The organism is Microbacterium sp. NPDC089320 (assembly GCF_040684875.1).
In the GTDB taxonomy this organism is placed as follows: Bacteria; Actinomycetota; Actinomycetes; order Actinomycetales; family Microbacteriaceae; genus Microbacterium.
In genome coordinates this window covers 166,167-615,898 of record NZ_JBFBGY010000002.1, presented here as the reverse complement: position 1 = coordinate 615,898, position 449,732 = coordinate 166,167, and the positions used below count along the sequence as shown (strand labels likewise).

435 protein-coding genes, 12 tRNA genes and 2 other RNA genes (2 of these 449 cut by a window edge) are annotated in these 449,732 nt (G+C 67.8%); 231 read left to right on the top strand and 218 right to left on the bottom strand.

Features of this window, described 5'->3' with window-relative positions; translation table 11 throughout:
• On the bottom strand, window positions 1-542 hold the 5' portion of the coding sequence (locus AB0N61_RS07560) for an RNB domain-containing ribonuclease (protein ID WP_363362849.1). 874 nt of this gene lie to the left of the window's left edge; the window shows 542 of its 1,416 coding nt (coding positions 1-542); it begins with the start codon at window positions 540-542; its stop codon lies beyond the left edge, outside the window.
• 158 nt (window positions 543-700) lie between these two features.
• Here AB0N61_RS07560 and AB0N61_RS07555 point away from each other — a divergent pair, with 158 nt between their 5' ends.
• Window positions 701-1,471 carry an isocitrate lyase/phosphoenolpyruvate mutase family protein gene (locus AB0N61_RS07555; protein WP_167944662.1) on the top strand — a complete coding sequence of 257 codons (771 nt, stop codon included), beginning with the start codon at window positions 701-703 and terminating at the stop codon, window positions 1,469-1,471.
• Window positions 1,472-1,514: 43 nt separating this feature from the next.
• Window positions 1,515-3,272 (top strand): proline--tRNA ligase, encoded by a 1,758-nt coding sequence (locus AB0N61_RS07550; RefSeq protein WP_363362846.1) that lies wholly within the window; start codon window positions 1,515-1,517, stop codon window positions 3,270-3,272.
• Between the two features lie 65 nt (window positions 3,273-3,337).
• On the opposite strand, the gene AB0N61_RS07545 is transcribed toward AB0N61_RS07550, so the two are convergent.
• On the bottom strand, window positions 3,338-3,841 hold the full coding sequence (locus AB0N61_RS07545; RefSeq protein WP_363362845.1) for a pyridoxamine 5'-phosphate oxidase family protein: 504 nt from the start codon (window positions 3,839-3,841) through the stop codon (window positions 3,338-3,340).
• Between the two features lie 124 nt (window positions 3,842-3,965).
• Here AB0N61_RS07545 and AB0N61_RS07540 point away from each other — a divergent pair, with 124 nt between their 5' ends.
• Window positions 3,966-5,006 (top strand): TIGR00730 family Rossman fold protein, encoded by a 1,041-nt coding sequence (locus AB0N61_RS07540; RefSeq protein WP_363362843.1) that lies wholly within the window; start codon window positions 3,966-3,968, stop codon window positions 5,004-5,006.
• Here the strand turns inward: AB0N61_RS07540 and AB0N61_RS07535 are convergent.
• Window positions 4,975-6,396, bottom strand: coding sequence for an NAD(P)/FAD-dependent oxidoreductase (locus AB0N61_RS07535; RefSeq protein ID WP_363362841.1), 1,422 nt, complete (start codon window positions 6,394-6,396; stop codon window positions 4,975-4,977). The genes AB0N61_RS07540 and AB0N61_RS07535 overlap by 32 nt on opposite strands.
• 65 nt (window positions 6,397-6,461) lie before the next feature.
• Between AB0N61_RS07535 and nusA the strand changes: the two genes are divergently transcribed.
• The 5 genes from nusA (at window position 6,462) to AB0N61_RS07510 (ending at window position 13,416) form a co-directional block, all read left to right on the top strand.
• A complete protein-coding gene (gene nusA / locus AB0N61_RS07530) occupies window positions 6,462-7,445 on the top strand; it encodes a transcription termination factor NusA (RefSeq protein ID WP_167944651.1) in 984 nt (327 codons plus the stop codon).
• Window positions 7,446-7,504: 59 nt separating this feature from the next.
• Window positions 7,505-7,759, top strand: a complete 255-nt coding sequence (locus AB0N61_RS07525) for a YlxR family protein (RefSeq protein ID WP_167944649.1) — start codon at window positions 7,505-7,507, stop codon at window positions 7,757-7,759.
• A gap of 95 nt (window positions 7,760-7,854) precedes the next feature.
• Window positions 7,855-10,644 carry a translation initiation factor IF-2 gene (infB, locus tag AB0N61_RS07520; protein ID WP_363362839.1) on the top strand — a complete coding sequence of 930 codons (2,790 nt, stop codon included), beginning with the start codon at window positions 7,855-7,857 and terminating at the stop codon, window positions 10,642-10,644.
• Between the two features lie 71 nt (window positions 10,645-10,715).
• Complete coding sequence (gene rbfA / locus AB0N61_RS07515; protein WP_167944645.1) at window positions 10,716-11,153, top strand: 30S ribosome-binding factor RbfA; 438 nt, start codon at window positions 10,716-10,718, stop codon at window positions 11,151-11,153.
• Window positions 11,154-11,217: 64 nt separating this feature from the next.
• Window positions 11,218-13,416, top strand: coding sequence for a helix-turn-helix transcriptional regulator (locus tag AB0N61_RS07510; RefSeq protein WP_363362838.1), 2,199 nt, complete (start codon window positions 11,218-11,220; stop codon window positions 13,414-13,416).
• 9 nt (window positions 13,417-13,425) lie between these two features.
• Here AB0N61_RS07510 and AB0N61_RS07505 read toward each other — a convergent pair whose 3' ends face one another.
• Entirely contained in the window at window positions 13,426-14,325 is a 900-nt protein-coding gene (locus AB0N61_RS07505; protein ID WP_363362836.1) for an A/G-specific adenine glycosylase, read from the bottom strand.
• A gap of 100 nt (window positions 14,326-14,425) precedes the next feature.
• Between AB0N61_RS07505 and truB the strand changes: the two genes are divergently transcribed.
• From truB to AB0N61_RS07475, 6 genes are all read left to right on the top strand, one after another.
• Window positions 14,426-15,319, top strand: a complete 894-nt coding sequence (gene truB, locus AB0N61_RS07500; RefSeq protein ID WP_363362834.1) for a tRNA pseudouridine(55) synthase TruB — start codon at window positions 14,426-14,428, stop codon at window positions 15,317-15,319.
• The gene (locus AB0N61_RS07495) at window positions 15,316-15,684 is read left to right on the top strand and encodes a hypothetical protein (RefSeq protein ID WP_363362833.1); all 369 of its coding nucleotides are present in this window, start codon (window positions 15,316-15,318) and stop codon (window positions 15,682-15,684) included. The genes truB and AB0N61_RS07495 overlap by 4 nt, the downstream gene beginning before the upstream one ends.
• A 52-nt stretch (window positions 15,685-15,736) precedes the next feature.
• Entirely contained in the window at window positions 15,737-16,183 is a 447-nt protein-coding gene (locus AB0N61_RS07490) for a hypothetical protein (protein WP_363362831.1), read from the top strand.
• The gene (locus AB0N61_RS07485; protein WP_363362830.1) at window positions 16,180-17,133 is read left to right on the top strand and encodes a bifunctional riboflavin kinase/FAD synthetase; all 954 of its coding nucleotides are present in this window, start codon (window positions 16,180-16,182) and stop codon (window positions 17,131-17,133) included. Before AB0N61_RS07490 ends, AB0N61_RS07485 begins: the two co-directional genes overlap by 4 nt.
• Window positions 17,134-17,342: 209 nt before the next feature.
• Window positions 17,343-19,487, top strand: a complete 2,145-nt coding sequence (locus AB0N61_RS07480) for a DEAD/DEAH box helicase (protein WP_363362828.1) — start codon at window positions 17,343-17,345, stop codon at window positions 19,485-19,487.
• 222 nt (window positions 19,488-19,709) lie between these two features.
• A complete protein-coding gene (locus tag AB0N61_RS07475; RefSeq protein ID WP_363362826.1) occupies window positions 19,710-20,738 on the top strand; it encodes an ATP-dependent 6-phosphofructokinase in 1,029 nt (342 codons plus the stop codon).
• A 74-nt stretch (window positions 20,739-20,812) separates the two neighbouring features.
• On the opposite strand, the gene AB0N61_RS07470 is transcribed toward AB0N61_RS07475, so the two are convergent.
• On the bottom strand, window positions 20,813-22,912 hold the full coding sequence (locus AB0N61_RS07470; protein WP_363362824.1) for a S9 family peptidase: 2,100 nt from the start codon (window positions 22,910-22,912) through the stop codon (window positions 20,813-20,815).
• Between the two features lie 158 nt (window positions 22,913-23,070).
• Between AB0N61_RS07470 and AB0N61_RS07465 the strand changes: the two genes are divergently transcribed.
• Complete coding sequence (locus tag AB0N61_RS07465; protein WP_363362822.1) at window positions 23,071-24,450, top strand: inorganic phosphate transporter; 1,380 nt, start codon at window positions 23,071-23,073, stop codon at window positions 24,448-24,450.
• Window positions 24,447-24,782: a peptidase gene (locus AB0N61_RS07460; protein ID WP_363362821.1), complete on the top strand. Its 336-nt coding sequence runs from the start codon at window positions 24,447-24,449 to the stop codon at window positions 24,780-24,782. The genes AB0N61_RS07465 and AB0N61_RS07460 overlap by 4 nt, the downstream gene beginning before the upstream one ends.
• A 25-nt stretch (window positions 24,783-24,807) precedes the next feature.
• Here the strand turns inward: AB0N61_RS07460 and AB0N61_RS07455 are convergent, their stop codons facing one another.
• On the bottom strand, window positions 24,808-25,374 hold the full coding sequence (locus tag AB0N61_RS07455; RefSeq protein ID WP_363362819.1) for a TetR/AcrR family transcriptional regulator: 567 nt from the start codon (window positions 25,372-25,374) through the stop codon (window positions 24,808-24,810).
• A gap of 79 nt (window positions 25,375-25,453) precedes the next feature.
• Here AB0N61_RS07455 and AB0N61_RS07450 point away from each other — a divergent pair, with 79 nt between their 5' ends.
• Both AB0N61_RS07450 and AB0N61_RS07445 read left to right on the top strand, forming a co-directional pair.
• On the top strand, window positions 25,454-26,368 hold the full coding sequence (locus AB0N61_RS07450) for a metallophosphoesterase (RefSeq protein WP_363362817.1): 915 nt from the start codon (window positions 25,454-25,456) through the stop codon (window positions 26,366-26,368).
• 93 nt (window positions 26,369-26,461) lie between these two features.
• Entirely contained in the window at window positions 26,462-27,922 is a 1,461-nt protein-coding gene (locus tag AB0N61_RS07445; protein WP_167944615.1) for an aspartate ammonia-lyase, read from the top strand.
• Between the two features lie 74 nt (window positions 27,923-27,996).
• Here the strand turns inward: AB0N61_RS07445 and AB0N61_RS07440 are convergent, their stop codons facing one another.
• Entirely contained in the window at window positions 27,997-28,863 is an 867-nt protein-coding gene (locus AB0N61_RS07440) for a fumarylacetoacetate hydrolase family protein (RefSeq protein WP_363362815.1), read from the bottom strand.
• 88 nt (window positions 28,864-28,951) lie between these two features.
• On the opposite strand from AB0N61_RS07440, the gene AB0N61_RS07435 reads away from it, so the two are divergent.
• The 4 genes from AB0N61_RS07435 (at window position 28,952) to AB0N61_RS07420 (ending at window position 32,303) form a co-directional block, all read left to right on the top strand.
• A complete protein-coding gene (locus tag AB0N61_RS07435) occupies window positions 28,952-30,271 on the top strand; it encodes a PrsW family intramembrane metalloprotease (protein ID WP_363362813.1) in 1,320 nt (439 codons plus the stop codon).
• 12 nt (window positions 30,272-30,283) lie between these two features.
• The gene (locus AB0N61_RS07430; RefSeq protein ID WP_363362811.1) at window positions 30,284-30,979 is read left to right on the top strand and encodes an alpha/beta hydrolase; all 696 of its coding nucleotides are present in this window, start codon (window positions 30,284-30,286) and stop codon (window positions 30,977-30,979) included.
• 221 nt (window positions 30,980-31,200) lie between these two features.
• A complete protein-coding gene (locus tag AB0N61_RS07425; protein ID WP_053095804.1) occupies window positions 31,201-31,569 on the top strand; it encodes an FKBP-type peptidyl-prolyl cis-trans isomerase in 369 nt (122 codons plus the stop codon).
• Between the two features lie 179 nt (window positions 31,570-31,748).
• Window positions 31,749-32,303 (top strand): YceI family protein, encoded by a 555-nt coding sequence (locus AB0N61_RS07420; protein ID WP_053095805.1) that lies wholly within the window; start codon window positions 31,749-31,751, stop codon window positions 32,301-32,303.
• A gap of 28 nt (window positions 32,304-32,331) precedes the next feature.
• Here the strand turns inward: AB0N61_RS07420 and AB0N61_RS07415 are convergent, their stop codons facing one another.
• On the bottom strand, window positions 32,332-33,624 hold the full coding sequence (locus AB0N61_RS07415) for an MFS transporter (RefSeq protein WP_363362808.1): 1,293 nt from the start codon (window positions 33,622-33,624) through the stop codon (window positions 32,332-32,334).
• Between the two features lie 185 nt (window positions 33,625-33,809).
• Between AB0N61_RS07415 and rpsO the strand changes: the two genes are divergently transcribed.
• Window positions 33,810-34,079 carry a 30S ribosomal protein S15 gene (rpsO, locus tag AB0N61_RS07410; RefSeq protein ID WP_017203073.1) on the top strand — a complete coding sequence of 90 codons (270 nt, stop codon included), beginning with the start codon at window positions 33,810-33,812 and terminating at the stop codon, window positions 34,077-34,079.
• Between the two features lie 112 nt (window positions 34,080-34,191).
• On the opposite strand, the gene AB0N61_RS07405 is transcribed toward rpsO, so the two are convergent.
• On the bottom strand, window positions 34,192-35,196 hold the full coding sequence (locus AB0N61_RS07405) for a 2-oxoglutarate and iron-dependent oxygenase domain-containing protein (RefSeq protein WP_363362806.1): 1,005 nt from the start codon (window positions 35,194-35,196) through the stop codon (window positions 34,192-34,194).
• A gap of 154 nt (window positions 35,197-35,350) precedes the next feature.
• Here AB0N61_RS07405 and efeU point away from each other — a divergent pair, with 154 nt between their 5' ends.
• From efeU to efeB, 3 genes are read left to right on the top strand one after another with little or no spacing between them, the layout of a single operon-like run.
• Window positions 35,351-36,301, top strand: coding sequence for an iron uptake transporter permease EfeU (efeU, locus tag AB0N61_RS07400; RefSeq protein ID WP_363362803.1), 951 nt, complete (start codon window positions 35,351-35,353; stop codon window positions 36,299-36,301).
• Complete coding sequence (efeO, locus tag AB0N61_RS07395; RefSeq protein ID WP_363362801.1) at window positions 36,298-37,530, top strand: iron uptake system protein EfeO; 1,233 nt, start codon at window positions 36,298-36,300, stop codon at window positions 37,528-37,530. The genes efeU and efeO overlap by 4 nt, the downstream gene beginning before the upstream one ends.
• A gap of 22 nt (window positions 37,531-37,552) precedes the next feature.
• Complete coding sequence (gene efeB, locus AB0N61_RS07390; RefSeq protein WP_363362800.1) at window positions 37,553-38,866, top strand: iron uptake transporter deferrochelatase/peroxidase subunit; 1,314 nt, start codon at window positions 37,553-37,555, stop codon at window positions 38,864-38,866.
• 12 nt (window positions 38,867-38,878) lie between these two features.
• On the opposite strand, the gene AB0N61_RS07385 is transcribed toward efeB, so the two are convergent.
• Together AB0N61_RS07385 and AB0N61_RS07380 are read right to left on the bottom strand one after the other, a co-directional pair.
• On the bottom strand, window positions 38,879-39,742 hold the full coding sequence (locus tag AB0N61_RS07385; RefSeq protein WP_363362799.1) for a serine hydrolase: 864 nt from the start codon (window positions 39,740-39,742) through the stop codon (window positions 38,879-38,881).
• The gene (locus tag AB0N61_RS07380; RefSeq protein WP_363362797.1) at window positions 39,739-40,896 is read right to left on the bottom strand and encodes an acyltransferase family protein; all 1,158 of its coding nucleotides are present in this window, start codon (window positions 40,894-40,896) and stop codon (window positions 39,739-39,741) included. The genes AB0N61_RS07385 and AB0N61_RS07380 overlap by 4 nt, the downstream gene beginning before the upstream one ends.
• 109 nt (window positions 40,897-41,005) lie before the next feature.
• Here AB0N61_RS07380 and AB0N61_RS07375 point away from each other — a divergent pair, with 109 nt between their 5' ends.
• The 3 genes from AB0N61_RS07375 (at window position 41,006) to AB0N61_RS07365 (ending at window position 44,310) form a co-directional block, all read left to right on the top strand.
• A complete protein-coding gene (locus tag AB0N61_RS07375; RefSeq protein ID WP_363362795.1) occupies window positions 41,006-42,229 on the top strand; it encodes an LLM class flavin-dependent oxidoreductase in 1,224 nt (407 codons plus the stop codon).
• A gap of 1 nt (window position 42,230) precedes the next feature.
• Entirely contained in the window at window positions 42,231-42,875 is a 645-nt protein-coding gene (locus AB0N61_RS07370) for an FMN reductase (RefSeq protein WP_363362793.1), read from the top strand.
• Window positions 42,876-42,957: 82 nt separating this feature from the next.
• Entirely contained in the window at window positions 42,958-44,310 is a 1,353-nt protein-coding gene (locus AB0N61_RS07365; RefSeq protein WP_363362791.1) for an FAD-binding oxidoreductase, read from the top strand.
• Between the two features lie 24 nt (window positions 44,311-44,334).
• Here AB0N61_RS07365 and AB0N61_RS07360 read toward each other — a convergent pair whose 3' ends face one another.
• Window positions 44,335-45,021 (bottom strand): response regulator, encoded by a 687-nt coding sequence (locus tag AB0N61_RS07360; protein WP_363362790.1) that lies wholly within the window; start codon window positions 45,019-45,021, stop codon window positions 44,335-44,337.
• Window positions 45,018-46,289 (bottom strand): ATP-binding protein, encoded by a 1,272-nt coding sequence (locus tag AB0N61_RS07355; RefSeq protein ID WP_363362788.1) that lies wholly within the window; start codon window positions 46,287-46,289, stop codon window positions 45,018-45,020. Before AB0N61_RS07355 ends, AB0N61_RS07360 begins: the two co-directional genes overlap by 4 nt.
• 161 nt (window positions 46,290-46,450) lie before the next feature.
• On the opposite strand from AB0N61_RS07355, the gene AB0N61_RS07350 reads away from it, so the two are divergent.
• The gene (locus AB0N61_RS07350) at window positions 46,451-47,890 is read left to right on the top strand and encodes a cation:dicarboxylase symporter family transporter (RefSeq protein WP_363362786.1); all 1,440 of its coding nucleotides are present in this window, start codon (window positions 46,451-46,453) and stop codon (window positions 47,888-47,890) included.
• A gap of 59 nt (window positions 47,891-47,949) precedes the next feature.
• Here the strand turns inward: AB0N61_RS07350 and AB0N61_RS07345 are convergent, their stop codons facing one another.
• On the bottom strand, window positions 47,950-48,126 hold the full coding sequence (locus AB0N61_RS07345; RefSeq protein WP_017203061.1) for a DUF5302 domain-containing protein: 177 nt from the start codon (window positions 48,124-48,126) through the stop codon (window positions 47,950-47,952).
• 39 nt (window positions 48,127-48,165) lie between these two features.
• Entirely contained in the window at window positions 48,166-48,738 is a 573-nt protein-coding gene (locus AB0N61_RS07340) for a VTT domain-containing protein (RefSeq protein ID WP_363362784.1), read from the bottom strand.
• 154 nt (window positions 48,739-48,892) lie between these two features.
• Here AB0N61_RS07340 and AB0N61_RS07335 point away from each other — a divergent pair, with 154 nt between their 5' ends.
• The 6 genes from AB0N61_RS07335 (at window position 48,893) to AB0N61_RS07310 (ending at window position 56,553) form a co-directional block, all read left to right on the top strand.
• Window positions 48,893-50,818, top strand: coding sequence for a GDSL-type esterase/lipase family protein (locus AB0N61_RS07335; RefSeq protein ID WP_363362782.1), 1,926 nt, complete (start codon window positions 48,893-48,895; stop codon window positions 50,816-50,818).
• A 293-nt stretch (window positions 50,819-51,111) separates the two neighbouring features.
• Window positions 51,112-53,388 (top strand): polyribonucleotide nucleotidyltransferase, encoded by a 2,277-nt coding sequence (locus AB0N61_RS07330; RefSeq protein ID WP_363362780.1) that lies wholly within the window; start codon window positions 51,112-51,114, stop codon window positions 53,386-53,388.
• A 219-nt stretch (window positions 53,389-53,607) separates the two neighbouring features.
• Window positions 53,608-54,636, top strand: a complete 1,029-nt coding sequence (locus tag AB0N61_RS07325) for an aldo/keto reductase (protein ID WP_363362779.1) — start codon at window positions 53,608-53,610, stop codon at window positions 54,634-54,636.
• 80 nt (window positions 54,637-54,716) lie between these two features.
• A complete protein-coding gene (locus AB0N61_RS07320) occupies window positions 54,717-55,319 on the top strand; it encodes a histidine phosphatase family protein (RefSeq protein ID WP_167944574.1) in 603 nt (200 codons plus the stop codon).
• A gap of 59 nt (window positions 55,320-55,378) precedes the next feature.
• Complete coding sequence (gene dapB, locus AB0N61_RS07315; protein WP_167944572.1) at window positions 55,379-56,119, top strand: 4-hydroxy-tetrahydrodipicolinate reductase; 741 nt, start codon at window positions 55,379-55,381, stop codon at window positions 56,117-56,119.
• Complete coding sequence (locus AB0N61_RS07310; protein WP_167945188.1) at window positions 56,119-56,553, top strand: hypothetical protein; 435 nt, start codon at window positions 56,119-56,121, stop codon at window positions 56,551-56,553. Before dapB ends, AB0N61_RS07310 begins: the two co-directional genes overlap by 1 nt.
• 6 nt (window positions 56,554-56,559) lie before the next feature.
• Here the strand turns inward: AB0N61_RS07310 and AB0N61_RS07305 are convergent, their stop codons facing one another.
• From AB0N61_RS07305 to AB0N61_RS07295, 3 genes are all read right to left on the bottom strand, one after another.
• Window positions 56,560-56,985, bottom strand: coding sequence for an OsmC family peroxiredoxin (locus AB0N61_RS07305; RefSeq protein WP_167944570.1), 426 nt, complete (start codon window positions 56,983-56,985; stop codon window positions 56,560-56,562).
• Between the two features lie 85 nt (window positions 56,986-57,070).
• Window positions 57,071-57,637: a DUF4395 domain-containing protein gene (locus tag AB0N61_RS07300; protein ID WP_363362776.1), complete on the bottom strand. Its 567-nt coding sequence runs from the start codon at window positions 57,635-57,637 to the stop codon at window positions 57,071-57,073.
• Between the two features lie 16 nt (window positions 57,638-57,653).
• Window positions 57,654-58,067 carry a thioredoxin family protein gene (locus AB0N61_RS07295; protein WP_363362774.1) on the bottom strand — a complete coding sequence of 138 codons (414 nt, stop codon included), beginning with the start codon at window positions 58,065-58,067 and terminating at the stop codon, window positions 57,654-57,656.
• A 96-nt stretch (window positions 58,068-58,163) separates the two neighbouring features.
• On the opposite strand from AB0N61_RS07295, the gene AB0N61_RS07290 reads away from it, so the two are divergent.
• From AB0N61_RS07290 to AB0N61_RS07280, 3 genes are read left to right on the top strand one after another with little or no spacing between them, the layout of a single operon-like run.
• Window positions 58,164-58,973: a thymidylate synthase gene (locus tag AB0N61_RS07290; protein WP_167944563.1), complete on the top strand. Its 810-nt coding sequence runs from the start codon at window positions 58,164-58,166 to the stop codon at window positions 58,971-58,973.
• Entirely contained in the window at window positions 58,970-59,446 is a 477-nt protein-coding gene (locus AB0N61_RS07285; RefSeq protein ID WP_363362772.1) for a dihydrofolate reductase, read from the top strand. The genes AB0N61_RS07290 and AB0N61_RS07285 overlap by 4 nt, the downstream gene beginning before the upstream one ends.
• Window positions 59,446-60,207, top strand: coding sequence for an SDR family oxidoreductase (locus AB0N61_RS07280; RefSeq protein WP_167944559.1), 762 nt, complete (start codon window positions 59,446-59,448; stop codon window positions 60,205-60,207). The genes AB0N61_RS07285 and AB0N61_RS07280 overlap by 1 nt, the downstream gene beginning before the upstream one ends.
• Window positions 60,208-60,265: 58 nt before the next feature.
• Here the strand turns inward: AB0N61_RS07280 and AB0N61_RS07275 are convergent, their stop codons facing one another.
• Window positions 60,266-60,805, bottom strand: coding sequence for an NUDIX hydrolase (locus AB0N61_RS07275; RefSeq protein ID WP_167944557.1), 540 nt, complete (start codon window positions 60,803-60,805; stop codon window positions 60,266-60,268).
• Between the two features lie 63 nt (window positions 60,806-60,868).
• On the opposite strand from AB0N61_RS07275, the gene dapA reads away from it, so the two are divergent.
• From dapA to AB0N61_RS07195, 16 genes are all read left to right on the top strand, one after another.
• Window positions 60,869-61,846, top strand: a complete 978-nt coding sequence (dapA, locus tag AB0N61_RS07270) for a 4-hydroxy-tetrahydrodipicolinate synthase (RefSeq protein ID WP_167944555.1) — start codon at window positions 60,869-60,871, stop codon at window positions 61,844-61,846.
• A gap of 68 nt (window positions 61,847-61,914) precedes the next feature.
• Complete coding sequence (locus tag AB0N61_RS07265) at window positions 61,915-63,591, top strand: ribonuclease J (protein ID WP_167944553.1); 1,677 nt, start codon at window positions 61,915-61,917, stop codon at window positions 63,589-63,591.
• A 73-nt stretch (window positions 63,592-63,664) separates the two neighbouring features.
• Complete coding sequence (locus tag AB0N61_RS07260) at window positions 63,665-64,159, top strand: GNAT family N-acetyltransferase (RefSeq protein WP_363362769.1); 495 nt, start codon at window positions 63,665-63,667, stop codon at window positions 64,157-64,159.
• Window positions 64,160-64,239: 80 nt separating this feature from the next.
• Window positions 64,240-66,948, top strand: a complete 2,709-nt coding sequence (locus tag AB0N61_RS07255) for a DNA translocase FtsK 4TM domain-containing protein (RefSeq protein WP_363362767.1) — start codon at window positions 64,240-64,242, stop codon at window positions 66,946-66,948.
• Window positions 66,948-67,523, top strand: coding sequence for a CDP-diacylglycerol--glycerol-3-phosphate 3-phosphatidyltransferase (gene pgsA / locus AB0N61_RS07250; protein ID WP_363362765.1), 576 nt, complete (start codon window positions 66,948-66,950; stop codon window positions 67,521-67,523). The genes AB0N61_RS07255 and pgsA overlap by 1 nt, the downstream gene beginning before the upstream one ends.
• On the top strand, window positions 67,520-68,002 hold the full coding sequence (locus AB0N61_RS07245; RefSeq protein WP_363362763.1) for a CinA family protein: 483 nt from the start codon (window positions 67,520-67,522) through the stop codon (window positions 68,000-68,002). Before pgsA ends, AB0N61_RS07245 begins: the two co-directional genes overlap by 4 nt.
• Window positions 68,003-68,143: 141 nt before the next feature.
• Window positions 68,144-68,452 (top strand): helix-turn-helix transcriptional regulator, encoded by a 309-nt coding sequence (locus AB0N61_RS07240; RefSeq protein WP_042541772.1) that lies wholly within the window; start codon window positions 68,144-68,146, stop codon window positions 68,450-68,452.
• Window positions 68,453-68,475: 23 nt separating this feature from the next.
• Complete coding sequence (locus tag AB0N61_RS07235) at window positions 68,476-68,700, top strand: DUF3046 domain-containing protein (RefSeq protein ID WP_363362761.1); 225 nt, start codon at window positions 68,476-68,478, stop codon at window positions 68,698-68,700.
• A 282-nt stretch (window positions 68,701-68,982) separates the two neighbouring features.
• Window positions 68,983-70,026, top strand: coding sequence for a recombinase RecA (gene recA, locus AB0N61_RS07230; protein ID WP_363362759.1), 1,044 nt, complete (start codon window positions 68,983-68,985; stop codon window positions 70,024-70,026).
• Window positions 70,023-70,868, top strand: coding sequence for a regulatory protein RecX (locus AB0N61_RS07225; protein ID WP_363362758.1), 846 nt, complete (start codon window positions 70,023-70,025; stop codon window positions 70,866-70,868). Before recA ends, AB0N61_RS07225 begins: the two co-directional genes overlap by 4 nt.
• A 69-nt stretch (window positions 70,869-70,937) precedes the next feature.
• A complete protein-coding gene (miaB, locus tag AB0N61_RS07220) occupies window positions 70,938-72,485 on the top strand; it encodes a tRNA (N6-isopentenyl adenosine(37)-C2)-methylthiotransferase MiaB (RefSeq protein WP_363362757.1) in 1,548 nt (515 codons plus the stop codon).
• Window positions 72,486-72,517: 32 nt separating this feature from the next.
• Entirely contained in the window at window positions 72,518-73,456 is a 939-nt protein-coding gene (miaA, locus tag AB0N61_RS07215) for a tRNA (adenosine(37)-N6)-dimethylallyltransferase MiaA (protein WP_363362756.1), read from the top strand.
• 54 nt (window positions 73,457-73,510) lie between these two features.
• The gene (locus tag AB0N61_RS07210; RefSeq protein WP_167944543.1) at window positions 73,511-74,038 is read left to right on the top strand and encodes a dihydrofolate reductase family protein; all 528 of its coding nucleotides are present in this window, start codon (window positions 73,511-73,513) and stop codon (window positions 74,036-74,038) included.
• On the top strand, window positions 74,031-74,507 hold the full coding sequence (locus AB0N61_RS07205; protein WP_363362754.1) for a GNAT family acetyltransferase: 477 nt from the start codon (window positions 74,031-74,033) through the stop codon (window positions 74,505-74,507). The genes AB0N61_RS07210 and AB0N61_RS07205 overlap by 8 nt, the downstream gene beginning before the upstream one ends.
• A 22-nt stretch (window positions 74,508-74,529) precedes the next feature.
• Window positions 74,530-75,402: a diaminopimelate epimerase gene (gene dapF / locus AB0N61_RS07200; protein ID WP_363362753.1), complete on the top strand. Its 873-nt coding sequence runs from the start codon at window positions 74,530-74,532 to the stop codon at window positions 75,400-75,402.
• Window positions 75,402-76,055 (top strand): HAD family hydrolase, encoded by a 654-nt coding sequence (locus AB0N61_RS07195; protein WP_363362751.1) that lies wholly within the window; start codon window positions 75,402-75,404, stop codon window positions 76,053-76,055. Before dapF ends, AB0N61_RS07195 begins: the two co-directional genes overlap by 1 nt.
• 35 nt (window positions 76,056-76,090) lie before the next feature.
• Here AB0N61_RS07195 and AB0N61_RS07190 read toward each other — a convergent pair whose 3' ends face one another.
• The gene (locus tag AB0N61_RS07190; protein ID WP_167944539.1) at window positions 76,091-76,732 is read right to left on the bottom strand and encodes a methyltransferase; all 642 of its coding nucleotides are present in this window, start codon (window positions 76,730-76,732) and stop codon (window positions 76,091-76,093) included.
• 68 nt (window positions 76,733-76,800) lie between these two features.
• Between AB0N61_RS07190 and hflX the strand changes: the two genes are divergently transcribed.
• Window positions 76,801-78,312, top strand: a complete 1,512-nt coding sequence (gene hflX / locus AB0N61_RS07185; RefSeq protein WP_363362749.1) for a GTPase HflX — start codon at window positions 76,801-76,803, stop codon at window positions 78,310-78,312.
• 29 nt (window positions 78,313-78,341) lie between these two features.
• On the opposite strand, the gene AB0N61_RS07180 is transcribed toward hflX, so the two are convergent.
• Entirely contained in the window at window positions 78,342-79,013 is a 672-nt protein-coding gene (locus tag AB0N61_RS07180) for an SIMPL domain-containing protein (RefSeq protein ID WP_363362747.1), read from the bottom strand.
• A gap of 142 nt (window positions 79,014-79,155) precedes the next feature.
• Here AB0N61_RS07180 and ssrA point away from each other — a divergent pair.
• Window positions 79,156-79,525: a transfer-messenger RNA gene (ssrA, locus tag AB0N61_RS07175) on the top strand.
• 286 nt (window positions 79,526-79,811) lie between these two features.
• Complete coding sequence (locus AB0N61_RS07170; RefSeq protein ID WP_363362746.1) at window positions 79,812-80,216, top strand: GNAT family N-acetyltransferase; 405 nt, start codon at window positions 79,812-79,814, stop codon at window positions 80,214-80,216.
• Window positions 80,217-80,290: 74 nt separating this feature from the next.
• On the opposite strand, the gene AB0N61_RS07165 is transcribed toward AB0N61_RS07170, so the two are convergent.
• A complete protein-coding gene (locus AB0N61_RS07165; protein ID WP_363362744.1) occupies window positions 80,291-81,700 on the bottom strand; it encodes a DUF1524 domain-containing protein in 1,410 nt (469 codons plus the stop codon).
• Window positions 81,701-81,825: 125 nt separating this feature from the next.
• Window positions 81,826-82,677 carry a transposase gene (locus AB0N61_RS07160; protein ID WP_363362743.1) on the bottom strand — a complete coding sequence of 284 codons (852 nt, stop codon included), beginning with the start codon at window positions 82,675-82,677 and terminating at the stop codon, window positions 81,826-81,828.
• Window positions 82,678-82,764: 87 nt separating this feature from the next.
• Here AB0N61_RS07160 and AB0N61_RS07155 point away from each other — a divergent pair, with 87 nt between their 5' ends.
• The gene (locus tag AB0N61_RS07155; RefSeq protein WP_167944530.1) at window positions 82,765-83,079 is read left to right on the top strand and encodes a hypothetical protein; all 315 of its coding nucleotides are present in this window, start codon (window positions 82,765-82,767) and stop codon (window positions 83,077-83,079) included.
• A 3-nt stretch (window positions 83,080-83,082) separates the two neighbouring features.
• Here the strand turns inward: AB0N61_RS07155 and AB0N61_RS07150 are convergent, their stop codons facing one another.
• Both AB0N61_RS07150 and AB0N61_RS07145 read right to left on the bottom strand, forming a co-directional pair.
• Window positions 83,083-83,646 carry a hypothetical protein gene (locus AB0N61_RS07150; protein ID WP_167944528.1) on the bottom strand — a complete coding sequence of 188 codons (564 nt, stop codon included), beginning with the start codon at window positions 83,644-83,646 and terminating at the stop codon, window positions 83,083-83,085.
• 11 nt (window positions 83,647-83,657) lie between these two features.
• A complete protein-coding gene (locus AB0N61_RS07145) occupies window positions 83,658-84,464 on the bottom strand; it encodes an inositol monophosphatase family protein (protein WP_363362741.1) in 807 nt (268 codons plus the stop codon).
• Window positions 84,465-84,610: 146 nt separating this feature from the next.
• Between AB0N61_RS07145 and AB0N61_RS07140 the strand changes: the two genes are divergently transcribed.
• Window positions 84,611-84,683, top strand: a tRNA-Lys gene (locus AB0N61_RS07140).
• 71 nt (window positions 84,684-84,754) lie between these two features.
• Here the strand turns inward: AB0N61_RS07140 and AB0N61_RS07135 are convergent.
• From AB0N61_RS07135 to AB0N61_RS07120, 4 genes are all read right to left on the bottom strand, one after another.
• Window positions 84,755-85,165, bottom strand: coding sequence for a YbaK/EbsC family protein (locus AB0N61_RS07135; protein ID WP_363362740.1), 411 nt, complete (start codon window positions 85,163-85,165; stop codon window positions 84,755-84,757).
• Between the two features lie 95 nt (window positions 85,166-85,260).
• Entirely contained in the window at window positions 85,261-86,487 is a 1,227-nt protein-coding gene (locus tag AB0N61_RS07130; RefSeq protein ID WP_363362738.1) for an MFS transporter, read from the bottom strand.
• Window positions 86,484-86,921, bottom strand: a complete 438-nt coding sequence (locus AB0N61_RS07125; protein WP_363362736.1) for a MarR family transcriptional regulator — start codon at window positions 86,919-86,921, stop codon at window positions 86,484-86,486. The genes AB0N61_RS07130 and AB0N61_RS07125 overlap by 4 nt, the downstream gene beginning before the upstream one ends.
• Window positions 86,922-86,960: 39 nt before the next feature.
• Complete coding sequence (locus AB0N61_RS07120) at window positions 86,961-87,746, bottom strand: IclR family transcriptional regulator (protein WP_363362734.1); 786 nt, start codon at window positions 87,744-87,746, stop codon at window positions 86,961-86,963.
• 105 nt (window positions 87,747-87,851) lie between these two features.
• On the opposite strand from AB0N61_RS07120, the gene AB0N61_RS07115 reads away from it, so the two are divergent.
• The 3 genes from AB0N61_RS07115 to AB0N61_RS07105 are packed head-to-tail and all read left to right on the top strand — an operon-like array spanning window position 87,852 to window position 90,503.
• Window positions 87,852-88,625, top strand: a complete 774-nt coding sequence (locus AB0N61_RS07115; RefSeq protein WP_363362732.1) for a CoA transferase subunit A — start codon at window positions 87,852-87,854, stop codon at window positions 88,623-88,625.
• A gap of 1 nt (window position 88,626) precedes the next feature.
• Window positions 88,627-89,277 carry a CoA transferase subunit B gene (locus AB0N61_RS07110; protein ID WP_363362731.1) on the top strand — a complete coding sequence of 217 codons (651 nt, stop codon included), beginning with the start codon at window positions 88,627-88,629 and terminating at the stop codon, window positions 89,275-89,277.
• Window positions 89,274-90,503, top strand: a complete 1,230-nt coding sequence (locus AB0N61_RS07105; RefSeq protein WP_363362730.1) for an acetyl-CoA C-acetyltransferase — start codon at window positions 89,274-89,276, stop codon at window positions 90,501-90,503. Before AB0N61_RS07110 ends, AB0N61_RS07105 begins: the two co-directional genes overlap by 4 nt.
• A gap of 4 nt (window positions 90,504-90,507) precedes the next feature.
• On the opposite strand, the gene AB0N61_RS07100 is transcribed toward AB0N61_RS07105, so the two are convergent.
• Window positions 90,508-90,789: a hypothetical protein gene (locus AB0N61_RS07100; protein ID WP_167944514.1), complete on the bottom strand. Its 282-nt coding sequence runs from the start codon at window positions 90,787-90,789 to the stop codon at window positions 90,508-90,510.
• 237 nt (window positions 90,790-91,026) lie between these two features.
• On the opposite strand from AB0N61_RS07100, the gene AB0N61_RS07095 reads away from it, so the two are divergent.
• From AB0N61_RS07095 to ilvC, 7 genes are all read left to right on the top strand, one after another.
• Window positions 91,027-92,298 carry an MFS transporter gene (locus AB0N61_RS07095; protein WP_363362729.1) on the top strand — a complete coding sequence of 424 codons (1,272 nt, stop codon included), beginning with the start codon at window positions 91,027-91,029 and terminating at the stop codon, window positions 92,296-92,298.
• 51 nt (window positions 92,299-92,349) lie between these two features.
• Window positions 92,350-93,759, top strand: coding sequence for a trehalose-6-phosphate synthase (locus AB0N61_RS07090; protein ID WP_167944510.1), 1,410 nt, complete (start codon window positions 92,350-92,352; stop codon window positions 93,757-93,759).
• A 63-nt stretch (window positions 93,760-93,822) separates the two neighbouring features.
• Window positions 93,823-94,617, top strand: coding sequence for a trehalose-phosphatase (gene otsB, locus AB0N61_RS07085; protein ID WP_167944508.1), 795 nt, complete (start codon window positions 93,823-93,825; stop codon window positions 94,615-94,617).
• Window positions 94,618-94,626: 9 nt separating this feature from the next.
• A complete protein-coding gene (gene ilvD, locus AB0N61_RS07080) occupies window positions 94,627-96,345 on the top strand; it encodes a dihydroxy-acid dehydratase (RefSeq protein WP_363362726.1) in 1,719 nt (572 codons plus the stop codon).
• Window positions 96,346-96,406: 61 nt separating this feature from the next.
• Window positions 96,407-98,209 carry an acetolactate synthase large subunit gene (locus AB0N61_RS07075; protein WP_167944496.1) on the top strand — a complete coding sequence of 601 codons (1,803 nt, stop codon included), beginning with the start codon at window positions 96,407-96,409 and terminating at the stop codon, window positions 98,207-98,209.
• 2 nt (window positions 98,210-98,211) lie between these two features.
• Window positions 98,212-98,721, top strand: a complete 510-nt coding sequence (ilvN, locus tag AB0N61_RS07070) for an acetolactate synthase small subunit (RefSeq protein WP_056278631.1) — start codon at window positions 98,212-98,214, stop codon at window positions 98,719-98,721.
• Window positions 98,609-99,796, top strand: a complete 1,188-nt coding sequence (gene ilvC / locus AB0N61_RS07065) for a ketol-acid reductoisomerase (protein WP_363362724.1) — start codon at window positions 98,609-98,611, stop codon at window positions 99,794-99,796. The genes ilvN and ilvC overlap by 113 nt, the downstream gene beginning before the upstream one ends.
• A 58-nt stretch (window positions 99,797-99,854) precedes the next feature.
• Here the strand turns inward: ilvC and AB0N61_RS07060 are convergent, their stop codons facing one another.
• A complete protein-coding gene (locus AB0N61_RS07060) occupies window positions 99,855-100,784 on the bottom strand; it encodes a hypothetical protein (RefSeq protein WP_363362722.1) in 930 nt (309 codons plus the stop codon).
• Between the two features lie 77 nt (window positions 100,785-100,861).
• On the opposite strand from AB0N61_RS07060, the gene AB0N61_RS07055 reads away from it, so the two are divergent.
• From AB0N61_RS07055 to serA, 3 genes are all read left to right on the top strand, one after another.
• Window positions 100,862-101,398, top strand: a complete 537-nt coding sequence (locus tag AB0N61_RS07055) for a hypothetical protein (RefSeq protein WP_363362720.1) — start codon at window positions 100,862-100,864, stop codon at window positions 101,396-101,398.
• Window positions 101,395-101,745, top strand: a complete 351-nt coding sequence (locus AB0N61_RS07050; protein WP_363362718.1) for a hypothetical protein — start codon at window positions 101,395-101,397, stop codon at window positions 101,743-101,745. Before AB0N61_RS07055 ends, AB0N61_RS07050 begins: the two co-directional genes overlap by 4 nt.
• A gap of 114 nt (window positions 101,746-101,859) precedes the next feature.
• Window positions 101,860-103,464 (top strand): phosphoglycerate dehydrogenase, encoded by a 1,605-nt coding sequence (gene serA, locus AB0N61_RS07045; RefSeq protein WP_363362717.1) that lies wholly within the window; start codon window positions 101,860-101,862, stop codon window positions 103,462-103,464.
• 73 nt (window positions 103,465-103,537) lie between these two features.
• Here the strand turns inward: serA and AB0N61_RS07040 are convergent, their stop codons facing one another.
• A complete protein-coding gene (locus tag AB0N61_RS07040) occupies window positions 103,538-104,083 on the bottom strand; it encodes a helix-turn-helix domain-containing protein (RefSeq protein WP_363362715.1) in 546 nt (181 codons plus the stop codon).
• 112 nt (window positions 104,084-104,195) lie between these two features.
• On the opposite strand from AB0N61_RS07040, the gene AB0N61_RS07035 reads away from it, so the two are divergent.
• The 9 genes from AB0N61_RS07035 to AB0N61_RS06995 all read left to right on the top strand — a co-directional run bounded on the left by AB0N61_RS07035 (window position 104,196) and on the right by AB0N61_RS06995 (window position 113,780).
• Window positions 104,196-105,731, top strand: coding sequence for an MFS transporter (locus tag AB0N61_RS07035; RefSeq protein WP_363362714.1), 1,536 nt, complete (start codon window positions 104,196-104,198; stop codon window positions 105,729-105,731).
• A 75-nt stretch (window positions 105,732-105,806) separates the two neighbouring features.
• A complete protein-coding gene (locus tag AB0N61_RS07030) occupies window positions 105,807-106,850 on the top strand; it encodes a 3-isopropylmalate dehydrogenase (protein WP_363362713.1) in 1,044 nt (347 codons plus the stop codon).
• Window positions 106,851-106,912: 62 nt separating this feature from the next.
• Entirely contained in the window at window positions 106,913-108,013 is a 1,101-nt protein-coding gene (locus tag AB0N61_RS07025) for a branched-chain amino acid aminotransferase (protein ID WP_363362712.1), read from the top strand.
• 80 nt (window positions 108,014-108,093) lie between these two features.
• Complete coding sequence (locus tag AB0N61_RS07020; RefSeq protein ID WP_363362710.1) at window positions 108,094-108,870, top strand: fumarylacetoacetate hydrolase family protein; 777 nt, start codon at window positions 108,094-108,096, stop codon at window positions 108,868-108,870.
• Complete coding sequence (locus AB0N61_RS07015) at window positions 108,867-110,123, top strand: MFS transporter (protein ID WP_363362708.1); 1,257 nt, start codon at window positions 108,867-108,869, stop codon at window positions 110,121-110,123. The genes AB0N61_RS07020 and AB0N61_RS07015 overlap by 4 nt, the downstream gene beginning before the upstream one ends.
• Window positions 110,120-110,914 (top strand): class I SAM-dependent methyltransferase, encoded by a 795-nt coding sequence (locus tag AB0N61_RS07010; RefSeq protein WP_363362706.1) that lies wholly within the window; start codon window positions 110,120-110,122, stop codon window positions 110,912-110,914. The genes AB0N61_RS07015 and AB0N61_RS07010 overlap by 4 nt, the downstream gene beginning before the upstream one ends.
• Before the next feature lie 12 nt (window positions 110,915-110,926).
• Window positions 110,927-112,432 carry a glutamate--tRNA ligase gene (gltX, locus tag AB0N61_RS07005; protein WP_363362705.1) on the top strand — a complete coding sequence of 502 codons (1,506 nt, stop codon included), beginning with the start codon at window positions 110,927-110,929 and terminating at the stop codon, window positions 112,430-112,432.
• A 148-nt stretch (window positions 112,433-112,580) separates the two neighbouring features.
• Window positions 112,581-112,652, top strand: a tRNA-Gln gene (locus tag AB0N61_RS07000).
• Between the two features lie 168 nt (window positions 112,653-112,820).
• Complete coding sequence (locus AB0N61_RS06995) at window positions 112,821-113,780, top strand: DNA topoisomerase IB (RefSeq protein ID WP_363362703.1); 960 nt, start codon at window positions 112,821-112,823, stop codon at window positions 113,778-113,780.
• Between the two features lie 6 nt (window positions 113,781-113,786).
• Here the strand turns inward: AB0N61_RS06995 and AB0N61_RS06990 are convergent, their stop codons facing one another.
• Entirely contained in the window at window positions 113,787-114,644 is an 858-nt protein-coding gene (locus tag AB0N61_RS06990) for a 3-hydroxyacyl-CoA dehydrogenase (RefSeq protein WP_363362702.1), read from the bottom strand.
• Window positions 114,645-114,679: 35 nt separating this feature from the next.
• Complete coding sequence (locus tag AB0N61_RS06985) at window positions 114,680-115,126, bottom strand: ArsR family transcriptional regulator (protein WP_363362700.1); 447 nt, start codon at window positions 115,124-115,126, stop codon at window positions 114,680-114,682.
• Window positions 115,127-115,208: 82 nt separating this feature from the next.
• Between AB0N61_RS06985 and pepN (AB0N61_RS06980) the strand changes: the two genes are divergently transcribed.
• Window positions 115,209-117,692: an aminopeptidase N gene (gene pepN / locus AB0N61_RS06980; RefSeq protein ID WP_363362699.1), complete on the top strand. Its 2,484-nt coding sequence runs from the start codon at window positions 115,209-115,211 to the stop codon at window positions 117,690-117,692.
• Here the strand turns inward: pepN (AB0N61_RS06980) and AB0N61_RS06975 are convergent.
• Window positions 117,689-118,567 (bottom strand): aminoglycoside phosphotransferase family protein, encoded by an 879-nt coding sequence (locus AB0N61_RS06975; RefSeq protein ID WP_363362696.1) that lies wholly within the window; start codon window positions 118,565-118,567, stop codon window positions 117,689-117,691. The genes pepN (AB0N61_RS06980) and AB0N61_RS06975 overlap by 4 nt on opposite strands.
• 2 nt (window positions 118,568-118,569) lie before the next feature.
• Entirely contained in the window at window positions 118,570-119,208 is a 639-nt protein-coding gene (locus tag AB0N61_RS06970) for an MBL fold metallo-hydrolase (RefSeq protein ID WP_167944430.1), read from the bottom strand.
• 153 nt (window positions 119,209-119,361) lie between these two features.
• Between AB0N61_RS06970 and AB0N61_RS06965 the strand changes: the two genes are divergently transcribed.
• Window positions 119,362-119,434, top strand: a tRNA-Glu gene (locus AB0N61_RS06965).
• Between the two features lie 50 nt (window positions 119,435-119,484).
• Here AB0N61_RS06965 and AB0N61_RS06960 read toward each other — a convergent pair.
• The 4 genes from AB0N61_RS06960 to AB0N61_RS06945 form a co-directional block, all read right to left on the bottom strand.
• Complete coding sequence (locus AB0N61_RS06960) at window positions 119,485-120,729, bottom strand: MFS transporter (protein WP_363362694.1); 1,245 nt, start codon at window positions 120,727-120,729, stop codon at window positions 119,485-119,487.
• Window positions 120,726-121,274, bottom strand: a complete 549-nt coding sequence (locus AB0N61_RS06955) for a helix-turn-helix domain-containing protein (protein ID WP_363362693.1) — start codon at window positions 121,272-121,274, stop codon at window positions 120,726-120,728. Before AB0N61_RS06955 ends, AB0N61_RS06960 begins: the two co-directional genes overlap by 4 nt.
• 113 nt (window positions 121,275-121,387) lie before the next feature.
• Window positions 121,388-122,470 (bottom strand): DUF4349 domain-containing protein, encoded by a 1,083-nt coding sequence (locus AB0N61_RS06950; RefSeq protein ID WP_363362692.1) that lies wholly within the window; start codon window positions 122,468-122,470, stop codon window positions 121,388-121,390.
• Window positions 122,467-123,021, bottom strand: a complete 555-nt coding sequence (locus AB0N61_RS06945; protein ID WP_363362690.1) for an RNA polymerase sigma factor — start codon at window positions 123,019-123,021, stop codon at window positions 122,467-122,469. Before AB0N61_RS06945 ends, AB0N61_RS06950 begins: the two co-directional genes overlap by 4 nt.
• Before the next feature lie 245 nt (window positions 123,022-123,266).
• Here AB0N61_RS06945 and AB0N61_RS06940 point away from each other — a divergent pair, with 245 nt between their 5' ends.
• Complete coding sequence (locus AB0N61_RS06940) at window positions 123,267-124,271, top strand: TerC/Alx family metal homeostasis membrane protein (RefSeq protein WP_167944425.1); 1,005 nt, start codon at window positions 123,267-123,269, stop codon at window positions 124,269-124,271.
• 51 nt (window positions 124,272-124,322) lie between these two features.
• Here AB0N61_RS06940 and AB0N61_RS06935 read toward each other — a convergent pair whose 3' ends face one another.
• Window positions 124,323-124,916: an LON peptidase substrate-binding domain-containing protein gene (locus AB0N61_RS06935; protein WP_363362688.1), complete on the bottom strand. Its 594-nt coding sequence runs from the start codon at window positions 124,914-124,916 to the stop codon at window positions 124,323-124,325.
• A 37-nt stretch (window positions 124,917-124,953) separates the two neighbouring features.
• Between AB0N61_RS06935 and AB0N61_RS06930 the strand changes: the two genes are divergently transcribed.
• The gene (locus AB0N61_RS06930; protein WP_363362686.1) at window positions 124,954-125,451 is read left to right on the top strand and encodes a DUF427 domain-containing protein; all 498 of its coding nucleotides are present in this window, start codon (window positions 124,954-124,956) and stop codon (window positions 125,449-125,451) included.
• Between the two features lie 17 nt (window positions 125,452-125,468).
• On the opposite strand, the gene AB0N61_RS06925 is transcribed toward AB0N61_RS06930, so the two are convergent.
• Both AB0N61_RS06925 and AB0N61_RS06920 read right to left on the bottom strand, forming a co-directional pair.
• The gene (locus AB0N61_RS06925) at window positions 125,469-126,782 is read right to left on the bottom strand and encodes an LLM class flavin-dependent oxidoreductase (protein ID WP_363362684.1); all 1,314 of its coding nucleotides are present in this window, start codon (window positions 126,780-126,782) and stop codon (window positions 125,469-125,471) included.
• The gene (locus AB0N61_RS06920; protein ID WP_363362682.1) at window positions 126,779-128,074 is read right to left on the bottom strand and encodes a PLP-dependent transferase; all 1,296 of its coding nucleotides are present in this window, start codon (window positions 128,072-128,074) and stop codon (window positions 126,779-126,781) included. Before AB0N61_RS06920 ends, AB0N61_RS06925 begins: the two co-directional genes overlap by 4 nt.
• A 187-nt stretch (window positions 128,075-128,261) precedes the next feature.
• Between AB0N61_RS06920 and leuC the strand changes: the two genes are divergently transcribed.
• The 6 genes from leuC to AB0N61_RS06890 all read left to right on the top strand — a co-directional run bounded on the left by leuC (window position 128,262) and on the right by AB0N61_RS06890 (window position 134,619).
• Complete coding sequence (leuC, locus tag AB0N61_RS06915) at window positions 128,262-129,713, top strand: 3-isopropylmalate dehydratase large subunit (RefSeq protein ID WP_363362680.1); 1,452 nt, start codon at window positions 128,262-128,264, stop codon at window positions 129,711-129,713.
• A 2-nt stretch (window positions 129,714-129,715) separates the two neighbouring features.
• On the top strand, window positions 129,716-130,315 hold the full coding sequence (gene leuD, locus AB0N61_RS06910; RefSeq protein WP_167944414.1) for a 3-isopropylmalate dehydratase small subunit: 600 nt from the start codon (window positions 129,716-129,718) through the stop codon (window positions 130,313-130,315).
• Between the two features lie 64 nt (window positions 130,316-130,379).
• Window positions 130,380-131,747 carry a UDP-N-acetylglucosamine 1-carboxyvinyltransferase gene (gene murA, locus AB0N61_RS06905; RefSeq protein ID WP_167944412.1) on the top strand — a complete coding sequence of 456 codons (1,368 nt, stop codon included), beginning with the start codon at window positions 130,380-130,382 and terminating at the stop codon, window positions 131,745-131,747.
• Window positions 131,744-132,508 carry a lysophospholipid acyltransferase family protein gene (locus tag AB0N61_RS06900; protein WP_363362677.1) on the top strand — a complete coding sequence of 255 codons (765 nt, stop codon included), beginning with the start codon at window positions 131,744-131,746 and terminating at the stop codon, window positions 132,506-132,508. Before murA ends, AB0N61_RS06900 begins: the two co-directional genes overlap by 4 nt.
• Complete coding sequence (locus tag AB0N61_RS06895) at window positions 132,498-133,631, top strand: NAD(P)H-dependent glycerol-3-phosphate dehydrogenase (RefSeq protein ID WP_167944408.1); 1,134 nt, start codon at window positions 132,498-132,500, stop codon at window positions 133,629-133,631. Before AB0N61_RS06900 ends, AB0N61_RS06895 begins: the two co-directional genes overlap by 11 nt.
• Window positions 133,537-134,619, top strand: a complete 1,083-nt coding sequence (locus AB0N61_RS06890) for a D-alanine--D-alanine ligase family protein (protein WP_363362675.1) — start codon at window positions 133,537-133,539, stop codon at window positions 134,617-134,619. The genes AB0N61_RS06895 and AB0N61_RS06890 overlap by 95 nt, the downstream gene beginning before the upstream one ends.
• A gap of 11 nt (window positions 134,620-134,630) precedes the next feature.
• On the opposite strand, the gene AB0N61_RS06885 is transcribed toward AB0N61_RS06890, so the two are convergent.
• Entirely contained in the window at window positions 134,631-135,137 is a 507-nt protein-coding gene (locus AB0N61_RS06885; protein ID WP_363362673.1) for a DUF3515 family protein, read from the bottom strand.
• A 23-nt stretch (window positions 135,138-135,160) separates the two neighbouring features.
• Between AB0N61_RS06885 and thiL the strand changes: the two genes are divergently transcribed.
• Entirely contained in the window at window positions 135,161-136,156 is a 996-nt protein-coding gene (gene thiL / locus AB0N61_RS06880) for a thiamine-phosphate kinase (protein ID WP_363362671.1), read from the top strand.
• On the opposite strand, the gene rsmD is transcribed toward thiL, so the two are convergent.
• On the bottom strand, window positions 136,126-136,728 hold the full coding sequence (gene rsmD / locus AB0N61_RS06875) for a 16S rRNA (guanine(966)-N(2))-methyltransferase RsmD (RefSeq protein ID WP_363362669.1): 603 nt from the start codon (window positions 136,726-136,728) through the stop codon (window positions 136,126-136,128). The two genes, thiL and rsmD, sit on opposite strands and share 31 nt — an antisense overlap.
• A gap of 61 nt (window positions 136,729-136,789) precedes the next feature.
• On the opposite strand from rsmD, the gene AB0N61_RS06870 reads away from it, so the two are divergent.
• From AB0N61_RS06870 to mutM, 6 genes are all read left to right on the top strand, one after another.
• Window positions 136,790-138,964 carry an ATP-dependent DNA helicase RecG gene (locus AB0N61_RS06870; protein WP_363362668.1) on the top strand — a complete coding sequence of 725 codons (2,175 nt, stop codon included), beginning with the start codon at window positions 136,790-136,792 and terminating at the stop codon, window positions 138,962-138,964.
• A 30-nt stretch (window positions 138,965-138,994) separates the two neighbouring features.
• Window positions 138,995-139,492, top strand: coding sequence for a pantetheine-phosphate adenylyltransferase (coaD, locus tag AB0N61_RS06865; RefSeq protein ID WP_167944396.1), 498 nt, complete (start codon window positions 138,995-138,997; stop codon window positions 139,490-139,492).
• Between the two features lie 80 nt (window positions 139,493-139,572).
• Entirely contained in the window at window positions 139,573-140,121 is a 549-nt protein-coding gene (locus tag AB0N61_RS06860; RefSeq protein ID WP_167944394.1) for a DUF177 domain-containing protein, read from the top strand.
• A gap of 2 nt (window positions 140,122-140,123) precedes the next feature.
• Window positions 140,124-140,333 (top strand): 50S ribosomal protein L32, encoded by a 210-nt coding sequence (rpmF, locus tag AB0N61_RS06855; protein ID WP_017830754.1) that lies wholly within the window; start codon window positions 140,124-140,126, stop codon window positions 140,331-140,333.
• A 17-nt stretch (window positions 140,334-140,350) separates the two neighbouring features.
• Window positions 140,351-141,043, top strand: a complete 693-nt coding sequence (gene rnc / locus AB0N61_RS06850; RefSeq protein ID WP_167944392.1) for a ribonuclease III — start codon at window positions 140,351-140,353, stop codon at window positions 141,041-141,043.
• Complete coding sequence (mutM, locus tag AB0N61_RS06845; protein WP_363362665.1) at window positions 141,036-141,899, top strand: bifunctional DNA-formamidopyrimidine glycosylase/DNA-(apurinic or apyrimidinic site) lyase; 864 nt, start codon at window positions 141,036-141,038, stop codon at window positions 141,897-141,899. The genes rnc and mutM overlap by 8 nt, the downstream gene beginning before the upstream one ends.
• Before the next feature lie 3 nt (window positions 141,900-141,902).
• Here the strand turns inward: mutM and AB0N61_RS06840 are convergent, their stop codons facing one another.
• From AB0N61_RS06840 to AB0N61_RS06820, 5 genes are all read right to left on the bottom strand, one after another.
• Window positions 141,903-143,210: an FtsX-like permease family protein gene (locus AB0N61_RS06840; RefSeq protein WP_363362663.1), complete on the bottom strand. Its 1,308-nt coding sequence runs from the start codon at window positions 143,208-143,210 to the stop codon at window positions 141,903-141,905.
• 11 nt (window positions 143,211-143,221) lie between these two features.
• Window positions 143,222-143,917, bottom strand: coding sequence for an ABC transporter ATP-binding protein (locus AB0N61_RS06835; protein ID WP_363362661.1), 696 nt, complete (start codon window positions 143,915-143,917; stop codon window positions 143,222-143,224).
• An 89-nt stretch (window positions 143,918-144,006) separates the two neighbouring features.
• Window positions 144,007-145,086, bottom strand: coding sequence for a GNAT family N-acetyltransferase (locus AB0N61_RS06830; protein WP_363362659.1), 1,080 nt, complete (start codon window positions 145,084-145,086; stop codon window positions 144,007-144,009).
• Window positions 145,083-146,171 carry a GNAT family N-acetyltransferase gene (locus AB0N61_RS06825; RefSeq protein ID WP_363362658.1) on the bottom strand — a complete coding sequence of 363 codons (1,089 nt, stop codon included), beginning with the start codon at window positions 146,169-146,171 and terminating at the stop codon, window positions 145,083-145,085. Before AB0N61_RS06825 ends, AB0N61_RS06830 begins: the two co-directional genes overlap by 4 nt.
• 13 nt (window positions 146,172-146,184) lie before the next feature.
• Window positions 146,185-146,463: a hypothetical protein gene (locus AB0N61_RS06820; RefSeq protein WP_363362656.1), complete on the bottom strand. Its 279-nt coding sequence runs from the start codon at window positions 146,461-146,463 to the stop codon at window positions 146,185-146,187.
• Window positions 146,464-147,005: 542 nt separating this feature from the next.
• Here AB0N61_RS06820 and smc point away from each other — a divergent pair.
• The 3 genes from smc to AB0N61_RS06805 are packed head-to-tail and all read left to right on the top strand — an operon-like array spanning window position 147,006 to window position 151,990.
• On the top strand, window positions 147,006-150,548 hold the full coding sequence (gene smc / locus AB0N61_RS06815) for a chromosome segregation protein SMC (RefSeq protein ID WP_363362654.1): 3,543 nt from the start codon (window positions 147,006-147,008) through the stop codon (window positions 150,546-150,548).
• Window positions 150,549-150,572: 24 nt separating this feature from the next.
• A complete protein-coding gene (gene ftsY / locus AB0N61_RS06810) occupies window positions 150,573-151,445 on the top strand; it encodes a signal recognition particle-docking protein FtsY (RefSeq protein ID WP_167944382.1) in 873 nt (290 codons plus the stop codon).
• A 44-nt stretch (window positions 151,446-151,489) separates the two neighbouring features.
• Window positions 151,490-151,990, top strand: a complete 501-nt coding sequence (locus AB0N61_RS06805; RefSeq protein WP_167944380.1) for a DUF2004 domain-containing protein — start codon at window positions 151,490-151,492, stop codon at window positions 151,988-151,990.
• A gap of 22 nt (window positions 151,991-152,012) precedes the next feature.
• Here the strand turns inward: AB0N61_RS06805 and lipA are convergent, their stop codons facing one another.
• Both lipA and lipB read right to left on the bottom strand, forming a co-directional pair.
• Window positions 152,013-153,002 (bottom strand): lipoyl synthase, encoded by a 990-nt coding sequence (lipA, locus tag AB0N61_RS06800; RefSeq protein WP_363362652.1) that lies wholly within the window; start codon window positions 153,000-153,002, stop codon window positions 152,013-152,015.
• Window positions 152,999-153,652 carry a lipoyl(octanoyl) transferase LipB gene (gene lipB / locus AB0N61_RS06795; RefSeq protein ID WP_363362650.1) on the bottom strand — a complete coding sequence of 218 codons (654 nt, stop codon included), beginning with the start codon at window positions 153,650-153,652 and terminating at the stop codon, window positions 152,999-153,001. Before lipB ends, lipA begins: the two co-directional genes overlap by 4 nt.
• Before the next feature lie 93 nt (window positions 153,653-153,745).
• Here lipB and AB0N61_RS06790 point away from each other — a divergent pair, with 93 nt between their 5' ends.
• From AB0N61_RS06790 to ffh, 4 genes are all read left to right on the top strand, one after another.
• Window positions 153,746-154,342 carry a TetR/AcrR family transcriptional regulator gene (locus AB0N61_RS06790; RefSeq protein WP_363362648.1) on the top strand — a complete coding sequence of 199 codons (597 nt, stop codon included), beginning with the start codon at window positions 153,746-153,748 and terminating at the stop codon, window positions 154,340-154,342.
• 70 nt (window positions 154,343-154,412) lie between these two features.
• Complete coding sequence (locus tag AB0N61_RS06785; protein ID WP_363362646.1) at window positions 154,413-155,033, top strand: hypothetical protein; 621 nt, start codon at window positions 154,413-154,415, stop codon at window positions 155,031-155,033.
• On the top strand, window positions 155,030-155,551 hold the full coding sequence (locus AB0N61_RS06780; RefSeq protein ID WP_363362644.1) for an RNA polymerase sigma factor: 522 nt from the start codon (window positions 155,030-155,032) through the stop codon (window positions 155,549-155,551). Before AB0N61_RS06785 ends, AB0N61_RS06780 begins: the two co-directional genes overlap by 4 nt.
• A 13-nt stretch (window positions 155,552-155,564) precedes the next feature.
• Entirely contained in the window at window positions 155,565-157,118 is a 1,554-nt protein-coding gene (ffh, locus tag AB0N61_RS06775; protein WP_167944372.1) for a signal recognition particle protein, read from the top strand.
• 126 nt (window positions 157,119-157,244) lie between these two features.
• Here ffh and glpK read toward each other — a convergent pair whose 3' ends face one another.
• From glpK to AB0N61_RS06760, 3 genes are all read right to left on the bottom strand, one after another.
• Window positions 157,245-158,759 carry a glycerol kinase GlpK gene (glpK, locus tag AB0N61_RS06770; RefSeq protein ID WP_363362642.1) on the bottom strand — a complete coding sequence of 505 codons (1,515 nt, stop codon included), beginning with the start codon at window positions 158,757-158,759 and terminating at the stop codon, window positions 157,245-157,247.
• Between the two features lie 29 nt (window positions 158,760-158,788).
• Window positions 158,789-159,541 (bottom strand): MIP/aquaporin family protein, encoded by a 753-nt coding sequence (locus AB0N61_RS06765; RefSeq protein WP_167944363.1) that lies wholly within the window; start codon window positions 159,539-159,541, stop codon window positions 158,789-158,791.
• Window positions 159,542-159,633: 92 nt separating this feature from the next.
• On the bottom strand, window positions 159,634-161,343 hold the full coding sequence (locus AB0N61_RS06760) for a glycerol-3-phosphate dehydrogenase/oxidase (protein WP_363362640.1): 1,710 nt from the start codon (window positions 161,341-161,343) through the stop codon (window positions 159,634-159,636).
• 100 nt (window positions 161,344-161,443) lie between these two features.
• On the opposite strand from AB0N61_RS06760, the gene AB0N61_RS06755 reads away from it, so the two are divergent.
• The gene (locus AB0N61_RS06755; RefSeq protein WP_363362638.1) at window positions 161,444-162,415 is read left to right on the top strand and encodes a sugar-binding domain-containing protein; all 972 of its coding nucleotides are present in this window, start codon (window positions 161,444-161,446) and stop codon (window positions 162,413-162,415) included.
• A gap of 25 nt (window positions 162,416-162,440) precedes the next feature.
• Here AB0N61_RS06755 and AB0N61_RS06750 read toward each other — a convergent pair whose 3' ends face one another.
• Entirely contained in the window at window positions 162,441-163,592 is a 1,152-nt protein-coding gene (locus AB0N61_RS06750; protein WP_363362636.1) for a glutamate--cysteine ligase, read from the bottom strand.
• 209 nt (window positions 163,593-163,801) lie between these two features.
• Here AB0N61_RS06750 and rpsP point away from each other — a divergent pair, with 209 nt between their 5' ends.
• The 4 genes from rpsP to trmD are packed head-to-tail and all read left to right on the top strand — an operon-like array spanning window position 163,802 to window position 165,805.
• Window positions 163,802-164,233 carry a 30S ribosomal protein S16 gene (gene rpsP / locus AB0N61_RS06745; protein WP_167944355.1) on the top strand — a complete coding sequence of 144 codons (432 nt, stop codon included), beginning with the start codon at window positions 163,802-163,804 and terminating at the stop codon, window positions 164,231-164,233.
• A 6-nt stretch (window positions 164,234-164,239) separates the two neighbouring features.
• Window positions 164,240-164,470 carry an RNA-binding protein gene (locus tag AB0N61_RS06740; protein ID WP_050721075.1) on the top strand — a complete coding sequence of 77 codons (231 nt, stop codon included), beginning with the start codon at window positions 164,240-164,242 and terminating at the stop codon, window positions 164,468-164,470.
• Entirely contained in the window at window positions 164,463-165,074 is a 612-nt protein-coding gene (gene rimM, locus AB0N61_RS06735) for a ribosome maturation factor RimM (protein WP_363362634.1), read from the top strand. The genes AB0N61_RS06740 and rimM overlap by 8 nt, the downstream gene beginning before the upstream one ends.
• Window positions 165,075-165,094: 20 nt before the next feature.
• Window positions 165,095-165,805, top strand: a complete 711-nt coding sequence (gene trmD / locus AB0N61_RS06730) for a tRNA (guanosine(37)-N1)-methyltransferase TrmD (RefSeq protein ID WP_363362632.1) — start codon at window positions 165,095-165,097, stop codon at window positions 165,803-165,805.
• Here trmD and AB0N61_RS06725 read toward each other — a convergent pair.
• Entirely contained in the window at window positions 165,802-166,395 is a 594-nt protein-coding gene (locus AB0N61_RS06725; RefSeq protein WP_363362630.1) for a histidine phosphatase family protein, read from the bottom strand. The two genes, trmD and AB0N61_RS06725, sit on opposite strands and share 4 nt — an antisense overlap.
• Before the next feature lie 67 nt (window positions 166,396-166,462).
• On the opposite strand from AB0N61_RS06725, the gene AB0N61_RS06720 reads away from it, so the two are divergent.
• Entirely contained in the window at window positions 166,463-167,200 is a 738-nt protein-coding gene (locus tag AB0N61_RS06720; protein WP_363362628.1) for a class I SAM-dependent methyltransferase, read from the top strand.
• Window positions 167,197-167,643: a pyrimidine dimer DNA glycosylase/endonuclease V gene (locus tag AB0N61_RS06715; protein WP_363362626.1), complete on the top strand. Its 447-nt coding sequence runs from the start codon at window positions 167,197-167,199 to the stop codon at window positions 167,641-167,643. The genes AB0N61_RS06720 and AB0N61_RS06715 overlap by 4 nt, the downstream gene beginning before the upstream one ends.
• Before the next feature lie 9 nt (window positions 167,644-167,652).
• On the opposite strand, the gene map is transcribed toward AB0N61_RS06715, so the two are convergent.
• The gene (gene map, locus AB0N61_RS06710) at window positions 167,653-168,435 is read right to left on the bottom strand and encodes a type I methionyl aminopeptidase (protein ID WP_363362624.1); all 783 of its coding nucleotides are present in this window, start codon (window positions 168,433-168,435) and stop codon (window positions 167,653-167,655) included.
• A gap of 121 nt (window positions 168,436-168,556) precedes the next feature.
• Here map and AB0N61_RS06705 point away from each other — a divergent pair, with 121 nt between their 5' ends.
• From AB0N61_RS06705 to AB0N61_RS06665, 9 genes are all read left to right on the top strand, one after another.
• The gene (locus tag AB0N61_RS06705) at window positions 168,557-169,045 is read left to right on the top strand and encodes an MFS transporter permease (protein WP_167944343.1); all 489 of its coding nucleotides are present in this window, start codon (window positions 168,557-168,559) and stop codon (window positions 169,043-169,045) included.
• A gap of 179 nt (window positions 169,046-169,224) precedes the next feature.
• On the top strand, window positions 169,225-169,572 hold the full coding sequence (gene rplS / locus AB0N61_RS06700; protein WP_053099097.1) for a 50S ribosomal protein L19: 348 nt from the start codon (window positions 169,225-169,227) through the stop codon (window positions 169,570-169,572).
• Window positions 169,573-169,690: 118 nt separating this feature from the next.
• Window positions 169,691-170,425 (top strand): signal peptidase I, encoded by a 735-nt coding sequence (lepB, locus tag AB0N61_RS06695; protein ID WP_167944341.1) that lies wholly within the window; start codon window positions 169,691-169,693, stop codon window positions 170,423-170,425.
• Complete coding sequence (locus AB0N61_RS06690) at window positions 170,422-171,081, top strand: ribonuclease HII (protein ID WP_363362622.1); 660 nt, start codon at window positions 170,422-170,424, stop codon at window positions 171,079-171,081. The genes lepB and AB0N61_RS06690 overlap by 4 nt, the downstream gene beginning before the upstream one ends.
• A 47-nt stretch (window positions 171,082-171,128) precedes the next feature.
• Entirely contained in the window at window positions 171,129-171,455 is a 327-nt protein-coding gene (locus tag AB0N61_RS06685; protein WP_042541663.1) for a DUF2469 family protein, read from the top strand.
• A 102-nt stretch (window positions 171,456-171,557) separates the two neighbouring features.
• On the top strand, window positions 171,558-171,920 hold the full coding sequence (locus tag AB0N61_RS06680) for a YraN family protein (protein WP_363362620.1): 363 nt from the start codon (window positions 171,558-171,560) through the stop codon (window positions 171,918-171,920).
• Window positions 171,917-173,446, top strand: coding sequence for a YifB family Mg chelatase-like AAA ATPase (locus tag AB0N61_RS06675; RefSeq protein WP_363362618.1), 1,530 nt, complete (start codon window positions 171,917-171,919; stop codon window positions 173,444-173,446). Before AB0N61_RS06680 ends, AB0N61_RS06675 begins: the two co-directional genes overlap by 4 nt.
• Entirely contained in the window at window positions 173,443-174,624 is a 1,182-nt protein-coding gene (gene dprA, locus AB0N61_RS06670; RefSeq protein WP_363362616.1) for a DNA-processing protein DprA, read from the top strand. The genes AB0N61_RS06675 and dprA overlap by 4 nt, the downstream gene beginning before the upstream one ends.
• A 35-nt stretch (window positions 174,625-174,659) precedes the next feature.
• The gene (locus AB0N61_RS06665; protein ID WP_363362615.1) at window positions 174,660-175,562 is read left to right on the top strand and encodes a tyrosine recombinase XerC; all 903 of its coding nucleotides are present in this window, start codon (window positions 174,660-174,662) and stop codon (window positions 175,560-175,562) included.
• 17 nt (window positions 175,563-175,579) lie between these two features.
• On the opposite strand, the gene AB0N61_RS06660 is transcribed toward AB0N61_RS06665, so the two are convergent.
• Window positions 175,580-176,107 (bottom strand): M23 family metallopeptidase, encoded by a 528-nt coding sequence (locus tag AB0N61_RS06660; protein WP_363362613.1) that lies wholly within the window; start codon window positions 176,105-176,107, stop codon window positions 175,580-175,582.
• 305 nt (window positions 176,108-176,412) lie between these two features.
• Here AB0N61_RS06660 and rpsB point away from each other — a divergent pair, with 305 nt between their 5' ends.
• The 9 genes from rpsB to AB0N61_RS06615 all read left to right on the top strand — a co-directional run bounded on the left by rpsB (window position 176,413) and on the right by AB0N61_RS06615 (window position 183,075).
• Window positions 176,413-177,294, top strand: coding sequence for a 30S ribosomal protein S2 (gene rpsB / locus AB0N61_RS06655; RefSeq protein WP_363362611.1), 882 nt, complete (start codon window positions 176,413-176,415; stop codon window positions 177,292-177,294).
• Between the two features lie 44 nt (window positions 177,295-177,338).
• Window positions 177,339-178,166 carry a translation elongation factor Ts gene (gene tsf, locus AB0N61_RS06650; protein WP_167944299.1) on the top strand — a complete coding sequence of 276 codons (828 nt, stop codon included), beginning with the start codon at window positions 177,339-177,341 and terminating at the stop codon, window positions 178,164-178,166.
• Window positions 178,167-178,257: 91 nt separating this feature from the next.
• Complete coding sequence (gene pyrH, locus AB0N61_RS06645; RefSeq protein ID WP_167944297.1) at window positions 178,258-178,974, top strand: UMP kinase; 717 nt, start codon at window positions 178,258-178,260, stop codon at window positions 178,972-178,974.
• A gap of 66 nt (window positions 178,975-179,040) precedes the next feature.
• Window positions 179,041-179,595 (top strand): ribosome recycling factor, encoded by a 555-nt coding sequence (frr, locus tag AB0N61_RS06640; RefSeq protein ID WP_167944295.1) that lies wholly within the window; start codon window positions 179,041-179,043, stop codon window positions 179,593-179,595.
• 5 nt (window positions 179,596-179,600) lie between these two features.
• Complete coding sequence (locus AB0N61_RS06635) at window positions 179,601-180,740, top strand: phosphatidate cytidylyltransferase (protein WP_363362608.1); 1,140 nt, start codon at window positions 179,601-179,603, stop codon at window positions 180,738-180,740.
• On the top strand, window positions 180,740-181,324 hold the full coding sequence (locus AB0N61_RS06630) for a DivIVA domain-containing protein (protein WP_363362606.1): 585 nt from the start codon (window positions 180,740-180,742) through the stop codon (window positions 181,322-181,324). Before AB0N61_RS06635 ends, AB0N61_RS06630 begins: the two co-directional genes overlap by 1 nt.
• 48 nt (window positions 181,325-181,372) lie before the next feature.
• Window positions 181,373-182,062, top strand: coding sequence for a transglycosylase SLT domain-containing protein (locus AB0N61_RS06625; RefSeq protein WP_363362604.1), 690 nt, complete (start codon window positions 181,373-181,375; stop codon window positions 182,060-182,062).
• Window positions 182,063-182,071: 9 nt separating this feature from the next.
• Window positions 182,072-182,359 carry a hypothetical protein gene (locus tag AB0N61_RS06620; protein ID WP_167944289.1) on the top strand — a complete coding sequence of 96 codons (288 nt, stop codon included), beginning with the start codon at window positions 182,072-182,074 and terminating at the stop codon, window positions 182,357-182,359.
• Between the two features lie 2 nt (window positions 182,360-182,361).
• Window positions 182,362-183,075, top strand: coding sequence for an alpha/beta hydrolase (locus tag AB0N61_RS06615; protein ID WP_363363177.1), 714 nt, complete (start codon window positions 182,362-182,364; stop codon window positions 183,073-183,075).
• Here the strand turns inward: AB0N61_RS06615 and AB0N61_RS06610 are convergent.
• A complete protein-coding gene (locus tag AB0N61_RS06610) occupies window positions 183,072-184,133 on the bottom strand; it encodes an AI-2E family transporter (protein ID WP_363362603.1) in 1,062 nt (353 codons plus the stop codon). The two genes, AB0N61_RS06615 and AB0N61_RS06610, sit on opposite strands and share 4 nt — an antisense overlap.
• Before the next feature lie 179 nt (window positions 184,134-184,312).
• On the opposite strand from AB0N61_RS06610, the gene AB0N61_RS06605 reads away from it, so the two are divergent.
• Window positions 184,313-186,304, top strand: a complete 1,992-nt coding sequence (locus tag AB0N61_RS06605; RefSeq protein ID WP_363362602.1) for a glycosyl transferase — start codon at window positions 184,313-184,315, stop codon at window positions 186,302-186,304.
• Window positions 186,301-187,230, top strand: a complete 930-nt coding sequence (locus AB0N61_RS06600) for a tetratricopeptide repeat protein (RefSeq protein ID WP_363362600.1) — start codon at window positions 186,301-186,303, stop codon at window positions 187,228-187,230. The genes AB0N61_RS06605 and AB0N61_RS06600 overlap by 4 nt, the downstream gene beginning before the upstream one ends.
• Window positions 187,231-187,275: 45 nt before the next feature.
• Here the strand turns inward: AB0N61_RS06600 and glgB are convergent, their stop codons facing one another.
• The 3 genes from glgB to glgX form a co-directional block, all read right to left on the bottom strand.
• The gene (glgB, locus tag AB0N61_RS06595) at window positions 187,276-189,480 is read right to left on the bottom strand and encodes a 1,4-alpha-glucan branching protein GlgB (protein ID WP_363362599.1); all 2,205 of its coding nucleotides are present in this window, start codon (window positions 189,478-189,480) and stop codon (window positions 187,276-187,278) included.
• Window positions 189,477-191,540 (bottom strand): alpha-1,4-glucan--maltose-1-phosphate maltosyltransferase, encoded by a 2,064-nt coding sequence (locus AB0N61_RS06590; protein WP_363362597.1) that lies wholly within the window; start codon window positions 191,538-191,540, stop codon window positions 189,477-189,479. Before AB0N61_RS06590 ends, glgB begins: the two co-directional genes overlap by 4 nt.
• A gap of 76 nt (window positions 191,541-191,616) precedes the next feature.
• Entirely contained in the window at window positions 191,617-193,689 is a 2,073-nt protein-coding gene (gene glgX / locus AB0N61_RS06585) for a glycogen debranching protein GlgX (RefSeq protein ID WP_363362596.1), read from the bottom strand.
• A 95-nt stretch (window positions 193,690-193,784) separates the two neighbouring features.
• Between glgX and AB0N61_RS06580 the strand changes: the two genes are divergently transcribed.
• From AB0N61_RS06580 to ligA, 3 genes are read left to right on the top strand one after another with little or no spacing between them, the layout of a single operon-like run.
• Window positions 193,785-194,960, top strand: coding sequence for a cysteine desulfurase family protein (locus AB0N61_RS06580; protein ID WP_363362594.1), 1,176 nt, complete (start codon window positions 193,785-193,787; stop codon window positions 194,958-194,960).
• Window positions 194,961-194,969: 9 nt separating this feature from the next.
• Window positions 194,970-196,067, top strand: coding sequence for a tRNA 2-thiouridine(34) synthase MnmA (gene mnmA, locus AB0N61_RS06575; protein WP_363362592.1), 1,098 nt, complete (start codon window positions 194,970-194,972; stop codon window positions 196,065-196,067).
• A 42-nt stretch (window positions 196,068-196,109) separates the two neighbouring features.
• The gene (gene ligA / locus AB0N61_RS06570; RefSeq protein WP_363362591.1) at window positions 196,110-198,425 is read left to right on the top strand and encodes an NAD-dependent DNA ligase LigA; all 2,316 of its coding nucleotides are present in this window, start codon (window positions 196,110-196,112) and stop codon (window positions 198,423-198,425) included.
• A 130-nt stretch (window positions 198,426-198,555) separates the two neighbouring features.
• Here ligA and AB0N61_RS06565 read toward each other — a convergent pair whose 3' ends face one another.
• Entirely contained in the window at window positions 198,556-200,406 is a 1,851-nt protein-coding gene (locus tag AB0N61_RS06565; RefSeq protein WP_363362589.1) for a DEAD/DEAH box helicase, read from the bottom strand.
• A 68-nt stretch (window positions 200,407-200,474) separates the two neighbouring features.
• A complete protein-coding gene (locus AB0N61_RS06560) occupies window positions 200,475-202,175 on the bottom strand; it encodes a long-chain-fatty-acid--CoA ligase (protein WP_363362588.1) in 1,701 nt (566 codons plus the stop codon).
• Window positions 202,176-202,243: 68 nt separating this feature from the next.
• On the opposite strand from AB0N61_RS06560, the gene gatC reads away from it, so the two are divergent.
• From gatC to AB0N61_RS06530, 6 genes are read left to right on the top strand one after another with little or no spacing between them, the layout of a single operon-like run.
• Window positions 202,244-202,543, top strand: coding sequence for an Asp-tRNA(Asn)/Glu-tRNA(Gln) amidotransferase subunit GatC (gene gatC / locus AB0N61_RS06555; protein ID WP_363362587.1), 300 nt, complete (start codon window positions 202,244-202,246; stop codon window positions 202,541-202,543).
• Window positions 202,540-204,057 (top strand): Asp-tRNA(Asn)/Glu-tRNA(Gln) amidotransferase subunit GatA, encoded by a 1,518-nt coding sequence (gene gatA, locus AB0N61_RS06550; protein ID WP_363362586.1) that lies wholly within the window; start codon window positions 202,540-202,542, stop codon window positions 204,055-204,057. The genes gatC and gatA overlap by 4 nt, the downstream gene beginning before the upstream one ends.
• Window positions 204,057-205,571, top strand: a complete 1,515-nt coding sequence (gene gatB / locus AB0N61_RS06545; RefSeq protein WP_363362584.1) for an Asp-tRNA(Asn)/Glu-tRNA(Gln) amidotransferase subunit GatB — start codon at window positions 204,057-204,059, stop codon at window positions 205,569-205,571. The genes gatA and gatB overlap by 1 nt, the downstream gene beginning before the upstream one ends.
• A gap of 47 nt (window positions 205,572-205,618) precedes the next feature.
• Complete coding sequence (dinB, locus tag AB0N61_RS06540; protein WP_167944259.1) at window positions 205,619-206,875, top strand: DNA polymerase IV; 1,257 nt, start codon at window positions 205,619-205,621, stop codon at window positions 206,873-206,875.
• A 37-nt stretch (window positions 206,876-206,912) separates the two neighbouring features.
• Window positions 206,913-207,230 carry a hypothetical protein gene (locus AB0N61_RS06535; RefSeq protein WP_167944256.1) on the top strand — a complete coding sequence of 106 codons (318 nt, stop codon included), beginning with the start codon at window positions 206,913-206,915 and terminating at the stop codon, window positions 207,228-207,230.
• Window positions 207,214-207,795, top strand: coding sequence for a hypothetical protein (locus tag AB0N61_RS06530; RefSeq protein WP_363362581.1), 582 nt, complete (start codon window positions 207,214-207,216; stop codon window positions 207,793-207,795). The genes AB0N61_RS06535 and AB0N61_RS06530 overlap by 17 nt, the downstream gene beginning before the upstream one ends.
• A 1-nt stretch (window position 207,796) precedes the next feature.
• Here AB0N61_RS06530 and AB0N61_RS06525 read toward each other — a convergent pair whose 3' ends face one another.
• The 6 genes from AB0N61_RS06525 to orn all read right to left on the bottom strand — a co-directional run bounded on the left by AB0N61_RS06525 (window position 207,797) and on the right by orn (window position 210,447).
• Entirely contained in the window at window positions 207,797-208,288 is a 492-nt protein-coding gene (locus tag AB0N61_RS06525; protein WP_363362580.1) for a DUF2017 family protein, read from the bottom strand.
• Complete coding sequence (clpS, locus tag AB0N61_RS06520) at window positions 208,285-208,578, bottom strand: ATP-dependent Clp protease adapter ClpS (RefSeq protein ID WP_363362578.1); 294 nt, start codon at window positions 208,576-208,578, stop codon at window positions 208,285-208,287. Before clpS ends, AB0N61_RS06525 begins: the two co-directional genes overlap by 4 nt.
• Window positions 208,575-208,922: a metallopeptidase family protein gene (locus tag AB0N61_RS06515; protein WP_363362576.1), complete on the bottom strand. Its 348-nt coding sequence runs from the start codon at window positions 208,920-208,922 to the stop codon at window positions 208,575-208,577. The genes clpS and AB0N61_RS06515 overlap by 4 nt, the downstream gene beginning before the upstream one ends.
• Before the next feature lie 35 nt (window positions 208,923-208,957).
• Window positions 208,958-209,587 carry a LysE family transporter gene (locus AB0N61_RS06510; RefSeq protein WP_363362574.1) on the bottom strand — a complete coding sequence of 210 codons (630 nt, stop codon included), beginning with the start codon at window positions 209,585-209,587 and terminating at the stop codon, window positions 208,958-208,960.
• A gap of 121 nt (window positions 209,588-209,708) precedes the next feature.
• Window positions 209,709-209,784: transfer RNA gene (locus AB0N61_RS06505), tRNA-His, on the bottom strand.
• A 36-nt stretch (window positions 209,785-209,820) separates the two neighbouring features.
• Entirely contained in the window at window positions 209,821-210,447 is a 627-nt protein-coding gene (orn, locus tag AB0N61_RS06500) for an oligoribonuclease (RefSeq protein WP_363362573.1), read from the bottom strand.
• Window positions 210,448-210,506: 59 nt separating this feature from the next.
• Between orn and AB0N61_RS06495 the strand changes: the two genes are divergently transcribed.
• Window positions 210,507-210,582, top strand: a tRNA-Arg gene (locus AB0N61_RS06495).
• 21 nt (window positions 210,583-210,603) lie between these two features.
• On the opposite strand, the gene AB0N61_RS06490 is transcribed toward AB0N61_RS06495, so the two are convergent.
• Window positions 210,604-210,873 (bottom strand): hypothetical protein, encoded by a 270-nt coding sequence (locus AB0N61_RS06490; protein ID WP_363362571.1) that lies wholly within the window; start codon window positions 210,871-210,873, stop codon window positions 210,604-210,606.
• A 201-nt stretch (window positions 210,874-211,074) separates the two neighbouring features.
• Between AB0N61_RS06490 and AB0N61_RS06485 the strand changes: the two genes are divergently transcribed.
• From AB0N61_RS06485 to AB0N61_RS06470, 4 genes are all read left to right on the top strand, one after another.
• Entirely contained in the window at window positions 211,075-211,620 is a 546-nt protein-coding gene (locus AB0N61_RS06485; RefSeq protein ID WP_363362570.1) for a single-stranded DNA-binding protein, read from the top strand.
• 303 nt (window positions 211,621-211,923) lie between these two features.
• A complete protein-coding gene (locus tag AB0N61_RS06480) occupies window positions 211,924-212,205 on the top strand; it encodes a hypothetical protein (protein ID WP_363362569.1) in 282 nt (93 codons plus the stop codon).
• 83 nt (window positions 212,206-212,288) lie between these two features.
• Window positions 212,289-213,968 carry an energy-dependent translational throttle protein EttA gene (ettA, locus tag AB0N61_RS06475; RefSeq protein WP_363362567.1) on the top strand — a complete coding sequence of 560 codons (1,680 nt, stop codon included), beginning with the start codon at window positions 212,289-212,291 and terminating at the stop codon, window positions 213,966-213,968.
• Window positions 213,969-213,975: 7 nt separating this feature from the next.
• The gene (locus AB0N61_RS06470) at window positions 213,976-214,464 is read left to right on the top strand and encodes a thioesterase family protein (RefSeq protein WP_363362566.1); all 489 of its coding nucleotides are present in this window, start codon (window positions 213,976-213,978) and stop codon (window positions 214,462-214,464) included.
• A 30-nt stretch (window positions 214,465-214,494) separates the two neighbouring features.
• Here the strand turns inward: AB0N61_RS06470 and AB0N61_RS06465 are convergent, their stop codons facing one another.
• Window positions 214,495-215,382 (bottom strand): acyl-CoA thioesterase II, encoded by an 888-nt coding sequence (locus tag AB0N61_RS06465; protein WP_363362564.1) that lies wholly within the window; start codon window positions 215,380-215,382, stop codon window positions 214,495-214,497.
• Window positions 215,383-215,433: 51 nt separating this feature from the next.
• On the opposite strand from AB0N61_RS06465, the gene AB0N61_RS06460 reads away from it, so the two are divergent.
• Window positions 215,434-216,099 carry a hypothetical protein gene (locus tag AB0N61_RS06460; RefSeq protein ID WP_363362563.1) on the top strand — a complete coding sequence of 222 codons (666 nt, stop codon included), beginning with the start codon at window positions 215,434-215,436 and terminating at the stop codon, window positions 216,097-216,099.
• 14 nt (window positions 216,100-216,113) lie between these two features.
• On the opposite strand, the gene AB0N61_RS06455 is transcribed toward AB0N61_RS06460, so the two are convergent.
• The 4 genes from AB0N61_RS06455 to pepN (AB0N61_RS06440) form a co-directional block, all read right to left on the bottom strand.
• Window positions 216,114-217,772: an FAD-binding dehydrogenase gene (locus AB0N61_RS06455; protein WP_363362561.1), complete on the bottom strand. Its 1,659-nt coding sequence runs from the start codon at window positions 217,770-217,772 to the stop codon at window positions 216,114-216,116.
• The gene (locus tag AB0N61_RS06450) at window positions 217,769-218,218 is read right to left on the bottom strand and encodes a globin (protein ID WP_167944227.1); all 450 of its coding nucleotides are present in this window, start codon (window positions 218,216-218,218) and stop codon (window positions 217,769-217,771) included. The genes AB0N61_RS06455 and AB0N61_RS06450 overlap by 4 nt, the downstream gene beginning before the upstream one ends.
• Window positions 218,215-219,288 (bottom strand): mechanosensitive ion channel domain-containing protein, encoded by a 1,074-nt coding sequence (locus AB0N61_RS06445; RefSeq protein ID WP_167944225.1) that lies wholly within the window; start codon window positions 219,286-219,288, stop codon window positions 218,215-218,217. Before AB0N61_RS06445 ends, AB0N61_RS06450 begins: the two co-directional genes overlap by 4 nt.
• A 74-nt stretch (window positions 219,289-219,362) precedes the next feature.
• Entirely contained in the window at window positions 219,363-221,915 is a 2,553-nt protein-coding gene (pepN, locus tag AB0N61_RS06440; protein WP_167944223.1) for an aminopeptidase N, read from the bottom strand.
• Between the two features lie 124 nt (window positions 221,916-222,039).
• On the opposite strand from pepN (AB0N61_RS06440), the gene AB0N61_RS06435 reads away from it, so the two are divergent.
• From AB0N61_RS06435 to AB0N61_RS06415, 5 genes are read left to right on the top strand one after another with little or no spacing between them, the layout of a single operon-like run.
• Complete coding sequence (locus AB0N61_RS06435) at window positions 222,040-223,224, top strand: ferrochelatase (RefSeq protein ID WP_167944221.1); 1,185 nt, start codon at window positions 222,040-222,042, stop codon at window positions 223,222-223,224.
• 37 nt (window positions 223,225-223,261) lie between these two features.
• Window positions 223,262-223,747, top strand: coding sequence for a ribose-5-phosphate isomerase (locus tag AB0N61_RS06430; protein ID WP_167944219.1), 486 nt, complete (start codon window positions 223,262-223,264; stop codon window positions 223,745-223,747).
• Between the two features lies 1 nt (window position 223,748).
• Window positions 223,749-224,747: a zinc finger domain-containing protein gene (locus AB0N61_RS06425; RefSeq protein WP_167944217.1), complete on the top strand. Its 999-nt coding sequence runs from the start codon at window positions 223,749-223,751 to the stop codon at window positions 224,745-224,747.
• 23 nt (window positions 224,748-224,770) lie between these two features.
• Window positions 224,771-225,412: an FMN-binding negative transcriptional regulator gene (locus AB0N61_RS06420; RefSeq protein ID WP_167944215.1), complete on the top strand. Its 642-nt coding sequence runs from the start codon at window positions 224,771-224,773 to the stop codon at window positions 225,410-225,412.
• Window positions 225,409-226,905, top strand: a complete 1,497-nt coding sequence (locus tag AB0N61_RS06415; protein ID WP_363362555.1) for an amidohydrolase family protein — start codon at window positions 225,409-225,411, stop codon at window positions 226,903-226,905. Before AB0N61_RS06420 ends, AB0N61_RS06415 begins: the two co-directional genes overlap by 4 nt.
• A gap of 58 nt (window positions 226,906-226,963) precedes the next feature.
• Here AB0N61_RS06415 and AB0N61_RS06410 read toward each other — a convergent pair whose 3' ends face one another.
• Entirely contained in the window at window positions 226,964-227,449 is a 486-nt protein-coding gene (locus AB0N61_RS06410) for a DNA starvation/stationary phase protection protein (protein WP_167944211.1), read from the bottom strand.
• Between the two features lie 140 nt (window positions 227,450-227,589).
• Between AB0N61_RS06410 and AB0N61_RS06405 the strand changes: the two genes are divergently transcribed.
• Window positions 227,590-228,126, top strand: a complete 537-nt coding sequence (locus AB0N61_RS06405; RefSeq protein WP_363362553.1) for a gamma carbonic anhydrase family protein — start codon at window positions 227,590-227,592, stop codon at window positions 228,124-228,126.
• A 29-nt stretch (window positions 228,127-228,155) separates the two neighbouring features.
• A tRNA-Ile gene (locus tag AB0N61_RS06400) sits at window positions 228,156-228,229 on the top strand.
• Here AB0N61_RS06400 and AB0N61_RS06395 read toward each other — a convergent pair.
• The 6 genes from AB0N61_RS06395 to AB0N61_RS06370 all read right to left on the bottom strand — a co-directional run bounded on the left by AB0N61_RS06395 (window position 228,211) and on the right by AB0N61_RS06370 (window position 232,671).
• Window positions 228,211-228,837, bottom strand: a complete 627-nt coding sequence (locus AB0N61_RS06395) for a DUF2238 domain-containing protein (protein ID WP_363362551.1) — start codon at window positions 228,835-228,837, stop codon at window positions 228,211-228,213. The genes AB0N61_RS06400 and AB0N61_RS06395 overlap by 19 nt on opposite strands.
• A complete protein-coding gene (locus AB0N61_RS06390; RefSeq protein ID WP_363362549.1) occupies window positions 228,834-229,724 on the bottom strand; it encodes an endonuclease/exonuclease/phosphatase family protein in 891 nt (296 codons plus the stop codon). The genes AB0N61_RS06395 and AB0N61_RS06390 overlap by 4 nt, the downstream gene beginning before the upstream one ends.
• Complete coding sequence (locus tag AB0N61_RS06385) at window positions 229,664-230,494, bottom strand: glycosyltransferase family 2 protein (RefSeq protein ID WP_363362547.1); 831 nt, start codon at window positions 230,492-230,494, stop codon at window positions 229,664-229,666. Before AB0N61_RS06385 ends, AB0N61_RS06390 begins: the two co-directional genes overlap by 61 nt.
• A gap of 86 nt (window positions 230,495-230,580) precedes the next feature.
• Complete coding sequence (locus AB0N61_RS06380) at window positions 230,581-230,913, bottom strand: hypothetical protein (RefSeq protein WP_363362545.1); 333 nt, start codon at window positions 230,911-230,913, stop codon at window positions 230,581-230,583.
• An 86-nt stretch (window positions 230,914-230,999) separates the two neighbouring features.
• Window positions 231,000-231,938: an AraC family transcriptional regulator gene (locus tag AB0N61_RS06375; protein WP_363362544.1), complete on the bottom strand. Its 939-nt coding sequence runs from the start codon at window positions 231,936-231,938 to the stop codon at window positions 231,000-231,002.
• Window positions 231,919-232,671 (bottom strand): exonuclease domain-containing protein, encoded by a 753-nt coding sequence (locus AB0N61_RS06370; protein ID WP_363362542.1) that lies wholly within the window; start codon window positions 232,669-232,671, stop codon window positions 231,919-231,921. The genes AB0N61_RS06375 and AB0N61_RS06370 overlap by 20 nt, the downstream gene beginning before the upstream one ends.
• A 79-nt stretch (window positions 232,672-232,750) precedes the next feature.
• Here AB0N61_RS06370 and AB0N61_RS06365 point away from each other — a divergent pair, with 79 nt between their 5' ends.
• The gene (locus AB0N61_RS06365; protein ID WP_363362540.1) at window positions 232,751-233,650 is read left to right on the top strand and encodes an alpha/beta hydrolase; all 900 of its coding nucleotides are present in this window, start codon (window positions 232,751-232,753) and stop codon (window positions 233,648-233,650) included.
• Here AB0N61_RS06365 and AB0N61_RS06360 read toward each other — a convergent pair.
• Window positions 233,622-234,095 carry an Lrp/AsnC family transcriptional regulator gene (locus AB0N61_RS06360; protein ID WP_053096043.1) on the bottom strand — a complete coding sequence of 158 codons (474 nt, stop codon included), beginning with the start codon at window positions 234,093-234,095 and terminating at the stop codon, window positions 233,622-233,624. The two genes, AB0N61_RS06365 and AB0N61_RS06360, sit on opposite strands and share 29 nt — an antisense overlap.
• Before the next feature lie 168 nt (window positions 234,096-234,263).
• Here AB0N61_RS06360 and pdhA point away from each other — a divergent pair, with 168 nt between their 5' ends.
• Genes pdhA through AB0N61_RS06345 form a run of 3 tightly spaced genes read left to right on the top strand, consistent with a single transcriptional unit; the run spans window position 234,264 to window position 237,753 of the window.
• On the top strand, window positions 234,264-235,385 hold the full coding sequence (gene pdhA / locus AB0N61_RS06355) for a pyruvate dehydrogenase (acetyl-transferring) E1 component subunit alpha (protein WP_363363175.1): 1,122 nt from the start codon (window positions 234,264-234,266) through the stop codon (window positions 235,383-235,385).
• Window positions 235,382-236,392: an alpha-ketoacid dehydrogenase subunit beta gene (locus AB0N61_RS06350; RefSeq protein ID WP_363362538.1), complete on the top strand. Its 1,011-nt coding sequence runs from the start codon at window positions 235,382-235,384 to the stop codon at window positions 236,390-236,392. Before pdhA ends, AB0N61_RS06350 begins: the two co-directional genes overlap by 4 nt.
• Entirely contained in the window at window positions 236,389-237,753 is a 1,365-nt protein-coding gene (locus AB0N61_RS06345; RefSeq protein ID WP_363362536.1) for a dihydrolipoamide acetyltransferase family protein, read from the top strand. Before AB0N61_RS06350 ends, AB0N61_RS06345 begins: the two co-directional genes overlap by 4 nt.
• Here AB0N61_RS06345 and AB0N61_RS06340 read toward each other — a convergent pair.
• Complete coding sequence (locus AB0N61_RS06340) at window positions 237,746-238,339, bottom strand: TetR/AcrR family transcriptional regulator (protein ID WP_363362534.1); 594 nt, start codon at window positions 238,337-238,339, stop codon at window positions 237,746-237,748. The genes AB0N61_RS06345 and AB0N61_RS06340 overlap by 8 nt on opposite strands.
• A 112-nt stretch (window positions 238,340-238,451) precedes the next feature.
• Between AB0N61_RS06340 and AB0N61_RS06335 the strand changes: the two genes are divergently transcribed.
• From AB0N61_RS06335 to AB0N61_RS06315, 5 genes are read left to right on the top strand one after another with little or no spacing between them, the layout of a single operon-like run.
• A complete protein-coding gene (locus AB0N61_RS06335) occupies window positions 238,452-240,005 on the top strand; it encodes a carboxyl transferase domain-containing protein (RefSeq protein ID WP_167944183.1) in 1,554 nt (517 codons plus the stop codon).
• A 5-nt stretch (window positions 240,006-240,010) separates the two neighbouring features.
• Window positions 240,011-241,933, top strand: a complete 1,923-nt coding sequence (locus AB0N61_RS06330; RefSeq protein ID WP_363362533.1) for a biotin carboxylase N-terminal domain-containing protein — start codon at window positions 240,011-240,013, stop codon at window positions 241,931-241,933.
• Window positions 241,930-243,084, top strand: coding sequence for an acyl-CoA dehydrogenase family protein (locus tag AB0N61_RS06325; protein WP_363362532.1), 1,155 nt, complete (start codon window positions 241,930-241,932; stop codon window positions 243,082-243,084). Before AB0N61_RS06330 ends, AB0N61_RS06325 begins: the two co-directional genes overlap by 4 nt.
• A gap of 41 nt (window positions 243,085-243,125) precedes the next feature.
• A complete protein-coding gene (locus tag AB0N61_RS06320; protein WP_363362530.1) occupies window positions 243,126-243,611 on the top strand; it encodes a MaoC family dehydratase in 486 nt (161 codons plus the stop codon).
• Window positions 243,608-244,411 (top strand): CoA ester lyase, encoded by an 804-nt coding sequence (locus tag AB0N61_RS06315; protein ID WP_363362529.1) that lies wholly within the window; start codon window positions 243,608-243,610, stop codon window positions 244,409-244,411. The genes AB0N61_RS06320 and AB0N61_RS06315 overlap by 4 nt, the downstream gene beginning before the upstream one ends.
• A gap of 12 nt (window positions 244,412-244,423) precedes the next feature.
• Here AB0N61_RS06315 and AB0N61_RS06310 read toward each other — a convergent pair whose 3' ends face one another.
• Together AB0N61_RS06310 and AB0N61_RS06305 are read right to left on the bottom strand one after the other, a co-directional pair.
• The gene (locus tag AB0N61_RS06310; RefSeq protein ID WP_363362527.1) at window positions 244,424-245,011 is read right to left on the bottom strand and encodes a histidine phosphatase family protein; all 588 of its coding nucleotides are present in this window, start codon (window positions 245,009-245,011) and stop codon (window positions 244,424-244,426) included.
• Complete coding sequence (locus AB0N61_RS06305; protein ID WP_167944171.1) at window positions 245,008-245,847, bottom strand: Sir2 family NAD-dependent protein deacetylase; 840 nt, start codon at window positions 245,845-245,847, stop codon at window positions 245,008-245,010. The genes AB0N61_RS06310 and AB0N61_RS06305 overlap by 4 nt, the downstream gene beginning before the upstream one ends.
• A 97-nt stretch (window positions 245,848-245,944) precedes the next feature.
• On the opposite strand from AB0N61_RS06305, the gene AB0N61_RS06300 reads away from it, so the two are divergent.
• Window positions 245,945-246,748, top strand: coding sequence for an RNA methyltransferase (locus AB0N61_RS06300; RefSeq protein WP_363362525.1), 804 nt, complete (start codon window positions 245,945-245,947; stop codon window positions 246,746-246,748).
• Window positions 246,749-246,763: 15 nt separating this feature from the next.
• Here the strand turns inward: AB0N61_RS06300 and AB0N61_RS06295 are convergent, their stop codons facing one another.
• Window positions 246,764-247,591, bottom strand: coding sequence for an SGNH/GDSL hydrolase family protein (locus AB0N61_RS06295; protein ID WP_363362523.1), 828 nt, complete (start codon window positions 247,589-247,591; stop codon window positions 246,764-246,766).
• Between the two features lie 147 nt (window positions 247,592-247,738).
• On the opposite strand from AB0N61_RS06295, the gene AB0N61_RS06290 reads away from it, so the two are divergent.
• Together AB0N61_RS06290 and AB0N61_RS06285 are read left to right on the top strand one after the other, a co-directional pair.
• Window positions 247,739-249,481, top strand: coding sequence for a DEAD/DEAH box helicase (locus AB0N61_RS06290; protein ID WP_363362521.1), 1,743 nt, complete (start codon window positions 247,739-247,741; stop codon window positions 249,479-249,481).
• A 125-nt stretch (window positions 249,482-249,606) separates the two neighbouring features.
• A complete protein-coding gene (locus AB0N61_RS06285; RefSeq protein ID WP_363362520.1) occupies window positions 249,607-250,704 on the top strand; it encodes a VIT1/CCC1 family protein in 1,098 nt (365 codons plus the stop codon).
• A gap of 123 nt (window positions 250,705-250,827) precedes the next feature.
• Here the strand turns inward: AB0N61_RS06285 and AB0N61_RS06280 are convergent.
• Window positions 250,828-250,910: transfer RNA gene (locus AB0N61_RS06280), tRNA-Leu, on the bottom strand.
• Window positions 250,911-251,023: 113 nt separating this feature from the next.
• Here AB0N61_RS06280 and AB0N61_RS06275 point away from each other — a divergent pair.
• Both AB0N61_RS06275 and AB0N61_RS06270 read left to right on the top strand, forming a co-directional pair.
• Window positions 251,024-252,319 (top strand): M20/M25/M40 family metallo-hydrolase, encoded by a 1,296-nt coding sequence (locus AB0N61_RS06275; protein WP_363362518.1) that lies wholly within the window; start codon window positions 251,024-251,026, stop codon window positions 252,317-252,319.
• A 45-nt stretch (window positions 252,320-252,364) separates the two neighbouring features.
• Entirely contained in the window at window positions 252,365-253,189 is an 825-nt protein-coding gene (locus AB0N61_RS06270) for an undecaprenyl-diphosphate phosphatase (protein ID WP_167944161.1), read from the top strand.
• Window positions 253,190-253,207: 18 nt separating this feature from the next.
• Here AB0N61_RS06270 and AB0N61_RS06265 read toward each other — a convergent pair whose 3' ends face one another.
• A complete protein-coding gene (locus AB0N61_RS06265; protein ID WP_363362517.1) occupies window positions 253,208-254,056 on the bottom strand; it encodes a PAC2 family protein in 849 nt (282 codons plus the stop codon).
• A gap of 91 nt (window positions 254,057-254,147) precedes the next feature.
• Between AB0N61_RS06265 and AB0N61_RS06260 the strand changes: the two genes are divergently transcribed.
• Genes AB0N61_RS06260 through lnt form a run of 9 tightly spaced genes read left to right on the top strand, consistent with a single transcriptional unit; the run spans window position 254,148 to window position 263,863 of the window.
• Entirely contained in the window at window positions 254,148-254,831 is a 684-nt protein-coding gene (locus AB0N61_RS06260) for an HAD family phosphatase (protein WP_363362515.1), read from the top strand.
• Window positions 254,828-255,847, top strand: coding sequence for a tRNA (adenine-N1)-methyltransferase (locus AB0N61_RS06255; protein ID WP_363362514.1), 1,020 nt, complete (start codon window positions 254,828-254,830; stop codon window positions 255,845-255,847). The genes AB0N61_RS06260 and AB0N61_RS06255 overlap by 4 nt, the downstream gene beginning before the upstream one ends.
• Before the next feature lie 10 nt (window positions 255,848-255,857).
• The gene (locus AB0N61_RS06250) at window positions 255,858-256,775 is read left to right on the top strand and encodes a hypothetical protein (protein WP_363362512.1); all 918 of its coding nucleotides are present in this window, start codon (window positions 255,858-255,860) and stop codon (window positions 256,773-256,775) included.
• Window positions 256,775-257,770 carry a WYL domain-containing protein gene (locus AB0N61_RS06245; RefSeq protein WP_363362511.1) on the top strand — a complete coding sequence of 332 codons (996 nt, stop codon included), beginning with the start codon at window positions 256,775-256,777 and terminating at the stop codon, window positions 257,768-257,770. Before AB0N61_RS06250 ends, AB0N61_RS06245 begins: the two co-directional genes overlap by 1 nt.
• Window positions 257,767-258,756, top strand: a complete 990-nt coding sequence (locus AB0N61_RS06240) for a WYL domain-containing protein (RefSeq protein ID WP_363362509.1) — start codon at window positions 257,767-257,769, stop codon at window positions 258,754-258,756. Before AB0N61_RS06245 ends, AB0N61_RS06240 begins: the two co-directional genes overlap by 4 nt.
• A gap of 27 nt (window positions 258,757-258,783) precedes the next feature.
• Entirely contained in the window at window positions 258,784-259,041 is a 258-nt protein-coding gene (gene tatA / locus AB0N61_RS06235) for a Sec-independent protein translocase subunit TatA (protein ID WP_053096064.1), read from the top strand.
• Window positions 259,042-259,095: 54 nt separating this feature from the next.
• Complete coding sequence (tatC, locus tag AB0N61_RS06230) at window positions 259,096-259,854, top strand: twin-arginine translocase subunit TatC (RefSeq protein ID WP_363363173.1); 759 nt, start codon at window positions 259,096-259,098, stop codon at window positions 259,852-259,854.
• Window positions 259,851-262,328, top strand: coding sequence for a DEAD/DEAH box helicase (locus AB0N61_RS06225; protein ID WP_363362508.1), 2,478 nt, complete (start codon window positions 259,851-259,853; stop codon window positions 262,326-262,328). The genes tatC and AB0N61_RS06225 overlap by 4 nt, the downstream gene beginning before the upstream one ends.
• Window positions 262,329-262,339: 11 nt before the next feature.
• Window positions 262,340-263,863: an apolipoprotein N-acyltransferase gene (lnt, locus tag AB0N61_RS06220; RefSeq protein ID WP_363362506.1), complete on the top strand. Its 1,524-nt coding sequence runs from the start codon at window positions 262,340-262,342 to the stop codon at window positions 263,861-263,863.
• Here lnt and AB0N61_RS06215 read toward each other — a convergent pair.
• From AB0N61_RS06215 to AB0N61_RS06200, 4 genes are all read right to left on the bottom strand, one after another.
• Window positions 263,860-264,243, bottom strand: a complete 384-nt coding sequence (locus tag AB0N61_RS06215) for an RNA polymerase-binding protein RbpA (protein WP_167944147.1) — start codon at window positions 264,241-264,243, stop codon at window positions 263,860-263,862. The two genes, lnt and AB0N61_RS06215, sit on opposite strands and share 4 nt — an antisense overlap.
• A 125-nt stretch (window positions 264,244-264,368) precedes the next feature.
• A complete protein-coding gene (locus AB0N61_RS06210) occupies window positions 264,369-265,142 on the bottom strand; it encodes a glycerophosphodiester phosphodiesterase family protein (protein WP_363362504.1) in 774 nt (257 codons plus the stop codon).
• Entirely contained in the window at window positions 265,139-266,065 is a 927-nt protein-coding gene (locus AB0N61_RS06205; RefSeq protein WP_363362502.1) for an SPFH domain-containing protein, read from the bottom strand. Before AB0N61_RS06205 ends, AB0N61_RS06210 begins: the two co-directional genes overlap by 4 nt.
• A gap of 9 nt (window positions 266,066-266,074) precedes the next feature.
• A complete protein-coding gene (locus tag AB0N61_RS06200) occupies window positions 266,075-266,548 on the bottom strand; it encodes an NfeD family protein (RefSeq protein ID WP_167944140.1) in 474 nt (157 codons plus the stop codon).
• A gap of 120 nt (window positions 266,549-266,668) precedes the next feature.
• Here AB0N61_RS06200 and AB0N61_RS06195 point away from each other — a divergent pair, with 120 nt between their 5' ends.
• The gene (locus AB0N61_RS06195; protein WP_363362500.1) at window positions 266,669-267,433 is read left to right on the top strand and encodes an SDR family oxidoreductase; all 765 of its coding nucleotides are present in this window, start codon (window positions 266,669-266,671) and stop codon (window positions 267,431-267,433) included.
• Window positions 267,434-267,496: 63 nt separating this feature from the next.
• Here the strand turns inward: AB0N61_RS06195 and AB0N61_RS06190 are convergent, their stop codons facing one another.
• Window positions 267,497-268,096 (bottom strand): DUF308 domain-containing protein, encoded by a 600-nt coding sequence (locus AB0N61_RS06190; protein WP_363362498.1) that lies wholly within the window; start codon window positions 268,094-268,096, stop codon window positions 267,497-267,499.
• Between the two features lie 181 nt (window positions 268,097-268,277).
• Between AB0N61_RS06190 and AB0N61_RS06185 the strand changes: the two genes are divergently transcribed.
• Genes AB0N61_RS06185 through AB0N61_RS06175 form a run of 3 tightly spaced genes read left to right on the top strand, consistent with a single transcriptional unit; the run spans window position 268,278 to window position 271,468 of the window.
• Window positions 268,278-268,676 carry a helix-turn-helix transcriptional regulator gene (locus tag AB0N61_RS06185; RefSeq protein ID WP_363363171.1) on the top strand — a complete coding sequence of 133 codons (399 nt, stop codon included), beginning with the start codon at window positions 268,278-268,280 and terminating at the stop codon, window positions 268,674-268,676.
• 5 nt (window positions 268,677-268,681) lie between these two features.
• Window positions 268,682-269,092: a VOC family protein gene (locus tag AB0N61_RS06180; RefSeq protein WP_363362497.1), complete on the top strand. Its 411-nt coding sequence runs from the start codon at window positions 268,682-268,684 to the stop codon at window positions 269,090-269,092.
• Between the two features lie 27 nt (window positions 269,093-269,119).
• Window positions 269,120-271,468 carry an excinuclease ABC subunit UvrA gene (locus tag AB0N61_RS06175; protein WP_363362496.1) on the top strand — a complete coding sequence of 783 codons (2,349 nt, stop codon included), beginning with the start codon at window positions 269,120-269,122 and terminating at the stop codon, window positions 271,466-271,468.
• A gap of 93 nt (window positions 271,469-271,561) precedes the next feature.
• Here the strand turns inward: AB0N61_RS06175 and AB0N61_RS06170 are convergent, their stop codons facing one another.
• From AB0N61_RS06170 to AB0N61_RS06150, 5 genes are all read right to left on the bottom strand, one after another.
• A complete protein-coding gene (locus AB0N61_RS06170) occupies window positions 271,562-272,407 on the bottom strand; it encodes a class I SAM-dependent methyltransferase (protein WP_167944128.1) in 846 nt (281 codons plus the stop codon).
• A 134-nt stretch (window positions 272,408-272,541) separates the two neighbouring features.
• Window positions 272,542-273,660 (bottom strand): GNAT family N-acetyltransferase, encoded by a 1,119-nt coding sequence (locus AB0N61_RS06165; protein WP_363362495.1) that lies wholly within the window; start codon window positions 273,658-273,660, stop codon window positions 272,542-272,544.
• The gene (locus AB0N61_RS06160) at window positions 273,660-273,989 is read right to left on the bottom strand and encodes a metalloregulator ArsR/SmtB family transcription factor (RefSeq protein WP_363362493.1); all 330 of its coding nucleotides are present in this window, start codon (window positions 273,987-273,989) and stop codon (window positions 273,660-273,662) included. Before AB0N61_RS06160 ends, AB0N61_RS06165 begins: the two co-directional genes overlap by 1 nt.
• Window positions 273,990-274,016: 27 nt before the next feature.
• Window positions 274,017-274,466, bottom strand: coding sequence for a GNAT family N-acetyltransferase (locus tag AB0N61_RS06155; protein WP_363362492.1), 450 nt, complete (start codon window positions 274,464-274,466; stop codon window positions 274,017-274,019).
• Window positions 274,467-274,575: 109 nt separating this feature from the next.
• On the bottom strand, window positions 274,576-274,944 hold the full coding sequence (locus AB0N61_RS06150; protein WP_363362491.1) for a VOC family protein: 369 nt from the start codon (window positions 274,942-274,944) through the stop codon (window positions 274,576-274,578).
• 97 nt (window positions 274,945-275,041) lie between these two features.
• Between AB0N61_RS06150 and AB0N61_RS06145 the strand changes: the two genes are divergently transcribed.
• On the top strand, window positions 275,042-276,367 hold the full coding sequence (locus AB0N61_RS06145) for an MFS transporter (protein WP_363362490.1): 1,326 nt from the start codon (window positions 275,042-275,044) through the stop codon (window positions 276,365-276,367).
• 20 nt (window positions 276,368-276,387) lie between these two features.
• Window positions 276,388-276,813, top strand: a complete 426-nt coding sequence (locus tag AB0N61_RS06140) for a GNAT family N-acetyltransferase (protein ID WP_363362489.1) — start codon at window positions 276,388-276,390, stop codon at window positions 276,811-276,813.
• 12 nt (window positions 276,814-276,825) lie between these two features.
• Here AB0N61_RS06140 and AB0N61_RS06135 read toward each other — a convergent pair whose 3' ends face one another.
• The 7 genes from AB0N61_RS06135 to polA form a co-directional block, all read right to left on the bottom strand.
• Complete coding sequence (locus AB0N61_RS06135; protein WP_363362488.1) at window positions 276,826-277,638, bottom strand: arginase family protein; 813 nt, start codon at window positions 277,636-277,638, stop codon at window positions 276,826-276,828.
• A 92-nt stretch (window positions 277,639-277,730) separates the two neighbouring features.
• The gene (locus tag AB0N61_RS06130) at window positions 277,731-278,486 is read right to left on the bottom strand and encodes an SUMF1/EgtB/PvdO family nonheme iron enzyme (RefSeq protein ID WP_185274841.1); all 756 of its coding nucleotides are present in this window, start codon (window positions 278,484-278,486) and stop codon (window positions 277,731-277,733) included.
• Window positions 278,483-279,241, bottom strand: a complete 759-nt coding sequence (locus AB0N61_RS06125) for an SGNH/GDSL hydrolase family protein (protein WP_167944112.1) — start codon at window positions 279,239-279,241, stop codon at window positions 278,483-278,485. The genes AB0N61_RS06130 and AB0N61_RS06125 overlap by 4 nt, the downstream gene beginning before the upstream one ends.
• A 37-nt stretch (window positions 279,242-279,278) precedes the next feature.
• Window positions 279,279-280,631, bottom strand: coding sequence for an MFS transporter (locus AB0N61_RS06120; protein WP_363362486.1), 1,353 nt, complete (start codon window positions 280,629-280,631; stop codon window positions 279,279-279,281).
• Between the two features lie 42 nt (window positions 280,632-280,673).
• Complete coding sequence (locus AB0N61_RS06115) at window positions 280,674-281,708, bottom strand: LLM class flavin-dependent oxidoreductase (protein WP_167944108.1); 1,035 nt, start codon at window positions 281,706-281,708, stop codon at window positions 280,674-280,676.
• 53 nt (window positions 281,709-281,761) lie between these two features.
• Window positions 281,762-283,438: a DUF885 domain-containing protein gene (locus AB0N61_RS06110; protein ID WP_363362484.1), complete on the bottom strand. Its 1,677-nt coding sequence runs from the start codon at window positions 283,436-283,438 to the stop codon at window positions 281,762-281,764.
• A gap of 105 nt (window positions 283,439-283,543) precedes the next feature.
• A complete protein-coding gene (gene polA / locus AB0N61_RS06105; protein WP_363362482.1) occupies window positions 283,544-286,177 on the bottom strand; it encodes a DNA polymerase I in 2,634 nt (877 codons plus the stop codon).
• Between the two features lie 45 nt (window positions 286,178-286,222).
• Here polA and AB0N61_RS06100 point away from each other — a divergent pair, with 45 nt between their 5' ends.
• A complete protein-coding gene (locus AB0N61_RS06100) occupies window positions 286,223-286,651 on the top strand; it encodes a hotdog fold thioesterase (RefSeq protein ID WP_167944104.1) in 429 nt (142 codons plus the stop codon).
• Here the strand turns inward: AB0N61_RS06100 and AB0N61_RS06095 are convergent.
• Together AB0N61_RS06095 and AB0N61_RS06090 are read right to left on the bottom strand one after the other, a co-directional pair.
• Entirely contained in the window at window positions 286,626-287,189 is a 564-nt protein-coding gene (locus AB0N61_RS06095; RefSeq protein WP_363362480.1) for a GNAT family N-acetyltransferase, read from the bottom strand. The genes AB0N61_RS06100 and AB0N61_RS06095 overlap by 26 nt on opposite strands.
• Before the next feature lie 3 nt (window positions 287,190-287,192).
• The gene (locus AB0N61_RS06090) at window positions 287,193-287,813 is read right to left on the bottom strand and encodes a response regulator (RefSeq protein WP_042536652.1); all 621 of its coding nucleotides are present in this window, start codon (window positions 287,811-287,813) and stop codon (window positions 287,193-287,195) included.
• A gap of 101 nt (window positions 287,814-287,914) precedes the next feature.
• Between AB0N61_RS06090 and AB0N61_RS06085 the strand changes: the two genes are divergently transcribed.
• Window positions 287,915-287,997 (top strand) — tRNA-Leu (locus AB0N61_RS06085).
• Window positions 287,998-288,014: 17 nt separating this feature from the next.
• Here the strand turns inward: AB0N61_RS06085 and AB0N61_RS06080 are convergent.
• From AB0N61_RS06080 to AB0N61_RS05860, 45 genes are all read right to left on the bottom strand, one after another.
• Window positions 288,015-288,500 (bottom strand): hypothetical protein, encoded by a 486-nt coding sequence (locus AB0N61_RS06080; RefSeq protein ID WP_363362479.1) that lies wholly within the window; start codon window positions 288,498-288,500, stop codon window positions 288,015-288,017.
• Between the two features lie 134 nt (window positions 288,501-288,634).
• On the bottom strand, window positions 288,635-289,294 hold the full coding sequence (locus tag AB0N61_RS06075; protein ID WP_363362477.1) for an alpha/beta hydrolase: 660 nt from the start codon (window positions 289,292-289,294) through the stop codon (window positions 288,635-288,637).
• Window positions 289,295-289,392: 98 nt separating this feature from the next.
• On the bottom strand, window positions 289,393-290,844 hold the full coding sequence (gene pyk / locus AB0N61_RS06070) for a pyruvate kinase (RefSeq protein WP_363362476.1): 1,452 nt from the start codon (window positions 290,842-290,844) through the stop codon (window positions 289,393-289,395).
• 55 nt (window positions 290,845-290,899) lie between these two features.
• A complete protein-coding gene (locus AB0N61_RS06065) occupies window positions 290,900-292,366 on the bottom strand; it encodes a glutamate synthase subunit beta (RefSeq protein ID WP_167944096.1) in 1,467 nt (488 codons plus the stop codon).
• Window positions 292,359-296,882 (bottom strand): glutamate synthase large subunit, encoded by a 4,524-nt coding sequence (gene gltB / locus AB0N61_RS06060; RefSeq protein WP_363363169.1) that lies wholly within the window; start codon window positions 296,880-296,882, stop codon window positions 292,359-292,361. Before gltB ends, AB0N61_RS06065 begins: the two co-directional genes overlap by 8 nt.
• A gap of 135 nt (window positions 296,883-297,017) precedes the next feature.
• Window positions 297,018-298,046 (bottom strand): prolipoprotein diacylglyceryl transferase, encoded by a 1,029-nt coding sequence (gene lgt, locus AB0N61_RS06055; RefSeq protein ID WP_363362474.1) that lies wholly within the window; start codon window positions 298,044-298,046, stop codon window positions 297,018-297,020.
• Between the two features lie 10 nt (window positions 298,047-298,056).
• Window positions 298,057-298,860 (bottom strand): tryptophan synthase subunit alpha, encoded by an 804-nt coding sequence (gene trpA, locus AB0N61_RS06050; protein ID WP_363362472.1) that lies wholly within the window; start codon window positions 298,858-298,860, stop codon window positions 298,057-298,059.
• Window positions 298,857-300,125 (bottom strand): tryptophan synthase subunit beta, encoded by a 1,269-nt coding sequence (gene trpB, locus AB0N61_RS06045; protein WP_363362470.1) that lies wholly within the window; start codon window positions 300,123-300,125, stop codon window positions 298,857-298,859. The genes trpA and trpB overlap by 4 nt, the downstream gene beginning before the upstream one ends.
• The gene (gene trpC, locus AB0N61_RS06040; RefSeq protein ID WP_363363167.1) at window positions 300,125-300,895 is read right to left on the bottom strand and encodes an indole-3-glycerol phosphate synthase TrpC; all 771 of its coding nucleotides are present in this window, start codon (window positions 300,893-300,895) and stop codon (window positions 300,125-300,127) included. The genes trpB and trpC overlap by 1 nt, the downstream gene beginning before the upstream one ends.
• 2 nt (window positions 300,896-300,897) lie before the next feature.
• Window positions 300,898-301,143 (bottom strand): HGxxPAAW family protein, encoded by a 246-nt coding sequence (locus AB0N61_RS06035; protein WP_167944088.1) that lies wholly within the window; start codon window positions 301,141-301,143, stop codon window positions 300,898-300,900.
• A gap of 48 nt (window positions 301,144-301,191) precedes the next feature.
• Window positions 301,192-301,782: a Trp biosynthesis-associated membrane protein gene (locus AB0N61_RS06030; protein WP_363362468.1), complete on the bottom strand. Its 591-nt coding sequence runs from the start codon at window positions 301,780-301,782 to the stop codon at window positions 301,192-301,194.
• Window positions 301,779-302,138: a phosphoribosyl-AMP cyclohydrolase gene (hisI, locus tag AB0N61_RS06025; RefSeq protein ID WP_363362466.1), complete on the bottom strand. Its 360-nt coding sequence runs from the start codon at window positions 302,136-302,138 to the stop codon at window positions 301,779-301,781. Before hisI ends, AB0N61_RS06030 begins: the two co-directional genes overlap by 4 nt.
• A complete protein-coding gene (gene hisF, locus AB0N61_RS06020; protein ID WP_363362464.1) occupies window positions 302,135-302,896 on the bottom strand; it encodes an imidazole glycerol phosphate synthase subunit HisF in 762 nt (253 codons plus the stop codon). Before hisF ends, hisI begins: the two co-directional genes overlap by 4 nt.
• Window positions 302,896-303,738 carry an ATP phosphoribosyltransferase gene (hisG, locus tag AB0N61_RS06015; protein ID WP_363362462.1) on the bottom strand — a complete coding sequence of 281 codons (843 nt, stop codon included), beginning with the start codon at window positions 303,736-303,738 and terminating at the stop codon, window positions 302,896-302,898. The genes hisF and hisG overlap by 1 nt, the downstream gene beginning before the upstream one ends.
• Window positions 303,739-303,776: 38 nt before the next feature.
• Window positions 303,777-304,040: a phosphoribosyl-ATP diphosphatase gene (locus AB0N61_RS06010; protein ID WP_363362460.1), complete on the bottom strand. Its 264-nt coding sequence runs from the start codon at window positions 304,038-304,040 to the stop codon at window positions 303,777-303,779.
• Window positions 304,037-304,717 carry a ribulose-phosphate 3-epimerase gene (gene rpe, locus AB0N61_RS06005; protein WP_363362459.1) on the bottom strand — a complete coding sequence of 227 codons (681 nt, stop codon included), beginning with the start codon at window positions 304,715-304,717 and terminating at the stop codon, window positions 304,037-304,039. The genes AB0N61_RS06010 and rpe overlap by 4 nt, the downstream gene beginning before the upstream one ends.
• A gap of 4 nt (window positions 304,718-304,721) precedes the next feature.
• Entirely contained in the window at window positions 304,722-306,107 is a 1,386-nt protein-coding gene (locus AB0N61_RS06000; protein ID WP_363363165.1) for a transcription antitermination factor NusB, read from the bottom strand.
• Window positions 306,108-306,274: 167 nt separating this feature from the next.
• Complete coding sequence (fmt, locus tag AB0N61_RS05995; RefSeq protein ID WP_363362457.1) at window positions 306,275-307,195, bottom strand: methionyl-tRNA formyltransferase; 921 nt, start codon at window positions 307,193-307,195, stop codon at window positions 306,275-306,277.
• Window positions 307,196-307,263: 68 nt separating this feature from the next.
• Entirely contained in the window at window positions 307,264-309,246 is a 1,983-nt protein-coding gene (locus tag AB0N61_RS05990) for a primosomal protein N' (RefSeq protein WP_363362455.1), read from the bottom strand.
• A 7-nt stretch (window positions 309,247-309,253) separates the two neighbouring features.
• The gene (gene metK, locus AB0N61_RS05985) at window positions 309,254-310,447 is read right to left on the bottom strand and encodes a methionine adenosyltransferase (RefSeq protein ID WP_363362453.1); all 1,194 of its coding nucleotides are present in this window, start codon (window positions 310,445-310,447) and stop codon (window positions 309,254-309,256) included.
• A gap of 93 nt (window positions 310,448-310,540) precedes the next feature.
• Complete coding sequence (gene rpoZ / locus AB0N61_RS05980; RefSeq protein ID WP_042536631.1) at window positions 310,541-310,798, bottom strand: DNA-directed RNA polymerase subunit omega; 258 nt, start codon at window positions 310,796-310,798, stop codon at window positions 310,541-310,543.
• Window positions 310,799-310,863: 65 nt separating this feature from the next.
• Window positions 310,864-311,772: a guanylate kinase gene (gene gmk / locus AB0N61_RS05975; protein WP_363362452.1), complete on the bottom strand. Its 909-nt coding sequence runs from the start codon at window positions 311,770-311,772 to the stop codon at window positions 310,864-310,866.
• Window positions 311,765-312,610, bottom strand: coding sequence for an orotidine-5'-phosphate decarboxylase (gene pyrF / locus AB0N61_RS05970; RefSeq protein ID WP_363362450.1), 846 nt, complete (start codon window positions 312,608-312,610; stop codon window positions 311,765-311,767). The genes gmk and pyrF overlap by 8 nt, the downstream gene beginning before the upstream one ends.
• The gene (gene carB, locus AB0N61_RS05965; protein WP_363362448.1) at window positions 312,607-315,894 is read right to left on the bottom strand and encodes a carbamoyl-phosphate synthase large subunit; all 3,288 of its coding nucleotides are present in this window, start codon (window positions 315,892-315,894) and stop codon (window positions 312,607-312,609) included. Before carB ends, pyrF begins: the two co-directional genes overlap by 4 nt.
• Window positions 315,894-317,039 carry a glutamine-hydrolyzing carbamoyl-phosphate synthase small subunit gene (gene carA, locus AB0N61_RS05960; protein WP_363362447.1) on the bottom strand — a complete coding sequence of 382 codons (1,146 nt, stop codon included), beginning with the start codon at window positions 317,037-317,039 and terminating at the stop codon, window positions 315,894-315,896. The genes carB and carA overlap by 1 nt, the downstream gene beginning before the upstream one ends.
• Window positions 317,036-317,563: a hypothetical protein gene (locus AB0N61_RS05955; RefSeq protein WP_363362445.1), complete on the bottom strand. Its 528-nt coding sequence runs from the start codon at window positions 317,561-317,563 to the stop codon at window positions 317,036-317,038. The genes carA and AB0N61_RS05955 overlap by 4 nt, the downstream gene beginning before the upstream one ends.
• Entirely contained in the window at window positions 317,560-318,864 is a 1,305-nt protein-coding gene (locus AB0N61_RS05950; protein ID WP_363362443.1) for a dihydroorotase, read from the bottom strand. Before AB0N61_RS05950 ends, AB0N61_RS05955 begins: the two co-directional genes overlap by 4 nt.
• Window positions 318,861-319,826 (bottom strand): aspartate carbamoyltransferase catalytic subunit, encoded by a 966-nt coding sequence (locus AB0N61_RS05945; protein ID WP_363362441.1) that lies wholly within the window; start codon window positions 319,824-319,826, stop codon window positions 318,861-318,863. Before AB0N61_RS05945 ends, AB0N61_RS05950 begins: the two co-directional genes overlap by 4 nt.
• Window positions 319,823-320,353 (bottom strand): bifunctional pyr operon transcriptional regulator/uracil phosphoribosyltransferase PyrR, encoded by a 531-nt coding sequence (pyrR, locus tag AB0N61_RS05940; protein WP_167943607.1) that lies wholly within the window; start codon window positions 320,351-320,353, stop codon window positions 319,823-319,825. The genes AB0N61_RS05945 and pyrR overlap by 4 nt, the downstream gene beginning before the upstream one ends.
• Window positions 320,354-320,421: 68 nt before the next feature.
• The gene (locus AB0N61_RS05935) at window positions 320,422-320,883 is read right to left on the bottom strand and encodes a hypothetical protein (RefSeq protein ID WP_363362439.1); all 462 of its coding nucleotides are present in this window, start codon (window positions 320,881-320,883) and stop codon (window positions 320,422-320,424) included.
• 124 nt (window positions 320,884-321,007) lie between these two features.
• Window positions 321,008-322,585 carry a Rieske 2Fe-2S domain-containing protein gene (locus AB0N61_RS05930; protein WP_363362437.1) on the bottom strand — a complete coding sequence of 526 codons (1,578 nt, stop codon included), beginning with the start codon at window positions 322,583-322,585 and terminating at the stop codon, window positions 321,008-321,010.
• A gap of 74 nt (window positions 322,586-322,659) precedes the next feature.
• Window positions 322,660-325,959: an SNF2-related protein gene (locus tag AB0N61_RS05925; protein ID WP_363362435.1), complete on the bottom strand. Its 3,300-nt coding sequence runs from the start codon at window positions 325,957-325,959 to the stop codon at window positions 322,660-322,662.
• Between the two features lie 56 nt (window positions 325,960-326,015).
• Window positions 326,016-326,426 carry a transcription antitermination factor NusB gene (gene nusB, locus AB0N61_RS05920; RefSeq protein ID WP_167943594.1) on the bottom strand — a complete coding sequence of 137 codons (411 nt, stop codon included), beginning with the start codon at window positions 326,424-326,426 and terminating at the stop codon, window positions 326,016-326,018.
• Window positions 326,427-326,429: 3 nt separating this feature from the next.
• The gene (efp, locus tag AB0N61_RS05915) at window positions 326,430-326,990 is read right to left on the bottom strand and encodes an elongation factor P (protein WP_140037127.1); all 561 of its coding nucleotides are present in this window, start codon (window positions 326,988-326,990) and stop codon (window positions 326,430-326,432) included.
• A gap of 75 nt (window positions 326,991-327,065) precedes the next feature.
• Window positions 327,066-327,503, bottom strand: a complete 438-nt coding sequence (gene aroQ, locus AB0N61_RS05910) for a type II 3-dehydroquinate dehydratase (RefSeq protein WP_363362434.1) — start codon at window positions 327,501-327,503, stop codon at window positions 327,066-327,068.
• Complete coding sequence (gene aroB, locus AB0N61_RS05905; protein ID WP_167943590.1) at window positions 327,500-328,588, bottom strand: 3-dehydroquinate synthase; 1,089 nt, start codon at window positions 328,586-328,588, stop codon at window positions 327,500-327,502. Before aroB ends, aroQ begins: the two co-directional genes overlap by 4 nt.
• Window positions 328,585-329,103 (bottom strand): shikimate kinase, encoded by a 519-nt coding sequence (locus AB0N61_RS05900; RefSeq protein ID WP_363362432.1) that lies wholly within the window; start codon window positions 329,101-329,103, stop codon window positions 328,585-328,587. The genes aroB and AB0N61_RS05900 overlap by 4 nt, the downstream gene beginning before the upstream one ends.
• Window positions 329,087-330,316 (bottom strand): chorismate synthase, encoded by a 1,230-nt coding sequence (gene aroC, locus AB0N61_RS05895; RefSeq protein WP_167943482.1) that lies wholly within the window; start codon window positions 330,314-330,316, stop codon window positions 329,087-329,089. Before aroC ends, AB0N61_RS05900 begins: the two co-directional genes overlap by 17 nt.
• Window positions 330,317-330,370: 54 nt before the next feature.
• Window positions 330,371-331,183: a shikimate dehydrogenase gene (locus tag AB0N61_RS05890; protein ID WP_363362430.1), complete on the bottom strand. Its 813-nt coding sequence runs from the start codon at window positions 331,181-331,183 to the stop codon at window positions 330,371-330,373.
• Window positions 331,180-332,736, bottom strand: a complete 1,557-nt coding sequence (mltG, locus tag AB0N61_RS05885; protein ID WP_363362428.1) for an endolytic transglycosylase MltG — start codon at window positions 332,734-332,736, stop codon at window positions 331,180-331,182. The genes AB0N61_RS05890 and mltG overlap by 4 nt, the downstream gene beginning before the upstream one ends.
• A complete protein-coding gene (gene ruvX / locus AB0N61_RS05880) occupies window positions 332,736-333,212 on the bottom strand; it encodes a Holliday junction resolvase RuvX (RefSeq protein WP_363362427.1) in 477 nt (158 codons plus the stop codon). The genes mltG and ruvX overlap by 1 nt, the downstream gene beginning before the upstream one ends.
• Complete coding sequence (gene alaS / locus AB0N61_RS05875) at window positions 333,209-335,869, bottom strand: alanine--tRNA ligase (protein ID WP_363362425.1); 2,661 nt, start codon at window positions 335,867-335,869, stop codon at window positions 333,209-333,211. The genes ruvX and alaS overlap by 4 nt, the downstream gene beginning before the upstream one ends.
• A gap of 79 nt (window positions 335,870-335,948) precedes the next feature.
• Window positions 335,949-336,137 carry a hypothetical protein gene (locus tag AB0N61_RS05870; protein WP_053096155.1) on the bottom strand — a complete coding sequence of 63 codons (189 nt, stop codon included), beginning with the start codon at window positions 336,135-336,137 and terminating at the stop codon, window positions 335,949-335,951.
• A gap of 105 nt (window positions 336,138-336,242) precedes the next feature.
• Window positions 336,243-336,872 carry a 30S ribosomal protein S4 gene (gene rpsD / locus AB0N61_RS05865; protein ID WP_067118359.1) on the bottom strand — a complete coding sequence of 210 codons (630 nt, stop codon included), beginning with the start codon at window positions 336,870-336,872 and terminating at the stop codon, window positions 336,243-336,245.
• 162 nt (window positions 336,873-337,034) lie between these two features.
• Window positions 337,035-338,366 (bottom strand): replication-associated recombination protein A, encoded by a 1,332-nt coding sequence (locus AB0N61_RS05860; protein ID WP_363362423.1) that lies wholly within the window; start codon window positions 338,364-338,366, stop codon window positions 337,035-337,037.
• Window positions 338,367-338,478: 112 nt separating this feature from the next.
• Here AB0N61_RS05860 and AB0N61_RS05855 point away from each other — a divergent pair, with 112 nt between their 5' ends.
• Window positions 338,479-338,775 (top strand): hypothetical protein, encoded by a 297-nt coding sequence (locus AB0N61_RS05855; protein ID WP_363362422.1) that lies wholly within the window; start codon window positions 338,479-338,481, stop codon window positions 338,773-338,775.
• A 73-nt stretch (window positions 338,776-338,848) separates the two neighbouring features.
• Here AB0N61_RS05855 and AB0N61_RS05850 read toward each other — a convergent pair whose 3' ends face one another.
• The 4 genes from AB0N61_RS05850 to nirB are packed head-to-tail and all read right to left on the bottom strand — an operon-like array spanning window position 338,849 to window position 343,681.
• Window positions 338,849-339,976 (bottom strand): uroporphyrinogen-III synthase, encoded by a 1,128-nt coding sequence (locus AB0N61_RS05850; protein ID WP_363362421.1) that lies wholly within the window; start codon window positions 339,974-339,976, stop codon window positions 338,849-338,851.
• Window positions 339,973-340,740: a uroporphyrinogen-III C-methyltransferase gene (gene cobA, locus AB0N61_RS05845; RefSeq protein WP_363362420.1), complete on the bottom strand. Its 768-nt coding sequence runs from the start codon at window positions 340,738-340,740 to the stop codon at window positions 339,973-339,975. Before cobA ends, AB0N61_RS05850 begins: the two co-directional genes overlap by 4 nt.
• The gene (gene nirD, locus AB0N61_RS05840; protein WP_363362418.1) at window positions 340,737-341,105 is read right to left on the bottom strand and encodes a nitrite reductase small subunit NirD; all 369 of its coding nucleotides are present in this window, start codon (window positions 341,103-341,105) and stop codon (window positions 340,737-340,739) included. Before nirD ends, cobA begins: the two co-directional genes overlap by 4 nt.
• Window positions 341,102-343,681, bottom strand: coding sequence for a nitrite reductase large subunit NirB (nirB, locus tag AB0N61_RS05835; protein WP_363362416.1), 2,580 nt, complete (start codon window positions 343,679-343,681; stop codon window positions 341,102-341,104). Before nirB ends, nirD begins: the two co-directional genes overlap by 4 nt.
• A 211-nt stretch (window positions 343,682-343,892) precedes the next feature.
• Here nirB and AB0N61_RS05830 point away from each other — a divergent pair, with 211 nt between their 5' ends.
• The gene (locus AB0N61_RS05830; RefSeq protein ID WP_363363163.1) at window positions 343,893-345,257 is read left to right on the top strand and encodes a DUF349 domain-containing protein; all 1,365 of its coding nucleotides are present in this window, start codon (window positions 343,893-343,895) and stop codon (window positions 345,255-345,257) included.
• A gap of 61 nt (window positions 345,258-345,318) precedes the next feature.
• On the top strand, window positions 345,319-345,870 hold the full coding sequence (locus AB0N61_RS05825) for a type IV toxin-antitoxin system AbiEi family antitoxin (protein WP_363362415.1): 552 nt from the start codon (window positions 345,319-345,321) through the stop codon (window positions 345,868-345,870).
• Here the strand turns inward: AB0N61_RS05825 and AB0N61_RS05820 are convergent.
• From AB0N61_RS05820 to AB0N61_RS05785, 8 genes are all read right to left on the bottom strand, one after another.
• Window positions 345,857-348,106, bottom strand: a complete 2,250-nt coding sequence (locus AB0N61_RS05820) for a bifunctional (p)ppGpp synthetase/guanosine-3',5'-bis(diphosphate) 3'-pyrophosphohydrolase (protein ID WP_167943448.1) — start codon at window positions 348,104-348,106, stop codon at window positions 345,857-345,859. The two genes, AB0N61_RS05825 and AB0N61_RS05820, sit on opposite strands and share 14 nt — an antisense overlap.
• Before the next feature lie 67 nt (window positions 348,107-348,173).
• Window positions 348,174-349,163: a protein translocase subunit SecF gene (gene secF / locus AB0N61_RS05815; protein ID WP_363362413.1), complete on the bottom strand. Its 990-nt coding sequence runs from the start codon at window positions 349,161-349,163 to the stop codon at window positions 348,174-348,176.
• A complete protein-coding gene (secD, locus tag AB0N61_RS05810) occupies window positions 349,163-350,893 on the bottom strand; it encodes a protein translocase subunit SecD (protein ID WP_167943444.1) in 1,731 nt (576 codons plus the stop codon). Before secD ends, secF begins: the two co-directional genes overlap by 1 nt.
• 49 nt (window positions 350,894-350,942) lie before the next feature.
• On the bottom strand, window positions 350,943-351,362 hold the full coding sequence (locus AB0N61_RS05805; protein WP_363362411.1) for a preprotein translocase subunit YajC: 420 nt from the start codon (window positions 351,360-351,362) through the stop codon (window positions 350,943-350,945).
• Between the two features lie 74 nt (window positions 351,363-351,436).
• Window positions 351,437-352,462: a Holliday junction branch migration DNA helicase RuvB gene (ruvB, locus tag AB0N61_RS05800; protein ID WP_363362409.1), complete on the bottom strand. Its 1,026-nt coding sequence runs from the start codon at window positions 352,460-352,462 to the stop codon at window positions 351,437-351,439.
• Window positions 352,455-353,060 carry a Holliday junction branch migration protein RuvA gene (gene ruvA / locus AB0N61_RS05795; protein WP_363362407.1) on the bottom strand — a complete coding sequence of 202 codons (606 nt, stop codon included), beginning with the start codon at window positions 353,058-353,060 and terminating at the stop codon, window positions 352,455-352,457. The genes ruvB and ruvA overlap by 8 nt, the downstream gene beginning before the upstream one ends.
• 9 nt (window positions 353,061-353,069) lie before the next feature.
• The gene (gene ruvC, locus AB0N61_RS05790; RefSeq protein ID WP_363362405.1) at window positions 353,070-353,654 is read right to left on the bottom strand and encodes a crossover junction endodeoxyribonuclease RuvC; all 585 of its coding nucleotides are present in this window, start codon (window positions 353,652-353,654) and stop codon (window positions 353,070-353,072) included.
• 45 nt (window positions 353,655-353,699) lie between these two features.
• A complete protein-coding gene (locus tag AB0N61_RS05785; protein ID WP_167945150.1) occupies window positions 353,700-354,461 on the bottom strand; it encodes a YebC/PmpR family DNA-binding transcriptional regulator in 762 nt (253 codons plus the stop codon).
• Between the two features lie 156 nt (window positions 354,462-354,617).
• On the opposite strand from AB0N61_RS05785, the gene AB0N61_RS05780 reads away from it, so the two are divergent.
• On the top strand, window positions 354,618-355,997 hold the full coding sequence (locus AB0N61_RS05780; protein ID WP_363362404.1) for an aminotransferase class V-fold PLP-dependent enzyme: 1,380 nt from the start codon (window positions 354,618-354,620) through the stop codon (window positions 355,995-355,997).
• A 16-nt stretch (window positions 355,998-356,013) separates the two neighbouring features.
• Here AB0N61_RS05780 and AB0N61_RS05775 read toward each other — a convergent pair whose 3' ends face one another.
• From AB0N61_RS05775 to pdxS, 5 genes are all read right to left on the bottom strand, one after another.
• Window positions 356,014-359,367: an SbcC/MukB-like Walker B domain-containing protein gene (locus AB0N61_RS05775; protein ID WP_363363161.1), complete on the bottom strand. Its 3,354-nt coding sequence runs from the start codon at window positions 359,365-359,367 to the stop codon at window positions 356,014-356,016.
• On the bottom strand, window positions 359,364-360,023 hold the full coding sequence (locus AB0N61_RS05770; protein ID WP_363362403.1) for a DUF4194 domain-containing protein: 660 nt from the start codon (window positions 360,021-360,023) through the stop codon (window positions 359,364-359,366). The genes AB0N61_RS05775 and AB0N61_RS05770 overlap by 4 nt, the downstream gene beginning before the upstream one ends.
• On the bottom strand, window positions 360,016-361,479 hold the full coding sequence (locus tag AB0N61_RS05765) for a DUF3375 domain-containing protein (protein WP_363362401.1): 1,464 nt from the start codon (window positions 361,477-361,479) through the stop codon (window positions 360,016-360,018). Before AB0N61_RS05765 ends, AB0N61_RS05770 begins: the two co-directional genes overlap by 8 nt.
• A gap of 71 nt (window positions 361,480-361,550) precedes the next feature.
• Entirely contained in the window at window positions 361,551-362,156 is a 606-nt protein-coding gene (gene pdxT / locus AB0N61_RS05760) for a pyridoxal 5'-phosphate synthase glutaminase subunit PdxT (RefSeq protein ID WP_363362400.1), read from the bottom strand.
• Entirely contained in the window at window positions 362,146-363,039 is an 894-nt protein-coding gene (gene pdxS, locus AB0N61_RS05755) for a pyridoxal 5'-phosphate synthase lyase subunit PdxS (RefSeq protein ID WP_363362398.1), read from the bottom strand. The genes pdxT and pdxS overlap by 11 nt, the downstream gene beginning before the upstream one ends.
• Window positions 363,040-363,153: 114 nt before the next feature.
• Here pdxS and AB0N61_RS05750 point away from each other — a divergent pair, with 114 nt between their 5' ends.
• Together AB0N61_RS05750 and pdxY are read left to right on the top strand one after the other, a co-directional pair.
• Window positions 363,154-364,461, top strand: a complete 1,308-nt coding sequence (locus tag AB0N61_RS05750) for an aminotransferase class I/II-fold pyridoxal phosphate-dependent enzyme (RefSeq protein WP_363362396.1) — start codon at window positions 363,154-363,156, stop codon at window positions 364,459-364,461.
• 46 nt (window positions 364,462-364,507) lie between these two features.
• Window positions 364,508-365,359 (top strand): pyridoxal kinase PdxY, encoded by an 852-nt coding sequence (pdxY, locus tag AB0N61_RS05745; RefSeq protein ID WP_363362394.1) that lies wholly within the window; start codon window positions 364,508-364,510, stop codon window positions 365,357-365,359.
• A 21-nt stretch (window positions 365,360-365,380) separates the two neighbouring features.
• Here the strand turns inward: pdxY and AB0N61_RS05740 are convergent, their stop codons facing one another.
• From AB0N61_RS05740 to AB0N61_RS05730, 3 genes are read right to left on the bottom strand one after another with little or no spacing between them, the layout of a single operon-like run.
• Window positions 365,381-365,935, bottom strand: coding sequence for an HIT domain-containing protein (locus tag AB0N61_RS05740; RefSeq protein ID WP_363362392.1), 555 nt, complete (start codon window positions 365,933-365,935; stop codon window positions 365,381-365,383).
• The gene (gene thrS / locus AB0N61_RS05735) at window positions 365,932-367,932 is read right to left on the bottom strand and encodes a threonine--tRNA ligase (protein ID WP_363362390.1); all 2,001 of its coding nucleotides are present in this window, start codon (window positions 367,930-367,932) and stop codon (window positions 365,932-365,934) included. The genes AB0N61_RS05740 and thrS overlap by 4 nt, the downstream gene beginning before the upstream one ends.
• 46 nt (window positions 367,933-367,978) lie before the next feature.
• Window positions 367,979-368,338: a YnfA family protein gene (locus tag AB0N61_RS05730; RefSeq protein WP_167943406.1), complete on the bottom strand. Its 360-nt coding sequence runs from the start codon at window positions 368,336-368,338 to the stop codon at window positions 367,979-367,981.
• Between the two features lie 99 nt (window positions 368,339-368,437).
• Here AB0N61_RS05730 and AB0N61_RS05725 point away from each other — a divergent pair, with 99 nt between their 5' ends.
• Together AB0N61_RS05725 and AB0N61_RS05720 are read left to right on the top strand one after the other, a co-directional pair.
• Window positions 368,438-368,857: a hypothetical protein gene (locus AB0N61_RS05725; RefSeq protein ID WP_363362389.1), complete on the top strand. Its 420-nt coding sequence runs from the start codon at window positions 368,438-368,440 to the stop codon at window positions 368,855-368,857.
• A gap of 56 nt (window positions 368,858-368,913) precedes the next feature.
• Window positions 368,914-370,263, top strand: a complete 1,350-nt coding sequence (locus AB0N61_RS05720; RefSeq protein ID WP_363362388.1) for a deoxyribodipyrimidine photo-lyase — start codon at window positions 368,914-368,916, stop codon at window positions 370,261-370,263.
• Window positions 370,264-370,310: 47 nt separating this feature from the next.
• Here AB0N61_RS05720 and AB0N61_RS05715 read toward each other — a convergent pair.
• From AB0N61_RS05715 to AB0N61_RS05705, 3 genes are all read right to left on the bottom strand, one after another.
• Window positions 370,311-370,382, bottom strand: a tRNA-Val gene (locus AB0N61_RS05715).
• A gap of 25 nt (window positions 370,383-370,407) precedes the next feature.
• A tRNA-Cys gene (locus tag AB0N61_RS05710) sits at window positions 370,408-370,478 on the bottom strand.
• A gap of 53 nt (window positions 370,479-370,531) precedes the next feature.
• A tRNA-Gly gene (locus AB0N61_RS05705) sits at window positions 370,532-370,604 on the bottom strand.
• A 152-nt stretch (window positions 370,605-370,756) separates the two neighbouring features.
• Here AB0N61_RS05705 and AB0N61_RS05700 point away from each other — a divergent pair.
• The 7 genes from AB0N61_RS05700 to AB0N61_RS05670 all read left to right on the top strand — a co-directional run bounded on the left by AB0N61_RS05700 (window position 370,757) and on the right by AB0N61_RS05670 (window position 375,614).
• Window positions 370,757-370,832: transfer RNA gene (locus tag AB0N61_RS05700), tRNA-Val, on the top strand.
• 178 nt (window positions 370,833-371,010) lie between these two features.
• Window positions 371,011-371,472, top strand: coding sequence for a hypothetical protein (locus tag AB0N61_RS05695; RefSeq protein WP_363362386.1), 462 nt, complete (start codon window positions 371,011-371,013; stop codon window positions 371,470-371,472).
• On the top strand, window positions 371,469-372,674 hold the full coding sequence (locus tag AB0N61_RS05690; RefSeq protein ID WP_363362384.1) for a zinc-dependent alcohol dehydrogenase: 1,206 nt from the start codon (window positions 371,469-371,471) through the stop codon (window positions 372,672-372,674). The genes AB0N61_RS05695 and AB0N61_RS05690 overlap by 4 nt, the downstream gene beginning before the upstream one ends.
• Window positions 372,675-372,737: 63 nt before the next feature.
• The gene (locus AB0N61_RS05685) at window positions 372,738-373,898 is read left to right on the top strand and encodes a glutathione-independent formaldehyde dehydrogenase (protein ID WP_363362382.1); all 1,161 of its coding nucleotides are present in this window, start codon (window positions 372,738-372,740) and stop codon (window positions 373,896-373,898) included.
• Between the two features lies 1 nt (window position 373,899).
• Window positions 373,900-374,457 carry a type 1 glutamine amidotransferase domain-containing protein gene (locus AB0N61_RS05680; RefSeq protein ID WP_363362380.1) on the top strand — a complete coding sequence of 186 codons (558 nt, stop codon included), beginning with the start codon at window positions 373,900-373,902 and terminating at the stop codon, window positions 374,455-374,457.
• Between the two features lie 28 nt (window positions 374,458-374,485).
• A complete protein-coding gene (locus AB0N61_RS05675; RefSeq protein ID WP_363362378.1) occupies window positions 374,486-375,181 on the top strand; it encodes a TMEM175 family protein in 696 nt (231 codons plus the stop codon).
• 10 nt (window positions 375,182-375,191) lie between these two features.
• A complete protein-coding gene (locus tag AB0N61_RS05670; protein WP_363362377.1) occupies window positions 375,192-375,614 on the top strand; it encodes a GIY-YIG nuclease family protein in 423 nt (140 codons plus the stop codon).
• 70 nt (window positions 375,615-375,684) lie between these two features.
• Here AB0N61_RS05670 and AB0N61_RS05665 read toward each other — a convergent pair whose 3' ends face one another.
• The 4 genes from AB0N61_RS05665 to zapE all read right to left on the bottom strand — a co-directional run bounded on the left by AB0N61_RS05665 (window position 375,685) and on the right by zapE (window position 379,163).
• Window positions 375,685-376,068 (bottom strand): SPW repeat protein, encoded by a 384-nt coding sequence (locus AB0N61_RS05665; protein WP_363362376.1) that lies wholly within the window; start codon window positions 376,066-376,068, stop codon window positions 375,685-375,687.
• Window positions 376,069-376,160: 92 nt separating this feature from the next.
• Window positions 376,161-376,739, bottom strand: a complete 579-nt coding sequence (locus AB0N61_RS05660; protein ID WP_363362374.1) for a type II toxin-antitoxin system PemK/MazF family toxin — start codon at window positions 376,737-376,739, stop codon at window positions 376,161-376,163.
• Window positions 376,740-376,759: 20 nt separating this feature from the next.
• Window positions 376,760-377,998, bottom strand: a complete 1,239-nt coding sequence (locus AB0N61_RS05655) for an ammonium transporter (RefSeq protein WP_167943384.1) — start codon at window positions 377,996-377,998, stop codon at window positions 376,760-376,762.
• 115 nt (window positions 377,999-378,113) lie between these two features.
• Window positions 378,114-379,163, bottom strand: a complete 1,050-nt coding sequence (gene zapE / locus AB0N61_RS05650; protein WP_363362372.1) for a cell division protein ZapE — start codon at window positions 379,161-379,163, stop codon at window positions 378,114-378,116.
• A gap of 146 nt (window positions 379,164-379,309) precedes the next feature.
• Between zapE and AB0N61_RS05645 the strand changes: the two genes are divergently transcribed.
• Both AB0N61_RS05645 and AB0N61_RS05640 read left to right on the top strand, forming a co-directional pair.
• On the top strand, window positions 379,310-380,203 hold the full coding sequence (locus tag AB0N61_RS05645; RefSeq protein WP_363362370.1) for a sulfurtransferase: 894 nt from the start codon (window positions 379,310-379,312) through the stop codon (window positions 380,201-380,203).
• A 19-nt stretch (window positions 380,204-380,222) separates the two neighbouring features.
• Window positions 380,223-380,654 carry a SufE family protein gene (locus AB0N61_RS05640; protein WP_363362369.1) on the top strand — a complete coding sequence of 144 codons (432 nt, stop codon included), beginning with the start codon at window positions 380,223-380,225 and terminating at the stop codon, window positions 380,652-380,654.
• On the opposite strand, the gene AB0N61_RS05635 is transcribed toward AB0N61_RS05640, so the two are convergent.
• Complete coding sequence (locus AB0N61_RS05635) at window positions 380,626-381,792, bottom strand: alpha/beta fold hydrolase (protein WP_363362368.1); 1,167 nt, start codon at window positions 381,790-381,792, stop codon at window positions 380,626-380,628. The two genes, AB0N61_RS05640 and AB0N61_RS05635, sit on opposite strands and share 29 nt — an antisense overlap.
• Before the next feature lie 25 nt (window positions 381,793-381,817).
• Here AB0N61_RS05635 and AB0N61_RS05630 point away from each other — a divergent pair, with 25 nt between their 5' ends.
• The 4 genes from AB0N61_RS05630 to AB0N61_RS05615 all read left to right on the top strand — a co-directional run bounded on the left by AB0N61_RS05630 (window position 381,818) and on the right by AB0N61_RS05615 (window position 387,030).
• Window positions 381,818-382,399, top strand: a complete 582-nt coding sequence (locus AB0N61_RS05630) for a DUF3000 domain-containing protein (protein WP_167943219.1) — start codon at window positions 381,818-381,820, stop codon at window positions 382,397-382,399.
• Entirely contained in the window at window positions 382,392-383,585 is a 1,194-nt protein-coding gene (locus AB0N61_RS05625) for an HRDC domain-containing protein (protein WP_363362367.1), read from the top strand. Before AB0N61_RS05630 ends, AB0N61_RS05625 begins: the two co-directional genes overlap by 8 nt.
• Window positions 383,586-383,658: 73 nt before the next feature.
• Window positions 383,659-384,864: a thiolase family protein gene (locus AB0N61_RS05620; protein WP_363362365.1), complete on the top strand. Its 1,206-nt coding sequence runs from the start codon at window positions 383,659-383,661 to the stop codon at window positions 384,862-384,864.
• A gap of 6 nt (window positions 384,865-384,870) precedes the next feature.
• The gene (locus tag AB0N61_RS05615) at window positions 384,871-387,030 is read left to right on the top strand and encodes a 3-hydroxyacyl-CoA dehydrogenase NAD-binding domain-containing protein (RefSeq protein WP_363362363.1); all 2,160 of its coding nucleotides are present in this window, start codon (window positions 384,871-384,873) and stop codon (window positions 387,028-387,030) included.
• A 47-nt stretch (window positions 387,031-387,077) separates the two neighbouring features.
• Here AB0N61_RS05615 and AB0N61_RS05610 read toward each other — a convergent pair whose 3' ends face one another.
• Genes AB0N61_RS05610 through AB0N61_RS05600 form a run of 3 tightly spaced genes read right to left on the bottom strand, consistent with a single transcriptional unit; the run spans window position 387,078 to window position 391,262 of the window.
• Entirely contained in the window at window positions 387,078-388,730 is a 1,653-nt protein-coding gene (locus tag AB0N61_RS05610) for a GMC family oxidoreductase (RefSeq protein WP_363362361.1), read from the bottom strand.
• Entirely contained in the window at window positions 388,727-389,638 is a 912-nt protein-coding gene (locus tag AB0N61_RS05605; protein ID WP_363362359.1) for a YegS/Rv2252/BmrU family lipid kinase, read from the bottom strand. Before AB0N61_RS05605 ends, AB0N61_RS05610 begins: the two co-directional genes overlap by 4 nt.
• A 1-nt stretch (window position 389,639) precedes the next feature.
• Entirely contained in the window at window positions 389,640-391,262 is a 1,623-nt protein-coding gene (locus tag AB0N61_RS05600) for an FAD-binding oxidoreductase (protein ID WP_363362357.1), read from the bottom strand.
• A 20-nt stretch (window positions 391,263-391,282) separates the two neighbouring features.
• Here AB0N61_RS05600 and AB0N61_RS05595 point away from each other — a divergent pair, with 20 nt between their 5' ends.
• From AB0N61_RS05595 to AB0N61_RS05585, 3 genes are all read left to right on the top strand, one after another.
• A complete protein-coding gene (locus AB0N61_RS05595) occupies window positions 391,283-391,891 on the top strand; it encodes a TetR/AcrR family transcriptional regulator (RefSeq protein WP_363362355.1) in 609 nt (202 codons plus the stop codon).
• On the top strand, window positions 391,888-393,324 hold the full coding sequence (locus AB0N61_RS05590; protein ID WP_363362353.1) for a glycerol-3-phosphate dehydrogenase/oxidase: 1,437 nt from the start codon (window positions 391,888-391,890) through the stop codon (window positions 393,322-393,324). The genes AB0N61_RS05595 and AB0N61_RS05590 overlap by 4 nt, the downstream gene beginning before the upstream one ends.
• A gap of 141 nt (window positions 393,325-393,465) precedes the next feature.
• Window positions 393,466-394,161 carry an SPFH domain-containing protein gene (locus tag AB0N61_RS05585; RefSeq protein ID WP_363362351.1) on the top strand — a complete coding sequence of 232 codons (696 nt, stop codon included), beginning with the start codon at window positions 393,466-393,468 and terminating at the stop codon, window positions 394,159-394,161.
• A 57-nt stretch (window positions 394,162-394,218) separates the two neighbouring features.
• On the opposite strand, the gene dxs is transcribed toward AB0N61_RS05585, so the two are convergent.
• The 5 genes from dxs to dut all read right to left on the bottom strand — a co-directional run bounded on the left by dxs (window position 394,219) and on the right by dut (window position 401,102).
• Window positions 394,219-396,159: a 1-deoxy-D-xylulose-5-phosphate synthase gene (gene dxs / locus AB0N61_RS05580; RefSeq protein ID WP_363362349.1), complete on the bottom strand. Its 1,941-nt coding sequence runs from the start codon at window positions 396,157-396,159 to the stop codon at window positions 394,219-394,221.
• Between the two features lie 167 nt (window positions 396,160-396,326).
• Entirely contained in the window at window positions 396,327-399,164 is a 2,838-nt protein-coding gene (locus AB0N61_RS05575) for an aconitate hydratase (RefSeq protein ID WP_363362347.1), read from the bottom strand.
• Window positions 399,165-399,317: 153 nt separating this feature from the next.
• Complete coding sequence (locus AB0N61_RS05570; RefSeq protein ID WP_363362345.1) at window positions 399,318-400,052, bottom strand: DUF3159 domain-containing protein; 735 nt, start codon at window positions 400,050-400,052, stop codon at window positions 399,318-399,320.
• Window positions 400,049-400,636 carry a DUF3710 domain-containing protein gene (locus AB0N61_RS05565; RefSeq protein ID WP_363362343.1) on the bottom strand — a complete coding sequence of 196 codons (588 nt, stop codon included), beginning with the start codon at window positions 400,634-400,636 and terminating at the stop codon, window positions 400,049-400,051. The genes AB0N61_RS05570 and AB0N61_RS05565 overlap by 4 nt, the downstream gene beginning before the upstream one ends.
• Window positions 400,629-401,102 (bottom strand): dUTP diphosphatase, encoded by a 474-nt coding sequence (dut, locus tag AB0N61_RS05560; RefSeq protein WP_185274837.1) that lies wholly within the window; start codon window positions 401,100-401,102, stop codon window positions 400,629-400,631. Before dut ends, AB0N61_RS05565 begins: the two co-directional genes overlap by 8 nt.
• Window positions 401,103-401,114: 12 nt before the next feature.
• Here dut and AB0N61_RS05555 point away from each other — a divergent pair, with 12 nt between their 5' ends.
• Window positions 401,115-401,579 (top strand): DUF3093 domain-containing protein, encoded by a 465-nt coding sequence (locus AB0N61_RS05555; RefSeq protein ID WP_363362341.1) that lies wholly within the window; start codon window positions 401,115-401,117, stop codon window positions 401,577-401,579.
• Window positions 401,580-401,659: 80 nt separating this feature from the next.
• On the opposite strand, the gene AB0N61_RS05550 is transcribed toward AB0N61_RS05555, so the two are convergent.
• A complete protein-coding gene (locus AB0N61_RS05550; protein ID WP_167943181.1) occupies window positions 401,660-401,953 on the bottom strand; it encodes a DUF4193 domain-containing protein in 294 nt (97 codons plus the stop codon).
• 196 nt (window positions 401,954-402,149) lie between these two features.
• On the opposite strand from AB0N61_RS05550, the gene sepH reads away from it, so the two are divergent.
• A complete protein-coding gene (gene sepH / locus AB0N61_RS05545; RefSeq protein WP_363362339.1) occupies window positions 402,150-403,184 on the top strand; it encodes a septation protein SepH in 1,035 nt (344 codons plus the stop codon).
• Window positions 403,185-403,211: 27 nt separating this feature from the next.
• Here the strand turns inward: sepH and AB0N61_RS05540 are convergent, their stop codons facing one another.
• On the bottom strand, window positions 403,212-404,333 hold the full coding sequence (locus AB0N61_RS05540; RefSeq protein ID WP_363362337.1) for a nucleotide pyrophosphatase/phosphodiesterase family protein: 1,122 nt from the start codon (window positions 404,331-404,333) through the stop codon (window positions 403,212-403,214).
• Window positions 404,334-404,392: 59 nt separating this feature from the next.
• Here AB0N61_RS05540 and AB0N61_RS05535 point away from each other — a divergent pair, with 59 nt between their 5' ends.
• Window positions 404,393-406,834 (top strand): DNA topoisomerase IV subunit A, encoded by a 2,442-nt coding sequence (locus AB0N61_RS05535; RefSeq protein ID WP_363362335.1) that lies wholly within the window; start codon window positions 404,393-404,395, stop codon window positions 406,832-406,834.
• Between the two features lie 24 nt (window positions 406,835-406,858).
• Here the strand turns inward: AB0N61_RS05535 and AB0N61_RS05530 are convergent, their stop codons facing one another.
• A complete protein-coding gene (locus AB0N61_RS05530; protein ID WP_363362333.1) occupies window positions 406,859-408,961 on the bottom strand; it encodes a DNA topoisomerase IV subunit B in 2,103 nt (700 codons plus the stop codon).
• Between the two features lie 182 nt (window positions 408,962-409,143).
• On the opposite strand from AB0N61_RS05530, the gene AB0N61_RS05525 reads away from it, so the two are divergent.
• Complete coding sequence (locus AB0N61_RS05525) at window positions 409,144-409,356, top strand: hypothetical protein (RefSeq protein ID WP_042540282.1); 213 nt, start codon at window positions 409,144-409,146, stop codon at window positions 409,354-409,356.
• Between the two features lie 54 nt (window positions 409,357-409,410).
• Here the strand turns inward: AB0N61_RS05525 and AB0N61_RS05520 are convergent, their stop codons facing one another.
• On the bottom strand, window positions 409,411-410,451 hold the full coding sequence (locus AB0N61_RS05520) for an alanine racemase (RefSeq protein ID WP_363362331.1): 1,041 nt from the start codon (window positions 410,449-410,451) through the stop codon (window positions 409,411-409,413).
• Window positions 410,448-411,152: an alanine racemase C-terminal domain-containing protein gene (locus tag AB0N61_RS05515; RefSeq protein ID WP_363362329.1), complete on the bottom strand. Its 705-nt coding sequence runs from the start codon at window positions 411,150-411,152 to the stop codon at window positions 410,448-410,450. Before AB0N61_RS05515 ends, AB0N61_RS05520 begins: the two co-directional genes overlap by 4 nt.
• A 79-nt stretch (window positions 411,153-411,231) precedes the next feature.
• Here AB0N61_RS05515 and AB0N61_RS05510 point away from each other — a divergent pair, with 79 nt between their 5' ends.
• Window positions 411,232-412,248, top strand: a complete 1,017-nt coding sequence (locus tag AB0N61_RS05510; protein ID WP_167943169.1) for a sugar-transfer associated ATP-grasp domain-containing protein — start codon at window positions 411,232-411,234, stop codon at window positions 412,246-412,248.
• Between the two features lie 75 nt (window positions 412,249-412,323).
• On the opposite strand, the gene AB0N61_RS05505 is transcribed toward AB0N61_RS05510, so the two are convergent.
• From AB0N61_RS05505 to AB0N61_RS05495, 3 genes are all read right to left on the bottom strand, one after another.
• Window positions 412,324-413,016, bottom strand: coding sequence for a coenzyme F420-0:L-glutamate ligase (locus tag AB0N61_RS05505; RefSeq protein ID WP_167943167.1), 693 nt, complete (start codon window positions 413,014-413,016; stop codon window positions 412,324-412,326).
• Window positions 413,016-414,248 carry an RNA polymerase sigma factor gene (locus AB0N61_RS05500; RefSeq protein ID WP_167943165.1) on the bottom strand — a complete coding sequence of 411 codons (1,233 nt, stop codon included), beginning with the start codon at window positions 414,246-414,248 and terminating at the stop codon, window positions 413,016-413,018. The genes AB0N61_RS05505 and AB0N61_RS05500 overlap by 1 nt, the downstream gene beginning before the upstream one ends.
• Window positions 414,249-414,415: 167 nt before the next feature.
• Complete coding sequence (locus tag AB0N61_RS05495) at window positions 414,416-415,357, bottom strand: PAC2 family protein (RefSeq protein ID WP_363362326.1); 942 nt, start codon at window positions 415,355-415,357, stop codon at window positions 414,416-414,418.
• A 103-nt stretch (window positions 415,358-415,460) separates the two neighbouring features.
• On the opposite strand from AB0N61_RS05495, the gene AB0N61_RS05490 reads away from it, so the two are divergent.
• The 3 genes from AB0N61_RS05490 to sucB all read left to right on the top strand — a co-directional run bounded on the left by AB0N61_RS05490 (window position 415,461) and on the right by sucB (window position 420,176).
• A complete protein-coding gene (locus tag AB0N61_RS05490) occupies window positions 415,461-416,936 on the top strand; it encodes a leucyl aminopeptidase (RefSeq protein ID WP_363362324.1) in 1,476 nt (491 codons plus the stop codon).
• A gap of 2 nt (window positions 416,937-416,938) precedes the next feature.
• Window positions 416,939-418,312, top strand: a complete 1,374-nt coding sequence (gene lpdA, locus AB0N61_RS05485) for a dihydrolipoyl dehydrogenase (protein ID WP_363362322.1) — start codon at window positions 416,939-416,941, stop codon at window positions 418,310-418,312.
• Between the two features lie 67 nt (window positions 418,313-418,379).
• Window positions 418,380-420,176: a 2-oxoglutarate dehydrogenase, E2 component, dihydrolipoamide succinyltransferase gene (sucB, locus tag AB0N61_RS05480; protein WP_363362320.1), complete on the top strand. Its 1,797-nt coding sequence runs from the start codon at window positions 418,380-418,382 to the stop codon at window positions 420,174-420,176.
• Between the two features lie 8 nt (window positions 420,177-420,184).
• Here the strand turns inward: sucB and AB0N61_RS05475 are convergent, their stop codons facing one another.
• Window positions 420,185-421,705 (bottom strand): hypothetical protein, encoded by a 1,521-nt coding sequence (locus tag AB0N61_RS05475; protein WP_363362319.1) that lies wholly within the window; start codon window positions 421,703-421,705, stop codon window positions 420,185-420,187.
• Window positions 421,706-421,866: 161 nt separating this feature from the next.
• Between AB0N61_RS05475 and AB0N61_RS05470 the strand changes: the two genes are divergently transcribed.
• Entirely contained in the window at window positions 421,867-422,577 is a 711-nt protein-coding gene (locus AB0N61_RS05470; protein ID WP_167945138.1) for a DUF4191 family protein, read from the top strand.
• A 62-nt stretch (window positions 422,578-422,639) separates the two neighbouring features.
• Here AB0N61_RS05470 and AB0N61_RS05465 read toward each other — a convergent pair whose 3' ends face one another.
• Window positions 422,640-423,827 carry a RimK family alpha-L-glutamate ligase gene (locus AB0N61_RS05465; protein WP_053096274.1) on the bottom strand — a complete coding sequence of 396 codons (1,188 nt, stop codon included), beginning with the start codon at window positions 423,825-423,827 and terminating at the stop codon, window positions 422,640-422,642.
• A gap of 26 nt (window positions 423,828-423,853) precedes the next feature.
• On the opposite strand from AB0N61_RS05465, the gene AB0N61_RS05460 reads away from it, so the two are divergent.
• On the top strand, window positions 423,854-424,333 hold the full coding sequence (locus AB0N61_RS05460; RefSeq protein ID WP_363362316.1) for an ATP-dependent zinc protease: 480 nt from the start codon (window positions 423,854-423,856) through the stop codon (window positions 424,331-424,333).
• A gap of 6 nt (window positions 424,334-424,339) precedes the next feature.
• Here the strand turns inward: AB0N61_RS05460 and AB0N61_RS05455 are convergent, their stop codons facing one another.
• The gene (locus AB0N61_RS05455; protein WP_167945136.1) at window positions 424,340-424,726 is read right to left on the bottom strand and encodes an RDD family protein; all 387 of its coding nucleotides are present in this window, start codon (window positions 424,724-424,726) and stop codon (window positions 424,340-424,342) included.
• 160 nt (window positions 424,727-424,886) lie between these two features.
• Here AB0N61_RS05455 and glnA (AB0N61_RS05450) point away from each other — a divergent pair, with 160 nt between their 5' ends.
• Together glnA (AB0N61_RS05450) and AB0N61_RS05445 are read left to right on the top strand one after the other, a co-directional pair.
• Complete coding sequence (gene glnA / locus AB0N61_RS05450) at window positions 424,887-426,311, top strand: type I glutamate--ammonia ligase (protein ID WP_167943153.1); 1,425 nt, start codon at window positions 424,887-424,889, stop codon at window positions 426,309-426,311.
• A 258-nt stretch (window positions 426,312-426,569) separates the two neighbouring features.
• On the top strand, window positions 426,570-426,773 hold the full coding sequence (locus AB0N61_RS05445) for a hypothetical protein (protein WP_167943143.1): 204 nt from the start codon (window positions 426,570-426,572) through the stop codon (window positions 426,771-426,773).
• Between the two features lie 30 nt (window positions 426,774-426,803).
• Here the strand turns inward: AB0N61_RS05445 and AB0N61_RS05440 are convergent, their stop codons facing one another.
• Window positions 426,804-427,304 (bottom strand): GNAT family N-acetyltransferase, encoded by a 501-nt coding sequence (locus AB0N61_RS05440; RefSeq protein ID WP_363362313.1) that lies wholly within the window; start codon window positions 427,302-427,304, stop codon window positions 426,804-426,806.
• 132 nt (window positions 427,305-427,436) lie between these two features.
• On the opposite strand from AB0N61_RS05440, the gene AB0N61_RS05435 reads away from it, so the two are divergent.
• Window positions 427,437-428,591 carry an AI-2E family transporter gene (locus AB0N61_RS05435; RefSeq protein WP_363362312.1) on the top strand — a complete coding sequence of 385 codons (1,155 nt, stop codon included), beginning with the start codon at window positions 427,437-427,439 and terminating at the stop codon, window positions 428,589-428,591.
• Here the strand turns inward: AB0N61_RS05435 and AB0N61_RS05430 are convergent.
• Genes AB0N61_RS05430 through AB0N61_RS05415 form a run of 4 tightly spaced genes read right to left on the bottom strand, consistent with a single transcriptional unit; the run spans window position 428,578 to window position 434,054 of the window.
• Window positions 428,578-429,507 (bottom strand): diacylglycerol kinase family protein, encoded by a 930-nt coding sequence (locus AB0N61_RS05430; protein WP_363362310.1) that lies wholly within the window; start codon window positions 429,505-429,507, stop codon window positions 428,578-428,580. The two genes, AB0N61_RS05435 and AB0N61_RS05430, sit on opposite strands and share 14 nt — an antisense overlap.
• Before the next feature lie 9 nt (window positions 429,508-429,516).
• A complete protein-coding gene (locus AB0N61_RS05425; RefSeq protein WP_363362308.1) occupies window positions 429,517-432,492 on the bottom strand; it encodes a bifunctional [glutamine synthetase] adenylyltransferase/[glutamine synthetase]-adenylyl-L-tyrosine phosphorylase in 2,976 nt (991 codons plus the stop codon).
• Between the two features lie 9 nt (window positions 432,493-432,501).
• Entirely contained in the window at window positions 432,502-433,839 is a 1,338-nt protein-coding gene (glnA, locus tag AB0N61_RS05420; RefSeq protein WP_042541155.1) for a type I glutamate--ammonia ligase, read from the bottom strand.
• Between the two features lie 2 nt (window positions 433,840-433,841).
• Window positions 433,842-434,054 (bottom strand): SPOR domain-containing protein, encoded by a 213-nt coding sequence (locus tag AB0N61_RS05415; RefSeq protein ID WP_167943123.1) that lies wholly within the window; start codon window positions 434,052-434,054, stop codon window positions 433,842-433,844.
• A gap of 70 nt (window positions 434,055-434,124) precedes the next feature.
• Between AB0N61_RS05415 and ppgK the strand changes: the two genes are divergently transcribed.
• From ppgK to AB0N61_RS05400, 3 genes are all read left to right on the top strand, one after another.
• A complete protein-coding gene (gene ppgK / locus AB0N61_RS05410) occupies window positions 434,125-434,871 on the top strand; it encodes a polyphosphate--glucose phosphotransferase (RefSeq protein ID WP_167943121.1) in 747 nt (248 codons plus the stop codon).
• A 161-nt stretch (window positions 434,872-435,032) separates the two neighbouring features.
• Complete coding sequence (locus tag AB0N61_RS05405) at window positions 435,033-436,517, top strand: amino acid permease (RefSeq protein WP_363362306.1); 1,485 nt, start codon at window positions 435,033-435,035, stop codon at window positions 436,515-436,517.
• 9 nt (window positions 436,518-436,526) lie between these two features.
• Window positions 436,527-436,928, top strand: a complete 402-nt coding sequence (locus tag AB0N61_RS05400) for a hypothetical protein (protein WP_363362304.1) — start codon at window positions 436,527-436,529, stop codon at window positions 436,926-436,928.
• A gap of 37 nt (window positions 436,929-436,965) precedes the next feature.
• On the opposite strand, the gene AB0N61_RS05395 is transcribed toward AB0N61_RS05400, so the two are convergent.
• From AB0N61_RS05395 to AB0N61_RS05375, 5 genes are all read right to left on the bottom strand, one after another.
• Window positions 436,966-437,496 (bottom strand): hypothetical protein, encoded by a 531-nt coding sequence (locus tag AB0N61_RS05395; RefSeq protein ID WP_363362302.1) that lies wholly within the window; start codon window positions 437,494-437,496, stop codon window positions 436,966-436,968.
• 44 nt (window positions 437,497-437,540) lie between these two features.
• Window positions 437,541-437,897: RNase P RNA component class A (gene rnpB / locus AB0N61_RS05390), an RNA gene on the bottom strand.
• 30 nt (window positions 437,898-437,927) lie between these two features.
• A complete protein-coding gene (locus tag AB0N61_RS05385; RefSeq protein ID WP_363362300.1) occupies window positions 437,928-439,595 on the bottom strand; it encodes a bifunctional 3'-5' exonuclease/DNA polymerase in 1,668 nt (555 codons plus the stop codon).
• A gap of 52 nt (window positions 439,596-439,647) precedes the next feature.
• A complete protein-coding gene (locus AB0N61_RS05380) occupies window positions 439,648-440,379 on the bottom strand; it encodes a C4-type zinc ribbon domain-containing protein (RefSeq protein ID WP_363362298.1) in 732 nt (243 codons plus the stop codon).
• A 34-nt stretch (window positions 440,380-440,413) separates the two neighbouring features.
• Window positions 440,414-440,836 (bottom strand): YchJ family metal-binding protein, encoded by a 423-nt coding sequence (locus tag AB0N61_RS05375; RefSeq protein ID WP_363362296.1) that lies wholly within the window; start codon window positions 440,834-440,836, stop codon window positions 440,414-440,416.
• 22 nt (window positions 440,837-440,858) lie between these two features.
• Here AB0N61_RS05375 and AB0N61_RS05370 point away from each other — a divergent pair, with 22 nt between their 5' ends.
• Together AB0N61_RS05370 and AB0N61_RS05365 are read left to right on the top strand one after the other, a co-directional pair.
• Complete coding sequence (locus AB0N61_RS05370) at window positions 440,859-441,698, top strand: aldo/keto reductase (RefSeq protein WP_363362295.1); 840 nt, start codon at window positions 440,859-440,861, stop codon at window positions 441,696-441,698.
• 48 nt (window positions 441,699-441,746) lie between these two features.
• Window positions 441,747-442,682 (top strand): methyltransferase, encoded by a 936-nt coding sequence (locus AB0N61_RS05365; RefSeq protein ID WP_363362293.1) that lies wholly within the window; start codon window positions 441,747-441,749, stop codon window positions 442,680-442,682.
• Here AB0N61_RS05365 and AB0N61_RS05360 read toward each other — a convergent pair.
• Window positions 442,654-443,490 (bottom strand): helix-turn-helix transcriptional regulator, encoded by an 837-nt coding sequence (locus AB0N61_RS05360; RefSeq protein WP_363362291.1) that lies wholly within the window; start codon window positions 443,488-443,490, stop codon window positions 442,654-442,656. The two genes, AB0N61_RS05365 and AB0N61_RS05360, sit on opposite strands and share 29 nt — an antisense overlap.
• Window positions 443,491-443,590: 100 nt before the next feature.
• Between AB0N61_RS05360 and AB0N61_RS05355 the strand changes: the two genes are divergently transcribed.
• Window positions 443,591-444,355 carry an SDR family NAD(P)-dependent oxidoreductase gene (locus tag AB0N61_RS05355; RefSeq protein ID WP_363362289.1) on the top strand — a complete coding sequence of 255 codons (765 nt, stop codon included), beginning with the start codon at window positions 443,591-443,593 and terminating at the stop codon, window positions 444,353-444,355.
• Between the two features lie 26 nt (window positions 444,356-444,381).
• Here the strand turns inward: AB0N61_RS05355 and AB0N61_RS05350 are convergent, their stop codons facing one another.
• Window positions 444,382-445,272: a TIGR01777 family oxidoreductase gene (locus tag AB0N61_RS05350; RefSeq protein ID WP_363362287.1), complete on the bottom strand. Its 891-nt coding sequence runs from the start codon at window positions 445,270-445,272 to the stop codon at window positions 444,382-444,384.
• Between the two features lie 100 nt (window positions 445,273-445,372).
• On the opposite strand from AB0N61_RS05350, the gene AB0N61_RS05345 reads away from it, so the two are divergent.
• The gene (locus AB0N61_RS05345) at window positions 445,373-446,206 is read left to right on the top strand and encodes a zinc-ribbon domain-containing protein (protein ID WP_363362285.1); all 834 of its coding nucleotides are present in this window, start codon (window positions 445,373-445,375) and stop codon (window positions 446,204-446,206) included.
• 24 nt (window positions 446,207-446,230) lie between these two features.
• On the opposite strand, the gene AB0N61_RS05340 is transcribed toward AB0N61_RS05345, so the two are convergent.
• Window positions 446,231-446,608: a hypothetical protein gene (locus tag AB0N61_RS05340; protein WP_363362283.1), complete on the bottom strand. Its 378-nt coding sequence runs from the start codon at window positions 446,606-446,608 to the stop codon at window positions 446,231-446,233.
• Between the two features lie 132 nt (window positions 446,609-446,740).
• Between AB0N61_RS05340 and AB0N61_RS05335 the strand changes: the two genes are divergently transcribed.
• Window positions 446,741-447,829, top strand: a complete 1,089-nt coding sequence (locus tag AB0N61_RS05335) for an AAA family ATPase (RefSeq protein WP_167942845.1) — start codon at window positions 446,741-446,743, stop codon at window positions 447,827-447,829.
• 31 nt (window positions 447,830-447,860) lie between these two features.
• Here AB0N61_RS05335 and AB0N61_RS05330 read toward each other — a convergent pair whose 3' ends face one another.
• From AB0N61_RS05330 to AB0N61_RS05320, 3 genes are all read right to left on the bottom strand, one after another.
• Window positions 447,861-448,664 carry a sigma-70 family RNA polymerase sigma factor gene (locus AB0N61_RS05330; RefSeq protein WP_167945130.1) on the bottom strand — a complete coding sequence of 268 codons (804 nt, stop codon included), beginning with the start codon at window positions 448,662-448,664 and terminating at the stop codon, window positions 447,861-447,863.
• A gap of 171 nt (window positions 448,665-448,835) precedes the next feature.
• Window positions 448,836-449,150 (bottom strand): HU family DNA-binding protein, encoded by a 315-nt coding sequence (locus AB0N61_RS05325; RefSeq protein ID WP_167942844.1) that lies wholly within the window; start codon window positions 449,148-449,150, stop codon window positions 448,836-448,838.
• Between the two features lie 239 nt (window positions 449,151-449,389).
• Window positions 449,390-449,732, bottom strand: partial view of a flagellar assembly protein FliW gene (locus AB0N61_RS05320; RefSeq protein ID WP_363362280.1) — the 3' portion only. Its footprint extends 56 nt past the window's final position; only the last 343 of its 399 coding nucleotides appear in the window; the start codon falls outside the window, past its right edge — the gene reads right to left on this strand; it ends in the stop codon at window positions 449,390-449,392.

Sequence of the window (449,732 nt, the reverse complement as noted above, 5' to 3'; positions counted from 1 at the left end):
TCGAGGCTCGCCTGCGTGCTCGCGTAGTCGAGCTGCGCTCGAGAACGGATCAGCGCCCGCTCGAGCCGGAACTCCTCCACGACGCCGGCGGAATCCAACGAGAAGGTCCAGACGAGAGCCGGACGATCGACATCTGCCAGCAGCGACGCCCGATCCTCGCTGAGCACCTTCGGATGCAAGGGGACCGTGCCATCCGCCGCATAGAGAGTCTGGCCTCGCCGGCGGGCCTCTGCGTCGACAGCGCCACCGGGACCCACGAATCCGGGCACATCGGCGATCGCGTAGTGAACGGTGTATCCGGATCCCCGGCGTTCGAGGTGGAAGGCCTGGTCGAGGTCACGCGACCCGAGCGGGTCGAGTGTGGCGAACGGGATGTCGCGCAGATCGAGCTCCGGGGTGGCGGCATCGGACGCCGCGGCCTCGGCCAGCACCGTGGCGGGGAAGTCTGCGGGAGCGCCCAGAGACTCTCGCAGAGCTGCGAGCGCCGCGGAGAGTTCGGTCTGCGCGGCGGACGGAGCTACGTGGGATCGGCGCTGAGGCATGACCCCACACTATGGCTCCAGGGGCGTGGGAGCCGCGCGACGACGCCCTGCCCGATGCGGCGACGGAGAGCCGGGCGCTCGCATGTCGTGCGGGGGAGAACCTGTGATTCGCGTGTCCGTCCGGCCCGGACCGGAATGCTGGGCGTTAGCGTGGTGACATGACCACTGCTGCGAAAGCCCAGACCCTGCTCGGACTCTACGAGGCGCCGGAGATCCTCCGTGTCGTGAACGTATGGGACGTCGTGTCCGCCCGCGCCATCGCGAAGCTTCCGGAGACCAAGGCCATCGCGACGGCCGGTCACGGCATCGCCGCGTCGTTCGGCTTCGAGGATGGCACCATCACGCGCGACATCATGATCGACATGGTCGGCCGCATCGCGGCATCCGTCTCCGTTCCGGTGACCGCCGACCTCGACGACGGATACGGCGACGCCGGAGAGACCACGCGCCTCGCGATCGGCGCAGGCGTGGTGGGAGCGAACATCGAAGACCGCCTCAAGCCGTTCGACGAGTCCGTCGCGGCGGTCGAGGCGATCGTCAAGGCGGCAGAGGCCGAGGGTGTTCCCTTCGCCCTGAACGCCCGCACCGACGCCTTCGTGCGCGCCGGGCACCGCCCGGTCGCCGAGAGCATCGCCGATGCGATCCAGCGTGGCCGGGCTTTCCTCGACGCCGGCGCCACGGCGGTCTTCGTCCCCGGGATGCTCGACGCCAACATCACGCGCCAGCTCGTGGAGGGGCTCGGAGAGGGCAAGCTCAGCGTCATCGGACTTCCCGGAACCCTCGCGGCATCGGAGTACGAGAAGCTCGGCGTCGCCCGCATCTCCTACGGGCCTCTCCCGCAGCGGGTCGCGCTCACCGCGGTCCAGGATCTGGCGGCGAGTCTCTACGCCGGCGGTGTGATCCCCAACGGCCTGCCCGCTCTCAACTGACCCATCGCGAAATCGAGTGACCGCCGGTCAGTAGACTTGCCCGGTGGTCACTCGTCTTTCGAATCTCTTCCTCCGCACGCTCCGCGAAGACCCTGCAGATGCAGAGGTCACCAGCCACAAGCTGCTGATCCGCGCCGGATACATCCGCCGCGCGGCACCGGGAGTCTTCACGTGGCTGCCACTCGGGCTCAAGGTCAAAGCCAGGATCGAGGCGATCGTTCGCGCGGAGATGGCGAACGCGGGCGCGCAGGAGGTGCACTTTCCGGCGCTGCTCCCGCGAGAGCCCTATGAGCTGTCGGGTCGCTGGGAATCGTACGGCGACGGGATCTTCCGCCTGCAGGACCGCAAGGGCGCTGATTACCTCCTCGCGCCCACCCACGAGGAGATGTTCACGCTCCTCGTGAAGGACCTCTACTCGTCCTACAAGGATCTGCCTCTCACGATCTTCCAGATCCAGGACAAGTATCGAGACGAAGCGCGCCCGCGCGCCGGACTGCTCCGCGGCCGCGAGTTCACGATGAAGGACGCATACTCCTTCGACGCATCGGATGCGGGTCTCGAGGCCAGCTACCAGGCGCAGCGCGATGCCTACGAGCGGATCTTCCAGCGGCTCGGCCTCGAGTACGTGATCGTGAATGCCGACAACGGACTCATGGGCGGTGCCCGGAGCGAGGAGTTCCTGCACCCGACCCCTGTCGGCGAAGACACGTTCGTGCGCAGCGCGGGTGGCTACGCCGCGAACGTCGAAGCCTTCTCGACCGCCGTTCCCGCCGCAGTCGCCTTTGACGCGGATGCTGCGCCGGTCATCTTCGATTCGCCGAACACGCCGACGATCGAGACGCTCGTGGCGCACGCGAACGCGCACCTGGAGGGCGAGTACACCGCTGCCGACACCCTCAAGAACGTCGTGCTGGCGCTGACCCACGTCGACGGCACCCGCGAGCTGGTCGTCGTGGGCATCCCGGGTGATCGCGAGGTCGACGAGAAGCGTGCAGAGGTCGCATTCGCACCCGCTGAGGTCGAGACGGCCACGGCCGAGGACTTCGAGAAGAACCCGCTGCTGGTCAAGGGGTACATCGGCCCGTGGTCACCGACGGGCGCCGTGCTCGGCGACGAGTCCGCCACCGGGATCCGCTACCTGGTGGATCCTCGCGTGAGCGAGGGCACCAGCTGGATCACCGGCGCCAACCTCGACCAGAAGCATGCGCACTCGGTCGTCGCGGGGCGGGACTTCTTCGCCGACGGCATCGTCGAGATCGCGGACGTCAGGGCGGGCGATCCCGCTCCCGACGGCTCGGGCCCCGTGGAACTCGCGCGCGGCATGGAGATCGGTCATGTCTTCCAGCTCGGACGGTTCTTCGCCGAGACGCTCGGCCTGAAGGTCCTCAACGAGAACGGCAAGCTCGTCACCGTCACGATGGGTTCGTACGGCATCGGCGTGACGCGCATCCTCGCGATCATCGCGGAGTTGAACAACGACGACAAGGGGCTCATCTGGCCCGCATCCGTCGCACCCTTCGACGTGCAGGTCGTGGCCGCCGGTCGTGACCAGGTGGCGTTCGACGTCGCGGCGGATCTGTCGGCCCAGCTCGAATCCGCGGGCCTCGACGTGCTCTACGACGATCGTCCGAAGGTCTCGCCGGGAGTCAAGTTCGGTGACGCGGAGCTCGTCGGCGTTCCGCAGATCGTCATCGTCGGCCGTGGGGCCGCAGACGGCCAGGTCGAGTTGTGGGACCGACGCACGGGGGACCGCACCGCGGTGTCCGTCGCCGAAGCCGTGGCGCAGCTGGCCCGCCGCTGACGTCGCAGACCCGGAATGCCGCGCACCTCGCAGGTGCGCGGCATTCGTCTGTTCGGAGCCGTCCGTCAGCAGACGATGCGCCCGTGGTTCATGATGTCGTCGTCGGGGGTGTCCTTGGTCACGAGCGCCTTGAGCGCTCCCGCCGCCATGGCGATCTTGCCCTTGGACGGTTCCCAGAACTCGGTGACCGTCGGCGTCACCTTCAGGAGAGCGATTCCGGGCGTGTCGAGTCCGTCCTCGAACCAGATGTCGAGCGAGGGCGAATAGAGCTCCTCCATCTTCGCGCGGTCGTGCACCACGGATGCGTTTCCCGCCACCGACACGTAGCGCATTCCCTTCGCATCGCAGTACGACAGCCCGACCTGACGGTGAGCCCGCGCCTCCTCGACCTTCTCCGTGTCTTCGGCGGTGAAGAACCAGATGTCTCCTGCGTCGTCCATCTGCCGAGTCGACATCGGTCTGCTCACGAGGTTGCCGCCTTCGTCGGTCGTCGTCAGCATCGTGAAGTCGATGTCCTCGACGAGCTCGGCCACGCGTGCCAGTGCTTCCGGTCCAGTGATCTCTGTCATACCGGCACTGTGACGCAGAGCCGCCGTATTCGCACGGGCGTTGACACCGGGCCGTACGCGTGGTGGGTGCGGTCGGCGGCGTTGCGGTGCCCCGCCCGTGACGCGCTCATGACAGGCTGAGGACATGACCGACGAACCGCTGTCGGCGTCGCTGAGCGCCGAGATCAACAACGTCCTCGACGAAGCCGGGGTCAAGACCGATCGCCGACTGGTGATGCGCATGATGCGCACGGCGGTGCTGCTGGGGGAGGACGGCACGGATCGTCTCGATCTCAAGATCGCCTCCGCGGCCCTCGCCGAGATGCGGGACGCCTTCCGGCTGTTCGCACCGTTCGAGGGTGTGCCCAAGGTCACGGTCTTCGGATCGGCCCGGACCCTGCACGACGACCCGCTCTACGTCCAGGCCCGCGACGTGGCCGCCGCACTCGCAGCGGATGGATGGATGGTGGTCACGGGCGCCGGACCGGGAATCATGCAGGCCGCCGCTGAGGGTGCCGGTCCCGCGCTCTCGCTCGGAGTCTCAATCAGACTGCCGTTCGAAGAGAAGGCCAACACCTTGATCGCAGCGAGCGAGCATGTGGTGGCGATGAAGTACTTCTTCACCCGAAAGCTCATGCTCATCAAGGAGTCGAGCGGGTTCATCTGCCTTCCCGGCGGATTCGGCACTCTCGACGAGATGTTCGAGCTGCTGACGCTCCAGCAGACCGGGAAAGCCGAGCCGACGCCGATCGTTCTGCTCGACGAGCCGGGCGGCACCTTCTGGAACGGGCTCAAGCGATTCGTCGATGAGGATCTGGCACCGACAGGCGTGATCTCGGAGGGCGACTTCGATCGCGTGGTCATCACCGACTCGGTCGAGTCGGCCGCGGCCGTGATCGCGGGGTTCTGGCGCAACTACGACTCCCTGCGCTGGGTGGGGGATTCCCTGGTGCTGAGACTGCGTAACGAGCCGACGGATGCAGAGCTCGAGGATCTCAACGACCGGTTCGGCGGGATGCTGGCGAGCGGACGGATCGAACGATCCGCTCCGCGGTCCCCGGAGGTGGCAGACGACGATGTGCTGCACCTACCCCGCCTGGCCCTTCATCTCGACCAGCGGCAGGTCGGGAACCTCTTCCACCTGATCGGAGCGATCAACGCGCTGGAGTCTGCTCCCGCGCGATGATTCCGGCTGCGAAGGAGGGCAGATCGATCGTCCGACCGAGTATCCGCTCGGCCGCGCGGTGCCCCGAGTAGTAGGCCGCCCCCACGGTCGCCGGCTCATCGCCCCAGGTCGCCTCACCGGCGAAGTGCAGCACTCCGTCGACCGGCCCTGCGAGCTCGTCGTGGTCGTGGTGTGTCGATCCGACGGCGAGATGCGAGTACGAGCCGTTCGAGAACCCGTCGTGCCCCCAGCGTGTGACCCAGTGCGCGACGGGTGCGCCGACGGCATCCGGGTAGAGAGCGCGCAGGGCCCCGACGACGTCCGCCACGACCTCTTCGTCGGACAGCTCCTGCATCCGGCGTCCGAACGGGCCGGCGGCGAAGGTCAGCAGGGTCGGGATCCCGCTGACCGCTGAGACGTCGTACCAGGAGTGCCAGTGCTCCCCGGCCTCGCCGAGGGCCCGCAGAACATAGCTGTCCTCGTGCCAGAAGCGTTCCGGGAACTGGACGAACACCTTGTTGAACACCCCCATGCCCAGTCGCGCGATCGGTCCGGCGACCGCCTCGGGCAGGGGAGGGATAAACTCGATGGACTCCGCCTTGAGCACGCCGAGAGGCACGGTGACCAGCGCGCTGCGAGCCGAGAACTCGGCGTTCCCGGTCGACACGGTGACCCCCGCCGCCGTCCGCTCCACGCGGGTGACGACGTGCCCGAGGCGGATGTCGAGACCGGCCGCGATGCGCCGCGGAAGCTCGTCGTAGCCGCGCGGGAAGATGACCTCGTCGCCGTCGATCGCGTCCTCGTCGAGACCGTGCGCGTCGAGGTCCCCGATCCACGCGCCGCACTGCTCCTCGACCCGGTGTCGGAAGAACTCGCGGATCTCGTCGATGCGCTCGGGCTCGAACCCGGAGCGGTCGAGCGCGCGCTCGGTGACATCGAGGTAGGTGTCGCCGGGGGAGGACCGCGCGATCTCCTCGGCCAGCAGGTGATCGGCCCGATCGACGTCGGCGACCCAGCGCGACGTGCCCGCGGCATCCATCGGCCTGCCCTCGCCGTCGAAGTTCTCGATCGGTCGTCCGCCGGCCTGGAAGCTGCCGACCGTGTATTCGAGAGTGGGGATGCCGAGCGTCTGCACGAGGTCCCACAGCGGAGAGTCGTCGATGCCGTGCACCCACGACGCGCCGCGGTCCACGGAGAATCCTGCGGTACGGTCCGTGTGCATGCGGCCGCCCACGCGATCCCGGGCCTCGAGGACGAGGACGTCGGCTCCCGCGTCGCTGAGCATGCGGGCCGCGGTCACGCCCGACATGCCCGCTCCGATCACGATGGTGTCGTACGTCGTCACTGAGTCCTCCTGTGCGCTCGGCAGGGCGTCGATGCGGCCGCCGTCGTGGCGACGCGCGGTGGGCACAGGGTATCGTGGTACGGATGTCGTGCGTGCACACCCGCGCGACGAGAGCTGAATAGGGAGCCGTCATGGATATCGAACTGAGTCTGCTGCGTGGGATCGAGAAGGAGAAGGCGATCCCCTTCGATGAGCTGGTCTCGATCATCGAACAGGCCATCCTGACCGCCTACTCCAAGCACGTCTCCGCCGACGGCGCCACGCCTGAAGGGGTGCGGGTGGAACTGGATCGCCGCACTGGACACGTCGCCGTGCTGCAGGTCGTCAAGGACGAAGAAGGCGCGATCATCGGCGAAGAGGACGCCACTCCCGATGACTTCGGACGCATCGCCGCATTCGCCGCGAAGCAGGTCATCAGTCAGCGCCTGCGCGACATCGCGGATGACGTGGTGCTCGGCGATTTCAAGGACAAGGAAGGCGACATCGTCGCCGGCGTGATCCAGCAGGGACCGAACCCGCGCATGATCCACGTCGATCTCGGCACGGTCGAGGCGATCCTCCCCCCGGAGGAGCAGGTGCCGGGTGAGGAGTACACCCATGGGTCGCGTCTGCGCGTCTACGTGACCAGCGTCGCGAAGGGGCTCAAGGGGCCGCAGATCACCGTGTCGCGCACGCACCCCGGTCTCGTGCGCAAGCTGTTCGCGCTGGAGGTGCCGGAGATCGCCGCAGGACTCGTCGAGATCGTCTCGCTGGCCCGCGAGGCCGGCCACCGCACCAAGATCGCCGTCCGGGCCAACGACCCGGCGATCAACGCGAAGGGCGCCTGCATCGGCGAGATGGGCCGTCGCGTGCGTGCCGTCACCGAGGAGCTGGCCGGCGAGAAGATCGACATCGTCGATCACGACCCGGAGCTCGCGGCGTTCGTCGCGAACGCCCTCTCGCCCGCCAAGGTCACGAGCTCGTTCATCCTCGACGCCAACACCCGGGCCGTGCGCGCGCTCGTGCCCGACTATCAGCTCTCGCTCGCGATCGGCAAGGAGGGGCAGAACGCCCGTCTGGCCGCGAAGCTGACGGGGGCGAAGATCGACATCCAGCCCGACAGCGTCCTGGACTGACCGCTCGTCACGTCGGACTCCCGCCAGCCGCGCGAGTCCGACGGGAACTCAGGTGTAAGATGGAACCCGTACGAACGTGCGTCGGCTGTCGCACGCGTGCTCCCCGCGCCGCTCTTCTCAGAGTGGTGTCCCAGAACGACATCCTCATCATCGATGAGCGTGCCGTTCTGCCAGGGCGAGGCGCGTGGGTGCATCCGACACCGGAATGCGTGGATGCCGCCCTGCGGCGCCGGGCTTTCGGACGAGCACTGCGCGTCTCCAGCGATCTGGACACGCGGATCATCGAACAGCACCCACCAAGAAACAAAGGCTGAACGGCTATGGAAACAAAGTGAACGGCTCGAAATGAGACCCGTCCGCGACTAGTGGTCTGCCCTGTCTGGGTGGACCGACCCCAGACAGGAGAATTGTGGCTGGTAAACCACGCGTACATGAGATCGCCGCTGAACTCGGCGTCGACAGCAAGATCGCACTTGCGAAGCTCAAGGAACTCGGAGAGTTCGTCAAGAGCCCCTCTTCGACCATCGAACCGCCGGTGGCGCGCAAGCTTCGCGCTGCCATCGAGTCGGATGCCTCGCTGAAGGGTTCCGCGGATGCGGCGCCCGCCGCAGCGAAGCCCGGTGCGGCGAAGCCCGGTGCGGCGAAGCCCGGCGCTGCGAAGCCCGGTGCCGCGAAGCCCGGCGCCGGCGCGCCGACCCCGGGACCGAAGCCCGGGCCCAAGCCCGCGCCCGCGCCCGAGGCGCCTGCTGCTCCGGCACCCGCCGCTCCGGCAGAGGCCGCTGCCCCGGCTGCACCCGCACCCGCAGCACCCAAGCCCTCAGACGGCGCGGCTCCCAAGCCCGCTGACGGCGGCGCACCCAAGCCCGGCGCCCCGCGCCCGGGCAACAACCCGTTCTCGTCGGCTCAGGGCATGGGCCAGCGGCCCAACGGTCCCCGACCCGGCAACAACCCCTTCGCCTCGGCCCAGGGCATGGGCCAGCGGCCGACGCCCGGCAACATCCCGCGTCCGCAGGCTCCGCGTCCCGGCGCCCCGCGTCCGGGTGCACCTCGTCCCGGTTCCCCCCGTCCCGGCGCCCCGCGCGGCGGACAGGGTGGTCGTCCCGGTGGTGCGCCGTTCCAGCAGCGTCCGGGTGGCCCCGGTCGTCCCGGCGGTGCCGGTGGACCTGGTGCAGGTCCCGGCGCTCGTCCCGGTGGTGGCTTCGCAGGTCGCCCCGGCGGCGGTGGCGGTCGCGGTCGTGGCCCCGGTGGAGGTACCGCAGGTGCCTTCGGCAAGGGCGGCGGCAAGAGCAAGCAGCGCAAGTCGCGGCGGGCGAAGCGGCAGGAATTCGAGATGCGGAGCGCTCCGGTCGTCGGTGGCGTCAACGTCACCCGCGGCAACGGGGAGATCATCCGCATGCGCCGCGGTGCGTCCATCGCGGACTTCGCCGATAAGATCGAGACGCTGACCGGTTACACGGTGCAGCCCGGAACCCTCGTGACGATCCTCTTCAACCTCGGCGAGATGGCCACGGCCACCGAGTCGCTGGACGAGGCGACGTTCGAGGTCCTGGGCGAGGAGCTCGGCTACAAGATCCAGATGGTCTCGCCCGAGGACGAGGACAAGGAGCTCCTCGAGGGCTTCGGTCTCGACCTCGAGGCCGAGCTGGAGGCGGAGAGCGAGGACGACCTCGAGATCCGTCCCCCGGTGGTCACCGTCATGGGTCACGTCGACCATGGTAAGACCCGTCTGCTCGACGCCATCCGCCAGACCAACGTCATCGAGGGCGAGGCCGGAGGCATCACCCAGCACATCGGTGCGTACCAGGTGTGGACGGAGCACGAGGGCATCGAGCGTGCCATCACCTTCATCGACACCCCCGGTCACGAGGCGTTCACCGCCATGCGTGCCCGTGGTGCGCAGGTCACCGACCTCGCGATCCTCGTGGTCGCGGCCGATGACGGCATCATGCCGCAGACGGTCGAGGCGCTCAACCACGCCCAGGCGGCCGACGTGCCGATCGTGGTCGCGGTGAACAAGGTCGACAAGCCCGACGCCAACCCGGCCAAGGTCCGTCAGCAGCTCACCGAGTACGGCTTGGTCGCTGAGGAGTACGGCGGAGACGTCATGTTCGTCGACGTCTCGGCCCGCGCGGGCACCGGAATCCAGGAGCTCCTGGACGCGGTGCTGCTCACGGCTGACGCGGGCCTCGACCTGACCGCCAACCCGAACAAGGCCGCTCGCGGTGTCGCCATCGAGGCGAAGCTCGACAAGGGTCGCGGTTCGGTCGCCACGGTGCTGATCCAGTCCGGAACGCTTCGCGTCGGTGACGCTATCGTCGCGGGAACGGCCTATGGCCGTGTGCGTGCGATGGCCGATGAGAACGGCGAGCAGGTCCTCGAGGCCTACCCCTCGCGTCCGGTCCAGGTGCAGGGTCTCAACTCCGTGCCGCGTGCCGGCGACGTCTTCATCGTGACCGAAGAAGACCGCATGGCGCGTCAGATCGCGGAGAAGCGTGAAGCGGTCGAGCGCAACGCCCAGCTGGCCAAGGCCCGCAAGCGTATCTCGCTCGAGGACTTCACCCGTGCGCTCGAAGAGGGCAAGGTCGAGTCGCTCAACCTCATCATCAAGGGTGATGTCTCCGGTGCCGTCGAGGCGCTCGAGGAGTCGCTTCTCAAGATCGAGGTCGACGATTCGGTGCAGCTGCGCATCATCCACCGCGGTGTCGGTGCGATCACGGAGTCCGACGTCAACCTCGCGACGATCGACAACGCGATCATCGTGGGCTTCAACGTCCGCCCCGACACGAAGGCGCGCGAACGCGCCCAGCGTGAAGGCGTGGACATCCGGTTCTACTCGGTGATCTACAACGCGATCGACGAGATCGAGAGCTCGCTCAAGGGCATGCTCAAGCCGGAGTACGAAGAGGTCCAGTCGGGTGTGGCCGAGATCCGCGAGGTGTTCCGCTCCTCGAAGTTCGGCAACATCGCCGGTGTCATCGTGCGTTCGGGAACGATCACGCGAAACGCCAAGGCTCGTGTCATCCGCGACGGCGTGGTGCTCGCCGATGGCCTCGCCATCGAGTCGCTGCGTCGCTTCAAGGACGACGTCACCGAAGTCCGCACGGACTACGAGGCCGGTATCGGCCTCGGCAAGTTCAACGACATCCAGGTCGGCGACGAGATCGAGACCACGGAGCTGGTCGAGAAGCCTCGCGGCTGATCGAGTTCGATATCTTCGGGCGAGGGTGCGTCATGCACCCTCGCCCGAAGGGTACGTAGAGGGAGAGAGCAATGGCTGGTGAACGACAGGCACGTCTGGCCGATCGCATTCGTGTGATCCTGGCGGAGCGACTCGAGAAGGGGCTGCGCGATCCGCGTCTCGGATTCGTGACCATCACCGATGTCCGCGTGAGCGGAGACCTGCAGCACGCCTCCGTGTTCTACACGGTGCTGGGCACCGAGGAGGAGCGTCTCTCCAGCGGGGCGGCGCTGACGTCCGCGACCGGAATGCTCCGCAGCGAGGTCGGCAAGCAGCTGAGCACCCGCCTGGTTCCGACGCTCGAGTTCATCCCCGACGCGTTGCCCGAGAACGCCGATCACATCTCGGCGCTGCTGCGTGAAGCACAGCAGCGCGACGCCGAAGTGGCGAAGCTCGCCTCCTCCGCATCGCACGCCGGTGAGGCGGACCCGTATCTGCGTCAGGAAGACGACGACGACACGCAGGCCTGAATATCGCGCCCTCGTCTGAGGGGGCGAGTGACGTTGCTAACCTCGGCTCAACGGGCGGTCGCCTGTGGGGACTGGGGGGTTCAGCATCGACGTGTGGAGTGCGCAGCGAGCGGCTTCTGTCGCAGCCGCAGCTGTCGAGAAGGTGCTCGAGGAGCTTCTCGAGCATGATCTGAGTTGCGCGCCGCATGTCGCTGCTCGACTCGCGGCGGACTTGTCGGGCGACCCGAAGACGATCCTGGCGGTGGCCGCCCGTCTCGACGCCTCTCAGCGACAGGGCCTGAGCGCGCTTCCCTCGCCGTTGCCGATGGCGCCGGCAGTGGAGACGCTGTTCGCTCGGTTGGATCTCGACGATCGTGACCGCGAGATTCTCGTCGCGGCGTCGATGCGCCTCGACGACCGGCTGGACCCGCTCGTCGACTTGGCCGGCGGGTCCGCTGAGGAACTCACCCGTGGCCGGCTCGGGGAGCTTCTCGACGTCCATGCCGGTCGGGTCCGCCTGACCGACCCTCGCCTGGCGATCTGGCTGCGGGCGACGACGCCGGCGTCGGCGGCTGCTGCGGTGCATACGAGACTGCACCGGGTGTTCGACGAACGAGGCGAGCGGGTGGACGCGGACTGGCACCGCGCTCGTGCGGCGATGCACGGCGATCCGGTGACCGCCGGCGAGCTCACGCGGATGGCCAGGGAGCATTCGGAGGCGGGGCTCAGCGAGCGTGCCTTCCATCTCGCGAGAGAGGCGGCCGCCCACGCGAGCGGGGTCGAGCGCGACGAGGCGAATCTGGTCGCCGGTGTCGCTGCCATCGCGGCGGGATACGCGGTCGACGCGGGGCGCCGGCTCGGGAGTCTGTTCCCCGATGGTGACGAGCTCTTTCGTCTCCAGGGTCTCGGCGGGCTGCTCGTCGCCGAGGCGCATCTGCGCGGGGGAGTCCCCGAGGTCGACACGAGCGCGATCCAGCCGCACCGCGATGACGCCGAGCACTGGTACTCGTGGGCGCGTGCCACGGCCTTCGCCGCGATGCTGTGCGCGGAGCGCGGCGACCGTCGCGGGATGCGTTCGTGGCTCGACGCTCTCAGACACGCGAGCGCGCGGGTGGAAGCCGACCGCGAGCTTCGGGATCCGGTCGTCGCGCTGGCGTGGCTCGTCATCGGCGATCGCGAGATGAACGAGGTGCGCGGGGCAGGGCCGCTCACCGGAGGTCTGCTGCAGGCTCTGCGCTCCGCGCTCGACGGCGACGTCGACAGAGGGCTGAGCCTGCTCGCCGCGGGGGAGTCGGCGGTCGGAGTCGAGGTCGACCCGTTCGTGGCGGGCTTCGAGTTCAGCCCGCTCGTCGCCGCATACCGCGCGGTGACGGAGGTCCTGCTGCTGATGTGGCGGGGAGACATCGGCGCCGCTCGCGACAGGATGCTGGATGCGTCTCTGGAATTGCCCGTGGCTCTGCCTTTCGCCGGGCTCGGGGTGGTCATCGCGCGACGTCTCGATCTCGCGGTTCTCGGGCACCTGGGCCCGTTCGCGAAGGCACTCACCGCCGCACTGCCCGCCCCTCTGCGCATCGATCAGCTCGTGGACAGAGGCATCGAGGCGTTCCTGTCAGGCAACTCGGCCGAGGCGGCGGCGTGCATGCGGCTCTGGAGGGACCGCGGTGCTCCGCAGCCGACACTGTCGGTGCCCGGGCTCGAGGAGGCGATCGTGGTCACGCACGGCGGATCGTGGAGTCCGCAGCGGATCGAACCACCGGAGATCGCGCTCGCGCAGCGGTTGCGCGTGCAGATCACCAGCTGCTCGGACGACGAATGGCGGGTGGTGCGACCGGTCGTGGTCGCCGCCGCGCGGACTCTGACGTCGCCTTTCTCCCGCGGTCGCGTCGAGGCGATGATCGGTGCGAGGTCGCTGATCAAGGGAGACGTCGCACTCGGCAGGGAGCACCTGTCGATGGCACGGAACCTGCTGGAAGTCTCGGGAGCGACGGCATGGGCGAGGGCGGTGGCGGTGCGTCTGGAGGAGGCGGAGACCCCCGGCGGGGCTGCCGTCAGCGGCGACCCGCTGTCTTCATGCCGCCGAGTCTGGGAGTCGATGCTCACCGCTCGGGAGCTCGAGGTCGCGATGCTGGCCGTCGGCGGAGCCTCGAACCGTGACATCGCCGATGCGCTCCACGTGTCCGTTCGCACCGTGGAAGTGCATCTGGGTCGGGTCTTCGCCAAGCTCGAGGTGAGGACGCGCGTCGAGCTCACGGTGCTCGCTCACCGTATCGGCCAGTTCGTATGACGTCCGTACTCAGCGCGGCAGTGACAGAAGCTCGCCGTCGGCCTCGGCGAGGCCGTCGGCGATGAGCGAGCCGATCGCGCGGTCCCGCTGCAGCGCATCCGGCCAGTCCGCGAGCACGGAGTCGATCAGGACCGGGTCCGGTGAGGCGGTTCGCAGCACCTTGAGCACGGCTCCTCGGGCCTGTCGGTCGGAGCCTTCGAACGCGGCTTGGCGTCTCCGCGTGTCGCCGGTCTCGGGCCGCCCTGCGGCGAGCCACGCGCATGTGTCGTTCAGCGGGCAGATGTCGCATCGAGGGGAGCGGGCCGTGCACACGGTCGCGCCCAGCTCCATCGCGGCTGCGTTGAACACCGCGGAATCTGCGACATCGGCGGGGAGCAGTGACTCCATGAGCGCCAGATCACGACGTGAGGGCGGGCCCGGCTGCGACTGGCCGAGGATGGCGCGCGCCATCACGCGTCGAGTGTTCGTGTCCACGACCGGGTGTCGGTCGCCATAGGCGAAGACCGCCACGGCCCGGGCCGTGTAGTCGCCGATGCCGGAGAGCTTCAAGAGGGCGTCCACATCGTTGGGCACGATGCCGTCGTGCCGCTCGGTGATCTCGACGGCGGCGCGATGCAGCCACAGGGCGCGGCGGGGATAGCCGAGGTTGGCCCACTGCTGCACGACCTCGGCGGGCGAGGCGGCGGCCATCGCCACGGGCGTCGGCCACCTCGCGAGCCACGCCTCGAGGTGGGGGATCACGCGATTCACGGGCGTCTGCTGCAGCATGAACTCGCTGACCAGGGTGCCCCAGGCGCCGAAGTCCTCGTGGAACTGCAGGCGACGCCACGGCAGATCGCGTGCTGCGCCCCGATACCAGTCGGCAAGGGGCTCCGATACCTCGGCGGCTGGGGGCGGAGTCGGAGGCATCTCGTCAGCCTAGGCGAACATCGATCGCTGAGGAGCGGGACGGCGTCGAGGTGGGCCAGGGCGGGCGGAGGAGGGGCCGAGCGCATCGTAGGCTTGAGAGATGGTCTCGCCCGGCATCCTCCTCGTCGACAAGCCCGCTGGACTGACCAGCCATGACGTGGTCGCGCGCACACGGCGTGCGCTCGGCACGCGCAAGGTCGGGCATGCCGGAACCCTCGACCCCATGGCGACGGGTCTGCTCGTGATAGGTGTCGAGGGCGCGACGCGACTGCTCACCTACATCGTCGGGGCCGACAAGACCTACGAGGCGACGATCCGCCTCGGTCAGACGACAGGCACGGACGACGCGGACGGCGAGATCCTCACCCGAGCCACCGCGGAGTCCTGGGTCTCGGTCACCGCCGACCGGGTGGCGGCCGGCATCGAGGCACTCACCGGCGCGATCTCGCAGGTGCCGAGCTCGGTGTCCGCGATCAAGGTCGACGGACGCCGTGCGTACGACCGTGTGCGAGCCGGCGAAGAAGTGGTGCTCGCCCCTCGCGACGTCACGGTGTCGCGATTCGACGTCGTGGCCGAGCGCTCGGGCGATGGCTTCCTGGATCTCGACGTCGTCGTCGAGTGCTCGTCCGGCACGTATATCCGCTCGCTCGCCCGAGACCTCGGGTCGGCGCTCGGGGTCGGCGGGCACCTCACCGCTCTCCGCCGCTCGCGCGTCGGTGATTTCGACGTCGATGATGCCGTGCCGATCGACGGCATCGTCGAGACGGCGCTGCTGACACCGGCCGCCGCGGCAGCGCGGGTCCTCGATCCCATGCCGGTTTCGACCGAGGAAGCGCGAGACCTGCGCCACGGCAAGCGTCTGCTGGGCCAGGCCGACCGCCTGGTCGGCTCCGTGGCGGCCGCGATCGATGAGGACGGCGTGCTCGTCGGCGTCGTCGAGAGACGCGGCGGCGACCTCAAGAGCGCCATGAACATGCCGGAGGAGACCCGATGATCCTCTGGCTGACCATCGCCCAGGTGGCGGTCGCGACGCTGGCCGGGCTGTTCTGCATCTCACTCGGCCTGGCCGGACGACGTCCGAGCGACTACACCGTCGGTGCGCTCGCGCTGGTCGAGCTGCTCCTCATCGTGCAGGTGATCGTCGCCATCGTGGCGCCGATCGTCGGGAACCCGCCGACGGGCGACCTGCTCGAGTACTGGGTCTATCTCGTCTCCGCCGTGCTGCTGCCCATCGGTGCCGTGCTGTGGGCTCTGATGGAGAGGAGCCGCTGGAGCACGGTGATCCTCGGGGTCGCGGCCCTGGCGGTCGCGATCATGATCTGGCGCATGCATGTCATCTGGACGGTTCAGGTGGCCTGAGCAGTCCGCGAGGATCCGAGACCGCGCGCCCGGATCTAGAATGGAGGACGCTATGAGCGCCACCGTCCCCACCTCCCGCATGACCGGCATCGGCCGTGTCCTCGTGATCGTCTACGCCGTGATGGCGCTCGCGGCCACGGGGAGAAGCTTCGTGCAGATCTTCCGCCAGTTCGACGAGGCACCGCTCGCATACGCGCTGTCGGCACTCGCGGCCGGCGTGTACATCCTCGCGACGTTGGCACTCGTCCTCGCGAACCGTCGGGGGTGGTACGCGGTGGCCTGGGTGGCGATCGTCTTCGAGCTCGCCGGTGTCCTGGTGGTCGGATCGCTCAGCATCTTCTTCCCCGAGCTGTTCCCGCACGACACCGTCTGGTCGATGTTCGGACGCGGATATCTGTTCATCCCCCTCGTGCTCCCCGTCTTCGGGATCTGGTGGCTACGCACGCACAGGCCTGCGCGCGAGGCGGAGGCCGCTCTCCCCGTCGAGGCCAGCGCATGATCGTCTTTCGCGACCCGAGCGAGGTTCCCGCCGGTTTCGGTCCCTCCGCCGTGGCGATCGGCAAGTTCGACGGCGTTCACGCCGGACACCGAGCGGTCATCCGGCGCCTCAAGGAGATCGCGGCGGAATCAGGCGTCCGCGCCGTCGCCGTCACCTTCGACCGCAATCCGCTCGCCGTGCTGAGGCCGGATCGGTGCCCGGAGAACGTCGTCACCGTCGAGCGGAAGATCGAGCTGCTCAGCGAACTCGAGCTCGACGCCACACTGCTTCTGACCTTCGACGAAGAACTCGCAGCGCGCAGCGCCGAGGACTTCGTTGCCGGGATCCTCACGAGTGCCCTGCACGTGTCCGCCGTTCTCGTCGGCGAGGACTTCCGGTTCGGGCGGGGAGGAGCGGGTGATCCTGAGCTCCTCCGTCAGCTCGGACCGAAGTACGGCTTCACCGTCGAGGTCGTCGACGATGTGTTCCTGGACGGCTCCGACCGTCGCGTCTCATCCACCTGGATCCGGGAACTGCTGATGGCCGGCGACGTCACGGCCGCCGCACGTGTGCTCGATCGCAACGTGGACGTGCGCGGGGAGGTCGTGCACGGGCTCAAGCGAGGACGCGAGCTCGGGTTCCCGACGGCGAACCTCTCGGCGTCGGTCGACTCGTTCGTCCCCGCCGACGGGGTGTACGCCGGTTGGCTCATCGACCACGAGACCGGTCTGCGCCACCGGGCGGCGATCTCGGTGGGCACCAACCCCACATTCGACGACGTGCTCGAACGACAGGTGGAGGCGCACGTGATCGGGGAGACCGACCTCGACCTGTACGGTCACGACGTCACCGTCGAGTTCGTCGAGCGTCTGCGCGGCATGGTCGCGTTCGAGGGGATCGAGAAGCTGAAGTCCCAGATGACTTCGGACGTCTCCGATGCCGAGAGCGTCCTGTCGCGAGTCTCCCGCTGAACTCGCCCTGAATTCTGCGTGTCCTGATCTGCGTCGCCCAGGCGGGATGACATAGAATGGGCTTCGGCGGTCCCTGATCCTCGCGCGTCCTTCGCACGTCGACGACCACCGGAAATACTGTTCGTACGGTCCTGGCTCACGCCACACGCGGACATCGAGAACGGCCGTTGCATCCCTCACGATGCCCGGCCTTCACGCTCAGGAGGAGCATGCCGACCACGGCAACCGCCGCAACACGGCGCAAGAAGACGTCCCGTCGCGACGATGAGGCACCCCTCATCCCGATCCTCGCCCGCAAGGTGCGTGAGATCGAGGCGAAGTCGCAGCGAGGGAAGCTCGGCCCCACCAATCGGGTCAAGTTCCAGGTCATCGCATTCCTGGTCCGCGAAGAGCGCGCACGGGTCAAAGCGGATGCCGACATCGCCGATGCCGCCCGCGCAGAGTTGCTCAAGCGCCTCGACGGCGTGGCCACGATCCTCGCGAAGACGGCGGCGCGCGACACCTCGCTGATCCAGCTTCTCGAGGCCGATCAGGCGACCTCGCCTGTCGCGAAGCGCATGCGCCGCGACTGGCTGCTCGAGTCGGGAGCGGAACTTGCTCCTGAGGAGCTCATCATCGCCGACATCGCACCCGTTCAGACGCCGGTGGTGCCCGCGGCGATCGCCGAGCGCCAGGTGACGCCCCCCTCTGTCGAGGCGCGTCAGCTGGCGAACCCCTTCCTCGCGCCCGATCTCACTCCGCGCGCCACCACGACGCCTCGTCGGCGCCTCGACGGGTGGGAGCTCATGGGCCCGCTGTACAAGGCCTTCGAGACAGGAGCCGGGGGAGGGGCAGCCAGCATGGATCTGCCTCCCGCGCCCGAGTTCGACCACCTCTCGCCCAAGGGGCTCGAGGTCATGGTGCACCAGTCCCGCTTCCTCGAAGCGGTGCGCGAGGGGCACAGGAGCTTCCTGCTGGCGGATGAGCCCGGCCTCGGCAAGACGGCCCAGTCGGTGCTCGCCGCGTCCGTGGCGGGGGCCTACCCCCTGCTCGTGGTCGTGCCCAACGTCGTCAAGATGAACTGGGCGAGAGAGGTCGAGCGCTGGACTCCGCAGCGCAGGGCGACGGTGATCCAGGGCGACGGCGACGACATCGACGCGTTCGCCGACGTGTTCATCGTGAACTACGAGATCCTCGACCGTCACATGTCGTGGCTCGCGTCGATCGGGCTCCGGGGCATGGTCGTCGATGAGGCCCACTTCATCAAGAACCTCAGCTCCCAGCGCTCGCAGAACGTGCTCTCGCTCGCGAATCGAGTGCGCGAGCGCACACCGGGCGGCAAGCCGCTGATGCTGGCTCTCACGGGAACGCCGCTGATCAACGACGTCGAGGACTTCGACGCGATCTGGCGATTCCTCGGATGGACGACGGGCGAGAAGCCGGGCCCGGAACTGATGGAGAAGCTCGACGCGACCGGGTTCACCCCGGCAGACAAGGCGTTCTACCCCGAGGCCCGCGACGCGGTGATCTCGATGGGCATCGTGCGACGCAAGAAGAAGGATGTCGCCGCCGACCTCCCCGACAAGCTCATCGCGGACCTCCCGGTGCAGCTGGACGACGAGTTCGGCCGCGGCATCCGTCAGGCCGAGCGGGAGCTGGGCGAGCGGCTCGCCGCTCGCTACCGACGGATCATCGAGGCGCGAGGGGATCGGGGGCTCGCACCGGGTGAGATCGACGATGACATCGTGCGCCTGGTCGCTCAGAACGAGCTCGAGGAGTCGAAGTCGGCCGGCACCGGGGGAGACAACGTCTTCACGATGGTGCGTCGCATCGGCCAGGCGAAGGCGCAGCTGGCGGCTGACTACGCTGCTCAGCTGCAGCGTTCGGTGGGCAAGGTCGTGTTCTTCGCGAAGCACATCGACGTGATGGATCAGGCGGAGACGCACTTCGCCGCCGCCGGCATCCGCGCGGTCTCGATCCGAGGCGATCAGACGTCGACCGCTCGGCAGCAGTCGATCGACGACTTCAACAGCGACCCCGAGGTGGGCATCGCGGTCTGCTCGCTGACTGCGGCCGGCGTCGGTCTGAACCTGCAGGCGGCTTCCAACGTGGTCCTCGCCGAGTTGTCGTGGACGGCGGCCGAGCAGACGCAGGCGATCGACCGTGTGCATCGCATCGGCCAGGACGAGCCGGTGACCGCGTGGCGGATCATCGCCGCGCACACGATCGACGCCAAGATCGCAGAGCTCATCGATCAGAAGCAGGGCCTCGCGGCCCGTGCGCTCGACGGTGAAGCCCTGGATGAGGCGGCGGCCGAGCCCGTGCAGCTTGGCGCTCTGATGCATCTGCTGCGGGAGGCGCTCGGCACCGCCTGAGTCTCTTCGATGGCAGTGAAATCGGCGTTAAGAACCACGAATCTTGACGCCGATTTCTCATGTACGGCCCTCTCATCGTGCATTTCTGGCAAATCGTCGCGACACGGCGGCAAGATCGCCGGTTTTCACCGCCTCGAATGGCGCCCGGTCGGCCCGGACCGCTAGTGTCGATCGCAGGCACCGTCGCCTGTTCCCCTTCCCCTGAACCCGTCTGAGGCAAGCATGAAGATCGGCATCCTGACGAGCGGCGGCGACTGCCCCGGACTCAACGCGGTCATCCGCGGCATCGTGCTCAAGGGCACCACCACCTATGACTTCGAGTTCGTCGGCATCCGCGACGGCTGGCGGGGTGTGGTCGACGGGGACTTCTTCCCCCTCACGAGGCACGAGGTGAAGGGCCTCTCGAAGGTCGGCGGCACGATTCTGGGCACCAGTCGCACGAACCCCTACGAGGGGGAGCGCGGAGGCGCCGAGAACATCGCCAAGACGCTGTACGGTCACAAGATCGACGGCATCATCGCCATCGGCGGCGAGGGCACCCTCGCAGCCGCTGACCGCCTCGCCAAGGACGGCATCAACGTCATCGGCGTGCCGAAGACGATCGACAACGACCTGCGCGCCACGGACTACTCGTTCGGGTTCGACACCGCGGTCAACATCGCCACGGACGCGATGGATCGTCTGCGCACCACCGGCGACTCGCACCAGCGCTGCATGGTCGCCGAGGTCATGGGGCGCCACGTCGGCTGGATCGCCCTGCACGCGGGTATGGCAGCCGGGGCCCACGCGATCTGCATCCCCGAGGTGCCCATGTCGATCGACGACATCACCGAGCTCGTCTCGAGCGCGCACGATCGTGGTCGAGCGCCGCTCGTGGTCGTCTCCGAGGGGTTCAAGCTGCTCGGTATGGACGAGGCTTACAGCGACAAGGGCCTCGACGCCTTCAATCGTCCTCGTCTGGGAGGCATCGGCGATCAGCTGGCCCCCGAGATCGAGCGCATCACGGGCATCGAGACCCGCGCGACGATCCTCGGGCACATCCAGCGCGGTGGCTCGCCGTCGGCGTTCGACCGCGTGCTCGCGACTCGCCTCGGGCTCCACGCGGCCGACGCGATCGTCGACAAGGCATGGGGCCAGATGGTGGCCATGCAGGGCACCGACATCGTGCGCGTGCCCTTCGCCGAGGCCCTGGGAGAACTGAACACTGTTCCTCGCAGCCGGTACGACGAAGCGGCAGCGCTCTTCGGCTGAGCCACCGACGACGAACGCCGCACAGAACGGGCCGATCCCTGAGGATCGGCCCGTTCTCTGCGCTCGGCGAAGGGTCAGCGCGACGCGAGACCGACCGTGTCGAGGATCCACGCGAGTTCGAAGGCGCGCTCCTTCCACGAGTTGTAACGACCGCTGACACCGCCGTGACCGGCGACCATCTCGCACTTGAGCAGGGCGTCGGTCGCGCCGGCGACGCGCAGCGCGGCGACCCACTTCGCGGGCTCGACGTAGAGGACGCGTGTGTCGTTGAGTGATGTCACCGCCAGGATGCGCGGGTACGGCACCCCGTCTCGGACGTTCTCATAGGGCGAGTACGACTTCATGTACTCGTAGACGTCGGCTCCGTGCAGCGGGTCGCCCCACTCGTCCCACTCGATCACCGTCAGGGGGAGGGAGGGGTCGAGGATCGTGGTGAGCGCGTCGACGAAGGGCACGGCTGCGAGCACGCCGGCGAAGAGCTCGGGAGCCAGGTTGGTCACGGCGCCCATGAGGAGTCCGCCCGCACTCCCTCCCTCGGCGACCATGCGGTCGGGCGAGGTGACCCCCTGCTCGACGAGGTGCTCGGCGCACGAGACGAAATCGGTGAAGGTGTTCCGCTTGTTGAGCAGCTTCCCGTCCTCGTACCACTGACGCCCCATCTCGCCCCCGCCGCGGACGTGCGCGACTGCGAAGACGATGCCGCGATCGAGTTCCGAGAGCCGCGCGACCGAGAAGCCGGGGTCGATGGAATGCTCGTACGAGCCGTAACCGTAGAGGTGCACGGGGCGCGGTGCGGAGCCCGGCTCGCCGAAGGATCTCTTCCACACGAGAGAGATCGGAACGCGGGTGCCGTCCGACGCCGTGGCCCAGTCGCGCTTCTGGCCGTACTCGCGCGGGTCGTAGCCGCCGAGCACGGCGACCTGCTTCCGCAGATGCAGTTCGCGAGTGGCCAGGTCCAGCTCGTACACGGTTCCCGGCGTCACGAAGGACGTATAGCCGAGCCGGAGGAACGGCGAGTGCCATTCCGGATTTCCGCTGACCCCTGCCGAGTAGAGCGGCTCGTCGAAGGCGATGTCCTCGACCGAGTCCGTCGCATAGTCGAGGATGCCGACTCGCTCCAGACCCTCGCGGCGATACTCCACTGTCGCGAAGTCGCGGAACGCGTCCATCCCGAGCAGGCGGCGCCCCGGCTCGTGTGCGAGCACGACGCGGCGCTCGCCCTGGGGTGCCGAGGCTGACACGGAGACGAGCTCGAAGTCCAGGGCGTCGTCGTTGTGCAGGATGTACAGGCGATCTTCACCGTCGACCACAGCGTGCTCGAGCGAGTACTCGACGCCCTCGCGGCGCGGCCAGACGATCCTCGGCGCTGCGGTCAGATCCCCGGCGAGATCCACGAGGTACTCCTCGCTGGTGATGCTCGATCCGACCGCGATCACCAGATACTTGCGGCTGCGGGTGATGCCGGCGCCGAGCCAGTACTTCTCGTCCGGCTCATGGAAGAGCTTCACGTCCTCCGAGACCGGTGTGCCCAGGCGATGCAGCCAGAGGGTGTCCGGCCGCCATGCGTCGTCGCGCGTCGTGTAGAGGATCCCGGTGCCGTCCGGCGTGAAGAACGCGCCGCCGGTGTCGGGGATCTCGTCGGAGAGGGTCTCGCCGCTGACGAGATCGCGCACGTGCACCGTGTAGAGCTCGTCGCCCTCGAAGTCCGTGGCCCAGAGCAGCTTCGTCGCGTCGTCCGAGGTGTCGAACGCGCCGAGTGAGAAGAACTCGTGTCCCTCGGCCTCGACATTGCCGTCGAGCAGCACGATCTCGCCCGGCACCGCCACTCCCGGCTCCAGCACCGGGGGAGTCCAATCGTCCTCGGCCGCGGCGGTCCGGCAGTGGATGGCGTACTGCGCGCCCTCCTCGGTGCGGCTGTAGTACCACCATGCTCCGCGTCGCGTGGGCACCGACAGATCGGTCTCCTGCACGCGGCCCTTGATCTCCTGGAACAGAGCCTCGCGGAGGCCGGCCAGATGGGAGAGCTCGGCCTCGGTGTGCGCGTTCTCTGCCTCGAGATGTGCGATCACCTCATCGGAGTCCTTCTCTCGGAGCCATTCGTATGGATCATCGAAGGTGTCACCGTGGTGCGTGCGAAGGGTCGAGCGGCGGTCCGCGATCGGGGCATCAGTCACGTTCCCACGCTAGCTCAGGTCAAGTTGACCGGCACCCGGGAGGGTGGGAGGATCTACCGGGGCCGGTTAACGGAAGTAAAACCCACGGTGAACTCTTCGTTCGTCACGTCGATCCCGTCGACACCTCTCCTTTCTTCCTCAACGACCGAAAGCGAACGGTGGAAACCGCAGCCCTCATCGTCGTGCTGGTTATCCTGCTGGCACTCTTCTTCGACTTCACCAACGGGTTTCACGACACCGCGAACGCGATGGCGACGCCCATCGCGACGGGCGCGCTCAAGCCCAAGACCGCTGTTCTTCTGGCAGCCGTCCTGAACCTCGTCGGCGCATTCCTCTCGACAGAGGTCTCCAAGACCGTGTCGCATGGGATCATCCGCGAGGACTCCATCCAAGGCGATGTCTTCCTGCCGATGATCTTCGCCGGTCTCATCGGCGCGATCACCTGGAACATGCTGACCTGGCTGCTGGGCCTGCCGTCCAGCTCGTCGCACGCGCTCTTCGGCGGCCTCATCGGAGCCACCCTGGTCGGCGTCGGGGTCAGCGGAATCGACTTCGGCATGGTGCTCTCGAAGATCATCCTGCCGGCGCTCATCGCTCCGCTCACCGCGGGCATCATCGCCTTCGCGGCGACCAAGCTCGCGTACTCGATCACGCGGCGCTACGACGGCAAGCCGGACGGACGCGACGGCTTCCGCTGGGGACAGATCTTCACCTCCTCACTGGTCGCACTCGCGCACGGCACGAACGACGCCCAGAAGACGATGGGCGTGATCACCCTCGCGCTGATCACGGTCGGGTGGCAGAGCAGCGAACAGGCCGATCCGTATCTCTGGGTCATCATCGCGTGTGCAGTCACGATCGCCCTCGGCACGTATCTCGGCGGGTGGCGCATCATCCGCACGCTGGGCAAGGGGCTGACCGAGGTCAAGCCTGCCCAGGGCTTCTCGGCTGAGAGCTCGACGGCCGCGACGATCCTCGCCTCGAGCGCATTCGGTTTCGCGCTCTCGACCACTCAGGTGGCCTCGGGGTCGGTCATCGGCTCGGGCCTCGGTCGCCGCGGATCCACGGTTCGCTGGCGGACCGCCGGCCGCATCGCCATCGGCTGGCTCCTCACGCTTCCGGCGGCAGGCGCGGTCGGTGCCCTCGCTGCGCTGCTCATCACGTGGCTGGGCCTGTGGGGCATCGCGATCGACGCGGTCCTGGCGCTGGCGGTCATCATCGGCCTGTTCCTTCGCTCCCGCAAGGATGCCGTGACCTCCGCGAACGCCATGAGCGATGTGGCCGAGTCGGGGCTGGCGATCGAGCACCCCGATATGCCACCGCCCACGCGTCGGCAGCAGCGGGTCCTCGAGGCCAAGGCCGAGGCGAAGGCCCGCGCGGAGGCGCGGGAGAAGGTCAAGGCTCAGGCCAAGGCGGACGCCACGGCGAAGGCGGCGGCCAAGGCCGCGAAGAAGGCCCCGAAGACGGGCGCCTCGACGAGGACCGACAGCCCGGGTGAGGACAGTCTCGAGAAGACGAACAGCGAGGAGTCGAAGTGACCGTCGACATCGACTGGGCCGCGTTCGTCCAGGTGTTCCTTGCGGCTCTGATCGGAGCCTGCGCCGTCGTGACGTTCTATGCGCTCGGTCTTCGCCTGCTCGTCCGCAGCGGACGCGCTCCGGTCGTCAGCCCGGCGGAGTTCACCGACGCGATCACCGTGATCTCCGAGAAGGAGCTCAAACGTGCTGCCAAGCAGGCGGCCAAGGCGGCGAAGAAGAGCCCTCTCACCGAGGGACAGCGACGGGTCGCGCTGTACGGCGCGTACGGATGCTTCGCGCTCTGCGCGGCTGCCGTCGTGGTGGGCATTCTGATCATCGTCGTCGGGCACTGACGTCCGCGTCGCGCCCAGCGGGGCGTCAGCGCAGAAGTCCGGCGACGAGGTCGTCGACGATCTCGTCGGTCGTGGTGTCGGGGTCGATCGGGGTCGTCAGTCGATCGAGCAGCAGCCCGTCGATCGCGTAATGGAAGAGAGCGATCTCCCTGCGGCCGCCGGGAAGGCCCGCGCCGGCGTTGAAAGCGATGTCCGCGTCGAAACCGGCTCGCTGCCATGCGCTCAGAAGCGCGCCGATCTCGGGCCGGCGGCTGCTCTCGAGCCGCAGCTCGAACAGAGCGAGTGTGACATCACGGTCGTCGGTGAGGCGACGCACGATGTCCCGGATGTAATCGGCGAAGAGCTCCCTGCTCGGCTGCTGCGATGACCGGCGGGCGAGGTCCTCGTCGCTGGGGGCCAGACGCTCGCCGATCCGATCGACGAGCCCCTCGATGAGCGCTTCCCTGCTGCGGAAGTAGTTCGAGGTGGTGCCCACAGGCACACCGGCGGTGGTGTCCACCGCGCGGTGGGTCAGACCGCGGGAACCCTCGGATGCCAGAACGGTCAGTCCTGCATCCGCGATGATCCGTCGCCGCGCCTCGTTCTTCGCCATCAGAGCACCCTATCGCGACTACTACAGCTGCCATGGGGGCGTCATGGTCCGCGGTTGCACTGCGGCCTAGGCTGGGAGCATGTCAGCGCGTTCAGACAGCCGGTTCGTCTTCGGGCGGCATGATCCCGCCACCCACGTCATCATCCATGTGAGCGACCCGCATTTCCTGGCGGACGGCGCGCGGCTCGGCGGACGCTACGACGTCGAGTCGAACTTCGGCCGCACTCTCGAGGCGATCCGAGCCGTGCACCCGAACCCGTCGGCGATCGTCATCACCGGCGATCTGGCCGATCTGGGTGAGCCCGACGCGTATCGCCGTCTCCGCCGCGCAGTCGAGCCCGTGGCGCAGGAACTCGGGACGGTCGTCGCCTGGGTGGCAGGCAACCATGACGAGCGGCCGGCGCTGCGCGAGGGGCTGTTCGACCTGCCGGCGACGGAGGAGCCCGTCACGGGAGTCTGGGACCTCGACGGCCTGAGGCTGATCGCGCTCGACACGAGTGTGCCCGGTTGGCATCACGGCGACCTGGATCCCGGTCAGCTCTCGTGGTTGGCGGAGATCCTGCGGGAACCGGCGCCGCACGGCACGCTGCTGGCGATGCATCACCCGCCGATCCCGAGCCACCTGCCGCTGTTCGACATCCTCGAGCTACGACACCAGGACGAGCTGGCCGAGGTCATCCGAGGCACGGATGTGCGCGGCATCCTCGCCGGCCACCTGCATTATTCATCGCACGGGACCTTCGCCGGGGTCCCGGTGAGCGTGTCGTCCGCGACCTGTTACACGATGAACGTCGCGCGCCCGGCCGCCGACGTGAACGGCATGGACGCCGCTCAGGCGTTCCAGATCGTGCACGTCCGACCCGAGACGATCACCCACACCGTGGTGCCTGTGACGGATGCGCCCACCGGCGACCACTTCTCGGAGGCGTGGCTGGAGAGCATGGCGCACCTCAGCCCCGAAGAGCGTCTCGAGGCCTTCTCTCGCAAACGCTGACCCGCCGTCGTATCCCCGGCGGTGCATGCACGCAGGCGTAGACTGGATGCATCCCCCGCACCACACACTCGCCACTACCCACAAGGATGTGACATGGCTTCTGCCGCGCCTGCCCCCACCCGCACCGAGACCGACTCGCTCGGGAGCATGGAGATTCCCGCCGACGCGTACTGGGGGATCCATACTGCCCGCGCCGACGCGAACTTCCCGATCACCAAGCGTCCGATCTCGGTCTATCCCGACCTGGTCGTCGGGCTCGCGATGGTCAAGCAGGCCAGCGCCAGGGCGAACCGCGAGATCGGCGTCCTCGACCCCGAGCGCGCCGATCTGATCGATCGGGCCGCCCAGCGCGTCATCGATGGAGAGTTCCACGATCAGTTCACGGTCGGTGTGATCCAGGGTGGCGCCGGCACCTCGACGAACATGAACGCCAACGAGGTCATCACCAACATCGCGCTCGAGCTCGCCGGACGAGAGAAGGGCGACTACGCGTTCCTCTCGCCGATCGATCACACGAACCGCAGCCAGTCCACCAACGACGTCTACCCGACCGCTGTCAAGATCGGTCTGTCGCTGACGCTCCGCTCGCTGCTCGAAGAGCTCGATCTGCTGCGCATCTCGTTCCTGCAGAAGTCGCACGAGTTCCACGATGTGCTCAAGGTCGGACGTACGCAGCTGCAGGACGCGGTGCCCATGACTCTGGGGCAGGAGTTCCACGGGTTCGCATCGACGCTCGGCTACGACCACACGCGTCTCACCGAGAACGCCTCGTTGATGTTCGAGATCAACATGGGTGCGACCGCGATCGGAACCGGCATCACCACGCACGTCGACTACGCACCCGCCGTGCTGAAGCATCTGCGCGAGATCACCGGGCTCGATCTGGTGACGGCCGGTGACCTCGTCGAGGCGACCAGCGACACCGGGTCGTTCATGTCCTTCTCGTCGACCCTGAAGCGCAATGCCATGAAGCTCTCCAAGATCTGCAATGACCTGCGACTGCTGTCGTCCGGTCCGCAGGCGGGCTTCGGCGAGATCAACCTGCCGGCGATGCAGGCCGGTTCCAGCATCATGCCGGGCAAGGTGAACCCGGTGATCCCCGAGGTCGTGAACCAGGTGGCCTTCGCGGTCGCCGGTGCCGACATGACGGTGACGATGGCGGCCGAGGCGGGCCAGCTGCAGCTCAATGCCTTCGAGCCCGTGATCGCTCACTCGATCTTCCAGTCCATCACCTGGATGCGTCAGGCCATGTGGACGCTGCGCGTCAACTGCGTCGACGGGATCACCGTGAACCGCGACCGCCTCGGTGCCATGGTCGGAGCCTCGGTCGGCGTCATCACCGCGCTCACGCCGTTCATCGGGTATGCCGCCGCCGCCGCTCTGGCCAAGACGGCGCTCCTGACGAACAGGAATGTCGCCGACCTGGTCGTCGAAGCCGGTCTGATGTCTCGCGAAGAAGTAGTCAAGCAGCTGTCGCCCGCACGACTGTCGGGGCTCGAGGCCATCACAGCCGCGATCCCGGTCGTCGGCTCGGAAGACCTCATCGAGATCTGACTCCGCGCACGAAGCAAGGGCCCCGGCGAGAAATCGCCGGGGCCCTTGCTCGTGCCGAGCGAGTCAGCGGGTGCTCAGTCCAGCACTCGACAGTGGGTGGTGAGCTCGCCGATCCCATCGATGCCCACGGTCACCGTCGAGCGATCGCGGAGGAAGATCTGCGGGTCACGAGAATAGCCGGCACCGCCGGGGCTGCCGGTCGAGATCAGGGTGCCGGGCAGCAGAGTGAGGGACTGCGAGAGATGCGCGATGAGCTTCGCGACCGACCGGACCATCTGATCCGTGCTGGCATCCTGCACCGTCTGTCCATCGACGACAGCCCAGATGTGCAGATCCTGCGGGTCCGTGATCTCATCGGCGGTGACGGCGAACGGGCCCGTCGGGGTGAAGCCGTCGAAGGACTTGCACCGCGACCACTGTGCCTCGGAGAACTGCACATTCCGCGCGGTGATGTCGTTGACGACGGTGTAGCCCCAGACGTGCGACAGCGCGTCGGCCTCGGCGACGTCCTTCGCCGGCGTGCCGATCAGCACACCGAGCTCGGCTTCGTAGTCCACGGCCTCGCTCAGCGAGCGCGGCCACGACGTCGTCTGCTCATGCCCGGTCAACGAGTTGGGCCACAGGGTGAACACGGTGGGAGCGGCGTCGGTCTTCAGACCGAGCTCGCTCGAGTGCGCGGCGTAGTTGAGGCCGACGGCCAGGACAGCAGGGGGAGCGATCACCGCTGATGCGAAGCTCCACCCGTCGAGCGGGTGCCGCGGAGCATCGCCGTCCAGGGCGGAGCGAAGAGCGATGAGCATCTGCTCGCCGCCTTCGATCAGCTGCTGAAGCGTCGCAGGGGGGTCGGGAAGGAGGTCGGAGACGAGGATGGCATCGGCACCCTCCACCACTGCGAGATGCGCAGAGGGAGAGTCGGCACGACGCAGATGAGCGAACCGCATGCATCTACGCTATCCGCTGCTCGGTCCGTTTGGCTGGAGGAAGTCGCCAGACCCGGGCCGAGTCGGTTGTTCGCCATATGCTGTGGCTATGAGTTCCGGAGGACCGTCCCAGCCATCGCCGTACACGCCGCCGCCCGCGCAGCAGCAGCCGCCGACGTATGCGCAGCCATCCCCGGCACAGCCCCCGCAGTACTCGGCGCAGCAGTATTCGCAGTCACCCTATGCCCCTCCGCAGTTCTCGCAGCGCCCGCAGTACGCCTCGGTCCTCGCGCAGCCGACACCGTATTCGCCTCCCGCCCCGGCCGCGCCCTCGCCCGCCCCGGGTCTTCCTGCACTGCCGACGGCACGCGGAGGAGGGCGAGTCGCCCTCTTCGCGCTCTTCGGGTTCCTCGGTCTGCTGATGCTCGGACTGATCGCCTACTTCGGGTTGTTCCTGGGACCGCTCGCCTCGATCATCGGCCTCGTCCTCGCCCTCGTGCCGCTCGCGATCGTCTTCTTCGTCGTGCGCATGATCGACCGGTGGGAGCCCGAGCCCAAATCGCTCGTGTTCTTCGCGATCGCGTGGGGTGCGATCGCCGCCGTGGGGCTCACGCTTCTCGTCGACCTGGGGCTCACCGCGGTGCTGGGGTTCCGGGGAGAAGTGGCCGGCGCCGTCGTCCAGGCGCCGATCGTCGAGGAGTTCTGGAAGGGGTTCGGCGTCTTCCTGATCTTCCTCATCGCGCGTCGCTCGTTCGATGGACCCGTCGACGGGGTCGTCTACGGAGCGCTGGTCGGTGCCGGCTTCGCGTTCACCGAGAACATCCAGTACTTCGCGATCAGCCTGATCGAGGGCGGAGGCGAGCAGCTGACGGTGACCTTCATCCTGCGGGCGATCATGTCGCCCTTCGCCCATGCGATGTTCACATCGCTGACCGGTCTCGCGATCGGGCTCGCCGCTCGACGGCACGCCTCCACCGGGGCCGCACTCGGGTTCGGGCTCCTCGGGATGCTGGGGGCGATGGTGCTCCACGGCCTGTGGAACGGATCGTCCTTCGCGAACTTCTTCCTGCTCTACTTCGTCCTCCAGGTGCCGCTCTTCGTGGGGTTCATCGTCGGGATCATCGCTCTGAGGCGAGAGGAGTCGCGCCTCACCAGGGCCCGTCTGGGCGACTACGCGGCTGCCGGGTGGTTCACGCCCGAGGAGGTGACGATGCTGGCGACCCCGGCGGGCCGCAAGACGGGCCTCGCGTGGGCATCGCAGCTTCGCGGCGATCGGCGTCCGCTGATGCGCGAGTTCATCAAGGACGCCACGACGCTGGCATCCGTCCGTCAGCGAGCGATCACGGGGCGTGACCCGCTGGCGCCGGCAGACGAGCAGGCTCTGCTCGCCCGCACCCGTGCCGCACGGGCGGCGCTGCTGGCCTACTGAGGTCCCTGCATCATGGCCCTCTTCATCCTCGTGCACGGCGCCGGAGACACGGGGTGGTCGTGGCATCGGCTCGCCGCCGTGCTGCGCGAGCGCGGACATGAGGTGATCGCACCCGATCTGCCGGGCGATGACGAGTCCCTGACGCTCATCGACTACGCGGATGCTGTGGCGGCGGCGGCCGATGCGAGACGGGGCGGTGTCGTCGTCGGGCACTCGTTCGGCGGTTTCACCGCGCCGCTCGTCGCAGAGAGAGTGACGGCAGACGTGCTCGTGATGCTCGCGGCGATGATCCCCGAGCCGGGGGAGCGCCCCGACGAGTGGTGGGCGAACACCGGATTCGAGGATGCCGTGAGGGCGCAGTCAGCGCGAGACGGCGGTCTCACCGGGAATGACGATCCGTACATCGGCTTCTATCACGACGTACCGCGAGCGCTCGCAGACGAGGCGATGGGTCGGGAGAGAGCGCACCCGTCGGCGGCATCCATGGCGGCGCCGTGGCCGCTCGCAGCCTGGCCCTCGGTCCCGACGCGGTTCATCGTCTGCACGGAGGACAGATTCTTCCCGCCCGCGTTCCTCCGCGACCTCGCGCGTGAGCGCCTGGGCATCGTCGCGGATGAGATCAGGGGAAGCCACTGCGTCGCCCTCAGTCGCCCCGAAGCGCTCGCATCGATGCTGATCGCATACGCAGAGGGGCAGCATCCGGCGTGACGCTCGGGGCGCGTCACGCAGATGCCGTACCAACACTCAGCGCCCGGTGCTGCGGCGATGCCTGCATGTCTACCGGGCGCTGAGTTGGTCTGTAAACAGGGTGCACCCGGCGCGCGCGGGTGTCAAGGGTTTGCAGGCAGGTGAGGGCGAGCCTCGTCGTTTCGCCCTCAGCGGAGCGAGCGCGTTGACCCGCGCCGTGCGACTCCGGTTTGATGGAGGGCATGACTGATCGCACAAAGCCTGAGTTCGACGCCCCCACCGGACCCGCTCCCGCGGAGCTCGTGATCCGCGACATCATCGAAGGAGACGGAGCCGAGGCCAAGCCCGGCGACACCGTCACCGTGCACTACGCCGGTGTCGAGTTCGAATCGGGCGAGGAGTTCGACTCGTCCTGGGGTCGCGGCGAGACCATCCAGTTCCCGCTTCGCGGCCTGATCCAGGGGTGGCAGGACGGCATCCCCGGCATGAAGGAGGGCGGACGACGCGAGCTCGTGATCCCCCCGCACCTCGCATACGGTCCGGTCGGCGGAGGCCACTTCCTGTCCGGCAAGACTCTCATCTTCATCATCGATCTCGTCGCTGTCGGCTGATCGGATCAACGTCGGAAGGCGCCGAGCCCGTTGCGGGCTCGGCGCCTTCGCCGTCCTCGGAGAAAAATCTTCATTCAGGGGAATACATGCATATGCATGTAAGTTGTTATGCGTGACGCCGTGAACGCGGCCCCTCATCCGTTGCCGCTCATGCGGCCGATGTCTCCAGAGGAGAAACCATGACCAGCATCGACATCCCTGGCTACCGCCCCGGCACCTGGGTGCTCGACCCGTCGCACAGCGAGGTCACGTTCAGCGTGCGCCACATGATGATCTCGAAGGTGCGCGGCACGTTCGGCGTCAAGAGCGCCACGCTGATCGCCCCCGAGAACCCGCTCGAGGCGCGCGTCGAGGCGAGCGTCGACGTCACCTCGATCGACACCAAGGACGAGGGTCGCGACACGCACCTGCGCTCCGGCGACTTCTTCGACACCGAGAACTTCCCCACCATGGAGTTCGTGTCGACGGGCGCGCGCGCCGAGGACGGCGAGCTGTTCGTCGACGGCGACCTGACGATCCGCGGCATCACCAAGCCCGTCAGCTTCGAGCTCGACTTCGGCGGCTTCGGCTCCGACCCGTGGGGCAACTACAAGGCCGGCGCATCGGCCAAGACGGTCATCAACCGCGAGGACTTCGGCCTGACCTGGAACGCGGCCCTCGAGACCGGCGGCGTGCTGGTCGGCAAGGACGTCACGATCAGCCTCGACCTGCAGGGCGCTCTGCAGCAGGACTGATCAGCTGATCTCGAGAACCCCGGGTCCCTCAGGGCTCGGGGTTCTCGGCGTCATAGCCGCGGAACCCGGGACTGCGCCGCGCGAGCAGCGCGACCAGGGCGATCACGAGCAATCCGCCGAGCAGCGGAGGGAACCACAGCGTCGTCAGCGTCGCGAGCGTGCCCGCATAGAGAGCGCCGATGCGCGGTCCGCCGGCGACGACGATGATGAAGACTCCCTGCAGTCGACCCCGCATCGTGTCGGGCACTGCCGCCTGCATCATCGTGTTGCGATAGATCGAGCTGACATTGTCGGATGCGCCCGACAGCGCGAGAGCCACGCACGAGGCGATGATCAGGCCGATGTTCGGACTCTGCTCCGACGCCGGAGCAGAGAATGCGCCGACGACCAGGACCACGCCGAAGAGCAGGATCGACGCGCCGTAGGCCTCGACCGCGCGCTCGATGCCGCGTCCGTGCCAGCGGTACTGCACGACCCGTCCGGAGAAGAGGCTCGACGCGAACGTGCCGGCGGCGACGGCGGCGGTGAGGATGCCGGTGGTCACCGCGCCGCCGCCCAGCAGGAGCGTGCCGAGCGCGGGGAACAGCACGAGGGGCTGCCCGAACGTCATGGCGATGATGTCGACCACGTACTGCATCCGGATGTTGTTCGCTCTACGCAGGAATCGCCATCCGTCCACGAGAGACGCGAGGCCCGGTCTCACGATGTCGCCTTCCGGGCGAAGCGGAGGCAGTCTCCAGAGGCCGAGGAACATCGACAGCATCAGGACGACATCGAGTGTGTAGGTCCACCCGTAGCCCGTCAGCGCCACCAGGATGCCGGCGATCGCAGGCCCGGCCATCACGGTGAGACCGAAAGCCACCCCGTTGAGCGCGGAAGCGGCTGCCAGCTTGTCGCGGGGGATGAGGCGCGGCACGATCGCGGTTCGGGTCGCCATACCCACCGAGTTTGCGGCCGAGTTGACGATGCTCAGCGCATAGAGCCACCAGATCGTCTCTGCACCGGTCCACGTCAGCGCCGCGAGCAACGCGGTCGAGGCGAAGGTCACCGTCGCCGCGATCAACGCGACCCGTCGGCGGTCGAACGCGTCGGCGAGCATGCCGCCATAGAGTCCGGCGAGGATCATCGGCACGAGTCCGGCGACGGCGATCATGGAGACCGCGAAGGTGCTTGCGGTCAGCGCGAACACGTGCAGCATCACCGTGACGATCGTCAGCTGGCCGCCGATCCCCGCGAGGACCGAGCCGATCCACATCCGAGCGAATGCCGGGCTGGCGCGCAGGGGGCTGAGGTCGATCAGATGGCTGCGTGCAGCGCTCACGCCGTGTGTCCGTCATGCATGGTTCGAGCGTATCCGAGGAGCCGGCGTGCGCCCGCGGGCGCTGTCGCCCACGGGCATCGAGTCCTGGTAGACTCTTCAGGTTGCCGTTCGATCGGCCGCGGATAAAGAGAGCTCACGCATCAGGCGTCGGGCACCGCGCAACAAGCAGAGAGGGGATCGAATCTATGGCACTGGAAGCAGACGTCAAGAAGGCGATCATCGAAGAGTACGCGACGCACCCCGGTGACACCGGATCCCCCGAGGTGCAGGCCGCGATGCTGACGCAGCGCATCAAGGACCTCACCGAGCACCTGAAGGAGCACAAGCACGACCACCACTCGCGTCGTGGCCTGTTCCTGCTCGTGGGTCAGCGCCGTCGTCTGCTCGGCTACCTCCAGAGCGTCGACATCGAGCGCTACCGCTCGCTGATCGCACGCCTGGGTCTCCGCCGATAACGCAGAGCGCTCCAGCGTACAATCGCGCAAAACATTCTTGAGAAGGCCGCCCCAGGTGTGGGGCGGCCTTCGTCATACCCGGGGGCGGGCGGGGATGAACCCGCCCGCCCTCTCAGACTGTCGAGCCGACGAGGTCCGGGTGATGGATCGCGGCGACATCGGGGTGCGCGCGCAGCCGGGACTTCATGGCGTTCTCGCCGTACGTGGCGTGGATGGGGTTGCTCGGATCGTCGGTGACGCCGGTCGCCGCGGCGGCGAGGTCCGCCGGCAGCTCGAGGAGCGGCAGCTGCTGATCGAGCGCGGGATTGAAGAAGAACGGGATCGAGATGCGCTCTTCAGGTGCCCGCGGGGAGATGACCCGATGGTTGGTCGCCTTGAGGTAGCCGCCGGTCGCGTACTCCAGCAGCTCCCCGATGTTGACGACGAAGGCACCGGGGACCGACGGAGCTGACACCCACTCGCCGTCGCGTTCGACCTGGAGACCGCCCTTGCCGGGCTCGACCCAGAGGAGGGTCAGCACGCCGGAGTCCTTGTGCGCTCCGACGCCCTGCTGGGGCTCGGGTTCGTGAGTGCCGGGGTAGCGGACGATCTTGATCAGCGTCGACGGGTCGCGGAAGGGCTCGTCGAAGTACGACTCGTCCGCCCCGAGCGTGACGGCCCAGGCGCGGAGCAGTTTGCGCGCGACCTCGGTCAGCGTGTCGTGCCACTCGGTGACGACCGCCTTGAGCTCGGGCTGTGCGGCGGGCCACAGGTTCGGGCCGACGAGTCGGTTGAACGCCGGACCGCCGTTCACGGGCTCGCGCTCAGGGCCGATGTCGATCTGTTCGCGCCAGTCGACCTTGCCCTGAGTGCGCTCGCCGCCGACACGCGTGTATCCCCGGAAGTGCGGGCTCTTCACGTTCTCGATCGCGAGCTTCTCGTCTTCGGGGAGGGCGAAGAAGTCGAGCGCGGCGCGATGCAGACGCGCCTCCAGCTCGGGGGAGACGCCGGTGCCGGTGAGATAGAAGAAGCCCACGTCGTGCGTGGCTGCGCGAAGGTCGTCGCGGAACCGAGCGGCGGCTTCGGGGCCGGCGTCGAGCTGGGACAGGTCGAGGATGGGAAGCGAGAGATCAGCCATTCACCGAGCGTAGATCGGGTCCGGCGACGGGTGGCTCAGTGTTGCGCCGAATTACCGAAGGCCGATCTCGGTTGTGTGAGGCTCCTGACGAAGGGATGCTAATGTCTCTGAAGTAAGGAATGCCTTACCTCATCATTGCAGAGAGTCTCATTCCGTGCTCGCCACTTTTCTCATCGGTCTTCGTGAAGGCCTCGAAGCCGCGCTCGTCGTCGGCATCCTCGTCGCGTACCTGCGCAGGCTCGGCCGTGGCGACGCGCTGCCGAGGCTCTGGGCGGGAGTCGGTCTGGCGGTCGCGCTCGCGCTCGGCATCGGCGCCGTCCTCACCTTCGGTGCGTACTCGCTCACGTTCGAGGCTCAGGAGCTCATCGGCGGGCTGCTGTCGCTGCTCGCGGTGGGCATGGTGACCTGGATGATCTTCTGGATGCAGAAGGCCGGGCGCACGATGAAGGCGACCCTCGAGGGCGGACTCGACCGCGCACTCACGCAGGGCGGAATCTGGGCGCTGATCGCGATCGGCTTCGTATCGGTGGCGCGAGAAGGAATCGAGACGACGCTCCTGCTGTGGTCGATGGTGCAGTCCTTCGGCGATGCTCCGTCGGCACTGCTCGGCGCTGTGCTGGGGCTTCTCGCCGCCGTGGTGATCGGCTGGCTCCTCGCTCGCGGGGCCGTCCGGCTCGATCTGCGGCGCTTCTTCACGTGGACCAGCGGATTCCTCGTCATCGTCGCGGCGGGCGTGCTGGCGTACGCGATCATGGACCTCCAGGAGGCCGGCGCCCTTCCCGGTCCGTTCACCGCGGCGGCGCCGATCGACGCGGCGACCGGCGCCGTCGCTCTCGGCTGGGCGGCATTCCCCTTCGGCTGGGCGTTCGACGTGACGAACGTGATCGCTCCTGACAGCGCCTGGGCGACCGTTCTGCAGGCGACCGTCGGATTCATGCCCCGCATGACCTGGCTCCAGGTCGCCGCCTGGGCCGTGTACATGGTCGCCGTCGGCTTCTTCTTCCTCCGTGGGCTGCGGTCGCGCCGCCCTGCCTCCCCGCGCACGCAGACGCCCGAGGGTCGTGACGCGTCTGCGCCCACTCTCACCCAGCAAGGAGCAGTATGACCACCTCTCGCCGAATCCTCGGTGCCGTCGCCGCAGCAGGCGCGGCCGCACTCGTTCTCGCCGGTTGCGTCGCCAAGAGCGATGTGGCGGCAGGCGCAGCCTTCGACGTCTCGTCGACCGACTCCGAATGCGCCGTCTCTGGGGCGACCGCGAAGAGTGGCACGCTCACGTTCGATGTGACGAACGACAGCGCACAGACCTCCGAGTTCTATCTGCTCGCCGACGACGGCCTCCGCATCGTGGGCGAGGTCGAGAACATCGCGCCCTCGGCTTCGCGCACTCTCACCGTGGTGGCCCAGCCGGGGGACTACTTCACGCTGTGCAAGCCGGGCATGGTCGGCGAGGGCGTCGGCAAGTCCGCGTTCACCGTGACCGGGGACCGAGTCGCGATCGACGGCGAGGATGCTGATCAGAAGCAGCAGGCGGTCGATCTGTATGCCGCCTTCGTGAAGGATCAGGTCGGCCAGCTGGTGCCGTCGGTCGATGATCTCGTCGCTGCCTACGAGTCCGGCGACGACGAGACCGCCCGGTCGCTGTTCCCGCAGACCCGCGCGTTCTACGAGCGCATCGAGCCCGTCGCCGAAGCGCTCGGAACGCTCGACCCCCGCATCGACTACCGCGAGGTCGACGCGGTGGCCGAGGGACTCGACTGGACCGGCTTCCACCGCATCGAGAAAGACCTCTGGGTGCCGGCCCAGGATGCCCTCAACGCCGACGGCGAGACGCCGGCGTGGCAGGACTGGGCGCCGTCCACGACCGAGGAGCGTGCGGAGTACGGCGACCAGCTGATCGCCGACGTGCAGGAGCTCTACGACTACGTGCACTCGGACGACTTCACCGCGTCTCTCGACGACCAGGGGATCGGCGGGATCTCGAATGGCGCGATCGCACTGCTCGATGAGGTGGCGACCGGCAAGATCTCGGGTGAGGAGGACTGGTGGTCCGGCACCGATCTCTACGACTTCGCGGCGAATGTCGAAGGCTCGAAGATGGCCTTCTCGCTCGTGCAGGACTTCGCCACGTCGCAGGGCGATGAGGGCGCGGCGCTCGTGACGAAGATCGAAGGCGGGTACTCCGCCCTCGAGGCCTCTCTCGCAGCGCACGGGTCGCTCTCCGACGGCTTCGTCGGCTACGCCGAGCTCACCGACGCGGACAAGCGGGAGTTCACCGACCTCATCAACGCCCTCGCCGAGCCGCTCTCGCAGCTCACCGGCACCGTGCTCGATTGAGCCGAAGGACACGGTCTCGCACGTGAACGACAGCTCGAAAGAGGCTGCAACCCCCGACTCCTTCCCGGAGCCGGGGGACGCGGCATCCGCGTCGACAGGGCTCAGCCGGCGCGGACTCCTCGGTCTGGCCCTGGGCGGAGGAGTCGCTTCGCTCGCTGTCGGACTCGGCGCCGGGCTGACGGGTGGCGTCGCACTCGGACGCGCCAGGGCCGAAGCCGACGCGCAGCATGCGTATGACTTCTTCGGCACGCACCAGGCCGGGATCACGACCCCCGTGCAGGAGCATCTGCATTTCGCCTCGTTCGACATGATGCCTCGCACGAACCGCGATGACCTGATCACCCTCCTGCAGGATTGGAGCTACGCGTCGTCGCGGATGACGCAGGGCCTCGAGGTGAGTGCCACCGGCGCCGTCGGAGGAGACGCCGAGGTGCCGCCGGATGACACGGGCGAGGCCCTCGGGCTGCCTGCAGCCGGACTCACGATCACCTTCGGCTTCGGGCCGAGCCTGTTCGAGAACGAGGAGGGCGACCGCTACGGCATCGCCTCGCAGCGTCCTGAGCAGCTCGAGAGGCTCCCCGCCTTTCTCGGCGACGATCTCGACCCGCAGACCTCGCATGGCGATCTCTGCATCCAGGCGTGCGCGGACGACCCCCAGGTCGCGGTGCACGCTGTCCGCAACCTGAGCCGGATCGCCTTCGGTCGCGCCAAGCTGCGCTGGTCTCAGCTCGGGTTCGGCAAGACATCGCGCACGACGTCGGCGCAGGCGACGCCCCGCAACCTGTTCGGATTCAAGGACGGGACAGCGAACATCCTCGCAGACGACTCCGATGCTCTCGACGAGAATGTCTGGCTCGGAGCCGCAGACGATCCGCCGTGGATGGTCGGGGGGTCGTATCTCGTGGCGCGCAAGATCGCCATGCGCATCGAGACCTGGGATCGCGTGCGGCTCTCCGAGCAGAACACCATCGTCGGGCGCGAGAAGGGAGAGGGCGCTCCGCTCTCCGGCGGCGACGAGTTCACCGCGCCGGACTTCGGGACGTCGGCGATCGATCAGAACGCCCACGTGCGTCTGGCGCACCCGGATCAGAACGGCGGCATCCGGATCCTGCGTCGAGGTTTCAACTACGTCAACGGCAACAACGATCTGGGTCGACTGGACGCCGGGCTGTTCTTCCTGTCGTATCAGCGGGATCCCGCCCAGTTCATCACGCTGCAGCGTCGGCTGTCGACGGATCGGATGAACGAGTACATCACTCATGTCGGGTCGGGGATCTGGGCGATCCCCGGGGGCGCGAGGCCGGGGTCGTTCGTCGGCGCGGAGCTCTTCGCCTGATCTGACCCGGCGTCAGCGCCGAAGCGTCTCCGCGACGAACGTCGCGTACGCATCCGCGCCGAAGTGGTCGTCGGCCGAGATCGTCACGACCGCGTCCTCGACGAAGACGAGGAGCTGCCCGTATGCTCCGTGCAGCCGCCACGCCGGGCCCGGGCCGTCCCAGCCCGCAAGCGCATAGCGCTGATAGCCGGGGTTCGCGCCGGCCACCACCCAGTCGGTGTGCATCGCGTCGATGATCTCGGAGGGCACCAGCCGTCGGCCCTGCCACTCGCCTCGATCGCGGATCAGCCGGCCGAGGCGGGCCATCTCCTCGGTGCGCAGCGCGATGCCGCCTCCCGCGATGATGCGTCCGTGAGGGCAGCGCTCCCACTCGACGTCGTCGATGCCGAGAGGGGTGAACAGCCGGGGGCGCAGGTAGTCGAGGACGTCTCCGGTTCGGGTGGCGAGGATCGTCATCGCCGCGTAGGTGCTGGCGTTCGAGTACTGGAAGACACGGCCACGCGACGGGCGCGCGAAGAACTCCCGCGCGAGATCAGGCCAGTCGGTCATCATGGTCTCCGACCAGGGGAGGTCTATGCCGCTCGACATCGCGAGCAGACGTCGCAGCGTGATGTCCTCGACGCCGTCTCCGTAGCTGAGGTCGGGTGCGTACTCGGCGATCGGGGCGTCGAGAGACACGAGCCCGTCGGCCGCGGCGATCCCTGCTGCGAAGACGCACAGGCCCTTCGCCACCGAGTGGATCTCCTCTCGGACGTCAGCGGTCCACCGGTGCTCCGCGACGTCGGCGCCCACGAGCACATGGAGCCCGTGCGCCCCGAACCCCGACGCATCCGCGCGGTCCACGAGGCGGTCGCGGATCGTCTCGGCTCTGGTCACTCCTTCAGGCTAGCCGCTGCGCCCTGGCGGGGCCGACGAGACCCGGTCGGGTCGCTCCGATGGCCCTCGCGCCGAGCGAGCTCCGGGTCTCGGAAGAGCCACGACGGGCGGGGTTCGACGAGCGGGCGGAAGAGCCAGCGCACGGGCTTGGTGGCGAGCGCGAGGGCCAGCACCACCGACAGGAGGGTCACCAGCGGCAGCCACAGCCACGTCGGGTCGAGGTCGCGCAGCACGCCGGTCTCGCGGAACGGGTAGAGCACGAACGAGTGCAGGAGGAACACGTACATCGTGTACTGCCCGAACCGCGTCCACCAGTAGGTTCCCCGAGGGATCAGGCAGAAGAAGGCGGCGCTGAGGATCACGGCCATCAGCATGAGCGCCACGCGCACACCGCCGGCCCACCACTGCTCGCCGCCGAGGTCCGCGTATGCGTCTTCGTAGAACAACCAATGGCGCAGGTCGAGCTCCTTCCAGACGTCGATCCACCTCCAGGCGACGAACCCTGCCGCAGCGAGCAGCGCGACGCTGACGACCCGGATCCACCACGGGCGGATCTCGAGCAGGCGGAGGCGATCGACGACGTCGCGGTCGCGCAGCCACCAGCCGAGGGCGAAGAAGGGCAGCAGGCCCAGCGTCCTCGACAGGGAGAACGTGCTGTCGACATTGGGCAGATAGCCGACGCCGATCGAGATGATGACGGTCCACAGCAGGGGCCAGCGCAGCAGGGCGAGGTAGGGGAGGACGAGGCGGAAGATGCCGAGAGCCAACAGGAACCAGAGTGTCCATGACGGCTTGGTGAAGTTCGGATCGGCCTGACCCTCGACAAGCCATTTCGTGAGGGTCCAGAGGAACTCGAAGATCACGTACGGCAGGAGGATGTCGGTGATGACCCTCGCCATCTGCACCCGCGTGGGGGATCCGGACTTCGAGAAGTAGCCGGAGATGATCGCGAATGCCGGCATGTGGAAGGCGTACAGGGCGAGGTAGGCCGCGAGCGCGATGTCGGAGTCGTAGGTGAGGCGCTGGATCGCATGACCCAGGACGACGAGCACGATGCACGCGTATCGCGCGTTGTCCCAGAACGGGACGCGTCTGCGGGGCTTCTGGACGGATCCGGTGGCGGGGTTCGTCGGGGCGGCTCCGTCGCTGTGCATCCTCCGAGGCTACTCGGGGAATAAAGTTGCTCGCATCGCGTTGACTCAGATACATTCAAATGAATAGAACCGGATGCACGGCACCCGATTCGGAGAAGACGGAGCAATCATGAGCGAGCAGGCAGGCGTCCCGGTGCAGTTCGGCATCATGTCGGTCAGCGACATCACCCGCGATCCGACCACCGGCGAGACGCCGAGTGAGCAGGAGCGGATCAAGGCGACCCTTGCGATCGCCAAGCACAGCGAGGAGGTGGGCCTCGACGTCTTCGCGATCGGCGAGCACCACAACCCTCCGTTCTGGTCCTCGAGCCCCACGACGTTCCTCGCAGCCCTCGCGGCCCAGACCGAGCGTCTCATCGTCTCGACGTCGACCACCCTGATCACGACGAACGACCCCGTGCGCATCGCCGAGGAGTACGCGATGCTGCAGCACGTCTCGGACGGACGCATGGATCTCATGCTCGGCCGCGGCAACACGGGCCCGGTGTACCCCTGGTTCGGCCAGGACATCAGGCAGGGCCTGCCGCTCGCGATCGAGAACTACGCCCTGCTGCACAAGCTGTGGCGTGAGGACGTGGTGAACTGGGAGGGCAAGTTCCGCACCCCGCTGCAGGGCTTCACCTCGACGCCTCGCCCCCTCGACGGCGTCGCGCCGTTCGTCTGGCACGGATCGATCCGCACCCCGGAGATCGCCGAGCAGGCCGCCTATTACGGCGACGGCTTCTTCGCCAACAACATCTTCTGGCCCAAGGAGCACTACCAGCGTCTGATCGAGCTGTACCGCCAGCGCTACGCGCACTACGGACACGGCACACCGGAGCAGGCGATCGTCGGCCTCGGAGGTCAGGTGTTCATGGCGGCGAAGTCGCAGGACGCGGTGAACCACTTCCGCCCCTACTTCGACAACGCCCCTGTGTACGGTCATGGGCCGAGCATGGAGGACTTCACCGAGATGACCCCGCTCACCGTGGGTTCGCCTCAGCAGGTCATCGACCGCTACGCGGCCATGCGCGAGCACTACGGCGACTACCAGCGTCAGCTGTTCCTGATCGACCACGCCGGACTCCCGCTGAAGACGGTTCTCGAGCAGCTCGACATCCTCGGCTCCGAGGTCGTTCCGGTCCTGCGCAAGGAGATGGCGAAGGATCGCCCGGCCTCCGTGCCGGATGCTCCGACGCACGGCGCCCGGGTCAAGGCCGAGTTCGGCGACGGCCCGACGCGTCAGGCTCGACCGGGTGCGAACCGCGGAGACAACCTGACGGGCGACTCGCCCTACCAGGACTCTCCCGCCCCGGCGGGAGCAGCATTCGGACTCGGCCGGAAGGAGGCCTGAGATGACCACGCGTCGAATCGCCGTCGTGTCCGCAGGTCTCTCGAACCCGTCGTCCACGCGGATGCTGGCGGATCGCCTGGCAGCAGAGACCGTGAAGGCCCTTGCGGGCCACGACATCGAGGCGAGCGTCGACGTGATCGAGCTGCGCGACTACGCGCACGACATCACGAACAACCTGCTCACCGGCTTCGCGCCGCCCGCGCTGGAGACCGCGATCAACACCGTCGTGTCGGCGGATGCGCTGATCGCCGTCACGCCGATCTTCTCGACGAGCTACAACGGGCTGTTCAAGTCGTTCATCGACGTGCTCGACCCTGACGCGCTCACCGGCACGCCGGTGCTGATCGGTGCGAACGCCGGCACAGCGCGCCACTCACTGGCCATCGACTACGCGATCCGACCGCTGTTCGCGTATCTCCATGCCGATGCCGTCTCGACCGGTGTCTTCGCCGCGTCGAGCGACTGGGGCGGGGCCGGCGATGACGTCGCACCGCTCGCCAAGCGCGTCGAGAAGGGTGCGCGCGAGCTGGCTGAAGCGATCGCCAGGCGTGAGGTGGCTGTGACCGACGACCCGTACGACCCCGCCACCTATCTCGGGGAAGGCCGCTCGTTCGGCCACATGCTCGGCGGTCTCGCCGGCGAGTAGACCCGGCGTTCCGGCTCGCCGGTCGCACGAGATGGGCCATGACGCCATCGACAACGTCCCCGGGGCGTCGTACGGTGACGGCATGGCCCATCTGTCTGTGCTGGACGCTGCGCGACGAGCGCTGCGCGGATCTCTCATCCTTCCGGGTGACGAGTCCTTCGATGATGCTCGCCGGCCCTGGAATCTCGCCGTCGAGCAGCATCCGCTCGGCGTCGCCTCTCCGTCCGATGTCGATGACCTGCGCGTGCTTCTCCGCGCGGCGAGCGATGCGGGCGCCACGCTCGCGGTGCAACCCACCGGGCACGGCGCGTCAGGAGACCTCGCAGGCTCCGTGATCGTGCGGATGGGAGCGTTCGACGACGTCGAGATCGACCGCGAGGTCGGAGTCGCGAGGGTCGGCAGCGGTGTGCGTTGGGGGGCCGTGGTCGACGCGCTCGAGGGGTCCGGCTGGGTGGCACCCGCCGGAACGAGTCCGGTCGTCAGCGTGGCGGGCTACACGCTCGCGGGCGGGCACTCCTGGTTCAGTCGCACCGCCGGGCTGGGCTCCGACAACCTGCGCGCGGTCTGGATCCTCCGCAGCGACGGATCGCACGAGCGCGTCGACGACGAGGTCGATCCGGATCTGATGTGGGCCGTGCGCGGTGCGGGTGCCGTGATGGGCATCGTCACAGCGCTCGAGATCGACCTGGTGCCGGCCCCCGCGGTGTGGGGAGCCGCGCTCACCTTCGAGGCGCGCGACGCCGCCACGGTGATCCGCGCGGTGCGAGATCTCGCCGCCGACGCGCCCCCGTCTCTCAATGTGTTCGTCGACTCGATGCGGATGCCCTATCTCCCGCAGCTTCCGGACGAGATCCGCGGTCGCAGCTTCCTCACGGTGCAGGCGCTGTCCTCTGACGGTTCGGCCGACGAGTTGATCCGCCGGGTGGGCCGGGCTGCCACCGTGCAGCGGCAGGATTCGGGTCCCACATCGCCGCGGGCGGTCGCTCAGGCCAGCGGTGAGCCCACCGAGCCGACCCCGGGACGCGGCGCCTCCGCAGCGCTCTCGACGCTCGACGACGAGATGATCGACGACCTGGTGCGCTTTCGAGAGATGCCCGAGCAATGGCCGATCATGGGAATCGGCATCAGAATGCTCGGCGGCGCACTGGAGAGTCCTCGGCGCGCGGGGTTCGCGACTCTGCAGGGAGTCGGGTGGCTGCTCCACGCGCTGGTGCCGGTGCTCCCCGACGCGTCGAGTGAACCGGGCGACGCGAGCATGGCGGGGTTCGCCGAGGTGCTCGCACGTGCGAAGGCACCGCACACCGTGCCGACGTTCCTCGGCCCCGGCCAGACCCTCGAGCGCTGCGCGCCGACGGCATCCGTCGATCGCCTCCGGCGCATTCGGGTGACGGCCGACCCCGAGGGGCTGCTGCACGAGGGCCGACTTCCGCGGTGACTCGGACGTCGTCCGTCCGCCGGGTCAGCCGACGCGTCGGCTCCATGCGTACTCGGTCTCCGGACGTCCCCGAGCCCCGTAGCGAGCGCTCCGCTGAACGAATCCCGTCGACGTGAGGTGCTCGAGGTACCGGCGCGCCGATACCCGTGACATCCCGAGACGCTCGGCCGCCTCGCTCGCCGACAGCGCACCAGACGTGCGGAGCTCGGCGGTGACCTTCTGCAGGGTGTCCGAGGAGAGGCCCTTCGGCAGCGGGATGACGCCGGTCGATCGCCCGAGGAGTGCGTCGATCTCGGACTGGGTCGCCTCGCCGGCGGTCGATCGCGCCTGTTCCCGATGCTCTCGGTACGCACGGAGACGCTCCTCGAACACTGCGAACGGGAATGGCTTGACGAGATACTGGTACACGCCGAGCGCGGCCATCTGTCGCACGCTCTCGGCATCGCGCACTCCGGTGATCGCGATCACGTCGACCGAGGCAGCGCGGGCACGGAGCGCTCGCAGCACGTCGATGCCGGATCCGTCCGGCATGGTGATGTCGAGCAGCACGAGGTCGTACGGCTCGTCACGCGCGTGCTCCAGCACAGCGCTCACTGCGGCTCGCGCTCCCGTGCATTCGCCGGCGATGATGAAGCCGTCGATTCTCGCGAGATAGGAGCGATGGAGCTCCAGCGTCAGAGCGTCGTCGTCGACGATGAGCGTGCGGATCACGGTGTTCGCCTCCTTCTCTGTGGAGGCAGGACGACCCTGAACGTCGTCGGGTCGGCCTCGAGGTCGACCGTTCCTCCGGCGCCGAGAACGACGGACTGCACGAGGGCGAGTCCGACCCCGCGCCCGGACGAGCCCGCCGGCTTCGTCGAGAATCCGTGCGTGAAGATCCGCGCCCGGATGTCGGGGGCGATTCCGGGCCCGCTGTCGGAGACCGCCAAGAGGATGCCACCGTCGGTCGATGGCTCGAGCGTCACCTCGACCCAGCGTTCGCTTCCGGTGGATGCGGCGTCCATGGCGTTGTCGACGAGATTGCCGAGCACTGCCACGCTGTCGACCGGAGAAAGCGGAGATCTCGGAGTCTCCGGGTCGATGTGCAGGCGCCAGTCGATGCCTCGCTCCTTCGCCTGGGATGCCTTGCCGAGCAGGAGCGCACCCACCGCCGGGTCGCCCGCCTGTCGCGCCGTGACCTGGTCGACGAGTGACTGGCTCTGCCGCGAGGTCTCGGTCAGGATGTCGATCGCCTCGTCAGCGCGGCCCAGCTCGAGCAGGGCGACCGCGGTGTGCATGCGATTGCCGTGTTCGTGGGTCTGCGCGCGCAGGGCCTCGCCGAGCGTCCTCAGCGACTCGTAGGAGGACACCGCGTCGCGCACCTGACCGGGCGGCAGATCGCCGGCGATGCGTCGGGTGAATCGTCGCGCTGCCCAGGCGCCGAGCGCGCCGAGGGCGACGAGGCCGACCGTGATGCCGAGCGACAGCGGGAGGCGACGGATCAGGGTGTCCGAGATGGTCTCGGTCGTCACGCCCGCCGACACCCAGCCGACCGGTTCGCCGCCGGCCGCGAGCACGGGGACGATGGTCCGCACCGAGGGGCCGAGGGTGCCGGTGAACACCTCGGTCAGGGGCTGAGGAGCGTCGGGGATCGTGCCGAGGTATCTCGCCCCGATCTGATCGATGTCGGGGTGGGTCACCCGGGTGCCGTCGGAGGTCATGATCGTCACGAAGTCGAGATCCGCGTCGGCGATCACGTCGAGGGCGTACGGCTCGAGGGCCTGCGTGGCCGTCGCGGCGTCGCCCGCTTCCAACGCATCGATCACGAGCGGCGAGACGGCGAGCGTCACCGCGGTGGCCGCCGTGACGCGCTCAGCCTCGGCGTGCGTGGCGCGCTGCGCGTCGATCACCAGGAAGACAGCGACGAGAGCGCCGACGACGAGCGCCGCGACGATGAGCACGGCGAACACCCGTGAGGCGATGCTGCGAGCGGGTCTCATCGCGTCCTTCCGATCGGCGGCGATCGCGGGGTCCGGCATATCGGTAGTGACCAATACGACCACAAATGGCGTCGCCGGGTGAAGTCCGCGACGGTGAGCTTACCGAAGGCGAGGGCGCCCGAGGGCATGAGACGACGACGTTCATGATCAAGGAGGAAAACATGGCCATCACCACAGGGTTCTCGCTTCCCGGGTTTCACTGGCGGCGCGGCAAGCAGGCCTGGGACAGGCACACGTGGCTGTACGTGTCGGTGATCATCGCCGTCGTGCTCGGAGCCGCGGTCGGCCTCATCTGGCCCGAGGTCGGGCAGAGCCTCGAACCGATCGGAAAGGGCTTCGTCTCGCTCATCAAGATGATGATCGCGCCGATCATCTTCTGCACGATCGTGGTGGGCGTTGGGTCGATCGCGAAGGCTGCCACCGTCGGCAAGATCGGCGGACTCGCACTGCTCTACTTCATGGTGATGTCGACGTTCGCGCTCGCGATCGGTCTGGTGGTCGGCAACATCATCCACCCGGGCGCGGGCCTCGACATGGCGAACTCCAGCTACGACGCGACGGAGACCGAGGCGAAGACCACGACGGAGTTCATCCTCGGCATCATCCCGACGACGTTCTTCTCCGCCTTCACCGGCGAGAGCGTGTTGCAGGTGCTGTTCATCGCGCTGCTCGTCGGCTTCGCGCTGCAAGGGCTCGGGGAGAAGGGCGCCCCGATCATGGATGCGGTCAAGAACCTGCAGAAGCTCGTGTTCCGCATCCTCGGCATGATCCTGTGGCTGGCGCCGCTCGGCGCGTTCGGAGCGATCGCGGCCGTGGTCGGCAAGACGGGCGTCGCCGCCATCTGGAGTCTCGGCGTGCTGATGGTCGCGTTCTACATCACGTGCATCCTGTTCATCGTGGTCGTGCTCGGAACTCTGCTCTTCGCCGTCACCCGCGTGAACATCTTCAGCCTGGTGAAGTACCTCGCCCGTGAGTACCTGCTGATCGTCGGCACCTCGTCGTCCGAATCCGCTCTGCCGCGTCTGATCGCGAAGATGGAGCACATCGGGGTCTCGAAGCCGGTGGTCGGCATCACCGTCCCCACGGGATACTCCTTCAACCTCGACGGCACGGCGATCTACCTCACGATGGCCTCGCTCTTCATCGCCACGGGTATGGGGCAGCCGATGACGATCGGCGAGCAGATCGGCCTGCTGGTGTTCATGATCATCGCCAGCAAGGGGGCTGCCGGAGTCACCGGAGCCGGACTCGCCACGCTCGCCGGCGGGCTGCAGGCGTACCGCCCCGACCTGGTCGACGGCGTCGGGGTGATCGTGGGCATCGACCGGTTCATGTCGGAGGGCCGCGCCCTGACCAACTTCACCGGAAACGCTGTCGCGACTCTGCTCATCGGCACCTGGACGCACCAGATCGATCGCGACCGTGTGCAGCAGGTGCTGAGTGGCGCGGTTCCCTTCGAGGAGTCGTCGCTCGACGGAATCGACGACCACGGGATGGGGGACGAGCGCACGGCGGTCGACATCCAAGGTCTCAAGGAATCCGCACTCGACGAGATGGCGGCGAAGCAGGAGCGCGCGCGGGCTCGGGCGGCAGGGAACTGAGAAGCAACCCCGGAGGAGGATGCGGGAGTCGACTGTCGTCGGCTCCCGCATCCATGTGGTCAACCGCTCTTGCGTCGGAACTCGCGCCGCGTCTGCGGGGCGGCCGCGCCGTGGACGGCGGAGTCGCCATCGAGGTGGGCCTCGCCCTGCCGGTGGTGCGCGTTCTTCTTCTCGAGCGCTTCCTTGAACTTGCGCTTCATCTCCTCGCTGGAGGAGGCGCCTTCTTCGGTGCTCATGCCCGCCAGCTTATGACACGCGTCACAGCGGCGGGGGGTTCACCTGCGAAACCGACGCGACGCGGTGTCGATGACGACGCCGAGTGCGACGGCGACCGCGATCGACACGAGGATCCCGATGACCGGCCCACCCGGCACGAGGACGGCGACGATCGCGCCGACCGATGCCTGGTAGGCGGCCCAGCCGAACGCCGCCACGCTCACCAGCGGCAGGTAGCGGACCGGATGGATCCTCGACGCTCCGGCGACGAGATTGATCGCCAGGCGCGCGAACGGCACGAACCGGGCGGTGAAGAGAACCGTTGCCGTCCCGGCCTCCAGGCGGACCCGTGCCGCGTCCAGCGCCTGGCGTATCCTCGGCGCGCGCATCCAGCGCCAGCGCTCGAGGCCGACGGTACGACCGATGACATAGCAGGCGGCATCTCCGACAGCAGCGGCGGCGCCCGCACACGCGATGACGGTCCACAGCGGAGGATCGCCGCTTGTCGACGCGACAGCTCCCAGAGCGGTCACGGCGACCTCGCCGGGCACGACGACGAAGAACGCGTCGCCGAGAACCAGCAGGCTCATGATGAGCAGGGCCCAGGGGCCGGTGAGCAGATCGACGGACACGCTCCCACAGTGGTCGGCGGAGGTGAACGGGAACCGACGGCGGGATAGCCGGTGAAGAGCCGTCCAGCATCCGGTGAACTTCTGGTGCTCACGCCCTGATCGTGCGTCCCTGAAGAGCCGGGGGCTGCATCCTGAGGTCGTGAGAGTCGCGATCGTGACAGAGTCCTTCCTTCCCCACATGAACGGTGTCACCGGATCCGTGCTGCAGATCCTCAGCCACCTCGAACGTGCCGGCCACGACGCGCACGTGATCGCGCCCGACGGGGTCGGCATTCCCGGGGAGGTGCACGGAGCCGCGGTCGAAGCGGTCCCCAGCCTCGCGCTGCCCGGCTACCGCAGCGTACGCGTGGGAACCCCGCCCGCGCGCCACATCGCGGCATCGCTGCGACGCTTCGAACCCGATGTGGTCCACCTGGCGTCGCCCTTCGCCCTCGGCTGGCGCGGGGCGCTCGCCGCAGAGCACATCGGGGTCGCCGCCGTCGCCGCTTATCAGACCGATGTCGCGGCGTACACGCAGAGATACCGCATCCCGATCGCGACGGGCATCGCAGAATCGCACATCGCGAGACTTCACCGTCGGGCCACCATCACACTCGCACCGTCGCCCGATTCCGCCCAGCAGCTCGCCGAGCTCGGCGTGGATCGTATCCGCCAGTGGGGGAGAGGGGTGGATGCCGAGCGGTTCCAGCCCGTCCGTCGGAGCACGGCGCTGCGCGCGGAGTGGGGGAGCGAGGTCGTGATCGGCTATGTGGGCCGACTGGCACCGGAGAAGCAGGTCGAAGATCTGGCAGTCCTGCAGACGATCCCCGGTGCGCGCCTCGTGATCGTCGGGGACGGACCGAGCAGGCCTCGACTCGAGGTGCTGATGCCGGGAGCCCGCTTCCTCGGACACCTGGAAGGCGATGCTCTCGCAGCAGCGATGGCATCCTTCGACGTGTTCGTCCACCCGGGAGAGAGCGAGACCTTCGGGCAGACGCTGCAGGAGGCTCACGCGAGCGGGGTGCCCGTCGTCGCCACCGGTCGCGGCGGTCCGCTCGGTCTCGTGCGGATGGGGATGGACGGATGGCTCTATCGCCCTGGCGACCTCGAAGACCTGCGCATGCGCGTGGCCGACCTCGCCGGGGACGCGCGCAAGCGCCGCGCATTCGGCGAAGCAGGGCGCGACGCCGTGCAGGGCCGCAGCTGGGCGAATGTCTGCGCGCAGCTGATGGGCCATTACGACGAGGCGCGAGAGCTGCGCACGGTCGACACGGGGCTGCGCGCCCGGCGCCAGATGCGACCGGATCCCGGTGCCCCCGCCGTGCCGCGCACCTGGCGGCGCTACGTCGCGCTGGGAGACTCCCTCACGGAGGGCCTGTGCGACCCGGGACCGGATGGCGCGCTTCGCGGATGGGCGGACCGACTCGCACTGCTGCTGGCCGCGCGCGGAGGGCTCCGATACGCGAACCTGGCCGTCAGATCGAAGCGCGTGCGCGATGTCTGCGGCGGCCAGCTCGCGCGAGCACTCGAACTGCAGCCGGATCTGGTGTCGATCCTCGTCGGCGCCAACGATCTGGTGAAGTCCACGGTCGACGTGCCGGCGCTCGCCGCGGAGCTGGAGGGCGCGGTCGCACGGCTTCGCAGCACCGGGGCCGACGTGGTGCTCGTCACGCCTTTCCTGCCCCGTCGGAGGGCGGCGGCGATCTATGCCAGGAGGTTCGCCGCATTCGCGACAGCCCTGTCGGGCATCGCCGCGCGTACCGGCGCTGTTCTCATCGACACCGACCTCTACCCCTCGCTTCCCGATCGCCCGAACTGGGGTGAGGACCTCGTGCACCTCAGCAGTCGCGGCCACCGATTCCTCGCGTATCGGGTGGGCGAGGTGCTCGACGTGCCGCACGCCGACGCGCTCGGGGCGCTCGACGCGGTGCTGCATGAGAACGAGCCGATCGGGGCGGGACTCTGGTGGCGCCGGCATGCGCTGCCCTGGGTGTGGCGACGACTGCACGGCCGGGCGGCCGGCGATGGCCGCGTCGCCAAGCACGACGAGTACGTCTATCTCGGACGGTCGAGCGCTCCGCGTGACGTCAGCGTGCACTGACTGGAACCCGCCTCAGACCGATACCGCGGACTTTCATTGCCGCGCTGATAGGCTGGAGGAGGTCGGCGTGTGTCGACCGCACAACTTCATATCGACTCATGGAGCGATCGGCGGAGAGCTGGTCCCCTGTGGTGGGTTCCTCGGCGCGACGTCGGGTGGCTTTCTACTGGTGGCCAGCGCAGGTGAGATTCGCGGGGATGCCCGCGCGCCCATATCCGGCTGATTCCGCTCCTTCATGAATGCGCTCGCGCGTCACACGGACTCGCGAGTCTAAACAAAGAAGGAGAGACCTCTTGGAAGGTCCTGAAATCACCGCCACCGAGGCCGTTCTCGACAACGGCCGCTTCGGCACCCGCACCATCCGCTTCGAGACCGGCCGCCTCGCGCAGCAGGCTCAGGGCGCAGTCGCCGCGTACCTCGACGGCGAGACCATGCTCCTCTCGGCCACCAGCGCAGGAAAGCACCCGCGCGAGGGCTTCGACTTCTTCCCGCTCACGGTCGACGTCGAAGAGCGTTCGTACGCAGCAGGCAAGATCCCCGGTTCGTTCTTCCGTCGCGAGGGCCGTCCCTCCACCGAGGCGATCCTCGTCTGCCGTCTGATCGACCGTCCGCTTCGTCCGTCGTTCGTCGACGGCCTGCGCAACGAGGTCCAGATCGTCATCACCGTCCTCTCGATCGCTCCGGGCGAGTTCTACGACGCGCTCGCGATCAACGCGGCTTCCGCATCGACCCAGATCTCCGGCCTCCCGTTCTCGGGCCCCGTCGCCGGTGTGCGCCTCGCGTTCATCCCCGGCCACGGAGAGCACGCGGACCAGTGGGTCGCGTTCCCGACGGCCGAGCAGGTCAGCGAGGCCGTGTTCGACCTGATCGTCGCGGGTCGCCTCGTCACGAAGTCCGACGGCTCCGAGGACGTCGCGATCATGATGGTCGAGGCTGAGGCCACCGAGGGCAGCTGGAACCTCATCAAGGCCGGCGCCACCAAGCCCGACGAGACCATCGTCGCGCAGGGTCTCGAGGCGTCGAAGCCCTTCATCGCGCAGCTCGTCAAGGCTCAGGCCGAGCTCGCTGCGACCGCATCGAAGGAGCCGGGCGTGTACCCGGTCTTCCCGCCGTACCAGGACGAGGTCTACGACTTCGTCGCCGAGCGCGCGTACTCCGACCTCGGCGACGTCTACCAGATCGCTGACAAGCAGGAGCGCCAGGCGGCCGATGACGTCGTCAAGGACCGCGTCAAGGCCGAGCTCATCGCCGCCACCGAGGCGGGCGAGCTGCCCGCGGCTGCGCCGCTCGAGTTCTCCGCGGCGTACAAGTCGGTCACGAAGAAGATCGTGCGCGGCCGCATCCTCACCGAGAGCGTTCGCATGGACGGTCGCGGTCTGGCCGACATCCGTCCGCTCGATGCAGAGGTGCAGGTCATCCCGCGCGTGCACGGCTCGGCGATCTTCCAGCGCGGCGAGACCCAGATCATGGGCGTCACCACGCTGAACATGCTCAAGATGGAGCAGCAGATCGACTCGCTGTCGCCGACCACGAGCAAGCGCTACATGCACCACTACAACTTCCCGCCCTACTCGACCGGTGAGACCGGCCGTGTCGGTTCGCCGAAGCGTCGCGAGATCGGGCACGGCTTCCTCGCCGAGCGCGCCCTCGTGCCGGTGCTGCCGAGCCGCGAGGAGTTCCCGTACGCGATCCGTCAGGTCTCCGAGGCGCTGAGCTCCAACGGCTCGACGTCGATGGGCTCCGTCTGCGCGTCGACCCTGTCGCTGCTGAACGCGGGTGTGCCGCTGCGCGCAGCCGTCGCCGGCATCGCGATGGGACTCGTCTCCGATGAGGTCGACGGTGAGACCCGCTATGCGGCGCTCACCGACATCCTCGGCGCCGAGGACGCCCTGGGCGACATGGACTTCAAGGTCGCGGGCACCAGCGAGTTCGTCACGGCGATCCAGCTCGACACGAAGCTCGACGGCATCCCGTCGTCGGTGCTCGCCGGAGCGCTGACCCAGGCCCGCGATGCGCGTCTGACCATCCTCAACGTCCTGAACGCCGCGATCGACGCTCCCGACGAGATGGCGCCGACCGCGCCTCGCGTCATCAGCGTGCAGATCCCGGTCGACAAGATCGGCGAGCTGATCGGCCCGAAGGGCAAGACGATCAACGCGATCCAGGACGAGACCGGCGCGCAGATCTCCATCGAGGAGGACGGCACCGTCTACATCGGCGCGACCGACGGACCCTCGGCCGAGGCCGCCCGTGCGCAGGTCAACGCGATCGCCAACCCGACCAACCCCGAGGTGGGCGAGCAGTTCCTCGGAACCGTCGTGAAGATCGCGACGTTCGGTGCGTTCGTCTCCCTGCTCCCGGGCAAGGACGGACTGCTGCACGTCACCGAGGTGCGCAAGCTCGCCGGTGGCAAGCGTGTGGAGAACGTCGATGACGTGCTGTCGGTCGGCCAGAAGATCCTCGTGAAGATCACGAAGATCGACGACCGCGGCAAGCTGTCGCTCGAGCCCGTGCTCGACGACGCTCCGGCAGCGGAGTCCGCTCCTGCTGAAGAGGCCGCAGCCGAGTAATCGCCAGCGCTTCGACACGAAGCCCGGGTCTGTCCTCACGGACAACCCGGGCTTCGTCGTATCCGACGTGATCAAACCGTTACAGGAAGTTCTTGCACCGTTCCCCGTATTGGTCGGGGAGTTCGCAGATCTCGCCTACTCTCGAAGTACGTACCGGGGGGTGCATTTCAGGTGATGACGCAGCCGTCGGTACGCACCGATCGACGCGGGGGTGAGGATATGCGGTTGTTCAGCGTAGGCGCAGGAGCGTCGGCTGAGAGCGCACAGCAGGGCGCAGCAGAGCACCCGTCCGCCCCCATTCCGATCATCGGTCCCGGAGTAGGGGAGAGCATCCGCGTCGCTCTCGGTGAGACCGGACTCGAGACGTTCCCGCTCATGCTCGGCGCGGCGGAGTTCGGCTGGAACGTCGATCTCGAGACGAGCCACGCGATTCTCGACCGCTATGTGGAGTTCGGCGGCAACGCGATCCACACGGCAGACGGATTCTCCGGCGGCCGCAGCGAGCACATCATCGGTCAGTGGTTGCAGTCCCGCGGGCAACGGGAACGTGCCCTGCTGAGTGTGCGGGTCGGCGCGCACGCAGACAATCCGGGCCTCGGTTCGGTGAACCTCGTGCGCGCGGTCGAGGGGTCGCTCACGAGACTCGGCGTCGAGCGCATCGACGTGCTGTACCTCGATGCCACGCTCGACCGCACGACCAATCTCGAAGACACTCTCGCGACCGTCGAATGGATGGTCGACGCCGGCAAGATAGGCGCCCTCGGAGCTTTCGGTTTCGCGCCTGAGCGGCTCGTGGAAGCGCGCATCCTCGCCTCGGCCGGGTACCCGCGCATCGAGGTCATCGATTCGCCGTACAACCTCGTGCGTCGCCAGCCGTTCGAAGGTGATCTTCGCCTCGTCGCGGGTGCGCAGAGCCTCGCGGTGACGCCCTCCCACGCCCTCGAGCACGGCTTCCTGTCGGGGCGGCACCGCAGCAAGGCGCTGATGTTGCGCGGCGTACGCGGAGAGCAGTTGCGCGGTCACCTGAACAGGCGTGGCACGAAGATCCTCCGTGCTCTCGACCAGGTCGCCACCGAGCTCGAAGTGCCGGTGGCGGCGGTGTCCATCGCGTGGCTGCTCGCTCAGCGGACCGTCGCAGCGCCGATCGTCAACACGTTCGCGACCGACCACGTCGACGAGCTGATGCAGGGGGCCGGCGTCACGCTGTCGCGCGCTCAGGTCACCGAGCTCACACGCGCCGGCAACTGAGCGTCGTAACGCCTCTGTCATAGACCTGGCATAGGGTGGAGTGAATCCCGGCAAACGCTGTCGATGAAGCGAGCGAGTTTGTGACGCATTACATATATCTGGTCAGACACGGTGAACATCAGGACGCCGAACACGGTCTCGCCGACGGACCCCTGTCGCCGCGCGGCCAGCGTCAGGCCGAGCTCATCGCCGACCGTCTCGGAGGACTGCCGCTCGATGCCGTCTGGCACTCTCCGCTCCTGCGCGCGAACGAGACGGCTCGCGCGATCGCGGAGCGACTTCCGTCGGTCGACCCCGAGCCGACCGCACTGCTGTTCGACTGCGTGCCCACGGGCATGACGGACGAGACCCCGGCCGCTTACGAACCGTTCTTCGGCTCGGTCACCGAGGCGGAGCTCGATGCGGGGCGTGCGCAGATGTTCGACGCGGTCAACGAGTTCCTGGTGCGCAAGCCGGGGGATGTGCATGAGGTGCTCATCACCCACAACTTCGTGATCTCCTGGTTCGTGCGCGAGGTCCTCGGCGCCCCGGAGTGGCGGTGGATGACCCTGAACCAGGCGCACTGCGGGCTCACCGTCATCGCTCAGAAGCAGGGCCGTCCGTGGACGCTGCTCACGCACAACGACACCGGGCACCTTCCGGTCGAGCTGCGCACGGGCATCCCCGATTCGATGCCCGTCTGATTCCCGAGACCCCGGCCCGCCGCGCCAGACGGCGCGATGCCGAGAAATAGACTGAACGCATGACCACCCAGGTAGCACTCGTCGGCGGAACCGGGAAGCTCGGATCGATCATCGGTGCGGTGATCGATGGGCTCGAAGGCTTCGAGGTGAAGCGCGTGCTGACGTCTCGCAGCGACCTCGCGGATCTCGACGGCGCCGATCTCGTGATCGATGCCACCACCCCTCAGGTGAGCGTCGACGTCGTGCGCGCCGCGGTCGAGCGTCAGATCAACATCCTCGTCGCCACGTCAGGATGGTCCGCAGAGCGCATCGCGCTGGTTCGTCCACTCGTGGAGAATGCGGGCACCGGCGCCGTCTTCATCCCGAACTTCTCACTGGGGTCGGTGCTCGGCTCAGCTCTGGCCGCCGCAGCCGCGCCTTTCTTCGGGTCGGCCGAGATCATCGAGGCGCACCACGAAGCCAAGGTCGATTCCCCGAGCGGCACGGCCGTGCGCACGGCCGAGCTGATCGCCGCCGCTCGCGCCGAGCAGGGGCCCGTCAGTGCCCCTCACGCCGACCAGCGAGCGCGTGGGCAGCAGGTGGGCAGCGTGCCGATCCACTCGCTCCGACGTCCCGGCGTCATCGCCAAACAGGAGGTCATCCTGTCCGGTCCGGGGGAGTCCCTGACCTTCACGCATGACACGGTCGATCCTGCACTCGCTTATGCTCCCGGCATCCGTCTCGCAGTGCCCTTCGCCGCTCAGGCGACCGGGGTGATCGTCGGGCTCGAGAGCATGATCGACATCGGCATCCGCTCGTGATGTCGCGAATCGGCGTGGGCCTCATGGCCGCTGCGCTGCTCGTGTACTTGGCGGTCGCCGTGTGGTTGGCCGTGATGTTCTTCGCTGTCGGCACGGCGGTGTCGATCGGCATGGGCGTCGCGCTGATCGTGCTCGCCCCGCTCGGGGCGTGGGCGCTCGTTCGCGAGATGCAGTTCGGATTCGCGGCGGATCGACTCGGCCGGGAGCTCGATGCGGAAGGGGGGATGCCTGCGGCGGAGTCCGAGCTCACGCCCAGCGGCCGTATCGCCCGCGCAGACGCCGACCCGCTCATCGCGAGGTACGCGGGTGAGGCGGATGCGGCGCCGACGGACTGGCGCGCGCGCTACCGCCTCGGCGTCGTCCAGGACGCCGCCGGGCGCCGCAAGGATGCCCGCGCCAGCATCCGCGAGGCGATTCGCATCGCTCGCGGGTGAGGGACCTCAGGCGAGAGTGGCCTCGAGTGTGATCTCGATGCCGGCCAGAGCCTGGGACACCGGGCAGCCGACCTTCGCCTCGGCGGCGATCGACTGGAACTGCTCGGGGGTGAGTCCGGGAACGGTCGCGTTGACGTTGAGGTGGCTTCCGCTGATTCCCACGCCGGGCTTGAACGTGACCGACGCGCTCGTGTTGATGCGTTCCGGAGGCGTCCCGTTCTCGGAGAGCGCGTGTGACAGCGCCATGCTGAAGCACGAGGCGTGAGCCGCCGCGATCAGCTCTTCGGGTGTCGTGGTGGTGTCGCTGCCCTCGCTGCGCGCCTTCCAGTTGATCGGAAAGGTGCCGAGCTTCGACGACGAGAACGCGACGGTGCCCGAGCCCTCTGCGAGGGATCCGGTCCAGGTGGTGGTGGCTTCGCTGGTGACGGGCATGATTCCTCCGTAGTATCGCGCCCCGCTCGGTGCGGGTCGCGTGTCCGGCCAGCCTATCGAGCAGGGGCGTGCGGCGGAACTGTGCTCAGACGGTCGAGGCCGCGCGACCGAGGATGCCTGCTCGTTGCAGCAGCAGGTAGATCTGGCATCCGAGGCAGAACGAGAACGCCGCATTGAGGAAGGCCGCGATGAATGCGGCTGCGGTCGCGATCGGCAGCGCCCACGGCACCCCGGCGAGGTGCAGCACGAGACCGATCGAGACGACGACGAGGCCGACGCCCTGAGCGAACCGCGGAGGGCGTGGGTCCTCGAGCTCGGTCGGAGGCGCGAGCCTGGGACGGATGACCCGACGGAACAGCACGCCCCATGGCGCTGTCGCGGGAGACAGGACGCTCCACAGGAACAGGAGGGCGATCACGAGCGTCATGAGGAATCCCGGGTCCAGCGCGCGCTGGGCGAGAGTCGCGGAGGCGACGGCCCAGGTGTCCGAACCCACCTCGGCGGAATCCACCGGCTGGTAGGCGAACCAACCGAAGGTCCTGGCGGTCGAGATGCCGATCAGCGCGAGGAAGGTCGCGACAAGCAGCAGCGCCGCCGTTATCGTCGCTGCGAATCGGGGCCCGCGGGGGTCGATGCCGGCCGGTGTGGTCATGTGCGTTCCGTCCTCGTCATACCGCTGCCAGTGCCTCGTTCAGAGCGTGTCGATGGGGTACGCCGTGGAACCGCGCGCGGACGGCGCCCGAGCCGTCGACCACGAACGTCGTCGGTGTCTGGAGCACCTTGTACCTGGCCGACAGGTCGGGGCGATGAGTCAGGTCGACCTCGATGTGGTCGAGACCGTTCGACTCGGCGACGTAGCTCCGGAGCATCCGTCGCACCTGCGGGCAGCGCGTGCACATCTCGGTGCTGAACTGCACCAGTGTCGTGCCCGAACCCAGCTGCGACAGCCCGGCATCGCTCGGATCGAACCTCAGGTGGCCACCCGCCCGGCGGTGGCCGTCGCGCAGACGCAGCACGACGCCGATCGCGCCGGCGAGCACGAGCAGCGCTGCGGCGAAGAGGAGTGCGACGGCGGGCGACATGCGTCGAGAATACGGGCCGTCCGCCACCCTCGGGGCCGATATGTCGCATCGTGACGATCCGACTCAAGTGTCTCGAGGGCGGGTAGTCTGGCACTCATGAGCGCAGCCGTCCCGACGCCGTACGAAGACCTTCTCCGAGACGTGCTGGAGTCCGGCACTCACAAGTCGGATCGAACGGGAACGGGCACCACCAGCGTCTTCGGTCGGCAGATCCGCTTCGACCTCTCCGAGGGCTTTCCGCTGATCACGACGAAGCGCGTGCACTTCAAGTCGATCGCCTATGAGCTCCTCTGGTTCCTCAGGGGCGACTCGAACGTGAAGTGGCTGCAGGATCACGGTGTCACGATCTGGGACGAGTGGGCGGATGCCGACGGCGATCTCGGCCCCGTATACGGCGTGCAATGGCGCAGCTGGCCCACGCCGGATGGCGACAGCATCGATCAGCTCTCGCAGGTGATCGAGCAGATCCGTCAGACTCCCGATTCCCGTCGACTGATCGTGTCTGCGTGGAACCCGGCAGACATCCCCGACATGGCGCTCGCTCCCTGCCACGCGCTGTTCCAGTTCTACGTCGCCGACGGGAAGCTCTCCTGTCAGCTCTACCAGCGCAGCGCCGACCTGTTCCTCGGCGTCCCGTTCAACATCGCGTCCTACGCCCTGCTGACGCTGATGGTGGCCCAGCAGGTCGGTCTCGAACCGGGGGACTTCGTCTGGACGGGCGGTGACTGCCACATCTACGACAATCACCTCGATCAGGTGAACGAGCAGCTCACTCGCGAACCGTATCCCTCACCGACGCTGAGATTCTCTCGAAAGCCGGAGTCGATCCTCGACTACGACTACGACGACTTCGTCGTCGAGGACTACCAGCACCACCCGTCGATCAGGGCGGCGGTCGCGGTATGACCTGGGTCGGGCTGATCTGGGCCGAGGCGCACGGCGGCGTGATCGGCGCAGAGGGCGGCATGCCGTGGAATGTGCCCGAGGACCTCGCCCACTTCAAAGAAGTCACTCTCGGCGCTCCGGTCATCATGGGACGAAAGACGTGGGATTCGCTTCCCGAGCGCTTCCGTCCGCTTCCCGGGCGCGAGAACATCGTCATAACCCGTCAGCAGGACTGGTCCGCCGAGGGCGCGCGTCGCGCTGCGACTGTGACGGATGCCGTGCGCGGCCACGAGAAGGTCTGGATCATCGGCGGCGCCGAGATCTTCCGCCTCGTGATCGCCGACGCCGACCGCCTCGAGGTCACCGAGCTTGACATCGAGGTGGCCGGCGACGCATATGCGCCGTCCAAGACCGGATGGCGGCTCGTCGACGAAGGGGAGTGGCAGACGTCACGCTCCGGCATCCGCTTTCGCTTCCTCGGATACGAGCGCTGATGCCCACCGCCCTGATCACGGGAGCGAGCGCCGGACTCGGCGCCGAGTTCGCGCGCCAGCTGGCCCGACGCCGGGCCGATCTGATCCTCGTGGCGCGTTCCGAGAGCGATCTCGAGGTCGTGGCCGCCGAGTTGCGCAGCGAATACGGCATCGCCGTCGAGGTCATCTCAGCCGACCTGTCGGTCGAGAGCGACGTCGAGCGCGTCGCCGACCGCCTGCGTGATGACTCCGATCCGGTCGACCTCCTCGTCAACAACGCAGGTTTCGGGCTCCCGTTGCAGTTCGCCGACAACGACATCGATGACGAGGTGCGCCATCTGCGCGTTCACGTGGAGGCATCGATGCGCCTGATGCATGCGGCGCTCCAGACGATGCGCGGTCGCGGCGGGCGGATCATCAACGTCGCTTCCGTCGCCGGATTCATCTCACGCTCCACATACTCTGCGTGCAAGAGCTGGGTGATCGGATTCAGCCGCTGGGCCAATTCCGAGTACGCGAGCGACGGGGTGACGGTGACCGCCGTCTGTCCCGGTTTCACGCACACCACCTTCCACGAGCGGATGGGGCTCGAGCCGGGGCGCGAGGGCGTTCCTGCAGTCATGTGGCTCGACGCTCCGAGCGTGGTCCGAGAAGGGCTGCGTGACGCGGCGCGAGGCAGAGCCGTCTCCATTCCGTCTCTGCGTTACAAGGCGATCGTCGCTGTCGCGAGCCTGTTGCCGAGCGCATTGACATCCCGCATCGCACGTCGCGGCCGCGTCTGACGACCTCCGTCGACACCGTCCGAGGCCGGGACCGCCGAGATCCGCGCGCTCGCGAGGGTCAACGGAATCGGCCGAGGCGGATACCCGCATACGTGATCGCAGCGATCGTCTCGCCGTCGCTGATGCGCCCATCGGCGATCATCGCGAGCACGTCGGCGAAGGGCACCCACGTGACGGTGTCGATGCCCTCCTCGGCCTGAGCGTGCCGCGCCCCGTCGGCATGTGTGACCGCCCGCGCGAGGAACACGTGCTCCGGAGCGTCGGCGATGCCGTTCAGAGCATTCATCGTTCCGAGGTGCACCCACTCCGCGGCGACGAACCCGGTCTCCTCCAGAAGCTCGCGTTGCGCGGCCATCACCGGATCCTCGCCGTCGCTGCCGCCCGCCGGCACCTCGATGGATCGGCCTGTCGTGTAGCGCTCGAGGGTCACCAGGCAGACCCGGTCCTCGTCGTCCATCGCGACCACGAACACCGCCGGATGCCGAACGGTCACGACACCATAGATGCCGTCGCCTCCGGGGCCGGTGATCCGGTCCTCCCGGACCTCGATCCAGCGATTCGAATACACCGTGGACGATTCGTGGGTGACCCATGCCATGAAGATGAGCCTATGCGTCCGCCTCGTCTGGGTGACGGGCATCCGAACCGATACGCTGGGGGCATGACGCACTCGGGCAACCCCTTCGGACAGGTTCTCGTCGCGCTCGTCACTCCGATGACGGCCGATGGCGAAGTCGATTGGCCAGCCGTCGAGAAGCACATCGATGACGTCATCACCGCCGGTGCTGACGGAATCGTCGTGACGGGAACGACGGGCGAGACCTCGACTCTGACGGACCCCGAGAAGCTCAAGCTCGTCGAGATCGGCAAGTCTGTCTCAGCCGGCCGCGCCAAGATCATCACGGGCGGTGGATCCAACGAGACCGCTCACGCGATCGAGCTGTACAAGGCCAGTGAGAAGGCCGGGGCTGACGGCATCATGATCGTCACGCCGTATTACAACAAGCCGACCCAGGCCGGAATCCTCACGCATTTCCGGCTGGTGGCCGACGCGACCGACCTTCCGGTGATCCTCTACGACATCCCTGGACGCACCGGCGTGCCGATCAAGTACGAGACCATCCTGCGCCTCGCGAAGCACCCGAACATCCTGGCCGTGAAGGACGCGAAGGGCGACTTCTCCGAGGTCAGCCGGGTCCTGAACCAGACCGACCTCATGTACTTCTCGGGCGACGACGCCAACGTCCTCCCGCATCTCGCGATCGGCGCGACCGGTCTGATCGGTGTGACCGCCAACGTCGCGGCGGCGCCGTACCGCGCCATCATCGACGCCGTCAACCGCGGGGACCTCACGACCGCCACGGCCGAGCACAAAAGGCTCGAGCCACTCGTGCGCGCGGTCATGACCCACGTCCCGGGAACCGTCGCCGCGAAGTACATCCTGCACGGCCTGGGCCGGATCTCGAGCCCTCGCGTGCGTCTGCCCCTGGTGGGTCCCGAAGAGTGGGAGGCCGCTCTCATCGAGGACGAGCTCGATCTCGTGAAGGACGTCCCGGGAGCAGACTTCTCCAACTTCCGCCCCGACCGCAACGCGGCTGCAGGCGGCGCCCTGCCGAAGGTGCACGGCACGACCCGCTGAGAACACACGCGCCGAGGCGCGTCACCATGAACGAACGGACGCGTGGAGTGTCCGACTGAGGAGACAGCATGTCCATCCCGCTCGCAGAACCCGCAGCTCTCGACGAGGGGACGCTGCGGGTCACTCCGCTCGGCGGACTCGGCGAGATCGGTCGCAACATGACCATCTTCGAGTTCGACGGCAAGATCCTGATCGTCGACTGCGGGGTGCTCTTCCCCGAGGAGCACCAGCCGGGCGTCGACCTGATCCTGCCGGACTTCGAGCCGATCAAGGGCCGTCTCGACGACATCGTCGGAGTGGTCCTCACCCACGGGCACGAAGACCACATCGGTGCCGTGCCCTACCTGCTCCGCCTGAAGGGCGACATCCCCGTGATCGGGTCGGGTCTCACGCTCGCGCTCGTCGAGGCGAAGCTCAAGGAACACCGCATCAGGCCCTACACCCTCACGGTGAAGGAGGGCCAGCGGGAGCAGGTCGGCCCGTTCGATCTCGAGTTCGTCGCGGTCAATCACTCGATCCCGGACGCCCTCGCCGTGGCGATCCGCACCCCGGCAGGCCTCGTGCTCGCGACCGGCGACTTCAAGATGGACCAGCTTCCGCTCGACGGACGCATCACGGACCTGCGGGCGTTCGCGCGCCTCGGCGAAGAGGGGGTCGACCTGTTCCTCGTCGACTCGACGAACGCCGACGTCCCCGGTTTCACACCCACCGAGCGCTCGATCGGCCCCGTGCTCGATCAGGTCATCGGAAAAGCCCCTCGTCGCGTCATCGTCGCGAGCTTCTCCAGTCATGTCCACCGTGTGCAGCAGGTGCTGGATGCCGCGCACGCGCACGGACGACGTGTGGCGCTGCTCGGACGCAGCATGCTGCGCAACATGACGATCGCCGAGGACCTCGGATACCTGAAGGTGCCGAGCGGCCTTCTCATCGACTACAAGAAGGCTCGCGACCTTCCCGACGACAAGATCGTCTACATGTCGACCGGCTCGCAGGGCGAGCCCATGGCCGTGCTGAGCCGGATGGCGAATCTCGACCATGCGATCGAACCCGGTCCGGGCGACACCGTCATCCTCGCGTCCAGTCTGATCCCCGGCAACGAGAACGCCGTGTACCGCGTGATCGACGGGCTCACCAAGCTCGGCGCCAACGTCGTGCACAAGGCCAACGCCAAGGTGCACGTGTCCGGCCACGCGGCAGCGGGCGAGCTCATCTACTGCTACAACATCCTCAAGCCGAAGAACGTGCTTCCCGTGCACGGCGAGTACCGCCATCTGATCGCCAACGCCAAGCTGGCTCAGGACACCGGTGTCGAGGCGGAGCGCACGATCATCGCCTCGAACGGCACCGTCATCGATCTCAAGGACGGCGACGCCCGGGTGGCAGGTCAGCTCGACCTCGGGTTCGTGTATGTGGACGGCTCGACTGTCGGCGCGATCACGGACGCAGATCTCAAGGACCGTCGCATCCTGTCGGAGGAGGGCTTCGTCTCGGTGATCGTCGTGGTCGACGCTCAGACCGGACGCATCATCTCGGGTCCGGAGATCCACGCGCGAGGCATCGCCGAGGACGACTCCGTGTTCGACGACGTCACGCCGAAGATCGTCGCCGCGCTCAAGGAAGCCTCCGGCAATGGTGTGCGCGACACGCACGCGCTCTCGCAGGTCATCCGCCGCACGATCGGGCGCTGGGTCAACCAGAAGCTCCGTCGTCGCCCGATGATCGTCCCCCTCGTCATCGAGGCCTGATCGGATCCTGGCCGCTCGCGGGTTCACAGTCGACCGACACTCGGCTGTAACGCGAGCGGCCTAGAATCTGTCCATGCCGGACGTCTTCTCGATCCGACCCGCCGATCAGGCGGACGGGAGCTTCCTCGGCGACATGGTCGTCGAAGCGGCGAACTGGCGCTCCGGCGGGGCACGAGCCCGGCATGAGATCCTGACCGCCACCGAGCACCGTCGGTACATCGCAGGGTGGATGAGACCCGCAGACGCAGGCTTCGTCGCCGTCGACTCCGACGCGCGTCCGATCGGGGCGGCGTGGTATCGGATGCTCGCGCCTGACGATGCCGGATTCGGTTTCGTCGGTACCGCCGTTCCGGAGCTCATCATCGGGGTGCAGCCGATCTGGCGTGCGCACGGCGTCGGACGGACACTGCTTCGACGTCTCGTGGCCCACGCGCGCGAGCAGGGACACCCCCGGATCAGCCTCAGTGTCGAACGGGACAACTTCGCGCACGCCCTGTATCGCTCGGAGGGCTTCGTGGTCACCGAAGCGGGAGGCCTCCGGGACACGATGGTGCACCGCACGTCCTGATCTCTGTCGCGCACGCTCCGAAGCGGTCGGAATGCCGCGTCATTACGGGCATTGTCGGCGTCTGGTCGTAACGTGAGAGCATGGCCAGGAGTACCACGAAGTCAGCGCGCGCGTCCGAGAGCGCCACGCCACGCCCCAAGAGGCAGGCTGCTCCGAAAGCTCAGGCCGCGCCGAAGAAGTACATCGACGAGATCGACAAGCCGCCGGTGGCGGTACGAGCGTGGAACGGGCTCGCCCACGGCGTCGGTGGTCTGTTCCGGGCATTCGGTCCCGAGACGCTCGAGAAGGATGATCGGCGCGACGGGTTCCCGTTCCTGCTCGTGCTTCTGGCGATCGCCGGCGCGGTCAACGAATGGTTCTTCATCGGCAACGAGGTCGCCTCGAACATCAGCGCGTACTCTGTCGGGCTTCTGGTCGGGCGCGTAGCTTTCGTCATGCCCCTGCTGCTCTTGCTGCTCGCGGGGTGGCTGTTCCGCCACCCCTCCTCTGTAAACGACAACGGTCGCATCGGTTTCGGGTTCGGCCTGCTGTTGATCACGTCATCCGGCTTCTGTCACGTTGCAGGCGGGCAGCCTCAGCCTCAGCCTCAGATAACAGCGCTGAGCGGTGCGGGCGGCGTGTTCGGCTGGCTGATCGGTGAGCCGCTGTCGTATCTCACACCTGTGGGTGCCTACATCGTGCTCGCGCTCCTGGCCGGACTCAGCATCCTGATCCTGACAAAGACTCCGCCGAACCGAATCGGACGGCGCCTCGGCGACCTGTACGCATGGATGTTCGACGCGGAGCGCACCGAGAAGCCTGCGAAGGACGCCGCCGCGATCGACGACTCCGACAAGGTGGACGATCCCGACGTCCTTCCGTGGTGGCGACGCAACAAGACAGGCCGCGAAGAAGACCCCGATGAGGGGACGCTGGGCTCCGACGACATCACAGCGCTGCTGACCACCTCTGAGCCGACTCCGGCGTACGATCAGGCCGTCGTCGTGGAGGATCCGTACGACGCGGCCACCGAGGTCCTGACGGACGTGCGCTCCGTGACGGAGTCGCTGGCCGGGCAGCAGACCACGGCACTGCTCGATGACGAGTCCGACACAGGCGAGATGCCGGAGCTGCCGGGTCTCGACGGCTTCGGCACGGCCGGCCCGGGGGAGCGAGGCCCGCAGGCCCCGGTCACCCCGTATGTGCTGCCGTCGCCGGGACTTCTCGTCGAAGGACCTCCGCCGGTCGCGCGCTCCGAGGCGACCGACAGGGTGATCGAGCAGATCACGAGTGTGCTGACGCAGTTCAAGGTGGACGCGAAGGTCACCGGTTTCTCGCGTGGTCCCACAGTCACCCAGTACGAGGTCGAGGTGGGTCACGGCGTCAAGGTCGAGAAGATCCTCCAGCTGAGCAACAACTTCGCCTATGCGGTCGCGTCGAACGACGTGCGGATCCTGTCACCGATCCCCGGAAAGAGCGCGATCGGAATCGAGATCCCGAACGCCGACAAGGAGATGGTCGCGCTCGGCGACGTGCTGCGATCTCCGGCTGCGCACAAGAGCACGCATCCCATGACGATCGGTGTCGGCAAGGACGTCGGCGGCAATATCGTCATCGCCAACCTCGCGAAGATGCCGCACCTCCTTGTCGCCGGTTCGACCGGTTCGGGTAAGTCCAGTTTCGTCAACTCGATGATCACCAGCCTGCTCATGCGTGCGCGACCGACCGACGTGCGGATGGTCCTGATCGACCCGAAGCGCGTCGAGCTGACGAGCTATGCGGGAGTCCCGCACCTGATCACGCCCATCATCACGAACCCGAAGAAGGCCGCTGAGGCGCTCCAGTGGGTCGTCAAGGAGATGGACATGCGGTACGACGACCTCGCGTCGTTCGGATTCCGCCACATCGACGACTTCAACCGGGCGGTCCGTGCCGGCGAGGTGGAGCTGCCCGTGGGCAGTGAGCGCGTGCTCAAGCCCTACCCGTACCTCCTCGTGGTGGTCGACGAGCTCGCCGATCTGATGATGGTCGCTCCGCGTGACGTCGAGGACTCGATCGTCCGCATCACACAGCTCGCGCGTGCCTCCGGCATCCACCTCGTGCTCGCGACACAGCGACCCAGCGTCGATGTCGTGACCGGTCTGATCAAGGCCAACGTCCCTTCGCGGCTCGCGTTCGCGGTGACGAGCGTCACCGACAGCCGTGTCATCCTCGACAGCCCCGGAGCCGACAAGCTGATCGGCCAGGGCGACGCACTGTTCTCCCCGATGGGTTCGTCGAAGCCGTTCCGCCTGCAGGGCGCCTGGGTCGACGAGAAGGAGATCGACGCGGTCGTCAAGCATGTGACCCGCCAGGCGCGTCCGGACTACCGTGCCGATGTGCAGGAGGCGCTGGAGCCGACGAAGAAGAAGGAGGTCGACGAGGACATCGGCGACGATCTCGAGCTTCTTCTCGCAGCGGCCGAGCTCATCGTGTCGTCGCAGTTCGGTTCGACCTCGATGCTGCAGCGCAAGCTCCGCGTCGGCTTCGCGAAGGCGGGTCGTCTGATGGACCTGCTCGAGTCGCGCGAGATCGTCGGCCCGTCCGAAGGCTCGAAGGCTCGCGACGTCCTCGCCACAGCAGAGCAGCTTCCGCAGGTCATGGCGAAGCTTCGCGGTGACGACGTGCCGGCGAAGCCTGCTGCGCCCTCGGCCGCGCCGGCTGCCGGAGCTCCGCACGACCCGGTGGAGGCGCAGTTCCAGGGGCTGCCCGTGGTCGAGGCCGAGGGCGATGGCGACGAAGACGCCTGGGGACTGACGGGACGCGACTGATGGCCATTCCACGGCAGCTTCCCAATGCGATCACGATCGCGCGCATCCCTCTCGCAGTGATCTTCTTCGTCCTCCTCCTGGTGGGGGGCACCTACGGACTCGACGACATCGTCGTCCGCTGGATCGCCGCGGTTCTCTTCATCGTGGCGATCTCGACCGACTGGGTCGACGGCTATCTGGCCCGCCGGTACGAGATCGTCAGCGACTTCGGAAAGCTCTGGGACCCGATCGCCGACAAGCTGCTCACCGGCGCCGGGTTCATCGGCCTCGCAGTGCTCGGCGAACTCAACTGGTGGCTGGTGGTCGTCATCCTCATCCGTGAGTGGGGCATCACGATCCACCGCCTCATGGTGGCGAAGGAGCATGTCGTCGCTGCGGCCTGGATGGGCAAGGTCAAGACCGCGGTGCAGGCGGTGGCTCTCTCGTGGGCGCTGCTTCCGCTGCACGTCGTGATCGGCCTGGAGCCGTGGGTCCTCGTGACCGCCGTCCTGATGGTCGTCGTGCTGATCCTCACTGTGGCGAGCGGCATCGACTACATCGTCGCGCAGGTGCGAGGAGCACGGCAGTCCTCATGACGTCCGCGTCGGCGGTGCTCGCTGCGCTGGTCCAGCGCGGCTGGACGCTCGGTGTAGCGGAGTCGCTGACGGGTGGTGCTCTCGCGGCCGAGTTCGTCTCCGTGCCGGGCGCCTCGGCCTCCCTGCGCGGAGCGGTCGTCGCATACGCCACGCCGGTGAAGCACACGCTGCTGGGCGTCGACGGTGCGCTTCTGGATGCGCACGGGCCCGTGCACCCGGAAGTCGCGCTCCAGATGGCAGCAGGGGTGAGAGGTGCACTGACGGTCGACGGGGCCCCTGCCGATGTCGGCGTCTCCACCACGGGCATCGCCGGGCCTGACTCGCCCGACGGTCAGCCCGTGGGTACGGTGCACGTGGCAGTCGTGACGCCGGACTCCTCCGCGACCGAGCTGTTCGTCTTCGACGGCGATCGCGCGCAGGTGCGGTCGCAGGCGGTCGACGCAGCCATCGGCCTGCTCGCGCGGCTTCTGCGGGAATAGCGGATGGGTGTGCTCCGTTATGTCCTATGTGCTCACACCGAAAGCACAGCGTGCGAAGGTAGATTTTGTGAAGGTCGGTAGGACTAGACTGGCGGTCTCCTCGAGGGAGACATCGAGAAGGCGATCTGGGAGGAGGTTCCGATGATTCTTGTACGACAGGAAATCGGCGATGTGCTGAGGGACTTCCGCCTGCAGAAGGGGCGGACGCTCCGGCAGGTTGCAAGCAAGGCTTCTGTGGCTCTCGGCTATCTGAGCGAGGTCGAGCGGGGCCAGAAGGAGGCATCGAGCGAGATTCTCGCCTCGGTGGCTGACGCTCTGGATGTTCCCATCTCGATCATCATGCGCGAGGTCGGCGATCGGATCTCGGTCCTCGAAGGCATTCAGGTCTTCCCTGATGTCGTACCGGACGACCTCGTGGCCTCTGTCGAGCCCGAGCTGTCGCTCCACTGAAGCTCGCACACCAATAGCTTCTGATGCGACGTAGCGAGTTCCTCCGCGCAGTCGACGCGGAATTCGGTGGTCGAGGGTCGTCTCTGGTCAGCGACCTCATTCTGACCCAGCTCGCCGGACGCACTGCCGACGAAGCGTTGGACGCGGGGGTTCCACCGCGCGAGATCTGGCTGGCGCTGTGCGCCGAGACGGATGTTCCCCTGGAGCGGCGCCATGGGGTAGGCCGTCTGGAGCCGCGCAAGCGGTGACACCCTGAAGCGTCCCGCAGCGCGGCGTTCGAGGCACTTTCGATTCGTGACTCGCCGCGACGGCGTGTCGTCGAATATGTGTTCGAAGCGGGCGTAGTCTTCTGCACAAGTGGTTCAGAGACGGTGTTCTCCCTGTTTCGCGGAGCTGATGACGCAATGTCGGAGGTGCCTCGTACGGTGAAGAACGAGCCGAAGAGCCATACGCCTTGTCGGAGAGTTCCGCCCAGCCGGGAGGACCGCGACAGCCTACAGGCGGCACCACGCGAGCATAAGGAGCACGTCATGCCATCACCCGCTGACCGCGAGAAGTCCCTCGAGACCGCCCTCGCCCAGATCGACCGCCAGTTCGGAAAGGGCTCGGTCATGCGACTGGGCAGCGACGAGCGTGCGCCCGTCGCCGTCATTCCGACCGGGTCCATCGCTCTCGATGTCGCCCTCGGCGTCGGTGGGCTCCCGCGTGGACGAATCGTCGAGATCTACGGTCCGGAGTCGTCGGGTAAGACGACACTCACCCTCCATGCGATCGCGAACGCTCAGCGTGCCGGCGGAATCGCCGCCTTCATCGACGCCGAGCACGCGCTCGACCCCGACTACGCCGCAAAGCTCGGTGTCGACATCGATGCTCTTCTCGTCTCGCAGCCGGACACGGGTGAGCAGGCACTGGAGATCGCCGACATGCTCGTCCGCTCCGGGGCCATCGATCTGATCGTCATCGACTCCGTGGCCGCGCTCGTGCCTCGGGCCGAGATCGAAGGCGAGATGGGTGACTCCCACGTGGGTCTGCAGGCGCGCCTGATGTCTCAGGCTCTGCGAAAGCTCACCGGTGGACTCAACCAGACGAACACCACGATGATCTTCATCAACCAGCTCCGCGAGAAGATCGGTGTCTTCTTCGGCTCGCCGGAGACCACCGCAGGTGGAAAGGCGCTGAAGTTCTACGCGTCGGTCCGCATGGACATTCGCCGCATCGAGACTCTCAAGGACGGCACCGATGCAGTCGGAAACCGTACGAGGGTCAAGGTCGTGAAGAACAAGATGGCTCCGCCGTTCAAGCAGGCTGAGTTCGACATCCTCTACGGCGTCGGCATCTCGCGCGAGGGGAGCCTGATCGACTTCGGTGTGGAGCACGCCATCGTCAAGAAGTCCGGGTCCTGGTACACCTACGACGGCGATCAGCTGGGACAGGGCAAAGAGAACGCGCGGACGTTCCTGCTCAAGAACCCCGACATCGCGCTGGCGATCGAGACACAGATCAAGCAGAAGCTCGGCATCGGTGGCGCCCCCGACGCTCCTGCTGACGAGCTCGCCGAGCGCCGCCCGGCATGACCGTGAGTGACGGCGGGGGCGAGCCTCAAGAGCTCGCCCCCGTCATCCCTCTGTTCGGACGGGATGCCGCGCCCAGGAGGCCGGTCGATCGCAGCGCTGCGCAGCCTGACGGAGTCACCCGGCGGGGTGCGGAAGATCTCCGTCTCGATCGCTCGACAACGAGCGGAGCCGAGACGTTCCGTGACTCGCACTCGGCAGCGCTCACCGACTCCCGTGGACCCAGCGAACGGCATCCCGCCCGTGGCGCTGCGGCGCGGTCAGCACCTCGACTGCGCGCATTGCAGTCGGACGACTCCGCAGACGAGAGCGGCGTCGATCCCTCGAAGGTGCGTGCTGACGCCGAGGAGTTGCTCGTGCGCAAGCTGAGGGCTCGGTCTCTCTCGTTGTCAGAGGCGCGGCTGGTGCTCAAGGGCTACGAGCGGGACGGGGACCGACTCGACCCTGGAGTGATCGACGACGTGATCGACGATTTCTGTCGCCGCGGCTACCTCGATGACTCGCTTCTCGCCGACCAGCTCGTGACCTCCGGGATCGAGCGCAAAGGACAGGGGAGAGTCGCTCTGTCACGCGCACTCTCGCAGAGGGGGATTCCTCGCGACGTGATCGACGCGGCGCTGGACGAGGTACCAGACGATGACGCCGCGAGAGCGCTCGAGTTCGCTCGCTCGAAAGCACGATCCATGTCGCGACTCGATGGCGACACGGCCCTTCGCCGCCTTGTCGGGCAGCTGGCGCGCCGCGGGTACAACGGTTCGGTCGCGATGTCGGCTGCGAAAACGGCACTCGCGGAGGCATCCTTCGGGTCGTCGAGTTCCGGGGTTCGTTTCGTCGACTCGGACTGACGTCGACAAGTGAATCGTTCGCCACAGGCAACGGCACCGGCTCAGAAGCGCTCGTACAATGGGGAGATCATGACTATCCCGCGCAGTGAACCGACGATCATCGCGTCGTCGTCAGCCGCAATCGACCGCGACGGGCGCCAGCGTTCGTACGAGGTCCGCACCTTCGGCTGCCAGATGAACGTCCACGATTCCGAACGCCTTTCGGGCTCGCTCGAAAGCGCAGGATACGTCCGTGCGACAGACGGCGCCGAGGCCGATGTCGTGATCATCAACACGTGCGCGGTTCGTGACAATGCGGCGGGCAAGCTGTACGGCACTCTCGGCCAGCTCGCTTCAGTGAAGCGACGCAAGGACGGCATGCAGATCGCCGTCGGCGGCTGTCTGGCCCAGATGGACAAGCAGGCCGTGCTCGACAAGGCGCCCTGGGTGGATGTGGTGTTCGGCACGCACAATATGGGCTCGCTCCCGGGCCTGCTCGAACGCGCCCGGCACAACGGCGACGCCGAACTGGAGATCCTCGAGTCTCTCGAGGTGTTTCCGTCCACTCTTCCGACTAAGCGCGACTCCGCGCACAGCGGGTGGGTGTCCATCTCGGTCGGATGCAACAACACCTGCACCTTCTGCATCGTTCCGAGCCTCCGCGGCAAGGAGAAAGACCGTCGTCCGGGCGACATCCTGAACGAGATCCGCCTTCTCGTCGACGACGGGGCGATCGAAGTCACCCTTCTCGGTCAGAACGTCAACTCCTACGGCGTGGAGTTCGGCGACCGTCAGGCTTTCAGCAAGCTCCTGCGCGCCGCGGGCGAGATCGACGGACTCGAGCGCATCCGCTTCACGAGTCCTCACCCGGCCGCATTCACCGACGATGTGATCGACGCGATGGCCGAGACTCCCAACGTGATGCCGCAGCTCCACATGCCGCTGCAGTCGGGCAGCGATCGCATTCTCAAAGCCATGCGTCGTTCGTATCGCAGCGAGAGGTTCCTCGGGATCCTCGACCGCGTCCGTGAGCGCATCCCGCACGCCGCGATCACCACCGACATCATCGTCGGATTCCCGGGTGAGACCGACGAGGACTTCGAAGACACGATGCGGGTGGTCGAACAGGCACGGTTCTCGAGCGCCTTCACGTTCCAGTACTCGATCCGCGAGGGCACACCGGCGGCGACGATGGAGGAGCAGGTTCCGAAGGCCGTCGTGCAGGAACGCTACAACCGACTCATCGCGCTGCAGGAGCGCATCTCGCTCGAAGAGAATCAGAAGCAGATCGGCCGAGAGGTCGAGGTGCTCGTCTCGACGGGCGAGGGCAAGAAGGACGCCGAAACCCACAGGCTCACCGGTCGCGGCCAAGACAACCGTCTCGTGCATTTCGAGGTCACCCCCGGATCGGCCGTTCCCCGACCCGGAGATGTCGTCTCGGTGACGATCACCCGTGCGGCTCCCTTCCACCTTCTGGCAGACGACCCGACGGGCGCGCCGCTCAGGATCCGTCGCACCCGAGGCGGCGACGCCTGGGATCGCGCCCAGGCGGAGTCGTGCGCGGTGCCGGCACCGGCGGCGTCCGACGGCAGGCGAGCGGTGTCCCTCGGCCTGCCGACGCTTCGCGTCGGGCGGTGACCGCTGCGCACGATGAGACCGGTGCTGGAGCAATGACAGGCCGGGCTCCCGGCCGTGCTGTCGACGCTCCCCGCCTGTGGGCGATCGTGGGTGCGACGGGAACGGGAAAGAGCGATCTCGCGCTCGATCTCGCCGAGGTTCTGCGTCGCCGAGGCAACGACGCCGAGATCGTGAACGCGGATGCGATGCAGCTCTACCGCGGAATGGACATCGGCACGGCGAAGCTCGCCACGGCCGACCGGCGCGGCATTCCGCATCACCTCTTCGACGTGCGCGAGGTCGACGAGGAAGCGGCGGTCGCCTGGTATCAGCCCCTCGCGCGGTCGGTCATCACCGATATCCAGAGTCGGGGCGCTGACGCGATCCTCGTGGGCGGCTCCGGGTTGTACGTCTCGAGTGTCATCTTCGACTTCTCCTTCCCGCCGCGCGACCCGATCATCCGATCCAGACTCGAACGAGAACTCGAGGACGAGGGCGCGGGTGCGATGCTCGAGCGGCTGCGAGCTCTCGATCCCGCCACGGCGTCACGCATCGATCCCAAGAACGGAAGGCGTGTGATCCGCGCCCTCGAGGTCCTCGAGCAGGGCAGTGCCACGCATGGTGCTACCCTGCCGCAGCAGCCGGCTCTGTGGAACGCGGACACGCGTCTGATCGGTCTTCACGTCGAGCGCAGCGTCCTCGTCGAACGGCTCGACGACAGAGTCGAAGGGATGTGGCGCGCCGGCCTCGTCGACGAGGTGGCAGGGCTCCGACGACAGGGGCTCGAGCGTGGCGTGACGGCGCAGCGTGCGATCGGCTACTCTCAGGCTCTCGCGCAGATCGACGGTCGGCTCACGCAGGACGAAGCGATCGCCGAGACACAGGCGCTCACGCGTCGGTACGCGCGGCGTCAGGTGTCCTGGTTCAAGCGCTATCCGGGGCTCGCCTGGCACGAGCCGCCCGTGGATGCCGCGGCACTCGTCGGATCCTGAGACAGATCCGTCATCGCATCGCGCGATGTCGGTGGCCGATGAGAGGCTGGACGCATGGCCACCCACTTCTACACCGCGAGCAGCCTCGACGGTTTCATCGCGACTGAGCAGCACTCCCTCGATTGGCTCCTGAAGCAGGACATCGACGCCGAGGGTCCGATGGCCTACGAGGCATTCGAGAAGACGATCGGCGCTCTGGCCATGGGAGCGTCGACCTACGAATGGGTCATGCGCCACGAAGAAGGGCGCTGGGGGTATACCCAGCCGACCTGGGTGTTCACGCACCGAGCGCTCGAGATTCCCGTCGGCGCCGACATCCGCACCGCTGAGGGCGACGTGATCGCCGTGCACACCGAGATGGTCGCCGCCGCCGGTGGCAAGGACCTGTGGGTCGTCGGTGGGGGAGACCTGGCAGGGCAGTTCGCCGATGCCGGCCTGCTGGACGAGGTGTGGGTGCAGTACGCGCCGGTCACGCTCGGATCCGGGGCGCCACTCCTGCCACGGACACTGGACCTCGAGCTCCTCGAAGTGGCGCGCAACCGCAACTTCATGTGCGGGCGTTACCGCGTGCGCCGTGGCTGAGCCGAACATTCGGCCGCCCGCAGGCGAGGACTGGGAGGTCCGCGCTTTCGACAGAGCGGACACTGAGTCGGTTGTCGCCCTCTGGACCGAGGCGGGTCTCACTCGCCCATGGAACGATCCGCGGCTCGACATCGAGCGCAAGCTCACCGTGCAGCCCGAGCTGTTTCTCGTCGTGGAGGCAACCGAGTCGGGGTCGAACGCCTCGGGGATCCTCGGCACCGTCATGGCAGGTTACGACGGTCATCGCGGCTGGCTCTATTACCTGGCGACCGCGGCGTCGCATCGCCGGCGAGGGATTGCGCGATCACTCGTGCGCGAGGCCGAGCGGCTTCTCGTCGCGATGGGGTGCCCGAAAGTGCAGCTCATGGTGCGAGAGGGGAACGAAGGGGTCCTCGGTTTCTACGACGACCTGGGGTACGAACGATTCTCGGTGTCGAACACGGGTCGGCGTCTGATCGTCGACGCGTAGCCGAGATCTCTAGACTGGTCGAATGGTCGCATTCACCAAAGGGCACGGCACCGGCAACGACTTCGTCATCATCGCCGACCCCGATGGCGCACTCGAGCTGAGCTCCGAGCAGGTCGCGGTGCTCTGCGACAGGCATCGTGGCATCGGTGCCGACGGCATCCTCCGTGTCGTTCGCTCCGCGTCGATCGTGGACGGGCGCGCCGCACTCGCCGAGGAGCCGGCAGCCGAGTGGTTCATGGATTACCGCAACGCCGACGGGTCGATCGCCGAGATGTGCGGCAACGGCATCCGGGTCTTCGCGCACTATCTCGTGCGCTCCGGCCTCGCCACGATCGAGCCTGGCTCGACACTTCCCATCGGCACCCGAGCGGGCGTGCGCGATGTGACCCGCAGTGAGACGGGATATCAGGTGGATCTCGGCCTGTGGAAGCTCTCCGGCGACGACCCTCTCGTCACCGCCGACGGGCTTCCGGTCACAAGACCGGGCCTGGGCATCGACGTCGGGAACCCGCATGTCGTGGTCGCTCTCGCGTCCGAGGCGGAACTCGCATCTCTCGAGCTTCACCGTGCGCCGGTGCTCGAGCCCGATCCGCCCGCCGGTGCCAACGTCGAGTTCGTCGTCCCGGGGGAGCCGCTCGTGCGCGACGGTATCGGGCATGTGTCCATGCGCGTCTCGGAACGCGGTGTGGGGGAGACACTCAGCTGCGGCACGGGTGTGGCGGCCACGGCTCTGGCGGTGCGCCACTGGGCGGGTGACAAGGCGCCGGACAACTGGCGGGTCGAGGTGCCGGGTGGCACGCTGGGCGTGCGTATGTTCCCCGCAGAGGACGGTGAGCATGTCGCACTCTCCGGTCCCGCGCAGCTCGTGTTCAGCGGCGAGGTCGACCTGATCTGATGGGGACGACCGGCCCGATCGATCTGGTCATCTTCGACTGCGACGGAGTCCTCGTCGACAGCGAGCGGCTCTCGATCGAGGTGGACCGGAGGGTGCTCGCGGATCTCGGGTGGGAGCTCTCGCACGAGCAGATCCTGCACCGGTTCGTGGGACGCTCCGCTGCACACTTCCGGGCTGAGGTCGAAGCGCACCTCGGAAGGGCGCTTCCCGACGCGTGGGAGACGCCTTACCAGCCGTGGTATCTCGCCGCGTTCGCCGATGAGCTGACGGCGGTGGACGGCGTCGAGACAGCGCTCGACGAGATCAAGACCGCGACGTGCGTGGCATCGAGCGGCACCCACGCGAAGATCCGCAGAACGCTCGGGATGACCCGTCTGCTTCCACGCTTCGACGGCCGGATCTTCAGCGCGGACGACGTGGCGCACGGGAAGCCGGCGCCGGATCTGTTCCTCCATGCGGCTGAGCGGCTCGGGGTGCACCCCGGGCGTTGCGTCGTGGTGGAGGACAGCCGTTTCGGCGTCCGCGCCGCCCGCGCTGCGGGTATGCGCGTGTTCGGTTATGCGGGCGGGCTCACGCCGTCGGACTGGCTGGAACGTGAAGGTGCGGTCGTCTTCACCGACATGCGCGACCTGCCCCGGCTGATGGCTCGCTGACGACGTCGCGGTGCCGGGTCGGCCGAGAGCGCCCCTCAGACGAGAGCGATCGGCTCGGTCGGGGGAGTGCCGTGCTTGCGCACCTTCAGGATTCGGTAGCCCTTGGAGGTCGCAGTGCGGTGCACGCTGTATCCCGGTTGGAATGTCGCCCCGATCCACCGCTGCAGAGAATCCGCGCCGAGGTTGCGCTGCACGACGAGCCACGCGTCGCTGCGCTCGTCGAGGCGGGGAATCCACTTCTCGAGCAGGCCGTGGAGTTCGTTCTTGCCGACTCGGATCGGGGGGTTCGAGCGGATCGATCGGAATGTCACATCAGCGGGAACATCCTCCGGCAACGATGCGTTGACGTTAGTGAGACCATGAGCAGCGGCGTTGCGTCGCACGAGATCGAGAGCCCGCTCGTTCACATCGACCGCCCACACAGTCGCATGAGGTGCAGCCAGTGCCATCGACAGCGTGATCGGACCCCACCCGCTTCCGAGATCGAGAAGGTGCCCTCCCGGCGGAACCGGAGGCATGTTGGCGAGAAGAACGGCAGTACCGGCATCCAGCCGATCCGGGCTGAAGACGCCGCCAGCAGTCGTGACGTCCAGCTCTCGGCCTGCGAGCGTCACACGGATCGATCGCAGGTTCTCGGGGCTTGCCGGGGCCGCAGTGAAGTAATGGTCGGACCCCATACCGTGAGCGTAGCGGACAGCGCGGGCTAAGGTTAAGGCTCGCAACAAAACCCAGAGATAAGGGACGGATGACGGAGACCAGCACACACTCCACAGGTGACGAAGCAGTCGATCGCGTACTCGCGAATGCGGAGAGGCGGACGGAGGCTCGCGTCTTCGGTGCCGCGCAGGCGCTGCAGGACCAGTCCACCGCGTCACACGCGTTCTCGGACGGCGACCAGTGGGACCTCGAGGATCGTCATGCGCTTCGGCGTGTCGGCGGTCTCTCCACCGAACTCGAAGACGTCACCGAGGTCGAGTACCGCCAGCTTCGTCTCGAGAACGTCGTGCTGGTCGGTGTGTACCCGCAGGGAGCACAGGAGGACGCGGAGAACTCGCTTCGCGAGCTGGCCGCCCTCGCGGAGACCGCGGGTGCGGTCGTTCTCGACGGTGTTCTTCAGCGACGGCCGCATCCGGATGCCGCGACGTATATAGGCCGCGGAAAGGCGCAGGAGCTGAAGGACATCGTGGTGGCGACGAATGCCGACACCGTGATCGCCGACACCGAACTCGCGCCGAGTCAGCGACGAGCTCTCGAGGACGTCGTCAAGGTCAAGGTCATCGACCGCACCACTGTCATCCTCGACATCTTCAGCCAGCACGCCAAGAGCCGTGAGGGCAAGGCGCAGGTCGAACTGGCGCAGCTCGAGTACCTCCTGCCGCGCCTGCGCGGCTGGGGTGATTCGATGAGCCGTCAGGCAGGTGGCCAGGTGGGAGCGGGCGGCGCCGGTATGGGCTCGCGTGGTCCGGGCGAGACGAAGATCGAGCTCGACCGTCGCCGCATCCGCACCAAGATGGCCCTGCTGCGTCGACAGATCCGCGACTTCGGCCCGGCGCGAGAAGCGAAGCGTGCCGAGCGCAAGCGCAACACGATTCCCTCCGTTGCCATCGCCGGCTACACCAACGCCGGCAAGTCGAGTCTCCTCAACGCCCTCACGAGCGCGGGGGTGCTCGTGGAGAACGCACTGTTCGCGACGCTGGATGCGACGGTTCGCCGCTCCGAGACATCGGACGGGCGTGTCTACACCCTGACGGACACGGTCGGCTTCGTCCGCAACCTTCCCCACCAGCTCGTCGAGGCGTTCCGCTCGACCCTCGAAGAGGTCGGCGACGCAGACGTGGTCCTGCACGTGGTCGACGGATCGCACCCCGATCCCGCCGGTCAGCTCCAGACCGTTCGAGACGTGATGGGCGACGTCGGTGTGCGTGACATGCCCGAGCTCGTGGTGTTCAACAAAGCCGATCTGATCGATGACGACGAGCGACTCGTGCTGCGTGGTCTCGAGCCCAAGGCGCACTTCGTCTCGTCGCGGTCGGGGGAGGGCATCGATGAGCTTCGAGCATCCATCGAAGAGGCGCTTCCGAAGCCCGCAGTCGAAGTGCACGCGGTGATTCCTTACGACCGCGGCGATCTGGTCGCTGCGATCCATGAGACCGGCATGCTGCTGAGCGTGGATCACGGTGAGCAGGGGACTGTCGTCCACGCTCGTGTGTCGGAGCGGCTCGCCGCCGATCTGGCTCCCTTCGCGGTCGGCGCCTGACCGGATCCATCCCCAGTGCAGCGCTGAGTTCAGCGCGCGAGGAACCGGGCCTCGACCGTTGCCGAGATGACGATCTCGTCGGGTTCGTAGTCCATGGATGGCCCGCTCGCATCGCCGGACTCCTGCATCATGGCCGCGCGCATCTTGGGCGCGCCGGGGAACGGCTGGACGGGTGCGGGAGCGATGAGCCCGGCATCCGCGATCTCGACAGGCGCGATGGCACCGAGTCCGAGAGCTGTCGCGTACGCCTGCGCGCGCGCGACGGCGACGGCGACCGCGTGCGCAGCGACTTCTCGTTCGACCCGTGAGCTCGTCTCAGGGGTGAGATGCCAGTTCACCCATCCGACCTCGACTCCGTCCCATGCCGATACATCCGATACCCAGACGGACAGCTCCGAAGCTTCGGCGAAGGTCGCCGTCAGATCGACGCTGGCGTAGTAGACAGGTGCGAGACGCTTGCCCTCGGCGCTCCACGGGCGCTCGGCTCGCACCGACAGCTGCTTGCTGGACCAGTCGACGACGACGCCCGTCTCCCGCCTCGCGGTGATGCTCTCGCGCACCGGCTCGGCGAGATGCATGACCCGATCGACCACTTCCGCACGGTCTGGCCCATCGGCTCGGACGCTGACGCGGATGGTCGCGCGCTCGGGTGCGACCCGGGCCTCATGCTCGCCGCGGACGGTGATGGTGACTTCGCTCATGTCGCGACTCTACGCCAGCGCGCTCCTGAGGCGCGGAATGGCGAAGGCCTCGCGAACGTTGTAGTCTATGAGGCTCGGGGACTCCGGTGCCCGAGATGAAAACTCAACAGTGTGACAGCGGCTCCTTCGAGAGAAGGACCACGGGGCTGATCGGTTTCGACAGCGCCTGTGAATCCACGAGAAGCGGGCCGAGGATGCAGAGTTATCTCGTAAACGCTCTCTGCAAAACAATAGTTGCCGAAACCAAGCGCAACGACTTCGCCCTCGCTGCATAAGCGAGCCCGATAGTCCGTCAGGCCGTATGTGATTCCGATACGGATCCTGGCGTCATCTAGGAATCTTGCTGCGTGACGGCGTCTGGACGTCACGTGGGACTCTTCCCAGGCTGGGCTCGTCGACTTAGGTGTCTGTGACAAAGGTCGGAGCCGAGCAGAACGTCTTCACAGACTGCGCCCGGAGAAGGCGTGGAGACTCAGCGTTGGACGGGGGTTCGATTCCCCCCAGCTCCACCAGGTCGCTGTCACAAGCAAGAAGGCCCGCCTCCCTGGTGATCACTGGGGAGGCGGGCCTTTTTGCGTTGTACGCCGCTTGTCGGGCCGCGAGTCCTGCCCCACTTCGCCCATATCAGCGGCGGTCGCGTGTTCGTCGAGCAGATTCGCGACGTCGCAACCCCAACCGACTCCCGGGCTGCATCCGAGAGAGGCTATCCAAGCGGTGGAGTCCGGAGCGGATCGCCCAGAAGCCGCACCTGCATTTCCCATGCGTTGACCGAGTGAGAACCCCAATAGGCTTCTTGTCGTGTTTCTGACTCTGGTCCCGCCGTCCGCTGCCGAATTCAAGACCCTTTACGACCAGACGGGCTGGGCGGACCTCTCCCTCTCGACGTGTGAATCCGCCCTGGCCGGCAGTTGGATCGTATGCGCAGCCCGTGAGAGCGACGGCGAACTTATCGGAATGGGTCGTCTGATCAGCGATGGCGCGCTGCATGCGTTCGTGACCGAGATGCTCGTCACCGACCGAGCACGCGGCAAGGGCACGGGGGCACGCATCCTCCGGACGCTTGTCCGAGAAGCGAAAGCACGCGGCGTCAGCGACATCCAACTCTTCGCCGCCCGAGACCGCAGCGGATTCTACGAACGAAACGGCTTTCGCCGCCGGCCTGCTGACGCGCCAGGCATGGACCTATCCGACGCCACCGAGTAACGACGACCTCTCAGCGACTTTCGTGTTGCACCGACTACTGGAATCGGCGAACTCTCAGCTCCGTTTGCTGCGACCTACGGGGCTCCAGGGAGGCTCTCGCAGGGGATGCCGTCGTTGTCGAAGTCGAGTTTCGCGATGTCGCCGTAGTACGGGTAGTACCGGTCGAACCATTCCTTCGCCGCAGCGTAGGTCGCGAAGTCGGTGCAGTTCCTCGTGTCGCCGGGGTTCGCCGGCTGCTGAGGCGGCTGAGGCGGCTGAGTCGGCTGGGGCTGCTGCGGGGGCTGGGGGACCGGGATGCCCGCTGCCGGCACGCGGAAGTTCTCTCCTTCGTAGACCCACACCCGCCACCACTTGGCGAGGACCGCGTCTCGTTCCGCCGCGTCGGCGGTGTAGAAGTGATGGGCCGCGGAGTTGGACCAGAACCGCGCCACGGGAACAGTGTCAGCCTGTGCGGAGTTCGCCGGGTAGACGTAGTAGGCGATCCCTTCGTCCTTCCAGATGTTCGGCCACTTGGCGATCACCGCCGCACGCTCGGCGGGGTCCGCGGTGTAGAAGTGCCCCGAGTAGGTGCTGCTCCAGAATCTGTAGAGCGGGATCGTGCCGGCGACCTGGGTCGTGAACGCGGTGTACCGCTGCCCCTCATACGTCCAGACGTTCGGCCAGCGGGCGATGATCTGATCGCGCTCCGTCGGGTTCGTGGTGAAGAAGTGACCCTGATACACAGGGCTCCAGAACCGGTACACGCCGACGGGTTCTGGTAGCGGCGGAGCGGACGGCTGTCCGACGGTCGGCATCGCAGGGAGCCGGGTCTCCCACCATTGCGCGCCGCACTCTGCGAGGAGTGTCTGGATGGCGCTCTTCTCGTTGGGATCGACGGAGAGGTTCCATCGCCATTTCACGGCGACCCATTCCGCGATGTAGGTGCACCGCGCGTCGCGATAAGAGGGCAACCAGGATGCGGGATCCTTATCGGCCTTGGCGGTGTTCACGGCGGCGGTGACCATGGTCAGAGTGCGGTAGTCGTCGACGTCGTTGGCGTATCCCTGTCGCTGTGCGTCCGTCCACGCCCATGCTCCGGACACCCAGGCCTCCTTGAGCGCGACCAGATGGTCCATCTCGATTGCGGCGGGGTCGATGTGCGTGACGTTGTCGTAGTACGACAGCCACTGGCCCGCAGTGACGGTGCACGCGTCTGTCACGGTCGCGGGGACGTCCGTCTCCTCGAGGAGCACCTCCTGGCGGGTGCGGCACCCGTCGCCGTCGAGATCCGCGCCTTCGAAGAACAGGTCGCGGTTGTACTTCACGGTGGAGGGCGCCTCGACGCGCAACTGGTCGAGAAGCGTGGCGACGAGGATCCACTCCTCCGATGCCGGAGATGACGCAGATGCCGGCACCGAGGGCGACGCTGATGCCGCCGCCGGCGTGAGCGGTGCCGCCACGACAGCGGCCGCCACGAGAGCGGCACCCAGGACCCGATTGCGCATGCCACTCCCCGTGAGTTCGGCTCCGCCGTGGAGCCTCCGCGCTCAGGATACACACAGAATACCGGTGTGCTGTCGAGCTCGTTCCGGATCTCCGACGCGCGTCGACGCGTGCTCCGCGTAGGTCCTCAGCCAGAGGCGAGTCGGTCGAGCGCCTCCTGCGCGGTGCGGAGGTGCTCCTCCGACTCCCGCACTCGTCTGGCCAGCGATTCGTGCTCGGTCTTCGCCTCCTCGGCGTCGCCTCGGGCACGCTTCATGTCGCGGCGCACCCTCTCCAGCTCGGCCTCGAGGTCACGCTCGCGGCGTTCCAGGTCGTCGATGTCTGCCAGGGCGTCGCGAAGTGCGCGATCGGCTGCGGCCGACTCGCGGACCATGCGGTCGTGCTCCTTCTCGGATTCTCTGACCGCGCGTTCCGCGTCTCGCCGCTCTCTGCGCGCGGCGACCTCGTCCAGAGGCTTCGCGATCGTGGGCGCGGCAGCGGCACCGCCGCCGACGATGCTGTCGGCGATGTCTGCGAACGTGCCAGCGGGCTCCAGCTCTCGCACGAGCCTCCCGGATGCGACTGCTGCAGCTGCGGTCGCGTCGAAGAAGGCCGCGCTGATGGTCTGCTGGACCGCCTCCTTCGTCGACGCGGTCACGCGCTGTCCACGTGCTTCCGCGAGCTCGACCGCGTCCGCCGCGAGACGACTCGTGAGCGCACGCCGGTCTCGACCGAGCTGGGCGAGTGCCCGAGCGTCCAGATCCGCCTGTGCATCGCGGAGCTCCTCGGCGAGCTGCAGTGCTTCTCCGAGTCGAGCGCCCCGCTCGTGTGCGAAGACGTTCACCACCCAGGCGGCGACCGACGGCTTCTTCAACCCGCGAATCCCGGCGGCGAGATCCGGGTCGCCGACCTCGGCGGCACGAGCGTTCCGTGCGGCCACGAAATCCGAGGGCGACCCGGTGTAGAGACCCAGCGCGATCTCGGCGAGCTCAGAGTCCATGGGTGCGACGATACACCGCGCAAAAACGACTCCCAGGACAGGGGCGTCCGAGCGTCGGCTGACTCGTTAGCCAGTATTCTGGTTCGCATGGCAACGCTGTTCTATGGCGCGTCGGACGTCCCGATCCACATCGAGGACCGAGCGCTCGCCCATCTGAAGATCGTGATCGCGACCAAGCTGCGTCGCCAGGAGAGCTTCACCCTGTCGTGGCGTCACCCGGAGGGCGAACCCGGCGGACGCTCGACCATCTGGATCCATCCGTCCATACCGCTGCGCTTCACTTTCGACGAGCCGGAGCAGCCGCAGGTGAACGGGAGATGGATCGACGACCTGATGCAGTCCGTCAACTCGACGGGCGGCATCCTTCTGGTCGACGAGGTGATCGACTCGCCCGTGCAGTGAGCGTCAGCCCGCCCACTCGATCAGGATGAGTCCCTGGCGCGTGTCCGCGAACTTCACCCATCCGTCGCCGAACAGGTACGTCATTCCGTATCCGTCCTCGTCGGTGCCCATCGCGAACTGCGGGTTCTCGGTGATGTAGATGCCATCGGGCCCGTCTTCGCGGGTCCAGCCCTCACCGATCAGGGCGTTCTGTGCGGCCGTGGCATCCTCGGCGCTGATCGTCGACCAGCCGTAGAGCTGCCCGTGATCGGATGCGACGCTGTAGTCGGCCCAGAAGCACAGCAGACCGTCGGCGAGCGTCACCCCGCCCACCACGAACTCCTTCTCCTCGAAGCTCCAGCCCTGATCGGTGAGAGCCTTCACGGTCCCGGCTGAGACGATGGTGTCGCAGGCCGGCCCCGCCGTCGGCGAGGGGGTCGGAGTGGTTGCCGGCTCGGCGGTCGCTGTGGGGGAGGGCTTCGGAGCGTCGGGCGTCGGCGAGGGCGCGCTCTCGGGCGTCGCTGCACAGGAGACGAGCGCCACGGTGAGCAGGAGTGCGCCGAGTGCGGCGGAGGTGAGGCGGTTCATCGCGCGAGCCTTCATCGGGGATCAGCGTGCAGGAGTTCGAGAAAGGCATCGTGGAGGATGCCGTTGGTGGCAAGAGCCGACAGGTCGGAGATCGTCTCGGCGCCGTCGAATCCGGTCATCCGTCCTCCTGCCTCGCGCACGATCGGGACTGCGGCCGCGACGTCGTACTCCTTGACGCCGAATTCCGCGACCATGTCGATCCGCCCCTCCGCCAGGAGCATGTAGGCGTAGATGTCGCCGTACGCGCGATCGCGCCACACCCTGTCGGCCAGGGTCAGCAGCTGATCGAGGTGTCCGGACTCCGCCCACTGGGTGATGCTTTGGAAGCTCACGCTGGCGTCGTCGAGAGACGCCACGGACGATGCTGTGATCCGGCGCGGCTCGGCCTCGGTCCCGGTCCACGCGCCGGAGCCCGCGGCGGCCCACCAACGGCGTCCGAGTGCGGGCATGCTGACCACTCCGACCTCTGACACCCCGTCCACGGCGAGAGCGATCATCGTGCCCCACAGCGGCACCCCTCGCAGGAAGTTCGCGGTGCCGTCGATGGGATCGATGATCCACTGGCGGTGGGTGCTGCCCTCGGCGCCGAACTCCTCGCCGAAGATGCCGTCGTCGGGTCGCTCGGACGACAGGATGGCGCGTATCGCCCGCTCAGTGGCCAGGTCCGCATCCGTGACATGCGAGTTGTCGGCTTTGGTCGAGACCTCGAGGTCGGCGCTGTCGAACCGAGGGAGTGACTGCGCGTCAGCGGCGTCGGCAAGTCGAAGGGCCAGGGCGAGGTCGCGCGAGAAGTCGTCGACGCGGGGGGAGGCGGTCACCTCTCCAGGATAACCGCCCCGTCCCGGGAGCCTGAGAGGCATCGACACGGGGCGACACGCGCGGCGAACACGTGAGACCCGACTCGATTTCGCACCGCGGCGCTCGGCTGGTAATGTAATTCCTCGGCCGGGGAATACCGCGCCACGCACCTCTAGCTCAATCGGCAGAGCAACTGACTCTTAATCAGTGGGTTCTGGGTTCAAGTCCCAGGGGGTGCACGGATAAGCCCTGATGACTCTCGCCAGTCATCGGGGCTTTTCTGTGTCTGCAGGATGCCGGAATAGGTCGATCAGGCGACCACGATGACCTCGCCGCCGGTGAGGTGCCGCAGGCTCTCGAAGGTGAGCGGCATCACGGTGTGCGGGTGCCCCGCGGCCGCCCAGATCTCCTCGTGGACTTCGAGGTCCTCATCGATGAAGGTGCGCAACGGGGTCGGATGACCGACCGGCGCGACGCCGCCGATCGCCTGCCCCGTGGAGTCGCGGACGACGGATGCCGGAGCCATCATCACGGATGCCACCCCGATGCTTCGCGCGAGCACGTCGAGGTCAGCGCGGTGGCCGCCGCTGGTCATGACGAGCACGGGGGAGCCTTCGGCGATGAACACCAGGCTGTTGGCGATGGCCGCGACGTCGCAGCCGATCGCCGCTGCCGCCTCCGACGCGGTACGTGCCGCGTCGGGAAGGACGGATCTCGGCATCGATACCTGCGTCGGACAGATGCTGCTGCACGAGCCTGCTGCGTTCGGGGAGGTCGGTCATCGCCCCACGGTATCGAACGCAGCAGGCTGTGCGGTCACGCGGCGTCGCCGAGCAGGATGGACTGGGCGTCTTCGATCACGGCGTCGTCGGGCTCGTCATCGATGTGCGCGAGGATCTTCCGACCGAGGAAGATCGTCGCTGCCGCGAGAAGCACCGCGATCGCCGCGACCAGATAGGGGATCGTCGCGGTGAACGCGTGCCAGAGGGCCGCGGCGAGCGGCGGAGCGATGGCTCCGCCGAGGAACCGGACGGACGAGTATGCCGACGATGCGACCGAGCGGGGCAGATCCGTGGCCTCCATCACGGCTTCGGTGAGCACGGTGTTCATCACGCCCAGCAGCAGTCCGCCGATGACGATGCACGTGACCAGCGCGGCCGCGGAGTCCACCATCAGCCCTGCCGCGATCAGATCGACGGCGAGAAGCGGCAGAACGGTGAGGATCACGCGGGTACGAGACATGCGGCGCATGAGCAGAGGAGCGACCCAGACGCTCGTGATGGCGAGGGCGACGCCCCAGCCGAAGAACGTGAACCCGATTCCCATGGCCCCGAATCCGAGGGGGAACGGCGAGAACGCGAGCAGGATGAAGAAGCCGATGTTGTAGAAGAAGGCCGCGATCGCGAGGATCGCGAGCGCAGGGCGACCCAGTGCCCTGAAGGGCGCCGAGAACGCCACCGGCGTGCGCTTCTCCTCAGTGCCGCGCAGCAGCACGAGCACGGCCAGGAATGCGATCGCCATGAGCACGACCACGCCGAAGAACGGCGCGCGCCAGCTCTGCTCGCCAAGCAGGCCGCCCAGGAGCGGTCCGATGGCGATGCCGAGACCGAGGGCCGCCTCATAGAGGATGATCGCTGCCGAGCTCCCTCCTGATGCCGCGCCCACGATCGTGGCGAGAGCGGTGGAGATGAACAGCGCGTTGCCCAGACCCCACCCTGCGCGGAAGCCGATGACCGCGTCGACGCTGCCGCTGAGCGCACAGAGCAGTGCGAACACCACGATGAGCGCCAGCCCGATCAGAAGCGTCTTCTTCGCACCGATCCTGCTCGAGATCCAACTGGTCACGAGCATCGCGAGGCCCGTGACCGCGAGATAGCTCGTGAACAGGAGCTCGGTCTCGAACGGGGTCGCCTGCAGGGATTCGGCGATCGCGGGGAGGATCGGATCCACCAGGCCGATCCCCATGAATGCGACGACGCACGCGAAGGCGACGGCCCAGACCTGGGCTGGTTGCTTCCACACTGAGGTGGCGGGGGTGTTCACGCTGCTGCTCCTGTCGAGTCGGTGGTGGTGTGCGCCGCGAGGATCTCGGCGGCGCGGGTCAGGATGATCCACTCATCGGCGTCGAGATGAGCGAAACGAGGTGCGAGCGTGTCGCGGAACTCTTCGCGCCACGCCTGCAGGGCATGGGAGCCTGACGTGGTGATCGCGACGGCGGTCGCCCGGGAGTCCTCAGCGACCGGGGAGCGGAGGACGAGTCCCTCGCGCTCGAGATTCCCGATGAGCCGGGTCATCCCCGGTTGAGTCGTTCGCGCCGCTGCCGCGAGCTCTCCGACGCGTTTCGGGCCGGACTGCTCGAGCAGGCTCAGCACGCGCCACTGCGCCGCGGGGGCGTCGTTGCCGGCGTCCTGAGCGGCGATCCTGCCGAGCGCATACCCGGAGAGCACCAGCGAAGGAATGACATCCTGACGATTCATACCAAGAAGTATATACCTTTTGATATGTATTGCAGAGTGTCAGCGTCGAGACCCCGCGATCCGGGCCGACAGCTGATGCGCATGGGCGAGGAGGGTTCTTCCCAGCTCCCCGATCCGATCGGGGCCGAAGCGGAAGCCCACCCCGGTGAGACTCAGGGCCCATTCCGGTCGTCCCGATCGATCGAAGACGGCTGCGCCGAGACCCCAGCTGCCCTCGACGATCAGCCCCGGGTTCACGCCGTATCCTCGCTCCTTCGTCTCTGCCAGTCGCGTCCTCAGGGGCGCGACGCCGTGGGACCTGCCCCAGGTGGTCGCGAGCTCGGGGTGGCGGTCGAGGTAGGCGTCCACATCGTGGTCAGGCAGGAACGCCAGGATGGCAAGTCCGGCGCTGGCCACGCCGAGAGGAAAGCGCACGCCCTCGCTCAGCACGAAGGATCGGATCGGGAAGGATCCCTCTTCTCGAAGCAGGCACACGGTCTCGTCGGCGCGGCGCACGGAGAGAAAGGCGCTCTCCTCGGTCTTGACCGCGAGTGAGCGGACGATGTCGCGCGCCAGCGCGGTCACGTCGTAGCGCGCTGCGGCGACTGACCCCATGAGGAAGAGCTCCGGTCCCGGCATCCAGCGAGCCGTCGACTCATCGCGGTCGACCAGCCCCTCGGCGCGTAGGGCCGACAGAAGGCGGTGGGCGGTCGAGCGGGACAGACCTGCGGACCCGGCGAGCTCCTGGAGCGAGGCGCCATCGAGCCCGCTCGACGTCACCAGTCGGAGGAGCTTGGCGGCGCGTGCGATCGCCTGCGCTCCGGGAACGACGGAGGTAGATTCCATAATGTGGACGCTAGGCCAGGAAGCGTCCACATCACAACCGTGTTCTTTCCTTGACGAGCGTGAAGGCGGATGCTGAAGGGACAAGCGTCATTCGAAGGAGCATGCGTGATCGACAAGCAGTGGGCCAGTGCCGAAGAAGCGGTCGCAGACATCCATGACGGTGCGTCTCTCGCCGTCGGAGGATTCGGGCTCTCCGGGAATCCGATCGCGCTGATCGAGGCGCTGCTCGCCCAGGGCACGAGCGGTCTCAGCATCGTGAGCAACAACTGCGGAGTCGACGACTGGGGGCTCGGCATCCTGCTCGCGGCTCGCCGCATCCGCAAGATGACCTCGTCGTACGTCGGAGAGAACAAGGAGTTCGAGCGGCAGTTCCTCTCCGGTGAACTCGAGCTCGAGCTCACGCCGCAGGGAACGCTGGCTGAGAAGCTCCGTGCGGGAGGGGCGGGGATCGCAGCGTTCTTTACGCAGACCGGTGTGGGTACGCAGGTCGCCGAAGGCGGGCTCCCGCGACGATACAGCGGTGTCGGCAGCGTCGAGACGGCCTCTCCGGCGAAGGACGTGCGCACCTTCGACACCGCCGCCGGGCCTCGCGAGTACGTGCTGGAAGAGGCGATCACGACCGACTTCGCGCTGGTGCACGCGCTGGCGGGGGACAGGCACGGCAACCTGATCTTCAACAAGGCGGCACGGAACTTCAATCCGCTCGCGGCGATGGCCGGACGCGTCTGCATCGCCCAGGTCGAGCAGCTCGTCGACCCCGGCGAGCTCGATCCGGACCGCGTTCACCTGCCGGGCGTCTTCGTCCACCGAGTCATCGAGGTGGGGACGGACATCCCCAAGCGCATCGAGCGCCGAACCGTCGCGGCGGAAGGAGTCTGAGATGGTGCTCACACGCGATGAGATGGCAGCTCGCGCTGCCGCAGAGCTGCGCGACGGCTCGTACGTCAATCTCGGGATCGGCCTGCCGACTCTCGTGCCGAACCACGTTCCGCGACACGTGACCGTCGTGCTGCAGTCGGAGAACGGCATCCTCGGCGTCGGGCCATACCCTCATGAGGACTCGGTGGATCCGGACCTGATCAATGCCGGCAAGGAGACGGTGACGGTGCTCCCCGGTGCCGCGTACTTCGACTCCGCGACGAGTTTCGGGATGATCCGCGGGGGCAAGATCGACGCGGCGATCCTCGGGGCCATGCAGGTGTCCGCAACCGGAGACCTCGCGAACTGGATGATCCCGGGCAAGATGGTGAAGGGACCCGGCGGCGCGATGGATCTCGTGCATGGTGCCGCGCGCGTCATCGTGCTGATGGAGCACACCGCCAAAGACGGATCGGCGAAGATCGTGCGCGACTGCTCGCTTCCGCTCACCGGCCGAGGAGTGGTCGACCGCATCATCACCGACATGGCGGTGATCGACGTCACACCGGACGGTCTCGCGCTCGTCGAGCTCGCGCCGGGCGTGACGGTCGAGCAGGTGGTGGCGGCGACGGAGCCGGCCCTCACGATCCCCGACGAACTGCACCACCGATGACTGCACAGAACGGAGAGGTGGAGATGCACCCCCAGGACCACTCGAGTGACGACGACGTCGTCATCGCCGCCGCGGCGCGCACCCCCCAGGGCCGTCTCAAGGGACAGCTGGCGAGCTTCAGTGCGCCGGAGCTCGGCGCTGTCGCGATCAGGGGCGCCCTCGACCAGGCATCCATCGACCCATCAGCCGTGGATGCCGTGATCGTCGGCCAGGTGCTCGCTGCGGGCTCCGGTCAGAACGCAGCGAGACAGGCGGCGATCGGAGCGGGTATCGGATGGGATGTTCCGGCGCACTCCGTGAACAAAGTGTGCCTCTCCGGTCTCACGGCGATCATCGACGCGTCTCGGATGATCCGCACAGGTGACGCTGACGTCGTCGTCGCTGCCGGCATGGAGTCCATGACCAGGGCCCCGCACCTGCTCATGGGCTCGCGGGACGGCTGGACCTATGGGAGCGTCGAGGTGCTCGATCACATGGCGCATGACGGTCTCACCGATGCCTACGACAGAGAGAGCATGGGGGCGTCCACCGAGCGCCACAACGCCCGCTACGAGCTGACGCGTGCTGCTCAGGACGAGGTCGCGGCCCTGTCCCACCAGCGTGCTGCGGCGGCGCAGGCCGCCGGGGTGTTCGATGACGAGATCGTGTCCGTCGCTGTGCCCCAGCGCCGGGGGGAGCCGCTGCTCATCACCGCCGACGAGGGCATCCGGCCAGACACGACCGTCGAGTCGCTCGCGGGGCTTCGTGCCGCGTTCGCCGAAGGCGGCTCGATCACGGCGGGCAACTCGTCGCAGATCTCCGACGGAGCATCGGCGGTCGTCGTGACCACCCGCAGCACGGCGGTGGACAGAGGCTGGCCGGTGCTCGTCACGGTCGGCGCCAGCGGGCAGACCGCAGGACCGGACTACTCTCTGCAGGCGCAGCCGGCACGCGCGATCGAACGCGCGTGCGAGAAGCAGGGCATCGCACCCGCTGATCTCGACCTGGTCGAGATCAATGAGGCATTCGGAGCCGTGGTCGCCCGGTCGCAGCTCGAGCTCGGGCTCTCCAGCGACACCGTGAACGTCCATGGCGGCGGCATCGCGATCGGTCATCCGATCGGCGCGTCAGGCACACGACTGGTCGTCCACGTCGCGCATGAGCTCGCGCGCCGAGGGGGCGGCGTCGCCGCCGTGGGACTGTGTGGGGGAGGCGGTCAGGGGGAGGCGTTGATCCTCACCCGATGAGGCCTCAGCGCTTGATGGGCTTCACGCCCTGGGAGCGCTGCTTCTTGGCTTCCTTCTCGCGCTCCTTCTGCTGCTTCGCATAGACGGGGGAGTCCGGGGAGACGGAGCGCCCCTGCTTGGCCCGACGGGTGTCGACGACGGCGCCGATCGACAGGGCGAGCGTGATGCCCCAGCTCACCCAGGCCAGGGCGGAGCGCCAGGTGAGCTTGGTGTCGCGGGATCCGCGGAGCAGGGTGACGCCCGTCATGATCGCGCCGACGATTCCGGTGCCCGAGAGGTAGTTCATGGCTTCACGCTACCTGTCGACGGCGCCTCGCGCGCTGCCTTGACAATGCGGGGCGGATTCTGTCAGAGCCGGTCCAGGGCTGTGGGCCGACGGGCGCCCAGGTGTCGTTCTGCCGACCGCGCTAACATGGAGGGGTCGCGGCTGGTCCGCGGCCGCAATCCGTGTATCTACCGGCCGCCGGCATTCTGGCGGACAGCGGCGGCACCCGACCCCGCGTCCGTCGACGCGCGAGAGCCCATGACACACGCAACTCCCGCTCCCGAGCATCCCGTCCCGATCCCGGCCACGGAACAGCGAGGACTGCTCCGCATCGCGGGGCTCCCGTATTTCATCATCGCCTTCATCGCCCGGCTTCCGTTCGCGATGATGGTCGTGGGAGTGCTCACGGTCGTCGTCGCCGCCCGGGGCTCGCTCTCGCTCGGCGGCCTCACCTCGGCGGCTGTCGGCTTGGGCACGGCATGCTTCGGACCTCTGCTGGGCGCCGCCGCCGATCGCTTCGGCCAGCGCACGGTGCTGCTGATCCTGGCGATCGCCAACGGAGCGATGCTGGTGCTCTTCACTGCGGTCGTCTACACGGGGGGTGCGGATGCGCTCGTGCTGATCGCCGCGTTCGGCATCGGCGCCACGGCTCCGCAGGTCGCTCCGATGTCTCGCTCCAGACTCGTCACGATGATCGCCGAGAGGATGCCTGAGGCAGCCCGCACGCGCACCGTCTCGGGAACCATGGCGTACGAGTCCGCCGCCGACGAGACCGTGTTCGTGTTCGGGCCGTTCATCGTCGGCATCCTCGCGTCGGCCATCGCGCCATGGGCGCCGCTCATCGGTGCGGCTGTGCTCACGGTGGTGTTCGTCGGTGCATTCGCCCTGCATCCGAGCGCCCGTGCCGTCTCCATGCACAGAGATCGAGACGGGCGGGCGCCGTCGGCGGCGACGGAGCTCCTCAGTCCGCGTCTGCTGATCGTCGTCGTCGGCATCCTCGGCGTCGGCATGTTCTTCGGCACCATGCTGACATCGCTCACCTCGTTCATGGCGGATCGCGGAGCGGCGGAGCAGGCCGGGCTGCTCTATGGCGTCATGGGCGTCGGCTCGGCGATCCTCGCGCTCGGTGTCGCGTGGCTTCCGGTGCGGTTCTCGCTTCGCGCACGCTGGCTGGTGTTCTCGGGTGTGCTGCTCTGCGGAAGCCTGCTGCTCCTCCTCGTCGACTCGCCGGCGACCATGATGATCGCTCTCGCGATCATGGGCATCGGCATCGGGCCGACCCTCGTCACCCAGTACAGCTTCGGCGCTGCGCGCAGCCCGCTCGGACGCTCGGCCACCGTGATGACGATGCTCGGCTCCGGCATCGTGGTCGGTCAGTCCCTCGGTGCGGCAGTGGCGGGAGAACTCGCCGAGAGCGCGGGAACGGCCAGCGCCCTCGTGCTGCCGATCATCGCTGCCGCGGTAGCCTTCGCCGCCGGGCTTGTCAACTGGTGGCTGGGTCGCACGCGACCTCGCGTAGCCTCGGTCTGAGCTTCTGTAGCCTGAGGAGCACCCCCACTGCATCGTCAGGAGCACTCACCCATGTCAGTCGCAGATTTCGTCGTCGTCGCCAACCGACTTCCCGTAGACCGGGTCGTGGGTCCTGACGGAGACGAGGAGTGGCGAACCTCCCCGGGCGGTCTGGTCGCCGCACTCGAACCGATGATGCGCAGCGCGCGCGGAGCCTGGGTGGGATGGGCCGGTCAGCCGGACGTCGAACTGGACCGCTTCGAGATCAACGGCATCGACCTGATCCCGGTGCCCCTCAGCGCCGAGGAGGTCGCCGACTACTACGAGGGCTTCGCCAACGACACGATCTGGCCGCTCTACCACGACGTCATCGCGCCGCCTCAGTACCACCGCGAATGGTGGGAGGCCTATGTCAGGGTCAACCGCCGATTCGCCGAGGCCGCAGCGGGCGTCGCCGCACAGGACGGCACGGTGTGGGTGCACGATTATCAGCTGCAGCTGGTGCCCCAGATGATCCGTGAGCTGAGGCCCGATGTGACGATCGGCTACTTCCACCACATCCCGTTCCCCGCGCACGGACTGTATGCACAGCTCCCGTGGCGCGACCAGGTGCTCACGGGCCTGCTCGGCGCCGATGTCATCGGCTTCCAGCGCGCGCAGGACGCCACCTACTTCCTCACCGCGGTGCGGCGCCGTCTGCGTCACGAGGTCAAGGGATCAGCGGTCACGGTTCCCACCGAGGACGGCGGCACCCGCACCGCCGTCGCCCGCGCCTTCCCGATCTCGATCGACACCGCCCCGTACCTCGAGCTGGCCGCCCGCCCGGAGGTCCGGGCGCGTGCCGCCGAGATCAGAGCCAGCCTCGGCAACCCGAAGAAGATCCTCCTCGGTGTGGATCGCCTCGATTACACGAAGGGCATCCGCCATCGCATCAAGGCATACGGCGAGCTTCTCGAAGACGGCCGCCTGAGTGTCGACGATGTCACCCTCGTGCAGGTCGCGAGTCCGAGCCGCGAGCGGGTCGACGCCTACGTGCATCTTCGGGACGAGATCGAACTCGCGGTCGGGCGCATCAACGGCGATCACGACACCATGGGTCACACCGCGATCCGCTACCTCCACCAGGGCTATCCGCGCGAGGAGATGGTGGCGCTGTACCTCGCTGCCGACGTGATGCTCGTCACCGCGCTCCGCGACGGCATGAACCTCGTGGCGAAGGAGTACGTCGCGACGCGCGCCGACAACCGCGGTGTGCTCGTGCTGAGCGAGTTCACGGGCGCCGCAGACGAACTGCGGCAGGCTGTGCGCGTCAATCCGCACGACATCGCCGGCCTGAAGGATGCGATCATGACGGCGGTCTCCATGACGCCCGCTGAGCAGGGCAAGCGGATGCGGTCGCTGCGACGTCGCGTGCTGGAGAACGACGTGAACGCGTGGTCGTCGTCGTTCCTGCGTGCACTCGCCGACGTCCGCCGACGCTGACCCGGCGGGTCGCACCGGTCCGCCGGGTGATACTGGGAGGACACCGCTTCGATTGGAGACCCTGTGACCCGTAGCTGGACCCCCGGAGCCGCAGACCCGGCGCTGAGCGCCATCGCCGCCACCCCCAGACTGGTCGTCGCCCTGGACTTCGACGGCACGGCCTCTCCGCTCGTTCCTGATCCGATGGCCGCCAGGGCGCTGCCCGAGGTCGCAGATCAGGTCGCACGCCTCACCGCTCTCCCGGACACGGTCGTCGCCTATGTCTCCGGGCGCAGCATGCATGACCTGCGGGAGATCACGGAGCACACGGACGACTCGCCCATCGCGCTGGCCGGCTCGCACGGAGCCCAGTACTGGTATCCCGGAATCGGCGCACACGACGCCGACGGAGACACCGCCGAGGGCTCTCGAGAGGACCTGTGGGAGGCTGCCCGGCCGATCATCGACCGGTACGAGGGCGCGGAGCTGGAGCCCAAGACCTTCGGCATGGGCGTCCACACCCGCACCGCCGCACCCGAGGTCGAGAAGGCGGTGTTCGCCGAGATCGACGCGCTCGTCGCAGAGCGCTTCCCGCATTGGCGACGGCGTTCCGGACACCGCGTGCTCGAGTTCTCCTCTCGGAACGAGGGCAAGGATGCCGCGATGACCGCACTGCGCGAGCACTTCGACGCCACCGCGATCCTGTTCGCCGGCGATGACGTCACGGACGAGGACGCCATGCGCGTGCTCACGGGCGACGATCTGGGCGTCCGCGTGGGGCCGGGAGAGAGCGCCGCCCAGCTCCGTGTGGACAACCCACAACAGATGGCCCAGCTTCTGGAGGCGCTCGCGGACGAGCGCACCTCTCGGCGGGAATAGACTTCCGTCATGTCCTCGCATGATCCCTCCACCAGCGCGCCCATCGACATCAAGCCCCGCAGCCGAGTCGTCACCGACGGCATCGAGGCGACGACCTCCCGAGGCATGCTCCGTGCCGTCGGCATGGGCGACGCCGACTGGGACAAGCCCCAGATCGGCATCGCATCCAGCTGGAACGAGATCACGCCCTGCAACCTGAGCCTCGACAGGCTCGCGCAGGGCGCCAAGGAGGGCGTCCACTCCGGCGGGGGATACCCGCTGCAGTTCGGCACGATCTCCGTCTCGGACGGCATCTCGATGGGCCACGAGGGCATGCACTTCTCGCTCGTGTCGCGGGAGGTCATCGCGGACTCGGTCGAGACCGTGATGATGGCCGAGCGCCTCGACGGGTCGGTGCTCCTCGCCGGATGCGACAAGTCGATCCCCGGAATGCTCATGGCGAGCGCTCGCCTCGACCTGTCGAGTGTGTTCCTGTACGCCGGCTCCATCGCGCCCGGCTGGGTCAAGCTCTCGGACGGCACCGAGAAGGACGTCACGATCATCGACTCGTTCGAAGCCGTCGGCGCATGCCGAGCGGGTCTCATGAGCGAAGAGGACCTCAAGCGCATCGAATGCGCGATCGCACCGGGTGAAGGCGCCTGCGGTGGCATGTACACGGCGAACACGATGGCATCGGTCGCCGAAGCCCTCGGCCTGAGTCTCCCCGGCTCCGCCGCGCCGCCCGCCGCGGATCGTCGTCGCGATTACTTCGCGCACCGCTCGGGCGAGGCCGTCGTCAATCTGCTCCGTCAGGGCATCACGACGCGCGACATCCTCACCAAGGAGGCGTTCGAGAACGCCATCGCGCTCGCGATGGCCCTCGGCGGTTCGACGAACGTCGTGCTGCACCTCCTCGCGATCGCCCGCGAGGCCCAGGTGGAGCTCAGCCTGCACGACTTCAACCGCATCGGCGACAAGGTGCCGCACGTCGCCGACATGAAGCCCTTCGGCAAGTACGTCATGAACGACGTCGACCGCCACGGCGGCATCCCCGTGATCATGAAGGCGATGCTCGACGAGGGTCTGCTGCACGGTGACGCGCTCACCGTGACGGGCAAGACGCTCGCCGAGAACCTCGCGGAGCTCGACCCGATGCCGATCGACGGCGAGGTCATCCACACGTTCGACAACCCGATCCACGCGACCGGCGGCCTGACGATCCTGCACGGATCGCTGGCCCCCGAGGGTGCTGTGGTGAAGACCGCCGGCTTCGACGCCGCCGTGTTCGAGGGCACCGCCCGAGTGTTCGAGCGGGAGCGCGCAGCGATGGACGCCGTGGCCAACGGCGAGATCGAGGCCGGCACGGTCATCGTCATCCGCTACGAGGGTCCGAAGGGCGGACCGGGCATGCGCGAGATGCTGGCCATCACGGCGGCCATCAAGGGCGCGGGGCTCGGAAAAGATGTACTACTCTTGACTGACGGACGATTCTCAGGCGGCACAACCGGCCTGTGCATCGGCCACATAGCACCCGAAGCGGTGGACGCAGGTCCCATCGCCTTCGTGCGCGATGGTGATCTGATACGGGTCGATATCGCAGCTCGCTCTCTCGACCTACTCGTCGACGAGGCGGAGCTCGCCTCCCGCCGCTCTGGCTGGGAGCCGCTACCCCCGCGCTATACCCGTGGCGTTCTTGCCAAGTACTCGCGTCTCGTGCGGTCCGCCGCCGAGGGCGCGACGACCGGCTGATCCGCGTCGGCTCCGGCATCCCAGCCTCCGACGTCGCCTCCAGACCATCAGAAGGAGTGTCATGACTGCTGACACCGTCTCGGCTGTGCCGAGGCCGCCCGCACCCAAATCAGCCGCACCGGAGATCTCCGGAGCAGAAGCTGTGGTCCGCACGCTCGAGCTTCTCGGCGTCAAGGACGTCTTCGGCCTGCCCGGTGGCGCCATCCTCCCCGTCTACGACCCGCTCATGGATGCCGCCGAGCTGCGTCACATCCTCGTGCGGCACGAGCAGGGGGCGGGCCACGCCGCCGAGGGCTATGCCTCGTCGTCCGGCAAGGTGGGCGTCTGCATCGCGACGTCGGGCCCGGGGGCGACCAACCTCGTGACGGCGATCGCGGACGCCTACATGGACTCGGTGCCGCTGCTCGCGATCACCGGGCAGGTGTTCTCGACGCTGATGGGAACGGATGCGTTCCAGGAGGCGGACATCGTCGGCATCACGATGCCGGTCACGAAGCACTCGTTCCTCGTGAAGGATGCGTCGGAGATCCCCGGCGCCATCGCTGCGGCCTACGAGATCGCCTCGACCGGTCGACCGGGTCCCGTTCTCGTCGACATCACGAAGGACGCCCAGCAGGCGATGGCGCCGTTCGTCTGGCCGCCCAAGTTCGACCTGCCGGGGTATCGTCCCGTCACGAAGGCGCACGGCAAGCAGATCCAAGCGGCTGCCGCGCTTCTCGCCGAGGCCAAGAAGCCGGTTCTGTATGTCGGCGGCGGCGTGATCCGCGGTCGTGCGTCGGCCGAGCTGCTGGCCCTCGCCGAGACGACGAATGCCCCGGTCGTGACCACGCTGATGGCTCGCGGCGCGTTCCCCGACTCGCACCAGCAGCACCTGGGCATGCCAGGTATGCACGGCACCGTTCCGGCGGTGCTGGCGCTGCAGGAGGCCGACCTGATCGTGTCGCTCGGCGCACGCTTCGATGACCGCGTGACGGGCAAGGCCGCGCTCTTCGCGCCGAACGCCAAGGTCGTGCACGTCGACATCGATCCGGCCGAGATCTCGAAGATCCGCACGGCGGACGTGCCGATCGTGGGCGACGTCAAGGACGTGCTGGTCGATCTCGAATCTGCTTTCCGCACGGCGACGAGCACGATCACCCCCGACACCGAGGAGTGGTGGTCGTACCTCGACGGGCTGCGCAACGAATTCCCGCTCGGGTACGCGCCGACGACCGACGGCCTCCTCGCGCCGCAGTACGTGATCCAGCGGATCGGCGAGCTGACCGGGCCGGAGGGCATCTACGCCGCAGGCGTGGGACAGCACCAGATGTGGGCGGCGCAGTTCATCAAGTACGAACGGCCCAACGCCTGGCTGAACTCCGGTGGAGCGGGAACGATGGGCTACTCCGTTCCCGCTGCGATGGGCGCCAAGGTCGCCGAACCCGACCGCGCGGTGTGGGCGATCGACGGCGACGGCTGCTTCCAGATGACCAACCAGGAACTGGCCACCTGCGCGATCAACAACATCCCGATCAAGGTCGCGATCATCAACAACTCCTCGCTGGGCATGGTGCGCCAGTGGCAGACGCTGTTCTACGACGGTCGCCACTCGAACACCGACCTGAACACCGGTCATGGCACCGTCCGCATCCCCGACTTCGTGAAGCTCGCTGAGGCGTACGGCTGCCTCGCGATCCGCGTGGAGAAGGAGGAGGAGGTGGATGCGGCCATCAAGCTCGCGCTCGAGACCAACGACCGCCCGGTCGTCATCGACTTCGTCGTGAGCGCCGACTCCATGGTGTGGCCGATGGTTCCCCAGGGCGTGAGCAACAGCTACGTCCAGTACGCCCGCGAGCACGCGCCCGCATTCGACGAGGAGGACTGACCATGTCGACTCACGTGCTGAGCCTCCTCGTGGAGAACACCCCCGGCCTGCTGACCCGCGTCGCAGGGCTCTTCGCCCGTCGCGGCTTCAACATCGACTCGCTCGCGGTGGGCGTCACCGAGGTGCCGGGCATCTCGCGCATCACCGTGGTCGTCGACCTCGAGGACCTCCCTCTCGAGCAGGTCACGAAGCAGCTCAACAAGCTGATCAACGTGATCAAGATCGTCGAGCTCGACTTCCCGACGTCGGTGCAGCGCGAGCACATGCTCGTCAAGGTGCGCACCGACAACGCGACCAGGTCGAACGTCATCGAGGTCGCGAACCTGTTCCGCGCCTCGGTGGTCGACTACGCGTCCGACGCGCTGGTGATCGAGGTCACCGGGGACCGGGGCAAGGTCGATGCCATGCTCCGTGCGCTCGAGCCGTTCGGCATCAAGGAGATCGCGCAGTCGGGCCTCCTCGCCATCGGCCGCGGCGGCAAGAGCATCACCGAGCGCGTCCTGCGCGGCTGATCAGTTTTCACACACGTACACGAACATCAATCAAGGAGAAAAACCAGTGAGCACCGAGATCTTCTACGACGCAGACGCTGATCTGTCGATCATCCAGGGCAAGAAGGTCGCGATCGTCGGCTACGGCTCGCAGGGTCACGCGCACGCGCAGAACCTTCGCGACTCGGGTGTCGAGGTCGCGATCGCCCTCAAGGAGGGGTCGAAGTCGGCACCGAAGGCGGAGGAGGCCGGATTCGCGGTCAAGACCGTCGGGGACGCGACGCAGTGGGCCGACCTCATCATGATCCTGGCGCCGGACCAGCACCAGCGCACGATCTACAGCGAGTCCATCGCCCCCAACCTCACCGAGGGCAAGACGCTCGCCTTCGCGCACGGCTTCAACATCCGCTTCGGCTACATCGACGCACCCGAGGGCGTCGACGTGATCCTCGTGGCACCGAAGGCGCCTGGTCACACGGTTCGTCGCGAGTTCGTCGCGGGCCGCGGCATCCCCGACATCATCGCCGTCGAGCGCGACGCATCCGGCAACGCCTGGGCGACCGCGCTCTCGTACGCGAAGGCGATCGGCGGCACCCGCGCGGGCGTCATCAAGACGACCTTCACCGAAGAGACCGAGACCGACCTGTTCGGCGAGCAGGCCGTGCTCTGCGGTGGCGTGAGCCACCTCGTGCAGGCCGGCTTCGAGACGCTCACCGAAGCGGGATACCAGCCGCAGATCGCGTACTTCGAGGTGCTGCACGAGCTGAAGCTCATCGTCGACCTCATGTGGGAGGGCGGCATCGCCAAGCAGCGCTGGTCGATCTCCGACACGGCGGAGTACGGCGACTACGTCTCGGGCCCGCGCGTCATCACCCCCGAGGTCAAGGAGTCGATGAAGGCGGTCCTCGCGGACATCCAGAGCGGCGCCTTCGCGAAGCGCTTCATCGACGATCAGGACAACGGCGCCGAGGAGTTCCTGGCGCTGCGCGCCAAGGAGGAGACGCACCCGATCGAGGAGACCGGCAAGGAGCTGCGTTCGCTCTTCGCGTGGAAGCAGCAGGACGAAGACTACGTCGACGGCAGCGCTGCGCGCTGACGACGTGTGACACAGAGAGGGCCCGGTGCATCGCACCGGGCCCTCTCTGTCTCGTCGATCACTCCGTCGGAGCGTCCTCGACCTCGATCGGTGCGTCTCCGGGGTCGGTCCAGACGGGCGCGGGGAGCACGGTGTCGAGTGCTCCGCCCTGGATCTCCCGCAGCGCGGCCTCGATGTCTTCGTCGTTCTCCGGCACCGCGAGGCCGCACGCGCGCAGCTCAGAGGCGAACTTCAGCGTGAGGCGGCTCTTGCCCGCCTCGACGGCCTCGGCGGTGGTGCCGGTGCGCTTCTCGCTTCCGGTCTGGATGTCGGAGACCTCATCGCACACGTGGTAGACCGCGCCGCCGTCGACCCACACCACCTCGTCCTTGCCGAGCATCAGGATCACCGCCGACTGGTCGGCGGTGTACTTCTCGACGGACGGCGGATCGAAGTCGACGCCGATCACGGTGGCGAGCAGAGCGAGAACGACCCCGACGATGCCGGCGGAGGTCTTTTGGCCCCTGCTCATGTCCTTGTTCAGGAAGATGAGGATGACCAGGGGCAGGAAGGCCACGATCGCGATGATCGCGCCGAGCTGGTTCTGCACGAAGAAGCGCACGGTCTCGGATCTGCGTGCGGGATCGAGCCGGTTGGCCTTCTTCCAGAGGATCGAGCCGGTGATCGCGAGCGCGGCGATGACCACGAGCAGCACGAGCAGCGTGACGAACGCCCATTGAGGGAACTGCGCCGTGACGCCCTGCTCCTCCAGGAGGCCGGTGTCGGGGTCACGCACGAGCGTGCCGTCCTCACCGACATACTCGCGCTGGCGGAGCAGCCAGAAGATCGACGCCCCTTCAGCGGCGATCGCGAGAGCCCACAGCACCGCGGCGATCCATCGGAAGGTCGTCGCCTGCGACTTCGCCGCGGCTGTGGGCGTCCATCCCGCGGCGGGCTCTTCGGTTCCGCTCGCTGCGCCCGGGACCACCTTCTTGTTCTGCTCGGCCACTGGTTTCCCTTCCGGATGGGGCCGCACTGGCCCAGACGCCCCCGAGCATAGTGGACGAGGTGTCCTACGCTGGGGACATGACTTCCGATTCCGACGAGGCCCTGAGCTGGGACGGCGACGACGGCGTCGCGCCGACGACGCGCACGCCGAAGACGCGCACGCCGAAGGCTTCGGAGGGTGACGCCGCGGTGCCGCCCCATCGACAGGATGCGGCAGCGCTGCCGGATGGCTGGAACGCCGTCGGCCGAGGCAGTGAAGCCGTCGCTCGTGTCGAGAGCGACGACACCGACACCCTGCCCGACGAGGATGACCCGCCGCACCTGAGCACCGCGATGCTCCTGACTCTCGGGGTCGTCGGCGGTGTCTACCTCCTGTACAGCATCGGCTGGGTGGTCGGAGGGATGCGGCTGAAGCCGCTCGCCAATCTGATCGTGGCCGATGCGATGTACGTGCCGTGGTTCGTGCTCGCGGTGGCGGCACCGGCATTGTGGTTCCTCGCGGTGTGGGTCTTGACCCGTGCCAAGGCGGCCTGGATCCGCATCGGGCTGCTCCTGCTCGGAGTGGTGCTGCTCGTGCCCTGGCCTTTCGTGACAGTGGGGGTGATCGGATCATGACCGAGCAGACGACCTCATCGGTGACCGGCGCCTCTCCACGGTGGCTCAGCGCACTCGTGCTCGGCCTCGCGGGTCTCTTCTACGCCTACGCGATCTGGAACGCGGTCGCTCATCTCCTCTCGATGGCCCAGGGCGGACTCACCGGCATCGGGTGGGCGACCCTTCTCTTCGGAGTGGTCTTCCCCGCCCTGGTCTTCGTCTTCGCCTACGCGATCGGCCGCCGGCGCCGTGCGGGCGAGCTCGCGGTGGTGCTGCTGGCGGGTCTCGGCGTCGTGGCGGTGTTCTGGTTGAGTCTGATCGGCTACAGCATCCTCAACATGTCGGATCTCGTGACCGTCGCCGCCTGACCGAGGACGTCACACGGCACGGAGCAGCAGAACCGCTCGGGTACAGTTAAGGTGATCGCGCCCCCACGGTGTGCGGCGCATCGGCCCCCTGTCGCGCTGCCCCGAAGGATCCCTGTGCCGAAGCCCGTCGTGCTCATCGCCGAAGTTCTCTCTCCCGCCACGATCGAGGCCCTCGGCCCCGATTTCGACGTTCGCAACGTCGACGGCACCGACCGTGAGGCGCTGTTCGCCTCGCTCGCCGATGCCGACGCGGTGCTGATCCGTTCGGCGACGCACATCGACGAAGAGGCGCTCGCGCACGCTCCGAAGCTCAAGGTCGTCGCCCGTGCGGGTGTCGGGCTCGACAACGTCGACATCAAGGCGGCCACCGCCGCGGGTGTCATGGTGGTCAACGCGCCGACGTCGAACATCGTCTCGGCGGCCGAGCTGACGGTGGGACACATCCTCAGCCTCGCCCGTCGGATCCCCGCCGCCCACGCGTCGCTCGCGGCCGGTCAGTGGAAGCGCAGCTCGTTCACCGGAGCCGAGCTCTTCGAGAAGACGGTCGGCATCGTGGGACTCGGACGGATCGGCGCCCTCGTCGCCGCGCGCCTCGCCGCCTTCGACATGCGCGTCGTCGCCTACGACCCCTACGTCACCTCGGCTCGCGCGCAGCAGCTCGGCGTGCAGCTCCTCTCGCTCGACGAGCTCGTCGCGGAGTCTGACTTCCTCACGATCCACATGCCCAAGACTCCCGAGACCACGGGAATGATCGGGGCCGAGCAGTTCGCGGCGATGAAGCCCACCGCCTTCGTCGTCAACGTCGCTCGCGGCGGTCTCATCGACGAGGAGGCGCTCCACGCGGCTCTCGTCGCCGGCGAGATCGCGGGTGCGGGTCTCGATGTCTTCACCTCCGAGCCCCCGGCCGAGGGGGGAACGGCCCGTCCGCTTCTCGACCTCCCCAACGTGGTCGTCACCCCGCACCTCGGTGCCAGCACGGAGGAGGCGCAGGAGAAGGCCGGCGTCTCGGTCGCCCGTTCTGTGCGCCTCGCTCTCGGCGGCGACCTCGTCCCCGACGCGGTCAACGTCGCCGGGGGAGTCATCGACCCGTACGTGCGCCCCGGCATCTCGCTCGTCGAGAAGCTCGGCCAGATCTTCGCCGCGCTCGCGACATCGCCTCTCACGAGCCTCGACGTCGAGGTGCACGGCGAGCTGAACGACTACGACGTCAGCGTGCTGAAGCTCGCGGCACTCAAGGGGGTGTTCACGAACATCGTCAGCGAGACGGTGTCGTACGTGAACGCGCCGCTGCTCGCCGACCAGCGCGGTATCGCGGTGCGCCTGCTGAAGGACGACGTGAGCGACGAGTACCGCAACGTCATCACCCTCAGCGGTGCTCTTTCCGACGGCTCGCAGCTCTCGGTGTCGGGCACCCTCACCGGCCCGAAGCAGTCCGAGAAGCTGGTCGCCGTCAACGATCACGCTCTCGAACTGCCGATCGAGAAGCACCACGTCGTGATGCTCTACACCGATCGCCCCGGCATCGTCGCGGTCTATGGTCAGAAGTTCGGCGAGGCCGGCATCAACATCGCCGGCATGCAGATCTCGCGTCTCGGCGCGGGTGACCAGGCGCTCAGCGTGCTCACGCTGGACTCGCCGGTCTCCGACGACCTGCTCGACGACCTTCGCAGCGAGATCGACGCGGACCTGTTCCGTCAGATCGAGATCACCGACGTCTGATCGGGGGAGACCCTGACACGCGAAGCGGGAGGAGCGGCCGGGCGGTCACTCCTCCCGCTCTGTCGTTCCCCGATCAGGGGGCGGTGGCGCGCAGCACGAGCGCGATGAGATCGGTCAGCTGGTCGCTTCGGGGCACGAGACGCTCGGGGCCGTGCACATCGAGCGAATTGTTGAAGTACAGACCGTCGCTGAGCAGCATCACGAGGTCGAGGCTCGCGGCATCCCGCACGTGGGGACGGATGGCGTCCTCCCAGCGGTCGCGATTGCGACGCAGCGCGTCGGCCGCGGGTGCCGAGCCGCCCTGTGCCAAGCGGGTGGCGGCGATGAGGGCGCGATCCAGCGCGTCGTCCTCCATCACGGAGGTGCGCACGTAGTACGCGACAGGGCCTTCGTCGGCGGAGGTCATGCGTTCGAGATCGAGTGTCGTGAGCGCATCGAGGCGCTCGATGAGACCTGCCGCGAGCTCTTCCTTCGAGCCGAAGTGATAGAGCAGGCCCCCCTTGGACACTCCGGCGGCCTTGGCGGTCGCATCCAGCGTGGCCGCCCGTTCGCCGTCTTCGATGACGATCGATTCGAAGGCGTCGAGCACGCGCTCGCGCGCGAGGGGAGGTCGGGGCATCGGGGATCCTCTGTTGGTCTCGATTCACAGTAGCGCGCACGTGTGACGATTCTGTTACTATACCATCTGGACGGTTTAGTAACGATGTCGTCCGGATTCTGAGAGGTGTTCCATGACCCGTACTGCGTCGATCCCGACGACAGAGACGGATGCCCCCCGCGTCGGCGCCCGTGGCTGGGCGGCACTCGTCGTCCTCATGCTGCCGGTGCTGCTGGTGTCGGTCGACAACACGGTGCTGAGCTTCGCGCTCCCCGAGATCTCCATCGCCCTCGCTCCCACCGGGGCGGAGCAGCTGTGGATCATCGATGTGTATCCGCTCGTGCTCGCCGGTCTGCTCGTGACCATGGGGACGCTCGGAGATCGCTTCGGTCGCCGTCGGATGCTCCTGATCGGTGCCACGGGCTTCGCCGCGGTGTCGGCACTCGCCGCCTTCGCCCCCACAGCGGGACTCCTCATCGCCGCTCGAGCACTGCTCGGCTTCTTCGGAGCGATGCTGATGCCGTCCACGCTCTCGCTGCTGCGCTCGATCTTCACGAACCGCGACCAACGACGTCTCGCGATCGCTGTCTGGGCGTCGGCGTTCTCCGCGGGTTCGGCCCTCGGGCCCATCGTCGGCGGCTTCCTGCTCGAGCACTTCGACTGGGGCGCAGTCTTCCTCGTCGCGGTGCCGGTCCTGATCCCGCTCCTCATCGCCGCACCGCTGCTCGTTCCCGAGAGCCGCGACCCCCACCCCGGGCGCATCGATGTCGTCAGCATCCTGCTCTCGATGGCCGCGATGATCCCGGTCGTCTATGCGATCAAGTCGCTCGCCGTCGACGGCCCCAGCCTCACCGCGGGTGCATGGGCGCTGCTCGGGGTCGTCATGGGGTATCTCTTCGTGCGCAGGCAGCTCGCAGCCGAGGTTCCGATGCTCGACATGCAGCTGTTCCGCCGTGGTTCCTTCTCGGGGGCGATCCTGGTCAACCTGCTCAGTGTCGTGGCGCTCGTGGGCTTCCTCTACTTCGTGTCCCAGCACCTGCAGCTCGTCCTCGGTCTCTCGCCGATGATGGCCGGCGCAGCGCTCGTCCCCGGCATGGCGGCGATGATCGTCGCCGGGCTCTCGGTCGTGCCGATCTCGCGGCGGGTGCGCCCGCACGTGCTCGTGCCGGCCGGCCTGGCGTTCTCGGTGGCCGGCTACCTTCTGGTGGCGTTCACCACGGTGGACCACGGCGTCGCACCGCTGATCATCGCGTTCGTGGTGCTGGGCATCGGCATCGGCGCGGCAGAGACGATATCCAACGAGCTGATCCTCTCCAGTGCTCCGGCAGAGAAGGCAGGGGCGGCCAGCGCCGTGTCCGAGACCGCATACGAGCTGGGAGCGGTGCTCGGCACTGCCGTGCTCGGCGGTCTGATCACCGCGTTCTACCGCGGGGCGATGGTGATCCCGGCCGGTATCCCCGCGGAGGCGGCGCATGCCGCGAAGGAGACGCTTGCCGGTGCGTACACCGCGGCGAAGGATCTTCCCGCGCAGCTCGGAGATGCGCTGTGGGATGCGGCATCCGCCGCCTTCGGATCGGGCGTCCTGGTGACCTCGCTGATCGGCGCGGGGCTGGTGGTCGTCGCCGGGGTGATCGCCGCCGTCACACTGCGCAAGGCGCCCTCGCACTGACCAGTACGCTGGGAGGACCGGCCCGCTCGGCATGCGCCCGAGTGTCGGCCGGTCCATCCCGATACAAGGAGTGTCATGTCGCGTGTCGTGAAGCTGGCCGTCATCCCCGGTGACGGAATCGGCCCAGAGGTCGTCGCCGAGGCCGAGAAGGTGCTCGACGCGGTCACCGCCTCGAGCGGTGTGACATTCGACAAGACGCGCTTCTCTCTCGGTGCCGCCCGCTTCCTCGAGACGGGCGACACCCTCACGGACGACGATCTGCAGGCGATCTCCCAGCACGACGCGATTCTGCTGGGCGCCGTCGGCGGGACGCCGGGAGACCCCCGTCTCAAGGACGCGAACATCGAGCGCGGCCTGCTGCTGAAGCTCCGCTTCACGCTCGACCATTACGTGAACCTCCGTCCGTCGAAGCTCTACGCCGGGGCTGCCGGTCCGCTGGCGAACCCGGGCGAGATCGACTTCGTCGTGGTCCGCGAGGGCACCGAGGGGCCGTACGTCGGCAACGGCGGCGCCATTCGCACGGGCACACCGCACGAGGTCGCCAACGAGACCTCGGTCAACACCGCGTTCGGTGTCGAGCGGGTCGTGCGCTACGCATTCGATCTCGCGGAACGGCGTCGCAAGAAGGTCACGCTGGTTCACAAGACCAACGTGCTCGTGCACGCCGGCGCGATCTGGCAGCGGATCGTGAACGAGGTCGCGGCAGAGCATCCCGACGTGGCGGTAGACTACCTGCACGTCGATGCGGCGACGATCTTCCTCGTCACCCACCCCTCACGCTTCGACGTGATCGTCACCGACAACCTGTTCGGTGACATCCTCACAGACCTTGCGGGAGCCGTCACCGGCGGCATCGGACTCGCAGCCTCGGGCAACATCAATCCCGACGGCACCTTCCCGTCGATGTTCGAGCCCGTCCACGGCTCGGCGCCGGACATCGCGGGGCAGCAGAAGGCCGATCCGACTGCCGCGATCCTGTCGATCGCACTGCTGCTGGACCATCTCGGTCTCCCCGCGGAATCAGCTCGTGTGAGCGCCGCCGTCGAGGCCGACATCGCCGCCCGCTCGGGCGCACGCACGACCGCGGAGATCGGCTCCGCGATCACCGCGCTGCTCTGAGCGGCAGGCGTAGGCTGAAGCGGCGCGATGAGGCGCCCACCCACAAGGAACGGAATGAAGACATGACGACGATCGATGCAGAGACCGCCACGGCTCCGCTGGAGTTCGCTGTGACCAGGAACCTGACGGCGGCCTCGCCGTCGCGGGTCGCAGAGGTGCACGAGAATCCGGGGTTCGGTGTCGTGTTCACGGACCACATGGTCGACATCTGCTGGTCGGCCAAGGGTGGGTGGCATCGTCCGCGCGTGCAGCCCTACGGACCCATCCCGCTCGACCCCGCGGCGTCGGTCCTGCACTACGCCCAGGAGATCTTCGAGGGCATCAAGGCCTATCGTCACGCCGACGGCTCGATCCACACGTTCCGCCCCGACCGCAACGCCGCACGACTGCAGGCCAGTGCCCGTCGTCTCGCACTGCCCGAGCTGCCGACGGAGTACTTCATCCAGTCGCTGCGCGAGATCATCGCCGTCGATGGCCGTTGGGTTCCTTCGGGCGAGGACCAGAGTCTGTACCTGCGCCCGTTCATGTTCGCGAAGGAGGCCTTCCTCGGAGTCCGCGCGGCTCAGAAGGTCGCGTACTACGTGATCGCGAGCCCTGCAGGCGCCTACTTCACCGGGGGAGTGAAGCCGGTGCGCATCTGGCTCTCCGAGGACTACGCCCGCGCAGGCAAGGGCGGCACGGGCAAGGCGAAGACGGGCGGCAACTACGCGTCGAGCCTGCTCGCTCAGAGCGAGGCGAGCGCGAAGGGATGCGACCAGGTCGTGTTCCTCAACGAGGAGCGCAACGTCGAAGAGCTCGGCGGCATGAACGTCGTGTTCGTGTTCAAGGACGGCCGCGTGGTGACCCCTGAATCCGACAGCATCCTCGAGGGGATCACGCGCGATTCGCTGCTGCAGCTCGCCGAAGACCGCGGATACACGGTCGAGAAGCGCCCCATCTCCATCGACGAGTGGCGCGAGGGCGTGGCCTCCGGCGACATCGTCGAGGTCTTCGCGTGCGGAACCGCCGCAGTCGTGACGCCGATCGGCGCTCTGGTGGGCGAGGGCTTCGATGAGCCGCAGCCGCTCGGAGAGCTCGCGCTGTCGCTGCGCGAAGAGCTCACCGACATCCAGTACGGCCGCCGCGAGGACAAGCACGGGTGGCTGCTGCGGCTCGACGCCTGAGCACCTTCCCACCCTTCGGACCCCGCTGCGCCGCCGCGCAGCGGGGTCTCGTCGTTCACCGCGCTGGATAGGCTGGGGGCATGAAGATCGCCCGATTCAGCCATGACGACGCCATCCTCTTCGGGATCGTCGACGACACCGACCTCGTCGTCCTCTCGGGCGATCCGCTCTTCGCCGGATATGAGCCCACCGGAGACCGTGTGCCGATCGCCGATGCGGTGATCCTCGCTCCGGTGATCCCGCGCTCGAAGATCGTCTGCGTGGGCAAGAACTACCACGACCACGCCGCAGAGATGGGGGGAGTGGCCCCCGAGGAGCCGCTGCTGTTCCTCAAGCCCAACACGGCCGTCATCGGCCCGGGCGACGCGATCGTGCGTCCCTCGATCTCGCAGCAGACGGAGTACGAGGGCGAGCTCGCCGTCGTGATCGGGCGGGTCGCGAAGAACGTGACGGCGGCGGATGCCCTCGACCACGTGCTCGGCTACACGATCGCCAACGATGTCACCGCGCGTGACCTCCAGCGCAAAGACGGCCAGTGGACGCGGGCGAAGGGGTTCGATACGTTCTGCCCTCTCGGCCCGACCATCAGCACGGACTTCGACCCCTCGGTCGCGACGATCGAGACTCGCGTCAACGGCGAGGTGCGGCAGAAGGCGCCGCTCACCGACATGATCCATTCGGTCGCGGCGATCATCGAGCACGCCTCGGCCGCGTTCACCCTGCTTCCGGGCGACGTCATCCTCACCGGCACTCCTGCCGGTGTGGGGGAGTTCGTCGCCGGAGACACCGTCGAGGTCGAGATCACGGGACTGGGTATTCTGCGCAACACCGTGCGCGACGCCGTGCGCGCATCATGACCGTCGCCGCCCTCACCCCTGCCCAGCAGGTGGCGGTGCAGCGGCGAACCGTGCTCGTCCTCTCAACGGGCCAGGTGCTGGGTGGCATCGCCTTCGGGGCGACCGTGTCTCTCGGTGCGCTGCTCGCGGCGGACATCTCGGGCAGCGATGCGCTGTCGGGGCTCGCGACGGCATCCGTCACTCTGGGCGCCGCGGTGTGCGCGATCCCGCTCGCGCGCCTGGCAGCGACGATGGGCCGGCGTCGAGCCCTCACGCTGGGCAACCTCTTCGCACTCGTCGGTATCGCGGTGGTGATCCTTGCGGCGTCCCTGCGGGTGTTCCCGCTGCTGCTCATTGGCATCCTGATGATCGGCGCCGGCAATGCGGGCAACCTGCAGTCGCGGTTCGCCGCAACCGACCTCGCCGCCCCTGAGCATCGCGGAAGGGACCTCTCGATCGTGGTCTGGGCGACCACCATCGGCGGAGTCGCAGGCCCCCTGCTGCTCGGACCCGGTGAGATCGTCGGGGCAGCCATCGGGATGCCGCCGCAGACCGGTTCCTACGCCTTCTCATTCGTCGCTCAGTGTGTGGCCCTCATCCTCTACCTCGTGGCGCTCCGGCCCGATCCTCTTCTCGCGGCTCAGCGGCTCGCCTCGGTGGCCGCGAAGGCGACGGGCGCTGTCATCACCGACCGACCTGTGATCGCGAGGTACGCGATGTTCGCGGTGGCGGGTTCGCACGTGGTCATGGCTTCCGTGATGGCGATGACCCCTGTCCATCTCGCCCATATGGCGCATGGCGCTCACGGTATGGCGCCCACCCCGGCCGACGTCTCGGGCCTCGTGGGCATCACGATCGCCCTGCACGTCGGAGGCATGTACGCCCTGTCGCCGGTCTTCGGCATCCTCGCCGACAGGTGGGGGCGGCTGCGCGTGGTGCTGCTGGGGCAGCTCCTTCTCGGCGGGGCCCTCGCCTTCGCCGTCTTCGCGAACGACCGGGAGTGGGGCGTGATCGTCGCCCTCATCCTGCTGGGACTCGGGTGGAGCGCGGCGACGGTCGCGGGGGCCGCGCTGTTGACCGAGTCGAGTTCCCCTGAGATCCGCACGCGCAGGCAGGGTCGCAGCGACTCTCTGATGAGTCTCTCCGCCGCGGCAGGCGCGGTGCTCGCGGGTGTCGTGCTCTCGAACTTCCAGTACGCCGGGCTCGGGATCGCCGCGTCGGTGATCGTCGTCGCGATCGTCGCGCTGTCGCCGCTCGGGCGCTATCGCCGATGAAGGACTGGGCGGGCACCGGTCGTGCGTACGCGGACTCCTACGCCTCGCTGTGCGTCGGGACGGCGGGGACGCTGCTCGGCGAGCTCGGAGCCCCCGGGAATCGGACGCTGCTCGACGTGGGTTCCGGCACGGGCATGGTCACCGCCGCGTTCGCCGATGCGGGCTGGGATGCGGTCGGATGCGAGCCCGAGTCGACGATGCGGGAGATCGCACTGCGGGAGCATCCCGCGATTCCGGTGCACGAGGGATCGCTGCCCTTGCTGCCTTTCTGCGAGGGGCAGTTCGACGTCGTCGTGGCGAATTTCGTGCTGAACCATGTCGCCGACCCCCGAGCATCCGCTGCGGAGCTCTTGCGCGTCTCCGCAGGTCTCGTGGCGGCGACGATCTGGACGAACTCGCCGACCTGGCTCTGGCGGGAGGTCTGCGAGCGGGCGGCGCTCATGCCCGCGGCAGGGGAACGACTGCCGCCGGAGAAGGACTTCGAGAGGACGGTCGACGGTTTCGCCACGATGCTCGGTGAGGCGGGCTGGGGCCTCGTGCGGGCAATCGAGTACACCTGGACCTGGTCGGCGGAGGAATCCGCGCTCTGGGCTTCTGCCGAAGGAGGCGTCGGGGGAGCGGGGCAGTTCTATCGTGAGCTCGACAGCACGGATCGCGCGTCGTTCCGCAGCGCGTTCGAGTCGGTGTGCCGAGAGCGCGCGATCGACGGTGCTCTTCCTCTCGAGCATTCCGCCGCCGTGGCGATCGGATCCAGGGCTGATGCCGCACGGCGCCGTGACACCGAGCCGTAGAATCGAGGAGATATGGCTACCCCGCACCCCCTCACCACGACCGCCAGTGGCGCTGACGTACGCGTCCGCTTCTGCCCCTCGCCCACCGGACTGCCGCACGTCGGCATGGTCCGCACGGCCCTCTTCAACTGGGCGTACGCACGCCATACCGGCGGGAAGATGGTGTTCCGCATCGAGGACACCGATGCCGCGCGCGACAGCGAGGAGAGCTTCCGTCAGCTCGTCGACGCCCTGACATGGCTCAAGATCGACTGGGACGAGGGCGTCGAGGTCGGCGGACCGCACGCGCCGTACCGCCAGTCCGAGCGACACGACATCTATCGCGGCGTGATCGACAAGCTCCTGGCGTCAGGCGCCCTGTACGAGAGCTTCTCCACGGCGGAGGAGATCGACGCCCGTAACGAGGCGGCCGGACGCGCGAAGCAGCTCGGCTACGACAATCACGACCGGGATCTCACGACCGAGCAGAAGGATGCCTTCCGTGCGGAGGGTCGCCAGCCGGCACTCCGGCTGCGCGTGCCGGACGAGGACCTCACCTACGTCGACCTGATCCGCGGTGAGGTGACCTTCCCCGCTGGTTCCTTCCCTGACTTCGTGGTCGTGCGTCCGAACGGGATTCCCCTCTACACCTTCGTGAATCCCGTCGACGATGCGCTGATGGGCATCACGCACGTTCTGCGCGGCGAGGATCTGATGCCGTCCACAGCTCGTCAGCTCGCGCTCTACGCGGCCCTGATCGACGCCGGCGTCACGACGTTCGTGCCGCGTTTCGCCCACATGCCGCTGGTGCTCGGCGAGACAGGCAACAAGAAGCTCTCCAAGCGCGACCCGCAGGCGGATCTGTTCCTGCATCGCGATCGCGGATTCATTCACGAGGGTCTGCTGAACTACCTCGCGCTGCTCGGGTGGTCGATCGGTCATGACCGCGATGTCTTCACGCTCGAGGAGTTCACCGAGGCGTTCGACATCGTCGACGTGAACCCGAACCCGGCACGATTCGACCAGAAGAAGGCCGAGTCGATCAACGGCGACCACATCCGCACGCTCGCCGAGAAGGACTTCGCCGAGAGGACGATCCCGTACCTCGCTGCTGCCGGCCTCTTCGACGAGCCGACACACGAGCAGCTCGTGCTCGCCTTCCGAGTCGCTCCGCTCGTGCAGGAGCGCGTGCAGCTCCTCGGCGACGTGCCCGGCATGGTCGGCTTCCTCTTCTCCGACGACGTCTCGTATGACGCCGACGCGCTCAAGGGGCTGCCCGCGAACGCCGGAGAGGTCCTCGACGCCTGCGTCGCGGCGCTCGAGCCGGTGACGGATTTCACCCCCGAGAAGATCCAGGAGGCGCTCGCGGAGGCGCTCGTCGAGGAGCTCGAGCTCAAGCCGCGGGTCGCCTACGGCCCTCCTCGTGTCGCGATCACCGGGCGACGCGTCTCGCCGCCGCTCTTCGAGTCCATGGAGCTCCTCGGCAAGGAGGAGTCTGTGCGGCGACTTCGGTCGCTGTCGGAGTTCCTGGCCGACTGAGGCGGCCCGATCGACGAGGGAGCGCGCCCGACGGGTGCGCTCCCTCGTCATTTCCACCGCGACGCGCCCGGATGCACGGGGGCGTTTTGGCAAACGGACCGCGGCTCGGGTAGGCTTGACTCTCGGTGCGAGGCTCCGGTTTCGCCCTTGGGGTATGGTGTAATTGGCAACACGACGGTTTCTGGTTCCGTTATTCTTGGTTCGAGTCCAGGTACCCCAGCAAGACGAAAACCCCCGCTCAGGCGGGGGTTTTGTCGTTCTCGGGTCGGTGCCGGGCAATTGTGTCGCCTAGCAGGTCGCGCCCCTGTCGCGCCATGCCCTTCACGGCCGTCGGCGGGTCGGGCAGCCTGATCCCAGATGGCCGGCGCGGCTGACAGGGAGGATGCGAATGGCGCTCACGAGAGTCGTCCCCGGCGAGACGCCAGGGATCAGCCGCGTACGATCAGGGTCCGGCTTCCGATACCTCGATGCCGGCAACACACCGGTCGCTGAGGCCGACCGGGAGCGGATTCGCGACCTCGCGATACCTCCCGCCTGGAAGGACGTGTGGATCGCCGCCGATCCGCTCGCCCACATCCAGGCGGTCGGCACCGACGATGCGGGCAGGCGCCAGTATCTCTACCATCCGCTCTGGCGCACCGGCAGGGATCAGCGGAAGTTCGCCCGGGCGCTCAAGCTGGCGGAGGCACTGCCCGCCGCACGGGCGAAGGTCACCCGGGCCATCGGTCAACCGGGACTGACGCGCGAGAGAGCCCTCGCGGTCTCGTTCCGGCTGCTGGATGACGCCGCACTGCGCATCGGCTCCGAGCGCTACCTCGTGAAGCACGGCAGCCGAGGTCTGAGCACGCTTCGGCGACGTGACGTGCGGATCGACGGCAGCACGGTCGCCCTCAGCTTTCCGGCGAAGAGCAAGCAGCTCGCCTCGATCGAGATCACCGATGAGGCTCTCGCCGAGGCCCTGTCGGAGTTCGCGGTCGGCTCCGCCAAGGCGCCACTGCTCGCCTACCGCAAGGGTCGTCGCAGGGTGCGCCTCACCTCCAGCGAGGTCAATGCCTATCTGCGTCAGGTCGCGGGGTCGTCGTTCACCGCGAAGGACTTCCGCACTCTGCACGGCACGATCCTCGCCGCGGATGCGCTCGCCCGCATCGGCCGCCTCGAGACGGCGAGCGAGCGACGGCGCGCCGAGCGCCTGGCCGTGCAGGCCACGGCCTCGGCGCTCGGCAACACCATCGCGGTCGCGCGGGGGAGCTACATCGACCCGCGCGTGTTCCGGCTCTACGCGCGCGGCCGCACTCTCGACCTCACGGTGTCGCCGGAGACCGCCATCCGCAAGCTCCTCGGGCGCTGAGGGGCTTCAGCTCTCCCGAGGGTAGGTGTAGAACCCTTCGCCAGTCGCGACGCCCAGCTTGCCCTTGTCGATGTACTGCTCCTTGAGCAGGTCCGCGAACCGCTGCTGCTTCTCGCCGCCCATCCGGGAGATGTTGTAGGCGGTCGTCAGACCGACGATGTCGTAGATCTCGAACGGTCCCGCCGGCGCACCGGTGCCGATCCGCCAGGTCGCATCGATGTCTTCCGGCTCGGCGATTCCGTCGACGAGCAGTTCGGCACCGGCCTGGAGGAAGGGTACGAGAAGCGAGTTCAGCAGGTACCCCGCCTTCTCCTTCTTGATCTGGATGGGGACCATGCCGATCTGGGTCGCGAACTCGACGACCGTCTCGTAGACGGCGGGGTCGGTCGCGGGGGTTCCCATGACCTCGGCGGTGTTGTGCGACCAGATCTCGTTCGCGAAGTGGAGCGCGAGGAACCGGTCGGGGCGACCCGTCGCCTCGGCGAGCGCGCTGGGCAGCAGCGTCGAGGAGTTGGTCGCGAAGATCGTGGTCGCGGGTGCGGCGTCGGCGAGGGTCCGGTAGATGCTCTGCTTCAGCTCGAGGTTCTCGGGAACGGCCTCGATGATGAGGTCGGCCGAGGCTGCGGCGTCGGCGAGGTCGGCGGTGAGCCGGATGCGTTCGATCGCCGCATGGGCGGCGCCGTCTGCGGCGTTCTCCACGCCGTCGGCGACATAGCGCGACGCAAGGCCCTCGAACCGTTCCGCCGCGCGGTCGAGCGCCGCCTGATCGATGTCGTACGCGACGACGTCGAAACCGTGGAAGGCGGTCTGGAACGCGATCTGCGATCCGAGAACGCCGGTGCCGAGAACAGTGATGTTCTTCATTTCTCTTCTTCCTCTGATGGCCTCGTGGGCCGTGGTCAGGCTGGTTCGTCGCCTCTGTCGAAGCGCCGGAGGTCGTGTGCGAAGCGCTGCACCTCGGCATCCGTCCACTGCGAGAGGTGGGCGTCGATCACGTTCTGCAGCGAGCGCAGCGTGCCACGGAAGGCATCCTCGCCCTCCGTGGTCAGCTCAAGCGGGCGGCCTCGCCCGGAACTCGACGGGGTCTCCTGGACCAGGCCGAGAGACATGAGTGCAGAGAGCTGGCGCGAGACGGTCGACCGGTTCAGTCGGAACATCCGCGCGATGTCTGTCGAGCGGATCCCGGGCTGCTCGGCGATCGCCATCACGATGGACTGATCGGTCATCGACAGGGTCGGCTCGCCGGCGCGGGCGTCGACGAGGCCACGGCGCGTGATGGCGACGAGCGACTTCAGGACGGCCGCGCTGTCGACGCGGCGTCCGTCTGCGTCGGGCTCTTGTTGCATATGACAACTTTACGCCTTTCGTTGCATGATGCAACGTTGCGCCCGTCCGCTCTGCGAGAACGCAGATGAAAGGATGGGAGGCATGGACACAGCCAACCTCTCCCGGGAGGAGACCGCGGCGCGCTCCGCCGCCGTCTCCGTGAGCAGCATCCGCGTCGAGCTCGACCTCACCGGTGCCCCGGAGCGCGCACGAAGCGGGTTCTCCACGATCACCACTCTGGAGTTCACCGCGACGACGGACTCGACCTGGTTGGACTTCATCGGGGAGGACGTGGGCAGACTCGTCGTGAACGGCGTCGACCGTGAGGTGAACTACGACGGGTCCCGCATCGAGCTGCAGGACCTCGTCGACGTGAACGTGGTCCGCGTCGAGGCGACGGGCGCATACAGCCGATCCGGCGAAGGGCTCCACCGGTTCCACGACCCGGTCGACGACCGGACCTACCTCTACACGCAGTACGAGCCGGCTGACGCGCGACGCGTCATGGCGTGCTTCGAGCAACCAGACATGAAGGCCGCCTACACCTTCGTGATCGATGCCCCCGCGGGCTGGCAGGTGCTGTCGAACCAGGCTGCGGTCGCCGTCGACACCGGCCTCGGGGTGCAGCGTGTGGAGTTCGCTCCGACGCTCCCGATCTCGAGCTACATCACCTCCGTCGCCGCGGGCCCGTACGCTCGGGTCGACGGCGAGTGGCGGCGCGACGATCAGCACATAGCGCTGGGCGTCTTCGTGCGACAGTCGCTCGCGCAGTACCTGGAGTCGGATGAGATCCTCGAGATCACTCGCGAGGGCCTCGACTTCTTCACCGATGCGTTCGCCTACCCCTATCCCTGGGGCAAGTACGACCAGATCTTCGTCCCCGAGTACAACCTCGGCGCGATGGAGAACCCGGGGCTCGTCACCTTCACCGAGGCCTACCTCTCCCGAGGTGCCGCGACGGACGCCCAGCGGGCGGCGCGGGCGAACACGATCCTGCACGAGATGGCCCACATGTGGTTCGGAGACCTCGTGACCATGAAGTGGTGGGATGACCTGTGGCTCAAGGAGTCCTTCGCCGACTACATGGGATCCCACGCCTCCGCGGTGGCGACCCGCTTTCATGACGCCTGGGTGAAGTTCGCCGCCAACCGCAAAGCGTGGGCGTACCAGCAGGATCAGCTGCCCACGACGCATCCCATCGTCGCGGACATCCAGGACCTCGAGGCGGCGAAGCTGAACTTCGACGGCATCACCTACGCCAAGGGCGCCGCCGTGCTCAAGCAGCTCGTCGCGTTCGTCGGCGACGAGGCGTTCTTCGAGGGCGCACGCCGTTACTTTTCCGCCAACGCGTTCGGCAACACGACCCTCGACGACTTCCTCGTGCAGCTGAGTGCCGTCTCCGGGCGGGACATGACCGAGTGGTCGCACGCGTGGCTGCAGACCACCGGCGTCTCGACGCTGTGGCTCGAGCGGGACGCCGAGGGCGGCGCCGTCCTCGTGCAGACGGATTCCCGGCCGCATCGACTGCGCATCGGCCTCTACGACCACGTCGACGGCAGAGTCGTCCGCAGAGATCAGGTCTCGCTCGACATCCGGGAGGAGCGCACACCGGTCGTCCTCCCGCCCGCAGATCTCGTGCTGCTCAACGACGACGACCTCACCTACGCCAAGGTGCGTCTCGATGAGGCCTCCCTGACGACGGTGCAGGAATCGCTGTCGTCCATCGACGATCCTCTCGCGAGGGCCGTCATCTGGTCGTCACTGTGGAATGCCACTCGCGACGGCGAACTCACGGTCGACCGCTACGCCGAGATCGTGCGCGAGCATGCGCCGGGCGAGTCGAACATCGGTCTGCTGGTCGGCGTGCTCGCGAACGTCCTCTTCGCCATCCGCAACTACGCGAGCGACGATGCGCGGCCGCGTGAACTGACGGCGTGGGTGGAGACCGCGGGTGCCGCTCTTCAGGCATCCGACGCCGGCAGCGACGCGCAGCTCTCATGGGCGCGCGCGCTCGCCTCGGCGTCTGCCTTCGACGACACGCGTGCAGACCAGATCCGCGCGATCCTGCGGGGCGACGGCCCTGACGGGCTCACCGTCGATCCGGATCTGCGGTGGCAGCTGCTCACCGCCCTCGTCACCACGGGCCACGCGGATGCCGATGAGGTGGCTGCAGAGCTGGAGGCCGATGACACGGGCAGCGGGCGCACCGCCGCTCGTCGAGCCCTGAGCTCGCGCCCCGACCCCGAGGTCCGGGCTGCCGCGTGGGACACGGCGTGGAACGACGACTCACTCAGCAACGATCATCTCGACGCGGTGATCGGCGGATTCCGTGCCGGTGGACGCCGCGACCTCATCGAGAGGTTCGATGCGGAGTACTTCGAGAGGATCGGCGACGTCTGGGCGACGCGGAGCATCGAGTTGGCGCAGCGGCTGGTGGTCGGGCTCTTTCCGGCGTCGCCCACACTCGATGCCGTCGATGCGTGGCTCGCGGGCAACGGCGCGGCTCCCGCTGCGCTGCGCCGGATCGTGATCGAGCAGCGCGATCACCTGGCTCGGGCTCTGCGCGTTCGAGCAGCGCAGGGCTAGTCCTCATCGAGCGCGTCAGCCGTGCTCGCTCCTACGGCGAGGTACTCGGGGCGGTCGTCGCTCTGAGTCAGCAAGATCATGGCGATGTACGCCGCCCAGCCTCGGGCCCGGGTCCAGGTGGCCTCGTCGTAACGTTCCTTCGTCGCCCTCCGGAAGGCCTCGCGGCCAGCGGCGTCGAAGAGCATCCAGGACGAGGCGAGGTCGTAGGCGGGGTCGCCGACCGTCACGTCTCCGAAGTCGATGAGCGCGGTGAGAGCTCCGTCGGTCACCAGCAGGTTGCCCGGGTGGAGATCTCCATGGATCCAGACGTGCTCTGAGGCGAGCGATGCGTCGAGACCCGCGTTCCACGCGCCGCGAAGCGCCGTCCGGCGGTCGAGAGCCTGCAGGCGCGGTCGCATCGCGGCGTCGCGTGTGGACAGAGGACGTCCGCGCACCGGGTTGCGGGGAGCATCGACCGGGCCAGCCACGTGCAGAGCCCGCAGGGCGTCCGCGAGCCGGTCGACCCACCTCGCGTTGTCTGCGCGGGATGATCCGAGTGCCGTCGTGCCGGCGATCCACGGCACGACGGACCAGGGGTGCGGAAAGTGCTCGCTCGGTTCACCCGCCACCACGGGCACGGGAGCACGGATGCCGACGGCCTCGAGGGCCGGACCGATCGCGCGGAGCGCACGCTGTTCGTGGGTGATGAGCGGTACCGAGAGCTTGCGCCGAGGCAGCCGCACGGCGAGCTCGGAGCCGAGGCGCCAGATCGAGTTGTCCCAGCCGTCGGCGCACCGCGTGAGCGTCAGTGTGGCGAGGTCGGGGGCGGTTCCTCGGAGAAGGTCTCGCACGCCGTCTTCGTCGAGCGCATAGTCGGCGGGAGGGGAGTCCGCCACGGTCAGAGGTCGAGCGAGTCGCCCGGTTCGAGGATCGAGAACTCTCCGCCGCCCTGTTCGGTCGCCCACTGCAGTCGCTGCCGGTGCATCGTCTTGCCCGCGACCGACAGAGTCATGTCGTGCGTGCCGAACGCCCGCCGCGGCTTCACCGCCAACACGTAGTCCATGGCCTCGCCGATCTTCAGCCACGGCGCTCCGAGCGGAGCGGCGAGAGTGCCGACCTCGACGCCCTCGGGGACCGCGTACGAGTCGCCCGGGTAGTAGAGGGCGTCGTTGATCAATACGCCGACGTTCTCGACGACAGGCAGCGACGAGTGGATCACCTCATGCGAGCCGCCGAAGAAGCGGAGCGTGAACGGGCCGACCTCCACGGTGTCGCCCGGGGCGACCTCGGAGATGTCATAGCCGTCGGCTGCGCGAGCGACGCCCGCCGGCGCGTAGATCGGAGTGCCGGGGGCGGCGCGAAGGATCCGATCCAGATGCTCGGGAGTCCAGTGATCCGGGTGCTCATGGGTGATCACGACCGCGACGAGACCGGAGAGATCGCTCAGGGGAGACGTGAACGAGCCGGGATCGATGAGAAGGACGTCCTGGCCCTGCTGGATGCGAAGAGCGGCATGTTCGAATTTGGTGACGCGCATGAGATGAGTCAACTCCTTCACAGGCGCCCTGGCAAACTCCTGCCCACCCGCGCCACGCCCGGGATCAGCGGACTGCCCCGCTCGATTTGGCGACGTGAGAATCGTCGTGGCATACTTGAACAGTTGTCGCGGCACGGAAACGTTCCGCAAGACGGCCCCATCGTATAGCGGCCTAGTACGCTGCCCTCTCACGGCGGTAACGCGGGTTCGAATCCCGCTGGGGTCACAACGAGCGAAAGCCCTCGGTTCTCCGAGGGCTTTCGTCGTCTCCGGGCATCATGCCGACCCGGCGGCTCGCAGCGACATGGTGCGGAACGCGGGTGTGGTCAACGGGACGATCATCAGCGCCATCATCGCTCCGCCGAAGAGCGCGAACGGGACCCACAGGGCCGTCGTCGACGCGAGCATCCCGAATGCGGCCATCGCGAGCGGCATCAGACAATCGTCGCCCAGCCGCGTGAGGGACCCCATCCGCCCGAGGAAGGCCGTGTCGACGGTTGCCGAGAATGTGGCGCTCAACACCACCGACGCGTACCCGGCGGTCGCGCCGATCACGAAGGCGGACGCAGCGACGCCCCAGGCCGGACCCCAGCCGAGCGCGACGATCGCCGCGCCCTGCAGGACCAGAGCACGGAACCCCGCGCGTGCCTCGCGCAGCGGGCGCCATCGGGCGACAGAGACGGCGCCGAGCGCCGCGCCGAGTCCCAGCAGCGCCTCGAACAGCCCCACCGCCTGCGCGCCCCAGCCTTCGTCCTGTGCGCGGAGCGCGAGGCCGATCCCCACGGCAGGACCGACCGCGAGATTCAGTCCCGAGAGGGCGACGACCAGCGTGCGGGTCGTCGGGTTGCCCGCGAGGTGCCTGAATCCGCCGGCGATCTCTCGAAGAGCGGACTGTCGGTCTGCGCGGGCGAGCAGGAACCGCGGTCTGAGCCAGATCGCGATGAACGCGATGACGACGGCGAAGGTCACCGCGTTGATCGTCGCGCTTCCGACGAGTCCCGCGTAGGCGACGATCACACCGCCCACGGCGGCGCCGGCCATCGTTCCGAGTCGCGACGCGGTCTGCGAGAAAGCGCCGTAGGAGGACAGGTCGGTCGTTCGCACGAGTCGGCGGGCGATGGTGCCTGCCGAGGGCTCGTAGAACGCATCGCAGACGCCGAATGCGACGGCGGCGAAGAGGAGCGCCCCCACCGTGGGCGGCGCGGCGAGCATCCAGAGCGCGACCGTCACGAGAACGCAGACGCGGACGGCATTGAACAGCATCATCACGCGCCGCGCGTCCGAGCGGTCGGCGATCACCCCGCCGAACAGCAGCACGACCGCGCGTGGCAGGGTGCCGGCGGCGACGATGAGTCCTGCGACCGCGGGCGAGGCGGTCTGTACGGCGGTCCACGCAAGCGCGATGGTCCACAGTGCATCGCCGGCGTCCGAGAGCGCCTTGACGAGGATCCACGCATGGATCCGGTGGTCTCGTCGGAACGCCGGCGGCTCGGCGAGCTGCACCGGCTCTGCGGAGGTCATGGGGTGGTGGGGAAGGCGTGTGCGAAGAAGAAGATCGGCGTCCGCTTCTGCCCATCCTCGAGGTCGACCGCGACACGCCATTCGTTCAGTGCCGCCAGCAGCCGAGTGCTGAGGTCACGCAGTTCGTCGGGCGTCGCCCATGCCGTGATCTCGGTGTTCGAGGCGTCGTAGGCCGCGAAGGCCGGGTCGTCGTGCCGGCGCTGCCAGCGCTGGAGACGCTCGATCTGCATCCGGATGCTCTGCCGCTGAGCTTCACGCGCAAGGAGCGCGTCGGCAGGGGAGTCTGCGAAGTCTTCCGCCGACCAGGTCAGGCCGCGTCGGGCGACGGTCCACCAGCTCGTGCGCCGGTCACCCGCCGGGTCGTCGGCACGCTCGACGAGACCGGCCCGTTCCAGCATCCGCAGATGGTGGCTGATGCTGCCGACCTGGGTATCCAGCGCCCGCGAGAGCGTCGTCACCTTCGCCGTGCCGTAGAGCAGCAGATAGTCGTAGATACGTCGTCGCAGCGGGTGGTGCACGGCGGTGATGACCGAGATGTCTTCCATGGACGCCACGCTAGAAGCGGTCGACGATTCTCACAAGACTTCTTGTATACCGCGAAAAATCAACAGAGGAGGCGTCCTGGCAATCGCCGAGGACCCCTCCTTCGTCGACGGACTCAGCCCTCGCTGCCGGTGACGGGGGAACTGCGACGGTTGCGGCGCGCTCGGCGGATGATCCACACGACCAGCACGACCGACCCTGCGAGTGCGAGCCACGGCAGCAGGAAGCCGACCGAGATCACCAGTGCGTTCAGCGAGACCACGAGACCGTTCCACCCGGCGACCAGTCCATCGGAGAAGCCCGCAGGATCGGCCGAGGTCGGGGCCGCGGTGCGGGTCAGCTGCACGGACAGGCTCGACATCGCGACCTGATCCTCGAGCGCGGCGAGCTGCTGTTCGTAGGACTCGAGCTGTGCCTGACGGTCGGTGAGCGCGACCTCCGCCTCGATGAGCTCGGCGACGCTGCCGGTCTGAGACATCAGCTCGGTGAGTCGCTGGACGGATGCCTTGGTCGCGTCGACCCTCGCACGCAGATCGATCGCACTCGAGGTCACATCCTGCTGCGAGATCGAGGAGGAGAGCACCTCGCCCGATCCCGCCAGCTCATCGATCACGGCGGGGAGATCGGCCGACGGCACGCGGATGCTGATCCAGCCGCTCCTGGAGCCGTCCGCCGCCGGGTCGGAGGTGTCGTCGACCACGAGACTTCCGCCGATCTCGGTGCTCTCGACATAGCCGCCGTACGATTCGGCCAGTGCTCCGATCGCCGCGGCAGCGTCCGCGATGTCGTTCACCTCCACGGTCGCGTTGGCGGTGGCGATGATCTCACGATCGCCCTCGACGGCATCTCCGGCGACTGCGCCCGATTCGGCGGAATCGGCCAGACCGGACGGGGCGCTCTGGTCGGCAGCGCCCGAGCGCGATTCCTCCGTCACGATGGCACCTCCGCCGTCGGCCGAGCTCGTCGCAGAACCGCCGACGGCGTCGAGGATCGGCGGCGTGATGAGGACCCCGACGACGAACGCGGCGGCGATGCCGGTGGCCGTGAGCCATCGACGCCGACGAGCCCGACTCTGCTTCTCTGCGGGCGCCTGCCGCGGCCGTTCGGCGGCGATGCCGTCGAACACGGCCCTCTCGATGCGGTCGACCGCGGCATCGGTGAGCTCGGGCAGCTGCTCGGTGCTGTTCTTCTCGTTCATGCGTCTCTCGCTTCCTTCACGGCACCGCGCAGTCGGGTGCGGACTCGGGAGAGACGGTTCCGGACGATGGCGTGGCTGACTCCGAGCTCCTCCGCGGCAGCCTGATAGGCGTAACCCTCTGCCGCGCAGAGCCGGAAGATCGCGCGATCGAGGTCACTCAGGGTTCCGACCTCCGCCGCGATCCGCTCAGCGAGGTCGGCCGTGATCACCTGTTCCTCCACGCTGACCGTCGACGGGAGGCTCTCGTCGACCGCGTCCGCCGTATGGGCACGATCGCGTCTGTGCTGGCGCAGACGATTCGCGGCCTGGAAGCGGCAGATCGTCGCGAGCCAGGGGAGGATGGAGTCTCCCTGCAGCTCGAACCCCGGCAGCTTCCGCCAGGCCGTGACGAAGGTCTCCTGCGTCACGTCCTCGGCATCCGCGGCGCCGACGATCCCGTGCGCCATCCAGTAGACCGGGCGGACGTACGCACGGTACAGCTCGCGGAAGGCGCTCTCGTCTCCCGCCGCGGCCTGCGCCGCCACTCTCTGGTCATTCGTCTGCACTGGCATCCCGATTCCGTTCGGTGTCTCTCACCCAGGAAGTGTCGGACGACGTCCCATCGTCTCAGATCCGTCTGACGACGACCGCGCCGTCGTCGACTCCGCTAGCATTGCTGACGCGAGAGGGAGTATCCCGCAAGCGCATCCACCGTCATCACGAGCAGCGACGTCGTTGCTCCGGTCGTGCGACGCACTCTGTGCGTGGGAGAGACTTTCGGCGTTGTTCCGACCCTCCCGAAAGGTGCTGTACGCCCTTGGAAATCCCCGTCTGGTTCGAGATCACCTCGATGATCGTGCTCACGATCATCCTGATCGGCGACCTGCTGCTCATCCGACTCCGGCCGCACATCCCCTCGACGAAGGAGTCGACGCTGTGGGTCGTGTTCTACGTCGGACTCGCACTGCTGTTCGCGGTCCTCCTGGGGAACGTCGGAGGATGGCGCAACGCCGGTGACTTCATCACGGGCTGGGCGCTGGAATACAGCCTCTCGATCGACAACCTCTTCGTCTTCGTGCTGATCATGGCGCAGTTCGCGGTGCCGCGCCGCCTGCAGCAGCAGACGCTGATGGTCGGCATCATCATCGCCCTCGTGCTCCGTGGTGCATTCATCCTCGTCGGCGTCACGATCGTCGAGCACTTCTCGCCGATCTTCTACATCTTCGGCGCATTCCTGATCTACACCGCGATCAAGCAGGCGATGCCCGAGGGCGAGCACGAAGACGATGTGAAGAAGGAGAACTTCATCGTGCGGCTGATCCGCCGCCGCATCGACATCAGCGAGACATACGACGGCTCGAAGCTGCGGACGACGGTCGACGGCAAGCGCATGTGGACGCCCATGGTGATCGTCTTCATCACGATCGGCGTGACGGATCTCATCTTCGCGATCGACTCGATCCCGGCGATCTTCGAGATCACGACGAACGGGTTCCTCGTCTTCGCCGCGAACATCTTCGCGCTCATGGGTCTGCGCCAGCTCTACTTCCTGCTCGGCGACCTGCTCGATCGCCTGCGCTACCTCCACTACGGCATCGCGGTGATCCTCGGCTTCATCGGCATCAAGCTGATCCTGCACGCGCTGCACGAGAACGAGCTGCCGTTCATCAACGGCGGGCAGCCCGTCGAATGGGTTCCCGACATCGACAACATGGTGTCGCTGGGTGTCATCGTCGTCGCGATGTCGGTGGCGACCGTCGCCAGCCTCATCGCCTCATCGCGCGAGAAGCGAGCGCAGCGGGTCGGCCCGACGGTGGAGTGAGTGCGCCGCTCTCTGCGATGCGAGGGGTGCCGGTGAAGTGTGACGGACGTGTCACTCCGCTGACCACAGGAGCTCGGCTTCGAGCGTGAGGTCGATCACCTGACGCAGCAGAGCGCCGACCGTGGTCGATTGCAGCAGCGTGTACTGGTCGTATTCGCCCAGCGGTGCGATCGCGGCGAGCTGCCAGGAGGCGGCGAGCGGGTCGTCAGAGAGCTCGGTCTCGGCATCCCAGGGCGAGTCCGTACGCGCGAGCACCCGACGAACGATCGCCTCGGCCTCCCTGCGCAGGGGAGCGAGGGCGTCGTTCCATGTCAGCTCCCGCAGCTCCGCCACCTCGGCGCGTGGGTAGGGAGAGTCCTCGAGCCAGTGCGTGACGCTGAAGCGCGACGTGCCGACCGCCATGGTGTGCAGCACCTCGGCGTCGGCGGCCACGCTCACCAGCCGCGCCATCGTCCCCACTCCGCTGCGTCGATCGCCGCCGCCGACCTCATGGCCGCGCTCGATGAGCACGACGCCGAACTGCGGGTGGTCCTCCTCCAGCAGCTGCCCGATCATCGTGAGGTACCGCGGCTCGAAGACGCGGAGCGGAAGGGGGGTGTAGGGAAAGAGCACCGACCCCAACGGGAACATCGGTATTTCTGACATGGCCCCCAGTCAACACCGTGCGACGTACAGTGAACAGATGCGCCGCCCTCGCCCTCTCGTGCCGTCGCCCGGTCAGGAGTCCGTCTGGGACTATCCTCGACCGCCGAGGGTCGAGAACATCGCCGAGCGAATCACCATACGCCTGGGCGGTCAGCTCATCGCCGAGACCCGGAACGCGGTGCGCGTCCTCGAGACCAGCCATCCTCCCGTGTACTACCTGCCGATCGCCGACTTCATCGCGGGCTCGCTCTCGGATGCGCCGGGCTCCTCGTTCTGTGAGTTCAAGGGCGCTGCGCGCTACCTTGACGTTCTCGGCGGAAGCCAGGTGGCGAGGGGAGCGGCGTGGAACTACCCGAACCCTTCTCGCGGCTTCGAGGTCTTGGCAGAGCGGGTCGCCGTCTACGCGGGGCCCATGGACGAGTGCACCGTCGCAGGTGAGATCGTCACGCCGCAGCCGGGCGGGTTCTACGGCGGATGGGTCACGTCGAGGGTCGTCGGCCCCTTCAAGGGGGAACCGGGCACCATGGGCTGGTGACCCTGTCGGCCGGTGGGTCAGAACGCGCGCAGGTTCGCCTGAAGGCCTCCGTCGAGGTAGTCCCTGCGCAGGATTCCGCGGCGTCGCAGCACGGGAACGAGTTCGTCGAGCGTCCGATGCAGTGTGACGGGGTGGAAGTCGCCCCACAGCAGCACGCCGTCGTTGCCCCAGTCGCCGAGCTCTTCGATCAGGTCGGCGAATTCCTCGGCCGTGCCGACGAATCCCGAGCGATCGGAGATACGGCCCGTTCGAGCGAGGGCCGCGAGATGGGCTCTCAGCGGCGCATCCTCTCCACGGTCGCCGATCAGACGCTGGATGCTGCCGCGCGAGACGTGCTCGCCGAAGACCGAGATGTCGAGGGGGCGGTCGAGGTCGAGTGCGGTGAGATCGGTCTCGAGATCGCTGGACTGCTTGCGCGCGATCTGCACGAGGGCGACGTCGTCGGGATGCGCAGACGCGGCGACGATACGATCGGCCTCCTCAGCGGAGGAGGTGATCACGGGCTGGATCGCGAACAGGATCTTGATGTCGTCGGGCGAGCGGCCGGCGGCGGTCGCCGCATCGCGGATCTTCGCGCGGTACGCGCGCACCGAGGCCTCGTCCAGCGGCGCGAGGGCGAGCTGCACGTCGGAGTTGGCGCCGGCGAATCCGAGGCCCCGACCGGAGCCGCCGGGGGACACGATCGCCGGCTCCCCATCAGTGAACGGCACGGCGTTCAGCGGCCCGTCGAACGCGAAATGCGTTCCGCGGTGCTGCACGGCGCGCAGTCTCGACCCGTCGGCGAACACGTCGGTCTCGCGATCGCGGATCAGCGCACCGTCGTCCCAGCTGCGCCAGAGAGCGCGGATGCCGGCGAGCCATTCCTCAGCCCGGTCGTAGGCGGCGTCGTGCCCGAGCTGCTCCGCGGCGGAGAAGTGACGCGCGCTGCCGGTGTCGGTCACCACGTTGAGCCCGAGGCGGTGGCCGCTGAGGTGCTGCAGGGTGGAGAACTGTCGTGCCGCCGTGTACGGGAGGTACGCGGCCGGGTTCACGGTGGGCACGACACCCAGGTGATGAGTCGCCTGGAAGAGATACGGAGCCAGCAGCAGGGGGTCGTGCTTGGGGCCGCCGAACGCATGGCGCACGCGGAGGTCGATGGTGTCGGGCGAGCCGAGTGACGGGGCGTCCTCGATGATGACGAGGTCGAATCCGGCCTGCTCGAGCGTGCGAGCCGCCTCCTGGTAGATCTCGGGTCGGGTCCAGTCGTAGTCCCAGTCCAGCGAGGGGAAGCCCCACCCCTGCGGACCGAAGCCCCGGGCCAGGAACCACCCGAAGTGCTGGGGCCTGGTCATGCGACCGCCTCGCGTGCGGGTTCCAGCACTCGGGCAAGGTCGGCGAGGAGGTCGGCGACGTCCTCGATGCCGACCGACAGCCGCAGGGTCCCCGGCTGAACTCCGAGGATGTCGCGCTCTGCCGGTGTCCGATGCGAGTGGCTGGTGGTCGCGGGGTGCAGCACCAGCGAGCGCACGTCGCCGATGTGGGTCATGTGGGTGAAGACCTCCACACTCTCGACGAAGTCGCGTGCGGCGTCGAGGCCCCCGCGGAGCGTGAAGGTGAAGATCGATCCGTACCCGCTGGAGAGGTACGTGTCGGCGAGACCGTGGTCGGGATGCGTGTCGAGCCCGACGTAGTCGACACTCTCGACCGCCTCCTGGGAGGCGAGCCAGCGAGCCACCTCGAGCGCATTCCGCGACTGACGCTCGACGCGCAGACCGAGGGTCTCGGCGCCCTGACCGATCAGGAACGCGTTGAGCGGAGAGGGGGACGCGCCGAACCGCGGCGCGACGGACTCGCGTGCGTACGCGATGCGCGCATTGCCCCCGTGGCGCGACGCCACGCTCGGGAACCCGCCGCGTCCCGGGAGCACCAGGTGCGGGGCGTTGTGTCCTGCCTTCGCCGCGTCGAAACGACCGTCGTCGAGGATCACACCGCCGAGCACCGACCCGTGGCCGGCGAGGAACTTCGAGGCGGAGTGCACGACCATGGCGGCACCGTGCTCGATCGGACGCAGCAGGAAGGGCGTCGCGAGGGTGTTGTCGACGATGAGCGGGATCGCGAACTCGTCGGCGACGGCGCTCACGGCCGAGATGTCGAGGATGTCGTTGCGAGCGTTCGCGATGGATTCGCCGAACAGTGCCCGGGTGGTGGGGCGGATCGCGTCCCGCCACGCCTGGGGGTCGGCGATGTCGTCGATGAATGTCGTCTCGATGCCGAGGCGTGCGAGGTTGTCGAGCAGAAGCCCTCGGGTTCCTTCATAGATGTGCGTCGACGAGACGATGTGATCGCCCGCTCCGGCGACCGTCAGCAGGGCGGTGACGACCGCGGCCTGGCCGCTCGCGACGAGCACCGCCTCCGCGGCGGATTCGAGCGCGGCGAGCTGCCGCTCGACAGCGCGCACGGTGGGATTCCCGGTGCGCGTGTACCCGAATCCCGCACCGGTCCCGAAGTGGTCGGCGGCGTGGTCGAAGTCGTCGAACTCGAATCCCGCCGTCAGGTAGATCGGCGTGGCCCTCGACGATGCAGGCCCCTGATGGCGGGCGGCGTGAACCGCTCTCGTGGCGAAGCCGGTGCTGTCGTCGGTCATGCTGGTGCCTCTCGAAGGTGCGGGTGACAGTAGCGTGTCACGCGGAGACTCGGCGTGCTGAAGCGGTGGTAATCTGACGTCATGCGGATCGTGCTCCTTCTTAGCGGCCGCGACGAGACCTCGTTCTGAGCCCCTCCTCGTCGCGGAGTCCATCGTGGGCCGAACCGCCAGCTTCAGGAGAAACGCCATGAACACCCCCGCATCAGACACCGCTCCCGTACGCCCCAGGACCCTCGCCGAGAAGGTCTGGGACGACCATCTCGTCGTCAAGGGCGAGGACGGTGAGCCGGACCTCATCTACATCGACCTGCACCTGGTGCACGAGGTGACGAGCCCGCAGGCGTTCGACGGTCTGCGATCGGAGGGGCGTCCGCTGCGTCGCCTCGATCTGACGATCGCGACCGAAGACCACAACACGCCGACGTGGGACATCGACAAGCCCATCGCCGACCTCACGAGCCGCACGCAGATCGAGACGCTGCGCCGCAACGCCGCCGAATTCGGTGTGCGTCTGCATTCGCTCGGCGACTCCGAGCAGGGCATCGTCCACGTGGTGGGCCCGCAGCTCGGTCTCACGATGCCCGGCATCACGGTGGTCTGCGGCGACTCGCACACCTCGACGCACGGCGCGTTCGGGGCCATGGCATTCGGCATCGGCACGAGCGAGGTCGAGCACGTCATGGCGACGCAGACCCTGCCTCTGAAGCCGTTCAAGACCATGGCGATCAACGTCGAGGGCACGCTGCGCCCCGGCGTCACGGCGAAGGACATCATCCTCGCGGTGATCGCGAAGATCACCACGGGCGGCGGTCAGGGCTACGTCCTGGAATTCCGCGGCAGCGCGATCCGCGCGCTGTCGATGGAGGGCCGCATGACCATCTGCAACATGTCGATCGAGGCCGGTGCGCGCGCAGGCATGGTCGCGCCCGACGAGACGACCTTCGAGTACCTGAAGGGTCGACCCCACGCTCCGAAGGGCCAGGACTGGGACGACGCCGTCGCGTATTGGCGAACGCTGCCGACCGATGAGGGCGCGACCTTCGACGCAGAGGTGTTCATCGACGCCGACGAGCTCGAGCCGTTCGTGACCTGGGGCACGAACCCCGGCCAGGGCAGCTCGCTGTCGGCAGCCGTCCCCGACCCGGCTGAGATCGCCGACGCCAACGAGCGCGCAGCGGCCGAACGGGCGCTCGAGTACATGGATCTGACACCGGGCACTCCGCTCAAGGAGGTTCCGGTCGACGCTGTCTTCATGGGCTCGTGCACCAACAGCCGCATCGAAGACCTGCGCGCCTTCGCGTCGATCGTCAAGGGCAAGAAGAAGGCAGACGGTGTCCGCGTCATGGTCGTTCCCGGGTCTGCTCGGGTGCGCCTCGAGGCCGAGGCCGAGGGGCTCGACCAGGTCATCGAGGACTTCGGTGCCGAGTGGCGGTTCGCGGGGTGCTCGATGTGCCTCGGGATGAACCCCGATCAGCTCGCTCCGGGGGAACGCTGCGCATCGACCTCCAACCGCAACTTCGAGGGCCGGCAGGGCAAGGGCGGCCGCACGCATCTGGTGTCGCCGCTCGTCGCCGCCGCGACCGCGATCCGCGGAACCCTGTCGAGCCCCAGTGACCTGTTCGAGATGGCGGAGGCCTGATCATGGAGAAGTTCACCACCCACACCGGCATCGCAGCTCCGCTGAAGCGCTCGAACGTCGACACGGACCAGATCATCCCTGCGGTGTTCCTCAAGCGGGTCACGAAAACGGGCTTCGAGGACGCGCTGTTCCACGGCTGGCGTCAGGATCCCGATTTCGTGCTCAACCAGCCGGTCTTCCAGGGCGCGTCGGTGCTGGTCGCGGGCCCGGATTTCGGCACCGGATCGAGCCGTGAGCACGCGGTCTGGGCGTTGCGCGACTTCGGCTTCGCGGTGGTCCTGAGCCCGCGATTCGCCGACATCTTCCGGGGCAACTCGGGCAAGCAGGGACTCCTCGCAGCCACCATCTCCGAAGAGGACCTCGAGCGGATCTGGGCCGAGATCGACCGGAATCCCGGGGCCTCGATCACCGTCGACCTCGAGGCGCGGGTCGCGACGATCGGCGAGATCCAGGCTGACCTCGGGATCGACGATTACACTAGATGGCGGCTCCTTGAAGGGCTCGATGACATCGGGCTCACGCTGCGCAACGAAGACAAGATCGCGCAGTTCGAGGCCCGTCGCGAGTCGTGGCGGCCCCGGACCCTTCCCGTTCAGCAGTGAACGGCGGGGCGGGGGAGCCGAGGGCGACCCCGCCCCGAATCCGTTGAATGAAGTGAGGCTCCGAATGACGACACCTGTGCGCGACGCTCTTCCGGACGGAGTTCCCCCACTCACCGGAGACGTCCTCGCCATTCGCGGTGGACGCCCGCTGCGCGGCCGCGTCGACGTCAAGGGCGCGAAGAATCTCGCGACCAAGGCGATGGTCGCCTCCCTCCTCGGCGAGACCGTCAGTGTGCTCCGCGATGTACCGGCCATCAGTGACGTCGCGGTCGTCCGTTCCCTGCTCGAGGTCCACGGTGTGCGGGTCTCGGACGGCGACGAGCCAGGTGCTCTCGTCTTCGACCCCAGCGATGTGGAGTCGGCGCATTTCGAGGAGATCGATGCCCACGCCGGTGCCTCGCGCATCCCGATCCTCTTCTGCGGTCCGCTGCTGCACCGTCTCGGTCAGGCCTTCATCCCCGACCTCGGCGGCTGCCGCATCGGCGACCGCCCGATCGACTTCCACCTGGACGCGCTCCGCAAGTTCGGCGCGATCGTCGAGAAGCTGCCCAGCGGCATCCGCCTCTCGACGGGCGGCTCCCGTCTGCACGGCGCGAACATCCACCTGCCGTACCCGAGCGTCGGAGCCACCGAGCAGGTGCTGCTGACCGCCGTCCGCGCCGAGGGCACGACAGAGCTTCGCAACGCCGCGATCGAGCCCGAGATCATGGACCTGATCGCCGTGCTGCAGAAGATGGGCGCGATCATCTCCTACGAGCCGAACCGCGTCATCCTCATCGAGGGCGTCGAGACGCTTCGCGGCTACGATCACCGGTCGATCTTCGACCGCAACGAGGCTGCCTCCTGGGCGTCCGCCGCGCTGGCGACCGACGGCGAGATCTTCGTCGGCGGAGCGAAGCAGCAGGAGATGCTGACCTTCCTCAACGTCTTCCGCAAGGCCGGCGGCTGGTTCGACATCCAGGAGGACGGCATCCTCTTCCGTCGTGACGGCGAGCTCAAGCCCGTCGTCGTCGAGACCGATGTGCACCCCGGCTTCATGACGGACTGGCAGCAGCCGCTCGTGGTGGCGCTGACCCAGGCGAACGGTCGATCGGTCGTGCACGAGACGGTCTACGAGAACCGTCTCGGCTTCACCGACGCGCTCGTCAAGATGGGCGCGGACATCGTCGTGCATCCCCGTGGGCTGCAGGATGGACCGCGCCGCGTCCCGCGACGCGATCTCGAGCAGGCTGCGGTCATCACCGGGCCGACGCCGCTGCATGCCGCTGACATCGTCGTTCCCGACCTTCGCGGTGGATACAGCCATGTCATCGCGGCGCTGACCGCCGAGGGCGAGTCGAGGGTGTCCGGAGTCGACATCCTCAGCCGCGGGTATGAGAAGTTCCTCGCCAAGCTCGATGCCGTGGGCGCCGACTTCGACGTCATCCGGTGACCGTCGTGGGTTCTCGCTCGACGGAGACCACGCGACCCAGTGCGTTCTGGCCGGTCGCGGCGATCGCCGTACCCCTGATCTCGCTCGTCGCGAAGCTCCGAATCACGGGAGGCGAGAAGCTTCCGCGTGAGGGCGCGTACGTGCTCGCTCCGAACCACTACTCCGAGTTCGATCCGCTCGTGGTCGCACTCGCGGTGTGGCGCATCGGCCGTGCGCCGCGCTTCATGGCGAAGGAGAGTCTCTTCAAGGTGCCCGTGCTCGGTGCGGTGCTCCGTGCGACGGGGATGATCCCGGTCGCTCGCGCGTCGTCGGCATCAGCGGCGAAGCAGACACTCGCGCAGTCGGCCGAGCTCGTCGAGCACGGTCGCGGCGTGATCGTCTATCCGGAGGGCACGCTGACTCGTGATCCCGACATGTGGCCGATGCGCGGGAAGTCCGGAGCGGTCCGGCTCGCGCTGACCGACGGCATCCCGCTCATTCCGATGGCTCACTGGGGCACGCAGAAGATCATGGCGCGCTACCAGAAGGGTCTCAGCCTCTGGCCCCTGCGCAAGCCCGTGGATGTCATCATCGGGGATCCTGTGGACCTGTCCGACCTCCGCGGCCGTGCAGGCGAGGCATCGGCGCTGAATGAGGCCACCGACCGACTGATGCAGGCGATCACCGCCCTGCTCGAGGATCTGCGCGACGAGAAGGCTCCCGCCGAGCGCTGGAACCCGTCGGCCCACGGACAGAAGGAGACGGGTCGCCTTGACTCCTAAGCGCAACGCCCCCGCGGGGCCACGCGTCGCGGTGATCGGTGCCGGCAGCTGGGGCACCACCTTCGGGAAGATCCTCGCCGACGGCGGGTCGCAGGTCACGATGTGGGCGCGCCGGGCCGAGCTCGCTCATGAGATCGACGAGGCCAAGCGCAATTCCCGCTACCTGCCCGGCATCAACCTGCCGCGCACCATGTCGGCGACCCATGAGCTCGCGATCGCGTTGCGTGATGTCGACCAGGTGTACCTGTCGGTCCCCAGCCAGTCGTTGCGCGAGAACCTCAAGGCTCTCCGACCGCTGCTCGCCGACAACGACGCGAAGATCGTCAGCCTGATGAAGGGCGTCGAGCGCACGACAGGCCTGCGCATGAGCCAGGTCATCGAGCAGGAGCTGCGCTGTGATCCCGATCGCATCGCGGTCGCGTCCGGTCCCAACCTGGCGCTCGAGATCGCTCGTGAACAGCCCACTGCCGCTGTGATCTCCTCGCGCAGCCAGGAGACCGCCGAAGAGGTGGCGCGCGCAGCGCGGAACAGCTACTTCCGCACCTTCGTGAACACCGACGTGATCGGCACGGAGTTCGGGGGAGTCCTGAAGAACCTCATCGCCGTGGCGATCGGGATCGTCGACGGCGTCGGATACGGCGAGAACACCAAGGCGTCGATCATCACCCGAGGACTCGTCGAGATGACCGATTTCGCCGTGGCCAACGGCGCTCACCCCGAGACCCTGCAGGGGCTTGCGGGCCTGGGGGACCTCATCGCGACGTGTCAGTCCCCGCTGAGCCGCAACAACACGGCCGGGCGCCTGCTCGGCCAGGGATACAGCTTCCAAGACGTCGTGAAGCAGATGCAGCAGACGGCAGAGGGCCTCGCCTCCGTGGCGCCCGTGCTGCAGCTCGCCCGCGAATCCGACGTGCACATGCCCATCGTCGAGCAGGTGAAGATGGTGCTCGACGGCAAGATGAATCCCCGTGACATCGCACCCCACCTGACGACGGACGACGACACCCCGCAGGGTGAGAGGACCAACCATGGACAAGCAGACGGTGGTGGTGCTCTTCGGCGGGCGCTCCAGCGAGCATTCGATCAGTTCCGCAACGGCGGGAGGGGTGCTGGGCGCGATTGATCGGGACCGCTACGCGGTGATCCCGGTCGGGATCACCCGCGAGGGCGCCTTCGTCCTCGAGGATGACGACCCGGCGAAGTTCCCGCTGGATGCCGCTCATCTGCCCGAGGTCGCCGACAACGGCACCCGCGTTCTGTGGCCCGAGCCCGGCGGAGACCGCACGCTGCGGGTGGTGCGCCCGGACGGCACGACGGAGGGACTCGGCGAGGTCGACATCGTGCTGCCGATCCTGCATGGCCCTCACGGCGAAGACGGAACCATCCAGGGGTACTTCGACACCCTCGAGGTGCCATACGCCGGTGGCGGTGTGCTCGACTCGGCGCTGTGCATGGACAAGCACTTCATGAAGATCGCCCTGCGTGCTGCCGGCATCTCGGTCGCGGCGGGGATCACCGTGCGAGCGCGCGAGTGGGAGCAGGGCGCCGACTCGGTCCGCGCGGCTGCGGCCGAGCTCGAGCTCCCGCTCTTCGTGAAGCCGGCACGCGCCGGGTCCAGCGTCGGCGTCTCCAAGGTCGAGAGCCCGAGCGAGCTCGATGCCGCGCTCGCGATCGCCTTCGCCGAAGACGACAAGGTCCTCATCGAGACGGGAATCGTCGGCAGGGAGATCGAGGTCGCGGTGCTCGAAGGAGCCGACGGCGTCCGTGCCTCGCTTCCGGGCGAGATCGTGCTCACGACCCGCGGTTTCTACGACTTCGAGGGAAAGTATCTCGGCGGCGACGGCGTCGACGTCGTGTGCCCGGCCGAGCTCGAGGACTCCGAGGTCGCCGCGATCCAGGACGCGGCGATCCGTGCGTTCGAGGCGGTGGACGGGCGGGGTCTCGCGCGCGTCGACATGTTCCTCACATCGACGGGCGAACTGGTCGTGAACGAGCTGAACACCATGCCCGGATTCACACCGATCTCGATGTTCCCGAAGTGCTGGGTGGCATCCGGGCTCAGCTACGGCGACCTGATCTCCGAGTTGATCGAGGCGGGCCTTCGCCGCTGATCATCCGGTGCTCAGCCCTCGGTCGATCCCTCATCAGGGGCGTCGTCCGTGGGCACCCGGTCGGTGCAGCGCGCCGTCGCCGGCTGAAGGCCTGACCGGATGCTGGTCGAGAGGCTCTCCACCACCGTGCGGAAGTCGATCTCCTCACCGCGGCGGATGATCACCTCGATGGCGGGCTCGCGACCGTAGGTCACGAGACGCTGGCGATCCTCCTCCTGGTCGAGCACGAGCCAGTCGACGCCGCCGATAGTGGTGCACACCTCTGTCGACGGTGCGGGCGGCTCGACGCCGCAGCGCAGCACGACAGTGGGGTCGCCCCATGCTCCGGTCGCCTGAGCGTCGGTCCACACCCGATCGAGGTCGCCGACCGCGTCGGGGAGCAACACGGACACCTCGGCGCAGGCAGGGTCGTTCGCACTCTCGGCCGGCCCGAGATGAATCGTCGTGGAGCAGCCGGACAGAGCTGCGACGAGGGCCAGCGAGCCCGCGACGACGGGGAGACGGCGAGAGCGGGGCATGCATCCAGGCTACCTTTGACTGCATGCCCTCCCGACCTCGCGACGATGATCCGACCCTCGGCGAACTCTCCGAGGGGGAGGTCCTCCGGGCGATCCTCGCGAGGACAGCCCGTGCCGCTCATGCGATCGTCGGTCCGGGAGACGACGCGGCGGTCATCGCCGCTCCGTCCGGTTCTGTGGTCGCCACGACGGACACCCTCGTGCAGGGCCCGGACTTCCGCCTCGCGTGGTCGTCGGGCTATGACCTCGGGTGGAAGTCCGCGGCGGTCAACCTCGCAGACATCGCGGCGATGGGCGCGCGTCCGACTGCGCTCCTGGTCGCTCTGGCCGTGCCGCGCGACCTGCGCCTGTCGTTCGTCGAGCGCCTCGCGGACGGGTTCCGTGAGGCGTGCACCGCACTCGCGCCGGGCTGCGCGGTGGTCGGGGGCGATCTCACCGTCTCGGACGTCCTCACCGTGGCGGTCACCGCGCTCGGTGACCTCGAGGGCCGCCCACCCGTGACGCGATCGGGCGCGCGGGTCGGTGACGTGGTCGCCGTGGCGGGAGAACTCGGTCATGCGGCCCACGGACTCGCGGTTCTCTTCGGTCGGTTCCGCGAGGGTGAGACACCGGTCGCCGTGGATCCGTCGCTGCTCGCACCGGGTGAGACCGCTGCTCTCGCCGCTCAGCTCCGCCCGTCGCCGCCGATCGGTCTCGGCCCTTTCGCGGCAACCGCGGGAGCGACCGCGATGATGGACATCTCGGACGGACTCGCGCTCGACGCGCGACGCATGGCTGCGGCCTCCGCGGTCACGATCGCGCTGGACAGTGCAGCTCTCGGCGACAACCCTCACCGCGCACTCGCGGGGGGCGAGGACCATGCCCTGCTCGCCACGTTCCCCGAGGGCATCGTGCCGTCGGGGTTCCGCATCGTCGGCGCGGTCGTGCCTCAGGGGGAGCACGACCTGCTGGTCGACGGCGCGCCCGCGGACGCCACGGGGTGGGACCCCTATCGCGACTGGGACTCGGCCTCGGGCTGAGACGGCTCCATCGGGGATGCGGTGCCGGCCCACCAGAGTGCGGTGTCGCCGTAGGCCTTCTCCCGGATCAGCTCCATGCCGGCTGCAGTGAGGTCGGGAGGGGTGGATCGCCGCGCGCGCTCGATGATCACGAGGGCGTCGTCAGCGAGAAGCGGCGCGAGGGCGATGAGGTCCGCGGTCATCGCCTCGTCGTCGAGATCGTACGGCGGGTCCGAGAAGACGAGATCGAAAGGGCCGGAGGCGCGCGTCAGAAAAGCCCGAACGGTGCTCTGGTGCACCGTGGCGTTCGGCGCCCCGGCCTTCGCGACGGTGGCGGCATTGCGGCGCACGACGGCCGCTGCCTCTCGGCCGTGCTCGACGAGATCGGCGCTCGTCGCACCGCGACTGAGCGTCTCCAATCCCAGCGCACCCGAGCCGGCATAGAGGTCGAGCACTCGGGCGCCCGCGATCGCATCCGCCGACTCCAGCGCGCCGAAGAGCGACTCCCGCACGCGGTCGCTGGTGGGCCTGGTTCCCGCATGCGGCACGTCGAGCCGCGCACCTCGTGCCTTTCCGGCGATGATCCTCGTCACCCGTTCACGATACGACAGCCGTGGCGCACGTCGTGTCGGTGCGGCCTTCTAGACTCGGATCATGTCGCTCACGCTGGATTCGCCGCTCGAGGAGGCGTTGGGCACCACTCCGGCGAAGTCTCTCGACCGGGCGTTCAGCATGAACACGGTCGGCGATCTCGTGTCGCACTACCCTCGGCGATACGCCGATCCCGGTGAGCTGACGCCGATCCGCGAGCTTCCACTCGGCGAGACGGTGACGATCGTGGCCGAGGTGCTGTCGTCCAGCGCCCGGGCGATGCGCAATCGTCGCGGCGCGATGGTCGACGTCGTGATCGGCGATGGCATCGGCAAGATGTCCCTGACCTTCTTCGCGAAGAACCTCGGTGCGGCCAAGTGGCGGTCAGAGGACCTCGCGGTCGGGCGACGAGGTGTCTTCTCCGGCAAGGTCGGCGAGTTCAACGGGATGACGCAGTTCGCGCACCCCGAGTACGAGCTGTTCGACGACGAGGACGCGGCCAGGCGCCGGGCGGATGCTCGTGCAGCCGTGCTGATTCCGATCTATCCCGCGACATCGACTCTGCAGACGTGGCAGATCGCGAAGTTCATCACGAGAGTCCTCGACGGGCTCGCGGAGGTGCCCGAGCCTCTCGCCCCCGACGTCCGCGCGCGGGAGGAGCTGCTGACCGCCAGGGAGGCGCTCGAGCAGATTCATCGGCCCAAGACCCGCAACGACATCGATCCGGCGGTCCGAACGCTTCGGATGCATGAGGCGCTCACCCTCCAGACCGCGCTTCTCCAGCAGCGCGACGCGGTGCGATCGCTCTCGGCGAAAGCACGTCCGGCGAAGCCGGGCGGGCTTCTCGAGCGCTTCGATGCCTCCCTGCCGTACGACCTCACGCCAGACCAGAAGGCCGTCGGCCAACAGGTCGCGAGCGACCTCATGGCAGCCTGGCCGATGAACCGTCTCGTGCAGGGCGAGGTCGGCTCGGGCAAGACCCTGGTGGCACTGCGCGCGATGCTCCAGGTGGCTGAGTCCGGCGGTCAGGCTGCGCTGATCGCCCCGACCGAGGTGCTCGCAGGACAGCACCTGCGATCGATCGCGAAGATGCTCGGGCCGCAGCTGTCACCGCTCGTCCTGCCCACACTGCTGACCGGTCAGATGCCCGCCGCCGAGCGTCGCAAGGCCGCGCTCCGTGTGGCCTCCGGACAGGCGCTGATCGTCGTCGGCACCCACGCTCTCCTCGGCGAGAAGACGACCTTCGCGGATCTCGGCCTCGTCGTCGTCGACGAGCAGCACAGGTTCGGGGTCGAGCAGCGCGAGGCGCTCCGCGCCAAGGGATCCAGCCCTCACGCGCTGGTCCTCACCGCGACCCCGATCCCGCGGACGGTCGCGATGACCGTGTTCGGTGATCTCGACACATCGGTGATCCGCACGATGCCCAAGGGCCGAGCCGGGATCGAGTCGTTCGTCGCTCCGCTCGCCGAGCATCCCGGCTGGTTCAACCGGGTATGGGAGCGCGCGGCCGAGGAGATCGCCCAGGGACGACAGGTGTTCGCCGTGTGCGCGGCGATCGACACCACGAAGAAGACCGCCGAAGCGGGGGAGCAGCCGCTGCTGCAGCCCGAAGGGGCGGCGGGTCCTCGCTGGGGAGTCGTGCAGCTCGACGAGGCTCTGGCGACGCATCCCACACTCGCGACCGTGCGTCGGGCAGTGCTGCACGGGCGTATGCCGTCCGACGAGAAGGACGCAGTCATGCAGGCCTTCGCGCGGGGCGAGATCGACCTTCTCCTGGCCACGACGGTGATCGAGGTCGGCGTCGACGTGCCGAACGCCTCGACCATGATCGTTCTCGACGCCGACCGGTTCGGCGTCTCCCAGCTGCATCAGCTGAGGGGCCGGGTCGGTCGAGGGGGCGTGCCCGGGCTGTGCCTCCTGGTCACCGAGGCCGAAGAGGGCTCCGTCGCCCGCGAGCGTGTCGACGCTGTGGCTGCGACTCTCGATGGCTTCGCTCTCGCCGAGGTCGATCTCGAACTGCGGGGTGAGGGAGACGTGCTCGGTGCTGCGCAGGCGGGCTCGCGGTCCTCGTTGAAGCTGCTGCGCGTCGTCAAGGACTCGGGCCTGATCGTCCGCGCTCGGGAACTCGCCGAGGCCATCCTCTCCGCAGACCCCGATCTGCGGGCGAATCCGGGTCTGCGATCGGCGATCGAACGACGAGTGAGCGATGACGATCGAGCGGCCCTCGCCAAGAACTGAGTCGCTCATCGCGTGCTTTAGGCTGGGGGCATGAGCAGCCGGATCGCCGTCGTCCCTGGTTCTTTCGATCCGCCGACCCTGGGTCACCTCGACGTGATCCGTCGCGCAGCCAAGCTGTACGACGAACTCCACGTGCTCGTGGTCCACAACCCCGGCAAAGAGGCGCTGCTGCCGATCGCTCAGCGGATGTCGCTGCTCGAGCAGTCGATCGCGGAGGACGGGATCGACGACAACGTCGTGGTCGGCTCATGGAGCATGGGACTGCTCGTGGACTACGCCCGCGATGTCGGGGCGGGCGTGCTCGTGAAGGGGATCCGCTCCCAGATCGACGTCGCGTACGAATCCCCGATGGCGATCGTCAACCGGCACCTCGCCGACATCGAGACGGTGTTCCTTCTTCCCGACCCGGCGCATGCACTGGTGTCGAGCTCCCTGGTCCGCCAGGTGGCCGGCCTCGGAGGAGATGTGTCCCCGTTCGTCCCCCCGGCGGTCGCGTCCTTCCTCGACACGGGTTCCCGCGGGATCTGATCCGGCGGGGCGTTCTCCATACAGCGCGAAACCAGCCTCCACCGCGGATGAGCCGGTACGATTGCCGGGTGCGTTCCCGAATGAATGGTCCTTTCGTCCTGCCTGTCCGTGACATCGTCCGCAAGCCGGGCGAGATGCGCGAGCACGAGTACTCGGTGACTCTCGGCGAGGCATGGGGCGAGGGGATCGTCGCCTACGAAGCCGGTTCGGCCCTCGACCTCGACGTGCGTCTCGAATCGGTCCACGAGGGCATCCTGGTGTCCGGAACCGCCGAGGCGGAGTACTCCGGGGTGTGCGGAAGATGCCTGATCGACATCGTCCGGCCCGTCGAAGTCGAGTTCCAGGAGCTTTTCGCGTATCCTGGTGAGGAAGAAACTGACTTCGAGGTTCAAGACGACCACGTGGATCTTGAAACTCTAGTCAGGGATGCGGCCGTATTGGCACTTCCATTTCAGCCGGTGTGTCAGCCGGATTGCCCCGGGCTCGACCCGGAGACAGGCGAGAGGCTGACCGCGAGCACCGGGACGGAGCAGGTGGCTCCCATCGATCCTCGGTGGAGCGCGCTCCAGCAGATCACAGACCAAGACGGTGAGGCAGAGAGCCGAGCCGCCGAGAAAGAAGAGAGCTAGTCATGGCTGGTAACCCCCCGAAGCGCAAGGTATCCCGTTCGAACACCCGCTCGCGCCGTGCGCAGTGGAAGGCGGCTCCCGTCGCACTCGTCAAGACCATCGAGAACGGCCAGGTCGTCTACAGCCGTCCTCACCAGGCCAAGGTCGTCACCGACTCGCAGGGCACCGAGCTCTTCCTCGAGTACAAGGGTCGCAAGGTCGCCGACGTCTGAGTCGCGACTTCACTACTGTGACTGAGGTCCCTGGGGGGACGAGACCGCTCCCAGAGAAGCTCCGCGTCGATATCGACGCGGAGCTTCTGGAGTTGGCGCTCACCCATCGCTCTTATGCCTATGAGCACGGCGGCATCCCGCATAACGAACGTCTCGAGTTCCTCGGAGACTCCGTTCTCGGTCAGGCTGTGACCGTGATGCTCTTCACGACCCATCCGGGTCTCGACGAGGGGGAGTTGGCCAAGCGCCGAGCGAGCGTCGTCTCGACGGTCGCTCTGGCCGAGGTCGCACGCGGCATCGGCCTGGGAAGCCATCTGCTGCTGGGTCGTGGTGAGGAGCAGACGGGCGGGCGCGACAAGGATTCGATCCTCGCCGACACGATGGAAGCCGTCATCGGCGCGACATATCTGTCAGCGGGTCCAGACGCGGCGACCGAGCTCGTGCTGCGACTGACCGAGCCGCTGCTGGCCGACCCCGAACGCTACGGTGCGGCGATGGATCCGAAGACGAGCCTGCAGGAATTGGCAGCGCGAGTCGGTGCGACACCGCCTCAGTACTCGGTGGAGGCGAGCGGGCCCGACCACGATCGCCGGTTCCTCGCAACGGTGGTCGTCGGCGAGCTGACGATGACCGGCAAGGGCAGCAGCAAGAAGACCGCTGAGATGGCGGCGGCGCTCAGCGCGTGGCGCCTCCTCAACGAGCGTGCCTGAACTCCCCGAGGTCGAGGTCGTGCGCGCGGGTCTCGCTCCCGCGGCTATCGGTTCGCTCATCACCGCGGTCAGCGTGCTCGATGAACGAGCTCTGACGCGTCATGCGGCGGGCGCTGCCGACTTCGTCTCGCGTCTCGAGGGCCGCTCCTTCGCCTCTGCCGAGCGACGCGGCAAGTTCCTCTGGCTCCCGCTGGACGCGGACGACTCCGCTCTGATCGCGCACCTCGGGATGAGCGGGCAGATGCTCCTGCGCACCCCGGATGCCCACGCCGAACGCCACGAACGCATACGTCTCAGCATCGAGCATCCCCAGCACGGAGAGCTCGCCATCGTCTTCTCCGATCAGCGGACGTTCGGCTCGCTCGCGGTCGATCGTCTCGTGCCGGATGGGCCGACCATGATTCCCACGCAGGTCGTGCACATCGCGCGCGATCCGATGGACTCGCTGTTCGACGACGACGTCTTCCTGCGGGCGCTGCGCAGTCGCCGCAGCGCGATCAAGCGCGTGCTGCTCGATCAGCGAGTGATCAGCGGCGTCGGAAACATCTATGCCGATGAGGCGCTGTGGGCCGCGCGCATCCACCCGGAGAGCATCGCGAGCACGCTCTCGACCCAGGCGGTGCGGCGTCTTCTGGCCGAAGTGCGCACGGTCCTCGCCAAGGCACTGGCCGAGGGCGGCACGAGCTTCGACTCGCAGTACGTGAATGTGAACGGCCAGGCCGGTTACTTCGCGCATTCTCTCAACGCGTACGGTCGCGGTGGCCAGCCGTGTCCCCGGTGCGGCACGCTCATCAGGCGCGAGGCGTTCATGAACCGCTCGAGTCACTTCTGCCCGCGCTGCCAGCGTCGCCGCTGACCGTCAGGCCGACTCGAACGATCGGTCGAGCAGGGGCCTCGTCACGCGCATGCTCGCCCAGACGACGCCGATGCCCACAGCGAGCACGACCCCGATCGTCAGCAGGGATTCGGGGGCGGTGATGAGCGCTGTCCCGAGCAGAGGGAACACCAGCAAGGCGGCGCAGAGGGCAGAGCCGAGGGCGGTGATCAGCAGTGGGGACATGACTGCGCGTCGACGCGCGCTGTCGACCGTCGCCAGCGGCACCCCCAGGTGGTGCAGGCTTCGGTGCAGATCGCGCTGATCGAGAACCGATGCCGCCTGGTTGACGCCGACGGAGGCCGCGACCATCAGGAACGACGCGATCAGCGTGATGAGGAGGCCGGTGCGCATGTCCGCAGCGAGCGCGGCATCCGCGGCGCTCGCCTCGCCGTCGTTCATCACGTTCATCAGTGCGACGCCGGTGCCGGCGAAGACCGCCATGAAGCTCGCCATCGCTATCCCGCTCACCTGACGCCACGCGGCTGTGGGGGAGTCCGACACCATGCGTGCCGCGAGCAGTCGGTCCGCGCTCTCAGACCGGCGCAGCTGGCGCGCTGCCGTGACCTTGAGCACCCAGGGGCCGATCACGTTGAGCACGGCCAGTGCCGCGGCGAACAGCAGCGCGAGCACCGTGATGGTCACCGCCAGCCCCGCGATAGACGGGAAGACGGTGACGAGCACGAAGACGAGAGCGAGCACCGAGAGCCCGAGGACCACACGGAACCAATGGACGGGGGAAGCCGTGGCCCGAAGACGCACGCCGAGAGGGGACACGACCACGCGTCGGAGGCTGAGAGCGGCGCTGGCGGCTGCGACGAGAAGCACGGCTCCCACGACGGTCAGGATGCCGAGGGGAGTCAGCGTCACTGCATCCGAGCCGAGTGCGACGCCCCGGAACGGGATCAGGCCCACCAGGGGAGTGACCGCGAGGTGCACGACGACACCCGCGAGCGCACCTGCGCCCGCGACCAGCACGGACTCGACCACTGTGATCACCGCGACACCCCACGGAGTCACACCGAGCAGACGCAGGGTGGACAGCCGGTCGTCGCGGCGGCGGGCCGACAGGCGCGCGGCCGCGCCTCCGAGGTTCACCAGCGGGACGACGAGGAGGACGAGAGCAACGGCGGCCAGCGCCTGATACACCGGCGCGTAGTCGTCGGTCCAGCTCCAGAAGGACTGGGCTCCGCCGACGACGGTCAGCACGAGAGCCGTCACCGTGCCGAAGGCGACGACAGGCAGCACCACGACTGCGTTCTCACCTCGTGCGGGCCGGAGAAGGAGCGCCATCACCCGTGCGTTCATGCGGCCACCGCCGGCGAGATGATCCGACCGTCGCGAACCGAGACGACGCGCGAGCAGCGATTCGCGACCTCGGGGTCGTGGGTGACGACGAGGAGGGTTCGCCAATGTCCCGTCGTCGACCAGAGCAGTGCGTTCATCACGTCCTGCGATGTGTGCGAGTCGAGCGCACCGGTCGGCTCGTCGGCGAAGACGAGATCCGCGCCGGTGGCCTGCGCACGCGCGATCGCGACGCGCTGGGCCTGACCGCCGGACAGCTCTCCGATTCTGCGGTCCTCCATCCCGGCGAGCCCCAGGGCGGCGAGCCCGGATGCTGCGTGCGCGGTGGCATCCGCCTTCTTCACCCCGTTGATCATCGATGCCAGTGCGACGTTCTCGACGGCGGTGAGCTCGGGGATGAGCAGCCCCTGCTGGAAGACGAAGCCGAACCGCTCTCTTCGCAACCGCGAACGAGCGGATTCCCCGAGTTCGGAGAGCTCGACCGTCTGACCGGCCGAGGGCTGGACCGTCACTGTGCCCGAATCGGGCGTGATGATGCCGGCGAGCACGTGGAGCAGCGTGGTCTTGCCCGACCCGGACGCACCCATGATCGCGACGGACTCGCCCCGATGGATGGTGAGGTCCACCCCGGCGAGTGCGCGGGTCGTTCCATAGGACTTGATCAGTGAGCGGGCCTCGACGACGGTGGTGTTCATGCTTCCAGCCTCGCGACTGCATCCCGGCGGGGCGTCGGTCGGACGGATGATCCGCCCGACCGACGTGTACTCCCAGGGGATGATCCCGGTCAGATCCGCTTCTGCCATGCCCCGGCGTACGACACCGGGACGAAGCCGATCGCCTCGTTGATGCTCAGCATCGGTCGGTTCTCCTCGGCATTGAATGTCGAGACGGTCGGTGTGAGCGGCATGAGCTCCCGCCACCGGAGGAGATTCGCGCACTTCACGATGGTTCCGAGCCGATGCCCGCGATGCTCGCGAGAGACCAGAGTGCCGAGTTGGTGGGTGGCCCCTGAGCGGTCAGCTCCGACGAGGAGCTCGTTGTAGGCCACCATCTCGCCGCTCGGGGCGTGCTGCACCGCGACGATCGACAGAGCCTGGCCGGCGCCCGTGAGCCGTCGCTCCCGTCGCACGACGCGTTCCGCATCCCACTCCTCGGCCACGAAGTCCATGTCGCCGCTCGGGGCGTCCGTCGACAGACGAGCGAGGATGGCCGCGTACCCGTCGCGGAACTCGGGCGGGGTCGGCGCGATCCAGTGCAGCACCCGGTAGTCGCCGCCGGCGGCGGCCTGCGCCGATTCGAGAGCGGCTCGCAGCGGAGCAGGGTCGGCGCGCAGATCGAGCTCGCTGTTGCGTTCGACCTGTTCGAGGTCGTACCCGCGGGCTTCGAGTGCATCCGACAGCGGAATCGACGGGATGCGACCACATCCCGTTCTCGGCGAGATCATCCGCCCTGTTTCGAGCGGTCTGTGCAGCGTCCAGGTCTGCACCAGCGACCGGCCGTGTGCGCGTGCCTCCGACTCGGCGAGCGACAGGAGAGCGTCTTCGACACCGAGTCCCCAGTGCTCCTCCGGCACGAGGAGGTCCGCCTCCGCCGCGTGGGCGTCTGCCTCCTGGGCGTACGCGAGAGTGATCATGCCGACGATCTCGGCACCGCGCCGGGCGACGAACCCGGTCTGCAGAGTGTCGCTGGGGTCCTGCCAGGACGCGAGCATCTGTGCGGCGTCGGGCGCGATGTCGGGCAGGCCGACCAGCTCCGCGCAGATCTGCCGGTTGAGCGCTCCGTACGCGCGGAAGTCTGCAGCGTCCTCCGCGTCCAGCGAGCGAGGGACGGTCAGCGGTGTGATCGTCAGCGTGCTGATCGTCATGACAGTTCCTTCTTCCACGCGCCCTCGTAAGCGATGGGCGCGAACCCCATCGCCTCGTTGATGGCGAGCATCGGCCGGTTCTCCTCGGCGTTGTAGGTGATCACGTCGCGGGACTCGGGCGCGATGCGCGTCCATGACAGCAGCGCCTCGGTCTTGACGAGCTGACCCAGACGATGGCCGCGATGCTCGGTGAGAACCAGTGTGTCGTGCTGATGCGTGGTCGCCGCACGGTCCGGACCGATTCCGATTTCGGTGAAGGCGGTGAGCCCACCGGTCGCGATGTGTTGGGCCACCGTGACCTGCATGATCTGTCCCATCTCTTCGACTCGCTTCTCGGCCGCGATGAGACGCTCCGCGTCCCAGACCTCCTCGTCGGTCTCGAGATCGGCTGAGGGCGCATCGGTCGACATCCGCGACTTGAGCCATGCGTAGCCGTCGAGATGCTCTGACGGTGTCGGAAGCATCCACTGCAGCACGCGGTAGTCCTGGGACAGCGCGCGCGCATCGTCGCGCAGCTCCGCAGCACGCCGAACCGCCTGGTCGCTCACAGCGAGGCGACTCACCCGGTAGACCTGTTCGAGGGCGAATCCGTGCCGTACGAGGAATCGCGCGACGTGATCGTCCGGCACGCTCCCGAAGCCCGACCTGGCGGCGAGTCGGGGGCCGTCGCTCGCGGGCTGCTCCGTCCAGTTCTGGATGACTGTGCGGCCGTGCAGACGGGCGAAGGCCTCGACGTGCGGCAGGATGGCGGAACCGATCCCGCGGCCCCAGACCCGAGGGTGGATCTCGATCGCGGCGATCGCGACACGCGAACCCTCCTCGAGAGGGATGTCGATGACCGTGCGCCCGACGATCTCGTCTCCGACGCGCACAGCCCACACCGCTGTCGTGCGCTCCGGGCGGGAGCGCAGGAGGGGAAGAAGCCCCTCCGGCGTCAGATCCTGTTCGGTGCGTCCGGTGATCTCTCGGTAGACGGCGTTGCGAACGCGGGCGAGCTCACGGAACTCGGCGGCGTCGGCCGCATCCGCCCGTGCTGGCAGCACGAGCGGATGCAGCGACGCATCGGGGGTGAGCGAGATGCTCATGACGATCTCCAGGTCAGCGCAGCTGACGCTGCAGGTCGTAGGTGAGCAGGGCATACGCCTCGCTCGGCGTGCGATCGCGTCGATCGAGTCGCATCGCATCGGCCGGTGCGGCGGTGATGCGCCGTACCGGGTGAGGGCGTTGTGCCCTCTGGAGCAGCCAGAGGCCGATCCGGAGCGAGAGACGATCTGACAGCGCGAGGCGGCGCAGCTCGTCGGGTGCGGGGATGTGGAGGACCTGCTGGTCCTGGGTATCGGGAGGGTGGGGGATGCTGCGGTACAGCGTGGTGTTCACGACGGTTCCTTCGATATGAGTGGTGATGATGGGTGTGGAGACGCGTCGCACAGCCCTCCGGCGGAGGGGCGGGCGGCGCCGTGAGAGTCGAGAGCCCGGGGCGCCGAGGGGCGGTCGCCGGGGTCGGCGGAAGACCATGATCCGGAGAGGATCAGAGGGTGGAGCGCGGAGACGCGGAGGCGAGAATTCCCGTCACAGGTCGGAGACCGGCGGATGGCACGGGGCGGAGTTCTCGGGCTGCGGTTCTACGAGAGAGCGCTTCGACGGACGCCGGCGGTTACCGAGTGCGCAGAGCGCGGCGCGAATGGCGCGGCGAGGCCAGTGGCCTGTGCAGTGAGCTGAGTGATCATCGGTAACCTCCTTTCGTGTGGCGATCCGGAGGTTACGGTAGCGAAGCCCGGGCGTGTCCGTCAAGCATCGGTGTCGTGGATCGGCGTGTCGCGCGGGATTCCGGTTCACGGCGAACCCGCGCGGGATGCCCGTCCTGAGCCGCCGTTCCGGTAGCGTATGGCCGTGATTCACCCCCGAGACGCGGTACGCGCATGCATCTGAAGAGCCTGACCCTCAAGGGGTTCAAGTCCTTCGCGCAGCCGACCAGCTTCGTGTTCGAACCGGGTGTCACCTGCATCGTCGGACCCAACGGATCAGGCAAATCGAATGTCGTCGACGCCCTCGCCTGGGTCATGGGCGAGCAGGGGGCCAAGACGCTCCGCGGCGGCAAGATGGAAGACGTCATCTTCGCCGGCACGTCCACGCGAGGACCGCTCGGCCGAGCGGAGGTGCAGCTGACGATCGACAACAGCGACGGGGCGCTGCCGATCGAGTTCGCCGAGGTCACGATCAGCCGGACGCTGTTCCGCAACGGCTCGAGCGAGTACGCCATCAACGGCGAGAACTGCCGGCTGCTCGACCTGCAAGAGCTGCTCAGCGACTCGGGGCTCGGGCGCGAGATGCACGTCATCGTGGGACAGGGCCGACTCGACACCGTGCTCCAGGCATCGCCGGAGGACCGGCGTGGTTTCGTCGAGGAGGCCGCTGGGATTCTCAAGCACCGACGGCGCAAGGAGAAGACCCTCCGCAAACTCGATGCGATGGAGACGAACCTCACCCGCCTGAGCGATCTCGCGGGCGAGATCCGCCGCCAGCTCAAGCCACTGGGGCGGCAGGCCGAGATCGCGCGGGAGGCGCAGACGATCGCAGCGGTCGTGCGCGACGCCAAGGCCCGCATCTTCGCGGACGACGTCGTGGCACTGCGAACAGCGCTGGCCGATCACACGCGCACGGAGCATGAGCGACACACCGAGCGCCTGGTGCTGTCCGATCAGGCTGAGGCAGTGCGGGCCAGCATCGTGCGCCTCGAGCAGGACCAGAACTCCGTCGCCGTCGATCAGGCGAGAGGCGTGGCCTTCGGTCTCGAACAGGTGCAGGAGCGGATGCGCGGGCTGTACACGCTCGCCAATCAGCGCCTCGCGCTGCTCGGCTCGGAAGCGGATGACGCGGCCGTCACCGCAGTCACCGTGACGCAGAGCACGATCGACGAGGCGAAGGACGAGATCACCGAGATCGCGGCGGGGCTCGGCGACGCTCAAGACGCCGCGACCGTCGCGAGCCGCGACGTCGTGCTCGCGCGCGCAGAGCTCGACACCCTCGACGTGGACATCGCCGAGCAGAGCGCGCTCGTATCGGAGTACGACATGCGCGTCAGTGCGCTGCGAGGCGCGGCCGAGGCGGCGGCGTCGGCCCTCGCAGCAGTGCGGGGCGCGGTGCTGCGACAGGAGAACGCGCTGGAGGCCGCGAACACCCGGCGCCGTGAGGCCGCCGAGGCGCTCGAGGCGATGGATGACGCGGAGGCCCCTGAGGGGACCGCGGCCGAGCACTCCGCAGCCTACGAGAGCGCCCAGCGGGCAGCGACGGCGGCAGAGACCGAGCGTGAGACGCTTCGCGAGCGGCTGCACGCAGCGGAGCGAGAGGTGGACGCTCTCACCGCGAAGGCGGCCGCGCTCGGGAGTGCGCTCGCGATCTCGGGTGGAGCCGCCGAGATCGTCTCCGACGGCGGTTCGGGCATCAGGGGATTCGTCGGCGACTCCGTGCAGGTCACCGCGGGTTTCGAGACCGCGATCGCCGCCGTTCTCGGGTCACTCGCCGAGGGCGTCCTCGTGGACGCCGCGGCGGATGCCTTCCTGCTCGCCGACGAAGCCGCCGACCAGCGCAGGGGAGTGGTCGACTTCGTGATCGCGAGCGCCCCGCGGCATGCGGTCGAGCTGCCGGCCATCGTCGGAGTGACACCTGCAGTCGACATCGTGACGGCTCCCGACGGCGTCCTCGGCATCCTCTCCCACGTGCTCATCGCCGACACGCTCGATGCTGCGCGCGCCGCCAGGGATGTTCTCGATGTCACCGGCGACACGACCACGACGATCGTCACGGCCGACGGAGCCGTCGTGACGGCGCAGACTCTGCGGACCGGCTGGGGTGGCGAGAGGTCGCGTCTCGAACTGGCCGCCGAGCGGGACGCGGCGAACGAGCGGCTCGCGGAGGTCCGTGTGATCGTGGATTCGCTGCGCGAAGCGCGCGAGGAAGCGATCGAGCAGGTCGAGCACACCCGCCGCCAGGCGAAGGACGCTCTTCGCGCGCTGCGGGAGCACGACGCAGCTCTGGCGAGCCATGCCGAGCGGACCAACCGCATCACCGTCACTCACGAATCGGCGGTGGCCGAGTGCGAGCGTCTCGAATCGGGGCTCGCCCAGGCGGAGAGCGCGGTCGAGGAGGCTGAGGCGAAGGCCCAGGCCGCGAAAGCCGAACTGGATGATGCCGTCTCGGCCCCGCGCCCGGTGCTCGACGCCTCTGCTCGCGACGGTCTGCTCGAAGCCCTCGAGCTCGCCCGAGAGGGCGAGGTGCGAGCCCGCCTGGAGATCGAGACGCTGCGCGAGCGCGTCCGTGCTGCTCAGGCTCGTGTCGCCAGCCTCGAACGGCAGCGCGAGCAGGAGCGCGACGCAGCGGCGGAGGCTGCGCGCCGGGCCGTGATCCGTCGAGCACAGCGCGAGGCGGCATCGGGTGTCGCCGAGGAGCTGCCCCGCATCCTCGACTCCATCGATCGTTCCGTCACGGAGGCCCGTGTCGCGCTGGCGGAGGCGGAGGCGGCGCGGTCCGCGCAGAACGAGGAGCTCACGGGACTCCGTGCGCAGGAGACCTCCCTGCGGGAGAGACTCGCCGGCCTCACCGAGAGTGTGCACGGGCTCGAGCTGCAGATCCACGAGAAGAAGCTCCACCTCAACAGCCTCCTCGAGAGGGTGGGGTCAGAGCTCGCGCTCGATGAAGATATTCTCATTGCGGAATATGGACCTGATCAGCTCGTTCCCCGTGATCCCGGGGCCGACCCAGGCGACGACGCGCAGGCCGACGACACGGCGATCCCGTTCGACCGACGAATCCAGCAGCGCCGGCTGGCTGAGGCGGAACGCAAGCTCGCTCAGCTCGGACGCGTCAACCCGCTGGCGCTCGAGGAGTTCGCGGCGCTCGAGCAGCGCCATGCGTTCCTCACCGAGCAGCTCGCCGACCTGACCCAGACACGACAGGACCTGCTCACGATCATCGCCGACCTCGACGAACGGATGCAGACCATCTTCGCGAGCGCCTTCGAGGACACCAAGACGGCTTTCGGCGAGGTGTTCCCTCTGCTCTTCCCCGGCGGCTCCGGAAGTATCTCGCTCACCGATCCCGAGAACATGCTCACCACGGGCATCGAGGTCTCGGTGCGCCCGGTCGGCAAGAAGATCGAGCGTCTCTCCCTGCTCTCCGGCGGCGAGCGTTCGCTCGCGGCGGTCGCGCTGCTGGTCGCGATCTTCAAGGCCCGGCCGAGTCCCTTCTACATCCTCGACGAGGTCGAGGCCGCGCTCGATGATGCGAATCTCGGCCGGTTGCTGACCGTGTTCGAGCAGCTCAGGGAGAGCTCGCAGCTGCTCGTCATCACTCACCAGAAGCGCACCATGGAGATCGCCGACGCTCTCTACGGGGTCTCGATGCGTCAGGACGGCGTCTCGGCGGTCGTCGGACAGCGTGTGGGAGACCGCGCGGCTGCCGGCTGACCGCGCGACCCGTAGGCTGGAGTCATGGCGGAGAAGTCGTGGTCCCTCACTCGTGCGCTGCGCGGGATGTTCGTCAAGCCCACTATCGACGAGACGACGTGGGAGGACCTCGAGACCGCACTCATCACGGCGGACTTCGGTCCCGAGATCAGCGAGAGGGTCGTCGACGAGCTCCGCGAGAAGGTCGAGCGGTATCGCACGACCGACCCGCAGGATCTTCAGCGGATGCTGCGTGAGACCCTCGAGGAGCACTTCGCGAAGTTCGACACCACGCTCAAGCTCACCGAGCGACCGGCGGTCGTTCTCGTCGTCGGCGTCAACGGCGTCGGCAAGACCACGACGATCGGCAAGTTCACCAAGTTCCTGCGCGGGTTCCAGCGCAGCGTGGTCGTCGGCGCCGCAGACACATTCCGTGCCGCAGCCGTCGACCAGCTCGCCACCTGGGCCCAGCGCGGGGGAGCGGCGATCGTCCGTCCCCAGCAGGAGGGGCAGGACCCGGCATCCGTCGCATATCAGACGATCGAGTTCGCGCAGCGCGAGGGCATCGAGATCGCGATCATCGACACGGCGGGGCGCCTGCACACCAAGGGCGGGCTGATGGATGAGCTGGGGAAGATCCGTCGCGTCGTCGAGAAGCAGGCTCCCATCAGCGAGGTCCTTCTGGTGCTCGATGCGACGACCGGACAGAACGGCGTCATGCAGGCCGAGGCGTTCCTCCAGCACGCCGGCGTCACCGGTCTCGTCCTGACCAAGCTCGACGGATCGGCGAAGGGCGGCTTCGTCCTGGCCGTTCAGGAGCGCACCGGCATCCCCGTCAAGCTCCTCGGGCAGGGCGAGGGCATCGACGACCTGACCGGATTCACCCCCCATGTCTTCGTCAAGTCGCTCGTCGGCTGACGACGGGACTACCGCCGCGAGCACGAGGCTGGTTTCATAGCGTTATGGCGATCGAACACGACTACTTCGGACTCCTGTCCTCAGGGCCCGACGGCTCGATCTTCTGGTCTGAGACGGTGGAGCTCGGTGACCAGAGCGTCACCGTCGATCTCACGGCCCCTGACCAGGACGACGTCTCGGCGGACGCTCTCGACATCGCCGCCTCGCTCATCGCGGGGATCGAGAACGTCGACGCGGTCTCCCGACGCGGGATGCTCGCGGAGGTCGATGATCGCACGAGCGAGGTCACTGAATACATCCTGCAGCAGCAGGAGGCGTACGGTGATGAGCTCGATGACGTCCTCGTCGATGTCAGCGGTGACGCCGCCGTGGACATCATCCGGTCGCTCCGACTCATGAGCATGACGATCCTCGCGGATGAGCACGGGGGATCCGAGCCCTTCGCTGTGCTGGAGTACGCGCTCGACGCCACGACCACCGACGATGTCCTGCTCGTGAATCTCGGCTCAGACGGCAGCGTGCAGTCTGTGATGAGCGCGGACTGACCCGCCTTCGGGCCGCATCCGCTCAGACGGCCTGGGCGAATCCGAGGTCTGCGCTCTCGGCGATGTGCGCCAGGTGCGGCGGGATCTCGCGTCCCTTCGACGCCATCGACTGCGCCCACAGCCGACCGGCGCGGTACGACGAGCGCACGAGTGGTCCTGCCAGCACACCGAGGAAGCCGATCCGCTCCGCCTCCTCCTTGAACTCCACGAACTCCGTGGGCTTGACCCATCGGGCCACGGGCAGGTGGCGGGGCGACGGCCGCAGGTACTGCGTGATGGTGATGATGTCGCATCCGGCGTCGTGCAGGTCGTTGAGGGCCTGCACCACCTCTTCGGGCTCCTCGCCCATGCCGAGGATGAGGTTGGACTTGGTGATCAGCCCCGCGTCGCGTGCCTGGGTGATCACATCGAGCGAGCGCTCGTAACGGAATGCCGGACGGATGCGCTTGAAGATGCGCGGCACCGTCTCGACGTTGTGGGCGAAGACCTCGGGCCGTGCGTCGAAGATCTGGCCGAGGAAGGCAGGATCGGCGTTGTGCTCGTTGGCGAGAAGCTCCACCCCGGTGTTCGGGTTCAGCTCATGGATCTTCCGCACCGTCTCCGCATTGAGCCACGCGCCGGTGTCGGGCAGGTCGTCGCGGGCGACGCTCGTGACGGTCGCGTACCGGAGGTTCATCCGCACGACGCTCTCGGCGACCCGGCGCGGCTCGTCCGTGTCGTAGGCGTCAGGCTTGCCCGTGTCGATCTGGCAGAAGTCGCACCGACGGGTGCACTGCGATCCGCCGATGAGGAAGGTCGCCTCTCTGTCCTCCCAGCACTCGAAGATGTTCGGACACCCCGCCTCTTGGCAGACGGTGTGAAGACCTTCGCTCTTCACCAGCGAGTGGAGCGCGGTGTACTCGGGCCCCATCTTCGCCTTGGTCTTGATCCACTCGGGCTTGCGCTCGATCGGCGTCTCGGCATTGCGGACCTCGAGGCGGAGGAGCTTGCGTCCCTCGGGTGCGGCGGTCATCTGGAGGCTCCTACGTGGTCGGCTGTCGAGTATTCGGCGAGGAAGGCGGCGGACACCGAGTCCACGATGTCGGACGGGGAGATGTCGGCTCCGACGACCTCGCTCACGGTGGTGACGCCGGCGTCTGTGATCCCGCACGGGATGATGCCGCCGAACCCCGCAAGGCTGTTGTCGCAGTTGATCGCGAATCCATGCATCGTGACGCCCTGCTGCACGCGCACCCCGATCGCGGCGACCTTGTCCTCCGACAGGGGACGGCGCACCCAGACGCCGCTGCGCCCCTCGACCTGGTATCCGTCGACGCCGAGCGGCCGGAGCACGCCGATCAGGATGCGCTCGAGTCGGCGCACGTGCGCGACGACGTCCATGGGCTCGGGGAGTCGGACGATCGGGTAGCCCACGAGCTGGCCGGGGCCGTGCCAGGTGATCTTGCCGCCGCGGTCGACGTCGATCACCGGTGTCCCGTCCTGAGGACGCTCCTGCGGCTCCGTGCGTTTGCCCGCGGTGTACACCGCCTCGTGCTCGAGCAGGATGAGCGTGTCGGGGCGGACGCCGGAGGCGACGTCGGCATGGATGCTGCGCTGAAGATCCCAGCCTGTCGTGTAGGGGACGTACGCCGGGGCGAGACCCGCCGTCAGTATCTCGAGCATGGACACCGCTCTCATCGATAAATGGATTGCGTCTAAGAATACTCCTCCGCAGTGCGAGCGGCGCACGGCAGCGACGCGCGGTAGCGTGTTGGCATGAGCAGCACGAGCCGAGCAGGGCGGCCGAAGGCTTCTTCCCGCGAGACGCTCGCCGAGGCCGCGTGCGAACTCTTCCTGGAGCGCGGATACGACGCCACCTCGGTCGCCGACATCACCCAGCGTGCCGGTGTGAGCCGCTCGAGCTTCTTCAACTACTTCTCGTCGAAGAGCGACGTGCTCTGGTCCGGTCTCGACGAGAGGATCACGACCGCTGTCGACGATCTCGCCGCGGTGCCTCACGACCGCGACGGCACCGAGGTCAGACACATCCTCTCGGCGCTCGTCGCGGACTTCGCTCCCGACAGTCTCGCTCTCGCCATGACCAACTCCTCGGCCATGGGCCTCGATGATGAGCTCGAGCAGGATGCCGCGCTCCGCCAGGCCCGGCTCGCCGCGGCACTGGCCGATCTCGCACGACGGTCCGGAGTCGTCTCACTCACGGCAGACATCGCCGCAGCCACCTGGGCGGCCGCCGTTCTCGCGGCCGTTCGGGCGTGGGCGGAGAGCGGCGCCGGCCGAGGATCAGTGGGTGACAGATTCGCGGAGGCGGTGAGGGCGATCGCCCGGCTCCCGTGGAGTCCGTCCGCCATCTGACGGACGCGCGGACGGATTCGCGGGATCCGGACAGGTCAGGAGTGAGGCACCCACTGACCGAGGAGACACCATGACCGCTGATCCGCTCGACGAGATGCTCGATCGTTCCGCCCCCGGACGGTACGAACCCGATCCTTCGGTCACCCATGCGATGATCGTCGCCGCGCGCGACGAGAGCAGGCCGCCGACACGTCACCGCCGCCGAACCGCCGTGCTCAGCGGGTTGCTCACGCTGTTCCTCGTCGGCGGCACAGGCGTCGCCGTGGCGTCATCCGACTGGCTCTGGGGGCCCGGTCTCGACGATCTCGATCGGGTCTACACCTACACGTCGCCGACCTGGGGGGAGTGCGAGCTTCGGTTCAGCGCCATGGACACGCACGACGTGTTCACCAATGCCCGGGTCAACCGGATCGTCGACGAGTGGTTCGCCGCCACGAATGTCGAAGCCGCCGCGGCTCCGCTCGTCCCGAAGTATCTGGCGACTCTGGAGGCGGCCGACGACGCCGACGCGTCCGCGGAGGCCGACCCTCGGCGAGCGGACCTGAACGCATGGACGGCGAACGAGCAGGCCGTCGGTGAGCTCATCCACGACCAGCTCAGAGCCCACGGCTTCGGAGGCGATGTCCTGGCCGGCACGGACGCGCACAGTCAGGTGCACTGTGAAGGTGAAGAGTGGGGAGAGGAGGAGTGACCCCTGAGACGAGGTTGACGGCAGCGCTGCAGACGAGTTCGGCCGACCTGCTCGCGTACCTGTCGCGTCGGGTCGGGACCGACGATGCGGCGGACCTCCTCGGAGAGACCATGGTCGTCGCGTGGCGACGCTCCGCGGATGTCCCCGACGAGCCGGAACGAGCGCGCATGTGGCTCTTCGGCGTCGCGCGCGGCACGTTGGCGAACCACGCGCGGGGCCAGCGCAGGAAGTGGGCGCTCGCGGATCGGCTCCGCCTGCATCTCCGGGAGAGCAATGATTCGCCGCCGGCGGACGACGGGCTCGAGGTCCGCGACGCCATCGCGCGGCTCGCCCCCGATCTCGCCGAGGTCGTTCGACTCGTCCACTGGGAGCGCCTCTCGCTCGCCCAGGCGGCAGAGCATCTGGGGGTCCCCTCGTCGACGGCACGGGGACGCTACGCGCGCGCGAAGGAACAGCTCAGAGCCGAGCTCGCGATCGGCGCCGCCCCGGGCGCGGAGAGCGGGGCCGGATTCGCGTAAACTCGGTATCACCATGGCTACCTTTGGCACGCTCTCCGATCGGCTCACCGAGACCTTCCGCAACCTTCGCACGAAGGGAAAGCTCACCGCGGCCGACGTCGACGGCACGGTGCGCGAGATCCGTCGCGCGCTGCTCGACGCCGACGTCGCACTGAGCGTCGTCAAGGAGTTCACCGCGAAGGTGCGCGAGCGCGCACTCGGAGATGAGGTCAACAAGGCGCTCAATCCGGCCCAGCAGGTGGTGCAGATCGTCAACGAGGAGCTCATCCAGATCCTCGGGGGCGAGCAGCGTCGTCTGCAGTTCGCCAAGACCGCCCCGACCGTGATCATGCTCGCGGGCCTCCAGGGTTCGGGCAAGACGACGTTCGCGGGCAAGCTCGCGAAGCAGCTCGAGGGCGAGGGGCACACGCCTCTGCTCGTCGCCGCCGACCTCCAGCGACCCAACGCCGTCAACCAGCTCCAGGTCGTGGCCGAGCAGGCAGGCGCCACCGTCTACGCCCCCGAGCCGGGCAACGGCGTCGGCGACCCGGTCAAGGTCTCCCGCGACGGGGTGGAGTACGCGCGCCGTCAGCAGCACGACGTGGTCATCATCGACACCGCCGGTCGGCTCGGCGTGGATGCCGAGCTGATGAAGCAGGCGTCCGACATCCGCAAGGCGACCGACCCCGACGAGGTCCTCTTCGTCATCGACGCCATGATCGGTCAGGACGCGGTCAACACCGCCCGCGCCTTCCAGGAGGGCGTCGACTTCACGGGAGTCGTGCTCTCGAAGCTCGACGGCGACGCCCGCGGTGGCGCGGCCCTCTCGGTCGCATCCGTCACGGGACGCCCGATCATCTTCGCGTCGACCGGCGAGCGGCTCGAAGACCTCGAGCCCTTCTACCCTGATCGCATGGCGAGCCGCATCCTCGACCTCGGCGACATCCTCACTCTCATCGAACAGGCCCAGCAGGCCTTCGACGAGGAAGAGGCCGTCAAGATGGCCGAGAAGCTCGCGACCGAGCAGTTCACGCTCGAGGACTTCCTCGACCAGCTTCAGCAGATGAAGAAGATGGGCTCGATGAAGAAGATGCTGGGGATGCTTCCCGGCATGGGGCAGATGAAGCAGCAGCTCGAGGACTTCGACGAGCGCGAGATCGATCGCACCGAGGCCATCATCCGGTCGATGACGCCGGGTGAGCGACGCAACCCGAAGGTGCTCAACGGCTCGCGACGCCTGCGCATCGCCCGCGGTTCGGGCATGACGGTCACGGATGTCAATCAGCTCGTCCAGCGGTTCGACCAGGCGGCCAAGATGATGAAGACCGTCGCGCGCGGCGGCACGCCGAACATCCCCGGGATGGGGGCGATGCCCGGCATGGGCAAGCCCGGTGCATCCTCGAAGCGCGGCAAGAAGGGCAAGTCCTCCGGCGGTTCGCGCTCCGGCAACCCGGCGAAGCGCGCAGCCGAGAACGCCGGTCTCGCACCGGCCTCGACTCCGACGGGCTCCGGCTTCGGCCTGGGCGGCGCGAAGGCGCCGAGTGAGGCCGACCTCGCCGAGATCCAGAAGCTCTTCGGCAAGAACTGAGTCGTCAGGTACTGCTCGCCGCGGCGTTATGTCGCCGTTCCCGCCGACCGCTCCCATCCCCAGCCCCTGAGACGACGAAGCGGGCCCGGAGGAATCCTCCGGGCCCGCCTCCTCAGATCACTGAGGTCACTTCACGTCTTCGTCGACCCAGTCCATCGACTTGATGACGGCCTTGCGCCACAGACGGAGCTGGCGGTCGCGCTCGGCGTCCTCCATCGACGGCTCCCAGCGGCGGTCCTCCTGCCAGTTGGCGGAGAGGTCGTCGAGTCCGTTCCAGAAGCCGACCGCCAGACCGGCCGCATAGGCGGCACCCAGGGCGGTGGTCTCGGCGACGACCGGGCGAACCACGGGCACACCCAGGACGTCGGCCTGGAACTGCATGAGCGCGTCGTTGGCGACCATGCCGCCATCGACCTTGAGCTCGGTGAGGTCGACGCCGGCATCCGCGTTGACCGCGTCGAGAACGTCGCGGGTCTGGAATGCGACGGCCTCGAGCGCTGCGCGAGCGATGTGGTTCTTGTTCGCGTAGCGGGTGAGGCCGACGATCGCTCCACGCGCATCGGGACGCCAATACGGGGCGAAGAGGCCCGAGAACGCGGGGACGATGTACACGCCGCCGTTGTCCTCGACCTTGTCGGCGAGCTCCTCGACCTCGGGGGCCGAGGAGATGATGCCGAGCTGGTCGCGCAGCCACTGGATCAGCGATCCGGTGACGGCGATCGATCCCTCGAGCGCGTAGTGCGTCGGTCCGTCGCCGAGCTTGTAGCCGACCGTGGTCAGCAGCCCGTTCTTCGAGTGGACGATCTCCTCGCCCGTGTTGAAGATGAGGAAGCAGCCGGTGCCATACGTGTTCTTGCTCTCGCCGGTGTTGAATGCGGCCTGGCCGAACGTCGCCGCCTGCTGGTCGCCCAGGATGCCGGCGATCGGCGTCTCGCGCAGCAGCGACGAGTCCTCGGCCGCGCCGTACACTTCGGAAGAGGAACGGATCTCAGGCATCATCGAGCGCGGAACGCCGAACGCCTCGAGGATGTCGTCGCGCCACTCGAGCGTCTCGAGATCCATGAACATCGTGCGGGAGGCGTTCGTGACGTCGGTCACGTGCACTCCGCCGTCGACGCCACCGGTGAGGTTCCACAGCACCCAGCTGTCGGTCGTACCGAAGACCAGATCGCCCGCTTCGGCCTTCTCGCGAGCGCCCTCGACGTTCTCGAGGATCCACGCGATCTTGGTGCCGGAGAAGTAGGTGGCGAGGGGAAGTCCCACGACCGGCTTGAACCGCTCGACGCCGCCGTCGGCCGCGAGGCGGTCGACGATCTCCTGCGTGCGGGTGTCCTGCCAGACGATGGCGTTGTACACGGCCTTGCCGGTCGTCTTGTCCCAGACCACCGCGGTCTCGCGCTGGTTCGTGATGCCCACTGCGGCGATGTCGTGGCGCGTCAGGTCGGCGCGGCTCAGAGCGAGACCGATGACTTCCTGCACGTTGCGCCAGATCTCGGCCGGGTCGTGCTCGACCCACCCCGCCTTGGGGAGGATCTGCTCGTGCTCCTTCTGACCGGTCGCGACGATGCTGCCCTTCTTGTCGAAGATGATCGCGCGGCTGGAAGTGGTGCCCTGATCGATGGCGATGATGTAGTCGGCCATTGTGTTCTCCTTTGACGTCAGGTTCGGGTTCAAGCGAGGTTGAGCAGTACGGGCGCGGCGACGGCGGCGAGGACACCACCGATGAGCGGACCGACGACCGGGACCCACGAGTAGGACCAGTCGCTGGAACCCTTGCCCTTGATCGGGAGGATGGCGTGTGCGATGCGGGGACCGAGGTCACGCGCAGGGTTGATCGCGTAGCCGGTCGGGCCACCGAGCGATGCACCGATCGCGACCACGACGAGAGCGACCGGAAGGGCGCTGAGCGGTCCGAGGCCTCCGGGCACGCCGATCTCGATGTCGCCGTAGTCGGCGAACGCGAAGACGGCGAACACGAGGACGAAGGTGCCGATGACCTCGGTGACGAGGTTCCAGCCGTAGGAGCGGATCGCGGGACCGGTCGAGAAGACCCCGAGCTTGTTGGCCGGGTCCGGCTCCTCGTCGAAGTGCTGCTTGTAGGCGAGCCAGGTGAGGATCGCACCGACGATCGCACCGAGGAGCTCCGCTCCGGTGGCGACGGCGAACTGCGAGAAGTCGATCTTGCCGGCGGTGAGGAGACCGATGCCGACGGCCGGGTTCAGGATGGCGCCGGAGTATGCCGAGGCGAGCACACCCACGAAGACCGCGAGACCCCATCCCCAGTTGACCATCAGGAAACCGCCGCCGAAGCCCTTGTTCTTGGCTAGCGCGACGTTGGCGACCACACCACATCCGAGGAGGATCAGCAGCGCTGTGCCGACGAACTCCGAGAGGAAGTAGAGACCGAGATTCACTTCAGTCATGTCTTCATTGACCTTTCTCGAGTGCCAGGGCCCCTTAGCCCTGGCACTTGTTGGGAATTACACCGCGTGGAGGGCGGTGTTCGGATGTCTCGTCAGCCGCGTGCGCGTGACGAGATCTGGAGTCCATGCCGTTCGTTCAGAAGCTCACGCGTCTGATCGACTTCAGTATCGCGGCGCGAGCGATCCCAGTCGAGAAGCGGGGCCAGCGCGTCTGCGATCTCCTCGAGCACGTCGGCGTCGGCGTGTCCGGTGAACGCGATGCTGGTGCGGCGCAGAACGACGTCCTGCAGTCGAGCGACCATCTCGTTCTCCACCATCCAGGCCAGCTCACGGGTCGACAGGTCGCCGCCGGCCAGAGGAGCGTCGTCTCCCTGCTCGATGAACTCCCAGACCTGTGCGGCGCGGGTGCCGTACCGGGCGAGAAGTCGCTGCGAGCGATCGCCGGCGCCGGGCAGGTTCTCCTGGATCCAGATGCGACGGGCCTTCTCGGTGCGCGGGAAGTCGCGGCCGCCGCCGATCGCGCGGCCACTGGTCGACACGGTGCGGGTGCGGCCGATCAGACCGAGCACCACATCCGAGAGCGATTCGCCGAGCGCGCGGAAGGTCGTCCACTTGCCGCCGACGAGGCTCACGAGAGGGGAGGCACCCTTCTCGTCGACTTCGATGCGGTAGTCGCGAGACACGAATCCCGGAGCGGTGTCCTCGTGCCGGGGAAGCGGTCGGATGCCCGAGAAGTTGAAGACGATCTGTTCGCGGGACACGTCGATCGTGGGGAAGACGTGGTGGATCAGGTCGAAGAAGTAGTCGATCTCCTCATCCGTGCACACGGGGACCTCGCGCGGATCGGCATCGATGTCGGTCGTGCCGACGAGGACGCGGCCCTTGAGCGGGTAGATCAGGACGATACGTCCGTCGGAGTGCTCGAAGAAGATCTCGCGTCCACGGGTCGCCTCGAGGAGCTCGGGGTGGTCCAGGACGATGTGGGAGCCCTTGGTCCCGCCCATGAAACGCGTGTCGTTGCCCAGGGCGTCGTTGGTGAGGTCGGTCCACGGGCCGGACGCGTTCACGACCACATCGGCGGTGACCGAGAACTCGGTGCCGCTCTCGCGATCACGGAGCACGACCTTCTCGCCGTCGCGGGCGACGGCCTCGACGTAGTTCAGCGCGACGGCGCCGGGGTGCGCTGCACGTCCGTCCTGCAGCACGTCGAGTGCGAGGCGCTCCGGGTCGTGCATGGAGGCGTCGTAGTACGTCGCTGTGTACTTGATGTTCGGGTCGAGCGAGGGCAGCTCGGCGAGCGAGCGCTTACGACCCAGGAAGCGGTGTCGAGGCACCATGCCGCCATCGCGCGAGAATGTGTCGTAGATCGTCAGGCCGACCTTGATCAGGAACGCTCCGCGCTCCTGGGGCTTGCCGCTCTTGTGCGTGAGGAAGCGCAGGGGAGCGGACAGGATGCCCGAGAACGTCGAGTAGATCGGAATGGTCGTCTCGAGCGGCTTCACGTAGTGCGGCGCGATCTTCAGCAGGCCGTTGCGCTCTTCGACGGACTCACGGACCAGTCGGAACTCGCCGTTCTCGAGGTAGCGGATGCCGCCGTGGATCATGTGGCTCGACGCCGCCGAAGCGCCGGAGGCGAAATCTCCTCGCTCGACGAGCAGGACGTCGACGCCCTGGAGCGCGAGGTCACGGAACGCGGAGATCCCGTTGATCCCTGCTCCGATGACAAGGACGCTCGTGCGTCCGGATTCCCGGACGGCGCGAACTTCGGCGCGTTCCGGTGATGAGTGTGTCGACTCGATCATCTTCGACCCTTCTCTGTGCGTCCTCCCAGCTTCGACCCGATCGCCCAGCGCGCGCAAGCCAGCTGCACATATGTGCAAAGATCGACCCGAGGAGGTCGACATGAGCCAGTCAGACGCGGGATCGCGCGATTCCAAGCTGGTCGCCGCGCTCACCGCAGCCCAGCTCTACTACATGCAGGACAAGACCATGGAGGTCATCGCCAAAGAGCTGAAGACGTCGCGATCGTCGGTGTCGCGGCTGCTCAGCTTCGCCCGTGAGAGCGGACTCGTGGACATCCGGATCAATTCGCCCCTCGAGCGACTCGGCATGCTCGAGCAGCGAATCAGGGACAGACACCGCGTGGTCGCGCACGTCGTGCCGATCCCCGAGATCGTCAGCGAGGTCGAGCGGCTCGAGCGGGTGGCTCTCACTGCCGGGCGCCTGCTGTCGCAGTTCGTCGACTCCAACATGATCGTGGGCGTCGCCTGGGGATCCACCATCAGTGCCGTGAGTCGTGGTCTCACGCAGAAGGAGACGCACAACACCACGTTCGTGCAACTGAACGGCGCAGGCAACACGCAGACGAGCGGGGTCGAGTACTCGAGCGACATCCTCCAGCGCTTCGGCAGCGCGTTCGGCGCCCAGGTGCAGCAGTTCCCGGTGCCGGCCTTCTTCGACGACCCCTCGACGCGCGAGGCGATGTGGCGAGAGCGAAGCACGCGACGTGTGCTCGATCTGCAGTCGAAGATGGACATCGCCGTGTTCAGTCTCGGCTCCCCGGCCGCGGAGGTCCCCAGCCGTGTGTACGTCGGCGGCTATCTCGGGCGCGACGACTACCGGAGCCTTCGCGAGGATCATGCGATCGGCGACGTGGCGACTGTCTTCTTCCGTGGTGACGGGTCCTGGAGAGACATCCGCGTCAATGCCCGTGCGACGGGTCCGGGGCTCGACAGACTGCGGCGGGTGCCGCGACGCGTGTGCGTGGTGTCCGGCGTGCCCAAGCTCGCGAGCCTCCGCGCCGCGATCACCGCAGAACTCATCACCGACGTCGTGCTCGACGAGGGGCTCGCGCGTCGGCTCGTCGACGACTGACCCTACGGCTCGTCGACGACTGACCCTACGGCTCGTCTGTCGAGGCCTCGGGGCCGGAACGGAACTCTCGGATCAGGTGCTGGACGACCGCGCCGAGGTCGCCGCCCGTGGCGTTCGCGATCGTCAGCTGGCGTTCATAGCTCGCGCCGTCCGTGAGGATCGACTCGATGCTGCCGAACTCGCGCACGCAGCCGAGTTCGACTGCGACCGGTGCGAGTTCCTCGACGATCTCCGCGAGATGGTCGCGCACCGGGCGCTGCGTGCCGGCCGCATCCACGATCACGCGCGCGTCGAGTCCATACCGCGCGGCGCGCCACTTGTTCTCGCGGTGGAACCAGGCCGGCATCTCGGAGAGGTCGCGACCCTCGTCGAGCTGCCGGGAGAGGTGCTCCACCAGGACCTGCACGAGGGCGGCCATGGCGGCGAGCTCGGGCAGGGTCGACAGCCCGTCGCACGCACGCACCTCGATCGTTCCCCACCGTGGCGCCGGCCGGATGTCCCAGCGCACCTCGGTCGCGTCGGCCATCACGCCCGTGCGCACCATGTCCTCGAGGTACGCCTCATACTCCGACCAGTCCTTCAGGGGCCAGGGGAGTCCAGCGGTGGGCAGCTGCTGGAAGACCAGCGCCCGGTTGGATGCGTAGCCGGTTCGCTCGCCCGCCCAGAACGGGCTCGACGCCGCGAGGGCCTGCAGATGCGGGAGGTATGCCGCGAGGGCATTGATGATCGGGATGACCTTGAGCTGATCCTCGACGCCGATGTGTACGTGGATCCCCCAGATCATCATGTTCCGACCCCACCACTGGGTGCGCTCGATCAGCGTGTGGTAGCGGGTCTTGTCGGTCACCTCCTGGTGGTACCACTGGGCGAACGGGTGGCTGCCTGCCGAGAGCAGCTCGATGCCTGCCGGATCGGTTGCGGAGCGCACAGCGGTGATGGCGTTCGCGATGTCGTCGACCGCGTGGGCCACCGAGTCCCCGATGCCGCTCGTGACCTCGATGGTGTTGGTGAGCAGCTCGCCCGTCACCGTGTGGCGTTCGTCTGCGCTCTCGTCCTCGAGCGCCGCCAATAGCTCAGGGGCGCGACCGACGAGATCACCGCTCACCGGATCGGCGAGCATGATCTCCCACTCGAGACCGACGGTGGACCGGGCCGATGGCGCGAAATCGAGCTTCACGAGCACAGTCTGACACGCGCTGTCGGCGACACGGCAACGGCCGTGTCGCCGCGTTTCGCCTCTGAGCCGCGGATCTGGCAGAATAGAGGGTCGGACGACGTGCTCGACCCTCTATCCAGCACTCGTCCTCCCTATTTGAGCTTCCGCCGGGTGTGCACCCCACTCTCCAGGCGATCGGTTCGTCACCTTCCACACAATTCAGGAGAATCGTGGCTGTCAAGATTCGTCTCAAGCGCCTGGGCAAGATCCGTGCGCCGTACTACCGCATCGTCGTCGCCGACTCGAAGACCAAGCGCGATGGTCGCGTGATCGAGGAGATCGGCAAGTACCACCCCACCGAGGAGCCCTCGTTCATCGAGATCGACTCCGACCGTGCACAGTACTGGCTCTCCGTCGGCGCGCAGCCGACCGAGCAGGTCGCCGCCCTTCTCAAGATCACGGGCGACTGGGGCAAGTTCAAGGGCGACAAGGACGCGAAGTCCACGCTGAAGGTCCGGGAGCCCAAGGCTCCGTTCGAGATCGACGCGTCCAAGAAGTCCGTCGTGAAGCCCAAGGCCGAGAAGAAGGAGGCTCCTGCAGAGGAGGCTCCCGCCAAGGCCGACGCGGAGGCCGCAGAGGCTCCCGCAACCGACGCAGAGTAATTCGTCGTGCTCGCCGCCGCGCTCGAACACATCGTCAAGGGGATCGTCGATCACCCTGAAGATGTCCGTATCAACGCTTCCACCTCGCCGAGAGGCGATCTGCTCGAGGTGCGTGTGCACCCCGACGACCGTGGTCGAGTGATCGGGCGCGGCGGCCGCACCGCGAAAGCTCTGCGCACGCTCATCACCGCTCTCGCGGATGGGCGGCGCGTCCGTGTCGACGTCGCGGATGACTGACGTGGTGTCCAAAGACCGCAAACAGGGCAAGAACCAGCTGCGGGTGGGTCGACTCGTCAAGGCGCATGGTCTGAAGGGTGCGCTCAAGCTCGAGCTGTACACCGACAACCCGGAACGTCGCTTCACACCGGGAGCCGAATTCACGTTGCAGGTGCCTGAGGCATCTCCGTGGCATGGCAAGACCGTCGTCGTGCGTGAATACCGCGTGATGAACGGCAACCCCGTCGTCTTCCTCAAGGATGTCGACGATCGAGAGGGCGCCGAAGGTCTCGTGCGCGCGATCCTCTGGATCGATCAGGACAACGACGAGGTCGAGGACAACGCGTGGTTCGACCATCAGCTCGTGGGTCTCGACGTCGTCCGTGACGATGTCGTCGTGGGCAAGGTGGCTCGCGTGGAGCACTTCCCCGCTCAGGATCTGCTCATCGTGCGATCCGGCGAGCAGGACATCATGGTGCCGTTCGTCAAGGCGATCGTGCCGACGGTCGACGTCGACGCCGGACGCGTCATCGTCACCCCGCCTGCCGGGCTCTTCGAGGAGCTCCCGGATGCCGTGGACGCAGCGGATGCGGGGGAGTCCCAGGACTCCGACGGCACCGACTGATCACCCCGTACGGCTCGCCAGTGCGCATCGACGTCCTCTCCATCTTCCCGTCGTACTTCGACGGGCTGACTCTCTCCCTGCTCGGGAAGGCGCAGAGCGCCGGCATCCTCGATCTGCGGGTGCGTGATCTGCGCGACTGGACCTCCGACCGGCACCGCACCGTCGACGACACTCCGTACGGCGGCGGAGCCGGCATGGTCATGAAGCCGGAGCCCTGGGGGCTGGCGCTCGATGAGCTGACATCCTCCGACTCTGCGTCGTCGGAGACGCGACCGACGATCATCTTCCCCTCGCCCGCTGGTGAGGTCTTCACACAGGCGACGGCCCGCGATCTCAGCACCCGTGAGCATCTCGTGTTCGGCTGCGGTCGCTACGAGGGCATCGACGAGCGGGTCTTCGAGTACGCCGCGTCGCTGGGCGAGGTGCGGCTGATCAGCCTCGGGGACTACGTCCTCAACGGCGGCGAGGTCGCGACGATGGCGATGATCGAGGCGATCGGGCGTCTGATCCCCGGCGTGGTCGGCAATCCGGAGAGCCTCGTCGAGGAGTCGCATGAAGACGGCCTCCTCGAATACCCGTCGTACACGAAGCCGTCCGTCTGGCGCGAGCGGCCGGTGCCCGACGTCCTCCTCAGCGGCAATCATGCGCTGATCGCTTCGTGGCGTCGCGAACAGCAGCTCGAACGCACGCGCCGGCGTCGTCCCGACCTCCTGCCGGCCGACGAGTCCTAGAGCATCCGCTCCTCGCCTCGGTCTATCTCGAAGACCACATCGTGCGGATGCCGCAGCGAGAGCGCCGACGAGGGGTCCAGTCCTCGGAGGTCGGCTCTGAGCATCCTGCCGAGCATCTCGTGGGTCACGAGGACAGGGGTGCCCTCGGACGCCCAGCCGCACGCCGACAGTGATCGTCGGGCGCGCGCCCTGGCCTGAGCGTAGCTCTCGCCACCGGGGAAAGCCCAGCCGTAGCGATTCTCCGCCCTGTCGGATCGTGCGCCGGGGTAGCGCTCGTCCACTTCGTCCCACGTCAGCCCGGCCATCATGCCGTGGTGCACGTCGGCGAGGTCGGCGACCTCCACCAGATCGGCGCCGATCCGGTCGGCGATGATCACCGCCGTCCGCAGTGCTCGACCCAGAGGGCTGGAGCAGACGGTGGTGATCCCGCGGCCCGTGAGCCGTTCGGCCAGGTTCTTCGCCTGACGGATACCCTCGTCCGTCAGCGGCGAGTCGAGCTGCCCCTGCAGGCGGTGTTCGCGGTTCCACACCGTCTGACCGTGGCGCACCAGGAACAGGAGCTCGGGAACACGACGATCCTGCGGAATCATGCACTCAGGATGGCATAGGCGCGACGCACACGGACGAGCGACGCCGTCGCCCTGATAGCGTCGCAGCATGGTCGACCAGGTTCTTGCGAAGTCATTCGAGCACATCGGAGAGGACTACGACCGCTACCGTCCGGGTTTCCCTCGTCGCGCGGTCGAGATCGTGGCTCCCGACAGGGTGAGGATGGCTCTGGACCTGGGCGCGGGAACCGGCAAATTCACGTCGCTCCTCACCGAGCGCGCCGATCACGTGATCGCCGTCGAGCCGTCGGAGTCCATGCTCGCTGTGCTGCGGCAGAAGCTGCCGGGGGTCGATGCCATCCTTGCCGGCGCGGAGCGCATCCCGGTCGACGACAGCTCGGTGGACCTGGTGACGGCGGCTCAGGCCTTCCACTGGTTCGACCGTGAGCAGGCATGTGCGGAGATCGCTCGCGTCCTCGTGCCGGGCGGGCACCTGGGGCTCGTGTGGAATCACTCGGATCCGGCCAGCACGTGGGACAGGGCCGCACACCGGATCGCGCACCCGGCGGTCGCAGAAGCGGACGACACGACGAGCAGCGCGGCGGAGGAGCTTCCTGGCCTGCAGTTCGTCTCACGGGAGCGCATTCCGTGGGCCGAGCGGGTCACGCGCGCGGACTATCTCCGACGCTGGTCCACGGTGAGCACTTTCCTGGTGGCGGGTGAAGAAGCGCGCGCCGAGAAGCTCGCTGCCATCGGATCCGTACTCGACTCCGATCCCGAGACGCGCGGCAGAGACGAGTTCGAGCTGCCGATCGTGACCGACGTCTTCGTGTACCGACGCGCATGAGGATCTGGTCGTTGCACCCGAGGTACCTCGATCGACAGGGTCTCGTCGCGTGCTGGCGCGAGACGCTGCTCGCACAGGCGGTGCTCGCGGAACGGACACGCGGGTACCTCGCACATCCGCAGCTCGAGAGATTCCGTTCTCACGCGGACCCGATCGGGGTGATCGGGGCGTACCTTCGCGGGATCGCTGTCGAAGCCGATGCCCGCGGCTACAGCTTCGACCGATCGAGGATCGACCGTCCGGACGCACGCGGGGACGAGATCCTCATGGTGACGACCGGACAGCTCGAGCTGGAATGGGCGCATCTCAGCGCGAAGCTGGCTGTTCGCAATCCCGATCTGCTCGCTCTGTGGTCATCGGTGTCGGTGCCCGACCCGCATCCGCTCTTCCATGTGCTCGACGGTCCGGTCGCCCCGTGGGAGCGCGTTCAGCCCGAGGGATGAGCCGCGTGCTCAGTCGACGCCGAGGAACGACCGGTCGGTGAGCACGATCGGTCCCTCGGCGGTCACGGCCACCGTGTGCTCGGAATGGGCGCCCCTCGATCCGTCGACGCTGCGCAGCGTCCAGCCGTCCGGGTCGGTCACGAGCTCGTCCGTCGTCTCGAGCAGCCACGGCTCGAGCGCGAACACCAGGCCCTCGCGCAGCGGGAATCCGCGCCCGGCCCGGCCGTCGTTGGGAACATGGGGGTCGCCGTGCATGATGCGTCCGACACCGTGACCGCCGAAGTCGGTGTTGATCGAGTACCCCTCGCCGTGCGAGACGGCTGCGATCGCGGCGGAGATGTCGCCGATCCGGTTGCCGACCACGGCAGCGTCGATGGCGGCTGCGAGGGCGCGCTCGGTCGTCTCGATGAGGCGGAGATCCTCGTCGCGGGGAGTGCCGACGACGAAGGAGACCGCGGAGTCCGCCACCCATCCGTCCACGGAGACAGCGAAGTCGAGCGACACCAGGTCGCCGTCACGCAGCGTGTAGTCGTGGGGGAGGCCATGCAGCACTGCGTCGTTGATCGAGGTGCAGATGACCTTGCCGAAGGGGCTCGCGCCGAAGGACGGGTGGTAGTCGATGTAGCACGACTCGGCTCCGGCCTTGCGGATCATGTCGTGCGCGCGTCGATCGATCGACAGCAGATTCGTGCCGACCTTCGTCTCTTCCCGCAGGGTCGCCAGGGTCTCGGCCACGAAGCGACCGGCGGCGCGCATCTCGTCGATCTCGGCAGGGGTGCGCAGTTCGATCATCGTGTGTCCTCTCGTCCTCTCCATTCTCCCCGATCTCCCGGTCTCGGTCGTCCGCCTCGGGAGCGGGCGCTCAGAGCGAACACCTGGATCGGTCACGGCACGCGGGCGTACGATTTGTGACATGTGGTTGCGTCAGGCGTTCTTCCGGTGGCTGATCCCGGCAGCCTTCCTGCTGCCGCTCTGGCTGCTGGTCGGGTGGGGTGTCTTCCAGGGCGGGTGGGCGATCCTCTGGGTCCTGTTCATCGCGATCCCGTCCGTCTTCGTCGGACAGCTCCTCCTCACGCTCCTGACCCGATCCCGCCCATCCGTGCGGGTCGAGCGCGCGGTCTCCTGGTGGGATGTCGCAGGGTTCTCGCTCTGGCACGGGCTCACCATCGCTGTCGGATGCTTCATCGACGGTGCTTTCGGGTGGCTTCTCGCTGCAGCGGTCGTCGTCGGCATCGCTCTGGTCTGGCTGCAACTGTGGCAGCTGTGGAACGAGGCGAAGGGAAGCGGTGCGCGGATCCGCGAGACCATCTCGTGGTCCACCGTGCCCGGTGTCGACGAGTCCGCGCCGGAGACCCGAGCGCGCGAGGTGTTCGTGATCCGCGAGAAGGATTCGCCGGAGTGATGGCATCGCGCACGGCGTTTTGGCCGTGTGCGGCATCCATGGCAGAATGAATGATTGTGCCGTGACCGGTTCTGCCTCAGGGGAGCCCGCGGACGCTTCGGCGCCGTTCAGCACACACTTCTTCTTATTCCTACTTACATCATGCAACCGACCTGAGGCGAGTGCAGAGAGAGACGATCATGCAGATCCTCGACGCCGTCGACGCAGCATCGCTGCGTTCAGACGTTCCCGTCTTCCACCCCGGTGACACCGTCAACGTGCACGTGAACATCACCGAGGGCACCCGCTCGCGTATCCAGGTCTTCAAGGGAGTCGTCATCGGCCGCCAGGGCGACGGCGTGCGTGAGACCTTCACCGTTCGCAAGATCAGCTTCCAGGTGGGCGTCGAGCGCACCTTCCCGGTGCACTCCCCGGTGATCGACCACATCGAGGTCGTCACCCGCGGTGACGTGCGTCGCGCGAAGCTCTACTACCTGCGCCAGCTGCGGGGCAAGAAGGCCAAGATCAAGGAGAAGCGCGACAACTGACGCGCAGGCTCTCCACAGCACCCCGGGACACGATGTCCCGGGGTGCTGTGTTCTCTCCGGGGTGTGCGACCCTTGATACTGCCGTCTCCGTGCGGTGCGACACTGTGAAGGAAACCCCATGACGACTGAATCCGCCGCCGCGTCCAAGCCTCCGACGAAGCGGCGTCGCGGGTTCCTCGTGTTCCTGCGGGACGTGCTCGTGATCATCGTCATCGCTGCGCTCGTCTCGTTCGTCGTCAAGACCTTCATCGTCCGCTCGTTCTACATCCCGTCGGCTTCGATGGAACGAACGCTCCTGGTCAACGATCGGATCCTCGTCGACGAACTCACGCCGCGGTGGACATCGTACGAACGTGGCGACGTCGTCGTCTTCAAGGACCCGGGCGGGTGGCTCGACGGTCAGCCGCAGACTCCTGCCCAGCCCCCTCTCGTCGAAGCTTTCGATTGGGTGCTCAACGTCGTCGGCATTTCGGCCACGGACTCGCAGGATCACCTCGTCAAGCGGGTGATCGGTCTTCCGGGCGACCATGTCGTCTGCTGCAACGCTCTTGGCCAGATCACCATCAACGGCGCCCCCATCGACGAACTCAGCTACCTCAATCTGCCCGAGGGCGATACTGCGGCCTCAAACGATCCGTTCGACGTGGTCGTGCCGGAGGGGTCGCTCTGGCTTCTCGGGGACAACCGTGATCGCTCGCGTGATTCCCGGGCGCACCAGGACCTTCCCAGTGGCGGCTTCGTGCCGGTCGAGAACGTCGTGGGCAAGGCGTTCTTCACCACGTGGCCGCTCGATCGCATGGGTACGATCGACGGCCACCACGACAGTTTCAACGGCGTCCCGGACTCGGAATGACCGTCGTCGCTCCCAAGCTCACTCTGGAGCGCAGGCTGCTCAACGAGTGCGATCTCATCATCTCCCTCGATGAGGTCGGACGAGGCGCGCTTGCCGGGCCGGTCGCGGTCGGAGCAGCCGTGATGGATGCGGCCGGAGCGCGCCGTCGCGTGCCCGAGGGGCTCCGTGATTCGAAGCTCGTCACCGAGAAGCGTCGGCCCGACGTCGCCGCGAGGGCGGCCGCGTGGGTGCAGGCGTGCGGAGTGGGCTGGGCGAGTGCGGCCGAGGTCGACGAGGTCGGCATCATGCGAGCGCTCGGTCTGGCAGCGTCTCGGGCCGTGCAGAGCGTGGTCGATTCGGGAGCGGCGCTCGATGGCGCGGTGGTTCTTCTCGACGGCAATCACGACTACGTCTCGCCCGTTCATCCGGTGCCGCTACGCGTCCGACCGGTCGTCAAGGGCGACCGCGACTGCGCCTCCGTGTCGGCGGCATCCGTGATCGCGAAGGTGGCCCGCGACACCTACATGACCGAGCTTCACGAAACTCATCCCCTGTATCAGTGGGACCGGAACAAGGGGTATGCGAGCCTCGAGCACCGCGACGCGATCAGGAGCCTCGGCCTGTCGCCACACCACCGCGCCTCCTGGGCGATCGCGGATGTCCCTACGCTGTTCTGAGCCGGCGTGCGGCATCGACGCGTCGCCGACTCTAGGATGGACACATCATGGATGAGGAAGCCTTCGACGACTACGACCGCGAGCTCGAGCTGGCGCTGTTCCGCGAATACCGCGATGTCGTCGCGCAGTTCCAGTATGTGGTCGAGACGGAACGGCGTTTCTACCTCGCCAACGAGGTGAACGTCGTGCGTCGTGACACCGAGCACGACTTCTACTTCGAGATCTCGATGAGCGATGTCTGGGTGTGGGACATCTATCGTGCAGACCGCTTCGTGAAGGCTGTGCGCGTGCTGACGTTCAAGGACGTCAACGTCGAAGAGCTTCAGCGGCGCGAGTTCGAGCTGCCCCAGGAGCTGTCGCTCGACGGAGAGTGACCACTCCTGCACAGTCCGGCTCTGTGACGGGCTGTCCCCGCCCTCCGCGACTTCCGGGTTCCTGAGGCGCAGATCGTCGATCCCGGTCGACAGGCTGTCATCATGGCAGCGAAAGACGAGCTGGGGAGATCCGGCGAAGAACATACGGTTCGGTATCTGAGCGGTATCGGATACACGGTGCTCGACCGCAATTGGCGGTGCGCGCAGGGCGAGATCGACATCGTCGCGTCTCGCGGTCACCACCTCGCGATCGTCGAGGTCAAGACACGACGGACGATCTCTCACGGACACCCTTTCGAAGCGGTGGACGCACGCAAGATCCGGCGACTGTGGCAGCTGGCTCACGCGTGGGCGGCTGAACATCCGGATCTGGCGGGCGGCCTCGCGATACGGATCGAGGCGATCGGGATCATCGGCGCGGATCCGCAGCACAGCACGCTCGAGCACCTCGTGGACGTGTCGTGAAGACGGCTCGAACGTGGGCGGTCGCGCTCACCGGGGTCGACGGACACATGGTCGAGGTCGAGGCCGATATCTCGAATCAGACGCCAGACTTCAAGATCATCGGCCTGCCCGACAAAGCGCTCGGTGAAGCAGTGCAGCGAGTTCACAACGCCTGCAAGAACACGTCGCTCGACCTGCCGCGCCGCCGACTGACGGTCAACCTGTCGCCCGCGAGCCTGCCCAAGCAGGGCGCCGGCTTCGACCTGAGCATCGCCGTCGCCGCTCTCGCCGCAGGCGGATCGCTGTCGAGACGGTCGATCGCGGGCACGGTGCATCTCGGTGAGCTCGGGCTCGACGGTCGACTCAGGCCGGTCGCCGGTGTGCTGCCGTCCGTCTTCGCCGCCGCGCGGGCCGGGTTCGACACCGTGGTCGTGCCGTGGGGGAACGAGGCGGAGGCGAGGCTCGTGCCGGGGATCGAAGTTCGCGCTGCAGCCAGTCTCTCGCAGGTCGCCGTCTGGCACGGGGCCGAGATCGAGGTGCTCGATGCCGATCCGGTGGCGCCTGCCACATTCGCCCCCGAGCACCGTGAGAGGCTAGACCTCTCCGACGTCGTGGGCCAAGAGGAGGCTGTCGAGGCCCTGATCGTGGCTGCAGCAGGGGGCCACCACATGCTGCTCAGCGGTCCGCCGGGCGCAGGAAAGACCATGCTGGCACGGAGGCTGCCCGGTATCCTTCCGAGCCTCACCGACGATGAGGCCCTCGAGGTGGCGTCGATACGCTCACTCGCGGGGGAGGCAGTTCGATCTCTCGACGCCACGCCGCCGATGGAGTCGCCGCACCACAGTGCCTCGGTCGCAGCGCTCGTCGGAGGCGGCACGAGGTCCGTCCGACCCGGGGCCATCTCTCGCGCACACCGCGGCGTGCTCTTCCTCGACGAAGCAGCGGAATTCTCGCGGGTGTCGCTCGATGCGCTTCGTCAGCCACTCGAATCCGGCGTCATCGAGGTGAGCCGCTCGGGCGTCACTGCGCTCTTCCCCGCGCGGTTCCAGCTGGTGATGGCGCTCAATCCGTGTCCGTGCGGCAACTACGGCGTGCGCGGCGCAGAATGCACGTGCCCGTCGTTGGCGATCCGAAGATACTCGACGAGACTTTCCGGTCCGCTTCGGGACCGAGTGGATATCGAGCTGCATGTCTCGCGCGTGTCCGCGACCAGGGCCATGACCGCTGACCGTTCGGGTACGACGAGCGAGCACGCTCGGGCGAGGGTCATCCAGGCGCGCGAGCGGGCGATCGCACGGTGGCGGGGGACGCCGTGGCTGCGCAACAGTGAGGTGCCCGGGGCCCGGTTGAGGCAGCAGGACCTGCGGATCCCCGCAGAGGCGAGGTTGCCACTGGACAGGGCTCTCGAGCGCGGAACACTCACACTTCGCGGTTACGACAGGGTGCTGCGATTGGCCTGGACGATGGCTGATCTCGCGGGCGTCGACAGCCCCGGACGCGATGAAGTCGGCCGGGCACTGTTTCTGAAGGGGGGACACGCGTCATGATGCAGTCAGTCGGAGCCGATCCGGAAGTCCGGGCGGCACTCGAGCGGGTTCGACCACACCCCGACGCTGAGGAGGCGCTGGCTCGTGTGTCGTGGTCCGTGCTCACTGAGCCCGGCGATGGGGTCGCGGGAGCGCTCATCGCGGAGTCCGGCGCTGTGAGCGCGCTCGAATCGGCGCTCGGCGGGGGGACTCTCGCCGGCTCCGATGTCGGCGGTCAGGCTCTCTCGGAGGCGCGAGCCCGGTGGGCTCCCCGAGCGAATGCGCACCGCGTTGTGGATGCCATCCGCGGCGCTGCCGACGTCGGAGCGCGACTGCTGCTTCCCGGTGATGCCCTCTGGCCGAACTCGCTCGACGACCTCGGCGTGCATGCGCCGACGCTGCTCTGGGTCCGTGGAGACCCGGCCCTCCTCACCGGCGCGATCCGGGTCGCGATCGTCGGTGCGAGGGCGGCGAGCGCATATGGCGAGATGCTCGCAGGCGACTTCGCCGGCGAACTCGCAGCGGGCGGCGCGGTCGTCGTGTCCGGCGGAGCGTACGGCATCGACGGGGCGGCGCATCGGGCGGCCCTCGGCGTCGGCGGCAACACCGTCGCCTTCCTCGCCGGGGGAGTCGACCGAGCGTACCCCCAAGGTCATCAGCAACTCCTTCGGCGAATCGTCGAGACCGGCGCCGTGGTGAGCGAGGTGCCCTGCGGAACAGCGCCCACGAAGTGGCGATTCCTGTCACGGAACAGACTCATCGCGGCTCTCAGCGACGCGACGGTCGTGGTGGAGGCCGGATGGCGAAGCGGGTCGCTGAACACGGCAGGGCATGCCGCTGCGCTCGGGCGACCGCTCGGCGCTGTGCCCGGCCCGGTGACCTCCGCATCGTCGGCGGGCTGTCATCGGCTCCTGCGCGAATACGACGCGAGATGCGTCACCACGACCGCCGAGATTCGCGAGCTGTGGGGCGAGGTCGTGTCCGGGGGGTCCACCGCGACGACGTCAGATCCGGACAGGTCTCGATTGCTCGACGCCCTGAGCAGTCGCGCGCCGCGTCCCGTTCTCGAGCTGTCACGACGATCGGGGCTTGCTCCTGAGAGGATCGGCTCGCTCCTCGGACTGCTGGAGCTGGATGGAGTGGTCACGCGGATCGAGAGCGGATGGCAGAAGCGGCGGGAGGGAGAGCGGCGCGGCTGACGCGGCGCGGATTCGCGCTCCTGCACACTTGTTCCATGCAGTTCCAGGCGGCCACGGACGACTTCATCGAGCACCTTGCCCGAGTGCGCCGCCTGTCTCCGGCGACCGTTCGCGCGTACCGATCGGACCTCCGCGATCTCGCGGAGACCGTCGGCGCTCTCGAACTCGACGCCGTCACACTCGAGACGCTGCGCGACTGGCTGTGGCGGGCGACTCAACGAGGAGACGCGCGTTCCACACTCGCACGGCGAGCCGCAGCGGCACGGTCCTTCTTCAGCTGGGCGCACGAGACGCAGCTCGTCTCCCACGATCCGAGCCTGCGCCTCGTTACTCCCAAGCGAGGGCGAACGCTGCCCGTCGTCGCCTCTCACGATGCGATGACGACATTGCTGGATGCGCAACGACTCGCCGCTGAGGGCGGGGATCCGATCGCTCTCCGCGACCACGCGATTCTCGAGCTTCTCTACGGGGCCGGTATTCGTGTCTCCGAGCTGTGCGGACTGGACGTCGACGACCTCGACCTGGATCGAGGGACGGTGCGGGTGCTGGGAAAGGGCTCGAAAGAGAGAGTGGTGCCCTTCGGGATTCCCGCGCGGGATGCCGCCGGCGCCTACCTGACGCGAGGGCGCCCCTCGCTCGCCGGCAGAGCGGAGCGACCGTCCTCGGCTCTGCTGCTCGGCACCCGTGGTGGGCGGTTCGGACCGCGCGCCGTGTATGCGCTGGTCGCGGAGGTGCTGGGGCCTCACATCGGGGCGGACACAGTGGGCCCGCATGCGCTGAGACACACCGCGGCGACCCATCTTCTCGACGGTGGCGCAGACCTGCGCGCTGTCCAGGAGATCCTCGGTCACGCAAGCCTCGGCACGACCCAGATCTACACGCATGTGTCAGCCGAGCGGCTCACTGCGACATATCGTCTCGCGCACCCTCGCGCGTGAACCACAGGCGACCGGTGTCACGGAGCTGTGCAGCAGGGGAGCAGTACGGCCCTCGGCACGGTGCCGAAGAGGAGCATGGGGTTGATGTACGCGCCGTCGAGACGCACGCCGAGATGCAGAGTGCCGGGCGCTGCGTGGCCCCCCGTGGCCAGCGTGCCGATCTCGTCTCCGGACGAGACGGTGTCTCCTGGCGAGAGCTCGGAAGACAGTGGCTCGAGCGTCGACACATAGCCGCCGGGGTGCTCGATGGTGATCAGGGGCCTATCGACGACGGTTCCTCGGAAGGCGACCGTCCCGTCGGCGGGAGCTCGGATCACCGCGCCGGGCGCCGTCTCGAGGTCCAACCCTCGATGACCCGCTCCATAGTCGTGTGCGGGCGCGCGATACGGCGTCACGATCACGCGGTGCCCATCACTCGGCCAGCGCCAGACGGGAACCGACTCAGCGGACGACGATGATGCGTGCGCAATCGTCGGGAGCGGAGGAACGAGAGCGAGGCCGATCAGAGTGATGAACGCGATCGTCGCGCGTGTAAGCAGCTTCATCGGACAATGGTCCGGCGCTCTCGCCGGTCGCGGAACGGGCCATCGCTACTTACGCGAGCCGTGTGGGCAAGCCGCGATATCGGTGCGCTGTGCAGGAGGAGCGCGCACGCTGCATCCTGTATGCTGATGGGGCACCTCGATCTCGGGGTGACTACGCGTGCCCAGAGCGACCTCGGTCGTGGCATCCACTCCCACAGGTCCTGATTCGACTCAGGCGGGGGTGCGCCGGGCACCAGGGAGTTCGATCGTCCGATCGACTTGACAACCTCAATGGCGCAGAATCGCGCCGGAACAAGGAGACGACCATGGCTGTGGTCACCATCCGCCAGCTGCTCGACAGCGGCGTGCACTTCGGACACCAGACCCGTCGGTGGAACCCGAAGGTCAAGCGCTTCATCCTCACGGAGCGCAGCGGCATCCACATCATCGACCTCCAGCAGTCGCTCGGCTACATCGACAAGGCCTACGACTTCGTCAAGGAGACCGTCGCACACGGCGGCACCATCCTCTTCGTCGGCACGAAGAAGCAGGCGCAGGAGATCCTCGCGGAGCAGGCCACGCGTGTCGGCCAGCCCTACGTCAACCAGCGCTGGCTCGGTGGACTCCTCACCAACTTCCAGACCATCGCGAAGCGCCTCGCTCGCATGAAGGAGCTCGAGGAGCTCGACTACGAGAACCCGGCTGCCTCGGGCTTCACCAAGAAGGAGCTCCTTCTCAAGAAGCGCGAGCTCGACAAGCTGCACAAGTCGCTCGGTGGTATCCGCAACCTCACCAAGACGCCGTCCGCCCTGTGGGTCGTCGACGCGAAGCGCGAGCACCTCGCGATCGATGAGGCCAAGAAGCTCGGCATCCCGGTGATCGGCATCCTCGACACCAACGCCGACCCGGACGACTTCCAGTACCCGATCCCCGGCAACGACGACGCGATCCGCTCGGTCTCGCTGCTCACCCGCATCATCGCGGACGCAGCGGCAGAGGGCCTGCAGCAGAAGCACAACCCCGAGACGGGCGACGCTGAGCCGCTCGCCGACTGGGAGAAGGAGCTCCTCGAGGCTCCCGCCGACTCCGCGACCGAGGCTCCCGCCGACTCCGCGACCGAGGCTGAGGCTCCGGTCGAGGATGCAGCTGCCTCCGACGCGCCCGCAGCAGAGGCCGCTGAGGCCCCCGCTGAGGCAGACGCCAAGTAATTCCGCGACCACCACACACATCACGAAGCAAGGAGCCACCACACATGGCCAACTTCACCATCGCCGACCTCAAGGCGCTGCGTGAGCAGCTCGGCACGGGAATGGTCGACACCAAGAAGGCGCTCGAGGAGGCTGACGGAGACGTCGAGAAGGCCACCGAGATCCTGCGTCTCAAGGGTGCCAAGGGCAATGCGAAGCGTGCCGACCGTTCGACCAGCGAGGGCCTCATCGTCGCTCGCGAGCAGGACGGCGCAGTGACGCTGATCGAGCTCGCCTGCGAGACGGACTTCGTCGCGAAGAACGATCGATTCATCGCACTGGCCGACAAGGTCGCCGACGCCGTCGCAGCCGTCAAGGCTGATTCTGTCGAGTCTGCTCTGTCCGCCCAGGCGGGCGACAAGAGCGTCGAGCAGGTCATCTCCGAAGAGGCTGCGATCATCGGCGAGAAGGTCGAGCTGCGCAAGGTGCGCACGATCTCGGGCGACAAGGTCGAGGTCTACCTGCACCGCACGAGCAAGGACCTCCCGCCGCAGATCGGTGTCGTCGTCGCCTACACGGGTGACGACGCCGAGACCGCTCGCAGCATCGCGCAGCACATCTCGTTCGCCAACCCGTCGTACCTCTCCCGCGAGGACGTCCCGTCCGAGGCCGTGGAGAAGGAGCGCGAGATCGTCACCGAGATCTCCCGCAACGAGGGCAAGCCCGAGGCTGCTCTGCCCAAGATCGTCGAGGGCCGCGTCTCGGCGTTCATCAAGCAGGTCGCCCTGCTCGAGCAGGACTACGCGAAGGACAGCAAGCTGTCCGTCGCTCAGGTGGCGAAGGACGCCGGGATCACCGTGACGGACTTCGCGCGCTTCAAGGTCGGCGCGTAACACCGTAGAAGGGGTTCGGATCACCGCGATCCGAACCCCTTCTTCATGCCCACGAGGCACTATCTTGAATCGGGACGAGAGGATCACACCCATGACCGAACGCACAGGACGCCGTCGCGTCCTTCTGAAGCTCTCGGGAGAGGCGTTCGGCGCCGGCCAGCTCGGCGTCAATCCCGATGTCGTCAGCCAGATCGCGCGCGATATCGCCGCGGCCGTAGACCGGGTCGAGATCGCGATCGTCGTCGGCGGCGGCAACTTCTTCCGGGGTGCCGAGCTCAGCCAGCGCGGCATGGACCGCGGCCGAGCCGACTACATGGGGATGCTCGGCACCGTGATGAACGCGCTCGCCCTGCAGGACTTCCTCGAGCAGGCCGGGGCTCCCACCCGCGTGCAGTCCGCGATCTCGATGACGCAGGTGGCGGAGCCGTACATCCCGCTGCGCGCAGAGCGTCACATGGAGAAGGGCCGCGTGATCATCTTCGGAGCCGGCGCCGGCCTCCCGTACTTCTCGACCGACACGGTCGCCGCACAGCGCGCGCTCGAGATCGGCGCGCAGGAGGTGCTCGTCGCCAAGAACGGCGTCGATGCCATCTACACGGCCGACCCGAACAAGCACGCGGATGCCGAGCGCATCGACCGCGTCACCTACCGGGACGCGCTCCAGCGCGGGCTCAAGGTCGTCGACTCGACCGCGTTCAGCCTGTGCATGGACAACAACATGGACATGCGCGTCTTCGGCATGGAACCGGCCGGCAACGTCACGCGTGCCCTCCTCGGTGAGCCGATCGGCACTCTCGTCACCGCCTGAGCGCCTGACGGTGCTCGAGGGCCTGGCCCGATAGAATTTCAGAACACCCCGACGATAGGAGTCACCGTGATCGCGGACGTCCTCGCTGAAACCACTTCCCGTATGGCACGAGCCGTCGAGGCTGCCAAGGAGGACTTCTCCACCGTGCGCACCGGCCGCGCCAACCCGCAGCTCTTCCAGAAGGTCCTGGTCGACTACTACGGTACGCCGACTCCGCTCGCCCAGCTCGCCTCGCTGGCGAATCAGGAGGCGCGCACGCTCATCATCACTCCCTACGACAAGAGCGCCCTGAAAGCCATCGAGCAGGCGATCCGGGACATGCCGAACCTCGGAGCGAACCCCACGAACGACGGAAATCTCGTTCGCGTGACGATGCCCGAGCTCACCGCTGAACGCCGCAAGGAGTACGTCAAGCTCGTCAAGACCAAGGCAGAGGACGCCAAGGTGCACGTTCGCGGCATCCGTCGCAAGGCCAAGGACGAGCTCGACGGCCTCAAGAGCGAACTGGGCGAAGACGAGATCTCCCGTGCAGAGAAGGAACTCGACGCCCTCACGCGCCAGCACGTCGACCTCATCGACGACGCACTCAAGCGCAAAGAGGCCGAACTCCTCGAGGTGTAGGCGGCATGTCCGACGAACGCACCGATGACGGCACCGACAAGCCGCAGACGCGCCGCGAGGCGCGCGACTCGTCGACCGCGACCGGCGGCACCCCGCTGGTCGACAACGCTGCGCCCGCGTTCGACGTGACAAGCATCCCGCCGCGACCACCTCTGCCCGCCGAGGAGCGCGCGATGACGGAATCCCCCCTGGACACAGCCGATCACAACGCGATCAGGGAACAGTGGCGCGCCGCGCGCGACGAATTCGGAACGCATGTCACGAATGCTCGCGGACAACTCGACCAGGCGAATGAGCGCATCAAGGAGCGCACCGGCCGTGACCTGATCCTCGCGACGCTGATCGGGCTCGCGTTCGGTGCTGCGCTCCTGGCGTCGCTGCTCTTCATCAAGGTCCTCTTCGTGCCGTTCGCGCTGGCAGCGGCGCTGCTCGGTGTGTACGAACTCTCCCTGGCGTTGCGGGCATCCGGGCGACGGATCGATGTGGTGCCTCAGTTCATCGCGGCGACCCTGCTCGTGCTCTCCGCGTTCTTCCTCGATCTGTGGTTCGTCTGGGTCATGCTGTTCTTCGCCGTCGCGTTCGTCGTGGTCTGGCGTCTGGTCGCTCAGATGGTCGCCAAAGACGGCCGAACATACGGCGATGTGCTGACAGATGCGGTCATCGGGGGCTTCGTCCAGATCTACGTCCCGTTTCTGGCGGCTGTCGCCCTCATCCTGCTCAAGCAGGAGGGTGGCCAGTGGTGGGTGCTGAGCTTCATCGCGATCGCGGTCGTGGCAGACACGGGTGCGTATGCTGCCGGGCTCGCCTTCGGTCGGCATCCGATGGCTCCGAAGATCAGTCCCAAGAAGACATGGGAGGGCTTCGGCGGGGCGGTCGCCGGGTCGATCGCCGCAGGTGTCCTCCTCGCGATCTTCCTCCTGCACCTGCCGTGGTGGATCGGCGTGATCTTCGGCGTTGCGATCCTTCTGTCCGCGACACTCGGTGACCTCGGGGAGTCCATGCTCAAGCGTGACCTCGGGATCAAGGACATGAGCTCGTGGCTCCCCGGTCATGGGGGGCTCCTCGACCGGCTCGACAGCATCCTTCCGTCGACGGTCCCCGCGCTGTGCCTCTATTTCCTCTTCTCCTCCTGGGTGGTGCTGTGATGGTCTCCGACGACGTGCAGACATCGGCCGCCTCGGCGCAGCCGACGGCCGCGTTCTCCGTGACGAGCGGTCGCGTGCGCGGTTACCACCGCGCGGCCGTCGACACGTTCCTCGCGGCTGCCAGAGCCGCTTTCGAAGGAGATGCCGATGACCTCAGCGCAGCCGACGTCCGTGTGGCATCATTCCCGCTCGTGAAGGACGGCTACGTCGTGGCCGAGGTCGATGCCGCGCTCGGGCGGGTCGAGGACGCGCTCGCAGCTCGCGCACGCGATCGGGCCGTTCGTGCGCAGGGTGCGGGGGTGTGGGTCGAGCAGGCGCGTGACGACGCCCAGATCATCCTCGACCATCTTGCCCGTCCGAAGCGGCAGCGATTCGCGCGCACGGGACTCCTCACGTTCGGCTATCGCATCGATGAGGTCGACCACGTGGGCACCCGCATAGCGCGCTATCTGCGCGACGGCGAACCGCTGACGGCCGAGCAGCTGCGCTCAGCAGCTTTCCGGATGCAGCGCGGGGGATACCGGGAAGAGCAGGTGGACGCCCTTCTCGACGCCACCGTGGATGTGATCCTGGCTGTTCGCTGAGCGTTCCGATGGCTGACTCGCGCCTCACCCGGTAGACTCCCACTCATCGTGAACTCCCGAAACGACATGACACCTCATCGCAACGACGTCACGCCTGTGCCCGCATCGGCGACTCTTTCGGCGCGCAGCGGCAGCCGCCGACGGGGCGTCGCAGGTTTCTTCAGCGCTTTGGCGGTCGTGGGATTCGCGGCGGCCATGGTCGCGCCCACAGGCGTCGCGCTCGCACAGCAACCGGAATCGGCCGGGCCCGAATCCGCGTACTCCGCGGCGCTTGCGGAGACGCAGAATCTCACGGTCACCGCAGAGGGTGCCGCGATCGCTCCGATCCAGCGTGGCACGTTCTCGGTCTACGTGACCCCCAAGCCGACCCCGACCCCGACCCCGACGCCGACGACCGCCTCGTCCGGGTCGTCCGGGTCGTCCAAGCCCGGCCCCAGCGGTCCGCTGTTCTACACCGGCGGAGGCGCTCCCGCCGAGTGGATGGCGGCGGCCGGTATCGCGGAGTCGGACTGGGGCTATGTCGACTACATCGTGTCTCGCGAGAGCGGCTGGAACCCGAACGCGACGAACAAGTCGTCGGGTGCGTGTGGTCTCGTTCAGGCGTTGCCGTGCAGCAAGGTCCCGGGCAATGGTTACGACCCGGTCGACAACCTGCGCTGGGCGACGGGATACGCCACAGGGCGGTACGGAAGCTGGGCCGGCGCCCACGCGTTCTGGACCAACAACCACTGGTGGTGAGTCGGCCTCATGGCCCGCTCCCGCAAGCGCCGTCCACCGCGCCCTGACACCGACGACTCGCTGGATCGCCTCCTTTCGAGCTGGAAGCGCACCGAAGTCCGTCGCGGGTCGGAGTGGACCGTTCAGCCCGTGTCGGCGATGCAGGCGCTGAAGGAGTACGTCTGTCCCGGGTGCGGGCGATCCGTAGTGCCGGGAACCGCGCACCTCGTGGTGTGGCGCGCAGACGGTGTCCTCGGTGATGCCGCGGACCTCGCCGCACGTCGGCATTGGCACACACACTGTTGGAGGATTGCGTGAGCATCGAGATCCGTGGACCGATCGAGCTGCCGGCTCTGCGCGAGGACATCGTGCTGGAGACCGCCGACGAGCTGACTCTCGTGGGAGAGCTGGCACGTCCCGAGTACTCCGAGCCTGTGGCGACGCTCGTGACACTGCATCCGCTGCCGACGGCGGGCGGGTTCATGGACTCGCACATCATCCGCAAGGCTGCGGCCAGGCTGCCGGCACTGGCGGACCTCGCCGTGCTGCGATTCAACACTCGCGGAACCACCTCGCCGCGAGGTACGAGCGAGGGTGCATTCGACGGCGGAGCAGCGGAGCAGTTCGACGTCGCAGCGGCGATGGAGTTCGTCCGTGAGAGAGGTCTTCCGCGCCCGTGGCTCCTCGGCTGGTCGTTCGGCACCGAACTCGCCCTCAAGTACGGACGGGAGCACGATGTCGAGGGGATCATCCTGCTCTCCCCTCCGCTGCATCGGGCGACGGAGGCCGAGGTCGCGGCGTGGGCCGACTCCGACGTCGACGTCGTCGTGCTGGTTCCCGAACTCGACGACTACCTCCGCCCCGCCGAAGCGCGCGAGCGCTTCTCCGCCATCCCGCATGCGAAACTGATCGCCGTCGAGGGCGGCAAGCATCTCTGGGTGGGGGAGAGCCAGACGCGGCGTGTCCTGACCGAGATCGTCGCGGCGGTGAATCCGACGGCCCTTCCGCTGCCGACGGAATGGCCGGCTGTCTAGAGCTCGTTCATCCGCGGGATCAGAACCTGGCGGTAGAGGATGAGGATGCTGGCCGCCACAGGGATCGCGATCAGCGCACCGAGCAGCCCCAGGAGACTCCCGCCTGCCAGTGCGGCGACGACGACCACTGCACCGGGAACGGACACCGCCCGGCTCATGATCCGCGGAGAGATGACGTACGCCTCGATTTGCATGTAGATGAGGTAGTAGATGGCGGCGGCTATCGCGGTGGCGGGCGAGCCGAGTCCGGGGATCAGGCACACCAGCACGATGATGGTCGATCCGGTGAGGGTGCCGACGAGGGGGATCAGCGAGAAGAAGAAGGCGACGACGGCGAGCACAGCGGGGAAGGGCGCGTCGATGATCGTGAGGAAGATCATGCTCAGGATGCCGTTGATGACACCCTGGGAGACCTGGCCCATGACGTAGTAGCCGACGGAGTCGGTGATCTGCTCCGCGAGGTCGATGAAGCGATCGCGCTTTGACGCCGGAGCGAGCTGGTACACCGCGCGCTTGAGCGACGGCGTCGAGGCGGTGAGGTAGATCGTCAGGATCAGGATGATGAACGCTCCGAACAGACCGCTCACGAGTGCCCCGCCGGCGGCGAGTACGCCCTGACCGATCGAACCGCCGATCTGGGCGAGGTTCGTCTCCAGCCAGTCCGTCACATAGGCGAAGACGTCATCCACCTTGAGATTGGGAAACGTGTCGACCATCCACTGCCGCAGGTCGAGGAGGAACGTCCCGCGCTGGACGATGGCCGTGATCTCAGCGATGAGCTGTGAGATCTGATCGACGAGCACGGGAATGACGATGAGGATGATCCCCGCGAAGATTCCGAGTACAGCGAGGATCGTGATGAGCACGGCGAGCCAGCGGGGCAGGCGCCTGCGTTCGAGGAACGAGACCAGCGGATCCAGACCGAGGCTGAGGAAGAGCGCCGTGCCCACATACAGCAGCACGGTCGAGAGGTTCTCCACGCTTCCGATCAGCAGGATTCCCAGCCCCACGCCGAGCGTCGCCACGAGAGCGGTGCGGAACGGGTTGTGGATCTTCATGGTTGCTCCTCGGAATGGGCGACTCTGCAAGCGTATCCACCGCACCACGACCGGCCGCGACGACGTGCCGCATGCGTCGACGCATGCCCCTCGTGGGCAACACACAGGTGATTTCGCTAGTCTGAAATGTCGAGTGTTGCGACTCGGGCGTGCGTCCGGGCCGCGTGAGGAGACTATTCGTGCGTTTCGTATGGGCCGTCGTGGCCTTCGTGCTGGCTGCGGGACTGATCGCTGCGGGCATCGCGCAGCGAACCATCTTCATGGGTCCGTCGACTCAGGAGGTCTCAGTCGCTGCGGAAGAACCCGCCCCCTTCGTGCTCATGGACGGTGACGTCCTGCGCGAGCACCCCGGGTCTCAGACCCTTCTGATTCGGGGCGAGGGCGAGATCTTCGCGGCGTACGGCCGAACGGCCGACATGCAGGCGTGGCTCGCCGACTCGTCCTACAACCACGTGACCGTCGGCGACGACGGTGACCTCGACGTCGATCTGGTCGCCGCGGGATCCGCTGCGGACGGCGACAGTTCCTCCGAGAGTCCGGCTCCTGCCGAGACTCCGGCCGCGGCCGAGACCCCCGCGCCGGCCGAAACGCCCGCTGACGACGGCGCAGCGGTCGAATCCGGTCGCAACCCCGCCGGCTCCGATCTCTGGCTGGACTCCTTCACCGAGACGGACACGCTGATCGCCGACAACATGCAGCTGCCCGAGGGCGTGAGCCTGATCATCGCGTACGACGGCACCGCAGATGCACCGGACGACATCGTGGTGTCGTGGCCGCTGGACACGTCCACGCCCCTCGCCGGACCGCTCATGGCGGCAGGAGCGGCCATGCTTCTGGTCGGACTCGTGCTCTACGTGCTCGCGATCCGTCACCAGCGTCGCGGGCGAGGACCGCGGCGGAAGGGGCCCGGCCCCCTCCCGGCCACCGAGCCGATCAACGTGGCTCAGTTGCCGCCGTCGGAACGCGCGGCGCTCGAAGACGGAACGACCACGGGTGTCGACGACGAGTCGGATCGTGCCGGAGACGCGCACCCCGAGGACGCAGCCGGCCCGAAGAGCTCGGAGCACGATCAGAAGGCTGAGATGCGTGTGCGACCGGTGAACCGTCGGCGACGTCTGCTCGCGCTGCCCGCCTTGGCCGTGACGGCGGTGCTCGCAAGCGGGTGCTCGCCCGACTCGTGGCCGCAGCTCGGAGAGGGGACGCCCTCGCCGTCGCCCAGCGCGACGGTGATCGCACCGGACAACCAGAAGCCCCCGGCAGTGACCGAGGCCCAGGCGAAACGCATCCTGCAGGAAGTGTCAACGACTCTGTCCGACGCAGACGCGGCGATGGACATCGCTCTGGCAGGCACGCGCCTCGACGGGCCCGCGCTCACGGCTCGCACGACGGAGTACGCACTGCGGACAGCGGTTCCGGAGACACCGGTTCCTGCCGCCCTGCCCACGGATGACGTCGAGGTCGTGCTCCCCGAAGCCACCGACCGGTGGCCGCGCACGGTGCTTCTGCTCTCGAAGAGCGCTGACGACGACACCGTGCCGCCCGTGATCCTCACCATGACGCAACAGGATCCCTGGTCGAACTACAAGGTCACGAACATGGCCGAGATGTCGGCGGATGCCGTCTTCCCCGACGTGGCTGCATCGTGGCTCGGAACCTCGCTCGTCCCCGACGATTCCGCGTTCCTCAGCATTCCTCCGGCAGAGCTCGCGGCGACCTTCGCCGACGTCGTCGACGCGGGCGAGGAGAGTGCATCGTGGGGCTCGTTCGACCCGATCTCGCAGAACCTCGCCCAGTCGATTCGGGACAGCCGTCAGGCGGTCGTCCAGAACCTGGCTGACAACGGCGCGGCCGAGACGTCTCAGACGGCCTTCGATATCGTTCCCGCGGATTCCGAGCCGGTCTCCATGACCACGCTGGACAGCGGTGCGATCGTCGCAGTCTCGCTCATCGACACAGAGTCGGTCACCCCGACGTCGGCTGACGCCGTCATCCGACTCGGAGATGCGAATCCGCAGGCGAAGGCGCTGACGGGCGTCACCGAATCTGCCAAGGGCTTCACGACAAAATACGAATTCCAGTTGTTCTTCTCCGTTCCCGCCCAGGGTTCGACGGAGCAGATCCGACTCATGGCGGTCCGACAGGACCTACTCTCCGTCGAGGTGATCAAGTGACCGATATCTCTCCCGCCGCGCTCCGCGGAGCCGTCGACCTCTCATCCCTGCGGAACCGACCAGCCACCCCCGCGGCGGGAGCGCAGAGTCCTGCCTCCGGGGCGATGGACATCGTCGTCGACGCGACCGACGAGTCGTTCGGTCAGATCCTCGAGCTCTCGCGGACAGTGCCCGTGGTCGTCGATCTCTGGGCCGAATGGTGCGGGCCGTGCAAGCAGCTGAGTCCCATCATCGAGAAGGTGGCACGTGAACTCGGGGGCAAGGTCCTTCTCGCGAAGGTCGATGTCGACGCCAACCCGCAGCTGGCCCAGGGATTCCGCGCGCAGTCGATCCCGATGGTGGTGGCGCTCATCGCCGGACAGCCCGTCCCGATGTTCACGGGTGCGGTGCCCGAGCAGCAGGTCAGAGAGGTCTTCGCGCAGCTGCTGCAGCTCGCGGCTCAGAACGGTGTGACCGGATCGCTGGACGTCGGCGAGCCGCAGCAGGGCGAGCAGACGCCCGAGGAACCGCCCATGCCACCGCTGCACGCCGAGGCTTTCGCCGCGATCGAGAACGGTGACTACGCCGCGGCGATCGTCGCCTACGAGAAGGCGCTCGCAGAGAACCCTCGCGATGAGGATGCGATCGCCGGTCTGGGACAGGTGCGTCTGCTCGACCGCGTGCAGAACCTCGACCTCCAGGACGCGCGGGCTGCGGCTGCGGCCGGACCTCTGAACATCCAGGCGCAGTTCGATGTCGCCGACCTCGATCTCGCCGGAGGGCACGTCGAGGACGCGTTCGGGCGGCTGCTCGACCTGTTCGCCCAGCTGTCATCGGACGAGAGGACACCCGTGAGGGAGCGCCTTCTCGAGCTGTTCGGCCTGATCGGCGTCTCGGACCCGCGAGTCATCTCCGCGCGCAACCGACTGTCTTCTCTGCTGTTCTGACGCGCTGAGCGAGGCTGAGCCGCTCCGGCGGCTCGGCCTCGCTCATCAGCCGTGGCTGATCGTCGGCACGTGCGGGTCGCTCTCGTAGCGCAGCCAGATGGTCGACAGAGCGGGGAGCGTGAGCGTCGCCGTCGCCCGTCCTTCGTCGTCGGAGTTCGCGACCACCATGCCCAGATTGCCGGACCCGCGCCCTCCGTACTCTGCGGCATCCGTGTTGAGGATCTCCTGCCACACACCCGCGACCGGCAGCGTGAGGCGATGACCGCCGCGTTCGACGCCCGCGAAGTTGCTGATCACCACGAGACGGCCGCCGTGTGCGTCACGGCGTTCGAAGGCGATCACGGTGGGATCCCAGCTGGGAGCGCCCAGGCGTGAGAACGACGATCCGTCGTTGTCGCGCTCCCACAGCGGAGCCTGAGCGCGATACGTCCGGTTGAGCTGTCCGACGAAGCCCTGCAGCTGCGCGTGCGACGGCTGGTCGAGAAGCCACCAGTCGAGCTCGCGGGATTCCGACCATTCCGCCAGTTGTCCGAACTCCTGCCCCATGAACAGGAGCTTCTTTCCCGGGTGACCCCACATGTAGCCCAGGTACGCCCGGACATTCGCCAGCTTGTGCCAGTGGTCGCCGGGCATCTTCGCGAGGAGGCTTCCCTTGCCGTGCACGACTTCGTCGTGGCTGATCGGAAGAAGATAGTTCTCTCCGAACGCGTACACGAAGGAGAACGTCATCTCGCCTTCATGGTGTGCGCGGTACATCGGATCGCGCTCGATGTACTGGAGGGAGTCGTTCATCCAGCCCATGTTCCACTTGAACCCGAAGCCCAGTCCGGCGTGGTCGGTCGGTGCGGTCACGCCGGGGAAGCTCGTCGACTCCTCCGCGATCATCAGCACGCCGGGATGCAGGCGGTAGGCGGTCGCGTTGACCTCCTGGAGGAAGCGGATCGCCTCGAGGTTCTCCCTGCCACCGTGGATGTTCGGCTCCCACTCGCCGTCGTTCCGCGAGTAGTCGAGGTAGAGCATCGAGGCCACCGCATCGACTCGCAGGCCGTCGACGTGGAACTCGCTCAGCCAGAAGAGCGCGTTGGCGACCAGGAAGCCACGCACCTCGGGGCGGCCGTAGTCGAAGATGAGGGTTCCCCAGTCCTGGTGCTCACCGCGACGGGGGTCGGGGTGCTCGTACAGCGGCTGTCCGTCGAACCTCGAGAGGGCGAAGGCGTCTTTGGGGAAGTGGCCCGGCACCCAGTCCATGATCACGCCGATGCCCGCCTGGTGGAGCTGATCGATGAGGTAGCGCAGGTCGTCCGGGCTGCCGAAGCGGCTCGTCGCGGCGTAGTATCCGCTGACCTGATAGCCCCAGGATCCGCCGAAGGGATGCTCGGCGAGCGGCATGAACTCGACATGAGTGAAACCGGCCTCGGTGACGTGAGCGATCAGCGGCTCAGCCGCATCACGGTAGCTCAGGCCCCCACGCCAGGAGCCGAGGTGCACCTCGTAGACCGACAGCGGCTGAGCGACGGCGTGCGTCGCCGCGCGGCGCGTCATCCACGCGCCATCCGACCAGGCGTAGGTCGACTGGGTGACCACCGAAGCGGTCTCGGGTGGAACCTGCGCAGCCTGCGCCATGGGATCGGCCTTGAAGATCCAGGCGCCTCCGTGGGTACGGATCTGATACTTATACGTCGTTCCCACCGCGAGATCCGGGATGAACAGTTCCCAGATGCCGCTCACGCCCATCGAACGCATCGCATGCGCTTCGCCGTTCCACCCGTTGTGATCACCGACGACCCGCACGGCGGTGGCGTTCGGAGCCCAGACGGCGAACGCGACGCCGTTCTCGCCGTCCGCGACTCGCGCGTGCGCACCCAGCACGTGCCAGAGTCGCTCGTGCCTCCCTTCGGCGATCAGGTGGAGATCGATGTCGCCGAGGGTGGGGAGATGCCGGTATGGGTCGCCCGCAGTCGTCTCGGCGTCATCGCCGTAGGCGGTGGCGATCCGATATGCCACCGGTGCGCCGTCGTGCTGGGCTTCCCAGATGCCGTGGGCGACGTGACCGAGCTCCAATCGGCTCCCATCTTCGAAAACTGCGGCAACCGAAGACGCGAGAGGACGGCGGACGCGGATCACCGTGACGGTGCGACCGCTCGCGTCCCTGAAGGGGTGTGCGCCGAGGACGGCGTGCGGGTCGTGATGGGCCCCGGCAGCGACAGCCGCCCATTCCTCGGAAGTGGTCGCATCTTCGACGTAGCTCATGCTCGTCTCCTCACCTTCAGAATGTGCACCGGCTCAGCGAATGCGTCGAGGCGCACGTAGTTGTGATCAGCCCACGTCCACACGGCTCCGGTGAGGAGGTCTTCCACCTCGAACGGCTCGCCCGGCTCGACACCCCAGATCGTGGTGTCAAGGTGGACGGTGGTCTCACGAACGGAATGCGGATCGACGTTGGCGACCACGAGGATCGTGTCGGAGTGCCCCGTGCCAGTGAATGCCGCATCGAGGTGCTTGCTGTAGACGAGCACGGAGTCGTCGTCGCTCCAGTGCACCGAGAGATTCCGAAGCTGGCGAAGCGCCGGGTGTTCGCGGCGGATCTCGTTCAACCGACGCAGAAGAGGAGCTAGAGAGTCGCCCGAGGCCTCAGCGCCCTCCCAGTCACGGAACTTGAACTCGTACTTCTCGTTGTCGATGTTCTCCTCGGAACCCGGTCTCGCGACGTTCTCGAAGAGCTCGTAGCCGGCATATACGCCGTACACGGGAGCCGCGGTGGCCGCGATGCAGGCGCGGATCCGGTAGGCGGCACGTCCGCCGAACTGCAGGTACTCGGTGAGGATGTCGTGGGTGTTCACGAAGAGGTTCGGCCGCATGTAGTCGCTCGTCTCGTGCGAGACGCTGGTGAGGAACTCCTCGAGCTCCGCCTTGGTGTTGCGCCACGTGAAGTAGCTGTAGCTCTGCTGGAACCCCACGGCTGCCAGCGCTCGCATCACGGCCGGGCGGGTGAACGCCTCGGCCAGGAAGATCACGTCCGGGTCCTGCGCGTTGACCGTCGCGATGAGCCATTCCCAGAACTGCAGGGGCTTGGTGTGGGGATTGTCGACGCGGAAGATCTTCACGCCCTCGCGGACCCAGTGCTGCACGATGCGCAGCATCTCCCGGTAGATGCCGGCCGGGTCGTTGTCGAAGTTCAGCGGATAGATGTCCTGATACTTCTTGGGCGGGTTCTCGGCGTAGGCAATCGTGCCATCGGGAAGGGTGGTGAACCACTCCGGATGCTCATCGACCCACGGGTGATCCGGAGACGCCTGCAGCGCGAGATCGAGGGCGACCTCCAGCCCCTCGTTCCTGGCGGCCCTCACGAAGGCGCGGAAGTCCGCAGGCTTCCCGAGCTCGGGGTGGATCGCATCGTGTCCGCCGTCCGCAGAGCCGATCGCATACGGCGAGCCGGGGTCGCCGGGCTCGGTCGTCAGAGTGTTGTTGCGCCCCTTGCGGTTGGTCGTGCCGATGGGGTGGATGGGCACCAGATAGATGACGTCGAAGCCCATGGCGGCCACCGCGGGAAGGCGCCTGGCCGCTGTTCTGAAAGTGCCGCTCTTGATCGTGCCGTCCTTGAGGCGCTTCGCGCCCTCCGAGCGGGGGAAGAACTCGTACCACGCGCCGACACCCGCTGCAGTCCGTTCGACCAGCAGGGGGTGCGCGGCTGATGCGGAACGCAGCGTCGTGAGCGGCCGATCTCGGAAGACACCGGCCAGCTCGGCGTCCGTCGACACCGCGGTCGTGGTCTCGGCATCGCCGTCAGCCAGCGCCGCGGCGAGTTCGCTGAGGCGTCTGCGCTGCGCGGCGGGGCGATCCTTCTCGCGAGCTGCGCGCGCGAGAAGCTCGGCGCCGAGTGCAGCCATGACCGGCACATCCACGCCGGCGGCGACCTTCACCTCGGCGGCGTGCGCCCAGGTCGCGAAGTCGTCGGAGAACGCCTCGAAACGAAAACTCCAACGGCCCTGCAGGTCCAGAGCGATCTCGGCACCCCAGCGATCGGTGCCGTCGAGGAAGGGGGAGAGCCGGTGCAGCGACTCCTCTCCGCTGGGCGCGATCAATCGCAGCTGCACCCCGATCAGGTCGTGCCCCTCACGGAACGCGACCACGCTGAACGGCACCACCTCGCCGACGAACGCCTTCGGTGCGAAGCCGCCGGGAACGGACGGTGTGCCGCTCACCAGAGGAATGCGCGTCGCGACGAGTCCGTCACCGTCTGAGACGGCGCCCAAGGGGCGCGACGGGATCTGTGCGGGGCTTCGGAGAGCCTTCGGACTGATGCTGCTCATACGTGCGGCCACCTCCCGAATGTACCGCTCACGGCGTGAAGCGGGTAGCTCGCGGCGGGCACCGGCGCGCCGCCGTTCATTCCACGCGGAAGAGTCGCATGGAGGTGCCCGGAATCGGAAGGATGTCGCCGGGGGCGAACACCTCGCCGCCGTCGTCCGGGCGGTCGTCGGCGCTGGACCAGAGCGAGACGAAGCGCGTCGCATCCTCGAGGTCCTCGGGGAGTCGCACGTCGATGGGCGACTCCGTGCCGTGCACAATGAGGAGGATCCGATTGGCCGCTTCGCGGTCGGGCGTCGAGGCCGCCACATACTGCAGCGTGCGATTCCCGGGATCGGTCCACTGCTGGCTCTCCATCGTGTCGCCGTTCTGGTCGAACCAGTCCATGACCGAGGCGTTCGGAATGTGCTCACCGAGACGGGCGTACCGACTCGGTCGCAGGGCAGGGTTCTCGGAACGGAGCTGGATGAGCCGGGCGACGTGCGCGCGCAGGTCCTCCTGCCAGGGCTCGGCGTCCCAACCGAGCCATGTCATCGACGAATCCTGGGCATAGGCGTTGTTGTTCCCCCGCTGCGTGCGACCGACCTCATCGCCGGCGGTGAGCATCGGGATTCCCGCCGACAGGAGCAGGGTGCCGAGCAGATTGCGCATCGCCTTCCGACGGGCGGCGAGGATCGCCGGGTCGTCCGTCGGTCCCTCGATGCCGTGATTGAATGCCCGATTCATATCGGCGCCGTCGCGGTTCTGCTCGCCGTTCGCCTCGTTGTGCTTGACGTCGTAGGACACGAGGTCGTGCAGCGTGAACCCGTCGTGCGCGGTGACGAAGTTGATGCTCGCGAGCGGGCCACGCTCGTCTGCGAAGGTGTTCGACGATCCCGCGAGACGGGTGGCGAAACCGCCGATCCCCACAGGAGCGGACGCACGACGAGCGTAGTCGATGTCGCTGAGCCAGAAGTTCCTCACCCGGTCGCGGTAGCGGTCGTTCCACTCCATCCAGCCGTTCGGGAAGTTACCCGTCTGCCAACCCCCCATGCCGACGTCCCATGGCTCGGCGATGAGCTTGCTGTCCCGAAGGATCTGATCGTTCGCGATGGCGGTGAGCAGCGGGTGATCGGGAGTATAGGTGTGCGCGCCGTCGCGTGCGATCGCGGCGGCGAGGTCGAAGCGGAAGCCGTCGATCTGCATCTCCTGCGCCCAGTAGCGCAGAGAGTCCAGGACGAGACGCGCTCCGGCATCCGTCGAGGTGTCCAGCGTGTTTCCGCATCCCGTCGTGTCGATATAGGCACCCGATGCGTCCTGTCGGTAATAGCTGGCGTTGTCGATGCCGCGCAGACTGGACCGCGGTCCACCGAGGCCCTCTTCCGAGGTGTGGTTGTAGACGACGTCGAGGATGACCTCGAGTCCGGCTTCGTGCAGCAGCCGCACCATGCCTTTGAACTCGGCGAGAACGGCCTCGGGGCCGCCCTTGCGCGCGTCCTCGGTCGCGTAGGCGTTGTGAGGTGTGAAGAAGTTGAGGGTGTTGTAGCCCCAGTAGTTCGTGAGGCCGCGTTCGAGCAGCCGCGGCTCGGGAACGAAGGCCTGGACGGGCAGCAACTCGATGGACGTGATGCCGAGCGAGTGGAAGTACTCGATCATGGCGGGGTGAGCGAGTCCGGCGTATGTCCCGTGCAGAGCGGGCGGCACATCGGGCTGGCGCTTGGTCAGCCCCTTGAGGTGTCCTTCATAGATCACGGTCCGGTCGAGCGGGATCCGGGGCTTCTCGGACTCGCCCCAGTCGAATCCGTCGACGATCACGACCGAGCGCCACTCCTCGTAGCCGTCGCCCTGGGCGAGACCGCGCGCGTACGGGTCGAGGAGGAGTGTCTCCGGGTTGAACGTGTTGCCCGGACCGTGCGGGCCACCCACACGGATCGCGTATCGCGTGCCCGGCTGGAGCAGCTCTGTGGTCACTTCCCAGATGCCGCCCGGACGGCGTGCGAGGTCGACCTGGTCGATGACCCAGTCGAGGTCGGTGGCATCGAAGACGACGAGTTCGACGGATGACGCGTTCTGCGACCAGACGCGGAGGGTTCCGACGCCGTCGTGAAGGCGCACACCGAGGTTGTCGAGTGCAGTACCGCCGGGCACGGTGATGTCTCGGATCGCGGGCATGAGTACACCATAGAGGTCTGCGCTCGGGTCTCAAGACCGCATGTACTCAGTTCCATATGCGCGCCACGCCCGCGGAAATGGGGGAGAGTGGAAGGATGCAGCACTATCTCGACCACGCCGCGACGACACCGCTGCGACCCGAGGCGCGGGACGCGTGGCTCGAAGCCGCCGAGATCGTCGGAAACGCGTCGTCGACGCACGGCGCGGGGCAGGGTGCGCGGCGGCTGCTCGAGGAGGCGCGGGAGCGCTCTGCGGCAGTGCTCGACTGCGATCCCATCGAGGTCGTCTTCACCTCCGGCGGCACGGAGTCGATCAATCTCGCGCTCCAGGGGCTGTGGCAGGCGCGACCGGCGCAGACGGATGCGATCGTGATGCCGGACGCCGAGCATCACGCCACGATGGACACGGTGGAGGCCCTGGTGGCGGCGGGAGCGGTGCTGCGTGCTGTTCCGGTATATCGCACGGCGGCAGTCGACCTGGACGCATTCGCCGCACAGCTACCGGGCGCCGCCGTGGCAACCGCGCTCGTCGCCAACAACGAGGCGGGGACGATCAATGACGCCGCGGCGCTGGCCTCGTCGGCGGCGGGATCGCGCGTTCCCCTCCACCTCGATGCGGTCGCGGCCCTCGGTCATCTCCCACTGTCGTTCCGAGCACTGAGAGGCGATGCCCCCGATGCCGTCGGCCTGGTCGCGATGAGCGTGGCGGGACACAAGATCGGCGCGCCGGTCGGCGTGGGCGCGCTGGTCGCCGCCCGCACCGCGCGGCTCGCCGCGCTCCTCCGCGGCGGCGCCCAGCAGCGCGGGCTTCGCGCCGGAACGCAGGACGTGGCAGGCGCAGCCGCATTCGCCACCGCGCTCGAGCTCGCAGAGACGGAGCGGGAGGCGGAGACCGCCCGACTGACGACGATGCGCGATCGCCTGATCGCCGGCATCCGGGCACGAGTCCCTCAGTCCGAGCTCCTCGGAGACGACTCGCGCCGCCTTCCCGGCAATGCGCACGTGCTGTTCCCCGGTGCAGTGGGGGAGAGCCTGCTCTTCCTCCTCGACATGGCGGGTATCGCCGCATCGACCGGCTCGGCCTGCCAGGCCGGTGTGGCCGAGCCATCGCACGTGGTGATGGCGATGGGCCGCAGCGAGCAGGACGCGCGCAGCGCGCTCCGCTTCACGCTGGGACGCACGTCGACGGAGGCCGACGTCGATGCTGTCCTCGCATCCATCGCCGAGGCCTACCTGCGGGCTTCCGGCTCCGGCTCAGCCGCACGCTCGTAGACTTGTCGCATGAGGATTCTTGCGGCCATGAGTGGCGGAGTGGACTCCGCAGTCGCGGCCGCACGGGCTGTGGACGCGGGGCACGACGTGGTCGGCGTGCATCTCGCGCTCTCCCGGGCGGGCGGCACGCTGCGCACGGGAAGCCGGGGATGCTGCACGATCGAGGATGCCCTCGACGCGCGTCGAGCGGCCGATCTCCTGGGCATCCCCTTCTACGTCTGGGACTTCTCGGAGCGCTTCCGCGAGGACGTGATCGCGGACTTCGTCTCGGAGTACCAGGCCGGGCGCACCCCCAACCCCTGCATGCGCTGCAACGAGAAGATCAAGTTCGCCGCGCTTCTCGAGCGCGCGATCGAGCTGGGGTTCGATGCCGTGTGCACCGGGCACTACGCCACTCTGATCCCGACGGACGCGGGCCTAGAACTGCACCGCGCGGCCGACAACGCCAAGGACCAGTCCTACGTGCTCGGCGTCCTGACGGCCGAGCAGCTGGCCCACACCTACTTCCCTCTGGGAACGACTCCGTCGAAGGCCGTCGTGCGAGCAGAGGCGGCGGAGCGCGGTCTGACCGTGGCGCAGAAGCCCGACAGCCACGACATCTGCTTCATCCCCGACGGAGACACCCGAGGGTGGCTGGCGGAGAAGGTCGGCACGGCGACGGGTGAGATCGTCGACCGCGCGGGGGAGATCGTCGGCTCCCACGAGGGCGCGCACGCGTTCACGGTGGGTCAGCGTCGCGGACTGAAGCTCGGAGTCCCCGCTGCCGACGGCAAGCCGCGGTTCGTGCTCGAAGTGCGACCGGTGTCGAACACCGTCGTCGTCGGGCCGAAGGAGGCCCTCGCGATCCGGGAGATCTCGGGTGGCCGGTACAGCTGGGCAGGCGCTGCGCCGGGGGAGTCGGAGTTCGACTGCGAGGTTCAGATCCGTGCGCATGCCGAGCCTGAAGTCGCTCGCGCGTTCGTCTCGACTGACGGGGTGCGCGTCGTGCCAGAGCATCCCCTGAACGGGGTTGCGCCAGGTCAGACCGCGGTTCTCTATGTGGGCACCCGTGTGCTCGGTCAGTTCACGATCGACCGGACGGTGTCTGCCGTCCCCGTCGACGCGTAGCACCTGCCTCGGGATGTCGGTGGCCGCTCGTAGACTGGCGGGGTGCCGGAGAACATCTCGCTGGAAGACGCCCGTATCGAAGCCGACGAGCTGACCACTCGCATCCTCGAGGCGAAGGACGCGTACTACGGGCGCGACACGTCGCTCGTCGACGACTTCACGTATGACGGGTGGATGCACAGACTCGAAGAGCTCGAGCGGATGCATCCCGAGCTTCAGAGTCAGGACTCGCCCACGCAGATGGTGGGCGCGGCCGAGGCGACGGGGCTCGCGACCATCGAGCATGCCGAGCGGATGCTGAGTCTCGACAACGTGTTCTCGATCGACGAGCTCAGCGAATGGGCGACGAAGACGCGTGCGTCCGCCGGGAGGGATGTCGATTGGCTGACCGAGCTCAAGATCGACGGGCTCGCCATCAATCTCCGCTATGAGAACGGTCGCCTGACGTCCGCCGCGACCCGGGGCGACGGCCGGGTCGGCGAGATCGTCACCGAGAACGCACTGCGTCTTCCCGAGATCCCGCTCCAGCTCAGTGGTGAAGGCCACCCGCCCCTCGTCGAGGTGCGCGGTGAGGTGTTCATCCCGGTGGCCGCCTTCGAGCGTCTGAACGCTGCGCAGGCGCAGTTCCGCGAGAGGGCGTTCGCCGACGCGCTGGCCCGGTGGGAGGCTCGGGGCGGTGCGAAGAAGCCGTTCGACGAAGAGAAGGCGCGCACCGCGGCAGCCCGGCGGTTCCCCGCATTCGCCAACCCGCGGAACGCGGCGAGTGGCGGTCTGCGTCAACAGATTGACAAGAAGGACGGACTCGAGCTCGAGGCGGGGATGCTGCGCATCGAGTCGCTCGCGCTCTACGTGCACGGCATCGGTGCCTGGGACGATCCGCCGGTCGCCGCGCAGAGCCAGGTGTACGAGCAGCTCGCGGAATGGGGGCTGCCGACAAGCCCGCACACGAAGGTCTGCACGAGCATCGACGAGGTGACCTCCTTCGTGGAGTACTACGGAGAGCACAGGCACGACGTCGAGCACGAACTGGACGGCATCGTGGTGAAGGTCGATGAGCTGTCGCTGCACGATGAACTCGGTGCCACGAGTCGTGCCCCTCGCTGGGCGATCGCCTACAAGTACCCGCCCGAAGAGGTGCAGACCACGCTCCTCGACATCGTGGTGTCGGTCGGCCGCACCGGAAGGGCGACGCCGTTCGCCGTGATGGCCCCGGCTCAGGTCGCAGGGTCCGTCGTCCGGCAGGCGACGCTCCACAACAAAGACGTGGTGAAGGCCAAGGGCGTGCTGATCGGCGACACGGTCGTCCTGCGCAAAGCGGGTGACGTGATCCCCGAGGTGCTCGGTCCGGTCGTCGACAAACGCGACGGCACCGAGCGGGAGTTCGTGATGCCGAGTGAATGCCCCGAGTGCGGCACGCCCCTGCGTCCGATGAAAGAGGGCGACATCGATCTTCGGTGTCCCAACGCGCGCTCGTGCCCGGCCCAGGTTCGCGGGCGTGTGGAGCACATCGGATCCCGAGGCGCGCTCGACATCGAAGCCCTCGGGGAGGTCACGGCCGCCGCGCTCACTCAGCCGACGTCGCCGGCGACTCCGCCGCTCGAGACGGAGGCCGGGCTCTTCGCGCTGACCCTCGAGGAGATCGTGCCGATTCAGCTCGTCGTACGCGACGCCGAGACGGGGCTCCCCAAGGAAGACGACGACGGTCTCGTCAAGACGCGGGCCCCCTTCCGCCGCAACCCCACGGCGGCCGAGAAGAAGTCCGGTCTCGAGGGTCCGCAGCCCTCATCGCAGGCGGTGACTCTGCTCGCCGAACTCGAGAAGGCGAAGACCAAGGATCTCTGGCGTCTTCTCGTCGCCCTCAACATCCGTCATGTCGGACCAGTGGCGGCTCGCGCGCTCGCGCAGTGGTTCGGTTCGCTCGACGCCATTCGGGCGGCATCCCGGGAGGAGCTCGCGGCTGTCGAGGGTGTCGGCGGCATCATCGCCGACTCGCTGCTCGACTGGTTCGAGGTGGACTGGCATCAGGAGATCGTGCGGCGTTGGACGGAAGCGGGCGTGCAGTGGGCTACGCCGGGGCACCCAGGGCCGGGCGCCGCGGTCGTCGAAGGCGGAGTGCTCGACGGACTGACCGTCGTGGCCACGGGGTCACTCGACGGCTACACCCGCGACGGAGCACAGGAAGCCATCATCAATGCGGGCGGCAAAGCGGCGTCGAGCGTCTCGAAGAAGACCGACTTCGTCGCCGCAGGGCCGGGAGCCGGGTCGAAGCTCGCGAAAGCGGAAGAGCTCGGCATCCGCATCCTCGATGCCGCCCAGTTCCACATTCTCGTCACCGAAGGGCCTGGCGCTCTCGGGTGAACCTCTGGGGACCCCTGATCGGGGTTCCCAGAGCATCGGCCGCTGTCAGAGGTCGGAGACCTCGGTATACGCGAGCGCGCCGCGCCCGGACATCCGTCTGGGCGGGGCGCGCTCGATGCGTTGCGGCTGATCAGCCCTTGTGCCGGGGTTTGCGGAACGGCTTCTCGCCCCGGTCGTCGCCGCGCGAAGGACGGTCGTCGCGATCGTAGCGCGGACGGTCGTCGCGGCGGTCGTAGCCGCCTCGGGAGCCGGCATCGCGTGGCCCGTCATTGCGACGCGCTCCCGGTCCGCGGTCCGGCTTGATCTCGATGAGGCGACCCGAGATTCGGGTGTCCTTCAGCTTGTCCAGCACCGATGAGTCGAGGTTCGCGGGCAGCTCCACGATCGTGAAGTCCGGACGGATGTTGATGGCGCCGAAGTCATCGCGGCCGAGGCCGCCCTCGTTCGCGAGAGCGCCCACGATCTGACGGGGTTCGACGCGGTGACGTCGTCCGACCTCGATGCGGAACGGCTTGTAGTCGCCGCGCCCACGGCGCTCGCGCGGCTCGCGGGGCTCTCGGCGGTCACCGCGGCCGCTGTTCTCGCGCGGCGGCCGGTTGTCGTACTCGACGGCCCTCGACAGAGCGTCGTCGGCCGGATCGAGGAGCAGCGGGGTGTCGCCCTGGGCGACCACAGCGAGAGCGGCGGCCACATCGGCCTCCGGCACGTCGTGGTTGCGCACGTAGTGGTCGATGATGTCACGGAACTTCTCGATCCGCGCCGCGTCGGTGAGCGCCGTGGTGATCGCGTCGTCGAAGCGGGCGAGGCGTGTGGTGTTCACGTCATCGAGGCTCGGCAGCTGCATCTGCGTGGGCTGCTGGCGCGTGGCCTTCTCGATGGACTTCAGCAGGTAGCGCTCGCGCGGCGTGATGAAGCTGATGGCATCGCCGGTGCGCCCCGCTCGGCCGGTGCGGCCGATGCGGTGCACGTACGACTCGGTGTCGGTGGGGATGTCGAAGTTGACGACGTGGCTGATGCGCTCGACGTCGAGACCGCGGGCCGCGACGTCGGTCGCGACCAGGATGTCCAGCTTGCTCGCCTTGAGCTGATTGACGCTGCGCTCGCGCTGCACCTGCGGCACGTCGCCGTTGATGGCGGCCGCGGAGTATCCGCGGGCGCGCAGCTTCTCGGCGAGAGTCTCGGTCTCGTTCTTGGTGCGGACGAAGACGATCATGCCGTCGAAGTTCTCGACCTCGAGGATGCGGGTGAGCGCATCGACCTTCTGCGCGTACGACACCACGAGGTAGCGCTGCGTGATGTTCGTGCCGGTGGCGGTCTTCGACTTGATGCTGATCTCTTCGGGCTCACGCAGGTACTTCTGCGCGAGTCGGCGGATCTGCGGCGGCATCGTCGCCGAGAACAGGGCGACCTGCTTCTCTTCCGGCGTCTGCGCGAGGATCTGCTCGACGTCTTCCGCGAAGCCCATCTTGAGCATCTCGTCGGCCTCATCGAGCACGAGGTACTGCAGCTGCGACAGGTCGAGAGTGCCCTTGGCGAGGTGGTCCATGATGCGACCGGGCGTTCCCACGATCACGTGCACGCCTCTGCGGAGCGCCGACAGCTGGACGCCATAGCCCTGACCGCCGTAGACGGGGAGAACGTGCACGCCCTTCATCTTCGAGGCATACGACTCGAAGGCCTCACACACCTGCAGCGCGAGCTCGCGGGTCGGAGCGAGGACGAGCGCCTGCGGGGTCTTCTGGGACACGTCGAGGCGCTCGAGCACGGGGAGCGCGAATGCGGCGGTCTTCCCCGTTCCGGTCTGCGCCATGCCGACGACATCGCGACCGGACAGGAGAGTCGGGATCGTCGCGGCCTGGATGGGGGAGGGGGTCTCGTAGCCGAGGTCCTTGATGGCCTTGAGGACGGGGCCGGAGATGCCGAGCTCCTCGAATCCAGGGGTCTCGGGGGCGTCGGTGGGCACAGCGTCTTCAGGAGTCACTGACCAAGGGTAGCGCTTCGCGGGATCACGCGCCTGTGAGGGCGACCTCAGGAGCCGGCAGCCAGACCTCAGGAGCCGGCGGTCAGGGAGAGCAGCCTCTCTTTGACCTGGCGACGCAGCACCTTCCCGATCAGGGATGTGGGCAGCTCATCCACGATGAACAGGCGGCGGGGGACCTTGTAGGGCGTGAGGATGCTGCGTGCGTACTCTCGGATGGCCTCGACATCGACCTCGGCACCCGGGTCGACGACGATCGCCGCGACGACCTCTTCGCCGGAGTGGTCGCTCGGAAGGCCGACGACGGCGGCATCCACCACCTGAGGATGCTGACGCAGCGCGCTCTCGACCTCGGTGGGGGCGACGTTGAAGCCGCCGGTGATGATGAGCTCCTTGATCCGATCGACGATTCGGATGAATCCCGCCTCGTCGACCGTCACGATGTCACCGGTGCGGAACCAGCCGTCGACGAAGACGGCCTCCGTCTCCTCAGGCTTGCCGTAGTAGCCGGAGAACACCTGGGGCCCACGCACCAGGAGTTCGCCTGCGGAACCTTCAGGGACGTCCACCGTCGGGTTCTCCGGATCGACGACGCGGCACTCGGTTCCCGGAAGAGGTAGTCCGACCGTGCCCGGCACGCGATTGTCGGCGACCGGGTTCGCCATCAGCACGGGAGAGCACTCGCTGAGTCCGTACCCCTCGACCAGGAAGCCGTGCGTCGCGGCCTCGAAAGGCACGACCAGCTCGTGCGGTAGAGCCATGGCGCCGGAGATCGCCACCTCGATGCCGTCGAGGGAGACGTCCTTCGCCTGTGCTGCCGACAGCAGGCGGTCGGCGATCGGCGGGACGAGCGGCAGGAAGGTCGCCGGATGCTTCTTCATCACGTCGAGCACGAGGTCGGGATCGAACTTCGGGAACAGCACGAGGCGCGCTCCCATGGACATCGCGAACGTCAGGCAGAGGGTGAGTCCGTACGCGTGGAACATCGGCAGGACCGCGTACACGACGCAGCCCTTGCCTCGCTGTATCGACGGCACCCAGGCCTGCGACTGAGCGGCGTTCGCGAGCAGGTTGCCGTGGGTCAGAGCGGCGCCCTTGGGGGTTCCCGTCGTGCCCGACGTGTACTGGATGATCGCGAGGTCCTCGGTGGAAGGCTTCGGGTGCGCGGCGGAGATCGGTGCGGAGTGCACCAGCGATTCCCACGTGACGGTTCCGCGCACCTTCTCGGTCAGAGCCGCGCGAGACTCACGGGCCTTCGCCACCGGGAGTCGCAGCGCCACGCGCGTGAGCAGGGGCATCGCACGGGTGACGTCCACCGAGATCAGGTTCGTCACGGCGAGGTCGTCAGGGAACTCCTGCACCGTGGCCACGACCTTGTTCCATACGATCGCATGCTTCGCGCCGTGGTCCTCGAACTGCTTGCGCAGCTCGCGCGGGGTGTAGAGCGGGTTGTGTTCGACCACGACGGCGCCGAGTCTGAGGACCGCGTAGAACGCGACGATGTGCTGCGGGCAGTTCGGCAGGACGATCGCGACCGGGTCGCCCGCCCGCACACCGAGGTCGCGCAGTCCCGCGGCGGCTCGATCGATGGCATCCTGCAACTCCGAGTACGACGTCTCGCGATTGAAGAACTGCAGTGCGGGGGCATCCGGATAGTCGCGGGCCGATGCGGCGACGATGTCGACCAACGACCCCGACACCGGAGAGAGGTCTTCCGGGACGCCGGCGGCATAGCTGGCGATCCATGGGCGAGGAGGCTGATACGAGCTCACCCGCCCAGCATAGGGCGGGCTCCGCAGGACTGCAGGCACCCGGCGACCCCGGCAACTAGACTGGAGCGGTGTCTGAAATCACCCCTGAACTTGTGCGCCATCTCGGCGTGCTCGCGCGCATCCAGCTCAACGACGACGAGGTGTCCCGACTGACGGGCCAGCTCGACGCCATCGTCGACAACATCGCGAAGGTGTCGGAGGTCGCAGGGCCCGACGTCGCAGCGACGAGTCATCCGATTCCGCTGAGCAACGTCTATCGTCCCGATGTGGTGGGCGAGACGCTCACGCACGAGCAGGTGCTCTTGAACGCACCGGATCAGGCCGACGGCCGTTTCCGCGTCACCGCGATCCTGGGAGAAGAGCAGTGAGCGACATCATCCGCATGACCGCGGCGGAGCTCGCCGACAAGCTCGCCAGCCGCGAGATCTCGAGCGTCGAGGCCACTCGCGCGCACCTCGACCGCATCGCAGCCGTCGACGGTGACGTCCACGCCTTCCTGCACGTCAACGAGGGTGCGCTCGACGCGGCTGCGGCAGTCGACGCTCAGCGCGCCGCGGGCGAGCAGCTGGGCCCGATCGCCGGCGTGCCGCTGGCGATCAAGGACGTGCTCGTGACGACCGACCAGCCGACGACGAGCGGGTCGCGGATCCTCGAGGGGTACCGCTCGCCGTACGACGCCACCGTCGTCGCCCGCTCGCGGGCGGCGGGTCTCATTCCGCTCGGCAAGACCAACATGGACGAGTTCGCCATGGGGTCCTCCACGGAGCACTCCGCCTACGGTCCCACCCGGAACCCGTGGGATCTCGACCGCATCCCCGGTGGCTCCGGTGGCGGATCCGCGGCAGCGGTCGCCGCTTTCGAGGCTCCGCTGGCACTCGGCTCGGACACCGGCGGATCGATCCGTCAGCCTGCCCACGTGACAGGCACGGTGGGCGTCAAGCCGACCTATGGTGGCGTCAGCCGCTACGGTGCGATCGCGCTGGCCTCCAGCCTCGACCAGGTCGGACCCGTCACCCGCACTGTGCTCGACGCGGGTCTTCTGCATGACGCCATCGGCGGTCACGACCCGAAGGACTCCACGTCGTTGCGCGATGAGTGGCCTTCGTTCGCAGACGCCGCACGCGAGGGCGCGCGCGGCGACGTGCTCAAGGGGCTCAAGGTCGGAGTCATCCGAGAGCTGCCCGACAGCGGGTTCCAGCCCGGGGTCGCCGAGTCGTTCCGCAGCGCTCTCGCGGTGATGGAGGCGCAGGGCGCGGAGATCGTCGAGATCGGCGCTCCCCACTTCGAGTACGGAGTCGCCGCCTACTACCTGATCCTGCCCGCAGAGGCGTCGAGCAACCTCGCCAAGTTCGACTCGGTGCGTTTCGGCCTGCGTGTCACACCGAACGGCACGCCCACGGTCGAGGATGTGATGTCCGCAACGCGTGACGCCGGTTTCGGCGACGAGGTGAAGCGTCGCATCATCCTCGGCACCTACGCGCTGTCGGCCGGATACTACGACGCCTATTACGGCAGCGCGCAGAAGGTCCGCACGCTCATCCAGCAGGACTTCGCGAACGCCTTCGCCGAGGTCGACGTCATCGCGACGCCGTCCGCGCCGACGACGGCGTTCAAGATCGGCGAGAAGATCGACGACCCGCTGCAGATGTACCTGAACGACATCACCACGATCCCCGTGAACCTCGCCGGCGTTCCGGGCATCTCGATTCCCAGCGGTCTGGCCGCAGACGACGGTCTCCCCGTCGGCATCCAGTTCATCGCTCCGGCCCGGGAAGACGCACGACTCTACAGGGTCGGCGCCGCGGTGGAGACTCTGCTCGTCGACTCGTGGGGAGCGCCGCTCCTCACCCGTGCACCGCAGCTCGTGGGAGGGACCCGCTGATGGCCACCGCCAAGCTCATGGACTTCGACAAGGCACTCGAACTGTTCGAGCCCGTGCTCGGGTTCGAGGTCCACGTGGAGCTCAACACCCACACCAAGATGTTCTCGGACGCGCCGAACCCGGCGAACGAGCTCTATCACGCGGCCGAGCCGAACACCCTCATCGCGCCGGTGGATCTGGGCCTGCCCGGCTCGCTTCCGGTCGTCAACGAGACGGCGATCCGCTCGTCGATCAGCCTCGGCCTCGCACTCGGCTGCTCGATCGCCCCGTCGAGCCGCTTCGCGCGGAAGAACTACTTCTACCCCGACCTCGGCAAGAACTACCAGATCTCCCAGTACGACGAGCCGATCGCCTTCGAGGGCTCGGTCGAGGTGGAGCTCGAGGACGGCACGCTCGTGCAGATCCCGATCGAGCGTGCCCACATGGAGGAGGACGCCGGAAAGCTCACCCACATGGGAGGCGCGACCGGCCGCATCCAGGGAGCCGAGTATTCGCTCGTCGACTACAACCGCGCCGGTGTACCGCTCGTCGAGATCGTGACGAAGACGATCTTCGGCACCGAGCACCGCGCCCCCGAGGTCGCGAAGGCCTACGTGGCGACGATCCGCGACATCGTGCGCAGCCTCGGCATCTCCGAGGCGCGACTGGAGCGCGGCAACCTCCGCTGCGATGCGAACGTGTCGCTGCGTCCCCGCGGGCAGGAGAAGCTCGGCACGCGCACCGAGACGAAGAACGTCAACTCCATGCGCTCGGTCGAGCGCGCCGTGCGGTACGAGATCCAGCGTCAGGCGCAGATCCTCGCAGACGGCGGGACGATCACGCAGGAGACTCGGCACTGGCACGAGGACACCGGCACGACGTCGCCCGGTCGCCCGAAGTCGGATGCCGATGACTACCGCTACTTCCCCGAGCCCGACCTCCTGCCGGTCGAGCCGGCGGCGGAGCTGATCGAGGCACTGCGCGCGGAATTGCCCGAGCAGCCGGTGGCTCGTCGCCGCCGTCTGATGGCTGAATGGGGTTTCACCGACCTCGAGTTCCAGGACGTGCGCAATGGAGGGCTGCTGGAGGTCGTCGAAGCGACGATCGCCGCCGGTGCTACTCCGGCCACGGCGCGGAAGTGGTGGACGGGGGAGATCACCCGCCTCGCCAACTCGCAGGAGAAGGATGCCACCGAGTTGGTCTCGCCTGAGAACGTCGCCGAACTGCAGAAGCTCGTCGACGCCGGGACGCTGACCGACAAGCTCGCCCGCCAGGTGCTCGAGGGCGTCATCGCCGGGGAAGGCACGCCCCAGGAGGTCGTCGACGGCCGCGGCCTCGCCGTGGTCTCAGACGACGGCGCGCTGATCGCGGCGATCGATGAGGCACTCGCGGCGCAGCCCGACGTGCTGGCCAAGATCAAGGACGGCAAGGTTCAGGCCGCCGGTGCGGTGATCGGCGCTGTCATGAAGGCGATGAAGGGCCAGGCCGACGCGGCGCGTGTCCGCGAACTCGTCCTCGAGCGCGCTGCGCAGTAGCCGGTTCCCCCGGGCCTCATGTCCGAGGCTCGGGGGAGAATGGTCTCATGGGTCACGGTGACGGCAGAGGGCGCATCGTGTCGTCTGCGGATGCCGACGACACGGGCACAAGCATCCTGCACGTCGACATGGACGCGTTCTATGCGGCGGTCGAGGTGCTCGACGATCCGAGCTTGCGGGGTCTTCCCTTGATCATCGGTGCGCCCGATGGGCGCTCGGTGGTGTCCAGCGCGTCGTACGAGGCCCGCCGATACGGTGTTCGCGCCGCGATGCCGGTCTCGCAGGCTCTGCGCCTGTGTCCCTCCGCGCGAATCGTCCCTCCGCACTTCCACCGCTATCACGCCGTCTCGCGACAGGTCATGGCCATCTTCGAGTCGTTCACTCCGCTCGTCGAGCCGCTGTCGGTCGACGAGGCATTCCTCGACGTGCGCGGAGTGCGTCGGCTCTGGGGCAGTCCTGCGAAGATCGCGCACCTCGTGCGCGAGCGCGTTCGAGACGAAGTCGGGATCACCTGCAGTGTGGGCGTCGCTGCCACCAAGCACGTGGCGAAGATGGCGTCGACGATCTCGAAACCCGACGGGATGCTGGTCATCGCGGCGTCCGCGACCCAGGACTTCCTCGATCCGCGTCCGGTGCGTGCGCTGTGGGGCGTGGGGCCGAAGGCCGCCGAATCGCTCGAAGGACGAGGCATCCGCACGGTGCGGGATGTCCGCATGTCCTCTCGGGCGATGCTCGAACGAGCCGTCGGGCCGGCTCTGAGCGCACGGCTCTCGGAACTCGCCCGGGGAGAGGACCCCCGGGCAGTCGAGACCGAGCGTGTGGAGAAGAGCATCGGACACGAGGAGACTTTCGACACGGACATCTCCGACCGAACGTTCCTGCGGGCGGAGCTGCTCCGGCTGGCTGACCGCGTCGCGTCGCGGTTGCGGAAAGCCGAGTGGGAGACATCGACCGTAGCCATAAAGATCCGGTTCGATGACTTCCGCACCATCAGTCGTTCGCAGACGCTCGCAGAGGCGACTGCGGTGGGTCAGCGCATCGGCGAAGCCGCCCAAGCACTCTTCGACCAGATCGAGCGCCACGATCCTGTGCGCCTGGTCGGGGTGCGCGCAGAGAAGCTGCGTCCGGCCGGAGGCGGGGGATTCGGCCTGTGGGACGACGATGAGGACTGGCGACGGGTCGAGGGAGCGGTCGACGACGCTGTCGCTCGATTCGGCAGCGCCACGATCAGCCGCGCACGACACATCGGCCGAGGCGACGGCCGTGGCGCTGCCCGGCATCCCAAGGCACACGGACTGGATTGACCCTTCCCGTCGACCGATCCTGGGCTAGCGTGGAGCCATGCCCAACATTGCACTGGAACTCGGAAAGCAGGCCGCGGCGTTCGGCGTGAAGAGCGCGTACGGCGAACAGCAGAATGTCGACGGAGTGAGCATCACTCCCGTGGCGTTCACCTACTCCGGCTTCGGCGGAGGCAGCGGTGACGGCGCCGAAGGGGGTGGCGGAGGCGGCGTCTCCGTTCCGGTCGGTGTCTATGTCCGCCGGGAGGAGGGACTCCGTTTCGAGCCCAACATCGTGACGCTGCTGGTCGTCGCGGTGCCCTTCATCTGGGTGACCGGACGCGCTCTCTCTCGCATCATCCGTGCCCTCAAGAAGTGATGACCCGGTCGCCGTCGCCCTCGAGCGCGCGGCGACCGACATCATCGAGGACATTCGGATGCTGGCGGCGGCGAACCCCGTCGTCCTCATCGACGGCCGCAGCGGTGCGGGCAAGACGAGCCTCGCTCGGATGCTCGTCGACCGCTGGCCGATCGCCGGACGCGTGCAGTGCATCGCGCTCGACTCGATCTATCCCGGCTGGGACGGCCTCAGCGACGGGGTGGAAAGAGCCCTGAACGGCGTTCTGCGCCCCCATGGCCGGGGGTATCTCGGGGAGTGGCGACGCTGGGACTGGCAGAACGGCAGGGAGGCCGAGATTCACGCCGTGGACCCCTCGCTCGGAGTGGTCGTCGAGGGTAGCGGGATACTGACGCCGGCCACCGCGGGGATCGCAGACGTACGGGTGTGGGTCGAGTCCGCCGAGACCAGCCGCAAAGCGCGTGCGTTGGCGCGGGATGGGGACAGCTACCGGCCGCACTGGGAGCAGTGGGCGCGGCAGGAATCCGATCACATCGCACGCGATGATCCTCGCTCGCTGGCGACCATAGTCGTCGAGGTGCCGTAGGTCAGAGAAGCTGGTCGGCCGCTTCGATGGTCAACTCGAGTCGATACCCGAGCCAGTCGTAGACGCCGTACCGTGCGTCCTCGGGGTCGTGATCGTCATCGCTCTGGATCCCGAGGCGCTCGGCGATGACGAGTCGAAGAGCGGTGAGCGTGCGCATCCACGCGTCGACATCGGACAGGGGGATATCGATATCGTGCTCGGTGAAGGCCTCGCTCTGGGTCATGTCGCCGATGTCACCACGCATGCCGGCGAGCGCGGTGCGCATGATGTCCGCGTCCAGAGCGCGTCGATCCAGGAGGTCGTCTCGAGTCGCGTCGCGGAAGGCGCGAGACGCCTCGTCGTCTTCAGGATAGGGATCGGGAACCAGGCGTACGATCGCGGGATCCTCGACGTCGCGGTCGGCGCCCACGAGCTCACGGAAGTCGTCGACCAGGTGCGCCAGCTGCGCCCCCTCGACGCGGGCCATTCGCATGCGTACGGTCGCGTCGCTCATCGGGAAGCCTTTCGCACGGTCGCCCACAGACCGTAGTCGTGCATCGCCTGAGCGTGCACCTCCATCGTCTCGCGCGGCCCTGTCGCGACGGTGGCCCGTCCGTCGTGGTGGACCTGCCGCATCAGCACGGTGGCACGTTCCACCGAGTAGCCGAAGTACGTGCGGAAGACGCGCACGACGTAGCTCATCAGATTGACCGGGTCGTTCCACACGACGACCTCCCAGGGTTCGAGCGGAGCCGCGGAGAGGTCGAGCTGCTCGTCGACGTCCGGCGAAGCGAGGGGGCTCATGCCCACCCCAGCGCGTGGAGCTGCTCGTCGTCAATGCCGTAGAAGTGCGCGATCTCGTGCACGAGGGTCGTGTGGATCTCGTCGCGAAGCTCTTCGTCGGTCTCGCAGGAGGCGACATGAGGTTCGCGGTAGACCACGATCCGGTCCGGCAGCTCGCCAGAGCCGTATTGCGTGCGCTCGGTCAGAGCCAAGCCGTCGTAGAGCCCGAGCAGGTCGAGGCTCCCGTCCTCGGGTCGGTCCTCGACGACGAACACCACGTTCTCCAGCCCGTCGACCATCTCGTCGGGCAGGCGATCGAGCTCGTCGATCACGAGCTCTTCGAAGGCCGTCGCATCCATCTCCATCGATCCCAGCTTATTGCCGTCCGACGGACCGCGTGTCAGTGGAGAACGACGAGGAGGCCCGCGACCGCGATGAAGAGGACTCCGAAGACACTGTTGAGCGTGCGCTGCCCTCGCGCGGATCGCGTGAGCCGGCGGAACGGCCTGGCTGCGGTGGCGAAGAACCCCCACATCACCAGAACATCGACGATGATGACGGTGCCGATCAGGGTGATGTATTGGGGGAGCTGAGGCTCGTCCAGGCGGATGAACTGGGGTATGAATGCGAGGAAGAACACGATCGCCTTGGGGTTGAGCAGATTGACCCAGAACCCTCGTCTGATCATCGACCAGTGGCCCTCGCGGAGATCGACGGTGGCCGCGTCATCATCAGCGGCAGGCTGTGGCTTCGTGAGGACGAGACGGATCCCGAGGAAGACCAGGTAGGCGGCGCCGGCGTAGCGGATCACATTGAACAGGAGTTCGGACTGCGAGACGAGAAGACCCAGGCCTGCTGCGACGATCACGACGTGGACGATGAGGGCGAGCTGCTGCCCCAGGATTCCCCAGATGGAACGACGCCAGCCCTGGCTCAGAGCATTCGACATCGTATTGATGGCACCGGCCCCCGGCGTGAAGCTGATCACCACGCAGGCGGGCAGAAGAGAGAACCACACGGCGAGCGACACCTCGTAATCCTATGCGTGGCGCTCGCGCTCTCGATCACGGTCGCTCGGGTCCGACACCGAGGCGGCGTTCGACGAGCGAAACAGAGAAGGTCCGAGTCTTTCGACTCGGACCTTCTCTGAGTGGGGTGAGTAACGGGACTCGAACCCGCGACATCCGGCACCACAAGCCAGCGCTCTACCAGCTGAGCTATACCCACCATGTGCCGATCACGATCGGCAACCAGATGAGTCTATTACATGTTTGGAGTGAACTCTGACACGGTGCGCGCGGCGATACCGCGGGCATCGTCACTCGACGGTCCGGGTTCGTCGACGAAGACCGCCTCGCGGTAGTAGCGGAGCTCGCGGATCGACTCGAGGATGTCGGCGAGAGCACGGTGTCCGCCGTCCTTCGCCGGCGCCTGGAAGAACACCCGGGGGTACCACCGCCGCGAGAGCTCCTTGATGCTGGACACGTCGACGTTGCGGTAGTGCAACCAATGGTCGACCAGGGGCATGTATTTCGCCAGGAACATGCGGTCGGTGCCGATGGTGTTTCCTGCGAGCGGAGCCTTGCGTTCGAGCGGAACGAACCGCTTGATGTACGCGAGCGTCTGCTCCTCGGCCTCCGCGAGCGAAACCCCATTGGGGATCTCCGTGATGAGCCCGGACGTCTCGTGCATCTTCGTCACGAAGTCGTTCATGTTCTGGAGCGCTGCGTCGCTCGGACGGATCACGATCTGGAAGCCGGGGTCGACCGGACGAAGCTCGAAATCGGTGATGACGACAGCGATCTCGACGAGCTCGTCGACGGACAGATCGAGACCGGTCATCTCACAGTCGATCCAGACGAGGCGGTCGTTCTCTGAGGCAGATACCATGTCGCCATCCTATCGACGGCTCCGACATCCGAGCCGGGCGCGGTACGGTAGTCCTGTGCGCCTCCGTAGCTCAGGGGATAGAGCAGGAGCCTTCTAATCTCTTGGTCGCAGGTTCGAATCCTGCCGGGGGCACCATCGCATCAGTCGTCGCGCGACTCATCCGTTCCGCAACGCGGCCACCGCGTCGTCCGCGCTCCAGAAGTCGCCGACGAGGCGGAAGGATGAGCTGGCGAGGTGAAGGCGCTCGGCCCGATACCTCACCCCGAGGGGATCCGGGACGAGGCGCAGATGCCCGAGCACCCGGTCTCTCGCATCCTGGACCCGCCAGAGATGAGCTGAAGCGCGCACGAGGCGCTCCTTCTTGGTCGACAGCCGCGGCGTGGCGTGAGGAACCTCAGGGACGGACGTGGTCAGGGTGACGGTCATCGAATCTCCTCTCCTGACTCGAACATATGACCCACCACCGACATCGTCGGCTTGGCGAAGCGCCGAGACCGGGCAGTCCTCCTGCACATGCCGACGTCGACCCGGGTTGTCCAGGATCCCGCGTTCCCCGTGCCCACGGTGCGCCGACGGGGCGCACTCTGAAGCGAGCCGGACACGCGCTCCGGGCACAGAGGAGAGAACATGTACGACACAGTCACGATCGTCGGGAACGTCGCCACCGACCCCACTCAGGGACGAACGACCAGCGGAATCCCCGTCACGAACTTTCGACTCGCGAGCACTCATCGGCGGTTCGATGAGACGACGCGGACCTGGGTGGACGTCGTCACGAACTGGTATTCCGTCGCGGCGTTCCGCCAGCTGGGGGAGCACGCGAAGGCTTCGCTGCGGGCGGGCGACAGCGTGATCGTGACCGGAAGGATGAAGATCCGGGCCTGGGAGAACAACGGCAAGCAGGGCACGAGCGTGGACATCGACGCCGACGCGATCGGCCACGACCTCCGGTGGGGCACCACGGCGTATCGCCGAAGTGCCCGATCGGCCGCCGACGCGTCTGCCAGGGGCGGCTCGACACCAGCGGATCCGCAGCGCGATGCAGAGACTCCCTCAGAACCACGTGATCGTGCGACCGACATCGACACGTCCTGGGCCGCGCACGACGGCGACCACGAGGAGCCGGAGAGCGCCCTCGCGGGATCCGCTCACTCAGGGTCTGACCTGTTCTGACGGCGGGTGAGAATCGCCGTCGACGTGCTCGATCGTGATGATCCGCACGGATGCGGAGGGGGACGCCCGTAGACTCGGTTCGTGCTTCGACGACCGGCCTCCTCCGCATCGCGTTCGGCTTTCGCGGTCAGCGTCGCGACGACGTTGTTGGTTGCATTGACGGCGTGCGGTCCGACCGCATCGCCAGCACCCACACCCGGGTCGACCGGCGACGCTGCCTCGCCCAGCCCGTCGGCCTCTCCGTCGGGGCCGGTGCTCGTTGCAGGCGGTACTGCGGATGACAATCTCCCGCTCTTCACAGCCGTGACAAGCGGTGTATGGGCTTCTGAGCAGAGGGCATCCGGACGCGCGTACATCGATGCGCTGACCGCGGCCGGCTTCGACAAGACCGCCATGCAGGTGACCGCAGACGTCACGACCGTCGGGAACCCGGTCGAGAGCTTGCAGTTCGCAGTGCGATGGGGCGACGGAGAATGTCTGGTCGGACAGGTGGGTCCGTCGACCGGCGAGCCGGTCACGGTCGTCATGCCGCAGCTCGCAGAGGGACGCTGCCTCGTCGGCGCGACGCGGGCGATCGACTGGTGATGCGACGCCTCCGCTAGCGCCGTCTGAGATCGCCGGTAGGCTGGAGTGTCGATCTTCGACGCCAACAGAAGGAGCGGTTTTCGGTGGCTGAGTACATCTACTCGATGGTTCGTGCACGCAAGGCGGTGGGCGAGAAGCTCATCCTCGATGACGTCACGATGGCGTTCCTGCCCGGTGCCAAGATCGGCATGGTGGGTCCCAACGGTGCGGGTAAGTCGACGATCCTCAAGATCATGGCCGGCTTGGACACGCCGTCGAACGGCGAGGCGAAGCTCTCTCCGGGATTCTCAGTCGGAATCCTGATGCAGGAGCCCGAGCTCGATGAGACCAAGACGGTGATCGAGAACATCCAGGACGGCATCGCCATCAAGGCGAAGGTCGACCGCTTCAACGAGATCTCGATGCTGATGGCCGACCCGGACGCGGACTTCGACTCGCTCCTGGCCGAGATGGGTACGCTCCAGGAAGAGATCGACGCCGCCGACGGCTGGGATCTCGACTCGCAGCTCGAGCAGGCCATGGATGCGCTCCGCACGCCGCCGGCCGATGCAGCGATCGCACCTCTCTCGGGTGGAGAGAAGCGCCGTGTCGCGCTCGCGAAGCTCCTTCTTCAGAAGCCCGACCTCCTGCTGCTCGACGAGCCCACCAACCACCTGGACGCCGAGAGCGTGCTGTGGCTCGAGCAGCACCTGCAGGCCTACAAGGGCGCGGTGATCGCGATCACCCACGACCGGTACTTCCTCGACCACGTCGCCGAGTGGATCGCGGAGGTCGACCGCGGCCGGCTCATCGGATACGAGGGAAACTACTCGACCTACCTGGAGAAGAAGGGCGAGCGCCTCGAGATCCAGGGCAAGAAAGACGCCAAGCTCGCCAAGCGCCTCAAGGAGGAGCTCGAGTGGGTGCGCTCGAGCGCGAAGGGGCGTCAGACGAAATCCAAGGCTCGTCTCGCGCGCTACGAGGAGATGGCGAACGAGGCAGAGCGGACCAGGAAGCTGGACTTCGAGGAGATCACGATCCCCGCGGGTCCGCGACTCGGCAGCGTCGTGATCGACGCGAAGAACCTGAAGAAGGGCTTCGACGGCCGTTCGCTCATCGACGGCCTGAGCTTCAGCCTTCCGCCGAACGGCATCGTCGGAGTGATCGGCCCGAACGGCGTGGGCAAGACGACTCTGTTCAAGACGATCGTCGGTCTCGAGCCGCTCGACGGCGGGGATCTCAAGATCGGTGAGACGGTCAAGATCAGCTACGTCGACCAGTCCCGCTCGAACATCGACCCGGACAAGACGCTGTGGGAGGTCGTGTCCGACGGACTCGACTTCATCACCGTCGGCAAGACCGAGATCCCGTCGCGAGCATATGTCTCCAAATTCGGCTTCAAGGGTCCGGACCAGCAAAAGAAGGCCGGGGTGCTCTCCGGCGGTGAGCGCAACCGACTCAACCTGGCACTCACGCTGAAAGAGGGCGGCAACCTGCTGCTCCTCGACGAGCCGACCAACGACCTCGATGTCGAAACGCTGAGTTCGCTCGAGAACGCGCTGCTCGAGTTCCCCGGGTGTGCAGTGGTGATCACGCACGACCGGTGGTTCCTCGACCGCATCGCGACGCACATCCTCGCGTATGAGGGAACGGACGAGAAGCCCGACCAGTGGTACTGGTTCGAGGGCAACTTCGAGGCCTACGAGGAGAACAAGATCCAGCGCCTCGGTGCAGATGCGGCCAAGCCGCACCGTTCGACGCACCGCAAGCTCACGCGCGACTGATCGCTCGATGTCCGACCTGACACCGGGACCCCGGCTGCATATCCCGATCCACCTCCGTTGGGGGGATCTGGACGCGTTCAACCACGTCAACAACACCTCGATGCTGAAGCTGCTCGAGGAGGCGCGCGTGCGCGCGTTCTGGCGTGCGGGTCCCGGTGAGCAGGCTCCCTCGACAGCGGTGCTCGATTCAGGCATCGACGAGGGGACGCTGACGCTCATCGCGCGCCAGGAGATCGAGTACCTCGCGCCGGTGCCGTACCAGCGACGACCGCTCGAGGTGCAGATGTGGTTCGGCAAGCTCGGCGGGTCCAGCGTCGAGGTCTGCTATGAAGTGCACAACGATCCCGCCGCCGAACCTCGCACCATCTATGCGCGATCGACGGCCATCATCGTCCTCGTCGACGCGAAGACCGGCCGGCCCACGCGCCTCACCCAGGAGATGCGCGACGCCTGGGAACCGTACGTCGGGCCGTCCATCGAGTACTCCCACAGGTGAGGTGAGCTCGCACCCCGTGCGCCGCGCGCATCACTCCGATGCGGGCACCCTGACCATGATCTCCTGCGCGACGGACGCGACGAGATCACCCGACTGCGTGTAGATGCGCCCCTGAGCCAGCCCGCGGCCGCCGCGCGCGTTCGGCGACTCCTGCAGATAGAGCAGCCACTCATCGACGCGGGCCGGCCGATGCCACCACATCGCGTGGTCCAGGCTTGCGACCTTGAGCCCCGGCAGACCCCAGTAGACGCCGTGGGCGCGGAGGATCGACTCCTGGATCGTCATATCGCTGAGGTACGCGAGAGCTGCCCGATGGATGCGCTGGTCATCGGGCAGAGGTGCCTTCATGCGCATCCACACCCCCTGCTGCGGAACCCGCGGGTCGTCGCTCGGCAGGAACAGAGGCGAGTCGATGTGGCGGACATCGGCGGCACGATCGCTGAGCATCCGGACCACGCCCGACGGCAGACCGTCGACACGCTTCTCGTCAGGAAGCAGGGAGTCCGGACCCGGGACACCGGAGGGCATCGGCACGGCATGCTCGAGTCCAGGATCGTCGTCCTGGAAGGAGGCGATCATCGAGAAGATGGGCACGCCGTTCTGATAGGCCTGCGAACGCCGGGTCGAGAAGGATCGTCCGTCGTGGATGCGGTCCACGGCGATCGTGATTCCCTGGCTCGCGTCGCCCGGCCGCAGGAAGTAGCCGTGCATCGAGTGCACGGCGCGATCCTCCGGAAGCGTCCGCTCTGCGGCCAGCAGGCTCTGCGCGAGCACCTGGCCGCCGTAGATCCGCCCGGACGGCATCGGATGCGATGATCCGGTGAAGATGTCCTCAGTGGTGCGGGCCTGGGTCGAATCGAGATCGAGGACGTCGAGGAGCTGTTCGACGGTTCGGATCGCGTGGGCGTCGGCGGTCATGACTTCCTTCCCGCGACTGCGGATGCTTCTGGCGTTGCTAGTTTAGAGGGTGTGCCCCACCAGCTTCTTCTCGCAGATGCCGAGACCGCGAAGGATGTTCTGACGTTCGTCGGACGAGCGACCCGCATCTCGGATGAAGGCATTCGGCTGCAGGCGGCGCGGGGTGTTCTGGCGCTCACGGGTGCCGCCCTCTCGCCCCACGGGCTGTTCGATCAGACCCCGACCGTCCTGGCGATGCGCATCGTGCAGGCCGATCCCGAGCTCGAATGCGATGTCGTCGTCTCCGCGCTCACCGCGACCGACGACGAGCGCACGCTGACGCTCCCCGAGACGGGGCTGTCGCCAGCCTGGGCAGGAATAGCCCCTCCGCGCGCCGGCTGGCAAGCTGCTGCGACTCTGGCGGCATCCACCATCGCCCAGCGCGCTCAATGGGGGATCAGCGCCGTGGCTCGAGGAGCGAGTCCAGGCTCGGGGGAGGAGGCTGTTCGGGCCCTCCGCGCCGCGATCTGGGGCGAGGCGGACGACGATCTGGCGGGCTTGCCGCGCGGAGTCGCGTTCGCGGCCGACGCGTTCGGCTTCATCTCCGGCGAGGAGGACGTTCCGGTGATGCAGTCGGGGCGGTGGAATCGACTCGCGTTCCGTCGCGGACATGTTCTTGCCCGCGGTCCAGTCGCCTCAGGGCTGACCGCCGTCCGGGGGACGGGCTCCGCACAGTAGCGGCGAGCCAGCACTCACCGGGCCGCAGCGCGCCCCGCCTGACGGCCGGAGAAGAGACAGCCGCCGAGGAACGTTCCCTCGAGTGCTCGGTAACCGTGCATGCCGCCGCCGCCGAAGCCGCTCGCCTCGCCCGCTGCGTAGAGTCCGGGAATGGGTTCGCCGTCGACCCCGAGAGCGCGGCCGTCGAGATCGGTGTTGATCCCACCGAGAGACTTCCGCGTGAGGACGTGCAGCTTCACCGCGACGAGAGGGCCGGCATCCGGGTCTTGCAGACGATGCGGCGCCGCCGTGCGGATCAGTCTGTCACCGCGATACCCGCGCATCGAACGCAGCATCCCGATCTGGGCGTCCTTCGTGAACCCGTTGGCCATCTCGAGATCGCGCGCCACGACCTCTCGTCGCACGTGGTCGATGTCGAGCGATTCCCCGCCGGGATGCCGCTGCATCTGCTCGAGCAGGGATTCCAGATCGTTCTCGACGATGAAGTCCTCGCCTTCGTCGAGAAAAGCCTGCACGGGACCGGTCGGTCCCTTGGCGAGACGGGACTTGACCAGCAGCCCGATGTCTTTGCCCGTCAGGTCCGGGTTCTGTTCGCTCCCGGAGAGGGCGAACTCCTTCTCGACGATCTGGCGAGAGGTGACGAACCACGAGTGGTCGTAGCCGGTGCTGCGCAGGTGAGCGAGTGTGCCCAACGTGTCGAAGCCCGGGAACAGCGGCGTAGGCAACCGTCGGCCCGTGGCGTCGAGCCACAGCGACGAGGGACCGGGAAGGATGCGGATGCCGTGCGACGGCCACACCGGATCCCAGTTCGTGATCCCTTCGACGTAGTGCCACATCCGGTCGCTGTTCACGAGACGAGCACCGGCGGCGTCGGAGACGGCCTGCATCGATCCGTCCACGTACGCGGGTACCCCTGTCAGCATGTGCTCGGGGGGCGTGCCGAGGCTCGCAGGCCATGCCGCGCGCACGAGATCGTGATTGCCGCCGATGCCGCCGGACGAGACGATCGTCGCCGCAGCGCGGATCTCGAAATCACCGATCACGTGCCGTGACGACTCGACTCCGCGACGCGCCGGGCTGGATTCCAGGATCGTTCCCCGCGCGCCAGTGATGGTGCCGTCGGTGGTGATGAGCTCAGTCACGCGATGGCGAGGGAGGATGGTGACCCGGCCCTCCCGTTCGCCCTGCTCGACGGTGGCCGCGAACGGCGCCACGATCCCCGGCCCCGTGCCCCACGTGATGTGAAACCGCGGGACCGAGTTGCCCGGCCCGAGCGCACCGTATCCTCCGCGTTCTGCCCACCCGACCACAGGGAAGAATCCGACGCCGCGTTGGCGCAGCCATGCGCGTTTCTCTCCTGCGGCGAACTGCAGATACTCCTCGGCCCACCGACGAGGCCAGTGGTCTTCGGGGCGGTCGAACGAGGCAGTTCCCCACCAGTCCTGCGTCGCCAGGTCGAGGGAATCCTTGATGCCCATGCGTCGTTGCTCGGGCGAATCGATGAGGAACAGTCCGCCGAACGACCACCAGGCCTGTCCGCCGAGATTCGTACGCGGCTCCTGATCGATCAGGATCACGCGGCGCCCGGCATCGACCGCCTCGCTCGCTGCGACGAGACCGGCGAGCCCCCATCCGATGACCAGGACGTCTGCAGACAGGGGCGTGTTCGTCATGTGCTCTCCGGTGATTCCTGACGTGATCGTGTCTCGAGCGTGGGGCGCCCGGCGGAAGGTGCGCCGATGCCGGACGGCTCGAATGTGTTCACCATGGCATACGCGGCTCGTTCGAGGTAGTCCCACAGCGTCGATTCGTGGAGAGGCGACAACTGCGCCTCGTCCAGGGCCGTTCGCATGTGACGCAGCCACCGGTCGCGGGCGTCGGGGTCGACGTGGAACGGCATGTGGCGCATCCTGAGACGGGGGTGGCCACGGGTCTCTCCGTAGGTCGTGGGGCCGCCCCAGTACTGCTCGAGGAACAGGAGCAGGCGCTCTTCGGCAGGACCGAGGTCCTCCTCGGGATACATCGGCTTCAGGACCGGGTCGAGCGCCACCTCACGGTAGAAGACCGACACGATCTTCGCGAACGTCTCGCGACCGCCGACCTCGTCGTAGAAAGTCACTTCTGAGAACCTCCGTCGTCGGTCGTCTTCTTGCGTCGCCAGATTCCCCGATCCGGGATGACAGGAACGCCGGTGACCGCGTTCGGACGGGTCTTCGGCGGGTTCGCCCCCCGCACGCGGCGTGCGCCGTCGAGGCCGGTGGGCATGACAGTCGTCATACTCGGGAGCTGGATCTCCTTCTCGAGCAGCGCCGACCGCAGGCGCTTCCGAAGCTCCTGAGCGACGTCGTCCTTCGCATTGGCGCGAGCCTTGATGACCACACGGACGACCAGCGCCTCGCCGTCGATCGACTCGAGACCCCACAGCTCGGGCTTCTCGATGATGCGGGTCCGCCACTTCGGGTCCTTGGACAGCCCCTGGGCGGTGTCGAGCAGCGTCTGCTCGACCGTCTCGAGGTCGGAGTCGACGGGCACACCGACGTCGATGATCGCCCGAGCCCAGCCCTGCGACATGTTTCCGATTCGCAGCACCTCGCCGTTGCGGACGTACCAGAGCGTGCCGTTCACGTCCCGGACCTGCGTGATGCGCACACTCACGTATTCGACGACACCCGAGGCGAGACCCAGATCCACGACGTCGCCGATGCCGATCTGATCCTCGGCCACGATGAACATGCCATTGAGCACGTCCTTGACGATGTTCTGGGCCCCGAAACCGAGACCCGCACCGACCGCCGCAGTGAGCAGGGTCAGCGATCCGAGCAGAGTGGGGGCCAGATGATTGACCACCAAGACGATCGCGATGACCACCAGCATGACGTTGACGATGTTCTGCAGGATCGTCCCGAGGGTGCGCGTCCGCTGCACGAGGCGCATGTCTGCGAGGGGGGAACGCTCGAGCGCCTGCGTGTCATCGACGGACGCCTTGTTCTTGGCGCTGTCGACGATGCGATGCACGATCCGACGGATGACGACGCGAAGCACCAGCGCGATCAAGATGCAGCCGGCGATGATCGCGACGACGCCGAGCGCCTGAAGCCCCACGTCGCGAAGCACGGTGATCGCGTCCATCCACCAGTCCGGAAGAGTGGTCTCAGCAGGGTCGGGGTTCGTTTCGAATGGCAGAATCATCCCCTCCAGAGTAGCGATCAGGCCTCTGCGCGGGCTGGACGCACCGCGCAGAGGCCTGATCAGGAGAGGTCGGCTCAGTCCTCAGCGTCGCGCGACTGCGCGGCGAGAGACCGCTCGACGTCTGCGAGGTTCTCGAGGACGAGACGGCGGAGCGCCGGTGCGGCATCCTGGTTGGCGGACAGCCAGGCACGCGTCGCGTCGCGCAGTTCGACATCCGCGATCGCGGTCGGGAACAGGCCGACGATCAGATACTGCGCGATCTGATAGGTGCGGGACTCCCAGATCGGCACGAGCATGTCGAAGTACGCGGGGACGAACTCGCGCAGCGACTCGACTCCCGCCGGGTGGACGAAGCCGAGAGCGGCCGAACGCACGATCGTGTTCGGAGCATCGTCACGGTCGATCAGCGACGCCCACGCCGCCTTCTTCGACGCGGAATCCGGCAGTGCAGCGCGCGCCTGAGCGGCGAACTCCCCGCCCTTCGACGTGTTGTCCGACGAGAGCGCGGCGTCGATCGATGCCGCGTCAGTCGCGCCGATCGTCGCGAGACCGACCAGGAGCTGCCAGCTGAGGTCGGCGTCGATCTCGAGACCGGGAAGCGTCTCCTCTCCCGAGCGGAGACGACCGATGATGCCGGCGTGCTCCGGCGTGACCAGCGCGTTGGCGAACGCCGTGACGAACTGGAGCTGGCTGTCGCTGCCCGATTCGGCGGCTTCCGCGAGCGCCCAGAGACCGTCGGCGACCTTCTGGCGAGCGGCGAGGCGAGCCTCGGGCCTCACGTACAGGGTGGCTGCGGTGCGCAGCTGCGCGAGAGTGGTGCGGACCGTGGTCGACTCGGTCTCGCGTCCGATGTTGCCCAGCACGAGGTCGATGTAGTCCGATGCTGCGGTCTCGGCATCGCGGGTCTGATCCCACGCGGCGCCCCAGACGAGGGAGCGGGCGAGGGGATCGGTGATGTCGGCGAGGTGCGCGATGGCCGTGGCGAGAGAGCGCTCGTCGAGGCGGATCTTCGCGTAGGCGAGGTCGTTGTCGTTGAGCAGCACGAGGTCCGGGCGCTTCAGACCGTGCAGCTCGGGGACCTCCGTGCGGTCGCCGTCGACGTCGATCTCCGCGTAGTGCGTGCGCACGAGTGCGCCGTCCTGGAGGGTGTAGAACCCGATGCCGAGGCGGTGGGGACGGATGGTCGGGTAGTCGGCCGGGGCGGTCTGCGTGACGGCGAATCGCGTGATCGTGCCGTCGACGTCGTCTGCGATGACCGGCTCGAGGGTGTTCACGCCCGCGGTCTCCAGCCACTTCTTCGACCAGGTGCTCAGATCGCGTCCGCTGGTGGCCTCGAGCTCGGTGAGCAGGTCGCTGAGCTCGGTGTTGCCCCACGAGTGCTTCTGGAAGTACTGGGAGACACCGGCGAAGAACTCTTCGATGCCCACCCATGCGGCGAGCTGCTTGAGGACCGAGCCGCCCTTCGCGTAGGTGATTCCGTCGAAGTTCACCTGCACGTCTTCGAGATCGTTGATCTCGGCCACGATCGGGTGGGTGGACGGGAGCTGGTCCTGACGGTACGCCCAGGTCTTCTCCATGGCGTTGAACGTGGTCCACGCTTCGGTCCACTCGGTGGCCTCGGCGGTCGCGATCGTCGACGCCCATTCGGCGAACGACTCATTCAGCCAGAGGTCGTTCCACCACTTCATGGTGACGAGGTCGCCGAACCACATGTGTGCGAGCTCGTGCAGGATCGTGACGACGCGACGTTCCTTGACGGCGTCGGTCACCTTGCTGCGGAAGACGTACGTCTCGGTGAAGGTCACCGCGCCCGCGTTCTCCATGGCGCCCGCGTTGAACTCCGGGACGAACAGCTGGTCGTACTTCGCGAACGGGTAGGGAACGCCGAACTTCGACTCGAAGTACTCGAAGCCCTCGCGTGTCTTGTCGAAGATGTAGTCGGCGTCGAGGTGCTGCCAGAGGCTCTTGCGGCCGTAGACGCCGAGCGGGATCACGCGGCCCGATGCGCTGGTGAGCTCGGAGAACGTCGCCTCGTAGGGACCGGCGACCAGGGCCGTGATGTACGAGGAGATGCGGGGCGTGGGCTCGAACCCCCACGTGGCGACCGAGTCGTCATCGTGCACGATGGGCTCGGGCGTGGGGGAGTTCGAGACGACCTTCCACGACGCCGGAGCCGTGACCGTGAACTGGAACGTCGCCTTGAGGTCGGGCTGCTCGAACACCGCGAAGACGCGGCGCGAGTCGGGGACCTCGAACTGCGAGTAGAGGTAGACCTCTTCGTCGACCGGATCGACGAAACGGTGCAGTCCCTCGCCGGTGTTCGTGTAAAGGCAGTCCGCATCGACCACGAGGACGTTCTCCGCCTGCAGTCCGGCGAGCGCGATGCGCGAGTCGGCGAAGACCTCGTCGGGGTCGAGCTGCTCGCCGTTCAGCGAGATCTCGCGTACGTCGCGGGCGATCAGATCGATGAAGGTGGTGCTCTCCGGCGTCGCGGTGAACCGGACGACGCTGCGGGAGCCGAAGACCTCCGCACCCTTCGTCAGGTCGAGCGAGACTTCGTACGACTGAGTGTCGATGACGTCGCGGCGCTCCTGCGCTTCGATGCGGGTGAGGTTCTCTCCAGGCACAGCTGTACTCCCAGGGGTGAGGGGATGCTGCCGCAACCCAGCGCAGTTGGCGCCCACGGCAACCATGACAGCCTACGCCAGCACGGCGGCCTGTCTCACGTCCGGAAGGTGAAAGGATGGAGAGGTGACCGCGATCGAGCCGAACCACGTCCTCTTTGCCTCTGCTGCCGCTGCCGATGGTGCGCCCTATGTGTCGACGCCGACGGCGTACGACGGCATCCTTCTCGCCGGATTCGGAGGGCCGGAGGGACAGGACGACGTCATCCCGTTCCTCCGCAACGTCACGCGCGGTCGTGGCATCCCCGATGAGCGTCTGGAGGAGGTGGCGCATCACTACCGCCACTTCGGCGGTGTGAGCCCGATCAACGGTCAGAACCGCATCCTCAAGGAGGCGCTGGAAGGCGAACTCGCACGCCGGGGCATCCATCTTCCCGTGTACTGGGGGAACCGGAACTGGAGCCCCTACCTCGAGGAGGTCGTGACGGAGGCGGCCGCCGACGGGAAGACGACGCTTCTCGCCTTCGCCACCAGCGCGTACAGCTCGTTCTCGAGCTGCCGGCAGTATCGCGAGGACTTCGCGCGGGTGCTCGAGGAGACCGAGCTCGGCGACACGGTGACGATCGACAAGATCCGGCCCTTCTACGACCACCCCGGCTTCGTCGAGTCGTTCGAGACGGGCGTCCGCGAGGCGATCGAGACGTTCCTCAGTCAGGGCATCGCCCCCGAGGACATCCAGATCCTCTTCTCGACCCACAGCATCCCGACGGCGGACGCGGAGCGGTCCGGCGCACGCGACATCGACTGGGGAGAGGGCGGCGCCTACGCTGCCCAGCATCTCGCTGTCGCCGCCTGGGTCATGGACCGGGTGCGCGAGACGGTCCCCGCATCGGCCGATGTCGCGTGGGAGCTTGTCTACCAGTCGCGTTCCGGCCCCGCGTCGCAGCCGTGGCTGGAGCCCGATGTGTGCGACGTCATCGGCGAGCTGCCTGAGCGGGGCCGAAAGGCTGTCGCCGTCGTGCCTGTCGGGTTCATGAGCGACCACATGGAGGTGCTCTGGGACCTCGACACCGAGGCGGCCGAAGCGGCTGAAGAAGCCGGACTGGCCTTCACCCGCACTCCCACGCCCGGGGTGGCGCCGTCGTTCGTCACCGGTATCGTCGACCTCATCGTGGAGCGCTTGGAAGGCCGACCCAATGAGGAGCGGCCCCACGTGACCTCGCTGCCCGGCGCGTTCGACGTGTGTCGTCCCGGCTGCTGCGAGAACGTCCGCGCCGGATTCAAGCCGGCCGCCGCGGGCGTCGCGCCCTGAGCGCCCGCTGACCCTCAGCGCTTCTAGGATGGATGCCATGCGCATCCATATCGCCACCGATCACGCCGGTCTCGACTTCTCGACGCAGCTGCAGGACCACCTGCGCAGCGCGGGTCACGAGGTCGTCGATCATGGGCCGATCGAGTACGACGCGCTCGACGACTATCCTGCGTTCTGCATCCGCGCCGCCCAGGCCGTCGTGGCTGATCAGGCAGTCGGCGTCGAGACGCTCGGCGTGGTCTTCGGCGGGTCGGGAAACGGCGAGCAGATCGCCGCGAACAAGGTCGAGGGTGTGCGCGCCGCCCTCGTGTGGAACACCTCGACCGCCGAGCTCGCTCGGCAGCACAACGACGCGAACGTGATCTCGATCGGGGCCCGTCAGCATTCGTTCGACGAGGTGATCTCTTTGATCGACACCTTCATCGCGACGCCGTTCTCCCATGACGAGCGTCACGTTCGCCGCATCGGTCAGATCGCGGACTTCGAGCGCGACGGCTCGCTGCTGCCGGACCCGCGAGCCTGACATGCCCGAGGGACATTCGGTCCACCGCATCGCGCGCCAGTTCGACCGCAACTTCGTCGGCAAGCCGATGCTGGCGTCGAGCCCGCAGGGGCGCTTCGCCGAGGGCGCAGCCGTCCTGAACGGGCGTGAGGCGATCAGCGTGCAGGCGGTGGGGAAGCAGATGTTCCTCGAGGCCGAAGGCGATGTGTGGCTGCGTGTGCACCTCGGCCTCTATGGAGCGTGGGACTTCGCCGGTGACATCCTGGTCGACCCGACGATCGCGTCCGCGAACGGCCGGATGGGCCAGACGAACCAGCGGGGCACGGTGGTCGACGAGGAGATACTCGACGACGCCGGGGAGAACTCGCTCGCCTCGATCGGCGCGCCTCGTCGCACCCGCGTGCACGTGCGGATGTCGGAGCAGACGAAAGGGCTCGCCGATGAGGGGCTCGAATGGCCGCCGCCGGTTGTCGGTCAGGTGCGGCTGCGGCTGATGACCGACATCACGAGCGCAGATCTGCGCGGCCCGACCGCCTGCGTGCTCCAGACCCCGGAGGAGATGCTCGCCAGCGTCGCGAAGCTCGGTCCGGATCCGCTCGTCGGGGATCCTGCAGAGAACGAGGAGCGCTTCGTCCGAGCCGTCCGCAAGAAGCAGACGGTGATCGCGCTCCTGCTCATGGACCAGGCTGTGGTCAGCGGAATCGGCAACGTGTATCGGGCGGAGATGCTGTTCCGTCAGCGGCTGAACCCGCACACGCCAGGCCGCGAGGTGCCCGAGGATGTGGTGCGCGCGCTCTGGCACGACTGGGTGCGGCTTCTGGCCATCGGCGTGGAAACGGGTCAGATGATGACCATGGACGACCTCTCGCCCGATGCGTACCGGGCGGCGATGGCGAGTCGAGACGACCGCCATTGGGTCTACCACCGCGCAGGTCTGCCGTGCCGCATCTGCGGCACCGAGATCGCCCTCGAGGAGATCGGGGCGCGGAAACTGTACTGGTGCCCCCGCTGCCAGGCGTGACCGGCCGGCCGTAGGCTGAGAGGATGCGTCAGAACCCCAGTTTCACACTCGCCGATGTGGCTGAGATCCGTCGGGTGGTCGACGCCGACCCGTGGGCGACGATGGTGAGCAACGGTCCCGAGGGCTTGGTCTCCTCGCACTACGTCGTGCTGCTCGACCAGGATCGCGACGATCTCACGGTCGTGGGTCACGTCGGCCGCCCGGATGACCTGATCCACGGCCTCGGCGAGAGGGAGCTGCTCGTCGTGTTCCAGGGACCGCACGGCTATATCTCACCGGGGTGGTACGGCGATGTTCCGTCCGTTCCGACATGGAACTACACAGCCGTGCATCTCGCAGGAGTTCCTGAGATCCTCAGCGACGAGGAGAACCTCGCCGTGCTCGATCGACTGGTGGATCGTTTCGAAGGGCGGATGCCAGAGCCACGGAAGATGTGGGAGCGACCGAATGACCCTGCGTTCGTCGCCCGATTGGCGGCCGGAACTGTGGGTTTCAGACTCACCCCGACACGCGTCGTCGCGAAACGCAAACTGAGCCAGAACAAGCCTGTCGAGACCGTGGAGACGATCATCGCCGAACTCGACTCCGACGGGCCGTATGCGCAGCACGCTCTCGCCGCCGAGATGCGTCGCGCGCAGCAGGCGCGTGCCGGAGCCCGTCCGTGACCGGGGTCGGAGAACACATCGCGACCATTGCCGGCGTCCGGATCTCCGGTCCGGGCAGGGAGTTCCTGATCGATGATGAGCCGGTCGACATCTTCATCGACGATGGGCGGATCAGCGACATCGCTCCCGCCGGCGCGATCCGGGCGAGGGGTCGGGTCCTCGAGGCGAACGGGGCGTGGGCGTTGCCGGGCCTCTGGGACAACCACGTGCACACGGTGCAATGGGCTCTGGCGGCAGAGCGGGTCGCACTGGGCGGTGCGGCGTCCGCGGCGGAAGCGGCTGCGATCATGGCGGCTGCGGCGCCCCTTCCGGACGGGCGAAAGGTCGGCAGCGGCTTCCGTGATGCGATGTGGCCCGACAGGCCGTCGCTCGCTCTGCTCGACAGCGCCACGGGGGAGGTGCCCACGTATCTCATCAATGCTGATGTGCACAGCACGTGGCTCAACTCGGCGGCCCTGCGTCTCGAGGGTTTCGAGGGCGACGACGGAATGCTCCGCGAGCAGGATGCCTTCGAGATCTCCCGTCGGCTGAACGCCGTCGATCCGCAACGCGGCGACGAGGCGGTTCGCGAGGCCGGCGAGCGAGCGGCCTCGCGCGGCGTCACCGGCCTGGTCGACTTCGACATGGCCTGGAACGCCGATGCCTGGCTGCGTCGCGTCACGGCCGGATTCGCCGCGCATCGCGTCGAGTTCGCGATCTACCCGCACGACCTTGACCGGGCGATCCGGGCTGGGCTGAGAACGGGTGAGCTGCACGAGACGGCGGACGCTCCGGATGCCGGGCGCGGCCTGATCCGCGTCGGATCGCTGAAGGTCATCAGCGACGGCTCGCTGGGCACGCGGACCGCGGCGTGCTCGCACTCGTATCCGGATGATTCGGAGAACTTCGGGGTGCTCACGGTGCCGACTGCCGAACTCGCTGAGCTGCTCACGACAGCCACCGGTGCGGGCCTGTCGGTGGCGGTGCATGCTATCGGCGACCGTGCCGTTACCGGGGCGCTGGACGCCTTCACGGTGTCGGGGGCGGTCGGAACCATCGAGCACGCTCAACTCGTGCGGCACTCCGACCTCGCGCGGTTCGGCAGGCTGGGCGTCGTCGCGAGCGTGCAACCGCAGCACGCGCTCGATGACAGGGATCTCGTCGGGCGGCACTGGGCGGACCAGACTTCGATCGGGTATCCACTCGGCGCTCTCCGAGACGCCGGGGTCGAACTCCGTTTCGGATCGGATGCGCCCGTTGCGCCCCTCGATCCGTGGCAGGCGATCGCTGCCGCGGTCACCCGCACCGACGATGGCCGCGACGCCTGGCACCCCGAACAGCGACTGACGAGGGACCAGGCCATCCAGGCGAGCGTCCGCACGGCCGTGCGTCCGGGGGAGCCCGCCGACATCGCTCTCTGCGGTTACGACCCGCTGTCTGCGTCGGGTGCGGACCTGCGGCGGATGCCCGTCATCGCGACGATGGTGTCCGGGCGGCTGACCTACGGCGACTGACTGCGCATACGACGAAGGGCACCGGATGTCCGGTGCCCTTCGTTGTGCGCATGGATGCTCAGGCGGCGATGTGGGACACGAGGAACCAGCGGTCCTTCTCGAGTCCGCGCATGATCTCGATCGCGACGTCCTGGCTGGTGAGGTCGACCTCATCGAGTCCGTCGATCGCAGCCTTCACATCGACGAGGATCGCGTCGATGTCGGAGATGACAGCGCGCACGAGTTCATCCGACTGCGTGAAACCGGCGGGAACGGAGGTGGCGCCGCCCTTGGCCGCGACGGCGCTGACGCGTGCGTCGATCGGAAGACCGAGCGCGACGATCCGCTCGGCGGCGGTGTCGGCGAAGTCGCCGGCGTGCGCCACGATCGTGTCGAGGAGTTCGTGGACTCCGACGAAGTTGGCGCCACGGACATGCCAGTGGGCCTGCTTGCCGTCGATCGTCAGGGCCTGGAGTCCGAGAACGACGGGGGAGAGGAACTGCGACGCTGCAGCGGCCACGGTCGGGTCGCTGGCGGTGGTCGAAACGGTCTGTACCTTGCTCATGGTGACTCCTCCGGAGTGGTCTCTTCGTGCCTGATGAAGACAACGCTACTCGCCTGAATTCATTCCGCAAGCAAGCGAAGGCTCGGCTTAGTGGCCCGGAATCACGCGGAAATCCGGGCTCCAGAGGATAGTCTCACCTTATGACCATCGCAGCCGGAGCCTCCGTCCTCGCCCTCCCCGGGAGGACCCCGTCGATCGCCGCCGACACGCTCATCGCGGAAGGTGCGCGCATCGTCGGAGACGTGTCGCTCGCCGACGGCGCGAGCGTCTGGTACAACGCAGTCCTGCGGGGCGACTCGGCATCCATCGTGGTCGGACGCGACAGCAACATCCAGGACAACGTCTCGGTCCACGTCGATGCGTCGCACCCGGTCGTCGTCGGTGCGAAGGTGTCGATCGGTCACAACGCGGTCGTCCACGGCTGCACGATCGGAGACGGTTCGCTCATCGGGATGGGAGCCGTCGTGCTCAGCGGCGCCGTCATCGGCGCCGGCTGTCTCGTCGCCGGTGGAGCCGTGGTGCTCGGGGGCACCGAGGTACCTGACGGCTCGTTGGTGGCGGGGGTTCCCGCCACAGTGCGCAGAGCGCTCAGCGACCAGGAACGCGCAGACCTGCTCGCGAACGCGGACGTCTATCTCGCGCACGTCCGGACGCACGCTGCCGCGACACCGGTCTGATCGGCGTCGACCGATAGGCTGTTCCTCACGGGGCGGTGGCCAAGCTGGTTAAGGCAGTGGGCTCATAACCCAACGATCGCGGGTTCAAGTCCCGCCCGCCCTACTCTTGCTTCGCGTCTCATCGACGTGGTGGGCCGAGCGTGCACGATCCGGAGATGACGTCGCGAGGACGACTCCCGCGGCGACTCCGCCCAGTGCGCCGAAGGCCATGTCGCCGATCGTGTCCTGGTAGGTGACGAAGATCTCGTCGCTCAGGTACGCCCAGCCCAGCCACTCGATCATCTCCCACACGGCACTGAGCGCGAGGGCCACCACGGGCGCGAGGATGAGCGATGTGCGCGGGCTGGCCCCCGCGTCGCGAGTCATGGGCACGACATCCGTCCGGGAGAGGATCACGGCGGCGACGACCGTGAGAACACCCGTGCAGACCAGATGCACGAGCAGATCCCATCCGGAGATCGACCGGTACAGGTCGAGCACGTTGCTCCACGCCGCCACGATCACGGTGACGCACGCGGTGAGGTCGAACGCCCCGCGCATGCCCAGAACTCGCGGCAGCATGAGAGCGGGGAGAGCCAGGGCAGCGATGCCGGCATCGGTCGGCGACAGCCAGATCAGCGCGACCGCGACCCCGACGACGCCGACTGCCCGAACCGCGTCGGCCGCCCACTCGGCGATGGTGCGAGGCGGTCGCAGGAAGTCTTCCTTCACAGTGCTCTCCCTTCCGGACGCAGGAGCGCCTGCACCGGCAGATGGTCCGATGGAGCGACCCCGTCGAAGACGTGCGCGTTCACGGCAGCGGCATGGACTCGGACGTCAGGGCTGACCAGCATCCAGTCGATGCGTCGGCCGTTCAGTCGCGGACGCCGATATCCGCTGAGGGTACTCCACAGGGGCGTCAGCCTCTTCTCCGCGGTGTCCCAGGCGTCGACCAACTCAGCCCGCGACAGGAGGGTACGAACGGCGTCTGACCCAGGACCGGCATTCAGGTCGCCGGCGATGATCGTGGGCAGGGCCTGCGTGCGAGCCCCCTCTGCGATGATCTCCGACGACCGTCGCCGAGCTCGAGATGACAGGTGATCGAGGTGGGTGTTGATGACTGCGAATCGGACGCCCGTCGACCTGTCCGAGAACTCGGCGGAGACGCTGATACGAGGGAAGAGGGTCCCCCATGACAGGCTGCCCGGCTCGTCCGGCCGGGTGGAGAGGGCCCGCTGTCTCCATGCCAGGAGCTCAAGCCGGGAGGCGTCGTAGACGATCGGCGTCCCCTCGCCTGTGCCGTCACGGTTTCGTCCTCGACCGACGTAGCGATAGTCCGGACCGAGCGCGGCGCAGACGACCTTCAGCGATCGGGGGAGTGCTTCCTGCAGTGCGATGATCGTCGGTCGCTCCGAGCGGAGCATCGCGGCGACCGCCGGCGCGCGCACGCTCCAGCGATCACGCTTCGGACGCACGGCGCCCTCCATCGCCCGGCGAATGTTGAAAGTCATCACGTGCAGGTCGGGTGCGGCGGCGGGACCGATCAGCGGCTCGACCGTCATCGCAGCGCCCGCGGGCCCGAGCTGAGCAGGCGACGTCGAATCATCAGTCGTCCCCATCGCACAGGCGGGAAGTCTCGTGGCCAGTGCACCACCACGCTGCGAACTCCTCGATGCACACGTCGACCGAACCGGCCGGCGGTGAGCGGCCTCATCGACATCCCCATCGAGGCGCCCGAGAGCCGAGCGATCCGGTGGTGCTCGCCGAGGTGGAAGGCGAGGTCGAGGTCGTCGTGGATCTCCGGATCGTCGCGGTGCACGGTGGTCCGCACCGATTGCCAGGCCTCGCGGCGGAACGCGAGGTTGGAACCGAAGAGGGGCAGGTGGCCGAGCGTGACGCTCAAGAGAGTCATGTACGCCCCGAGGTAGAGCCGAGCCAGCGGCGTGCGCAGCACAGCAGGTCCGTCGGTGAAGCGCGCAGCCCCCGTGATGGCCCCGAGGTGGCGGTCGTCATCGAATGCCGAGACGATCGCGGCTATCCAGCCCGGATCCGGCTCGCAGTCCGCATCGAGGCGGAGGATCAGGTCTCCGCGGGCGGCGTCATACCCGGTGGACGCCGCAGCGGGGATGCCGGGCTCGTCGCACGCGAGTACACGCGCTCCCCACGCCAGCGCGACGGACGCCGATGCGTCGGAGGATCCGTTGTCGACGACGACGACCTCGTCTGCCGGCGAGTCCTGAGCGTGCAGAGCGGTGAGGCAGCGCGCCAGCAGCTCTGCGTCATCCTTGACCGGGATGACCACTGATGTGGTGAGCGCCGCGGCCCTGCCCTTCGGCGACGCTGCCGTCTCGCCCGCCTCCCTCAGGGGCTTATCGCCGTGTGTCGTCATCACATCGATGCTGTCATCACCCGACGAAGGGCGCGAGGGACTTGACAGCGGCGGGCAGGCACCGGCTCAGTCGAGCTGGGGGCGCCTCAGGGGGCCTCCGCGGCCTCGACATCGAGGGAGGGCTCGATGACCTCGTCGACGAGGGTGATACCGCCGCTCGAGTTCGCGGAGTGAGCGAGATCCTCGATCCACCGGCGGCTGAGCTCGGGCGTCTCACTCTCGTCGAAGACGAAGCGCAACGGGATGGAGGGGTGCAGCCACACCGTCGAACGGCCCTCGGTGTCGCCGTCGGGGTGCTTCCAGGTCAGCGTGAAGCTCTCGTTGCGACGCAGCTTCGTCGCGACGACGACCTTGAGGTGCGCCAACGCCCGATCTTCGATGTGGATCGGATCGGAGCCGCCGTAATAGAGAGAACCCATATCTCGGAATATATGTGCCAGCGCCGGTTACATTGCACGTCCCGGTCGCGGCGCGCGAGGGCTGCGAACAATCTGTTCGCAAAGTGTCATCGACGGTGCTTCGCCGCCGTCACAGAAGGAAGCACGCCGAAGCTCTCGCGGTACGCCGCGGCGAAGCGGGAAGGATGCGAGAAGCCCCACCTGCGCGCCACAGCGGCGACGGTCATCTGCGACCCCGATCGCAGGTCGCGGTGTGCTCCGTCGAGGCGCGCCTGCCGCAGGGAGTCGGCCGGTGTCGTGTCGAGCGCGCGACGGAACGCGTACTGCAGTCCCCGCGTCGAGATGTGAACGGCGGCCGCGACGTCGTCGACGGTGATCGGCCGGTGCGAGTTCTCGGCGATGAAATCGAGCGCGCGACGCACGGTCGCGGGCGCCGGCGCGCCCTGCGCCGGCCGATGGCGCTCGAGGCTGCTCGCCGTCGCGAAGGCTGCCAGGGTCGTCGCCGCGGCATGCCGTGCCAGTTCGGCGCGCACGAGATCGTCGTCGTCCGCACCGTCGGCGAGCTCTCCGGCGCTCCCTTCGAGGTACGCGAACATGCGGTCCCATGCGGCGCCCGCGTGCGCGGAGCGCGGGGAGAGATCGTTCACCCGGACGGATACGGTGTCGTCACCGCTGATCCTTCGCGCGAGGCTCGTCAGGGTGTCCTGCTCGAACACGAGTGCCGTGACCTTGGCGCCCGCCTCCCAACGAGCGTGCACTCTCGGACCGTCGGAGATCCACGGCCGGCTCGCGTCGAGATCTCCTCGGTCGGAGTACACGCGGGCGTCGGGGCCATCGACTCGGCAGACCAGGACCTGATTCTGGGGCTCCGCTGTCGAGCGCACCTCCGCTGCGAGGTCGTAACGCACGAGACTCACCGCCCCGAGGTCGGCGGAGAGCCAGTCGAAGCGGAACCGGTGGGGGTCGACGTCATGCAGGACGGCGGACGGGACGAACTGCTTCCAGGTGCTCTCGACGCGCGAGACGTCACGGGTTTGGAATCGCATCGCGCGAGACCTCCTCGATCACTCGGTGCGCTCGCACCGGCCAGGTCCCATCGAGACGCTCGTCGGGTTCGATGCGCCCGATGCGGATGAAGTACTCGGTGAGGCTCGCCGCCTGGGACCGTGCCCATCCTACCTGGCGCGTGTGCAGCTCCTCGAGGGTGTCCGGAAGCACGAACTGACGCGCGAGGGCTTGCGCGACCCGGCCGGCGGCGACCGCATCCGCAGCGGCTTCGTGGGCGTCCTCGAGGCGCACGGCATAGAGGGCGGCGACGACGGCGAGGGTGCGCTTGCCCGGGCGATAGCGGTCGTACGCCTTGTCGATCACCAGAGGGTCGATGATCGGGGACGGATTCTCCAGCGGAGGGATGCCGTGGCGATGCGCCTCGTGCGCCAGCAGGGAGAAGTCGTATGCCGCGTTGTAAGCGACGATCGGGACTCCTTGAGAGAGCAGGGATCGCAGCGCTCCGGTGACCTCCCGGACCACCTCGGAAGCTCGCCGTCCATGGCGACGAGCGTGCTCGGTCGTGATCCCGTGAACGGCGGTGGCGCCGTCGGGGATCGGAACTCCGGGATCCGACAGCCAGTCCCGTGCGGCGATCTCGCGACCGTCGGCGTCGAGGAGTCCGACGTGGGCGGTCACGATGCGGTCGTGCTCCACATCTATGCCGGTGGTCTCGAGGTCGAACACGCCGACACGGGTGATCCAGTGCGGGAGTGAGGACGCCGGGGGCATGATCCCACCGTAGAACCGGCCTCTGACATCGGGCGGAGCCACACGGAGATCATGCATTCGTCGACCATAGACTTGAGCCATGACCGTGCCCTCGCCCTACGCCGACCGTCTGAGCCGACTGCCGGTCGTGCGTCATGAGGTCGAGGTGCGAGGCGGGACGACCGCGTACTGGGAGTACGGTCCGGCCGACGCGGATGTCACGGTCGTCGCCGTGCACGGTTTCCGAGGCGAGCACCACGGCCTCGAGCCGGTTCTCGCATTCCTCCCGGAGGTCCGCGTCATCGCGCCTGATCTCCCCGGCTTCGGCGAGACGGCACCCGTCGCGGGGCGCTCGTACGATCTCGACGAGTACGTCGCCTGGCTGACCGAGTTCGTCACCGCCGTGGCGCCAGGCGCGGTGATCCTCGGCCATTCCTTCGGTTCGATCGTCGCCTCCGCCGCGGTGGCAGCAGGACTTGAGACGCCGAAGCTGATCCTCATCAATCCGATCGGCGCACCCGCCCTGGAAGGTCCCAAGGGCATCATGACGCGCCTGGCCGTCCTGTACTACTCACTCGGAGCGCGACTACCCGAGCGAGCGGGAACGGCGCTGCTGCGGAATCGACTGATCGTCAGAGTCATGAGCATCGCGATGGCGAAGACGTCCGATCCGCACCTGCGACGCTTCATCCACGATCAGCACGACACCTACTTCTCACGCTTCGCCGATCGCGACGTCCTGCGGGACGCGTTCGTGACGAGCGTGTCGCATGACGTGAGCGAATTCGCCGGATCGATCTCGACGCCGACCCTCCTCATCGCCGCCCAGCGCGACGACATCACTCCGATCGAGGTCGAGCGAGAACTCGCCACCCGGTTCGACGACGCGACCCTGGTGGAGATCGCCGAGGTCGGCCATCTGATCCATTACGAGACGCCCGCCGAGGCTGCGGGCGCCGTGCGTCGCTTCCTCAGGATTCCCGTCTCGCGAGGCCGATGAGTCCGGCCACCCGGAAGGGGATGACCTCGCCCATCGCGAGAGATGTCTCGGTGCGCTCGACCCCGTCGATCGACAGGATGCGCGCATCGGTGTCGAACAGGTGTCGGGCGTCTCTGCAGGCGACGCGTGCCAGCAGGTCTATCGATCCGCTGAGCCCGTGCGCCTGTACGACTTCGGGGATGCGCGCCAGCTCGTTGATGATGCGCGGCAGTTCGGTCTGACGCACCCCGATGCTCACGAAGGCTTGGAGGGGGAATCCCAGCACGTCGGTCGAGAACGATCGTTCGTACGACTGGAAGATCCCGGTCTGCTCGAGTCGCGCCATGCGCGCCTGGATCGTGTTGCGCGACAGCCCGAGATTCTCCGCCAGTGCCACGATCGTCACGCGCGGGTCATCGGCGAGTGCGGCGAGAAGCTCCAGATCAATGCGGTCAAGTCCGGCCATAGTGCCAAACGATAGCACCGACGATGCACCCCGGATTTGGCAACATGCTCAAGCTGCTCTCCATTGCTTGAGCGAGGTGATGAGCGGACGTACTCTCGAGTGAACCGGCGCTGATGCCGGGGCCGAGCGTAGAACCCGTGACGACGGCCATGAACGAGGAGGACGATGATGTCACCCCAGATCACCCCGATCGCCGACACGGCGCAGGACCTCGAACTCGCCGAGCGCATCCTCGCCCCGGACGGCGAGCGGATCGCGAACACTCCGCTCGACGAGTTCATCGCCGACGTCGACGGCTCACAGCTGCGGGCGCTCCACCGTGACATGGTCATCCTCCGACGCATCGATGCGGAGGGGGTCGCGCTCCAGCGTCAAGGCCAGTTGGGACTCTGGGCGCCGTGCCAGGGGCAGGAGGCCACCCAGATCGGAACGGCCAGGGCGCTCGCGTCGAAGGACTACGTCTTCCCGAGCTACCGCGAGACGGGAGTCATCTTCGCGCGGGGCGCGAAGCCGGGCGACTTCGTCCGCATGTGGCGTGGCGAAGAGGGAGCGGGCCACGATCCGGACGCGCTCAGGGTCGCTCCGCTGCAGATCATCATCGGAGCCCAGACGCTCCATGCGGTCGGCTATGCGCTCGGCATCCGTCACGAGCGCACGGACGAAGTCGCCGTCACCTACTTCGGCGACGGCGCCACGAGCCAGGGCGACGTGAACGAGGCGATGATCTTCGCATCCTCTTATCAGGCTCCGGTCGTGTTCGTCTGCCAGAACAACCATTGGGCCATCTCCGAGCCCGTGGCTGTGCAGTCCCAGTATCCGATCGCGGGCAGGGCGCCCGGCTTCGGCATCCCGAGCCTCCGGGTCGACGGCAACGATGTCCTCGCCTGCATGGCCGCGATGCGCTGGGCTCTTGCGCACGCGCGATCCGGAAAGGGGCCGGCGTACATCGAAGCGGTCACCTACCGGATGGGTCCGCACACGACGGCGGACGATCCGACGCGATATCGCAGGGACGAAGAACTGGAGGAGTGGCGTCGTCGCGACCCGATCGCGCGCCTGGAAGCGCATTTGCGATCGATCGGAGAGCTGGACGACGAGCAGATGGCGCAGACGCAGCGCGCGGCCGACATCGCCGCTCGCGAGATGCGTGCCGAGTGCCTGAGCATGGCGACGCGGCCCCCGCTCGCCGTCTTCGACGGCGTCTATGCCGAACCGCACGCCGGTCTCGAGCGTCAGCGCGCCGAGTACGCCGCCTACCTCGCCTCGTTCGATGACGAGGTGCGAGCATGACTCAGATCACTCTCGGAAAAGCGCTCGGAGCGGGGCTCCGCCGGGCGATGCGGGACGACGACAAGGTCGTGCTGCTGGGTGAGGACATCGGCAAGCTCGGCGGAGTCTTCCGCATCACGGACGGACTTCTCGACGAGTTCGGTCCCACACGCGTCATCGACACGCCGCTCGCAGAATCCGGCATCGTCGGCATGGCGGTCGGGCTGGCGTTCCGCGGCTACAGGCCCGTGGTCGAGATCCAGTTCGACGGCTTCGTCTATCCCGCGTTCGATCAGATCGTCTCCCAGGTCGCGAAGCTGCACTACCGCACACAGGGCCGGGTCAAGATGCCCATCACGATCCGCATTCCCTGGGCGGGCGGGATCGGAGCTGCCGAACACCACTCGGAATCGCCCGAGGCGTACTTCGTGCACACCGCTGGACTCAGGGTGATCGCCGTGTCCAATCCCGAAGACGCCTATCGGAGTCTGCGTCAGGCGATCGCCTCGGATGACCCGGTGATCTTCTTCGAGCCCAAGCGGCTGTACCACCACAAAGGAGAGATCGACCTCGACTCACCGCTGGCGGATGCCCCACCCATGGGTCTCGCGCGGGTCGTCCGCGCTGGCGGAGATGCGACGGTCATCACGTACGGGGCCATGGTCACGACCGCTCTGCAGGCAGCCGAGGCCGCCGAGGACGACGGGATCTCCCTGGAGGTGATCGATCTGCGTTCGCTGTCGCCGGTGGACTACGACACCGTCGCGACATCGGTCCGCAAGACGGGCCGCGTCGTCGTCGCGCACGAGGCGTCCAGGGAAGCCGGCATGGCGGCCGAGGTGATCGCGAGCGTCACGGAGCGCTGCTTCGAGTACCTCGAGTCGGCACCGTTGCGCGTCACCGGACACGACGTGCCATACCCGCCGGCAAAACTCGAGAAGTATCACCTGCCCGACCTCGACCGGCTGCTGGACGCGGTCGACCGCGTGCTCGACCGACCGAACAGTCTGACGGGAGCCGACGCGTGAACGCCGCTTTCCGACTCCCCGACCTCGGCGAGGGATTGACCGAGGCGGAGGTCGTCCAGTGGCTCGTCGCACCCGGCGACACGGTCGCGCTCAATCAGACCCTCGCCGAGGTCGAGACGGCCAAGGCGATCGTCGAGCTGCCTTCTCCGTATGAAGGTGTCGTCGCGGCCCTCCACGCCGAGGCCGGCGAGACGGTGGCGGTGGGCGCGCCACTGATCGAGTTCGATGTCGAGGGTGTGGACGACGCCCCGTCCAGGGGGTCGGACCGCGTCGAGACGGACGAGAAGGCCCAGCCCAACCTCGTGGGCTACGGCGCCGCGCCCTCGGCATCAGGGCGACCCGCCCGCCGTGCTCGACGCGCAGTCGTCCGGGCGATGGCCGATGACACGGCAGTGCTCGAGGCGGCGCCACATGATGCGTCACCGGCCGTGACCGTCGACGTCGTCGCCGAGCGCCCCCGCTCCACTCCGCCCGTGCGCGCATATGCCAAACGGCTCGGGATCGATCTCGCGCGGGTGGCGGCGTCGGTGGGCGATCGCGTGATCAGTCGCTCCGACGTCGACGAGTATGCATCGCGCACGGTGCCGACCGCGCAACAGCCCGACCCCGCGCTCCGACGGCATGGCGTCCCGAACGACGCGGCGAGTCTCACTGACGGTGCCCGGGAAACACGGATCCCCATTCGCGGAGTTCGCAAGCACACGGCCGCGGCGATGGTCGAGAGCGCGTTCACGGCGCCGCATGTCACCGTCTTCCACACCGTGGACGTCACGGCGACGATGGACCTCATCGCATCGCTGCGCGCTGACCGCTCGCTGTCGGAGCACCGGATCGGTCCGCTCGCGGTGGTGGCGAAAGCGGCCTGTCTCGCGCTGAGTCGCACGCCGGGGCTCAATGCCAGGTGGGACGAGTCGGCGGGTGAGATCGTGGAGTTCGGGTACGTGGACCTGGGGATCGCCGCCGCGACCGACCGTGGACTCATCGTGCCTCACATCCGCGACGCGCAGTCTCTGAGTCTCGCCGAGCTCGCCGATGCCGTGACCAGTCTCGCCGTCACCGCGCGTGAGGGGCGGACTTCCCCCGTGGAGCTCGCCGGCGGCACGTTCTCGATCTCGAACATCGGAGTGTTCGGGATCGACGCGGGCACCCCCATCCTGCCCCCGGGGCAGTCGGGGATCCTCGCCGTCGGCGCGGTCCGGCGCCGCCCGTGGGAGTACCGCGGCGAGATCGCGCTTCGCCAGGTGATGACGCTCAGCCTCTCCTTCGACCACCGGATCGTCGACGGCGCCGAGGGTGCGAGGTTCCTCAAAGACGTGGCGGACGTGCTGGAGGAGCCGGGGAGGGCGATGCTCCTCAGGTAGTCGCCCGGAGCGCCGATTCCGCCATCGCGGCGAGCACTGTCGCGGTGGCGGAGCGCTGTCTGGCTGCCGCGCGCGTGCTGTGCGGTGTGGAGTTGATGAGTCCGAAGCACGCCTGCACTCGCAGGCGCAGCTCGTCGGCATCGGCGTCGACCAGAGGGCTCAGGGTCTCGATCCAGAGTTCGATGTAGGCGCGCTGCAACCGCCGGACCTCGGCGTGGTCCTGGGGGGCGAGGTGCGCGACATCTCGGTCATGCACACGGATCACATCGGCGTGGCCCAGGGCGAACTCGACATGGAAGGCCACGAGCGCCCGCATACGCTCCTCGGGCGTGGATCCTCGCGCCGCGACCCCGGTGCCTCCTGAGACGAGGTCCTCGCTCACCTGGACCAGCACGGCGCCGAGCAGCGCCTGCTTGCCTGCGAAGTGACGGTAGACCGCCGGTCCGGAGACGCCGACTGCCGCGCCGATGTCCTCGAGGCTCACCCCGTTGTATCCGCTCTCGGCGAAGAGCCGCGCCGCCTCTCGGAGGATCGCGTCCGACCGCTCGGCTTTGGCGCGGTCTCGCGCAGTGGGAGGGCTTGTCATCTCAGTTAATCCTCGCTAACCTGATGCGATCGGTTAGTGCACACTAACCGAGAAAGCATCGGATGCGCCAGGGCGATGACGCCGGCGCGGTGTGGTCGAGGAGGACGTCACGATGCCCGCAACCCAGCAGTCCCTCGCTGCCGAGCTGCACGAACGACTGGGTGCCGCCGCGCTCGGCGGCCCTGAGGCCTCCCGGGAACGGCACGTCGCTCGCGGCAAGCTCCTTCCGCGAGATCGCGTGACCAGGCTTCTCGACGAAGGCAGCCCGTTCATCGAGATCGCTCCGTTGGCGGCGGACGGACTCTACGGGGGAGAGGCCCCGGCCGCAGGAGTCATCGCGGGCATCGGACTGGTGCACGGGCGACACGTGATGGTCGTGTGCAACGACGCGACGGTCAAGGGCGGCACCTACTATCCGCTCACCGTGAAGAAGCACCTGCGCGCTCAGGAGATCGCCCTCGAGAACCGACTTCCGTGCCTCTACCTGGTCGACTCCGGCGGCGCCTTCCTGCCGAAGCAGGACGAGGTGTTCCCCGACCGAGAGCACTTCGGACGCATCTTCTTCAACCAGGCCAGGATGTCGGCTGAGGGGATCCCGCAGCTCGCCGCCGTGCTTGGGTCGTGCACGGCCGGCGGAGCCTATGTCCCGGCCATGAGCGACGAGACCGTGATCGTGAGAGGCCAGGGGACGATCTTCCTGGGCGGCCCGCCGCTCGTCAAGGCGGCGATCGGCGAGATCGTGACGGCGGAGGAGCTCGGCGGCGGTGAACTGCACGCCCGGCGCAGCGGAGTCGTCGATCATCTCGCCGAAGACGACGAGCATGCGCTCGAGATCCTGCGCGACATCGTCGCCACCCTCCCGGAACCGGCAGCGCCGGCGTGGGATGTGGCCGAGACCCGTCGACCTTCGGTAACCGGGTCGCTCCACGATGTCGTCCCGGTCGACGTCAACACGCCCTACGACGTGCGCGAAGTCATCGATCGGCTGGTCGACGGCGACTCGTTCCGCGAGTTCAAGAAGGAGTACGGCACGACGCTCGTCACGGGCTTCGCGCGGCTCCACGGGCATCCCGTCGGGGTCATCGCGAACAACGGGGTGCTGTTCAGCGAGTCGGCCCTGAAGGGCGCACACTTCATCGAGCTCTGCGACCAACGCGGCATCCCCCTGGTGTTCCTGCAGAACATCACGGGTTTCATGGTCGGATCGGACGCCGAGGCGGGCGGCATCGCCAAGGACGGGGCGAAGATGGTCACCGCGGTCGCCAGCACCCGCGTGCCCAAGCTCACCGTGATCATCGGCGGATCCTTCGGGGCAGGCAACTACTCGATGTGCGGGCGCGCCTACTCGCCTCGCTTCCTCTGGACCTGGCCGGCGAGCCGCATCTCGGTGATGGGCGGCGCGCAGGCCGCCTCCGTGCTGGGGACGGTCAAGGACGATCAGCTCGCAGCTCGGGGACAGAGCTGGAGCGACGACGAGCGGAAAGCGTTCGAACAGCCGATCCGCGAGCAGTACGAGACGCAGGGGGAGCCGTACTACGCAACTGCTCGCCTCTGGGACGACGGCATCATCGATCCTGCCCAGACCCGTGACCTCCTGGGGCTCGCCCTCGACGTGGTCGCGCGAAGCCCACTGCCCGAGCCGCGTTTCGGCCTCTTCCGAATGTGACCGCCATGACGAACAGCCCCACCACCACTCAGCGCTTCGATTCGGTCCTGGTCGCCAATCGCGGCGAGATCGCACGGCGGATCATTCGCACTCTGCGCTCCCTGGGCATCCGCAGCATCGCGGTCTACAGCGACGCGGATGCCGACGCCCCCCACGTGCGCGAGGCTGATGACGCCGTACGGATCGGTCCGGCCCCCGTCGCCGAGTCGTACCTCGACATCGACGCGGTGATCGCGGCAGCGCGCGCGACCGGAGCGCAGGCCATCCATCCGGGCTATGGGTTCCTCTCCGAGAGCGTCGGGCTGGCCGAGGCGTGCGCGGGGAGCGGCATCGTCTTCATCGGTCCGGGCATCGACGCCCTTCAGATCATGGGGGACAAGGCGAAGGCGCGTGATCATGTGGCGCGGTCCGGGGTGCCCGTGGTGCCCGGGTTCGATGCGAGGGGCCTGTCGGATGCGGAGATAGCGGAGGAGGCCGACGCTGTCGGCTACCCCCTGCTCATCAAACCGAGTGCGGGCGGCGGCGGCAAGGGGATGGAGGTCGTCGAGGCGGCAGCCGGCCTCGGCGTCGCACTGGCGTCGGCACGGCGCGTGGCGCATTCGGCCTTCGGTGACGACTCCCTCATCCTCGAGCGGCTCATCCGACGTCCTCGCCACATCGAGGTGCAGGTGTTCGGCGACTCCCAGGGGACGGTGATCACCCTCGGCGAGCGCGAATGCACGCTGCAGCGGCGTCACCAGAAGGTCATCGAGGAGGCTCCCGCCGCGGGCATCCCCGAGGCGACGCGCGATCGGCTCCTCGCCGCCGCGACGCAGGCCGCACTGAGCGTGTCGTATGTCGGTGCCGGAACCGTGGAGTTCCTGGTCGACGCCGATGCTCCCGACCAGGTCTTCTTCATCGAGATGAACACGCGTCTGCAGGTCGAGCATCCGGTGACCGAGGGGGTGACCGGTCTCGATCTCGTCGCGCTCCAGATCCATGTGGCCGCGGGAGGACATCTCGACCCCGCGCCGGCTGTGCGCGGGCACGCCGTCGAGGCACGCGTGTATGCGGAATCGCCCGAGCGCGGGTTCCTGCCCTCGACCGGACGCGTGCTGCTCTTCGCTCCGCCCAGCGGCGTGAGGGTCGATGCGTCTGTCGAGACCGGCAGCGCCGTCACTGGTTTCTATGACCCCATGATCGCGAAGATCATCGCCGTCGCGGACGACCGCAGCACGGCACTCCGCCTGCTCGACGAGGCACTGGGCAGAACCGTCGTGCTGGGTGTGGACACGAACATCGGGTTCCTGCGCAGGCTGTGTCGCGATGAGCGGGTCATGGCCGGCGATCTCGACACCGGACTCATCGAGGCACTCCTTCCGTTCGTCGAGCAGCCGCCATCGCCGACGATGCTGGCGGCCGCGCGCCGAACGGTGACGGACGCGGTGGACGCCGCCGGGGCGACCACTGCGACTCGACGTGCCGGTGTCGTGTGGAACGACCGCATTCGGCGCGATCGGCGCGAGATCTCGTTTCTCACCGATCGCGGCGAGGTGATCCCGGCTCCTGCGACGACGAGCTCGCGGCTCGCCGCAGCCGCGGCGACGGATGACGACGGCGCGGTGTGGGTGAGCGAGGGCGGCAGGACCGTGCGCCTCGAACCCCTCGACCGCCGAGGACTGCTGCGTCACCGCCTGCAGCAGCGGGAGCAGAACGAATCGGCGAGCGGTCCGGATGCCCGTGCGCCGATGCCGGGAAGCGTGGTGGCCGTGCACGTCCAGGACGGCGATGTCGTCACGGCCGGCACGCCGCTCGTCTCGATCGAGGCGATGAAGATGGAGCACCCGGTGCTCGCACCGCACGACGGCGCGGTGCGCCTCACGGTCGCGGTCGGCGATCAGGTTCGACGCGACCAGCCGGTCGCGCATATGACGACGGAGGAGAGATGACGATGCACGAGCTGACGGATGAGGAGCGCGAACTCGCCGCTATGGTGCGCGAGTTCGCCGAGACGGTGGTCGCCCCGCAGTCGTATGAGGCCGACCGCACGCATACCCTGTCGATGGATGTGGTCGCCCAGATGGGCGACCTCGGACTCTTCGGCCTTCCGTTCTCTGAGGAGTACGGGGGTCAGGGCGGCGACTACATGGCCCTGGGCATCGCGATCGAGGCGCTCGGACGCGTCGACCAGTCCATCGCCATCACCCTCGAGGCCGGAGTCAGCCTCGGGGCGATGCCCGTGTTCCGCTTCGGCACTGAGGAGCAGAAGCACGAGTACCTGCCTGATCTGCTCGCCGGACGAGCACTCGCGGGCTTCGGCCTGACCGAGCCCGAGGCCGGAAGTGACGCGGGCGCGACCCGCACCACGGCGAGGCTCGACGGAGACGAGTGGGTCATCGACGGTTCGAAGCAGTTCATCACGAACTCCGGAACGCCGATCACCCGTTTCGTCACCGTGACCGCTGTCACCGGGAACGAAGGCGGCCGCAAGCAGATCTCGACCATCATCGTGCCGAACGGCACACCCGGGTTCACCGTCGAGGCACCGTATGACAAAGTCGGCTGGAACGCGTCCGACACTCACCCGCTGAGCTTCGACGGGGCGAGAGTGCCGGTCGGCAACCTTCTGGGCGAGCAGGGGAGCGGCTTCCGCAACTTCCTGAGCATTCTCGACGAGGGACGGATCGCCATCGCCGCGCTGTCCACCGGCGCGGCGGAGGGCTGTCTGGAGGCAGCCGTCGACTACGCGAAGAGCCGCACGATCTTCGGCAGCGCCCTCAGCACGAGGCAGAACGCGCAGTTCACCCTCGCGCGCATGCGTGCCCGAGTGCACACGGCGCGCCTCGCCTGGCATCACGCGGCTCGACTCCGCGACGCCGGACGGCCGTTCGCCGAGCAGGCCGCGATCGCGAAGCTCGTGGCAGGGGAGGCCGCGATGGACAACGCCAGAGACGCGACGCAGATCTTCGGCGGCAACGGCTTCATGAACGAGTTCCCCGTGGCCCGTCACTATCGCGACTCGAAGATCCTGGAGATCGGCGAGGGCACCACCGAGGTGCAGCTGCTCGTGATCGCGCGGGCGCTCGGGCTCGCCGGGTAGCGTGTCAGGATGCGATCCGCTCAGCGAACAGGGACGGTGAGGTGACCGTGCACGACATCGTCCAGCGCGGTCTCTTCTTCGAGGAGTTCATCACCGACGCCCGCTACCTGCACCGCCCAGGGCGCACGGCGACAGAGGCGGACAACGTCCTCTTCACGACGCTCACGATGAACACCCAGGCGCTGCACCTCGATGCGGCCTTCGCCGACGGACAGCAGCCGTTCGGAGCGCGCCTGATCAACTCGATGTGGACCCTCTCGACGATGGTCGGAACGTCTGTGGCGCAGCTGACCCAGGGCACGCTGGTGGCGCAGCTCGGGCTCGGAGACGTGACCTTCCCCCATCCGCTGTTCGCCGGTGACACGTTGTACACCGAGAGCGTGGTCGTCGAGAAGAGGCTCTCGACATCACGGGCGGGGCAGGGGATCGTGACGATCGCCCACACCGGACGCAATCAGGACGGCATCGTCGTCGCCACAGCCACCCGCACGGTCCTCGTGAACTGCCTGCCCGAGGGGGAACGATGACCTTCGCCCTCGGACCGGCGCTGCTCTTCTGCCCGGCGGACCGCCCCGAGCGTTTTCGCGGTGCTCTCGACAAGGCGGATGCCGTCATCCTCGATCTCGAGGATGCGGTGCTCCCCGAGGCGAAGGCCGCTGCCCGTCAGAACGTGATCGATGCCGATCTCGATCCCGAACGGGTGATCGTCCGGGTCAACGCACCCGGCTCGGCCGCCTTCGTCGCCGACCTCGCCATGCTCGCCCAGACCGACCTCCGCACGGTCATGGTGGCGAAGACGGAGAGCGCCGAGAGTCTGGACGCCGTCGATGAGCGGTTCTCGCTGATCGCTCTGTGCGAGACGGCGCGGGGTGTCCACGCGGCAGATCGCATCGCGGCTCACCCGCAGGTCGTGGCGATGATGTGGGGCGCGGAGGATCTGGTGGCGTCGCTCGGCGGGACGTCGAGTCGCACCGCCGAGGGCGGCTACCGGGATATCGCGCGCTACGCCCGCTCCCGTGTTCTCCTGGAAGCCGGGGCTCACAGCAAGGCCGCCATCGATGCGGTGCACATCGACATCTGCGATCTGGCAGGTCTGGAGGCAGAGGCGGTCGATGCCGTCGCGTCCGGATTCGCGGCGACCGCGTGCATCCACCCCAGCCAGGTGGCGGTCATCCGCGATGCATACGCGCCGGACGACGCCACGCTCCACTGGGCGCGCGGGGTACTCGCCGCCGCCGAAGGCGAACGGGGCGTCTTCCGCTTCGAGGGGCGCATGATCGATGAGCCCGTGCTCAGGCATGCTCGCTCGGTGCTCCGTCGCCGCTGAGCGGCGGTGCGATCAGACCAGGATCGCCTGGTCGATCAGACGCAGAGACCCGGGTGAGGCCTCGAAGCGATGAGCTGAGCCGTTTGCGAGAACCTCGCCGGGCCGCGGGAGCGTTCCCCCGGAGACGTGATCGATCAGAGACCGGATCACGCCTCCGTGCGTCACGACGATGACGGATTCCGCGACCGGAGCCGAGCGACGGCGCGCGTCGCGGGCGATCGCGTCGAGTGCGACCAACGCTCGGTCGGCGACCCCCTGCAAGGTCTCCGCGCCGGGGACCGGCGACAGCCAGTCGCCGTACTTCTCGATGTAGTCGGAGACGAGCATGCCCTCGCCCTCGCCGAACTCGCGCTCCCGCATGTCCGGCACCAGCACGGGGGATCCGAGCCCGAGGCTCTCGGAGATGATCTCGGCGGTCTCCCGCGCCCGCTTCAGCGGGCTGGCGTAGATCGAGTGATGGGTGACGCCTTCGAGGTGGCCGGCGGCGGTCCGCGCGTCGGCCCGGCCCTTCTCGTTCAGAGGGATGTCGGTGGAACCCTGGATCCTCCGAGCGAGGTTCCAATCGGTCTGGCCGTGGCGGATGAGCGTGAGCAGTGTCATCGGAGAAGCTCCTGGATCGCGGGGAGCACATCGCTGGTGCCTGCGGCGATGGTGGCATCGGCCCAGACATCCGCGCGCGTCGGCTCGCGGTTGATGATGATGAGGGGGATGCTGCGACGCCGTGCGCGTTCGACCAGGCGCACCCCGGAGTTCACGACGAGAGATGAGCCCGCCACGATCATCGCGTCACTCGCTCGGAGCAGCGATTCGGCGGCCTTGAAGCGGCCCTGCGGCACATACTCGCCGAAGAACACGACGTCGGGCTTCAGCATCCCCTCGCACACCGTGCACACGGGGACGATGAAGCCCTCGGTGCTCTCGGGGAGCACATCGCCGTCCGGAGCGAGTGCCACGTTCTCGGGGATCGCGATCCAGGGATTGCGCTCCTCGATCTGCACGGCGATGTCGCGGCGGTCGAAGACCTGGCCGCACTTCAGGCAGAGCACCCGGCGCATGGTGCCGTGCACCTCGATCACGTGCGAACTGCCCGCGCGCAGATGCAGTCCGTCGACGTTCTGGGTGATGACGCCGGTCACGTGGCCGGACGACTCCATGGCTGCGAGAGACCGGTGACCGGGGTTCGGCTCGGCCCGGGCGAACGCCTGCCATCCGAGATGCCCGCCGACCCAGTAGCGACGACGAGCCGCTTCATCCGCGAGGTACCGCTGAATGGTCATCGGATCAGACCGGTTGCGCGATCCCTCGCCGCGGTAGGCGGGGATTCCCGAGTCCGTGGAGATCCCGGCGCCGGTGAGCAAGGCGATCCTGCGGCCGCGCAGGAGTTCGGCGGTGCGAGCGATGGTGGCCGACAGCTCGACCGGACTCGATGCGCTCACAGGACCTCCCTGTGCGAGTCTACGGCGTGCTCGGAGCACGCGACGCGTCGCGGGTGCGGGCGAAAGCGGCACGGAGGGCGATGGCAGACTGGGGCTCGTGGAACTGCAGCATGTGACGAATCCGGACGATCGACGACTCGATGAGTATCGTGCACTCACCGACACGGCACTCCGAAGCGTGCGCGATCCGGCCGGAGGACTGTACATCGCCGAATCGACGAAGGTCATCGCGCGGGCGGTCGCCGCGGGGCATCGCCCGCGATCCGTGCTGGTCCAAGAGCGTCGGGTGGAGGACATCAGAGCGATCGTCGGCGACCTCGATGTGCCGGTCTACGTCGTTCCCGACGAGGTGGCGGAGGCGGTGACGGGGTTCGCCGTGCACCGGGGCACGATCGCGTCCATGCATCGTCCCGAGCTGCCGAGCGTGCGCGAGGTCATCGACTCCGCGACTCTCGTGCTGATCCTCGAGAACGTCGGCGACCACACGAATGTCGGCGCCGCATTCCGTGCGGCTGCCGCTCTCGGAGCCGATGCCGTGCTGGTGTCGCCCGGGGGAGCGGACCCGCTCTACCGACGCAGCGTGCGCGTCAGCATGGGAACCGTGTTCCAGGTCCCGTGGACCCGCATCACGGACTGGGCGTCGGCGGTGACCGATCTCCACGCCGCAGGGTTCGACGTCGCGGCTCTCGCGCTGAGCGAGGACGCCGTGACGCTCGACGCCTATGTCGCGTCCCGCCCCGACCGCGTCGCACTCGTCATGGGGTCCGAAGGCGATGGGCTCTCGCGCACCGCGCTCGCTGAGGCCGACACGGTCGTGACCATCCCCATGTCGGGCGGCGTGGACTCGCTCAACGTCGCCTCGGCGGCCGCCGTGGCGCTGTGGGCCCTCGGGACCCGCTGATCAGCTGAAGGATCGTCAGTCGGACGACGGGAAGACGATCGGCGAGGGCTCGGGGCGCTTCGCCACGACGTGATCCCCGGAGGACTGGTGGCGGAGGCGACGCAGAACCCAGGGGACGAGGTGCTCCCGCGCCCAGCCGAAGTCCTCGGTGCGTGCCTCGCGCCACGTGCGCAGCGGCAGAGGCTCGGGCTGCATCGCCTCGAGGTCGTTGGGCACGTTGAGCGCTCGGAGCACCATGCGGGCCACCTCGTGATGGCCGAGCGAGTTGTAGTGCAGGCGATCATCGTCGAAGAACCGCATGTCCTGCACGACTTTGAGCGCCCACTGGTCGGCGACGATGCAGTCGTGGCGCTCGGCGATCGCGCGGACGTTCTCGTTGTAGATCGCCACCTTGCCGCGGAACGCTCGGAAGACGGGAGTGAAGGCGGTGTCGATCCCGGTGAAGAGCAGCACGGCCGCTCCGGTCGATGACAGTCGTGCGACGGCATCCTCGAGCTGCACCGCGATGGCATCGGGGTCGGTCCCCGGACGGATCACGTCGTTGCCGCCCGCGCAGATCGAGATGAGATCCGGATGCAGGGCCACGGCCGGCTCGATCTGGTCGTGGACGATCTGGGCGATCAGCTTGCCGCGCACGGCGAGGTTGGCATAGGCGAAGTCGTCCACCTGGCGGGAGAGCACTTCCGCGACGCGGTCGGCCCAGCCGCGATGGCTGCCGGGCTGAGAGGGATCCGGGTCGCCGATGCCCTCGGTGAACGAGTCGCCGATCGCGACGAACCGCCGCCACGGGTGGGGGTTCTCGTTGTCGAGTTCCGGGGTTCGGATCGAATCCTGGTCTGTCATCCAGCTCTCCTTCGCGAACGGACGCGGGCCGCTACAGGGCGCCGCGCAGTGACCGAGCCTACTCGGATGCGAGGGCGGCAGCGAGGACGCGCGCGGCGGATCGGGCGAGCGTGCCGAGTGTCGGCGCCAGCGATTATCGTTGACTCGATGCTCTCTCCGTCCTTCCCTCAGCGTGCCCCCTGGGGCACTGCGAACAAGCTGCGTGCCTGGCAGCAAGAGGCGCTGGAACAGTACTTCCAGGCCGATCAGCGCGACTTCCTCGTCGCAGCGACGCCCGGCGCAGGCAAGACCACGTTCGCCCTCACCCTCGCGGTCGAGCTCATGCGCATGGGCGAGGTCAACCGGATCATCGTGGTCGCGCCGACCGAGCATCTCAAGACGCAGTGGGCCGATGCCGCCGCTCGGGTGCACATCCGTCTCGATCCTCGGTTCCGCAACAGTCACTGGGCGCCGGCGCGGCACTACCACGGCGCCGTCGTCACCTACGCGCAGGTCGCCGCGAAGTCGTCGGTCCACCGGCACCTGACCGAGGACGCCAAGACCCTGGTCATCCTCGACGAGGTGCATCACGGCGGCGACGCTCTCAGCTGGGGTGACGCGATCCGAGACGCCTACGGTCCGGCGAAGAGACGACTTCTGCTCTCCGGCACCCCGTTCCGCAGCGACACCGCGCCCATCCCGTTCGTCGAATACCACCCCGACGAGTCGGGCGCGCGCATCTCTCGCACCGACTACAACTACGGCTACGGGCGCGCCCTGGCCGACGGTGTCGTGCGTCCGGTGCTGTTCCACATGTACGCCGGCAAGATGCGATGGCGCACGAGCACCGGAGACGAGCTCGAGACTCATCTGGGCCAGGACAACACCAAGGATGTGACCTCCCAGGCCTGGCGCACCGCGCTCGATCCCGAGGGCGAGTGGATGCCGGCTGTGCTCTCGGCGGCGGATCGTCGTCTGACCGAGATCAGGCACCACGTGCCGGATGCCGGTGGCCTGGTGCTCGCGACCGATCAGACCGTCGCCCGTGCGTATGCCAAGATCCTGCACAGCATCACCGGTCGGCAGCCGACGATCGTCCTGTCCGACGACGCGACCGCGTCCGAGCGCATCGAGAAGTTCAGCAACAGCGAAGACCGCTGGATGGTCGCCGTGCGCATGGTGTCCGAGGGGGTCGACGTGCCCCGTCTCGCGGTCGGCGTCTACGCGACGTCGTCGTCCACGCCGCTGTTCTTCGCCCAGGCCATCGGCCGTTTCGTGCGTGCACGCCGTCGGGGCGAGGCGGCGAGCGTCTTCCTGCCCCAGGTGCCCGTGCTCATGGGGCTCGCGAACGAGATGGACAAGCAGCGCGATCACGCGCTCGATCGCCAGTCGGCAGACGACGACGGACTCGAGGACTCGCTGCTGGACTCCGCGAACCGCGAGGACGACGCGTCCGATGCGCTGACGCAGGAGTTCAGCTACCAGGCTCTGTCATCGGTGGCCCATTTCGACCGGGTCGTGTTCGAGGGCCAGGAGTTCGGTCAGCTGGCCGAGCCTGGCACGCCCGAAGAAGAGGAGTTCATCGGCTTCCCTGGCCTCCTCGAGCCCGAGCACGTCCATGAGCTGCTGATGCAGCGTCAGGCGCGGCAGACCCGCTTGCGTGAGACGAGGGAAGCCGAGGCGGGCCCGACCGAGGCCACGACGCTCCCGGCGCCGCTGCACCGCACCCTGCGCGAACAGCGGCAGCTGCTGAACAGCCTGGTGGGCCTGTACGCCCGTCAGAAGGGCGAGCCGCATGGCGCAGTGCACGCCGAGCTGCGCAGGATCTGCGGCGGACCCGCAGTCGCCCAGGCGACCGTGACGCAGCTGCAGTCGCGTATCGACGTGCTGCGCAAGCGCGTCCGCTCCTGATTCCCTCGCTCGGTTCGGAAGCCCGAAAACCTGGCAATACTGCTCCTGGTACGTCTGCGAACGGTTCACGAAGCTAGCGTTGAACGGTTGCCCCGACTCTCGGGGACCGTCGATCAGGAGACCTCATGACAGCCCCCGCTGCCGCCGAACCGACCGCCACAGACCGCCGCCGCTGGGCGCGCTACCTCGTCGAGGAACGTGCCGAAGGGCACGTCTATCAGAAACTGGCCAGCCGCCGCACGGGCGAGGAGCGCGAGATCCTCCTCAGCCTCGCCGACGCGGAGCGACGCCACGAGCAGCACTGGCTCGATCTTCTGGGCGACGAACCCGGTCGACTGCCGCGTGCCGGCATCCGCTCACGCCTGCTCGGCTGGATGGCGGGCCGCTTCGGATCCATCTTCGTGCTCGCGCTCGCGCAGAGCGCCGAGGCGCGTTCTCCCTACGATTCAGAGCAGTACGCGACACCTGCCATGCGAGCCGACGAGAAGGTGCACTACGAGGTGGTTCGGGGTCTCGCCGCGCGCGGCCGACGCCGTCTGTCAGGTTCGTTCCGCGCCGCCGTCTTCGGGGCCAACGACGGCCTCGTGAGCAACCTCGCCCTCGTGCTGGGCATCGGCGCCACGGGTGTGAGCTCGGGATTCGTCCTGTTCAGCGGTATCGCGGGTCTGCTCGCGGGGGCGCTGTCGATGGGAGCGGGAGAGTTCGTGTCGGTGCGCTCCCAGCGCGAACTCCTCGCCTCGACGGAGGCCAACGAGGATGCCGCGGCGAGCGCCGCCGACCTCGACATCGATGAGAACGAGCTCGCGCTGGTCTACCGGGCGCGCGGGATCGGCCAGCAGGAGGCGCTGGAGCGCGCGCGGCGCATCGTCGACGCGGCGCGCGCAGGCGTGGAACGCGCCGCCACAGGCCCGATCCACGTGCATTCCGGAGACGACCACGAGATCGTCGGCAGCGATTGGACCGCTGCGATCTCGAGCTTCCTGCTGTTCGCCTCCGGCGCGATCATCCCGGTCCTGCCCTGGATCTTCGGGCTCGAGGGGGCCACGGCGGTGATCGTCGCGCTCGTGCTGGTGGGAGTCGCGCTGCTGTCGACCGGGGCGATGGTCGGCATCCTCTCCGGAGGGCCGCCTCTGCGTCGTGCGATGCGTCAGCTGGCGATCGGCTTCGGCGCCGCGGCGATCACCTACGTCCTCGGTCTGGTGTTCGGGGTCGGCGCGGTCTGACCGCGGCACCACCCGGACGCAGCGGACAGGGCTCGAGCTGTCGTTTCGAGTCCTGTCCGAACGGGCAGCGACGCAGAATCGAAGAAGGCCCCGGATATCACGGGGATATCCGGGGCCTGTCCGTGCGCGGAGGGGGACTTGAACCCCCACGCCCTTACGGGCACTACGACCTCAACGTAGCGCGTCTACCATTCCGCCACCCGCGCAGGTGTTGGATGTTCGTTGCCGAACGAAGATTTACATTAGCACGAGCTTCGCGGCACTCAGAAACCGACGCCGACGCCCGGGCGCGCCACGTCGTTTCGATAGCCTGGACTCCATGACTGACGTGTCTCTTCCCGAGGTGGTTCGCATCGCGAGCGACCTGATCCGATTCGACACCTCGAACTTCGGCGGAGGCAATGCCACAGGCGAGCGGGAGGCGGCCGAGTATGTCGGCGGCTATCTCCAGGGCCTCGGCCTCGATGTCGAGTACTACGAGCCCATTCCGCGGCGCACGAACGTCATGGCGCGGGTGCCGGGGCGCGACCGGAGCAAGCCTGCGCTCGTCGTGCACGGGCACCTCGACGTGGTCCCGGCCATGGCGGAGGACTGGACCGTGGACCCTTTCGCCGGGATCGTCAAGGACGGCATGCTCTGGGGGCGGGGTGCGGTCGATATGAAGAACATGAACGCGATGATCATGACCGCTGTCGCGGACATACTGCGCGCGGGGGAGCAGCCCGAACGCGACCTGGTGCTCGCGTTCTTCGCCGATGAGGAGAACGGTGGCGTCGAGGGGTCGGCCCTGGTCGTGCAGAACCGTCCCGAGTGGTTCGAGGGGGCGACCGAGGCGATCAGCGAGGTGGGCGGGTATTCGATCACCGTCGACGACCGCCGCGCCTACCTGCTGCAGGTGGGGGAGAAGGCGCTCATCTGGATCCGCCTCGTGGCGAAGGGGCGCGCCGGGCACGGAAGCCGCCTCCACGATGACAATGCGGTCACGAAGCTCGCTGAGGCGGTCGCCGCCCTCGGGCGCACGCGGTGGCCCCTGCGCCTCACGCCCACCACCGAGGCTCTGCTGCGGGGCCTGAGCGATCTCACCGGGCGCCCCGTCGACGACCCGGACGCCCTCGCGGCTGCGGCCGGGCCCGCCGAGGCATTCCTGCGCTCCTCCTTCCGCACGACGACGAACCCGACCGCGCTGACGGCCGGGTACAAGCACAATGTGATCCCCGAGCGGGCGGAGGCGCTGATCGACGTGCGGGTGATCCCCGGGACGGAGGACGACGTACTCGCCGAGCTGCAGAGGATCGTCGGCGATGACATCGAGATCCAGACCGTCGTGCGGGACATCGGCATGGAGACGCCCTTCGGCGGTGAGCTCGTCGAAGCGATGGTGGAGAGTCTCGGCAGGCATGACCCGGGCGTGCCGGTCATCCCGTACCTGCTGGGTGCGGGCACCGACAACAAGGCGTTGGCGTCCCTCGGCATCACCGGGTACGGCTTCGCGCCTCTTCGGCTGCCCGCCGACCTCGACTTCACGGGGATGTTCCACGGGGTCGACGAGCGGGTGCCCGTAGAATCGCTTGTCTTCGGTCAGCGGGTGCTGGCCGATCTGCTGCGCACGTATTGAGCTCTCGGCTCCACGTTCGCGCACATCGACTCAGAAAGCTCCTCCATGCACTTGCTCGAAGCGCTCATCCTCGGCATCGTCCAGGGACTCACCGAGTTCCTGCCGATCTCCTCCAGCGCCCACCTGCGCATCCTCGGCACGTTCCTGCCGTCCGGCGAGGATCCCGGTGCCGCGTTCACCGCGATCACCCAGATCGGCACCGAGGCGGCCGTTGTGGTGTTCTTCTGGCGCGACATCGTGCGGATCATCGCGCAGTGGTTCCGGTCGTTGGCGGGCAGGGTTCCGCGCAGCGATCCGGATGCGCGGATGGGATGGATGATCATCATCGGCAGCATCCCGATCGTCCTCCTGGGGCTCCTGTTCCAAGACCAGATCGAGACGGTCTTCCGTTCGCTCTGGATCGTCGCGATCATGCTGATCGTCTTCGGCATCCTCCTCGGTGTCGCCGACCACGTCGGCGCCAAGCGCCGCAAGCTCGACCAGCTCACCTACCCGCACGGCATCGCGTACGGGTTCGCTCAGGCCCTGGCGCTGATCCCCGGAGTCTCGCGATCCGGTGGGACGATCACCATGGGACTCTTCCTCGGCTACGAGCGCGCCGCCGCCGCTCGCTACGCATTCCTGCTCGCGATCCCCGCGGTGTTCGGCAGCGGTTTCTACCAGGTCTTCAAGAGCTGGGACGAGCCGTCCTTCTTCTCGTTCGGAGACACCCTGGCGGCGACGGGCATCGCTTTCGTGGTGGCGCTCGGCGTGATCGCGTTCTTCATGAACTACATCTCGAAGCGGAGCTTCCTGCCGTTCGTGATCTACCGCATCCTCCTGGGCACCGTCCTGCTGGTGCTGCTGGGCACGGGCGTCATCGCGGCCTGATGCCGTCGGCCCCGTCGTCTACCGCTTGTGGTCGCCGGGGCCGTCGCCACGGCGCTTGAGGTAGCGCTCGAAGGCCTGAGCGATCGCATCACCCGACGCATCGGGGGAGTCCCACGTGTCGCGGGTGCGCTCCAGCTGGTGGATGTACTCGGTCATGTCCTCGTCGTCCGCTGCCGCGGCATCGATGGACGCCTCCCAGGCGGCGGCCTCCGTGCGCAGGTGGTCACGGGGCACGTCGACGCCCGTCAGCTCCTCGAGGCGGTCGAGAAGGGCGAGAGTCACCTTGGGCGACGGGGTGGCCGAGGCGACGTAGTGCGGCACGCTCGCCCACAGGCTGGCCGTCGGGATCCCGGCGCTCTCAGCGAAGTGCTCGATCACGCTCAGGATGCCCACCGGGCCCTCGTAGAGCGAGCGTTCGAGGCCGTGAGCCTCGCGGATCTGCTCGTTCTGGCTCGAGGCGAAGATCGAGATCGGCCGAGTGTGGGGCACATCGGAGAGCATCGCGCCCAGGGTGACGAAACCCGTGATGTCGTCGCGGAGCGCGACGTCGATGAACTCGGAGGCGAAGGCCTGCCAGGTGCGCGCCGGCTCCACACCCGTGAGGACCCAGAACTCGGGTCCTGGGCCAGGGTCGCGCGGACGCCAGAGTCCCGCTTCGGGCCAGGTGAGCTGGCGACGCCCTTCGGCGTCCATCTTCGTCGCCGGACGCGTGTACTGGTAGTCGAAGTACAGCTCCGGGTCGATCGAATGGACGAGGTCGTAGTCGGTCGTCTCGCGCAGTGCGGCGACAGCGCCGCTCGCGGCTTCTCCTGCGTCGTTCCACCCGTCGAAGGCGACGATGACGATGCGTGAACCGAGGCCATCCATCGTGGGCTCCCTTCGTGGATTCCGGATCGGTATCACCCCAGGCTAGTCCGACGGCGCGGGGACCGGGCGGAGCCACGGGTAACATGGTTCGGTGAGCAGACAGCCCCGCGCGATCCTCTGGGACATGGACGGAACACTCGTCGACACCGAGCCGTATTGGATGGCGGCCGAGACCGCACTCGTCGAATCGTTCGGCGGCACCTGGAGCCACGAGGACGCACTGCAACTCGTCGGCAACGGCCTGATCGACAGCGCGATCATCCTCCAGAACGCGGGCGTCGACATGGATGCCGAGGCGATCGTGTCGCTCCTCACCGACGGTGTGCAGGACGCGCTGCGCACGCAGGGAGTGCCCTTTCGTCCCGGTGCGCGAGAGCTGCTGCAGGACCTCCGGACGGCCGGGATCCCCACGGGCCTCGTCACCATGTCGCTGCGCCGCATGGCGCTGAGCGTCGTCGACCTGATCGAGTTCGACGCGTTCGACATCGTCGTGGCAGGTGACGACGTGACCAATCCCAAGCCCCATCCCGAGCCCTACCTCCACGCGGCGTCGTTGCTCGAGATCGACATCGCCGAGGCTGTGGTCATCGAGGATTCCCCGACCGGACTCCGCGCGGGCATCGCGTCCGGCGCCGTCGCCCTCGGGGTGCCGCACATCGTCCCGCTCGATCACGTCGGGGCGCACGAGCTCTGGCCGAGCCTCGAGGGACGCAGTGCCGCCGACCTGATCGAACTCTTCGACCGCAAGACCTCCATGACGGGAGCCACCCGATGACCGAGACCACCTCACAGCGGCCGAGCGGGCCGTTCCGAGAGGGCGATCGAGTGCAGCTGACCGGACCCAAGGGGCGCCTGCACACCGTGACCCTGCGTGAGGACGGCGAGTTGCACACGCATCAGGGCGTGCTCCGGCACCGCGACCTCATCGGCCTGCCCGACGGCTCCGTGGCCGCGAACAGCTCGGGGCACGAGTACCTCGCACTCAGGCCGCTGCTCCGCGACTTCGCGATGTCGATGCCTCGCGGCGCCGCGATCGTCTACCCCAAGGACGCCGCGCAGATCGTGATGCAGGCCGACATCTTCCCCGGCGCCGTCGTCGTGGAAGCGGGTGTCGGATCAGGTGCCCTCTCGCTCTCGCTGCTGCGGGCCATCGGTCCGGCCGGCCGATTGGTGTCGTTCGAGCGCCGCGAGGACTTCGCTCAGGTCGCGCGAGGCAACGTCGAGACCTTCTTCGGCGAGACTCCCGGCACCTGGGACGTGGTGGTCGGAGACCTCGCGGAGTCGCTGCCTGCGGAGTTCCCCGCGGGCACCGTGGATCGCGTCGTGCTCGACATGCTCGCGCCATGGGAATGCGTGGACGTGGTCGCCGACGCCCTCACTCCCGGGGGTGTCGTGCTGTGCTACGTCGCGACGGCCACGCAGCTCTCGCGGGTCGCGGAGTACATCCGCAGCACGGGGTTGTTCACCGACCCCGAGGCCTCCGAGACGATGGTGCGCGGCTGGCACGTCGAGGGCCTCGCGGTGCGACCCGACCACCGCATGGTGGCACATACCGGATTCCTCCTCACCGCACGCCGGCTGGCGCCGGGAGCCGTTCCTCCGCAGGTCAAGCGTCGGGCCTCGAAGAGCAGCTACGGCGATGCGGATGTCGAGGCGTGGACGCCCGGCGCCGTGGGCGACCGTGAGATCACAGACAAGAACCTGCGCAAGCGGGCGAGAGAGGCCGCGAAGGCCGCCGAGGGGGCTCGTCTCGCCGCCGGATCGCGCGAATCCGCACCCCCGACGGAATAGACTGGAGCGCGTGCGTAAAACGTCCGCCGTTCTGGCAACCCTCAGCCTCGCCGTCCTCACTCTGACCGGGTGCGCCTCGGCGCCGTCGTTCGCCGGTGACGCATGCGATCGTGCGGCCGCGTCGACCCCGTCCGTCAAGGATTCGGTCACCGTGGAGGGCGACCTCGGGGAGACCCCGGACGTCACCGTGTACAGCCCGGTGAAGGCCGAAGAGACGTCGTTCGCCGACGTGGTGACGGGAGACGGAGACGTCCTCACGTCGACGTCTCAGCCGATGGTCCTCGACATCGCCTTCTACGGCGGCGAGAGCGGCGAGAAGCTGTACGAGTCCGAGTTCAACGGAGACCCGAGCCGGGTGCACAGCATCTCCTACTGGGCCGAGCGGTCGGCCGGTCTCGAGACCGTTCTGGAGTGCGCCACCGGAGGGAGTCGGATCGTCGCCGTGCTGACGCCTGAGGACTTCGGCGAAGCGAATGTCGAGGCATTCGGACTCGAGCAGGACGAGAACGTCGTCGCGATAATCGACCTGCAGGATGTCTACCTCGCTCACGCCGAAGGCGCATCGCAGTTCAACGACGCCCGAGGCCTGCCTACCGTGGTCCGCGCTCCCGACGGCACCCCCGGCGTGATCATCCCCGACAGCGACGCTCCCACCGAGACGGTCACTCAGACGCTCATCAAGGGCGACGGTGAGAAGGTCGAGAAGGACTCGACCATCGTCACCAACATCATGGCGCTCGGATGGGACGACAAGACGGTCACCTCGAGCACGTGGGGCGCTGAGCCGAACATCGGCCCGGCTGCGAAGGAGCTCGTCGGCGCGACCGTCGGCTCTCAATTGCTCGTCGTCGTGCCTGAGGCGGACGGAAACCCGGCGACCGCCATCGTGGTGGACATCCTGGGTGTCGTCCCCGTCCCGGAGCAGTGATGGCGGCCCGTATTCCTGCGGAGGAACGCCTGACGAATCTCGTCGTGGCGCTCATGGCCACGGAAATCGGGCTCACCAAGCAGCAGATCCTCGACAACGTGTCGGGATACCGTCAGCGCGCCGACGCGGGCGTGCGCTCGGATGCTCTCGAGAAGATGTTCGAGCGCGACAAGGACGAGCTTCGCACCCTCGGAGTTCCTGTCGAGACGATCGGCGACCAGGCCGATCCGAACGATCTCCGTGAAGCGCGCTACCGCATTCCGCAGGCGGAATACGACCTGCCGAACGACATCGAGTTCACGGCCGCCGAACTCGCCGTGCTCCAACTCGCGGGCAGCGTATGGAGCGCCGAGTCCGCCTCGGGCGATGCGAAAGCCGGCGTGCGCAAGATCCGGGCGCTCGGAATCGACGGTGACGAGCCGATCATCGGCTTCGCACCGCGGATCACCGCTCGGGATGCCGCGTTCCCTCCGCTGCAGGATGCGATCGAGAAAAGCCGGGTCGTCGTCTTCGACTACCTGAAGCCGGGCGAGGGCGCGCCGAGGCGGCGCAGCATCCGTCCGCTCGTCCTGGTCGACTATGAGGCGAGATGGCACGTGTTCGGCGTCGATGTAGACATCGAGCAGGACCGCATGTTCCTCCTCAGCAGGATCGTCGGCGATGTGAAGATCACGGCCAAGGCGTTCGACCCGGCCCTGCGCGAAGGAGCGGGGGAGCGAGCCCTGGCGGGCCTCGAGCGCGTCGCCGCTCAGAACTCCGCGCTGCTCGAGGTCACACCGGGCACCGAGGCGTCGCTGCGGCTGGGACGACGAGCGACGCCGGCGGCGACCCAGGGCATCTTGGTCCCATTCGTCGATCTGCACATCTTCGCCGACGAACTCGCGTCCTACGGTCCCGAGGTGCGCGTGGTGGAGCCGGCGGCACTCCGCGCCGCCGTCGTCGACCGACTGACGGCGGTCGCCTCCGCGAACACGGATGCGGAGGACGCCCGATGAGTGCGCAGGGGAAGCCGCTGCTCGCCGCCGACCGAGTCCGGGTCTATCTGACGCTCGTGCCCTACCTCCTCGAACACGGACAGGTCTCGCTCGCCGAGGCGGCTGCCGAGTTCGGCGTGACTCCGGCGGAGATGCGCCAGATGGTCGAGAAGCTGACGGTCATCGGTCTGCCGGGTGACTCGGGCTTCTGGCAGCAGCCGCAGGAGATGTTCGACATCAACTGGGATCTTCTCGACGAAGAAGACGTCATCGAGATCACGAACGACGTGGCCCTTCGGCGAGTGCCGCGATTCACCGCCCGCGAAGCCGCCGCACTGCTCGCCGGCCTTCAGATGGTCGCCGCCGTGCCCGCGGTATCGGACTCGGGCCTGGTCAGCGGACTCATCTCCAAGCTCTCCCGCGGCGCCGCAGACGCGCCGGCCGAGGTCGTCGTCGCCCCGAGTGCGGTCGATAAAGTGCGCCAGGTCGTGTCGCAAGGCGTGCAGAACGGTGTCGCCGTGTCGTTCACCTATCAGGCCCCCGATGCCGCGCCGACGACGCGCACTGTGGATCCCGTGCAGGTGCTCATCACCAACGCGCAGTGGTATCTGCAGGGCTGGTGCCACATGCGACGGGCCATGCGCACGTTCCACCTGGACCGCGTGAGCGAGGCCCGGCTGACCGACATCCCGATCACCCACGCCGGCGAGCACGTTCCGGAGGCCTTCTCGGCCGTCGAGGACGAGGGGGAGGTGCGCGTACGCGTGCCCGAGAGGATGGCGCCCCTGCTCGGAGATTTCCTGACCGCGGACAATTCCGAGGTCAGCGATGGGATCGTCACTGTTCGGCTGCATCTCGCAGACCCTCGGGGAGTGAAGCGGCTGGCTGCGAAGTTCGGCGGCGCTCTCGAAGTGGTCGAGCCCGGCATCGCCCGAACAGCGGCCCGAGAGTGGGCTGCGGCCGGACTCGCCCTGTATCGCCACCCCGAGGGCGACAACGCCCGTTAGACTTTCACCAAACGACGAAGGAGAATCATGGGCGCTTTCGGTTGGCCACATCTGCTGATCATCCTCGCCGTCATCCTGCTGCTCTTCGGTGCGGCGAAGCTGCCGGCACTGGCGAAGAGCCTCGGTCAGTCCGCCCGCGTGTTCAAGGGCGAGATGAAGGCGATGAAGAACGAGGACGCGACTGATGCCGCGGATCCTGCATCCCCGACCACCACGACCTCGGTCGCGGACACCACGGTGACGGCTCGCGACACGGATCCGGGTCAGCCCCCTCGATCCGCCTAGTTCGTGTCCGCTCTCGATTCCGCCGACCAGGAGACGCCGGGCCGTGACAGGCGGATGTCTCTCGGCGCGCACCTGATCGAGCTCCGTAAACGTCTGTTCATCGCGGCAGCCGCCCTGGTGGTCGGCATGATCATCGCCTTCATCGTCACGGAGCCGATCATCGAGCTGCTGTCGGTGCCGATCCGCACGATCGCCGCAGAGGCGGGGCGTGAGTACACCGGTCTCAACTTCACCACCGTGACGAGCGGTTTCGACCTGCGCATGCGGATCGCCTTCGCGATCGGACTGCTGATCTCCGCTCCTGTGTGGCTGTGGCAGGTGTGGGCGTTCGTCATGCCGGGGCTCACGAAGAAGGAGACTCAGTACACCTGGGGGTTCCTCGGCTCGGCCATTCCGCTGTTCTTCGCAGGATGCACCGTCGCGTTCTTCGTGCTGCCCCACGTGATCGAAGTCATGGCGTCGTTCGTCCCGACCGGCATGGCGCAGTTCTTCGACTACTCCACCTACTACGACTTCGTCTTCAAGTTCCTGCTCGTGCTCGGCATCGCCTTCGTGCTGCCCGTCTTCCTGGTGGCACTCAACCTCGCCGGCATCGTGTCGGGCCGCGACATCCTGAAGGGCTGGCGAGTCGCCATCCTGGTGTGTACGGTCTTCGCCGCTGTCAGCACGCCGCCTGCTGACGTGTTCTCGATGCTGCTGCTGATGGGATCCATGATCGTGCTGTACTTCGCGGCGACCTTCATTTCGATGCTCTTCGACCGTCGCAAGCGCAAGCGCGACGCGGCTGCAGGCATCGAACCCGTGGCCATATGAGCTCGCCCGCCGAACGATACGCCGCGGCTCGACAGGCGGCAGGGCACCCGGCGACCGTAGCCTTCGCGGCCGGCCAGAGATTCGAACTCGATCCCTTCCAGGTCGAGGGGTGCCACGCACTCGAAGACGGCCAGAGCGTGCTCGTCGCCGCGCCGACCGGAGCCGGCAAGACGATCGTGGGCGAGTTCGCGATCCATCTCGCGATGCAGACCCCGCAAGACAAGGCCTTCTACACGACGCCCATGAAGGCGCTCTCCAACCAGAAGTTCCGCGAACTGGTCGACGTGTACGGCCCGGACGACGTCGGTCTGCTCACCGGCGATACGAACATCAACGGCAACGCCCGGATCGTCGTGATGACGACCGAAGTGCTGCGCAACATGATCTACGCGGATTCTGCGGCCCTCCGCGACCTCCGCTATGTGGTCATGGATGAGGTCCACTACCTCGCCGATCGTTTCCGCGGCGCCGTGTGGGAAGAGGTGATCATCCACCTGCCGCAGCATGTGCGGCTGGTCTCCTTGAGCGCGACCGTGTCGAACGCCGAGGAGTTCGGCGACTGGCTCGACACCGTTCGCGGGGACACCGAGGTGATCGTCTCGGAGATCCGTCCGGTGCCGCTCGAGCAGCATGTGCTCGTTCGGGATGATCTTCTCCCGCTCTTCGACGATCGGGCCGGGATCGCGACCGCGCAGGTCAATCAGGAGCTGATGCGGATCCGCTCCTTCACCGGCTCGCACTACGACAACAATCGCTCGGCGCAGGAGTACCGCAGCAACAGGCATGCGGGGCGACAGGCTCAGCGCCCGCCACGAGGAGGACGCCGTCCCGTCCGTTCCGCGAACGTCCGTCGGATCGAGCGCATGGATCGGCCCGACGTCGTGCGACTGCTCGAGCAGGCGAATCTTCTGCCGGCGATCTTCTTCATCTTCAGCAGGGTCGGCTGCGACGCGGCGGTGCAGCAGGTCCGCCGGTCGGGAGTGCGTCTGACGTCGTCGGAAGAACGCGCAGAGATCCGAGCGATCGTCGAGGACCGGACCCGCTCGCTGCAGGATGAGGACCTCGGGGTCCTGGGCTACTGGGAGTGGCTCGAGAACCTCGAGCGCGGTGTGGCCGCGCACCATGCGGGTCTCCTGCCCGCCTTCAAGGAGGTCGTCGAGGATCTCTTCAAGCGCAAGCTGGTGAAGGTCGTCTTCGCCACCGAGACGCTGGCTCTGGGCATCAACATGCCCGCGAGAACCGTGGTTCTCGAGAAGATGGAGAAGTTCAACGGCGAGGCTCGGGTCGCGATCACGTCGGGGGAGTACACCCAGCTCACCGGCCGGGCCGGACGACGCGGAATCGACGTCGAAGGTCATGCGGTGGTGCAGTGGACCGAGGGGATGGACCCGCAGGCGGTCGCCGCTCTCGCCTCCCGCCGCACCTATCCGCTGAACTCCAGCTTCCGACCGACGTACAACATGGCCGTCAACCTGATCGATCTGTTCGGAAAACAGCGAGCCCGCGAGGTGCTCGAGTCGTCGTTCGCACAGTTCCAGGCCGACCGCGCCGTCGTCGGCCTTGCTCGCCAGGTCCGCGAGGCGGAGGAGTCGTTGGAGGGGTACAAGGCGGCGATGGTCTGCGACCACGGCGACTTCCTCGAGTACGCCTCGATCCGCCGGGAGCTGAGCGATCTCGAGAAGAAGAATCGCCAGGACTCCCACGCTCCGCGCGCGTCGCGTGACAAGCGCATGAAGCAGATCCAGAGCGTGCGGACGCGCATGCAGCGTCACGGGTGCCACCGTTGCCCCGACCGCGAGGCCCATGCCCGCTGGGCTGAGCGGTACTGGAAGCTCAAGCGGCAGACCGACCGGATCCGGCGCCAGATCGAGACGAGGACCGGAACCGTGGCTCGTGTCTTCGACCGCGTCGTCGAGGTGCTCGAGACGCTGGACTATCTGCACAGAGACGAACAGGACGAGACCACGCTCACCGAGGCCGGTCGAACGATGCGTCGGATCTACGGTGAACGGGATCTGCTGGTTGCCGAGTCGCTCAGACAGGGACTGTGGAACAACCTCGACGCGCCGTCCCTCGCGGCCATGGCGTGCTGCCTCGTCTACGAGCCTCGTCGTGACGAGGCGAACGCGGGCGAGCGTGATCTGCCCCGAGGCGCCTTTCGTGCAGCGTACGACAAGACGACCACGCTCTGGGCCGAGCTGGACGACCTCGAGAAGGACCACCACTTGCCGGGGTCAGAGCCTCTGTCCGCGGGCCTCGCCGGTGCGATGCACTCCTGGGCCCGCGGCGGCATGCTGGACCGCGTCCTCGTCGACGCCGACATGGCGGCCGGGGACTTCGTCCGGTGGGCCAAGCAGACGATCGATCTGCTCGATCAGCTCTCGATCGTCGCGGAAGACGGCGCGCTGGCCCGTACTGCCCGTGTGGCCCTGGACGGCGTGCGCCGCGGCATCGTCGCCTATTCCTCGATGTGAGAATAGGAAGGATGCCCGAACCCCGCGTGCCGCAGCGCCCCCTTCTGCCGCTCTCGCTCGCCCTCCCCGCTGCGGCTTCGGCCGCGCTGCTGATGAATCTGTCGTACCCGGCGACCGCGGTGTGGGTGCTCGCGTTCCCGGCCACAGCCCTGCTGCTCCTCGCGTTGATCGGCCGCCGTGCCGGGGGAGCGCTGGCAGTCGGCCTCGTCTACGGCGTGATCTTCTTCGCACTGCTGGTGTCGTTCACGTCCCGCTACCTGGGTCCGCTGCCTTGGGCCGCGCTGAGTGTCCTCGAAGGCGTCCTCACGGCGGTGGCTCTGATCCTGATCACGCTCGCCTACCGCTGGCTGCCCCGAGCGTTTCCGGGCGTCTGGGGGAGGCTCCTGCTTCTCCCTGCCGTCGTGGGGGCGCTGTGGGTCGGGCGCGAGGTCTTCGTCGGCTCGTGGCCGTACGGGGGGTTCCCGTGGGCCCGCCTCGGGATGAGTCAGGCCGAGAGCCCCCTGGCTCACGTCGCGTCCTGGACCGGCGTGAGCGGTCTCAGCTTCCTGATGGTCTTCCTCGTCGCCCTCGTCATCCAGGTCGGGCGCGCGCGTCTGTGGCGCCGGCCGACAGCGCTGCTCGCACCGGTCGTCGTGGCCGTCGCGCTCTTGGTGACGCCGCTCTTCCCCACGACGGTCAGCGGTTCCCTGCGCATCGCTGCGGTGCAGGGAAACGGTCCGAGCGGCTATTTCGACGAGCGGCAGCCCTACTCGCTCATCGACGCGCAGACGGAGGCGACCGAACCGCTCTACGGTGAAGACGTCGACCTGCTGGTGTGGCCCGAGGGCTCGCTCGATTTCGATCCGTTCCAGTCCGACTCCCTGGCGAGAAGGATGAGCGCGGTCTCCTCGCGTATCGGCGCACCGCTGTTGGCCAATGCCGCCACGGAACGTGACGGCCTTTTCTACAACACCTCGATGCTGTGGACCGAAGAAGGCCCGGACGGGCAGGTGCATGACAAACGGCATCCGGTCCCTTTCGGAGAGTACGTTCCCGACCGAGCGTTCTTCAACGCGCTCGCACCCGATCTGATCGGTCTGATCGAGCGCGAGTACACCCCGGGGACGAATTCGCCGGTCATCGACGTCGACGGCGTGAAGGTCGGGCTGGCCATCTGCTTCGACGTGATCTACGACGATGTGATCAGCGAGGGTATGGCGGACGGTGCCGAGGTGCTCGTCTTCCAGACGAACAACGCGGACTTCCGCGGGACGAATGAGAATCTGCAGCAGCTCGCCGTCGCGAGGATGCGCGCGATCGAGACCGGACGCAGCGTGGTCAACATCTCGACCGTCGGCACGAGCCAGGTGATCCGTCCGGACGGCACGACGGTATCGAGCCTGGATGCAGGAAAGGCCGGAGCGCTGCTCGAGGATGTCGAGCTGCGTTCCGGCCTGACCTCTGGAGTGGTCCTCGGCCCCTGGGTGCAGGGACTTCTGATCTGGGGCGGACTGGGCGCGCTGGCTTTCGGGTGGTTGCGCGCCCGGAGGCGCTAAGCGCCGATCTTCTCGCGCGTGGGGTCTTCGCCCGCACCGCGGCGGGCACGGATGAATGCGAGTCGCTCTTCGAGAAGCTCCTCGAGTTCTGCACGCGTGCGACGCTCCAGGAGCATGTCCCAGTGGGTGCGCGCGGCCTTCTCATCTGCGGTGTCGAGCGTGACGGCCTGGCCGTCGACGTTCAGGCGCGCGTCTGCTCCGCACGCACGGCACTCCCACGTCTGGGGCGGCTCGGCATCCGCCGAGAACATCAGGTTCGTGACATGGCCGCAGGTGTCACAGGTATAGGTGGTTTCACGGCGCTCCATGAAGACGACGCCCTCTTCGCTCTGTAGGCTCTGGGCGCCGAGTCGGATGCCGCGTAGGCTGCGATCTGCCATTGTGTGGTCCTCTCGTCCGTGTCAGGTATAACGCTCCAGCCTGTGCGCTTCATCCATGCGGGCGGGTTCCGGGCGCTATTCACAGGGGAATCCCAGCGCCACAGCGTAAGGGCGGCGTGGCGCGATCAGCGACCCACCGTGCTCAACGCGAGGTCGGCACGGTCCGTGACGATCCCGTCGACACCGAGACCGACCAACCGACGCATCGAGTCAGCGTCGTTCACGGTCCACACGTGCACTTCGACGCCACATCGGTGCGCGGATCGGAGGAGTGCGGGCGTCAGAACCCGCACACCACGGTGTCGTTCGGGAATCTGCAGCACATCGATGTCCCGCAGCATGCGGGCGGGGGAGAGGCGGAGGGCGGAAAGAGCGCGGACAGCGGCGATGGTGCGGCTGCCGCCCGACGTGGCCGGTCTGACAGCGGCGCCCGCGCGAAGGACGGCTGCGACCGTCGCACGTCGGTTCGCGTCTGAGAAGCTGGTCACGAGCACGCGGTGCGTCTGATCCGCGAGGACGGGTCCGAGCGGTGCTGCGGCGTCGACGGTCTTGACGTCGATGTTGAAGCGGGTGGTCGGGAATGCCGACAGTGCCTCCGCGACCGTGAGAAGCCCCCCGTGGTCGGCGAAGATCGTGGCGAGCTCGCGGGTGCGCACCTCTCGGACAGAACGGGAGTCGCCGACCAGCCGCAGCAGCGTCGCATCGTGGAAGAGGACGACGTCTCCGTCGGCTGTCACCCGGCAGTCCGTCTCGATGTACTCTGCGCCGGCGGCATGGGCCGCCGCGAAGGCGGCAGCCGAGTTCTCCCATACGCCCGAATCCCCGCCCGCCTCGGTGATCAGTCCGCGGTGAGCGAGGACTCGGGGCTGGCCGGCCTTCTCGAAGTAGGGGTGCGTCACGCGCCCGGCAGGTTCATGGGGGGCTGGCCGGCTCGCGGGGTGAACGCCGTGCCGATGCCCTTGAGCGCCTCGGTCAGCTCGCTCGGAATGATCCAGAGCTTGTTCGACGGGCCCTCGCTGATCTTCGGGAGCATCTGCAGGTACTGGTAGGCCAGCAGCTTGTCGTCAGGCTCGCCCTGATGGATGGCGGTGAAGACGTTCTGGATCGCCTCGGCCTCACCCTGTGCACGAAGCACAGCGGCCTGCTTGTCACCCTCTGCGCGCAGGATCTCCGCCTGTCGCGCACCCTCTGCCTCGAGGATCGCGGACTGCTTCGTTCCCTCCGCCGTGAGGATCGCCGCTCGACGATCCCGCTCGGCGCGCATCTGCTTCTCCATCGAGTCCTGGATCGAGATGGGCGGGTCGATGGCTTTCAGCTCGACGCGGCCGACGCGGATGCCCCACTTGCCTGTCGCCTCGTCGAGCACGACGCGGAGCTGACCATTGATGTTGTCGCGGCTGGTGAGGGCCTCTTCGAGGTTAAGTCCACCCACCACGTTTCGAAGGGTGGTGGTGGTCAGCTGCTCGACGGCGCCGAGGTAGTTGGCGATCTCGTACGTCGCGGCTCGCGCGTCGGTCACCTGGAAGTAGACGACGGTGTCGATGGAGACGACGAGGTTGTCTTCGGTGATGACCGGCTGCGGCGGGAACGACACCACCTGCTCACGCATGTCGATCAGGGGACGGAGGCGGTCGATGAACGGCACCAGGATGTTCAGACCAGGGGTGAGCGTCTTGTGATAGCGGCCCAGACGCTCCACAACTCCGGCCGTGGCCTGGGGGATGATGCGGATGGCGCGAGCCAGCGTGACCACCACGAAGACGGTGATCGCGATGACGAGGATCCACCCGATCGCTGCGGGGATGAACGATGCATCGTCCATGAGGGCCTCCTAGTCGTTGACGGGACGGACGGTCGCGGTCGCACCGTTGATCGCCATGACGGCGATCGGTGACCCTTGCGGGATCGGCACGGCGCCTGCAGTGCGGGCGGTCCAGGTGTCGCCGTTGCTCAGCTTCACTTGGCCGGATATCTGGGTGATGTCCTGCAGCGCGATGCCGCGGAGGTCGAGAAGGGCGTCGACATTGGATTTGGTCGGGTCCTCGCCGCGGTGCAGACGCTTGATCAGGGGTGGACGCAGAAAGAGTATGAAGAGGGCTGCCGCAGCGGCGGCGATCAGCACCTGCACCCACACAGGGATCCCGAGGAAGTCCGTGACGAGTCCCACGACGCTGCCGAAGCTCAGCATCAGAAAGGTGAAGTCGAGAGTCAGCATCTCGATCACGAGGAAGAGGGCGATCAGGACCAGCCAACCGATCCATGCCCACTGATCGACGAACTGGACGAACGTCGCGAAGTTGTCCATGCGGCCTCCTCTGCGGTCAACCTATCACGCTGGTCGAGCCCGGTCGCGGCTGCACGGGGCCGGCTTGATAGTCTGAAAGCGCCGTGTCATCACGGCGAATCACGCATCAGAGGAGTCACCGTGACCGACGTTCTTCCCGCAGGTTCCCTCGACGGCAAGGTCGCCCTTGTCACCGGTTCATCTCGAGGCATCGGGGCAGACACCGTGCGCTACCTCGCCGAGGCCGGTGCCGACGTGGTGATCAACTTCCGCAACAAGGCCCCGCGCGCAGAGAAGCTCGCCGGGCAGCTGCGCGAGCTGGGGCGGCGCGTGCTCGTCGTCGGCGCCGATCTGACCGACCCCGCGTCCGTCGGCGAGATGTTCGATGCGGTGAAGGCAGAGTTCGGGCGCCTCGACGTCCTGGTGCTCAACGCGTCCGGCGGTATGGAATCGGGCATGGCCGAGGACTACGCGCTGACGCTCAACCGGGACGCGCAGCTCAACGTCCTCGATGCGGCGACGCCGTCGCTCGGCGACGGCGCACGCGTCGTCTTCGTCACGAGCCACCAGGCGCATTTCATCCGCACGACTCCGACGATGCCGGAGTACGAGCCGGTCGCCCTCTCGAAGCGTGCCGGAGAGGATGCGCTGCGCGAGCGGATCCCCGGTCTCGCCGAGAAGGGCATCGGATTCACCGTCGTGTCGGGGGACATGATCGAGGGCACGATCACGGCGACACTGCTCGAGCGTGCCAACCCCGGAGCGATCGCGGAGCGTCGCGAATCCGCAGGCAAGCTCTACAACGTGTCGGAGTTCGCCGCGGAGGTCGCTCGGGCGGCAGTCGACGCGGTTCCGACCGACAACACCCGCCTCGTCGGCGATGTGAGCGCATTCGTCGCCGAGTGAACACCCGAGCCAACGAGAAGAGCCCCGTCCGGATGGACGGGGCTCTTCTCGTTTCGGCGGGAGTCAGATTGCGGAGTCGGCCCTCGCCGATGCCACGAACTCCTTCGCGTCCCTGCCGAGCGTGATCGCGCGGACGATCTGCACGATTCCGAGCACGACGAGAGAGATACCGAGCACCAGCCACAGCACAGCCGCGGCGTACATCGGCGAGAAGAGCACGATGACACCGGCGATGATGCTGAGCAGGGCGTAGAGCAGCGTCCAGACTCGTGAGCCGTCCTTTCCGAGCAGCGACAGCGCCACCACCCCGTCGACGATCCAGCTGATGCCGATGAAGATCACCACGATGAGCGCGAGGGTGGCGGCGGCCACTCCGAGGTTCGCGAACGCGATGACTCCGGCCACGATGTACAGCAAGCCCAGCACGATGTGTCCGGCGCGAGCCCAGCCGCCCTTGACGCGCGAGAAGATGCCGAGCCCGATGTAGACGAGACCGGCGATCACGAGGTAGGTGGCGAAGATGCCCGTCACGATCACGGCGGACTTCGTGGGCCAGACGAGCAGGACGATGCCCGCGATCAGGGCGATGACGCCGGACACGGCCAGGACGACCCGAATGGATGTGAACAGCGATTTCGCTTCGGAAGCGAGGGAATCAGTCATGGTGGGAACCCTTTCTGAGAAACCCCTGTGAGGGATGCTGACAGAGTAGCGCTGTCCGGGGCGAGATGGGGGTGGAGTCGATATCGATATGTCGCGGATGTTCACGGTCCGTCACGGGAGGTCATGGCAAAATCAGGGGGTGACCCCGGACGATGACGCGCGGCTCCGAGAGCTCGTCGTGATGCGCAAGGTGCGGGATCGGATCGACCGCGACTACGCGACACCCCTCGATATGGAGGCGCTCGCGCGCGGAGCACACATGTCCGCCGGTCATCTCAGCAGGCGCTTCAAGGAGACCTACGGGGAATCGCCATACTCCTACCTGATGACGCGACGGATCGAGCGAGCGATGGCGCTCCTGCGCCGTGGCGACCTCAGTGTCACCGAGGTGTGCATCGAAGTGGGATGCTCCTCGCTGGGGTCGTTCAGCACTCGATTCACGGAGCTGGTCGGTGTCCCACCCCGCGTGTATCGTGAGCGCGCCGCCGATGTCGACGGCATCCCGACGTTCCAGGCGAAGCACGTCATCAGACCGATCAGGAATCAAGAAGCGCCGCGCACGGACGCGCACCTATCGTGAAACCCATGAACATCAGCATCCACTACGCGTTCCTCCCGCACACCGATGCGGAGGCGGCTCTCGGCTTCTACCGTGACGCCCTCGGTTTCGAGGTGCGCAACGATGTCGGCTACGACGGCCTCCGGTGGCTCACGGTCGGTCCCGCGGGCCAGCCCGAGACATCGATCGTGCTGCACCCGCCGGCGACCGACCCCGGGATCACGGACGGCGAGCGTCAGACGATCCTCGAGCTCATCGCGAAGGGCAGCTACGGCGCGCTGACGCTCGCGAGCGACGACCTCGACGCGGTGTTCGAGCGGCTGGTCGACAGCGGGGCCGACGTGGTTCAGGAACCCATGGACCAGCCCTACGGCGTTCGCGACTGCGCCTTCCGAGATCCTTCAGGCAATCTGCTCCGCATCAACCAGGCCGGCTGAGCCCGGTCCCTATCCGAGGACACCACGATGACGCACCCCGCCGACGGCCACGACATCATCCGCGTACAGGGCGCGCGCGAGAACAACCTCAAAGAGGTGAGCGTCGACATTCCCAAGCGTCGTCTCACGGTGTTCACCGGGGTGTCCGGATCGGGCAAGAGCTCGCTCGTGTTCGACACGATCGCCGCCGAGTCCCGGCGCATGATCGACGAGACGTACAGCGCGTTCGTGCAGGGCTTCATGCCATCGGTTCCGCGTCCAGACGTCGACGTGCTCGAGGGGCTCACGACGTCGATCATCGTCGATCAGGAGCGTCTCGGCGCGAATCCACGGTCGACGGTCGGAACGGTCACCGATGCGAACGCCATGCTGCGCATTCTCTTCAGCAAGCTCGGGCAGCCTTACATCGGAGGCCCGACGGCCTTCTCATTCAACATCCCGACCCAGAGGGCCAGCGGGGTGATGACGGGGCCCGGCGGTGAGAAGAAGATCGTCAAGGATGCCATCTACCTCGGCGGCATGTGCCCTCGCTGCGAGGGCAGGGGAGCGGTATCCGATCTCGACCTCTCTCAGATCGTCGACGAGTCGAAGTCCCTCGATGACGGGGCGATCATGGTGCCCGGCTACACGGCAGACGGGTGGATGGTGAAGGGCTTCTCGGCGTCGGGTTTCTATCCTGCCGACAAGCCGGTCGCGGACTTCACCGAGAAGCAGCGCCAGCTCTTCCTCTACGGCGAGGTCACCAAGGTCAAGATCTCGGGGATCAACATGACGTACGAGGGGCTGATCCCCAAGATCACCAAGTCGATGCTCTCGAAGGACCTCGACGCGCTGCAGCCGCACATCCGCGCCTTCGTCGAGCGCGTGGCGACGTTCGCGACGTGTCCCGAATGCGATGGCACCCGCCTCACCGAGGGCGCTCGGTCATCGAAGATCGACGGCGTGAGCATCGCCGACGCCTGCCGCATGCAGGTGACGGATCTCGCCGCATGGGTGCGAGGTCTGGTGCTCCCCGGAGCCGCGCCGCTGCTCGAGGCACTGAGAGCGAACCTCGACGCCTTCGTCACGCTCGGCCTGGGTTACCTGAGCCTCGAGCGGCCCTCCGGGACGCTGTCCGGCGGCGAGGCGCAGCGCATCAAGATGCTGCGTCACCTGGGCTCATCTCTCACCGATGTCACGTACGTGTTCGACGAGCCGACCATCGGCCTGCACCCGCATGACATCCAACGGATGAACACCCTGCTGCTGCGACTGCGAGACAAGGGGAACACCGTCCTGGTGGTGGAGCACAAGCCCGAGACTATCGCGATCGGCGACCACGTGGTCGACCTCGGCCCCGGTGCCGGCAGTGCCGGCGGAGAGATCTGCTTCGAAGGGACCGTCGAGGGGTTGAAGCGCAGCGGTACGCGCACGGGTGACCACCTCGACGACCGAGCGGTCCTGAAGGATTCTGTGCGCAGCAGCACCGGCGCGATCGAGATCCGAGGCGCCTCGGCCAACAACCTGCAGGACGTCGATGTCGACATCCCCACCGGCATCCTCACGGTGGTGACCGGGGTGGCGGGGTCCGGCAAGAGCTCACTGATCCACGGGTCGGTGTCGAAGCTCGACGGTGTGGTGGCTATCGACCAGGGGGCGATCAAGGGTTCCCGGCGCAGCAATCCCGCCACATACACCGGCATGCTCGAGCCGATCCGTAAAGCCTTCGCCAAGGCCAACGGCGTCAAGCCTGCGCTGTTCAGCGCGAACTCCGAGGGCGCCTGTCCGACCTGCAAGGGGGCCGGGGTCATCATCACCGAGCTCGGGTTCATGGACACGATCGAGACGCCCTGCGAGGACTGCGGTGGCAAGCGATTCCAGGCTGCCGTCCTCGAGTACAAGCTGGCGGGCAAGGACATCACCGAAGTGTTGGACCTCCCTGTGTCCGACGCGCGCGTGTTCTTCTCGGAGGGCGAGGCGAAGCTGCCGGCGGCGGCGACGATCTTGGGACGCCTCGAAGACGTCGGCCTCGGATACCTCTCACTCGGGCAGCCGCTGTCCACCCTGTCCGGGGGCGAACGCCAGCGCATCAAGCTGGCGATCCAGATGGGGGAGAAGGGGGACACCTACGTGCTCGACGAGCCGACCACGGGACTTCACCTCGCCGATGTCCAGAACATCCTCGGGCTGCTCGATCGACTCGTCGAATCCGGAAAGACCGTGATCGTGATCGAGCACCACCAGGCGGTGATGGCGCACGCCGACTGGATCATCGACATCGGTCCCGGCGCGGGTCACGACGGCGGGCGAGTGGTGTTCGAGGGCACTCCGGCCGCGCTCGTCGCCGAGAAGTCGACGTTGACGGGGGAGCACCTGGCGGAGTACGTCGGCGCTTAGAGAGGGCTCCGCTCATGCCGCATCGGGGCGCGCGTCGCGAGGGGCACTCTCAGACGTGCGTCACATCACCGGGAGCGATCAGTCCTTGCGCGATCAGTCCTTGCGCGCGACCACGGTATACGTGCAGGGGAGGAGGTTCCGCTCCGCCTCGGGCCAGGCATACCCGCCGGGGACCTCGACCATTCGAGGGCTGAACTGCCAGGGGAGCGTCCGCCCCTCATCGAAGTGCAGCAGACGCAGGCCCGCCCTCAACAGCGATCCCAGGATCTCGGAGAGAGGATGCGGCCACTCGTAGGTCCGAGGATGCGCGACCGTGCCGTCTCCCGCATAGGTCGAGTCGTCATCCCAGCGCTGCGCGCGGCCGTCGCCGAAGTACGGATAGCGGGTCAGCAGCGTCGGCGCCTCCTCGTCGAGCGCGTAGAGCGCAGGATGGCCGTCGCGGATGAAGAACGTGCCTCCTGGGCGCAGCAGACCGACGATCTGCGCCGCCCAGCGGTCGAGATCCTCCAGCCAGGTGATCGTGCCGATGCTGGTGTACACGACGTCGAAGTCACCGCTGACAGCCTTCCGCGCGTCGAGGACGTCCGTCTCGACCCAGGTGGCTGACACGCCGCTGCGCGAAGCGAGAGCATTCGCGGCGACTAGTGCGGGCGCAGAGAAGTCGACGCCGGTGACGGTTGCCCCGGCGCGCGCCAACGAGATCGTGTCCGTACCGATGTGGCACTGCAGGTGGCAGAGGTCGAGTCCTGCGAGCGTTCCGCCGGGCACGAATCGTTCCAGGACGGGCAGGTCGTGTCTGACGACATCGCTGATGTGCGCTGGGTCGTCGAAGGCAGCCAGCCCGTACGCCGCCTCGTGCAGCGGCACGCGGTCATTCCAGTTGTCCTGATTCGCCCCGCGTGCGTCTGCCCAGTCGATGTCGACATTGAGTCCGTTCACGCCTCGAGCCTAGCGAAGCGTCTCCCGAGGCGGCAGGGCCGCCACGACCGGTTCCCCCGCGAACAGGAATAAGCCGATAATGCACATTATGTCAGCTCGACCCGAAAAAGGCCCTCTCCTGCGACCCTGAGTACTCACCAGGGCGTGCCTCTCAGATCGATGTCCCCGTGCGGCCACCTCGAGGCTGACGCGTCATGGATGAGGATCGGTGTTCCGACGGACTCGATCGTGACCTCATCGTCGGCGATCGACACGTGTCGTTCACGTGCGTGTATGCGGGTCCACCCGGCGCTCTCGTAGAACGGAACGACCTCCTCACGGCATCCGAGGTATCCGAACTCGACTCGAGCGTCATCCCGCATGACCCGCTGCGCGCGCGCCATCACTCGTCGACCGATGCCGCTGCGGCGCCACTCTGGATGCACCAGGACTCCTCCGGTTCCTGCGACCACCACGTCTCGGTCGCCCACGCTGACCGTCCGCCGCTGAAAGCCGACGTGAGCGACGAGCGTCTGGCCTATCGACATCATGACGTGCACGTGCGCGGGTGAGTATCCATACGGGCGATCGGGAACCCAGTCACCGTGTGTCGAGGAATACTCGGAATCGAAGAGCTCAGCGAGCGATGACAACTGGGTCGCTGACAGATGCGCGTGATCGACTATCTCAACGCGTTCGACGGGGGCATCGTCGTCACGCTCGGCCTCGAGGTCGCGAACCGTGATGAGGGTGCGGCCGTGCTCGCTGGTTCTGCCCGATCGCCCTGAATCCACGAAGCCCAGTTTGGCGAGCACGCGGCGCGAGGCGACGTTCCATTCCCACACTCCCGCCCACGCGCGGCGATAGCCGGCGGCCGAGGCCCAGTGCAGCACCGCGGTGGCCGCTTCGGTGGCATAGCCACGATTGTGCGCGGCCTGGAGCAGCTCGAAGGCGATCTCCGGCTCGTCATCGCTTCCATGGCCGTCGAACACGAGCCCGCAGTAGCCGAGAATCTCCCCGGAGACCGCATGCTCGACCGTGAGCAGGCCGGACTGCTGCGATGTCGGGTCGGCGATATGCGCCGCGATATCAGTCGCGGTGGGGTGACCCTCCGAGTCCAGCTTGCGATGCGACGGCACGCGCTCGTCCCGCTCCGTCCAGAGCGTGTGAAAGACGGTGGCGTCTGTCGGGGCCTGCGGGCGAAGGACCAGGCGCTCCGTCCGGAGGTGAACCGGAAGGGGCCTCTCGCGCTCTCGAGCAGATGCTGTCGTCATCAGACCTCCTCCTGTTCCGCGGCGCTCTCGTCGAGTCGGTCGGCGCGGGCATCCCAGATCCGATACTGCGTGTCGAGCCAGTCCCCCACGACAGCGAGTCGGTCTCGGTCGAGGCTGCAGGTGCGCACGCGACCGTGTTTCACGCTGCGGATGAGGCCGTTTCCTTCGAGTGTGTGCACATGCTTCATGAACGACGGAAGCGTCATCGCGAAGGACTGGGCCAACTCCCCCACGCTTGCCGGGCCCGCACCGAGAATCCGGATCACCTCTCGCCGCGTCGGATCGGAAAGCGCCAGGAACACGCCGCTCAGGTCCTCATGGTTAGCCATAGCTGAAAGTATTGCGCACGCCAACGGTTAGCGCAAGGGCAAAGTATCTGCAGGGCGGACCATGCAGATCACACCGTCGCGATCGTCCCACGATGCGACAGCCACGAAGCCGCGGGATCGATAGAGGCCGATCGCGGCCGCACGCCAGTGCCAGACCGACAGCCGGACTCGGTGCGCGGCCGTGTCCAGCGCGGCATCGAGCAGAGCCCGCCCGACCCCTCTTCCCCGCACGCTCGGATCCGTCCAGAGGCGTTTGATCTCCGACTCGCCCTCTCCCATCCGGATGACGGCAACTCCCACGGGCCGGTCGCCGACCTCCGCGATCATGACTGCGCAGTCCGCGTACGCGAGCGCGGGATCATCCACCTCCCGCCGGTACCGTGCCGGCAGAGTTCGCGGCGAGGCGGACGCCGCGATCCCGTGCTCGCGCTTCTCGGACTCGGTCTGAAGAAGATAGGTGCGCACGAGCCGGCTCACCGCGGTCGCGTCGGCACCGCGAAAGGCCGTCGGCCGGATGCGCACGGGCGTGCGTTCGGGTCTCGCGTGCGTCGAGATCAGACAGTCCGGTCACACTGACAGTCTGCCCTCAGTGCGAGGACCACACGCCGAGCTCGTTTCCGCTCGGGTCCAGGAAGTGCAGGCGTCGTCCCCCGGGGAACTCATAGGGTCCCTGCACGACGGCACCGCCGGCGTCGGTGATCGCCAGTTGCGTCGCATCCAGATCGTTCGAGTACAGCAGCACGAGAGGCCCACCGGGCGGACGCCCCTGATCGGAGAGCAGCAGGCCTCCCGCCTCCGTCCCGTCGCCGGTCGGCGACGCGATGCCGGCATACGCCGGACCGTAGTCGACGAAGACCCAGCCGAAGGCGTCGCGATAGAACCGCTTCGCCGTCTCGAGATCGTTGACGACGAGTTCGACGTAATCGATGGAGTGGTGCACGGGTGCGGGAGTCATGCGGCCACGCTAGCGACAGCATCCGACATGCGCCAGATGCACGCGGCGACGGGCTGCGCGACCGGACGGGGTCGCGACGAGGAGTAGCGTGGGAGGAGTGCAACAGGTTCCCCACTCCCCCGTGACCGCTCCGGGATGGAGAGCCTGGCTCATCTGGGGTGTCGGTGTCGCCGCCTATGTCCTGGCGATCACCAATCGCACCTCCCTGGGTGCCGTCGGCGTCGAAGCCGCCGATCGATTCCAGGCCGACGCCTCGACCCTCGCTCTGTTCGCCGTCGTACAGCTCGCCGTCTACGGCGGAATGCAGATCCCGGTCGGCATCCTCCTCGACCGCTTCGGCTCGCGTCCCATCATGACGATCGGCATGCTGCTGATGGCCGCAGGCCAGCTCACGATGGCCCTGTCCCCCGGTATCGGCATCGCGATCTTCGCCCGCGTCCTGCTCGGCGCTGGAGATGCGGCGATCTTCCCGGCCGTGCTCCGGCTCGTGGCGACCTGGTTCCCTGCCCAGCGCGGGCCGATCATGGTGCAGTTCACCGGCATCATCGGCCAGGCAGGACAGTTGATCGCACTCGTGCCGCTCGCGGCCCTGCTGCACGCGACCACGTGGACGATCACCTTCGGCAGCATCGCGGGACTGGGCGTACTGTTCACCATCCTCGTCGCGCTCGTCATCCGCAATCACCCGGCGGAGCGCGGCGCCGATGTCACGGTCGACACCGACACCGGCGTCATCCGCGTCGTCACCTCGGCGATCGACACGGGAGTGGGCATCCGCGCCGCGTGGGCTCACCCGGGCACCCGTCTCGCCTTCTGGTCGCACTTCACGACACCGTTCGCGGGCACGGCCTTCGTCCTCCTCTGGGGAATGCCCTTCCTCACCGCAGCCCAAGGTCTCGACACCGCCCATGCCGCCGGGATCATCTCGGTATACGTGGTCGCCGGAATGGCGCTCGGCCCCCTCATCGGCGACCTCTCGCGACGTCTGCCCAACCACCGCTCCCTCGCGCTCGTCCTGCCCGCGGTCGGGGTGCAGGTCATCGCCTGGGTGGCAGTGCTCGCACTGCCTGAATCGGCTCCGCTCTGGCTGCTCTACGTGCTGGCGGTGGCGCTCGCCACGGGAGGCCCGGCGAGCATGATCGCCTTCGATCACGCACGTACGCACAACCCCTCGCATCGGCTCAGCACGGCGACCGGCGTGACGAATGCCGGGGGCTTCATCGCCGCCCTCATCGCGATCTTCCTCATCGGCCTCGCGCTCGATCTGCAGGGCGCCGGCACGCCCGAGACCTATTCTCTCGAGGCGTTCCGAGTGGCGTTCCTCATGCCGATCCCCCTCTGGATCCTCGGCGTCACGTTCATCGTGATCGAGCGCAAGCGGACCCGCATCCGGATGGGCCTGGATCCCGAGAGACGGCGCTGACAGCTCTTAGGATGAGGCGCATGCCCTCTGCTTTCACGTTCTCCGCCGACCCTGCGCTCATCGACCGCGATCTGGTGCACCACTGGCTCAGCGTCGAGTCCTACTGGGCCCAGGGACGAAGCAGAGAGAGCCAGGATGCCGCGATCGACGCGTCGAGGAATTACTCGGTGCGCGATTCCGACGGCCGACAGGTCGCGTACGCTCGCGTCGTCACCGACGGGGTGACGTTCGCATGGCTGTGCGACGTGTTCGTCGACGAAACTCTTCGTGGCAACGGGATCGGGCGGATGATCGTCGAGGGCGTGATCCAGGATCTGCAGGACACGTCGACGGTGAAGCGGATCATGCTCGCGACGAGCACCGCGGACGGACTCTATGCGCAGTACGGATTCGAAGAGCCGTCAGGGCCGAGCCGATACATGCTCAAGCAGATGCCACGCGGCTGAGGGTATGCGGCCTCAACGCATGAGGTGCTGGAAGGTCTCGAGGATGAGTTCGACGCTGACGCGCTCCGGCACGTCGGCGTCGCCCGCCTCGAATTCGGCGAGCTCCACTCCCCGCACCGAGTCCGCGGGCAGTGCGGCGAAGATCGCCGCGATCTGGTGCGGCAGCAGACCCTCCGAGACGCGGTAGGCGGCAGGGATGTAACCGGGCTCGAGCACGTCCCAGTCGACGTGGATCCAGACCGGGCGGCCGGCGACGACTTCCAACACCCGATCGGGCGTGCTCTCCGACGGCGCGAGCACGGTGACGCCCGCGTCGGCGAGCAGCTCGCTCTCTGCCGCGTCGATGTCGCGACCTCCGACCACGACGACCTGCGCGGGGTCGAGCCCTGCACCGTGCCCGCTCTCCCACAGCCCGCACGCCGCCGCGACCACCATGCCACCGAGATAGCCGGAGTAGGTCGTCGACGGGGTGTTGAAGTCGCCGTGCGCATCGATCCAGAGCACCACCGCATCCGGATGCCGTGCGGCCACGGTCGGGAGGGTGCCGAGACTCGCCGCGCACGTGTTGGTCGCGAGCAGCGGGATCGAGCCGGCATCGATGGCATCGGTCACCGCATCGCGCAGGCCGTGCAACGTTCCCTCGGCCTGCGGCAGCGCGACAGACCAGTCGTCGTCGACCGCTGGGGTCGGGGTTCCGATGATCCTCTGCTCCTCGCCGAGAAGGTCCGAGAGTGCCGCGCCTACGCGACGAGCGCCGACGAGAGCTCCATCGGTGCGGTCGGCGACGCGCCCCTGCGAGACGATGAGTGAGAAGCGAGAGGTCATGACCTCAGCCTTTCACCCGGGCGAATCCTCGGTCAAAACGCCGGAGGACGCGCGAGTCGGCGAACCAGCGCGGCTCGCGTCTCCAGCGCCCGTCAGCGCCCGGGGCGTCGCAACGGCGTCCAGCCGAAGGGCACGGGGCCGTCGAACGCCGCTCGCTCCTGGTCGGCTGTCGATGACCAGCCCTGCGCCTCTCCGGGGGTCTCATGCGCACCTCGCGCGACGCGGAGCCCGACGTCCTCATGGTGCATGCGCGGGCCTCCACCGCGGCGCACGGACGCGCGGACGCTCCAGGAGTCGTCAGCGAAGCCGCCCCCGCGGAACACGCGATAGTCGTCGTAGCGCGCAGGATCCAGCAGGTCCCAGCACCACTCCCACACGTTGCCGAGCGTGTCGAACAGCCCGTTGAGGTTGGGCAGCTTGCCACCGACGTCCTGCGGCGCGGAGACACCGTCGGCGCTCGTCCACGCTGCGTCAGCGAGAGGCGCGTAGTGAGGCCCGGTCGACCCCGCCCGGCACGCATACTCCCATTCGGCCTCGGTGGGCAGACGATATCCGTCTGCGGTCACGTCCCAACTGACCTCCTCGCCGTCGAACCGGTAGACCGGGTCGAAGCCCTCCCACTCCGATGCGGCGTTGCAGAAGCGGATCGCGCGCAACCAGCTCACGTCGGCGGCCGGACGACGGGGATGACTCGAGGCGATCGGGAGGATCTCGGCGAACTGCTCCTCGGTGACCGGGAAGACGCCGATCTCGAAGTCCTCGAGTTCGACGGTGCGCTCAACCTTTCGGCGCGCGTCATGCAGAGTGACCGATCCGCCCCGGATCCGCCGCATCTCGATGTCGGTCACGCCTGCGGCACCCTTTCGACCCAGTCGGGGTACTTCGCGGCACGTCCGTCACCGGAAGACGTGCGCGTGACGCGTCGCCTGACCCAGGGCCCGACGAACTCCCGGTAGTAGGCGAGCCCCGCGGGGCCGCCTGCGGTGAGCTCGGTCGGCGACCACCACGTCGCCGGGGGCTCGAAGCCCAAGCCGTGGAGCACTCGCGCGGCGACGCGGTGGTGACCGGCGGCGTTCATGTGCAGTCGGTCCTCGGACCAGTACTTCGCGGCGGCCAGCTCGCGATCCGGCCAGTTCAGTGCCCGCACCACGTCGTCGCGTCCCTCGACGCGGCGGAGCACGGCCTCGGAGAGCAGGTCGCCACGACGCTGCACGAGCGACCCCATGGGGAGCTGGCCGCTCGGATTCGCTCCGGAGAGGAGGATCAGGGTGACGCCCTCTTCGTCACATCGGCGCAGGACCCGGCTGAAGGCATCGGCGATGTGCTCGAGGTCCGTGCGCGGCCGCAGCATGTCGTTGCCACCGCCGTTGAACGACAGGTGAGTCGGTCGCAGGGCGAGCGCGGGTTCCAGCTGCTGCTCGACGATCGGCCAAGCCAGCTTGCCGCGAATGGCCAGGTTGGCGTAACTGACCGAATGGCCCGCGGCATCCGCCCACCCCTGAGCCACCAGATCGGCCCAGCCTCGCTCACGGCCGTCGGGCAGGACATCACCCACTCCCTCGGTGAAGGAATCTCCGATGGCCACATAGCGAACGTCTGTCACCTCGACAGCCTATTCCCGGTCACGGACAGCAGGTGCATCAGCGATCGTCGAGAGCCATCCCTCCGCGGTCGACGAGTCCCCAGGCCGCTGCCGCCGCGATCACGAAGCACGCGCCGAACACCGCGAACAGCACCGGTGCTCCCCCGGCGATGAGCAGGACGGGCACCGCGAGCGGAGCGACGATCGACGCGATCCGCCCCACTCCGGCGGCCCAGCCGGCACCGGTGCCGCGCAGCGAGGTCGGGTAGATCTCGGGCGTGACCGCGTAGAGCGCACCCCAGGCGCCGAGGTTGAAGAAGGAGAGGGCCATGCCCGAGGCGATGATCGCGGCTTCCGTCGTCGAGGTGCCGAAGAAGACCGCGGAGATCGCCGAGCCGACCAGGAAGACCGACAGCGTCGTGCGCCGACCCCACACCTCGATCAGCCAGGCGGCGACCGCATAACCCGGCAGCTGCGCCAGGGTGATGATGAGAGTGAAACCGAACGAGCGGACGAGATCGAAGCCTGCATCGACAAGGATGCTGGGGATCCAGATGAAGGCGCCGTAGTACGCGAAGTTCACACACAGCCAGACGACCCACAGGCACAGCGTGCGGACGCGGAACTCGCCGTTCCACAACGTCGTCAGGCGAGCTCTGGCCGTCACCGCGATCGCCCGAGACACGGGCTCGCGTCTGATCGCGGGCCCCGGTTCGACGCCGGCGTCGGCCTCGAATGCCGAGACGATCCGGTCGGCCTCCGCGATGCGCCCGCGCGAGGCGAGCCACCGCGGCGACTCAGGCAGCCCCCAGCGCACGATCAGCGCATACACGGCGGGGATGGCACCGATGGCGAAGGCCCAGCGCCATCCCTCATCGGATGCCGGGATCACGAAGAACCCGATCAGCGCGGCCGCCGTCCACCCCAGCGCCCAGAACGCCTCGAGGATGACGATCAGACGACCTCTGATACGAGCCGGGGCGAATTCGCTCACGTAGGTCGACGCCACGGGGAGCTCCGCGCCGAGGCCGAGCCCCACCAGGAAACGCAGTACGAGAAGCGCAGCGAGACCACCGACCAGTGCGCTCGCTCCGGTCGCGACGCCGTAGATCAGCAGAGTCAGAGCGAAGACCTGGCGACGTCCGAGGCGGTCGGCCAGAAGTCCGCCCAGCGTGGCGCCGATGGCCATGCCGATGAAGCCGACGGAGGCGATCCATCCGGCATCCGTCTTCGTCAGGTCCCACTGCTGGGTCAGCGCGGCGAGGATGAACGAGATGAGCCCGACGTCCATCGCGTCCAGCGCCCAACCCACGCCTGATCCGGTGAGGAGACGAAAGTGCCGGCGCGTGAACGGGAGTTCGTCGAGACGTCCGGCGATGGATGCCCGACTCGGCAGCGCGGTGTTGGCCATTCCCTCATCGTAGAGGGGACCGCCGCGCCGCCGAGCAGTGCGTCAGTCCCGGTCGGCGAGCAGCTTTCGCACGCGAGGAATGACCTCGGAGCCATAGAGCTCGATGCTGCGCATCATGGCGTCGTGCGAGAGCGTGCCGGTGGCGTACTTCATGTCGAATCGTCCGAGTCCGAGCGTCGTCACGGTGTCGGCGATCTTGGCGGCGACCCGGTCGGGCGACCCGACATAGAGCGCCCCCGCGGGACCCACGTCGTTCTGGAACCGTGCCCGACTGTAAGGAGGCCAGCCGCGCTCGCGACCGATGGTGTTGTTCATGGCCTCGAACCCGGAGTACGCGGCCTCCCAGGCCTCCTCGTCGGTGTCGGCGATATGGCCGGGTGAATGCACCGCGATCGGATGCGAGGTCGTGCCGAACGATGCCACCGACCGGTGGTAGAGGTCCACGAACTGACGGAATCGCCCTGCGGGACCGCCGATGATCGCCAGCATCAGGCCCAGTCCGTGTCGAGCGACCCGCACGACGGATTCAGGGCTGCCGCCCACGCCCACCCAGGTGCGCAGACCGTTCTCGGTCTTCGGGAACACGTTCGCGTTCTCGAGCGATGCCCGCATCGAGCCGGACCACGTCACCGGCTGCTCCTTGAGGAGCTCCACGAAGAGCTCGAGCTTCTGCTCGAAGAGAGCGTCGTAGTCGCGGAGGTCGTAGCCGAAGAGCGGGAAGGACTCGATGAACGATCCGCGCCCGAGCACGACCTCTGCGCGTCCGTTCGACAGAGCGTCGAGGGTCGAGAACCGCTCGAAGACACGCACGGGATCATCCGAGGACAGCACCGTGACCGCGGTGCCGAGACGGATGTTCTGGGTGCGTCCGGCGATGGTTGCGAGCACCATCTCCGGTGAGGACACCGCGAACTCCTTGCGGTGGTGCTCCCCCACGCCGAAGAAGTCGACTCCGACGCTGTCGGCGCGCTCCGCCTGCTCGACGACGTTGCGGATCGTCTGCGAGCCGGTGAGCAGTTCCCCGTCGTCGCCTCTCGTGATGTCGCCGAAGGTGTCCAGCCCGAACTCGATGCTCATGTCAGCCCTTTCTATTCAGCTGAATGAACAGCGTGCCCAGTCGGCGCATTCCCTCAGCGCTTCAGAAGTGCCGTGCGAAGGGTGTCGAGCCCGACTCCGCCCATGTCCAGCGCGCGCTTGTGGAACTCCTTCACATCGAAGTCGTCGCCTCGCTCTGCCTGATACGCATCACGCACCTGCTCCCAGATGCGCTGACCGACCTTGTATGACGGCGCCTGGCCCGGCCACCCGAGGTAGCGGTTGACCTCGAACTGGACGAACTGATCCGACATGTTGACGTTCTTGCGCATGAAGTCCAAGGCGTAGTCGGCGTCCCAGATGCCCTGACCGTCGAGCCGCGGCTTGCCGAGGTGCACACCGATGTCGAGCACCACGCGGGCCGCGCGCATCCGCTGGCCGTCGAGCATGCCGAGCCGGTCGGCCGGATCGTCGAGGTAGCCGAGCTGCTGCATCAGACGCTCGGCGTACAGCGCCCACCCCTCGGCGTGGCCGGAGGTTCCGGCGAGCAGGCGCCGCCAGGAGTTGAGCTCGGCGCGGTTGTAGACCGCCTGCGCGATCTGCAGGTGGTGCCCGGGGACGCCCTCGTGATAGACGGTCGTCAGCTCCCGCCAGGTGTCGAACTCCGTGACGCCCTCGGGCACCGACCACCACATCCGCCCGGGGCGCGAGAAGTCGTCGGTCGGGCCGGTGTAATAGATGCCGCCCTCCTGCGTCGGAGCGATCATGCACTCGAGGGTGCGGATCGCCTCGGGAATGTCGAAATGCGTCGCCCCGAGCTCCGCGACGGCCCGGTCGCTGGTCTCCTGCATCCACTGCTGCAGAGCCTCAGTGCCCACGAGCTTGCGCGACGGGTCGGCCTCGAGATGCGCGACGGCCTCTTCGACCGATGCGCCGGGGAGGATCTCGTGCGCGATCGCGGTCTGCTCCGCGACCATGCGGGCGAGCTCCTCGCGGCCCCATTCGTATGTCTCGTCCAGGTCGATCGTCGCGCCGAGGAAGCGTCGGGAGTTGAGCGCATACAGTTCCCGGCCGACCGCGTCGGTCTCGGTGGCCGCGGGCGCGAGCTCATCCGCGAGGAAGCTGCGGAGTTCGTCGTAGGCAACCCGAGCGGCGGCAGAGTTGTCGGCCAGCGTACGGGCGAGCGATGCGGGGAGGTTGCCCTCCTGCGGGGCGGCATCGGCGACGAATGCCGCGAAGAAACCGTCGTCGGCCGTGTAGCGATCGATCTGTGTCGCGACCTCCACCACCTGACGCCGCGCGGGAGTCACCCCGGCCGTGATTCCTGCGCGCAGGGTCTCGGTGTACCCGCGGAGCGCATCAGGCACCGCGGCGAGGCGGGTGGCGATGACGCTCCAGTCCTCCGCCGTCGCCGTCGGCATCAGATCGAAGGCCGACCGCACATCCTGGGCCGCCGATGCGATGACGTTCAGGTCGCGCAGGTGCCAGTCGGCGTCATGCAGTTCGAGGTCGAGCCTCAGCTCGGCGGCCAGGTCGGTCTTGGTGACCTCGTCGATCGCGTCGACGGGTTCGAGCGCTTCGAGTGCGGCGAGAGCGGAACGGGTAGCTGAGGCGATCTGCTCGTGCCCCTCGGGGCTCAGGTCGCCGAAACGATCGTTGACCTCGTCTCGTCCGATGTAGGTGCCGAGCGTCGGAGCGAGCACCGCGATGGTGTCGACCCACTCATCGGCGACTCTGTCGATGGCAGACGGTGTGCGAGGGGATGAGGTCATCCCTCCAGCGTAGCCCGGGACCCCGGCGCAGCATATTGGTTCTCCTCGCCGCGGGTTTCGGTCGTCATGGCCGCCGCATCCGTCACCTCGGGTGCGCGATCGGAATCAGTGCGCCGCCTCGTTCCAGTCCTGCCCGCGACCGACCTGCACGTCGAGCGGCACAGTCAGGTCCGCAGCATCGCCCATGCGCGTGCGGACGATCCGCTCGGCGGCGTCCCACTCCCCCGGCGCGACCTCGACGACGAGTTCGTCGTGGATCTGCAGCAGTGCCCGCGAGGCGAGTCCTTCCGACCGCAGGTCCTCGTGGATGTGAAGCAGCGCGATCTTCATGATGTCCGCCGCGCTTCCCTGGATCGGCGCGTTGAGAGCCGCGCGTTCCGCGTTCTCGCGGAGCACGCGGTTGGGGCTGGAGAGGTCGGGGAACGGCCGTCGCCGGCCGAAGATCGTCTCGGTGTAGCCGACTTCCTTGGCCTTCATCACCGACGCACGAAGGTAGTCGCGCACCGCTCCGAATCGGGCGAAGTACTCGACCATCAGCTGCTTCGCCTCGGACTGCTCGATGCGAAGCTGCTTCGACAGGCCGAACGCGGAGAGGCCGTAGACGAGCCCGTAGGACATCGCCTTGACCTTCGTCCGCATCGCGGAGGTCACGTCGCTCGGCTCGACCCCGAAGACCCGCGCGCCGACGAATCGGTGGAGGTCCTCACCGCTGTTGAACGCCTCGATGAGTCCTTCGTCACCCGAGAGGTGCGCCATGATCCGCATCTCGATCTGTGAGTAGTCGGCGGTGAGGAGCGACTCGTAGCCTTCTCCCACCTGGAAGGCGCTGCGGATGCGACGGGACTCCTCCGTGCGCACCGGGATGTTCTGCAGGTTGGGATCGGTGCTCGACAGGCGTCCGGTCTGGCTGCCGGTCTGGACGTATGTGGTGTGCACACGGTGATCAGGTCCGATGGCGGTATCGAGCGACTCGATGATCTGGCGCAGCTTCGTCGCCTCGCGGTGCTGAAGCAGCAGCCCGAGGAAAGGATGCGGGTGAGACTCCTGGAGGTCGGCGAGAACGGCGGCGTCCGTGGAGTATCCGGTCTTCGTCTTACGTGTCTTGGGCAGCTGCAGGTCGTCGAACAGCACCTCCTGCAGCTGTTTCGGAGACCCGAGATTGAACTCGCGACCGACGATGCCGAACGCATCCTGAGCGAGACCGTCGGCGCGGGCCGCCAGCTCAGCGGAGAAGGTCGAGAGCACCTCGTGCGAGACGGCGACTCCGGCGACCTCCATGTCGGCCAGCGTCAGCAGGGTCGGAAGCTCGATGTCGGTGAGCACGGCGGCGACCGACTCGGGGATGTCCTCGCGCAGCGCCGTGGCGACCCGCAGCGCGAACCACGCCTCTTGCGAGGGTGTGGCGCCCTCGGTCTCGGGAACGAGCTGAGACGGATCGGCCTCGGGCAGCTTCTCTCCGAGATACCGCTCGACGAGGTCGCCGAGTGTCTTGTCGGGGAAGCTCGGCCGCAGCAGCCATCCGGCGAGGCTCGTGTCATACGCGAGGCCGCTGAATCGCACGCCGCGTCGCAGCAGCGCCTTCACCTGCGGCTTCGCATCGTGGAGGATCTTCGGGCTCTCCGACTCGAGCCACGGACGCAGGACCTCCACGACGTCGTCGCTCCAGTCGACTTCGCGGAGCTCGCTCCCGCTCGCGGCGCCGAGGCGCGTCGGAGCGCCGCCCTGCACGACGAGCCGCAGAGCGACATCCTCCGTCTGCGCTTCGGCCCAACGGACGAGCTCTTCGGCGGTGACCTGAATCGGCTCCGGCAGCTCCACCGTGGCGGCTGGGTCATCGGCGACCTCGCCGGCGCCGACCGCCTCGAACACTCGCGGGAGAAGGGTGCGGAATTCGAGGCGGGCGAAGATGTCGCGCACCGCCTGAGCGTCGATCGGGGTGACCGCGAGGTCATCGGGCGCGACGGGAAGCTCGACGTCGCGCAGCAGACGGTTGAGCCGACGGTTGCGCCGCACGTCCTCGATGTGGTCGCGCAGGTTGCCTCCCACGACGCCCTTGATCTCGCCGGCGCGCTCGAGCAGATCGTCGAGCGATCCGAACTGCGTCAGCCACTTCACGGCCGTCTTCTCCCCCACCTTGGGCACGCCGGGAAGGTTGTCGCTCGTCTCGCCTACGAGAGCGGCGATGTCGGGATACTGCTCGGGTCGGACTCCGTAGCGCTCCTGCACGGTCGTCGGGTCGTACCGCTTGAGCTGGGACACTCCCTGCACCGACGGGTAGAGCAGTGTGACGTCGTCGGTGACCAGTTGGATCGTGTCGCGGTCGCCCGACACGACGAGGACGTCGTACCCCTGCTCCGCGCCCTGCGTCGACAGCGTCGCGAGGATGTCGTCGGCCTCGAAGCCCTCTTTGGTGAGCACGGGGATCGACATCGCCGCGAGGCAGTCCTGCAGCAGCGGGATCTGTCCGCGGAACTCCTGCGGGGACTCCGACCGCGTCGCCTTGTATTCGGGGTACTGCTCGGTGCGGAACGAGTGGCGGGAGGTGTCGAAGGCGATCGCCATGTGCGTCGGCTGCTCGGCCTTGATGAGGTTCACCAGCATCGACAGGAAGCCGTAGATGGCGTTCGTGTGCTGATTGTCCTTGGTCGTGAAGTTCTCGACCGGGAGGGCGAAGAAGGCACGGTAGGCGAGCGAATGGCCGTCGACGACCATGAGGGTAGGCTTTGCGGAGTCCGTCACCCTGTCAGCCTAACGAGGACCACGGACACCCGCTGAGGAGGAACCATGAGCGACACTGCGACGAGTGCAGGACTCGATTGGGCGACAGCCCGCGGAATGGGCGCACTCGCTCAGAAGATGGGCATGGAGTTCCTCGAGTTCACCACGGAGCGCTGCGTCGCGACGCTCCCGGTCGAGGGCAATACGCAGCCCGTGGGCCTGATGCACGGCGGCGCCTACGTCGTTCTCGGCGAGTCCCTGGGATCGATGGCGGCCAACCTGCATGCCGGCCCCGGGCGACTCGCGGTCGGAGTCGACATCAACGCGACGCACACGCGCTCCGCGACCTCGGGGGTCGTGACCGGAGTCTGCACACCCGTCCACCTCGGCCGCAGCATCACGGTGCACGAGATCGTGGTGAGCGACGATCAGGGGCGTCGGTGCTCGACCATTCGGATCACCAACATGATCAAGGACGCTCCCGCGGCACGCTGAGCTGCTCGACCAGCAGCAGCTGGAAGAGCACATGGTCCTGCCACTCCCCCGCGATCCGCAGATACTGGGGTGCCACGCCGATGCGCTCGAAGCCGGTGTCGGCGAGCACGCGCTGCGATCCCAGGTTGTGCAGCAGTGTTGCCGCCTGCAGTCTGTGCAGCCGAACCTCGTCGCGCGCGTAGATGGCGACCTGGTGCACACCACGGGAGGCGAGCCCCCGACGGAGCCGCGTCCTGTCGACCCAGTAACCGAGGTCCGCATTGCAGAACGCGCCTCGGACGATGTTGTTGAGGTTGATCCGCCCGCGGATCTCGCCGTCGGACGACTCGATCACGAAGCGGATGCTCCGGCCGGCATCGGCCTCGATGACGCACTGCTCCGCATGGAACTCCTGCCACTCCGGAGTGAAGAACTCCGGAGCTCTGAGGGGCTCCCACGGCGCGAGGTGCTCCCGATTCGCCGAGTACGCGCGAGCCAGGGCGGCGCCGTCGCCGACGCGCACCGGACGCAGCAGATGCTCCGCGTCGAGCGGAAGCAATTGCTACTTCTTCGGAGCGAGCTGCTCGATGATCGCCTTCGCGACGTCCTGCATCGTGAGTCGGCGGTCCATCGACGCCTTCTGGATCCAGCGGAACGCCTCGGGCTCCGAGAGGCCCATCTTCTCGTTCAGCAGGCCCTTCGCGCGGTCGACGAGCTTGCGGGTCTCGAAACGCTCGACCATGTCGGCCACCTCGGCCTCGAGCGTGATGATCTGCTCGTGGCGCGCGAGCGCGATCTCGATGGCGGGAAGCAGGTCGTTCGGAGTGAACGGCTTGACGACGTAGGCCAGGGCGCCGGCCTCGCTGGCCCGTTCGACGAGCTCCTTCTGGCTGAAGGCCGTGAGGAGGACGACGGGCGCGATGTTGCCCTTGTGCAGCTTCTCGGCAGCGCTGATGCCGTCGAGTTGAGGCATCTTGACGTCCATGATGACGAGGTCGGGGCGCAGCTCGGTCGCGAGAGCCACGGCGGTCTCTCCGTCGCCGGCCTCACCGACGACATCGAAGCCGTTGTCGCGGAGGATCTCGACGATGTCGAGACGGATCAGCGACTCGTCCTCGGCGACGACGACGCGTCGGGGTGCGGATGACGTGGGCTGCTCGGCTGCCTGTTCTTGCTCGGTCACAGATCCATCCTAGTGGAGACCGCCTCTGAGGTCCCCCGATGCCGCGGCGCGTGAGGATGTCGACGGGTCGGCTGCGCTAAGGTCGAAGACGCGACACACGAGCCGGCGTGGCGGAATGGCAGACGCGGAGCACTCAAAATGCTTTGTCCGAAAGGGCGTGTGGGTTCGAGTCCCACCGCCGGCACATCGAGGGATCAGCCCTCAGGCGAGTGACCAGATCTCGCCGTCGATGAGGAGATAGCGATCCAGCGCGGGCCGCATGGCCGCGTGGAGCTCGCGCTCGGCGGCGGCAGGATGCTCGGCCAGCATGACGCGCGACGGCACCGCGGCGCGGATGACGGCGTCGAGGTTCTCATCGGAGGCCGACACAGGCGCTCCGTCGCGCATCATCGGCACGTACGTGAGTCCGCCGTGGATGCGGGCGCCGTCGTCCGACGCGACGGTCTCAGCGATCCGCGTCTGCGCGAGCGGCACAGGCACGCACGCGATCGCGTCACATGTTCGGAATCGCCGCTTGAGGCGATACCGGACCCCGATGCTTCCGGGCTTCCACGACGTCATCGGATCGGCCATCGCGGCAGCCGGGATGACCGGGGCGCGCGCGGGACCTTGCGAAGGCACGCTGCAGCGCGGGCGGGCGCTGTCGAGGCGCGCGTCCATGGCGGGTTCGATGGTCGCTTCATCCATAGGGGTGCGGTGCCCGCGTGATCTGTCACGGCGGGCGCCAGCACCAGAGTATCCGGCAGCGGCTGAGAATCAGCATGTCGCTTCGGCGCAGACCGGTCACGTGACAGCGCCTGCAGGCGCCGAGGCTGTCGAACTCAGGGCTCGGAGAGCGACGCGACCTCGCCGAGGACGCGAGGATCCGCCAGGATCCGGAAGTGCCCGCCGGTGTCGAGCCGCACGTTCCGTCGTGCACCCGGCAGCTCGCTGCCCTCGGGGATATGCGGGTCGAACGTGGCGTAGACCGACACGATCCGATCATTCACGTCCGAACGCCCCGCGAGCTCCACGATCGAGGGGTGCGACGGGGAGAACGCCCGCAGCGACCGGACCGGGAGCATCCGCGCGTACCGAGAACCACCGAAGGGGGTCGCCACCGCCAGCATGGCACGCACGCGAGTCCCGGCAGAACCCGCCATCGCGAGCTTGCCCGCGAGCCCGCCCTTGCTGTGCGCCACGAGCAGCACGTCCGACAGATCCGCCCTCTCCAGAAAGGCCGTCACGACCCGCGCGGCGTCCTGCACGGGGCGCTGATTGCGCTTCAGCGCATCGAGCACGTAGACGGGGTGGCCGCGCTCGTGCAGCGTCGAGATCAGCGGCTGCATGAAACGCCATGTCTCATACACCCCGGGGAGGATGACGATCGGAGCGGCATCGCCCGAGGTGAACGACGCCGGATCGCGGCGGTCGAAGGCGGCACGCACCTGCCAGTACGCGGCATACGCATAGTCGGCGATCCACCAGCCGGCCCGTCTCACGAGATCGATGATGTCTCCTCCTCAACTGCGCGGGCTGGTCCCGCAAGGGTACGACGAAGGGGCGGAACCGTGGTTCCGCCCCTTCGCTCCTGCCTGGATCAGACCGTGGCTTCCTTGTAGATAGGAGCCGCGCCGTTCACGGCGTCTCCCACCTTGTGCACGCGGATGTCGTTGGTCGAGCCCACGATTCCGGGAGGGGAACCGGAGATCACGACGACCTTGTCCCCTTCGACGGCGAGACCGCTGCTCAGCAGGTAGTCGTCGACCTGCAGGTACATCAGGTCCGTGTGCTGGACCATGTCGACGAGCTTGGAGCGGATGCCCCAGGTGAGGGCCATGCGTCGGCGGATGTTCGGCTCGGGAGTGAACGCGATCATCGGGATGCGCGAGCGCAGACGCGAGAGGCGCCGCGCCGAGTCACCCGACTGCGTGAACACGCAGAGGTACTTCGCGTCGACGAACTCCGCGACCTCGAGAGCGGCGAGAGTGATCGCACCGCCCTGCGTGCGCGGCTTGTTCGTCAGCGGAGCGATGCGCTCGAGTCCGTGTTCCTCGGTGGACTCGATGATCCGAGCCATCGTCTCGACGACGACGACCGGGTAGTCGCCCACACTGGTCTCGCCCGAGAGCATCACCGCGTCGGCACCGTCGAGCACGGCGTTCGCGACATCGGAGGTCTCGGCGCGCGTCGGCACCGGGCTGTTGATCATCGACTCGAGCATCTGAGTGGCGACGATGACGGGCTTCGCGTTGCGGCGCGCGAGCTCGACGGCGCGCTTCTGCACGATCGGCACGGCCTCGAGCGGAAGCTCGACGCCGAGGTCGCCACGGGCGACCATGATCGCGTCGAACGCATCGACGATCTCCTCGAGCGCGTCGACGGCCTGCGGCTTCTCGACCTTGGCGATGACGGGGACCCTGACGCCCTCTTCGGCCATGATCTCGTGCACGCGAGTGACGTCTTCCGCGTTGCGGACGAACGACAGGGCGATGAGGTCTGCGCCGATGCGCAGGCCCCAGCGGAGGTCCTCCTCGTCCTTCTCGCTGAGCGCAGGAACATTGACCGCGACTCCGGGCAGGTTGATGCCCTTGTTGTTCGAGACGGCTCCCGCGACGATCACGCGCGTCGTGACGGTTACTCCGTCGGTCTCGACGACCTCGACTCGCACCTTGCCGTCGTCGATCAGCAGGAAGTCGCCGGGCTGGACGTCCTGGGGCAGGCCCTTGAACGTCGTGCCGGAGATCTCCTTGTTGCCGATGATGTCTTCGGTCGTGATCTTGAAGATGTCGCCTTCGGCGAGCTCGTAGGGGCCGTTCTCGAACTTGCCGAGGCGGATCTTCGGTCCCTGAAGGTCGACGAGGATGGCGACGGCACGGCCTGCATCGTCGGCAGCGCGACGGACGTTGGCGTAGTTGTTCTCGTGCACGGAGTAGTCACCGTGGCTGAGGTTCAGACGGGCGACGTCCACTCCCGCGTCGATGAGTGCACGCACGGTGTCATACGTGGAAGTGGCGGGGCCCAGGGTGGCGACGATTTTCGCGCGTCTCAAAGATTGCTCCAGGGTAGTGGGGGATGGAAATCAGGCGACGGTGCCGCGGCTCAGCCTACGCGGGCTGGAGGCCGATAGCGACTTCATGTGGTCGCACCGGCTCGGGCAGCACGGTGGTTCCCATGAGGAACCGGTCGACGTTCGCCGCAGCCGCGCGGCCCTCGGCGATCGCCCAGACGATGAGCGACTGTCCACGACCTGCGTCGCCGGCCACGAAGACGCCGGGAACCGTGGACTCATAGCTGTCGTCTCGACGGAAGGCACCACGGTCGGTCACCTGCGGAAGCGTGTCCTCCGTGTACCCGTCCTGCTCCGGGCCGGTGAAGCCCATCGCGATCAGGACGAGGTCCGCCGGGATCTCGCGCTCGGTACCGCTCTTGGGAACGCGTCGCCCGTCGATGTACTCCGTCTCCGCGACGCGGAGTGCACGCACCTCGCCGACCTCGTTCGAGAGGAACTCGACGGTCGACGCGAGGAACACCCTCTCTCCGCCCTCTTCGTGAGCCGAGGAGATCTCGAAGAGCGTCGGCATCATCGGCCAGGGCTGATGGCCCGGACGCTCGGTGCCGGGCTGCTTGCCGATCGCGAGGTTCGTCACGCTGATCGCGCCCTGACGGTGCGCGGTGCCGATGCAGTCCGCACCGGTGTCACCGCCGCCGATCACGATCACGTGCTTGCCCTCGGCGGTGATCTGCTCGGGGACCTTGTCGCCGGCGACCGCATGGTTCGACTCGACGAGGTACTCCATGGCGAAGTGCACACCGTCGAGATCGCGCCCGGGGATCGACAGATCGCGGGGAACCGTGGCTCCGGTGGCGATCACGACGGCGTCGTAGCGGGCACGGAGGTCGGCCCAGGAGATGTCCTTGCCGATCTCCACGCCGGCACGGAAGCGCGTGCCCTCCTCCTGCATCTGGCGAAGCCGGGACTCGAGCTGACCCTTCTCCATCTTGAAGTCGGGGATGCCGTAGCGCAGCAGACCGCCGATGCGATCGTCGCGCTCGAAAACAGCGACCGTGTGACCGGCGCGCGTGAGCTGCTGCGCAGCGGCGAGGCCGGCAGGGCCGGAGCCGACGACGGCGACCGTCTTGCCCGTCAGACGGGCGGGCGGCTGCGGCTCGACCCAGCCCTTGGCGAAGGCCTCGTCGATGATCGAGACCTCGATCTGCTTGATCGTGACCGGAGGCTGGTTGATTCCGAGCACGCACGAGCTCTCGCACGGCGCCGGGCACAGACGACCGGTGAACTCCGGGAAGTTGTTGGTCGCGTGCAGGCGATCGATCGCCGCACGGCCCTCACCCCGCCAGGTCAGGTCGTTCCACTCGGGGATCAGGTTGCCCAGCGGGCAGCCCTGATGGCAGAACGGCACGCCGCAGTCCATGCAGCGTCCGGCCTGCCGCTTCAGGACGGCCTGGTCGCCGGGCTCGTAGACCTCTTTCCAGTCCATGATGCGCACCGGCACGGGACGACGCTTGGGGAGCTCGCGCTCCGTGGTCTTCAGAAAGCCTTTGGGGTCAGCCACCGGTCACCTCCAGGATGCGGTTCCAGACGATGTCGCCGTCGGGATCGATGCCCTCGGCCACTGCTTCTTCGCGCATGCTCCGCACGGCCGCGTAGTCGCGAGGAAGCACCTTCGTGAACTGGCCCGCGGTCTCATCGAACCGCGCCAGGATGTCGGAGCCGAGCGGCGATGCCGTGCGCTCCACGTGCGCGACGATCAGACTCCGAAGGATCTCGAGGTCTGCGCGGTCGAGAGGCTCGAGTTGCAGCTCACCGCTCCCGAGCGACTGGGCGTTGATCTTGCCGCTGTCGAGCGAGCGGATGTAGGCCACTCCCCCGGACATGCCGGCGCCGAGGTTGCGTCCCGTCGACCCGAGGATCACCGCGACGCCGCCCGTCATGTACTCCAGTGCGTGATCGCCCACTCCCTCGACGACAGCGGTCGCGCCGGAGTTGCGAACGAGGAATCGCTCGCCCACCACGCCCGAGAGGAACATGGTGCCGGAGGTCGCGCCGTAGCCGATGACGTTGCCGGCGATCACGTTCTCGTGCGGCGCGATGGCTGCTCCACGCGCGGGGCGAATCGAGATGTCGCCGCCCGAGAGTCCCTTGCCCACGTAGTCGTTCGCGTCGCCCTCGAGGCGAAGCACGATGCCGGAAGGCAGGAACGCGCCGAGCGACTGACCGGCCGTGCCGTGCAGCGTGACGTCGATGGTGCCGCTGGGAAGTCCTGCGGCTCCGTGTCGAGAGGTCACCTGGTGACCCAGCATCGTTCCGACCGCGCGTTCGGTGTTCGCGATCGGCAGCTCGACCACGACCGGTTCTCCGTTGAGAAGCGCCGGTGCGGCGATGTCGATGAGCTGCACGTCGAAGTGCTTCTCGAGTTCGTGATCCTGCGTGCGACGGCTGCGACGCGGCTCGCTCGCCGGGAAGGCCGGTCCCTCGAGCACGGGGCTCAGGTCGAGACCTTCCGCCTTCCAGTGCTGCAGTGCGGCGTCGGCTTCGATCAGCTCCGTGCGCCCCACGATCTCGTCGATCGAGCGGAAGCCGAGCTCGGCCAGAAGCTCGCGGACCTCTTCGGCGATGAACTCCATGAAGTTCACGACGAACTCCGGCTTGCCGGTGAAGCGCTCCCGCAGCAGCGGGTTCTGCGTCGCGACGCCCACAGGGCAGGTGTCGAGGTGGCACACGCGCATCATGATGCAGCCGCTGACCACGAGCGGGGCCGTGGCGAACCCGAACTCCTCGGCGCCCAACAGAGCGCCGATGACGACATCGCGCCCGGTCTTGAGCTGACCGTCGACCTGCACGACCACACGGTCGCGCATGCCGTTGAGCATCAGGGTCTGCTGGGTCTCGGCGAGGCCGAGCTCCCAGGGTGTGCCGGCGTGCTTGAGGGAGTTCATCGGGCTCGCACCCGTGCCGCCGTCGTGACCGGACACCAGGATGACGTCACTCAGCGCCTTCGCGACACCCGCAGAGACCGCGCCGATTCCCGACTGGCTGACGAGCTTCGTGTGGATTCGTGCCTCGGGGTTCGCCCGCTTCAGGTCGAAGATGAGCTGCTTGAGGTCTTCGATCGAATAGATGTCGTGGTGCGGCGGGGGTGAGATGAGCCCCACGCCCGGCGTACCGCCGCGCGTGCGAGCCACCCAGGGATACACCTTCTGCGGAGGCAGCTGACCGCCCTCACCGGGCTTCGCACCCTGAGCGAGCTTGATCTGGATGTCGTCGGCCTCCGTGAGGTACAGGCTGGTGACGCCGAAGCGTCCAGAGGCGACCTGCTTGATGGCGCTACGGCGCTCAGGGTCGAGCAGACGATCGGTGTCTTCTCCGCCTTCGCCGGTGTTCGACTTGCCGCCGAGCCGGTTCATGGCGATCGCGAGAGTCTCGTGCGCCTCTTTCGAGATCGATCCGTAGCTCATCGCTCCGGTCGAGAAACGCTTGACGATCGCGGAGACCGGCTCGACCTCGTCGAGCGGAACCGGCTTGCGGGTGCCCGTGCGCAGCGAGAACAGACCGCGCAGCGTCTTGAGCTCCGCTGCCTGGTCATCCACCATCCGGGTGTACTCGCGGAAGATGTCGTAGCGGCGCTCGCGCGTCGCGTGCTGCAGCTTGAACACCGTCTCCGGGTTGAAGAGATGCGGAGAGCCGTCGCGACGCCACTGGTACTCGCCACCGGTCCAGAGCCGCTCGTGAGCGCGAGCCGCCTCGTCCTCGGGATAGGCGTAGTCGTGACGAGCCTGGTTCTCGATGAAGATCTCTTGGATCCCGATGCCGCCGAGCTTCGACTCGGTGCGGGTGAAGTACTTGTCGATGAACTCCTCGCTCAGACCGACGGCCTCGAAGACCTGCGCGCCGGCGTACGACGAGACGGTCGAGATGCCCATCTTCGACATGATCTTCAGCACGCCCTTGCCGAGCGCGTAGATCAGGTTGCGAACGGCCTTCTCCGGGCTGATGCCGGTGATGTAGCCGGTGCGCACGAGGTGCTCCACCGTCTCCATGGCGAGATAGGGGTTGACCGCCGACGCGCCGTACCCGATCAGTGTCGCGACGTGGTGCACCTCGCGGACGTCACCGGCCTCGACGATCAGACCGACCTTCATGCGGTTCTCACGGCGGATGAGGTGGTGATGGATGGCCGAGACCATCAGGAGGGACGGGATCGGGGTCAGATCCTTGTTCGAGTCGCGATCCGAGAGGATGATGAACTCGGCGCCGCTCTCGATCGCGGCATCGACCTCATCGCACATCTCGGTCAGACGCTTCTCGAGCGTGTTGGAGCCCGCGTCGAAGTGGTACAGACCCCGGATCGTCACGCTGGAGCGATCGGGAAGAGCCTTGTCGATGTGACGGATCTTCGCGAGCTCGTCGTTGTCGATGACCGGGAAGTCGAGCGACACCGTGCGGGTGTGATCGGGGCCCCAGGTGAGCAGGTTGCTCTCGGGGCCGAGACCGAGCTTGAGACTCGTGACGACCTCTTCACGGATCGAGTCCAGCGGCGGGTTCGTCACCTGCGCGAACTGCTGCGTGAAGTAGTCGAAGAGCAAGCGGGGACGCTTGCTGAGGACGGCGATCGGGGTGTCGGATCCCATCGCGCCGAGGGGTTCGACACCGGTCTGACCCATCGGGGTCAGCAGGATGCGCACCTCCTCCTCCGTGTACCCGAAGGTGCGCTGACGACGGGTGATCGACGCCGGCGGGTGCACGATGTGCTCCCGCTCGGGGAGATCGGCGAGGCGCACCGAACCGGCATCCAGCCATTCCTGCCACGGGTGCATGGTCGCGAGATCGTGCTTGATCTCCTCGTCCTCGATGATGCGACGCTGCGACGTGTCGACGAGGAACATCTTGCCGGGCTGCAGGCGTCCACGGCGCTTGATGCGCTCGGGCTCGAAGGTGAGCACTCCGGTCTCCGAGCCGATCACGATCAGACCGTCGGTCGTCTCGGTCCAGCGCCCCGGGCGGAGACCGTTGCGGTCGAGGGTCGCGCCGACGACCGTTCCGTCGGTGAAGATGAGCGCGGCCGGGCCGTCCCACGGCTCCATCTGGTTCGAGTGGTACTCGTAGAAGGACCGGAGCTCGGGCGAGATGTCGGACTGCTTCTCGTATGCCTCGGGGACCATCATCATGATGGCGTGCGGCAGGCTGCGTCCGGTGAGCGTGAGCAGCTCGAGGACCTCGTCGAACGACGCGGAGTCGCTGGCGCCGTCGGTGCAGATCGGCAGCAGCGGAGCCACATCGCCGAGGAGCTCGGATTCGAGCTGCGACTGCCGTGCGCGCATCCAGTTGCGGTTGCCGCCGACCGTGTTGATCTCGCCGTTGTGGGCGAGCATGCGGAGCGGCTGAGCGAGCGGCCACGACGGGAAGGTGTTCGTCGAGTAGCGGGAGTGCACGACCGCGAGCTCCGACATGAAGCGCTCGTCCTGCAGGTCGGGATAGAACGGCTCGAGCTGCAGCGTCGTGACCATGCCCTTGTACCCGAGAGTGCGGGCGGACAGGGTCACGAAATAGGCGCCGAGCTCGTGACCGGCGCGCTTGCGCAGGCGGTAGGCCACCCGGTCGAGGGCGATCCCGGTGAGCGGGGCGTCCGAGTGCGTCGCTCCCCCGGCGCTCACGAAGAGCTGCTCGAATGCGGGGCGCGCCTCGTCTGCGAGTTTGCCGAGGTTGTCGTTGACGGTCGGAACCTCGCGCCAGCCGAGGACCCGAAGGCCCTCCGAGCGTGCGATCTTCTCGATGCCGGCCTTCTGCTCGCGGCGGACGCTCGAGTCGCGCGGGAGGAATGCCAGACCGGCGGCGTACTCGCCGACCGGCGGAAGCTCGAAGTCCGTGACCGCGCGCAGGAACGCGTCGGGCATCTGCGTCAGGATGCCCGCGCCGTCTCCGGTGCCGGCGTCCGAGCCGATCGCCCCGCGGTGCTCGAGGTTGCGCAGAGCCTCGAGCGCCAGAGCGATGATGTCGTGGCCGGCCTCTCCGCGCAGGGTCGCGACCATGGCGAGGCCGCAGGCGTCCTTCTCGAACGCCGGGTTGAACATGCCCTGCTTCGGGGGGTAAGCGCCGGATGCGCCGTAGGGAGGCTGAAAATACACCAGTACCGTCCTCAGATCTTCGGATGACCCGGGGGCGTCATTGGCCGGGTGAATGCGATGGGGTCCGCACGGACCGGTCGGCTATCGAGCGCCTTCCGTGTCCGTGGGAGCGGTGCTTGTGGCGCTGGCTCCTGCGGCGACTTCTTCGGACGGAGGCTCACTCACGTCCACGAAATCGGAGGGATTGTTCTGCGATTCTACATCAGCGTCCAGGTCCTTCCGGCCGCGGCCGGGCTGGTAGGGCGACGGCTCGAGACCGGGGTGCCGGCGAGACTGGACGACGAGGATCGCGATGCCCACGACGATGCCGATGATGGCGGCCCACACGTTGCTGCGCAGACCCAGGATGATCTCGCTCGGATCGATGCGGATCGACTCCCAGACGACACGGCCGGCGCTGTACCAGATGAGGTAGATCGCGAACAGCTTTCCCCACTGGAACGCGGTCGCCTTGCGGCTCAACCAGAGCAGGACGATCACGCCGAGGCCGTTCCAGATCACCTCGTACAGGAACGTGGGGTGGAACAGTGTGCCCTCGGGGAGGCCGGGAGGGAAGGCGGAGTTGTCTGAGGGGATCTCGAGACCCCACGGCAGGTCGGTGGGAAGTCCATAGAGCTCGTTGTTGAACCAGTTGCCGAAGCGGCCCATGGCCTGCGCGAGAAGGAGCCCCGGCGCGAGCGCATCGGCGAACGTCCAGAAGCGGATCCCGGTCCAGCGGCATCCGAGGTACGCGCCGAGGGCGCCGCCGATCAGGGCGCCGAAGATGGCGATGCCGCCCTCCCAGATCGCCCAGACGGACCCGGGCTCGAAGGGGTTCCAGGTGTTCCTGCCCTCTCCGAAGTAGAAGTTCGGGTGGGTGAGGACGTGGAAGATCCGTGCGCCGACGATGGCCAGCGGCACCGCGAGGATCGAGATGTCGATCACGACCCACGGCTCTGCACCGCGCTTGGTGAGGCGGTGGTTGGTCAGCAGCACGGCCGCGATGATGCCGGCGATGATGCAGAGGGCGTAGAAGTGGATCCGAAGCGGGCCGAGGTCGATGTAGGAGACCGTGGGGCTCGGGATGCTGGTGAGCACGCCGCTGAAGGTGCTGTGGAGCGCGAGGGACATGAGTGCGATTCTAGTTCTCGTGTACGGGGCGTGCCGACGACGTGCCGACCGCCAGGTTTCGGGTGACCTCCGCGAGAGCGGGGATGCCGCCGTCGCGGAGCGCGCGGACCAGCGCGGTGCCGACGATGGCACCGTCGGCGTATTCGGAGACGCCGGCGATCTGCTCGGCGGTCGAGATGCCGATGCCGACGCAGGCGCGGATGTCGCCGTGCTCGCGGAGGCGCCTGACGAGGGTCCGTGCCGCACGGTCGAGCTCGGTGCGCTCACCCGTGATGCCCATGGTCGAGACGGTGTACACGAAGCCCGTGGACGACGACACGACGAGGTCGAGGCGCTCGTCCGTCGACGTGGGAGCGGCGAGGAAGACGCGATCGAGGCCGGTGCGCTCGCTCGCGGCGATCCACTCCCCTGCCACGTCGGGGGTGATGTCGGGCGTGATCAGGCCCGCTCCGCCCGCGGCCAGCAGGTCATCCGCGTAACGGTCGACGCCGTACTGGAACACCGGGTTCCAGTACGTCATGACCAGCACAGGAACATCCGTGGCTGCGGTGATCGCGCGAACGGCGGTGAAGAGGTCCTTCATCTTGAAGCCGTTCGCGAGGGCCGCGGTGGTCGCCTCCTGGATCACTGCGCCGTCCATCACCGGGTCGCTGTAGGGCGGTCCGAGTTCGATGATGTCGACGCCGTTCTCGGCAAGGGTGATGGCAGCCTGGATGCTGGTCTCCAGGTCGGGGTAGCCGACAGGGAGATATCCGACGAAGGCGCTGCGGCCTGAATCGTGTGCGGCGGCGATCGCCTGTTCGACGCGGCTCACAGCTCCGGCTCCCCCTTCGATGCGGCGGCTTCGACGTCGCTCTCTTCGGAGACATCGTGTGCGAGCGCCTCGGCGTCGTACAGGTCGAAATACCGGGCGGCGGTGTCCATGTCCTTGTCGCCACGACCCGAGAGGCAGATCGCCAGCACGGCATCCGGACCCAGCTCGCGTCCGAGGCGCAGGGCACCTGCGAGGGCGTGCGCGGACTCGATGGCGGGGATGATGCCTTCGGTGCGGCTCAGCAGACGCAGCGCCTGCATGGCCTCGTCGTCGGTCGCCGGGATGTACTCGGCGCGACCGATGTCGGCGAGCCAGGAGTGCTCCGGACCCACGCCCGGGTAGTCCAGACCGGCGGAGATCGAATGGGACTCGATCGTCTGGCCGTCTTCGTCTTGCAGGACGTAGGTCTTGGCGCCGTGCAGGATGCCGGGACGCCCCCGCTCGATGGACGCCGCGTGCCGGGGCGTGTCGACGCCGTCGCCGGCCGCCTCGACTCCGTAGAGCTTCACGCCGTCGTCGTCGAGGAAGGCGTCGAACATGCCGATCGCGTTGGAACCGCCGCCGACGCATGCGATGACCGCGTCGGGCAGTCGGCCGACCTCGTCGAGCAGCTGCTGACGGGCCTCCTCGCCGATGATCTTCTGGAAGTCCCGCACCATCGCCGGGAAGGGGTGGGGGCCCGCGGCCGTGCCGAAGATGTAGTTGGTCGTCTCGACGCTCGCGACCCAGTCGCGGTAGGCATCGTTGATCGCATCCTTCAGCGTGCGCGAGCCGGACGTGACCGCGACGACCTCGGCGCCGAGCAGACGCATCCGGGCGACGTTGAGCGCCTGGCGCTCGGTGTCGACCTCTCCCATGTAGATGGTGCAGTCGAGGCCGAAGAGAGCTGCAGCGGTGGCCGTGGCGACGCCGTGCTGGCCCGCGCCGGTCTCTGCGATCACACGGGTCTTGCCGAGGCGCTTGGTCAGCAGTGCCTGGCCCAGCACGTTGTTGATCTTGTGCGAGCCCGTGTGATTGAGGTCCTCGCGCTTGAGGAAGACGCGGGCACCGCCGGCGTGCTCGGCGAACCGGGGCACCTCGGTGAGCGGCGAGGGGCGTCCCGCGTAGGAACTGAGCAACGAGGCCAGCTCCTCGCGGAAGACCGGGTCGACGATCGCGTCGGCATACGCCGCCGAGAGCTCGTCGATCGCGGCGATGAGCGACTCGGGCATGTACCGCCCGCCGTAGTCGCCGAACAGTGGACCGTGCTGGTCTCGCAGGCTCATCACGCCTCCAGGAAGCTCTTGAGTGTGGCGACCGGGTCGCCCGTGACGAGCGCCTCCCCGATCAGGACGACGTCCGCGCCGGCTGAGCGATAGTGCGTGACGTCTTCGGGTGTGAGCACCGCGGATTCGGCGATCTTGACCGCGGTGTCGGGGATCCGGTCGACGAGACGGCCGAAGAGATCGCGGTCGAGCTCCAGCGACTTCAGGTCGCGCGCGTTGACTCCGATCAGCGGTGCGCCGAGGTCGATCGCGACCTCGAGCTCGTCGGCAGAGTGCGTCTCGACGAGCGGCGTCATGCCGAGCTCGGTGATGAAGCCGAAGAGCTCCCGAAGCACCTGCGGCTCGAGCCCTGCGACGATCAGCAGCACGAGATCGGCACCGGCCGCGCGCGCTTCGAGCACCTGGTACCGGTTGGCGATGAAATCCTTGCGCAGCACGGGCAGCGAGACGCGGTCTGTGACGGCCTCGAGATCGGCCAGACTTCCGCCGAATCGGCGCTCTTCGGTCAGGACGCTGATCGCCGACGCACCGCCCGTCTCGTAGAGCGACGCCTGGAAGGCCGGGTCGGGGATCTCTGCGAGCGCCCCGCGCGACGGACTGGCGCGCTTGACCTCGGCGATGATCTTCACACGATCACCGGGAGCGAGGTACGCGAGGGCGTCCTTGGCGGCAGGGCGCGCGAGAGCGTCCCGTTCCACCTCGGCCAGTGGCCTGCTGAGAGCGCGACGCTCGGCGTCTGCGACTGCGCCGGCCGTGAGGTCGGCGAGCACCATTAGTGCGCCTTCGGCGAGTACTTGGGGCCCTTCACGCCGTAGCCGGCCCTCGAGAGCAGCCAGCCCACGAGCGCGCCGATCGGGATGATCGCCGCTCCGACCCAGATCAGAGCGACCCAGAAGGGGCTGAACTCCGCGAGGCAGAACGCCAGCGTGCCGATCGTGAAGCCGGCGAGCATGATGATGACACCCGTCCATGCGGCGGGCGAGTGTCCGTGGCCGGGGTCAGCGATCGGGTTGGTCATGGTCTCCTCCGGGGGACGACGTGCTGGTTCTGGTCAAGTCTATCGGGGTCATCGTGTCGGGTCGGTTCCGCGAGACAGGTCGTCCCACGAATCGATCGCGTCCACGGGGCCTGTGGTCGCGGCCACGTGTGCGGCATCGGTGCGGTATCGGCGGCCGCCGCGCTTCCAGCCGCGCCAGGTGATGAGCACGACGAGGGATGCCGCGAGCAGGATGATCCAGCCGATGAGCGTCATGACCGGCCAGGCGGAGAGCTCGATGCCGGCGACCACGTCGGCGATCGCCGCGCTTCCGGCGAGACCGGTCGTCTCGGTGACGGTGGGTCCGACGGCGCTCAGCGGCTCGGTCAGGAGCAGCTGCAGGGTCGTCCACCCGAGGAAGAGCGAGGCGGCGCCGCCGAGAATGCCGAAGATCAGCCGCAGCACGGGACCGACGATGGAGAGCGCGATGCCGAGGGCCAGCACGGCGAGGCTGAGAGGGGCGAGCAAGGGCAGCGCTGACGCTCCCGGCACGAGGATCGCCTCACCCGCATCCGTGCGCGCGACGGTGAGCCAGGTCTGGGTCGACGAGATGATCCCGATCGCGCCCGAGAGAAGGAATCCCGAGACGGCGATCGAACGGCCTCTGCGCGCGAACGTCATTCGACCGCGCTCCCCTCGACGGCGTGCAGGTCCGTCGTGTCGAAACAGGTGCGGGTGCCGGTGTGGCACGCAGGGCCCGTCTGGTCGACGCGCAGCAGGATCGCATCGCCGTCGCAGTCGAGGCGCGCCTCGTGAACCACCTGGATGTTGCCCGAGGTGTCGCCCTTGCGCCAATATTCGCGGCGGGAACGCGACCAGTAGACCGCCCGACCCGTCGTGAGAGTGCGGCGCAGCGCCTCCGCATCGACCCAGGCGAGCATGAGGACCTCTGCGGTGTCCCACTGCTGCACGATGACCGGTGCCAGGCCGTCCTCGTTGAAGGCGACCTGCGCGATGTGCTCCTCGATATCGCTCATCGGACGAGCACCCCTTCCGCACGCAGTGCATGCTTCACGTCACCGACGGTGAGCGCTCCGGTGTGGAACACGCTGGCTGCCAGCACGGCATCCGCGCCCGCCTTGATCGCCGGCGCGAAGTCCTCGGCTTTGCCGGCGCCGCCCGACGCGATCACGGGCACGGACGCAGCCTCGCGCATCAGCTTCACCAGTTCGAGATCGAAGCCGTCGCGGGTTCCGTCGGCGTCGATCGAGTTGACGAGCAGCTCGCCCGCGCCACGCTCTGCCGCCTCGCGCGCCCAGTCGAGCGCGTCGAGGGTGGTCTGAGTGCGTCCGCCGTGGGTCGTGACGACGAAGCCGGAAGCGGTCGTGTCGGCGCGCTTGACGTCGAGCGACAGCACGAGCACCTGCGCGCCGAAGCGGTCGGCGATCTCGCCGATCAGCTCGGGCCGTGCGATCGCGGCGGAGTTGACTCCGACCTTGTCGGCTCCGACCGACAGCAGTCGGGACACATCGTCGACGCTGCGGACTCCCCCGCCCACGGTCAGCGGCACGAACACCTGTTCGGCCGTGCGCTGCACGACGTCGTAGGTCGTCGCGCGGGCATCCACGGTCGCAGTGACATCGAGGAAGGTGATCTCATCCGCACCCTGCGCCGCATAGTGGCGCGCAAGCTCGACGGGGTCGCCCATGTCGCGGAGGTTCTCGAAGTTGACGCCCTTGACGACTCGCCCTGCAGCGACATCGAGGCACGGGATGACGCGACTCGCGAGCGCCATCAGAGCCTCGCGTTGTGGATCGCCGTGACGAGGATCGCTCGGGCGCCGAGCGCGTAGAGCGCATCCATCACGGGGTTGACCCGTGCTCGCGCCACCATGACGCGCACCGCGACCCATTCCGGGTCACGCAGCGGAGACACCGTGGGCGACTCGATGCCGCCCGCGATCTTCACCGCGTCGTCGAGGAGGGCCACGGGCAGGTCGTAGTCGATCATCACGAACCGGCGCGCGACCATCACGCCGCGCAGACGGCGCAGAAGCGTCTCCGACCCCTCGGCGTCGTGCGGACCTGCGATCAGCACGGCCTCGGACTGCAGGATGACGGGCCCGAAGACGTCGAGTCCGGCCTGACGCAGCGTCGTTCCGGTCTCGACCACGTCCGCAACGGCATCGGCCACGCCGAGGCGCACCGCGGACTCCACCGCACCATCGAGCGGCACGAGATCGACGGCGATTCCGCGCTCGTCGAGGAAGGCATCGACGAGGCCGGGATACGAGGTCGCGATGCGGAGGCCGTCGAGCTCGGAGACGTCGGTGTAGCGACCCGAGGGCGCGGCGAAGCGGAACGTCGATCCGGCGAATCCGAGCGCCTCGATCTCCCGAGCACCCGGCATGCGGGCGTCGAGGAGCAGATCGCGCCCGGTGATCCCTACGTCGATGGCGCCGGACCCGACATAGGTCGCGATGTCCTTCGGGCGGAGGTAGAAGAACTCGACGTCGTTGTCGCTGTCGACGACGTGGAGCGTCTTGGGGTCACGGCGACCGGCGTAGCCGGCCTCCGCGAGCATGTCGGCGGCCGTCTCGGAGAGAGAGCCCTTGTTGGGAACAGCAATGCGCAGCATGGGATGCCTTCAGATCGAAGCGAGTGGGGCGGAGCGCTTCACAGATGTCGGTAGACGTCCTGCAGGCTCAGGCCCTTCGCAAGCATCATCACCTGCACGTGGTAGAGCAGCTGCGAGATCTCCTCGGCAGCGGCCTGGTCGGACTCGTACTCGGACGCCATCCAGACCTCGGCTGCCTCCTCGACGATCTTCTTGCCGATCGTGTGCACGCCGCCGTCGAGCTCTGCAACCGTGCCGGATCCCTCTGGGCGGGTCTCGGCCTTGACGCTGAGCTCGGCGAACAGCTCGTCGAAAGTCTTCACGATTCCAGGCTAGCGGCTCTGGCGCGGTCTCTGAGCCGGGTGACGGCCGCCTCGACGTCGTCAGCGCCGTAGACCGCGGATCCGGCGACGAACGTGTCGGCGCCAGCGGCGGCAGCGGCCTCGATCGTGGCATCGGAGATCCCGCCGTCCACCTGCAGCCAGACGTTCGAACCGCGGCGCTTCGCCTCGTCTGCCAGGGCACGCAGCTTCGGCATCGTCTCGGGCATGAATCCCTGACCGCCGAACCCGGGTTCGACGGTCATCACGAGGATCTGGTCGAACTCCTCGAGCACGCTGTAGAGGCCGTCGGCGGGAGTGTCGGGTTTGATCGCCACCCCCGCCCTCGCGCCGATGCTGCGCAGGGTGCGGGCCAGCGAGATCGGGTCGGCGGCCGCTTCGAGATGGAAGGTGACGCTCGCGGCACCGAGCTCGGCATAGGCGGGGGCCCAGCGCTCGGGATCGGTGATCATCAGATGCACGTCGAGCGGGATGGGGCTGGTCGCCTGGATGCGCTCGACCATCTGCGGCCCGAACGTGAGGTTGGGGACGAAGTGGTTGTCCATGACGTCGACGTGCGCGAAGTCGGCGGTGGCGATCTTCGCGAGATCGCGCTGCATGTTCACGAAATCGGCGGCCAGGATGCTGGGGTTGATGCGCGGTGCGCTGGGCAGTTCCACGGCTCTAGTCTCCTCGCTCGGCGCTGGTGTCGGTCTGATCTGTGTCGGTCCGTCGCAGGAGCGCGAGGAACATCGCATCGGTGCCGTGCCGGTGCGGCCACAGCTGCACCCTCCCCGTGCCGTCGCTGCCGAGATCGATCGGGGAGGTCACGACACCCGAGAGGACAGCTCGAGCATCGAGCTCGGTGATGTCGGTGCGAGCACGCAGCACCTCCTGGACGACGCCCGTCGTCTCGGCGAGATGGGGCGAGCAGGTCGCATACGCGACGATGCCGCCCGGTGCCAGCGCGTCGATCGCCGCGGACAGCAGCTCGACCTGCAGAGGAACGAGCTCGGCGACGTCACCGGGCGTCTTCCGCCAGCGAGCCTCCGGCCGTCGCCGCAGTGCGCCGAGGCCCGTGCAGGGAGCATCGACGAGGATGCGATCGAACCGGCCCGCGTGCGAGGTTCCGAACGTCCGGCCGTCCTCCTCGTGAACGGTGATGTCACCGGGTACGGCACGGAGGGCGTTGCGCACGAGACGAGCGCGAGTGGGCACCACTTCGTTCGCCTCGAGCGACACATCGTGGTGACCGGCGATCGCCGCGAGGAGTGCGGTCTTGCCGCCGGGGCCCGCGCAGAGGTCGAGCCAGCTCTCTCCAGCACGGATCGGCGCGGCCGCGGCGAGAGCGAGTGCGACGAGCTGGGACCCCTCATCCTGCACGCGCACCGTGCCGCCCGAGGAAGCGATCACGCGATGCGGGTCGCCGCCGGGCGAGCCGTATGCCGTCGGCGCATACGGGCGACGTGGCTCCCCGGGCTCTGCAAGGCCGGGCAGAGCGACGAGAGTGACCTCCGGAGACGCATTGTCGGCGTCGAGGAGGTCGTCGAGCTCCTCGACGCGGCCTTCGGCCGCCAGGGCGCGGCGCAGCGCGCGGATGACCCACACCGGGTGCGCGGAGCGCAGTGCCAGCCGCTCGTCGTCCGACCGCGCCGACGACTCGATGCGCTGCTCCCACTCCCCCGGCGTCTCGCGGGAGATCCGACGCAGCACGGCGTTAGCGAAGCTGGAGGCTCCGCGCCCCTGCTGAGCCGCGACGATGTTCACCGACTCGTTGACCGCCGCGTGCGAGGCGACGCGGGTGGCGAGCAGCTGATGGGTCGCGAGCCTCAGTGCGTCGAGCACACCGGGGTCGATCTCCTCGACGGGCCTGTCGGCGGCTGCGGCGATGATCGCGTCATAGGTTCCGCGGCGTCGGAGTGTGCCGTAGGCGAGCTCCGTGGCGAGAGCAGCATCCTGTGGAGCGAGTCCTGCGTCCGCGATCGCCGTGGGGAGGACGAGGTTCGCGTACGCGTCGGATTCCGACACCGCGCGCAGCACGTCGTAGGCCACCCGTCGCGCGGGCTGCACCGTGCGCTGGGCGCCGCGCTGGGCGCCGCGCGGGAGTCCTTCTCGTCTCGCTCCCCGAGTCTGTCCCTCACGCGAGCGCGAATCGTCCGGCGCCCGCCGCCCCGCGCGGGCTCCTCGACCCGAGTCGCCGCGGCGCGGGTCGCGACGCTGACCGTCGCCCTGCCCGCTCACGCGCCGGCCCGCAGCTGCTCGGTGTCGCGCTGTCCGCGCCACCAGTCGACCGCGCTCATCGCTCCCTTGCCCGAGGGCTGAACCCGCGTGACCGCCAGAGGTGCCGATGCGGTGCCGATCAGGAGAGCGGTCTTGGTCACGGCGAACTCGCCGGGCTCGAGTGACACATCGTCGGCCGAGGGCGCGGCCTCGAGCACCTTCAGGCGGATGCCGTCGACGGTCGTGTGGGCCCCCGGTTCGGGAGTGACGCCGCGGAACCGGGCGAACACCTCGGTGAGAGGGCGCGACCAGTCCAGCAGGCCATCGTCGAGAGTCAGCTTCGGGGCGAGGGTCGGCTCGCCCTCCTGCGGCACCGAGCGTGCAGTGCCGTCGGCGATCGCCGCGACCACCTCGGCTGTCAGCTCGGCGCCGTCGGCGGCGAGTGCATCGAGGACCGCATCCGCCGTCGCCTCGGGAGCGACGGCGACGATCCGTGTCGAGAAGACGTCACCCGCATCCAGGGCAGGGACGAGCTGGAACACGCTGGCGCCCAGCTGTGCATCGCCGTTGATCAACGCGCGCTGCACGGGCGCGGCGCCACGCCACTGCGGGAGGAGCGAGAAGTGCAGATTGATCCAGCCCTTGGCGGGCGCCGAGAGCAGCGGCTCGCGGACCAGCCCTCCGTAGGCGACGATCACACCGAGCTCGACATCGAGCGCGGTGATGGCGGCCGTCGCGTCGTCGTCGAGGCGAGCGGCCTTGATGACAGGCAGCCCGAGGTCGTCGGCGGCCTGAGCGACGGGAGACGGGGTGAGAACCCGCTTTCGGCCCAGAGGAGCATCGGGACGGGTGACGACCGCGGCGATGTCGTGCTCGACCGCGAGACGGCGGAGAGTGGGGACGGCTGCCGACGGTGTGCCGGCGAAGACGAGACGCATGAAGGTGCTCCGGAGGGATGCGGGGGTGGATCGAGAGAGCTCGGGATGCGGAGAGGGGTTCTTCGCGATCAGAGCTCCGGATCGAGGATATCGAGTCGAACCGTGAGGGCGCTCCGAGTCGACTTGCCTCTGCCCCGTCGGTTGCTGACCGCTTCGGCGACGACCGCCGCACGCAACGTGGTGGCGACCCTGGCGCCTGCTCCATAGTCGAATCGAACGAGAGCTCGGACACGGGGAGGATAGTCGTCGGACTCGATCGGCACCGGCCCGAGCACGGCATCGGAAGGCAGCGCGAGGTCCTGTAGTGAGGCGAGGGCTCGCGCCACGGCGGCCGTCGAACCCTCGACCAGCGCGACCCTGGCAGCCGGCGGCATGTGCAGGGGCGCGCGCTCAGAGAGCTCTGTTCTCGCATACGCCGACTGGTTCCAGGTGGCGAGAGCTCGCGCGACCGCTCCGTCGACGCCGACGAGATGGATGGGTGCTCCCGGAGCCGCAAGAGCGGCCGCATTCGACCACCATCGCAGACACGATTCTCCGATCCGCAGGTCGGGAGCCTGCAGCATCCTCGGTCCGTCGAGCAGGACGACCGCCCGGTATCCGCCCTCCGCCAGTGGCTCCGCGCCCCGAGTCGCGACCACGAGCGCCGGCTTGTCGGCGACCCGCTCGACCGGGTGTGCGCTGTCTGCGACGATGACCCGGACTCCGGGGAACGCTTTGCCCAGTTCGTCAGCGGTCCGCTCGCTGCCCGAGGAAGCGAGCCGCAGCTTCGTGGAGGAACACGCCGGGCATGCCCACGCACGGGCCCCTCTGCCACACCATCCGCACACCGGTACGGCACCACGGTGCTTCGCACCGAGCGGCCCGCCGCAGTGTGCGCATCGAGCCGGCGCGCGGCACTCGGCACACACGAGCGACGGGGCGAAACCCGGTCGCGACACCTGCACCAGGACCGGTCCCTCAGCGGCGGCAGCACGTGCGGAGAGGAACGCCGACGACGGCATGCGCTGGGCCGTCGGCGCATCCATCTCCTGCGGCGTGCTGAGGATCACGCGCGGCAGCACACGACGCGCAGCGCGGATGTCCTGCAGCCATCCGTGGGCCACGAGACGCTCGACGTCGGTGGTGCGCGTGTGGCCCACGAACAACAGCGCCGAACCCTCCTGCTCCTGACGCAGCAGCGCCGCGTCCCGTGCGTTGATGTAGGGGGCGAGCGGCTCGCCGAGAAGAGGATCGCCGTCGTCCCACACGGCGACGACGCCGGCCCGAACCGGGGCGTACACGGCCGAGCGGTTGCCGATCACGACGCACGGCGCCTCCTCGAGGGAGCGCAGGAACGCACGGTACCGATCAGGGTTCGTCTGGCGCGAGTCGAAGCGCACGACGGCCTCGGCGGGAACGAACGCGTCGAGAGCGGCGCGCAGCTGATCGAGGTCGCGGTGATCCGGGACGACGAGGATGCTCGATCGGCCCGCTGACAGCGTCCGCGCCGCCGTGGACGCGAGGAGGGCTGCCCACCCCGGATCGCCCTGATGCCGAACCGGAATCGCCTCGACGGCCGCCCGTCCACCGGCGTCGAGCACGTCGGCGAGCGAGTCGTAGTTCGCGATCAGCTTGACGGCGGCCGAGAACGCCTCGTCAGACGGGGCCAGCACCGGGGAGTCACCGGTCCAGGCCTTCTCGACTCTGACCTGGCGTTTGGGGATGACGAGCCGCAGGACGTCGGATGCCGAGCCCGCCGCCCGGTCGGCGGCGCGACGCGCCAGGCGGTAGAGCCGCTCGGGAAGCACCGAGACCGGGGACACGACACTGTCGACCTCGGACAGCGGCCTGTCGCCATCATGTTCGGTGTCGAGTTCGACGACGTAGCCGTCGATGACTCGACCGGCGGTGCGCAGAGGCACGCGCACGCGCACGCCCAGCGGAACGTCTCCGAGCTCTTCGGGCAGGGCGTAGTCGAACAGTCGATCCAGCTGCGGCAGGGGCGAGTCCAGGAGGACGCGCGCGATCCTCCGACTCTGCGACGTCAGGGACGGAGGGACGCCATCAGGCATGCGGCCCTCAGAGTCCTGCAGCGCGCCGCAGCTCTTCCGCGCGGTCCGTGCGCTCCCACGTGAAGTCCGGAAGCTCGCGCCCGAAGTGCCCGTACGCGGCGGTCTGCGCGTAGATCGGGCGCAGGAGGTCGAGCTGCTCGATGATCGCCTGCGGCCGCAGGTCGAAGACCTCGTCGATCGCGCGCGTGATCACCTCGTCCGACACCTTGCCCGTGCCGAAGGTCTCGACGTAGAGGCCGACCGGACGCGCCACGCCGATCGCGTAGGCGACCTGCACCTCGAGACGGTCGGCGAGCCCTGCGGCGACCGCGTTCTTGGCCACCCAGCGCGTGGCATAGGCGCCGGAGCGATCGACCTTCGACGGATCCTTGCCGCTGAAGGCGCCGCCGCCGTGGCGCGCCGCGCCACCATACGTGTCGATGATGATCTTGCGCCCGGTGAGTCCGGCGTCGCCCTTCGGGCCTCCCGTGACGAAGGGACCGGCAGGGTTGATGTAGTAGGTGAGGTCGCTGAGATCGAGTCCCGTCGACGCGAGGACCGGATCGATCACGTGCTCGCGCACCTGAGCCTTCAAGTCGTCCTGCGAGATGTCCGGGTGATGCTGGGTCGAGAGCACCACGGCGTCCACGGTCTTGGGCGTGAAGCCGTCGTAGCCGAGAGTGACCTGTGTCTTGCCGTCAGGGCGCAGGAACGGCAGCGCACCCGAGCGGCGGACCTCGGTGAGCCGCTCCGCGATGCGATGCGCGGTCCATGCGGCCATCGGCATCAGCTGTGGGGTCTCGTTGGTCGCGAAGCCGAACATGATGCCCTGGTCGCCGGCGCCGAGGCCGTCGAGAGGATCGATCGACCCACCGTCACGGTGTTCCTGGGCGTTGTCCACACCGTGGGCGATGTCGGTGGACTGCTCGCCCACCGAGATGCTCACACCGCAGGAGTCGCCGTCGAAGCCGGTCTCGCTCGAGGTGTAGCCGATGCCGTTGACCACCTGGCGGACGATCGTCGGGATGTCGACGTACGCCTCGGTGCGGATCTCGCCGGCCACGTGCACGAGACCGGTGGTCACCAGCGTCTCGACGGCGACCCGTGAGCCGGGGTCCTTCGCGATGAGCCCGTCGAGGATGCTGTCCGAGATCTGGTCGCAGATCTTGTCGGGGTGCCCCTCGGTGACGGACTCGGACGTGAACAGACGCAGCGCGCTCATCGGGGCTCCAGAACGGAATCGGACAGCAGGAAGGGGGTGGCTCCCATGATGGACCGCACCGCCGACATCAGTCAGCGGTGCGGTCATCGGACGTCACTCGGCGTGACGGAGGCGGAGCTTGTCCTCGTTGATCTCGTGCAGAGCGATCGTCAGCGGCTTGTCTTCGACGGAGGAGTCGACGAGCGGGCCGACGTTGTCGAACAGGTTGCCCTCGTGCAGGTCCGAGTAGTAGTCGTTGATCTGGCGGGCGCGCTTGGCCGCGTAGATCACGAGCTCGTACTTCGAGTCGACGCGGTCGAGCAGGTTGTCGATGGGGGGATCGATGATTCCGTTGGTGTGGTGTCCGGCCATGGTGGGACCTCCTGATCAGGCGACGGGATCGTCGCGAAGACGGTGCAGCGGGCGCGCGAAGACGCTCAGCGCGCAGAGCTCGAAGACAATTCTACGACCTCCGCGGCCGCAGCGGCGACGTCCTCGTTCACGATGAGGTGGTCGAACTCGTTCTGCGCCGCCAATTCGACCTTCGCGGTGCGCAGTCTGCGAGCGCGCTCCTCGTCGCCCTCGGTGCCTCGTCCGACCAGCCTCTGGACGAGCTCATCCCAGGTCGGCGGCAGCAGGAAGATCAGCGTCGCGGCGGGTTCCGCCTTGCGCACCTGGCGCGCGCCCTGCAGATCGATCTCGAGCAGCACGGTCTTGCCGGCGGCCAGGGCCGCGTCGATCGGAGCCCGAGGCGTGCCGTAGCGCGACTTGTTGTGGACCACGGCGTACTCGAGGAGCTCGTCGTCGGCGATCAGCCGGTCGAACTCCGCATCGTCGACGAAGTAGTAGTGCACGCCGTCGATCTCGCCCGGGCGCGGCGCGCGGGTCGTCGCCGAGACCGACAGATGGATCTCGGGGTTGTGCTCCCGGATATGGGCGGCGACGGTGCCCTTTCCCACCGCGGTGGGACCGGCGAGAACCAGCAGACGACTTCGCGCGCCGCGCGGCTCGAGCACCGGGAAACGCGCGTCGAGCCAGTGCGAGAGCGCCACACGCTGGCGGACGCCGAGGCCCCCCAGCCGCTTGACCGGCGAGATGTGCAGCTCTGCCAGAATGCGGTCGCGCTTGCCCGCGCCGATGGCGGGAAGGGCGAGCAGGAAGTCCGTGATGCGCATGGACCCCTCGACCGAGTCGGGGTCTGCGGTCGCCCGCTCGAGCACCGCCTGCGGGGTGACGACACGCGTCGTCAGGTCACGCTTGAGGGACGCGCGGGCACGGCGTCGTTCGACGGCCTTGCGTGCGGCGGCAGCGCGATCGACTTCGGGGACGGGACGGGACTCAGCCACGGCCGGCCTCCCTGTACTCTGCGACGCGGGCGTCGATGGCGACGGCGAGACCGGTGGGTCCTGCCGAGAGGATGCTGCGGCTCTCGCTCGCGATGACGGCGGCGCTCATCGAGCCGAACCGGCGGTGCAGGTCCGACGGGGTCGCACCCTGGGTGCCGAACCCCGGAGCGAGGATGGGGGCGGTCGGCGAGAACGCGGCGATGCCGGCATCCGTCCAGTCGACCGTCGCTCCGATGACGAAGCCGAAGCTCCCCCACTCCCCCGCCGCGGTGTGCTCGGCATTGCGTGCCGACACGACCGAGACGATGTCCGCTGATACGGCACGGCCGGTCTCGGAGATCGAGCGCTGAAGCACCTCGGCCTCCGGGTTGCTCGTCGCAGCCAGCACGAACAGACCCTTGTCGTGCTGTTCGGCGAGGGCGAAGGCGCCGTCGAGGGCGCCGACGCCGAGGAACGGGTTCACCGTGAGCGCGTCGACCTCGAGCGGTGATCCCGGCGAGAGCCAGGCAGCCGCATAGGCATCCATGGTCGAGCCGATGTCGCCGCGCTTGGCGTCTGCGATGACGAGGAGGCCGGCCGCCCTGGCGGCCGAGATGACCTCCTCGAGCGCCGCGAACCCAGCAGAGCCGAAACGCTCGAAGAACGACACCTGCGGCTTCACCAGACCTGCACGGCCCGCAGCGGCCTCCACCGTGCGCAGCCCGAACTCCCGAACTCCCGCGGCATCGTCTCCGAGGCCCCAGGAGTCGAGCAGAGCGGCATGCGGGTCGATGCCCACGCACAGCGGACCGTGCGCCGCGAGGGCGACCCGGACCCGTTCGCCGAAGCGTGCGCTCACACTGCGGCCTTCCGGTCGAGGGCATACTCCTGCAGGCTCTTCACCTGGAAGCCCTCATGGGCTGCGTCCATCCCGCTCACTGCGGCGCCGAGGACGGCCATTGTGGTGAACAGCGCCTTGTCGGCCGCGACAGCAGCCGCGCGGATCTCGTAGCCGTCGGCGCGCGCCGCGCCTCCGGAAGGCGTGTTCACGACGATGTCGATCGAGCCGGCGTTGATGAGATCGACGATGTTCGTCGCGCCGGACTCCTGCGTCTCGCTGTACTTCTCGACCACGGTGACCGCGATGCCGTTGCGCGAGAGGATCTCGGCTGTGCCCTCGGTGGCCACGATCGTGAACCCGAGCTGCTGCAGGCGGTGCGCAGGCAGGATCACCGCGCGCTTGTCGGAGTCCGCGACCGAGATGAACACCGTGCCGGAGGTCGGCATGCCGCCGTACGCCGCCGCCTGGCTCTTCGCGAACGCAGTCGGGAAGTCACGGTCGATGCCCATGACCTCGCCGGTCGAGCGCATCTCCGGACCGAGGATCGAGTCGACGGTCTTGCCGTCGGCCGTGCGGAACCGCTTGAACGGGAGCACGGCCTCCTTGACCGAGACAGGCGCGTCGAGAGGCACGCGGGAGCCGTCCTGCTCGGGCAGCATGCCCTCGGCGCGGAGCTCCGCGATCGTCGATCCCACCATCACGCGGCTCGCGGCCTTGGCCATCGGGATGCCCAGCGCCTTCGAGACGAAGGGCACCGTGCGGCTCGCGCGCGGGTTCGCCTCGATCACGTAGAGCACTCCGGCGCTGATCGCGAACTGCACGTTCAGCAGGCCACGGACGCCCACGCCCTTCGCGATCGCCAGCGTCGCCTCGCGCACGCGGTCGATGTCGGTGCGCCCGAGCGAGACGGGCGGAAGGGTGCAGCTCGAGTCGCCCGAGTGGATGCCGGCCTCTTCGAGGTGCTCCATCACGCCGCCGATGAACAGTTCGGTGCCGTCGTAGAGGGCGTCGACGTCGAGCTCGATCGCGTCATCCAGGAAGCGATCGACGAGCAGGGGCTTGCCCTCCTCGATGATGACCTCGCCCGCGGTGCGCACGAAGTACTCGCGCAGGGACTCCGAGCTGTAGACGATCTCCATGCCGCGTCCGCCGAGCACGAAGCTGGGGCGCACGAGCACCGGGTAGCCGATCTCCTCGGCCACCGCCACGGCGCCGTCCGCGTCCACGGCGGTGCCGTGGCGCGGGGCGACGAGGCCAGCGGTGTCGAGGAGCTGCGAGAACAGCTCGCGCTCCTCGGCGATGTCGATGGCCGCCGGGCTGGTGCCGAGCACCTGGTAGCCGGCGGCCTCGATGCCCTTCGCGAGACCCAGCGGCGTCTGACCGCCGAGCTGGCAGACGACGCCGAGGATGGTGCCGCTCGCGGCTTCCGCGTCGAGGACCTCGAGCACGTCCTCCAGCGTGAGCGGCTCGAAGTAGAGCCTGTCGGACGTGTCGTAGTCGGTCGACACGGTCTCGGGGTTGCAGTTGACCATGATGGTCTCGAAACCGGCATCCGAGAGTGCGAACGAGGCGTGCACGCAGGAATAGTCGAACTCCACGCCCTGGCCGATGCGGTTCGGGCCCGATCCGATGATCACGACCTTGGTGCGATCCGACGGCGTGACCTCGGTCTCGAAGTCGTAGCTCGAGTAGTGGTACGGCGTGAGAGCCGGGAACTCGCCGGCGCACGTGTCGACGGTCTTGAACACCGGGCGGATGCCGAGTCCGTGACGCACGCCGCGAATCTCCGCCTCCTTCTCGCCGCGCAGCTCCGCGATCTGCGCATCCGAGAAGCCGTGCTCCTTGGCGTAGCGCAGCGTGGCCGCGTCGAGCTCGGGGGCCGTGCGCACGATCTCGGCGACCTCGTTGATCAGCACGATCTGGTCGATGAACCACGGGTCGATCGCCGTGGCGTCGAACGCCTGCTCGACCGTGGCGCCCTTGCGCAGCGCCTGCTGGAGAGTCACGATCCGACCGTCGGTCGGGACCTTGGAGATCTCGAGCAGCTCGTCGACGGAGCGGGTCTCCTCGCCCCAGTGGAAGCTCGAGCCGCGCTTCTCGAGCGAGCGGAGCGCCTTCTGCAGCGCGGTCGCGTAGTTGCGGCCGATCGCCATCGCCTCGCCCACCGACTTCATGGTGGTCGTCAGCGTCGCGTCCGCCGCCGGGAACTTCTCGAACGCGAACCGCGGCACCTTGACGACGACGTAGTCGAGCGTGGGCTCGAAGCTCGCCGGGGTGACGCCCGTGATGTCGTTGGGGATCTCGTCGAGACGGTAGCCGAGCGCGAGCTTCGCTGCGAGCTTGGCGATCGGGAAGCCCGTCGCCTTGGATGCGAGGGCGCTCGACCGGGAGACGCGCGGGTTCATCTCGATCACGATGATGCGGCCGTTGCTCGGGTCGATGGCGAACTGGATGTTGCAGCCGCCGGTGTCGACGCCGACCGCGCGGATGATGTCGATGCCGATGTCGCGGAGCTTCTGGTACTCGCGGTCGGTGAGGGTCAGAGCCGGGGCGACCGTGATCGAGTCACCGGTGTGCACGCCCACGGGGTCGACGTTCTCGATCGAGCACACGACCACCGTGTTGTCGGCGGTGTCGCGCATGAGCTCGAGCTCGTACTCCTTCCAGCCGAGGATGGACTCCTCGAGGAGCACCTCGGTGGTCGGCGAATCCCGCAGGCCCGCCCCGCCGATGCGGCGCAGGTCCTCCTCGTCGTAGGCGAAGCCGGATCCGAGACCACCCATCGTGAAGGAGGGGCGCACGACGAGCGGGTAGCCCAGCTCAGCCGCACCCTCGAGCAGGTCGTCCATCGTGTGCGCGATGATGCTGCGCGCCACGTCGGCACCGGCGTCGAGCACGAGCTGCTTGAAGATCTGACGGTCCTCGCCCTTGTTGATCGCCTCGAAGCTCGCACCGATCAGCTCGACGTCGTACTTCTCGAGGATGCCGTGGTTGTGCAGCGCGATCGCGGCGTTCAGAGCCGTCTGGCCGCCGAGTGTCGGCAGGATCGCGTCAGGACGCTCCTTCGCGATGATCGTCTCGATGACCTGCCAGGTGATCGGCTCGATGTAGGTCGCGTCGGCGAAGTCGGGGTCGGTCATGATCGTCGCCGGGTTGGAGTTGACGAGGATGACTCTGACGCCCTCTTCGCGGAGGACACGGCACGCCTGGGTGCCGGAGTAGTCGAACTCGCAGGCCTGACCGATGACGATCGGGCCGGAGCCGATGACGAGGACGGAGTTGATGTCGTCGCGCTTGGGCATTACTTGGTGTCCTTCTTGCTGGCGATGACCATGTCACGGAACCGGTCGAAGAGATAGTTGGCGTCGTGGGGTCCGGCTGCCGCCTCCGGGTGGTACTGCACCGAGAACGCCGGGATGTCGAGGGCGCGCAGGCCCTCGACCACGTTGTCGTTCAGACCGACGTGGCTGACCTCGACCTTGCCGTAGCCGTGAGGGCTGTCGAAGGAGCCCTCCAGCGGTGCCTCCACGGCGAACCCGTGGTTGTGAGCGGTGATCTCGACGCGTCCGGTCGACTTGTCGAGCACCGGCTGGTTGATGCCGCGGTGTCCGAACGGCAGCTTGTAGGTGCCGAGACCCAGCGCCCTGCCGAGCAGCTGGTTGCCGAAGCAGATGCCGAAGAAGGGCAGTCCGTCGTCGAGCACCGAGCGCAGCAGTTCGACGTGGTCGCCCGACGCTGCGGGGTCGCCGGGACCGTTCGAGTAGAAGACGGCCACCGGGTCGATGGCACGGATGTCGTCGATCGTGACGTTCTGCGGCAGGACGTGCACCTCGAAGCCGCGGGCGGCGAGATTGTCGATCGTGGCCTGCTTGACGCCGAGGTCGAGCACCGCGAGGTTGCCGACCCGCTCCCCCATCGCCGTCGTGACCGTGGCGACGTCGACCGAGACCTCCGCCGAGAGGTTCTGCCCGGCCATCTGCGGCGCCTCGCGCACGAGGCGCAGCTGCTCGTCGGCGTCGATCTGCGCGGCCTCGCCCGAGAAGACGCCGCCCCGCATCGAACCGGCCGACCGGATGTGGCGGGTGATCGATCGCGTGTCGATGCCGCTGATGCCGACGATGCCGTCCCTCTCGAGGATCTCATCGAGAGAGGCGGTCGCACGCCAGTTCGAGACGACGCGCGAGGGGTCGCGCACGATGTAGCCGGCCACCCAGATGCGCCGGGACTCGGGGTCCTCGTCGTTCATTCCGGTGTTGCCGATGTGGGGGGCCGTCTGCAGGACGATCTGTCCTGCATACGACGGGTCGGTGAGCGTCTCCTGGTATCCGGACATGCCGGTCGAGAAGACGACCTCGCCGAAGGTGGTGCCCAACGCGCCGTATGCACGGCCGGTGTGGCGGGTCCCGTCTTCGAGGACGAGGACTGCGGGTTCGGGGAGGGCTGTCATGACGTTGCTCCTGTGTCGGGGGCGACGCTGTCGTCCGTGGCGGGGACGAGGCGCTGCAGTTCTGAGATGAAGTTCTGGGGTTCGCCGTCGGCGACGCGGAGGTAGGAGTCGACGATCGTGTCATCGTCTGCGTTCCAGGCGACGCGGACGAGCCCGCCCGGTTCCACGACCCGGTCGATCGTCACCGTCGCACGGTCGACGCTCACGAGTCGCGCCGAGGCGAGGAACACGGTCGGTGCGCCGTCGAGGCAGAGCGCGAGCCCACGATCGGTGACCGCGGCCTCTCCCCTGGCGCGGTAGGCCAGGGGCTGGATGGTGAGGCGCTCCAGCGGCTGCTCGTGCTTCGTCGTCGAGACATAGAGCACCTCGCGACGATCGAGCACCTCCGCGTGCTCGGGCACGCCCAAGGGTGCGGCGAGACCGGAGTCGCGTCGGAGTCGTCGGCGCCAGGCGAAGAGCATCGTCGCGAGGACGAGCACCGCCAGCCCGATCATCAGGGCTATCGCGAGATCCCGGGGGATCATGCGCCCAGCTCCTCGACGACCGCTCCCCCGTCGACCGTCACGAGTCCACGGTGCACCGTGAACTCGACGCGGCCTGGGAGATCGCGCCCGAGGTACGGCGAGTTCACGCTGCGGCCGTGAAGGTCGGATTCGGTGAAGACACCGGCGACCGATGCGTCGTACAGCGTGATGTGCGCAGCAGAACCGGCCTGCAGGGGCAGTCCGTGGCTGCTCAGGCGTCCGATCCGCGCGGGGGCTGCGCTCATCACCCTGGCGACGTCCTCCCAACCGATCAGGCCCGTCTGCACCATCGACTGGTGCACGACGCGAAGAGCGCTCTCGAGCCCGACCATGCCGTTGGCAGCAGCCTGCCATTCGCACGACTTGTGCTCGCTCGGATGCGGCGCGTGATCGGTCGCGACGATGTCGATCGTGCCGTCGGCCAGGCCCTCGCGCACCGCCATGACGTCTTCTTCGCGACGCAGCGGCGGGTTGACCTTGTACCGGGCGTCGTAGCCGCGCACGAGTTCGTCGGTGAGCAGCAGGTGATGCGGAGTGACCTCGGCGGTGACGTTGATGCCCCGCTTCTTCGCCCAGCGGATGATGTCGACGGAACCTGCGGTCGAGAGATGGCACACGTGCAGACGGGAGCCCACGTGCTCGGCGAGAAGCACATCGCGCGCGATGATCGACTCCTCGGCGACCGCCGGCCATCCGGCGAGCCCCAGATCGGCCGATACCCTACCCTCGTTCATCTGCGCGCCCTCGGTGAGACGCGGGTCCTGCGCATGCTGCGCGATCACGCCGTCGAACGACTTCACGTACTCGAGGGCGCGGCGCATGATCAGCGGATCGAAGACGCAGAAGCCGTCGTCGCTGAAGACGCGCACCTGGGCACGCGAGGTGGCCATGGCGCCGAGCTCGGCGAGCCGCTCGCCCTTCTGCCCGACTGTGACGGCGCCGATCGGCTGCACGGTGGCATACCCGGCGGCCTCGCCCAGAGCCAGCTCCTGCTCGACGACACCGGCCGTGTCGGCGACCGGCGAGGTGTTGGGCATCGCGAAGACGGCGGTGAACCCTCCGGCTGCGGCAGCACGGGTTCCGGTGAGGATCGTCTCAGAGGCCTCATATCCGGGTTCCCGGAGGTGGGTGTGCAGGTCGACGAGTCCGGGAAGGGCCACCAGGCCGTCGGCGTCGATGACTCGTGCACCCGATCGGCTCAGCCCGGTGCCGATCTCGGAGATCAGTCCGTTCTCCACGATGATGTCGGCGCGCTCGGCACCGAGAAGCTGTGCGCCGGTGATGACGAGGGTCTCGCTCACTGGTCTCCCCCTCGTTCGTCGTCTCGTTCTCCTGCCAGAAGCAGGTACAGCACCGCCATGCGGATGGACACTCCGTTCGTCACCTGTTCCAGCACGGTCGAGCGCGGGGAATCGGCGGCTTCGGAGGAGATCTCCAACCCGCGGTTCATGGGTCCGGGGTGCATGACAATGCTACCGTCCGGAAGGCCGGCCACACGCCGTGCGTCAAGACCCCATCTTCTGGAATACTCCCGCTCAGTGGGGAAATACGCGGCGTTCATGCGCTCGAGCTGGATGCGGAGCATCATCACGGCATCCGGACCCTCCGCGAGCGCCTGATCGAGGTCGTAGACGACCTTCGCCGGCCAGAGCGAGACGTTCTGCGGCACCAAGGTGGGCGGCGCGACGAGGGTGACCTCGGCTCCGAGCGTGGCGAGCAGCCAGACGTTCGACCGGGCGACCCGCGAGTGGAGCACATCGCCCACGATCACGACCCGGATGCCGGCGAGATCGCGCCCGCGGCTGTCTGCGCCGAAGCGACGCTTGCGGATCGTGAAGGCGTCGAGGAGCGCCTGCGTCGGATGCTCGTGCGTGCCGTCGCCGGCGTTCACGACCCCGGCCGAGATCCAGCCGCTGGTGGCGAGCGTCTGCGGCGCTCCGGAGGCGGGATGGCGGATGACCACGGCATCCGCCCCCATGGCCTGCAGCGTCTGGGCGGTGTCCTTGAGGCTCTCGCCCTTCGAGACGGACGAGCCCTTGGCGGCGAAGTTGATGACATCGGCCGAGAGGCGCTTCGCTGCGGCTTCGAAGGAGATGCGGGTTCGGGTGGAGTCCTCGAAGAAGAGGTTGACGACCGTCTTGCCGCGGAGCGTCGGAAGCTTCTTGACCTCGCGCGACTGCGTGTCCGACATGTCCTCGGCGACGTCCAGGATGCGCAGGGCCGTCGTGCGGTCGAGAGTGCGGGTGTCGAGCAGGTGTCTCATGCTTCGATCGTCACCTCCTCGGCGCCGTCGTGCTCCGTCAGTCGCACGTTGACGCGCTCCTGACGAGACGACGGGATGTTCTTGCCGACGAAATCGGGTCGGATCGGGAGTTCGCGGTGTCCCCGATCGACGAGGATCGCGAGACGGACGATCGACGGGCGCCCGATCGACTGCAGCGCGTCGAGGGCGGCGCGGATGCTGCGCCCCGAGAAGAGAACGTCGTCGACGAGGACGACGGTCTTGCCGTCGATGCCACCGGCGGGGATCTCGGTGGGCCGAGGAGAACGCGTGGGCTGCGTGGCGAGGTCGTCACGGAAGAGCGTGACGTCCAGCGCTCCGACGGGGACCGTGGTCTGCGCGATGTCGCCGATCACCGACGACAGGCGGTGGGCGAGAGTGACGCCGCGGGTCGGAATGCCCAGCAGGACGAGGTTCTCAGCCCCGCGATTGGATTCGAGGATCTCGTGCGCGATACGGGTCAGAGCCCGCGAGATATCGGCTTCATGCAGCACGGTTCGTGCAGTCATCGGCCGCTCCCTTCTCCGCCTCACAGGACGGTGTTAAAGGTTGCTTGATGCATCCAGTCTAGCGTGGGTCAGCGCCAGCCCAGCACCTCGCGCACAACCTCCTGCGAGGCCGGCGAGCCGTCGTCCGGAATCCCAGCGAGGGATTCGTGCGAGAGCATCGCCCCTTCTGCTCCGGCGGCAGCGGTGATCTGCTCAAGGGCCTCGCGGACGCGCGGAGCCGCAGCTCGCGAGTAGGCCGGCGCACCACGCCGCGACGTATGGGGGAACACGACCAGCTCGGCCACACGCGGACCGACGGGTCGGGATGCGACGACGACCAGGGTCGGCGACAGCACCCGCTGGAACGCACGCGGAACGGGAAACGGAAGCTCGTCGATCACCAGGCCGAGCAGCGCACGTCTCTTGGACTTCTCTTCGTCGCCGATCTCCAGCGCCACCGCCGTCCACTCGGATCCTCGATCTCGCAGCTTCTCGTCGAAGCCGTCATGCCGTTGCTCGAACCCGGCCTTCTCGAGGAAGTCGGTGGCCACGCGGAGCAGTCGTTCAGGCGTCGATCTGGTGATCCACCGAGCACCACGGAGCGCTCCCGTGAACATGGGCAGCGGCACACGCGCGTCGCGCCCCGAACCGTGCGGATGCGCGGATCGCGACACGTCAGCTGGCCTCGCGGAGTACCGCGTCGGTGACCTCGTCGATCTTCGACGATCGGATCGGGTGGCCGCTGGTCGAAAGGCATCGCCCGGTCTTGAGATCCCACTTCCAGTCGTGCATGCTGCACGTCAGGACGCCGTCCTTGTCGACCTTCCCGGTCTTCGTGAGGTCGGCGCGCAGGTGCGGGCAGCGCCGTTGCACGACCCAGTCGCCGATCTCGGCATCCTCGGTCTGATCCGTCTGCTCCTGGTACCAGTTCTCGACGTACTCGATGCGATCGACCGAGAGGCACTTGAGGAACGTCGTGAGGAATTCGTTGAACTTTCCGCTGCGCCCCACCTGGAACTGCATCGACAGGAAGATCGAGTTCGACCAGTCGATCTCATGATCGCGGATGTTCGTCGAGACGAGATCAGCGGGGATCGTGTACCAGTAGATGCACTCCTCGCCCGCGTACTCGCGCACCTTCGCGCGCGGGAAGTCCACGACCATGTCGAGGTCGCCGATCTTGAATCGCACACACCCGCCGACGCCGAGTCGGATCGTTCGCGACTTCTTCAGCAGCGGCTCCCACCACGTCTTGAGCTCCTCGAGCATCTCGGCCGCGGGCAGGACCTCTGCGCGCGAGGCCTCCTCGTCGGCGATCTCCTGCTGACGAGAGGCGCGCTGCTCCTCGAGATAGTCCCACTTCTCGTCGAAGATGTGGGCGAGCTCGGCCTCGGTGTAGAGCGACTGCTCGGTCGAGACCTCGCCGCCGTCGACGGTCACGACCGTGCCCGGCACGAACAGGTGTCCGTCGTACTGGGGCGAGAGCTCCCTCATGTGAGCCAGGAACTGCTTCTGGTCGGTGAAGATCGACTCGCCGTTGCGGCCGACCCCGTTGAAGTCGAAGAGGTCGTCACGCAGGAACATCGGCGGGCCCGCCATCGGGAAGACATGAGGCGCATCCACCTTGTCGATGTAGTACATCGCGCGCTTGTTCTGGGCGTCCCGCTTGAGCTTCGCGAAGTTCTGCTTCGCGTCCAGCGGCAGGTCGTAGACCATGGGCCACCAGATCGCGCCCGAGACCTGCGTGAAGTACGCGTCGGGCTTGCCGAAGTGCAGCAGCGTCTCGAGATCGAGGGGGTGCGAATCGTTCTGATTCAGCACCGATCCGGTTCCGTCGTCGACGCTCAGCGACGAGTCTCCGATGGGGCCGTCGCTCGGAGCTCGCAGCGGAGTGATCATGATCTTCAGGTCGCCGCGCTCGATGATCTGGCCGGCGGGCGCATACGTGATGTTCGTGTAGCCCAGTGCCCTGATGTCCTGCTCGAGGTCATCGATCGGGTACTCGGGCAGCAGGACCTCGATGTCCTTGCGGATGTAGCGCTCGAGCAGCGTCGGATCGAAGTGGTCGCGGTGCCGGTGCGAGATGTAGAGGAAGTCCGCCTCACGGCCGAATCGCTCCCAGTCGAGTCCCCGGTTGTCGGGGAACGGGAACCAGGAGCCGAAGAACGAGGGCCCGAGCACCGGGTCGCAGATGATGTTCCCGCCGACAGTCTCGATGAACATCCCGGCGTGGCCGAGTCCCGTGATCCGCATGCATTCCTCCTGAAGTGAACCGTTCGATTCTACCGATGGGGTCCTGGGCGCACGCCCCGACGGGCCGGGAGAAATCACGCGTCGTCGAACAGGCCCCTGATGTCATCGGCCGTGAGCGACTGGGCGAACAGCTCGTCGTCGTCCATCACCGCGGTGAAGAGCCTGGCCTTGCGGCGCTGCAGCTCGAGCACCTTCTCTTCGATCGTGCCGGTGGAGATCATCCGGTAGACGAACACCTGGTTGGTCTGACCGATGCGGTGCGTGCGGTCGATCGCCTGCTCTTCGGCCGCGGGGTTCCACCACGGGTCGAGGAGGAAGACGTAGTCGGCTTCCGTCAGCGTGAGACCGAATCCACCCGCCTTCAGGCTGATGAGGAAGACCGGCTGCTCCCCCGACTTGAAGCCGTCGATCACGTGCTCCCGGTGGCGCGTCGAGCCGTCGAGATGCGCATACGGAATGCCGGCGGCCTCCAGCCGGGCCGCGGCGAGATCGAGGAACGATGTGAACTGGCTGAAGACGAGGGCACGATGCCCCTCGGCCTGCAGTTCCGCCACGCGCTCGAGAAGCGTGTCGAGCTTGCTCGAGCCAATCTCGGCATCGGCCTCGTCGACCAGGGCGGGAGCGAGGCTCAGCATTCGCAGCAGAGTGAGCGAGCGGAAGACGATGAAGCGGTTGCGATCGAGGTCGTCGATCAGCCCGAGGACCTTCTGGCGTTCACGCTGCAGCACGACGTCGTAGAGGGCCCTGTGCGCCGGGCTCAGCTCGACCTCGAGCAGCTGTTCCTGCTTGGCCGGAAGATCGGGCGCGACGAGTTCTTTGGTCCGCCGCAGCATCAGAGGCCTCACGCGTCGACGCAGCTGGGCAAGGCGTCGGGCGCGGTACTCGCCCCCTTCTTCGTTCTCGGGGACCTTGCCCTTCTCGATCGGCTGGATGTAGCGATCCTTGAACTTGCGCGCCGAGGGGAACAGTCCCGGCGCGGCGAGTTTGAGCAGCGACCACAGCTCGGACAGGCTGTTCTCCATCGGTGTTCCCGTGACCGCGTACGTGACGTCGGCGTGGAACGTCGAGATGGCCCGGTGCAGCCTCGTCTTGGGATTCTTCACGAACTGGGCCTCATCGAGGATCAGCCCGGCCCATTCGATCTCTCGGAACTCCTCTTCGTCGAGTCGCGCGACCGTGTAGGAGCTCACCACGAGATCACTCGACCGGGCGGCCGCTCGCAGGACGTCGGCGCGCTTTCCGCTCGTGCTGTCGACGATCGACACACGAAGACCCGGAGTGAACCGCGCCGCCTCCGACCTCCATGTGCTCAGAACCGACGTGGGCGCCAGCACGAGGAAGGGGCTCGTCTCGCCGGCATCCCTCGTGTGCTGGACGAAGGTGAGCAGCTGCAGGGTCTTTCCCAGACCCATGTCGTCCGCGAGGATCCCTCCCAGTCGGTGACGCCACAGGAAGGCCAGCCAGTCGAAGCCCGCCTTCTGATACGGGCGGAGCTCGGCCAGCATCCCTGTCGGAACGGGCGTGGGTGGCACTCCGGTCGCCTGACGCAGTCCGTCAGCCGTGGCACGCCAGCTGACGGCGGGCTGGGCCTCGTCGGCCAGGTCTTCGAACTCCTCCCACAGATCGGTCTGATAGCGGCTGATCCGCGGGCCGGTCTCCCATTCGTCGAGCTCGCCGGCCTCTTCGATGAGATCTCGCAGACGATCGAGAGACGGATGGTTGAGCGAGAAGTAGCCGCCGTCGGACAGCAGCATCTTCTTGCGCCCCCTGCTCAACGCCGTGAACAGAGGGGCGAACGGGATCAGTCGACCGTCGATCCTCACGAGGATGCCGAGGTCGAACCAGTCGGAGTCCCGAGATTCGACGGTCGTCACCGTGACCTCGGGATCGCCGGTCAGCTCGCGGTAGGCCTTGCGCTCGCCGTGCGACTCGACGCGAACGCCCACGGCCTCGAGTGCCGGAACACCCTCGGCGACGAATGCAGCGGCGTCGATGTCATGGAAGGACCCACTCGGTCGGAAGCTGGTCGTGCGGAACTGCTGCCATGCCGCCTCGATCGCCGCTCGCGTGGTGGCCTCGACCCCGGCGTCACGCACGGCAGCGTCGTTCCAGGCGAACGGCACACGTCCGAACTGCCCGTAGGACCATTCGAACGCGTAGCTGACGACGTCGCCGCGCTCGTACGTCACCGTCAGCACGGGCTCGGGCTCCGGCACGTCCGGGAGCTCGACCGCACCGACCGTGCGCACCGTGCTGCGCCGGGCGAGGAGCGGGTACGCCCCTGATATGAAGGCCTCTTCGTCGTCGGCCGGCACGGTGATCGGGTCTGACGCCACCAGGAGCGCGCGTGTCTGCTCGCTCAACGGCACTTCCGCGAGAACGATCTCGATCCGCGCACCGACGAGGCTCGCCGCATAGACACCGGTTCGTCCGATCGGGTGCACCTCGCGCTCGGGAACCGTCCGCTCGTCGATGCGCACGTCCGCTGCGACTTCGAGCGCGCCATCGTCTGCTCGGCTGATCCGCGCCGACACCTCGGCCGACGACGCGATCCGCACCGAGGCGCTCTTCTGGCTGGCGACGAACGGGATGCCGAGCGCGGCGGCCGATCCGAGGTGTCGCCACAGAAGCGGCGACTCCACCTGATCGAGAACGAGCCAGTCTCCGGCGTTGCCGGAGAGGAGTGAGTCCCGGGAGATGCTGAGGAGATCGCCGAACCAGCGATTCTGCTCGCGGCCGAACTGCGAGGCGTCGCGCCGGACCGCGTCCCAACCGGCCCCTCCCTGGATCCATGCACCGGTCTGCGCGCTGCGCATCATCGGGCGGATCGCCAGCAGCAGCTCACCGCTCGGGCGGGCCAGGTCGCGGGGGGTCGCCGCGCGGACGGGACGCGGCCCCCAGTGGTTCTCGCTCCGGGATTCCCGGTGCCTGAGCTCGATCCCAAGGGCGAGGCGCTGCGGATGAGGGGTCGCCGCCGAATCGAGCAGAGTCCGCCACGACGGCACCGCTGTGCTGCGCGCCACCGCCGGCTTCCGCTCAGCGTCGGGGTGACGCTGGAGAGCCGCGGCCTGCTGCGAATACTCGTGGACGTTGGACGCGAGAAGGGTGGCGACGACGTGTTTGCATCCGCTTCGCACCGGACAGGTGCACCGGGTCGTCCGGACCCGCCTCGTTCCATTCGACGAGAGGAACACGATCTCGGTCACGTACGGGGCGTCCGAGCTGCCGCGGACGTGACCTTCGAGTTCGAGCAGATCCTCGTGCCAGACGACGTCGAGCACATTGCCCTCGCGGAAGTAGGCGAGACCGCGCTGGTAGCCCCCGACATCGGTGATCTGCATGAGGTCGCGGAGATCGACGTGCGGAGCGGCCATCACCCCATCCTTCCCGCGGCCTCCGACATCGCGGAGACCGCGTCCTGAGTCGTCGCTCAGGCGGCGCGAGAGACGCGGGCGAGCACGCCGTGCACGAAGGCGCCCGAATCGTCTGTGGAGAACTCCTTGGCGAGCTCGACGGCCTCGTCGATGGCGACAGCCGTCGGCACGGCGTCGTTGAACAGGATCTCCCAGACGCCGATGCGCAGCAGTGCCCGATCGACCGCGGGCATGCGCTCGATCTTCCAGTCGCGGCTGTGGGTGGTGATCTGCTCGTCGATCTCGTCGCGGTGGTCGATGATGCCGTCGACGACTTCGCGGGCATACAGCCATGAGGCCTCGCGAGCGGGCTCGCTCGCCGCACGCTTGGCCTCGGCGGCCAGGGTCACCGAGATCTCGTCGCCACGGACGTCGGCGGAGAACAGGATGTCGAGTGCGCGCTTGCGCGCCTTCGTGCGGGCGCTCACGCCTTACTTCTCGCGACCGAGGTAGTCGCCGGTGCGCGTGTCGACCTTGACCTTGGTGCCCGTCTCGACGAAGAGCGGGACCTGGATCTCGTAGCCGGTCTCGAGCGTGGCGGGCTTGGTGCCCGCCGACGAACGATCGCCCTGCACGCCGGGCTCGCTGTAGGTGATCTCGAGGATCACGGACGCGGGGAGGTCGATGTACAGCGGGTTGCCGTTGTTGAGCGCGATCGTGACCTGCTGGTTCTCGAGCAGGAAGTTCTTCGCGTCGCCGACGGTCGCAGCGGGGACCGTGATCTGGTCGTAGTCGGTCTGGTCCATGAACACGTACCCGTCACCATCGGTGTACAGGTAGGTGTAATCACGACGGTCGACGTTCTCGATCTCGATCTTCGCACCGGCGTTGAACGTCTTGTCGACGACCTTGCCGCTCATGACGTTCTTGAGCTTGGTGCGCACGAACGCACCGCCCTTGCCGGGCTTGACGTGCTGGAACTCGACGACGCTCCAGAGCTGCCGCTCGATGCTCAGGACGACGCCGTTCTTGATGTCTGCGGTAGATGCCATGCGCTGGACTTTCCGTTTCTCGAGTCTGGGGGCCGCTCGCGTCCGATCTGGACTGGGGTGGGCCGAGAGTCGATTCTACGGGATCAGCGCTGCGAGCTGCCGCACAGCACTCGCGTAGCCGTCGACGCCCTCGCCGATCACCCGCACCGCCGCGACATCGTGCAGGTAGGAATGGTGGCGGAATTCCTCCCGCGCGTACACGTCCGAGATGTGCACCTCGGCGAACGGCAGCGCGACCCCCGTGAGCGCGTCGCGCAGCGACACGCTGGTGTGCGTGAGCCCGCCCGGATTGATGACGATCGCGTCGCAGTCCGCGCGCGCGGCGTGGATCGCGTCGATCAGCACCCCCTCGTGGTTGCTCTGCAGCGCGCGCACCTCGAAGCCCTCAGCAGCCGCGGCCTCCGCCGTGAGGCGCTCCACGTCGGCGAGCGTCGCCGTGCCGTACACCTCGGGCTCCCGGCTGCCGAGCAGGTTGAGGTTCGGGCCGTTCACGAGCAGGATGCGGCGGGTCATTCGCCGATCTCCTGATAGGCGGCGAAGAGCAGCGACTCGTCAGGCGCCTGCAGCACCGTGGGCTTGGCGATGTCATCGAGGAGGATGAAGCGCAGCATCCCTCCGCGGCTCTTCTTGTCGCGCTGCATCGTCGCCAGCAGCTGCGGCCACGCACCGGCACGGTAGCCGGTCGGGAGTCCGAGCGAATCGAGGATCGTGCGGTGGCGCTCGGCGGCGGAGTCGGACAGACGTCCGGCGAGTCGTGACAGCTCGGCGGCGTACAGCATGCCGATCGAGATCGCGGCACCGTGTCGCCAGCGGTAGCGCTCGGCATGCTCGATCGCATGGCCGAGAGTGTGTCCGTAGTTGAGGATCTCGCGCTGCCCCGCCTCGCGGAAGTCGTCCGAGACGACCCGCGCCTTCATGTCGATCGCGAGCTCGACCGCTCGACGGAACTCCGGCGTGGTCGGGTCGACGGCGCGGGCGGGATCCGCCTCGACGATGTCGAGGATCTCCGGAGCCCAGATGAATCCGGCCTTCACGACCTCGGCGAAGCCCGCGGTTGCCTCGTTCGGGCTGAGGCTCGAGAGCTCGTCGAGGTCGCCGACCACCGCACGAGGCGCCCAGAACGCCCCGACGAGGTTCTTGCCCTCGGCGGTGTTGATACCCGTCTTGCCGCCGACGGACGCGTCGACGAGGCCGAGCACGGTGGTGGGCACCTGCACGAGCTGCACACCGCGCAACCAGGTCGCGGCGACGAAGCCTGCGAGATCCGTCACCGCACCTCCGCCGTAGCCGACGACCGCGTCCGACCGCGTGAAGTCAGCCTGCCCCATCACCTGCCAGCAGAACGCGGCGACCTCGATGCGCTTGCCCTGCTCGGCATCCGGCACCTCGGCGAGCAGCACCTCTCGCGGACCGTTCGTGACATCGGCGAGCAGACGGTCGCGCAGCTCGGCCGCGCGCGCGGCGAGCGTCGGCGGGTGCACGACCAGCACCTTGCGGACTCCGGGCTCGAGTGCCGCGGACACCTGATCGAGGATGCCTCGTCCGATGGCGATGTCGTAGGGGTTGTCGCCCGTCACGCTGATGGTTGTCGTAGTCATCCCAGTTCTCTTCTCCATGTCACGATGTCGTCGGCGATGCGCTGCATGGGGCGCCGTGACGTGTCGAACGTCACGGTCGCGACCTCGTCGTACCAGTCTCGACGCTCCTCGAAGATCTCAGTCCATCGCCCGACCGGATCGTCGCCCGCGAGCAGCGGCCGTCCGCCGCTGTGGAGCCGATCGGCCACCGCTGCCGGGGTGACGGTCAGGAAGACGACCGGGTGATCGAGCAGCAGCCTGCGGGTCGCCGGGTCGGTCACCGCTCCCCCGCCCAGCGAGATCACACCGCCCGAGCGCAGCGCGTCGACCACCTCCGCCCGCTCGAGCGCGCGGAAGTGCGCCTCCCCGCGCTCCTCGAAGATCACGGGGATGGGCCCGTGGGCGGCGACCACACGCTTGTCCGTGTCGATGAAAGGGATGCCGAGCCTGCGCGCGACACGGCGGCCGACGCTGGTCTTGCCCGCCGCCATCGGGCCGACGAGCACCAGCGACAGCTGGTCAGCCGCGCTCGTCATGCGCGATGAGCGCCGCCTCGGACGCGGGCGTCGTGCGCAGCTCGGCCGGGATCGCAGCGAGATACGCGTCGAGGTTGCGTCGCGTCTCGCCGATGCTGTCGCCGCCGAACTTCTCGAGCACCGCATTGGCGAGCTCGACCGCGACCATGGCCTCGGCCACCACACCCGCCGCGGGCACGGCGCACACGTCGGAGCGCTGGTGGTGCGCCGTGGCATCCTCGCCGGATGCCACGTCGATCGTGCGCAGGGCGTGCGGCACGGTGGCGATCGGCTTCATGCCCGCGCGCACACGCAGAACGGTTCCCGTCGACATCCCGCCTTCGGTGCCGCCGGCACGGTCCGAGCCGCGCGAGATGCCGTCAGCGGTCGCGAACAGCTCGTCGTGCGCCGCCGAGCCGCGTCGGCGGGTGGTCTCGAAGCCGTCGCCGACCTCGACGCCCTTGATGGCCTGGATGCTCATCAGCGCCTGCGCGAGGCGCGCGTCCAGACGGCGGTCCCAGTGCACGTGCGAGCCGAGTCCGGGCGGAAGACCGTAGGCGAGCACCTCGACGATCCCGCCGAGCGTGTCGCCGTCCTTCTTCGCGTCATCGACTTCGGCCACCATGAGTGCGGACGTCGTCGAGTCGAAACACCGCAGCGGATCGGCATCGAGTCGGTCGACGTCGTCCGGAGTCGGGAGCACCGCGCCGTCGGGCACGCGCACCGGTCCGATCGAGAGCGTGTGGCTGACGAGACGGATGCCCAGCTCGCCGAGGAACGAGCGCGCGATGGCGCCGAGTGCCACCCTGGCCGCCGTCTCTCGCGCGCTGGCGCGCTCGAGAATGGGGCGAGCCTCGTCGAAGTCGTACTTCTGCATGCCGACGAGGTCGGCGTGGCCGGGTCGAGGACGGGTCAGCGGTGCGCTGCGGCCTCGCGACTTGTCGGTCAGCTCCACGGGTTCGGGGTTCATGACCTCGATCCACTTCGGCCACTCGGTGTTGCCGATGCGAAGGGCGATCGGGCTTCCGAGGGTCTTGCCGTGACGGACCCCGCCCGAGATCGTCAGCTCGTCCTGTTCGAACTTCATGCGCGAGCCGCGACCATAGCCGAGCTTGCGTCGTGCGAGATCGGCCTGGATCGCCTCGGAGGACACGGGGACACCCGAAGGCAGACCCTCCATGACGGCAATGAGTTCTGGGCCGTGCGATTCGCCGGCCGTGAGCACGCGGAGCATTGCTCTAGTCTCCCACGCGTTTCGCCTCGGATCGTGCCGCGTGACGGCCGTTGACTACAGGGCGGCTTCCATCGCGGCGACCACGGCGTCCTCCGAAGGCAGCGGGATGCTCTGGTCGCCTTGCACGAAGACGCGGATCTGGCGCACGGCCTGACGCAGCAGCATCCCCTCGCCGGAGACGGCAGGACCGCCGCTCCAGACCGATGCGAGCGCCGACGGCCATGGCGAATACGCGACATCGAACAGCGCTCCCCCACTCCCGCTCAGGCGCGCTGACGTCTCCTCGTCGAGGACGGAGCCGCCGGGAAGCGTCGCGACGGTGAGCCCGACATCGGCCGCGTCGTCGTGGAACGACGAGACCGTGATCGAGACGCCGAGTCGCCGCCCGAGCGCTGCGAGCTCCGCTGCGCGCTCGGGACGACGCGCCCGGACATCGACCGTGCGAGCTCCGGCCTCGACGCACGCGACCAGAGCAGAGGATGCCGTGGCACCGGCGCCCAGGATGCGTACAGCGTCGATCGAGAGCAGGTCCTGCTGCTCCAGGGCGTCGACGATCCCGCCGACATCGGTGTTGAAACCGCGGATGCCGTCGGTGAGCAGCAGCGTGTTGGCCGCGCCCGTGAGGTCGGCATAGCGGTCGTGCGCGACCGACGCACGGTGGGCCTTCTCTTTGAGGGGCATCGTGAGCGAGAGTCCTCGCCAGGAGTCATCCAGAGCGGCCAGAGCCGTGTCGAAAGCCGCCTCACCGACCTGGCGACGCGTGTACTCCCAGTCGAGACCCAAGGCGCCGTATGCCGCCGCGTGCAGCTGCGGGGACTTGGAGTGTGCGATCGGGTCGCCCCACACCGCGAGCCTCTGGGAGGTCATCCGGCCGAGCAACCCCCGTCGGGGTTCTCCTGACACCACTTCTCCCACTTCTCGACTCCCTGCAGGTGCTCCTCGTACGTGACCGAGAACTGGGTCTCTCCGGTGGCGAGGTTGGTCGTCACGAAGTAGAGCCAGGGGCCGTCGGCGGGGTGCATCGCCGCGTCGATCGCGGCGAAGCTCGGGCTCGCGATGGGCGTGACCGGCAGACCCGTGTGCACGTAGGTGTTCCAGGGGTTGTCGTCCTCGAGCGCCTCGGCCGAACTCGACACGACGCCCTCGTGCAGCGACCCGTAGCCGTACTGCGCGGTCGAGTCCATCTGCAGCTTCATGTCGATGTCGAGACGGTTCTCGATCACGCGCGAGACCTTGGGGAAGTCTGCGGTGAGGCCTTCGCGCTGGATGATCGAGGCGATCGTCAGCACACGCTGCGCATCCTCGGCGGGCACCCCGGCCTCTGTCAGCGATTCCTTCGTGCGGTCGACCATGCGCTGGATGACCTGTGTGGCGGTCACCCCCGGGTCGAACGTGTACACAGCCGGGAACAGCCACCCCTCGAGGCTCTGAGCGGTGACTCCGTAGGTCGCGGGGTCTGCGTCCACCGCGGCCTGGAGATCCTCGACGGGCATGCCCAGCGATTCGGCCATGCCCGGAAGCGACGATTCGATGGTGGCGCCCTCGCCCACGCTCGCGGAGTTCTCTCGCTTGTTCTCAGGGTTCTGCAGCGCCTCGAGAGCCGCCTCGGCCGTCATCTTCTCCTGCAGGCTGTAGATGCCCGGATAGAAGGTGACCGCGATGTTCTCGCTGACCAGATAGTCGTAGAAGACATCCTCGGTGCGGGTGACGCCCGCTTCATACAGCGCAGTGGACACCGGAGAGCCCGTGTCGCCCTCATGGATGGTGACGAGCACCTCGCCGGATGCGAGACCGGGCTCCCAATCCTTCGGGTCGCCCCACCCGAGCGCGTCGCTGATCTTGTCGCCGTACGTGCCCCACGCCCACGCCCCGGCCCCGACGATGCCGCCGATCACCGCGAGAACGATCACGAGTGCGACCAGGCACCCTGTACGGCGCTTCCTCTTCGCCGGCGGTCGATGGCCGGCGTCGTGCTCGGGCTGAGCATGGAAGAGGTCCTCGAGCCGGCCCCCCGCACCGGCGCCGTCAGACGGCGCGCCCGCCGCACCGGCACCGGCCGATGCGTCTGCTGCGGCACCGGCCGCCGGTTCGCCGACGGTCGTAACGTCGGCCTGTGTGCTCTCGGCCGGTCGGCCGTCGACCGGCTCCTCGGACGCTGTCGGCATCGCTCTGGTCGACACGTCGTCGACCGCGGCGCCGTCTGCAGGAGAGGCGGCCGGGGAGGCAGGCCGCGCAGGGGCCGATGGCGCAGCGCCCGTCTGGGCGGCTGCGGCCGCGCGGGCCGCTCGGCGCGACCCTGGCGCGGGCGGGGTGTTGTCGACCGTCGGGATCTGCTGCGACGGATCGGGAAGGTTCTCGAACAGATCGCCCAGACGGGTGTCCGGGTCGTGCTGAGGCGAAGCGCTCTCGCGTTCGGGCATTATCGGGGGGACTCCTCGTCGAGCGGAATCGTGGCGCCGGGCGGGTTTCCGGTGCTCTTCTCCGTGTCGATCGCCTGCTGCAGCAGGATCACCGCGGCGACCTGATCCACAATGCTACGAGACTTCTTCTGTGTTCTGCCCGAAGAACGCAGAGCGGCGTGTGCGGTGACGGTGCTGAGCCGCTCGTCTATGAGCCGCACGGGAACTCCCGTCCGTGCCCCGAGGGCGGCCGCGAACTCGCGAGAATCGGTCGTCGACGCGGTGTCGGCACCCTGCAGATTGACCGGCAGCCCGACCACGAACTCGAGCACGTCGAAGTCCTCGGCTATCGCCGCGATCCTGTCGATCGATGACTCGTTCCGCTGCACGGTCTCCACGGGCACAGCGAGCATGCCGTCCGGATCGCAGCGCGCGACACCCACGCGGGCACGCCCGACGTCGACGCCGATCCGCACGCCCCGGCGGAACTCGCTCACGCTGACTGCAGCTCCGTCGACACGGCCTCCAGGGCCGCCTGCAGAGCAGAGGCGTCCGTGCCACCGCCCTGAGCGACGTCGTCGCGCCCGCCACCACCGCCGCCGAGCACGGACGACGCGCGCTTCGCGAGCGCACCGGCCTTCGCACCGGCCGCGCGCGCGGCGTCGTTCGTCGCGGTGACGACGACGGGGCGCCCGTTGACCACGGCGCCGAGAGCGACCACGGCGGGATCCGAGCCGAGACGGTCGCGGACGCCGAGCACCAACTCGCGCACGTCGTCGGCCGATGCCACCTCGCCCAGCGACTGCGCGGCGACACGGAACGCGCCGACGCGGCTCGCGGCTTCGGCGATCGCCGGGACACGGCCCGCGCGCTCCTTCGACTCGAACTGAGCGATGCGCTTCTCGGCCGCCTTGAGGCTTGCGGAGAGATCCGCGATGCGCTCGGCGAGCTGGTCGCGAGGGGTCCTGAGCGACGTGGTCAGCTGCGACACGAGCGCGCGTTCTGCGGCGAGCTCGCGGAATGCGTCCTGGCCGACCAGAGCCTCGATGCGGCGGTTCGATGCGCCGACCGACGACTCGCCGACCACGCTCACGAGACCGATCTCGGCGCTCGTGCTGACGTGCGTACCCGCACACAGCTCGCGTGACCACGGACCGCCGATGTCGACCATGCGCACGACGTCGCCGTACTTCTCACCGAAGAGAGCCATGGCACCGGCCTCCTTCGCCTCGTCGAGCGTCACGATACGGGTCGTGACCTCGAGGGCGTCGTTGACCGCGCGATTGGTGATCTCCTCGATCTCCGTTCGGGTGTCGGCGGAGAGCGCCTGTGACCAGGAGAAGTCGAAACGCATGTACCCGGCGCGGTTCAGCGAACCGGCTTGAGTGGCAGACGGTCCCAGCGTGTCTCGCAGGGCCGCGTGCACGAGATGCGTCGCGGAGTGCGCCTGACGTGCGGCACGTCGGTTGGCGGCGTCCACGACCGTGGTCGCCGCGTCATCCACGGCGACAGCCCCGCGAGTGACCTCGACGGTGTGGCTGATGAGTCCGGGAACGGGGCGCTGCACGTCGAGGACTTCGAGCTCGTAGCCCGGCCCGACGATGACGCCCTTGTCGGCGACCTGACCACCGGACTCGGCGTACAGCGTCGTCTCGGCGAGCACGACCTCGGCGATCTGTCCCTCGGTCGCAGTCTGCGCAGGCTGACCGTCGACCAGGATGCCGAGGATGCGCGAATCGACCTCGAGCTCCGAGTAGCCGTCGAAGCCCGTCTCCCCCAGCGCACGGAGATCGCGGTACACCGAGACATCCGCGAGCTGACGCTTGCGATTGCGTGCGTCCGCCTTGGCGCGCGAGCGCTGCTCCTGCATCAGGGTGTCGAAGGCATCGCGATCGACCGCGAGACCGGCCTCCTCCGCGACCTCGAGCGTGAGATCGATCGGGAAGCCATACGTGTCGTGGAGCAGGAATGCCTCGGAGCCGCTCAGAGCCGCTCCGCCGCCCTTCTTCGTCTCGTCCAGGGCCAGATCGAGGATGGTCGACCCCTGAGCAAGAGTGCGTCGGAAGGTCTCTTCCTCTGCGAAGGCGGAGGCGGAGAGAGTCGACCACTCCGTCTCGAGCACCGGGTACGCCGACTTCATCGCGTCGCGCGAGGTGGCGAAGAGTTCGGGGAAGACCGGCTCGTCGACGCCGAGCAGACGCATCGAGCGCACGGTGCGTCGCATGAGACGACGGAGGATGTATCCGCGACCCTCGTTCGACGGGCGCACGCCGTCGGACAGCAGCATGAGCGACGAGCGCACATGGTCGGCCACGACGCGGAAGCGCACGTCGTCTTCGTGCACCGCGCCGTAGCGGCGGCCGGAGAGCTCGATCGCACGGTCGAGGACCGGGCGCACCTGGTCCGTCTCGTACATGTTCTCGACGCCCTGCTTCAGGAACGCGACCCGCTCGAGTCCCATGCCCGTGTCGATGTTCTTCTGGGGCAGCTCGCCCACGATGTCGAACTCGGTCTTGCCGCGGATGTTGTCGATGAAGTCCTGCATGAACACGAGGTTCCAGATCTCGAGGAACCTCGAGTCGTCGACCGCGGGGCCGCCGTCCTTGCCGTACGAGGGCCCACGATCGAAGAAGATCTCGCTGTCGGGGCCACCGGGACCGGGCTGACCGGTGTTCCAGTAGTTGTCCGCACGTCCGAGTCGCTGGATGCGCTCCGGCTTCAGGCCGATGACGTCGCGCCAGATGGCCTCCGCCTCGTCGTCCGTCTCATAGACGGTGACCCAGAGGTCCTTCTCGTCGAAACCGAGGCCGCCGTCGGCCTCCGAGCTCGTCAGCAGCTCCCACGCATAGCGGATCGCGCCCTCTTTGAAGTAGTCGCCGAACGACCAGTTCCCCATCATCTGGAAGAACGTGCCGTGACGAGCGGTCTTGCCGACCTCTTCGATGTCGTTGGTGCGGATGCACTTCTGCAGGTCCGCGATCCGCGGGTGCGGGGCGGGCACGACGCCGGTGAGGTACGGGATCATCGGCACCATTCCGGCGACCGTGAACAGCAGCGAGGGATCGTCGCTGACCAGAGAGGCCGAGGGGACGATGACATGGTCGTTCTTCTCGAAGAAGTCGAGGTAGCGCTGCGCGATCTCCGCAGTTTTCATAGGGGTGCCAGGTGTCCTTGCGTACAGGGTGTGGAAGGGCGGGGCGACGATGCGGCAGCGGCCGGGAGACCGCGCGCGATCAGTCGTCCGCGGGGTCTACGAGTCGCGCCTGCTGCTCGCGGTAGGAGTCGCCGATGATGCCGGTGAACTCGTTGAAGCGTGCATCGACCTCGGCGAGGATGTCGTGACCGCGGGGGTCCTTGTTCATGAAGTGCGCAGCGACGAACCCGCCGATCACACCGATCAGGAACCACAGCACGTTCTTCATGTCGTCATCCTTGCCTCTGACCCGCGAAGGCGCGGTGTCACCATCGTATGCGCAAACGACAGAAGGCGTCGGGTGACCCCGACGCCTTCTGCGGAAAAGCTGAACTCAGCGAGCTGCGTAGTACTCGACGACGAGCTGCACTTCACAGGTCACGGGGACCTCGGCGCGCTTCGGGCGACGAACCAGGCGAGCCTGGAGCTTGTCGAGCTCGACCTCGAGGTAGCCGGGAACGGGAGGCAGGACCTCGGCGTGACCGCCGGCGGCTGCGACCTGGAAGGGCTCGGTGCCCTCGCTCTTGGCCTTGACGTGGATGAGCTGACCCGGCTTCACGCGGAACGACGGGCGGTCGACGAGCTGGCCGTCGACGAGGATGTGACGGTGCACGACGAGCTGACGAGCCTGTGCGGTGGTGCGGGCGAAGCCCGAACGCAGCACGAGCGCGTCGAGACGCATCTCGAGCAGCTCGACGAGGTTCTCACCGGTCAGGCCCTCGGTACGACGGGCCTCGTTGAAGGTGTTGCGCATCTGCTTCTCGCGGATGCCATACTGCTCGCGAAGACGCTGCTTCTCGCGCAGACGGACGGCGTAGTCGCTGTCAGCCTTGCGCTTGGTGCGGCCGTGCTCGCCCGGAGCGTAGGGACGCTTCTCGAGGTAGCGGGCGGCCTTCGGGGTGAGCGGGATGCCGAGCGCACGGCTCAGACGGACCTTGCGGCGGTCCTGGGACTTCGTGGTCACGAAGCTGTCCTTCCGATGACGCGGTCGTGTCTCTCACGACTCGCGGACGTATCGTCCGCGTTCTGCCTTGACAGCGCACGCCGGGGCGCCAGCAAGGTGGGGTGTGAACGAGGAGATGCTCGAAAACTCGGTTTCGAGCCGATCAAGTCTAACAGATCCGACTCAGCGCCCGTCGAGGATCCGTCGGATGCGCCCGAGGCGAGCGGAGATGTCGCGCTCCACCCCCAGGTTCTTGGGCTCGTAGTAGCGCTTTCCGCGAAGTTCGTCGGGCAGATACTGCTGCGGAAGGATGCCGAACTCGCTGTCGTGCGGATAGACGTACCCGCGACCGTGACCGAGCCGCTTCGCGCCCGGGTAGTGCGCATCCCGCAGGTGCAGAGGGACCCGTCCGAAGCCCCCCGCGCGGATGTCGGCGATCGCCTGGTCGATGCCGACGTACGCCGCGTTCGACTTGGCCGTCGTGGCGAGGTAGACGGTCGCCTCGGCGAGCGGGATCCGCCCTTCCGGCATGCCGATGAATGCGACGGCGTCCGCCGCCGCGACCGCGATCGACAGCGCCTGCGGATCGGCGAGTCCCACGTCTTCGGATGCCGAGATGACGAGACGCCGCGCGATGAAACGGGGGTCCTCCCCCGCCTCGATCATCCTGGCGAGGTAATGCAGGGCCGCATCGGGGTCGGAGCCTCGGATGGACTTGATGAACGCGCTGATGACGTCGTAGTGCTCGTCGCCCTGACGGTCATACCGCAGCAGCGCCTTGTCGACGGCCTGGGCGACGTCATCCGCGGTCGCGGCGGGCACCGCACCCTCTTCACCCTTCGACAGCGCGACCGCGGCCGCCGCCTCGAGCCCGGTGAGCGCACGACGCGCGTCGCCCGAGGCCAGCCGGATGAGGGCGGCGCGTGCGTCGTCGGCCAGGGTGACCGCGCCGTTGAGTCCGCGCGCGTCGGTCACCGCTCGATCGACCAGAAGCCCGATGTCGTCGTCGGTCAACGGCTGCAGCGTGAGCAGCAGCGATCGCGACATCAGCGGGGAGATCACGGAGAACGAGGGATTCTCCGTCGTCGCGGCGATGAGGAGGACCCAGCCGTTCTCCACTCCCGGGAGCAGCGCGTCCTGCTGCGCCTTGGTGAATCGATGGATCTCGTCGAGGAACAGGATCGTCGTCTGACCGTAGAGGTCGCGCTGAGTGATCGCCTCCTGCATGACCTCACGCACGTCCTTGACTCCGGCGGTGATCGCGGAGAGTTCGACGAACCGGCGCCCCGACGATCGCGCGATCGCCTGCGCCAGGGTGGTCTTGCCGGTGCCGGGGGGACCCCAGAGGATGATCGAGACGGCGCCCGGAGACGTGGCGGCAGGGTCGGCGAGTGCGACGATCGGAGAGCCCGCGCGCAGCAGGTGCTTCTGACCGGCGACCTCGTCGAGCGACACCGGACGCATTCGCACGGCGAGAGGCGTCTGCCCGGAGAGCAGTGCGGCGGCGGAGGTCATCCGTCCAGGCTAACGTGGGGCCCCGACACTTCGGGCGGGAACAGCATGACGCGATCTCGACGGTAGGCTCTCAGGCGACGTTGCACAGTCAGGTCCAGTAAGGGAGCACGCAATGGCCGGACGCGGGAAGAGCACGCGGCAGTCGCGCACCGAGGCGGAGCGCGCACGCCTGCACACCGCCCGCACGACGTGGCACGAGGGCCAGATCCGTCGCCGCACGCGCGACAACATGATCGCCGTCATCGCCGGTGCACTGATCGTCGCGGGTGCCGTCGTGAGTCAGGTCGTGCACGCGCAGGTGGCTGCGCCGACCCCCTCGCCCACGCCGACCGTCGAACCGACCGACGCTCCGGTGCCGACGGACTCCGAGACGCCCGAGCCCGCCCCCTCCGAGACGCCCGCCGAATAGACGCGGTCTCGAGAGACCGCCCTCCGCGACGGCCTCACATGCGAGCGGGGCCATTGCTCCCGGCCGGCCACGCTCAGTACTCGGTGACGGCCAGACGATAGCCGCGTTTCACCACCGTGTGCACGAGCTCGTTGCCACCGAGCGCCTCGCGCAGCCGTGCCACGGCCACCTCGACCGCGTGACCGTTGCGCTCCGCGCCGGGAAGGACACCCCCGAGCTCTGCACGGGAGAGCACGCGACCGCCCGCCGATGCGAGCGCCTCGATCAGGGCGGCCGCCGACCGCGAGAGCGGGATGAACGCGCCGTCGACGAGCACCCCGCCGCTGCGCACCTCGACCAGCCCGGCGTCCGTCGGCAGTGACGGTGCTCGTCCCCCGCCGAAGTGCGCGATGACTGTTCGAGCGAGGGATCCGAGTCGCCCCCGGTCGGCGATCGTGGTGCGAAGGTTCGCTCCGTGCAGCGGTGCCGCAGTGATGGGGCCCACGCACGCGAGGAGGAGGCGCCCCGACTCGGCACGTCTCCTGATGCGCTCGAGCGCGCCGGACTCCTCCGCCACCGCGATCCACGATGCGGCTCCCGGCGCCGAGGTGAACAGCACCGCGTCGGCCTCGCCGGCGGCTGCCTGCAGCGCGGAGCGGCGGACCACCTCGGGGTCCGGCGGCGGACCCCAGCGGTAGACCGTGATGCTCAGCACCTCGGCCCCGGCATCCGTCAGCAACTCGTCCAGCCCATCCGATCCGGCGCCGTGGTGCTGCACGAGGATCCGCTTGCCCGCGACCCCGGAGGCGAGGAGGTACTCGCCGACTTCGGCAGATGTCTCGGATTCGGCCACCCAATCGGCCGTGAACCCCGCCTGCTGGATCGCCCCGTGCGCCTTGGGTCCCCGTGCGACGAAGTGCGCGCCCTGAAGCGCCCGATCGAGCTGACCGTCGATGCCGTGCTCGTGCGCGGCATCCATCCAGCCGCGGAACCCGACGCCCGTCGTGACGATCACGATGTCCGGTGCGCGAGCGATCACCTGCTCGGTCCGAGCGAGCAGGTCGGCATCGTCGGAGTTGGTCACGATGCTCAGCGCCGGGGCTCGATGGACCACCGCGCCGCGACGCTCGAGCGCGGTGGCCAAATCGATCGAGCGCCGGTCGGCGGCGACGATGATGGTGCACCCCGCCAGCGCGGAATCGAGCGTGCGCGCAGCGGTCATGCGGTGCTCTTCGCGATCATGGCCGTCGTCGGCAGCAGCAGTCCCGCGCGAGCCACCTCGCCGATCACGATGACGGACGGGTTCACGACCTGCTCTACGGCCGCGTCCTGCGTCGCCCTCGCCAGCGTGCTGCGGATCGTCCGCTGCCGTTCGGTGTGGCCGTTCTCGACGATCGCCACCGGTATGTCTGCGGAGACCCCGTGCGCGGCGGCACGGGCTGCGAGGCGGGGCAGCGATGCCACGCCCATCAGGATGACGGTCGTGACGGTCGGGTCGGACAGTGATGCCAGTGCGCTCGGTGTGAGGTCGCCGTGTCCGTTGATGATGTGCACCGCTGACGCGACCCCCCGGTGGGTCACCGGGATGCCCGCCGCCTGCGGCACGGAGATCGCACTGCTGACACCGGGAGTCACGCTGACCGGCACACCGGCGGCCTCGCAGGCGAGAACCTCTTCTCCCCCACGCCCGAGCACGAACGGATCCCCGCCTTTCAGGCGCACCACTCGGTTCCCGGCGAGAGCCCGCGCGACCAGCAGCTCATCGATCTCGTGCTGGGGAACCGGGTGGTGCCCCGGGCGCTTGCCGACATCGATGATCTCGACGTGCGGCGGGAGCTCACTCCGGAGCTCCTCGAACGGACCGAGGCGGTCCGCGACGACGACGTCGGCCGACATCAGCAGGCGATAGGCGCGGACGGTCATGAGGTCGGCCGGACCCGGTCCCCCGCCGACGAGGTCGACCCTGCCCACGCGCGGCCTGCTCATGATCCGACGCTCTCCGGGATGCGCACATACACGTCGCCGTCGTCGACCGCGACCGGCCACACCCGCAGAGCCGCCGGAGGCCTGCCGTGGGTCTCGACGCACTCGCCGGTGCGCAGATCGAAGACCTGCTTGTGCAGGGGGGAAGCGACCGTGGGGGCATCCCCACGACTGCCCACGATCCCCCGGGAGATGACGTGCGCCCCGCTGAAGGGATCGAGGTTGTCGACGGCGAGGACGGTGCCGTCCGCGAGGAGGAACAGCGCCACCTGCTGCCCGTCCACGAGGGCCGCGCGTCCTCGTTCGACCTCGAGATCACGGGTCGTGCACACCCGCACAGGGGTGGCGTCGTCGATCGCGATGGTCATCGCCGCACCTCCAGCGCGGTTCCGGCGATCAGGACCCCGCCGCTACGGCGCTCCTCGGGCGTGGCCGGGCGGATCTGACCGCGCTCCGAGACATAGGCGAGCGACGGATCCGCCGTGTCCGCCGCGTTGACGAACGACCGGAACCGGTCGAGCTTGGCGGGGTCGGCGAGAGTGGCCGCCCACTCGTCCTCATAGCGATCGACGTGCTGCGCCATCGCCGCGTCGAGATCGGCGCAGATGCCCAGGCTGTCGTCGAAGATCACGCTCCGCAGTCCCTCGAGGCCGCCCTCGAGCTCCTCGCACCACGGAGCCGTGCGCTGCAGGCGATCCGCGGTGCGGATGTAGTACATGAAGAAGCGATCGATGGCCCTGATCAGTCCCTCATCGTCGAGATCCGACGCGAGCAGCTGTGCATGCCGTGGGCTGAAGCCGCCGTTGCCGCCGACATACATGTTCCATCCCGTCTCGGTGGCGATCACTCCGACGTCCTTGCCACGGGCTTCGGCGCATTCACGCGCGCAGCCGGAGACACCGAGCTTGAGCTTGTGGGGCGCTCGGAGTCCCCGATAGCGCAGTTCGAGCGTGACGGCCATGCCGACCGCATCCAGAACGCCGTAGCGGCACCAGGTCGATCCCACGCACGACTTCACCGTGCGCAGCGACTTGCCGTACGCCTGCCCGGACTCGAACCCCGCGTCGACCAATCTCTGCCAGATCCTCGGCAGCTGTTCGAGTCTCGCTCCGAACATGTCGATCCGCTGCCCGCCGGTGATCTTGGTGTACAGCGCGAAGTCCTTCGCGATCTGACCGATCGCGATCAATCCCTCCGGGGTCACCTCTCCGCCGGCCATCCTCGGGACGACGGAGTAGGTGCCGTCCTTCTGCATGTTGGCCATCACATGATCGTTGGTGTCCTGAAGAGCGGCGTTCTCGCCGTCCAGCACGTGCGCTCCGACGAGCACCGAGAGGATGCTGGCGATCGCCGGCTTGCAGACATCGCACCCACGCCCGCGCCCGAACCGCTCGACGATGCCGCTGAACGTCGTGAGCTGAGCCACCCGCACCGCGTCGAACAGCTGTCGTCGCGACAGATCGAAGTGCTCGCAGAGGGCATGCGACACGGTCTGCCCGAGCTTCGTGAGCTCCTGCCCGACGACTTTCTTGACCATCAGCACGCACGACCCGCACGTGGCCCCGGCCTTCGTGCACCCCTTCACCGCGGCTGCGTCCATGCAACCCTCCTCGTGCACCGACTGGCGGATCCGCCCCGCCGTCACGTTGGAGCACGAGCAGACGACGGCCTCATCCGGCAGCTCGCCGCCTGGTGCCTCGTTCCCGCCTTCCGGGAGCAGATACGCCGCGGGGTCGGCGCCGAGTCTCGCGCCCACGAGCGGACGCAGTGCCCCATAGGCCGCCGCATCGCCCACGAGGATCCCCCCGAGCAGTGTCTGAGCATCGTCCGACAGCACGAGCTTCTTGTAGACGCCGGCCACCGGATCGGCGTAGACGACGTCGAGCGCATTCGGAGTGGTGGCCATCGCATCGCCGAAACTCGCCACGTCCACGCCCGAGAGCTTCAGCTTGGAGGAGTCGTCGTAGCCGGGGAACGCGGCGTCGCCTCCGAGCAGACGCGTCGCCGCCACCTCTGCCATGGCGTATCCCGGAGCCACCAGGCCGACGCATCGACCATCGAAGTTCGCGACCTCGCCGATCGCCAGGATGTGCGGATCGGACGTCGAGCACCGATCGTCGATGATCACACCGCCACGCGGGTCCACGAGCATCTCGGCGTTGCGCGCCAGCTCGTCCCGTGGTCGAACGCCGACCGTGAAGACCACGACATCCGCACGCTCGATCGAACCGTCTTGGAACTCGAGCGCCGTCACCGCACCCGAATCATCGGGATCCAGCCGAGTCGTGCGCGATCCGGTGCGCACCGAGATGCCTCGCGCCTCGAGCAGGCGCTTGAGCATCCCCCCGCCTGCCGAGTCGAGCTGGGCCGACATCAGGCGATCGGAGTACTGCACCACGGTGGTCTCGACATCCATCCCCTGCAGAGCGCCGGCGGCTTCGAGCCCGAGGAGCCCTCCGCCGATGACCGCACCACGCAGGGGACGATCGAGCATCCGGGCCCTCCGCTCGACGAAGTCCTTGAGTCCCTGAACGTCGTCGAGGGTGCGATAGACGAAGCAGCCGGGCAGGTCCGCGCCGTCCACGGCGACCTTCGCGGCGTACGATCCGGTGGCGAGCACCAGCGTGTCGTACGGGATGCTCTTGCGCGACCTCGTCGTGACCGTGCGTGCCGAGCGATCGATCCGCAGAGCCCTGTCATCGGCCAGGAATCGCACGCGGAAGTCGTCGAACACCGAGCGATCGAGCTCGAGATCATCGGGCGTCGCTCCCGAGAAGAAGCCCGTGAGACCGACCCGGTCGTAGGGTCGACGCGCTTCGTCGCCGATCACCGTCACATGCATCGGTGTCTCCGACCGGCTGATCAGGCTCTCGACGAAACGGTGCGCGACCATGCCCGCACCGACGACCACGATCTCCTGGGGGGTGGGGAAGACCTCGCTCATGCTGCTCCAATCGGCGCGGGGGACGTCGTGATGGCGACGATAGGAGCCTGGTGTTTCCCGCATGTGACGCGCGGTGTTTCGTGCGTCGAACGATTCGCTCACAGATCGGTAACGGCCATTGTGAGATTCGTCCACCACACTGCGACCTCGCTCTCGTACTAGGCTGAAGCTCGTCCTTTCCGCCTCCCGCGGGCCCTACCGCGCAAGGAGAATCACCGTGTCTGAGCCGTCCACGCCGACTCCCCCCGTCCCCGCTCCCCCGGCTGCACCCCTGCCGCGCAAGCTGCCCAAGCCTGCTGCGTCGACCCCGGCAGCAGCAGCATCGTCCGCCACCACTGCATCGAGCGCCGAGGCGGCGAAGTGGGGCCGTGTAGCCGAAGACGGCACCGTCGAGGTTCGCGAGGGCGACGAGTGGCGCGTGGTCGGGCAGTACCCCGACGGCACGCCCGACGAGGCACTCGCCTACTTCGTGCGCAAGTACGAGGACATCGCGTTCAAGGTGCACACGCTCGAGCAGCGCCACCAGGCGGGTGGCGCGTCTGCGAGCGACCTGGTGAAGCAGGCCGGTCACCTTCTCACCGAGGCCACCGACGCCGCGGCCGTCGGCGATCTCGCCGGACTCCGCGATCGTCTGAACTCGCTGACCTCCTCGCTCTCCGAGGCCACCGCTCAGGAGGCACAGCAGGCCAAGGAGCTGGTCGACAAGGCCATCGCCGACCGCACGGAACTCGTCGAGCGCGCAGAGGCGATCGCAGCCCGTGACCTCTCGAAGGTGCAGTGGAAGCAGGTGACCGCCGAGCTGAGCGAGCTCTTCGACGCGTGGCAGGCGCAGCAGCAGAACGGCCCGCGTCTGTCGAAGGGCATCTCACAGCAGCTCTGGAAGCGGTTCCGTGATGCGCGCGGCACCGTCGACAAGGCACGTCGCGCCTTCTACTCCGAGCTCGACGACACACACAAGGCCGCCCGCGACGCCAAGACGCGACTGGTCGAGCGCGCCGAGGCTCTCGCTCCTCGCGGAGTCGACGGAATCCCGACGTACCGCACTCTGCTCGACGAGTGGAAGGCCGCCGGCCGCGCAGGTCGCAAGGCCGACGACGCGCTCTGGGCGCGGTTCAAGGCCGCGGGTGACGCACTGTATTCGGCCCGCGCCGAGCAGTCGGCAGCCGAAGAGGCGGACTCCGCGCCGAAGATCGAGGCGCGGCAGGCACTCCTCGAAGAGGCCAAAGCCGTCGCGGACGAGCCGAACATCAAGCGCGCCCGCGCGCTGCTCACCGGCATCCAGCGCCAGTGGGACGAGATCGGGCGCATCTTCCCGCGCGACAAGGAGCGCGCGCTCGACGACCGCCTCCGCGTGATCGAGCAGGCCCTCAAGGCGCGCGAAGAGGTCGACTGGAAGAAGAACAATCCTGAGACCAAGGCTCGCGCCAGCGACATGAGCTCGCAGCTGCTCGACGCCATCGCGAAGCTCGAGGGCGAGCTCGCGGCGGCAGAGAAGTCGGGCGACAAGAAGGCCGCGAAAGCGGCGGCGGATGCTCTCGAAGCGCGCCGCACCTGGCTCAACGCTCTCGGCGGCTGACCTTCTCCACAGATCCACGGATCGATTCAGCACGCGGGATGCACCGCGCCAGACTGGCGTGATGCATCCCGCGTTCCTGTATCTGCCCGGCGGTCGGCTCTCGCTCCCGGAACTCAGCGCGGCGAGGATCGACGGTCACCTCGTCGATCTCGGCGAGGGATACATCCCCGCCGATCTCATCGAGAGTGCGAGCGCACGAGCCGCGGCGATCGCGCCACTCGTCCCCGTCGACACCGCGGCGTCGGGGCCGACCGCAGCATGGATCCACGGCGCCGGTGATGCTCCCCCGGCCCGTCACCATGTCAGGAGGGCGGTCAGCCATCGGATCAGACCGACGCTGCCCGCGCGAGTCATCCTGCATGACACCGCGCTGTCGCAGGCGGATCTCGTCGTGATCGGTGGCGTGCCGGTGATGACCCCGGAGCGCACCATGATCGACCTCGCCCTCGGACTCCACCGCGACGGATCGCTGCGCCGGTGGATGGTGCTGCTGGCGGACGCCGAGCCTCGTCTCATCGCCGCTGCGCTCCTCGAGATCGAGCGCATGGTCCGCGTGCCCGGCAAACGCGCGGGGTGCGGTGCTCTCGAGAGGATCCTCGTCAGGACGAGGTGACGCGGTACACGTCATACACCGCGTCGATGCGACGAACCGCGTTCAGCACCCGGTCGAGGTGGACGGCATCGCCCATCTCGAACACGAAGCGGCTGATGGCGAGACGTTCGTCCGTGGTGCTGACGGTCGCCGACAGGATGTTGACGTGATGCTCGCTCAGCACACGTGTGACGTCCGAGAGCAGCCCCGAGCGGTCGAGCGCCTCGACCTGGATCTGCACGCGGAACACGCTCTTCGTCGTCGGAGCCCACGACACCTCGACGAAGCGATCTTCCTCGTTGGCGAGTGCCTTGACGTTCGGGCAGTCCGTGCGGTGCACGGACACGCCGCTTCCGCGCGTCACGAAGCCGACGATCTCATCACCGGGAACCGGGGTGCAGCACTTGGCGACCTTCACGAGGATGTCTGACGCGCCGCGCACCAGCACACCCGAATCCCCTGCTCGGGGCTCGCGCGATGGCATGCTGCCGGGAAGGTCGATCGGTCCGGTCGCGGGGTCGGTCGCTGCGACGAGCGCGGTCACCTTCTCGAGCACGGACTGCGTCGACACATGGCCTTCGCCCACGGCGGCATACAGCGCCGACACGTCTTCGTAGCGCAGCTGATGCGCGACCTCGGCGAAGGAGTCCTGACTCATCAGACGCTGCAGCGGCATGTTCTGGCGGCGCATCGCCCGTGCGATGGCCTCCTTGCCCTGCTCGATGGCTTCTTCGCGGCGTTCCTTCGTGAACCATCCGCGGATCTTGTTGCGTGCGCGGGTGCTCTTGACGAAGCCGAGCCAGTCCTGACTCGGCCCAGCGTCGGGGTTCTTCGACGTGAAGACCTCGACCACGTCGCCACTCTTGAGCTCCGACTCCAGCGGCACGAGGCGTCCGTTGACCTTCGAGCCCATCGTGCGGTGACCGATCTCGGTGTGCACGGCATATGCGAAGTCGACCGGTGTCGCACCGGCCGGGAGGCCGACGACCCGCCCCTTCGGCGTGAAGACGTAGACCTCCTTGGCGCCGATCTCGAACCGAAGCGAGTCGAGGAACTCCCCCGGGTCTGCGGTCTCTGCCTGCCAGTCCGAGATGTGCGCGAGCCACGCCATGTCGTTGTCCGCCGCGCGGACCTCGGCCTTGCCGCCGTTCATCCGCTCTTTGTACATCCAGTGTGCGGCGACACCGTACTCCGCCTGCTGGTGCATCTCATGCGTGCGGATCTGGATCTCGACCGTCCGGCCCGACGGGCCGATCACCGTCGTGTGCAGCGACTGGTACAGATTGAACTTCGGGGTGGCGATGTAGTCCTTGAATCGCCCGGGGAGGGGCGTCCACCGTGCGTGGATCGCGCCGAGCACCGCGTAGCAGTCGCGCACCGAGGCCACCAGCACGCGGATGCCGATCAGGTCGTAGATGTCGTCGAACTCGCGACCTCGCACCACCATCTTCTGGTAGACCGAGTACAGCTGCTTCGGACGGCCGACGACCTTGCCGCGGATGCGCAGATCGCGCAGATCCTCGTCGATCTCCTCGACGACCTGGGCGAGGTACTTCTCCCGCTGTGGGGTGCGCTGCGCGATGAGGTTGTGGATCTCGTTGTAGATCTTCGGGTGCAGCACCGCGAACGAGAGGTCTTCGAGCTCGGACTTGATCGCCTGGATACCGAGGCGGTTGGCCAGAGGCGCGTAGATCTCGAGCGTCTCCTTGGCCTTCTTCGCGGCCTTCTCAGGCGGGACGAAACCCCAGGTTCGGGCATTGTGCAGCCGGTCGGCGAGCTTGATCAGCAGAACACGGATGTCCTTCGACATCGCGACGATCATTTTGCGAACGGTCTCGGCCTGGGCGCTCTCGCCGTACTTGACCTTGTCGAGCTTGGTCACGCCGTCCACGAGCATCGCGACCTCGTCGCCGAACTCCGCCGTGAGGTCGGTGAGCGCGTACCCGGTGTCTTCGACGGTGTCGTGCAGCAGGGCCGCAGCGATCGCACGGGGGCCCAGGCCCATCTCTGCGAGGATCTGCGCCACGGCGAGCGGGTGCGTGATGTACGGCTCGCCGCTCTGGCGCTGCTGGCCGGCGTGCTTCTCCTTGGCCACGGCGTATGCGCGCTCGATCACGGCGAGGTCGCCGCGCGGGTGATTCGCACGCACCGTGCGGATCAGGTTGTCGAGGTCGTTGATCCTGGGCGCGCGGGAGAAGATGCGGGGAACCAGTCGTCTCAGGCTGGAGCCCTGCGACGCCGTCTGCGGTTCCGCCATCCGCTCACCTCCGAATCACACAAGTTTACGCGTGCTCTGCGGGGTGCGGCCCCGCCGAGCGGGACTGTCAGGCCTGTGCCGTGGCGAGGCTGCGCGCCTCGCGGATCTTCGCGTCTCGCGCGGCGATCTCCGGCTCGTTCTCACGGAAGAGCGAATACAGCGGCGCCGCCACGAACAGGGTCGAGTAGGTCGCGACGAGGATCCCGACGAAGATCGACAGCGAGATGTCGGTGAGCGACTCGGCTCCGAGCCAGAAGGCTCCGATGAAGAGAACGGCTCCGACAGGCAGTGCTGCGACGACCGAGGTGTTGATCGATCGGATCAGCGTCTGGTTCACCGCGAGGTTGACGGATTCCCCGAAGAGCCGGGTCGACTTCTCGCCGTCCTCGGTCGTGTTCTCTCTGATCTTGTCGAACACCACGGTCGTGTCGTAGAGCGAGTACGCCAGGATCGTGAGGAATCCGATGACCGCGGCGGGCGAGATCTCGAAACCGGCCAACGCGTACACGCCGACCGTGATGACGAGCACGTCCAGGAGGCCGATGATCGCGGCGGCAGACATCTTCCACGTCCGGAAGTAGATCGCGAGGATCAGGAAGGTCAATGCGAGGAAGATCGCGAGACCCCAGAGCGACTGCTTGGTGACGTTCTCTCCCCAGGCCGGTCCGATGAACGACGAGGTCACGCTCTCGGGCTCGATACCATAGGCGTCGGCGAGGGCGTCGGACACCTGCTGCGTCTCGGCAGCGCTCATCTGGTCGGTCTGGACGCGGATGTCCTTCCCGCCCACGACGACCACCTTGGTCGCCGCCCCCGGGACGACGGACTGCACGGCTGTCGTCGCGATCTCCTGCTCGAAGCTGTCGGGAGCCTGCACGGTGAACTGCGACCCGCCGGTGAACTCGATCGAGAACTGGATCGGTCGGAAGAGCGGCACCAGCGCGGAGCCGACAACCAGCACGATCGCGATGATGAACCACAGCCGGCGCCTGCCGACGAACGGGAACGACGTCTTCCCCGTGTAGAGGTTGTTACCGAATTCGTTCATGGAAACCATCAGGCGTCCCCCTCGCTTCCGGTGCGGCTGGATCTGTCACCGGCTAGTGCCTCGGCGCGTTTGCGCTCAGCGATGGTCTGACGGCGATCGGCTTCGCCCTTGGCTCTGGCGTTCTTCGCACCGCGCCCCGTCGAGGCCGTGGCGACCTCGCGGAACTGCGACCGGCTGCGATACACCGCGCCGAGCGATTCAGGGTCGAGGCCGGAGAGCTTGTGTCCGCCGCCGAAGAACTTGGTGCGGGCGAGCAGCTGCATCACCGGGTGCGTGAAGATCACGAAGATGAACACGTCGATGAGCGTCGTGAGCCCCAGCGTGAAGGCGAAGCCCTTCACGGTGGAGTCCGCGAGGATGTACAGCACCACGGCCGCGAGGATGTTGATCGATTTCGAGATGTAGATCGTGCGCTTGGCTCGACCCCAGCCGTCCTCGACCGCCGAGGTGATCGACTTTCCGTCGCGGAGCTCGTCTCGGATCCTCTCGAAGTACACGATGAAGGAGTCGGCGGTGAAGCCGATCGAGACGATGAGACCCGCGACGCCGGCCAGCGACAGACGGAAGCCCAATCGCCACGCCAGGATGCAGATGATGATGTAGGTGAGCACCGCCATCACCGCGATCGACGCGATGATCACGGACCCGAGTGCCCGGTAGACGATCAGCGAATAGATCGCCACGAGTGCGAGACCGATGAGGCCCGCGATGAGACCGATCTGGAGCTGCTGGGTGCCCAGCGTCGCGGAGATCGTGTCGGAGCTCTGCACCTCGAAGCTCAGGGGCAGCGCACCGAACTTCAGCTGGTCTGCGAGAGCTGTCGCCGACTCCTGGTTGAAGTCGCCGGAGATGCTGGGACGACCGTCGAGGATCTGCCCGTTCATGCGCGGTGCACTGATCACGGATCCGTCGAGGACGAACGCGAACTGGTCACGCGGCGAGAGCTCCGCGAGACGGTTCTGGTTCAGGCGGGTGCTCACCTCGCCGAACGCCTCGGCGCCGTCGCCGTTCATGGTCAGCTGCACGAGCCAGGCACCCGTCTTCGGGTCGCGACCCGCGGATGCGTCGGTGATCGCGTCACCCGTGAGCTCGGTCGGACCGAGGAGATACTTCGCCTGCCCCGAGGGATCGCACGCGATGAGCGGCTGGTCCTTGGGCGCATTCGAGGGATCGTTGTCCGGGTTGGCGCAGTCGTAGGCCTGGAATTCCGCGGCCAGCCTGTCCGTCACCCAGGCGAGGTCGCTCGCGTCGGTCGGCTCGGCCGTCGGCGTCGCGTTCAGCGAGTCGTCCGGTGTCGGATAGGGCGTCTCGTTGCCGTCTTCGCCGACGTACTGATTGGTACCGGCAGTCGTGGCGAGCACCGGACGGAACTCGAGCTGGGCGCTGGACTGGATCCGCTCACGCGTCTGCTCGTCGGCGACACCCGGGATCTGGACCACGATGTTGCGGCCGCCCTCGGTCGTGATGTCGGCCTCGGCGACGCCCGATGCGTCGACGCGCTGACGGATGATCGCCGCGGCCTGATCGAGCTGCTCCGGCGAGGGCGCCGCGCCGTCCTCGGTCTCGGCGCTGAGCACGATCTGCGTGCCGCCCTGCAGGTCGAGAGCGAGCTCAGGTGTCCAGGAGCTCTTCCCGAAGACGTGGACGCCGAGCGCGTTGATGCCGAAGAGGATGCCCGTCACCAGGAGCAGGCCCAGGAGGACCCGCCAGGCATGACGGACCGGGGAAGAAGTGGCCACGTGTGATCAGCTTTCTACGATGCCGGAGTGCCGAGGTACAGCGGTGAGGCTACTTGTCGTCGGCGTCGCGCTCGAGACGACGACGGGTCTCCTCGGGAGTCTCGACGGCCGGGGCGTCGTCGACGACGGGGACGTCGTTCACGATCGGTGCGTCATCGCCCGCGAGCACGGCCGGGTCGGTCTCGACCGCGTCCTTCGGCTCGACGATGCGCAGGATCGCCTGGCTGTGCACTTCGATGACGGTGCCGGGGGCGATCTCGACCAGGGCAGGCGAGTCGAGGTCGTCGTGGTCGTAGGCCACGATCGTTCCGTAGATACCTCCCTGGAGGAGCACCTTGACGCCGGGAACGGTCTTGGTGGCCTTCTCCTCCTGCTCTGCCTTCATCTGCTTCTGGCGCTTGCGTCCGTTGACGAACATGAAGACGACGAGGACGGCGAGAAGGCCGAAGAGGAGGATTTCCATGGGCATGGTGGCAAAGGCCTTTCTCAGGTGCGCGCACCACAGGACGGTCGCGCAGTTCTATCGGGGGAAGTCTTCAGCGATTATAGGTCATCAAGTCGAAGCGCCCCGTCCGGGTGCGCGATGCCGAGGTGGCCGTAGGCCTCCGGCATCGCGACGCGACCACGCGGCGTGCGACCGAGGAATCCGATCCGCACGAGATAGGGTTCGACGACGCTCTCGACTGTCTCGGCCTCCTCGCCCACGGCGACCGCGAGCGTGCTCAGGCCCACGGGACCTCCGCGGAAGCGGCGCACGAGTGCATCGAGCACCGCTCGGTCGAGTCGGTCGAGGCCGATGGGGTCGACGTCGTAGAGGTCGAGCGCAGCTCTGACCCCGACCAGTGACGCGGCGCCGCCGCCGTGCACGAGCGCGTAGTCGCGGACGCGGCGCAGCAGACGGTTCGCGATACGCGGCGTGCCGCGCGAGCGACGGGCGATCTCCGACAGCGAGTCACCCGGCAGATCGACGCCCAGCATGAGGGCCGAACGGGCGATCACGCGCTCGAGCTCCGCCTCCTCGTAGAACTCGAGATGACCGGTGAATCCGAAGCGATCCCGCAGCGGATTCGGCAAGAGTCCCGAGCGCGTGGTCGCACCGACGAGCGTGAACGGAGCGAGGTCGAGAGGGATGCTGGTCGCTCCCGCCCCCTTGCCCACCATGATGTCGATGCGGAAGTCCTCCATCGCGAGGTAGAGCATCTCCTCCGCCGACCGCGCCATCCGGTGGATCTCGTCGATGAAGAGCACTTCACCGGGCACGAGGCTCGAGAGGAGTGCCGCGAGGTCGCCGGCGTGCTGGATCGCCGGTCCGCTGGAGAGCCGGAGCGGGCGGTCGCTCTCGTGCGCGACGATCATCGCCAGCGTGGTCTTCCCGAGCCCGGGAGGGCCTGCGAGCAGAATGTGGTCGGGCGGTCGGTTCTGGATGCGCGCGGCATCGAGCAGCAGCTGCAGTTGTCCGCGCACCTTCTGCTGGCCGACGAACTCGCCGAGACTCGTGGGGCGCAGCGCCCCCTCGATCGCGAGCTCGGTGTCGTCGGAGGGCTCGGCGGCGTCGCGGATGTCAGACACGCGCCGGCCCCAGCAGAGCCAGTGTCCGACGCAGCAGCGGCGCCACGGCCGCCCGCTCGGCCTCCGACGCCTCGGCGGCCGTCTGCGCGGCGGCCTCGGCGGCGACCTTCTCGGACCACCCGAGACCGACGAGCGCGGCGGTCACCTGATCGACGACGTCGACGGAAGCGTTCGCGGCGGGCTTCGACACCGAGCCGACGGGATGCACCTTGCCCGCAAGCTGCAGCACGATGAGCTTGGCCGTCTTGGGACCGATCCCCGAGACCCGGCGGAACGGCGCGTCATCCTCCGCGGTCACCGCATCGGCGATCTGGTCGACGGTGAGGTGCGACAGCACCCCGAGCGCCGACTTCGGCCCGACGCCGGTCACGCTGATCAGCAGGCCGAAGATCTCCAGTTCGCTGCGCTCGGCGAAGCCGTACAGCGACAGCGCATCCTCACGCACGATGAGGCTCGTGTGCAGCATCAGCCGCTCGCCGACGGTCGCGGTGTGGGCCACGTCGGCCGGCACGGCGACGGAGAAACCGACTCCCCCGACGTCGATGACGACCTGATCGGCTGTCGAGTGGAGGACAGCACCGTGCAGCGAGGAGATCATCCGCCCAGCCTACGCACCCGATCGTAGATATGTTCGAGCGACACGCTCCGCGTCGGCCCATGCCTTCTGAGCCGGCGTCAGCGTGTCTGCTCCCGGCACTCCGGCCGCGCCTCGACGCCACGCGTGACAGAGGGCGATCGCGAGGGCGTCGGCGGCATCCGGCGGCTGCGGTGGAGCGTCGAGGCGCAGGATCCGCGCGATCATGCTCTGCACCTGTCGCTTGTCGGCCGAGCCGTAGCCGGTGACCGCGGCCTTCACCTCGCTCGGGGTGTGCGTGGCGGCGGGGAGTCCGGCCTCGGCGGCGAGGAGCAGCGCGACGCCGCTCGCCTGCGCGGTGCCCATGACCGTGTGGCTGTTCTGTTGGGCGAACACCCGCTCGACGGCGACGGCGTCCGGACGATGGTTCTCGAGCACCTCACGGATGCCGGCGGCGACGATCGCGAGCCGCTCGCCCACAGGCAGATCGGGCGCCGAGCGGATCACTCCGACATGCACCAGCGTCCCTCGTCGCGCGCGATCGACGTCGACCACTCCCACGCCGCATCGGGTGAGACCCGGGTCGATGCCGAGCACGCGAAGCGAGGAGGAGGTCACTCCCCCAGGCTAGGCGTCTCGTCGGACGGCGCGGGGTCGGCGCGCCTAGGCGTCTTCGTTCTCGAGTTCGGCCTGCACTTCTGCGGAGAGGTCGAAGTTGGTGAAGACGTTCTGCACGTCCTCGCTGTCTTCGAGCGCGTCGATCAGGCGGAAGATCTTGCGAGCCGTGTCGGCGTCGATCTCGACCTTCAGGTTCGGCACGAACTCGACGTCAGCGGACTCGTAGTCGATGCCGGCGTCCTGCAGCGCACTGCGGACGGCGACGAGGTCCGTGGCCTCGGTGATGATCTCGAAGCCCTCTGCGTGGGGTTCGATCTCCTCGGCGCCCGCTTCGAGAGCGGCCATCATGACGTCATCCTCCGTCGTCCCCTCGGAACCGACGACGATCACGCCCTTGCGGCTGAAGTTGTAGGCGACGCTGCCCGGGTCGGCGAGCGTTCCGCCGTTGCGGCTGAGAGCCGTGCGCACCTCCGCCGCAGCGCGGTTCTTGTTGTCGGTCAGACACTCGATCATCATGGCGACGCCGTTGGGACCGTAGCCCTCGTACATGATCGAGGTGTACTCGACCGCTTCGCCGCCGATGCCCGCGCCGCGCTTCACTGCGCGATCGATGTTGTCCTTCGGGACCGACGTCTTCTTCGCCTTCTGCACGGCGTCGAACAGCGTGGGGTTTCCCTGCAGGTCGGCTCCGCCGAGCTTGGCGGCGACCTCGATGTTCTTGATGAGCTTGGCCCAGGACTTCGCGCGCCTGGAGTCGATGATGGCCTTCTTGTGCTTCGTGGTGGCCCACTTGGAATGCCCGGACATTATTCTCCGCTCGTCGTATCCGCCCATGGGCTGGCCCAGGGCGTCGTCCATTCTATCGAACCATGCCCCGGGCCCGTGGCTGCACACGTTCCGGCGTGATCCGAGCGCGACGTGATGGCCCTGGTGCGAGGTCGAGCCCGGGTGTAGTCCTGACCTATGGACGACAGCGTCGACGATGACAGGATCCGAGGATTGGACGCCGCCCACCGCGCGGCACTCGAGTTCCTCGGGTCGCTCCGCGACCGACCGGTATGGCCGCGAGCGACGCTCGCCGAGATGGTGGAGGCCTTCGGGGGCCCGCTGCCTCCTGACGGCCTGGACCCCGAGGAGGTCATCGGCGAGATCGTGTCACGGGCGGACCCCGGCCTCGTCGCGATCCCCGGCGGGCGGTTCTTCGGGTTCGTGATCGGTGGCACCCTTCCCGCCGCCCTCGCCGCCGACTGGCTCGTGTCGGCATGGGATCAGAACTCGGGGTCGGCGCTGCTCACCCCGACGACCGTCGCCCTCGAGCGCATCGCCGGCAGATGGATGCTGGAGATCCTCGACCTGCCCGATACGGCGAGCGTCGGCTTCGTGACGGGCGGGCAGATGGCCAACTTCACCTGCCTCGCGACGGCCCGACACGCCGTGCTCGCTCGCGTCGGCTGGAATGTCAGCGAACAGGGACTGCACGGCTCCCCGCGGATCCGCTTCGTCGTGGGTGCCGACCGGCACGGATCGATCGACCGGGCTGCTCGGTTCCTGGGGATCGGACGCTCCGGGATCACGGTCGTCGAATCGGACGAGCAGGGCCGGATGCGACCTGACGCGCTCAGCAGCGTGCTCGCCGACGGCTCGGGGCCGGTCATCGTCTGTCTCCAGGCCGGCGAGGTGCACACCGGCGCGTTCGACGACTTCTCAGCCCTCGTGCCGATCGCCCACCAGCACGGCGCCTGGGTGCATATCGACGGCGCGTTCGGCCTCTGGGCAGCGGCATCCGCCTCGCTGCGGTCGCTGACGACGGGCATGTCCGCCGCAGACTCGTGGGCGACCGACGCGCACAAGACCCTCAACGTGCCCTACGACTGCGGCATGGCGATCGTCCGCGACCCCGCGGACTCGATCGCCGCGTTCCGCACCGGGGGCGACTACCTGATCTACACGAGCCTCGATCCGTGGGACGTCACCCCGGAGCTCTCACGACGCGCACGCGGCGTGCCCGCCTGGGCGGCGCTGCGCAGCCTGGGCCGCAACGGCGTCGCGAACCTGATCGACGGACTGCACGAGAACGCCGTCGCCATGGCCGCCGGACTCGCCACGATCGACGGCATCCGCGTGCTCAACGACGTCGACTACACGCAGGTCATGTTCTGCCTCGATTCGGACGAGGCGACGCGACAGCTGGGCGAGGCCATCCTCGCCGAGGGCACCGCCGCCGTGACCGGAGCGGAGTGGCGAGGTCGCGCGGCGCTCCGCTGCTCGATGTCGTCCTGGGCGACGACGCGAGACGACATCGACCGCACGGTCAGCGCCATCCGCACTCTGGTGATGGGTTGAGCAGCCGCCGGTCCGCTCACTCGGCCGGCAGCCCCACCTTCGGCCGAGCCCAGGAGCGACCGCGCGTGTCCTTCAGGATGTCGTATTCCACATCGACGTGCGGTTCGATGGCGCTGTACTTGTCGTTCGGCGCGCCGATCACGAGCTGGAAGCCGAGGCCCCGCCAGGCTCCGATGGCACGCTTCGTGAAGTGCGCGTCAGCCTTGATGAGGGCTTCGTCCATGAACACGGGCGCGTACCTCGGGCGCTCGGCACCCGCGTCGCCGAGCTGATACCGCAGCGCCGCGCCCACGATGAAGGCGACCAGTTCCTGAGACTCGCCACCCGACTTCTCGCCGATGTGGTCGTAGAGCGCGACATGCTCACGGGTCGTCGCATGGACCCTCTCGGCACTCACCCGCACGTGGTTGCGCACATCGATGAGCTCGGCGAAGTCCGGCGCGGTGCGACGCATCCGACCGATGAGACGACTCATCCTCCGATAGACGCTCTCACGTTCGGCATCCGTCGCTGCCGCGTCGATGAGGCCGCGCACCTCGCGAAGCTCCCTGCGGAATCGCCTGCGTGCCTCGGACTGGTTCTCGCGCGGGGTGATCTGCAGGCGGTGCTCGTCGTCGTAGAACGGCAGCTCCTCCATGATCCGGTTGATCGGGTCGATGCGGTTCTTGATCTCTCGGAGCGCTCGGCCGAGGGTCGAGTCCAGGCTCGTCAGGTCGTTCCCGGAGAGCTTGAGGAGGCTGTCTCGCCACTCGGACTCCAGCTCGTGCAGGCCGTTGGTCTCGAGCGCCACGAGGATGCCCTCGAACTCCGCGACCGACTCGTCAGGGTCGGGAAGGATCGTGAGAGTGTCCCAGCGCTCGAGGAACCCGGTCATCAGGCGGCGCATCTGCTCACGCTGATCGGCGTGCGCCGCGGCTGCGGACGTGCGATCCTCGTGCAGCCTTCCGGCTGCGGTGCGCAGCGCCGAGTCGAGATGGGCGAGTCGTTCCGTGGGGGTCACGCTGACGGCCGAGTCCGCCCCGAGGAAGCGCGCGTCGAGGAAGGAGCGATGCCGTTCCTCGAGGGCGATCTCGGCGACCTCGGCCGCATCCACGATCCGCTGACAGTCGTCGACCTGGTCGGTGACCTCGACCCAACGGTCCTGCGCGAACGAGAGGTCGCCCCCGAGGCGGGAGCTCTCGTCGCGCAGGCGCCCCGCCCGCTTCCGCAGCTCGTCGGCCTGCGAGGTGAGCTCCGCGATCTTCGGGTTCCCCTCGGTGACCTCCGCCTCGACCGCGAGCCACCGCGCACGCTCCGCCGATACGGCCTCGACGTCGATCTGATCCCAGGTGAGGTCCTCGATCCTGGCGTGCGCCTTGGCCGTGGCCTCGATCCGGTCGAGGCCCGCCTCCGCCTCCGTTGCCGCCGCGGCCGCGGAGTCGCGTCGTCCCTCGAGCTCGCTGACCTGCTTGTCGAGTTCGCTCAGCCTCCGGGCGTTCGAGAAGCCGAGCAGATTGGCGCGCCCGTGCCCGCCGTGGGATCCGCGGTCGCCGTGCGACACCTGGCCCGCGAGCGTCAGCGCGCGAGGATGCTGCGCGAGCTCGGCCGACGAGTCGACGCAGACATAGTCGAATCGCTCACGGAGCCGCTGCTGAAGCCACCCGGTGAACGGCGTCGATCGGTGATCGAGACGGCCGGGAAGGGTTCGCGGGTCGGCTGTCCGGGACTCGGCGAGGCCGGTGACGACGCCTTCGTAGCTGATCCGCTCGGCTGTGCGCACCGACTCGATGGCGGCGCGGAATCGGCCGAGATCAGCGACATCGACGAGCAGCGTCCGCGCGAACCCGCCGAGCGCGAGGTTGAACGCCTCACGCCACGGCTCGAACTCGGTGCGCACCTCGACCAGCTCGCCGACGAACGGCAGATCTGAGGGCGTGAGCCCGGCCGCCTCGGCGAGGAGGACCCTCGTCTCATGCAGATGTGCGGGAATGCTCCCCCGAAGCTCACGGGTGCGGTCCCGCTCGGCGCGCGCCCTCGCCAGCTCGCTCTCGGCGGCTCTGCGTGACGACTCGGCGTCGGCGAACGCGGCGCGGGCCGCGCGCAGTCCGCTCTGCGGCAGGTCGCGCCCGATGCGGGCGAGCAGATCCTCGAACTCCGACGCGGTGCGCACCTCTGCGCCGAGCTCCCGCGCCACGCCGTCGAAGCGCGCTCGCTCTCGTCGGACATCCTCGAGCCGGCGTTCGACACCCCTCAGCTCGCGCTGCGCGGTCTCGAGGCGATCACCTCCGGACTGCCGCAGGACATCGAGCAGTCCCTCCCGTTCGATCTCCGCCGCGGCGATCAGGGCGTTCTTCTCGCGGACGGCCAGCTGCAGCGCCTGGGTGCGGTCTCGAAGGTCCGCCTCCACCTCGCGCAGGAGGTCGAGACGTCGCTCGGCGCTCCACAGAGCGGCGAGCGAGGTCGGCTCGGAGAACACCCCGACCTCGTCGACGACGCGCATCCGCTCCGAGGCCGCCTCGATGCGCTGTGAGATGCCCCGGATCGGCTCGAGCGCCGCGACCTGCTGCTTGGCGACGAGCATCCGCGTGCGCGTGCTCTCCAGCTCATCGAAATGGGCGACCACCGCGTCGGCGGTGGCCATCGTCTCGGGCTCCTCGAGCACGAGCTTCTTGTAGAGGTCATCGACGGTCGTGATCTGCTGACCGGCCTGGATGCGGGCGAGAAGACTGATCGCCTTCGCCCCCGAACCGGCCGCACCGATGCCGAGCACGGCGTGAAGGCGAGCCGAGAACTCGCGATCGGTCGCCACCGGCTCCAACCCGACGGCGCGCGCCGCCGCGTCACTCAGGCGCTGGGCGGCGGGGCGCTCGAGCTGCGAGAGGTCGAAGGGGCCGTCGATCGTCGCCCGGAGCCGCGCGGTGTCCTCGAGAGTGCGCGCGTCCGCAGGGATGTACCAGCCGCGCACCGCCGTGAAGCGCGAGCCGTCATGATCGAGCCACGTCATCGAGACGGCACTCCACGTGTCCTCGCCATCGCCGCGCAGGACTCGCAGCTTCGTGCCCTCCTCCGTGCGGGACTCGTCGATCTTTCCCCGCCCGTACGAGAGGATGTTCCGCTGCTCGTCGCCGCGCGGGCGCCCCGTGACACCGCCGTTGGACGCACCGTTGAAGGGCGTCGTATGCGGCATCATCAGAGCGATGTAGCCGTCCATGAGGGTCGACTTGCCCGAGCCCGATCCTCCGCACAGCAGAGTCGCATCGGGCGAGAACCGCACGCGGTGGGGACCGCCGTCATAGCCGCCCCAGTTGATGAGCTGAAGCTCCTCGGCGACCCATTGCTGGCCGCGCGAGCTCGCGGGGATCATCCCGAAGAGCGTGTCCATCATCGTCATCGCGCCACCACCGCCTGGGTTCGCAGCCACTCGCGCAGCTCCTTGAGTGTCTCCGCACTGAGGACCACCTCGACGAGCGCGGTGATCCGATATCGTCCGCTGGTCTCCTCCTGCACGATGCCCTCTCTGTCCAGCCGATCCAGGGCGCTGCGGATCGCCCGCTGCTGCTTCGCGGTGCCGCCGTCGACATCGGCGAAGTAGCTGAGCACGGTCTGCTCGACGTCCTCGATGTCGATCCGCACCGAGCCTTCGCCGGACGCGGACTCTCGCTGGTAGACGGTTCGCAGGTGCACCAGGACCAGCGTCTCGGCACGCGAGTACGGCGAGTCCTTCAGCAGCACGGGCATCTCGACCTCGTCGGAGCGAAGCTGCTGCTTGTACGCGAATCCTCGGGCGTGATCGACGATCAGACGCAGATAGATGTCGTTGAGTCGCGACTCGATCACCTGCTGGTGCTCGAGGAGCAGAGTCCACTCACGCCGATTGCGCTCCATGGAGAGGAAGCGCCGCTGGAGCAGATGCACGAGCACGCGCCTGATCTCCGGGTCGAGCGTGCCGCGATCGCCGGGGAAGTGCGCCTCGAGGTCGTCCTCCATCGCCGTCGGGGCGATGAACCCCTCGTCGGCGACGGCTGCCGTGATGTCGTCGTCACTCATCTGCGTCCTCTTTCGTGCTGCGGGCGGTCACGGCGCCGAAGGCGAAACGGCGAGTCGTGCCGTCCGGGCGCAGTGCGTCGACCGTCGAGATCCCCTCGCCCTCCGTGATCCCGTTGCGGTGCGCGATCTCGAGGAGACCGAGCAGGTCGACGGGACGTCGAGCGGCGTCGGGCACGGAGCGGAAGGCGTCGGCGAGATCGAACTCCGCGTCGAGCCCGGCGACATACGCCTCGAGATCCGCGTACCGCGGACCGCCCCACTCACGCGTGTCGTGGTCGAGCAAGTCCACGTCGTCGGCGTCGGCCAGGGGCGCCGGAGCGCGTGGCGGACGGATGTCGCTCGTGGTCTGCCGAAGATGGCCGAGGTCGATGAGCGGCATGCTGCGGACCGGCTCGACGACCGTCGCCGAACCCGACCAGCCGTGCAGCCCCGCGATGACGTCACGCAGGAGGTCGTCGATCTGACGATCGCGGAGCGGATCGTGGGTCTTCACCTGTCCGGTGATCACGTGCGAGGCGCGGCGCTGTGCAGCCAGCACCTCTTCCACTCCCAGTTCGACACGACGACTGATGGCGTCGAGCTCGGCACGTTGCGTGCTGTCGAGCAGTCGGGCGAACGGCTGGCTGAGCAGCCCGCGGAGCTGCTCGGTGAGCGAGTCGATGCGATCGGGGTCGCCGATGAGACGCAGGGCGCCGGCGAAAGCGCGCCCCTCCGGAGTCGACTGCATCACGTCCTGCGCCCGCTGCAGATACTCGCGGAGCACCTCACTCGTCGGCCTCTCATCCCGTCGCAGATGCGAGACGACGTCGCGCTGCATCGCCCTGAGCGACTCTGCGACCCGCGTGAAGTCGGCGGGCAGCTCGCGGGCCAGGTGCAGCACGTTCTCGGCTTCCTCGAGAAGCTCCTCATCGTCGACGGGGTCGGCTTGCCCGGAATCCTGGATGCGTGCGATCTCCGCGTCGAGCAGGTCGCGTTCCTCGTGCAATCGCGACAGGCGCCGAACAGGGTCGACCTCGGCACTGACCGACAGGTGGTCGACGGCATCGAGGAGGGTGCGCACCCGGGAGTTCGACACGCGGGTGCGCCCGCCCCCGGTGCGACCCGAGATCTCGAGGGCCGCGACGGCGTGCGCGGAGAGCCGATAGACCTCGACGTCGTCGTCGATCTGCTGGATCAGCCACCCCAGGCGCACCCAGCTCCGGCACACGTCGCGACCGCTCCCGGACGGGAGCCGCCTGTCCTCGTCGTCGTGCCCGGCCGCTCGGAGCTCGTCGAGCACCTCGGCCATCTCGGCGTGTGCGTCCGCGACCGCGACCGACGCCCGGTCGGCGGTGAAGAGGAGAGTGAGTGAGGCAACCACGAACGGGGCGAAGCGTCCGTGCAGGAGGTCGAGAGTCGGGGTGCTGAAAGCGGTGACGACGCGCGCGTACGCGGCCTCAGCCCTGGATCCAGTCACTCGTACGAGAATAGTCCGACCTCGGCGCGTGGACTGTCACGAACCGGCGCGTGGCGGGTCGCCACCGCGGGTCAGCGCGTGGCGGCGGCCTCGCGGGCCGACTCGAGGAGCATCACGTGGAAACGGGTCTCACCCTCGACCTCGGGGTGGAAGCTGGTGCCGATGAGGGCACCCTGCCGCACCGCGACGATCCTGCCGTCCGGCAGCGAGGCGAGGACCTCGACCCGATCGCCCGCGCGTTCGACGATCGGAGCCCGGATGAAGGTGGCGTGCACCGGCGCATCGCCGAGTGCCGGAACCTGGAGATCGATCTCGAAGGACTCCGTCTGACGCCCGAAGGCGTTACGGCGCACGGCGATGTCCATACCTCCGAACGACTGCTGCCCGTCGATGCCGTCGAGCACCTCGTCTGCGAGCAGGATGAGCCCGGCGCACGTTCCGTACACCGGGAGTCCCGCCGCGATCGCGACCCGGATGGGCTCTCGCATCCCGAAGGTGCGCGACAGCTTGTCGATCACGCTCGACTCGCCGCCGGGGATGACGAGACCATCGACGGTCGCGAGCTCCTCAGGGCGACGCACCAGCGCCACCTCCGCACCCAGTCCTGCGAGCAGGGCGGCGTGCTCGCGCACGTCGCCCTGCAGAGCGAGGACACCGACCCGGGGACTACCAGCCACGCTCGGCCAGGCGGTGCGGGGCGGGGAGGTCGGACACGTTGATGCCGACCATCGCCTCGCCGAGTCCGCGCGAGACCTCGGCGATGACCTTGGCATCGTCGAAGAAGGTGGTCGCCTTGACGATCGCCCTGGCGCGCTCCGCCGGGTTGCCCGACTTGAAGATGCCCGAGCCCACGAAGACGCCGTCGGCGCCGAGCTGCATCATCATCGCGGCGTCCGCAGGAGTGGCGACACCGCCCGCGACGAACAGCACGACGGGGAGCGTGCCGGTCTCGGCGATCTCTGCGACGAGCTCGTAGGGCGCCTGCAGCTCCTTCGCGGCGACGAACAGCTCGTCCTTCGGAAGTGCCGTGAGTGCGGCGATCTCGCCGCGGATCTTCCGGATGTGCTTCATCGCCTCGGAGACGTCCCCCGTGCCCGCCTCGCCCTTGGAACGGATCATCGCCGCGCCCTCGTTGATGCGACGCAGCGCCTCGCCCAGGTTGGTGGCACCGCAGACGAAGGGAACCGTGAAGGGGTACTTGTCGATGTGGTTCACGTAGTCGGCGGGTGAGAGCACCTCGGACTCGTCGATGTAGTCGACGCCGAGCTCCTGCAGGACCTGCGCCTCGACGAAGTGGCCGATGCGTGCCTTGGCCATCACCGGGATCGAAACCGACGCGATGATGCTGTCGATCATGTCGGGGTCGCTCATGCGCGAGACGCCGCCCTGGGCGCGGATGTCGGCCGGCACGCGCTCCAGCGCCATCACCGCGACGGCTCCTGCATCTTCGGCGATCTTCGCCTGATCGGCGGTGACGACGTCCATGATCACGCCGCCCTTGAGCATCTCGGCGAGACCGCGCTTCACGCGCGAGGATCCGGTGGTGGTGGGTTCGGTCATGGGAGCTCCTGTCGGGTGGCGCACGGCATGCAGGTCTGGCGCGACAATGGTTCGTTTGATCTAGGCCAAACAGTAGCACTGTCCGGCACGACCTAGAATCAGAGGTGAGGACACATGAGCGACCACATCACCGGGACCACCGCAGCGGACATCGCCGACAGCGTGCGCGCGCTGCGTGATCGCGGCGCACTGCGCCCGGGCGATGCGCTGCCTCCCGTGCGCGAGCTCGCCTCGACCCTCGGTGTGAACCGGAACACGGCTGTCGCGGCATACCGGCAGCTCGCCGCGGCCGGACTGGTCGTGTCCCGAGGGCGAGCCGGCACCGTGGTCACCGGTCTCGCGTCCGTCGCTCAGGAGGGCTACGCGGCGGACACCGTGCTGCGCGACGTCGGCACCGGCAACCCGGATCCCCGCCTGATCCCTGATCCGTCCGAGGCGCTCGCAACCGTCGCCGGCCGACCGGTGCTGTATGGAGAGCCCGTCATCGACCCGACCCTCGATTCCTGGGCCCGCGAGTGGATCGCGTCAGACCTCGACGACGTCGCGTTCCGGATCACGATCACCAGCGGCGCGGTCGATGCCGTCGAGCGGCTGCTCGCCCAGGCGCTCATGCGAGACGATGCGGTCGCCCTCGAGGACCCGTGCTTCCTCGCCAGCATCCATACCGTCCGCCTCGGTGGTTATCGGGCGGTGCCCGTGATCGTCGACGAGCAGGGGATGACGGTCGACGGCCTGCGCTCCGCTCTGAACGCGGGTGTGCGCGCCGTCATCTGCACGCCCCGCGCCCAGAATCCGACGGGTGCGAGCCTCACCGCGGCGCGCGCGGCGGAGCTGCGCGCCGTGCTCGCCGACCACCCGTACGTGCTGATCATCGAGGACGATCACTTCTCGATGCTGTCGCAGCGCCCGTACGAATCTCTGATCAGCCCCGAACATCGCCGATTCGCGCTCGTGCGCTCGGTCTCGAAGTTCCTGGGGCCCGACATGTGCCTCGCGATCGCGGCGACCGACACGACGACCGCGGAGCGGCTCGCCATGCGCCTCAGCCCCGGGACGACCTGGGTCAGCCATCTTCTGCAGCGACTCACTCTCACCCAGCTGACCGACGAGTCGGTGCTCACGCGCATCGCCGACGCGCGCGAGCACTACGCCACGAAGAACGCCGCGTTCGCGGATCGGCTGAGGGAGCATGGGCTCGACTCCCCCGCGAGCGACGGGCTGAGCCTGTGGATCGGTCTTCCGAAACCCGCTCGGGTCGTCGCAGAAGGCCTCATGCGTCGGGGGTGGCTCGCGCGCACCGGCGATGACTTCGCACTCGACGAGCGCGCAGACCCCTCGCACCACCTGCGTCTCACGGTGCACGACCTCTCCGACGACGACACCGAGGCGCTCGTCACCGACCTCGTCGCAGCCCTGCGATGACCATCCGCCGCGGGAGCACTCCCGCCTTCACTGAAAGGATCGGGGAATGAAGGTCCTCTCCATCCAGTCGGCCGTGGCGTACGGCCACGTCGGAAACTCCGCCGCGGTCTTCCCGCTGCAGCGCATCGGCGTCGAGGTTCTGCCGGTCTACACCGTGAACTTCTCGAACCACACCGGCTACGGTGCCTGGCGCGGACCGCTCATCTCGCCGGACGACGTGCGCGAGGTCATCACGGGCATCGAGGAGCGCGGCGTGTTCGGCGACATCGACGCGGTGCTCAGCGGATACCAGGGCGGCGAGGGCATCGGAGACGTCATCATCGACGCCGTGGCCCGCGTCAAGGCCGCGAACCCCGACGCCGTCTACGCATGCGACCCGGTGATGGGCAATGCGAAGTCCGGATGCTTCGTCGCGCCGGCGATCCCGATCCTGCTGCGCGAGAAGATCGTCCCCGCCGCCGACATCATCACCCCGAACCAGTTCGAGCTCGGATTCCTGACCGGCACCGAGCCCGACACACTCGAGTCCACGCTCGCGTCCGTCGATCTCGCCATCGCGATGGGACCGAGCACAGTGCTCGTCACGAGCGTCGAGCGCCCCGATCGCGAAGAGGGAACGATCGAGATGCTCGTCGCCGATTCGGCCGGCGCCTGGATCGTGCAGACGCCCCGCCTTCCGATGAAGGCCAATGGCTCGGGAGACGTCACAGCGGCGCTCTTCACGGCGCACTATGTCGAGTCCGGCGATGCGAAGACTGCGCTCGAGCGCACGGCCTCCAGCGTGTTCGACCTGCTCTCCATGACGCTCGAGTCGGGTGCGCGCGAACTGCAGCTCATCGAGGCGCAGGAGTTCTACGCGAATCCTCGCATGCAGTTCACTGCACGCCAGGTGCGCTGACCCGCCGTTCCGGTCGTTCGCCTAGGCCGTCGTCGACGGCCAGGCGTTCGCCACGGCGTCGCGCACCTCGCCCAACAGCTGAGGCAGAGCCTTGGTCTTGGCGATGATCGGGAAGAAGTTGGCGTCCGACGTCCACCTCGGCACGATGTGCTGATGCAGGTGGCCGTCGACGCCCGCACCCGCGACCGCGCCCTGGTTCATGCCGAGATTGAAGCCGTCGCAGCGCGAGACCTCCCGGAGCACCCGCATGCCGATCTGGGTCAGCGCCCCGATCTCGGCGACCTCTCCCGGTGTCGCCTGGTCGTAGGTGCCGATGTGGCGGTACGGACACACCAGCAGGTGCCCGGAGTTGTAGGGGAACAGGTTGAGCAGCACGTAGGCCGTCTCACCCCGAGCGACGATCAGCCGCTCGGCATCCGGGAACTTCGGAGCCTCGCAGAACGGGCACTCCTCGCGCAGTGGCTCGGGACCGGCCTGGATGTACGCCATCCGGTGCGGCGTCCAGAGCCTCTGGAACTCGTCGGGGACGCCGGCGAAGTCGCCGGCGTCCTCCCACGGCGGGGGCGGCGTCGTCACGCCAGGTCCCCTGCTGTCTGCACGAGGGTGTGCGCGGCGATCGCCCCACGGATGCGCGACACGGCATCGGCGATCGGCACGCCGTTCTCCTGCGTGCCGTCGCGGTAGCGGAACGAGACCGTCCCGGCATCCCGGTCCTTCTCGCCCGCGATCAGCAGCAGCGGGACCTTCCCGGTGGTGTGCGTGCGGATCTTCTTCTGCATCCGGTCGTCGGAGGCGTCGAGCTCGGCACGGACGCCCTGGCCACGCAGCGTGTCGACGATCTCGCCGAGGTAGTCGGCGAATTCGTCGGCGACCGGGATGCCGACCACCTGCACGGGCGACAGCCACACGGGGAAGTCGCCGGCGTAGTGCTCGAGCAGGATCGCGAAGAAGCGCTCGATCGAGCCGAACAGCGCACGGTGGATCATGATCGGACGCTTCTTCTGGCCGTCCTTGTCCATGTACTCGAGCTCGAAGCGCTCGGGCAGGTTGGGGTCGACCTGGACGGTCGAGAGCTGCCAGGTGCGCCCGATCGCGTCACGCGTCTTGAGGTCGATCTTCGGGCCGTAGAACGCGGCCTCACCCGGGACCTCGGTGAGCTTGAGACCGGATGCCACGGCGACGCGACGAAGAGCGTCGGTCGACGACTCCCAGAACTCGTCGGAGCCGATCCACTTGGACTTCTCGTCGTCCTTCATCGACAGCTCGAGCTCGAAGTCGGTGAGACCGAAGTCGCGCAGCATCGAGAGGATGAACTCGAGCACCTTGGCGACCTCACCCTCGAGCTGCTCGGGCGTGACGAAGAGGTGCGAGTCGTCCTGAGTGAAACCACGCACCCGAGTGAGGCCGTGCAGCGCGCCGGAGAGCTCGTTGCGGTACACCGTGCCGTTCTCGGCGAACCGCAGCGGCAGGTCGCGGTAGCTGCGCGCACGCTCCTTGTAGATCAGGATGTGCATCGGGCAGTTCATGGGCTTCAGGTAGTAGTCCTGGCCCTGCTTGGTGATGTTGCCCTCGTCGTCGCGCTCCTCGTCCATGACGATCGGCGGGTACATGCCGTCCTTGTAGGTGACGAGGTGGTTCGAGGTGAGGAAGAGGTCTTCCTTCGAGATGTGCGGCGTGTACACGTAGGTGTAGCCACCCTCGATGTGGCGCCTGCGCGCGTGCTGCTCCATCTCGCCGCGCACGATGCCGCCGCGGGGGTGCCAGACCGAGAGGCCCGAGCCGATCTCCTCCGGGAACGAGAAGAGGTCGAGTTCCTTGCCCAGACGACGGTGGTCGCGCTTGGCGGCCTCTTCGAGGCGGTGCTGGTACTCGCGCAGCTCGTCCTTCGATGGCCAGGCCGTGCCGTAGATGCGCTGCAGCTGGGGGTTCTTCTCACTGCCGCGCCAGTAGGCGGCAGCGATGCGGGTGAGGTCCCAGCCGTTGCCGATCATGCGGGTGTTGGGCAGGTGCGGTCCCCGGCAGAGGTCCTTCCAGACGACCTCACCGTCGCGGGTCGTGTTGTCGTAGATCGTCAGCTCGCCCTCGCCGACCTCGACGGATGCGCCCTCGGCCGCCTCCTTGCCGCCCTTGAGGCCGATGAGCTCGAGCTTGAACGGCTCGTCTGCGAGCTCCGCCCGCGCCTCGTCGTCGGTGACGACGCGACGCACGAACCGCTGGCCCTCACGGACGATGCGCTGCATCTCCTTCGTGATGGCCTTGATGTCCTCGGGGGTGAACGGAGTGTCCACGCCGAAGTCGTAGTAGAAGCCGTCGGTGATGGGCGGACCGATCCCGAGGTTCGCCTGCGGGTTGATCCGCTGCACCGCCTGCGCCAGAACGTGCGCCGCCGAGTGGCGGAGGATGTTGAGCCCGTCCGGACTGTCGATCGTGACCGGCTCGACCTCGTCGGCATCCGTCACTGTCGCGGCGAGGTCCTTGAGGGTTCCGTTGACGCGCATCGCGACGACTGAACGGTCAGAGAACAGGGCGAAGCCGTCTTTCGGCTGAGCATTTTCAGGCACTGCACACTCCATCTGGGTCTGGATCTAGGCTACTCGCATGCCCGGGGGCTGCAGACCGCTACGACGCGACCTCTGATGCCGTGTTCGCCGCCGTCGGGGCGAGGATGATGATCGCCGCCCCGACCAGCGCGATCGCCGAGCCGACCCAGTCCCACACTGTCGGCTTGAACCCGTCGACGATGATCCCCCACGCCAGTGATCCGGCGATGAACACCCCGCCGTATGAGGCCAGCACGCGTCCGAAGTTCGCGTCGGGCTGGAGCGCCGCGATGAAGCCGTAGGCACCGAGCGCCATGACGCCCAGGACCGCGAACACCCACCCCCGGTTCTCCTTCACGGCCTGCCAGATCAACCAGGCGCCGCCGATCTCGGCGACGGCGGCGAGCACGAACAGGATGCTGATGCGCAGGACGGTCATGCAATCAGTGTGGCAAAGACGGCAGCGCACGCCGAGCGGGGTGACGCGACGCGCCCGGTCAGACGGGGATGCTCGACCCCTGCGGGGTAGCGTGAACGGATGATCAGATCGCTGGCGCGCTGGATCCTCGCACTCGCTCTGGGGGCGATCGGCATCGTCCACTTCGTAAGCACCCGCGGTTTCCGCGTCGTCGTACCCGACTGGGCGACCCGGCTCACTCGCCTCGACAAGGACGCGATCGTGATCGCCTCCGGTGCCGCCGAGGTCGCGCTGGCCGCCGGACTCCTCCTCCTCCCGAAGGAGAGACGCCGACTGGGGGTGGCCACGGCCGCGTTCTTCGTCGCGGTGTTCCCCGGCAACGTCCACCAGTGGCGGACCCACAGGTCCACCCCGGGTCTCGACACCGAGGCGCGTCGGTTCGGCAGGCTCTTCCTGCAGCCGCTCCTGGTGATCTGGGCCCTGTGGTCGACGGCCGAGCCCTCGACCGAGAGGCGACGTCGGGTGCGCCCTATCCGCTGAACAGTGGCAGGCACAACCCCGTCCGCCGGTTCGGCGACCCGGGCGAGAATGGTGCCATGGCCTCTCCCTCGCTCGTCTGGCTCCGCGATGACCTTCGACTCGCCGACAACCCGGCGCTCAGGGCCGCCATCGACCGTGGCGAACCGCTGGTCGTGCTCTTCGTGCTCGATGAGGACTCCCCCGGCATCCGCCCGCTCGGCGGTGCCGCGCGATGGTGGCTCCACCACTCCCTCGCCTCGCTCGACGACGCGCTGCGAGACCTCGGTGCCGCTCTGACGCTGCGACGCGGCCCTGCCGAACGCGTCGTCCGCGAGACCGTCGCCGACTCCGGCGCGACCGCCGTCTTCTGGAACCGGCGATACGGTAGCGCCGAACGCGAGGTCGACACCGCGCTCAAGACGGCGCTGCGCGCGGACGGTCACGAGGTCACCTCTTTCCAGGCTTCCCTTCTGCACGAACCGTGGACGGTGACGACCGGCAGCGGCACGCACTTCTCGGTGTTCACGCCGTTCTGGCGCGCCTGTCTGGCCCTCCCCACGCCGCGAGCACCGCTGCCCGCGCCCCGAAGCCTCGACGGCGTGCCCACACCCCCGGCATCCGATGATCTCGACGACTGGAACCTGCTCCCCACGCGTCCCGACTGGGCAGGCGGACTCCGCGACACCTGGGAGCCCGGCGAGCCGGCGGCGAAAGCGCGGCTGCGTGCCTTCCTGCAAGACGACATCGGCTCGTACGATCGCGCGCGGGACGAACCATCGGCGGGCGCGACGTCATTGCTGTCGCCGCGGCTGCGATGGGGCGAGCTGAGCCCTTTCACCGTATGGCACGCGGCGGTGGAGGCAGACGGCGCAGCCGGGTTCCTCTCGGAACTCGGCTGGCGAGAATTCGCCTGGCACACGACATTCCATGCACCCGACATCGCCACGAAGAACCTCCGTCGTCAGTACGACGCGTTCCCCTGGCCGCGACTCAAGCCCTCGGAACTCGCGGCATGGCAGCGGGGCGACACGGGCATCCCTCTCGTGGATGCGGGCATGCGCGAGCTCTGGCACACAGGGTTCATGCACAACCGGGTGCGCATGGTGACGGCGTCGTTCCTCGTGAAGAACCTCCTCATCGACTGGCGCCGCGGCGAGGAGTGGTTCTGGGACACGCTCGTCGATGCCGACGGCGCGAGCAACCCCTTCAACTGGCAGTGGGTCGCCGGTTCAGGGGCAGACGCCGCTCCGTACTTCCGCGTCTTCAACCCCGAGCTGCAGGCGAGAAAGTTCGACCCGCGCGGCCTGTACATCTCGGAGTGGGCATCGGATGCTCCCACCGAGCCGATCGTCGACCTCGCCGCGACGCGCAAGGCGGCGCTCGCAGCCTACGAAGTCGTGAAGCGCTCCGGGCCGACGGCGTCCTGACTCCCCCAGACACGAAAAAACCCCCGGAGAACCGGGGGTTTTGTCTGTGCGCGATACTGGGATCGAACCAGTGACCTCTTCCGTGTCAGGGAAGCGCGCTACCGCTGCGCCAATCGCGCCCGTTGGGGCTATTCAGTTACTGAGAGGTGGCGACGGGATTCGAACCCGTGTAAACGGCTTTGCAGGCCGGTGCCTAGCCGCTCGGCCACGCCACCGTGTGGATTGACCCCACGTGCCGAAGGCCTTCCGAAGAAGGCCCCTGCACTTGAGCGGATGACGAGACTCGAACTCGCGACCCCAACCTTGGCAAGGTTGTGCGCTACCAACTGCGCTACATCCGCGTTGTTCCCGGTTGTTGTCCCGGGCACTTATGAAACATTAGCCGATGATCGGCGACTGGCCAAACCGGAACCGAATCTCGCGCGTGTCTCCCCGTGTGGTCAACTTCGCCTCCGACCGTCCGGTAGTATCGGTTGACGTACCCCACGGGTATGGGCGATTGGCGCAGTTGGTAGCGCGCTTCCTTCACACGGAAGAGGTCATCGGTTCGAGTCCGGTATCGCCCACCACATCAGCCCCGCGACCTCCACGGTTCGCGGGGCTTTCTGCATCTGTAGCGGCATTGTCCTCCCCGGCACGTGATCTGTGAAGACCCTCTGACGACTTCCGGGCACCTCGTCACGATGAGCGGGCTCAGTCGAGGGCGAGTCCGCACAGGGCATCACCCTCCCGGATGAAGGAGGAGACATGGGCGTGAAGACCGCGGTTTCTGTAGCCGCAGCAGGCGTCGCTGCCGGACTGGTGGCGAGGTCGCTGGTGCGCGAGCGACGGGAGGCCGACGGCGACGGCCGGCATCCGGAGGGGTGGAAGGCGGTGACGATCCTCGGCGATCCCGCGGCCTTCTCCGCCGACCTTCCCGCGTCCCTCGGAACCATCTCCGGAGCGCTCGAGATGCGCGTCGGCCCCGCACCCGGCGATAAGGGGTTCGAGGTGCATGCGCGAGTGCGCGAGAACGCCGACACCGCGGTGTTCGGCGACGACGACCCGGATCAGGCGCTTCGTGCCGCCCTGCGCGATGCGAAGCAGCTCTTCGAGACCGGTGAGATCCTGCGGCGCACGCCGAGACCGCACGGGCACCGACCCACCACGCTGTTCGGCGCCGTGGTCGACACGGCAGAAGACGATGCGAAAGGCGAGGGTGTGCTGTGAAGGCTCTGTGTTGGACCGGGGTGAACAAGCTCGCGGTCGAGACCGTCGACGATCCGTCGATCCTCAACGATCAGGACATCATCGTCCGCGTGATCCTCACGACCTCGTGCGGATCCGACCTCCATCTCCTCGGCGGCTACGTGCCCACCATGAGGGCAGGCGATGTCCTCGGCCACGAGTTCATCGGCGAGGTGGTCGAGACCGGATCTGCGGTGACGCGGCACAGGGTGGGCGACCGCGTGGTGGTCTGCTCGTTCATCAGCTGCGGCAGATGCTGGTACTGCAAGAACGAGCTGTACTCGCTCTGCGACAACGGCAACCCGAACGCCGGGATCCCGGAGATGCTGTGGGGACAGGCTCCCGGCGGATGCTACGGCTACTCCCACGCGCTGGGTGGATGGGCCGGAAGCCACGCCGAGTTCATCCGGGTGCCGTACGCCGACCAGGGGGCCTTCCCGGTGCCTGACGGAGTGAGCGACGAGAGAGCGCTGTTCGCCTCCGACGCGGCACCCACAGGGTGGATGGGGGCCGATATCGGTGGCGTGCGACCGGGTGATACGGTCGCCGTCTGGGGTGCCGGGGGTGTCGGCCAGATGGCGGCGCGCGCAGCGCTTCTGCTCGGCGCCGAGCGTGTCGTCGTGATCGATCGATACCAGGAGCGCCTCGCGCAGGTGGAGCAGGTGATCGGTGCGGAGACGATGAACTACGAGACCAGCGAGGTCTCGGCGGAGCTCCGCGAGCTCACCGGTGGTCGAGGGCCTGACGTGTGCATCGAGGCGGTCGGGATGGAAGCGCACAGCGACCGGATCGACTTCGCCTACGACCAGGTCAAGCAGCAGCTTCGCCTGCAGACCGACCGGCCGACCGCCGTACGCGAGGCGATCTTCTCGGCACGGAAGGGTGGCAGCGTCTTCGTGCTCGGTGTGTTCGGCGGGTTCGTCGACAAGTTCCCCCTGGGCCCCCTCATGAACAAGGGACTCACGCTCCGCTCGGCGCAACAGCACGGACACCGATACATCCCGATGCTGTTGGAGCGCATGTCACGCGGCGAACTGGTGACCGAGCACCTGGCCACTCACGTGATGCCGCTCGACGAGGCGCCCGACGGCTACGCGATGTTCAAGGACAAGACCGACGGATGCGTCCGAGCGGTCTTCCGGCCCGGGGCTCCGTCCGGCCGTGTCGACGAGGGAACGAGGTGACCGACCCCACACCGCTCCCCCGGATGACCCTGCAGCTTCGCATCTTTGAAAGGACCAGGAACAATGAGAGCAGTCGTCTACGAAGGCCCGCGCACCGTCAGCGTCACCGACGTGCCGGACGCCCGGATCGAACGACCCACGGACGTACTCGTCCGCATCACCACCACGAACATCTGCGGATCCGATCTGCACATGTACGAAGGCAGGACCAGTTTCGAGACAGGTCGCTGGTTCGGCCATGAGAACCTCGGCGAGGTCATAGAAGTCGGCGATGGCGTCGACAAGGTGAAGGTCGGCGACTATGTGGCGATCCCCTTCAACGTCGCGTGCGGGCACTGCAAGAACTGCGAGCGGGGGTTCACCAACTACTGCCTGACCGCACAGCCCGAACCGGCGTGGGCTGGTGCCGCGTACGGCTTCGCCGACATGGGGCCGTGGGCCGGCGGTCAGGCCGAGCTCCTGCGCGTGCCGTGGGGGGACTTCAACTGTCTGAGGCTGGGAGAGGACGCCCAGGAGAAGCAGACCGACTACGTGATGCTCGCGGACATCTTCCCGACCGGCTATCACGCCACCGAGCTCACCCACGTGAAGCCCGGAGACCAGACGGTCATCTACGGCGCAGGACCGGTGGGCTTCATGGCCGCCTACTCCGCCATCCTCAAGGGGGCGGGGAAGGTCATGGTCGTCGACCGGCATCCCGATCGGCTTCGCAAGATCGAGGAGATCGGCGCGATCCCGATCGACGACTCCGCGGTCGACCCGGTCGAGGCCGTCACCGAGATGACGATGGGCCTCGGGGCGGACAACGGCTGCGAGTGCGTCGGCTATCAGGCCCACGACCCCGACGGCAACGAGGATCCGACCCTGACGCTGAACCGGCTGGTGAAGTCGGTGCGGTTCACCGGAGAGATCGGCGTCGTCGGAGTGTTCATCCCGCAGGATCCCGGTGCGTCGGATGAGCTGGCGAAACAGGGCAAGGTGGCCTTCGACTTCGGGGAGTTCTGGTTCCGCGGGCAGAAGCTCGGAAGCGGCCAATGCCCCGTCAAGAAGTACAACAGGCCGCTGCGCGACCTCATCGCCGGCGGCAAGGCGACGCCCTCGCGCATCGTCAGCCACGAGCTGTCTCTCGAGGACGCGCCAGACGCCTACGAGCACTTCGACAAGCGCGATGACGGTTGGACCAAGGTCGTTCTCCACCCGGATCTCGCAGCGAAGGAGTCGTGACATGGCAGACACGCTGAGCGGTCGCCGGATCGCGATCCTGGCCGCGGACGGCGTCGAGAGGGTGGAGCTGGAGCAGCCCCGTCAGGCCCTCGATGACGCCGGCGCCTCGACGGTCCTGCTCTCCATCAGTACCGGGACGATCGCGGCGCGCAACAACGACCTCGAGGATGCCGGCGACTTCGCCGTCGATCGACAGGTCGAAGGCGCGACGCCGGACGAGTTCGACGCGCTCCTCCTCCCCGGAGGCACGGTCAACCCCGACAAGCTCCGAACGGATGCCGCTGCAGTGGCGTTCGTGCGGGACTTCGTCGACTCGGGCAAGCCCGTCGCGGCGATCTGCCACGGTCCGTGGACCCTGGCCGAAGCCGACCGGGTCCGCGGCCGCCGCCTCACGTCGTGGCCGAGCATCCGCACCGATCTGCGCAACGCGGGGGCGGAGGTCGTAGACGAGGTCGTGGTCACAGACGGCGCGCTCACCACCAGCCGGTCACCCGATGACCTGCCGGCGTTCTGTGAGTGCATCGTCCAGGAGTTCGCCGCGCCGCAGTCAGCCGACTGACCGGCGACAGAGGATGAAGGGTGAGACGATGGCGACAGGTCGCGATTCCGCAGACGACGCTCGCACGAGTTCGACGGTCCGGTCGGATCCCGCGCGCGCGGTCGCATTCAGCGACGCGATCATCGCCATCGTCATCACCCTCCTCGTCCTCGACCTGCGTCCGCCCGACACCGAGCCTGGCGGACTGCTCCCTGCGCTGCTCGATGAATGGCCGACCTATCTGGCCTACGCCGGCTCCTACGTGTATCTCGCCGTCATCTGGCTGAACCACAAGGCCGCCTTCACGCGGATCCGCGAGATGGACCGCGGCCTGCAGTGGGCCAACCTCGGCATCCTCGCCACTCTCGCCCTCGTGCCCTGGCCCACCGCCGTGGTCGCCGAGACCGCCAGGACGGGCGATCTGACGAACGAGCGCGTCGCGGTGGCGCTCTATGCCCTGGTCGGTGCCCTGATGTGCTCCTCCTGGCTGGTCTTCTTCGCCTACCTGGCGAGACACCCCGACCTCACGAAGCAGGAGGTCGACGACGCGTACTTCGCACGAGAGCGGCCGCGCGCCTTCATCGGCGTCGTCCTCTACCTCGTCGCCGGCATGGCGGGGGTCTTCATCCACCCCCTGGTCGCCTCGGCGATCTTCCTGCTGCTGCCGGCGTTCTACGGCCTCACCAGCCATGGCCACGACCAGCGTCCGGCACTCGCAGGCCCGGGTGTCGGTGGTGGCGCCTAGCCTCGGGAGGGTGACCAGCCCGCCGCTCCCCGATCCGTGTCTGCTCTGCGGCCGGACCGACGGACGTCGGCTCGACGCGGTGCTCGTGTGCGCCTGGTGCGGCTGGCGCGTCGGAGACGTCCCCGACCACGACCTCCCCCGGCCCGTCATCGAGGTCGTCTACTACATCCGCTACGACCGTCGAGTGAAGATCGGCACCAGCCGACGCCCTCGTCAGCGGCTCTCGAGCATCCGTCACGACGAGCTGCTCGCGTTCGAGCGGGGTGGTCGCGATCTCGAACAGGCACGTCATCGCGAGTTCGCGGCCATACGCGAAGGCGGCGAGTGGTTCACGCTGACGCCGCAGCTGGGGGCGCATATCGCGACGCTTCAGACTGTTCCCGACCCGTGGCAGCTGCATGCCCGCTGGATCGCGGAGGGGCTGTGGATGTGACCGCGCTCTGCGAGGCACAGCGCTGAGGCCCCGCACGGTACGGATACCGTGCGAGGCCTCAGGGTCTTCATCAGGCTCGTGCCGAGGCCTTGACCTTCGCGGGCTGCGGCTGCGAGAACAGCACGACGATGATCACGGCGACGCCCACGACCACGTGCGGCACCCACACGTTCGGGGCCTCGGTCGAGAAGCCGAAGATCCACGGCGAGAGCGCCAGGAACAGGCTGGCCACGATGTCAAAGACGAGGTGGACGGGCATCGGGATGAAGCCGAAGGGGCCCCATTCGTACTTGGTGAACAGGCTGTACACGATGAGACCGACGCCGAGGACGATCGGGATGATGACGGCGGGGCCGCCGACGTTGGCGAAGCCGAACAGCCACGGAGCAGCGATCAGTGCGACGCCGACGACGTAGTCGAGAATTCCGTGGACCTTGGTGGGGATGAAACGCATGATTCCTCCTGTGGTGTCGTCGCGTCCTGCGACTCACAGATGGTTCGCAGCGGTCGTCGAAACGGATTGCGACGATCACACAGCTCGGATACTCAGGCGCTCGTCCAGCCGTATCGGCGCATCAGGGCGGAGGCGACCCTGCCGTAGCGCGAGCGGTCGAGAACCGCGGCCTCCCGTCGCAGCCCGGTCTCATGAACGCTGTAGAGCTGCTCGATGTCGACCCACGATTCCCGGCCCTGCGAATCCCAACCGCCGGACCCGATCGACAGGTAGTCGCGGTCGCCGTCGTGCGCCTTGCTCGTCATCCGCACCGCGTAGACGCGCTCACGGGATTCGCGCCCGATCACGAGCACCGGTCGGTCCTTGCCTCGACCGTCGTTCTCCTCGTAGGGCACCCAGGTCCAGATGATCTCGCCGGCGTCCGGAGCGTCGTCCCGATCGGGCGCGTAGCCGATGCGGAGGTCATGGATCCGGTCGGGATCGACTCGCACCGTCTCGGTACCCCGGGAAGCCTGACGCGTGTCAGATGAAGCGGAGCGCACCTCCGATGAGGTGCGCAGACGCGAGACCGGGCGTCTCGGACGATCGTTCGTCCGAGACGCCCGGTCAGATCCCAGTGCTGTGAAGAGGATCTCCGCGAGTCGTGCCAGGATGCCGTTGGTAGTGCTCACACGGTCACCCTAACCGCAGTTCAGGCGTCGGCCAGCGCGTAGCCCTCCTCGCCGTGGACGACCTGGTCGACACCGGCGATCTCGTCTTCGCTCGTGATGCGGAACCCGATCGTCTTCTCGATCGCGAATCCGATGATGAAGGCGACGACGAACGAGTAGATCAGCACGCCGAGGGCAGCGATCGCCTGGACGGCGAGCTGGCGCACATCGCCTCCGACGAACAGGCCGGTCTCGGTCGCGAAGAAGCCGAGGTAGAGCGTTCCGATGAGGCCACCCACGAGGTGGATGCCGACCACGTCGAGCGAGTCGTCGAAGCCGAGGCGGAACTTCATCTCGACGGCCAGTGCGCAGACGATACCGGCGACGGCACCGAGCAGGAGCGACCATCCGGGGGTCAGGTTCGCGCACGCCGGGGTGATGGCGACGAGACCGGCGACCGCGCCGGAAGCGGCGCCGACCGAGGTGGCCTTGCCGTCCTTGATGCGCTCGATGAGGATCCAGCCGAGGATCGCCGCTGCGGTCGCGCCGAGCGTGTTGAGACCGATCAGTCCGACCCCGCCCATGTCTTCGGCGAGCCACTCCGCGCCGGCGTTGAATCCGAACCAGCCGAACCACAGCAGGGCCGCGCCGAGCAGCGTCAGCGGCACGTTGTGCGGCTTGAGGATGCCCTTCTGGAATCCGATGCGCTTGCCCAGGACGATCGCGAGGGCGAGCGCAGCGGCACCGGCGTTGATGTGCACCGCGGTACCACCGGCGTAGTCGATCACGCCGATGCCGCTGTCCTCACCGAACAGCGTGGTGCCGAGGTTCATGATCCAGCCGCCGCCCCAGACCCATGCAGCGACGGGGAAGTATCCGACCGTGGCGAAGACGCCGGCGAAGATCAACCAGCTGCCGAACTTGGCGCGGTCGGCGATGGCGCCGGAGATCAGGGCGACGGTGATGATCGCGAAGGTCGCGCCGTACGCGACTCCGAGAAGCGCGACGTTCGATCCCTCACCGGCCGCGAGGCTCGAGAGTCCGAAGTCGGCGAACGGGTTGCCTGCGAAGGCGGTGGGGCTGTCGACGGCGCTCATCGAGAATCCGAAGAGGATCCAGAGAACGGCGACGAGGCCGATCGAGCCGAAGCTCATCATCATCATGCTGACGACGCTCTTGGCCTTGACGAGACCACCGTAGAAGAAGGCGACGCCGGGCGTCATGAGCAGAACGAGGGCGGTCGCGGTGATCGCCCAGGAGATGTTGCCTGGAGCATCCATAGTCAAACCTCACATTCGGGAAACTGAGAGCTTCAGTGTGACGAGGCCCGATTTCCGGAATGCGTGAGGTTTGTTGCAGCGACGTTACAGGGGCGCCGCGTGTGTGAACACTGCGTTACGCGACACTGCGATCCGCGTGTGTAAGTGCATTGAGTCTGGAGACAGCGCGCAGGTATTTCTTGCGATATCCCCCGTTCAGCATCTCTTCTGCGAACACCTGGTCGAGGCTCACACCGGTGGCGACGATGGGGATCTGCGCGTCGTACACGCGGTCGACGAATGCGACGAAGCGCAGCGCCTCGGACTGATCGGTCAAGACGTGCACATCGCGCAGGCCGACGAGATCGAGCTCGGCGATGATCCGCAGGTATCGCGAGGGGTGCACGCGGGCCAGGTGACGGATCACGTCCGCGAAGGAGTCGTCGGATGCGGTCCCCCGGACGGCGCCCTCCTCGACGGCACGGGCGTAGGCGTCGTCCTCGCTCACCACGGCGTGCCCGTCGAGCGCACGCTGGCGGAAGTCGACGCCGTCGATGCGGATCGTCTGGAAGCTGTCGGCCATCGCGTGGATCTCACGGAGGAAGTCCTGCGCCGCGAAGCGCCCCTCGCCCAGTGCGTTCGGCGGAGTGTTGGAGGTGGCGGCGAGCTTCGTGCCGGTCGGCACCAGTTCGCCGATGAGTCGGGTCATCACCATGGTGTCGCCCGGGTCGTCGAGCTCGAATTCGTCGATGCACAGCAGGTCGGCGCCCTTGAGCAGGTCGACCGTGTTCTTGTACCCGAGCGCACCGACCAGAGCGGTGTACTCGATGAACGAGCCGAAGTACTTCCTGCGCGCGGGCATGGCGTGATAGATCGAAGCCAGCAGGTGAGTCTTGCCGACGCCGAATCCTCCGTCGAGGTACACGCCCGGCTTCGTCTCCGGCTCCTTCTTCGCTCTGCTGAAGAACCCGCCGCGTTTGGGCGGAGCACCTCGTCCGGCGAACCGGATGAGCGTCTCCTTCGCATCCTCCTGCGACGGGTACGCCGCGTCCGCACGGTAGCTCTCGAAGGTCGCGTCATCGAATTGCGGCGGCGGCACGAGACTGGCCAGCATCTCGGGACCGGTGACGGTCGGCTGTCGCTCTGTCAGGTGCACGATGCCCGTGCGGCTGGGCGTGTCGGTCATCACGGTCCTGTGTCGGGGGCGCACCTGTGTCGAAGTCTTACGAATCGGGTGCAGGGCGCACGGCGTGGATCTATCGTCGAAGTGTCGGCTCCACATTACGCCGTCGCCCCCTGCATCATCGCCGCTCACCGTCTGAGGAGATCCCTGTGGCCATCGAGTTCGACACCACTTCGTCAAAGTTCGCCGAGTACGCCGAGCCCGGACGCCTCGTGACCACCGAGTGGCTGGCAGAGCGCCTCGGCACCCCCGGCCTGGTCGTGGTGGAATCAGACGAGGACGTGCTGCTCTACGAGACGGGCCACATCCCGGGCGCCGTGAAGGTCGACTGGCACACCGAGCTCAACGACCCCGTGGTGCGCGACTACGTCGACGGCGAGGGCTTCGCGAAGCTGCTCAGCAGCAAGGGCATTTCCCGCGACGACACCGTCGTGATCTACGGCGACAAGAACAACTGGTGGGCCGCCTACGCCCTGTGGGTCTTCTCTCTGTTCGGGCACGCAGACGTCCGACTGCTCGACGGGGGACGCGACCGCTGGATCTCCGAGGGACGCGAGATCACCCGGGACGCCCCGCATATCACACCGACGGAGTATCCCGTGGTCGAGCGCGACGACTCCGCGATTCGCGCCTACAAGGAGGACGTCCTCGCCCACCTCGGCAACCCTCTGATCGATGTGCGCTCCCCGGAGGAGTACAGCGGTGAGCGCACCACGGCGCCGGCCTACCCCGAAGAGGGAGCACTGCGCGCCGGACACATCCCGACCGCCCAGAGCGTTCCGTGGGCGAAGGCCGTCGCGGAGGACGGCGGCTTCCGGTCGCGCGCTGAGCTCGACGCGATCTATCGTGACGGGGCCGGACTCTCCGACGACGACGCGGTGGTCGCGTACTGCCGGATCGGAGAGCGCTCCAGCCACACCTGGTTCGTGCTCAAGCACCTGCTCGGGTTCGAGAACGTCCGCAACTACGACGGCTCGTGGACCGAATGGGGCAGCGCGGTGCGTGTTCCGATCGTGACGGGCGCGGAGCCCGGATCCCTCTGATCGTGTGAGAATGACAGGGATGAGCACCTCGCACGTTCCTGACACCCTCGCCGAGATCCGCGACGGATTCCTCGAGACCCCCGAGGCGGATCGACTGCTGCTCCTGCTGGAGTATTCGGACGAGCTGCCCGAGGTCTCCGAGGAGGTCACGAACCATCCCGAGATGTGCGAACGCGTCGCGGAATGCCAGTCGCCGGTCTACATCTACGTCGAGGTGGCTGACGGAGTGGTGACGATGCACGCCACCGCTCCCCCGGAGGCACCCACCACGCGCGGATTCGCGAGCATCCTCGTGCAGGGCATCTCAGGACTCACGCCTGACGAGGTCCTCGCGATCCCCGACGACTATCCGCAGTCGATCGGCCTCACCCGCGCGGTGTCGCCGTTGCGCATCGGCGGGATGACGGGCATGCTGATGCGCGCTAAGAAGCAGGTCGCGCAGAAGCGCTGAGACCCTGTGCTGCGAGCCATCCGGTGATGGCGTCGCTCCAGCCCGCCTGGTCGTAGTTCCAGATCTTGGTGTGCCGCGCGACGGTGAACCGGGGCATCGTCACGAGGTCGGGACGCGCCGTCGCGAGTGCGCGCGACGCGTCGGCCGGGACGAACCCATCGTCCTCGCTGTGCAGGATGAGGGTGGGCACCGACAGCTCGTCGGCGCGCGCGACCATGTCGAGGCTGTCGAACGGGATCGCGTTCTCCGCCCCGCTGAGACGCGCGGTGATCGGGACGGACAGCGCGCCCATGGCCAGATCCGGCAACGGCGCGTGCACGCCGGCCTGCCGCGCCTGGAAACGCAGCACGCTGCGCCAGTCGATCACCGGTGACTCGAGGATGAGGCCGGCTATGCGGTCGCGGTTGCCCGAGTTCAGAGCGGTCTGCATCGCGACGGCTCCGCCCATCGACCATCCCATCAGGATGACCCGATCAGCGCCGTGTCGGAGCGCGTAGGACACGGCCGCGTCCACGTCGCGCCATTCGGCGGCGCCCAGGGCGTACGCACCGCTCCTGCTGCGCGGAGCCTCACCGTCATTGCGGTAGGAGACGACGAGGTTCGGGAGTCCTGCCGCCTGCAGGACGGGAACAGCTCGAAGGCACTCCGCACGCGTCACTCCGCGGCCGTGCACCTGGATGACCCACGTGGAGGAGTCGCCGGGGAACAGCCACGCAGGGCAGGGTCCGGCCGGCGAGCCGATGAGCACGTTCTGCCAAGGCAGATGGAGCTCGCCGGGAGTGGAGTAGTACCACCCGCTGAACGCGGCGTTCCGGTCGACGCGGGCACCGGGTTCGATCTGCGTCAGCAGCTTGCGCCGCACGGTGGTCGCATCGGCGCTCAGCACGGCGCCGAGCTTGACGTAGCCGTACGTGCCCGAGGTGAAGAGACCGTATCGCCCCGGCAGCTCGGTGTCGCGCGTCCGCGTGAGTTCGATCGTCTGTGCCCCGGTGTCGACGGCGAGGATCTCATCGTTCGCGGGTCGCTTCGCCGGCATGACGACGCGACGCGCGACGCTGAAGACGAGCAGAGCCGACGCCGTCCCCAGAGCGAGCAGAGCAGGGACAAGGAGTGCAACGGCGTGCCTGAGACTCTTCATCGCTTCCTGACTCTAGCCTGTTGCCGTGACCGCACACCCCGATGCCGGGACGATCTTCGACGCCGCCGTGGCCGAACTGCGCGACATCGCCTTCCGCTCAGACATCACCATTCGCGAGATAGCGACGCCGCAGGGCCTCGCTCCGCATGCCCTCGCGCTCGCAGCAGACGTACGCCCGGGCGACGATGGCGAGTCAGCATACGGGACCGGACGCTTCGTGCTCCTGCATGACCCGGACAACCCCGCGGCATGGAACGGCGACTGGCGGATCGTGATCTTCGCGCAGGCACCGCTCGAGACGGAGATCGGCACGGATCCCCTGCTCGCCGATGTCACCTGGTCGTGGCTCGTCGATGCGCTCGACTCCAGGGGGGCCGGGTATCACTCCGCGTCCGGCACGTCGACCAAGACCCTGTCCAAGGGGTTCGGAGGGCTCGCGGACGAAGGAGACGGGGCACAGATAGAGTTGAGGGCGTCCTGGACACCCGAGGGCCCCTTCACACCCCATGTCGAGGCCTGGGTCGAACTGGTCGGGATGCTGGCGGGTCTTCCGCCCGGTTCTGAGGGCATCGCCGTTATCGGCGCGCGAAAGGCAGCACGTGACTGAGTACTCCGTGATCTCCGACGTCTCGGAGTTCCATGCGGCATGCGCCGCACTGGCCGCAGGCACAGGGCCTGTCGCCGTCGACGTCGAGAGGGCATCCGGATTCCGCTACTCCCAGCGGGCGTATCTCGTGCAGGTGTTCCGCCGCGACGCGGGCGTGTTCCTGTTCGACCCTCCTGCCCTGGGTGACTTCAGTCCCCTGCAACAGGCCATCGGTGACGCCCTCTGGGTGTTCCATGCAGCCAGCCAGGACCTTCCGTCTCTCCGCGAACTCGATCTGCTCCCCCAGACGATCTTCGACACCGAGCTCGCCTCGCGCCTGCTGGGTCATGACCGTGTCGGTCTCGCCGCCGTCGTGGAGAGCACTCTGGGCATCACGCTCAAGAAGGAGCACTCCGCGGCGGACTGGTCGACCAGACCCCTGCCCGCCGCATGGCTCGAGTATGCGGCGCTCGATGTGCTGCACCTCATCGACGTCTACGAGGCGCTGGAAGCGGAGCTCGAGGAGCAGGGCAAGACGGAGTTCGCGGCCGAGGAGTTCGCGGCCACGCTCGCTCGACTGCCGAAGCCGCCTCGCGAAGACCCGTGGCGTCGGCTCAGCGGGCTGCATCAGGTGCGCGGCGCCCGCAACCTCGCGGTCGCCCGCTCGCTGTGGCAGGCGCGCGAGAGCTTCGCCCAGGATCAGGACGTCTCCCCCGGCCGCCTCGTGCCCGATCGCTCTCTGATCGCGGCGGTGCTCGCGAACCCGCAGAGCAAGCAGGCACTCGCGGGCATCAAGGACTTCCAGGGCCGAGCGAGCCGCACCCAGCTCGACCGCTGGTGGCAGGCGATGGTCGACGGACGGTCCACCGAGGAGCTTCCGCGGGAGCGGGTTCCCAGTGACACGCTGCCGCCGCCGCGGGCCTGGGCAGATCGCAATCCGGAGGCCGACGCGCGACTCAAGGCCGCGCGGCCGGTCGTCGAGGCCACAGCCGACGAGCTCGGGATGCCGACGGAGAATCTGCTGACCCCCGATCATCTGCGCCGTGTGGCGTGGGATGTGCCCGGAACGACAGCGGAGGCCATCGGCCAGGCGCTCGCCGCACTCGGCGCCCGCCCCTGGCAGATTGCACAGACTGCACAGAAGATCGCAGACGCCTTTGTAGAGGCAGCGCAAACGCCTGACGAGGCGTCCAGCCCGGCTTCGTAGGTTCGATCCAACCGATTCCTCCCGGTTTCCGGCCCTCCATAGACTGAGGCCACCGCACAAACTTGGAGGCAGAGTGGCCGAGATCTCGGACGTCTTCTTCGTCGATGGAGTGCGCACCCCCTTCGGGCGCGCCGGCGAAAAAGGCATGTACTGGAACACCCGCGCTGATGACCTCGCCGTCAAGGCGACCATCGGCCTCATGGAGCGGAACGCAGCCGTTCCGGCCGACCGCATCGACGACGTGGCCATCGCCGCGACGAGCCAGACCGGAGACCAGGGCCTGACCCTCGGACGCTCCGTGGCGATCCTCGCCGGACTCCCGCAGACGGTGCCGGGACTCGCGGTCGAGCGCATGTGCGCCGGGGCGATGACCAGCGTCACGACCATGGGAGCATCGATCGGAGTCGGCATGTACGACTTCGCTCTCGCCGGCGGTGTGGAGCACATGGGACACCACCCGATCGGCGGCAACGCCGACCCGAACCCGCGGTTCGTCGCGGAGAAGATGGTCGATCCGGGCGCATTGAACATGGGCGTCACGGCCGAGCGCATCTTCGACCGCTTCCCGCACCTCACCAAGGAGCGCTCGGACCGGTTCGGCATGCTCAGCCAGCACAAGGTGCAGGCCGCGTACGACGCCGGCAAGATCCAGCCGGACCTCGTGTCTGTCGCCACCAAGACGGCCGACGGCGCGTGGGGGCTCGCGACAGAGGACGAAGGTCGCCGTCCGCAGACCACGATGGAGGATCTCGCGGCGCTCAAGACGCCGTTCCGCCCGCACGGCCGGGTGACCGCCGGAACGTCGTCTCCGCTGACCGACGGAGCGACGATGTCGCTGCTCGCCGGAGGCGGCGCGGTGAAGGAGTTCGGTCTCGCCCCGAAGATGCGCATGGTCTCGTTCGCCTTCGCCGGCGTGCAGCCGGAGATCATGGGGATCGGCCCGATCCCCTCGACGGAGAAGGCGCTCAAGAAAGCCGGTCTCACGATCGCCGACATCGGCCTGTTCGAGTTGAACGAGGCGTTCGCCATCCAGGTGATCTCGCTCCTCGACCACTTCGGCATCGCCGACGACGACCCTCGGGTCAACCAGTGGGGCGGCGCGATCGCGCTCGGGCACCCGCTCGCGGCATCCGGCGTGCGTCTGATGATCCAGCTCGCGGCGCAGTTCGCCGAGCGACCCGATGTGCGCTACGGCCTGACGGCCATGTGCGTCGGTCTCGGGCAGGGCGGCTCGGTCATCTGGGAGAACCCGCACTTCGACGGCAAGAAGAGGAAGTAAGCGCCGATGGCACATTCGATTTCCGAGCAGTACGCGAACGTCGACTTCTCGCCCATCCAGGCGCTCACCGACGGCGAGGTGATCACCCGCTCCCCCGTGCGCGACATCCGTCTCGCCTCCGGCAAGGTCCTGGCGCTGATCACCCTCGACAACGGCCGTGACCACACACGTCCGAACACCCTCGGGCCGGCGACGCTCACCGCTCTCGGTGAGACGCTGGACGGCCTCGCCGCTCGCGCGGCAGCCGGGGAGATCCAGGCCGTCGGCATCACGGGCAAGCAGTACATCCTCGCCGCAGGGGCTGATCTCTCGGACATCAGCAAGGTCGGCTCGCGTGACAACGCCCGCCTGATCGCGCAGCTCGGCCACAAGGTGCTGGGAAAGCTCGGCGAGCTCGGAGTGCCGTCCTTCGCCTTCGTGAACGGCCTCGCACTCGGAGGCGGGCTCGAGATCGCACTCAACTCGAGCTACCGCACGGTCGACGCGTCCGCCGCGGCGATCGCGCTCCCCGAGGTCTTCCTCGGGATCATCCCCGGCTGGGGCGGCGCCTACCTGCTGCCGAACCTGATCGGGATCGAGAACGCGCTCGACGTCGTCATCTCGAATCCGCTCAAACAGAACCGCATGCTGAAGCCGCAGCAGGCGTTCGACCTGGGCATCGTCGACGCGATCTTCCCCGCCGCGAACTACCTCGAGAATTCGCTGGCCTGGGCCGACGCCGTCCTCGGCGGCAAGAAGGTCGAGCGCAGGAACGAGCCGGGCAAGATCGAGCGACTGACGAAGTGGCCGATCGCCATCAAGATGGCGCGCGGCATGCTCGAGTCGAAGATCGGCACCGTCCCGAAGTCGCCGTACGCCGCACTCGAACTGCTCGACAAGGCGAAGAGCGGCACGAAGGCGGAGGGTTTCGCGCGGGAGGACGAGGCGCTCGCCGAGCTCGTCACGGGCGACCAGTTCGCGGCATCCATGTACGCGTTCGACCTCGTGCAGAAGCGTGCCAAGCGTCCCGTCGGCGCACCGGACAAGGCCCTCGCCAAGAAGGTCACCAAGGTCGGCATCATCGGCGCCGGCCTCATGGCGAGCCAGTTCGCGCTCCTGTTCGTGCGGAAGCTCCAGGTGCCGGTGCTCATCACCGACCTCGACCAGGCGCGCGTCGACAAGGGCGTCGCCTACATCCACGAGGAGATCGGCAAGCTCGAGGGCAAGGGTCGCCTGGACGCAGACTCCGCGAACAAGCTGCGTGCGCTCGTGACCGGGACGACCGACAAGAGCCTGTACGCGGACTGCGACTTCGTCATCGAGGCCGTGTTCGAGGAGGTCGGGGTCAAGCAGCAGGTGTTCGGCGAGATCGAGAAGATCATCGCCGAAGATGCGATCCTGGCGACCAACACGTCATCGCTCTCGGTCGAGGAGATCGGCGCCCAGCTCGCGCACCCCGAGCGCCTTGTCGGGTTCCACTTCTTCAACCCGGTCGCGGTGATGCCGCTGATCGAGATCGTGAAGACGCCTGTGACGTCCGAGGGTGCGCTGTCGACCGCGTTCGTGGTCGCGAAGAACCTGGGCAAGAACGCGGTGCTCACCGCCGACGCGCCGGGCTTCGTCGTCAACCGCCTGCTGGCCAAGGTCATGGGCGAGGCCGCTCGAGCCGTGTACGAGGGGACCCCGATCACGGATGTCGAGAAGGCGTTCGCACCTCTCGGACTCCCGATGGGCCCCTTCCAGCTGATCGACCTGGTCGGATGGAAGGTCGCCGCCCATGTGCAGGACACCATGGCTCACGCGTTCCCCGACCGCTTCTACGCGAACGAGAACTTTCACGCGCTGGCAGAACTCGACGCGGTCATCGAGAAGGACAAGGGCGGTCGTGTGACCGGCTGGACGAAGCAGGCCGAGAAGCTGCTCAAGCCCGCCGTCGGCAAGACCCCCGCGGCGGCCCAGACGATCCTCGAGCGGGTGCAGGACGGCCTCGCGAGTGAGATCAAGCTCATGCTGGACGAGGGGGTCGTGCCGGAGGTCGAGGACATCGACCTGTGCCTCATCCTCGGCGCGGGCTGGCCCTTCATCGATGGTGGGGCCTCGCCCTACCTCGACCGTGAGGGCGCCTCCCAGCGCGCATTCGGGGGCGAGTTCCACACCCCGCAGATCCGCGGCATCGCGCACCGCTGACCTGGACACCGGAGGGGGTCGCCATCTGGCGGCCCCCTCCGGTGCGTCTACGGTGTCGGACGCTCGTCGCGCTCACCCGAACGCGGCCAGAACGACATCGCCCGCTCAGCGAGCGCGGTGATGGTCAGCGACGGGTTGACCCCGGGATTCGCCGGCACCGCTGCGCCGTCGACGACGTGCAGCCCCGGGTGGCCCCACACTCGATGGAATCGATCGACCACTCCCGTCTCGGGTGAGCCGGAGATCACCGCCCCGCCGAGGAAGTGGGCAGTGAGCGGGATGCCGAAGATCTCCGGCCAGGAACCACGGGCCTCCGCCGGCACTCCGCCCTCCTTCTCGACCCGCGCCGCGATCGCCGCCGCGGCGCGATGAGCCTGCGGGAGATGACTGGGGTTCGGTTCGCCGTGACCCTGCGCGCTGGTCATGACCACTCGTCCGAATCCGCGGCGAAGCGACAGCGTGAGCGAGTTGTCGAGCGTCTGCATCACGAGGGCGATGATGCCTCGTTCACTCCAGCGTCGCAGAGATCCCAGGCGCATCTGGCGAATGGGCGCGCGCACGGACTGTCCCAGCAGATGTCCGAGGCGGCCTCCGAGACCGCGGTCGCCCGGCACCATCGGCGAAGCCAGCGCGCCCATCAGGTTCGACCCCGGTCCGTATCGGACATTCTCGACGTGGGTGTTCTCGTCGATGTGGAACGAGGTCGTGATCGCCACGCCGCGCGCGAGGTCGAGCGACGCCGGAACGGCGACGGCGACGGCACCGTCGAGCGCCTCCGAGTTGGTCCGCGTGAGGCGACCCACCGCATCCGAGACCCGGGGCAGCGCGCCGGAGCGCTTCATCCGGTGCAGCAGCTGCTGCGTGCCCCAGGTGCCCGCTGCGAGCACCACCTGACGTGCCCTCACGGTGCGACGGTCGTGCCGGAACCACGCCCCGCTTCGCTCCGTCGTCACGGCGAACCCGCCGCCGGCGAGCTGGCGCACCTCGGTGACGGTGCGCAGCGCCTCGACGACCGCACCCCTCTTCTCCGCCAGCGCCAGGTAGTTCTTCACGAGCGTGTTCTTGGCTCCGACACGGCATCCGACCATGCAGTTGCCGCAGAGTGTGCACCCTGTCCGGTCAGGACCCGCCCCTCCGAAGAACGGGTCGGGTGTGCGCACTCCCGGTGTGCCGAAGAAGACCCCGACCGGCGCGTGCCGAAACGTGCCGCCGACGCCGAGGTCGTCGGCGGCTCCCGCCATGATGCGCTCCACGGGGCCCGTGAGCGGGTAGCGCTCGACCACCCCCAGCATCCGCTTCGCCGTCGAGTAGTGCGGCGACAGCTCGGCCTCCCAGTCCGCGAGAGCGCCCCACTGCGGATCGGCGAAGAATGCTCCGCCCGGCTGATACAGCGTATTGGCGTAGTTGAGCGACCCTCCGCCCACGCCCGCCCCGGCGAGGATCATCACGTGCGGCAGGCGATGGATGCGCTGGATGCCGAAACAGCCGAGCCTGGGTGCCCACAGATAGCGGCGGACGTCCCAGCTCGTCTTCGCGAAGTCCTCGTCCTCGAAGCGTCGGCCCGCCTCGAACACACGGACCCGGTAGCCCTTCTCGACCAGCCGCAGCGCGGCGACCGATCCGCCGAATCCTGAGCCGATCACGACGACGTCCTCGTCGAAGGTCTCGGGATCGTGCGCGACACTCGAGACGCCGCTCATCGTGGCGCTCCGGCATCCGAGGGGACGAGGATCGTCAACGCAGAGCGCCGGATTCCGATCGTGCATTCGTCTTCAGCGATCCGCTCTCCGTCGGCATAGACGACGAGCCCCGGCGCGCTCACCGTCACAGTGCGAGCCCGCCGACGGGTGACCTCGGGCCGCGTCAGATGCGCACCGCGGAGCAGGAGCGGGAACAGCCGCAGCAGTCGCAACCGGGTCAGCGGCGCGACGTGCACGATGTCCAGCATCCCGTCGTCTGCTGTGGCGCCCGCGCACAAGGGCATGCCACCTCCGTAGCTCGCCGTGTTGCCCACCGCGACGAGCGTTCCCGGCACGCGAGCAGGATCGGCGCCCTCGAGGGCGACGGTGAAGTCCATCGGCCGCAGCCGGACGAGTTCCACGACCAGCGCCAGGTAGTAGCGAAGCACGCCGTGCGGCCAGCGCAGGCGATTCGTGCGGTCGCTCACCTTCGCGTCGAACCCGAGAGCGGCGATCGTCAGGAACAGATCGACTCGGCCGGCCGTCTGGACCTCGCCGACATCGATCGTGCGTGGCACACCCGTGAGGGCGAGCTCGGCCGCTGCGACGGGGTCGCGGCGCGGCAGCGCCAGGGCTCGAGCGAGGTCGTTCCCGGTGCCTGCCGGCACGAGGACCACAGGCACGCCCGCGTCGCACACCGCATCGAGGACGCCGGACAGTGTGCCGTCTCCGCCGACCACGACGAGCACCCGGGGGCGTTCCTCGAGCGCGCGGCCGACGAGCGCCCGACTCGCTGCGGCCGATTCCCCTGCGTATGCCCGAACGTCAGCCCCGCGGGAGCGCAGGTGCGCCAGCGCGGCCTCGGATGCATGGGCGCCACGCCCCTTTCCCGCCGACGGATTCGACAGCACCGCGATGTGCTCGGCCACGTCAACGCGACCGATCCGACGGGATGACGGCGCCCGGATTCAGGATGCATGTTGGATCGAGCTCCCGCTTGATCGCCGCGAGGATCCGCACCCCCGTCTCTCCGATCTCCTGCTCCAGCCACGCGGCATGGTCACGACCGACCGCGTGGTGATGGCTGATGGTGCCGCCCGCGGCGAGGATCGCATCATTCGCCCGCCCTTTGACCGCCGCCCACGTGTCCAGGGGGTCGGAGCGGATGTTCGCGATCACCGTGAAATAGAGCGAGGCGCCGGTGGGATAGACGTGCGAGACGTGGCACATGACGTACGACCGGGCGCCGACCTCCTCGAATCCCGCTCGGAGTGCCGCAGTGACCTCCGCTCTCAGGTGCAGCAGGTTCGACCAGGTGGTCGCGGTCTCGAGCGTCTCGCAGAACACCCCCGCGTCCAGCAGCGAATCACGCAGGTACGGACCGTCGAAGCGCCCGTCCAGCCAGTCCTCGGCGGCGCGCTCCCCCGACGACACGCCACCGACCGCCTCGAAGATCGCTGAGGTGCGCGCTCGCCGTGCGGCGATGTCGTCGCCCTCGTAGACGGTGATGACGCTCGCCCCTTTCGCGAGCGCCTTCCCGATCCGGCCGAGCTGGGCGAGGCTGACCGCGGTCTCCGCCTCGTCTGACAGACGGAGCACGGTCGGGCCGCCGCCGCGTTGCGTCACACGGCGGAGCCCCTCGACGCCCTGCGTGAAGTCTGCGAAGCTCCAGGCTTCGAAGAGACGGTCGTGGGGCACGCGGTGGACTCGGACCCTCACTTCGGTGATCACGCCGAAGATGCCCTCCGAGCCCAGGAAGACGCGGATCAGGTCGGGGCCGGCTGCAGAGCCCGGCGACCGCCCGAGATCGATGTCGCCGGTCGGCGTCGCGACTCTGAGGCCAGTGACCATGGAGTCGAACCGCCCGTATCCCGCCGAACTCTGACCGGACGAGCGCGCAGCCGCGAACCCTCCGATCGTCGCGTAGCGGAAGCTCTGCGGATAGTGGCCGAGCTCGAATCCTCTCGCTGCCAGCAGCGCCTCGGCGTCCGGCCCTGTCGTTCCGGCCGCGAGGGTCGCCTCGCCGCTCACCTCATCGAGACGCAGCAGACCGGAGAGCCGACGCAGATCGAGGCTGACGACCGCTCGGTGCGTGCCGCGCTCGGGCTCCAGGGCGCCGACCACGCTCGTTCCGCCACCGAAGGGGATCACGGCGATCCTGCGGTCGGCGCACACCCGGAGCAGGGCCGCGACCTCATCATGGCTCCCCGGCAGCACGACGGCATCCGGCGACGCCTGCTGCCGCTCGCGCCGCCTGAGCAGGTCCGGAGTCGAGCGTCCACCGGCATGGCGGATACGCGCCTCACTCGAGGTGTCGACGCGCTCGGCGCCGACCACGTCAGCCAGCGCCTGCCGATCGTCATCACGCAGCGACGACGGTTCGAGGCTCACCTCGGCGAGCTCCACCGCCGGCGCGGGCTTTTGCACCCGTCCGAGCAGCAGCGGCAACAGCATCCGCACGGCGCGCGGCAGATCTGAAGCCCTGGCCGGGTCACCCCAGCCGTTCCATCGCATGACCGAGGTCACGGCGACCCTGCCGCTCTCTGAGCTCATGCGTTACAGTGTGACACATCATGGAAGAACGTCAAGGAGTCCTCGAGGCGGTGTCCGACGGCGGCCCCGAATGGGATCTCACCCAGTCGCGTATCCTCGATGCCGCCGACGCGCTGATCAGTCGCCGTGGTGTGCATGGCGTGACGATCGCGGAGCTCGCGCGGCGCGCCGGGCACAGCCGCCCGACGATCTACCGCAGCTGGAACGACGCCGACGATGTCGTGCGCTCGGCTCTCCTGCGGCGCGTCTCCATGATCCTCGCGGAGTTCCCCGCCCATACCCGCACCCGGCAGGGCCTCGTCGACGACGTGCTGCGCTTCTCCACGCTCTTCCGCGCCGACGATGTGTACGGCAGGCTCCTCGCCGACGAGCCTGAGGCGTTCACCCGCTACACGCTGCAGCGGGTGGGATCGAGCCAACGCCTGATCCTGAGCTGGCTGGCGACCGCGATCGCAGCGGCGCAGGAGGGAGGATCGGCGAGACAGGGCGATCCCGGCGAGATCGCCGTCATGCTGCTGCTCATCGCCCAGTCGGCCGTGCTCTCGCACGGAACGGTCTCGGAGCTTCTCTCCGAAGCGTCCTGGGAGCGCGAGCTCCGCGCAGCACTCGACGGTCTCCTGCGGCCATGACCGCGCACTCCCCCGACCTCAACGTCGCGCGTCGGGCAGCGGAACTCGCACGCGCCGCGGAGCAGACCGTCGACGTCCTGGTGATCGGCGGAGGCATCACGGGCGCGGGGGTCGCACTCGACGCCGCTTCTCGGGGACTGAGCGTCACTCTTCTCGAGGCCGAGGACCTCGCGTTCGGCACCAGCCGGTTCAGTTCGAAACTGGTGCACGGCGGGCTCCGGTATCTCGCCACCGGCGATGTGGCCACAGCGAAGGAGAGCGCGTTCGAGCGTCACCTGCTGATGACCCGGATCGCACCGCATCTCATCCGCCCCCTCGCCCAGCTGCTGCCGTTCACGGCCGGAGTGTCGACCCGCCAGCGAGCAGCGGGCGTCGTCGGGATGACCCTGGGCGATCTGCTGCGGATCAGAGCCGGCACACCACGTCGCTACTTGCCGCCACCACGTCTCGTCTCGTCCCGAACCGCCAAGCGCCTCTTCCCCTCCCTCTCCGACGAAGGGCTGAGCGGAGGAATGCTCTCGTACGACGGGCAGCTGATCGACGACGCCCGTCTCGTCGTGACGGTCGCCAGGACCGCGGCCAGCCACGGCGCCCACATCCTCACACGGGTGCGAGCACTCGCTCTGCGCGCTGATGGCGCGACCGCCGAAGACATGCTGACGGGCGAGCGCCTGGACGTGCGCGCCCGGTCGGTCGTCAATGCCACCGGAGTCTGGGCCGGGAGCCTGGACGAGTCGATCACCGTGCGGCCCAGCCGCGGGACACACATCGTGCTCGATGCGGCTGACCTGGGCGACCCGTGCGGCGCGCTCACGATTCCGCACGAGGGTTCGATCAGTCGTTACGTGTTCGCCCTGCCGCAGCAGCAGGGGCGGGTGATCGTCGGGCTCACCGATGAGGATGCGCCGGGTCCTGTGCCCCGCGTGCCTGAGGCGACGGAGGGCGAGATCGACTTCCTTCTCACGACCCTGAACCGCGCGCTGTCGGCCCCGATCACCCGGGCGCAGGTCAGGGGATCCTTCGCGGGTCTGCGCCCTCTCGTCGACACCGCGGGAAGGGCGACGGCCGACATCTCCCGCCGGCATCTGGTCGACGTCTCCGCGCACGGCGTCGTCACCGTGCTCGGAGGAAAGCTGACCACCTACCGGCGCATGGCGGAGGAGGCGGTCGACCTCGCCGTGGCATCGGCCGGACTCACAGCCGACGCAAGCCGCACAGCCTCCCTCCGCCTGACGGACACAGCCGGGGCGGTCGCAGACCGGCGACGCATCTCTCGCGCGATCATCGAGTTCGCCGTCCGCGCGGAGGGCGCGATGACTGCCGACGATGTCCTCGATCGCCGCACCCGGATCGGCCTCGTCGACGATGACAGGGAGCAGCATCGGGCATATGTCGAGTCGGTCGTCGCCGAGGTCCTCTCGACACTCCCCTGACCGCGCTGCGCCGGCGTCACCACGGCACACCGTATCCGCTTCGCGGCACGTCGGATAACGGGCGCCGAACAGCGCATGAACACCTGCGCCCGCACCCCGAAGAGGTCACTCGGAGCCTGATCGAGGGGGCACAGTGGTGCCATGGACATGCTCCTCTCGATGTTGGGCGGCAAAGGAATGTCGGGGCTCTTCAAGACCGGCACGGCCATTCTCACGATCCTCCTGGTCGTGCCGGCGCTGCTGAAGATCTTCATCGTCACTGTCGACGAGGGGTGGGCTGCGATCCGCACACGCAACGGCAAGCCGATCATCCGGAACCGACCGCAGCGTCGTCCCACCTCCCGCGGCGGAGCAGTCGGCGAGGTCGTCGTGCTGGATCCCGGTTCCCACGGTGCGTTCCCTCTGTTCTACTGGTACCGGCTCATCGATGTGCGCTGCCGGGCCACCGATCTGCCCGCGCGGGAGATGACCGGCGCGAACGGCCGTCAACATCGCGTGCACGCGTCGTTCGAGTGGCGACCCATCCCGACCGGACGAGACCTCAGGGTGTTCGAACTCGACGTCGTCAACGTCGCCGAACGCGCCTCGCACATCGTGGGCGCGGCGCTGCGCGACGTCATCCGCGGACTCGACGCCGCAGAGCTGCCCCACAACGACGAGATCAACACCCGGGTGATCACGGCCAGTGCCGAGGACGTACGCCGCGCGTGCGGCGTCGAACTGGTGCGCGTCATGGTCACCGGCGATGCGCTCACCGACGGCTACCTGCTCTCCGCGGCGCTCCGCGACGCCGATCGCGGCGCACAGGCTGTCGCCGCCCTCCACGCGCTGAACTGATCGCCCCCTGTCTGCCGCGGCGACCGTCAGCCGCCCTGGCGCGGAACTCGGCCGGTGTCAGCCCCGTTCGTGCAGCGGCAGATCGATGGTCCCGCTCGATCCCGCGTCCCGAGCGACGGGGATGCGGGTGCCGAGCACCTGCGAGACGACGTCCTGTGCGATCTTCGACGCCGTGAGGCCGGCGTCGGCGAGGATCTGGTCCCGAGACGCGTGGTCGATGAACTCGTCGGGAAGCCCCAGCTCGTCGACCGCCGTGTCGATGCCGGCCTCGCGAAGCACCTGACGAACGCGCGTGCCGATCCCACCGACACGGATGCCGTCCTCGATGGTGATGACGAGACGGTGACGCGCCGCCATGCTCACGATCGACGGCTGCACCGGGATCGCCCAGCGCGGATCGATCACCGTGGCGCCGATGCCCTGCGCGCGCAGGCGCTCCGCCACGTCCATAGCGAGCGCGGCGAACGGGCCGATGCCGATGAGCAGCACATCCTCGGACTCGCCCCGGGCGAGCACATCGACCCCGTCGTGGAGGCGCTCGATCGCCGGCAGGTCCGCCGCGACATCACCCTTCGGGAACCGGATGACGGTCGGCGCATCGTCGACGAGCACCGCTTCGTCGAGAGCCTCCTGCAGGCGCGCGCCGTCACGCGGCGCGGCGATACGGATGTGCGGGACGATCTGCAGCATCGCGAGGTCCCACATCCCGTGGTGGCTGGGTCCGTCGGGACCGGTGACTCCGGCGCGGTCGAGCACGAAGGTCACGCCCGCCCGATGCAGAGCGACGTCCATGAGCACCTGGTCGAACGCGCGCCCCATGAAGGTGGCGTAGACCGCGACCACGGGGTGCAGACCCCCGAAGGCGAGACCTGCCGCAGAGGCCACCGCGTGCTGCTCGGCGATGCCCACGTCGTACACCCGATCGGGGAAGCGCTCGGCGAAGGGCGCGAGGCCCGTCGGTCGCAGCATCGCCGCGGTCATCGCGATGACATCGCTGCGACGCTCCCCGATCGCCACGAGCGACTCGGAGAACACATCCGACCATCCCGTTCCGCTCGAGGAGAGGGTCTCGCCCGTCGCCGGGTCGATGCGCCCGACAGCGTGGAACTGGTCGGCCTCATCGTCGCGAGCCGGCTGGTAGCCGCGGCCCTTCTCGGTGATCGTGTGCACGATCACCGGCGCACCGTAGGACTTCGCGAGCTCGAGCGTCTCGAGCAGAGCCGGCAGATCATGCCCGTCGACAGGGCCGAGGTACTTGATGTCGAGGTTCGAGTACAGTGCCTCGTTGTTCGTGAATCGCGAGAGGAATCCGTGCGTGCCGCCGCGGACCCCGCGGAACACCGCACGGCCCACGGGACCGAACGCACGGAACAGCCGGTCCGACTTGTGGTGCAGGTCCTTGTAGGCCGCAGCGGTGCGCACCCGGTTGAGGAACCGCGACATGCCGCCTATGGTCGGCGCGTATGAGCGGCCGTTGTCGTTCACGACGATCACGAGGTTGCGGTCGTTGTCGTCGGAGATGTTGTTGAGCGCCTCCCAGGTCATGCCTCCGGTGAGAGCGCCGTCACCGACGACGGCGACGACATGCCGGTCGGCCCGGCCCGTCGCGGTCAGCGCCCGCGAGACGCCGTCGGCCCAGCTGAGCGAGCTCGATGCATGCGAGGACTCGACCACGTCGTGCGGGCTCTCACCACGCTGCGGGTACCCCGCGAGACCGCCGCGCACTCTCAGCGACGAGAAGTCCTGGCGCCCGGTGAGGAGCTTGTGCACGTAGGACTGATGTCCGGTGTCGAAGATGAAGGGATCGTCAGGCGACGAGAAGACGCGGTGCAGAGCGATCGTGAGCTCGACGACACCGAGGTTGGGGCCGAGATGCCCCCCGGTGCGCGACACGTTCTCGACGAGGAACTCGCGGATCTCCCCGGCGAGCTCGATCAGCTGATCCTCGGACAGCGAGTCGAGATCACGGGGTCCTAAGATGCTCGGAAGAATGGGCATCTGCACCTCCTCATAGGCACCGTTCGCGGCGCCGATTCCGGTTCGGACGCCTGGTCGATCCTACCCCGGGCACCCGGGAAAGCTCGGAGAACCGGCTCCCCTTGACACCGGGGCCGAGACGCGGAAAGGGCCCGGCTCCGAAGAACCGGGCCCCTCCGATCGGTGGATCAGACCAGCGAACGCAGCACGTACTGCAGGATGCCGCCGTTGCGGTAGTAGTCCGCCTCACCGGGGGTGTCGATGCGCACGATCGCGTCGAACTCGACGACCTGCTTGCCCTCGGGCGAGTGCTCACTCGGCGTGGCGGTCACGCGGACCGTCTTCGGGGTCACACCGCTGTTGAGCTCCTCGAGCCCCGAGATCGAGACGATCTCGGTGCCGTCGAGTCCCAGAGACTCCCAGCTCTCGCCGGCCGGGAACTGCAGCGGGACGACGCCCATGCCGATCAGGTTCGAGCGGTGGATTCGCTCGAAGCTCTCGGTGATGACCGCCTTGACTCCGAGAAGGCTCGTGCCCTTGGCCGCCCAGTCACGCGAGGATCCCGAACCGTACTCCTTGCCACCGAAGATGACGAGGGGCGTGCCCTGCTCCTGGTAGTTCATGCTCGCGTCGTAGATGTACGACTGCGGTCCGCCGGGCTGGGTGAAGTCGCGGGTATAGCCACCCTCGACGACCTGGCCGTCGTTGACGGCCGAGACCATCAGGTTCTTCAGGCGGATGTTCGCGAACGTGCCGCGGATCATGACCTCATGGTTGCCTCGACGCGATCCGAAGGAGTTGAAGTCCTTGCGGTCGACGCCGTGCTCGGTGAGGTACTGAGCCGCCGGGGTGCCGGGCTTGATGTTGCCGGCGGGCGAGATGTGGTCGGTCGTGACCGAGTCGCCGAGAGTCGCCATGACGCGTGCGCCCTCGATGTCGCGCACCGGGGTGAGCTCCATCGTCATGCCGTCGAAGTACGGAGCCTTGCGCACGTACGTCGAGTTCTCGTCCCACTGGAAGATGTCGTCGTCCGGGGTGGGCAGGCTCCGCCAGCGCTCGTCACCGTCGAAGACGGTCGCGTACTGCTTGATGAACTGCTCGCGCGAGATCGACGAGTCGACGATCTCCTGCACCTCGTCGGGCGTCGGCCAGATGTCCTTGAGGAACACGTCGTTGCCGTCGGATCCCTTGCCGAGCGCGTCGTTCTCGAAGTCGAAGTGCATCGACCCCGCCAGTGCGTAGGCGATCACCAGCGGCGGGCTGGCGAGGTAGTTCATCTTCACGTCGGGGCTGATGCGTCCCTCGAAGTTGCGGTTTCCCGAGAGGACGGCCGTGACGGCGAGGTCGTGCGAGTTGATCGCCTCGGACACCTCTTCGATCAGCGGTCCGGAGTTTCCGATGCAGATCGTGCAGCCGTATCCGACCGTGTAGAAGCCGAGGCCCTCGAGGTCCTTGTCGAGACCGGACTTCTCGTAGTAGTCGGTGACGACCTTCGAGCCGGGGCCGAGGGTGGTCTTGACCCACGGCTTCTGCTTCAGACCCTTCTCGAGCGCCTTGCGGGCGACCAGGCCCGCAGCGATCATCACCGAGGGGTTCGAGGTGTTGGTGCACGAGGTGATCGCCGCGAGGGTGACCGCTCCGTTGTCGAGGATGTACTTCTCGCCCGACGGCGTGGTGACCGGCACGGGCTTCGACGCGTTCGCCGGGGCACCGCTGTTGATGTGCACCGGACGGGTCGTGCGGGGCTCCTCCTCGCCCGGAACGGCGCCGGGGTCGGACGCGGGGAACGAGTGCTTCGACTCGAGGTCGACCACGTCGTCCGACGTCGAAGCGCTCGCGTACGCCAGGATGTCCTGCTCGAACTGCGACTTCGCGTCGGAGAGCAGGATGCGGTCCTGCGGGCGCTTCGGGCCGGCGATCGACGGCACGACGGTGCCGAGGTCGAGCTCGAGGTACTCGCTGAACACGGGCTCCTGCGTGGCGTCGTGCCACAGCTTCTGCTCCTTGGCGTATGCCTCGACCAGCGCGACGGCCTCGTCGCTTCGACCGGTCAGACGCAGGTAGTCGAGCGTGACGTCGTCGATCGGGAAGATCGCCGCCGTCGAACCGAACTCGGGCGACATGTTGCCGATCGTCGCGCGGTTGGCCAGAGGCACGGATGCCACTCCCTCGCCGTAGAACTCGACGAACTTGCCGACGACGCCGTGCTGGCGCAGCAGGTCGGTGATGGTGAGCACGACGTCGGTGGCCGTGACGCCGGCCGGGATCTCGCCCGAGAGCTTGAATCCGACGACGCGCGGGATGAGCATCGAGACAGGCTGACCGAGCATCGCGGCCTCGGCCTCGATGCCGCCGACGCCCCACCCGAGCACGCCGAGACCGTTGACCATCGTGGTGTGCGAGTCGGTGCCGACACAGGTGTCGGGGTAGGCACGCAGCACGCCGTCGACCTCGCGGTCGTAGATGACCTTGGCCAGGTGCTCGATGTTGACCTGGTGCACGATGCCGGTTCCGGGGGGAACGACCTTGAAGTCGCTGAAGGCCGTCTGGCCCCAGCGCAGGAACTGGTACCGCTCGCCGTTGCGCTCGTACTCGATCTCGACGTTGCGCTCGAGAGCGTTGTCGGAACCGAAGAGGTCGGCGATCACCGAGTGGTCGATGACCATCTCGGCGGGCGAAAGCGGGTTGATCTTGTTCGCGTCGCCACCCAGTGCCGTGACGGCCTCGCGCATGGTCGCGAGGTCGACGATGCAGGGAACACCGGTGAAGTCCTGCATGACCACACGGGCCGGCGTGAACTGGATCTCGGTGCTCGGCTCAGCCGCAGCATCCCACGAACCCAGTGCTTCGATCTGCGCCTTCGTCACATTCGCGCCGTCCTCGGTGCGAAGCAGGTTCTCGAGGAGGACCTTGAGACTGAAAGGGAGCTTGTCGAAACCGGGCACCGTGTCGATGCGGAAGATCTCGTAGTCGGTGCTGCCGACCGTCAGGGTGCTCTTGGCACCGAAGCTGTTCACCGTGGACACGATTCCGTCTCCTTCTATTCGGATGGGAGCGACAGGCGCCTCCATCTTGCTCGCCAGCGAGCCCCTGCGGCTAGCAAGGCAGACCTAACCAGTCTGCTCCGCTCTTCGCCCGGGCGAAAGCCTGCAATTTATCTTGATGTCAAGATAAATCTATCACGTCTGGGCTGTCGTCCCGGCATCGGCACCGCGCGGATACAGCGCGCGTACGACAAGCCAGGTGACGGCGATGAGGGGCGCGAAGAGCGGCAGCCCCATGATGAGCTTCAGCGTGCCCAGGGCGGTCACGTCTCCGGCAAGATACAGCGGCAGCTGCACCGCGAGACGTGCGAAGAACAGAGCGGCCCACGCGACACCGAGCCACAGGAACGCACGACGCTTGCGACGATCGCGCCGCCATGCGGTGCCCTCCCCCATCAGGAATCCGACGGCGATCCCGATCAGCGACCAGCCGATCAGCGCCGAGACGAGCATGCCGGTGCCGTAGACGGCATTCGTGATGAGGCCGGGCACGAAGTTGTCTTCGCCGCGCCCCGTCCACAGTGCGAGCGCGGCGGCGGCCGCCGCGGCGACGAGGCCGCCGATGGCGGCTGACGGTGGCGACTTCTGGATCAGACGCACGACCGTGAACACCGCGGCGAGCCCGACCGACACTCCCAGAGGAATGATCAGCGGCTCGGGCCGGATGGTGAAGAGGATGACGAACGCGAGGCTCGGCAGGACGGATTCGAGAATCCCGCGCCACCCGCCGATCGCGGACCACACCACCTGGTGCGTCGCGCCGCTCTCGTTCGGATCGAGGCCTGCTCGTCGGGCGGCGCCGCCGAGAGCGGCGCCGACGATGTCCGACGCGCTCTGCTCGCGGCCGGGCTCGGGGGCCGGGGCAGTCACGCGGAGCCGGGAGTAGCGGGCATCTTCAGGGGGATCAGGTCGCGCGGGGGCATCGGTGCTCCGCCGCGGACGACGACGATCGACCGGAAGAGGTCCTCGACCTTGGCGGCCGCCTCGAGATTGGATGCGGCGGCTCCGCCGATGACTCCGCGCAGGAACCAGCGGGGCCCGTCGATGCCGATGAAGCGCGCGAGGCGCAGTTCGGAGCCCTCGTTCGCGGCCGCGGGAACCTCGGCGAGAAGCTCCTTGCCGAGGGGGCCGTCGCGCTCCTCGACGCGACCGCCCTGGGTGCGCACCTGATCGCGCAGCTGCACCCGCGTCTCGTCCCAGAGGCCGCCCGAACGCGGTGCGGCGAAGGGCTGCACCTGCAGCGACGAATCGGCGTAGTCCAGCCCGACGGCGACGATCCGCTTGGACTGCTCCTCGACCTCCAGCCGGAGGTTCAGCCCCTCGCGCGGAAGGATCTTGATGCCGCCGAGATCGATGTACGGGCGGACGGGGTTCGCCTCGGAGTCGTCGAAGGGGCCTTGCGTCGCCCGGTCATCCGGGGCCGACTTGGAAGGAGTCGCGTTGTCATCAGTCATTGGTCTGTCCTGCCGAAGGGGAATGGGATCCTGCCTGGTAGCCCGTCGAGCCGAAGCCACCCTCGCCGCGGACGCTCTCTGGCAGCTCCTCGACCGGGATGAAGACCGCCCGGGTCACGGGCATCACGATCAGCTGCGCGATGCGATCGCCGACGGCCACATCGTACGCGCTACGGATGTCGGTGTTGATCAGACTCACCTTGATCTCACCCCGGTAGCCGGCATCCACCGTGCCGGGTGAGTTCACGATCGAGATCCCGTGCTTGGCCGCGAGGCCGCTGCGCGGCACCACGAATGCGGCATACCCCTCGGGCAGGGCGATGCGCACGCCGGTGGCGACGAGCGCCCGCTCTCCGGGCGCCAGGTGCACCGCCTCGGCGGCGACCAGATCGGCTCCCGCATCACCGGGGTGGGCGTAGCCGGGCACCACAGAGGCGATAATGGGGACATCAACGGAATCAGTCACCCCACGAGGCTAATGCAGAACATCGCTCCTGACGCGCGGATCCACTACCGCGAGAGACTGTCCCCCAGCCTGTGGCTGCTGGTGACGGTCGCTCTGGCGGGCCCCATGGTGGCCCTCATCTTCGTGCCCGTCGGCTCGACGATCGCGCTGATAGTGGGGGCAGGCGTCTCTGCTCTGCTCGTGGTCGCCTTCATCGCACTCACCCCCGTCGTCTCGGTCGACGGCGACGTGCTGCGCGCCGGTCGCGCGCACATCGACGCGCGACACCTCGGCACACCCCGGGCGCTGATCGGCGAGGAGGCGCGCCAGGCGCGGGGACCCGATCTGCCCGCACGGGGCTGGCACCTGATCCGTGGCGGGGTCGACGGCGTCGTCGTCGTTCCGAACATCGACCCCGACGACCCCGTCGACACCTGGACCATCTCGTCTCGCACGCCCGATCGCCTCGCCGCAGCGATCCTCGCCGCCCAGCGCTGACCCGCCGTCTTCGCGCCGGAAAGACGACGCGCCCCTGACCGGGCGGTCGGGGGCGCGTGAGTTCTCGCTCTATGGTGCGCTCAGGCAGCGCACTCCTTGCAGATGGGGCCGGAGGCTCCCTCGTGGTCGAGCTGAGAGCGGTGCTTCACGAGGAAGCAGCTCATGCAGGTGAACTCGTCCTGCTGCGCGGGCAGCACGACGACATCCAGCTCGAGGTCGGAGAGGTCCGCTCCCGGGAGGTCGAAGCTGGACGGGTTGTCCGCATCTTCGTCTCCCGAAGAGCCGGAGAGCTTGTCCGGCACACGCTCCTTGAGGGCTTCGATCGACTCAGAGTCGTCTTCACTCTTGCGGGGAGCGTCGTAGTCGGTTGCCATGTGGTGAATCTCCACTTTCATGCGAGTGGGTGGTGCGCCGTCGGGGTAATCGGCGGCCATAGTTTGCATGACCGCGGAGGAATAAGCAAATGCCCGCGGATGCGACAGACCAAACTCACGGCACGCCCAGAGTATTCCCGGTTCTGAGCGACCCCGCGTGACACCATGAACCCACACCCATCAGAGGGGCATTCGCATGGAAAACGTCACCATCGTCGGCACAGAAGCAGGACTGCTCGTACTCGCGACCGAGTCGGGCGAGCGGTTCGCGCTGCCCATCGACGACGTCCTGCACCGCGAGATCCGGCGGGCGACGCGACAGAGCGAGCCGACTGCCCAGCGTCTCGCGGCGAGTCCTCGCGACATCCAGGCTCAGATCCGCGCCGGGCTCACGGCGACTGAGGTCGCCGACCTCCTCGGCATCAGCGTCGACGACGTCGTGCGCTTCGAAGGACCCGTCCTGGCCGAGCGCGAGCACGTCATCGGTCAGGCGCTCGCCGTGCCGGTGCTGATCGGCAGCGACGTCGAACCCGATGCTCAGCCGACGTTCGGCACGGCCATCCGCGCCAAGCTGTCGGAGGTCGAGGCGTCCTCGGAGCGGTGGGCCAGCTGGAAGGACGACAGCGGCTGGATCATCAAGCTCGAGTTCACGGCCAACGAGGTCGACCACGACGCGCGCTGGAGCTTCGATCCCCGCCGCAGTGCGCTCGCCCCTCTCAACGCCGACGCGACCCAGCTGTCGCGCCAGGGTTCGCTGCCGGACGGCCTGATCCCGCGGCTGCGCGCTGTCGAGGCGGAGCGTCAGGCATCGCCGTACAAGGACGACAGCCGCTTCGACTCCGGAGCCTTCGGACCGCGCCTGCTCCCCACCCCCGAATCCGAGGTCGACGACAGCATCGCACCGGAGCGCTCGACGGCCGCGGTGCAGGATGCCGCGATCAAGCGCGCACCGGAGTCGGCGACGACGAGCCCCGAGACCGCCGACCTGCTCGAAGCGCTGCGACGTCGGCGCGGGCAGCGAGAGACCGCCCCGATCCTCGACCAGCAGGACGACGAGAGCGCCGAGCATAATCCCATCGCCTTGTTCGACGCGTTCGACACTGCTCCTGTCGAGAACGATGAGCCGGAACCCGCACCCGAGCCCACGAACGAGGGCAACGGTCGCCGTCGACGCCGCAATGCGATGCCGTCGTGGGACGAGATCGTCTTCGGGGCCCGCACCGACGAATAGAGCGCTCCGGAGCCGGGGCGCCGATGTTCAGCGCGCGAAGGCGCCGAACCTGAGCAGCGGCACCTGGCGCTCTTCCGGAGTGAGGCCGCCGTGCTGGCCGATCATTCCGCGACCGCGCTGATCCGCGGCCGTTCCGTCGTAGACCGCTCCGTTGCCCCGCGCCACGACGAGTACATCGCCGATACGCGATCGGGCGGCCTCGGTGACCTCCCGGCCGAACAGGCCGGAGGCGATCGCCTGATCGCGAGTGCCGACATCGGCCACACCGCCGAGATCACGCGCCCACCGCGCGGCGATGCGCGAGGCGTCGGCATCCGCTTCGACGTACGCGTGCAGCATCCTCGGCTCGCCGCCGATGTGGCGGACTCCCGCCAGGTGCTCGGCCTCGAGGACCACCTGCCGATGCTCCGGCACGTCGAGCATGCCGTGATCCGAGGTCACGAGCACGCCCACACCCGGCGGCACGCGTCGCGAGAGCGCCGCGTCGATCTCTTCGAGCGCCGAGACCCACTGCGCCGAGTCGACGCCGTATCGGTGCCCCGCCTTGTCGGCCTCGGGAAGGTAGCAGTAGACGAGCGAGCCCGGGTGGCGCTCTGCCAGGTCGTAGGCGACCTCGACACGCTCGGCCGGCGTCTGGGCGGCGACGAAGTCGGCCCCGCGCAGCGTCGCCCGCGTGAACCCGCTTCCCGCGTAGGCCGCGATGCCGACCGCATACGTCGGGCGCCCCTCCGCCCTGGCACGCTCGAAGATCGTCGGCACAGCCTGCCATGTCGCCGGGTCCAGCCCGTCCGATTCCCAACCGGTCAGCTGGTTGACCAGGACGTCCCGAGCGGCATCGAGAACCCGATACCCGACCAGACCGTGCTGCCCGGGCCACGCACCCGTGAGGATGCTGGTCAGAGCGGCAGCGGTCGTCGAGGGGAAGACCGAGTGGGCCACATCCTTCTTCGCCATGCCCGCGGTGAGCGCTCTGGCGTGGCCCGCGTGTGCGCGCAGACTGATGGCGCCGAGGCCGTCGACGAGCACGAGGACGACGGATTCGGCCCGTGGCAGCATCGCGGAATCGCCGCGCAGGGCGGCGAACACGTCGTCCGCCACCCCGACGACGCTCCGGGCGGTCGGTGACTCGGACGGTAGAATGAGGGACATCCGAGCCAGTCTGACACAGGCTCCCGTACGCCCTCAGCCTCGCACCATCCAGGATGCCCATGCCGAAGACCCCGCCCGCCGAGCTCGCCCCTGAGCGTATCCAGGACATCGATCTCGAGACGGAGATGCAGGGCTCCTTCCTCGAGTACGCCTATTCGGTGATCTACTCGCGGGCGCTGCCCGACGCTCGCGATGGACTGAAGCCCGTGCAGCGCCGCATCCTCTATCAGATGGCCGAGATGGGCCTCCGCCCCGACCGCGGTCACGTGAAGAGCGCCCGTGTCGTGGGCGAGGTCATGGGAAAGCTGCACCCGCACGGCGACTCGGCGATCTATGACGCCCTCGTCCGCCTCGCCCAGGACTGGGCGTTGCGCGTGCCGCTGGTCGACGGACACGGAAACTTCGGATCGCTCGACGACGGTCCTGCGGCGGCGCGCTACACCGAGGCGCGTCTCGCCTCGCCGGCGATGGCTCTCACCGAGAACCTCGATGAGGACGTCGTCGATTTCATCCCGAACTACGACGGCCAGTTCCAGCAGCCGTCGGTGCTGCCCGCAGCCTTCCCGAACCTCCTCGTCAACGGCGCGAGCGGCATCGCGGTCGGCATGGCGACCAACATGGCGCCGCACAACCTGATCGAGGTCGTCGCCGCCGCCACCCACCTGCTCGAGCACCCCGAGGCGACCACCGAAGAGCTGATGGAGTTCGTCCCCGGACCCGACTTCCCCTCGGGCGGCATCCTGATGGGTCTCGACGGCGTCAAGGACGCCTACGCGACCGGACGCGGGGCGTTGAAGGTGCGCGGCAAGGTCTCTGTCGAGCCCCTCGGACCTCGGCGCACCGGCATCATCGTGTCGGAGCTGCCGTACATGGTCGGACCCGAGCGCCTGATCGAGAAGATCCGCGACGCCGTGCAGTCGAAGAAGCTCCAGGGCATCAGCGACGTGACAGACCTCACCGACCGCAATCACGGTCTGCGCGTCGCGATCGGCATCAAGACCGGGTTCGACCCCAATGCCGTGCTCGAGCAGCTCTATCGGCTCACTCCGCTCGAGGACTCCTTCAGCATCAACAACGTGGCGCTGGTCGACGGCCAGCCCCGGACGCTCGGGCTCAAGGAGATGCTGCGCGTCTACGTCGCACACCGGCTCGAGGTCATCACGCGTCGCAGTCGGTATCGCCTCGCGCGCCGCGAGGAGCGCCTGCACCTCGTCGAGGGACTGCTCATCGCGATCCTCGACATCGACGAGGTCATCCAGGTCATCCGCTCGTCCGACGACTCCGAGCAGGCACGCACGCGACTGCGCTCCGTCTTCGATCTCAGCGAACTGCAGGCCGAGTACATCCTCGAGCTGCGCCTGCGGCGTCTGACGAAGTTCTCCCGCGTCGAACTCGAGACCGAGCGCGACGCGCTGCTGGCCGAGATCGCCAGACTCCGCGATCTGCTGTCCAGCGAGGCTCTGCTCCGCGCGGCCGTGGCCGAGGAGCTGGATGCCGTCGCCGAGGCGTACGGCACTCCTCGCCGCACGCTCCTGATGAACGCCGCACCCCCGAAGCCGCGCGCGACGAAGGGCGCCGTCGACCTGCAGATCGCGGACGCTCCCACGGTTCTCGTGCTGTCCACCACCGGCCGTGCCGTGCGGGTCGACCTCGCCGAGGGCCAGGAGCTCGCGCTGCCGGCCCGACGGAGCAAGCACGACGCGATCCTGACCACCCTCGACACGACCGTTCGTGCGGAGATCGGTGCGCTGACCACAGAAGGTCGGGTGCTGCGCTTCTCCCCCGTCGACCTGCCGTCGGTGCCGTCGTCCTCCGTGCAGCTCGCCGCAGGCGCGCCGCTGCGCGACTACCTCGGGATCACCACCCGCGGCGAACGGATCCTCGCGTTCGTGCGCTTCGACAGCGACGTCCCTCTCGCCATGGGCACCGCGCAGGGAACGGTCAAGCGGATCGTTCCCTCGACGCTGCCTGTGCGTCCCGACCTCGAGGTGATCGGGATGAAGCCGGGCGACACGGTCGTCGGTGCCGTCCAGGCGCCGGACGACGCAGACCTCGTGTTCGTGACCACCGACGCCCAGTTGCTGCGCTTCTCGGCATCTGCCGTGCGCCCCCAGGGGGCGCCGGCCGGCGGCATGGCGGGCATGAAGCTGGGGGCCGGCGCATCGGTGCTGTTCTTCGGCGCCGTGACTCCCGATGCCGACGCCGTCGTCGCCACCGTGTCCGGTTCGGACAGCAGCCTGCCCGGCACCGAACCCGGTCGCGCCAAGGTGACCTCGTTCGCAGAGTACCCCTCGAAGGGACGAGCGACCGGCGGCGTGCGCGCCCACGCCTTCCTGAAGGGCGAGGACCGCCTCATGGTCGCCTGGGTCGGGCCGAGCCCTGCGCAGGCCGTCGATCCGACGGGGGCGGTGCGGAAGCTCCCCGAGCGCGGCGCCCGGCGCGACGCGTCCGGTCAGCCGATCGACGGCGTGATCGGGAGCATCGGCCGCACGCTGGTCTGACCTGCGCGGACGCTGCTCGAGCGATCAGGCGTCGATCGACTCCCTGGAGAGTCGATCGGACGAATCGACGATGAACTCGCGACGAGGGGCGACCTCATTGCCCATCAGAAGCTCGAAGACGCGGCCGGCCGCCTCGGCATCCTCCATGCGAACGCGGCGCAGCAGACGCCCGCCGCGTTCCATGGTGGTCGTGGCGAGCTGCTCCGCGTCCATCTCGCCGAGCCCCTTGTAGCGCTGGATCGGCTCGTGCCAGCGCTTGCCCGACTTGCGCAGTTTGGCGAGAAGCGCGTGCATCTCCTGCTCGCTGTAGGTGTAGATGGTCTCATTGGGCCTGGAGCCCGGGTTCATCACGATCACGCGGTGCAGCGGCGGCACCGCGGCGAACACGCGGCCGTGCTCGATGAGCGGCCGCATGTAGCGGTAGAACAGCGTCAGCAGCAGTGTGCGGATGTGCGCACCGTCGACATCGGCGTCGCTCATCAGGATCACCTTGCCGTACCGGGCGGCGTCGATGTCGAAGCTGCGTCCGGACCCTGCCCCGATCACCTGGATGATCGATGCGCACTCGGCGTTGGAGAGCATGTCGCCCACCGACGCCTTCTGGACATTGAGGATCTTCCCTCGAATGGGCAGCAGAGCCTGGAACTCGCTGTTCCGCGCGTTCTTCGCGGTGCCGAGCGCGGAGTCTCCCTCGACGATGAACAGCTCGCTGCGCTCGACCTCGTTCGTGCGGCAGTCCACGAGCTTGGTCGGGAGGGTCGACGACTCGAGCGCGTTCTTGCGACGCTGGGTCTCCTTGTGGGCACGAGCGGAGACTCGAGCCTTCATCTCGGCCACGACCTTGTCGAGCAGCTGCGTCGCCTGGCTCTTGTCATCGCGTTTGGTCGAGCTGAACCGGGCTGCGAGATCCTTGCGCAGCACCTGCGCGACGATCTGGCGCACCGCCGGGGTGCCGAGGATCTCCTTGGTCTGCCCCTCGAACTGCGGCTCGGGGACGTTGACCGTGAGCACCGCGGTGAGCCCCGCGAGCACGTCGTCCTTCTCGAGCTTGTCATTGCTGCCGACCTTCAGCCGGCGCGCGTTCTGATCGACCTGCGAGCGCAGCGCCTTGAGCAGCTCCTGCTCGAAGCCCTGCTGATGCGTGCCGCCCTTGGGCGTGGCGATGATGTTGACGAACGACCGCGTGGTCGTGTCGTAGCCGGTGCCCCAGCGCATCGCGATGTCGACGGCGCAGACGCGCTCCACCTCTGTCGCGACCATATGGCCGTCGGCCTGCAGGACCGGAACCGTCTCCTTGAAGGTGCCCTCGCCCTGGATGCGCCAGGTGTCCGTGACAGGAGCGTCGTTCGCGAGGTACTCCACGAACTCCGAGATGCCGCCGTCGTAGCGATAGGAGGTCTCGATCGGCTGGACCTCGCCCTCAGCGCTGCCGGCCGCGCGCTCGTCGCGGATCACGATCTCGAGCCCGGGAACGAGGAAGGCGGTCTGACGGGCGCGGGTCACCAGGTCATCGAGCTGGAACGCGGCATCCTTCGTGAAGATCTGCTTGTCCGCCCAGTAGCGGATGCGCGTACCGGTCGTGCCGCGCGGGGCCTTGCCGACGACCCGCAGCTCGCTCTTCTCCTGGAACGGGGTGAACGTCGCGTCCGGGCGCTTCTCGCCGGTGTCGGCGAAGAGTCCGGGCTCGCCGCGGTGGAATGACATGGCATGGGTCTTGCCGCCGCGGTCGACCTCGACGTCGAGCCGCTCCGACAGCGCGTTGACGACCGACGCGCCGACACCGTGCAGACCTCCGGAGGCCGCATACGAGCCGCCGCCGAACTTGCCTCCGGCGTGGAGTTTGGTGAAGACGACCTCGACGCCGGTGAGACCGGTGCGGGGTTCGACGTCCACGGGGATGCCGCGGCCGCGGTCGTGGACCTCGACGCTGCCGTCCGCGTGCAGGATGATGTCGATCTTCGAGCCGTTGCCGGCGACGGCCTCGTCGACGGCGTTGTCGATGATCTCCCACAGGCAGTGCATGAGGCCCGGCGACCCGTTCGAGCCGATGTACATGCCGGGGCGCTTGCGAACGGCCTCGAGCCCTTCGAGCACCTGGAGATGATGGGCGGAATACTCGGCGGTCACAATCTCCGAGTCTATTCGCGATCGCTCTCGCACAGCCGCAGACACTCCCCGTGGTGCCCGAGCGCGGCACCCGTGCGTACGCGCTGAGCGAAACACGCCGCAAACCGGGCATGCGCACAGCTGCAGCGTGGTTGTATTGAACACGCCCAGCCAGCGAACCCGACACTCAAGGAGGCCCCGAGATGAACGCAACGACCGAACGTGAGACCTCCGCCGTCGAGTTCCGCCTGACCGCCATGGATCGCTGCGATTCGTGTGGCGCTCAGGCCTACATCGCCGCCGAGGTCAACGGATCCGAGCTCCTGTTCTGCGCCCACCACGGTCGCAAGTACGAAGAGAAGCTCCGCAGCATCGCAACGAGCTGGCACGACGAGACCGCACGACTGATCGACTGATCGGTCGCGGTTCGATCCGCCTCGGAGCCCGTCGTCAGACGGGCTCCGCCTTCGTTAAGGGGTGGTGACCCGCCGGACGCGGGTCGTGAGCCTGGTGAGGATCTCCTCGCCGACCGTGTCGATGCGCTCTGCGAGCGTCGTCGCGCTCGATTCTCCGTGATTGCCTGCGCCGAACAGCCAGACCGGTTCGCCGATCGTCATCCCCGGCCACCCCTCGACCAGCGAACTCGTCCCCTCGATCCGCACGAGTTCGCGAGAGCCCGCGGGCGTGCCCACCTGGGCTCCCGCGAGCGTGGAGGGAATGCCGTCGAACGAGCCGACGTCGACCCGTGCGAACCCGTCGACGATCTCCGAGACGGTCGCGGTGAGTTCTGCCACCGGCTCGATACCCGGCAGCTCGGGCCCGTCCGCGGAGCGGACCCCGTAGCAGAACGCTCCGATCCGAGACACCGAGCCCCGAAGCTCTGGTCGCCACCAGGATGCCGCGGACGCCGTCAGGTGCAGAGCCTCCGGCGTCGGGCCGGACCGCTCCGCGACGCGCACGGCCTCGAGGAAGAGGGTCTGAGCGGCGTCGTCCTCGTCATCGCTCGCTTCGGCGAGGTGGCTCCAGATGCCCGCGAGTTCCAGGTGGCCGGCACGTTCGCCGGCGCGCACGTCATCGACGGTGCGCTCCCATTCGGCCGGGAGCAGACCGTTGCGATGCAGCCCGGTATCGATCTTCAGGTGGATCCGCGCCCGCACTCCCGCCTGCGCCGCCCTGGCCGTGATGCGTTCCAGGTACTCCGCCGATCCGACGCCGAGATCGATGTCGGCCCGCAGCGCGTCGTCGATCTCGTCATCCGTCGAGGTGACCCACGCGAAGATCCGTCCCGCGTCACCCAGAACACGTCGGGCTTCGACTCCGCTTCGGACGTCATACGATCCGTACCACTCGACGCCCGTTCCCCGGGCAGCCTCCACGGCCCACCGGAGCCCGTGACCGTACGCGTCGTCCTTGAGCACGACCATGAGCTCCGACGGGGCGATGCGATCGCGCACCGCGCGGATGTTCGCTCGGAAGAGGTCGGTGTCTATCCGCAGCTCCGCTCGACTCATGCCTCCCACCCCCGTTCCGAATGGGCGCCCGCGACGGTGACGAGCTCAGCGATCGTGAGGCCGGTGACCGAGCTCCATCGGGCGAGCCCGGGAGCGGCCGGTCCGCGACCTCCGAAGTATGTCGCCTCGGCTCCTGTGGCGGCGGCGGATCCCTGCAGATCGATCACGCACACGTCCATGGCGACCCGCCCGATGATCGGACGCTGCACACCCTCTATCTCGACATGCGCGGCGTTGCCCAGAGCCCTCACGATCCCCTGGGCGTAGCCGCCGGTGATGAGAGCGGCGGTCGTGTCGTGAGTCGCGCGGTGGGTGTAGCCGTACGACACCGCGTCTCCGGCGGCGAGCGGCTTCGTCGAGAGCACCCGCCCGACGAGCCTCATGATCGGCGCCGTGCGCAACGCGCCTTCCGCGTCGGGCAGCCCGTAGAGCAGGAAGGGGTCGATGTCGGGCGCACCGGCCGTCACGGCCTCGATGCCCTCGAGTGCCAGGGCCTCGGCCTCGTCGGCGTTGTCCACCCGCACGGCAGCGGCGCCGGCGGCGACGACGGCCTGAGCGACAGCGAGCACCCCGTGCCCCCAGGCATCGCGTCGGAGATCGGCGACACGCCCCCCGGCGTCGACGGCGGCGGCGGATGCGGCGGCCAGTGCCGACCGCGAGATCATCGCGCGAGGACGGGAGCTGGATGTCTTCTCACACACGTTTCCAGCCTAGCTCCGCCTCTCAGGATGCCCGGCACACCCACCGTAGACTGGTGAGGACCCCCGAACTTGGAGACTCATGTCACGCTTTTCCCTCGCGCCCCGCGTCCGCTATCTGCTGGCGCGCGCCCGCCGCATCGACGTCGCCTCGGTCATCGAGCGGGCCAAGGAGGCATCGTCTCAGCACGGCAAGGCCGTTCCCCTCGTGGTCGTCGACATGCTGTGGTCCGCCGGACGCCACAACGTCGGGTTCCAGGACTACATCGACTACGATTTCGCGATCCTCAACAAGGCCGAGCGCGACACGTTCATGACCCACCCCGTGTCGAACGAGATCTCGCAGAAGTACGACCACCCCGACTATCGGCATCTGTTCCACGACAAGGCGGAGTTCAACGCCGTCTTCGACGCCTTCCTCAAGCGCGAGTGGATGCTCATCACCGATGGGAACGCCGACGAGCTGCGCGACTTCACCCAGCGACAGGGCACGATCGTCGTCAAGGAGACGCACGGCCAGGCCGGCACGGGTGTGCACCGTTACCACGCAGCCGACGTGACCGATTGGGAGGCGTTCCACGCCGAGCTCCTCTCGAAGAAGCAGGTTCTCGTCGAAGAGGTCATCCGCCAGCACGCCGATCTCGCAGCCGTCTGCCCTGGCACCGTCAACACCACGCGCATCACCGCTTTCTTCGATGGCGAGAAGACGCACATCCTGGCGATGGCTCAGAAGTTCGGACGCGGGGCGGTGAGCGACCAGATGAGCTTCGGCGGCTTCTACACGATGCTCGACGAGAACGGTCACTCCGTGGGGTCGGGGTACGACTCGCACGGCCATGTGCACGTCACGCACCCGGACTCCGGCTTCCCGATCGCAGACTTCCAGCTGCCGATGATGGACGAGGTCCGCGAGTTCGTGGATCAGGTCGCCCGCGTCGTACCGCAGATCCAGTACGTCGGTTGGGACGTCGTGGTCACGCCCGACGGTCCGGTGCTCGTCGAGGGAAACTGGGGCGCCGGCGTGTACGAGAACAAGCCGAGCGTCACCGGTATCCGCACAGGGCACAAGCCGCGCTACCGGGCGGCGATCGGATTCTGACCGCTGGGCAGGCACGAAGAAGGCCCGGATGCTGAGCATCCGGGCCTTCTTGCTGACAGGAGCGAGGTCGAGGCGTCAGACCTCGCGGACGATTCCCATAGGGGTCGACTGCGTCGCCTGACCGAGCGGGTTGTCGCCCAGGATCTGGACGAGGCGACGCTCTCCCGCCTTGTCGAGCGTCGAACCGAGGATGTTGCCGCCGATGTCGTTGATGTCGACGACGGCGACGTCGAGGTCTCCGCCCAGCATCTTCTGCAGGCGGAGCGCCACCTCGCGCGGGTTCTTCGGACCGAGGACCACCGCCTGGTTGTACGGCGGGATGGTGTTCTTCGTCGGCCCGTCGATCGCACGGGCTTTGTCGCCTGCGATGCGATAGAAGTCTCCGCGTCGGCCGAAGGCCTTGGTGATCACCGAGACGCCGGCTGCGAAGAGGATCCGCAGCGTGCCGCACTCGCGCAGCGCCATCTCCATGGTCTCGGGCATGCCGAGACCGATGCCGTATGACGTGCGGACCACGTATCGCGAGAGGAACCGCGCGAGCGGACGCGGCGTGATCTCATCGAGCCGGTAGGACCGCCCCTGCGTGATCGCGACGATCTTCTCGGTCACGAAGAGCAGGTCTCCGGACTGAACGGCATCCTTGGCATATTCCAGGACGACCGAGTCGAGGTCGTCGTTCGGCATGACCACACGCGTCCGCAGCGGGATACGCGCATAGTTCTTGCCGTCGACGATCGCCTCGAGCGCCTTGCCTTCGTTCGCCTGCATCACTCGAGGTAGTCCCGCAGCGACTGCGAGCGGCTCGGGTGGCGGAGCTTCGCCATCGTCTTAGACTCGATCTGACGGATGCGCTCACGCGTCACCCCGAACGTGTCGCCGATCTGGTCGAGCGTCTTGGGCTGTCCGTCACCGAGTCCGAAGCGCATCCGGATGACACCCGCCTCGCGCTCCGAGAGCGAATCGAGCAGCTGCTCGAGCTGACGCTGCAGCATCGTGAAGCCGACAGCGTCCGCCGGGACCACGGCCTCGGTGTCTTCGATGAGGTCACCGAACTCGCTGTCACCGTCTTCGCCGAGGGGCGTGTGCAGGGAGATGGGCTCACGCCCGTACTTCTGCACCTCGACGACCTTCTCGGGCGTCATGTCCAGCTCGCGGCTGAGCTCTTCGGGCGTGGGCTCGCGGCCCAGGTCCTGCAGCATCTGACGCTGCACACGGGCGAGCTTGTTGATGACCTCGACCATGTGCACGGGGATGCGGATGGTGCGGGCCTGGTCGGCCATCGCACGGGTGATCGCCTGACGGATCCACCAGGTGGCGTACGTCGAGAACTTGAAGCCCTTGGTGTAGTCGAACTTCTCGACCGCACGGATGAGACCGAGGTTTCCCTCCTGGATCAGGTCCAGGAACTGCATGCCGCGACCGGTGTAGCGCTTGGCCAGCGACACCACGAGACGCAGGTTCGCACCGAGCAGATGGCTCTTCGCGCGCTGGCCGTCACGGGCGACCCACTGCAGGTCGAGTCCGAGCTGGCTCGCCTTCTCGGCGGCCGTCATGGCGGAGAGCTTCTCCTCGGCGAACAGACCGGCCTCGATGCGCATCGCGAGCTCGACCTCTTCGGCCGCGTTAAGCAGGGCGACCTTTCCGATCTGCTTCAGGTAGTCCTTGACGGGGTCAGCGGTCGCGCCGGTGATCTGCGTCGAGTAGACGGGCACGTCTTCGTCGTCGTTCGACGAGATGACGATCGCCCCGGTGGGCAGGGGCTCGGTGAACTTCGGCTTCGAGTCCTCCTCGTCCTCCTCGGGTTCTGCGGCGGGAGGAGTCTCGTCGTCTTCGACGATGTCGTCGGCCTTCTTCTTCTTCGCGGGCGCGCGCTTGGCAGCGGCACGCTGCGCGGCGGTCTTGGGGGCCGGCTTCTCAGCGGCCTCCTCGACCGGGGCGTCGACCTCGGGAGCGTCGTCGGTCTTCTTCGTCCGGGTCTTCTTCGTCGTGGCAGGAGTCACGTTTCGCCTTTCACGGGGCCGCTCGCAGGCCCCGGAGCATTTCGGACACTAGTAAGACCCTTGTCAAGTCCGATCTCCGGAAAGATCGATTGACAACGGGCCAGAGTCCTAGTATCGCACACGTGTGGGCATGCGGGTGCAATCCGCCCAAGTTCGCGCCCTCGATGTCACCCGCGACCCGGTTTGTCCTCGTCGCCGCTCGGGCGAGAGGCGAGATAGCGCTCGAGTTCTGCGGCGAGCTCGTCGGCACTCGGCAGGTCCCGCTCGTTGAAGCCGCCCTCGTCATAGGAGCCGTCCTCCGGATCGCGGCCCGCCATGTAGGCGTCGTAGCGGCGCTCGAGTCCCTGGACCATCTGCTGCAGCTCGTCGTTGCCGAGCACCTGGTCGTCGACGCGCGTGATGTAGTCCTCACGCCGCTCCTGCACCTCGTCGAGCAGGATGACGAGCCCCGTCGCCGCCATCAGCTTCTCGGCCGCCGCGATCACGGCGTCGGGGTTCTCGGTCTCGGCGAGGTAGTGCGGCACGAGCAGGACGAAGCCGACGACGCGCTGGCCATGCTCGGCGAAGCGGAACTCGAGAAGATGCCCTGCGGTGGCGGGCACCTGCGTGCGGGGTCGCCACACCGAGTGAGCCACCGCGAGTTCACGGCGGTTGCCGCTCACCGTCGTGCCGATGGGGCGGGTGTGCGGAACCGGCATCGCGATCGAGTGCACCCAGTTGAGGCCGGACACCTCGAATTCGTCGGCGAGCTCGAGCACGGTGCGCGCGAACTCGTTCCAGGCGAAGTCCGGCTCGTAGCCGGCGAGAAGGAGGAACTTCTGGCCGAGGGCGTCGGTGGCGAGTGAGAGCTCCAGCCGTGCGGGCCGGAACTCGGTCAGGTGATCCTGATCGAAGGAGATGACCGGGCGGCGGGCGCGGTAATCCAGCAGCACATCGTTGTCGAAGATGGCGATCGGCTCAGGAGACGTCGTCTCACGAAGGTGCTCGATGAGTCCGGAGACCGCGTTGCCCGCGTCGGTGAAGCCAGTCAGAAGCAGGACAAGGGGCAGTCCGCGCGGCACGACCGGCGCGTTCTCTACACGTTCGTGGATCTCTCCGGAGAAGGGCATGAGTCAATGCTACGAGCAGCGTCGGACGGCCGGGCGGTGACCTTCAAGCTGAGAGCGAACACCCGCTCGGCGACCGGACGCGCGACCCTCCTAGGATGGAGGTATGACGCTTCCCGCGCTCTCGCGCACCTCAGATCTGTTCCCAGGAAGCGCTGCAGACGCCGCAGTGCTCGTCATCCCCGAGATCTCGGACTCCGCAGAGTCGCTCACCGGCTATCCCGGACTCGCCGACTCGCTGCAGGCGATCGGATTCACGGGCTCGGCGTCCGCGTTCAGTCGGGCCTATGCTCCCGAGGTCACGACCCTGCCGTTCGCGGTCGTCGGCGTCGGTCGCGAGCCGGACGCGTCGTCGGTGCGCAATGCGGTGGGCGCGGCCCTTCGATCCCTGACCGGCTTCGAGGCCGTGTCGGTGGCATTGGCCCCCGGTCTCGAGCAGTTCGCGGCCGCTGCCGCCGAAGGCGCCGTACTCGGCGGCTACCGATTCGACGGCTACCGCAAGGAGTCGGGCAAGACCCGCGCGTCGTCGGTCGTGCTGCACGCCGACCTCGACGATGACGCCCTGTCGAGGTCGATCGCGGTCGGCGAGGCGGTGGCGCTCGTCAAGGACCTCGTGTTCGTGCCGGCTGAATGGCAGAGCCCCGCACAGCTCGCCCAGAGCGCAGCGGACAGTGTCGACGGCCTGGCGGACGTGTCGGTGGAGATCCTCGATGAGGAGTCCCTGGCCGAACAGGGCTTCGGCGGCATCCTCGGCGTCGCGCAGGGCTCCGACCGGCCACCGCGCCTCGTGCGCCTCGACTACGCCCCCGCGAACGCCGTGCGCCACATCGCACTCGTCGGCAAGGGCATCACCTTCGACACCGGCGGGCTGTCGCTCAAGCCGGCGGCCTCGATGGTCGGGATGAAATTCGACATGGCCGGTGCCGCGACGAGCGTCGCGGCACTGCGCGCGATCGCCACGCTCGGCCTGCCCGTCCACGTCACCGCCTGGCTCTGCATCACCGACAACATGCCGTCGGGGCGCGCGCTGCGTCCGGGAGACGTCATCCGCATCCTCGACGGCACGACGGTCGAGGTTCCCAACACCGATGCCGAGGGACGCCTGGTCATGGCCGACGGCCTGGTGGCTGCCAGCCGCGAGAACCCCGACGTCGTCATCGACGTCGCGACTCTCACGGGCGCGATCGTGATGGCGCTCGGCCACCGTCACACCGGCGTCTTCGGAGACGACGACGCCGTCTCGGAGTTCCTCGCGGCGGCGGACGCCGCCGATGAGCTGGCGTGGCACATGCCGCTCCCGGCCTACATGGAGGACTCGCTGGACTCCCCCATCGCCGACATGCAGAACGCCAACATGAGCGACCGCATGGGCGGAGCCTCGTACGCCGGCCTCTTCCTGCGCCGCTTCATCGGCCGGGTCTCCGACGAGAAGGACGCCCCGCGCATCCCCTGGGTGCATCTCGACATCGCCGGGTCAGGCGAGCACAACGGCGCGCCCTACGGCTTCACCGACAAGGGTCCCACCGGAGCGATGGTGCGATCGATCATCGCGTTCGCCGAAGCATCCCACAAGGAGGCATGACCATGACCACACACACCTTCGACATCGTCGTCCTGGGCGGAGGCAGCGGCGGATACGCTGCAGCGCTGCGCGCCAGCGAGCTCGGCAAGTCCGTCGCTCTCATCGAGAAGGACAAGGTCGGCGGCACCTGCCTGCACCGCGGCTGCATTCCGACGAAGGCGCTCCTCCACGCCGCGGAGGTCGCGGAGCACGTGCGCGACGCCGCCCATGTCGGCATCTCCGCGACGCTGGAGGGAATCGATCCCGCCGGTGTCCGTGCCTACCGCGAGGGGATCGTCGCGAAGAAGTACAAGGGTCTCGAGGGACTGGTGAAGGCACGAGGCATCACCACCGTCGCCGGGGCCGGTCGCCTCAATGCCGATCGCTCGGTGAGCGTGGGAGACGACGTCTACGTCGGCGCCGATGTCGTTCTCGCCACCGGCTCCTACAGTCGAACCCTTCCGGGCCTCGAGATCGGCGGACGGATCCTCACCAGCGAACAGGCGCTCTCGCTCGACGTGATCCCCGAGCGCGTGCTCGTGCTCGGAGGCGGCGTGATCGGCGTGGAGTTCGCCAGCGTCTGGCGCTCGTTCGGCGCCGAGGTCACCATCATCGAGGCGCTCCCGCATCTGGTGCCCAACGAGGACATCGCGATGAGCAAGGGCCTGGAGCGGGCTTTCCGTCGCCGGGGAATCCAGTACTCGCTCGGCATCCGCTTCCAGAGCGCCACGCAGGACGACGGCGCCGTCACCGTCACGCTCGAGGACGGCAAGGAGTTCACGGCCGACTACCTTCTCGTGGCGGTCGGACGAGGTCCGGTCACCGCCGACCTCGGCTTCGAAGAGGCGGGTGTGACGCTCGATCGCGGATTCGTCACCGTCGATCAGGAGCTCCGCACCGGTGTGCCTGGCCTCTGGGCCGTCGGAGACATCACTCCGGGTCTGCAGCTCGCGCACCGCGGATTCCAGCAGGGCATCGCCGTCGCGGAGCGTATCGCGGGCCTCTCCCCCGTCCACGTCCCGGACATCCAAGTCCCGAAGGTCACCTACTCGAGCCCCGAGGTGGCCTCCGTCGGCGTCACGGAGGAGGCAGCCGTCGCCGAACACGGCGCGGACGCCGTCGTCTCGTACGAGTACAACCTCGCCGGGAACGGCAAGAGCGAGATCATCGGCACGGCCGGGCTCGTCAAGGTCGTCCGACTCAAGGACGGCCCGGTCATCGGCGTCCATCTTCTCGGCGACCGAGTGGGCGAGCTCATCACCGAGGGCCAGTTGGCCGTCGCGTGGGAGGCTCACCCCGAGGACATCGCCCCCCTGATCCACGCGCACCCCACGCAGAGCGAGGCTCTCGGAGAAGCCTTCCTCGCCCTCGCCGGAAAGCCGCTGCACGCCCTCTGAACACCAACCGGTGAACAGTTCACTAAGCTAGACACGCGTTACTTAACTTCCTGAAGGAGACTCAGTCATGAGCACATCCGTCGTCCTCCCTCCTCTCGGCGAGAGCGTCACAGAGGGTACCGTCACCCGCTGGCTCAAGCAGGTGGGAGACACCGTTCAGGCGGATGAGGGCCTGCTGGAGATCTCGACCGACAAGGTCGACACCGAGATCCCCTCGCCCGTCACCGGTGTGATCGAGGAGATCCTCGTCGCCGAGGACGAGACCGTCGAGGTCGGCGCCCTGCTGGCGCGCATCGGCGACGGCAGCTCCGCCGCTCCTGCCGACGACGCCCCGGCAGCCGCAGTGCCCGCCGCAGAGGAGGCCCCTCAGGCTGCCGAGCCGCAGGCCGAGGCTCCCGCCGAGCCCGCGCCCGCCGAACCCGCTGCTGAGGCCGCTCCGGCAGTCGCTCCCGCAGGAGACGCCACGGACATCGTCCTCCCCGAACTCGGCGAGAGCGTGACCGAAGGCACCGTCACCCGCTGGCTCAAGCAGATCGGCGACACCGTCGAGGTGGACGAGGCACTGCTCGAGATCTCGACCGACAAGGTCGACACCGAGATCCCCTCCCCTGTCGCCGGCGTGCTGCAGGAGATCGTCGCTGCGGAGGACGAGACCGTCGAGGTGGGCGCCGTCCTGGCTCGCGTCGGGTCCGGAGCCGCTCCGGCCGCCCCGGCAGCGGAAGCTCCCGCACCGGCCGCACAGGCCCCCGCGGCACAGCCGACCCCGGCCGAGGCTCCTGAGGCGAAGGACTCCGTGTCCGAGGCGCCGGTCGACAAGCCTGCCGACCGCCCGGCCGCCGAGCAGCCCGTTGCGGCTCCCGCACAGGCCGCTCCCGAGCAGGCCACCGGCGGCGCTGCAGACACCCAGGCCGCCTCGTCGGCTCCGGCCGAGCAGAAGCTGTCCCTCCCCACCGAGAGCGACAACTTCTACGTGACGCCGCTCGTGCGCCGTCTGGCGTCGCAGCAGGGCGTGGATCTGGCCTCCGTCACCGGCACCGGGGTCGGCGGACGCATCCGCAAGGAGGACGTGCTCAAGGCCGCAGAGAGCGCGTCGTCCGCACCCGCCGCAGCCGCTGCTCCTGCCGCTCCGGCTCCGCTCGAGGTCTCCCCGCTGCGAGGCACCACGCAGCCGATGTCGCGCCTGCGCAAGGTTCTGGCCAAGCGTGCCGTCGAGTCGATGCAGCAGACCGCGCAGCTCACGACCGTCGTCGAGGTCGACGTGACAGCTCTTGCGGAGTACCGCGACAGCGTCAAGGCGTCGTTCCTCGAGAAGACGGGCGACAAGCTGTCGTTCCTGCCGTTCTTCGCCCTCGCTGCGGCAGAGGCGCTGCGCGCCTTCCCGATCGTGAATGCCACGGTCGACGGCGAGCAGATCGTCTACCCCGAGACCGAGAACGTGTCGATCGCCGTGGACACCGAGCGCGGCCTGCTCACTCCGGTGCTGCGGGACGCCGCGTCGAAGAACATCGCCGAGATCGCGCATGAGATCGCCGACCTGGCGGCACGCACGCGGGACAACAAGCTCAAGCCGGACGAGCTCGCCGGCGGCACGTTCACGCTGACCAACACGGGTTCGCGTGGCGCACTGTTCGACACCCCGGTCGTGTTCCTGCCGCAGTCGGCGATCCTGGGCACCGGCACCGTCGTCAAGCGCCCCGGTCTCGTCAAGGTCGGCGGCGCGGACGCCATCGCCGTCCGCTCGTACGTGTACCTCGCGCTCTCGTACGATCACCGCATCATCGACGGAGCCGACGCCGCCCGCTTCCTCGGTGCGGTGAAGACCCGCCTCGAGTCGGCGCAGTTCGCCGCTCAGCTCGGAGCCTGACCACCGCATCATCCTGGCTGGTCCGCGACGTCGTACACGTCGCGGACCAGCCATTTCTCTTCGACCCGAACGAGTACGACCATCCGCTCCCCACCGGCGGTCGTCGCACCGTCGCCTCCCCCTCCCGACGAGGATGCCCGGATCACGGCGACATCCCCGTACTCATCCACCAGCTCGAGCTGCGAAACCTCGCCCGCGCTGACCAGCGCATCCACGGCACCCACTGAGCCGCGAGCGACTGCCTCGCCGCATTCCGGGTCGCCGTTCTCTCCGCAGATCCCGATCGCGTCGATCAGCCTCCTCGCCGCCTCCACCGGATCCGCCGGTTCGCGCCCATCCGGCGTCGGCCCCTCCGGCGGCGAAGCCGGCGTCGACTCGGGCGCCGTTGCCACCGCCTCCGGTGACGGACCGGCGGACGTGCGGTCGGCCTCTTCCACTCCCCTGGCGCTCTCCGGGACCGACGTGGCACTCCCGCCGTCCGGTTCCCCTGTCGCGCCACCCGGCCAGAGGAGTCCACCGGCGATCACCACCGCGGCGGCAGCCCCGGCGACGATCGTTCTCCGACCACGACGCACCGGAGTGCGGGCATCCTCCGCGGCGCCCTGCCGCATCCTGTCGTCGCGGTGCGCGGCTCCTCGCTCAGCGGCCCGGCGACGGCGGAACTCGAGCACGGGGACGACCGCGGCGCGCCATCGGGCGAGGCGACGGGCGATCGATCCGAGGATGCGAGAGGCATGCGCTCGCCCGCGGTCGCTGTCCCTGCGCAGCGCCGCTCGACTCCTGACAAGGCGCTGCGCGTCCGGCCGCGCGATCACTGCGCGCCCCGCGGCATCCGCGTCGCGCGCACGTTCGGGAGCATGCACGTCGCGTCTGAGCGGTTTCGGCGCCGATGTCTCGAACAGCTGCGCCTCCCAGCGCTCGAGCTGTCGCGCCGGCACCCGCTGCCGTGCCGTGTCGGCCTTCAGCCCGTCGTCGATCGTGACGAGCAGACGACTGAGCGCACGATCCTCGCAGTCTTCCCTCATCCGCGACACCAGGTCGGCCGCACCGGCCCGTGCCGCACCGCCCTGTCCGATCACGAATGTCGGCCGCCCGTCACCCGTGAGCCACCACTCGCCGGCGGGTTCGTCGCCTGGAGAGCGTCCGAGCTCGCCCAGACCGCGCAGGATGCTGGCCACCAGCGTGGTCGTCTCTCCGGAGGCGAGCTCGACGCCGGCTGCTGTGCGTCGCCCGAGGAACGACGAGACCCGCTCGGTGCACCACGGCAGGAGCACGTCGTGCCCGTCTGAGCGCCGCACGATGTCGAGCGGCCCCGCGACGTGATCGTCCCCGGCGTGCTCCCACCCTGCCCACCCGCTGATCGTCGCGGCATCCACCCGAACGGCCACGGCCGCGCCCCGGGTGACCAGCGTCCCCGCATACGGTCCCTCGCCCGTGTCGATCCTCCTGATCGACCGATGCGCACCAGGCACCAGCGCCGCGCCTGCCGCCGTCGTGTCCGTATCCGCGTCCGTGTCCGTGTCCGCCATTCCTCCATGTCAGCGCATCACACAGGGCAGAGTCGGCCTGAGCGCGTGATGTGGACGCGACCGGATGGATCGGCCGCATGTGCAGGAGCAGAGAAGGCTTGGCGATCCGCCTGACGCGAACGACGCCATCAGCGCACCCCGGAGTCGGTATTCTTGTGCACATGGCAAACCGCACGTCCGCGCCCGAGAAGCGTCCGGGGTTCTTCTCCCAGATCAAGTCCCTCTTCAAGTTCACGAGGGAGATCTACCCCTGGCTGCCCTGGGCCCAGATCGCGCTGCTGATCATCGGAGTCCTCCTCGGCCTCATCGTCGGCTACCTCATCCCGCCGTTCCAGGTGTGGACCCTCATCCTCTGGGGCATCTCCGGTCTGATGCTCGGTCTGCTGGGCGCGATGTTCCTGATGACGCGCCTCTCGACGTCCGCGATGTACCAGAAGATCGACGGCATGCCCGGTGCCACGGGCCACGTGCTCAGCACGAGCCTCGGCCGCAACTGGCAGGGGTCGGACACCCCGGTGGGCATCAACCCGAAGACTCAGGACGCCGTGTACCGCACCGTCGGCCGCGGCGGCGTCGTGGTCGTCGGAGAGGGCTCGCGCGGACGCCTGACGCGTCTTGTCAACGATGAGCGCAGCAAGGCGGCCCGTGTCGCCCATGGCGTGCCGGTGACGGTGCTCTACGTCGGGCACGGCGACGATGATGTCGCCATCGCCGACCTCGCCAAGACGATCAAGAAGCTTCCGAAGGTCATCGACAAGGCCACCATGGGCGCCGTCATCCGACGCATCGAGTCCGTGTCGCAGTCGATCTCGTCGCTGCCCATCCCGAAGGGGATCGACCCGACCAAGGTCAGGGCGCAGCGTCCGCGCTGATCTGACCCGCATACGCCGAAGCGCGGCCGCACCTCTTCGAGAGGACGGCCGCGCTTCGTCGTTCACTCCGACAGGGGCTGACGCGGAAGGCGACGCACCTTCGCGCGGCGACGTCGACGCTCCGGGACCATGGACCGCATCTCATCGAGCTTGCCGAAGCAGAAGAGTCGATCCTCGGCCTCGAGGACCACGTGCTTGCGAGGGTTCGGGATGACCGAGACGCCACGGTGCAGTGTGAGCACGGTGATGTCGCGTTCCCAGAGGCCGGCCTCGCCGAGCGTCTTGCCGACGAGATCGACGGCGCCGTGCACCATCAGCTCGGCGACGCCATATCCCGTCGAGACCGTCAGACGCTGTCGCACGTCGATCTCGGGGAATGCGACCTGACCGGCGATGTAGTCGATGATGGCGCCCGCGACGTCGAGTTTCGTGGCCGTCTCGATGCCCTGCAGTCCGGGCGAGGAGTTCACCTCCATGACCAGCGGGCCGTCGTCACCTTCGAGCATGTCGACGCCGGCCACACGAAGTCCCATGATCTGAGCCGAGCGCACAGCGGCGCGCTCGTAGATCGGATCGAGCTCCACGGCCTCGACGGAACCCCCGCGATGGACGTTCGAGCGGAACTCGTCGCCCGCTGCGGATCGGCGCATGGCGGCGACCACCCGGTCGCCCACCACGAGGGCGCGGATGTCGCGTCCGCGGCTCTCCGAGATGAACTTCTGGATGAGCACGTTCTGCTTGGTCGAGTGCAGCGTCTCGATGATGGCCTCGGCCACCTTGACCTGCGGGGCGAGGATCACGCCGATCCCCTGCGTGCCCTCGAGGAGCTTGATGACCACCGGCGCGCCGCCGACGCGCTCGATCGCCGGACGCACATCGGCGCGATTGCGCACGAAGGCCGTGGGCGGCATCGCGATGTTGTGACGCGAGAGGATCTGGTTCGCGCGGAGCTTGTCTCGCGCGCTCGAGATCCCGTTCGCCGTGTTCGGGGTGTACACGTCCATCTGCTCGAACTGGCGGACCACGGCGGTTCCGAAATACGTGATGGAGTTGCCGATGCGGGGCAGGATCGCGTCGTAGTCGCTGAGCTGCCGACCGCGATAGTGCAGATCGGGCTCATCGGCCGTGAGATCGATCGCGAACCGCAGCGTGTTGAGCACCTTGACGTTGTGACCTCGCTGGAGCGCAGCGGCGCGCAGCCTTTGGGTGGAGTACGCCTGCGGCGCGCGGGAGAGCACTGCGATCTTCACGTGGGATTTCCTGCCAGGATGGTCGGGTGAGTAAGTCATCCCATTCAAACACCCTTATCGGGTGGCGAGAATGGGTGAGCCTGCCCGATCTCGGGGTCGACTGGCTCAAGGCCAAGATCGACACGGGCGCGCGCACCTCTTCGCTGCATGCATTCGACATCCGCGAGTTCGAGCGCGACGGCGTGTCGTGGGTCCGCTTCCGCGTGAACCCCTGGCAGGACAGCCGGGAGGACGCTGTGGTCGTCGAATCCCCCGTGCACGATCGACGGGCGGTGCGCAGCTCATCGGGCCATGCCCAGGAGCGGCTCGTCGTCGAGATGATGATCCGTCTGCATGACCGCGAGGTGCTCGCCGAGGTCACCCTGAGCAACAGGGATGAGATGGGCTTCCGGATGCTCATCGGACGCGAGGCGCTGCGCCAGGGATACGTCATCGACCCCGCGCGGTCGTTCCTCGGCGGTCGCGCACCCCGCGAAGCACGTCGGCGCAACCGCGGCAAGGAGTGAGCTCGCTCAGGCGCGGATGAGCACGAGCCCCGTCGCCTTGTCGTGGATACCGCGCTGATCGGCGTCCCAGATGACCGCCGGGATCACGATGACGATCAGCAGCGTGCGGACGATCGGTCGCCAGAGCCCCACCCAGCCTCCGTCCAGACGCACCACCCGCATGCCGAGGATCCGGTGCCCCGGGCTTCCGCCGGCCGTCGGGATGAACAGGATCTGCAACAGGGCGAAGACGGCCATCGGTGCGAACATCGTGAGACCGGCCTCGGCGGGCAGTGCGAACTGGTCGTAGCCGAGGAATCCCGTGGCGATGATCGTCGCAGCCACGTAGTCGATCAGGAGAGCGCCGATCCGCCGCCCCGGACGGGCGATGCTGCCCGTCCCCGTCTGCGGCATTCCGAGTCGTTCTCCGGGGTACGTGTTCACAGCATCCGTCACACATCCAGCCTACCGGCGCGTAACATGCCGGAAACAAAGCGGATACCGTGGAGTAACGCCCCGCACGTACTGTGCACAATGGCCGTGAAGCCATCGATCCGCGATACAGGAGTCGTACATGTTCAAAGATTCGTCCGAGGTGCTGAGCTACATCAAGGAGAACGACGTCAAGTTCCTTGACATCCGATTCACTGATCTCCCGGGTGTCCAGCAGCACTTCAACATCCCTGCGGCCACGGTCGACGAGGACTTCTTCACCGACGGACAGCTGTTCGACGGCTCCTCGATCCGCGGCTTCGCGAGCATCCACGAGTCCGACATGCAGCTCATCCCGGATGTCACCACGGCCTACATGGACCCCTTCCGCGAGGCGAGCACCCTCGTGATGATCTTCGACATCTACAACCCGCGCACGGGTGAGATCTACTCGAAGGACCCGCGCCAGGTCGCCAAGAAGGCCGAGAAGTACCTCGCCTCGACCGGCATCGCCGACACCGCGTTCTTCGCCCCCGAGGCGGAGTTCTACATCTTCGACGACGTGCGCTACTCGGTCACCGCTGGCGAGAGCTTCTACAAGGTCGACTCCGAGGAGGCCGCGTGGAACACCGGTCGCGAGGAGGAGGGCGGAAACCTCGCCAACAAGACCCCGTACAAGGGCGGCTACTTCCCGGTCAGCCCGGTCGACAAGACCGCCGACCTGCGCGACGACATCACCCTGAAGCTGATCGAGGCCGGGTTCATCCTCGAGCGCTCGCACCACGAGGTCGGCACCGCCGGCCAGCAGGAGATCAACTACCGCTTCGACACCATGGTGCACTCGGCGGACGACATCCTGAAGTTCAAGTACATCGTCAAGAACACCGCCGAGGAGTGGGGCAAGGTCGCCACCTTCATGCCGAAGCCGCTCTACGGCGACAACGGCTCGGGAATGCACACGCACCAGTCGCTGTGGAACGACGGCAAGCCGCTGTTCTACGACGAGGCCGGTTACGGCCAGCTCAGCGACATCGCTCGCTGGTACATCGGTGGCATCCTGGCGCACGCGCCGGCGCTGCTCGCCTTCACCAACCCGACCCTGAACAGCTACCACCGTCTGGTCAAGGGCTTCGAGGCTCCGGTCAACCTGGTCTACTCGGCCGGTAACCGCTCGGCAGCAATCCGCATCCCGATCACGGGCTCCAACCCCAAGGCCAAGCGCATCGAGTTCCGCGCGCCGGATGCATCGGGCAACCCGTACCTCGCCTTCGCGGCGCAGCTCATGGCCGGCCTCGACGGCATCAAGAACCGCATCGAGCCGCACGAGCCGGTCGACAAGGACCTCTACGAGCTTCCCCCCGAGGAGGCCAAGAACATCCCGCAGGTCCCGAACTCGCTGCTGGACTCGCTTGACGCGCTGAAGGAGGACCACCAGTTCCTCCTCGAGGGCGGCGTCTTCACCGAGGAGCTCATCGAGACCTGGATCTCCTACAAGTACGAGAACGAGATCCTGCCGATGGCTCAGCGCCCGCACCCGTTCGAGTACGAGCTGTACTTCGGCGTCTGATCAGATAACGCGGAATTCCGGGGGTCGGTCCGCAGGGAGTCCGCAGAATCTCACAGAGAGCCCGTCAGGCCATGGCCTGGCGGGCTCTCCCGCGTCTCGCGTAGAGTCCTTCTCGGTCCCGCCCCAGCCGCGTCAGCCCACCCCGGCTACGCGTCCGGTCAGTCGGAGAGGGAGGCTGCCCGTTCGAGCCGGGCCGGGATGGGCCGCGACCCGGCCGGCATCCTCGACATCCGGCGCCGTCTCTGCGAGGGTTGACCGATGCGAATACGCAGCCTGCAAGCCATGCTCGGGTGGGTCAGTCTCACCGTCGCGGTCGTCTTGGCCGTCCTCGGCACTGTTCTGATGGTCACCGGTGCGGCGAACCGCAACCTGTGGTTCCCGGTCGCCGCGATGGTCCTCCTCGCCGTTGCGAGCATCATCCGGCTCACGAGGATCCGTCGCAGACGACTGCGGCGCGACTGACGCTTCCTGGATGAGCGTCCCGTTCTCGCGTCAGGAGTCGAGGTCGAACGCCCACTCGTTCATGATCAGCTCGGCCCCGCGGAACGAAGCGCTCGTGGTGCCGATGAGTTCGAAACCGCCCCGGCGGCACACGCCGTTCGATCCGGGGTTCGTCGTGGAAGGATAAGCCGTCAGATACCGGCGTCCGTCGCGATGCTGCCGCAGCTCCGAGATCAGCAACGCCAGCGCACCGGATGCCACTCCACGACCCTGCGCGTCGGGAACGACGAACCACCCCGTCTCCCATGCGGGCTGTCCGTGCCATTCGACGTGCCAGGCGCCTATCGAACCCAGGGCACGATGCTGGGGGTCTTCGATCACGAAGTTCCTCGCCTGACCCGCCTCCCCGAGCCGCAGATACCGCTCATTGCGCTCGATCAGTTGCTCCTCCGTCTCGACCCCGTTCAGGTGCCTGGTCATCTCGGGTGTGTTGGCGATCCGAAGCAGAGGGAGATCACCGGCCTGCCAGCGTCGAAGTGTCAGAGCATCCATTCCCACACAGTGCCACCGACCCCCGACATAGCACGGCGAGGACCGCCACGTCACCCTCCCGTGTCGCGCTTGCTTTACCCCGTCGCGACTGGTCAACTGAGGGGTCCGAAACACGCAAGATGAGGGGCCGCCATGCGCCGCACGAACACCAGGCTGCAGCCGAAGAAGGTCCACACCTCAGAGACTCCCCCCTCGCAGCCGAAGACGGCGGCGGCGGCCATCGCCCGGATCAACCCCTTCACCTTCGGTCTTCTCGGCGCACTGGGTGTGCTGGTCGCGCTGCTGCTGGGCGGCATCGTCAACCAGCTCGCGACAGTGCTGGTCTATGTCGGGGTGGCGATCTTCCTGGCACTCGGGCTCGACCCGATCGTCTCGTTCATCGAGCGCAAGCTCCCCCGCCCGGCTGCGGTCGCGATCGTCGTCTCCGTCGTGCTCCTGATCTTCGCCGGCATCATCCTGGCCATCGTGCCGCTGCTCATCGAACAGGTGACCAACCTCATCCAGGACGGCCCGAAGATGGTCGAGGACTTCATGGCGAGCGCCTGGTTCAAGGATGTGAGCGAGCAGTTCGGCTCCACCCTGGATGACGCCGCCCAGGGCGTGCTGACCTTCGTCCAGGACCCGAGCAACATCCTCAACATCAGCGGCGGCGTCTTCGCGGTGGGCGCCGGCATCGCCGGAGGGATCACGGGTGTGACTATCGTGCTCATCCTGACCCTGTACTTCATGGCGTCGCTGCGCAGCATGAAGCGGGTCGCTGTGCGCTTCGTCCCGTACTACCAGCGGGACACCTTCAGCGGGCTCCTGGAGGACGTCTCCGGCGCCGTCGGACGGTACGTGATGGGACAGGCCAGCCTCGCCGTCATCAACGGCATCCTGAGCCTGATCGTGATGACCATCATCGGCGCACCCGTGCCGGCACTTCTCGCGCTGATCGCCTTCATCGGCTCGATGATCCCGCTGGTGGGAACCCTGAGCGCGTCGATCATCAACGCGCTCATCTGCCTCATCGTGAGCCCGGTGACCGCGCTCATCGCGTTCGGCTACTACCTGGTCTACATGCAGATCGAGGCCTACGTCCTGTCACCGCGCATCATGAACAAGGCGGTCGCCGTCCCCGGTGCGCTGGTGGTGATCGCGGCAGTCGCCGGCGGCGCCCTCGGCGGCATCCTCGGGGCGCTCGTCGCGATCCCCGTCGCCGCGAGCATCATCATCATCGTCCAGAAGGTCGTCTTCCCGACCCAGGACAGCAAGGTCGTGCCGCCCGGTACCCTCAGCGAACGGTGAGAGCCCCCGGCTGAACGCGCACGGTGAAGTCGGAGACCTGCCCGACCTCCTCGCCGTCGATCTCGAACGTCTGAGGCGACGCCAGCTGCACCCGCACGCGTTCCGCCGACACGTGGGTGGTGGACTCGGTGCTCACCGCAGTGTCCACGTTGCCCATCATCCGGCGGATGCCGTTCTCCCACACGAAAGCGCGAACCGTGTCCAGCCACTGCAGGGGGCCCTCGGCGCTGACGAGCAGCATGTCGAGCAGGCCGTCGTCGAGCACGGCGTCCGGCAGAAGACGGATGCCGCCCTGCACCATCCCGCAGTTGCCGATCAGCATGGTGTGGCCTCGGAGCCCCTGAGGCTCCTGGTCGTCGAGGGTGAGCGTGATGTCGGTCATCTCCGTGCCCGCGAGGGCGCGACCCATGGCCTCGACATACGCGATCCAGCCCGCTCGGTTCTTCAGGTCCTCGTCGGTCTCGACCAGCATCTGCGCATCGATCCCGAAGCCCACCATCACCACGAACGCGTGCTCCGAGCCGTCATGATCGACCCAGCCCATGTCGATCCGCTGTGGCTCGCCGTCGCGAACCCGAGCCAGCGCAGCCGGGATGTCGTTCAGCGGGATCTCGAGGTTGCGGGCGAGCAGGTTGCCGGTCCCCTGCGGGACGATCCCCAGAGCAGAGTCGGTGCCCGCGAGGGACTCGGCCACCGCGCGGACCGTTCCGTCGCCGCCGACCGCGACGACGACGTCGCAGCCCGCGGCCACGGCCTCCGCGGCCATGCCCCGCCCCGGATCCTCGATGCTGGTCTCCCACCACTCCACGGGGGTTCCCGCGCTCTCGGAGTCGAACGTGGCCGCGACGGCGGCGCGCAGCGCTGTCCCGTCGACTTTGGAGGGGTTCCAGATCACACCGAGCTTCGAGATCGTCATGCAGACAGGCTATCCATAGAAGAGGTGCTCGAACGCCCTGCGCGCGCGTCGAGTCACACCGAGGTAATCGTCGTCGAGCGTGCTGGCCGAGCGGTCGGGATACCCCAGAAGCCGGCCGATCGCATCCAGAGCCCGCGGGTCGGTCGGAAGCACGTCGCTGGTCTTGCCGGTGTACAGGGTGATCGCCGAGCGCAGACGGCTTGACAGCAGCCATGCCGCACGCAGCAGATCGGCGGACTCGGCCGGGACGAATCCCGCCTCGACGGCCGCCTCGAGGGCGGCGAGCGTCGATGTCGTGCGCAGGGCGGGCACGTCGTGAGCGTGCTGCAGCTGGAGCAGCTGCACCAACCACTCGACGTCGCTCAGCGTTCCGGGTCCGAGCTTCAGGTGGCGACGAGGGTCGACCCCCTGCGGCAACCGCTCGCCCTCGACCCGTGCCTTGATGCGCTTGATCTCGCGGGTGCCCTGCAGATCGACCTCGGCGGGATAGCGGATGCTGTCGGCGAGGGCGGTGAACTTCGTGATGAGGGTGGTGCTGCCCGCCACCCCGCGCGCCCGCAGCAGCGCCTGGGCCTCCCAGGAGAGCGACCAGCGTCGGTAGTACTCCGCATACGCGTCGATCGAACGGACGACGGGTCCGTTGCGTCCCTCCGGACGGAGATCGGCGTCGAGGTCCAAGGGCACGCGGTGATCCGTCAGATGCTCGCGGAGTCCCGCGACGATACGCGTGGCGAGCGTCTGCGCACGGTGCGGATCGACGCCGTTCGCGTCGTAGACATAGAGGATGTCGGCGTCGGAGCCGAACCCCAGCTCCGCTCCCCCGAACCGCCCCATGCCGATCACCGCGAAGTCGAGCGCCTCATCGTCGACCGGGACGATCTCGCGTCGGACCGCGCGCAGCGCCGCCTGGATCGTGGCGTCGGTGATCTCGGTCAGAGAGGTCGCGATCTGCTCGATCGACAGGACGTCGAGGACGCCCCCCATCGCGGTGCGCAGCAGCTCCCGACGCCGCAGCGCCCGCACGGCCTGCAGTGCGTCTCCGACGTTCTTGTGACGCGTCTGGATCGCTCTGGCCTCCTCATCGAGCGCGGCGCCGCTGCGGGGACGAAGCAACTCGCTGCTGTCGAGCCAGGCGACGGACTCGGGGATCCACTCCATGAGCTCGCCGACATAGCGCGACGACGACAGAAGCCGGGTCAGGCTCTCGGCAGCCCCAGACGAATCCCGCAGCATCCGTAGGAACCACGGAGTGTCGCCCAGGCGCTCGCTGATGCGTCGGAACGCGATCAGCGCATAGTCGGGGTCGCTGCCGTCGGCGAACCAGCGCACCATCACCGGCATCAGGTGTCTCTGGATGGTCGCCTTGCGACTCAGCCCCGCCGTGAGAGCGCCGATGTGGCGCAGGGCGCCTGCGGGATCGCGGAAGCCGATGGCCATGAGCCGGTCATGCGCCTGCGCGGTGGAGAGCGTCCTCTCCTCCTCGGGAAGCGCGGCCACGGCGCTCAGGAGCGGACGGTAGAACAGCCGGGTGTGGATGTCACGCACCTGACGCCGGACGCTCTCCCACCGGGCCCAGATCGCCTCGCCGGATTCGCCCAGTCCCGTGCTGCGCGCGAGCACCCGAAGTCCGGCGGGTGTGCGGGGCATCAGGTGGGTGCGGCTGAGCTCCCGGAGCTGGAGTCTGTGCTCCATCAGTCGCAGCACACAGTAGTCGTCGGCGAACGACGCCGCCTCGGCGCGACCGATGTAGCCGCCCTCGACCAGGGCGTCGATGCTCTCGAGCGTGCCGCGCGTGCGCAGGCGCGGATCTGTCAGGCCGTGCACGAGCTGCAGGAGCTGCACCGTGAACTCGATGTCTCGCAGACCGCCCGAACCGAGCTTCAGCTGGTAGGGAGCATCCTCGGGGTCGATGTGCTCCATGACCCGCTCCCGCATGCGCTGCACGCTGTCGACGAAGTTCTCGCGCGCGGCGCTGGAGAAGACCTTGGGCTGCACTGCGGCGATGTACTCGGCGCCCAGCTCGGGGTCGCCCGCGAGCGGTCGCGCCTTGAGCAGGGCCTGGAACTCCCAGCTCTTGGCCCAGCGGTCGTAGTACGCCAGATGGGAAGCGAGCGAACGGACGAGCGCCCCTTGTTTGCCCTCGGGACGCAGCGCGGCGTCGACCTCCCAGAGCGGAGGTTCGACCTCGATGCCGCTCAGTCCGCGCATCGTCTCGCGCGCGAGCCGCGTCGCGATGTCTATCGCCCGCGACTCCGGCACGACGTCGTGGTCCGCGGTCCCGCCGACGAAGATCACGTCGACGTCGCTGACGTAGTTCAGCTCGCGCGCGCCGGCCTTGCCCATGCCGATGATCGCGAGCTGCGTGGCCGCGATCTGTTCGCGATCGATCGTGTCGACCAGTCTTCGCCTCGCGATCGCCAGCGATGCCTCCAACGCGGCGCCCGCGATGTCGGCCAGCGCGGCAGCGACGTCGGCGACGATGCGCACGGGACTGTGGTTGGTCAGGTCGAGGGCGGCGATCAGGGCGAGGTTGCGGCGATAGGCCACGCGCAGGGTGACCACCGCACTGTCGTCGCCCGACTCGGCGAAGCCGTCGCGCGCACCGACTGCGTCGAGCATCCGATCACGCAGCTCGTCGGCCGACGGGAGTTCGGTGGACGTGTCGCCCAACACCGAGATCTCCGTCGGATGTCTCAGGAAGAAGTCCGCGAAGCCCTGCGATGCCCCGAACACCCGCCACGCGCGCCGGCGCGCCCGCTGGTCGGAGAACAGAGCGGCGATGGGTGCCGCATCGCGCCGCGCGACGCGCAGCATCCCCTCGACCGCCGCATCGGGGTCGGCCGCATCCGCCTCGCTGAGCAGAAGCGACCGTTCGACGCCGATCAGGGCCGCGAGCTCGCTGAGGTTCGCCGCGGCTTCACTGAGCTCGGCGAACCCCAGCCTGGCCAGAGCGGAGAGGGAGACGGAGTCGTCCGAGCGGGCCATCGGCGACGCTCAGAGCAGCTCGAGGTTGTTCTTCAGCTCCAGCGGAGTGACCTGGCCGCGATAGGCCTCCCACTCCTTGCGCTTGTTGAGCAGCACGTAGTTGAAGACCGATTCGCCGAGGGTCTCGGCGACGAGCTCGGAGCTCTCCATGTACTCCAGTGCGTGGTCGAGGCTCGCCGGCAGCGCGGAGTAGCCGAGCGCGCGGCGCTCCGCATCGCTCAGAGACCACACGTTGTCTTCGGCCTCGGGAGGCAGCTCGTACTCCTCTTCGATGCCCTTGAGGCCTGCCGCGAGCATGAGGGCGTAGGCGAGATACGGATTGGCCGCCGAGTCGAGAGCGCGGTACTCGACCCGCGACGAGCCGCCCTTGTTCGGCTTGTACATCGGAACGCGCACCAGCGCGGAGCGGTTGTTGTGGCCCCACGTGACGAAGCTCGGAGCCTCGTCGCCGCCCCAGAGCCGCTTGTAGGAGTTGACGAACTGATTGGTCACCGCCGCCATCTCGTTGGCGTGCCGCAGCAGCCCGGCGATGAAGTGACGGCCGGTCTTGGACAGCTGATACTTGGCGCCCTCTTCATAGAACGCGTTGCGCTCGCCCTCGAAGAGCGACATGTGCGTGTGCATGCCGCTTCCGGGGTGGCCGCTCAGCGGCTTCGGCATGAAGGTGGCGTAGACGCCCTGCTCGATCGCGACCTCTTTGATGACTGTGCGGAAGGTCATCACGTTGTCGGCCATCGTCAGCGCATCCGCGTAACGCAGGTCGATCTCGTTCTGGCCGGGTCCGCCCTCGTGGTGGCTGAACTCGACCGAGATGCCGAGGTCCTCGAGCATCCGCACCGATCGGCGCCGGAAATCGTGTGCCGTGCCACCCGGGACGTTGTCGAAGTATCCGGCGGAGTCCACGGGAACCGGCCCCTCGGGACCGAACGACGATGACTTGAGAAGGTAGAACTCGATCTCGGGATGCGTGTAGAACGTGAACCCGGCATCGGCTGCCTTGGCGAGTGTGCGCTTGAGCACGTGCCGGGGGTCGGAGACGGCGGGGCGCCCGTCGGGCGTCGTGATGTCGCAGAACATGCGGGCGGTCGGGTCGATCTCACCACGCCACGGCAGGGTCTGGAAGGTGGTGGGGTCGGGCTGGGCGAGCAGATCGGATTCGTAGCTGCGGGTCAGGCCCTCGATGGCCGAGCCGTCGAATCCGATCCCCTCGGCGAACGCGCCCTCGACCTCGGCCGGTGCGATGGCGACGGACTTGAGCGTTCCGATCACATCGGTGAACCACAGGCGGACGAACTTGACGCCGCGCTCTTCGATCGTCCGGAGGACGAAATCCCTCTGCTTGTCCACGGTCACTCGGCCTTGCCGATGCCGGCGTCCCAGCCGCTCTCGGCTGCGTCCTCCTCAGCCCAGGCGCGTGAGCGCTCCTTGAGCTTCTCCGGAGCCCGAGACGCCTCGGCCTCGGTGTCGAAGGGGCCGACGCGGTCGGCAGATGCCGAGATCATGCCGAACTCGACCTGACCGGTCTCCAGGTTGTACCAGTACTTCTCATCGCCGTTCGACATGGCCGTTCCCCTTCTTCACGTGGTGTCATCGATCCTATCGGCGCTGACCGCGGTCGCTAAGCTATCGAGCATGGCAAAAGCGATCGGCGTCGACATCGGCGGCACGGGAATCAAGGCAGGCATCGTCGACCTCGAGCACGGCATCATGGCCTCGGACAGGGTGCGGGTGCCGACCCCTGAGGGCGCGTCTCCCGAGGATGTCCTGCAGGCCGTGCAGACGGTTCTGAAGACCCTCGACGTGCATGACTCGACTCTTCCGCTCGGAGTGGCATTCCCCGCCATCGTCAAGCGCGGCATGACGCTGTCTGCCGCCAATGTCTCGAAGAAGTGGATCGACTTCGACGCCGAGCGCTTCTTCCGCGACGGCCTCGGGCGCAACATCGTCTTCGTGAACGACGCGGATGCCGCCGGCGTCGCCGAGGCGCGCCACGGTGCGGCGCGCGACGTGCGCGGCTTCACGCTGCTCACCACTCTCGGCACGGGCATCGGCTCGGCGTTCCTCTACGACGGAGTGCTGCTGCCGAACACCGAGCTCGGACACCTGAACTTCGGCGAGTACGAGTCGGTCGAGACGTTCGCCGCCACGTCGGCGCGCGAGCGCGAAGGACTCAGCTGGGCGGAGTGGGCAGAGCGTCTGCAGAAGTTCTACTCGCACATCGAGTTCCTCTTCAGCCCGGACCTGTTCGTGGTCGGCGGCGGCGTGTCGAAGAACGCGGGAGACTTCCTCCCGCTGCTCGACCTGAAGACCCCGATCGTCCCTGCGATCCACCGCAACAACTCCGGCATCATCGGCGCCGCCTCGCTCGCCGGCGACTGATCCATCGACCACCCACACGACGAAGGCCCTGCCGAACCGGCAGGGCCTTCGTCACGTCCAGACGAGGACGGGGCCACGCCGAGTCGGCGGGTCGCGTCATGATACCCGCCGCTCAGGCTCTTGTAGGGCGAGGCCGAGCGGCAATGAAAGGCAGCGTCGAGATGAACGAACAACCTGAATCGTCCTGGGACCGGCCGGTGTCGCCGGAGACGACAGCCGGGATCGTGCCGGTGGATCGGCCGGAGGCCAAGAAGCTGCGGTCGCGCCATGTCACGATGATCACGCTCGGCGGCATCATCGGCGCCAGCCTGTTCGTCGGGTCCGGCAACGTCATCCGCGCGGTGGGTCCCGCGGCCGTGCTGTCGTACCTCATCGGCGGTCTGCTCGTCTTCCTCGCGATGCGCATGCTGGGCGAGATGGCGGCCTCGCGCCCCGCGATCGGCTCGTTCATGGAGTATGCGCGCGTGGGCCTCGGCAACTGGGCCGCTTACCTCGTCGGATGGCTCTACTGGTACTTCTGGGTGGGCGTGCTCGCCTACGAGGCGGTCCTGGGCGGCGAGACCATGGCGACCTGGTTCCCCGCCGTGCCGTCGTGGGCATGGTCGCTGATCCTCATCGGCGTCTTCGTGGGCACGAACATCATCTCCGTCCGAGCGTTCGGCGAGGTGGAGTTCTGGCTCGCCAGCATCAAGGTGCTCGCGATCGTCGTCTTCCTCGGCGCCGGTGTGCTGTTCGCGTTCGGCCTGTGGCCCAACTCCGAGGTCTCGATCTCGAACCTGTGGGAGCACGGCGGGTTCGCTCCGAACGGCTTCGGTGTGGCCTTCACGGGCGTCGCGCTGGTCATCTTCTCGTACTTCGGCACCGAGATCGCCGTGATGGCCTCCGCCGAGTCGGTGGATCCGGCCAAGGGCATCCGGCAGGCGACGAGCACGATCATCTGGCGCATCCTCCTGTTCTTCGTCGGTTCGGTGCTCGTCATCGTCACCGTGGTGCCGTGGGATGAACTGCCTGTGCCGACGGACGTCGCCAACGCGCCCTTCACCTATGCCCTCGAGCAGTTCGGCATCCCGGGCGCGAGCATCATCATGCAGCTCGTCATCTTCACGGCGGTCATCTCGGTGCTGAACTCGGGCCTCTACTCGGCGTCTCGCATGTTCGCAGCGCTTGCCGAGCAGGGCTTCGCGCCCAGGATCGTGGCGCAGAAGTCGAAGAGCGGAGTCCCCGTGATGGCGCTGCTGGCCTCGACCAGCGGCGGACTGATCGCGACGCTCGTGAACTTCCTGACACCGGGATCGGGCATCTTCGACTTCATCATGAACTCGGCGGGCCTGGTCGCCCTGTTCGTGTACGTCTTCATCGCGCTCACACAGTGGCGACTGCGGCAGAAGATGACGCCGGACGAGGTCGCCAAACTGAAGCTCAAGATGTGGCGGCATCCCTGGCTGAACGTGCTCCTGATCGCCTGCATCGCCGCCGTGATCGTCGTGATGATGTTCAGTGAGGGAGGCCGCACGCAGGTCTGGACGAGCCTGATCGCCACCGGCGTGCTCGTGCTGCTCTGGCCGCTCGTGCGGCGCAATCTCGCGCGCCGCGCGTCGGTGACGGCAGACGGCAGCGCACCGGGCACTCCCAGCGCGCGCCCGTAGAATCGCGGTGTGAACGGCTCGAGACTCTCTGCGACCCTCGTCGGCACGGTGCTGGCGCTCACCCTGACGGGGTGTGCCGCGCCGACTCCGGCGGCGTCCCCTTCCCCGACTGCGACGTGGCTCCCGACCCCGTCGATGACGCAGAGTCCTCCTGCCGCAGCGCCGTCGCCCGAGTCCGCGCCGAGCAGCGACCCCGCTGCGGACGCGCAGACCGAGGTGATGCAGAACCTCTGGGACCAGGCGACGCCGGAGCAGCAGGACGATGCGTTGCGCGTGCTCGGAATCGACCCCGAGAACCCTCAGCCCACCGATGACGCGGCCGCGATCCTCGTCTCCAAGGCCGCCGAGTACGGCTACGACGTGTCGGAGGACGCGGCTCGGGCATTCCTCGAACAGCTCGCGGGGCAGTAGTCCTCGCGCGTCGACGGGCGCGGCCGAGTCGGCGCTCTCAGCGTCGCTGGGGCTCCATCACGAACGGTTCGCCGGCAAGCGGTCTCATCGCGCCCGGACCCAGCGTCAGCACATCACCCGGGTAGAGCAGCGCCCCCAGGCGGTTGTAGGTCATCGCCGCGTAGACATCTGTGCACAGCCTCTCCCTGATGGCCGCGGGTGCATCGCCCGCAGCCACGGTGTATGTCGCGATGCTGCCGTCCGCCGTCCTCGTGACCGTGCCGCGCGCGAACTCGGTCTCGCCGTTGTCCACCGGTGCGACGCCGTTCCACGTCGCGTAGAAGGTGGGCTCCTCGTCTCCCTCGCTGTATCCCGGGATCGAGATGATCGACAGCACTTCGCACCCGCTCGCGTCAGATGTCGGCACCGGCGTGGGTGTGCCGCTCGGAGTCGGCTGATCCTGCGTGGCGGGCCGCACAGCGGCGGCTGTCTCCGCCCCCTGCGGAGAGACTGCAGTGCACCCCGCGAGCCCGGCGACCGACAGCGCGACGACCACCGCCAGGGCGACGGCAGGCGAGCGATTCGACATGCACGAACGCTATCGGGCATCCGGCCGCAGGGCCAGCGGATAAGCGAATGGGCCGACCTGTACGCCGGGTTCTGTTCCGGGGTTCTTCGCCCCTTCGACGGCCATCTCTCTCGGCGACACGTTGCCGTGGCACTCTAGCGGTCTACCCGAGGACTCGGCGAGCCGCGTCATCATCCTCTGTCTGACCTTGCTCCGGACGAGGTTTACCTGGCAGGCCATGTCACCATGACCCCCGGTGGTCTCTTACACCACCCTTTCACCCTTACCCCTTGCGGGGCGGTCTGCTCTCTGTGGCACTTTCTCGCGGATTGCTCCGGGTGGGCGTTACCCACCGTCCTGCCCTGAGGAGCCCGGACGTTCCTCGGTGCGGTTGCCCGCCACGCGGCCGTCCAGTCGACCCATTCGCACGTCCAGTCTACGCCGAGGCCGCTCTACTTCTCGGCCGACTCCGCGATGCGAAGGTCGAGGGGCACGTCGATCGGGAAGTCGCCGAAGAGACGGCGCGTGGCCACGGACGCGGCTTCGCGCACGGCGTCGGCCGCGGCATCCGCCTGCTCCTCGGGAACATGCAGGATCACTTCGTCGTGCAGGAAGAAGGCCAGGTGCGCGCGAGAGCCGAAGACTCCGGATGCGGGGGCGTCGCGCTCGGCCCGCGGAAGCCTCTGCAGACGATGTCTGATCTCAGCGAGCCAGATCAACGACCACTCCGCGGCGGTGCCCTGCACGACGAAGTTGCGCGTGAACCGGCCCCAGTCCCGGGCCCGCCGGCGGGCGAGGGCGACGTCGGCCGGATCGGCATCCGCGTCGGTGGCCGCGGCCTGCGCCGCCGCCCACTCCATCGATGGCCGCGGAGAGGATCGCCCGAGCCAGGTGGAGACGACTCCCCCGTCCTCGCCGATCCGCGCGGCCCGATCGACGAGGGCCATCGCCCGCGGATAGACCTTGCGCAGCCGGGGCACGAGTCGGCCACTGTCGCCGGTCGTCGCTCCGTACATCGCCCCGAGCACGGCATATTTCGCCTCTTCTCGCGTGGCGACCGCGCCGGACTCGACCACACCGACGTAGAGGTCTTTGCCCTGTGCCGCTCGGGCCATCGCGCGATCGCCCGCCATGCCGGCGAGCATCCGCGGCTCGAGCTGAGCGACATCCGCGACGACGAGCGTCCATCCGTCGTCGGCGCGCACCGCGGCCCGCAGGGTGCGCGGCAGCTGGAGAGCGCCGCCACCCGCAGACGCCCACCGCCCCGTCACGACGCCGCCCGTGATGTAGACCGGTCGGAACCTGCCGTCGCGCACCCATTCGGCGAGCCAGGCCCACCCGTTCGCACTCAGGAGCCGAGACAGCTTCTTGTAGGCCAGCAGTGGTTCGACCACGGCGTGGCTGTGCTGGGCGAGTTCCCACCGGCTCGTCGACTCGACCTGCACTCCGACGCGGTGCAGAGCGCGCAGCAGCTTCGGCTGGCTCTCGAGGTTGAGGGTGGGATCGCCGAGGATCGAACGCACCCGCTCGCCCTGAGCCGCCATGCGGCTGGGAAGGCCGCCGGCGATCGGTCGCGTGCCGAGGATCTCGGTGAGGATGCCGTCGTGCACGCCCTCGTTCCACGGCAGGCCGGCTGCGCGCATCTCCTCGGCGATGAGTCCCCCGGCGGACTCGGCCGAGGTGAGCAGCGTGAGTCGCCCGTCCTTGCCGTCTCGCAGCACCCGACGCTGCGCGCGGTACTGATCGAGCGCCTCCGCCACGGGGTCGCGCGATTCGCTGTGCTCGAGCACGTCGAACAAGGCTGGTGCGTCATCGACGGGCTCACGGCGCACCCACGACGCGGACGGTGCGAGCGGACGCGCGACAGTGTCGGTGTCGCGCAGGATCGCATGGCAGAGCACCAGATCATGCGACCTGCCGAGGAGGACACCGGACGCGAGCAGCTCGGGATAGATCTCCCGCGCGCTGCGGATCACCCAACGCGGCGGATCGTCGAGTTCCTGCTCCGAAACCCACACGGGCATCTCGGTCGACGAGAGTTCGAGGCGCGCAACCTCCGCATCGTCCGAGTCGAGTTCCACAGCGACGTAGCCGCCGGCGTCGTTCCTGAGCAGGGCCACCCGTCGCTCGCTCGGGGGCCGCGAGCCGCCCGTCACGCTCGCGGCGCGGAGGTCACAGCCCGGATTCCTCGGTGCGCACCAGGATGCAACCGCACTCCGGGCAGGACACGACGAGGTCGTCGGCCGCGTTGCGGATGTCGTTCAGGTCTGTGCCGGGAAGCAGGATCCGGCATCCCTCGCACGTGCCGCGCGTGAGCAGGGCTGCGCCCGCGCTGTTCGCGGCGCGACGCGTGTACTCGGCGAGGAGCGGCGCCGGAACGGCCGCGGTCACAGCCTCGCGGTCGCGGGTCAGCTGAGCGATGAGATCGGTGGCGGTGGCGACGTCGGCCTTGGCCTGAGCGGTGAGCGCGGTGCCCTCCGCGGTGGTCGTCCCGAGCAGCGCCTGCTGTGCGGCGACCGCCGCGTCGGCATCCTCCACGCGTCCCATGACATCGAGCTCGATGTCCTCGAGGTCACTCTGGCGCTTGGCCAGGCTGGCGATCTCGTGTTCGAGCGCCTGCGCCTCCTTCGGGTTCGTGGCCGTGGCCAGCCGATCGGCGTCGCGGGCCCGCCGCTGCTCGACGAGCTTCACATCGGCTTCGAGCCGCGACAGCTCGGTGCGAACGTCGTCACGCACTCCGGTCAGAGCCGTCAGCTCACGCAGCTGCTCCTGACGGATCGCGACGAGCTCGGCGATGCGAGCGGCCTGCGGCGGCTTGGTGCGTGCGCGCTCAGACTGCGCGATGCGCCGGTCCAGGTCGGCGACGTCGAGCAGGATGCGCTGGTGTTCTGGGCTGGCGTTCACGCTCTCAAATCTACTCGCTGCCCCGCCCTGTCCATCACCCGACCTGTCCGTCGAGGTACAGCCAGCTGCGACCCTCGCGCACGAAACGGCTCCGTTCATGCAGAGAACCGCGCTCGGCGCCCTGCCGCCAGAACGCCTCGAACTCGACCACGCCGTCGCGGTCGAAGGGTCCGCCCCCGACGCGATCCACGATCACGAGCCTGCGCCACACGACGTCGTCGTCGAGATCGATCTCGGTCGGGCGCGTAGACGGATGCCACGTCGCGAGGAGGTACGCGGGGTCCCTGACCGCGAACGCCGTGAAGCGCGAGCGCATCAGTCGCTCAGCCGTGGGCGCCGCGGCCCCGCCGAGGAGCGGGCCGCAGCATCGGCCGAAGAGGTCTCCCGAGCCGCAGGGGCACCGCTCCGCATTATCGGGGACACCGTCATCCGACGCCATCCTCTGCACCTCGCTCATCGCTCCAGCGTACGCTGGCGCCATGACGGCTCTTCCTCATTTCACGGCACACAACGGCTTCACTCTTCCGGCTCTGGGACTCGGGACATATGCGCTCGACGGCGACGCCGGCGCGGATGCGGTCGCCACCGCGATCGGTGCCGGGTACCGCCTGATCGACTCGGCCTTCAACTACGAGAACGAGGGATCGGTCGGCCGCGGTGTGCGCGCATCGGACGTGGACTCATTGGAGCTCATCGTCACGACCAAGCTGCCCGGACGTCATCACCCGAGTGCGAAGGCGCGGACGAGCATCGAGGAGAGCCGGTCGCGCCTGGGCGTCGACGCGATCGATCTGCACCTGATCCACTGGCCGAACCCGCGGCAGGACGAGTACGTGCAGGCCTGGGAGGCACTGGTCGACGCCCAGCAGCGCGGCGTCGTGAGGCAGATCGGCGTCTCGAACTTCCTGCCGGAGCACCTCGAGCGCATCGAGCGGGAGACCGGCGTCCGCCCCGTCGTGAATCAGATCGAAGTGCACCCGTACTTCCCGCAGAGCGAGCAGCTGGCCTATCACCGCGAGCACGGCATCCTCACGGAGGCATGGAGTCCGCTCGGCCGCGCGAAGGAGCTGATCGAGGAGCGGGTCATCGGTGAGGTCGCCACGGCGCACGGCATCTCGCCCGCGCAGACTGTGCTCGCCTGGCACGTGGCGCGCGAGACCGTCGCGATTCCGAAGGCGTCGTCGCTCGAGCACCAGGTGTCGAATCTGGCGGCCGGCGCGATCGTGCTCTCGGACGCGGAAGTCGAGGCGATCACGGCGCTCGGACGCGCGGACGGGCGGCTGTTCGATGCCGACCCCGCATCGCACGAGGAGTCCTGAGACCCGTCGGTCGCTGAGCCCCGTCGACCGCACTCCTAGACTGGCGGTATGCCGGTCATCGCAGGGATCCCGATCACCCCGCTGACGGCTCGGCTCTTCTTCGCCGTGCAGGCCGCGGCAGGGGCTCTGTGGTGGATCCTCGTCGCGCTGAGCGACGATGTGCGCACCCTCACGCTCGGCGAGCTCCCGACCGGCCTCGTGGCGGCCTTCGACATCCCGCTGTTCGTGCTGGGCTCGGCGATCGTCGCGGCGGGTGCGCGATGGGCGATCTGGGTCACCGTTCCCTGGACCGTGCTCGTGGCCGTCGGCATGGCCGCCTACGCCACGGTCACGGGTCTCGCGGGGTGGGGCGCCCTGACGATGGTGGTCGCCGCCGGAGTCAGCGTCGCAGCCGCTGTGGTGCTGGTCTGCGGGCGGGCGCCCGTCGAGTGGGTGGTAACCGGACCGCTCGCGTTCCGGCCCGCTGGGAGAGTCGGCACCCGTGCGCTGCTGGCACGGACCGGACTGCAGACGCTGTTCTTCTGGGGCACCTTCCTGCTCGTCATCCCGATCGTCGTGTCTCTCGTCGAAGCCCGATGGGCACTGCGCATCGAGATTCCGTTCGTCGTGCACCTCGCCGGCGGTGTGCTGCTCGCCGCCGCGACCGCCCTCGGTGTCTGGTCGGCGGTGTCGATGTCGGTCGAGGGGGAAGGCACTCCGCTCCCCTCGCAGATGGCGCGGCGACTCGTGATCAACGGTCCGTACCGGTACGTGCGGAATCCGATGGCCGTCGCCGGCATCGCTCAGGGGATCAGCGTGGGTCTCATCCTGGGATCCTGGCTCGTCGTCGCGTACTCGCTCTTCGGATCCGTGCTGTGGAATTCGGTCGTCCGCCCCCTCGAAGAAGCGGATCTGCAGGAGCGGTTCGGAGCCGAATTCCTGGAGTACAGCGGCAGAGTGTCGTGCTGGATGCCGGTCAGACCCGCTGTGTCCCGAGCACTCTGAGCAGCTCGAGCTTGCTCGCGGCGTCGCTGCCCGGCGCGGCGGTCAGGACGATGAGGGCCTGGGATTCGTCTTCGGTGAACAGCGCCTGGCAGTCGACCTCGATCGGGCCGATCTCGGGATGGATCAGGACCTTGTGGTCTTCGAAGCGCCGCCTGACCTCGTGCACGTCCCACAGCTCCGCGAACTCCGCGCTGCGCGCCGTGAGCTCTCTCACGATCTCTCCGGCGCGTGAGCTCTCACCCAGCGCGCCGTAGGCCGAACGCAGGGAGGCGACGAGCACCCGGCTGTGGCGCGCGTGATCCTCGGTCGGGTAGCGTCGGCGCTCATCATCCGGGTGCGCGAACCACCGGTAGATGCCGCTTCGTTCGATCCCTTCGAGACCGCGCGCGTCGCCCAGAAGAGCGCGTGCAGCGTCGTTCTGCACGAGCACCTCGTCGAGCGCGGAGACGACGAAGGCGGGTGTGTCGTCGAGACGGTCGAGGACGCGGAGCATTCCGGGGTGCACGTAGTCGGTGAAGACCGTGCGGTCGGGTGCGCTGTGTCCGCAGACACGGTGAAGGTAGTCGCGCTCGTCGGGGGTCAGGCGCAGCGCCCGCGCGAGGGACGCCAGGATCTGCGCGCTCGGCTGCGGCCCTCGCCTCTGTTCGAGCCGCGCGTAGTAGTCGGTCGACATGGCCGCGAGCTGCGCGACCTCCTCGCGACGGAGTCCGGGAGTGCGACGGCGCGCTCCCCAGCCGAGGCCGACGTCGGAGGGCTTCAGCTGCTCCCGACGTCGCACGAGGAATTCGGCCAGTGCTTCTCTGTCCACCCCTGCAGTATCTCGTGTGCGGCCTCGGGCATCCAGGGACGCCCGATCCCTGGATGCGCCGTCTCTGGTGAGCCGTTGAGAGAGCTCGAAGACTGAACGCATGGACATCAGCGGAAACACCATCTTCATCCCCGGCGCCACGAGCGGGATCGGCCTCGCCCTCGCCCAGCGACTCAGCGAACGGGGCAACACCGTGATCGTGGGCGGACGTCGCTCGGAGCTGCTCGACGAGATCGCCGCGGCGAACCCCGGCATCGACACCGTCCGGATCGACACGACGGATGCCGACAGCATCCGCACGGCCGCGCAGACCGTGCTGGCCGCGCATCCCTCAGTGAACGTCGTCATCGCGATGGCGGGGATCATGCGCGTCGAGGACTGGAGGTCACCCGACGGGTTCCTCGAGACCGCCGAGGAGATCGTCACCACCAATCTCCTCGGTCCCATCCGACTGATCGCCGCCTTCATCGAGCATCTGCGCACCATGCCCGACGCGACGATCATGACCGTGTCGTCAGGTCTGGCCTTTGCGCCCCTGCGCGTGACACCGACCTACAACGCGACGAAGGCGGCCATCCACATGCTGAGCGAATCCCTGCGTCTGCAGCTCGACGACACGAGCGTGCGCGTGCTCGAGCTCGAACCGCCCGCCGTGCGCACCTCGCTCATGCCCGGACAGGAGACCAGCGACTTCGCGATGCCCCTCGACGAGTTCGTCGACGAGGTCGTCGAACTGATCGAGACACAGCCGGAGGCCACCGAGATCCAGGTCGAGAACGTGAAGTTCCTCCGTTACGGCGAAGCACGCGGCGACTACGCGCAGGTCGTCGACGCACTCAATCGTCGCGATCCGCACGGGAACTGAGCCCACGCGGTCGTCGGCTCACGGGATCAGAGAGCCGCGTCGACGGCCTGCTGAGCCGTGGTGTGCCGGAACTCGAATCCCGAGCGCTGGAGCGCTTCGGGTCGGACATCGGCATCGGAGAGCAGCAGCGAGTCGGCGGCGGCGCGGCTCAGGCCGAGCCTCAGGGCCCACGCAGGAGCGGGGATCCAGAACGGCCGTCGCATGCTCGCCGCGAGTGCACGGCCGATGTCGTTCGCCGAGGCGCGCGTCGGGCCGGTGAAGTTGACCGGCCCCTCGAGGCGCTGATCGATCACGTGACGGATGCCGCGCACCTCGTCGTCCAGCGAGATCCAGGGCCAGATCTGCGTGCCTGCTCCGATCGGGCCGGCGACACCGAACCGCGTGAGCTGGATCAGCGGCTTGAGAACACCCCTGCGATGGATGATCGGCGCCGTGCGCAGCAGCGCCACGGTGGTGTTCTCCGCGGCCCGCAGCGCTTCCTGCTCCCATCGGACGCAGAGCTGCGCGAGGAACGTGTCGCCGGGGAGCGACGCCTCGGTCAGGATCTCACCGGGTGCCGAGCCGTAGTAGCCGACGGCGGACGCCGAGACGAAGGCAGGCGCGTCGTCGCGGAGAGCACGCACCGCGGTCGCGAGCGTGCGAGTGGTCGTCAGCCGGGACTCCGCGAGCTCGCGGCGATACCCGCGCGTCCACGGCAGGCGTCCGACGCTGGCCCCGCCGAGTGCGACCACGGCGTCGGCGCCAGCGAGCACGTCCGGATCCAGCTCGCGCTCCCCCGGCATCCACTGCACCTCGGAGGGATCCCGTGGGGGGCGTCGCACGAGAGTGGTCACCTCCGCGCCGTCCGATCGGAGCGACGAAACGAGGGCCGTGCCGATCAGGCCCGATGCACCACTGATCACGATCCGCTGCGCCATGACGACTCCCTCCGTCCGTTCACCGGACTCGTTCCACTCCGCGAGTCTGTCACGTCCGGCCCCGGCTGGCGATGTCCGCGGTGCCGGGTAGGTTGCCGACGTGACCGAACCCGTGCAGTCGTGGTGGGCGAGACGCCAGTTCTCGCGAGGAACGGAGGTGCCCTATGCGATCGGCACCTATCGCTCGCAGTGGGCGGCCTACCCCGAGCTGATCCGCCAGTACCACCCCGAACTCAATCACGGCATCGCCCTCTCGCAGGTGCCGTTGGCCGCCGACGTGCTGCTGTGCTGGGAGTGCCGCGTCGGCCATCGCTTCGCCGCCACGCCGTCCGAGCAGCGCGAGCGACCCGGGCGCGTGCGCCGCCAGTCGGCGTGGTGCCCGGAGTGCTCGACGCTCGCACGGCCCCAGCCTGTCGTTCTGGGCGAAGCCCGCGCGATCCCCCGACGTGCGAGACCGCCGGTCACCCTCTGCACCAAGACCCCTGATCTTCCGTCCGGCGAGCCCTTCTCGAGCGCGTGCGCTCCGGCACCGGCATCCGCCGCCGAGGCCAGGCTGCGTGCGGCACTCGGCTCTCGGATCGCCTTCACATCGGGTGTCAACGCGATCAAGGTCGCTCGTCCCTTCTTCCGTCACACCGAGGTGTGGCCCGACATCCTTCTGCCGGAGCTGCGAGTCGCGATCGAGTACGACACGGTCGGTCGTCACGGTCTCGAGCACGTGGGAAAGCGGGAGCAGGCCGATCGGCGAAAGGACCGCGCACTGCGCACGGCCGGGTGGGAAGTGATCCGCATCCGCACCGGTCGGCTCGAACCGCTGGGACCGTACGATCTGCAGATGCCGTCGGTCTCGACACGTGGCGTCGATCGCATCATCGACGTGCTGCGCGACATCCGCGGGCCGCTGATCGTCGACGCTTTCCTCATCACCGGGTGACGACGACGTCCCGAACGGTCGGGCTCACTCTCCCGAGAGACCGTCACTCCCCCGCACGACGGCATCCCATTCGGACTTCAGAAAGCTGGCATCCCCCGCGGCGACGATCTGCGCGTTGTCGTTCGGGCCGAGTTCCGGTCGCATGGTCAGCCCGCCGACCTCGAGACTCGGAATGCTCTGCCTGATGCACTCGACGCTGCCGCGCACCAGCAGCTCCGCCGTCTGCTCGGGCGTCGCCGCGGCACCCATCACGGCATCGTCATGCGCCACGAGCACCGCCTGCCACGCGGGCTGACGGTCGTCGGGATCCAGCGTGTACTGGAGCAGTCCCTGCGGCGCAGCCTCGACCACGATGATGATCGACCCCGCGACCGGATGCTCGTCCCCTGCGTTCTGACCCATGTCGGTTCCCCTGACCGGGGCGTCCCCACGCCCGCTGTCCGCTCAGGGTACTGCGAAATAATTCTTGCCGAACGACTTACCGCGAATGGATCTCAACCGATATTTCAATATGGGGAGCAAAGGAGAAGGATCTTGACCAGCACCTACATCGAGACGGGCGGACATGTCCGCGTCTACGACGACGCCGTCCGCACCCATCACGAGTTCCCTCTCGGCACCTATCGAGTGCACTTCACCTCCAAAGAGGGATTCAGTCTGATCAAGATCGACGACCTCACCGTGGGCACCGAACGCGTCTACGGCGGACGCGACAGGAAGGTCGACAAGATCTTCCGCTCGTATGCCCTCTCCGACCGCAGCCTGGGTGTGATGCTCTCCGGGGACAAGGGGATCGGCAAGACGCTGTTCCTGCGGATGGTCGCAGAGGAGGCCCGCGAGCAGTGCCTGCCCGTGGTGATCGTCTCGGAGGACAACGACGGCATCGTGGAGTTCCTCGACACCCTCGACGAGTGCCTGATCATCTTCGACGAGTTCGAGAAGATCTTCCCCGCAGGTCGGCGCGGCGGCGCAGAGGGAAGCAACCGGCAGAACCAGTTCCTGTCGCTCTTCGACGGTCTCTCGTCGGTCAAGCGCATCTACTGCCTCACGGTGAACGACATCAATGATGTGAGCACGTACATCGTCAATCGCCCCGGCCGGTTCCACTACCACATGCGATTCGAGTACCCCGGGCCCGACGAGGTGCGGCAGTACCTCATCGACCAGGCGCCGCATGCCGATCCCGACGAGATCGAGAACGTCGCGCTGTTCTCGCGTCGCGCTCGCCTCAACTACGACCACCTCCGCGCGATCGCCTTCGAGCTCGAGCAGCCGGACACGCTCTTCGCGGACGTCGTGGAAGACCTCAACATCAAAGCAGTCGAGCCGAGCACCTATCGCATCGAGGCCCGCTTCCCCGATGGCAAGGTGTGGTCGGATGAGGTCGAGATGAACCTGTTCGAGCGCGGGGACGTCGGGCGCACGTTCGAGTTGCGTCACGCGACGCGGTCGATCTTCGCCTCGTTCGTGCCGAAGGACCTCGTCTTCGAGCCCGACGGGGGCATCTTCGTGCCGATCCACAAGCTGGAACTGCTCGACGACGAGGACGAAGAGCCCGAGGTGTATCCGACCACGGTCAGTCTCATCCTGGTCGGCCAGCCCAGCTACGGGTTCGGTCTCTGACCGCCGCCGGATCGTACGTGCCGGAGCGCGTTCAGACTCCGACCGCGTGCGACACGATCGCGCGCGTGAACCGCTGACCGCCGGCGGCGAGGCGCTCGAAGTACGCGTCCAGGGCGGATGCGGAGGACCGCGCGGCCGGAGCGGCCCCGAGCTGCGGGGCGTCGTCGTAGTGACGATCCAGCGCGTCACGGAGCATGCGCACGGCCTCAGCCCGCTGCTGCGACACGGCGGCATGCGAGACGCCCAGCTCGTCGGCGAGATCCTTCACTGTGCGGTCTTCGAAGTAGATGGCGGTGATGATCGAGCGCTTCCGCTCGGGCAGCGCATCGACCGCGCGGCGCAGGAACTCATCGCGCTCCGATGCGATCGCGAGCTCTTCGGGCAGGTAGCCGGTCCACACGATCTCCGGCGCATCCGGCGCATCGAGGCTCATCACCAGGCGCCCGGCGTCGGCGAGCCCTTCGCGGGCGACGGCGGTGTCGACCCCCATGGCTGCCGCGATCTCGGCCACGGTCGGCGTGCGACCGAGGGCCGCGGCCAGGGTCTGCCGGACTTTCGTGGTCTGCTTGGCGCGCACACGCACGTCACGCGGCGCCCAGTCCAACGACCGCAGCTCGTCTTTCAGGGCCCAGTTGACCCGCCCTCGCGCGAACGCGCCGAACGGCACGCCCAGGGTCGCATCGAACTTCTCGGCCGCACGGACCAGGGCGAACGCTCCGGCGGAGGCGAGGTCATCGCGGGAGACGTGCGTGAGGCGGGATGCCACGTACGCCGTCGCCGCACCGACAATATGCAGGTGATCGACCACGAGCTGGTTGCGGGCGCGCATCGGCATCGGATTCGCCTCTTTCACTGTAAGTGCAAGCCCTCCCCAGCGACTCACAGCGTGGCCAACTCCCCAGCGACCAGAACTACATCTGACTACATGCTAGGGGTGCGACGGGCAAGAAAGATCCCCGGAGGCCAAAACCTCCGGGGATTCTCGTTTACGTTCAGATAACGATGTCTAATCGTTCACCTTGACGCGCCGGTTCACTTCGCGCGTCGCAGAGAACTTCAGCACCGTGTAGTCGTTGACCTCGGCGTCTGCGTCATCCTTCGCGAACTGCACGCGGTGCCCCTTGTGCGTCTGCGGGTAGAACTTGCCGAAGTTCGTGAGCGTGACCGTGTTGCCGCGGCCGACGAGATCGAGCAGCTCGTCGATCATCGCGGTGTACGCGGTCTGCGCGGCCTGAACCGAGATGCCTCCGCGTCGTGCGAAACGCTGCACGAACTCCCGCTTGCTCACCCGATTCGTCTCGAGCGTCCTTGATGTGCTCATGTCGTATTCCGTCCCATGGAAAGTCGCTCGTCACCGAGCGTCGTGCGCTGTACCCCTACCAACCGCATCCATGACGCGCCCCAGGTCCCCGATCTCCTGCGACGACGCCGGGATCCCGCCAGTACCCCAGCCTGTGCTCTTCGAGACTAGACGCTCTTCCTTGGTATATGCGGTGAATCTCGAGATCTCTGCATGACGGGAAGAACCCGTTCTCGAAGACGACGGACGATGCGCCCTCCTCACGCCCCCAGCCGGGCGCGGATCGGGTAGCGCTGATCCTCGAGGATCACCTGTGCCGCACGGCCCGATTCGCCGTGGATCAGGACCGGGGCACGCAGGTTGATGTACACGCCGTCCGCAGAGGGGTTCGCCACGACGAACACCCGGATCTCCGAATCGTCGGAGGCACCGATCTCGGATCGCGCGTCCGCCGGGATCCCCGGCTCGTAGCCGTAGTCGCCGGAGCGCGGGTCGAGAAGGAACAGGCGCAGGTCGGCATCCGTCGCCCGCAGCGCGTGCAGCCCCTCAGCGCCGTCGATCTGCTCGAGGGTGAAGGTCGTGTGCGGGCTGAGTCCCGGCATC

Excerpts from the sequence above, each read along its gene's own strand:
- AB0N61_RS05430 (WP_363362310.1), bottom strand. The coding sequence starts at position 429,507 with ATGACGATCTCGAAGCTCGGTGTGATCTGGAACCCCTCCAAAGTCGAC.
- AB0N61_RS06580 (WP_363362594.1), top strand. The coding sequence starts at position 193,785 with ATGCAGCACTATCTCGACCACGCCGCGACGACACCGCTGCGACCCGAG.
- AB0N61_RS06835 (WP_363362661.1), bottom strand. The coding sequence starts at position 143,917 with ATGAACACCACCGTCGTCGAGGCCCGCTCACTGATCAAGTCCTATGGA.
- AB0N61_RS06425 (WP_167944217.1), top strand. The coding sequence starts at position 223,749 with ATGCCCGAGGGACATTCGGTCCACCGCATCGCGCGCCAGTTCGACCGC.
- AB0N61_RS07100 (WP_167944514.1), bottom strand. The coding sequence starts at position 90,789 with ATGAACTACCTCTCGGGCACCGGAATCGTCGGCGCGATCATGACGGGC.
- AB0N61_RS07545 (WP_363362845.1), bottom strand. The coding sequence starts at position 3,841 with ATGACAGAGATCACTGGACCGGAAGCACTGGCACGCGTGGCCGAGCTC.
- AB0N61_RS06240 (WP_363362509.1), top strand. The coding sequence starts at position 257,767 with ATGAGTGCGCAGGGGAAGCCGCTGCTCGCCGCCGACCGAGTCCGGGTC.
- orn (WP_363362573.1), bottom strand. The coding sequence starts at position 210,447 with ATGGTATCTGCCTCAGAGAACGACCGCCTCGTCTGGATCGACTGTGAG.
- AB0N61_RS05565 (WP_363362343.1), bottom strand. The coding sequence starts at position 400,636 with ATGACTGATGACAACGCGACTCCTTCCAAGTCGGCCCCGGATGACCGG.
- AB0N61_RS07040 (WP_363362715.1), bottom strand. The coding sequence starts at position 104,083 with ATGCCCCGACCTCCCCTCGCGCGCGAGCGCGTGCTCGACGCCTTCGAA.
- AB0N61_RS05510 (WP_167943169.1), top strand. The coding sequence starts at position 411,232 with ATGTCACGCTTTTCCCTCGCGCCCCGCGTCCGCTATCTGCTGGCGCGC.
- AB0N61_RS05945 (WP_363362441.1), bottom strand. The coding sequence starts at position 319,826 with ATGAGACACCTGCTCGACACCCGCACTCTCGACCGCACGACGGCCCTG.
- AB0N61_RS05770 (WP_363362403.1), bottom strand. The coding sequence starts at position 360,023 with ATGAGTGACGACGACATCACGGCAGCCGTCGCCGACGAGGGGTTCATC.
- AB0N61_RS06135 (WP_363362488.1), bottom strand. The coding sequence starts at position 277,638 with ATGACCTCTCGCTTCTCACTCATCGTCTCGCAGGGGCGCGTCGCCGAC.
- AB0N61_RS05930 (WP_363362437.1), bottom strand. The coding sequence starts at position 322,585 with ATGCGGATCACGGGACTCGGCCACGCCGGGATGTTCATCGAGACTGTC.
- AB0N61_RS06925 (WP_363362684.1), bottom strand. The coding sequence starts at position 126,782 with ATGACCAGGCCCCAGCACTTCGGGTGGTTCCTGGCCCGGGGCTTCGGT.
- AB0N61_RS06140 (WP_363362489.1), top strand. The coding sequence starts at position 276,388 with ATGCCCTCTGCTTTCACGTTCTCCGCCGACCCTGCGCTCATCGACCGC.
- AB0N61_RS05955 (WP_363362445.1), bottom strand. The coding sequence starts at position 317,563 with ATGATCCCCCGGGATCTCGCGATAGCCCTGATGATCGGGCTGGCGGTG.
- AB0N61_RS07280 (WP_167944559.1), top strand. The coding sequence starts at position 59,446 with ATGCCCACCGCCCTGATCACGGGAGCGAGCGCCGGACTCGGCGCCGAG.
- AB0N61_RS07235 (WP_363362761.1), top strand. The coding sequence starts at position 68,476 with ATGCGACGTAGCGAGTTCCTCCGCGCAGTCGACGCGGAATTCGGTGGT.
- AB0N61_RS07450 (WP_363362817.1), top strand. The coding sequence starts at position 25,454 with ATGTCAGCGCGTTCAGACAGCCGGTTCGTCTTCGGGCGGCATGATCCC.
- hisF (WP_363362464.1), bottom strand. The coding sequence starts at position 302,896 with ATGGCGCTCGCGAGTCGCGTCATCCCGTGCCTCGATGTCGCTGCAGGG.
- AB0N61_RS07265 (WP_167944553.1), top strand. The coding sequence starts at position 61,915 with ATGTCCATCCCGCTCGCAGAACCCGCAGCTCTCGACGAGGGGACGCTG.
- AB0N61_RS06970 (WP_167944430.1), bottom strand. The coding sequence starts at position 119,208 with ATGCGCGTCACCAAATTCGAACATGCCGCTCTTCGCATCCAGCAGGGC.
- AB0N61_RS06290 (WP_363362521.1), top strand. The coding sequence starts at position 247,739 with ATGCTCTCTCCGTCCTTCCCTCAGCGTGCCCCCTGGGGCACTGCGAAC.
- sucB (WP_363362320.1), top strand. The coding sequence starts at position 418,380 with ATGAGCACATCCGTCGTCCTCCCTCCTCTCGGCGAGAGCGTCACAGAG.
- AB0N61_RS05555 (WP_363362341.1), top strand. The coding sequence starts at position 401,115 with ATGCAGAACATCGCTCCTGACGCGCGGATCCACTACCGCGAGAGACTG.
- AB0N61_RS05475 (WP_363362319.1), bottom strand. The coding sequence starts at position 421,705 with ATGGCGGACACGGACACGGACGCGGATACGGACACGACGGCGGCAGGC.
- AB0N61_RS05395 (WP_363362302.1), bottom strand. The coding sequence starts at position 437,496 with ATGTCGAATCGCTCGCCTGCCGTCGCCCTGGCGGTGGTCGTCGCGCTG.
- AB0N61_RS07110 (WP_363362731.1), top strand. The coding sequence starts at position 88,627 with ATGGTGCTCACACGCGATGAGATGGCAGCTCGCGCTGCCGCAGAGCTG.
- AB0N61_RS05720 (WP_363362388.1), top strand. The coding sequence starts at position 368,914 with ATGGCCTCTCCCTCGCTCGTCTGGCTCCGCGATGACCTTCGACTCGCC.
- rpsB (WP_363362611.1), top strand. The coding sequence starts at position 176,413 with ATGGCTGTGGTCACCATCCGCCAGCTGCTCGACAGCGGCGTGCACTTC.
- AB0N61_RS06630 (WP_363362606.1), top strand. The coding sequence starts at position 180,740 with ATGGTCTCCGACGACGTGCAGACATCGGCCGCCTCGGCGCAGCCGACG.
- AB0N61_RS05365 (WP_363362293.1), top strand. The coding sequence starts at position 441,747 with ATGCCGGTCATCGCAGGGATCCCGATCACCCCGCTGACGGCTCGGCTC.
- AB0N61_RS06205 (WP_363362502.1), bottom strand. The coding sequence starts at position 266,065 with ATGGACGATGCATCGTTCATCCCCGCAGCGATCGGGTGGATCCTCGTC.
- AB0N61_RS06340 (WP_363362534.1), bottom strand. The coding sequence starts at position 238,339 with ATGACAAGCCCTCCCACTGCGCGAGACCGCGCCAAAGCCGAGCGGTCG.
- AB0N61_RS07165 (WP_363362744.1), bottom strand. The coding sequence starts at position 81,700 with ATGCGCAATCGGGTCCTGGGTGCCGCTCTCGTGGCGGCCGCTGTCGTG.
- AB0N61_RS06660 (WP_363362613.1), bottom strand. The coding sequence starts at position 176,107 with ATGAAGCTGCTTACACGCGCGACGATCGCGTTCATCACTCTGATCGGC.
- ilvN (WP_056278631.1), top strand. The coding sequence starts at position 98,212 with ATGTCGACTCACGTGCTGAGCCTCCTCGTGGAGAACACCCCCGGCCTG.
- secF (WP_363362413.1), bottom strand. The coding sequence starts at position 349,163 with ATGGTTTCCATGAACGAATTCGGTAACAACCTCTACACGGGGAAGACG.
- AB0N61_RS06840 (WP_363362663.1), bottom strand. The coding sequence starts at position 143,210 with ATGGCGCTCCTTCTCCGGCCCGCACGAGGTGAGAACGCAGTCGTGGTG.
- ilvD (WP_363362726.1), top strand. The coding sequence starts at position 94,627 with ATGTCCTCGCATGATCCCTCCACCAGCGCGCCCATCGACATCAAGCCC.
- AB0N61_RS07555 (WP_167944662.1), top strand. The coding sequence starts at position 701 with ATGACCACTGCTGCGAAAGCCCAGACCCTGCTCGGACTCTACGAGGCG.
- AB0N61_RS06455 (WP_363362561.1), bottom strand. The coding sequence starts at position 217,772 with ATGACGAACACGCCCCTGTCTGCAGACGTCCTGGTCATCGGATGGGGG.
- AB0N61_RS05860 (WP_363362423.1), bottom strand. The coding sequence starts at position 338,366 with ATGACCTCCGCCGCCGCACTGCTCTCCGGGCAGACGCCTCTCGCCGTG.
- AB0N61_RS07095 (WP_363362729.1), top strand. The coding sequence starts at position 91,027 with ATGACACACGCAACTCCCGCTCCCGAGCATCCCGTCCCGATCCCGGCC.
- AB0N61_RS07255 (WP_363362767.1), top strand. The coding sequence starts at position 64,240 with ATGGCCAGGAGTACCACGAAGTCAGCGCGCGCGTCCGAGAGCGCCACG.
- AB0N61_RS06150 (WP_363362491.1), bottom strand. The coding sequence starts at position 274,944 with ATGACTCCCGCACCCGTGCACCACTCCATCGATTACGTCGAACTCGTC.
- AB0N61_RS07210 (WP_167944543.1), top strand. The coding sequence starts at position 73,511 with ATGGCCACCCACTTCTACACCGCGAGCAGCCTCGACGGTTTCATCGCG.
- dprA (WP_363362616.1), top strand. The coding sequence starts at position 173,443 with ATGATGCAGTCAGTCGGAGCCGATCCGGAAGTCCGGGCGGCACTCGAG.
- AB0N61_RS06430 (WP_167944219.1), top strand. The coding sequence starts at position 223,262 with ATGCGCATCCATATCGCCACCGATCACGCCGGTCTCGACTTCTCGACG.
- clpS (WP_363362578.1), bottom strand. The coding sequence starts at position 208,578 with ATGAGCCCCCTCGCTTCGCCGGACGTCGACGAGCAGCTCGACCTCTCC.
- AB0N61_RS07105 (WP_363362730.1), top strand. The coding sequence starts at position 89,274 with ATGACTGCACAGAACGGAGAGGTGGAGATGCACCCCCAGGACCACTCG.
- AB0N61_RS07305 (WP_167944570.1), bottom strand. The coding sequence starts at position 56,985 with ATGCCCGTCACCAGCGAAGCCACCACCACCTGGACCGGATCCCTCGCA.
- AB0N61_RS07475 (WP_363362826.1), top strand. The coding sequence starts at position 19,710 with ATGAAGATCGGCATCCTGACGAGCGGCGGCGACTGCCCCGGACTCAAC.
- nusA (WP_167944651.1), top strand. The coding sequence starts at position 6,462 with ATGGATATCGAACTGAGTCTGCTGCGTGGGATCGAGAAGGAGAAGGCG.
- AB0N61_RS07440 (WP_363362815.1), bottom strand. The coding sequence starts at position 28,863 with ATGCGGTTCGCTCATCTGCGTCGTGCCGACTCTCCCTCTGCGCATCTC.
- AB0N61_RS07075 (WP_167944496.1), top strand. The coding sequence starts at position 96,407 with ATGACTGCTGACACCGTCTCGGCTGTGCCGAGGCCGCCCGCACCCAAA.
- pyrH (WP_167944297.1), top strand. The coding sequence starts at position 178,258 with ATGACCGAACGCACAGGACGCCGTCGCGTCCTTCTGAAGCTCTCGGGA.
- AB0N61_RS06635 (WP_363362608.1), top strand. The coding sequence starts at position 179,601 with ATGTCCGACGAACGCACCGATGACGGCACCGACAAGCCGCAGACGCGC.
- pdhA (WP_363363175.1), top strand. The coding sequence starts at position 234,264 with ATGTCACCCCAGATCACCCCGATCGCCGACACGGCGCAGGACCTCGAA.
- AB0N61_RS07505 (WP_363362836.1), bottom strand. The coding sequence starts at position 14,325 with ATGCCTCCGACTCCGCCCCCAGCCGCCGAGGTATCGGAGCCCCTTGCC.
- AB0N61_RS05455 (WP_167945136.1), bottom strand. The coding sequence starts at position 424,726 with ATGCCGCAGACGGGGACGGGCAGCATCGCCCGTCCGGGGCGGCGGATC.
- AB0N61_RS05405 (WP_363362306.1), top strand. The coding sequence starts at position 435,033 with ATGAACGAACAACCTGAATCGTCCTGGGACCGGCCGGTGTCGCCGGAG.
- nirB (WP_363362416.1), bottom strand. The coding sequence starts at position 343,681 with ATGAGCGAGGTCTTCCCCACCCCCCAGGAGATCGTGGTCGTCGGTGCG.
- AB0N61_RS06790 (WP_363362648.1), top strand. The coding sequence starts at position 153,746 with ATGAGCAGCACGAGCCGAGCAGGGCGGCCGAAGGCTTCTTCCCGCGAG.
- glgB (WP_363362599.1), bottom strand. The coding sequence starts at position 189,480 with ATGAGCTACGTCGAAGATGCGACCACTTCCGAGGAATGGGCGGCTGTC.
- truB (WP_363362834.1), top strand. The coding sequence starts at position 14,426 with ATGGTCTCGCCCGGCATCCTCCTCGTCGACAAGCCCGCTGGACTGACC.
- AB0N61_RS06110 (WP_363362484.1), bottom strand. The coding sequence starts at position 283,438 with ATGACCTCATCCCCTCGCACACCGTCTGCCATCGACAGAGTCGCCGAT.
- AB0N61_RS07370 (WP_363362793.1), top strand. The coding sequence starts at position 42,231 with ATGACCACGCGTCGAATCGCCGTCGTGTCCGCAGGTCTCTCGAACCCG.
- AB0N61_RS05505 (WP_167943167.1), bottom strand. The coding sequence starts at position 413,016 with ATGCAGGCGAACGAAGGCAAGGCGCTCGAGGCGATCGTCGACGGCAAG.
- AB0N61_RS05440 (WP_363362313.1), bottom strand. The coding sequence starts at position 427,304 with ATGGATGCTCTGACACTTCGACGCTGGCAGGCCGGTGATCTCCCTCTG.
- AB0N61_RS05825 (WP_363362415.1), top strand. The coding sequence starts at position 345,319 with ATGCATCCCGCGTTCCTGTATCTGCCCGGCGGTCGGCTCTCGCTCCCG.
- AB0N61_RS07325 (WP_363362779.1), top strand. The coding sequence starts at position 53,608 with ATGCGGTTGTTCAGCGTAGGCGCAGGAGCGTCGGCTGAGAGCGCACAG.
- ffh (WP_167944372.1), top strand. The coding sequence starts at position 155,565 with ATGGCTACCTTTGGCACGCTCTCCGATCGGCTCACCGAGACCTTCCGC.
- AB0N61_RS06380 (WP_363362545.1), bottom strand. The coding sequence starts at position 230,913 with ATGGGTTCTCTCTATTACGGCGGCTCCGATCCGATCCACATCGAAGAT.
- AB0N61_RS05635 (WP_363362368.1), bottom strand. The coding sequence starts at position 381,792 with ATGAAGAGTCTCAGGCACGCCGTTGCACTCCTTGTCCCTGCTCTGCTC.
- AB0N61_RS07405 (WP_363362806.1), bottom strand. The coding sequence starts at position 35,196 with ATGGCTGATCTCTCGCTTCCCATCCTCGACCTGTCCCAGCTCGACGCC.
- AB0N61_RS07240 (WP_042541772.1), top strand. The coding sequence starts at position 68,144 with ATGATTCTTGTACGACAGGAAATCGGCGATGTGCTGAGGGACTTCCGC.
- AB0N61_RS06285 (WP_363362520.1), top strand. The coding sequence starts at position 249,607 with ATGACAGCCCCCGCTGCCGCCGAACCGACCGCCACAGACCGCCGCCGC.
- dapF (WP_363362753.1), top strand. The coding sequence starts at position 74,530 with ATGGTCGCATTCACCAAAGGGCACGGCACCGGCAACGACTTCGTCATC.
- efeO (WP_363362801.1), top strand. The coding sequence starts at position 36,298 with ATGACCACCTCTCGCCGAATCCTCGGTGCCGTCGCCGCAGCAGGCGCG.
- dapA (WP_167944555.1), top strand. The coding sequence starts at position 60,869 with ATGACGCACTCGGGCAACCCCTTCGGACAGGTTCTCGTCGCGCTCGTC.
- gatB (WP_363362584.1), top strand. The coding sequence starts at position 204,057 with ATGGCCACCGCCAAGCTCATGGACTTCGACAAGGCACTCGAACTGTTC.
- AB0N61_RS07430 (WP_363362811.1), top strand. The coding sequence starts at position 30,284 with ATGGCCCTCTTCATCCTCGTGCACGGCGCCGGAGACACGGGGTGGTCG.
- mltG (WP_363362428.1), bottom strand. The coding sequence starts at position 332,736 with ATGCCCGAACGCGAGAGCGCTTCGCCTCAGCACGACCCGGACACCCGT.
- AB0N61_RS06665 (WP_363362615.1), top strand. The coding sequence starts at position 174,660 with ATGCAGTTCCAGGCGGCCACGGACGACTTCATCGAGCACCTTGCCCGA.
- AB0N61_RS06715 (WP_363362626.1), top strand. The coding sequence starts at position 167,197 with ATGAGGATCTGGTCGTTGCACCCGAGGTACCTCGATCGACAGGGTCTC.
- gltB (WP_363363169.1), bottom strand. The coding sequence starts at position 296,882 with ATGTTCAACCCGGCGTTCGAGAAGGACGCCTGCGGCCTCGCCATGGTC.
- AB0N61_RS07035 (WP_363362714.1), top strand. The coding sequence starts at position 104,196 with ATGACCCGTACTGCGTCGATCCCGACGACAGAGACGGATGCCCCCCGC.
- coaD (WP_167944396.1), top strand. The coding sequence starts at position 138,995 with ATGAGCAGCCGGATCGCCGTCGTCCCTGGTTCTTTCGATCCGCCGACC.
- AB0N61_RS06275 (WP_363362518.1), top strand. The coding sequence starts at position 251,024 with ATGACTGACGTGTCTCTTCCCGAGGTGGTTCGCATCGCGAGCGACCTG.
- rbfA (WP_167944645.1), top strand. The coding sequence starts at position 10,716 with ATGGCTGGTGAACGACAGGCACGTCTGGCCGATCGCATTCGTGTGATC.
- AB0N61_RS06200 (WP_167944140.1), bottom strand. The coding sequence starts at position 266,548 with ATGGACAACTTCGCGACGTTCGTCCAGTTCGTCGATCAGTGGGCATGG.
- sepH (WP_363362339.1), top strand. The coding sequence starts at position 402,150 with ATGGAAAACGTCACCATCGTCGGCACAGAAGCAGGACTGCTCGTACTC.
- alaS (WP_363362425.1), bottom strand. The coding sequence starts at position 335,869 with ATGAAAACTGCGGAGATCGCGCAGCGCTACCTCGACTTCTTCGAGAAG.
- AB0N61_RS06680 (WP_363362620.1), top strand. The coding sequence starts at position 171,558 with ATGGCAGCGAAAGACGAGCTGGGGAGATCCGGCGAAGAACATACGGTT.
- fmt (WP_363362457.1), bottom strand. The coding sequence starts at position 307,195 with ATGCGTCTCGTCTTCGCCGGCACACCGTCGGCAGCCGTCCCCACTCTC.
- AB0N61_RS05610 (WP_363362361.1), bottom strand. The coding sequence starts at position 388,730 with ATGAGCGGCGTCTCGAGTGTCGCGCACGATCCCGAGACCTTCGACGAG.
- AB0N61_RS07020 (WP_363362710.1), top strand. The coding sequence starts at position 108,094 with ATGAAGATCGCCCGATTCAGCCATGACGACGCCATCCTCTTCGGGATC.
- AB0N61_RS07120 (WP_363362734.1), bottom strand. The coding sequence starts at position 87,746 with ATGGAATCTACCTCCGTCGTTCCCGGAGCGCAGGCGATCGCACGCGCC.
- mnmA (WP_363362592.1), top strand. The coding sequence starts at position 194,970 with ATGAGGATTCTTGCGGCCATGAGTGGCGGAGTGGACTCCGCAGTCGCG.
- AB0N61_RS07480 (WP_363362828.1), top strand. The coding sequence starts at position 17,343 with ATGCCGACCACGGCAACCGCCGCAACACGGCGCAAGAAGACGTCCCGT.
- AB0N61_RS06175 (WP_363362496.1), top strand. The coding sequence starts at position 269,120 with ATGACGCACCCCGCCGACGGCCACGACATCATCCGCGTACAGGGCGCG.
- AB0N61_RS06620 (WP_167944289.1), top strand. The coding sequence starts at position 182,072 with ATGGCCCGCTCCCGCAAGCGCCGTCCACCGCGCCCTGACACCGACGAC.
- AB0N61_RS06705 (WP_167944343.1), top strand. The coding sequence starts at position 168,557 with ATGTGGTTGCGTCAGGCGTTCTTCCGGTGGCTGATCCCGGCAGCCTTC.
- AB0N61_RS06165 (WP_363362495.1), bottom strand. The coding sequence starts at position 273,660 with ATGACGACAGCATCTGCTCGAGAGCGCGAGAGGCCCCTTCCGGTTCAC.
- lepB (WP_167944341.1), top strand. The coding sequence starts at position 169,691 with ATGACGACTGAATCCGCCGCCGCGTCCAAGCCTCCGACGAAGCGGCGT.
- AB0N61_RS06180 (WP_363362497.1), top strand. The coding sequence starts at position 268,682 with ATGAACATCAGCATCCACTACGCGTTCCTCCCGCACACCGATGCGGAG.
- aroQ (WP_363362434.1), bottom strand. The coding sequence starts at position 327,503 with ATGACCCGCCGCATCCTGCTCGTGAACGGCCCGAACCTCAACCTGCTC.
- AB0N61_RS07310 (WP_167945188.1), top strand. The coding sequence starts at position 56,119 with ATGTCGCGAATCGGCGTGGGCCTCATGGCCGCTGCGCTGCTCGTGTAC.
- AB0N61_RS05640 (WP_363362369.1), top strand. The coding sequence starts at position 380,223 with ATGAGCACCTCGCACGTTCCTGACACCCTCGCCGAGATCCGCGACGGA.
- tatA (WP_053096064.1), top strand. The coding sequence starts at position 258,784 with ATGGGCGCTTTCGGTTGGCCACATCTGCTGATCATCCTCGCCGTCATC.
- AB0N61_RS05590 (WP_363362353.1), top strand. The coding sequence starts at position 391,888 with ATGACCGCGCACTCCCCCGACCTCAACGTCGCGCGTCGGGCAGCGGAA.
- map (WP_363362624.1), bottom strand. The coding sequence starts at position 168,435 with ATGATCGAACTGCGCACCCCTGCCGAGATCGACGAGATGCGCGCCGCC.
- AB0N61_RS06360 (WP_053096043.1), bottom strand. The coding sequence starts at position 234,095 with ATGGCCGGACTTGACCGCATTGATCTGGAGCTTCTCGCCGCACTCGCC.
- lnt (WP_363362506.1), top strand. The coding sequence starts at position 262,340 with ATGCCCGAACCCCGCGTGCCGCAGCGCCCCCTTCTGCCGCTCTCGCTC.
- AB0N61_RS06185 (WP_363363171.1), top strand. The coding sequence starts at position 268,278 with ATGCGCAAGGTGCGGGATCGGATCGACCGCGACTACGCGACACCCCTC.
- AB0N61_RS05655 (WP_167943384.1), bottom strand. The coding sequence starts at position 377,998 with ATGGATGCTCCAGGCAACATCTCCTGGGCGATCACCGCGACCGCCCTC.
- AB0N61_RS06870 (WP_363362668.1), top strand. The coding sequence starts at position 136,790 with ATGTCGCTCACGCTGGATTCGCCGCTCGAGGAGGCGTTGGGCACCACT.
- AB0N61_RS05900 (WP_363362432.1), bottom strand. The coding sequence starts at position 329,103 with ATGACGAGCGCGGCTGACCAGCTGTCGCTGGTGCTCGTCGGCCCGATG.
- AB0N61_RS05615 (WP_363362363.1), top strand. The coding sequence starts at position 384,871 with ATGGCACATTCGATTTCCGAGCAGTACGCGAACGTCGACTTCTCGCCC.
- AB0N61_RS06350 (WP_363362538.1), top strand. The coding sequence starts at position 235,382 with ATGACTCAGATCACTCTCGGAAAAGCGCTCGGAGCGGGGCTCCGCCGG.
- AB0N61_RS05550 (WP_167943181.1), bottom strand. The coding sequence starts at position 401,953 with ATGGCAACCGACTACGACGCTCCCCGCAAGAGTGAAGACGACTCTGAG.
- AB0N61_RS07025 (WP_363362712.1), top strand. The coding sequence starts at position 106,913 with ATGACGACGATCGATGCAGAGACCGCCACGGCTCCGCTGGAGTTCGCT.
- AB0N61_RS06690 (WP_363362622.1), top strand. The coding sequence starts at position 170,422 with ATGACCGTCGTCGCTCCCAAGCTCACTCTGGAGCGCAGGCTGCTCAAC.
- pyrR (WP_167943607.1), bottom strand. The coding sequence starts at position 320,353 with ATGACTGCACGAACCGTGCTGCATGAAGCCGATATCTCGCGGGCTCTG.
- AB0N61_RS06390 (WP_363362549.1), bottom strand. The coding sequence starts at position 229,724 with ATGGGGACGACTGATGATTCGACGTCGCCTGCTCAGCTCGGGCCCGCG.
- AB0N61_RS07180 (WP_363362747.1), bottom strand. The coding sequence starts at position 79,013 with ATGAGCGAAGTCACCATCACCGTCCGCGGCGAGCATGAGGCCCGGGTC.
- AB0N61_RS05535 (WP_363362335.1), top strand. The coding sequence starts at position 404,393 with ATGCCGAAGACCCCGCCCGCCGAGCTCGCCCCTGAGCGTATCCAGGAC.
- AB0N61_RS05805 (WP_363362411.1), bottom strand. The coding sequence starts at position 351,362 with ATGCCCATGGAAATCCTCCTCTTCGGCCTTCTCGCCGTCCTCGTCGTC.
- AB0N61_RS05675 (WP_363362378.1), top strand. The coding sequence starts at position 374,486 with ATGGCGACAGGTCGCGATTCCGCAGACGACGCTCGCACGAGTTCGACG.
- lpdA (WP_363362322.1), top strand. The coding sequence starts at position 416,939 with ATGACCACACACACCTTCGACATCGTCGTCCTGGGCGGAGGCAGCGGC.
- AB0N61_RS05850 (WP_363362421.1), bottom strand. The coding sequence starts at position 339,976 with ATGACCGCTGCGCGCACGCTCGATTCCGCGCTGGCGGGGTGCACCATC.
- AB0N61_RS05340 (WP_363362283.1), bottom strand. The coding sequence starts at position 446,608 with ATGGGTCAGAACGCAGGGGACGAGCATCCGGTCGCGGGGTCGATCATC.
- AB0N61_RS06080 (WP_363362479.1), bottom strand. The coding sequence starts at position 288,500 with ATGGATGAAGCGACCATCGAACCCGCCATGGACGCGCGCCTCGACAGC.
- AB0N61_RS06370 (WP_363362542.1), bottom strand. The coding sequence starts at position 232,671 with ATGCCCCCGGCGTCCTCACTCCCGCACTGGATCACCCGTGTCGGCGTG.
- AB0N61_RS05925 (WP_363362435.1), bottom strand. The coding sequence starts at position 325,959 with ATGGCCGCTCCGCACGTCGATCTCCGCGACCTCATGCAGATCACCGAT.
- ruvA (WP_363362407.1), bottom strand. The coding sequence starts at position 353,060 with ATGATCTCCTCGCTGCACGGTGCTGTCCTCCACTCGACAGCCGATCAG.
- AB0N61_RS06375 (WP_363362544.1), bottom strand. The coding sequence starts at position 231,938 with ATGCGATTCCAAACCCGTGACGTCTCGCGCGTCGAGAGCACCTGGAAG.
- AB0N61_RS06805 (WP_167944380.1), top strand. The coding sequence starts at position 151,490 with ATGGCGATCGAACACGACTACTTCGGACTCCTGTCCTCAGGGCCCGAC.
- AB0N61_RS06955 (WP_363362693.1), bottom strand. The coding sequence starts at position 121,274 with ATGGAAGACATCTCGGTCATCACCGCCGTGCACCACCCGCTGCGACGA.
- AB0N61_RS06295 (WP_363362523.1), bottom strand. The coding sequence starts at position 247,591 with ATGACAGACCAGGATTCGATCCGAACCCCGGAACTCGACAACGAGAAC.
- AB0N61_RS05820 (WP_167943448.1), bottom strand. The coding sequence starts at position 348,106 with ATGGCGGAACCGCAGACGGCGTCGCAGGGCTCCAGCCTGAGACGACTG.
- tatC (WP_363363173.1), top strand. The coding sequence starts at position 259,096 with ATGTCTCTCGGCGCGCACCTGATCGAGCTCCGTAAACGTCTGTTCATC.
- AB0N61_RS06535 (WP_167944256.1), top strand. The coding sequence starts at position 206,913 with ATGCCCAACATTGCACTGGAACTCGGAAAGCAGGCCGCGGCGTTCGGC.
- AB0N61_RS06725 (WP_363362630.1), bottom strand. The coding sequence starts at position 166,395 with ATGATTCCGCAGGATCGTCGTGTTCCCGAGCTCCTGTTCCTGGTGCGC.
- AB0N61_RS06255 (WP_363362514.1), top strand. The coding sequence starts at position 254,828 with ATGACCGAGACCACCTCACAGCGGCCGAGCGGGCCGTTCCGAGAGGGC.
- AB0N61_RS05600 (WP_363362357.1), bottom strand. The coding sequence starts at position 391,262 with ATGAGCTCAGAGAGCGGCAGGGTCGCCGTGACCTCGGTCATGCGATGG.
- AB0N61_RS06405 (WP_363362553.1), top strand. The coding sequence starts at position 227,590 with ATGACCATCGCAGCCGGAGCCTCCGTCCTCGCCCTCCCCGGGAGGACC.
- AB0N61_RS05695 (WP_363362386.1), top strand. The coding sequence starts at position 371,011 with ATGGGCGTGAAGACCGCGGTTTCTGTAGCCGCAGCAGGCGTCGCTGCC.
- AB0N61_RS06885 (WP_363362673.1), bottom strand. The coding sequence starts at position 135,137 with ATGCCCCGCTCTCGCCGTCTCCCCGTCGTCGCGGGCTCGCTGGCCCTC.
- AB0N61_RS07380 (WP_363362797.1), bottom strand. The coding sequence starts at position 40,896 with ATGCACAGCGACGGAGCCGCCCCGACGAACCCCGCCACCGGATCCGTC.
- AB0N61_RS06995 (WP_363362703.1), top strand. The coding sequence starts at position 112,821 with ATGGCGCTCACGAGAGTCGTCCCCGGCGAGACGCCAGGGATCAGCCGC.
- AB0N61_RS05780 (WP_363362404.1), top strand. The coding sequence starts at position 354,618 with ATGGACGACAGCGTCGACGATGACAGGATCCGAGGATTGGACGCCGCC.
- AB0N61_RS07445 (WP_167944615.1), top strand. The coding sequence starts at position 26,462 with ATGGCTTCTGCCGCGCCTGCCCCCACCCGCACCGAGACCGACTCGCTC.
- AB0N61_RS06515 (WP_363362576.1), bottom strand. The coding sequence starts at position 208,922 with ATGGAGATGGATGCGACGGCCTTCGAAGAGCTCGTGATCGACGAGCTC.
- AB0N61_RS06265 (WP_363362517.1), bottom strand. The coding sequence starts at position 254,056 with ATGGATGGCCTCGGTTCACGCATCGTCATCGTCGCCTTCGACGGGTGG.
- lgt (WP_363362474.1), bottom strand. The coding sequence starts at position 298,046 with ATGTCCCTCGCGCTCCACAGCACCTTCAGCGGCGTGCTCACCAGCATC.
- glpK (WP_363362642.1), bottom strand. The coding sequence starts at position 158,759 with ATGGCCGACTACATCATCGCCATCGATCAGGGCACCACTTCCAGCCGC.
- AB0N61_RS06315 (WP_363362529.1), top strand. The coding sequence starts at position 243,608 with ATGACCTTCGCCCTCGGACCGGCGCTGCTCTTCTGCCCGGCGGACCGC.
- AB0N61_RS05435 (WP_363362312.1), top strand. The coding sequence starts at position 427,437 with ATGCGCCGCACGAACACCAGGCTGCAGCCGAAGAAGGTCCACACCTCA.
- AB0N61_RS06270 (WP_167944161.1), top strand. The coding sequence starts at position 252,365 with ATGCACTTGCTCGAAGCGCTCATCCTCGGCATCGTCCAGGGACTCACC.
- AB0N61_RS06890 (WP_363362675.1), top strand. The coding sequence starts at position 133,537 with ATGGACAAGCAGACGGTGGTGGTGCTCTTCGGCGGGCGCTCCAGCGAG.
- AB0N61_RS07030 (WP_363362713.1), top strand. The coding sequence starts at position 105,807 with ATGTCGCGTGTCGTGAAGCTGGCCGTCATCCCCGGTGACGGAATCGGC.
- AB0N61_RS07090 (WP_167944510.1), top strand. The coding sequence starts at position 92,350 with ATGTCAGTCGCAGATTTCGTCGTCGTCGCCAACCGACTTCCCGTAGAC.
- AB0N61_RS07495 (WP_363362833.1), top strand. The coding sequence starts at position 15,316 with ATGATCCTCTGGCTGACCATCGCCCAGGTGGCGGTCGCGACGCTGGCC.
- rplS (WP_053099097.1), top strand. The coding sequence starts at position 169,225 with ATGCAGATCCTCGACGCCGTCGACGCAGCATCGCTGCGTTCAGACGTT.
- AB0N61_RS05585 (WP_363362351.1), top strand. The coding sequence starts at position 393,466 with ATGGACATGCTCCTCTCGATGTTGGGCGGCAAAGGAATGTCGGGGCTC.
- AB0N61_RS06160 (WP_363362493.1), bottom strand. The coding sequence starts at position 273,989 with ATGGCTAACCATGAGGACCTGAGCGGCGTGTTCCTGGCGCTTTCCGAT.
- AB0N61_RS06610 (WP_363362603.1), bottom strand. The coding sequence starts at position 184,133 with ATGAAGATCCACAACCCGTTCCGCACCGCTCTCGTGGCGACGCTCGGC.
- AB0N61_RS05355 (WP_363362289.1), top strand. The coding sequence starts at position 443,591 with ATGGACATCAGCGGAAACACCATCTTCATCCCCGGCGCCACGAGCGGG.
- AB0N61_RS06470 (WP_363362566.1), top strand. The coding sequence starts at position 213,976 with ATGTCCGACCTGACACCGGGACCCCGGCTGCATATCCCGATCCACCTC.
- AB0N61_RS07195 (WP_363362751.1), top strand. The coding sequence starts at position 75,402 with ATGGGGACGACCGGCCCGATCGATCTGGTCATCTTCGACTGCGACGGA.
- AB0N61_RS06465 (WP_363362564.1), bottom strand. The coding sequence starts at position 215,382 with ATGACCGCCGACGCCCACGCGATCCGAACCGTCGAACAGCTCCTCGAC.
- AB0N61_RS05680 (WP_363362380.1), top strand. The coding sequence starts at position 373,900 with ATGGCAGACACGCTGAGCGGTCGCCGGATCGCGATCCTGGCCGCGGAC.
- hisG (WP_363362462.1), bottom strand. The coding sequence starts at position 303,738 with ATGCTGCGCATTGCTGTTCCCAACAAGGGCTCTCTCTCCGAGACGGCC.
- AB0N61_RS06365 (WP_363362540.1), top strand. The coding sequence starts at position 232,751 with ATGACCGTGCCCTCGCCCTACGCCGACCGTCTGAGCCGACTGCCGGTC.
- AB0N61_RS07525 (WP_167944649.1), top strand. The coding sequence starts at position 7,505 with ATGGAACCCGTACGAACGTGCGTCGGCTGTCGCACGCGTGCTCCCCGC.
- AB0N61_RS05540 (WP_363362337.1), bottom strand. The coding sequence starts at position 404,333 with ATGTCCCTCATTCTACCGTCCGAGTCACCGACCGCCCGGAGCGTCGTC.
- pepN (WP_363362699.1), top strand. The coding sequence starts at position 115,209 with ATGGACACAGCCAACCTCTCCCGGGAGGAGACCGCGGCGCGCTCCGCC.
- AB0N61_RS07345 (WP_017203061.1), bottom strand. The coding sequence starts at position 48,126 with ATGAGCACCGAAGAAGGCGCCTCCTCCAGCGAGGAGATGAAGCGCAAG.
- AB0N61_RS07155 (WP_167944530.1), top strand. The coding sequence starts at position 82,765 with ATGGCAACGCTGTTCTATGGCGCGTCGGACGTCCCGATCCACATCGAG.
- AB0N61_RS06785 (WP_363362646.1), top strand. The coding sequence starts at position 154,413 with ATGACCGCTGATCCGCTCGACGAGATGCTCGATCGTTCCGCCCCCGGA.
- AB0N61_RS06830 (WP_363362659.1), bottom strand. The coding sequence starts at position 145,086 with ATGACGATCAGCACGCTGACGATCACACCGCTGACCGTCCCTCGCTCG.
- aroC (WP_167943482.1), bottom strand. The coding sequence starts at position 330,316 with ATGCTCCGCGTGCTCACGGCCGGCGAATCGCACGGCCCAGAACTCATT.
- AB0N61_RS07425 (WP_053095804.1), top strand. The coding sequence starts at position 31,201 with ATGACTGATCGCACAAAGCCTGAGTTCGACGCCCCCACCGGACCCGCT.
- AB0N61_RS06410 (WP_167944211.1), bottom strand. The coding sequence starts at position 227,449 with ATGAGCAAGGTACAGACCGTTTCGACCACCGCCAGCGACCCGACCGTG.
- AB0N61_RS05470 (WP_167945138.1), top strand. The coding sequence starts at position 421,867 with ATGGCAAACCGCACGTCCGCGCCCGAGAAGCGTCCGGGGTTCTTCTCC.
- cobA (WP_363362420.1), bottom strand. The coding sequence starts at position 340,740 with ATGAGCAGGCCGCGCGTGGGCAGGGTCGACCTCGTCGGCGGGGGACCG.
- AB0N61_RS06590 (WP_363362597.1), bottom strand. The coding sequence starts at position 191,540 with ATGAGCAGCATCAGTCCGAAGGCTCTCCGAAGCCCCGCACAGATCCCG.
- nirD (WP_363362418.1), bottom strand. The coding sequence starts at position 341,105 with ATGACCATCGCGATCGACGACGCCACCCCTGTGCGGGTGTGCACGACC.
- thiL (WP_363362671.1), top strand. The coding sequence starts at position 135,161 with ATGCCCTCCCGACCTCGCGACGATGATCCGACCCTCGGCGAACTCTCC.
- AB0N61_RS07295 (WP_363362774.1), bottom strand. The coding sequence starts at position 58,067 with ATGTCGCCCGCCGTCGCACTCCTCTTCGCCGCAGCGCTGCTCGTGCTC.
- AB0N61_RS05375 (WP_363362296.1), bottom strand. The coding sequence starts at position 440,836 with ATGAGCGAGGTGCAGAGGATGGCGTCGGATGACGGTGTCCCCGATAAT.
- AB0N61_RS06215 (WP_167944147.1), bottom strand. The coding sequence starts at position 264,243 with ATGGCAGATCGCAGCCTACGCGGCATCCGACTCGGCGCCCAGAGCCTA.
- AB0N61_RS05665 (WP_363362376.1), bottom strand. The coding sequence starts at position 376,068 with ATGCGTTTCATCCCCACCAAGGTCCACGGAATTCTCGACTACGTCGTC.
- ppgK (WP_167943121.1), top strand. The coding sequence starts at position 434,125 with ATGGCAAAAGCGATCGGCGTCGACATCGGCGGCACGGGAATCAAGGCA.
- AB0N61_RS07135 (WP_363362740.1), bottom strand. The coding sequence starts at position 85,165 with ATGCCGAGATCCGTCCTTCCCGACGCGGCACGTACCGCGTCGGAGGCG.
- AB0N61_RS05730 (WP_167943406.1), bottom strand. The coding sequence starts at position 368,338 with ATGACCGTCCTGCGCATCAGCATCCTGTTCGTGCTCGCCGCCGTCGCC.
- tsf (WP_167944299.1), top strand. The coding sequence starts at position 177,339 with ATGGCCAACTTCACCATCGCCGACCTCAAGGCGCTGCGTGAGCAGCTC.
- AB0N61_RS07015 (WP_363362708.1), top strand. The coding sequence starts at position 108,867 with ATGACCGTCGCCGCCCTCACCCCTGCCCAGCAGGTGGCGGTGCAGCGG.
- AB0N61_RS05370 (WP_363362295.1), top strand. The coding sequence starts at position 440,859 with ATGACGGCTCTTCCTCATTTCACGGCACACAACGGCTTCACTCTTCCG.
- AB0N61_RS05415 (WP_167943123.1), bottom strand. The coding sequence starts at position 434,054 with ATGTCGAACGGCGATGAGAAGTACTGGTACAACCTGGAGACCGGTCAG.
- AB0N61_RS07010 (WP_363362706.1), top strand. The coding sequence starts at position 110,120 with ATGAAGGACTGGGCGGGCACCGGTCGTGCGTACGCGGACTCCTACGCC.
- AB0N61_RS06120 (WP_363362486.1), bottom strand. The coding sequence starts at position 280,631 with ATGGCCAACACCGCGCTGCCGAGTCGGGCATCCATCGCCGGACGTCTC.
- AB0N61_RS06685 (WP_042541663.1), top strand. The coding sequence starts at position 171,129 with ATGGATGAGGAAGCCTTCGACGACTACGACCGCGAGCTCGAGCTGGCG.
- glgX (WP_363362596.1), bottom strand. The coding sequence starts at position 193,689 with ATGCCCGCGATCCGAGACATCACCGTGCCCGGCGGTACTGCACTCGAC.
- AB0N61_RS06945 (WP_363362690.1), bottom strand. The coding sequence starts at position 123,021 with ATGCCAGTGCAGACGAATGACCAGAGAGTGGCGGCGCAGGCCGCGGCG.
- AB0N61_RS06030 (WP_363362468.1), bottom strand. The coding sequence starts at position 301,782 with ATGACGTTCGCGCGCAGAGGCCGTTCGATCGCCGTCTCGGGATTCCTT.
- miaB (WP_363362757.1), top strand. The coding sequence starts at position 70,938 with ATGACTATCCCGCGCAGTGAACCGACGATCATCGCGTCGTCGTCAGCC.
- AB0N61_RS07435 (WP_363362813.1), top strand. The coding sequence starts at position 28,952 with ATGAGTTCCGGAGGACCGTCCCAGCCATCGCCGTACACGCCGCCGCCC.
- AB0N61_RS06760 (WP_363362640.1), bottom strand. The coding sequence starts at position 161,343 with ATGATCGAGTCGACACACTCATCACCGGAACGCGCCGAAGTTCGCGCC.
- AB0N61_RS06445 (WP_167944225.1), bottom strand. The coding sequence starts at position 219,288 with ATGATTCTGCCATTCGAAACGAACCCCGACCCTGCTGAGACCACTCTT.
- AB0N61_RS05425 (WP_363362308.1), bottom strand. The coding sequence starts at position 432,492 with ATGGCCCGCTCGGACGACTCCGTCTCCCTCTCCGCTCTGGCCAGGCTG.
- AB0N61_RS06765 (WP_167944363.1), bottom strand. The coding sequence starts at position 159,541 with ATGACTGAAGTGAATCTCGGTCTCTACTTCCTCTCGGAGTTCGTCGGC.
- pdxY (WP_363362394.1), top strand. The coding sequence starts at position 364,508 with ATGAAGGTCCTCTCCATCCAGTCGGCCGTGGCGTACGGCCACGTCGGA.
- AB0N61_RS07490 (WP_363362831.1), top strand. The coding sequence starts at position 15,737 with ATGAGCGCCACCGTCCCCACCTCCCGCATGACCGGCATCGGCCGTGTC.
- AB0N61_RS06960 (WP_363362694.1), bottom strand. The coding sequence starts at position 120,729 with ATGACCTCCGCAGAGCCGGTGCAGCTCGCCGAGCCGCCGGCGTTCCGA.
- AB0N61_RS07285 (WP_363362772.1), top strand. The coding sequence starts at position 58,970 with ATGACCTGGGTCGGGCTGATCTGGGCCGAGGCGCACGGCGGCGTGATC.
- AB0N61_RS06035 (WP_167944088.1), bottom strand. The coding sequence starts at position 301,143 with ATGACCAACCCGATCGCTGACCCCGGCCACGGACACTCGCCCGCCGCA.
- AB0N61_RS07125 (WP_363362736.1), bottom strand. The coding sequence starts at position 86,921 with ATGAATCGTCAGGATGTCATTCCTTCGCTGGTGCTCTCCGGGTATGCG.
- AB0N61_RS05495 (WP_363362326.1), bottom strand. The coding sequence starts at position 415,357 with ATGCCCTTCTCCGGAGAGATCCACGAACGTGTAGAGAACGCGCCGGTC.
- AB0N61_RS07540 (WP_363362843.1), top strand. The coding sequence starts at position 3,966 with ATGACCGACGAACCGCTGTCGGCGTCGCTGAGCGCCGAGATCAACAAC.
- AB0N61_RS05870 (WP_053096155.1), bottom strand. The coding sequence starts at position 336,137 with ATGAAGAACGTGCTGTGGTTCCTGATCGGTGTGATCGGCGGGTTCGTC.
- AB0N61_RS06485 (WP_363362570.1), top strand. The coding sequence starts at position 211,075 with ATGTACGACACAGTCACGATCGTCGGGAACGTCGCCACCGACCCCACT.
- AB0N61_RS06825 (WP_363362658.1), bottom strand. The coding sequence starts at position 146,171 with ATGAGCATCTCGCTCACCCCCGATGCGTCGCTGCATCCGCTCGTGCTG.
- AB0N61_RS06100 (WP_167944104.1), top strand. The coding sequence starts at position 286,223 with ATGAGCGACACTGCGACGAGTGCAGGACTCGATTGGGCGACAGCCCGC.
- dapB (WP_167944572.1), top strand. The coding sequence starts at position 55,379 with ATGACCACCCAGGTAGCACTCGTCGGCGGAACCGGGAAGCTCGGATCG.
- recA (WP_363362759.1), top strand. The coding sequence starts at position 68,983 with ATGCCATCACCCGCTGACCGCGAGAAGTCCCTCGAGACCGCCCTCGCC.
- murA (WP_167944412.1), top strand. The coding sequence starts at position 130,380 with ATGACGACACCTGTGCGCGACGCTCTTCCGGACGGAGTTCCCCCACTC.
- AB0N61_RS05785 (WP_167945150.1), bottom strand. The coding sequence starts at position 354,461 with ATGTCCGGGCATTCCAAGTGGGCCACCACGAAGCACAAGAAGGCCATC.
- AB0N61_RS07375 (WP_363362795.1), top strand. The coding sequence starts at position 41,006 with ATGAGCGAGCAGGCAGGCGTCCCGGTGCAGTTCGGCATCATGTCGGTC.
- AB0N61_RS06385 (WP_363362547.1), bottom strand. The coding sequence starts at position 230,494 with ATGACGACACACGGCGATAAGCCCCTGAGGGAGGCGGGCGAGACGGCA.
- dinB (WP_167944259.1), top strand. The coding sequence starts at position 205,619 with ATGGGTCACGGTGACGGCAGAGGGCGCATCGTGTCGTCTGCGGATGCC.
- AB0N61_RS06115 (WP_167944108.1), bottom strand. The coding sequence starts at position 281,708 with ATGAGCATCGAGTTCGGGCTGGACACCTTCGGCGACATCACGAGAGGC.
- zapE (WP_363362372.1), bottom strand. The coding sequence starts at position 379,163 with ATGACCGACACGCCCAGCCGCACGGGCATCGTGCACCTGACAGAGCGA.
- AB0N61_RS07290 (WP_167944563.1), top strand. The coding sequence starts at position 58,164 with ATGAGCGCAGCCGTCCCGACGCCGTACGAAGACCTTCTCCGAGACGTG.
- AB0N61_RS06950 (WP_363362692.1), bottom strand. The coding sequence starts at position 122,470 with ATGAACGAGAAGAACAGCACCGAGCAGCTGCCCGAGCTCACCGATGCC.
- AB0N61_RS05325 (WP_167942844.1), bottom strand. The coding sequence starts at position 449,150 with ATGAGCACATCAAGGACGCTCGAGACGAATCGGGTGAGCAAGCGGGAG.
- AB0N61_RS07485 (WP_363362830.1), top strand. The coding sequence starts at position 16,180 with ATGATCGTCTTTCGCGACCCGAGCGAGGTTCCCGCCGGTTTCGGTCCC.
- rpoZ (WP_042536631.1), bottom strand. The coding sequence starts at position 310,798 with ATGGCCGGACACCACACCAACGGAATCATCGATCCCCCCATCGACAAC.
- pgsA (WP_363362765.1), top strand. The coding sequence starts at position 66,948 with ATGGCCATTCCACGGCAGCTTCCCAATGCGATCACGATCGCGCGCATC.
- AB0N61_RS05520 (WP_363362331.1), bottom strand. The coding sequence starts at position 410,451 with ATGAGTCGAGCGGAGCTGCGGATAGACACCGACCTCTTCCGAGCGAAC.
- miaA (WP_363362756.1), top strand. The coding sequence starts at position 72,518 with ATGACAGGCCGGGCTCCCGGCCGTGCTGTCGACGCTCCCCGCCTGTGG.
- AB0N61_RS06990 (WP_363362702.1), bottom strand. The coding sequence starts at position 114,644 with ATGAAGAACATCACTGTTCTCGGCACCGGCGTTCTCGGATCGCAGATC.
- rpsO (WP_017203073.1), top strand. The coding sequence starts at position 33,810 with ATGGCACTGGAAGCAGACGTCAAGAAGGCGATCATCGAAGAGTACGCG.
- AB0N61_RS05890 (WP_363362430.1), bottom strand. The coding sequence starts at position 331,183 with ATGACCTCCCAGAGGCTCGCGGTGTGGGGCGACCCGATCGCACACTCC.
- trpB (WP_363362470.1), bottom strand. The coding sequence starts at position 300,125 with ATGAGCCTGCGAGACCAGCACGGTCCACTGTTCGGCGACTACGGCGGG.
- AB0N61_RS05775 (WP_363363161.1), bottom strand. The coding sequence starts at position 359,367 with ATGACGATGATGGACACGCTCTTCGGGATGATCCCCGCGAGCTCGCGC.
- AB0N61_RS05525 (WP_042540282.1), top strand. The coding sequence starts at position 409,144 with ATGAACGCAACGACCGAACGTGAGACCTCCGCCGTCGAGTTCCGCCTG.
- AB0N61_RS06190 (WP_363362498.1), bottom strand. The coding sequence starts at position 268,096 with ATGACTGATTCCCTCGCTTCCGAAGCGAAATCGCTGTTCACATCCATT.
- lipB (WP_363362650.1), bottom strand. The coding sequence starts at position 153,652 with ATGCTCGAGATACTGACGGCGGGTCTCGCCCCGGCGTACGTCCCCTAC.
- dxs (WP_363362349.1), bottom strand. The coding sequence starts at position 396,159 with ATGCCCATTCTTCCGAGCATCTTAGGACCCCGTGATCTCGACTCGCTG.
- pdxS (WP_363362398.1), bottom strand. The coding sequence starts at position 363,039 with ATGACCGAACCCACCACCACCGGATCCTCGCGCGTGAAGCGCGGTCTC.
- AB0N61_RS07365 (WP_363362791.1), top strand. The coding sequence starts at position 42,958 with ATGGCCCATCTGTCTGTGCTGGACGCTGCGCGACGAGCGCTGCGCGGA.
- AB0N61_RS05685 (WP_363362382.1), top strand. The coding sequence starts at position 372,738 with ATGAGAGCAGTCGTCTACGAAGGCCCGCGCACCGTCAGCGTCACCGAC.
- AB0N61_RS05490 (WP_363362324.1), top strand. The coding sequence starts at position 415,461 with ATGACGCTTCCCGCGCTCTCGCGCACCTCAGATCTGTTCCCAGGAAGC.
- carA (WP_363362447.1), bottom strand. The coding sequence starts at position 317,039 with ATGACAGCCCTCCCCGAACCCGCAGTCCTCGTCCTCGAAGACGGGACC.
- AB0N61_RS06225 (WP_363362508.1), top strand. The coding sequence starts at position 259,851 with ATGAGCTCGCCCGCCGAACGATACGCCGCGGCTCGACAGGCGGCAGGG.
- AB0N61_RS06985 (WP_363362700.1), bottom strand. The coding sequence starts at position 115,126 with ATGCAACAAGAGCCCGACGCAGACGGACGCCGCGTCGACAGCGCGGCC.
- rpmF (WP_017830754.1), top strand. The coding sequence starts at position 140,124 with ATGGCTGGTAACCCCCCGAAGCGCAAGGTATCCCGTTCGAACACCCGC.
- AB0N61_RS06930 (WP_363362686.1), top strand. The coding sequence starts at position 124,954 with ATGCGCCGCCCTCGCCCTCTCGTGCCGTCGCCCGGTCAGGAGTCCGTC.
- AB0N61_RS05330 (WP_167945130.1), bottom strand. The coding sequence starts at position 448,664 with ATGCCGATGCGCGCCCGCAACCAGCTCGTGGTCGATCACCTGCATATT.
- AB0N61_RS05350 (WP_363362287.1), bottom strand. The coding sequence starts at position 445,272 with ATGGCGCAGCGGATCGTGATCAGTGGTGCATCGGGCCTGATCGGCACG.
- AB0N61_RS07245 (WP_363362763.1), top strand. The coding sequence starts at position 67,520 with ATGACGTCCGCGTCGGCGGTGCTCGCTGCGCTGGTCCAGCGCGGCTGG.
- AB0N61_RS05990 (WP_363362455.1), bottom strand. The coding sequence starts at position 309,246 with ATGCCTGATGGCGTCCCTCCGTCCCTGACGTCGCAGAGTCGGAGGATC.
- ftsY (WP_167944382.1), top strand. The coding sequence starts at position 150,573 with ATGGCGGAGAAGTCGTGGTCCCTCACTCGTGCGCTGCGCGGGATGTTC.
- smc (WP_363362654.1), top strand. The coding sequence starts at position 147,006 with ATGCATCTGAAGAGCCTGACCCTCAAGGGGTTCAAGTCCTTCGCGCAG.
- hisI (WP_363362466.1), bottom strand. The coding sequence starts at position 302,138 with ATGAGCGATATCGAGGAGCACATCGCGCAGGTCGCCTTCAACGAGGAC.
- glnA (WP_167943153.1), top strand. The coding sequence starts at position 424,887 with ATGTTCAAAGATTCGTCCGAGGTGCTGAGCTACATCAAGGAGAACGAC.
- AB0N61_RS06920 (WP_363362682.1), bottom strand. The coding sequence starts at position 128,074 with ATGACCGACGACAGCACCGGCTTCGCCACGAGAGCGGTTCACGCCGCC.
- AB0N61_RS06860 (WP_167944394.1), top strand. The coding sequence starts at position 139,573 with ATGAATGGTCCTTTCGTCCTGCCTGTCCGTGACATCGTCCGCAAGCCG.
- aroB (WP_167943590.1), bottom strand. The coding sequence starts at position 328,588 with ATGACTACGACAACCATCAGCGTGACGGGCGACAACCCCTACGACATC.
- metK (WP_363362453.1), bottom strand. The coding sequence starts at position 310,447 with ATGAGCGCGCTGCGTCTGTTCACGTCCGAGTCCGTCACCGAGGGGCAC.
- leuC (WP_363362680.1), top strand. The coding sequence starts at position 128,262 with ATGAACACCCCCGCATCAGACACCGCTCCCGTACGCCCCAGGACCCTC.
- hflX (WP_363362749.1), top strand. The coding sequence starts at position 76,801 with ATGACGGAGACCAGCACACACTCCACAGGTGACGAAGCAGTCGATCGC.
- AB0N61_RS05750 (WP_363362396.1), top strand. The coding sequence starts at position 363,154 with ATGAGCGACCACATCACCGGGACCACCGCAGCGGACATCGCCGACAGC.
- AB0N61_RS07350 (WP_363362786.1), top strand. The coding sequence starts at position 46,451 with ATGGCCATCACCACAGGGTTCTCGCTTCCCGGGTTTCACTGGCGGCGC.
- AB0N61_RS05445 (WP_167943143.1), top strand. The coding sequence starts at position 426,570 with ATGCGAATACGCAGCCTGCAAGCCATGCTCGGGTGGGTCAGTCTCACC.
- AB0N61_RS06490 (WP_363362571.1), bottom strand. The coding sequence starts at position 210,873 with ATGACCGTCACCCTGACCACGTCCGTCCCTGAGGTTCCTCACGCCACG.
- AB0N61_RS06335 (WP_167944183.1), top strand. The coding sequence starts at position 238,452 with ATGCCCGCAACCCAGCAGTCCCTCGCTGCCGAGCTGCACGAACGACTG.
- gltX (WP_363362705.1), top strand. The coding sequence starts at position 110,927 with ATGGCTACCCCGCACCCCCTCACCACGACCGCCAGTGGCGCTGACGTA.
- AB0N61_RS07050 (WP_363362718.1), top strand. The coding sequence starts at position 101,395 with ATGACCGAGCAGACGACCTCATCGGTGACCGGCGCCTCTCCACGGTGG.
- AB0N61_RS07055 (WP_363362720.1), top strand. The coding sequence starts at position 100,862 with ATGACTTCCGATTCCGACGAGGCCCTGAGCTGGGACGGCGACGACGGC.
- AB0N61_RS06420 (WP_167944215.1), top strand. The coding sequence starts at position 224,771 with ATGCGTCAGAACCCCAGTTTCACACTCGCCGATGTGGCTGAGATCCGT.
- carB (WP_363362448.1), bottom strand. The coding sequence starts at position 315,894 with ATGCCCAAGCGCGACGACATCAACTCCGTCCTCGTCATCGGCTCCGGC.
- AB0N61_RS06935 (WP_363362688.1), bottom strand. The coding sequence starts at position 124,916 with ATGTCAGAAATACCGATGTTCCCGTTGGGGTCGGTGCTCTTTCCCTAC.
- AB0N61_RS06755 (WP_363362638.1), top strand. The coding sequence starts at position 161,444 with ATGAGCCAGTCAGACGCGGGATCGCGCGATTCCAAGCTGGTCGCCGCG.
- AB0N61_RS05855 (WP_363362422.1), top strand. The coding sequence starts at position 338,479 with ATGGCCGGACGCGGGAAGAGCACGCGGCAGTCGCGCACCGAGGCGGAG.
- ilvC (WP_363362724.1), top strand. The coding sequence starts at position 98,609 with ATGCCATGCTCCGTGCGCTCGAGCCGTTCGGCATCAAGGAGATCGCGC.
- AB0N61_RS07420 (WP_053095805.1), top strand. The coding sequence starts at position 31,749 with ATGACCAGCATCGACATCCCTGGCTACCGCCCCGGCACCTGGGTGCTC.
- AB0N61_RS07300 (WP_363362776.1), bottom strand. The coding sequence starts at position 57,637 with ATGACCACACCGGCCGGCATCGACCCCCGCGGGCCCCGATTCGCAGCG.
- AB0N61_RS07275 (WP_167944557.1), bottom strand. The coding sequence starts at position 60,805 with ATGGCATGGGTCACCCACGAATCGTCCACGGTGTATTCGAATCGCTGG.
- AB0N61_RS06310 (WP_363362527.1), bottom strand. The coding sequence starts at position 245,011 with ATGACACTGCTCACGCTCATCCGCCACGGCCAGACCGATTGGAACCTC.
- AB0N61_RS07225 (WP_363362758.1), top strand. The coding sequence starts at position 70,023 with ATGACCGTGAGTGACGGCGGGGGCGAGCCTCAAGAGCTCGCCCCCGTC.
- AB0N61_RS06720 (WP_363362628.1), top strand. The coding sequence starts at position 166,463 with ATGGTCGACCAGGTTCTTGCGAAGTCATTCGAGCACATCGGAGAGGAC.
- AB0N61_RS06245 (WP_363362511.1), top strand. The coding sequence starts at position 256,775 with ATGGCGGCCCGTATTCCTGCGGAGGAACGCCTGACGAATCTCGTCGTG.
- AB0N61_RS07150 (WP_167944528.1), bottom strand. The coding sequence starts at position 83,646 with ATGAACCGCCTCACCTCCGCCGCACTCGGCGCACTCCTGCTCACCGTG.
- AB0N61_RS05725 (WP_363362389.1), top strand. The coding sequence starts at position 368,438 with ATGATCAGATCGCTGGCGCGCTGGATCCTCGCACTCGCTCTGGGGGCG.
- AB0N61_RS07260 (WP_363362769.1), top strand. The coding sequence starts at position 63,665 with ATGCCGGACGTCTTCTCGATCCGACCCGCCGATCAGGCGGACGGGAGC.
- AB0N61_RS07190 (WP_167944539.1), bottom strand. The coding sequence starts at position 76,732 with ATGGGGTCCGACCATTACTTCACTGCGGCCCCGGCAAGCCCCGAGAAC.
- AB0N61_RS06330 (WP_363362533.1), top strand. The coding sequence starts at position 240,011 with ATGACGAACAGCCCCACCACCACTCAGCGCTTCGATTCGGTCCTGGTC.
- rimM (WP_363362634.1), top strand. The coding sequence starts at position 164,463 with ATGACTGACGTGGTGTCCAAAGACCGCAAACAGGGCAAGAACCAGCTG.
- efp (WP_140037127.1), bottom strand. The coding sequence starts at position 326,990 with ATGGCATCTACCGCAGACATCAAGAACGGCGTCGTCCTGAGCATCGAG.
- AB0N61_RS07355 (WP_363362788.1), bottom strand. The coding sequence starts at position 46,289 with ATGAGACCCGCTCGCAGCATCGCCTCACGGGTGTTCGCCGTGCTCATC.
- leuD (WP_167944414.1), top strand. The coding sequence starts at position 129,716 with ATGGAGAAGTTCACCACCCACACCGGCATCGCAGCTCCGCTGAAGCGC.
- lipA (WP_363362652.1), bottom strand. The coding sequence starts at position 153,002 with ATGACCGCCGCACCCGAGGGACGCAAGCTCCTCCGCCTCGAGGTCCGC.
- AB0N61_RS06525 (WP_363362580.1), bottom strand. The coding sequence starts at position 208,288 with ATGAGCGACGCGACCGTACGCATGCGAATGGCCCGCGTCGAGGGGGCG.
- AB0N61_RS05595 (WP_363362355.1), top strand. The coding sequence starts at position 391,283 with ATGGAAGAACGTCAAGGAGTCCTCGAGGCGGTGTCCGACGGCGGCCCC.
- AB0N61_RS07455 (WP_363362819.1), bottom strand. The coding sequence starts at position 25,374 with ATGGCGAAGAACGAGGCGCGGCGACGGATCATCGCGGATGCAGGACTG.
- AB0N61_RS07160 (WP_363362743.1), bottom strand. The coding sequence starts at position 82,677 with ATGGACTCTGAGCTCGCCGAGATCGCGCTGGGTCTCTACACCGGGTCG.
- AB0N61_RS06325 (WP_363362532.1), top strand. The coding sequence starts at position 241,930 with ATGACGATGCACGAGCTGACGGATGAGGAGCGCGAACTCGCCGCTATG.
- thrS (WP_363362390.1), bottom strand. The coding sequence starts at position 367,932 with ATGGAGTGTGCAGTGCCTGAAAATGCTCAGCCGAAAGACGGCTTCGCC.